This window comes from Phenylobacterium sp. GW823-FHT02A09 (assembly GCF_058797775.1).
Window position 1 is genome coordinate 273,596 of record NZ_JBXAJZ010000002.1, and the last position, 428,024, is coordinate 701,619.

The following is a 428,024-nucleotide window of genomic DNA, read 5'->3' on the forward strand; positions in this document are numbered from 1 at the left end:
GTCGCGAACTGGCCGAAGGCGCCGGCCACCTCGCCGACGAAGCTCATCTGCACGTCGGCGGCGGTCAGGTCCTTGCCCATCAGGTAGTCGCGGCCCTCGAGCGCGCGGTCGACATAGCTGAGGTGGTTGGCGATCTCGCCCTGGATGCGCGGCTGCAGCGGCGCGCCGGCCTCGCCCAGGCGGGCGACGTACATGTTGAGCATCAGCGGCAGCATCGCCGATCCCTCGGCGTAGTGCAGCCATTGCTGGTGGGCCTCGTGGTCGGGCGTGCCGACCGGCGGCGCCAGCCGCCCCGCCGCGTGGTGACGCAGCACATAGTCGATGATGGCGCCGGACTCGGCGATCGTGGCGCCGTCCTCGGTCACCACCGGCGACTTGCCCAGCGGATGGACGGCGGTCAGTTCGGGCGGCGCCAGCCGGGTGGTCGCGTCGCGCTGATAGGCCTTGATCTCGTAGGGGAGCTCCAGCTCCTCCAGCAGCCAAAGGATGCGCTGCGAGCGAGAGTCGTTGAGGTGATGGACGACGATCATGGCGCTTCCTCCGGTTTTCACTTGGCGTAGCGTCACCGATGACGCGCGGCAAGCTTGCCCTATAGTCAGGCCGCCATGATGCTTGCGAACCTTACCGGCCTGCTGGCCGACGCCGCCGACGCCGCTGAAACCTATGTCGCTGAGGTCCGCCAGGCGGTGGCGGCCCGAGTAGCACCCTCCGGGCGGCTGGACCGCGACGCCCTGGATCGCGAACAGCATGTCGCCCACGGCCTGGCCTGGGCCGCCGCCTATGCCGAGACCCTGCGCCAAACGGCCGTCTGGGCCGCCGAGCTCGCGGCCGAGAACCGCCTTGGCGAGGCCGAGGCCCTGCCCGCGCAACTGCTGGCCTACGAGTATCTGAGCCAGTTGGCCGGCGGCCTGCCGATGAACCAGGGCGAGACCTTCCGACCCGCCGACCTCGGCCTCGACGCCGCGCGGCTGGGGCCGTCGATCGCCGCCCTGGCGCCGGGCGCCTCGCAGGCGGTGAAAAACCGCATCGTCGAGCTGCTGGAGGCCGCCCACGGTCGCCCGTCGCTGGAGGCCAGCGGCCTGGACGAGACGCTCGAGCACGTCCGTGACCAGTTCCACGCCTTCGCCGAGGAGAAGATCGTCCCCTACGCCCATGGTTGGCACCTGCGCGACGAGCTGATCCCGCTGCCGCTGATCGACGAGTTGGCGGCGCTGGGCGTGTTCGGCCTGACCGCGCCGGAAGAATACGGCGGCTCGGGCCTGGGCAAGGTCGCGATGTGCGTGGTGTCCGAGGCCCTGTCGCGCGGCTGGATCGGCACCGGCTCGCTGGGCACCCGCTCGGAAATCGCCGCCGAGCTGATCCTGGCGCACGGCACCGACGCCCAGAAGCGGGAGCTGCTGCCGGCGATCACCAGCGGCGAGATCATTCCCACCGCAGTGTTCACCGAGCCGGAGGCCGGGTCGGACCTCGGCTCGCTGCGCACCCGCGCGGCGCGTGACGGCGAGACCTGGAGGGTCACCGGCGCCAAGACCTGGATCACCCACGCCGCCCGCGCCGACCTCATGACTTTGCTGGTGCGCACGGATCCGGCCTCGAAAGATCACCGCGGCCTGTCGATGTTCCTGGCCGCCAAGCCGCGCGGCACGGCAAGCGACCCGTTCCCCGCGCCCGGCATGAGCGGCGGCGAGATCGGGGTGATCGGCTATCGCGGCATGAAGGAATACGAGATCGCCTTCGACGGCTTTTCCGTGCCGCACGACCGGCTGCTCGGCGGGCAGGAGGGCCAGGGCTTCGTGCAGTTGATGGCGACGTTCGAGAGCGCCCGCATCCAGACCGCGGCCCGCGCCATCGGGGTGGCGCAATCGGCGCTCGACCTGGCCGTCGACTATGCCATCGCGCGCAAGCAGTTCGGACGACCGATCTCCGACTTCCCGCGAGTGGCCAACAAGCTCGCGATGATGGCGGCCGAACTGGTCGGCGCGCGGCGGCTGACTTGGTTCGCCGCCAGCGCCAAGGACGAAGGCCGCCGCTGCGACCTGGAGGCCGGCATGGCCAAGCTGGTCGCCGCCCGCATCGCCTGGGCCTGCGCCGACAACGCCGTGCAGATCCACGGCGGAACCGGCTTCGCCACCGAACAGCCGGTCAGCCGCGTGCTGGCCGACGCGCGGATCCTGAACATCTTCGAGGGCGCCGGCGAAATTCAGGCCCAGGTCATCGCCCGCCGACTGCTGGACGGCGCGAACTGATAGCGCCGATATTTTGGCGCATCTTGTGCCAATACTGGCCGCTCGCGCGACTACACGATAACTTGAAGACGCGTCGGCCTGTCCCTGACCGCGAGGCCGGCCGCCTCGTAACCGCACGCGTTACTGCCGCTCGCCTTGGATCGTCGTCCCGTTTGACCTGAGCATCATCTCCGGGCGTGGCCGCAAAAAATCAGCGTTTCGAGGTGAGGTTTCCGCTAGGTCAAACGTCTTGGGTGTGCACCACCGCCGCACACCGGCCGTACGCGAAGCGAGAAACCGTCTCGCCGCACGACGTTTCACGAGCACGCTCAGCGAGCCGTGGTTTTTTGGACTGGCGGGCACCCGACACACCAAGTTTGGATTTCGCAGCAAAACGCTGGTCTGCGACGCTGCGCCACACGGCAAAGCCCAGTGCGCCACGCTACATGCTGCCTGCACACATACTTTGCGAAACAAGTTCGCTGAACACGCTCAACCAAACCCATCGCTTGGACCCGCCGGGCTGAGGGGCTAAGAGGAATCAGTGGTCATGACGACCTGCGTCACCGCCGTCCGTTCCCCCGCGGGCGGCGATCTAGCCGTAGAAAACCCGACCCAGCTCATCGCTGAGTTGCGCGACGCAGCCCACTTGGGACTGCGCCTCGCGCTGCAAGGCGCCGAGCGGATCGCCAATGTAGTGAAAGAGTATTGCGTAGAGTTCGAACAGCCGATGGCGCTGGCTACGGCGAGGATCGCCCGATGAAACACGTCTCCAGCAACATCGAAGTCGCCGGCGAGACCCAGGTCCGCGTTCCGACCCGCCGCGCGCTCGCCAAGCAGCAGACCCGCACCAAGGTGCTGGCCGCCGCCCGCCGCCTGTTCTCGGAGGCCGGTTACGAGGGCGCGACCATCCGTGACATCGCCGCCGAGGCCGGCATGTCGACGGGCGCCGTGTTCGCGAACTTCACCGACAAGTCGGACCTGTTCCGCGAGATCATGGTCGCCGACATGGAGGCCCTGGTCGAAGCGATGCGCGAGGGCGCCTCGCGCGGTCGCGGCGTCGACGACACGCTGCTGAAGCTGTTCGTCGCCGGCTACGCCTTCTACAAGACCCGCCTGCCGCTGGCCCGCGCCGCCTTCGGGATCTCCTGGATGCCCGAGCAGGGCCAGGAACTGCGCAACCTGCCGCCGGTGCTGGAACTGCAGGAACTGTTCACCGAACAGCTGACCCTGGGCGTCGAGCGCGGCGAGCTTTCGCAGGAAGCCGAAGTGAAGCTGCGCAGCCAGATGCTGTTCGACTGCTACCTGGCCAACTATCAGGAAGCGATCTTCGGCGGCTGGAGCCTGGAGGCTCTGCAGGCCAAGTCGAAAGACCAGATCCGCGTCCTGCTGGCCGGCGCGCGCCGCGGCTAAGCAGCCGACTAGACTGATCAGGGCGAGATCTGTTCCAGACGGATCAGGTCTCGCCCTTGCTGTTCCTGGGGTTTTTCAGGCTTCAGCTCCGCGGCGAGTTGTCGCATCTTCTCACATCACGCATTCCTGAAGCAGGATTCGCCCTAAGCACTTCGCCTGGGGCGCCTGCACGGCCAATGCAGGCTGGGGGGAACATTTGAGCGTACGTAAGTCCCAGAAAGAGGCGACGCGTCAGCGCGTGCTCGACGCGGCTCGGGACCTGTTCGAGGCCAAGGGCTTCGACGCCACCACCGTCCGCGAAATCGCCAGCCAGGCGGCGGTGTCGGTCGGCAGCGTATTCACCACCTTCTCCTCCAAGAACGACATCCTGAGCCAGGTCATGGCCGATCGGCTGGACGCGCTCTATGCCGAACTCGACCGGCTGGTGCCGCACCTGCGCGGCTCGACGCCCGACCGACTGCAATCGATCTTCGCCATCCACTACGCCTTCGAGACCCGGCGCACGCGGCTGTTCCTGGCTCACATCGCGGCGGCCTACAACTGGACGCTCAGCCCCTCCAGCCGCCCCTATGGCCGCAATCCGCGCCTGCGGCTGGTGATCCGCGACTGCCTGGTCGACGGGATCAAGCGGGGCGACGTCGATCCCGCCGCCGATCTGGAGGTGGTCGTCGATGCGTTGATGGCTTCCTACGCCTGGACTTATCGGCTGGCCGCCTGGGAAGACGCCGACGCCGAGGCCATGGGCAAGGTGATGGACCGCCACATCGGCCTGATCGCCAGCGGATTTCGCCCGCCTGCGGCAGCGAACCGATAGGCCCGCGCCTACGATCTCGGCTAAGATCGCGCCATGAACATCTTCACCTACCTGATCCCGATCAGCCTGGCGGCGGTGACCATCACCCTGTTCGTCGGCCTCTTTGCGCTGTTCCGTGGCGGTGACTTCGGCCGCTCATACTCGAACAAGCTGATGCGGCTCCGCGTGGCGCTGCAGGCGCTCGCCATCGCCATTCTGGTGCTGGCCGTCTGGTGGCGCGCCAAGTTCGGCGGCTGACTTGGTCACGCTCAACAGGATCTACACCCGCACCGGCGACGCCGGGACCACGCGTCTGGCCACCGGCCAGCCGGTCTCGAAGTCCTCGTTGCGGGTCGAGGCCTACGGTGCGGTCGACGAGGCCAACGCCTGTCTGGGCCTGGCGCGCCTGCACACCGAGGGCGAGTTCGACGCCATGCTGGCGCGGGTGCAGAACGAACTCTTCGACCTGGGCGCGGACCTGGCGACGCCGCCGCAGGCGGGCGAGACCCACGCCCTGCGCATGGTCCAGTCGCAGATCGACCGGCTGGAGCGGGAAATCGACGCGATGAACGCGCAGTTGCCGCCGCTGGCCTCGTTCATCCTGCCGGGCGGAACCCCTGCTGCGGCGCATCTGCACCTGGCGCGCACCGTGGCGCGGCGGGCCGAGCGCATCGCGGTGGCCCTGGTCGAATCGGGCGAAAACGTCGGGCCGGAAGCGATGAAGTACCTGAACCGGCTGTCGGACTTCCTGTTCGTGGCCGCACGCTTCGCCAACGACCGCGGCGCAGCCGAGGTGTTCTGGCAGTCCGGCGCCACCCGTCAGGGCTGAGGTTCGGCCTTCGCCTTGGACGCGGCGGCTTCCGGCGCCTTTTCAGCACGGGCTTTGGCGGCGTCGGCCTTGGCCTCGGCGCGGGTCTTGTCGTTCTTGATCACCCGGCCGGTTATGTCCGAAATCAGGATCGGGCTGGCGCAGGTGCGGCTGCGCCAATCCCACCAGTCGCCCGCCTCTTCACACTTCTGGCCGGGCCACACCCAGCCGACGTGATAGACGAGCGTCCCGGCGCTGAGGACGATGAAAAGGCCAAGGAAGATCAGCTTCAGCCGGTCGATGGTACGGTTCATGACGTGCTTCTAGTCTTCGCTTCGGGAGCCTGCTAGCGGCTTCGTTCGCCGAAAATGCGGCGAACTGTGATCCCTCGCCGACTTGCAATGCTCGGCGGAACCGTTATGCCGCATCCGACCGAATTTTTCGCAAAAACAAATTTGAGGCGCTAGCGACCCATGAAGGTGTTGGTCCCGGTCAAACGGGTGATCGATTCAAACGTCAAGGCCAGGGTGAAGTCCGACCAATCGGGCGTCGACCTCGCCAATGTGAAGATGTCCATCAATCCCTTCTGCGAGATCGCAGTCGAGGAGGCCGTCCGCCTGAAGGAAAAGGGCACGGCGAGCGAAGTGGTGGTCGTCTCCATCGGCCCGGCTCAAGCTCAGGAAACCCTCCGTCAGGCTCTGGCCATGGGCGCCGACCGCGCCGTGCTGATCCAGACCGACCAGGATCTGGAGCCGCTGGAAGTCGCCAAGGTGCTCAAGGCGGCGATCGCCGAAGAGAACCCGAACGTGGTGATCATGGGCAAGCAGGCCATCGACGGCGACAATAACGCCACCGGCCAGATGCTCGCGGCCATCCTCGACTGGCCGCAGGCGACCTTCGCCTCGGCGATCGAGCTGTCGGCCGACACCGCCAAGGTGACCCGCGAAGTCGACGGCGGCCTGCAGACCATCGAGGTCGGCCTGCCCGCCATCATCACCGCGGACCTGCGCCTGAACGAGCCGCGCTACGCTTCGCTGCCGAACATCATGAAGGCGAAGAAGAAGCCGCTGGACGTCAAGGAAGCCGCCTCGCTCGGCGTCGACCTGAAGCCGCACCTGAAGGTCCTGAAGGTCACCGAGCCCGCGAAGCGCTCGGCCGGCATCAAGGTTGAAACCGCCGGCGACCTGGTCGCCAACCTGAAGACCGCGGGGGTGCTCTAATGGCTGTTCTCGTCATCGCCGATCACGACAACGCGTCGCTGAAGGACTCCACCAACAAGACCGTCACCGCCGCGCTGGCCCTCTCGGGCGACGTGGACGTGCTGGTCGCCGGCAAGGACGCCAAGGCCGCGGCTGACGCCGCCGCCAAGATCGCCGGCGTGCGCAAGGTGCTGCTGGCCGAAAGCGACGAGCTGGGCCAAGGCCTGGCCGAAGCCGTCGAAGCCACCGTCGTTCCGCTGATGGGCGGCTACGACGCGGTGCTGACCCCGGCCACCTCGCAAGGCAAGAACTTCAGCCCGCGCATCGCCGCGAAGCTGGACGTCGCTCAGATCTCGGAAATCGTCGAAGTGGTCAGCGCCGACACCTTCGTGCGCCCGATCTACGCCGGCAACGCCCTGGAGACCGTGCAGTCCTCGGACGGCAAGAAGGTCATCACCGTGCGCGCCACCGCCTTCAAGGCGGCCGGCGAAGGCGGCTCGGCCTCGGTTGAAAACGTCGCCGCCGGCGCCGTCTCGACCAAGGTGAAGTTCGTCGACCAGCAACTGGTGAAGTCGGCCCGTCCGGAACTGGCCGGCGCCAAGATCGTCGTCTCCGGCGGTCGCGCCATGGGTTCGGCCGAAGAGTTCCAGAAGGTCATCGAGCCGCTCGCCGACAAGCTCGGCGCGGCGGTCGGCGCCTCGCGCGCCGCGGTCGACGCGGGCTACGCTCCGAACGACTATCAGGTCGGCCAGACCGGCAAGGTCGTCGCCCCGGAACTGTACATCGCCGTCGGCATCTCCGGCGCGATCCAGCACCTGGCCGGCATGAAGGACTCCAAGGTCATCGTCGCGATCAACAAGGACGGCGACGCGCCGATCTTCCAGGTCGCCGACTTCGGCCTGGTCGCGGACTACAAGACCGCGGTGCCGGAACTGATGGACGCCCTGTCCGCGGCCGGCAAGTAAACCGGACGAGGTTCCAGGAACCGAACGATCAAGGGGCGGCCCCGCAAGGGACCGCCCCTTTTTCATGCCCGTCCGCCAACATGGCTAGCGTGTGGCGATGGCTTCCGCGGCGACCGGCGCGCCAAGGGTGAGGGTGACTTCGCGCCCGGCCACGTCGACCGGCGCGGCGTCGGTGCGCAGGTTCTTCAGCGCCGCGACGATCTGGTCGTCGAGTTCGGCCGAACCGCTGGAGCGGGCGATGCGCAGGCCGCTCAGGCGGTCAGCCTGGACGCGGCCGCGCACGGCCACGGTGCGCTGGCCGAGTTCGACGTTGCGGGCGGCGAGGCGTTCGCCGGCGTCGGCGGTCGCCGCGGCGACATAGGTCTGGACGTCGGCCGGCGCGGCGAGCGCGCTGGTCAGCGGCGCGGCCAGCAGCAGGCCAGTCGCGCTCAGCAGCAGAAGCTGGGCTTTCATGGGAAGATCCTGGGCTTGTGAGGATTGGGGAGGTGCGGCCGCCCCGTCGATATGCGCCCGCGCCGCCGCCGATACGAACGATCAATGTTGCTCCAGGTTGTTAGCCAGACTAACAACTACGCATGACCCGCCTGCCGCCGTTCTTCGCGCTTCGCGCCCTGGCCGCCGCGGCCCGCCGCCGCAGCTACAGCCGCGCGGCCGAGGACCTGGCCGTCACCCACGGCGCGGTCAGTCAGCAGATCCGCAAGCTGGAAGCCGAGCTCGGCGCGCGGCTGTTCGTGCGCCAGGGCAACGCCATGATCCCGACGCCGGCCGCAGAGCGGCTGGCCGGCGAGGTCGAGCGGGCGCTTGGCGTGCTGCAGGCCGGCGTCGCCGACTTCCGCCGCGCCGCCGACCACGACCCGCTGGTCGTCAGCCTGGACCCGCAGCTGGCCGCCCGCTGGCTGCCGGCGCGGTTGCCGCGGCTGCTGGCCGACCCGGCCGGCGCGAACATCGACTTCATCGCCGAGGAGCGGATGGCGAACTTCGTCACCGACGGCGTCGACGTGGGGGTCCGCTACGGCCTCGCCCGGGAGCCGGGGCTGGAGACCGCCCTGCTGTTTCGCGAGCGACTGTTCCCGGTGGCGAGCCCGGCCCTGGCGGCGTCGCACGAGATCAACACCCCGGCCGACCTGCTGAACGCACCGCTGCTGCGCCACCGTCACCGCCCCTGGAGCGTCTGGTTCGGCGCCTTCGGTCTGGAAGATCCCGGGCGCGGGATCGAACTCGAGGACTCGATCATGCTGCTGGAATCGGCGGCCCAAGGCATGGGCGTGGCCCTGGCGCGCGGCGCGCTGGTCGAGCAGGACCTGGCCAGCGGACGGCTGGTGCAGGTGCTGCCGCAAGCGGTCGGCAACGAATTCGCGTTCTATCTGGTCTGGCGCGGCGACAACCCGAAACTTCACCGGATACACGCATTGCGCGACTGGCTGACGGCCGAGGCGGCCAGGGGCCAGCCCTGAATCCTTGATCCGCCAAAGGGCTACGCTGCGTCGCAGCAAAAGCCTTGGCTTGTGCGCGGTTCCGCATGTTAGAAACCCGTCGCAATCGGGCGCGCAGGGGAGTGCGCCCAGGTCATTCGAGGCTTATTTCGGCATGGTTCAGATTAAGTCGGTCGGCATCATCGGCGCGGGTCAGATGGGAGCGGGCATCGCCCACGTCTGTGCGCTGGCGGGATACGACGTCCTGCTGCACGACGTCAGCGAAGACCGGATCCTCGCGGGCCGCTCGCTGATCGAGAAGAACCTGAGCCGCCAGGTGATCAAGGGCGCGATCGCCCAGGACGCCCTGGACGAGGCCATGGCCCGCATCAAGCCGGCGCCGGAGCTGCAGACCATCGGCACGACCGACCTGGCCATCGAAGCGGCCACCGAGAACGAAGAGGTCAAGAAGACCATCTTCAAGGCCCTGACGCCTCACCTCGGCCCGGACACCATCCTCGCCTCCAACACCTCGTCGATCTCGATCACCCGCCTGGGCGCGGCCTCGGACCGTCCGGAGCGGTTCATCGGCCTGCACTTCATGAACCCGGTTCCGCTGATGAACCTCGTGGAGATCATCCGCGGCATAGCGACGGACGCGGCGACCTACGAGACCGCCGTCAACTTCGCCAAGTCGCTGGGCAAGACCACCGCCAACGCCGAGGATTTCCCGGCCTTCATCGTCAACCGGATCCTGGTGCCGATGATCAACGAGGCGATCTACACCCTCTACGAAGGGGTCGGCACCGTCGACGCCATCGACACGGCGCTGAAGCTGGGCGCCAACCACCCGATGGGCCCGCTGGAACTGGGCGACTTCATCGGCCTCGACACCGTGCTGTCGATCATGAACGTGCTCTACGAAGGCCTGGCCGACTCCAAGTACCGCCCCTGCCCGCTGCTGGTGAAATACGTCGAAGCCGGCTGGCTGGGCCGCAAGGCCGGCCGCGGCTTCTACGACTATCGCGGCGAGAAGCCCGTCCCGACGCGGTAATCCACCGCCGAACGCTTCAGAAACGTGAAGCGTTCGTTAATCCGTTCGACTTGTCGACGCGACGCATCCGATAATCCAAGTGATTCGGATTCTGCGGGCTCATGCGACAGTTCACCTCGGTGGCGCTCTCCGCCACCTACCTCTGTCTAGCGCTGATCGTCGCCCTGCTTCTGTGGCGGAACGGGGGCGGCTGGGCGCCTGGCGTCGCCGCCCTGGTCGGGGGCCTCGGGCTCTGCTTCGCCGTGCACGGCCTGGTGGCCCAGTCCCTGAAGATGCGCGCGCTGCGCAAGGAACTCGACGCCGTGCGCGAGGCCCAGCGCGTGATGCTGGCGCAGATGGAGCAGGTCGACGCCCGGATGACCGAAGTCGCCGAGGCGGTCAGCGACGACGCCGGCCGCTCCGAAGCGCTCGAGGGCGAGGTCCACATGCTGGAGGACCTGGTCCAGCGGATGGGCCAGCGCCTGGAGGAGCGGGTCAGCGCCAGCGCGCTGCACGCGCGCCACGAGCCCAATCCGCGCCGCCACCACCAATCGGCCGCCCTGCTCGACACCGTGCGCGAGGCCCTGGCCGAGAACCGGGTCGACCTCTACCTGCAGCCAGTGGTCGGCCTGCCGCAGCGCCGCACCGTCTTCTACGAAAGCTATTCGCGCCTGCGCGACGCCACAGGCCGGGTGCTGATGCCCGCCGAGTACCTGACCGTCGCCGAGCCCGAAGGCCTGGTCACCTCGATCGACAACCTGCTGCTGTTCCGCTGCGTGCAGATCGTCCGCCGGCTGGCCAAGCAGGACCGCAAGGTCGGCATCTTCTGCAACATCTCGATCGCCAGCCTGGCGGACGAGAGCTTCTTCCCGCAGTTCCTCGACCTGCTGGCCGCCAACCGCGACCTGGCCGGCGCGCTGATCTTCGAACTGGGCCAGGCGGCGTTCGACGCCCGCGGCTCGGTCGAGGCGCGCAACATGGGCAAGCTGGCCGACCTCGGCTTCCGCTTCTCGCTCGACAAGGTCACCGACCTGGACATCGACTTCCAGGACCTGGCCCGTTCGGACGTGAAGTTCCTCAAGATCGCCGCGCCGTTCCTGCTGGACGAACTGGCCGAGACCGACGAGGGCCTGATCCTGCGCTCGCTGCCCGATCTGGCCGCGCAGGACTTCGCCTCGCTGACCCGCCGCTACGGCGTCGAGATCGTCGCCGAGAAGGTCGAGAGCGAGCGGCAGATCGTCGACATCCTCGAGCTCGACATCGCCTACGGCCAAGGCCACCTGTTCGGCGAGCCGCGCGCCATCCGCGACGCGGTGCTGGCCGAGGCCGACGGCCCGGTCGCCGAGCCGGCGTCGTATGACGAGCCGCCGGTTCGCACCCGCGGCGGGGTCGGCGTCCTGGCCCGCCGCCGCGCCGCCGCCACCCGGATCTGACGCGCCGCATTGACCGCCGCGCGCCGGACCGTTACCGCCCCTGGCCATGACCGCGCCCCTTCCGATCACCGGCCTCTCGGCCGTCGCCGACCGCTACGACGTCCTGCTCTCCGATGTCTGGGGCGTGATCCACAATGGCCGCGAGAGCTTCGCCGCCGCCTGCGCGGCGCTCAGCCGCTGGCGCGCCGAACGCGGCCCGGTGATCCTGATTTCCAACGCCCCGCGCCCGTCCAGCGCCGTGCACAGCCAGCTCGACCAGCTGGGCGTGCCGCGCGAGGCCTGGTCGGCGTTCATCTCGTCCGGCGACGCCACCCGCATCCTGCTGGGCGGCCGCGCGCCGGGCCCGGCCTGGGCCATCGGCCCGGAGAAGGACGCCTCGCTGTACGAAGGCCTCGACCTGGCCTTCGCCGGTCCCGAGGACGCGGCCTTCATCTCCTGCACCGGCCCCTATGACGACGACGTCGAGGGCCCGGACGACTACGAAGACCGCTTCAAGGTCGCGCTGGCGCGCAAGCTGCCGATGATCTGCGCCAATCCCGACATCGTCGTGCAGAAGGGCGACCGGCTGATCTATTGCGGCGGGGCCCTGGCCCAGCGCTACGAGGAGATGGGCGGCGAGGTGATCATGGCCGGCAAGCCGCACGCGCCGATCTACGACCTCTGCCTGACCGAAGCGCAGATGCTGCTGGGCCGGCCGCTGGACCGCGCGCGGGTGCTATGCATCGGCGACGCCGTCGCCACCGACGCCAAGGGCGCCAACGACCAGGGCCTGGACGTGCTGTTCGTCGCCAGCGGCATCCACGGCGCCGAGACCATCGGGCCGGACGGCGTCGATGCGGCCGCCGTCGAGACGCTGCTGGCCAAGGATGGCGCACGGGCGACCTACGCCATCTCCGATCTGGCGTGGTGAGCAAAAGCCGCTAACTAGTGGCGGTGAGAGGGAGCGCACGCGTGCAGGGGCTTTACTTCGAGGACTTGAGCGTCGGCCAGAGCGCCGAGACGACCAAGATCGTCGGCTCCGCCGACGTCGAGGCGTTCGCCGCCGTGTCGGGCGACACCAATCCGGTGCACCTCAACGAAGACTATGCGCGGACCACGCCGTTCCAGGGCCGCATCGCCCACGGCATGCTGTCGGGCGCCTACATCTCGGCCGTACTCGGCACCAAGCTGCCCGGCCCCGGCGCGATCTACCTGACCCAGTCGATGCGCTTCCGCCGACCGGTGAAGATCGGCGACGCGGTCGTCACCCGCGTGACCGTCCAGGCGCTGGACGAGCGGCGCGGCCACGTGACCCTGACCACCGTCTGCCAGGTCGACGGCAAGACCGTCGTCGACGGTGAAGCCGTGGTCGCGGCCCCGCGCCGGCCCAAGGACGCCTGAAGCCATGCGCATCGTTCACGGCTGGAAGGGGCTCGACGCCGCCGACAAGGGCGCGTCCGTCGCGCTCGGCAACTTCGACGGCGTGCACCGAGGCCACCAGCGGGTGATCGCTGAGGCCGCCAAAGCCGCCCAGGCCCTGAAGGCGCCGCTCGGCGTCATCAGCTTCGAGCCGCACCCGCGCCAGATCTTCCAGCCCGACGCCCCCGCCTTCCGGATCATGGACACCGACCAGCAGGCGCGCGCGCTGGACGCGCTGGGCGTCGACGTCTTCTACGTGCTGCCCTTCGACCACGAGATGGCCAACCTGACCGACCGCGAGTTCGCGACCCAGGTGCTGCACGAGGGCCTGGGCGTGCGCCACGTGGCGGTCGGCTTCGACATCTCGTTCGGCAAGGGCCGCACCGGCAGCCCAGAGCTGATGGCCGCCTATGGCCGCGAGCTCGGCTTCTCGGTCTCGGTCGCCGAGGCGTTGGGCGACGGCGCGGACAAGTTCTCGTCGACCGGCGTGCGCGCGGCGCTGCGCGAGGGCCGCCCACAGGACGCCGCAGCGATCCTGGGCCGGCCGTTCGCCATCGAGGGCGCGGTCGAGCACGGCCGCAAGCTGGGCCGCACGATCGGCTTCCCGACCGCCAACGTCGCCCTGACCGACTATGTGATCCCCAAGCTCGGGGTCTACGCCACCCGCACCCGCCTGCCCGACGGGCGCGAGATCGCCGGCGTGGCCAATATCGGCGTCAATCCGACCGTGCCCGGCGAGATCGCCCCGCGGCTGGAGGTCTGGCTGTTCGACTTCGACGAGGACCTCTACGACCAGGTCATCGAGACCGACCTGGTCGCCTATCTGCGCCCCGAGGAGAAGTTCGACAGCATGGAAGCCATGATCGAACAGATCCACGCCGACGCCGCCCAGGCCCGCGCGCTGCTGCTGCCCGAGTTCTAGTCCTCGATCGACAGCACCTCGATCTCGCGCAGGCGCGCGTCGGGGGACTCCCAGCGGAAGACGTCGCCGACCGAGAGGCCGATCAGCGCTGCGCCCACCGGGGCCAGCACCGAGATGCGGTTCTCGTCCATGTCCGCCTCGCCCGGCAGGCCGACCTGCACCGTGCGGTCGCGCTTCAAGATCAGGTCGCGATAGGTGACCTTCGAGCCCAGCCGCACGAACTTCGAGCGGCGGTCGGTGTTCGGCACGATCGAGAAGCGCTCGAGCTCTTCCAGCAGGATGCTGGCGCCGGGCATCGGCGAGCGCGAGGCCGCGCCGATGGCGGCGAGCTTCTCGAAATCGGCTTCGGTGACCCGCACCTTGGGGCGGGCCTTCATCTTGGCGGCCATGGGTTGGCTCCTCTTGGTTGGTTCGTCAGGCCGCGCTGGGCGGCGGGTCGTCGTCGGGATCGGGGCGGGCCGCGGGCCCAGGGCGCCGCGGGAAGGCGATGACCTTCGGCTCGGGCGGCTGAGTATCGGGCGCACGGGAAAGAACACCCGCAGTATCTGCGGGCGGCGGCGGAGGTTTTGGCATGTCACGATGCTCCCCGTGGCGCTAAGCCACGGATCGAAGACCAGTGATCAGGATTTTGGATGAAAGCATCCCCGAACTCGCGGCGTGCGGCCGCTATGAGCTCGGGGCTAGTCTCCTTCGACTAGGCGTCCCGCATGGTGCGCTCGGCGCGGCATGTTCATGCAAATACACATCCTGATCCGATCCTGACCGGCCCGACGGGCGATGTCAAATTCCCCACCCCGTCGGCGACCGCGGGCAAAGGGGCTCGCGCGCACCGGCGCCCTCTGCTACAGCCCCGGGACATGACTTCGGTTCGGAAACCCCTGCGAATTATTCGCCCGGCGTGACGCCGCCGGACGATCGCTCCAGCGCGCGCCGGGTTCCACCCGCTTAAGTCCTCAAGCTCCGAGCCAAGCTGGAAAGTCCCATGGCCGACGACGCCGAACTGCCTTCGCGCGACTATCGCGAAACCGTCTTCCTCCCGGAAACCCCGTTCCCGATGCGCGCGGGCCTGCCGCAGAAGGAGCCGGAGATCCTGGCCCGCTGGGCGAAGGCCGACCTCTACAACACCGTCCGCGCCGAGCGGCAGCGCGCCGGCGCGCCGCTGTTCGTGCTGCACGACGGCCCGCCCTACGCCAACGGCGCGATCCACATCGGCCACGCCCTGCAGAAGACCCTGAAGGACTTCGTGGTCCGCTCGCGCTTCCTCCTCGGCTACGACGTCGACTACGTGCCCGGCTGGGACTGCCACGGCCTGCCGATCGAGTGGCAGATCGAGAAGGAGCTCAAGGAAAAGGGCCGCCGCAAGGACGAAGTCTCCAAGGCCGAGTTCCGCGCCCGTTGCCGCGAGTACGCCGCCCACTGGATCGACGTGCAGCGCGACGGCTTCAAGCGCCTGGGCGTCATCGGCGACTGGGAAAACCGCTACGCGACCATGGACTATTCGAGCGAGGCCGCGATCGTGGCCGAGTTCCACAAGTTCGTGGCCAGCAGCCAGCTCTATCGCGGCTCCAAGCCGGTGATGTGGAGCCCGGTCGAACGCACCGCCCTGGCCGACGCCGAAGTCGAGTACCACGACCACGTGTCGCCGACGATCTGGGTGAAGTTCCCGGTGGTCGAGGGCAGCGACGCGGCCCGCGGGGCCAGCGTGGTGATCTGGACCACCACGCCGTGGACCATCCCCGCCAACCGCGCCATCAGCTATTCGGACTCGGTCGACTACGCCGTCTACCAGGTCGAGGCCATGGAAGAGGGGCTGGAGTTCGAGCCCTGGGCCAAGGCCGGCGACCGGCTCATCGTGGCCGACAAGCTGGCCGAGGACGTGTTCAAGGCCGCCAAGATCGCCAGTTGGCGCAGGATCGAAGCGGTCGACTGCCAGGGCATGGTCTGCGAACACCCGCTGGCCGCGCTCGACACCCATTACGCGTTCCAGGTGCCGCTGCTGGACGGCGACCACGTCACCGACGACGCCGGCACCGGCTTCGTGCACACCGCGCCGGGCCACGGCGCCGACGACTATCTGGTGTGGCTGGCGCACGGTCATCGCGACATCCCCGACACCGTCGATCCGGACGGCGCCTACTATCCGCACGTGCCGCTGTTCGCGGGCCTCAAGGTGCTGGAGACCGAGGGCAAGAAGGCCGGCAAGTTCGGCCCGGCCAACGGCGCGGTCATGGAAAAGCTGATCGAGGCCGGCCGCCTGCTGGCGCGCGGGCGGATGGAGCACTCCTATCCGCACTCGTGGCGCTCCAAGGCCCCGGTGATCTTCCGCAACACCCCGCAGTGGTTCATCCGCATGGACGAGCCGGTGGACACTTTGCAGCTCGGCGGCCGCACCCTGCGCGAGACGGCGCTGGAATCGATCGAAGCCACGGCCTTCTATCCGGCCGGCGGCAAGAACCGCATCCGCGCGATGGTCGAGACCCGGCCCGACTGGCTGATCAGCCGTCAGCGCGCCTGGGGCGCGCCGCTGGCCATGTTCGTCGACAAGGAGACGAACCAGCCGCTGCACGATCCTGAGGTCGACGCCCGCATCATCGCGGCGATCGAAGCCGAAGGCGCCGACGCCTGGTTCAACCGCCCGGTCGCTGACTTCCTCGGCGCCCACGATCCGGACCGCTACGAGAAGATCGACGACATCCTCGACGTCTGGTTCGACAGCGGCTCGACCCACGCCTTCACGCTGGAGAACCGCGAGCACACCAAATGGCCGGCGGACCTCTATCTCGAAGGGTCCGACCAGCATCGCGGCTGGTTCCAGTCCTCGCTGCTGGAAAGCTCGGGCACCCGCGGCCGCGCGCCGTACGACGCCATCCTCACCCACGGTTTCACCATGGATGAGAACGGCGAGAAGATGTCGAAGTCCAAGGGCAACGTCGTCGATCCGCAGGCGGTGATCCGCGAGTCGGGGGCCGAGATCATCCGCCTGTGGGCGGCGATGATCGACTATTCGGACGACAGCCGCATCGGCAAGACCGTGCTGCAGACGACGTCGGACGCCTATCGCAAGCTGCGCAACACCGTCCGCTACATGCTGGGCGCGCTGGCCGACTATTCGCCGGACGAGGCGGTCGAGCTCGAGCAAATGCCGCCGCTCGAGCGCTTCATCCTGCACCGGCTGTGGGAATTGGACGCCCAGGTGCGCGCCGGCTACGAGGGCTACGTCTTCCAGGACGTGATCCGGCCGATCATCGAGTTCTGCCAGACCGACCTGTCGTCGCTGTTCTTCGACATCCGTCGCGACAGCCTCTACTGCGACCGCCCGGACGCCCTGCGTCGGCGCGCCGCGCGCACGGTCATGGACGCGGTGTTCGAGCGGATCACCGCCTGGCTTGCCCCGCTGACGCCGTTCACGATGGAAGAGGCCTGGACCACCCGTTATCCGGACGCGATCTCCAACTGCCTGCGGCAGATCCCGGAGACCCCGGCCGAGTGGCGCAACGACGCCGAAGCCGAGCGCTGGGCCAAGGTGCAGCAGGTGACCAGCGTCGTCACCGGCGCGCTGGAGGTCGAGCGCCGCGAGAAGCGCATGGGCGCGGCGCTCGAAGCCGCCCCGGTGGTCCACGTCGCCGACGCGGCCCTGCTGGCCACCCTCGAGGGCCTGGACGCCGCCGAGGTGTTCCGCACCAGTCAGGCGACCCTGGTCGCCGGCGAAGGCCCGTCCGGCGCCTTCCGGCTGGCCGAGGTCCCTGGCGTCGCGGTCGAGCCGCTGAAGGCGCAAGGCGCCAAGTGCGCCCGCTCGTGGCGGATCCTGCCGGAAGTCGGCTCGGATCCGCGCTATCCGGACCTGTCCCTGCGTGACGCCGACGCGGTCGCCGCCTGGGACGCTGCGCGGGCTTGAGCCTGACCGCAGGATAAACCACAGTTCCGGTCGCTCCTGCGGGGCGACCGGAAAATGGGAGCACTCTTGAAGTCCATCTCCAAACTCGGCTGGGCGGCCTATGGCCTGGCCGCCTTCGTGATCCTGGCCGACCAGCTGTCGAAGTACTGGATCCTCTATGTCTACGACCTGCCCGCGCGGTTCTCGACGCCGATCGCCGGACCCTTTTCGCTGACCATGGTCTGGAACCGCGGCGTCAGCTTCGGCCTGTTCCGCGCCGACGCCGACCTCGTGCGCTGGATCCTGACGATCTTCTCGATCGGGGTCGCCATCGCCTTGGCCGTCTGGGTCCGCAAGGCCGATCGGCCGCTGCTGAGCGTGGGCCTCGGTCTGGTGATTGGCGGGGCGATCGGCAACGCCATCGACCGGATCCGCTTCGGGGCGGTGGTCGATTTCCTGGATTTCCAGCGCCTGGGGTTCTTCCCCTGGGTGTTCAACGTCGCCGACAGCGCCATCACCATCGGCGTCGTCTTCTTGTTGCTCGATTCCCTGCGTAAGGAATCGGCTGCTTAATCGCGTTGGCGGGTATGCCCGTATGCGCTATTTACCCACCCTTCACCGCCGGGGGGCGGCTTTCGGAGACTCAAAGTTGATGCGTCTGAACCGTGTGCTCGTCGCGTCCGCCCTCGTCGCGGCGACCGGCCTTGGCCTCGCAGGCTGCAATTCCACCCGTAACGCGCTGGGCATGACCAAGGTCACCCCGGACGAGTTTCGCGTGGTTTCGAAGGCGCCGCTGGTGGTTCCGCCCGAATACGCTCTGCGCCCGCCGGCGCCCGGCGAACCGCGCCCGCAGGAGCTGCAGCCGGAAAGCGCCGCGCGCAACGCCCTGCTCGGCACGCGCGAAGCCCAGGCCCGCTCGGACGGCGAGAAGCTGCTGGTCGCGAAGGCCGGCGCCGACAAGGCCGACCCGCTGATCCGCTACGTCGTCGACGACGAAACCGGGGCCCTGGCCCACAAGGACAAGTCGTTCGCCGACAAGGTCATGTTCTGGAAGCCGGGCGAAGCCGCCGGCGGCAGCGCAGCGGTCGTGGCCGCGGCCGGCGACAACGTCCCGGCCCCGGTCGATCCGGCCGCCGAAGAAGCCAAGGTCAAGAGCCTGACCGGCGACAAGCCCGTCGTGATCTCCCGCGAGAAGCAAACCCGCATCAAGCTGCCGGGCCTGTAGAACCGTCCTCAAATCCTCCCCCTCTGGGGGAGGTGGCTCGGCGCGAGGCGCCGAGACGGAGGGGGACCGCTCTCAAATAGCTTGAGTCAACGTCCCCCTCAGTCAGCCAGAGGCTGACAGCCCCCCAGAGGGGGAGCATCCATATCAATCCGCCTCCACATCGCCCGGCGTCTTCACGTCGTAGCCCTTGGCGCGGAGCTGATCGAGCACGCCGCCCTGGGCCAGCAGGGTGCGCAGCGGGGCGACGGCGATGGCGTGGCCGGGCGCCTTCAGCGCCGTCTCGATGTCCTTGGCGAGATCGTTCTTCACCCGCGCATCGAACGCCTGCGCGCCCGGCGTGACGGCGATGCAGCGCTCGTAGCTGCGCTCGGCCCCCAGCGCGCCGGCCACGTCGCCGTCGGCCCAGGCGCGCGAGGCCGCCAGGGTGCGGCCCGGCCCTGCCTCGATCTCGCCCATCACCTCGTCCAGGCAAGCCTCGCCGGCCGCCGGCGAGGTGCGGATCACCGCGCCCAGCAGCGGGCCGAGGTCATAGGAGCGCTGCACCACCTTCACCCCGCCCTGCTGGGCCAGCAGCTTGATCAGCTTGGTCGGGTCGGCGGTGGTGAGGTTCTCTTTCTCACGGTAGTCGTCGGTCAGCATCAGCGCCGCGGCCAGCGGGTGCTTGGTCTTGTAGTGGTCGGCAGGCTGGCCGAGTTTGGTGCGTACGGCCGCGAAGCGCGCGCGCTCGCCCGGATCGAGGCTGTCCTCGAACGGCTTGCCCGACTTCAGGCGCAGGTAGCTGATCGCCGCGCCTGGGGCCCCGGCCAGCTTCACCTTCAGGCCGGTGAACGGCAGGATCACCGCGTTCGCGCCTTCCAGATGGCGCTCGAACTGCAGACGGTCCCATTGCTGGCGCTTGGGCGCCACGGTCGGGGCGCCGAGCACGTAGACGGTGGACGCGCCGTTGGAGACGCGCCACCAGGCGGGCCCCGGCAGCCGGGCGGTGACCACGAGCTCCTCGACCAGGGTCTCGTTCGGATCGACGACCCCGGCCGCGAGCGGCGGCACCGGAACCAGCGGAACCTGGGCCGAGACAGGAGATGCGAGAATGACGGCGGCCAGCGCCACGCCGAGGGTCGGTTTCAAGGACCACCTTCCAGACTTGCCCCCCGGAATCGCCATATAGTGACGAGCTAACCGAAGCGTGACCATGCCCATCCGCCGCCTTCCGCCCGAAACCGTGAACCGCATCGCCGCCGGCGAGGTGGTCGAGCGCCCTGCGAGCGCCATCAAGGAACTCGTGGAGAACGCGCTCGACGCCGGTTCGCGTTCCATCGAGGTGCAGGCCGACGGCGGTGGGCTGACCCGCATCCTGGTCGCCGACGACGGCTGCGGCCTGTCGGCCGACGAACTGGCCCTGGCCATCGAGCGGCACGCGACGTCCAAGCTCGCCCCCGACGACGCCGGCGACTACGACCTGCTGCACATCCACACCCTGGGCTTCCGGGGCGAGGCCCTGCCCTCGATCGGCTCGGTGGCGCGGCTGTCGATCGCCTCGCGCGCCAAGGGCCTGGCCGACGCCCACGCCATCCTGGTCGAAGGCGGTCAGGTCGGGGCGGTGACGCCTTCCGGCTTCCCGGGGCCGCACGGGGCGCGGGTCGAGGTGCGCGACCTGTTTTACGCCACCCCGGCCCGGCTGAAGTTCATGAAGTCCGAGCGCTCGGAAGCGCTGGCCATCGCCGACGAGCTCAAGCGCCAGGCCATGGCGCACGAGGCGGTGTCGTTCGCCCTCGACCTCGACGGACGGCGCACCCTGCGGCTGCCGGCCGAGAGCAAGGGGCCGGACGGGCGGCTGGCCCGCCTCTCCTCGATCATGGGCCGCGAGTTCTCCGACAACGCCCTGGAGATCAACCACGAGCGCGAGGGCGTGCGGCTCACCGGCTTCGCCGGCTTGCCGACCTTCAACCGCGGCAACAGCGCCCACCAGTATTTGTTCGTGAACGGCCGGCCGGTGCGCGATCGCCTGCTCCAGGGCGCGCTGCGGGGCGCCTATGCCGACTTCCTGGCCCGCGACCGTCACCCGCTGGTGGCGCTGTATCTCGACCTCGATCCGTCGCTGGTCGACGTCAACGTCCACCCGGCCAAGGCCGAGGTGCGGTTCCGCGATCCGGCCCTGGTGCGCGGCCTGATCGTCGGCGGCCTGCGACACGCCCTGGCCGGCGCCGGCCACCGCGCCGCGACCACGGTCGCCAGCGACACGCTCTCGAACCTGCGTCCCGGCTGGTCGCCGCAGCCGAGCTATCCGCCGCCGCAGCCTTCGGCCCAGGGCTTCTCGGCCTGGCAGGCCGGCGGCTGGGCCCCGGCCATCGCCGCGGCCATCCCGGGCCTGACCGACGTCTCGGCCCGCGCCGAGGCGACCGAATGGACGCCGTCGCCCGCAGCCTACACGCCGGGCCTGCAGGAGGCGCCCGCTCCCAGCGTGGTGTTCGATCCGGTCGACTTCCCGCTAGGCGCCGCCCGCGCCCAGGTGCACGAGACCTATATCGTCGCCCAGACCCGCGACGGGGTGGTCATCGTCGACCAGCACGCCGCGCACGAGCGCTTGGTCTACGAACAGATGAAGGTCCAGATGGAGGGCGGCGGGGTGTCCCGACAGGTGCTGCTGCTGCCCGAAGTGGTGGAGCTCGATCCTGCCGAGGCCGAGCGGGTCGTCGCCCGCGCTGCGGAGCTGGAAGACATGGGCCTGGTGGTCGAGTCGTTCGGTCCCGGTGCGGTGCTGGTGCGCGAGACCCCGGCCCTGCTGGGCGAGACCGATGTCTCCGGCCTGATCCGCGACATCGCCGACGACCTGTCGGAGAACGGCCAGGCCCTGGCGCTCAAGGAGCGGCTGGCCGAGGTCTGCGGCACCATGGCCTGCCACGGTTCGGTCCGCGCCGGCCGGCGGCTGACCGCACCGGAGATGAACGCCCTGCTGCGCCAGATGGAGGCCACGCCCCACTCGGGCCAGTGCAACCACGGCCGCCCGACCTATGTGGAACTGAAGCTGGCCGACATCGAGCGGTTGTTCGGGCGGCGGTGAGCCCTCAGATGCTCCCCCTCTGGGGGACCTGGCCGCCGAATGGCGGACTGAGGGGGACCGGAGTTCCCGCCGTTTCTCCCGACGCGCCAGCCTGTGAGTCCAAAGGGGGCTCAAAGTCCCCCTCACCCGACCTCACGGTCGGGAGCTCCCCCAGAGGGGGAGCCTCTGGAGACGTCACCACCAGGTCAGGTCGGTGCGTTTGCCGCCGACGATTACGCCCTTGAGCCGCGCGCGGCCGTCGTTCCCAACCGACACCACGGCGAAGGCCGGCGCCTCGCCCTGGCGGCGTTCGCGTAGCGCCTTCTCGATGGCCAGGGCCTCGTCCTGGTCGGCGTGGAAGCGGTCGACGCCGATGTCGAGGGTGACCACGTCGGACTCGGTGTTTCCGAACGCCGTGCGCGAACAATAGACCCCGCCGCGCACCGCAAGCTCCGCGCCCGCGGCCAGGGCCGCCTCGCGGCTCGCCCCGACGCTGACGAAGCGATAGTGGCCGTCCGCAGGCTTCAGGCCGATCCAGCCGCCGTCCTCGAAGGTGGATCGCTCGCGCGGACAGGGCTGGCCGAGCGCCAGCTGCTGGGTGAGGCGCAAGGCGACGTAGTGGCCGGTCAGCAGGTCGCGCGGATCGACCGCTTCCATCGGCAACAGCACTTCGCGGCCGGCGGCGCGGGCGCCGCTCTCGCGCAGCACCACGCCGACCAGCAGCAGCACAAGGACGGCGGCGGCGGCGGCGATGCGCAGGGGCAGACTGGCGATCATGCCTTGGCCCTCCGCCGGGTCAGACCGCCGGCGACCAGCGCGATCAGCGCGCAGACCGCGAACAGGCCGGCCGCGGTCATCAGGCCGAGGCCCAGATCGAACAGGATGGTGCAGACCGCCGCGATCATCGAGACCACGCCGGCCGCCGTGACCATGCCCTGGCGATCGTGCATGCCCAGCGCGATGACGCCGCCCGAAAGGATCAGCCAGGCGGCGCGATGGGCGATCAGCGCCCCGCCCTTGAACTCGTCGAACCCGGCGACGCCGTAGAACACCAGCGCGCCCCAGACGAACCACAGGAAGAAGATCACCGCCGTGCGCCGCTCGCCCAGCTGCCGCGCGCCTCCCGCCAGGACCGCCAGGACGGCGGCGCTGGCCAGCAGGCTGGTCGCGCCCCAGCGCTCGAACTGCGCGATCGCCGCCACCAGCCCGACGATCAACGCCAGGGCCGAGGCGTGCGCCAGCGGCTTGGAGTTCCACAGCCAGGCCAGGCCCACGCCGACCGGCGCGGCGAAGATCAGCCAGCGGCTCTCGCCGCCGTCGAAGCGGCCGGCGAACTCCCCGAAGCCGAACAGCGCCAAGGCGACCACCCCGGCGGCGCTGGAACGCCCGGCGATCGTCAGCAGGGCCGCGGCCAGGCCGGCGCTGCGCAGGGCGCGCTGCGGGTCGCCGGCGATGTCGAAGATCTGGCCGGTCAGGCCGATGGCGGCGGCGTAGACCAGGGCCGCCACCGCCAGCAGGGTGTTGCTGAGCAGCGGACGCCCGGCGCGCGCGGCCCAGGCCCCGCCCCCGGCCACCGCCAGGAACAGGCCGACGATCAGTCCGAACCGCGGCAGCCGCGGGATCGCGCCCCAGTTGGCGGCCACGAAGGCGATGGCCGCGGCCCCCAGCAGCAGCGCGCCGATCACCGCCAGGGCGGCCGAGGCGTCGATCCGCCGGCCGTCCGACACCCGGTCCAGAATCACGCCGCGATTCGCCGCCGGCACCAGGCCGGCCGCGATCCACTCATCCAGGTCCTTGGTCAGTCGAGCCTTGTAGCTCGCCATCCGCGCCTCCTCGCCGAGGCCAGACCCTCGCCTATGGCGGCGGCGCAGGCAACCGGCGAAGGTCAGGCGGCGACCGACTCGGCCTCTTCGAGGAATAGGCCGTTGATGGCGCTGAGCAGGCGTTCGGCCTTGATCGGCTTTTCGACCACGCCGTCCATGCCCTGGGCCAGGTAGCTGGCCGCGTCCCAGGGATCGGCGTTGGCGGTGATGGCCAGGATCGGCACCTGGGCCGCGGCGCCGGCGAGGCCGCGGATCCGCCGCGTGGCGCCGACGCCGTCGAGGTTCGGCATCTTGATGTCCATCAGCACCAGGTCGAAGCGCCCGGTGGCCGCCGCGCTGACCGCCTGCTCCCCGTCTTCGACGCTTTCGCTCGTACAGCCGAACATGCCGCACAGCGTCTCGGCCACCAGGCGGTTGGTGGCGTTGTCGTCGGCGATCAGCACGTGCAGACCGCCGGGTCCCTGGCTGAGGTCCGGCTCGGCGGCGATCTCCGCCGGGCTCGGGGCCGGCAGATCGAACAGCGGAAACTCGAAGCCGAACGCCGTGCCGCCCGGATCGCTCTCGACCCCGATGGCGCCGCCCATCTGCTCGACCAGCTGGCGGCAGATCGACAGGCCCAGGCCCGCCCCGCCCTCACGCACGCCGGCTTCGGTCTGGCTGAACGGCTGGAAGATCGCGCCCAGGCGATCGGCGGGAATGCCGACGCCGCTGTCGCGGACCTCGCCCTCGACCACCACATGCACATCGTCGCGGCGAGCCCGCAGCGTCACCTGCACCCCGCCCTGCCGGGTGAACTTCAGGGCGTTGCCGATCAGGTTGTTGAACACCTGCTTGATGCGGACGGCGTCGCCCAACGCCCACTGGTCGAGCGCGCCCTCGTAGCGGAAGCAAAGGCTCAAGCCCTTGAGCTCGGCCCGCGCGGTCCAGAGCGCCGAGAGGTCGTCGAGCAGACCGGGCAGGTGGAAACTGTCCTCGGCGAGTTCCAGCTGGCCGGCGTCGGCGCGGCTGAAGTCGAGGGCGTCGGTCAGCAGCCGCAGCAGGGTCTGACCGGAATCCTGAATGGTGGTGACGTAGGGCTTCAGCGCCGGATCGGCCAGCCGGCGCTGGAGGATGTCGGCGATGGCCAGCACCCCGTTCAGCGGCGTACGGATCTCGTGGCTCATCACCGCCAGGAATTGCGACTTGGCGGTGAGCGCGCTCTGCGCCTCGAGCTTGGCGTGGTTGAGGGTGTCGGCCAGCCGGGTCATCTCCTCGGCGTGGGCGCGGTTGGCGGCGTTGGTGGCCTGCAGCAGGGCGAGCGTCGAGCCGACCCCGGCGTAGCGCCCCCCGCTGACCACCACGAAGCCCTTCATCACCTCGCTGGAGCGGTCGGCGAGCACGTCGCCGCAGAACTCGGCCACCGGCGTGTCGCCCTCGGCGATCAGCGGCGCGGCGTTCATCAGCAGCGAGATCGGCCGCAACCCATAGAGCGCGCGGCCATAGTGAGCGGCCATGGCCACGAAGAAGGCGTTGCGCTCGACCAGGCCGACGGGGCGGCCCTCCTCGTCGACGACGGCGATGGCCAGGGTGTCAGGCTCGGCCTGGAAGCGGTCATAGACGTCCTGGCCCAGCGTCTCGGGCGTGATCGGCGCGATCGACTGGATCAGGTCGAGCAGAATGGCGGACATCGAAGGAGCTCTCGCGGGTCGAGCAGCGCTTTAGTCGCCCCTCGACTAATGAGCCGTGAATGTCCGATATTTTTCTTTGTTAAATCAAATACATAATGTCACACAACGGTCATCTAGCCGTCACATGCCGGAGGCGGCCGGAGCTCTCGGCGTGATGATGGCGGCCCGGCGCCTGGACGGCCGCGTTCGGCTCGGCCATGATTGGCGCGTACGGCTCAAGAAAGAGGATTTCATGTCTGAGCTTGCGTTCGAGGTCCGGGCCTAACCGCCGAGCCGGCGTCCTCGTCTGAAAATCGGCAGTCAGGCCCCAACGTCCGCGCCCTCGTTTTCACGAGATCTGGCCCGGGCGCGTTTCCTCATGCCTGAACGCTGGACAATCCATTGAACGTTTCAAAAGCGCAGCAACGCACGCTGCACGCCCTGGCCCAAGGCGGCCAGATCATCCTCGAACGCGACCATCGCGGCGACATCCTCGCGGCCGACTGCGTCACCCGCGACGGCTGGGTGCTCAGCGACTGCAACGTCGCGGTCTTCAAGAGTCTGAAGCAGAAGCGGCTGATCGCCAGTCGCGACAGCCAGCCCTATCGCATCACCAAGGAGGGACTGAAGAGCCTGCGCAGCCAGCTCGACAACCGCACCACCGCCAGAGCCTTCTAGAGCGTGACAGCTTCAAGTGGATGCCGGTTGAAGCGGCCGTCACGCTCTACACATTTGAAGATAGACACTTTTTGGTCCGGTTCAGGTGAAGCCACCTGAACCGGAAAGGGTCTAGGCGCCGGCGTACTTCAGGAAATGGACGCGCGCGGCGCCATAGTCGCGTGCGTCCAGCTTCTCGTAGCCCTCAATCTGGAAATCGGGCTCGTCGCTCCCGCGCTCGAACATCACCACCGCGCCGGGCGCCAGCCAGCCGCCGGCGGCGAGCTTGGCCAGCGCGACCTCGCCCAGGCCCTTGCCATAGGGCGGATCGAGGAAGGCCAGATTGAAGGCCGGGCCGTCGGCGCCGGGCCGCGTCCCCAGATCGGTGGCGTCACGGCGGTGCACCCGCGTGCGCCCGAACAGGCCCATGGCGTCGACGTTCTGGCGGATGGCGCCGCGGGCCAGCTCGTCGGTCTCGACGAACAGGCAGAAGGCCGCGCCGCGCGACAGCGCCTCGAAGCCCAGCGCACCTGAACCGGCGAACAGGTCGATGATCCTCAGGTCACGCACGCCCGGCGACCAGGCGGCGTGCTCCAGGATGTTGAACACCGCCTGGCGCGCGCGGTCGGACGTCGGGCGCGTGCGCTCGCCCTCCGGCGTGGCGATGGCCTTGCCGCGGAATTCTCCGGAGACGATGCGCATCAGCCGTCCCGCTTAGGACCGCGGGGGCCGCCGGGCCGAGGCCCCTTGGGACCGGGACGCGGACCGCCCGGCTTGCCGCCGGGGCCCGACCGCGGGCGATCGGAACGCGGGCCCTCGCCGCGCGGGCCGTCGGAGCGAGGTCCGGACCGCGGACCAGCGAAGCCCGGCTTGCCGCCAGGACGCGGACCGCGAGGGCCGTCAGCGCGCTCGGGACGGCCTTCACCGCGCGGCGCATCGCCATCACGGCGCGGACCGCCGGGACGAGGCCCCGACCGCGGGCCGCCGAAACCCGGCTTGCCGCCCGGACGCGGGCCCGACGGCCGCGGACCGCGCGGACCATCGAAGCGCTCGCTGCGCCCCTCGCCATGCGGCGCGCCGCCGTCTGGCCGCGGGCCACGCGGTCCACGATCGGGACGCGGCCCGCGCTCGGGCCGTCCTTCACCGCGCGGCGCGTCGCCTTCGCGGCGCGGACCGCGGGGCGGGCCGGACCAGTCGCCGCGGGGACGATCGTCCGAACGGCCTTCCGGACGCGGGCCGCGCGGCCTGGCCGGCTTGCCGTCGTTGGCGCGCGGGCCGCGCTCGATCAGGGTCGCGCCCTTGCGCGGCGCGTCGTCGCGGCCGCCAGGCTTGCGCTTGGGGCCGCCGGGCCGGGGCGGACGCGGCGGGGCCAACGGGTCGCCCGGGGCGTAGCTGCGGATGCCGCCCGGCGTGTCGCCGGGAATGCGCGCCGAGCGGCGGCGCGGCGCCAGCGGCACGGCGGGCGCGGCGTCGTCTTCGGGACGCGGCGCGCGGCGGCGTTTGACCGCGCCGGCCTTGATCTCAACCTTCGGACGCGCCCAGCCCTCCTTGTAGCTCGGCTTGGGCTTGGCCTCCGCCGCCGGACGGGCGCCGGCGCCGCGACGGCCGGTGCCGTCGTGCACCGCGTGCGCGCCGGGCGGCGCCTTGGGCGACTTGAACGACGGCCGGTCGCCGTTGGGCAGATTCTCGGGCGAGATGTACTCGACCAGCTGCTCGCGGATCACCCGCGGGCCGACTTCCTCGATCTGGCCGATCGGCAGCGAGCCGAGCGCGAACGTGCCGTAGGACATGCGGATCAGTCGCCCGACCTCCAAGCCCACCGACTTCAGCACCTTGCGGACTTCGCGGTTCTTGCCTTCGGCGATGGTGACGGTGATCCAGACGTTGGCGCCGCTCGGGCCGTCCTTGGCCTTGTCGATCTTGGCTTCCAGGGGGCCGTAGCGGACGCCCTCGACGGTGACGCCGTCCTGCAGCTTGTCGAGGTCGGCCTGGGTCACCCGGCCGCGGGCGCGCACCCGATAGACCCGAACAACGCCGCTGGACGGCTGCTCGAGCGCCCGGGCCAGCTCGCCGTCGTTGGTCAGCAGCAGCAGGCCTTCGGAGTTGATGTCCAGGCGGCCGATGGAGATCAGCCGCGGCAGGCCCGGCGGCAGGGCGTCGAACACCGTCGGGCGGCCCTGCGGGTCCTTGTGGGTGGTCAGCAGGTCGATCGGCTTGTGGTAGCGGAACAGGCGCGTCGGCTCGGCGGCGTCGACCACCTCGCCGTCGACCGTGAGAATATCGTCGGGGCCGACGTTCACCGCCGGGCTGGTCAGCACCTCGCCGTTCAGGGCCACGCGGCCCTCTTCAATGAGTTTTTCGACGTCTCGCCGGGAGGCTACGCCTGCTCGCGCCAGCGCCTTTGCGACGCGCTCACCTTGACCGGAGGGCGTCTGGTCGTTTCGTTGGGGGTCGTGGATCATGATCATCGCACCATGCGCATCGCGCTCGCGGCGGCGCAAGACGCCGCGTCACGCGGAGAAACTCCCGTAGGCGCCGTCGTCGTCGATCCGAGGACCGACGAGATCGTCGCCGTCGGGGCCAACGGCCCGATAGGCGCGCACGATCCGACCGCTCATGCCGAGATCGTCGCCTTAAGGCAAGCGGCCGCGAAGCTCGGGAACTACCGGCTGACCGATCTGACCCTGGTCGTGACGCTGGAACCCTGCGCGATGTGCGCCGGAGCGATCAGCCATGCGCGGATCGGCCGCGTCGTGTTCGGGGCCGAGGATCCCAAGGGCGGCGCGGTCGTGCACGGGCCGAAGTTCTTCGAGCAGCCGACCTGCCACTGGCGCCCGCAGGTCACCGGCGGCGTGCTGGCCGAGGAAAGCGCCGAGCTGCTGCGCGGCTTCTTCCGGGCGCGGCGCAAGAAGAAGGGCTGAGCATGCGGACGGCGATGCTCGTCGCGGCGCTGCTGTTCGCCGGCGCCGCCCAGGCCGCCCCGGCCGACGACGTCCAGGCGCTGGGCTGGCTGGCCGGTTCCTGGATTCAGCAGGGCGAAAACCGCACGGTGCGCGAGGTCTGGCTGGCGCCGCGGGACGGCGTCATGTCCGGCCTGTCCCAGACAAACCGTCCCGGCCGCAAGCCGTTCACCGAGTTCATGACCATCAGCGCCGAGCCCGCCGGCGCGACCTTCACCGCCCGTCTCGACGGTCAGCCGCCGACGCCCTTCGTGCTGAAGCCGGGCCCTGCCGGCCAGGCGACGTTCGAGAACCTCGCCCACGACTTCCCGCAGCGGGTGACCTACCGCCGCTGCGGCGAGGACCTCTGCGCGCGGATCGAGGGCGTTGTGGACGGCAAGCCGCAGAGCCAGGACTGGCGGTACAGACGGGCTGAGTAGCTTTGCGACGTTATCCCCGGAACAGATCGAGGAACGCCGCCAGAGCCGCCGGGTCGCCCTTCTCGATCTTGACCTTGTCGGAGGCCAGCGCCGCCTGCATCGCGCTGGGCGAGGCGAGGGCTCCGACCCAGTCGGCCTTGGTCGCGGAGACCACCAGCGGAACGTCGGCGGCCACGCCGGTCGGGGTCTCGGCGACGCCGCGGCGCACGCGGATCGTCCAATCGCCGTCGCCGGCCAACTTCAGCCCCATCGCCGCCTCGGCGTTCGCCGCCTTCTCGGCGTTCAGCCGCACTGGGAAGGTCGCCATCACCGCGGCGGCCGGCAGCCCGGCGGCCTGCGAGCCGTTCTGACGGGCGCTGATGATCTGGGCCCAGCCGGGCGCCTTCTTCTCGAGCTCGGCGGCGCGCTCAAGGTAATAGTTGCGGCCATTGGGCGAGACGCTGTCGTAGCCGAGCTGGCGGAACGCCTTGGCCTGCAGCGCGTCGGCCTGCGGCTTCAAAGCCGCATCGGCGCGGCCGACATAGCCGGTCAGCTCGGCCGTCCACTTCCAACGCCCCTCGTCGAAGGCCTTCTGCGCCGCAGCCAACGCCGGAGCTGCGCCGCCGGCCAGGTCGACCACCTCCTTGGCCCGCACGTCCGGCGCGTCGAACGACAGGCTGGCCGGGTCGCCGCCGAACCAGCCCATGTAGCCGGCGAAGATCGAGCGCACCGACCATTCGACCGTGCCGTAGTGCTCGAAGAGGTACGGGTCGGCGGCGAGGTGAGCGGGCAGCTTCACTTTCTCGACGATCTCGTCCGGGGTCAGGCCCTGGTTCATCCAGCGGACCGTCTGGTCGTGGGTGAAGCGGATGGCGTCGCGATAGTTGGTCAGCTCGGTGGCGATCGCCTGCGCCCCGACGATCGGCCGGGTGTGCGAGGGGACCAGCACGTCGGGCTGCAGCGCCCGCATCCGGTCGATCGAATTCGCCCACTGCACGGGGTCGCGGTAGCTGGTGCCGCGGATCGTGTAGAGGTTGGGGAAGGCCTTGTAGATGTTGTCGCCGGGGAACAGCACCTTGCGATCGGGCATCCAGACCAGGATCTGGTCCTCGGTCTCGCCGGGCGCATGCTCCAGCACGAACTTCTCGCCGCCGAGGCTGATCTCCAGCTTGTCCGCGAACACCGTGTTGGGCGGAATGAAGCCGCCGGCCCCGCCGCCGCTGAACGCCGAGAGGTAGGGCCCGATCCCGACGCTGACGAAGCCCTCCGGCGTGCCCTTGGGCAGGAAGACGCCGTACATCCGCGCGGCGCGGGCGGCGATGGCCGGGGCGGCGACGCCGTTCCACTTGGCCGCCTCGCGCAGCAGGGTGTCGTGGGCGATGATCTTGGCGCCGTCCGCCACCGGGAAGCCGCGGGCGCCGTTGATGTGGTCGTTGTGGTTGTGAGTGTAGATCACCCCGACGATCGGCTTGCCGCCGGCGTGCGGCGCAAACTGTTCCCAGACCTTCTTGGCCTCGTCCAGGCTGTCGGTGGTGTCGATGATGACGACGCCGGTCTTGCCGACGACCATGATCGAATTGGCGATGCCGTAACCGACCGCCGAGAAGATCCCCGGCGCCGGTTCATAGACCTTGGGCGGGGCGAACTCGGCGGTATGGGCGGCCAACGAGGGCGCGATGCGCGGGGCCGGCTCGTGGGCGTAGGCGGCGCCGGCGGCGGCCAGCGCGGCCGTCAGCGCGGACGTTTGGGCCAGCATGCGGATCATCGAGGTCGCTCCCTATTGGCATTATGCACGCCAATTGGAGCCGGGCACCCGTAGCGGTCAAGGCTTGCCAGCGCAAAACCCCGCCCCGAAGATGGCCCCATAAGTTAGATCATAAGGGAGAAACGACATGGGATTGCTGACCGGCAAGGTCGCCATCATTACGGGCGCGGGCAACGGCCTGGGCGAGGCCTACGCCAAGCTGTTCGCCAAGGAAGGCGCAGCGGTCGTGGTCAACGACCTGGGCGGGCCGCGCGACGGCTCCGGCTCCGACAAGGGCGCGGCGCAGAAGGTCGTCGACGACATCATCGCCGCGGGCGGCCGCGCGGCGGCCAACACCGACGACGTCTCGACCCTCGAAGGCGGCGAGAACATCCTGAAGACCGCCCTGGATAATTTCGGCCAGGTCGACATCCTGGTCTGCAACGCCGGAATCCTGCGCGACAAGACCTTCGCCAACACCACCGAGCAGGACTGGGACCTGGTCGTGAAGGTGCACCTGAAGGGCACCTACTGCTGCACCATGCCGGTGTGGAAGTGGATGAAGGACAACGGCAAGCCCGGCGTCATCATCATGACCTCGTCGACCTCGGGCCTTTACGGCAACTTCGGCCAGTCGAACTACGGCGCGGCGAAGGCCGGCATCTACGGCTTCATGCGCGTGCTCTCGATCGAAGGACGCAAGTACGGCATCCGGGTCATGGGCCTGGCGCCGGGCGCCTTCACCCGTATGACCTCCGACCTGCCGGGCTTCCGCGACAAGGAGCCGGACGCCATGGCGCTGCCGGAGAACATCGCGCCGGGCGTGCTGTTCATGGCCTCGGACCTGGCTGCCGACCACACCGGCAAGGTGCTGGGCGTTTCGTCCCGCGGCGTCCGTGAGATCAAGATGCTGCAGACCGACGGCTTCACGCCCGGGCGCCCCTACACTGCCCAGGAGGTCGCCGAGCACGCGTCCGAGGTGTTCTTCCCAGCCGCTCAGGAAAAGACCGCGGCCAGCGCCTGACCCTACGTGTCATCCGGTCTTCGGCTGCCCGAAACCGGGATGACGCTCTAGGCGAACACGGTCAGCCGTTCGTCCAGTCTCTGGCGAACGGCTGGCCACTCCGGCGCCAGGATCGAGAAGATCACCGTGTCGCGGATGCGGCCGGTCCAGGTCTCGCGGTCCTGGCGAAGGATCCCTTCCTGCACCGCGCCGAGCTTCGTCACCGCCGCGCGCGAGCGGGCGTTGATGGCGTCGACCCGATAGACCACCCGTCGTGCGCCGCTGTCGAAGGCGTGCCCCATCATCAGCCGCTTGGCCGCCGGGTTGACCGCCGCGCCGCGGACGTCGGGCCGATAGTAGGTGCCGCCGACCTCCAGCACCGCATTGGCCGGATCGATCGCGTAGAAGGTCGTCAGGCCGACCAGCCTCTCGCCGGCTACGACCGCGTACGGCTGAGTGTTCCCCGCGGCCTGATCGTTCCGCAGCTTGGCCCAGGTCGGATCGAAGTGCTCGTTGGCCCAGGAGAACGGGTAGAGGTCGGTCCAGATGTCCTGATCGGCGTTGCAGGCCTCGCGAAGCGCGTCGCGATGCCCGTCAGCCATGGGCTCCAGCCGCACGAAGCGGTTCTCCAGCACCTTCGGTTCGACCTGCATCACGCGCCTCTCAGGAACAGTTGAGCGGCCTGGATCAGATAGAGCACGCCGATGCCGGTCACGATCCACTTCGTCCAGCTCTTGAAGTCCACATCGGTGATGCGGTCGAGGATCCGGCCTCCGACCACGGTGCCGGCCATCGACAGCGGAATGGCGATGGCGAACATCCACCACGGCGGCATGCCGGCGGTCTTGGCCGTCAGCAGGGGCGCACCGTAGACGAGGATCTTGGCCAAGTGTGCGAACACCTGGGTCGCCGCCTTGGTGGCGACGATGGCGTGGCGGGTGAGGCTGGTGCGGACGAAGAAGATGTCCAGCAGCGGCCCGGCCACCCCGGCGGTCAGATTGAGCCCGGTGACCATCAGGCCCGAGGCGAAGGCCTGCGGCGGACGGGCGGCGTCGAGGTTGATCCAGCGCTGCGGCAGCCACAGCAGGAAAGGCACCAAGCCCATCAGCAGGTAGAGCACCGGCTTGGACGGGACGAGGGAGATCATCGCCACTATGCCGCCCGCGGCGGCCGAGGCGATGGCGTACCAGCCGACGATGTCCCAGCGCACATGCTGGCGGTGCAGGATGGCGCGCCAGCCGTTGGCGACCAGCTGAAGAACGCCATGGCTCACGAAGGCGGCCGAGACGGGGAGCACCAGCGCCAGCCCCCCCATCAGCACGAGGCCGCCGGCCATGCCGAATACGCCGGACAAGGTCGCGGTGATGAACGCCAGAGCGATCAGGAAGAGAGCCGGTAGCAGCCCCATGGATAGTCCTCCAGGTTGCGAGCGGCTCGGAAGGGGGACACAGGCCCCCGACTCCACCGGCCAGCTGCGCGACACGCGCGCGGGAAAGAGGTCGCCCGCTGCGGCTCCCGGCGATCGCGCCGGTCGGAGGTTCGCTGTGGGCGAACCCCTGCATACACCCAACAGGCGTGGCTGTCAGAGGGCCTTGTAGAAGTAGGTGGTGGCGCAGGGCGTCCCGTCGGGCATCAGGGCGTAGTTCGGGATCACCCCGACCCTGGTCCAGCCGAGCCGGGCGTAGAGCCGTTCGGCGTCGCCGCCGGTGACGGTGTCGAGCACCAGCAAGGTCAGGCCGAGATCGCGGCCCGCCGCTTCGGCGGCGGCCAGCAGCGCCTGCGCCGCGCCGCGTTGTCGCCCGCGCCGGTGCACCAGCATCTTGGCGACGTCGCCGCGGTGCGGCTGGTTGGGCGTGCCGGCGCCGATCACCTGCACCACGCCGAACGCGCCCTCGTCGTCCTCGGCGACCAGCACCGCGCGCCCGTCGCCGGCCTGGGCCGCGGCGGCGCGTTTCCAGAAGTCCGTCGCCTCGTCCAGCGTCAGGTCGGCCATGAACGAGACCGAGGCCCCGCCGTCCACGCAGTCCTTCAGCACGACGCCGAGGGCCGGGGCCGCGCGCAGGGTTTCGTCGGCGCTCAGCCGTCTGATGCGGAAGCTCATGCCGAATCCTAGGCCGAGCCGGACGCGGCGGTCGATGGCGGCCGGACGAAGAAAAAGGCCCCGGTCTCCCGGGGCCTGATCCTGTGCAGCCTGGTCAGCCGGCGCCTAGTTGCGGAACACCGCGGCGCTCGACGGGTCGACCGGCATTTCGCGGTACTGGCGGACCTCGTTGCGGCCCACGACCATGTGGTGCACCTCGTCCGGGCCGTCGGCCAGGCGCAGGGTGCGGGTCGAGGTGTACATCCGGGCCAGCGGGGTCTTTTGGCTGACGCCCAGGGCGCCGTGCATCTGAATGGCCTGGTCGATGATCAGGCAGACGCGTTCCGGCACCATGGCCTTGACCATGTGGATCCAGATCCGGGCTTCGTCGCGCGGCAGGATGTCCATGGCCTTGGCGGCCTTCAGGACCATCAGGCGCATGGCTTCGATCTCGATGCGGGCGCGGCTGACGATCTCGATGTTGCCGCCCAGCTGGATGATCGGCTTGCCGAACGCCTCGCGGGTCAGGCCGCGGGTGACCAGCAGGTCGAGGGCCTTCTCAGCCTGGCCGATGGCGCGCATGCAGTGGTGGATACGGCCCGGACCCAGGCGCAGCTGGCTGATTTCGAAGCCGCGGCCTTCACCGAGCAGCATGTTCGAGGCCGGCACGCGGACGTTGTCGAACACGATGTGCATGTGGCCGTGCGGCGCGTCCGGGTCGCCGAAGACGTTCATCGGGCCGAGGATCTTCACGCCGGGCGCGTCGGTCGGCACCAGGATCTGCGACTGACGCAGGTGGGGCGGGCCGTCGGGGCTGGTCTGGACCATGGTGATCATGATCTTGCAGCGCGGGTCGCCGGCGCCCGAGATGTAGTGCTTCTCGCCGTTGATCACGTACTCGTCGCCGACCAGGGTGGCGCGGGTGTTGATGTTCTTGGCGTCCGACGAGGCGGCGTTGACCTCGGTCATCGCGAAGGCCGAGCGGATCTTGCCAGCCAGCAGGGGCTCGAGCCACTGCTTCTTCTGTTCCGGGGTGCCGACGCGCTCCAGCACTTCCATGTTGCCGGTGTCCGGGGCGGCGCAGTTCATCGTTTCCGACGCCATCGGGTTCTTGCCGAGCTCGACGGCGATGTAGGCGTAGTCGAGGTTCGACAGGCCTTCACCGGTGTGCGCGTCGGGCAGGAAGAAGTTCCAGAGGCCGGCGGCCTTGGCCTTGTCCTTGGCCGCTTCCAGCACTTCCAGCTGGCCGGGCGCGTAGCTCCAGATGTCGGTCTTGCCCTCGCCCAGGCGGTGGAATTCCTCGGACATGGGCTGGACCACGTCCTTGATGAATTGCTTCACCTGATTGTAGAGCGGCAGCGCCTTGTCCGACATGCGCAGGTCGTTCAGTTCGTCCTGCACGTTCAGCGAAAAGCTAGCCTGCTTGGCGGCGGCCTCGGTCATCTGGGTCTCTCCTGCTGCGATTTTGTTGGGCGGTAGTTTTGGCCCATATTTTCGCTAAATCAAACAAGCGTTTTAATTTTACGCCGTCCAGCGTTGGCCGTGTGCGGACACACGGCCGCAAACCCTTGCGCGGCAAGGGCTGGGATCTTCGGGCGGGAATGGCGGCAGGACGGCGCGGCGCGCCGCGAGCTCAGGCGTAGAGCGGCGCAGGCAGGCTCAGCAGCACCAAGGCTGCGGCCAGGCCCAAGATGACCAGCGCGGGCGCAAGCTTCAGGAGCAGGTTCATGATCATGAAATGGGAGCGACCGGTCGGTATCGCCAGCCGCATTCCAGACATTTGTTATGGGGCTCAGCCGTGGTGGCAGACGGCTTCGATGTTGTGGCCGTCGGGGTCGAGCACGAAGGCTCCGTAGTAGGTCGGATGATAGTGCTCGCGCAGGCCGGGCGGACCGTTGTCGCGTCCGCCGGCGGCGAGCGCCGCGGCGTAGAAGGCGTCGACCGTCGCGCGGTCCGGGGCCACGAAGGCGACGTGCAGCGAACCGGTGGTCGATCCGGCGTCGCCGATCCAGAAGTAGGGCTTGCCGTCCGAGCCGTAGCCGAGATGGCTGGAGCCGCCGGTCTGCTCGGGCGTCACCTCCATCACCACGGCGACGCCGAGCGGCGCGAGCGCGGCGTCGTAGAAGGCCTTGGCCCGCTTGAAGTCGCTGACGGTCAGTCCAAGATGGTCGAGCATGGGTTTGTCCCTTCGGATGTCGACCGCCAGCCTTAGCGGCGGGACTGACGCAAACCTGTCAGCAGCCCCGCCGGTTCGCCGATTATTTCGAGGCTAGGCCCGAGGCGGTCTTGCAGACCGCCTCGACCAGGGCCTTGTCCTCGGCGCTCTTGGCCGCGCCCGGGGTCGCGGTGCGCCAAGTGGTCGACAGCTCCAGCGGCTTCTTCGGCGAATAGCCGCCGAGGCTGATCATCGACTTGCCGTTGCAGTCGACGGCGGTGACGAAGCCGACCCCGTCGGCCTTGCCCGGGCCCGACGGGCCCATGCGCGGCTCGGCGCCCGGCTTACCGACGGCCTGCATCACGACCACGCGGCCGCTCTGGACGTCGCGGTACGAGTAGTCGGCGTCATAAGACCATTCGAGGCCGTTGGCGGTCTTGGCGTAGGGGGTCCAGGTCTCGGCCTGGACGGTGGTGGCGGCGGCCAAGGCGCAGAGGCCGGCGAGCGCGAAAATGCGGCGCATGGTGGTGTACTTCTCCTGGTGTTCCCTCGGGCGCCAACCTATCTGCCGGCTGCTGCGGTAACCAAGCGGAATCAAAAACCGCCGTGCGCCGCGCTTGACTCCCTCCTGCCCCTTGCCTACCTCCGCCCTGCGTTAGCACTCAGGGGCTGCGGCTGCTAACGGCCGCGTCCGGGGTGTTGGCCAAAGCAATTTCAACCGTCCCGAACGGAGACATACATATGGCGTTTCGTCCTCTGGGAGACCGCGTCCTCGTGAAGCGCGTCGAGGAAGAAGAAAAGACCAAGGGCGGGATCATCATCCCCGACACCGCCAAGGAAAAGCCGCAGGAAGGCGAAGTCGTCGCCGTCGGCCCCGGCGCCCGTGACGACAACGGCAAGCTTCAGCCGCTCGACGTGAAGGCCGGCGACCGCATCCTGTTCGGCAAGTGGTCGGGCACCGAGGTCAAGATCGACGGCAAGGACCTGCTGATCATGAAGGAAAGCGACGTCCTGGGCGTGGTCGAGTAACCACCCCTCCTTCGTCCTTCCTCCCCATTCACACCTTTTGAAAGACGAGAAAAATGGCCGCCAAAGACGTCTATTTCTCCTCCGACGCTCGTGACCGCATGCTGCGCGGCGTCAACACCCTCGCCAACGCGGTGAAGGTGACCCTCGGCCCCAAGGGCCGCAACGTCGTGATCGAAAAGTCCTTCGGCGCTCCGCGCTCGACCAAGGACGGCGTCTCGGTCGCCAAGGAAATCGAACTGGCTGACCGCTTCGAGAACCTCGGCGCCCAGCTGATCCGCGAAGTCGCCTCGAAGACCAACGACAAGGCCGGCGACGGCACCACCACCGCCACCGTGCTGGCGCAAGCCATCGTCGTCGAAGGCCTGAAGTCGGTCGCCGCCGGCATGAACCCGATGGACCTGAAGCGCGGCGTCGACAAGGCCGTCCTCAAGGTCATCGAAGAGATCAAGTCGACCTCCAAGAAGGTCACCACCAACTCGGAAATCGCTCAGGTCGGCACCATCTCGGCCAACGGCGACACCGAAGTCGGTGAAATGATCGCCAAGGCGATGGCCAAGGTCGGCAACGAGGGTGTCATCACCGTCGAAGAAGCCAAGAGCCTGGAAACCGAACTCGACGTCGTCGAGGGGATGCAGTTCGACCGCGGCTACCTGTCGCCGTACTTCATCACCAACGCCGACAAGATGGAAGTCGAGCTGGAAGAGCCGCTGATCCTGCTCTTCGAAAAGAAGGTCTCCTCGCTGCAGCCGCTGCTGCCGGTGCTGGAAGCCGTCGTGCAGTCGGGCCGTCCGCTGCTGATCATCGCTGAAGACGTCGAAGGCGAAGCCCTGGCCACCCTGGTGGTCAACAAGCTGCGCGGCGGCCTGAAGGTCGCGGCCGTCAAGGCTCCGGGCTTCGGCGATCGCCGCAAGGCCATGCTGGAAGATATCGCCATCCTCACCGGCGGCGAGCTGATCAGCGAAGACCTGGGCATCAAGCTCGAGAACGTCACCCTCGACATGCTCGGCCGCGCCAAGAAGGTCCAGATCACCAAGGACGACACCACCATCGTGGACGGCGTCGGCGCCAAGGACGCGATCGAAGGCCGCATCGGCCAGATCAAGCGTCAGATCGAAGAGACCACCTCGGACTACGACAAGGAAAAGCTGCAAGAGCGTCTGGCCAAGCTGGCCGGCGGCGTTGCGGTCATCCGCGTCGGCGGTGCGACCGAAGTCGAAGTGAAGGAAAAGAAGGACCGCGTCGACGACGCCCTCAACGCGACCCGCGCGGCCGTGGAAGAAGGCATCGTGCCCGGCGGCGGCGTCGCTCTGCTGAAGGCCTCTAAGGTCCTCGACGGCCTGAAAGGCGACAACGCCGATCAGGACGCCGGCGTCGCCATCGTGCGTCGCGCCCTGCAGGCGCCGATCCGTCAGATCTCGGAAAACGCCGGGGTCGAAGGCTCGATCGTCGTCGGCAAGATCCTCGAAAGCACCTCGCCGACCTTCGGCTTCAACGCTCAGACCGAGCAGTACGTCGACCTGGTCGCCGACGGCGTCATCGACCCGGCCAAGGTCGTGCGCACGGCTCTGCAGGACGCCGCCTCGGTGTCGGGCCTGCTGATCACCACGGAAGCGGCGATCGTCGAGGCTCCGAAGAAGAACGCTCCGGCCGGCGGCATGCCGGACATGGGCGGCATGGGCGGCATGGACTTCTAAGTCCACGACACCTGTCGAACTAAGGAAGGGCGGGGCCGCGAGGCTCCGCCCTTTTTCTTTGCCCTACCGCTTGGCGTCGCCGATCACCACGCCGCCCGCCCAGCTGGCCAGGCCGGTGATGATCGCCGCGGCGACGCCCGACCAGAAGCCGTGCACCCAGAAGCCGGGCAGCATCCAGGCCACCAGCCCGATCATCGCCGCGTTCAGCACTAGCAGGAACAGCCCCAGGGTGACGATGGTCAGCGGCAGGGTCAGGACGAACAGGATCGGCCGCACGATCGCGTTCAGCACCCCCAGCAGCACCGCGGCCAGCAGCAGGTCGACGAGACCGTCGTAGCCCACGCCCTTCAGCAGATAGGCGGCGAGCGCGAGGCCCAGCGCGGCGAAGATCACGCGGGCGATAAAGCGGGTCATCGGGAGGCTCCGTAGCTTTGCTGCGGCGACGATGGGGCCGGGCGCGCCGCTTGGCAATCGCACGCCGCCGGCCCGCGTTTCAGCAACGTTACAAGCACGCCCCGCTTTGGCCGCACCCACGGTCCAGCTAGGCCGCCCGGCGCCGGGACGGGCGCGCAAGGGTTCCTCGCATGCTTCGTATCGCCATCGCCGCCGCGGCGTTGCTCGCCGCCACGCCCGCTCTCGCCCAGATGGGCCCGCCGCCGGGCGGACGGCCGCCGCCCGGAGAGCGGCCTTCCGGCGAACGGCCGCCCCGCGGCGGGCCCAGCGAACACGTACAGCTGTTCCTCAGCCCGTCGGGCGAGCCGTTCCGCGGCGAGGACGGCCTGGCCGACTGGTTCGCCGGCGCCGACGCCGACAAGGACGGGACGCTGACCCTGGCCGAGTTCCGCGACGACGCCATGCGCTTCTTCAAGGTGCTGGACGACGACGGCGACGGTCAGGTCGACGGACCGGAGAACAGCGCCTACGAGACCAAGATCGCGCCGGAGATCACCCGCATGGACCTCGGTCCCGGCGGCCCGCCCGGCAAGCGTCCGATCGTGCGCAAGACCGACAAGCGCGAACCGCGCGTCGGCGCGGCCCGCTTCTCGCTCATCAACGAGGCCCAGCCGGTGCGCGGCGCCGACGCGGACCTCAACCAGCGGGTCAGCAGCGAGGAATGGGCCAAGGCCGCGCGCCGGCGCTACGAGATCCTCGACGCCGACAAGGACGGCAAGCTGACCCTCGAGGCGCTGCGTCCGCGCCTGGCGCGCTAGGCGCTCGCCAGGTCCACCTGCGGGATCGACTGACGGAGCCGGCCGCCGACGCGGATTGGCTCGATCCGCCGCGCCAGGCCGGTGGAGTCGTCGGTCTCGACGAACACGCCGCAAACGGTCGCCGGCCCCTCGGCGGGCTTGTAGCGGCCGCCGGAGATGCGGGTGGTGAACCGGCGCAGCGGCTCTTCCTTCTGGTTGCCGATGACGCTGTCGTAGTCGGCGCAGGCGCCCGCGTCGGTCTGATAGGCGGTGCCGCCCGGCAGGATCTGACAGTCGGCGGTCGGGACGTGGGTGTGGGTGCCGACCACCAGGCTGGCGCGGCCGTCGCAGAAGTGGCCCATGGCCATCTTCTCGCTGGTCGCCTCGGCGTGCATGTCGACCACCACCGCGTCGGCGACCATGCCCAGCGGGGCCTTGTCCAGCTCGCGATCCACGGCGGCGAACGGGTCGTCCAGCGAATCCATGTGCACCCGGCCCAGCAGGTTGATCACCACGATCCGCTTGCCTTCCCGCGTCTCGAACAGATTGGCGCCGCGGCCCGGCGCGTCGGCCAGCACCGGATAGTTCAGCGGCCGGATCAGCCGCGGCTCGCGCACGATGTAGGTCAGCGCCTCCTTCTGATCCCAGGAGTGGTTGCCCAGGGTCAGACAGTCGGCGCCGGCGTCGAACAGCTCGCGCGCCGTGTTCTCGGTGATCCCGAAGCCGGCGGCCGCGTTCTCGGCGTTGATGATCACGAACTCGAGGCCCAGCGCGCGGCGCAGGTGCGGAAGGTGATCGGCGAGGCCCTCGCGGCCGGCTCGGCCGACGACGTCCCCGAAGAAAGCAAAGCGCATGCGGAATTAGTCCTTTCGGACCTCCGTATACCCGTTTTCCGTGAGAATGGCGTCCAGCCTTTGGTCGTGTGGCTCCATGGCCAGCGCCTCGACCTCCTGGCCGGCATAGGCCAGGCCGAGCACGAACACCGGGCCGGCCGCCCGCAGCGCGGCGAGCGTGCGGTCGTAGTGCCCGCCGCCCTGCCCCAGCCGGCCGCCAGCCTTGTCGAAGGCCAGCAGCGGGCAGATCACGAGCTGCGGCCGCACCAGCGGGGCGTCGGCCGGCGGCGTCGGCACGCCGAAGGCGTCGATCTCGGCCTCGTCGTCCCTGCGCCAGGCGCGGAAGATCAGCGGCGCGTCGGGGGCCAGCGTCACCGGCAGGGCAAGCCGCCCGCCGGCCTTGACCAGCCGCGCAGCCAGCGGAGCCGGGTCGAGTTCGGATCCCACGGCGTGATAGCTGGCGAACCACTCGAAGGCGGGCAGCACCTCCAGCGGCAGAGCCGCGGCGGCGGCCTGGGCCGCGTCCGGCCGCGCCGCGTCGAGCGCCCGACGGCGCTTGCGCAGCACGCTGCGAAGTTTCGTTTTGTCAGGAGGCAGGTTCACCGCGCGAGTTTAGCGCGAAGGGTGGCGGCGCCGCGAGAGCCGTGAAGGTCGGTTTTATCCCCTCGGACCTGGCTAACCAGGTGGGCTCCGTAGTGCCTGGCCCCACGGGGCCAAACAGGGACAGATCCCTTCGAAGAAATTAAGGTCTCTGGGATAGATTGCCTTCGACGAGAGCCACAGCATGACCCGCCGTTGACCAAGGTAGGGCCGCGGGGGCCTTGGAACAAGCGGGACGGACGGTCTTCTTTCCCTCCCCATCGTGGGGAGGGCGGATCGCCGCGCCGCGGCGAGACGGGTGGGGGACGACCCACGCAACAAAGCCCCACGCTGGCGGCTACGCCGCCTGTCCCTCCCCACGAGGGGGAGGGAAAAGATCATCCCTGCGCCAGCTTCTCGATGCGCTTGGCGGCGTTTTCCAGGGCGCCGACGGCGCGGGTTTCGACCCGGGCCTGGTCGGACTGGAAGCGGGCCAGTTCGGCCTGCACCACCGAGAGGCGGCCGCGCAGATCGGAGAGTTCGTCGGCCAGCAGCAGCGCGCCCATCAGGAACAGCCGCGTCTCGCCGAGTTGGCCCATGTCCTCTGACACCTGGCGCACCTGGCGGTCGAACAGCCGGGCCAGCTCCAGCAGGTGATGTTCCTGGCCGTCCTCGCAGCCGACCGCATAGGGCCGGCCGTTCACCGTGATGTTGACCTGAGCCATGAGCCTTTAGGCCTCCTCGGTCTCTTGCGCGGCCGGCTCGCCGGACAGCGCCGCCTTGATCTCGGCGATGGCGCGACCCAGGGCCGCAGAGGCCTCCACGCCGGCCTCCTCCAGCTCCTTCTCGCGAACCTTGGCCTTTTCAAGCTCGGCCGCGAGCCGCACGCCGTCCTGGTCGAACAGCCCGCCGCCGCCCTGTCCGGCCGAGCCGGCAAGGCGTTGCTCAAGTTGAGAGATCGCCCGGTCCAGCCGTTTCACAGCCTGATCGAGAGGGCTTTCACCCGCCGGCTCCCGCATATTCACGCGCTCCGAAAGTGTGTCCGTTAATCTATAGACTGCGTCGGCCTTGCGCCGAAAGCCGGACTGTGGCGTGACCTTTCCTTGACCCTGCAAGCCTCGCGTGCGAGGGGCGCGCGCAAATTCCCGCACCATTCCCCCGCCAGACTCACCGGAACAGATAATGCCCGCACCGCTGCAATCCATGGCCGACGCCATTCGCGTGCTCTCGATGGACGCCGTCGAGCAGGCGGCCTCGGGGCACCCCGGGATGCCGATGGGCATGGCCGACGTCGCCACGGTGCTGTGGACCAAGTTCCTCAAGTTCGACGCCAGCACCCCGGACTGGGCCGACCGCGACCGCTTCGTGCTGTCGGCCGGCCACGGCTCGATGCTGCTCTACTCGCTGCTCCACCTGACCGGCTTCAAGGCGATGACGCTGGAGCAGATCAAGAACTTCCGCCAGTGGGGCTCCAACACCGCCGGCCACCCCGAGTACGGCCACACCCCGGGCGTCGAGACCACCACCGGCCCGCTGGGCCAGGGCCTGGCCACTTCGGTCGGCATGGCGATGGCCGAGCGTCACCTGGCCGCCCGCTTCGGCGCCGACCTGGTCGACCACCGCACCTGGGTGATCTGCGGCGACGGCTGCCTGATGGAGGGCGTCAGCCACGAGGCGATCAGCCTGGCCGGCCGCCTGAAGCTGAACAAGCTGACCGTGCTGTGGGACGACAACGACGTGACCATCGACGGCGCGGTGTCGCTGGCCGAGACCGGCGACCAGGTCGCCCGCTTCAAGGCCGCCGGCTGGGCGGTGAAGGCGATCGACGGCCATGACGTCGGCCAGATCCGCCGGGCCCTGGCCTGGGCGACCAAGCAGGACCGTCCGTCGCTGATCGCCTGCAAGACCAAGATCGGCAAGGGCGCGGCGACCATGGAAGGTCACCACAAGACCCACGGCGCGGCCCTGGGCGCCACCGAGATCGCCGCCACCCGCGCCAAGATGGGCTGGTCGGCTGAGCCGTTCGCGATCCCCGACGACGTCGTGAAGCCCTGGCGTTCGGCCGGCCGCCGCGGCGCCAAGGACCGCAAGGCCTGGCAAGCGCGCCTGGCCGCCTCGCCGCACGCCGGCGTCTTCGCCCGCGCCATCAAGGGCGAGCTGCCGGCCGACGCCTTCGAGCGCCTGGACGCGCACATCGCCGAAGCCGCCGCCGCCAAGCCGGCCGCCGCCACCCGCCAGCACTCGGGCTCGGCGCTCGACGCGCTGTTCCCGGCGATCCCGGAAATGGTCGGCGGTTCGGCCGACCTGACCGGCTCGAACAACACCTTCGTCAAGAACACCGCGATCTTCGACACCCCCGACTATTCGGGCCGCTACGTGAACTACGGCGTGCGCGAGTTCGGCATGGCCGCGGCGATGAACGGCATGGCCCTGCACGGCGGCGTCATCCCGTACGGCGGGGCGTTCATGGTGTTCTCGGACTACAGCCGCCCGGCGATCCGCCTGGGCGCGCTGATGGGCGTGCGGGTGGTCCACGTGATGACCCACGACTCCATCGGCGTCGGCGAGGACGGCCCGACCCACCAGCCGGTCGAGCACCTGGCCAGCATGCGCGCCATGCCCAACCTCAACGTCTTCCGCCCGGCCGACGCGGTGGAGACCGCCGAGTGCTGGAAGATCGCGCTGCAGTCGCAGAAGACCCCGGCGTTCATGGCCCTGTCGCGCCAGAAGGTCCCGGCGGTGCGTGACAGCGCCCCGGAAAACCTTTCGGCCAAGGGCGCCTACGAGCTGAAGGCCGCCAGCGCCGAAGCCCAGGTGACGATCTTCGCCTCGGGCACCGAGGTCTCGATCGCCGTCGCCGCGCGCGAGCTGCTGGAAGCCGACGGCGTCGCCACCCGCGTCGTCTCGACCCCCTGCTGGGAACTGTTCGACGCCCAACCGGCGGCCTATCGGCAGGCGACCATCGGCAAGGCGCCGGTACGCGTCGCCGTCGAGGCCGCGGCCAGCTTCGGCTGGGAGCGGTTCATCGGTGAAAACGGCGCCTTCGTCGGCATGCACGGCTGGGGCGCCAGCGCCCCCGCCGACCGGCTGTACAAGGAATTCGGCATCACCGCCGAGGCCGTCGTCGCCGCCGCGAAGGCCAAGCTCGGCTAAGCCGGGCTAGGATCGCCTATCGTCAGCCGCGAAAGCCTATCGGCAGGTTTTCGCGGCCGACCTCCACCTACCTGCCAGGATGGCCCGCATGCGTCTCGGAACCCCGCTCTCGCCGTCGGCCGTCAGGGTCATGCTGCTGGGCTCGGGCGAGCTCGGCAAAGAGGTCGCCATCGAACTGCAGCGGCTGGGCTGCGAGGTCATCGCCGTCGACCGCTACGCCGGCGCCCCGGCCATGCAGGTCGCCCACCGCAGCCACGTCATCGCCATGACCGACGCCGTGGCCCTGCGCGCCCTGGTGCTGGCCGAGTGCCCGCACCTGATCGTGCCCGAGATCGAGGCCATCGCCACCGACGAGCTGGTCAAGCTCGAGGCCGAGGGCGTGGCCACCGTCATCCCGACCGCCCGCGCCGCCCAGCTGACCATGAACCGCGAGGGCATCCGCCGGCTGGCGGCCGAGACGCTGGGCCTGGCCACCTCGCCCTACGCCTTCGCCTCATCGGAAGCCGAGTTGGCCGAAGGCGCGGCGAAGGTCGCCGGCTTCCCCTGCTTCGTGAAGCCGGTGATGTCGTCGTCCGGCAAGGGCCAGTCCTATGTCGAGGGCCCCGAAGGCATCGCCGCGGCCTGGCGCTACGCCCTGGAAGGCGGCCGCGTCGAGCAGCCCCGGGTGATCGTCGAGGGCAAGATCGAATTCGACTTCGAGATCACCCTGCTGACCGTGCGCTCCAAAGGCGCCGGCGGCGAGATCGAGACCAGCTTCTGCGCGCCGATCGGCCACCGCCAGGTCAAGGGCGACTATGTCGAGAGCTGGCAGCCGCAGGCGATGAGCCCGGCGGCGCTGGAGCGCGCCAGGGACATCGCCGCCAAGGTCACCGGCGAGCTCGGCGGCCTGGGCATCTTCGGGGTCGAGCTGTTCGTGCGCGGCGACGAGGTCTGGTTCTCGGAGGTCAGCCCGCGGCCGCACGACACCGGCCTGGTCACCCTGGCCACCCAGTACCAGAGCGAGTTCGCCCTGCACGCCCGCGCCATCCTCGGCCTGCCGACCGACGTCGCCCAGCGCGAGCCGGGGGCCAGCGCGGTGATCTATGGCGGCATGGAGGCCCCGGGCATCGCCTTCGAGGGCGTCGCCGAGGCGCTGAGCGTGCCCGGCGCGGACCTGCGCCTGTTCGGCAAGCCCGAGAGCTTCGAGCGCCGCCGCATGGGCGTGGCCCTGGCCAGAGGCGCCGACGTCGACCAGGCCCGCGAACGGGCCCGCGAGGCCGCCGGCCGCGTGAAGCCGGTCAAGGGCTGACGAAGGGCCGAAAGCCGGCCCCCGCCGATCCCTAGCCGCCGGGCGAGGGCTTCAGCGCCGTCTCGGCGATGCGCCACTTGCGCTGCTCGTCGCTGGAGCCGGGGACGTTGTTGACCCGGCGCAGGTTCACGTCGCCCTTCATGTTGACCGGCGCGCCGGTCTTCAGCTGGCCGTAGATCACCACCGGCACGCTGACGAACAGCGAGCCGGCGCCGCCCTCGATGTCGCCGGGGGCGCCGATCTGGGCATTGTAGCTCGCGTACTTGTCGAAGCTGGCGGTGAAGGCCTGCTGGGTCATGCCGCTGGCCTTGCCGCCGTCGCTCCAGAGCTTCCAGGCGTCGGCGTACTTCTTCTCGCCGATCAGGGCGTAGTAGGTCTGCACGACATTGGCCGCGCCCTGGGCGCTGTCGGGCGTGAAGGGACCTTCCGAGATCGGGGTCTTGTCGTCGGGCAGGCCGCCGGGGCTGCCGGGCGGCGGCGGGGCGACCGGCGCGGCCGCCGGCTCGGGCGCCTTGCAGTTGACGCCTGGGGCGCTCGCGATGTCCTCGCCGGCCGCCAGCGGGCTGAGCTGAGCCTGGGTCATGCCCTTGGTCCACCACTGGACGCCGTCGCCGGTGTAGCGCGCGCCGCTGGCCGAAATGGCGATCTTCAAGGTGCGGCTCTTGCCGTCGACCTCGACGAGCGCGGTGTCGGTGTCCGGATAGCTGGCCCGCACGGTGCGACCGTCCTCGCAGGCATAGGTGATCACCGGCGCGGCCGGGGCGGCCGCCTTCGCCGGCGCCTGGGCCTGTTCGGCCGGCTTGCTGCAGGCCGCCAGTCCAAGTCCCGCCATCACCGCCACCGCGGCCAGATGCTGAAGATTCGCCACTCCGAAGTTCCCTCTGTTGTTCGGCTTCGCCATAGCGTGCGACCGGGCTTCGCGTTCCCTGGGAGGCGTTTGACAACGATAACGGCAACACGTTGTAGCTAGACTTGACCGCCGCGGGCTTGACTCCCGCCCCCCCGACCTCAAGAAACCGCCCCAAATCAATTGGCTCAGGAGTTTTCGATGACCGTTCGCGTCGCCATCAATGGGTTCGGCCGTATCGGCAGGCTGGTCCTGCGTTCGATCGTCGAGCATGGCCGCAAGGACATCGAGGTCGTCGCGATCAACGACCTGGGCCCGGTCGAGACCAACGCCCACCTGCTGCGCTACGACAGCGTCCACGGCCGCTTCCCGGGCAACGTCGTCGTCAACGGCGACACCATCGACGTCGGCTTCGGCCCGATCAAGGTCACCGCGATCCGCGATCCGAAGGACCTGCCGCACAAGGATCTGGGCGTCGACATCGCGCTCGAGTGCACCGGCCTGTTCACCACCAAGGAAAAGGCTTCGGCCCACCTGGAAGCCGGCGCCAAGCGCGTGATCGTCTCGGCCCCGTGCGACAACGCCGACAAGACCATCGTCTACGGCGTCAACCACCAGACCCTGACCAAGGACGACCTGGTCATCTCGAACGCCTCGTGCACCACCAACTGCCTGGCGCCGGTCGCCAAGGTCCTGCACGAACTGGCCGGCATCGAGCGCGGCTACATGACCACGATCCACTCCTACACCGGCGACCAGCCGACGCTGGACACCATGCACAAGGACCTCTACCGCGCCCGCGCCGCGGCGATGTCCATGATCCCGACCTCGACCGGCGCCGCCAAGGCCCTGGGCCTGGTGATCCCGGAACTGCAGGGCAAGCTGGACGGTTCGTCGATCCGCGTCCCGACCCCGAACGTCTCGGTCGTGGACCTGACCTGGGTCGCCGGCCGCAAGATCACCAAGGAAGAGATCAACGAGGCGCTGACCGCCGCGGCCAACGGCCCGCTGAAGGGCGTGCTGGCCGTGACCAACGAGCCGCTGGTGTCGATCGACTTCAACCATGAAGCCGCCTCGTCGACGGCCGCCCTGGCCCAGACCCAGGTGATCGACGGCACCCTCGGCCGCGTGCTGTCGTGGTACGACAACGAGTGGGGCTTCTCGACCCGCATGAGCGACACCGCCATCGCGCTGGCGAAGCTGATCTAAGACCCTCGCGACGGGCGCCATCCACAAGGTGGCGCCCGTTTCGCATTTCGAACCTGTCGCACCCCAGGCGCGCCCGCCGGGGTGAGCGGAGATATTTTGATGGCCTTCAAGACTCTCGACGACGCCGACCTGGCCGGCCAACGCGCCCTGGTCCGCGTGGACATCAACGTCCCCATGGCCGAGGGCAAGGTCACCGACGACACCCGCCTGCGGGCCATCCTGCCGACCATCGCCAAGCTGCGCGCCGGCGGCGCCAAGGTCATCCTGCTGGCCCATTTTGACCGGCCCAAGGGCAAGGTCGTTCCCGAAATGAGCCTGAAGCCGCTGGCCCAGCCGCTGGCCGACCTGCTGGACGCCCCGGTGGCGTTCGCGGCCGACTGCGTCGGCGAGGCCGCCAAGGCCGCGGTCGACGGCCTGAAGAACGGCGACGTGCTGCTGCTGGAGAACGTCCGCTTCCACCCGGGCGAGGAAAAGAACGATCCGGAGTTCGCGAGGGCGCTGGCCGCCAACGGCGACCTCTATGTCAACGACGCCTTCTCGGCGGCGCACCGCGCCCACGCCTCGACCGAAGGCGTCGCCCGGCTGCTGCCGGCCTATGCCGGCGAGCAGATGCGCCGCGAGCTGGACGCCCTGGAAGCCGCGCTCGGCGCGCCCAAGCGCCCGGTGCTGGGCATCGTCGGCGGCTCGAAGGTCTCGACCAAGCTCGACCTCCTGAACAACCTGGTGACCAAGCTGGACCGCCTGTCGATCGGCGGCGGCATGGCCAACACTTTCCTGGCCGCGCAAGGGATCGACGTCGGCGCCTCGCTCTGCGAGCACGACCTGGCCGACACCGCCCGCGAGATCATGGCCAACGCGCAGAAGGCCGGTTGCGAGCTGCTGCTGCCGATCGACGTGGTCACCGCCGAGGAAGTGAAGCCGGGCGCCGCGTCCAACGTGCGCGAGCTTGACGCCGTCCAGCCGGGCGACCGCATCCTCGACGCCGGCCCCAAGACCCTGGCCAAGCTGATCGCGGCCATGGACATCTCGAGCACCCTGATCTGGAACGGGCCGCTGGGCGTGTTCGAGGTGCCGCCCTTCGACGTCGCCACCATGGCGGCGGCCAAGCATGCGGCGGATTTGGCCAAGAGCGGCAAGCTGGTGGCCGTGGCCGGCGGCGGTGATACAGTCGCGGCTCTTAACGCGGCGGGCCGCGCCGACGATTTCACGTTCGTCTCGACGGCGGGCGGCGCGTTTCTTGAATGGATGGAAGGCAAGGAGCTGCCCGGAGTGGCGGCCCTGACCAATTAAACTTTAGAACTACGGAGGGCAGGGCATGGCCCGGGTTACTTTGAGACAGCTTCTGGATCACGCGGCCGAGCACGGCTATGGGGTCCCGGCGTTCAATATCAACAATATGGAACAGGCGCTGGCGATCATGGAGGCCGCCGAGGCCACCGACTCGCCGGTGATCATGCAGGCCTCGCGCGGGGCCCGCTCCTACGCCAACGACATCGTGCTGAAGCACCTGATCGACGCGATGGCGGAAATGTATCCGCACATCCCGATCTGCATGCACCAGGACCACGGCAACAACGAAGCCACCTGCGCCACGGCGATCCAGTACGGATTCACCTCGGTGATGATGGACGGCTCGCTGAAGGCCGACGGCAAGACCCCGGCCGACTACGACTACAACGTCACGGTCACCAAGAACGTGGTCGACATGGCCCACTGGGTCGGCGCCTCGGTCGAGGGCGAACTGGGCGTGCTGGGTTCGCTGGAAACCGGCATGGGCGAGAAGGAAGACGGCCACGGCTTCGAGGGCAAGCTCGGCCATGACCAGCTGCTGACCGATCCCGACCAGGCGGTCGACTTCGTGAAGGCCACCCAGGTCGACGCCCTGGCCATCGCCATGGGCACCAGCCACGGCGCCTACAAGTTCACCCGCAAGCCGGACGGCGACGTCCTGGCGATGAACGTGATCGAAGAGATCCACCGCCGCCTGCCCAACACCCACCTGGTGATGCACGGCTCCTCGTCGGTGCCGCAGGACCTGCAGGACATCATCAACGAGTTCGGCGGCGAGATGCCCCAGACCTGGGGCGTGCCGGTCGAAGAGATCCAGCGCGGCATCAAGCACGGCGTGCGCAAGATCAACATCGACACCGACAACCGGATGGCGATGACCGGCGCGATCCGCAAGCTGTTCGCCGAGAAGCCGGGCGAGTTCGACCCGCGCAGCTATCTGAAGCCGGCCAAGGAAGCCATGCGCAAGGTCTGCGTCCAGCGCTTCGAGGAGTTCGGCACCGCCGGCCACGCCAGCTCGATCAAGGCGATCCCGCTGTCGGACATGGCCAAGCGCTACGCCTCGGGCGAACTGGCCCCGAAGATCGGCGTCAGCCGCCAAGCGGCCGAATAGGCCGATCGGCATAGACGACCCGCAGAGCCGCCGCCTCGCCCGAGGCGGCGGCTTTTGCATGTCTGGGAACCTTGCAGCCCCGCCGCCGATTGGAGGGGCATGCGCCGGATGTGGACCCTTTTCGCCCTGATGGCCGCCCTGGCGGCGATCGCCGCGCTGGGCGGCTGGACGCTCTACGCCAGCTCGCGCCTCGGCTATGGCTGGGAGGGCCTTGGCCAAGTGCTGATCTTCGTGGTCGCCGCGCTGGTCGCGGTGGGCGGCCTGACCGCCGGGCTGATGTGGCTGGCGTTCTATTCGGCCCGCCACGGCTATGACGAGCCCTACGACGTCAACAAGCCCCGCGGCGGCCGGCGCTAGATCCTTTGGCGGCTAGTCGTCGACGTTCGCCCCCCGCATCTCGCGCACGAAGATGTAGCCGATCACCACGGTCGCCGCGGCGATGACGACCGGATACCAGAGCCCGAAATAGATGTTGCCGGTCGCCGCCACCATGGCGAAGGCGGTGGTCGGCAGGAAGCCGCCGAACCAGCCGTTGCCGATGTGGTAGGGCAGGCTCATCGAGGTGTAGCGGATACGGGCCGGGAACATCTCGACCAGGGCCGCGGCGATGGGGCCGTAGACCATGGTCACATACAGCATCAGCAGGAACAGCAGGCCCACGACCATCGGTCGGTTGATCTGCGCCGGATCGGCCTTGGACGGATAGCCCGCCTCGTGCAGGGCGGCGTTGAGCTCCTTGACCCAGGCGTCGCGGGCGACCTTGAACTGCGCCGTGTCCATGCCGGCGGCGTCGAGGCCCTCGAGGCCCCGCTCGCCGATCATCACGAAGGTGGTTTCCGACCGCGGCGTGGCCTCGACGCTGTCATAGGACACCCCGGCGTTGGCGAGCGCGGCGCGGGCCACGTCGCAGCCGCTGGTGAACACCTGCTTGCCGACCGGGTCGAACTGAACGTGGCAGGTGGCCGGATTGGCGATCAGCACCACGGGCGCGCGGGCGGTCGCGTGGGCCAGGGCCGGATTGGCGGCCTCGGTCAGCGCCTTGAAGATCGGGAAATAGGTCAGCGCCGCCAGCAGACAGCCGGCCAGGATGATCGGCTTGCGGCCGATCTTGTCCGAGAGCCAGCCGAACACCACGAAGAACGGGGTGCCGAGGATCAGTGCGAAGGCGACCAGGGTGTTGGTCGTCGGCCCGTCGACCTTCAGCGTCTTTTCCAGGAAGAACAGCGCGTAGAACTGGCCGGTGTACCAGACCACCGCTTGGCCGGCGGTGAGCCCGACCAGGGCCAGCAGCACGATCTTCAGATTCGACCACTGGCCGAACGACTCGGCCAGGGGCTTCTTCGAGGTCTTGCCCTCGTCGACCATCTTCTGGAACACGGGGCTCTCGTTGAGCTTGAGCCGGATCCACAGCGAGACGGCCAGCAGGATCGCCGAAACCAGGAACGGGATGCGCCAGGCCCAGGCCTTGAACACCTCCTCGCCGGTCAGCGAGCGCACCGCCAGGATGACGATCAGGCTGAGGAACAGGCCAAGCGTCGCGGTGGTCTGGATCCAGCTGGTGTAGAGGCCGCGCTTGCCGGGCGGGGCGTGCTCGGCGACGTAGGTGGCCGCGCCGCCGTACTCGCCGCCGAGCGCCAGGCCCTGGATCAGCCGCATGACGATCAGCAGCGCCGGGGCGGCGACGCCGATCTGATCATAGCCGGGCAGCAGGCCGACCGCGAAGGTCGACAGCCCCATCAGCAGCATGGTCACCAGGAAGGTGTTCTTGCGGCCCCAGAGGTCGCCCAGGCGGCCGAAGACGATGGCCCCGAACGGACGCACCGCGAATCCGGCGGCGAAGGCCAGCAGGGCGAAGATGTAGCCGGTGGTCTCATTGACCCCCGAGAAGAAGTGCTGGGTGATGAAGCCGGCCAGCGAGCCGTAGAGGTAGAAGTCGTACCACTCGAAGACCGTGCCGGCCGAGGCCGCGCCGATCACCATGCGGTTCTTCTTCTTCGTGACGACGCCGTCGTCCGCGACCGCTTCGGCCATGCTCGCTCCCCCTTATCGTTGCGGGGAGCCTAGCGGGATCAGTCCTCTAGTGTCATCCCGGAAGCTGCGCAGCAGCTGTCCGGGATCCATGAACACTCAATGTGATCAGAAGCGCACCGTCAGCCCCGTTCGGCAAGACGGCGCGAATGGGTCCCGGTCTTGCTGCGCAAACCGGAATGACACCCTGGGCTTAGTGCCCCTCGCCGCCTTCGAGTTCGCCGAGCGCGCTCTGCAGGTAGTTCGGTTCGCCGAGGGTGCGGACCAGGTTCAGCTGCGTCTCGAGGAAGTCGATGTGCTCCTCGGTGTCGCTGAGAATCTCGCGCAGGATCTCGCGGGTCGCGTAGTCGCCGGTGGCCTCGCACTCGCGGATGCCTTCGATCTGGTCGACGCGGCCGGCGACTTCGACGGCGAGGTCGGAGGCCAGGCATTCCGGCACGGTCTCGCCGATCTTCAGCTTGTGCAGGTCCTGCAGGTTGGGCAGGCCTTCGAGGAACAGGATGCGCTTGATGAGCTTGTCGGCGTGCTTCATCTCGCCGATGGATTCATCGTAGGTGATCTTGCCGAGACGGGCGTAGCCCCAGTCCTGGTACATGCGCGCATGCAGGAAATACTGGTTAACCGCGGTCAGCTCATTGGTGAGCACCGCGTTCAGCCGCCGGATGATCGCTTTGTCGCCCTTCATGAGGACCTCCTCGAATCCACTTCGAGGGGCAAACTCTTCCCCGGGACGAATTTAGTCAAAGCCTATGTTTGCAAGTAATTCCGCGTTTCGTTCGCAAGCTTACGAACGGGGTGCGAAGACCTATTCGGCCGCGTAGCGCATCGCCTCGCCGTGCTCGCCGATCATCTTGCGCATGTCGCAGACGCAGCGGGCGCATTGGGCTTGGGAGTCGCAGGCGCGGAAGACCTCGGCCGGACGCGAGGCCCCTGCTTCGATGGCGGCGCGGACTTCGCGCTCGCGGATGCCGTTACAATTGCAGACGTACAAGGCGGTCTAACTCCCGACGACGAGGCTTTGTACCAAATGCGAACGTCGTTGCAACTCATTTGCAACTCTTGGGCCGACTCCGCCAGGGGTGCGACGCGCGGCCGTTTGTCGCTGGACGCGCGCGCGGCTAGAAGGCGGCCATGACCGCCGAATGCCGCCTCTATCTGATCACCCCGCCCAAACTCGACGACCTGGCCGCGTTCGGGCGGACTTTGGCCCAAACCCTGGACGCCGGCGACGTCGCCGCGCTGCAGATCCGGCTGAAGGACGCGGACGACGCGGCCATCGCCGCGGCGGTCGACGTGATCCTGCCGATCGCCCAGGCGCGCGGCGTGGCGGTGATCCTCAACGACCGGCCGGACCTGGCCGCGCGGCTCGGCTGCGACGGGGTGCATGTCGGCCAGTCGGACACGCCCTACGCCGAGGCGCGCAAGATCATGGGCCGCGAGGCGATGATCGGGGTGACCTGCCACGACAGCCGCCACCTGGCGATGGAGGCGGCCGAGGCGGGCGCCGACTACGTGGCGTTCGGGGCCTTTTTCCCGACCACGACCAAGGACGCCCCGACCCGGGCCGAGCCGGAGATCCTGACCATCTGGCAGGAGACCATGGAGGTTCCGTGCGTGGCCATCGGCGGGATCACCGCCGACAACGCCGAAGGGCTGGTCAAGGCGGGCGCGGATTTCCTGGCCGTCTCGGCCGGAGTCTGGGCCCATCCGCAAGGCCCCGCCGCGGCGGTTCAGGCGCTGGAAGCGGCGATCGCGCGAGGCCTCGCGGCGCGCGGCTGACTATTCGGGCGGGCCGTCCTCGTACTCGGGCAGTCCGGGGGGCGTATGGACGAACGGATGGCGCGTGGCCGTGAAGACCATGCGCTGCGGCGCGGGAAGGTCCTGGCCCGCGAAGCAGCCACCGGCCAGGCCGACGATGTCCTCCTCGTCGTCGATCGCCCACCAGAGGCTGGTCCCGCAGCGGACGCAGCGGTGGAAGACGGCCGACGCGTCGGGCGCCCGGAAGGTGTCGCTGGCCCCCGTCCGCGCCACGATCTGATCTGGCCGCACATAGACGGTGACGCCGAAGAAACTGCCGGTCCGGCGCTGGCAACGGGTGCAGGCGCAACTCGAGACCAGCACCGGATCGCCGGCGATCGTGGCCGAAAGATCACCGCAAAAGCAGCGGCCCGTGCGCGTCGTCTGGTGCGTCATGTGACCACGATAGGCCAGACGCCTTGCCTTGCGCGAGCCCGGACACTAGTTTCCGCGGCTTCTTTCGCCCGAGATCATTGACACCGTGAGCACTCAGACCGCCCTCCTGAAGGTGATGAGCGACGCCGCCCGCAAGGCGGCCCGCGGCCTCAACCGCGACTTCGGCGAGCTCGGCGAGCTGCAGGTGTCGCGCAAGGCTCCGGCCGACTTCGTCTCGGCCGCCGACATCAAGGCCGAACAGACCATCTTCGAAGCCCTGGAAAAGGCCCGCCCCGGCTACAGCTTCATGGGCGAGGAGCGCGGCCTGATCGAGGGCACCGACAAGACCCACACCTGGATCGTCGACCCGCTCGACGGCACCACCAACTTCCTGCACGCGATCCCGCACTTCGCGATCAACATCGCGCTGGAGCGCGAGGGCGTGGTGGTCGCGGCGGTGACCTACAACCCGGTCACCAACGAGCTGTTCTGGGCCGAGAAGGGCAAGGGCTGCTTCGTCAACGACAAGCGCCTGCGCGTCGCCGGCCGCAAGCACCTGGACGAGTCGGTGCTGGGCACCGGCATCCCGTTCCTGGGCCACGGCCAGCACGCGCGGTTCCTGAAGGAGCTGCACCAGATCAGCCAGCGCGTCGCCGGCGTGCGCCGCTTCGGCGCCGCCTCGCTGGACCTGGCCTATGTGGCCGCCGGCCGCCTGGACGGGTTCTGGGAACGCGACCTGAAGCCCTGGGACATGGCCGCGGGCGTGCTGTTGATCACCGAGGCCGGCGGCAAGGTGACCAACGCCGACGGCGGCGACGACATCATGGGCTCGGGCTCGATCTGCGCGGCCAATCTCGAACTGCACCCGATGCTGCTCGAAAAGCTCAAGGCGGCCGCCTAGGTTTCGAACTCAGAGGCGAAGTCCCGCGTGGCGTCGGCGATGAAGCCCTCGCCCGCGGGCGCCCCCGCCCGATCCGTCCGGTACTTCAGGAACAGCTGCTCGAAGCCGCCTGGATGGAAGCTGACCAGCAGCTCCACCTCCTCCGTCGAGATATTGGCGTAGCCATGGCGCACGCCGGGCGGCACGCGCACGAAGTCTCCGGCCCGTAAGGTGGTCACCGTGTCGTCCAGCAGGAACTCCAAGGTCCCGCGACGGACGTAGAAGGTTTCCTCGATCGCCCCGTGCCGATGCGGGCCATAGTTCTGAGTCGGCGAGCCATCGCCGGCGGCCACGATCCACTCCATCAGCGAATAGCGCCCGCCGGTGTCGCGCCCCGACACCAGAATGCGGCCACGATCGACCCCGTCTTCGAACGGGACGCCTCCCTGCGTGTCGACGATCCGGTTTTCCATGACCCGAGGCTAGCGCATGTTGACGGAAACGTCGCCTTGGGCGGCTAGATCAACCTCATGACCATAGACCGCCGCACCTTCTGCGCTACCGCCGCCGCCCTCATCACCACGCCCGCCATGGCCGCAGACGCCCGTAAGCCCAACGTCATCGCCCACCGCGGCGCCAGCGGCGAGCGGCCCGAGCACACGCCGATGGCCTATCGGCTGGCGGTCGACGAAGGCGCCGACTTCATCGAGCCGGACCTGGTGCTGACCAAGGACGGCCACCTGGTGGTGCGCCACGAGAACGAGATCGCCGGCACGACCGACGTCGCCGCCCGTCCCGAATTTGCGAGCCGCAAGACCGCCAAGGTCATCGACGGCCAGACGGTCGAGGGCTGGTTCACCGAGGACTTCACCCTCGCCGAGCTGAAGACCCTGCGCGCCCGCGAGCGGCTGCCGCAGCTGCGCCCGGCCAGCGCCGCGTTCGACGGCCGCGAGGCGATCCCGACGTTCCAGGAGGTTGTCGCCCTGGCCAAGGCCGAGAGCAGCCGCACCGGCCGCGTCATCGGCGTCTATCCCGAGATGAAGCACCCGGCCTATTTCGCCTCCGTCGGGCTGCCGATCGAGGCGCGGCTGGCCCAGGCGCTGAAGGACGCCGGCCTGGACGCCGAGGACGCGCCGGTGTTCGTGCAGTGCTTCGAGGTCCAGCCGCTGAAGACCTTCAAGACCCTGTCCAAAGCCCGCCGCGTGCAGCTGGTCGGGGCCGAGACGCCGGGCATGGTCAGCACTGATGGCCTGAAGCAGATCGCGAGCTACGCCCAGGGCGTGGGTCCCGACTGGTCGCTGGTGATCCCGACGGCCAGCGGCGAGCTGGGCCCGCCGACGCCGCTGGTCGCCCAGGCTCGGGCGCTGGGGCTGGAGGTGCATCCCTGGACCGTGCGGGCCGAGAACCGCTTCCTGCCGGCAAGCCTGCGCAAGGGCGAGGATCCGGCCGCGCACGGCGACGCGGGCGCGGTGCTGAAGGCGCTCTATGGCGCGGGGGTGACCGGCGTCTTCAGCGACTTCCCCGGGTTGGCGGTGAAAGCGCGGGGGTGACGCCTTCTGGTTGCTCCCCCAGCGGGGGAGGAATTGTCCGATCAGGCCGCCACGTCGCCGAACTGCAGGGCCGCGAGGCGGGCGTATAGGCCGCCGGTGGCGATCAGTTCGGCGTGGGTGCCCTGCTCCACGACCTTGCCGCCGTCCATGACCACGATGCGGTCGGCCTTGAGCACGGTGGCCAGGCGGTGGGCGATGACCAAGGTGGTGTGGCCGACCATGGCGTCCTCGAGCGCGCGCTGGACCAGGCGCTCGTTTTCGGCGTCGAGGGCGCTGGTGGCCTCGTCGAGCAGCAGGATCGGGGTTTCGCGGATCAGCGCGCGGGCGATGGCCAGGCGCTGGCGCTGGCCGCCTGACAGGCTGCGGGCGCGGTCGCCGAGCGGGGTGTCGAAGCCCTGAGGCAGGGCGTCGAGGAAGCCCTCGGCCTGGGCCGCACGGGCGACGGCGCGGACGTCCTCGGGACTGGCGTCGAGCCGTCCGAAGCGGATGTTGTCGGACGGCGAGCCGGAGAACAACGGCGAGTCCTGCGAGACCAGCGCCATCCGGGCGCGCACCTGCGCCGGATCGGCCTCACGCAGGTCGACGCCGTCGAGGCGGATCGTCCCGCTGAGCGGATCGTAGAAGCGCAGCAGCAGCCGGAAGACGGTGCTCTTGCCCGAGCCCGACGGGCCGACCAGGGCGACGGTCTCGCCCGGCGCGATGTGCAGCGAGAAGCCGTCAAGGGCCAGGGCGTCAGGGCGGGCCGGATAGGCGAAGCGGACGTCTTCGAAGGCGATCTCGCCGCGGGCCGGCTGCGGCAGCGCCTTGGGCTGAGCCGGGGCGGCGATGGTCGGGGTCGCGGCGAACAGCTCGGAGACCCGCTCCATGGCGCCGGCCGCCTTCTGCACGTCGCCCCAGGTCTCGCCCAGCGCCCCGACTGAGCCGGCGGCCATCACGGCCAGGAACGCGAACTGGAAGAGCGCGCCCCAGGTCATCTCGCCGCGCAGGCCGGCATGCACGCCGAGCCAGAAGATGAACACCACGCCGCCGAACACCAGGCCGATGACGAGGGCGGTCATGATCGCCCGCGCGGTCATTCGGCGCAGCGAGGTGCGGAACGAGGCTTCGACCGCCTCGCCGAAGGTGGCCGCGCCCGCGCCCTCGCGACCGAACGCCTGGACGGTCTCGAGCGCGTCGAGCGTCTCGCCGGCGTGGCCGACGGCGGAGGCGAACTGGTCCTGGGTCGAGGTGGTCAGCTTGCGCACCCGCTTGCCGTAGAGAAACAGCGGCGCGAGCACGAACGGGAACAGGGCGACGACCAGGCCGGTCAGCTTGGGGCTGACGATGACCAGCAGCACCAGCGCCCCGATCAGGGTCAGCAGGTTGCGCAGCGCCACGGAGATCGAGGTCGAGAGCAGGCTCTCGACGATCTGGATGTCGGTGGTGAGGCGCGAGAGCACCTCGCCGGTGCGGGTCTTGGCGAAGAACGGCTGGTCGAGGGTCAGAATGTGGGCGTAGGCGCCCTTGCGCAGGTCGGCGGTGATCCGCTCGCCCAGCTTGGTGACGAAGAAGTAGCGCAGGGCGCTGGAGGCGGCGAGCGCCAGGGCCACGCCGCCGATCAGCCAGAACCGCGGAGCGACGCTGGCGTCGGTGGCGCCGGGCGCGGTCAGGTGGTCGACCAGCAGCCGCACGGCGCCCGACAGACCCAAGGTCGAGGCCGCCGCAGTGATCAGGAACAGGCCGGCCCAGGCGGTGTCGCCCTTGTGGCGGGCCAGATACGGGGCCAGGGCGCGCAGGGCCCCGACGTTGCGGCTGCGGGTCCGGCGCTGGGCGGCTTCGCTCAGATCCTGCGCCATGGCGGCGCCGGCGCTGGGCCGTCCTTCGACAGGGGCCTCGGCGGCCAAATCACTCATGGAAACTAGCGCCCTTGCTCTTACCGCGCCTTTTCCTGTATACGCGCGGCTTCCTTCGCGCCCGCCCTTGCGGCGGACCGTGAACTTTCTGCCGCTCCTTTACGTCGGTTGCCCTCGCGATGAAACAAGACACCCACCCGGACTACCATTTCATCACGGTCGTGATGACCGACGGTTCGAGCTATCAGACCCGCTCGACCTACGGCAAAGAGGGCGCGACCCTGAACCTGGACATCGACCCGAAGACGCACCCGGCGTGGACGGGCGGCAACCAGACGCTGCTGGACCGCGCTGGCCGCGTGTCGCGCTTCAACGCCAAGTTCGGCGCCTTCACCCGCAAGTAAGACGTGCGGCGCGCTGCGGCGCGCCCGTCGAACTCGGCGAGCAGATACGAAAACGCCGCGCAGCCCGCGCGGCGTTTTTGCTGTGCGTGGACCACTAGTCCGCTCATCCCGGCGAAGGCCGGGACCAAGCGGACTTGCAGACATGAAAACAGCGCTCCAGCCGGGCCGAAGCGCTGCTTGGGTCCCGGCCTTCGCCGGGATGAGCGGGGTTGGACTCAGGCCCCGAAGGCGGCCTGCAGGCGACCGAACTGGGACAGCACCGGGTTGGCGTCCTCCGGCTCGCTCTCTTCGATGTACATGCGGCGGTCCAGGTGGCGGACGCGCTCGTAGAGCCGCTCGGAGCGGTCGAGCAGCACGAGCAGGCCGGCCGGAAGGTCTTCGGTGGTGGCGCCGCGGCAGATGTCCTCGGCCCCGAGGCGGTAGCGGTCCTCGCGGGCGCTCTCCGGCGGCATGTCGCCTTCGCGCACGGCTCGCTGAACCAAGAGCCAGGAGGCGACCTGCATCAGGCGGGTGGTGAGCCGCATGCTTTCGCCGGCATAGGCCAGGGCGGCGCTGCGCGAGAGCAGCTTGGATTCCTGACGACCCGAGCCGTCGAGGTAACCGGCGGTCTCCTCGACCAGGTCCATGCCTTCCTGGAAGGTGCGGTCGAACAGCTCGGATCGCGCAAAGTCGGCGATCACGTCAGCGCGCCAGGCGCCGCTCGGCGCAAATCCTTCGGTCATGACAGCACTCAGCCTCTAAAATCCTCGCCCGCAGGTGTCTGCGGCTTCGGCGGCGGAGGTCTGCAACCCCCATGCCAGACGTAAACACCCTTATCGATGACCCGCGTTTACGTTCGGTTATCCGTAAGCGGGAGTCAGCTTGGCTTTGAAAATAGCGCGTCGGCCGCGGCCCTGCCCGAGTGCTTACGCTCAATCTGGGCACGACAGCGGTCGATCTCGGCCTGGAGCGTTTCGATGCGCTCGTTGAGCTCGGCGACGCCGTACAGCTCAAGATCCTCGCGAATGGCTTCGGCCAGACGCTGCCCGCGCTGGACCCGGGAATTTACCGGTTCATCCATCGAAGACCTCCCATTGCCAGATCCGTTCCGGCGTCTATCTGGGAGACTACGCTGAAAACCTGCCGGAGGGCGCCCCTGTGACCGAGACCATGACCGCTATCGCTGTGGAGGGCGGGCGAGGACCTGCGGAAAACCTCCGGGCCGAGACCATCGCGCGGCCGCAGCCCGGCCCCGGCCAGATCCTCATCAAGGTCGAGGCCGCGGGCGTGAACCGTCCCGACCTGGCGCAACGCATCGGCGCCTATCCGCCGCCGCCCGGCGCGCCCGAGACCCTGGGCCTGGAGGTCGCCGGCGAGGTGGTGGTCGGGACCGGCCGCTGGAAGGCCGGCGACAAGGTCTGCGCGCTGCTCGGCGGCGGCGGCTACGCCGAATATGCAGTGGTCGATGCGCGCCACGCCCTGCCGATCCCGCAGGGCCTGAGCGCGCTGGAGGCCGCGGCGCTTCCCGAGACCGTGTTCACGGTCTTCGCCAATGTGTTCGAGCATGGGAGCCTGAAGGCCGGCGAGACGCTGATGGTCCACGGCGCGACGTCCGGGATCGGGACAACGGCGATACAGATGGCCAAGGCGGCCGGGGCCAAAGTGATCGCCACCGGCCGCGGCGCGGGCAAGGCGGCCGAGGCGAAGAAGCTCGGCGCCGACGTCAGCGTCGACGTGACCAGCGAGGACTTCGCCGAAGTCGCCAAGGCGCACGGCGGGGTCGACGTGATCCTCGACATGGTCGGCGGCGACTATTTCGCCAAGGGCCTGGATGCTCTGAAGACCGGCGGGCGGATCGTGTTCATCGCCGCCCAGGGCGGCGGCGAGGTGGCGCTGCCGATCTTCCGGCTGATGATGAAGCGCGCGGTGGTCACCGGGTCGACCTTGCGCCCGCGCGACGCCGACGAGAAGGCGCGGCTGACCGCGGCGGTGGAGGCGACCGTCTGGCCGTGGATCGCGGCCGGCAAGCTGAAGCCGCAGATCGACAAGACCTTCCCGCTGGACGAGGCCGGCGCGGCCCACGCCTATCTCGAAGGCGGCGCGCACGTCGGCAAGGTCATGCTGACCACCGGCGGCTGAGTCGGAGTTCTAGGATGCGGCATGGCGGCGGGCGGAGCGCCCGCCGCCATTGCGGAATGTTTGCAGAACATCGATAGGGGCGGCGTCCCGCTCCACGAAATCCCTGTCCGGTAACGGTAAGGCGCCCGCCTGCGGCCACGAAATCCGTTGACGATAGGGAAACCCTCCCTCACGATTTGGCCAATTGATCGCGGGCGTCCGCCACAGCTTCAAGGCTGTGGTTTGGCGTCCTCATAATGGCGGCTGCGCAGCATTGATCGCGCGGCGGGAGGAAAAATTGGTCGACGGCCCATCCAAGCCGAACACGTTCGCGTGCGCCGAAGGTCCGAGCGCCCGCGCATGAGCGACTCTCGACCACCTCTGAGCCTGGCCACCAAGCTGTTCTACGCGGTCGGCGCCGTCGCCAACGCCGTGAAGCTGCGCGGGCTCTCGACCTTCCTGATGCTGTTCTACAATCAGGTCGTGGGGCTGCCGCCGACGACGGTGACCTTCGTCCTGATGATCGCCCTGGTGTTCGACGCCATCGTCGATCCGCTGGTCGGCCAGGTCTCCGACAACTTCAAGTCCCGGCTCGGCCGCCGCCATCCGTTCATGTACGCCGCAGCGATCCCGGTCACGGTGGCGTTCTACATGCTGTGGAACCCGCCGTCGGGCCTGAGCGACGGCCAGATGGTCGGCTATCTGCTGGCCTGCCTGCTGACCGTGCGGCTGTTCGACACCTTCTTCGAGCTGCCGCACTCGACCCTCGCGCCGGAACTGGCCAAGGACTACGACGAGCGCACCAAGCTGCTCTCGCTGCGCATGCTGTTCGCGGTGATCGGCGGCCTGGGCATGACGGTCCTCGCCTATCAGGTTTTCCTCAAGGAGAACCCCGACGGCACCGGCGGCGTGCTGGCCCGCGACGGCTACTTCTCCTACTCGCTCTGCGCCTCTGCGCTGATCTTCGTCTGCATCCTGCTGTCGACGGCGGGCACCCAGAACCAGATCCCCTATCTGCGCCAGGCGCCGAACCGCAAGATCACCTTCAAGGCGATGGCCAAGGAGGTCGCCGCCACGCTGAACAACCGCGCCTTCGTCATCGCCACGATCACCGGGATGTTCGTGGCCATCGCCGTGGGCGCCCGCAACGCGCTGGAGATCTATTTCGGCCTCTATTTCTGGGAGCTGACCCAGACGCAGCTCGCCGGGCTGGTCACGGTCAGCGTCGTCGGTTCGGCGATCGGCGTGGTCGCCTCGCCGCAGATCGCCAAGCGGATGGGCAAGAAGCACGGCGCGATCCTGATGTTCGCCAGCGCGCTGCTGGTCGGGGTCAGCCCGGTCGTCGCCCGCCTGTTCGGGGTCATGCCGGCCAACGGCACCGGTCTGCTCTACGGCCTGCTGGTCGTCGAGACGGTGATCAACACCGCGCTCGCCGGCGCCACCGGCGTGCTGCTGGTCTCGCTGGTCGCCGACGTGATCGAGGACGCCGAGGTCAAGACCGGGCGCCGCTCGGAAGGCCTGCTGATGAGCGCCGACAACCTGTTCAAGAAGCTGGTCTCGGGCGTCGGGGTGTTCATCTCCGGCTCGGTGTTGGCGATCATCGCCTTCCCCGAGAACGCCAAGCGCGGCCAGGTCGACCCCGAGATCATCCACAACATGGGCCTGATCTACCTGCCGGTGATCGGGGTGCTGTTCGGGCTCGGGATCGTGAGCCTCAGCTTCTTCAACATCGACAAGGCCAAGCACGAGGACAACCTCGCCCGCCTGGCCGAGCGGTCCGGCGCGCCCAGCCAGGCCCCCGAACCCGACCCGGCGCCCGAGCCCCCGGCCGCATCGCCGCAGCCCTTCAAAGCCTGACCTTAAGTCCAGGATCCACGACATGACCGACGCCGCCGCCGGCCTGCCGCCACGCCCGCCCATCACGTTCACGACCAAGGCCCTCTATGGCCTTGGCGCGGCCGCCAACATCATCAAGCAGCGCGGCATCACGACCTTCCTGCTGCTGTTCTACAACCAGGTCGTGGGCCTGCCGCCGGCCATGGTGTCGACGGCGATCATGATCGCGCTGATCTTCGACGCCTTCGTCGATCCGATGGTCGGGCAGATCTCGGACAACACCCGCAGCAAGTGGGGCCGCCGCCACCCGTTCATGTACGCCGCGGCCCTGCCGGTCGCGATCGCCTTCTACATGATCTGGAACCCGCCGGTCGGCTGGGAGGACGAGGCGCTGTTCGGCTACATGCTGGTCTGCCTGCTGGTCATCCGGCTGTTCGACACCTTCTTCGAACTACCCTCGTCGGCGCTGCTGGCCGAGCTGACCAGCGACTACGACCAGCGCACCAGCATGATCGCCATCCGCTCGTTCTGCGGCGTGGCCGGCGGCCTGATCATGCAGCTGCTGGTCTACCAGGTGTTCCTCAAGAAGAACGCCGACGGCACCGGCGGCCTGCTGTCGCGCGACGGCTGGCAGACCTATTCGATCGTCGCGGCGATCACGATCTTCACGATCATCCTGATCTCGTCGCGGGCGACCCACCACCAGATCCCCTATCTGCGTCAGCCTCCGAAGCGGAAGATCACCATCCGCGCCATGGTGCGCGAGGTCGGCGCCACCCTGAACAACCGCTCGTTCGTCGCGCTGACGATCTCGGGCATGTTCATGAACGTCTCGCTCGGCCTGAAGACCGCGCTGGAGCTCTATTTCAACCTCTACTTCTGGGGCCTGACCCAGGGCCAGCTGGCGATCCTGACCGTCACCGGTGTGGTCGCCAGCGTGATCGGCGTCGTCGCCGCCCCGAAGGTCGCCGCCAAGCTCGGCAAGAAGCTGGCCGCCATCACCATGTTCTTCGGCGCGGTGATCGCCCTGCTGCTGCCGATCGGCCTGCGGATCATGGGCCTGATGCCCGAGAACGGCACCAACCTGCTGTTCGGCATCCTGATCATCGACTTCATGGCCAACGGCGCCATGGCGATCATGACCGGGGTCATGCTGCAGTCGATGATCGCCGACGTCGTCGAGGACAGCGAGGTCAAGACCGGGCGCCGCTCCGAGGGGCTGCTGTTCTCCGCCGACAACCTGTTCAAGAAGATTGTCTCCGGGGTCGGGGTCTTCACCTCCGGCGTGCTGCTGGCCTATGTCGCCTTCCCGCAGGGCGCCAAGCCGGGCGAGGTCGATCCCGAGCTGCTGCGCAACCTGGCGCTCATCTACCTGCCGACGATCGGCGGCTTCTACGCGATCGCCATCACCTGCCTGTTCCTCTACCGGATCGACAAGACCACCCACGAGGAGAACCTGCGCAAGCTGCAGGAGGGCGCCGTCGAGGTCCGCACCACCGACGCCCAGATCGAGGGCGCCAGCCCTGCCGCCACCGGCCCGGCCGGCGACCTGAGCCCGGTCGCGCCCAAGGCCTGACGCCCGCGCCGCGCCGCCTTCCGCGGTGGCGGCGACCGACCTCTTCATCCCCTCGCGACGCTCGTCGCGGGGGGATTTTCTTTCTGGCGAATAGGCGCTTGCCAGCGCCCCGATCATACCGAATATTCGAAGCCGTGACGTCCGCGGCGGAGATCGCGGCGCGCCTGCCAGGGAGGAGCGCATGGGCCAGGCCCAAGCGGCGGACGGACGCCTGAGCGTCGGGTCCAAGATGTTCTACGGCGTCGGCTCGGTCGCCTTCGGGGTCGCCACGCTCGGCCTCTCCTCGGCGGTGCTGCAGCCCTATCTGAACCGGGTGATCGGCCTGCCCGCGCTGTGGGTCGGCACGGCGATCATGGCCACCCTGATCCTCGACGCCTTCATCGACCCGGCGATCGGCCAGTGGTCGGACAAGCTGCGCACGCGCTGGGGCCGCCGCCACCCGCTGATGTACGCCGCCGCCCCGCTGGTGGCGCTGGCCTGCATCGGGTTCTGGAACTCGCCGGCCGACTGGCCGCCGGAGAGCATCGGGCTCTACCTGATCGGCATGCTGGTCGTGCTGCGGATCTGCGTCAGCCTCTACGAGGTGCCGAGCCAGGCCCTGGCCCCGGAGCTAACGTCCGACTACCACCAGCGCACCAGCCTGTTCAGCTACCGGTTCTTCTTCGGGGTGATCGGCGGGTTCGGGATGAACGTCGTGCTCTACCAGGTCTTCCTGAGCCCGGAGAACGGCGGGATCCTCAATCGGGACGGCTATGCGCAGTACGGGATCCTCGCCGGGCTGGTGATGGCCGCCTCGATCCTGGTCTCCTCGCTCGGGACGCATCGGCACATTCCGCAGCTGGCGGCGCCGCCCGAGCGCCAGGCCAGCCTGGGCCAACTGCTGCGCGAGATCGGCGGCACGCTGTCCAACCGCTCGCTGGTGGTGGTGATGACCTCCGGCCTCTGCTCGGGCGTGGCGGCGGGCATGACCAACGCGCTCAGCCAGTACTTCTATCTGGAGTTCTGGGGGCTCAGCGCCGCCAACATCTCGATGTTGGCCCTGGCCTCGGTGCTGGCCTCGGTGTCCGGCGTGGCGATCGCCGCCCCGGCCTCGAAGGCGTTCGGCAAGAAGGCCGCGATGCTCGGCCTGTTCAGCGTTTCGACGGTCACCGCCTCAGCCCCGATCCTGCTGCGGCTGTTGCACGTGATGCCCCCGAACCATTCGCCGTGGGTGTTCGCCATCCTCTGGATCGACGCCTTCGTCGCCACCACCCTGGCCATCGCCGGCTACATCATCATCTCCTCGATGATCGCCGACATCGTCGAGGACGCCGCGGTCCGAACGGGCGTGCGCTCCGAGGGGCTGCTGTTCGCGGCCAACGGCCTGCTGCCCAAGTTCACGGCCGGCATCGGCGTGTTCTTAAGCGGCCTGCTGCTGACCTTCGTGGCCTTCCCGACCCATGCGCCGGCCGGTTCGGTCGGCCCGGACATCATGCGCCAGCTGGCGCTGATCTACCTGCCGATCACCTTCGGGATGAACATGCTCTCGATCCTGGTGCTGATCTTCTACCGCATCGACCGCGAGACCCATGAGCGCAACGTCGCGGCGCTGGCCGGTGAGAAAACCGTCGGCGACGAAGGCCAGCCGCCGCAGGCCGAGCCGGTGATCGCCAGCGCAGGTTGAGACGCCCCCTTCCCTCGCCCTCCTGGTCGTGTTTACAAAAGCGAACATAGAACAGGGGAAACGCCGTGGCGGAAGCCGTACCAGATGCTCAAAAGCAGGGACGCTTAAGCGTTCCGACTAAATTCTTCTACGGCTTCGGCTCGGTCGCCTTCGGGGTGAAGGACCAGGGCTTCTCCTATCTTCTGCTGATCTTCTACAACCAGGTGGTCGGCCTGCCCTCGGCGACCGTCGGCCTGGCGATCATGATCGCCCTGATCATCGACAGCTTCCTCGACCCGATCATGGGCCAGGTGTCCGACAACTGGCGCTCGCGCTGGGGCCGCCGCCACCCGTTCATGTACGCCGCCGCCCTGCCGGTGGCGCTGTCCTACCTGCTGCTCTGGAACCCGCCGCAGGGCTGGTCGCATGAGGCGCTGTTCGTCTACCTGATCGTCGTCGCGGTGATCATCCGCAGCTTCATCACCATGTACGAGATCCCCTCGTCGGCGCTGGCGGCTGAGCTGACCACCGACTACGACGAACGCACCAAGGTGATGTCCTACCGCTACTTCTTCGCCTGGTGGGGCGGCCTGACCATGACCCTGCTGGCGCTGAAGGTGTTCCTGACCCCGGACGCCGAGCATCCTGTCGGCCAGCTGAACCCGGCCGGCTACGTCACCTACGGCTATGTCGCCGCCGCGGTGATCTTCTTCGCCATCATCATCTCGGCGATGGGCACCCACAACCAGATCCCGCGCCTGCGCATCCCGCCGGCCCGCAAGCTCAGCCTGGGCCAGCTGGCCAAAGAGATGGTCGGCACGCTCAGCCACAAGTCGTTCCTGGTGCTGATGGGCGCTGGTCTGTTCAACGCCATGGCCGGCGGCCTGGTGCTGTCGCTGAACCTCTACTTCAACACCTACTTCTGGCAGCTGCCGTCGGCGCAGATCGCCATCCTGGCCATGGCCAACTTCATCTCGGCGGCCCTGGCCTTCGGCTTCGCCGCGCCGCTGTCCAAGCGCCTCGGCAAGAAGCAGACGGCGCAGATCACCAAGGTGTTGTCATTCGTCATCGCCGTCGCGCCGATCACCCTGCGGCTGACAGGCGTATTCCCCGACAACAGCTCGCCGGCGCTGCTGCCGATCCTGTTCGTGCAGGCGGTGTTCTCGACCGGCTTCTCGATCATCTCGGCGATCCTGATCTCGTCGATGATCGCCGACGTGGTGGAAGACTCCGAGCTGCGCACCGGCCGTCGTTCCGAAGGCCTGTTCTTCGCCGCCGCCGCCTTCGTGCAGAAGGCCGTGTCAGGCGTCGGCATCTTCGCCTCGAGCATGATCCTGCTGGCCATCGGCTTCCCGCAGAACGCCAAGCCGGGCGAAGTCAGCGAAGGCGTCGTGTCGAATCTCGGCATGACCTACCTGTTCGTGCTGGGCGGCCTCTACGGCGCGGCGATCCTCTGCGTCTCGCTCTACAGGATCACCCGCGACAGCCACGCCGCCAGCCTCGCCAAGCTGGCCGCCCAGGCCGAGCAGGTCGAGGGCGGCGAAGGCCCCGAGCGGGTCGGCTGACGCGCAAAGAAAAACGCGCCGGGCGCAGGGCCCGGCGCGTCGAACTTCCAGCCTTGCTGACGGCGGCTACTTGGAGATCCGCAGCGAGTTGATGTCCTGGGCGATGGCGCGGAACGCCACCTTCAGTTCCGCCCCGCCGTTGGGCTTGTAGGCGTACTCCGGCGCCGTCGCGCAGCTGGTCATCAGGTTCTGGACCTGGGTGTCGCTGCTGACGTTGAAGCCGACCGTGTAGACGATGACCCCCTTGGCCTTCATGTTCCGGCAAAGCTCCGTCGCCTGGGCGAAGGGGTCGCCGTTGGTGGCGTTGCAGTTGATCTTGATGTCGCTGTTGCCGCTGCCCGAACCGGCGTTCTTGGCGACCACGCCCTTGCAGTAGGGGGTGTTGAAGGCGCCGTCGGTCATCAGCACGACGACCTTCAGAAGCTCGCGCGAGCCGTAGGCGGCGCCGCGGCTTTCGGCCGGGAACATCGTGCCGAAGGTCGGCGACACCATGTACCAACCCCAGGCCAGACCGATCTGGCCGGCGGTCGAGCCGTTGTCGTCGAGCTTGTCGATCGCCGCCTTCAGCGCCGTCTTGTTGGTCGACAGCGGCACGATCGGCTGGGTGTAGCACCCTGCACTGTCGCCGCTGGCGTAGTAGCGGCGGCCGACCGGATTGGCGCTGGACGCGGCGTCGGTATAGGCCTCGCCCCCGATGCGCTCCGACACGCAGTTCGTCGGGACCCAGTACTTGGTCTTGCTGTCGGCGCCGGTGAACTTGAACGACTGGCAGTCCTCGCTCAGGCACTGGGCCGTGCCGCTGGACGTGTACTTGGTGTAGCTTGAGCTGTTGGTCGACTTCAGCTCGAATGTCTTGGCGGTGCGGTTGGCGACGACGAATTCCTTGCCGTTCAGCTCGGTCATGCCCTTCACGCCGGCGATCGACACCGTCTCGCCATTGACCAGGTTGTGGTCGAGGGAGGTGGTGACCACGGCCGGGTTGGCCTTGGTCACGCCCGAGATCGCGACCGCCTGGCGGATCGAGCCGCGCGACGTCTCGGCGTAGGACCCGACATTGACGCTGTTGGCGTACGGCACCAGGGCGACCTTGGTGTAGTACGGCGCGAGCGGCGGCTGCTGGTCCTTGATCACCAGATCGACCAGGTCCTTGGCCGCGGTGCGCAGGTTGGCCATGTCGGCGCTCATCGAGCCGGTGGTGTCGAGCACCAGGGCGACCTCGACGTTGTTGGAATTGCGCAGCACCTCGGAGCTGGCGGCGATGTCGGCCTGCACCCACAGGCGCGGCCCCACCGTCGGCGGGGTGATCGTCGCGTGGCCCTTGATGGTGATCTTGTCGGCGGCCAGCTGGAACGTGCTGGAGGTGATGGCCTGGCCCGTCGGCAGCTTGAGGTTCGCGCGCAGGGCTGCGTCGCCGGAGGTCTGGATGTCGGCGGCCGACGTCGCGCTCGACCGGGCCACGTAGAGCGTGGCGGTGTCGAGGGCGTCCTGCAGTTGGCCGCGCTGGGTCGTGATCATGTAGAGGTCGATCAGACCCATGGTGGCCGGCGCCAGCAACAGCAGGCCCACAGCGAAGAAGACGGCGGTCGCGCCGCGTTCGTCGCGGACGCCCGCGACGCACCGGGCCTTGAGCCGCCCGGTCATGCCATGAATACGCCTGGCGACTTGCTTGGTGATCTTTTCCACGCCTGGAGCCCCAGCAGTTCAGAGATGAATCCGCTGGAGCTTGCCAGAGCAGCGTAAACGAACGGGCGCCGAAGAAGGTTAAGGCAAAGCTTTATTCGGCGCCCGTTAACCGACTTACCAGCCGCAGCTTTCGCCCTTGTTCTGGACGGTCAGCCAGTCGTTCAGCGGCTTGAAGTAGGCCGTCACCGCGCTGGCGTCGGCGGTCTTCTCGCCGGTGAAGGCGGCCATGGCTTCGGGCCACGGCTTGGACGCGCCCATTTCCAGCATGGCGTTGAATTTCTGGCCCATTTCCTTCTCGCCATAGACCGAGCAGCGATGCAGCGGCCCCTTCCAGCCGATCTGGTTGCAGGCCGCGCGGTGGAACTGGAACTGGTAGATGTGGGCCAGGAAGTAGCGGGTGTAGGGCACGTTGGCCGGCACGTGATACTTGGCGGCCGGATCGAAGGCGTCGGCCGGGCGCGGGCCCGGCGGGGTCAGACCTTGGTACTTCAGGCGCAGCTTCCACCATTCGTCGTTGTAGTGGTCGGGCGTCGCCTCGCCCGAGAACACTTCCCAGCGCCAGCGGTCGACCATCAGGCCGAAGGGCAGGAAGGCGATCTTGTCGAGCGCCATCTTCAGCAGGAACGGGATGTCCTCGTCCGCGCCCGGCGCCTTGTCGAGCAGACCGATCTGCTGGAGGTAGGTCGGGGTCAGGGCCGAGAGGCCGACGAAGTCGCCGATCGCCTCGTGGAAGCCGTCGTTCGCGCCGTTCTTGAACAGGAACGGCTGATCCTTGTAGGCGCGTTGGTAAACGTTGTGCCCGAGCTCGTGGTGAACGGTGTAGAAGTCGTCGGCGTCGACCTTGGTGCACATCTTGATGCGCACGTCGTCGCGGTCGTCGAGGTCCCAGGCCGAGGCGTGGCAGACGACTTCGCGGTCCTTCGGACGGGTGATCATCGAGCGCTGCCAGAAGGTCTCGGGCAGCGGCGAGATGCCGACCGAGGTGTAGAAACTCTCGCCGGTCTTGACCATCTTCACCGGGTCATAGCCCTTTGAAACCAACAGCTTGTCGAGGCTGTAGCTCGACGAGGCGGTCTTCGGCTGGACGACGTCGTAGATGTTGCCCCACTGCTGGGCCCACATGTTGCCGAGCAGGTCGGCGCGGATCGGGCCGGTGCGCGGCTGCACGGCGTCGCCGTACTTGTCGTTGAGCTGGCCGCGCACGTAGCAGTGCAGATTGCGGTAGAACGGCTCGACCTGGCTCCACAGGCGGTCGGTCTCGGCCGCGAACTTGTCCGGGTCCATGTCGTAGTTCGAGCGCCAGAGCGCGCCGGTGTCCTTGAAGCCCAGGTCTCGGGCCCCCTCGTTCGACAGCTCGGCCAGCTTGGCGTAGTCGCCGCGCATCTGCGGCGCGACCGAGTGCCAGCCCTCCCAGACCGCCTTCAGCTCGGCCGGATCGCGGCTCTTGGCGAGGATTTCCTCGGCCTCGTTGAGGTTCAGGGTCTTGCCGCCGTACTGGAACTTGCCCGACGAGAAGGTCGAATCCAGGCGGGTGGCTAGGGTCGCCAGCTCGCCCGCGGCGCCCGGCCGGTTGGGGGCCGGCGAGACCAGGAACAGCTTGAGCAGCTTCAGCTTGCGGGCGGTGACCGGATCGACGGCGACGCCGTCGTACTTGGCCGCCTCACGCGCGTAGCGGGCGGTCAGCTCGTTCTGTTCGGCCGTGGCCTTGGCCTCCAGCCACTGCGTGTCCTCGGTGATGTAGGTCGCCCGCACCCAGGCCGACTTGGCCACGTACTGGTTGAAGGCGGCGAGCTCGGCCTCGGCCTTGTCGACGAAGGCCTTGGCCTCGGCGGGGGTCGGCTTGGCGGGCTTGGGCGCCTGGGCCGAAGCCGGGGCGAAGGCGAACAAAGCGACCGCCGTGGCGGCCAGCAAATGTGATTTCATGCGGCGAGACGTCCCTAACGCGGCAAATGCGGCCTTGAAGGCCGCGCTGATCGGAAAGGAACGTCTGGGAAGGACGCCGTCAAGCGGCGCTTAGGCGCGGGCCTCGGACGCGGCCATGCGGATGGCGGTCTCGACCGACGCCTGGGCGTCGGACTGCGACAGGTCGAGGCCCTGGGCGACGGTCTCGCCGTCCTCGTCGAAGATCCGCCAGGCCCAGCCGCATTCGGCGTGGGCCAGTGAGTAGGCGAACGGAAGATCCGTCATATGCGCCTCCGCGAAACTCATGCTGCAATGCGGCATGTCCGCTTTATGACGACTCCAAGACCCAGCTGAGTCAAGCTTTCGGGCGGTTGCGGCGCAACACGAAAAGTTTCATCGGAACCCTGCACGGGCCTGGGAACCTATAGCCAGGCAAGCTTGGCGAAGGGATTTTGCATGTCAGATCAACCGTCTGTGGACGAACTGAAAGCCGGCGCGGCGCGCCTGATCCGCCAGGCCGCCCTGGTCGACGGCGAATGGATCCCCGCCGAGGGCGCCAACGTCATCGAGGTCGTCAATCCTGCCGATGGGACGGTCGTCGGACGAGTCCCAAAGCTGCCGAAGGACCAGGTCGAGCGGGCGATTCGCGCCGCCGACGCCGCCTTCCGGCCCTGGGCGGCGCTGAAGGGGGCCGAACGGGGCGCGATCCTTTCCCAGTGGGCTCAGAAGGTTAGCGACCACGAGCACGCCTTGGCCGCGATCATCGCCCTGGAGAACGGCAAGCCGTTCAAGGAGGCGCTGGGCGAGGTCCGCTACGCAAACTCTTTCGTCACGTGGTTCGGCAACCTGGCCCAAAGCCTGGACGGAAAGGCGATTCAGAGCCCCAACGGGCAGGATTTGATCCTCGCCTTCCAGGAACCTGTCGGCCCGGTGGCGGCGATCACCCCGTGGAACTTCCCGGCCGCGATGATCACCCGCAAGGCCGCCGCCGCGTTCGCCGCCGGCTGCCCGGTGGTGCTGAAGCCGGCATCGGCGACGCCGTTCACCGCGCTGGCGCTGGCCGCCCTGGCGCTGGAGGCCGGCGTGCCGGCCGGGTGCTTGTCGGTGGTGACCGGGGCGCAGGACGTGGTCGGCGGGGCGCTGACCGCCTCGCCGCTGATCCGCAAGCTCAGCTTCACCGGCTCGACGGGGGTCGGGCGGACCCTGGCCGCCCAATGCGCCCCGACCCTGAAACGGCTGTCGATGGAGTTGGGCGGCGCGGCGCCGCTGCTGGTGTTCGACGACGCCGACCTGGAGGTCGCGGTCGAGGGGACGGTGGCCGGCAAGTTCCGCGCCGGCGGACAGACCTGCGTCTGCCCCAACCGGGTCTATGTGCAGGCCGGCATCCGCGAGCGCTTCGTCGCGGCGCTGGTCGAGAAGGTGCAGGCCCTGAAGGTCGGCGATCCCTTTGCGCCGGAGACGGTGATCGGGCCGCTGATCGACGCCAAGGGCGTGGCCAAGGTCGAAGACCATATCGCCCGCACGGTCGCGGCCGGCGGCCAGGTGCTGACCGGCGGCGCGCGGCTGGAGGGCAACTTCTTTCAGCCGACCGTCACCTTCGGCGGCGACGACGCGCTGTTCTGTCACGAGGAGACCTTCGGTCCGCTGGTCCCGGTGTTCGAATTCGGGGCTGAGGCCGAGGCGATCGAACGGGCCAACGCCTCGGAGTTCGGCCTCGCCGCCTTCCTGTTCACCGACGACCTGAACCGGGCGATGCGGGTCGGGCGTGCCATCGAGTCCGGCATCGTCGGGGTCAACGCCGGGCTGATCTCCAACGCAGCCAATCCGTTCGGCGGGGTCAAGCAGAGCGGCTATGGCCGCGAGGGGTCCGTCTACGGGATCGCCGACTACATGCAGGTCAAGGCGCTGACCCTGGCGCTGCGGTAGGCCTCGAGAACGCCCAGACGGGTACGGAGCAGCGCCGGCCTCCGGAACCGGAGCGGCCGGCGGCCCGCTATCACCCCATGCGCCTGATCGCCTTCGCTACAGACTATGACGGGACGCTCGCCCACCACGGGCGGGTGGACAAACCGACCCTCGCCGCGCTCGAGACGCTGAAGGGCGCCGGGATCAAGCTGCTGATGGTCACCGGACGGGAGCTGCCGGACCTGCAGCGGACGTTCGACCGGCTGGACCTGTTCGACATGGTGGTGGCCGAGAACGGCTCGCTGCTCTACGTCCCCGCCACCCAGGAGGAGCGGCCGGTCGCCCCGCCGCCGCCGCCGGAGCTGGTCGCCGCGCTGGAGGCGCGCGGGGTCGCGCCGCTGTCGGTCGGCCATGGCATCGTCGCCACCTGGGAGCCGAACGAGACGGCGGTGCTGGAGACCATCCGCGACCTCGGCCTGGAGTGGCAGATCATCTTCAACAAGGGCGCGGTGATGGTGCTGCCGCCGGGGGTCAACAAGGCCAGCGGCCTGGCCGCGGCGCTGGGCGCGATGAAGCTCTCGCCGCTCAATGTGGTGGCGATCGGCGACGCGGAGAACGACCACGCCTTCCTGACCGCCAGCGGCTGTTCGGTCGCCGTGGCCAATGCGCTGGACGCCGTCAAGGCGACCGCCGACCTGGTGACCAAGGCCGACCACGGGGCCGGCGTCGCCGAGGCGATCGCCGCCCTGCTGGCCGAGGACTCGCCGCTGAGCGCCAGCGCGGCGGCCCGCAAGCAGATCCTGGTCGGGGCCGGCGCCCCGGAGGCGTCGCTGCGCAGCGACGCGGGCGACGTGCTGATCGCCGGATCGTCGGGGTTCGGCAAGTCGACCCTGGCAACGGCGCTGATCGAGAAGCTCACGGCCCAGGGCTTCCAGCTGATGATCGTCGATCCCGAGGGCGACTATGACGGGCTGACGCCGGGCGTCGTGCTGGGCGACGCCACCCACCAGCCGACAGTGCAGGAGGCGATGGGGATCCTCGACGATCCCGCCGCGCCGCCGCTGGTGGTCAACCTGCTGGGCTTCAAGGTCGAGGACCGGCCGAAGGCGTTCCGCGAACTGATGGCCCAGACCGGCGAACTGGCGCGCAGCCATGCGCGGCCGCACTGGCTGGTCATCGACGAGGCGCACCACATGCTGCCGGTCGAGGCCCCCGGCCCGGACGAGGCGCCGGCCCTGCCCCCGGTCCCCGCGATCCTGGTCACCGTCCATCCCGACCAGGTGGCGCCGGCGGCGCTGGCCGGCGTGAACACCGTGCTGGCGGTCGGGCCACAGGCCGGCGAGGTGATCAAGGCGTTCTGCAAGGCGCTGGACGCGCCGGCGCCGCGCATCCCGAAGGCGCCCGAGGGCGAGGCGGTGCTCTACTGGAGCCGGCTGGGCGGCAAGCCGCAGTGGGTCGAGGCCGACCGGCCGGTGCAGGACCTGAAGCGGCACGTGCGCAAGTACGCCGAAGGCGAACTGGGCGAGGACAAGAGCTTCTACTTCCGGGGGCCCAAGAAGGCGCTGAACCTGCGGGCCCAGAACCTGGCGACCTTCCTGCAGATCGCCGACGGGGTCGACGACGCCACCTGGCTGCACCACCTGCAGCGCGGCGACTACACCCGCTGGTTCCGCAGCGCGATCAAGGACGACGACCTGGCGCGGGAGGCCAAGGCCCTGCAGGCCGAGCGCGACCCGGCCGAGACCCGCGCCCGGATGCGCGAGATGGTCGAGCGCCGCTACACCGCCCCGGCGAAGACGTAGGGGCCCCTCAGTCGTGGCCGGACGCCGCGCCGCGTTCGCCGGACGGCGGAGCGAAGGCGCCGGCGGGCAGCGGCCCGCGCACGACGCTGGTCGCTTCCCACTCCAGGATCGGCGAGGCGCCGGGCGGGTGGCCGACATACTTGGCGAGCATCACCCCGTCGGGGGTCAGGCAGGCGGCGGTGATTGTCGGTTGCGGGTTCTTGAAGTTCGGCGGCGAGGTGTGGCGCCAGATCGTTCCGGTCTCGCCGGCGGCGTGGCAGGCCTCGCCCGGTACGGTGTTTTCGACCCACAGCCAGAAGCGGAGCGGCGGCTTGCGCATCCGCTGCGCCTCGACCTCGGGTCTGGCGCTGGACCATGTGAAGGTCCGGCGTGCGACGCCGTCCGCGACGTGGTCGAACGACCCGCCGGTCGCGTGATGGAGGGTGACCCGGCTGCGCGTCCCCTCGGAACGGTAGATCCGGCTCGCGCCATCGCGCATCTTGGCCTCGACGGTCAGCGGCCCGCGATAGATTTCCGGCTGGCCGCCGCCGTCCGGGGCGTGAGCCCACGCGGCGAGCGGGAGCAGGCTGAGCGACAGCGCCAGGCGGCGGATCAAGACGAACTCTCCGTGGGACGCTCCCCGATAGGGCGAGACGGCGCAAACCATCACCGCAAAAGTTGAATGATCTCCTGTCGGCGTCGAACGGACCGGCGCCCCGCGGCGTTGTTCGCGGGAGCCTGGAGCCGCCGCGATGTCCGACTATCACCTCTACTACTGGTCCGTGCCATTTCGCGGCCAGTTCGTGCGGGCGGTGCTGGCCCAGGCCGGCAAGAGCTGGACCGAGGCGGGCGACGCGGCGATCGCGGAGCTGATGGACGGCCCGGTCGCCGACATGCCGGTCCCGTTCATGGGCCCGCCGCTGCTGATCGACCGCAAGGCCGGGGTCGCGATCGCGCAGACGCCGGCGATCCTGCTCTATCTCGGCGAGACCCTGGATCTGCTGCCGGCCTCGCCGGCGCTGCGCGCCCTGACCCTCAAGGTCGTCGCCGACGCCAACGACGTGATCGACGACCTGACCCTCGACGGCGGCCGGCTGATGTGGACGGAGGAGCGCTGGCGCGGGTTCGTCCCCCGGCTGGCGAAGTGGATGTCGATCTGGGAAGAAACCGGACGCCGCCACGGCCTGACGGCGGACGCCGGGCTGCTGCTGGGCGGCGAGGCGCCGGGCCTCGCCGACATCGTGACCGCGACCCTCTGGCGGACGATGGCCGAGCGCTTCGGCGAGATCGAGACGCTGCTGGACGAGACCGCGCCGATGACCGCCGCCCTGTCGCGCCGGATCGCCGCCCTGCCGCCGCAAGCCGACCTCGCGGCCCGTACGGCGAAGGCTTATGGCGAGGCCTATTGCGGCGGCCAGATCGAGGCCTCGCTGCGCGATGTGCTCGGCGGCTAGGCCAGCTTCGGCCTCCGCCCGCCCCAGGGCGCGGCCCGCTCGAGCTGCGCGGCGAGCCGGAAGAGGGTCGCCTCGTCCCCCATCGCCGCGACGAACTGGACTCCGACCGGAAGTCCTTCGTCGGTCCAGGCCAACGGCACGCTCATCGCCGGCTGGCCGGTGAGGTTGAAAATCCGCGTGTTGGGCATGAAGGCCCGGCGGGCGACGCCGGCCGCGCCCGGAGCGGCGCCGCGCAGCACGCCGAGCGCGACCGGCGGCGAGCCCAGCGTCGAGGTCAGGACGACATCGAACCGGCTGAACAGGCCTGCGACGGCGCGGCCGTAGCCGTGGACGATGCGCAAGGCACGCACATAGTCCGAGGCGCTGTAGCCCTTGGCGTGCTGATAGCGGGCGAAGGTCAGCGGCTCCACGTCGGCCTCGACGATCGGGCGGCCAAGCTGCTGCGCGCGGTCGTCGAGATCGGCGGCGATGTGACCGGCGAGGACAGCGCTGGAGGCGGCCACAGCGGCGTCGAGCCCGGCCGGCATGGAGAACACCTCGACCTCATGGCCGAGCCCCGCCAGCAGTTCGACGGTCGCGGCCACCGCCTGGCGGCACTCCGCGGAGATCGCGCCGGCTTCGAAAGCCTCGGTCGTGAAGCCGACGCGCAGGACGCCGGGATCGCGGCGGCACTCATCCAGGAACGGACGCTCCTGCGGCGGGGCGCAATAGGGATCGCCGAGCTGCGGAGCGCAGACGGCGTCGAGCAGGGCCGCGGAGTCGCGGACGGTACGGGTGACCGCGTGCTGAGCGTCGAAGCCGGCGAGGCCGTCGCTGACCGGCGCGAACGACACCCGGCCGCGCGAGGGCTTGAGCCCGAACAGCCCGCAGCAGGAGGCCGGAATGCGGATCGAGCCGCCGGCGTCGCTGGCGTGGGCGGCGGGCACGATGCCGGCGGCGACCGCCGCGGCCGACCCGCCCGAGGATCCGCCGGCCGTGCGCGCCACGTCCCACGGATTGCGGGTCGGGCCGTGCAGGTCGGGCTCGGTCGTGGCGTCGAGGCCCAGTTCCGGCAGGTTGGTCTTGCCGAAGATCACCAAGCCGGCCCGGCGATAGGCGGCGACGATCGGGGCGTCGGCGGCGGCGACCTCGTGCTGGTAGAGCCGCGATCCGGCCGAGGTCGGCCAGCCGGTCACATGGGCGGCGTAGTCCTTGACCAGGAACGGCGCCCCCGCGAGCGGCCCCTCGCGCGGGCGTTCGGCCTCGGCGCGCGCGGCGGCGAGGTCGGTGTAGATCACGGCGTTGATGGCGGGATTGACCGCTTCGAGCCGGCTGACCGCCGCCTCCAGCACCTCGGCGGCGCTGACCTCGCGGCGGGCGATCAGGTCGGCCAGGCCGACGGCGTCATGCGCCAGATAGTCCGCTTGCTTCACCTTCGACCTCTCCAGCGTCGCGTGGCCGCCTTCTGAACACGCTCACGTCGCGACAGCCAAGCTTGATTGAGACGCTCAACATGCGGCCGGAACTTGCGCCGTCTGCGGGGGGTTGTCGGCGTTCGGGGGCGTGGGACGTCCTTGGGGAGCGGCCGCTCGGCCGCGCCATGAGAGGAGACCGTCGATGGTTGCTCAGACACTGGTTCCCGCCGCCCAGCTCGCCGCCGAGGGACGCACGCCGTTCCCGGGGGAGAGCGCGGCCTATCGCGAGGCGCGCCGGGCGCTGCTGGCGCAGGAGATCGAGTTTCGCCGGCACATGACGCGGCTGGTGGAGCAGCGACGCGCCCTGCCCGACGGGCCGGTGATCGAGGCCGACTACCGCTTCAAGGACGCGTCCGGGGCGGAGGTCGGGCTGGCCGACCTGTTCGGCGACAAGGACACGCTGGTCTCGTACTTCTGGATGTACGGGCCGCAGCGCGAGCGCCCCTGCCCGATGTGCACCAACTGGCTGGGCGCGGTGGCCGGCAACGCCGCCGACATCGGCCAGCGCGTGGCGCTGAAGATCTTCGGCCGCAGCCCGGTGGAGCGGCAGACGGCCTTCGCGAAGGAACGCGGCTGGCGCGGGCTGGAGTTCGTGCAGACGCTCGGCGACGACTATGCGCGCGATCTCGGACTGCTGAACCCGGACGGCAGCGAGAACCCGGCGCTGGTGGTGTTCCGGCGCGATGGCGACCAGGTGCGGCTGTTCTGGGCGAGCGAGATGACCCTGGAGATGGCCGACCCCGGCCAGGACCCGCGCGACGCGCCGGACGTGGCGGCGCTGTGGTCGATCCTCGACCTGACGCCGGAGGGCCGCGGAACCGACTGGTACCCGAAGCTCAGCTATTGAGCAGGGCCAGGGCGGCGGCCGCGAGGTCTTCGGGATCGCCGACCAGGTCGTCGGCGCCGGCGGCCTCGAGCTCCTCGCGCGAGCCGTAGCCCCAGAGCACGCCGAGGGCGCGCACGCCGTTGGCGTGGGCCCCGGAGATGTCGTAGCGACGGTCGCCGACCATCACGCAGGCGGCCGGGTCGAGGCCGTGGCGGGCGAGGATGTGGGCGATGAGCTCGGGCTTGTGGTCGAGCGCGCCGCCGGGCTCGGACCCGTGGATGGCGGCGAAGCGCGGCGCCAGGCCGGTGTGGTCGAGGATGCGCTCGGCGAACGCCCGACGCTTGGAGGTCGCCAGGATCAGCTGGGCGCCGGCTGCGCGCATGGCGTCGAGGACCTCGGGGATCCCCGGATAGGGATGGCTGGCGAGCAGGCCGCGCGCACCGTAGTCGTCGCGATAGGCGACGACGGCCTCGTCGATGCGGTCGTCGCCGAACGGCGCCAGCAGCACGTGCATGATGTCTTCGATCGGCGGGCCGATCAGGGCGGCGATGTCGAGGTCAGGCGCCGGGACGTGACCGAGCGCGGCGAGCGCGGCGCGGCAACTGGCGGCGATGCCCGGCAGCGAATCCACCAGGGCGCCGTCGAGGTCGAGCAGGACTGTCGGTTGGGCGGCCATGGCCCAGCCTAGCGGGATCAGCCGTTCACCGAAATCACCACCTTGCCGACATGGCGGGCGGCCTGGAGGTGCGCGAAGGCGGCGCGGGCCTCGTCGAAGCCGAACACCTGGTCGATGACCGGCTTCAGGCCGGCGCCGGTCCAGGCGCGGACCGTGTCCTCCAGGGCGGCGCGATCGCCGACCGCGATCGAGCGCAGCACCGCGTTGCTGCCCTTGAGCAGGAAGTAGTCGATGCCGGGGTTATCTTCGCTGAGGAAGCCGATCAGGGCGATGTCGCCGAACGGGCGGACGGCGCGCAGCGACTGGCTGAGCGTGGCCGGACCGCCGACCTCGACGATGCAGTCGACGCCGGCCCCGCCGGTGACGACCTTGCGCACGTGGCGGCCCCACTCGGGGGTTTCGACATAGTTGACCACCTCGTCGGCGCCGAGCGCGCGCAGGCGCTCGCCCTTGGCCGGGCTGGAGGTGGTCGCGACGACGCGGGCGCCCATGGCCTTGGCCAACTGCAGGGCGAAGATCGAGACGCCGCCCGAGCCGAGGGTCAGGACGGTGGAGCCGGCGCGCACCGGCGTGGCGCCCGACAGCGCCGTCCAGGCGGTGGTCGCCGCGCAGGGCAGGGTCGCGCCCTCCTCGAAGGAGATCTCGGCCGGCAGCGGCACGACCGCCTCCTGGGAGACGACCTTGTACTCGGCGAGCCAGCCGTCGACGCCGTTGCCGTAGGTCTGCATGGACGCGCCGGCCGGCGGGCGGCCGCCGAACCAGCGCGGATGGAAGGTGCTGATCACCCGGTCGCCGGGCGAGAAGCCGCTCACCCCCTCGCCCACGGCCACGATCTCGCCAGCCGCGTCGCTGCAGGGGACCAGACCCGGCAGACCGTCCCAGACGTAGCGGCCGAGGATCAGGGCGATGTCGCGGTAGTTGAGCGAGACGGCGCGGACCTTGACCAGCACCTCGCCGCGCTGCGGCTCGGGCGTCGGCTCGTCGCGGGCGCGCAGGGCTTCCAGGCTGTTCGGATCATCGAAGCGGTAGGCGAGCATGCGGGACCTCCGGCGGCGCGGAGGCGCCTGGGCGCCGATCTAGGCAAGCTGCTGCGTTTCTGGCAAGAACAGACGATTTCGTGACTTAGGCACCTGGAGGTAACCATGGCCGCCGAGGCCCCCGACCCTCGCCTGGCGGCGCGCAAGGTTCCCAAGATCGCCTGCGTGGACGATGTCGAAGAGGCCATCGCGGTGCTCGAGGGGCGCTGGAAGATGCTGATCGTCGCGCATCTGTACGGCGAGGAGCTGATGCGGTTCTCGGAGCTGCGGCGGGCGATCCCGCAGGCCTCGCAGAAGATGCTGATCCAGCAGCTGCGGGCGCTGGAAGAGGACGGCGTGGTCACCCGCACCGTCCACGCCCAGGTGCCGCCGCGGGTCGACTACGAGCTGTCGGAGACCGGCCGCGCGATCGGGCCGGTCTTCCTGGCCCTGCTCGACTGGGCCCAGCTGCGGCAGGCGGCGCGGGCCGCCCCCGCCGAGAGCGCCGCCTAGGTCCGGCGGGCCGCCGCGCCCGGGGAGATGTAGTTGAGCCGAACGCCGGTCGCCTGGGCGATGGTCTTGAACATCTCCTCCAGCGAGCCGGCGTCGGTGATGTCCTGATAGACGCCGTCGACGAAGTTCACATTGGCGCCGTTGACGACCATGAAGCCTTCGGCGGCCTCGGCCGCGTCGGCCGGCACCGTGAAGGTGTGGATCGAGCCGCCCGGTTCGTAGAGGTAGCTGCCGGCGGTCTGCGGGTCGTCGGGATACTCGCGGTAGTTCCACTGGCCCTTGGTGGTGAAGAAGTGGACGGTCCCGGTGTGGAAGTGGGTCGGCAGCACCGTGCCGGGCGCGAACTTGCCGTACAGCACCCAGACGCCCCGTTCTCGCGGTCGAGGAACAGCGGGGTCAGGGACACCCCGTCCATCGAGGGCGGCGGGGCGTCGTTAATGTTGACCGTCAGCAGCCGTTCCTGGTGCGTGGTGACCTGCGGCGTGGACATCGGAACCTCGCTGGAGACGATGCATACGCCCGGCGTGATCGCCGACCGCGAGGCGGCGCTGGCGGTGTTCCAGCGGCTGCGCGAAATGCAGGCCCGCGGCGCGCGGATCATGTACGGCCACGACCCCGACTTCTGGACGACCGTGCCCCAGGCGCCGGTGCGCCTGGGCTGAAGCCGCAGCGATCTATTCCCAAGGATAGAAGGGCGGCATCTGCGAGGCCCGGCCGGTGAACTGCGGCTCGCGCTTCTCGAGGAAGGCGGCGACGCCTTCCTTGCCGTCGCCGATGCTGGCGTAGAACATCGCCAGGGAGTCGACGCGGTGGGCCTCCAGCGGATGCGGCTGGGCGGCGTTGCGCAGCAGCATCTGGCGGGCCAGGGCGACGGCGACGGGCGAGCGGCCGGCGATGAACTTGCGGGCCAGCCCTTGCGCCTCGGCGACCAGGGTCTCGGGCGAATGGACCGAGCGGGCGAGACCGCCGCGCTGGGCCTCGGCGGCGTCGAAGATGTCGGCCGACAGCACCCATTCCAGCGCCTGCTGCGGACCGACCAGGCGCGGCAGGAACCAGCTGGAGCAGGCTTCCGGCACGATGCCGAGCTTGCCGAACACGAACCCGATGCGGGCCTTTTCCGAGACCATGCGGATGTCCATGGCCAGGGTCATGGTCGCGCCGATGCCGACCGCCGCGCCGTTGATCGCGGCGATCACCGGCTTCTTGCAGTTGAAGATCGCCAGGGTGACGCGCCCGCCGGTGTCGCGCACGCCCGCGACGATGGCCGGGTCCTCCAGGCGATCGCGCATGTCGGCCATGCTCGGGGTCAGGCTCTCGTCGAGACCGAAGACGTTGCCGTCCGCCGACAGGTCCATGCCGGCGCAGAAGGCGCGGCCGGCGCCGGTGACGACGATCGCGCCGACGCCGTCGTCCTCGCTGGCGCGCTCGAAGGCGGCGATCAGCTCGTGGGCCATCTCGACGGTGAAGGAATTGAGCTGGTCGGGGCGGTTGAGCGTCAGGGTGAGGACGCGGTCTTCGACCTCCCAGAGCAGGGTGTTGTAGGTCATGGCGGTCTCTCCCCTTCGTGTTTGCGCCGGTGAGTGAGCACAGCGGCGGGGCGGCGTCCAGCGGACAGCGGGGCGCGCGCCCGACACCCGCTCGCGCCCTCAGCGGTCCGACCTGGTGGACCGAAACGGAATGTGAGCCGCGCTTCCGGCGTTGCGCGCCTCCGGCCGATGGGCGATGCAGGCTGCGAAGACGCGCGCCACGACGCGCCTCGCGAACAAGGGAACGCATCATGAAGACCCGCATCACCGAAATGCTCGGCATCGAGCATCCGATCGTCCAGGGCGGCATGCACTTCGTCGGCTTCGCCGAGATGGCGGCGGCGGTGTCGAACGCCGGGGGGCTGGGGATCATCACCGGCCTGACCCAGGGCACGCCGGAGAACCTGAAGGCCGAGATCGAGCGCTGCCGGGCGATGACCGACAAGCCGTTCGGGGTGAACTTGACGTTCCTGCCGGCGGTGACGCCGCCCGACTATCCGGGCTTCGTGAAGGTGATCATCGAGAGCGGCGTGAAGGTCGTCGAGACGGCCGGCAACAACCCGGCCAAGTGGCTGCCGATGCTGAAGGAAGCCGGCATCGTGGTGATCCACAAATGCACCTCGGTGCGCCACGCGCTGAAGGCCGAGGCGATCGGCTGCGACGCGGTCAGCGTCGACGGCTTCGAGTGCGGCGGCCACCCCGGCGAGGACGACGTGCCGAACTTCATCCTGCTGCCGCGGGCCGGCGAGGAGCTGAAGGTGCCGTTCCTGGCCTCGGGCGGGATGGCGGACGGCCGCTCGCTGGTCGCGGCCCTGGCCATGGGCGCGGACGGCATGAACATGGGCACCCGGTTCATCGCCACCAAGGAAGCCCCGGTCCACCAGAACGTGAAGGACGCCCTGGTCGCGGCCAGCGAACTGGACACCCGCCTGATCATGCGCCCGCTGCGCAACACCGAGCGGGTGCTGGTCAACGCCGGGGTCGAGCGGCTGCTGGAGAAGGAAAAGGAGCTGGGCGACAAGGTCACCTTCGCCGACATCGCCGCCGAGGTGGCCGGCGTCTATCCGCGCATCCTGCGCGACGGCGACATGGATGCCGGCGGCTGGTCGTGCGGCATGGTCGCGGGCCTGATCCACGACGTGCCGAGCGTGCAGGAGCTGATCGAGCGCACCATGGCCGAGGCCGAGCAGATCATCCGCGGCCGGCTGGTCGGGCTGCTGGACGCGTAAGGACGGAGTCGCAAGTCCCCCTCACCCGGCTGCGCCGGGAGCTCCCCCAGCGGGGGAGCATCTTGGGGGGGACGCGAATTCAGACGCCCTGCGCGAGGCTGAGCGCGCCGAGATAGACCGCGGTCAGGCTGACGGTGTCGATGAGGCCGTGCAGCAGCATCGACGGGATCAGCCCGCCCCGCGCGGCCAGCCGCACGCCGCCCAGCACCAGCCCGGCGGCGGCGGTCAGCAGCACCCCGCCGATTCCCTGGTAGCCATGAGCGAAGCCGAAGACGGCGGCCTGGACCAGCAGGGCCAGGACGACGCCGGCGCGCCCCGGTCCGAACCCCGCCTCCAGCCGTGACTGCAGGAAGCCGCGGAAGATCAGCTCCTCGCCGATCGCCGCCGAGGTCCAGGCGATGGCCAGCCAGGAGAGGTACTTCCACAGCTGCCCCTCGATCGAGGCGAAGGCGGCGGCCGAGGCCTGGGCCGGCTGACCGAGCGCCGGCAGCACGAAGGCCATCAGCAGCCCCGCGCAGAGCGCCAGGGCCAGATAGCCGCCGCCGACCAGGAGCAGCGTCCGCCCCCAGGAGCCGGTGCGGCGCAGACCGATATCGGTCCAGGCCAGGCCCCGCCGACGCAGCAGCAGGGTCGCGGCCGCCACCAGCAACAGCATCCGCAGCGGCACCATCAGCTGCGCGACCACCGCGCCGCCGGCGTCCGGCGCCGGCAGGGCGAGCATCGCCGCGGCGACGACCAGGATCGCGGCGACGTCGAGCCACGCCGCGCGGCGGGGCGAGCGTCGAGCGGCGGCGATCGGAACGTCGGCCATCGGGGCCTCCACGAGTCGAATGCCGAACATCCCGTCCAATCGCCCGCCGGGCGTCAAGCAGGACGTTCGACGAGGCTTGGCCGGAGGGGCCAGGCGGCCTATCTGCGAGCGATGATCCGACGCGCCACCCTCGCCGACGCCCCTGCCCTGCTCGCGATCTGGCGAGCGGCGGTGGAGGCGACGCATCACTTCCTGACGGCCGCCGACGTCGACGCCATCGAAGCGCAGGTGCGCGGCTATCTGGCCAGCGACGCGGAGCTTTGGACCGCCGAACGCGATGGGCGGCCGGCGGGGTTCGTGGGCCTAGACGCCGAGGAGATCGTCAGCCTGTTCGTCGATCCGGCCGCGCATCGCGGCGGGATCGGACGGGCGTTGATGGCCCACGCCCAGGCGCGTGGCGCCACCTGGCTGGGGGTGAACGAGCAGAACCCCGGTGCCGTCGCCTTCTACGAGCGACTGGGATTTGCAGTGACTGGCCGCGCCGACCGCGACAGCGAGGGCCGGCCGTTCCCGATCCTGACCATGCGGCGGGGCTAGTACTCCCAGGCCAAGCGCGCGACGGCGATGTTCTGATCCTGAGGAGAGCTGACCAGAATGTCCCCGCCTGGGAGGTTGTCGAACGTGACACCGCCTGCGGTCAAAGTCGTGATGCGGGCGCGGACTTGATCCGCGAGAGGCCCCGAGATGCCGGGAAGGCGAATGGTATTCATGAAATTCCTCAAATAAAGTCTTCAATTATAGTATTCAAAAGCGCCACGACGAACGTCATGGCCACGAATACAATGTAACTCACGAAGGCTCCGGATGCCTAAATTTGAATCGATGTCCGACCGCGCCTGGCGCGTGCGCGAACTCTATGCGCAGGCCGAGACCCAGCGGCACGGCCGGGCCTGGAGCCGCGAGGAGGTGGCGCTGGGCTTCGTCGGCGACGTCGGCGACCTGATGAAGCTGGTGCAGGCGGCCGAAGGCGTACGGGCGATCCCGGACGCGCGGGCCAAGCTGGCGCACGAACTGGCCGACTGCCTGTGGAGCGTGATGACCCTGGCGCGGATGTACGAGATCGATCTGGCGGCGGCGTTCGCGACGACGATGGACGACCTGGAGGCCGGGCTCGCCCCGCGGGCGGCGCGCCCATGAGCCTGGCGATCACCCGCGCGCGAGCTGGCGACGCGGCCCTGCTGCAGAACCTTTTCCAGCTCTACACCCACGACTTCTCGGAGTTCTGGGCGGGGAGCGCGCGCGGCGAGCTGGGGGCGGATGGTCGGTTCACGGACTATCCGCTGGAGCCGTACTTCGCGCGTCCCGGCTGGTCGGCCTGGTTGCTGAAGGCGGGCGAGGCGCCGGCCGGGTTCGCGCTGATCAACGACGAGGCCCACTCGGGCCTGCCCGCGCGGCGCTCGATGGCGGAGTTCTTCGTGGTCCGCAAACACCGCGGCCAGGGGGCCGGGCAGGCGGCGGCGCAGGCGCTGATCGCCGACGAGCCGGGCGGCTGGGAGATCGCGGTGGCGCGGACCAACACCGGGGCGCTGGCCTTCTGGCGCAAGGTGGCGGGCGCCTGCGCGGCCGGTCCGGTCGATGAACTGGACATCGCCAGCCCCGAGTGGAACGGCCCGGTGCTGCGGTTTTCCGCGCGCTAGGCGGCGCCGCGGCGCCCGAACGTCGGGGCCGCCTTCGGCGCAACCGGCGCGGCCTGGGCCAGCAGCGGGGCCAGCGCCGGGTGCGGATTGGCGGCGCGGTCGGCGACGAAACGCAGCAGCGCCGCTTCGTTGTCGTCGAACTGCCCGTCGCGGCCGATGCGGCCGACCAGCCAGGCGGCTTCCTCGTCGGTGATGCGCTCGGCGACGGCGGCGGCCGCGGCGGCTTCCTGGTTGCGGACGTCGCGGACGTCCGGCTCCCCCGCCGCCCGGAAGCCTGCCATCGGATCGGTGAAGAACAGGCGGAAGGCTTCGGCGAGCAGAGACCCGACGCCCTCGGTCGGGGTGCGCAGCCAGGCGTCGTAGCGGGCGGCGGTCTGGCGGTCGGGCGGGCGATAGCCCGAGGCGGCGAGCAGCGCGCCGCCGACCGCCTTGGCGAACAGCTCAGCCCAGGCCGGGTCGTTCGGGCGGCCGCGGGCCGCGTCGTTGAGGTCGAACATCACCTCGGCCTCGGCCCGCGAGGCCATGGCCGGCTCGCCGTCGCCGGCGAAGGCGTAGACCACGCGCGACACCAACGCGACTTCCTCAGCGGTCAGGGTCGGCCCTTGGCCGGCCCGTCGCTCGGTGGTCAGGGCGAAGTCGGCGACCGAATGCAGCGCCAGGGCGGACAGCGCCGGCGGAGCCTGGACGGCGGTCTCGAGGATGCGGACCAGAAGTTCGAGTTCGGTGGCGCTGCGCAGGCGCCCGTCTTGGGCGATGCGGGCGGTGAGCCAGCGAGCCTGGGCCTCGTCGACATAGCCGGCCGGGGCCTGCTGGCGGACCAGGTAGTCGGTCAGCGCCTCGACGAACAGCATGCGCCATTCGGGGCAGGTCCGGGGCGCGGCGTCGTTGACATGGAACAGCAGTTCGGCCTCGTCGGGCGAGATCTGCATGTCCGGATAGATCGCCGCGCGGACCGCGCGCACGTCGTCGGCGGTGACGTCCTTGCCGATCAGTCCCGTCAGCACTTGCATGGCGTGCTCCCCCAGTTCGGAAGCACGCTAGCAGGCGCGCGTTACTCAGCCTCTAATTGCAGCGCTCAGCTTTCCATGTCGTAGCCGGCGTCGCGCCAGGCCTTGAGGCCGCCGTCGAGGGCGACGGCGCGGGTGAAGCCGAGTTCGCGCAGGGTGGCGGCTGCCAGGGTCGAGATCTTGCCGAACTCGCAGCAGGCCAGGATGCGGACCGTCGGGTCGGGCAGCTCGGAATTGACCCGCAGCTCCAGCTGGCCGCGCGGCAGATGGCGCGCGCCGGGGATGTGGCCGGCGTCGAAGGCGTCCTTCTCGCGCAGGTCGAGGATGACGATGTCGCCGCTGTTGCCGCCGATGCGGCCGTGCAGCTCGGCCAGCGACATGAACGGCACTTTCGCCGAGGCCTCGGCCAGCAGCTGGGCGACGGTCTTGCCGCCGCTCATATTGGTGCGCAGGGCCTCGGTCAGGTGGGTCGGGGCCGAGAGGTCGAGGTTCTGCATCATCGCCACGAACTCGGCGCGGTCGGTCTTTTGCAAGCGAGGATTGGCGTCGATCTCGTCGCCGATCGTCGAGTGGGTGCGGCCCTTGTAGTCGTGGGCCGGGAACACCAGCGTCTCGCGCGGCAGCTTGAGCAGCTTGTCGAACAGGCTCTCATGGAGGGCGTGGGGGTCGCCGGTCGGCAGGTCGGTCCGGCCGGTGCCGCCGATCAGCAGGGTGTCGCCGGTGAACACCCGGTCGGCCATCACCAGGCACATGGAATCGCGGGTGTGGCCGGGGGTGTGCAGGGCCTGGATGCGCAGCTCGCCGACGATCAGCATATCGCCGTCGTCGAGCCGCAGGTCGGCGTAGGGCGCCGGGCTGAGGCGGTTCATCACCACCGGCGCCTTCAGGAGCTTCTGCAGCTCGCGGCTGGCCGAGAAGTGGTCGGCGTGGGTGTGGGTGTCGACGATGTAGCGGATGTGCAGGCCAAGCTGGCCGGCGAGGCCGACATAGCGGTCGATCTGGCTGAACTCCGGATCGATGAGCGCCGCGGCGCGGGTCGCCTCGCAGCCCACCAGGTAGGACTGGCAGCCGCCGGTCGGTATCTGCTCGAAGATCATCGCATCGGCCCCTGTTCGTCGCGCGGCGGACAGTCGCGCCAACCGCGGCGGGGCGCAAGCCGAACGCCGTTAGATCTGGGGCTTTCACCCGAGGCCGCCGCAGGGGGCGGCCCGATGGCGCACGGCGCCGCTCGGGCGGAGGCTGCGGCCCTGCGGGGAGACGTGTCCAGCGCCCCCGAACAACATCAGGGAGCGCGCGATGCCGAAGGGCAAACCCAATATCCTGTTTATCATGGGCGACGACATCGGCTGGTACAATGTCAGCGCCTACAACCTTGGAACCATGGGCTATCGCACGCCCAACATCGACCGCATCGCCCAGGAAGGCGCGCTGTTCACCGACTGGTACGCGCAGCAGAGCTGCACGGCCGGGCGCGCCGCATTCCTGACCGGCCAGTCGCCGATCCGCACCGGCCTGACCAAGGTCGGGCTGCCGGGCGCGGCGCTCGGCCTGACGGCCGAAGACCCCTGCATCGCCCAAGTCCTGAAGGCCCAAGGCTACGCCACCGGCCAGTTCGGCAAGAACCACCTGGGCGACCGCGACGAACACCTGCCGACCATGCACGGGTTCGACGAGTTCTTCGGCAACCTCTACCACCTGAACGCCGAGGAGGAGCCGGAGAACGAGGACTATCCGAAGGATCCCGAGTTCCGAAAGAAGTTCGGCCCGCGCGGCGTGCTGAAGTGCAAGGCCGACGGCAAGGGCGGCCAGAGCATCGAGAACACCGGGCCGATGGACACCAAGCGCATGGAGACGGTGGACGAGGAGTTCCTCGGCGCCGCCAAGGACTTCATCCAGCGCAAGAACAAGGAGGGCGGCCCCTGGTTCTGCTACTTCAACTCGACCCGCATGCACATCTTCACCCACCTGAAGGCGGAGTCGAAGGGTAAGACCGGCCTGGGCACCTATCCGGACGGCATGGTCGAGCACGACGGCCATGTCGGCGAGCTGCTGGCCCTGGTCGACGAGCTGGGCGTCGGCGACGACACCATCGTCGTCTACACCACCGACAACGGGGCCGAGTGCTTCACCTGGCCGGACGGCGGCACCACGCCGTTCAAGGGCGAGAAGGCGACCAACTGGGAAGGCGGCTTTCGCGTTCCTTGCGCCATCCGCTGGCCCGGGACGATCAAGCCCGGCAGCGTGATCAACGAGATCTGCGCGCACGAAGACTTCCTGGCCACCTTCGCCGCGGCGGCGGGCGACGCCGATGTCGTCGAGCGTCTCAAGAAGGGCGGCAAGGTCGGCGACAAGTCCTTCAAGGTGCACCTGGACGGCAACAACCTGATCCCCGCCTTCAAGGGCGAGGCCAAGGAATGGCCGCGGCAGGGCTTCGCCTACTGGAGCGACGACGGCGACCTGATGGCGGTGCGCGTCAAGCACTGGAAGATCGCGTTCATGACCCAGAACACGGAGATCAGCCCGCACACGCCGCTGGGCGTCTGGCAGGGTGCGTTCACCAGCCTGCGGGCGCCGATGATGTACAACATCCGCTCCGACCCGTTCGAGCGGGGCCCTGAAAGCATCAACTACGCCGACTTCGTCGCCCGGCGCATGTTCCTCATGGTGCCGGCGCAGGCGATCGTCGCCAAGCTGCTGGAGACCTTCAAGGAGTTCCCGCCGCGGGCCAAGGCGGCGAGCTTCACGGTCAGCGACGCGATGGAGAAGATCGCCACCGCCAGCCCGAACCAGAACTGACCAACGGCGGCCGGCGCGCGCTGCGCGCCGGCCTGCCGCCTAGACCTTCTCGATGTCGCCCGGCTTCCAGCTCTTGTCGAAGAACGGTTCGAGCGGGCCGTAGAAGCGGAAGAGCGTGAACCAGCCCTTGTTCGGGACGGTCTCGATCCAGTTCTTCTGCTGGCCGACCGGAGCCTTGGGCCCGAACCAGATGTCGATCGATCCGTCGGCGTTGATGTCCGGGTCGGTGTAGGTGCTGACCGAGGGGAACGGCTGGCTGTTGCGCAGGATCGAGCGGCTGTCGGCGTCGTAGGCCACCACCGACCAGAAGTTCTTGGCCGGCAGGTTCGCCGGCACGTGCAGCCGGTAGGCGCGGGCGCCGTCCAGGAAGTCGCCGTCGGCGTCGCGCGGGGTCCAAAGGTACTGCGAGCCGAGGCCGATGTGCTTGTCGACCATGGCCGGGGACATGCCGATGGCGATGTAGGCGAAACTGGCCCGGCGATCGGTGTTGACGTAGCCCTGGCTGTCCCAGGCGGCGCTGCCGCCCAGGAAGGCCCACTCCCACACCCGGTCCGGATAGACCAGGCGCGCCTCGTCCTGGCTGTCGAAGCTGTTGGCGCGGGCGATGGCGCCGCCCTGACGCGCGGCCTCGTCGAGCAGGGCGCGGCGGGCGGGATCGGGCTGGAAGGGCTTGCCCTTCTCGATGCCGATGGCGGCCAGCTGGAAGCGCTCATGGCTGGGGATAACGTCCTGGGGTTCGCGCTCGATCATCCAGGCCAGGTCGTCGAAGAACGAACCGTCGTCCGAGAACAGGGTGTCGACCCGGCGGCGCGAGCCGTTGAAGACCGTGAGGGCCGGCGGGGACGCGGCCTGTGACAGCGGATAGACCTTGGCCTTGCGGATCAGTTCGGCCGCCTTGTCCGGCTTGCCGTCGACCTGGAAGCCGCGGACGCCAAACACCACGCTGTAGGTCGAAGCGACCGCGGCGATGTAGCCGTCGGGCGCGGCCCCCTGATGATCGGGCGGCAGGAGCAGCAGCTTGCCGCCCTGGCCCTTGTCGGCGCCGGTCGGGCCGATACCGAAGATCTCGGTCTGCCAGAGGTCGCTGACCCCGCCGAGCAGGCCCGGCGGCGCCTCGATGACCACCGCGCCGTCGCGCTTCAGGTCGATGGCGACAAGGCCGTAGACGGTCTCGGTATTGCCGGTGAGCAGGATGGTCTCGCCGTCCATCAGCTGTTCCCAGAGCACCAGCTGGTTGGGAACGCCGGTCCCGGCCTCAGCGACGCCCTTCCAGACATGGAACCAGGACACCCCGTGCATCTGGACCAGGTACGCCTCGACCGCGCGGTTGAAGACCAGCCGTTCGCGCAGGCGGGAGGCGGCCTCGCGCGTCGGGTAGCCGTTCTTGAACGGGAACTCGCCCTCGCGCGTCCTGAGGGTTTCGCTGCCGAGCCAGTGGTGGGCGGCGGCGGGATTGAGATCGTCGGCCATGGGAGCGCTCCTCGGAGGGGACTGGGAGCAGGAGCCTAGGGGCCGGGTGCAGCCGGAAAATCGGGCCGAACCCCGAGAACGCGGCTGGGGAGCGATACCTACCCGTGATTGACGCCGCGGAGGCTTTCGCGTCCCATCGCTGCGACATTCTGTCCAGCTTGAGAGAGACCGATGGCGAGCGACCAGACGCCCGGACAAGACGCGCCGAAACCGCAAGGGTGGATGCAGAAACTGCGCGCCAGCAAGATGCCGGGGCTGTTGGCGGCGGGCCTGGTGATCGCGGCGTTCGGCGGCGGGGTGCTGTCGGCCAAGGGCGTCGACTGGTTCGGCAAGCCGTCGGAGGAGACTCAGGTCGCGCCGGGCGCGCAGGGCTGGTCGCTGTTCGGAAAACCCCGCGACGCCAAGGCCGCACGCCGCGGCATTCCCAAGCCGGAAGGTTTCGCCGTCTGGCGCCACCGGATCGACACCTCGGGCAACCAGCCGGCCGCCTGCATCGAGCTGACCCGGCCGCTGGACCCGGCCAAGTCGTATGCCGACTTCGTGCTGGTCTCGCCCGACATCGGCGGCGCGCCGGCGGTCACCGTGAAGGGCTCGGAGCTGTGCATCGGCGGGACTGGCTTCGCCGACCGCCGCGTGACGCTGCTGAAAGGGCTGCCGTCGAAGGGCGGCGAGACCCTGGCGGCCAACGCCGACGTCGATTTTACCTTTGGTGAGAGGCCGCCGTTCGTCGGCTTCGCCGGCGAGGGCGTGATCCTGCCGCGCGAGGATTCCGACGGCGTCGGCATCGAGACCGTCAATGTCAGCCGGCTGTCGGTCGAGGTCTGGCGGGTCGTCGACCGCAACCTGGTGCGCAAGTCGATCAGCGCGCCCGACCCCACCGCCGAAGGCGAGTGGCCGAGCGACTACGGCTCGGACAGCCCCGACGACGAGGGCCGGGTGGTCTGGAAGGGCGAGCTGCCGGTGACCACGCAGGGCGCCGGCGAGCGGGTGACGACGGTGTTCCCGCTGGGCGCGGTGCTGAAGGAGATGAAGCCCGGCGCCTATGTGATCAAGGTGCGCGACGCCTCGGGCGGCCGCTCGATCAAGGGCGAGAATTCCGACGACGACTACGACCCGAACCCGCCGGCCCAGGCGCGGCGCTGGGTGGTGTTCACCGACATGGCGCTGTCGGCCTATGACGGGTCCGAAGCGCTGGACGTGGTGGTCCGCTCGCTGAAGACCGCCAAGGTAATGCCGAACGTGCGGGTCACGCTGGTGGCGCGCAACGGCGAGGACCTGGCCGTGGCGCAGAGCGACGCGCAGGGCCGCGTGCGCTTCGACCGCCCGCTGCTGGACGGCGAAGGCGCGGCCGACGCCAAGATGGTCATGGCCTATGGCGCGCAGGGCGACCTGGCGGTGCTGGACCTCGACCGCGCGCCGGTGGACCTGTCCAAGCAGGGGATCGGCGGACGCACCGAGGACAGCGGCGTCTCCGGCCGCACGGCCCAGACCGCCATCGACGGCTATCTCTACGCCGACCGCGGCATCTATCGCCCCGGCGAGACCGTGCACCTGAACGCCCTGCTGCGCGACCGCGAGGCCAAGGCGGTCAAGGACCGCAAGGGCGCGGTCGTCGTCCGCCGCCCCTCGGGCGTGGAATACAAGCGCTATCCGTTCGACAAGGCGCCGCTGGGCGCCGTGCCGGTCGACATCGAGCTGCCGAAGAGCGCGCCGCGCGGCCGCTGGACCGCCAAGCTGGAGATCGACGGGCTGGACAAGCCGGCCGGCGAGCTGTCGTTCCAGGTCGAGGACTTCGCGCCGCAGCGGCTGGCGGTGACCGCCGTCGGCCAGGAGGCCGTGCCGCTGAAGGCCGGCGAGACCCGCAACATCGACGTCACCGCCCGCTTCCTCTACGGCGCGGCGGGCGCGGGCCTGCAGACCCAGGGCGAGGCGCGGCTGCGCGTCGACCCCAACCCGTTCCCGGCCTTCGGGGGCTATCAGTGGGGCGACCAGCGCGAGCCGTTCGCCGAGAAGTTCCTGGAGGTCGGCCAGACCGTCACCGACGGCGCCGGCCGCGCGGTGCTGGCGCTGTCCTCGGAAGAGGCCGGCGACACGCCGCAGCCGCTGACCGCCGCCTTCACCGCCAGCGTCTTCGAGCCGGGCGGGCGCCCGGTGCGCGAGGGCCTGGACCTGAAGGTGCGGACCAAGGCCGTCTATCTGGGCGCCAAGATCGACCAGGGCGATTCCAGCGGTTCGGGCGATCCGACCATGCTGATCGACCTGATCGCGGTGAACGCGGCCGGCCAGCGGATCGCCGCGCCGGGGACGAGCTACACCCTGATCTCGGAGAACTGGGACTATGACTGGTTCCAGCAGGACGGCCGCTGGCAGTGGCGGCGGACCAGCCGCGACGTGGTCGTGGCCAAGGCAAATGTGAACCTCGCCGCCGGCCAGCCGACGCGGATCAGCCGCCGGCTGGGCTGGGGCGACTATCGGCTGGAGATGACCGGACCGGCCGGCGCCAAGAGCGTCATCCGCTTCGCCTCGGGCTGGGGCGCGCCGGCCAAGGACGTCGAGGCGCCCGACTTCGTGCGGGTCAGCGCCGGGGCCAAGCCCTATGCGCAAGGCGACACCGTCGAGATCACCCTGAAGCCGCCCTATGCCGGCGAGGCCCAGATCGCCGTGGCCACCGACCGGCTGATCGACCTGAAGACCGTCACCGTCGGCAAGGACGGGGCGACGGTTCGCTTGAAGACCAGCGCCGCCTGGGGCGGTGGGGCCTATGTGCTGGTCAGCGTGGTGCAGCCGCGCGACCCGGTCGCCTCGCCCAAGCCGCGGCGGGCGCTGGGCCTGGTCTATGTGCCGCTGGACCCGAAGGACCGGAAGCTCACGGTCGAGCTCAACACCCCGGCCAAGATCGACTCCAAGGCGCTGGTCGAGGTCCCGATCACCATCAAGGGCGCCGGGTTCGCCGGCCGCGCCAGGGTCACGCTGGCGGCGGTCGACGAGGGCATCCTGCAGCTGACCAAGTTCCAGAGCCCCGATCCGGTGAAGTGGTACTTCGGCAAGCGGGCGCTGACGCTCGACTATCGCGACGACTACGGACGGCTGCTCGACCCGAACCTGGGCGCCCCGGCCAACGTCAACTTCGGCGCCGACGGCATCGGCGGCGAGGGCCTGTCGGTGACGCCGATCAAGACCGTCGCCCTGTGGTCTGGCGTGGTCGAGACCGGGCTGGACGGCAAGGCGACGATCAAGCTGCCGGCCGCCCAGTTCAACGGCGAGCTGCGGCTGATGGCGGTGGCCTGGACCGACACCGCGGTGGGCTCGGCCAGCAAGCCGCTGACCGTGCGCGAGGCGGTGGTCGCCGACCTCGCCCTGCCCCGCTTCCTGGCGCCGGGCGACAAGGCGTTCGCGACGCTGCAGCTGCACAACATCGAGGGCAAGGTCGGCTCGTACATCGCCGAGCTGACCAGCGGCGGCGGGGTGCTGGCGCCGTTCAAGAAGGCGTTCCAACTGGCGCTCGGCCAACGCGTGGCTGAGAAGATCCCGTTCAGCGCGCCGGGCCGGGCCGGCATCGGCCAGGTGGGCTTCAAGGTCTCAGGCCCCGGCTTCTCGACCGCCAAGGACTATCCGATCCAGACGCGGCTGGGCTGGAGCCCGATCACCCGCACGACCTATGAGCTGCAGCAGCCGGGGGCGGCGTTCACGCCGGCCTCCAGCCTGCTCGCGGGCCTGGCGGCCGGGGACGTGACCCTGCACGTCAGCTACTCGCCGTTCCGCGGCTTCGACCCCGCGCCGATCGCGAACGCGCTGTCGCGCTATCCCTATGGCTGCACCGAGCAGACGGTGTCGGCCGCCTATCCGCTGATCTATGCGGCGGAGATCGCCAGCGACCCGAAGCTCAAGCGCTCGTCGGTGGCCCTGGCCGGGGCGGTCGGGCGGCTGCTGGACCGCCAGACCCTGGACGGCGCCTTCGGGCTCTGGCGGGTCGGCGACGGCGAGGCCGATCCCTGGCTGGGCGCCTATGTCACCGACTTCCTGCTCGAAGCGCAGAAGGCCGGGACGCCGGTGCCGCACGAGGCGATCGACCGGGCGCTCAGCGCCATGCGCCAGGTCTCGCGGCCGGAGGGCTGGGCCTCGGTCTCCTACCGGATGGAGTATCCGGACTGGTGGGCCGGCGGATCGGACGCCTCGAAGAAGGCGACCGAACGGATGCGCAGCCGGGCCTCGGCCTATGCGCTCTACGTGCTGGCCAAGGGCGGTCGCGGCGACCTGGCGCGGCTGCGCTGGTGGCACGACGTGCAGATGAAGAGCGAGGCTTCGCCGCTGGCCAAGGCGCAGGTCGGCGCGGGGCTGGCGATGATGGGCGACAAGGCCCGGGCGCGCTCGTCCTTCCGCCAGGCGATCGCCGCGCTCGGTTATCGCGACGAGGCCGACTGGTACCAGAGCCCGCTGCGCGACATCGCCGCCGTCACGGCCCTGGCCTACGAGGCCGGCGAGACCGACCTGGCGCGCGGGCTGCAGAAGCGGCTGGAGAACGCGGTCAAGGATCCGGACAGCCTCAACACCCAGGAGCAGGCGCGTCTGCTGCAGGCGGCGCACTGGATGCTGAAGGCGGCCGGGGCGATCCGCATCGACGCCGAAGGGGCCCAGCCGCTGACCGCGGTCGGCGGGGCTCCGCGCTGGGCGGTCGGCAAGCTGGCCGAGGCCCGCTTCGTCAACGCCGGCAAGGGCGCGCTATGGCGCACGGTGACGGTGACCGGCACGCCGGTCGCCCCGCCGCCTGCCGAGGACAACGGCATCAGCCTCTCCAAGCGTCTGGTCGGGTTCACCGGCGGGGCCGTCGATCCCGCGGCCCTGACCCAGGGTGAACGGGTGATCGTGGTGGTGTCGGGCCGCTCGGGCCAGAGCCGGTCGATGTCCCTGGTGGTCGACGACCCGCTGCCGGCCGGCTTCGAGATCGAGACCGTGCTGGGACCGGACGATGCGCAGAGCGGACCGTTCAAGTTCCTGGGCGAGCTCTCCAGCGCCGACGTCCAGGAAGCCCGCGACGACCGCTATGTCGCGGCCATGGACCTGGCCGGCAAGGGCGGCTTCACCTTCGCCTATGTGGCGCGGGCGGTGACGCCGGGCGACTTCCTGCTGCCGGGGGCGCAGGCCAAGGACATGTACCGTCCAAGCCTGAACGCGCGCACCGGCGCCAGCCGCACGGTGATCGCGCCGGGGCCATGAGTACGGAGGCCAGTTCCTCCCCCCTTGGGGGAGGTGGATCGGCGCGTCGCGCCGAAACGGAGGGGGACCGCTCTTCGGAGTCAAAGCCCCCCTCAGTCGGCCATGCGGCCGACAGCTCCCCCAGCGGGGGAGCAATGAGGAGCGTGCGCCGTCTCACCCTCGGCCTGACCGCGCTGCTTGGCGTCGAGGTCGCGGTGTTCGTGCTGGACGCTGCGCTGCCGCCGGACATGGGGCGGGCGGAGCGGTCTTCGCCGGTGGCGCTGGATCGGCGCGGCGCCTGGCTGCGGGCGTTGCCGGTCGAGGACGGGCGCTGGCGGATCCGCGCGGACCTGACGCGGACGGACGAAAGCTTCCAGAAGCGGCTGGTGCAGATCGAGGACGCGCGGTTCTGGATGCATCCGGGCGTCGACCCGCTGGCGGTGGCGCGGGCGGCGGGATCGGCGGCGGCGTCGGGACGGGTGAGCTCGGGGGCGTCGACTCTGACCATGCAGACCGCGCGGCTGCTGGAGCCGCGGCCGCGGACCATTCCCGCCAAGCTGATCGAAATGGTGCGGGCCGTGCAGATCGAGGCGCGGCTCAGCAAGCGCGAGATCCTGGCGCTGTACCTGACCCTGGCCCCCTATGGCGGCAATCTGGAGGGGGTGCGGGCCGCCAGCCTGTCCTACTTCGGCCATGAGCCGGAGACCCTGACCGACGGCGAGCAGGCGTTGCTGATCGCGCTGCCGCAGTCGCCGGAGGCGCGCCGGCCCGACCTGCGTCCCGAGAACGCGCGGGCGGCGCGCCGCGCCGTGCTGGACAAGATGATCCGCGCCCGGATCCTCAGCGAGACCGCGGCGGCGGAGGCCAAGGACGAGCCCCTGCCCGGCCGCAGCCCGTTCCCGGCCCTGGCCTGGCACGTCGCCGGCGAACTGGCGCGGGCGGCGCCAGTGAGCGAGGCCTCGGTGCTAACCACGCTGGACGCGGGGCTGCAGGCGCGGCTGGAGCCGCTGGCCGCACGGGTCGCCCAGAGCCAGGGCCCCGAAGCGACGGCGGCGATCCTGGTGGTGGAGATCAAGGGCCGGGCGGTGCGCGGAGCGGTCGGCTCGGGCGGGCTGGCGCGGCCCGGCGGCTGGATCGACATGACCCGGGCGGTGCGCTCGCCCGGCTCGGCGCTAAAGCCCTTCATCTACGGCTTCGCGTTCGACGACGGGCTGGCCGCGCCGGACACCCAAATCGACGATGCGGCCAGGCGGTTCGGCGACTACCAGCCGGAGAACTTCGACCGCATCTTCCGCGGCAAGGTCACGGCGCGCGAGGCGCTGACCTATTCGCTGAACGTCCCGGCGGTGGAGCTGCTCGACAAGGTCGGGCCCGCCGCGTTCGAGGCGCGGATCGACGGCGCCGGGGTCAACCTGGTGCGGCCCAAGGCGCAGACGCGCGAGGCGGGCCTGGCCATGGCGCTGGGCGGGGTCGGGATCACCCTGCGCGACCTGGCGGTGCTTTATGCGGCGCTGGGCGACGGCGGAGTGGCCAAGCCGCTGGCCTGGACGCAGGACGAGGCGGCGCGGCGTGAAAACCAGGGCGGACGGCGGCTGATGCGGGCCGAGGCCGCCGACCAGGTGCTGGCGATCCTGCGCGAGACCCCGCCCCCGGCCGGCGCGACGGCGGCGGCCCTGACCAAGGGCCGACCGGTGATGGCCTTCAAGACCGGCACCTCGTACGGCTTCCGCGACGCGGTGGCGGCCGGGGTGGTCGGGCCTTACGTGGTGGTGGTGTGGACCGGCCGCGCCGACGGCGGGGCGCGCGGCGGGCTGACCGGGCGCGACGCGGCGCTGCCGCTGCTGTTCGACGCCGCCGACCTGATCGACGCCCCGGCCAGCGCGCCGCGGCCGATCGCGCCGCGCGGCGCGCCGTCGGCGCTGACCCGGCTGGAGCAACGCGACCAGGGCCCGCGGCTGATCTTCCCGCCCAACGGGTCGACGGTGCAGGTCGAGGCGTTCGGGCCAGCTTCGCGGGGCTTGGTGCTCGCCGCCGGCGGCGAGGGCCTGAGCTGGTACGTCGCCGGCGAGCCGCTGGCCGCCGATCCCGTCAGTGGACGGACGATCTGGCGCCCGACGGGGCCGGGCTTCTACCGCCTGATGGTCGTCGACGAGGCGGGCCGCAAGGCCAGCGCCCGGGTGCGGGTGAAGTAGGCGAACAGATCCTCCCCTCTTGGGGGAGGTGGATCGGCGCACAGCGCCGAGACGGAGGGGGACTGCTCTCGAGGCAGCTTGAGTCAACGTCCCCCTCAGTCAGCTTCGCTGACAGCTCCCCCAGCGGGGGAGCATCGTCGGCCTACTGGCCCTCGTCGCGGGCCTTGTCGAGGTCGACGGGGCCGCTGATGGTGCAGTTCTGGTCGGTGACCAGGCCGTTGGCGATCGAGTAGACCCAGCCGTGGACGCTGAGGTTCTGGCCGCGGGCCCAGGCGTCCTGCACGAAGACGTCGGAGGCGACGTTGCGGACCTGGCGCATGACGTTGAGCTCGATCAGCCGGTCGATGCGCTCGTGGTCGTGCAGCATCTCGAGCTCGTCGCGGTGCTCGGCGTAGACCTCGCGGATCGGGTGCAGCCAGTGGTCGACCAGGCCGCGGCGCTTGCCGTCGACGGCGGCGGCGACGCCCCCGCAACCGTAGTGGCCCACGACCATGATGTGCTTCACCTTCAGCACGTCGACCGCGAACTGCAGCACCGACAGGTAGTTGGCGTCCTGCGGCGGCGCGAGGTTGGCGACGTTGCGGTGCACGAACAGCTCGCCCGGATCGAGATTGACGATCTCGTTGGCCGGGACGCGGCTGTCGGAGCAGCCGATCCAGAGATATTCGGGGCTCTGCTGGGCGACCAGGCGTTCGAAGAAGCCGGGGTCGACGGAGAGCTTTCCAGCCGCCCAGCGGCGGTTGTTTTCCTTCAGGTCCTCAAGCATGCACGGCGTCCGGTTGGCGATCGGGATGGGCGGCGGCGAAGGCCGGGTGTTGAGCCGCCTTGTCGGCGGCGGCGACGATCGCCGGGAAGGGCGTGAGGTCCACCTGGAAACGGCGGGCCGAATAGACCTGCGGCACCAGGCAGCAATCGGCGATGGTCGGCGTATCGCCAAAGGCTAAACCCTTGCCATGGCGCGCGACCATCGGCTCCAGCGCCGAGAAGCCGTCGACGATCCAGCCCTGGGTCCATTCGAGGATGCCCGCCTGGTCGATGCCCATCTTGTCGAGCTTTCGGCCGACGCGGGTGTTGTTCAGCGGGTGAATATCGCAGGCGATGATCCCGGCCATGGCGCGCACGCTCGCGCGGTCGAGCGGGTCCTTCGGAAGGATGGCCGGATCGGGGTGCGTTTCCTCAAGCCACTCCAGGATCGCCAGGCTCTGGGTGAGGACCCGGCCGCCGATGTCCAAGGCCGGGGTCAGACCTTGCGGATTCACCGCGCGGTAGGCGGGTTCGCGTTGCTGGCCGGCGAGCAGGTTCACTGCGGCGTAGTCATAATCCACGCCCTTCAGCGCCAACCCGATGCGGACGCGATAGGGCGCGGTGGCGCGCCAGGCGCTGTGCAGGACAAAAGTCATCCGATCACCTCGAAGCGAATTTTAGCGACGCCCTCGACCTCGCCCTCGACGACGTCGCCAGGGACGATCGGGCCGACGCCCTCGGGGGTGCCGGTGAAGATCAGGTCGCCGGGCGCCAGGGTCCAGAGCTTGGAGGCCTCGGCGATCACCTCGGCGAGGCTCCAGATCATGTCGGCGACCTGGCCTTCCTGGCGGACCTGGCCGTTGACGGTGAGCGCGATGCGGCCCCGCGGCGGGGCGGCGTCCCACTTGCGGATCGCCGAGATCGGGGCCGAGGCGTCGAAGCCCTTGGCGGCGTCCCAGGGATGGCCCTTGGCCTTGGCGGCGTTCTGCAGATCGCGGCGGGTCAGGTCGACGCCGACCGCGTAGCCGTAGACCAGCGACAGCGCCTGATCGACCGGCACGTCGGCGCCGCCGCCCTTGAGCGCCACGACCAGTTCGATCTCGTGATGCAGGTCGGAGGTCGCCGGTGGATAGCGGACCTGCCCGCCCGGCGGGACGATCGCGTCAGCCGGCTTGGCGAAGAAGAACGGAGGATCGCGGTCGTCGCCGCCCATCTCGCGGCGGTGGGCGGCGTAGTTGCGGCCCACGCAGAGGATGCGCCGGACCGGGAACACCGCCGTCTCGCCCTCCACGGGCACGGAGGCGGGAGCGGGGGGCGGCAGGACATAGGATGTCATGGCGCCGCCTTACGCCTGGGAAAGGGCGATGTGAACCCTGCCGTAGTGGGAACATGGGAGGTTTTTGCGGGAGGGGCGAGCTCTTATGAGGCCAACCGTGTGTCATCCCGGTTTCGGCCAAAGGCCGAAGACCGGGACCCATTCGCGCCGCGGGCGCAGCGCGCCACCTGACAGATCAGGTGTCCATGGGGCCCGGACAGGCGCTGCGCGCCTTCCGGGATGACACGTTGAGGCGCTACTTCACCGCGTCGCGGATGGCGCGGGCCTTGTCGAGGTGCTGCTGCACCGTCGGGGCCGTGGTCGCGGCGAAAGCCTTGATGGCCGGGACGTCGCCGTCCTGGGCGTAGCGCTGCAGGACGTCCAGCGCCGCCTGGTGGGCGTCGACCTGATTGTCCATGTAGGCCTTGTCGAAGTTGTCGGCCTTGCCGAGGTCGGTCAGCTTGTCCTGCAGGTCCTTGGGCAGGACGGTCGGCAGCGCCAGGGCGGTCTGGCCGGATTCGGCGATCGCCTTCTTCAGGCCCTCGGTGGTCTTGGTGTGGGCCGTGACCATGTCGGCGGCGAACTTCTTCACCTCGGGGCTCTTGGCCTTGGTGGCGGCCAGTTTGGCGGCCTCGACCTCGAACATGTCGCTGGCCGCGGCCTTGGCGACGAAGTCGGGGGCGGCCGCCTCGTTCGACGGCGTGATCACGGTCGCGGCCGGATTGGCGTCGGGCGTCGCAGCCTGTTCGGCCGGGGTCGCCGCACCCTTGGTTTCGGTCTTCTGCCCACAAGCGGCCAGCGAAATGGCAGCAATAGCCGCGCCCGCGATCAGCAGGTTACGGGTCATCAAACCCTCCTTACGATTGACTAGAATGATCGGCGCAGGTCCAACGGACAGCGCACGGGTCCAGAACTCACGGACGCGTGATCCGTTCCGGGGAGGGAGCAAACGTGACCGACGCCGCCGCCAACACCGGCCCGCTGCAAGGGCTGAAGGTCGTCGAGATGGGGACCCTGATCGCCGGGCCGTTCTGCGGCCAGATCCTCGGCGATTTCGGCGCCGACGTGGTCAAGATCGAGGATCCCAAGACCGGCGACCCGATGCGCCAGTGGGGCCGCAGCCTGCCCAAGGGGCTGTCGCCGTGGTGGCCGGTGATCGGGCGCAACAAGCGCTCGGTGGGCCTGGACCTACGCACGCCCGAAGGCCGCGAGATCGCGACCAAGCTGATCGACCAGGCCGACGTGCTGATCGAGAACTTCCGGCCCGGCACGCTGGAGAAGTGGGGCATGGGCTACGAGGCGCTCAGCGCCCGCAATCCGCGGCTCATCGTGGCGCGGGTGTCGGGCTTCGGTCAGACCGGCCCCTACGCCAAGCGGGCCGGCTATGGCCTGATCGGCGAGGCGATGGGCGGCCTGCGGCACGTGACCGGCGAGCCGGACCGGCCGCCGGCGCGGGCCGGGATCTCGATCGGCGACAGCCTGACCGCCATGCACGCGGTGATGGGGATCACCATGGCCCTGCATGCCCGCGAGCGCACCGGCCGCGGCCAGATGATCGACGCGGCGCTGTACGAGAGCGTGCTGGCGGTGATGGAGAACCTGGTCACCGAATACGACCTGACCGGCTATGTGCGCGAGCGCTCGGGCTCGATCCTGCCCGGCATCGCGCCGTCGAACGTCTATCCGTGCGCGGAGGGCGAGATGATCCTGATCGGCGGCAACGGCGACACGGTGTTCGCGCGGCTGGCCGAGGCGATGGGCCGGGCCGACCTGGCCGCCGACCCGAAGTTCGTCAGCCACGCGGCGCGCGGGGTGAACCAGAAGGAACTGGACGAGATCATCGCCGCCTGGACCGCGGGCTGGACGCTGGCCGACCTGATCGATCACCTGGAGACCAGCGGCATTCCCTGCGGCCGGGTGTTCCGCGCCCCGGACATGCTGGAGAACGAGCAGTACCAGGCCCGCGAGGCGATCGTGGAGCTGCCGCATCCGGTGTTCGGCAAGGTGAAGATGCAGAACGCCTTCCCGAAGCTGTCGGAGACGCCCGGCGCGGTGCGCTGGCCGGGGCCGGATCTGGGTCAGCACACCGACGAGGTGCTGGCCGAGGTGGGGCTCAGCGCCGACGACGTGGCCGGACTGCGCGCGAAGGGCGTGGTCTAGGGCCCCAAAACTTAAAGCCCCCCTCACCCGGCTGCGCCGGGAGCTCCCCCAGCGGGGGAGCATCTTGACCTCGTCACATCGCATCCATCCTCTTCAGATGCTCCCCCTCTGGGGGAGCTGGCGGCCGCAGGCCGACTGAGGGGGACTTTGATGCAAGCGCCCGAACGAACCCGGCGGTTGGCGCTTGGTCTGCGGAAGGCGATGACGTTGCCGGAGGTCCTGCTCTGGAAAGCGATCAAGAGCCGTCGGCTGGACGGCCTGCATTTCCGCAAGCAGCACCCCGTCGGGCCGTATGTGCTCGACTTCTATTGCGACAGCGCCCGGCTGTGTGTCGAGGTGGATGGATACAGCCACGGAACCGGCGTACGGCCCGAGCGCGACGTAGAGCGGGACGCCTGGTTGGCCGAGCAGGGCGTCACGACGGTGCGGCTTCCGGCCGAGCTGGTGCTCGACGACGTCGATGATGCGGTCGCGACCATTCGCCAGGCGCTAGAGCCATAGGTCCCCTCCCCCCGCGGGGGAGCATCTTGTGGGAGGGCGAATTTGCGGCTCCTATGCTCGCAGAAGTTTCAGGGGGCTCCGCATGTTGATCCAGAACCGCCGCACGCTGCTGGCCGGCGGGGCGGCCGCCACTTTGTTCACGCCCGGCCTCGCCTTCGCGCAGAGCGGGGACGTGACGCCGATCCGGCTGGCGGCCGAGAAAGGCTACGACGCCTCGGTCAAGCGGATCCAGGAGTGGATCGCCCTGCCCTCCATCGCTGCGGAGAACCGCGACATGGACAAGGGCTGCGACTACATGATGGCCCTGGCCAGGGACGCCGGCTTCCAGCACGTCGAGAAGGTGCCGACCGCCGGGTTTCCGGGCGTGTTCGCGACGCTGGACGTCGGCGCCAAGCGGACCATCGGCATCTACTTCATGTACGACGTGAAGCAATACGATCCGGCCGAATGGTCGAGCCCGCCGCTTGAGGCGCGGATCGTCGACAAGCCCGGCTTCGGCAAGGTCATCGTCGGGCGCGGGGCCGTGAACCAGAAGGGCCCTGAGGCGACTTTCCTGGCCGCGCTGCACGCCATCCGCGCGGCCGGCAAGAAGCCGCCGGTCAACATCGTGCTGGTCTGCGAGGGCGAGGAGGAGATCGGCAGCCCGAACTTCCGGCAGATCGTCACCCAGCCGAAGGTGCTGGCCGCGCTGAAGCGCTGCGAGGGCGTGATCATTCCGGCCGGCTGGCAGAGCCCGAGCAACGGCGGGGTCAGCGTCAACCTGGGCGCCAAGGGCGTCGTCGAGCTGGAGCTGATCGCCAGCGGCGCCAAGTGGGGCCGCGGCCCGAAGACCGACATCCATTCCAGCGAGAAGGCGCGGGTCGACAGCCCGGCCTGGCGCCTGGTCCAGGCTTTGACCAGCCTGGTGACGCCGGACGGCAACACCCCGGCGATCGACGGCTATTTCGAGAAGGTCCGCCCGCTGACCGCCCGCGAGAAGGAGCTGATCGGCCTGGCCGCCCAGCAGATGAGCGAGGCCGACGCCAAGAAGGCCATGGGCGTCGACCGGTGGATCGACGACATGCCCTGGGAGCAGTCGCTGGAGCGGCTGGCCAGCCAGCCGACGGTGAACATCGAGGGACTGGTCGCCGGCTATACCGGGCCCGGCGGCAAGACCATCCTGCCCGGCCGCGCGACCGCCAAGATCGACATGCGGCTGGTGCCCAATCAGACCAAGGACGACACGGTCGCCAAGCTGCGCGCGCACCTGGACAAGCGCGGCTTCACCGACATCGAGGTCAATGTCAGCGGCGGCTACGACCCGACCGAGACCGACGAGAACAGCCGCCTGATCAAGGCCGAGATCGCCACCTACAAGAAGGCCGGCGTGCCGATCAGCCTCTATCCGCGGCTGGCCGGATCCTGGCCCGGGGCGGTGTTCACCTCAGCCCCCGTCAGCCTGCCGGCTGGACAGTTCGGGCTGGGCCACGGCAGCGGGGCCCATGCGCCGAACGAGTACTATGTGATCGAGTCTTCGAACCCGAAGGTCGAAGGTCTGGTCGGCGCGACCGTGGGCTACGCCGACTTCCTCTACGAGATCGCTTCGATCGCCTGACCGCCGGGGCGGCTAGGAGGCGAAGAAGCCGAGTTCGCCGCTGACCCGGACCTGGCAGGGGCGGCCGTCGTCCTGCTCTTGCCGCGCGCGGCGATTGGCGGCGGCCTTGGCGATGTCTTTGTCCGGCGAGTGCCCGAAGGTGTCGCCGTCCAACTCCACGGCCCAGACGCCGTCACGAAATGCGACCGTCAAAACGGCCCGTTCCAAACCTTTTTGCATCGGCAAGCCATAGCATACCCGGGGGCGGGCGGCGAATTTTCCATATATTTCTTGCCGTCCGCGAAAATTTCCCTCAATTTGTCCTGGTCAAATGTCGTTTTGGCTCGCTGCCGTGGCGCTAGTTCTACTTGAGAGATCAGCTTCACAATTGCCTTCGGACCTCTCCGAAAATTTGATCTTGCGACCCGTTCTGGGCGCGAGAACTCATGCCCGGAAAGGGACAACATGACTATTGGTGTCGTTAAGTGGTTCAACGCCCAAAAGGGTTTCGGCTTCATCCAGCCTGACGATGGCGGCGCGGACGTGTTCGTGCACATCTCGGCGGTGGAGCGGGCCGGCATGGCCACCCTGCACGAGGGCCAGAAGCTGAGCTTCGAGCTGGAGCGCGACAAGCGCAGCGGCAAGAACTCGGCCGGCCAGCTGCAAGCGGTCTAAGCCGACCTCAGCTACGCAAGATCGACGGCCCGGCGCACCCTGCGCCGGGCCGTTTTTCGTGGTCAGGCCGCCACGCCGAACAGGGCTCCGACCCCTGCGGTGACCGCCATGGCCACCGCGCCCCAGAAGGTGACGCGAACCACTGGGCGCAGCATCGGCGCGCGGCCGGCCCAGGCGCCGAGCGCGCCGAGCGCGCCGAGATAGACCAGCGAGGCGCCGGCGACGGCGGGCACGATCCAGGCCGTCGGCGCGACCTGCGAGGCGACCAGCGGCAGGGCGGCGCCGGCCGAGAAGGTGACCGCCGAGGTGAAGGCCGCCTGGATCGGGCGGGCGGTGGTGATCTCCGACAGGCCGAGTTCCGCCCGAGCGTGGGCGCCCAGCGCGTCGTGGGCGCTGACCTGGCGGGCGACCTGCAGCGCCAGGTCCGGCGCGACGCCGCGGCTTTCGTAGATGCCGGCGAGCTCGCGCAGCTGGGCCTCGGGCTCGGCCGCCAGCTGCCGGCGCTCGGCCTCGAGCGCGGCTTTCTCGGTGTCGCGCTGGGAGCTGACCGAGACGTACTCGCCGGCCGCCATCGACATCGCCCCGGCGACCAGCGCCGCGCCGCCGGCGATGAGGATTTCGTTGCGCCCCTGGGCGGCGGCGGCGACTCCCACGATCAGGCTGGCGGTGGAGACGATGCCGTCATTGGCCCCGAGCACCGCGGCCCGCAGCCAACCGATCCGCGCGATCGGCTCGCCCTGCATCTGCGTCATGCGCCGCCCTCCTCGTCCGCGACGACGCTGCACGGTTCGCGGGCCGGCGTAAACGCGTCAGTCGCGGGCGACCAGCGCGACGAGCGCGTCCTCGAAGCGCGGGTCGTGCAGGTGGGGATAGCCCTCCAGCACCGCGGCGCGGATCACGCCGAGCACCGCGCGCGAACTGACGAAGTGGTCGAGCTCGGCCCGACTGGGTCCTTCGAGCAGGGCCAGGGTTTCCTCGCTCTGGGCCGCCAGCGAGCGGCTGGCGTCGGCGGTCAGCATGGCCTTGAGCGCCGCGCGGCGGGTGGCCGGCCGGTCGGCCCAGATGCCGATCTGAGCGCGGATGGCCACGCGCGAGCGGTCCGTGGTCGCCGCGGCGATGGCGGCGCGGACCTTGGCGTTCTCGGCCAGGGCCATGTCGATGAGGATCGCCTGCTTGTTGGGATAGTACTGGTAGAGGCTGCCGACGCTGACCCCGGCGACCTCGGCGATGCGGTTGGTGGTCAGCCGGGCCTCGCCCTCGCTCTCCAGAATCTGAGCCGTGGCCTGGAAGATGGCCTCGCGGGTGGCCTGGGCGCGGGCCTGTTTCGGCGCGCGGCGTTGCGGTTGCGCGGGACGGGCCATCGGGCCTCCGGAAAGCGAGTCGTCAAACCTGAGCCTAGCTCGGATTGTGGACGCCACGCCAACGAGAGACAGCTTCCATGACCTTTTGGACCGACCAGCTCGACCTGATCACCACCCGGAAAAACAACCCGCCACCCGTGGTGACCACGCTGAAGCTCGGCCTGTGCGAGGAGTGGGGGCCTGGCTGGGTGCGCAAGCGCTGGGAACCGGATCCCTCAGTCCTCAACAGCGACGGCTCGCTGTTCGGCGGCTATTTGGCGGCCCTGGGCGACCAGATCCTGTCGTTTACGGCCATGACCGTGATGCCCGATGGGGCGAGCTATCGGACGGTGAATCTTCAGATGCAGTTCGTAAAGGTCGGCCGGGCGCACCCCCTGCTGATCGAGGGTCGGGTCACCGCAGCCAGCAAGCGACTCGTTACGGCGGAGGCCGACTTCCGCCGCGAGGACGGCGAACTGATCGCCCGCGTCAACGGGCAGCAGATCGTCCTTCCTATCGAGATCGGTTGACGACCACGGGCATGGCGCCGCCCATGGGGCCAAGAACAAGCTTCGGGGAAAGCGCCATGCCCATCGCCGCCGTCAACGGCCTCAACCTCTACTTCGAGCGTGCGGGGGCCGGCGAGCCGCTGCTGTTCATCTCCGGCACCGGCGGCGACCTGCGGGTGAAGCCGAACCAGTTCGACGGGCCGTTCCCGAAGGCGTTCGACATGATCAGCTACGACCAGCGCGGGCTGGGCCAGTCGGACAAGCCGGACGTGCGCTACACCATGGCCGACTATGCCGACGACGCCGCGGCGCTGATGGAGAGCCAGGGCTGGCCGAGCGCCCACGTCATCGGCGTGTCGTTCGGCGGCATGGTCGCCCAGGAGCTGGCCCTGCGCCATCCGGGCAAGATCCGCCGGCTGGTGCTGGCCTGCACCTCGCCGGGCGGCGAGGGCGGGGCCTCGTTCGCGTTTCACGAGATCGAGCACCTGAAGGGCGAGGAACGGGCCAGGCACCTGACCCCGATCTCCGACACCCGCCGCGACGACGCCTGGGCGGCCGCCAATGGCGAGCTCTACGCCCAGATCATCGCCATGACCGCCGCCGATCCGTATGCGGACGAGCCCGGCCGCGCGCAGGGCGCCCATCGCCAGCTGGAGGCGCGGGCCGACCACGACACCTGGGAACGGCTGGGAGAGATCGCCGCCCCGACGCTGGTGGCGGGCGGCCGCTTCGACGGCATCGCCCTGCCCGCGACGCTGGAGCGGCTGGCCGGCAGGATCCCGGGCGCGGAGCTGCGCTTCTACGACGGCGGCCACATGTTCATGATCCAGGACCGCGCCGCCGTACGCGACATGATCACGTTCCTGAACGCCGCGGACTAGGCCGCTTGCGCGGTGGCGATCGCGCGGAATATGACACCGGCAGTGTCACATTTCGCGCGTACAGATCCCCGCCCCGACTTCCTGTTCCTGGCCAGCGCGCCGGCCGACGGCGAGTGCTGGATGACGGTCGACAGCGGCTTCGGCCGACCGCGCTTCGTGGTCCAGGGCACGGCCAGCTACCTCTCCTTCATGCCGGACCTGCGTCGTCGCGGGCGCGACCTGTGGCTGGACAACCAGCCTGGCGCCTTCCAGCTGAGCCTGCCGCGGGTCCCGCTGGTCAACTACATGGCCGATCCGGACCTCTACGCCGCGGCCCTCGCCAAGGCCGAGCTGATCGCCGAGCAGTCCGGCCTGCCGGTGCTGAACCACCCTACCGCGGTGCTGAACTCACGACGCGACCGCAGCGCCCGGCTGTTGGCGGCGCTCCCCGGCGTGCGCACGCCGCGGACCATGCGGCTCAGCGCACCGACGCGAAACGAGCTGATCGCTGCGATCCTGGACGCCGGGCTCGGCTTTCCGCTGTTGCTGCGGCCGGCGGGACGTCATGGCGGCAAGGGACTGATGCGCCTGGACAGCCGCGAGCAGCTGGAAGCGGCCCACCTGCCGCTCGGCGTCGACGAGGCCGTCTACGCCAGCGAGTACGTCGAGTTCGCCGACGCCGACGGCCGATATCGCAAGCTGCGGCTGTTCGTGGTCGGCGAGCAGGTGTTCTGGCGCCACCTGGTCATCGGCGATCGCTGGCTGCTGCACTCGGGCGACCGCACTGCGAACACCGAGGCCGAGGAGCGTGCTTCGCTGGCGACCTTCCGGACGCTTGCCTTGCCGCGCCTCGCCCCGGCGCTTAGGGCGATCCGGCGAGCGGTCGGGCTCGATCACTTCGGGCTGGACGTCTCGCTTCGACCGAACGGGGAGTTGCTGGTGTTCGAGGCCAACGCCTGCATGAACGCGCTCGACAACAGCACCATCGCGCCGCCGAACATGTGGGAGGCGCCGGTCGCGGCCGTACGTGCGGCGCTGGCCGAACTGCACGCCCGGCCCGAGCGCTGGCTGCATCCCAGGACGTGGTCGGCGCCGAAGCTGACGATGACGGGCTAGGACGCCAGCAGCGCCCCGACCGCGGCGGCGACCTGGGTCACGTCGTACGGCTTGCGGATGATCGGGGCGTCGAAGCCCATCGGCGCGCCGCTGTCGCCGTAGCCGGTGGCGAACACGAACGGCACCCCGCGCGCGGCCAGCGCCTCGGCCACCGGGGTGACCGCCAGGCCGTTGAGATTGGCGTCGAGCACGGCCGCATCGATGTGGCCGGCCAACAGGCTCATCGCCTCGGCCAGCTCGTAGGCTGGGCCGACCACCTGGGCGCCGGCGTCGGAGAGGCCGGTCTCCAGCTCCAGCGCCAGCAGCACCGCGTCCTCGACGATGAGCACGCGCTTGCCGCGCAGGTCGACGGGCCCCTGAGCGGCGGGCGTCGCCTCGATCTTCCGCGGGGCCGGCGCTTCGGGAACCGTCTCGGGCCGCGAAACGACGGCGGCGGGACCGGCGCGCAGGCGCACGCTGACACCGCCGCGGCGGTATTCGAGCTCGACTTCACCGTTGAGCTCCCGGCCGGTGACCTGGCCCAGCAGGGTCGAGCCGAAGCCCTTGTGAGTCGGGACCACCACTGGCGGGCCGCCGGTTTCGGTCCAGAACAGCTCGAAGCCGCCGTCGGCGATCTGGGTCCAGCGCAGGTCGACCCGGCCGCCCTCCACCGACAGGGCGCCGTACTTCACGGCGTTGGTCGCCAGCTCGTGCAGCGCCAGCGACAGGGCGTTGGCCGCACGCGGGGTGAGGAACAGTTCGGGCCCCTCCCAGCGGGTCTGGCCCGGCGCGATGCCGCCAAGCTCGGCGGCGGCGAGATGGGCGATGGCCGCGCCGCGCCAGCGGGCGGCGGTCAGCAGCTCGTTGGCCGAAGCCATCGACTTCAGGCGGCCGGAGAAGGTCGACAGGAAGCTGTCGAGCGAGGTGGTGCGCTTGGCGGTCTGGACGGCCAGGGCCTGGACCGCGGCGAGCACGTTCTTCACCCGGTGGTCGAGCTCGGCCATCAGCGCGCGGCGGCGATCCTCCTCGGCCCGGCGGTCGCCGATATCCTGGGCCACGCCGACGGCGCGGATCGGTCGGCCCTCGTCGTCGCAGACCAGCAGGCCGGAGGTGCGCATCCAGACGGTGCGGCCGTCGTCCTCACGGATTCGGCGGTACTCGGCCTCGAAGCGGCCCTCGGCGCGCATCGAGTCTTCCATGAACTGTCGGGTGCGGTCGCGATCGTCCGGATGCACGCCGCGATAGAGGAACTCGCCCTTCTCGGCGGGCCATTCGCCGACCGGCAGGCCGCTGACCTCGGACATCCGCGGGCTGATCCGCACGACGTCCTCGACCATGTCCCATTCGTAGTCGCCCAGGCGTGCGGATTCGAGCGCCAGTTCGAGGCGTTCGTGATCCAGATTGCGTCCAGCGGCGGGCTTCACCATGGCGCGACCATTAAGCGGGGTTCGGGTCCGAGCGACAGGAACCAACGGTTGTATGCCCTGAATTGCGCGCGGAGTCTTTCAGTCAATTTTCGGAACCCCCTATTGCCTTTGACGTTGTGGCAAGGCTTCCATGCCATCCCTGCGTTACCTGCTGAATACTTGGAGAATCTGACATGGCCACCAATGCCGTCGACCACGCCAAAGACGAAGCCAAGGCCGCGGCCCAATCGATGGCCGACTCCGCCTCCAAGCTGTCGGCTGAAGCGCAGCGCAGCTTCGGCGAAGCGGCCAAGAAGTTCGAAAAGGTCGTCGCCGAGGGCCTGGAACAGATCCGTGCGCAAAGCCGCACCTATGCCGACAACGCCGGCGAGCACATCGACGACGCCCAGCGCTATGTCGTCGAACGCGTCAAGGAACGTCCGCTGGTGGCGACCGGCGCGGCGCTCGGCGTCGGCCTGCTGATCGGCCTGCTGCTCGCCAGCGGCCGCAAAAATTGATCCTCAAGCGAGCGCTCTATTATGTCGTCGCCGCCGTCGCGCTCGCCGCGACGGCGGTCGTTTGCGTGGTGTTCCTGGCGATGGCCCTGCATGCAGGCCTCAAGCCCCTGGTCGGCGAAGCCTGGGCCGGGGTGCTGGTGGCCGCGGCCGCGGCGCTGCTGGCCGGACTGATCGGGATGGTGCTGTTGATGATGGCCAGCCCGCCGCGCCGCCATCACAAGCGCGACCAGGACAAAGACCTCTCCTCGCGCATGTTCGAACTCGCCCAGGCCAAGCCCTGGGTGGCGCTGGGCATCGTCGGGGCGGTCGCCGCCGTGGCGCTGAAGAATCCGCGCACCACCGCCACCGTCGTTTCGGCGCTGATGGCGGGCCGCGCCTCCAAATCCTAGAGAACCAAACACCACAGTTCGGGTTAGTGTGGGACGTGGGCGCTGGCCCGCGATCCCTCCCCCGTAGGAAATTGCTATGTTTGAACTGCCGAACCTTCCGTACGCCCACGACGCGCTGGAGCCCGTGATCTCGCAGGCCACCATGCACCTGCATCATGGCAAGCATCACAAGCGCTACTTCGACGTCATGAACCCGATGCTGGAAGAGGCGGGCGCCAAGCCGGCTTCGCTGGAAGAGGTCATTCGCGGCGCGGTCGGCCAGGCCAAGCTGTTCAACAACTCCGCCCAGGCGTGGAACCACACCTTCTTCTGGGAATGCATGAGCCCGCCCGGCCAGAAGGTCTCGGGCGACCTGGCCGCCGCCATCGACCGCGACTTCGGCGGCCTCGACCAGCTCAAGGCCCAGTTCGTGGCCAAGGGCGTCGGCCACTTCGGTTCGGGCTGGGTGTGGCTGGCCGCCAAGGGCGACGCGCTGAGCATCGTCGACACGCACGATGGCGTGAACCTGCTGACCGAAGCCGGCGTGGTGCCGCTGCTGGTCGCCGACCTGTGGGAGCACGCCTACTATCTGGACCACAAGAACGACCGCGAAGGCTTCCTGAAGGCCTGGTTCGACGCGCTGCCGAACTGGACGTTCGCCCAGGCCCAGTACGACGCCGCCAGAAAGGGCGAAACCGGCTGGACCCACCCCGGTCCGGTCTAGATCCCGGAACGTCAGGCACAGCTGAGCGTTTACCTATCCGGACACAATAACCGGAGAAACGACATGCTTGGATGGGCCTTGACCTTCCTGGTAGTCGCCCTCATCGCTGGCGTACTCGGATTTACTTCGATCGCCGGCGCAGCGATGGGCGTCGCCAAAATTCTGTTCTTCGTGTTCCTGGTGCTGTTCGTGGTTTCCCTCGTCATGCACCTGGTACGAGGGCGCGGCGCGCTCTAGCGCGTAGCACTGAACATCGAACGCCCGTCCCCTCACCGGGGGCGGGCGTTTTAGTGTCTGCGATTGACCGCCCAGCTGCGCAGCGGCTCAAAGCGCGAGCCGGTCCAGGCCTGGGCGATGACGCGGATCTCGTCGGCGTCGGCCTCGATGAGGTTGAAGCTGGGGGCGACGCCGCGCTCGCGCACCGACAGGGTGCCGGCTCCGACCGCGTGTACGCAGCCGCCCGCAAACGGATAGGGCCAGACGAACGGGGCGTGGATGTGTCCCGACAGCACCAGATCGACGCCGCCCTCGGCCAGGGCGCGGGCGGCCGCCTCGCCGCCCCAGACCTTGCCGGTCATCGGTCCGCCGATCATCTCGACCAGCGGGTGGTGCACGACCGCCACCTTCAGCGCCTCGCGCGGGGCGGCCGCCAGCCAGGCCAGGGCCTCGCGGCTTTGGGCGCGCGAGATCTGCCCTTTCGACCAGTTGGCGCGAGGTTGCACGCCGCGGGCGGTGTTGAGCCCGTAGACCGCCAGGCCGGCCCCGGCGAAGGTCTGCGCCTCGGCCGCGCCGATGATCCGCGAGAACCGGCCGAAGGGGTCGAAGAAGCGCTCCCACCAGGCCAGATAGGGCGCGTCGTGATTGCCGGGGCAGACCAGCTGGGGGCCCGGCACCGAGGCCAGCCACGCCGCCGCCGTCTCGAACTCGCCTACCGCGCCGAACTGGGTGAGGTCGCCCGAGACGATGGTCAGATCAAAGCCGCCCTGCCGCAGGATCTCAGCCGCGCCCTCCACCGCCGCGACGTTCTCGCCGCCGAAATGGATGTCGGAGAGATGCGCCAGGCGGATCATCGCGCCTCCGAGGCGGGGGCCAGCAGCCGGGCGACCTGGGGCCGCCAGTCGACCGTGGCGTTGGAGCCCAGCCAGACCGGCTCGCCGTCGAGCACGGCCGGGACCCGGCTCGCCGCCCAGACGCGGGCCTGTCGGCAGGGACCGGCGCTGACCGCCGGATCGTTGCGCCAGTCATCGACCAGCGCCTTGAAGCCGATGCGCGCCGCCTCGCCGACGGTCTGTGGGTCGATGACCGCCGCTTCCAGGCTCTGGGCCTCGTTATCGAGCGCCGAGGAGGCCAGCGGACACAGGAACGCCAGGGCCTCGGCCTTGCCGCGCGGGCCGTCGTCGAGGGCGTAGCGCAGGCGTCCGGAGAACGCCCGCCGCCAGGCCCGCCGCATGCGGGCGAAGGCCAACCGCAGCTGGCCCTCGCGCACCGCCTCGCGCGCCGGCGCCCACAGCGCCGGAGCGCCGAGGATGGCGGCGACCAGGAAGCTGCGGCCCTCGATCAGGCCACCGCCGATGTCGCGTTCGACCCCGGCCTCCAGCGCGCCGGTCAGGGCCTCGCGCCAGGGGACCGCGCCGTAGACCGCGTGGGGCAGCATGTTCATCGTCCCGCCCGGCAGCGGCGCGATCATCGGCCCCTGCGGCCCGGCCATGTCGGCGGCCGAGCGGGCGGTGCCGTCGCCGGCCAGGATGACCAGCAAGTCCGGCGCCGCGTCGACCGCCGAGCGCAGCCGCCGCTCGATCTCGCCGCCGTCGGCCACCTGGACGTTGGCGTGGGCGCCGTACGCGGCCAGCAGCGCGCGCATCTCTTCGGCGTCCTGCGCGCTCGCGCCGCCGGAGGAGACATTCACCACCGCTTCGATGCGGGAAATCTTGGGTGCTTGAGCCATTTGTCCTCTGCGAGCGCCCCGTAGGAGCAGGCCCCTAACGGCGGCGGTTGGACGCGGTTCCGTCCGGAACTCTGCCGTAAGGCGCGCGTTGGGGTCGGCGGGATAAGTAAGGAGAGCCATATGCTCAAGGCCAAATCTCTCATGCCGTTCGCGGCCCTGGCCGGCGCCGCTCTGTTGGCGAGCGCTTGCACCACCACCGGCAACGTCGAACGCAACGCCGCGGGCGGCGCGGCGCTGGGCGCGCTGGCGGGCGCGGTGATCGGTAACAATGTCGGCAGCGGCGACGCCGGGACCGGCGCGGCCATCGGCGCGGCCCTGGGCGGCGGCGCGGGCGCGGTCCGCGGTTGTCGCCAGGACGGCGGCTGCGGCGCCCAGACCCAGAACCGCCGCCAGTACTACGACGAGCGTGCGGGCCGCTATTACTACTACGACAACGGCTCGGGCCGTTATTACTGGGAAGACGGCAGCCCGCGTTGATCGCGCGAGCGCAACCTAGACTAGCCTGCGGTGGGCGGTCAGCTATGCTGTCCGCCCATCGTCGTATCGAGGGCTGCAGGAACATGGGGCTGGGAATGAAGACGTGGACGATCGCGGTGCTGAGCGCCGGACTGCTGGCCGGATGCGCCACCACGCCGGCCGGCGGCGCGCGGGCGAAGATCGAGACCCCGGCGGCCTGTGAGGACCTCACCGTCCACATCTATTTCGAGCCGGAGAGCGCCGAGGTCACCGACGAGGGCCGCGCGGTGCTGTCGCAGGCGGCGAACTCGGCCAAGGCCTGCAAGGTCGAGCGGGTGAAGGTGCTGGGCCTGGCCGACGCCGTCGGCGCCCCGGCCGCCAATCTGGAGCTGTCCAAGCAGCGGGTCGCCTCTGTGACCAAGGCGCTGATCGCCACCGGCCTGCCGGCCGGCGAGTTCGACCTGGCCGCCGCCGGCCAGCAGGGCGCCGTCACCCAGGACGGCGAGGCCCGGCCGCTGCGCCGCCGCGCCGACGTCACTCTGGAACTGACCACGCCCTAAGGGCCTGCACGCAGCTTGGAGCGTTTTCGCCGGCGGCCGACCCCCGGCGAAAATACTCCAGCAGAGCGCGCACAAGAAAAGGCGGGCTCTAGGCCCGCCTCTTGAGTGCGCATCATCGAGAAAAGGGGTGCGGAGGCGGCAGACCGGCATGTTCGCCGGTCTCAAGTCGGGGGGGGCGTCGCCGCCTCCGCAATCCATAAACCCATGTGCGGTGGGTTCGTTCCCGCCACGCGCGATTTTTTTCGAGAACTTTTCGCGCGGCTATTTCGGCGCGACGTTGACCGCCGGCATGGCGTTGAACTCCGCCTGGGTGAGCGGCGCCGAGAGCTCCCCGCCCTGCTGGCGCAGCGCGCCATAGGACAGACTGCGCGGGCCGGCGCCGGGCGGGCCCTTGGGCCGCACCAGCACCTGGGCGGGCGATCCGTTGTCACGATAGGTCACGCGCTCGACGACGCCGAGCACGACGCCGTTCTGGCCCCGCACGGTCATGCCTTCCAGCGCGGCGGGCGCCTGGGCCTGAGCGGCCCCGGCCAGGGAAAGCGCCGCGACGGCGCCGGCGATAAGCTTGGTGCTCTTCATGCCCCATAGATAAGGCGCGGCGCGCACATGTCGAACCCCGCGTCGGCAAAATCGCCCTGCGGAACGTCCGCCGCCTGCGGGACGTTAGCCAGAAGCGGGCAGGTTCGCCCGTCTGGTCAGGGGAGAGGGCCATGATCCACGAGCGGAACGGGCGCTTCGGCGTGATTGGAACGCAGGAGGATCACGGTCATTCGCTGCGCCGCCGATGGTGGGCGCTGGCGGTGATCCTGTCGGTGGCGCTGGCAGGCGCCCTGCTTGGCCAGATGTCCGTGGACCGCGGAGATTCCGCACGGCCGGCCCCGCCCGGCCCCCTCGACCGACTGCCGTTCTAAACCCGGAGACGACCTGACATGGCCACAACCCGATACACTTCTCGCCCCGGACTCAACGCTACGCGCGCGCGTCAGGGACGCATGGGCGTGCACATGTTCTGGGTTCTGGCGGTGTCCACCGCCCTCGCCGCTCTGGCGCTGTTCGGCGCCTGGTCGTGGCGGGCCGGCGAGCAGTCGGCGACGCCGCCGAGCAAGGCCGGCGCGGTCCGCACCGCCCAGTCGTTCAACCTGGGCGAACCGGCCCACGGCACGCTGCAGACCACGCCCAGCGCCGAGCAGCCCGCGGTCGCCCGCTAAAGCACCGAGCGTCCGCGGAAGGCGCGGACCACGAAGGTCGCGATCAGCAGCACCAGGAAGATCACGAACAGGATCTTGGCGATGCCCGCGGCCATGCCGGCCAGGCCTGAGAAACCGAGCACGCCGGCGACCACCGCCAGCACTGCGAAAACCAAGGCCCATCCGAGCATGCGCAACTCCCACACAGCAAAACGCCGCGCCGGAACTCGGCGCGGCGTCTGGGGAACGCGAGGGCGAGGAGCCTGTTCCTAGGCCGCCTTGCGGTTGTTGCGCGGGTGGAAGAACAGCGCCTGGCCGATGGCCGCCTTCACGGTTTCCGGCTGGAACGGCTTGGTGATCAGGAACGTCGGCTCGGGCCGCTCGCCGGTCAGCAGCCGCTCGGGGAAGGCGGTGATGAAGATCACCGGCACGTCATGACGCGCCAGGATGTCCTTCACCGCGTCGATGCCCGAAGAGCCGTCGGCGAGTTGGATGTCGGCCAGGACCAGGCCCGGGGTCTTGCGATTGACGGCGTCGATCGCCTCGGTTCGGGTGGCGGCGATGTCGACCACGGTGTGGCCGATCTCGGTGACCAGCGCCTCGATGTCGGCGGCGATGACCGGTTCGTCCTCGATGATCAGCACGTCGGTGGCGAGCTCAGCGTCGATCTCGGCCTGCGCCTCGGCGATGAGCAGTTCCACCTCGCCGAACTCGACGCCCAGGATCTGGGCCGCTTCGGACGGCGTGAAGCCTTCGAGGGCGGTGAGCAGGAACGCCTGGCGCGAGCGCGGGGCGATGCGCATCAGCCGCTGGCTGGCGTCGTCGCCGCTTTCCTCGCCCCGGGCCTCGAGCTGGGCGCCGCTGGTCAGCCAGATGGCGTGGAAGACGTGATAGAGCGCCACACGGGGCGTCAGATTGGCTTCCAGCACCCGATCGCCGGCCGCCAGCGCCTCCAGCGCCACCCGAACATAGTGATCGCCGGTCGTCTGGTCGCCGGTCAGGGCTCTGGCATAGCGCCGTACATACGGAAGATGCGGCGCCAGGCGGGCAAGAAGACTCAAATCAAACTCCTCCCTCTCGAGTTCGATGCAGCCGACCAGGATTGGGCTCGCTGGGCAGGTCCATCATGTGCCCGAACGTAGGCCTTGGGAACCGGTTCCGTCAGAACGAGGTTTTCCTCTTCGTTATAATGTCTACAGTTTGGAACCCTGGGTGGGGTGAGGCGTTGACGGGCGACCAAGACGAACCGAGGGGGCGGGCTCAGCGAAAGCCGGGCGCCGAGGCCATGATAGAACAGCGTGCCACAGAGGACCGTCGCCGAGCGCCTGCCGCTCTAGACGAAGCGCGCCTGCGCCAGCAGGCCATCGGGGTGCGCCTGCGTCAGATGTTCGACGAGGTCGTCAGCGAGCCGGTGCCGGACGAGTTCCTCGCCATTCTTCGTCAAGCGGACAAGAAGTCGGCGGAGAACGGCTGATGGCCGAGCAGAGCAAGGCCCGGCCGATCAACACGCAGGCTGACGACGAAGCCTTCAAGCGCGAACTGGTCAAGTTGATCCCGCACCTGCGGGCCTTCGCCCGCACGCTGGCGGGCGATCCGGCCAGCGCCGACGATCTGGCGCAGGACGCCATGATGAAGGCCTGGGACGCGCGGACCAGCTTCCAGATGGGCACCAACATGAAGGCCTGGACCTTCATGATCCTGCGCAATCAATTCTATTCGGAAAAGCGTCGCTCGTGGCGCCAGAGCCAGCTGGACCAGGAGGCCGCCGAGCGGACCCTGGTGGCGGTGGACGATCCCGAGGCCCCGGTGGCGCTCGACGAGTTGCGTCTGTCGCTGGCCCAGCTGCCGGCCGAACAACGCGAGGCGCTGATCCTCGTCGGCGCCGGCGGCTTCGCCTACGAGGAAGCGGCCGAAATCTGCGGCTGCGCGGTCGGCACGGTGAAGAGCCGGGTCAGCCGAGCGCGCAAGGCTCTGCACAGCATCCTGGAAGACGGGAGCTATGAAAGAGACGGAAGCGCAGCCGGCGATGCAATGAGCGCCATCCTGGCGGACGCGGAGCGGTTAAGCACCGCTCGCTGATAGGGCGGAAGCATGAACGGCACGCCCTGGGGATCCCTTTCCACCATCCGGGTCCGCCTAACGGCGGCGCTGGCGGCTGCGCTGCTGCCGGTTCTGATTCTCGGCATCCTGCAGTCGGCGATCTCGTTCCGGCGTGAAGGCGTGCAGCTGCGCGAAGATCTGGCCGCCGCGTCCGAACGCAGCGCCGCCACCGCGCGGGCGCGGATGGAGGCGGCGGATATCCTGCTGGAGACGCTGGCCCCCGGCTCGGTCGGGTTCAACTGCGCCCAGCGGCTGGCCGAGGTCACCCACCGCATCCCCGGCTACCACAACCTGATCCGCTTCGATCGCCGCGGCCGCGTAGCCTGCGCGGCCGGAGACGTGCCGGCCGATATGACGCGCGCCAGCCGACCCTGGTTCCAGAGCCTGGCCAAGGGCGACAGCCTGGTGATCACCCGCGATCCCGGCGCCAACTACGCGACGGTGCCGGCGCTGCTGGCGGCGGTGCCGGCGCATGATCCGCGCGTCGGCTTCGACGGCGCGCTGGTGGCGGTGATCTCGCTGGAGAGCCTGGCGCCGCGCACCGCCGACCGCTCGCTGCCGCAGAAGTCCGAAGTCGCGCTCGCCGACGGCGACGGCGCCTATATCAACGCCACCGACAAGGAGGCCTTCCCGGTGCTGCCGGCCGACTGGCGGGCCAAGGCGCTGAAGCAGGGCTCGATGGTCTGGTACGCCCGCGACGCGCGCGGCGAGCGCCGCGTCTATTCGGCCGCGCCGCTGGTCGGCGACGAGCTGTTCGTGATCCTGTCGGCGCGCTCTGGCGGGCTGTTCTCGTGGGCGACGCTGAACCCGCTGACCAGCATCGTCTTCCCGATCCTGACCTTCATCCTGGCGCTGGTGGCGGTGTCGGTGGTCACCGAGCGGGTGGTGATCCGCTGGATCGCCTATCTGCAGCGCATCGCCGCGCTCTACGCCCGCGGGCGGCTGAGCGTGCGGCCGGTGCAGGCCGACCAGGCCCCGCCCGAAATCCGCGACCTGGCCGAGACCCTGGAGGACATGGCCGACGCGATCGTCGGCCGCGACGCCTCGCTGCGCGATTCCCTGGCGCAGAAGGACGATCTGATGCGCGAGATCCACCACCGGGTGAAGAACAACCTGCAGGTCATCTCCTCGCTGCTCAACATGCAGCAGCGCGCGCTGACCGACCCGGCGGCGCGGGCGGCGATGTCCGACACCCGCCAGCGGATCACCGCCCTGGCCCTGATCTACCGCGCGCTCTACCAGGGCCCTGACCTGAAGCGGGTCGATCTTCGCACCTTCCTCGAGGAGCTGACCGCCCAGCTGATCGCCGCCGACATCAGCCATGGCGCCGGGGTGAGGACGGAGATCCATGTCGACGACCTGGTCATCGATCCAGACCGTCTGGCGCCCCTGGCGCTGTTCGCGGTCGAGGCGGTGACCAACGCCCAGAAACACGCCTTCGCCGGGCGCGGCGGAACGCTGCGGGTCAACTTCAACGTCCGCGGCGACGAGGCCGAGCTGGAGATCAGCGACGACGGCGAGGCGCCGCCCGACGCCCTGACCACCTCCGGCGTCGGACGCACCCTGATGACCGCCTTCGGCCGTCAGCTGCGCGGCCGCGCCGAGGTCGTTCGCAACGACAAGGGCGGGATCACCGCCCGCCTCATCTTCCCGACCCCGCTGGACGAACAGGCAGGCCGCCGCCCCGTCGCCCGAGGGAACCAGGCTGCGGCTTGACCGTTAGCCTCGTGCGCTATCAAGGGGAGATACTCTCATGCGTAAGTTCGTGATCCTCGCGGTCCTGGCCGCCAGCCTTTCCGTCACCGCCTGCAACACTGTTTCGGGCGCCGGTAAGGACGTGAAGGCGGCTGGACAGGCCGTGACCAACACCGCCGAAGACGCCAAGAAGTAAGGCTGCTTCAGTTTGGCGGCGGACCTCCCGCCGCCATGACGAGGCGATGAGACCGTCACCGGGTCGCCTAAGATCGGGTGGCGGCTTTCGCGCGTCTGGGCCTGATCAGGCGGCGACGCGATAGGCGGGGTTGCGGGCGAAAAGGCCCGGCCGGCCCGCGACCGGCTCGAAGGCGTCGGACAGACCCGCGGCCGATTCCTGCTCGCCGAGGAACAGATAGCCCTCGGGGCTCAAGGCCCGGGCCAGATTGATGAGCAGCCGCCCCTTCATCGGCTCGACCAGGGTCGAGAGCACGTAGCGGCAGAAGATCACGTCGAAGCGGCCCGCCGTCGACAGATCGGCGACCAGATTGACCCGCCGCCAGCGGATCATCTGGCGCAGTCGCGGCGAGACCCGCCACATGTCGTCGGACTGTTCGAAGTGGCGGACGAGCTGACGGATCGGCAGGCCGCGCTGGACTTCGAACTGGGTGTAGAGGCCGCTCTGGGCCTTCTCCAGCTGGCGCTCGCCGATGTCGGTGCCGAACAGCTCGACCTTCAGTCCCGGCAGCCGGCCTCGCTCGTCCTCGACGATCATCGCCAGCGAATAGACTTCCTGCCCGGCGGCGCAGGCCGCTGACCAGATGCGCACCGGCTCGGTCCCGCGCTGGCGCGCGAGGGTCGGCAACACCTCGTCGCGGAACAGGGCGAACGGCTCGCGGTCGCGGAAGAACGCGCTCTCGGACTGGACCATCGCCTCGACGATCGACCAGGCCAGCTTGTCCTCGCGTCGCTCGCGCAGCATGGCCAGCATGTCCATGACGCTGCCGAAGCCGTCGCGGCGGGCCACCGGCGCCAGCCGGCTTTCGATCAGGTAGGATTTCTCCGGATCGACCCGCACGCCCGCGCGCGCCGCGCAGAGCTGGGCCACCAGTTCGCGGTCGCCCGGCGTCATGCCAGCCCGACCTCGGCGAACTTCGCCGTGATGATGTCGCCGTCGAACGGCTTCATGATGTATTCGTCGGCGCCGCTGTCGAGCGCCTCGCGGATGCGTTCGATGCTGTTCTCGACGGTGCAGAACACCACCGTCGGCCGATCGCCGCCCGGCTCCTGACGCAGGATGCGCAGGAACTCGATGCCCGACATCGCCGGCATGTTCCAATCCAGCAGGACGGCGTCGGGCATGGCCGCGCGACACCAGGCGAGCGCCTCCAACCCGTCGGCGGCCTCGGCGATCTCGAAGCCGATGTCCTCCAGGATTCGGCGCGCGACCTTGCGGATCACACGGCTGTCATCGACGACGAGGCAGGTCTTCAACGCGGGCGCTCCTCCCTGTGGCGTTTCTGCCGCTGCGTTGGTTAAGGAGCCGTATGGCGCAGGGCAGATTTCCGCACCGCCGGCAACGGAAGCTGGGGAGCGATTCAGAATTTGTCGATTGAGGCGCCGTCCCCGCGGCCTAGGCTGGCCCCCGACATACCCGATGCAAGAGGACCGCGATGATCGACCTCCACTACTGGCCGACCCCGAACGGCAAGAAGGTCACGATCCTGCTCGAGGAGCTCGGCCTGCCCTACAAGGTCGTGCCGGTGCACATCGGCCGCGGCGACCAGTTCACCGACGGCTTCCTGCAGATCTCGCCGAACAACCGCATGCCGGCGCTGGTCGACCATGAGCCGGCCGACGGCGGGGCGCCGCTGAGCGTGTTCGAGTCCGGCGCGATCATGATCTATCTGGCCGAGAAGACCGGCCGCTTCCTGCCCGCCGACGTGCGCGGCAAGTACGAGGTCATCCAGTGGGTGATCTGGCAGATGGCCAACCAGGGTCCGAAGTTCGGCGAGCGCGGCCATTTCAGCCGCGTGGCCCCCGAGCACGGCGACCAATCCTACGCCCAGCGGCGCTTCAACGACGAGGTTCACCGCCTGTACGGGGTGCTGAACAACCGCCTTTACGACCGCCGCTTCATCGCCGGCGACGAGTACTCGATCGCCGACATGATCTCGTTCCCCTGGACCGTCAGCTGGGAGCTGCAGGGCATCGACATGGGCGAGTTCAAGTACTTCAAGCGCTGGTTCGACGAGGTCAGCGCCCGCCCCGCCGTGCAGCGCGGCCTGGCCGTGGTCGCCGACCCCGGCGAAGACCCGAAGTCGGTCACCCCGGAAGAGCAGGAGCGCCGGCGCGGGCTGCTGTACAACCAGCGCGCCCGGCCGGCGCCCGCCGTCTAGCCGCGTGAGCAGCTCTGCGCCCGGGGATGGCGCAGCGACAGGTAGGCCCGCAGGGCGATGGGGTGGTCGGTCTGGATTGCGTTGACCCCCGCCGCCAGCATCGCGCCCCAGACCGCGTCGGGATCGACCATAGCCTGGTCGTCGAAGCGCGCCTCGGCGGTGTTAAGGCTGTTGACCCAGAAGCGGGCGCAGCGGGCCTGCAGCAGGGCGGCGATCTTCGGCGCGGCGGCCAGGTCCTTGACGTTGATCTCGAAGCCGACCGGATCCAGCGGGGCGTAGGACCCGATGACGGCGGCGGGATCGGCGCCCAGCCGTTCGGGGCGGATGTTCGGATGGTAGGGCGTGCCCGCCGTCCACCACGGCGCGGCCAGCACTTCTTCAACCGGCGCGCCGGACTTCAGCAGCACCTGCCGCTGCAGGCCGCGGGCGCGGACCTTGTCCTGCACCTCGGCGAGGACGTCGGCCTTGGCGTCGATGTTGATCAGGATGCGGCCCTTGGCGAGGTCCAGCGCCTCATCGAGGGTCGGGACTGTGCGCTCGGTGACGGCGGCGCCCGGCCCGCCCTTGCCGGCCCGGACCTTGAGCGCGCGGATCTGCGCCAGGGTCAGGGCCTCGACCGGGCCTTGGCCGTCGGTGGTGCGGTCGACGCTGACGTCGTGCATCAGCACCAGGGCGCCGTCGGCGGTGCGGCGCACGTCGAGCTCGACCATGTCGACGCCGAAGGCGATGCAGGCCGAGATCGAGTCCAGGGTGTTCTCGGACGTGCCTTCCCAGCAGCCGCGGTGGGCGACGATGGTCACCGCGCCGTCCGGAGCGCGCAGCCGGCGCTCCAGTTCGGCGGCGCGATCGGGCGCGGCGGCCTGGGCTGCGCCGGCGCCCGTCAGCAGGGCGCAGGCGGCGAGGCGGAGGATCATGTTTCGCATCAGAAGTTCGGGGTCCAGTTGAGGCTGAGCCAGACGACGCGCGGCGTGCTGTAGCTGTCCTTAAGCCGGTCGCGGCCGGGGCCTGTGACGCTGTCCATGCGGGCGCGGGTCAGGTTGCTGACCTCGGCCACCACGGTGAGGTTGGGCCGTACAGCGTAGCGGGCCTGCAGGTCGATCTGGCTGCGCTCGTCCCAATAGACGTCCTGCCAGGCGATCTCCGGGGTGATGGCGCGCAGGGCCTGGCCGGTCCAGTTCCAGGCGGCGCGCAGCTCGAACGGACCGCGGGTGTAGAACGCCGCCAGGTTGGCGATCTTGTCCGGCTGGCCGACCAGGCCGCCGATGGTGCGCGAACGGCCGCCGGCCAGCGGCACCTCGATCTCGCCGTCGAGGACGCTGAAGTTGGCGGACACGCCGAAGTCGGACAGCCGCGGGTGGACGAACTCCAGCGAGTTGAAGGTCGCCTGCGCCTCCAGGCCGGCGATACGGGCGCCCTTGGCGTTGCCGGGCTGGCGCACCGTGGCGTTGACGTAGGTCACGCCCTCAAAGCTGTAGCCCTGGCTGGTCCCGTCGTAGATCTCGTCCTGGATGTCCTTGTAGAAGGCGCCCAGGGCGACGACGCCGCCGCGGTCGTTGGGCGGATACCACTCCAGGCTCAGGTCGTAGTTGCTGGACAGCCGCGGCTTGATGTCGGGATTGCCCAGGCTGACCGAGACGTTCAGCGCGTTGGGGTTGCCGCGGTCGCTCTCGGATTCGAACGAGATCGACGAACGGGCGGCGTAGGACTCGTAGCTCGGCCGGCCCAGGGTCTGGCTGAACGCCGCGCGGACCCGCAGGTCAGGCGTGATCTCGTAGCCGGCCAGGGCGAAGGGCAGCAGGTACTGATAGCTGGACGAGGTCTCGAACGGCTGCCAGCGGCGGCTGATCAGCAGCCGGCTGGTGGTCTCCTGGTCGGTGTCGTCGTTGCGCACGCCAAGGATCAGGCTGGCGCGGTCGGTCGCGTAGCGGCCCATGGCGTAGAGGCCGAGGGTGGTTTCCTCGTGCTCGAAATTGTCCTGGTTGTTGGTCGAGACGGAGTCGCTCTCGGTCACCGCGCCGGGCGGCGTCATCTTCTCCCAGGCGAGCTTGGGATTGATCGTGATCAGCTGCAGGCCCTGCTGCTGGAACGGCAGCACCACGCGGCTGAGCTGGCCGACGTCGGCCAGGTTGAAGTCGCCGCCGTTCGGCTTGTACTGGTCGCGGTGGAACCAGTAGCTCATCTGGCTGCGGGTCAGCTGGCCGCCGACCGAGTAGCCGAGGCCGGTGGCCATGTGGTCGAAGTTGCTCTGGTAGTTGATGTCGACGCTGTCGACCTGGGCCTCGATGCGGCGGTCGACATTGCGCCAATAGTCGGCGCGATAGAGCCCGAGGTTCCGGTAGGCCTGCGGGTTGTCCATGTTGAAGCTGTAGTGGAAGTCGGAGGCGTCGTAGCTGAAGCTCATCGCCGCCAGCCCGCCGACATTGCCGAAGCGGTCGGCGCCCGCCGAATACTTGACCATCGCATGCGGCTCGCTGGACTTGGCGCGCGAGGAGCCGGCGCGAAGGGTCAGCAGGCTGTCGTCGGTCGGCCGCCACTTCAGTTCGGCCTGGGCGATGTCGGTGGTGCTGTCGGTGGCCCCGTCGCGGAAGCCGACCTCGACCGAAGCGGCGGCGTAGCGGCCGGTGGTCGGGGTCTGGTTCAGCACCGCGGCGTTGCGGCCGTTGATGATCACTTCGTTGCGCTGATAGGCGTCGACGAAGCTGTAGTGGCCGAGCATGGCGGAGACTTCGACGCTGGCGCCGAAGCGGCCCTCGAGCTTGCCGGTCAGGCTCCAGCGCTCGCGGTCGTTCTGATTGTACCAGTACTTATCCTGCTGGGGCACGAGGTAGCCGTTGCCCAGGCTCCCGTCCGCAACCCGCGCGCCCGCGTTGGTGTAGACGTTGTAGAAGGTGGAATCCGACGTCATGTGCGCGTCGGTGGTGCTCTCCTGGCGCTGATAGTTGGCCGAGACCACCAGCCCGAACTGGCCTTCCGGACCGAAGGTGAAGCCGCCGGTGGCGGAGGCGCGCAGGCCGAAATCGTCCTGGGCCGAGGGCTCGTCCTTGTCGCTGGTATAGGCCGCCCCGGCGTCGAGGTTGAGGAACGGCTTGCCGCCGAAGTCGAAGGCGCTGCGGGTGCGCAGGTCGATCGAGCCGCCGACGGCGTTGGGGTCGAGATCGGCGGTGAAGGTCTTGGCGACGACGATGTCGCTGACGAACGAGGTCGGCAGGATGTCGAGGCGCACGCCGCGCCCGGCGGTGCCCGATCCCGAAAGCGGCGTGCCGGTCGAGGCGATCGGCAGGCCGTTCACGGTGACGTTGTTGTAGGCCTGGTTGAGGCCGCGCAGCACCGGACTGATCGCCTCGTCGCGCGGGTGCTCGTTGTCGCTGACCGGCAGCACCGAGACGCCGGGAATGCGGCGCAGGGCGCTCACCACGGTCAGGTCGGGCAGGCGCTGGACGTCGTCGGACGACACCACGTCGACCACCGCGTCGCTGTCGCGCTTGATGGCCGCGGCGGTGAGCTGGGCGCGGCGCTGGCCGGTGACGACCAGGGCGTCGACCTGGGCGGCTGCATGGTCGGAGGCGGCGGCCGGGCGCGGCGGCTGGGCTGCGCGGGCGGCCGGGGTGATCAGGGCCGCGCCGTCGCGCAGTTCGAACGACAGCTGCGTGCCGGCCAGCAGCCGGCGCAGGCCCTCGTCGGCCGCCATCTGACCGCGGACGCCTTGGGTGCGGCGGCCGCGGATCTGGGCCGGGTCGCTCATCACCTCGACGCCGGTGGCGCGCGAGAAGGCGGCCAGGGCGGCTTCCAGGTCGCCGGCCGGAATGGCCAGCGAGACGTCGGCGGCGGCGGCCGGCGCGGCGATCGCCAGCACGGCGACGATGGCCGAGGCCTGGAGAAGGTGATGCTTCATTGGACGGATCCCCCTTGTGTGGCGCGGCGCGCCAGGTTCGGAGGGAAGGACGTCCGGGGCGGCGAAATCCTACGACAAGGTTTCACGAAGCTTTGCTGTCAGCCGCGTGACGGCGCAGCACGATGGCCCCGCGCTCGTGCGCGACTTCGAAGCCGTGCAGCCGCGCGAGGTTGGCGAGCGTGCGTTCGGGGCTGGTGATGCGGAAGCGGCCGGAGACGGTCATGGCCCCCAGCTGCGGGTCGGCGACGCGGATCGGGGTCGGCGACCAGCGGCCCATCTGCTCGACCAGCCGTTCGACCGACATGCCATGGGTCTCGATCCAGCCCTCGCGCCAGTCGCCGGCCGCGCCCTGTTCCAGGGCGCGCACCGGTTCGGGGCCGGCCGCCGTGAGCGCGGTGGCCAGGCCGCCCTCGACCATGCGGTCGCGCGACAGCAGTCCGCGCGGGCCGAAGCGGACCCGGCCCTGCTCGACCGCCAGCTCGGTGCGCCCGGCGGTGAGATTGACGTCGAAGCGGGTGCCGACGACCCGCACGCGGCTGTCGGCGGTCAGCACCTCGAAGGGCCGGTCCTCGGCATGGGCGACGTCGAAGAACGCCTCGCCGCGCAGCAGCTCGACCTGGCGGCGATGGGGCGTCTGGCGGACGCGCACCCAAGTATCGCCGGCCAGATCCAGCACCGAGCCGTCGTCGAGCCGCACCGCCAGCCGCTGACCCGGGCGGGTGCGTTGCTCCAGCACCGGGGCGCCGGCCAGTTCGACAGCCGGCCAGGCCAGCGGCAGTACGACGGCGACCAGGGCCGCGGCGACCGCCGGACCGGCGAAGGCTGACAGCCGGCGCGGTCTGGCGGCGGCGGGGCGGCGATGCTCGGCCACGCGCAGGGCCTCGGTCAGGGCCGGGTCGTCCCAGACGTCGCTAAAGCGGACATAGGCCTCGCCCGCCCCGGGATCGGCACGTCGCCAGGCGGTGAAGCGGGCGGCGTCGAGACCTCGGCCCTCGCGCGCGGCGACGAAGGCGGCGGCCGAGCGCTTGCGCGCACGGCGGCGGAACAATTGGGCGAGGCTCATCGCCGGCCTCCGGTCTTGGGGCCCAGGCCTTTTTCCAGGGCCACGAGCGCGCGGGCGACGTGGGCGTCGACGGCGGCGGGGGTCAGGCCCAGCCGCTGGGCCGTGTCCTTGGAACTCAGGCCGTGCAGGCGGCGATGGATGAAGACGTCCCGCTGCAGCGGCGGCATGGCGGCGAGGATGCGGCCGAAGCGTTCGGCCCGTTCGCGGAACATCAGCGAATCCTCCGGCGTCTCGGTGTCGGCGGGATGCTCGGCGTCGACCGGCTCGAAGGCCCGGCGCGCGCCGGCCCGGAAGTGATCGCGCACGAGGTTGAGGGCGATGCGGCGCATCAGGGCCAGGGTGTCGGCGGCCGGCGAGCCCTGGCGTCCGAGAAAGCGGACGAACGTGTCCTGGACGATGTCCTCGCTCACGGCCGCGTCGCGGACCCTTCGTTGGATGAAACGAAAAAGCGCGTCGCGATGGCTCGCGACGGGTACGCGGTTCTCGGACACGCCCGCACTCCGAACTGGCGGGCGCCCCATAGCCGCGGAGCGTGACGGTTTTTCGAAGGGTTCAGCCGCCCAGGCGCGCGGACCAGTCCTCGACCCGGCGGGTTTCCAGCCGTCGCCGGGCGTACTTGCGCCAGCCCTCGGGCAGGTGCTCGAGGGCGGCCATGGCGGCCAGCTCCTCGCGGTTCAGGGTGTCGACATAGAGCGTCCGCCACAGGCGGTGGATGGTCCAATCCGGCGAGCGGCGGTCCTGCAGCTCGAAGCCGTCGCCCGACTCCACGACGCCGGGCTCCAGCACCCGATAGTACCAGCCGGTGCGGCCGGTTCCCTGGACCCGCTGGGCCATGTCGGGGACGTCGAGACGCAGGTTGAGCTTCCAGCAGGGCTGGCGGCCCTGCGAGACCTCGAGCAGCGCCGAGCCCAGGCGGAAGACATCACCGATCGCGACCTGGCCTTCATCGAGGCCGCGGGTCGAGAGGTTTTCGCCAAAGCCGCCGGGCGCGGCCAGCGCCGGACGCTCGCCGACCTCGGCGCGCCAGGCCGCGTAGTGGTCGAAGGGATAGTGATGGACCGCCTTGTCCGGCCCGCCATGGACGCGGAGGTCGGCCTGGGCGTCGCCCTCGAAGCCGGTCGCGGTCAGGCGCAGCGGCCCGGCGACCGGCGTCTTGGCGATGCCGCTGAGGGTCTGCCCAAGCGGGGCGACCTGGCCGACGAGCAGGTGATCGAGGCGGAGCATGCCGCTGCGATAGACCGCGAGAGGTCTGGCCGGAAGGTCCGCTGGCGAACGTCCGGCCAGACCAGTTGGCTAGATCAGCGCCGCCGGCTGGACGTCCAGTTCCTTGAGCAGCGGTTCGGCGTAGTCGACCCGGCCGGTGACGGTCTGCGGATCGCCCGACGCCAGGCGGTAGACCGCCTCGGCGATGTATTCGATCGGCTGCACGCGGCTCTTGGTGGCCTCGTTGATCAGGCCGTGAACCGCGACGCCGGGGGTGTCGACCAGGCCCGGCGAGACCACATTGACGGCGATGTTGTCGGCGTAGACCTCAGACGCCAGGCCGGTCGAGAACCGCTCCAGCGCCGCCTTGCACATGCCGTAGACGGTGCCGCCGCGGCCGGGGCCGTAGGGCTGTTTGGGATGGATGCCGGCCGGCGAGGAGATGTTGACGATCCAGCCTGCGCCCTTGTCGCGCATGCCGGGAATGACGAGCTGCGAGAGGTGGAACGGCGCGTAGACCTGCACCTCCATCATCAGCTTGAAGCGCTTCTCCGGGAACTCCTCGACCGGGATGAAGTAGGTGATGGCGGCGTTGTTGATCAGGATATCGACCGGGCCGTAGAGGGCGGTGGCTTCCTCGACCAGCCGCTCGCGCTCGGACGCCTGGGCCAGGTCGGCCTTGATGAAGGCCGCTTGCCCGCCGGCCTTGCCGATGCGCTCGACAGTGTCCTGCAAGGTGCCCGGCAGGCGGCTCTCGCCGCTCTCGGCGGTACGGGCCGAGGCCACGACCTTGGCGCCCTCCTGGGCCAGGCGGGCGCAGATCGCCTCGCCGATGCCGCGGCTGGCGCCGGTGACCAGGGCGACGCGGCCCTTCAGCGTCCCGTTCGGATTGACGGTGACCATTCTCGAAATCTCCCTAATGAAATGTCTTTGTTTTTATTTGGAAACGAGGCCTCTCGCGGCCTCGCCTAGGAAACGCCCTCCGCAGTCTGGAGAGCGGGCTTGCCCACCGTGGCGGGCCAGGCGTCGACCGTGACGCGGCGCATATGCCGCCGTTGTCCCGGATAGTCGTTGAGCGCGAAGTGCCAGACCGAGCGGTTGTCCCAGAAGGCCACCGAGCCGGCGGTCCAGGGGAAGCGGCAGGTGAACGCCTCGTAGCGGGAATGCTCGAACAGGAAGTCGAGCAACGGCTTGCTCTCGCGCTTGCTCCAGCCGTCGATCCGCATCGTGAAGGCCGGATTGACGTAGAGCGCCTTGCGGCCGGTCTCGGGGTGGACCTTGACGACCGGATGGATGAACTCGCCGACCGCGCCCTCGGCCTCGACGACCTTCATCGAGGCGCGCTTCTGGGCCGAATGGCCCTGGGCGGAATATTCCCGGCCCGCGGAGTGGACGGCGTTGAGGCTTTCCAGCGTCGCCTTCAGGCCGGGCGTCAGCGCCTCGTAGGCGGCGGCCTGGCTGGCGAACAGGGTGTCGCCGCCCCACTCCGGGATCTCGACGGCATAGAGGATCGAGCCGATGGAGGGGTGCTCCAGGAAGCTCATGTCCGAGTGCCAGCCGCCGCCGAAGTTCACCTTGTCGCCCGGCTCCTTGACGATCTCCATGACCTCGGGATGGCCCGGCATGCCGGCGACGTACGGATGGATGTTCAGCGGCCCGAAGCGACGGCCGAAGGCGAGCTGCGCCTCCGGCGTCAGGGTCTGGCCGCGGAAGAACACCACCTGGTGATGGACGAAGGCCGCGCGGATCTCTTCGATCACCGCGTCGGGCAGGTCGGCGGACAGGTCGACGCCGGAAATCTCGGCGCCCAGGGCGCCGGCCACCTTGCGGATCTTGAGGCCTGACATCGGACCATCTCCCTCTTGGCTGCCGCGATCAAACAACGCCTGGGCCGCGAGCGCGAGTCAGAAGCTCTCACTTCGGCTGCAGCAAATCCCACCGGTTGCCGTAGAGGTCCTCGAACACCGCCACCGTGGCGTAGGGTTCGTGGCGCGGGGCCTCCAGGAATTTCACGCCGGCCGCCGTCATGCGCGCATGGTCGCCGGCGAAGTCGTCGGTGTGCAGGAAGAAGCCGACGCGGCCGCCGGTCTGGTCGCCGACCCGCGCCGCCTGGGGCTCGCCCGCCGCCTTGGCCAGCAGCAGGCCGCCCTGCGAGCCCGGCGGCGTCACGATGACCCAGCGCTTGCCCCCGCCCATGTCGTCATCGCGGGTCAGCTCGAAGCCGAGCTGGTTCACATAGAAGCCGATCGCCTCGTCGTAGTCGCGGACCACGAGGGCGGTGAGGGCGAGGCGTTGGGTCATTTAACCTCCAATTGGCCTCTAGACCCCGGCGCCACCGAAGCTAGAGTGCGGGCCGTTTTTAAAGGGGGGAGTATCCATGCGTAGAGTCTCGGCGCCCACCGCCGCAAAAATTTTCGGCGCCGCCATTGTTCTGAGTATGGGCGCGAGCGGCCAGGCGGCCGCCCAGGCCCAGCCGGCCACCGTCATCCACGCCGGCGCGCTGCTCGACAAGCCGGGCCAGGCGCCGCGCGGCGCCTCCACCCTCATCATCCGCGGCGGCAAGATCGAAGCGGTCCGCGACGGCTTCGTCGAGCCCGAGGCCGGCGCCAAGGTCGTCGACCTGCGCAACCAGTTCGTGCTGCCCGGTCTGATCGACAGCCACGTCCACATTTTCAGCGACGACGACAAGGTCAAGGCGCGCATGGAAGCGGCCAACCGCGACCTGGAAGACGAGATGGTGATCGGCATCGACAACGCCCGCCGCACCCTGGAAGCCGGCTTCACCACCATCCGCGACGTCGGCAGCGACATCCGCAGCGTCACCGCCCTGCGCGACGGCATCAACAACGGCCTGCTGACCGGCCCGACCATCCTGGCCGCCGGCCGCCCGATCGCCGTCACCGGCGGCCATGGCGACGGCTCCAACAACCTCAACCGCGACCTGACCGAAGCCGCCCACCGCGAAGGCGACAACGTCTGCAACGGCGCCGAAGACTGCCGCCGCGCGGTGCGCGCCCAGATCAGCCAGGGCGCGGACGTGATCAAGTTCACCGCCACCGGCGGGGTGCTCTCGAACGTCGCCGGCGGCCTCGGCGCCCAGATGTTCGACGACGAGATGAAGGCGATCGTCGACACCGCCCACATGTTCGGCCGCAAGGTCGCGGCCCACGCGCACGGCACGGACGGCATCATCGGGGCGCTGAACGCCGGGGTCGACTCGATCGAGCATGGCACCTTCGGCAACGCCCAGACCGACGCGCTGTTCAAGAAGACCGGCGCCTACTTCGTGCCGACCATGCTGGCGCCGAAGACCGCGCTCGACCAGGCCCGCGCCGGCGCCCGCTCGAAGGCCTCGCTGGAAAAGGCCGAGATCGCGGCCAAGGCGGCGATGGACAACCACCGCCGGGCCATCGCCAACGGCGTCAAGATCGCCTTCGGCACCGACACCGGCGTCTCGGCGCACGGCGACAACGGCAAGGAATTCGCCCTGATGGTCGGCGTCGGCATGACCCCGACCGAGGCGATCAAGGCCGCCACCGTCAACGCCGCCGACCTGCTGGGCCGCTCGTCCAGCATCGGCACCCTGGAAGTCGGCAAGGACGCGGACATCATCGCCGTGGCCACGAGCCCGCTCTCGGACGTCACCCAGCTGGAACACCCGACCTTCGTCATGCATCGCGGCGCGGTGGCCAAGATCGGCGGCCAGCGCGCGCCGTTCCCGCCGAACTAGTCGAAACGGGCGCCCGCACGCGCGGGAGTTGTCAGCCTCCGAAGTTAGGCTAGGGTCATCCCTAGCTTAGCTTCGGAGGGCACGATGGACTTGATGTTCCAACCGCTCCGCAAGTACGCGGATTTTACCGGCCGTGCGCGCCGGATGGAATTCTGGCTTTTCTGGCTGTTCCTGATCGGGCTCCAGATCGTCTTCTCGGTCCTGATCGGCATGGTCGCCGGACCCACGGCGGCGGTCGCCGACCCGACCGACCCCCTGGCCGTGCTGAACGGGCCGGCCAAGGCGCTCTATGGCGTCTTCTTCCTGGTGATGCTGGCGCTGCTGATCCCCAGCCTGGCCGTGGCCATGCGCCGGCTTCACGACACAAATCGCACAGGCTGGTGGCTGCTGCTGGGCCTGCTCCCGTTCCTGGGCGCTCTGGTGCTGCTCATCTTCTACCTGCTGGACGGCACCCCGGGCCCCAACAAGTACGGCCCCGATCCAAAGGGGCGGGTTTCGGCCGCCGTCGCCTGACCTGCAGCCCGGTGAGGCGCAGGCCGCCTCACCGGAAGCTGCCGCCCTAGTGCATCGTGCCGGCGACGATCTCCAGCTTGTTGCCATCGGGATCGAGCAGCACCGCGCCATAGTAATCGGGCGAGATGTCCGGATGCAGACCCGCGGCCCGCACGCTGGTCGCGCCGCCGGCCAGCGCGGCCGCATAGGCCTGATCCACCGCCAGCCGCGTCGGCGCGGTGAAGGCGATGTGCGTGGCGAGCCCCGCGACCTGATCGCCCTGGACCGGATAGAGCCAGAACAGACGGCTCTCGCCGCCGGGGCCGTAGGCCAACTCGCGCTCGGCCGCCCAGGCGTTGGCGCAGCCGAGCGGCGCGAAGAAGGCGTCATAGAAGGTGCGCGCCGCGGCCAGGTCGCGCACGCCGACAGAGAGATGATCGAACATGGGAAAGCCCTCCAGTTGGGCTCACTGAATTGTGGGCGAGCAGCGCCGCCCACAAGCCCCGTCAGGCCGGAACCATCGCCGCGAAGGTGACCTTTTCCTCGGCCACGTCGGCGAACACCCGCCCGCCCGCGTCGGCCATGAACAGGTGGACGTAGTAGGCCTGGACCCAGTGGCCGTGCAGCCCGTCGCCCATCGCCTCGCCGCGCAGTCCGGCCAGCACCTCGGGACGCAGGCGCGCGCGCGGGCCGACCGCCTCGACCGCAATGGCGATGGTGGCTTCCTGGGCCACCGCGCGGATCTTGGCCACCCCGCCGGTCGGCAGCGCCGCGCCAGCCATCTGGGCCAAATTCATCAGCGCACGGGCGGCCGGCTTGTTCACGGCCGGGGCCTCGACCTGCCACTCCAGGGTCGCGCGCATATGGTTGAAAACGCCCTGGGCCAGCTTTTCCAGCTCGCGCGGGTCGAAGGTCTCGGCCGAGGCCGAGGCGCCGAACGCCACGCGGGTGAAGGCCAACAGGTCGGCCAGCTTGCGCGCCGAACCCGAGATCAGGTTCATGGCGTCGTCCTTCATGTCCTGGGCGCTGGGATCGTCCAGCAGATCCAGGCCCGAGACGATGGCGCTCGCGGGGCTGATGAAGTCGTGACACATCCGCGCGGCCAGATAGGCGGCCACCTCGGCGGTGCGCGGCGGAGCCTTGGCTTCCGGCGCGGTTTCGGGGGTCGATTGGGGGGTGTCTACGCCGTCCATCATTACGCTCGCGAACTTGTCCTGATTTGGCGCTTTGGCAAACGCGCCGCTGCACTCTAGAGAACCGCCCATGGGCGGTCCCGATCCCTTCCTCGAGCCCGGCGTGCTGGTCATGCACCCGACCCGCGAGGACTGGGGCGTGGGCCAGGTGCAATCGGTCGCGGGACGCAAGGTGACGGTGAACTTCGAGCACGCAGGTAAACAGGTGATCGACAGCGCGGTGATCGCCCTGACGTTTGTGAGCGACGACCCGCGAGGCGCCCGATGAGCGACGCACGCGACGTCGGCGAAGTGCTGGCCGAGATCTGCGAGGAAGCCGCGGCCCTGATCCTGCCGCTCTGGAAGTCGGAGCTGACGGTCTATTCCAAGGCCGACGAAAGCCCGGTGACCGAAGCCGACCGGCGTGGCGAGGCGCTGATCCTGGAGCGGCTGGCGGCCGCCTTCCCCGACATTCCGGTGATTTCGGAGGAGGACGCCAGCGAGTTCGGCACCCCCGACGCGATCGGCCCGCGCTTCTTCCTGGTCGATCCGGTCGACGGCACCAAGGCCTTCGTGCGCGGCGATCCCAACTTCACCGTCAATATCGGCCTGATCGAGAACGGCCGCCCGATCGCGGGCGCGGTCAACGCGCCGGCGACCGGCGAGACCTGGTTCACGCAGGGCGGCGCGGCGATGAAGCGCACCGCTGGGGCCGCGCCGACGCCCGTGCGCACCCGTCCCTGGCCGCAAGGCGCGGCGGTGGCGCTGGTCAGCCACACCATGAAGGACGAGACCGCCCAGAAGCTGGCCGAGCAGTACGGCTTCGACCTGCGCGAGCCGATGGATTCGTCGATCAAGTTCTGCCGCATCGCCGAAGGTTCGGCCGACATCTATCCGCGCCACGGACCGACCATGGAATGGGACATCGCCGCGGGCCACGCGGTGCTGACGGCGGCCGGCGGACAGGTGAAGACGCCTGAAGGGCAGGACGTCGCCTACGGAAAGGCCGAGGCCGGATTCCGCAACGGCTGGTTCGTCGCCAAGGGCTAGCCGGCCGAGGGTCCGGCGACCGTCGCCATCACCGGGGCCTGCGGGCCCTGGGCCAGGCCGGGATCGCCTGCGCCGATCGCCACATAGCCGGCGAAACCCACTGCAAACGCCGTCGCTGCGATCCACGCGAACGGCCGCACGATCTGATAGACGCTGACTTCGGTCACTGGATGTTCCTGTCGAGACCCACGTTAGCGGAACAGCCGAACCCGGCCGTCGGTTGCGAGGCGATTTCGACAATCTCGGCTCTAAGGGCGACGAAGCGCCCGAACCCCGCAGCGACCCAGCGGGTGCGTCTTTCAGGACACAAATAATTATTTGCGACTGACTCGCATTGCCAGCGCAGCTCGCCCTAACTAATAGCGCCTCGCAGTTTCATTCGCATGGGCCGAGGGGCATTTTCGGTGATCAATAGACGGACTAACGGCGTTCGCGCCTATGCGCGCAAGGCGCTCACTCCCGCTGCCGTCGCCGGCGTCGCCGGCCTGGCCCTGGTCCCGCAACTCGCCCTTGCGGACGAAGCGGCGGACAACGCCACCGAAGTTTCGGGCGTGCAGGTCGACGGCCACCAGACCCTGCAGCCGACCTCGCCGAAGTACACCGCGCAACTGCTCGACACCCCGCGCAGCGTCACGGTGATCCCGCAGGCGGTGATCACCCAGACCGCCGCGACTTCGCTGTCGGACCTGCTGCGCACCTCGCCGGGCATCACCTTCGGCGCCGGGGAAGGCGGCCAGCCGCTGGCCGACCGTCCGTTCATCCGCGGCCAGGCCTCGGGCAACAACATCTTCGTCGACGGCATCCGCGACTCGGGCGGCCAGGTCCGCGAGGTGTTCAACCTTGAGCAGGTCGAAGTCATCAAGGGTCCGGACAGCGCCTATAACGGCCGCGGCTCGGGCGGCGGCTCGATCAACCTGACGACCAAGCGCCCGAAGCTGGAAGAGAACATCGCCGCCAGCGCCATGGTCGGCACCGACGGCTATCTGCGCGGCGTGGTCGACGCCAACCTGCCGGTCGGACAGACCAGCGCGGTCCGCTTCAACCTGATGGGCGCCCAGGGCGACGTCCCCGGCCGCGACAGCGTCGACTTCGACGCGTGGGGCGCGGCGATCAGCGGCGCCGTGGGTCTGGGCACCGACACCCGCATCACCGCCAGCTACTATCATCTGACCCGCAACGACATGCCCGACTACGGCGTGCCGCTGTACACCAAGCTGGGCGGCGCCACCGCCCCGCGGACGAACGCCAGCGGCGTGCTCGATGTGCCGCGTGACTCGTTCTACGGTCTGAAGGCGCGCGACTTCCAGAAGACGGAAGCCGACATCGTCACCCTGATCGCCGAGCACGACATCAACGACGCGATCACCTTCCGCAACGCCTTCCGCGTCGCCAAGACCCTGAACGACTATCTGGTGACCAACCCCGGCGACGGCGGCAACGCCCAGTTCGTGGCCGGCGAGTGGTGGATGAAGCGCGGCACCAAGTCCCGCTGGAACGAGGCGTTCACCGTCGCCAACGTCACCGACTTCTACGGCAAGTTCCGCACCGGCGGCGTCGAGCACAGCTACGACGTCGGCCTGGAGCTGTCGCGTGAGACCAACAAGAACGCGTCCTATGTGATCTACACCACGGCCGGCTCGGCCTGCCCGACGGGCTTCACCGGCGCCACCACCACGGCCGGCGTCGGCGACTGCACCCGCGTCTACGCGCCGAACCCGAGCGACCCGTGGCAGGGGATCATCGCCCGCCCCGATCCGTCGGTGAACTACACCAACACCATCGGCGTCTACGCCTTCGACACCATGTCGTTCGGCGACAAGTGGCTGGTGAACGTCGGCGTCCGCTTCGACGACTACTCGGTCAAGGGCCGCGACGTGGCCGCGACCAGCGCCGCCGGCGTGATCACCGGCACGACCATCACCCCGCGCAAGGGCGACTGGCAGTTCACCAACTACCAGGTGGGCCTGGTCTACAAGCCGGTGGCGAACGGCAGCCTGTACGCCTCGTACGGCACCTCCTCGACCCCGCCGACGATCTCGGGCGGCGACCAGAACACCGGCACGGGCACCGGCACCGGCAACCTCGCCAACGTGCTGCTGGACCCGGAAGACATCACCTCGGCCGAAGTCGGCGTGAAGTGGGCGTTCTTCCGCGAGCGCCTGTCGACCTCGGCGGCGATCTTCCACATGACCCGCGAGAACGCCCAGATCCAGATCGCCAACGGCGTCTACGCCCAGGTCGGCGAGACCATGGTCCAGGGCGTGGAAATCGGCGTCACCGGCCGCGTCACCCCGGCCTGGATGGTGTTCGGCGGCTACACCTACATGGACAGCGAGCTGGTCCGCGGCGCCTATAACGGCGTCAACCAGGGCGAACAGCTGGCCAATACGCCCGAGCACACCTTCAGCCTGTTCACCACCTATGACCTGAACGAGCACTTCAGCTTCGGCGGCGGCGCCTACTATTCGTCGGACAGCTACGGCGGCAACCAGGGCGGCGCGGGCGGCGGCGGCAACCGCGTCTTCGCCCCGGCCTACTGGAAGTTCGACCTCTACGCGGCCTACCGCGTCCGCGAGAACCTGGACCTGCAGCTGAACATCAAGAACGTCGCCGACGAGGAGTACATCGCCTCGACCAACGGCGTGCACCACGCCGACTACGGTCCGGGCCGCCAGGCGATCCTGACCCTCAACTACCGCTTCTGACCTCCCCATTGTAGAAGCACCTCAGAGAGGCCCCGCCCCTTCCCGGGCGGGGCCTTTTGTCTTTCCAAGATCCCGAACTAAGGTCCCGCGCCATGATGCTGCATATCCCCGAGGTGCTGACCAAGGCGCAGGTGGCCGAACTGCGCGCGGCGATCGACGCCGGCGACTGGGTGGACGGAAACGCCACGTCGGGCACGCAGTCGGCCCTGGCCAAGCGCAACGAGCAGTTGCCGGAGGGATCGGAGGCCGCCCGCTACGCCGGCGAGAAGATCCTCGACGCCCTGTCGCGCAGCCCGCTGTTCGTCACCGCCGCCCTGCCCCAGACGGTGTTTCCGCCGCTGTTCAACCGCTATGGCGGCGGCCAGACCTTCGCCACCCACATCGACAACTCGATCCGCCAGAGCCGCGACGGCAGCGTGCGGATCCGCAGCGACCTGTCGGCGACGCTCTTCCTGACCGAGCCGGAGGACTATGACGGCGGCGAACTACTGGTCGAGGACACCTACGGCGTCCACGAGGTGAAGCTGCCGGCCGGCGACCTGATCCTCTATCCGGCCTCGAGCCTGCACCAGGTGACCCCGGTCACCCGCGGGGCGCGGACCTCGAGCTTCTTCTGGATCCAGAGCATGATCCGCGACGACGCCCGCCGCGCGCTGCTGTTCCAGATGGACATCGCCATCCAGCAGCTGTCGCTGAAGGTCGGCGCCGGCGCGCCGGAGCTTGTGTCGCTGACCGGGACCTATCACAACCTTCTGCGCATGTGGGCCGAGGTCTAGCCGCACGGACGGCGGCGCGGGCTCCCAGGGCTGGAGGGCGCGTCATGACCTACGAAACCATCACCTACGAGACCCGTGGCCCGGTCGGGATCCTGACCCTGAACCGGCCGGAGAAGCTGAACGCCATCTCCGCCGAGCTGCGCCGCGACCTGGAAGCCGGGCTGATCGCCGCCCAGGCCGACGACGGCGTCCGCGCCCTGGTGCTGACCGGGGCCGGCCGCGGCTTCTGTTCCGGCGCCGACCTGACCGGCCCGGCACCCGAGCGCGACGGCCCGCCGCCGCAGAGCGAGCGGCTGGACGAAGAGGCCTGGATGGGCCGCTGGGCGCGGCTGCTGCGCGACTTCGACAAGCCGCTGATCGGTGCGATCAACGGCGTCTGCGCCGGCGCCGGCATGGCCTGGGCCCTGGCCTGCGACGTGCGCATCGGCTCGGAGCACGCGCGCTTCAAGACCACCTTCGCCGAGCGGGCGATCTCGCCGGACTCCGGCCTGTCGTTCCTGCTGCCGCGGATCGTCGGCTATGCGAGCGCCGCCGACCTGATCTTCACCAGCCGCATGGTGCTGGCCGACGAGGCGCTGAAGCTCGGCCTGCTCAACCGTCTCACGGCGCACGATACGCTGCTGGACGACGCGATCGCCTATGGCGAGCAGATGGCCCAGTGGCCGCCGCTGGCCATCCGGATGGCCAAGCGCGTGCTGCAGACCAACATGGAGTCCGACTTCGTCAGCGCGGTGAAGTACGAGTCCGTCGGCCTGGCCCACGCCCGCCGCGCCGTGAACGACGTCAAGGAGTCGGCTGCGTCATTCCGCGAGAAGCGCAAAGGCGTCTACACGGGCACGTAAAATGAGGTCATAAGGCGCGCATACAGTTCCATTGGGAGACCGCGCCATGGCCCTCGACACCGGCGACCAGCAGAAGACCTTCAACTGGGAAGATCCGCTGGACCTCGGCTCGCGCCTCACCGAGGAGGAGCGGATGGTGTGGGAGAGCGCCCGCGCCTACGCCCGCGAGAAGCTGCTGCCGCGCGTGGTCTCGGCCTATGCCAATGAGCGCTTCGACCGCGAGATCATGACCGAGATGGGGGCCCTGGGCTTCCTCGGCGCGACCCTGCCCGAGCAGTACGGCGGCGCCGGCGTCAGCCACGTGGCCTACGGCCTGATCGCCCGCGAGATCGAGTCCATCGACAGCGGCTATCGCTCGGCGATGAGCGTGCAGTCCTCGCTGGTCATGTACCCGATCTACGCCTTCGGCTCGGAAGAGCAGAAGATGAAGTACCTGCCCGGCATGGCCCGCGGCGAAATCGTCGGCTGCTTCGGCCTGACCGAGGCCGACGGCGGCTCCGACCCGGCCTCGATGCGCACCGTCGCCAAGAAGGTCGACGGCGGCTACGTGCTGAACGGCGCCAAGATGTGGATCACCAACGCCCCGATCAGCGACGTCTGCCTGGTGTGGGCCAAGCTGGACGGCGTGATCCGCGGCTTCCTGGTCGATCGCGGCTCGGAGGGCCTCACCACCCCGAAGATCGAGAACAAGCTGTCGCTGCGCGCCTCGATCACCGGCGAGATCGCGCTGGCCGACGTGTTCGTGCCGGAAGACCATATGCTGCCGAACGTCAGCGGCCTGCGCGGTCCGTTCTCGTGCCTCAACAAGGCCCGCTACGGCATCAGCTGGGGCGCGATGGGCGCGGCCGACTTCTGCCTGCACGCCAGCCGCGAATACACCCTGACCCGCAAGGTGTTCGGCAAGCCGCTGGCCGCCCGCCAGCTGGTCCAGAAGAAGCTGGCCGACATGCAGACCGAGATCGCGCTGGGCTTTGAGGGCGCGCTGGCGCTGGGCCGCCTGCTCGACCAGGGCGCCTGGGTGCCGGAAGCCATCAGCCTGATGAAGCGCAACAACTGCGGCAAGGCCCTGGCCATCGCCCGCGAGGCCCGCGACATCCACGGCGGCAACGGCATTTCCGGCGACTATCACGTGATGCGCCACGCCGCGAACCTCGAGACCGTGAACACCTACGAAGGCGCTCACGACGTCCACGCCCTGATCCTGGGCCGCGCCATCACCGGCGAAAACGCCTTCTAGATTCACGCTTCGGTTTCAGCCCACAACCATCGCGGTAAAAAATCGCGGGTCCAAACGTTACGTTTACCGACCCGCGTTACATCATCCTCCCGAACAAGGGGACGGGGGCGATGGCCGCAAGGCGGACACCGCAGGAATCGAAGGCGATCATCGAGTGGCTGTTCGAGAACAGCCGCGAAGTGATGTTCGTCATCGGCGCGGACAAGCGGTTCAAGCTGGTCAATCCGACTTTCGAGCGGGAGACCGGCTGGACCGAGGCCGAGGTCGTCGGCCAGTACGCTCGTGACTTCATTCATCCGGGCGAGGAAGCCAGCATCGAGGCGCACCTGCAGCGCCTGAAGGACGACGGCTTCAGCGACCACGCCTCGCGCATCCGCGCGAGGGACGGCAGCTGGCGCTGGTTCGAGGGCCGCGCCCAGCTTCTGCCCGACGGCGAGATGATCGGCGTGGTCCGCAACGCCACCCGCGAGCGGGAGCTGGACGCGCGGCTGGTGGCCGCCGAACGCACCGGCCAGCTGCTGTCGCAGGCGGCGGGCATCGGCACCTGGTCCTATGAGCCGGACCACGACCGCATCGAGTGGTCGCAGGACATCCTGAACCTGACCGGCTATCGCGACGACGAGATCGACGACATCGACAAGGTCGGGGCCGTGCTGCACCCCGACGAAGCCGTCGCCGTCCGCACCGCGGTCATGGAGGGCATCCTCTACGGCAAGGCCGGATCGTTCGAGCACCGGCTGAAGGACAAGACCGGCGGCTGGTCGCACTGGCGCAACACCTTCCGCACCGAGGCGCGGCCCGGCGGCGAGTACGCCCTGCGCGGCGTCATGCAGGACATCACCGAGCTGGTGCAGGCCCGCGACGGCGCCGTGCGCGGCCAGCAGCAGATGCTGCAGCTGGTCGAGGGCGCGCCCTTCGCGGTGGCGATGTTCGACCGGCGGCTGCGCTATCTGGTGATGAGCGGCGCCTGGCGGCAGATGTTCACCCGCCAGGACAACGAACAGATCGGCCTGACCCTGGCCCAGACCTTCCCGCGCGCGCCCAAGCGGCTGCTGAACGCCATGCAGCGCGCCCTGGACGGCGAGGTCGTCGCCCGCGACGAGGACCGCATCAACGACATCGAGGACGTACGCCGCTGGGTGCGCTGGCAGGCGCGCCCCTGGCGTGACGCCAAGGGCCGGGTGCAGGGCGTGGTCTGCTATGTCGACGACGTCTCCCCGCTCACCCAGGCGCGCCGCGAGGCCGAGGTCAACGCCCGGCGCCTGAAGCTCGCCCTCACCGCCGCCGACGCCGGCGTCTACGAGATCGACCACGTCCAGAAGACCTTCTGGGCGAGCCCCGAGTTCGAGCGGATGCTGGGCAAGGACATCAGGGGCTACGAAGACGCCCAGACCCTGCAGTTCCCACGCTTCCACCCCGACGACCTGGACCATGTGCGCCAGTCGTTCCGCGACATTCGCGACGGCAACCGCGCGCCCGGCGAGGCTTTCGAGGCCCGCGCCATCGGCCCCAGCGGCGAGGAACGCTGGATCCGCGTCTTCCACCACCTGTCGACCGACCGCCAGGGGCGTTGGCTGAAGGGCGTCGGCCTGGTGCAGGACTTCGACCAGCGCAAGCGCCAGGAGCTGGACCTGATCGCCGCGCAGCGCGCGGCCCAGGCGGCCGGCGAGGCGAAGGCCGCGTTCCTGGCCAATATGAGCCACGAGATCCGCACGCCGATGAACGGCGTGATGGGCGTGCTGCACCTGCTGAAGTCCGAGACCCTGTCCGAAGAGGGCCGGCGGATGCTCGAGGAGGCGCTTTCCTGCGGCCAGATGCTGGCCGAACTGCTCAACGACGTCATCGACTTCTCGAAGATCGAGGCCGGGCGGCTGGAGATGGTGCACGAGGCGGTCGAGCCGCGCGCCCTGATCGAGGGCGTGGCGCGGCTGCTGCGGCCTCAGGCCGAGGCCAAGCACCTGCAACTGGTCGTCGACGTCGATCCGGCCGTGGGCTGGGTGGTGTCCGATCCGGTGCGGCTGCGCCAGGCGCTGTTCAACCTGGTCGGCAACGCCGTGAAATTCACGCTGAAGGGCCAGGTCACGATCCGCGCCCACCTGCGGCCTGGACCCGCGACCCAGATGCTGCGGCTGGAGATCGCCGACACCGGCGTCGGCATTCCCGAAGCCGTGCAGCCGCGGATCTTCCAGCGCTTCGACCAGGGCGACGCCTCGACGACCCGAAAGTTCGGCGGCTCGGGCCTGGGCCTGTCGATCACCCAGAAGCTGGCCCAGATGATGGGCGGCGGGGTCGGCTTCGCCTCGACCGAGGGCGTCGGTTCGGTGTTCTGGCTGGAAGTCTCGGCCGCCCCGTCCGAGGCCGCGGTCGCCGCCGAGGAGACCACGGACGACTGGCTGAACGGCCTGCGGGTGCTGGTGGTCGAGGACAACCCAACCAACCGCATGATCGCCACCAAGCTGCTCGAAAAGCTGGGCGCGGACGTCGAGACCGCCGCCGACGGCTATCTGGGCGTGGAGGCGGCCGGCCGCGGCGCATTCGACCTGATCCTGATGGACGTGCAGATGCCGGGCATCGACGGCCTGGAGGCGGCGCGCCGCATCCGGGCGATCGGCGGCGCGGTGGCGGCCACGCCCATCGTCGCCCTGACCGCCAACGTCCTGGCGCACCAGCGCGCGGCCTATCTGGAGGCCGGCATGGACGGGGTGGTCGGCAAGCCGATCTCGCCCGCCGCCCTGCTGGGCGAGATCGCCCGGCTGGCCGAACGCGAGGCCGACGAGGCGCCGGGCGACGCCGCGGCGGTGGCCTGACCGCCGGTCGGCTGACGCCCGGTCGGGACGACGATCGTCCCTTCCCACATCGCCGTTCTCCGAGTTAGACCTTGGTCGGTTTCGGGGGAGACAGTGGATGGCGGACGTCGCCGTGGAAGCGGGCAAGAAGCCTGCATCGTTGCGCACCGTGGTGGCCGCCTCGTCGGCGGGGACCGCCTTCGAGTGGTACGACTTCTTCGTCTTCGGCAGCCTGACCCACGTCATCTCCAAGACCTTCTTCTCGGGCCTGCCGGAGACCGCCGGCTACATCGCCGCCCTGGCCCTGTTCGGGGCCGGCTTCCTGTTCCGCCCGCTGGGCGCATTGGTGTTCGGGCGGATCGGCGACAAGGCCGGGCGCAAGGGCGCATTCCTGGTCACCGTCGTGCTGATGGGCGCGGCGACCTTCGCCATCGGCCTGCTGCCGACCTACGCCCAGGTCGGGCTGCTGGCGCCGGCGCTGCTGGTGCTGATGCGGATCGTCCAGGGCTTCGCGCTCGGCGGCGAGTACGGAGGCGCGGCGATCTATGTCGCCGAGCACGCGCCGGCCGACGGCCGCGGCTGGGCCACCGGCTGGGTGCAGACGTCCGCGGCGCTAGGCCTGTTCGGCGCCCTGATGGTGATCCTGATCACCCGCGTCGTCCTCGGGCGCTATTTCGGCCCCGAGGCCTTCGACCAATGGGGCTGGCGGATCCCGTTCCTGGTTTCGGCCGGCCTGCTGGCGATCTCGATCTGGATGCGGCTGAAGCTCTCCGAGAGCCCGGCCTTCGCCAAGATGAAGGCCGAGGGGACCGCCTCCAAGGCCCCGTTCGCCGAAGCCTTCGGACAGTGGCGCAACCTGAAGATCGTGCTGCTGGCGCTAGTGGCGGTGATGTTCGCCCAAGGAGCGGTCTGGTACACGGCCTTCTTCTACGTCCAGACCTTCATGGAGCGGTTCCTGAAGGTCCCGCCGGAGACCATCAATCTGCTGATGCTGTCGGCGACGGCGGTCAGCGCGGTCGGCTACGTCCTGTTCGGCTGGCTGTCCGACAAGATCGGCCGCAAGCCGGTGATGCTGTTCGGCATGGTCCTGATGCTGGCCGCCTACTTCCCCGGCTTCCACATGCTGACCCAGACCCTGAACCCGGCGCTGTCGGAGGCCCAGGCCCGCACGCCGGTCGTGGTGGTGGCTGACCCCAACGACTGCTCGCTGCAGTTCGACCCGGTCGGCAAGGCCGCGTTCCTGTCGTCCTGCGACATCGCCAAGAGCGTTCTGTCCGGGGCCGGGGTCTCGTACGACAACGAGGTCGGCGCCGCGGGCGCGCCGGCGATGGTGCGGATCGGCGCGACCACCGTGCACTCGGCCAGCGCCGTCGGTCTGGTCGGCAACACCGCCAAGGCCGCCAAGGCCAAGGTCGAGGGGGAGATCAAGGCCGCCCTGGCCTATGCCGGCTATCCGTCGGAGGCCGACCCCGACCGGATGAACCTGCCGGCCGCGTTCCTGGTGCTGCTGGTGTTCGTGGTCGCCGCCACCGCGCTCTACGGCCCGATCGCCGCCTGCCTGGTCGAGCTGTTTCCGACCCGCATCCGCTACACGGCCATGTCGCTGCCCTATCACATCGGCACCGGCTGGGTCGGCGGCTTCACCCCGTTCACCGCTTTCGCGATCGTGGCGGCGACCGGCCACGTCTACTCCGGGCTCTGGTATCCGTTCGTCTTCACCCTGATCTCGGTCGTGACCTGCCTGCTGCTGCTGCCCGAGACCCGCGGCCGGTCGCTGGATCAGTAGCTCAGCGCCGCCAAGGCTTCGGCGAACTGCGGCGTGCGCAGGCCCTCGAGCGCCGCGGCCAGCCGCGCCTTGACGTAGGCGAACCGGCCCGCGTCGGCGTCCAGCACCGGCTCGCCCAGGGTCAGCGCCTCGTGCATTTCGTCGAGCGAACGCCCGGAGAGGTCCTGCGCCTGCGGCTGGTCGCCGACCGCGTTCGCCATCACCAGGCCATAGAACAGGTGGTTCACCTGCCGCATGACCCGTAGCCGAGCCCGGCGCGTCTCGTCCGCCGCCCCGAAGTAGGTGGCCAGCAGCAGCTCTTCCTGGGCCGGCGTACGGCCGAAGAGATTGGCGATGCAGGCCAGGTCGACATAGCGGTCGGCCAGGAACGCCGACTCCCAGTCCACCAGCCACAGGCGCGATCCGTCGTAGAGAATGTTGCGCGGGTTGAGGTCGTTGTGGCTGGCGACCAGGTCGGCCGGATCGGTCCGGTAGCGCGCGCGCAGGTCCCGATAGCGGTCGAGCAGCTCGGCCATGGCGGCCGGCGCCACCAGGTCACGGGCCTGGAACTGGGCGACCAGCGCGTCGATCCCATCGAGATAGTCGACCAGCGGCGGGAACGGCGGGCCGGCGTGCAGCGCGCGGACGGTCTGCGCCGCCTCGACCACCAACTGGTCTGGCGTGCCGCGATACTCAAGCGACAGCGGCCGCTCCTCGATGAAGTCCATGATCGCCACACCGTCGGCGGCGTCGGCGTAGCGAACCCGCGGGGCAAGCAGACCGGAAGCAGCGATGCGCATGCAGGCGTAGGCCCGCTGCGGATCGCGGAAGCCGTCGCGCGCCTGATCCAGCCGCAGCAGATAGGCGATGCCGCCGACCCTGATACGGAACACGCCGGCGCCGGAAAGCCCGCCGCCCAGCGCCACGATGGAATCGGGCTCGGCGACGCCGAAGGCGGCGGTCAGGCCGCGGGCGACGGCGGCGCGCAGTGCGGGGGGAAAGTCGAGCGCCATGGCGCGTCCTCCGTTGGGAGGGCGCCTTTTACCCGGATATAAATCTACGTCAATATTACCCGGGTGATTATCCTCGATCGCCGCGGGCGGCCCGTGCCGCCCAGCGGCTGACCGCGTCGGAGACCAGCACCGCGGCGACCGCGATCACGGCGGCGACCAGGCAGAGGGCCGCGGCCCGCGCCTCGTCGCCCGGCGACTGGGTCGCGCCGTAGATCGCGGCCGGCAGGGTCAGGGTCTCGCCGGGGATCGCGGCGACGAAGGTGATGGTCGCGCCGAACTCGCCCAGCGCCTTGGCGAAACCGAGGATCGCGCCGGCGGCGACGCCCGGCAGCGCCAGAGGCAGGGTGATGCGGAAGAAGCGGACCAGCCGCCCCGCCCCCAGGGTGCGGGCGACCTCGTCCACCTCGCGGTCGACGGCCTCGATGGCCAGCCGGATCGGCCGCACCATCAGCGGAAAGGCCATGACCCCGGCGGCCAGCGCCGCGCCGGTCCAGTCGAAGGCGAAGACGATCCCGATCTTCTCCAGCGCCTGGCCGAAGGCGCCGCGGCGGCCGAACAGCAGCAGCAGCACGTAGCCGGTCGCCACCGGCGGCAGCACCAGCGGCAGGGTGACGGCGGCGTCGAGCACCACCCGCAGGGCGAAGCGGCCGCGGGCCTGGGCCAGCGCCACCAGCACCGCGATCGGCAGGGCGACCAGCGTCGCCGCGCCGGCCACCCTCAGCGACAGCATCACCGCGGCGAAGTCTTCGGGCGTCAGTTGGCTCACGGCGCCGCCGTCGGCAGGATCTCGACCGCCACGCCGGCGCCCTCCAGCGCCGCCAGCGCGGCACGGCCGGGCGGGCCGCTCATCACCCAGGCGATCACTTGGCCGGCGCGGGTCAGCTCGGCGAGCCGCTCGGCGCCCGCGTCGTCCGGCGCCAGCCGCTCAGCGTCGCGGCGGGCCAGCGACAGCACCGCCGGGTCGGCGTCCGGCTCGGCGATCAGGATGTCGGCGGCGGCCAGGGCCCGCACCGCACGCAGGGTCAGCAGGTCGACCGGGCCGCCCGCGACCACGATCCGCACACGGCCCTGGGCGGCGACGCCGTGGGCCAGGGCCTCGCGCAGCAGCCGGGCCGCGCCCTCCATGTCGCCGGCCATGGCGGCCTCGGCGGCGGGACCCGCCAGGGCCTCGCGCAGGAAGGTCCGGCGTTCGTGCATTTGCGGCAGGGCGGCGCGGACCTCGTCCTGCATCTGGCGGAACAGCGCCGCGACCCGGCCGGCGCCCTCCGGCACGCGCTGCTCGATGTCGGCGCGCAGCATGGTGGCCAGCATCGGCGAGGCGCCGCCGGTGCCGATCGCGGCCACGACCTCGCCGCGGTCGATCACCGCCGGGGTGGTGAAATCGCAGAGCTGCGGGCGGTCGACGACGTTGACCGGCACGTGGGCGGCGCGGGCGGCGGCGGCGGCGGCCTGGGCGAAGGCGTCGTCGGCGCTGGCGATGAAGGCGAGCGCGGCGCCGGCATAGGCGGCCGGATCGGCCGCATCCTCGCCCTGCAGATGGACGATGCGGGCCGGCGAGCCCGCCAGCAGGCGCAGCTTGGCCTGCGCCGGTTCGCCCATGCCGGCGATCACCACCGTGCGGCCGCTGAGCGGAAAGAAGGCGGGAAAGGCGTCCATCAGCCGGTCTTGCAGTCGCGATAGGCCGCGCCCGGCACCCCGGTCAGCATCGCCTCGTCGCCTTTGCTGAAGAGCTCGACCCCGCCGGCGGCGTATTTGGCGCCGGACGCCGAACGCACGTGCGGCAGGCGGTAAGTGCGGTCCCCAGCGCGAACGATCGCCATGTCGCCGGCCAGGTCGTAGGCGGCGGTGAACGTGCGGCCGCCGGCGCAGGCATAGGTCTGCGGCGCATCGGTCGCGTCCATCGGCGCCGTGCTGGCGCAGCCGGCCAGGACCAGCGCCGCGCCGATCGCCAACATCACCTTCCGCATCCAGGTCCCCTGACTGTCAGGCGTACAGCCTAGCCGCGGTCGGCGCCGAACGCAGCCACTTTACCAGCGGGGCTGAACGCCGTTAGGATGAGCGAACGCTCACATTGCGGGAGGGATACCCATGGCCATGACTCTGGACGTCAACGGCAAGCCCCTGGCCGTCAAGGCCGCGCCCGACACCCCGCTGCTCTGGGTGCTCCGCGACGAGCTGCAACTGACCGGCACCAAGTTCGGCTGCGGCGTGGCCCAATGCGGCGCCTGCACGGTGATGGTCGACGGCCAGGCGGTCCGCTCGTGCGTGACGCCGATCGAGGCGGTCGCCGCCAGCAAGATCACCACCATCGAGGGCCTGGGCGGGCAGCACCCGCTGCAGCAGGCCTGGGTCAAGCACGACGTGCCGCAATGCGGCTACTGCCAGTCGGGCCAGATCATGTCGGCCGCCGCGCTGCTGGGCGCCAACGCCAAGCCGACCGACGCTGACATCGACGCGGCGATGGACGGCAACATCTGTCGCTGCGGGACTTATCAGCGGGTCCGCGCGGCGATCAAGGACGCCGCGGCCATGCCCGCGCCCGGCCCGGCCGCCGCCCCGGCGCCGGCCAAGGCCTGAGGGGAGACGCACCGATGAACGCTCCCGTGAACAACAAGACGATCGCCGGCGCCACCCGCCGCGACGTGGTGATCGGCGCCAGCCTGGTCGGCGGCGCCCTGGTGGTCGGGGCCTGCTCGCCCGGCGACATCCTGTCGATCGGCGCCAAGGAGGACTTCGGCGCCTTCGGCCCCTTCATTAAGATCGCGCCCGACGGCGTGGTGACGGTGGTCTCCAAGCATATCGAGTTCGGCCAGGGCAACCACGCCGGCCTCGCCGCCATCGTCGCCGAGGAGCTGGACGCCGACTGGTCCAAGGTCCGCGTCGAGCAGGCCCCGGCCATCGCCAAGGTCTACGCCAACACCGGCATGGGCGTGCAGGGCACCGGCGGCTCGTCGGCGATCTCCAACTCCTGGGACCAGCTGCGTAAGGCCGGCGCCTCCGCGCGGGCGATGTTCGTGGAGGCGGCCGCCAACAAGTGGAGCGTGCCGGCCGGCGAGATCGCCGTGAAGGACGGCGTCCTGACCCACGCCTCCGGCAAGAGCGCGGGCTTCGGCGAACTGGTCGCCGACGCCGCCAAGGCGACGCCGCCGGCGACGCCGACGCTGAAGGATCCCAAGACCTTCACCCTGATCGGCACCGACCGCGTGCGCCGCAAGGACGCCCAGGCCAAGTCCGACGGCACGGCGAAGTTCACCCAGGACGTCCAGCTGCCGAACATGCTGATCGCCATGGTCGCGCATGCGCCGAAGTTCGGGGCCAAGGTCGCCTCGTTCGACGCCGCCGAGGCCAAGAAGGTGCCGGGCGTGGTCGAGGTCTATGAGATCCCGACCGGCGTCGCCGTGGTGGCGGACAACACCTGGGCCGCCAAGCAGGGCCGCGAGGCGCTGAAAGTCGCCTGGAATGAGGACGAGGCCGAGAAGCGGTCCTCCGACGCCATCCTGGCCCGCTACAAGGATCTGGCTTCGGGCAAAACCCAGCCGGCAGACAAGGAGGCGTGGCAGGCCTTCGAGAGCAAGGGCGACATCGCCACGGTCAAGGGCGAGGCCTTCGAGGCGGCCTACGACTTCCCGTTCCTGGCCCATGCGACCATGGAGCCGATGAACTGCGTCGCCCAGGTCGGCGGCGGCAAGGCCAAGCTGACCTTCGGCTCGCAGATCCCGACCATCGACCAGCTCAACACCGCCAAGATCATGACCATGCTGCCCGGCGCGGTGGAGATCGAGACGCTGTTCGCCGGCGGGTCGTTCGGGCGGCGCGCCAACTTCCAGTCCGACTACGTCGCCGAGTGCGTCGAGATCGCCAAGAAGGTCGGCAAGGACCGGCCGGTGAAGCTGGTCTGGACCCGAGAGGACGACATGGCCGCCGGCTACTTCCGGCCCATCGCCCACCACACCGTGCGCGTGACGCTCGACCAGGACGGCTACCCGGCCAGCTGGCGCCAACGGGTGGTCACCCAGACGCTGATGAAGGGCTCGCCGATGGGCCAGCCCAAGCTGGACGAAACCGCGGTCGAGGGCACGCTCGGCTCGCCGTACCTGAAGGCGACGCCGATCGTCGACGCCCAGCTGATCCAGCCGGACTCGGGCGTGCCGGTGCTGTGGTGGCGTTCGGTCGGCGCGACCCACACCGCCTATGTGATGGAGCACACCATCGACCAGCTGGCGAAGAAGGCCGGCAAGGACCCGGTCGAGTATCGCCGCGCGCTCTACACCAAGGCCGGGGCGAACCGGCATCTGGCGGTGCTGAACCTGGCGGCGGAAAAGGCCGGCTGGACGACCCCGGCGCCGGCGGGCTGGACCCGCGGCGTGGCCGTGCACGAGAGCTTCGGCTCGGTGGTCGCGCAGGTGGCGGAAGTGAAGCTGGACGGCGGGACGCCGAAGGTCGGCCGCGTGGTCACCGCCATCGACTGCGGCACCGCGATCTCGCCCGACCAGATCGCCGCCCAGATGGAGGGGGGGACCTGCTACGGACTGTCGGCGGCGCTGTTCGGCCAGATCACCCTGAAGGACGGCGTGGTCGAGCAGGGCAACTTCGACAGCTACCGCGTGCTGCGCAATTCCGAAGCCCCGACCGTCGAGACCTATATCGTCCCGTCCGGCAATGCGCCGAGCGGCGTCGGCGAACCGGGCACCCCGGTGATCGGCCCGGCGGTGGCCAACGCCCTGCTGACCCTCACGGGCCAGCCGACGCTGAGCCAGCCGTTCGTCAAAGCCTAGGCGAGATTTCCTCCCCCACTCGACGGGGGAGGAAAACGCTGCGGCTCATTACCAGGTGAAGGACGCCGCCGCGCGGATCGCGTGGCTGTCCGAGGCGTCGGTCCAGCCGTAGCGGTAGCCGAGGCTGACGCGGGTGCGGTCGTTGAGCGCCGCGTCGAGCTGGGTCGACAGCTTCACCGCCGTCTCGCCGGCCGAGGCCGCCGCGACGTCGAAGGTGCTCTGGCCCAGACGCGCGCCGAGCACGGTCGTGTCGTCGCCGAACTCCTGGGTCACGAACAGCGAAGCGAACGGACGCAGCTTGATCGCGCCGGCTTGCGTATCGGTGCTGATCTTGCCGCCGACGCGGCCCTGCACCGCGGTGCGGGTCTCGCTGGCGAAGCGCAGCGCGCCGGTGGTCTCGCCCTCTTCGCTGACCGCGTCGCGTTCGGCGCGGTCGGCCGCGAGGCCCGCGGCCAGCACCAGGTCGGCGCGGCCCATGGCGAAGCGGCGACCCGCCTCGACATCCGCCGACAGCGAAGTCCCGTCGGCCTTGCCCAGATAGGCGCGGCCGCCGTTGGCCAGCGTGACCGAGCGGGTCAGCTTGTAGTCGTCGAGGCCGGCGGCCACGACGCCGTTGACATAGGTCTCGCCCGAGCGCCAGGCGCCGTAGCCGTGCAGCTGATAGCTGTTGGTGCGGGCGCTGCCCATGCCGCGGCCGTCGACCTCGGTTTGGGCGTAGCTGACCGCCGCGCCGACCAGCAGGTCGTCGGACAGCGGCTGGTCGAAGCCGAAGATCAGCGAGGCGCGGTCGGTGCGATAGCCGTTGGCGGTCCTGTCGGCGTCGATCTCCCAGGTGTCGGCGCCGGCCAGGCCCCAGACCTTGCGAGCGCCGAAGGCGGTCTCCAGACGGTCGGTGACCTCCAGGCGGGTGGCGCGGTTGGAACCGAGCACCGCCTCCATGCCGTCGGCGTGGATCTCGCCGGCCGCCTGCTGCAGCGCGTCGAGCAACTGCGGCTGCTTGAGACCGACCAGACCGCCGGCCAGGCCGGCGTCACGTTGGCCAGGCGCCAGCCGCGCGGCGTCGACCGCCGCGCCCACGGCCTGGGCGTTCTGCTTGCCGGCCCGCGCCGCCAGGGCCGCATAGCTGTTCGGCGTCACCGCCAGCACCACCGCCTTGGGCAGGTAGAGCACGTCGAAGCGCGAGTCCGGGGCCAGGCCCGTCGTCGGCTGGGTGATCGCGGTGAACGAGCCGGTGACCCCGCCCTCTGCGCTGACCACCTGGAAGCTGTCGCCGATCTGCGGGGTGTAGGTGTTGTTGGCCGAACCCGTGATCCCGCGGGTGATCGGAGCGATCGCGCCGCCGGCGGTGTAGACGCTGCCCGCGCCGCTCAGCACCAGCTGGTCGTGATGGCCCGCGCCGTTGCCCGCCGTCGGGCCGTCGATGTCGAGCGCCAGGGTCGAGCCCGCCGCCTGGGTGACGCTGCCGGCGACCACCAGCACGCCGGGCGAATTTCCGGGCGACAGGGTGCCGTCGACCTCGACATTGCCGTTGACCAGGCCCGAACCGCTCATCGTGCCGCTCTGGTCGACCCAGACCTGGCCCGAGAAGGTGTTGTTGAAGGCGAGCTGGCCTTCCTGGACGCACGCGCCGATGGCGTTGGAGCCCGCCGCGTTGAGGCTGAGCCGGCCCGCGCCGGCCTTGATGAAGCAGTTCTGGCCGCTGATCACGCCGTTCATGTTCACGTCGTGACCGGCGGTGTCGAAGCGGGCGTTCTCACCCTGGACGGTCAGCCCCTGGGTGATGGTCAGGCCGGAGCCCGCGACCAGGCTCGAGCCGCCGCCGAGGGTGATCTGGCCGCCGGCCGCGCCGAGCGCGCCGGCCGAACCGGCCACCACCGAGCCGCCCTGGATATCGAGCGAGCCATGGTTGTTGACGCCGGTCAGGGTCAACGAGCCCTCGCCGGTCTTGATCAGGCCGCCGCCGCCGTTGATGTTCCCCGACAGCGTGACGTTGTGGCCGGCGGTGTTGAAGCCGCCCTGCTGGCCGGCTTCGATCTGCACCGTCTGGCCGACGCTGGTGTCGCCTTCCGAGCGCAGCGCGCCGCCGCCGCTCAGCGTCACCAGACCCGCGCCCAGCGCGCCGCCGCCATTGAAGGCGACCGTGCCGCCCTGGACGTTCAGGCCGTTCTGGCTGTTGGAACCGGTCAGGGTCAGCACCCCCTCGCCGGTCTTGGTCAGGGCGCCGGCCCCGCTCATCCCGCCGCTGATCGTCAGGTCGTGGCCGGCAGTGTTGATGGTGCCGCCCGCCTCGCGGATCGTGAAGGCGTTGTTGATCGAGGTCGTGGCGCCGAGGTTCAGCGTGCCGCCGTCGAAGACCGGATTGACCTTGCCGCCCAGGATGTCCTCGGGCGTGAACGTGCCGCCGACGCCGATGTCCGGCAGCAGACCGCCGCCGCCCCCGCCGCCGTTGGCGCCGATCGCCGCGGCGATGTCGGTGCCGAAGATGTACTGGTACTTGAAGGTGATCTTGCCGCCGCTCAGCAGGTCGCCGAGGTTGAAGCCGAGACCGATGGTGAAGTCGCCGTCGCCGTCATTGGCGCCGGACAGATAGTACGCCGTATCGTCGTTCCATCCTTCGCTGACGGCCGTGTTGTGACCCGTCGAGTCGTTCGAGAACAGGCCGATCACGTACTTGGAGGCGAGCGCTTCGGCATAGACGAGGTTGGCCGCGTCGACGCCGTTGCCGCCCCGGAAATTGTTGGTCTCGCTGGAGTCGCCTGACGCAGCCTGGGCGTCCGGATCGGTGAAGCGGGCGAAGGTCAGACCCGTGAGGTCGGTCAGCGCCTCGATGGTCGTGACGATGTTGAGTTGCTGGCCGTCGGCGTTGAAGTGGTAGTCGTGCGTGACCGTGAACAGGTTCACGCCGCCCGCCGCCGCGGTCGCCGACCACACGGCCCGCTGATCGTACGTCGCGCCGTCATAGGCCACGCCGTTGTAGCCGGTCAGGACCCCGCCGGAGATGCCGACCGACCCGAGGCTGGAGTTGTTGTTGCTGAACGAGAACGCCGACCCGCCCGCGCCGGAGATCGTGAAACCTTCGAACGCGGTGCCCGGCGTCAGGTAGTCGTAGCTCGGGTTGAACGTGCCGGTCCCCGTGCCGTCATAGAGGATGCCCGGCGAGACCCGGTTGTTGTAGCCCAGGGTGCCGCCGGTCTCGTTGATCCCGATCTTGATGTAGTCGCCGCTCAGGATCAGCGGGCCGCCGGCGGGCGTCGCCGCCGCCATCGGCGCGGTCAGGGCCGTTCCGGCCATGGCGACCAGCGCCAGACGCGACCACCGATTTGCACTCCGGCCAGAACGCAGGCCGCATGAAACTTCCCGCGCGGCGACGGCCGCACGCTCAACACTCGAACTGAACAAGACTGTAGCCCCAGACCCCTTTGGCGGCGGCGCTCGGCCGAACCGCTGATTTCTTCATTCGACTATCCGCGGGGGCGCGCTTCTGCTGGCCCGGTGGATCGCGGTTGAGGCTTTCTGACCGAACTTGTTTAATGAAGCTTGACTGTAAAATAAGCGCCTAGCGGGCGAGGTCGCTGCGCTCGTCGACGTCGAACAGCACCCCGTCGTCAGGCGCCTCGACCAGGGCGAGGCGCTGGCCCAGGCCCTTGAGGATCGCGCGAGCGCCGGCGTCGCCGTGGAGCGTCAGGAGATCCGGCAGCAGGCCGCCGCCGATCAGGGCCGGATGACCGCGCTGACCTTCGAACACCGGGGCCGCGGCCGGCGCGCCGGCGCGAACCGCTTCCGCCAGGCCCGGCAGCACCGCATGGGGCACGCGCGGCATGTCGCCGAGGAAAACAAACACGCCTGCACACTCGGCGGGCAGCTCGGCGGCGGCCCGCCGCAGGGAGGCGCCCATTCCCTCCTCGTGGTCGTCGGCGTGGACCACCAGCAGGCGATCGGCGGCGCCCAAACGCGCGGCATGGTCGCGGGCTAGCGCCTCCACCTCGGCGGCTGCCGTTCCGGTGACCACGATCACCCGGCGGACGGGTGCGGCGAAGGCGGCGGTCAGGGCGCCGTCCAAAAGGGCGCCGCCTGCCCACGGCGCGAGCAGCTTGCCGCCGCCGAACCGACGGCCGGCGCCGGCCGCCAGAACCACAGCCTCGAATTCCGGCGCCACTGTCGCCAAACCGTGTTCCCCTCTATCTTATGGGCAGCATGACGCCCTATGACGCCGCACCACCGCAAGAGGCCCGCGTCCAGCCGTTGATCGACGGCTTCGGACGCATGGTGAGCTATCTGCGCGTCTCGGTCACCGACCGCTGCGACCTGCGCTGCGTCTACTGCATGTCCGAGCACATGACCTTCCTGCCGAAGGCCGAGGTGCTGACCCTGGAGGAACTCGACCGCATCGCCTCGGCCTTCGTGGCGCTGGGCACGCGCAAGCTGCGCATCACCGGCGGCGAGCCGCTGGTCCGCAAGGGCGTGATGGGCCTGTTCGAGAACCTGTCGCGGCACCTTAAGTCCGGGGCGCTGGACGAGCTGACCCTGACCACCAACGGCACGCGGCTGGAGGAATTCGCCGCTGACCTGGCGCGTCTGGGCGTGCGGCGGGTCAACGTCTCGATGGACACCCTCGATCCGGCCAAATTCCGCGTCCTGACCCGGGGCGGCCAGCTGCCCAAGGTCATCGCCGGCATCGACGCGGCCTTGGCCGCCGGCCTGTCGGTCAAGATCAACGCCGTGGCGCTGAAGGACGACAACGCCGGCGAACTGCCCGACCTGATCGCATGGGCCCACGCCCGCGGCTGCGACATGACGCTGATCGAGGCGATGCCGCTGGGCGAGATCGAGGTCGACCGCACCGACCAGTTCCTGTCGCTGAAGGACGTGCGCGCCGGGCTGGAAAGCTTCTGGACCCTGAACGAGATAGCTCACCGCACCGGCGGCCCGGCCCGCTATGTGCGGGTCGAGGAGACCGGCGGGCGGCTGGGGTTCATCACCCCGCTCAGCCATAATTTCTGCGAGAGCTGCAACCGCGTGCGGCTGACCTGCACCGGCACGCTGCACACCTGCCTCGGCCGCGAGGACGCCAGCGACCTGCGCGCCGTCATCCGCGCCGGAGCCGACGACGCGGGCCTAGTGGACGCCATCCGCCTGGCGATCGACGCCAAGCCGCAGGGCCACGACTTCCAGATCGCGCGCGCCGCCGCCCCGGCCGTCGCGCGCCACATGTCGACCACTGGGGGCTGAGTCATGGCCAGGGTCCTGCTCTTCGGTCGCCTGAGCGACGTCGCCGGCTGGCGCTCGCGCGAGCTGGAGGCCGGCTCCATCGCCGCCCTCACCGCCCTGCTGTCGGACGAAGACGCGGACCTCGCCGAAGCGCTGGCCCGGCCCGGCGTGCAGGTCGCCCTCGACCAGGAGATCGTGCGCGGCGACGCGGTGCTGACCACGCGGTCCGAGGTCGCCTATCTGCCGCCGATGAGCGGCGGATGATCAGCCTGACCGACCAGCCTTTCGAGCCGGGCGCGCTGCTGACCGCCTTCAGCCAAGGCCGGGAGGAGACCGGCGCCATCGCCACTTTCACGGGCCTGGCCCGCGCCGAGCGCGGCGCGACCACGACCCTGGAGCTGGAGGCCTATCCCGGCTTCACCGAGGCGGCGATCGGCAAGATCGCGGGCGAGGCCAAGGCCCGATTCGCGCTCGACGACTTCCAGATCGTCCACCGGACCGGCGCCATCGCGCCCGGCGAGCCGATCGTCTTCGTGGCCACCGCCGCCACGCACCGCCGCGCGGCCTTCGAGGCCTGCGATTTCCTGATGGACTACTTGAAGAGCCGCGCTCCCTTCTGGAAGAAGGAGACCGGCCCCGACGGCTCGCGCTGGATCGAACCGCGCGACCAGGACCACGCCGACATCGCCCGATGGGAGACCAACACGCCATGAACGCCTTCACCCCCGGCGGCCGCATCGACGAGAGCCAGGCGATCAAGCCGGTCCGCATCGCGGTGCTGACCGTCTCCGACACCCGCGACGAGGAAAGCGACACCTCCGGCCACGTGCTGGCCGAGCGGATCAAGGCCGCCGGCCACGAGTTGGCCGACAAGGGCATCGTCAAGGACGACGTCGCCCAGATCCGCGAGCAGATCAAAGCCTGGGTCGCCTCGGGCGCCGTCGACGCCATCATCACCACCGGCGGCACCGGCATCACCGGCCGCGACGTGACGCCCGAAGCGGTCGAGCCGCTGTTCGACAAGAAGATCGACGGCTTCTCGGTGATCTTCCATCTGGTCAGCTACCAGTCGGTCGGCCTCTCGACCCTGCAGAGCCGCGCCACCGCCGGCATCGTCGACGGGGTGTTCGTGTTCTGCCTGCCGGGCTCCAACGGCGCGGTGAAGGACGGCTGGGACAAGGTGATCTCCGCCCAGCTCGACAGCCGCCATGGCCCCTGCAACATGGTCGAGCTCATGCCGCGGCTGCTCGAGCAGTAAGTGAGCAAGCTCACCCATATCGACGAGACCGGCCGCGCCCACATGGTCGATGTCTCCGGCAAGGAGGTCACCTCCCGCGAGGCGACCGCCGAGGGCTTCGTCCGCATGGACGCCGCAACCCTGGCCCTGGCGCTGTCGGGCGACGCCAAGAAGGGCGACGTGCGGGCCACCGCCGAGATCGCCGGGATCATGGCCGCCAAGAAGACCGCCGACCTGATCCCGCTGTGCCACCCGCTGGCCCTGAGCAAGGTCGAGGTCCGGGTCGCCCCGGCCGAGGGCGGCCTGGCCGTCACCGCGCGGGTGAAGACCTCGGGCCAGACCGGCGTGGAGATGGAGGCGCTGACCGCCGTCTCGGTCGCCTGTCTGACCATCTACGACATGCTGAAGGCCGCCGACAAAGGCATGACCATCGAGAGCGTGCGACTGCTGACCAAGAGCGGCGGCAAGTCCGGCGACTGGGCCCGCGCATGAAGCTGATGCCCGTCGAGGACGCCCGCGCGGCGATGCTGGCCGGGATCGCGCCGCTGGCCGGCGAGACCATCGCGCTCAAGTCCGCCATCGGCCGGGTGCTGGCGGAAGACGTCGCCGCCGTCCGCCACCAGCCGCCGTTCGACGCCTCGGCCATGGACGGATGGGCGCTGCGCAGCGCCGACGCGCCCGGGACCCTGGCCATCGTCGGCGAGAGCGCCGCCGGCCACGGCTATGAAGGCGAGCTCAAGCCGGGCCAGGCGGTGCGGATCTTCACCGGCGCCGCGATGCCGGCCGGCGCCGACACCATCGTCATCCAGGAGGACGCCGCCCGCGAGGGCGAGACCGTCACGGTCCCCGCCTCGGCGCCGGGCGCCAACCTGCGCCCCGCGGGCGGCGACTTCAAAGCCGGCCAGGCGCTGTTGAGCGCCGGAACCCGCATCGATCCCTGGAGGTTGTCCCTGGCGGCCTCCGCCGGGCGCGCCGAAGTCCTCGTCCACGCCCGGCCGCGGGTGGCGATCGTGTCCACCGGCGAGGAGATCGTCGAGGCGCCGGCCGCGCCGGGCCCCTACCAGATCTACGATTCCGGCGCGCCGGCCCTTGCCGCCATGGTCGAGGGCTGGGGCGGCCTGGCCTTCAAGTGCAAACCAGTCCGCGACGAGCTCGACGCCGTGATCGGCGCGCTGAGAGACGCCGACGCCGAGCTGATCGTCACGGTCGGCGGCGCCTCGGTCGGTGACCACGACCTGGTGCGCGCAGCCGCCAGCGCGCTGGGCCTCTCGCTGAAGGTCGCCAGCGTCAATGTCCGCCCCGGCAAGCCGACCTTCTTCGGCGTGCTCGGCGACGGGCGCCGGATGCTGGGCCTGCCCGGCAACCCGGCCTCGGCCTTCGTCTGCGCCGAACTGTTCCTCAAGCCCATCGTCATGAAGCTCCAGGGCGGGGCCGAAAGCCTGCCGATGGCGAGCGCCAAACTGGCCCTGCCGATGTCGGCCAACGGCTCGCGTGAGCATTGGATGCGCGCCAAGCTCAGCTACGCAGACGGCAGCTTGATGGCCGAACCCTACCGCGACCAGGACAGCTCGCTGGTCAGCGTGTTCGCCGCCGCCGACGCCCTGCTGCGCCGGCCTGCGGGCGCCCCGGCGCTGGCGGCCGGCGACCTCGTCGAGGTGCTGCCGCTGGTGCGGGCTTAAGCCCAAATTGCTCCCCCTCTGGGGAAGCTGTCAGCCGAATGGCTGACTGAGGAGGACATTGACTCACTTGGCATGAGAGCAGTCCCCCTCCGTCGGGCCTCGCGCGCCACCTCCCCCAAGAGGGGAGGACGCCTAAGCCGTCGCCCGCTTCGGGGTGGCCTTGCGCGGCTCCTCCGCCAGGCGCGCATGGCGCAGGGCGGTGATCTCGCCGATCACCGACAGCGCCACCTCCCAGGGGGCCTTGCCGCCGATGTCGAGGCCGATGGGGGCGTGCAGCTGCTGCAGCCGCGCCTCGGAGAAGCCCGCCGCGCGCAGCGGGGCCAGGCGCTCGGGCAAACGCTTGCGGGCGCCCAACAGGCCGACATAGCCCGCGTCGGACGGCAGCGCCGCGGCCAGCGCCTCGCGGTCCATGTCGAGATTGTGGGTGGCGATGGCGATCGCCGTCCAGGCGTCGGTCCCGATCGCCGCCAGCGCCTGGGCGGGCTCGTCGCGGCGATAGGCGATCCCGGCGATCGGCGGCGGGCTCTGCGGCCCCTTCGGGCGGACCAGCGTCGTTTCCATGCCTGACTGGACGCCGAGCTGGGCGATGGCCAGGGCGGTCGGGTCGGCCCCGAACACCACCAGCCGCGGAGTCGGCTCATAGGCCTGGACGATCGCTCCGTCCCAGGGGCCCGGCGCGGGGCCGCAGTCGCGCCGGACGCCGTCGCTGACCCAGACCACCGGCCGGCGGGCCTCGTGGGCGGCGAGCAGTTCGAGCAGCGCCGGGTCGTCGGGGGTCACGCGTTCGACGAAGATCTCGATCCGCGCCCCGCACAGCAGCTGGATGTCGGGCCAGGGACTGCCCGCGCCGTAGACCAGCCGCCGGGGCGCTCCGTCCTCCAAGCAGGCGAAGGCGTGGTCGGCCACGTCGCTCTCGACGCAGCCGCCGGAAAAGTAACCGGACACGATGCCGTGGGCGAACACCATCTGGGTCCCCGGCGGACGCGGCCCGCCGCCCTCGACCGAGGTCAGGGTGGCCAGGGCCAGCGGCAGATTCCCTTGCTGGGCTTGGGCTAGCGCGGGGCGGACATCGTCGGCCATGCCGAACATCGGCCATTCGGGGAGCGGCTCTCGCATGGCTCGACTTTAACTCCCTGGAAAGGTCCTAGACACCGCTTCTTTAGGCATTGCCGTGAAGATGGCGCTTCCTCGCTTCCGTATCCAGCGTCACCGGCTTCATGATCTCACCGCTCTCCAAGCTCGGCCTCGGCTCCGCACAGTTCGGTCTCGACCAGACCACGCTGGTGCGCGGCCGCGCGCCCAAGGCCGAAGCCCGGGACATCCTGGACATCGCCGCGCGCGCGCAATTGCCGGTGCTGGACGTCGACGGCCACTCCGGCGTCGCCGAGGCGGCGCTGGGCGAAGTGCTGCCGCGCCCGACCCCGTTCCGGATTTCGATCTCGACCGTGCGTCCCGACCGCGGCCCCGACTATGTCGAGGCCGAGGCCCGCGCGACCCTGCGCCGCCTGGGCGTGGAGCAGGCCGACGCCATCCTGGTGCCCTGCGCCGCCGACCTGTTCGGCCCGCACGGCATGGCCCTCTGGAACCGCCTGCGGGCGATGAAGGACGCCGGCCTGACCCGCAAGATCGGGGTGTCGGTGTTCGCCTCCGACGACCCGCTCGGCGTCGCCCGCCGCTTCCGTCCCGACATCGTCCAGGCTCCGGCCTCGCTGCTCGACCAGCGGCTGCTGATCGACGGCACCCTGGCGGCGCTGGCCGGCCTGGGCATCGAAGTCCACCTGCGCTCGATCTTCCTGAACGGCCTGCTGTTCCTGCCGCCGGACCGCGCGCCGACGCACCTGAAGGCCGCCGCCAGCCGCATCTCGCGCGCCCGTCGGCTGATCGCCGAGGGCCGCTCGGACCCGCTGCAAGCCGCGCTGGGCTTTGCGCTTTCGCGCGTCGAAGCCGCCACCGTGCTGGTCGGCGTGACCTCGGCCGCCGAGCTGTCGGCGGTGATCGCCGCGGCCTCCAGCCCGCCGCCGGACCTCGACTGGGACGAAATGGCGATCGACGATCCGGTCGCCCTCGACCCCCGCGCCTGGGCCGCCGCCTAGCGCTTGGCCCAGACCCCGAACGGGTCGACGAAGTCCTTTCCTAGCGCCTGCGCCACCGCCGGGTGGGTGACTGCGCCCTTCAGCACGTTCAGCCCCTTGGCCAGGTGCGGATTGTCCCGCAGCGCCTCCAGCCCGCGGTCGGCCAGCGCCAGGCCGAACGGCAGGGTGGCGTGGACCAGCGCCTCTGACGAGGTGCGCGGCGCCGCGCCGGGCATGTTCGCCACGCAGTAGTGCACGACGCCGTCGACCACATAGGTCGGCTCGGCGTGGGTGGTCGGGTGCGAGGTCTCGAAGCAGCCGCCCTGGTCGATCGAGACGTCGACCAGCACCGAGCCGGTCTTCATCTGCTTCAGGTGCTCGCGGCGGACCAGCTTGGGCGCCGAGGCCCCCGGGGTCAGCACCGCGCCGATCACCACGTCGGCCTTCAGCACCTCCTCCTCGACCGCATCCAGGGTCGAGTAGCGGGTCAGGATCCGCCCCTGAAAGAGGTCGTCGATCTGGCGCATCCGCGGGATCGAGCGCTCGAGCACGACCACCTCGGCCCCCAGGCCCGCGGCCATGCGCGCGGCGTTGATGCCGACCACGCCGCCGCCCAGCACGCAGACCCGCGCCGGCGGCACGCCCGGCACGCCGGAGATCAAGAGGCCCATGCCGCCGTTGTGCTTGAGCAGGGTCTCGCCGGCCGAGAACACCGCAATCCGGCCCGCCACCTCCGACATCGGCGCCAGCAGCGGCAGCCCGCCGGCCGCGTCGGTCACGGTCTCGTAGGCGATCGCCGCGCAGCCCGAGGCCAGCAGGCCCTCGGCCTGCTCAGGGTCGGGCGCCAGATGCAGATAGGTGAAGAGGATGTGGTCCTGGTTCAGCCGCGCCCATTCGGTCGGCTGCGGTTCCTTGACCTTCACGATCAGCTTGCTGGCGGCGAAGATCGCCTCGGCGTCGGCGACGATGGCCGCCCCGGCCCGACGATAGGCCTCGTCGGCATAACCGGCCCCGGTCCCGGCTCCGGCCTGCACCGCCACCTCGTGGCCGCGCTCGACATATTCGCGGACGGCGGTCGGCGTCAGGCCCACCCGATGCTCGTTCGGCTTGATCTCGCTGGGAACGCCGACCTTCATGCAGCCGCCTCCGTCAAGGTTTGAGCCCCCTGCGGCATTGGATGGCCTATCGGCCTGCGGTTCAACCCAGGACGCAGGCGGCCATGCCCTCGCGGTTGATGGTCCCGGCCGCCTTGCCGATCTTGCCCGAGCGACGCTTCACGTAGGGGCCGGGCTTGGCCGCCTGCCACTTCAGCGGGCTGGGCAGGATCGCCGCCAGCCGCGCGGCCTGGGCCGGGGTGAGCTTGGCGGCGCTGACCCCGAAGTTCTTCTGGGCGGCGGCCTCGGCGCCATAGACGCCCGGGCCCCACTCGATGGAGTTGAGGTAGACCTCCATGATCCGCTGCTTGCCCCAGATCACCTCGATCAGCACCGTGAAGTAAGCCTCCAGGCCCTTGCGGACATAGGATCGGCCCGGCCACAGGAAGACGTTCTTGGCGGTCTGCTGGCTGATCGTCGAGCCGCCGCGCAGCTTCTTGCCCTTGGCGTTGGCCTCATAGGCCTTTTCGATCGCCTCGAAGTCGAAGCCGTTGTGGTCGCAGAACTTGGCGTCCTCGGCGGCGATCACCGCGCGAACCAGCCGCGGCGAGATTTCGTCCAGCGGCTTCCAGCGGCGGTCGAAGCCCCGGCCCTCGGTCACCCGCTGAACCATCAGCCAGGTCACCGGCGGCGGCACGAACCGGTAGAGCGCCGTGACCATCACCGGGCCGATCAGGCCGAAGATCAGCACCAACAGCAACAGCCCGCGCACCAGCCGGCCGAACAATCCCCGAGACGCCTTCGCCAAGACCCTTGCCCTTACCCCACGGCCGGATAGTAGCGATGCTTTGAGCACGCTTTCCGGTCAAGCCGCCGCAAGGACGCAATCTGTTGAACGTTTCCGACGCCGTCGCCGCCCGCATGTCCGTTCGCGCCTTCAAGCCGGACGTCCCCGCCGCAGCCCTGGTCCGCGAGATCCTGGAGGCGGCGGCCCGCGCGCCGTCAGGCGGCAACCTGCAGCCGTGGCGGGTCTACGCCCTGGCCGGCGAGCCGCTGGCGCAGTTGAAGGCGCAGGTCGCAGCCAACCCGTTCGGCGAGGCGATGGAGTACGACGTCTATCCGCCAGACCTCTGGGAGCCCTTCCGCACCCGGCGGTTCAAGAACGGCGAAGAACTCTATGCCTCGGTCGGCATCCCGCGCGAGGACAAGCCCGCCCGCCTGCGCCAGTTCGCGCGCAACGGCGAGTTCTTCGGCGCGCCGGTCGGCCTCTTCTTCTGCCTCGACCGCAAGGTCGGCCCGCCGCAGTGGTCGGACGTCGGCATGTACATGCAGACCGTGATGCTGCTGGCGACCGAGCGCGGCCTCGACACCTGCGCCCAGGAGTACTGGGCGCGCTATCCGCAGACCGTGGCCAAGGCGGTCGGCCTGCCGGACGACCACATGCTGTTCTCGGGCATGGCGCTGGGCTGGCGCGACGAGGCCGCGCCGATCAACGGCTTCCGCTCGACCCGCGACCCGTTCGAGGCCTGGGGCGAGCTGAAGGGATTTGAGTCTTAGATCCTCCCCTTCTGGCGGAGGTGGATCGGCGCAACGCGCCGAGACGGAGGAGGACTGCTCTCGATGCAGTCAAGTCAAAGTCCCCCTCAGTCGGCCTTTCGGCTGACAACTCCCCCAGAAGGGGAGCAATTTCTCAAAACCTAAACGCTGACCACGCCGGCCGCGCCGTCCTCGTCGCCCCAGGCGACTCGGGTTCCGTCCTTGCTCATCGCCAGCGCCGCGATCGCCGCGCCCTTCTCGGCCTTGAGCGGCACGATCCGCTGACCGGTCAGGTCGCAGGCCCAGACCCGGCCGTCGTCCAGCCCGGCGCAGACCCACCGGCCGCCCGGCATGCCATCGACCCGCACGACCATGGCGCTCTCGTCGAAGCCGACCTCGGCCGCCTGCTTGCCCATAGGGCCGGTCGCGCCGGCGAACGGCCAGGCCACCAGGCCGTTGGCGCCGGACGTGATCAGCAGCTGCCCCTTGGTGATGAAGGTCATGCTTTTGACCTTCACGGGATAGCCGCCCATGCGCAGGTTCTTCTCGTCGGCGACGCGCCAGCCGTGCAGGGCGTTCTCCTGCATGGCCGACATCAGGAACTTGCCGTCGGGGCTGAAGGCCAGGCCCACATGGCTGCCGGCCCACTTCAGGACATAGGGCTTCTGTTCGGCGATCTTGGCGTACCAGAGCCAGGCGCCGCCATAGGTCGCCGCCGCGACGCGCCGCCCCTTGGGATCGAACACCACGGCGGCCACCGACTTCTCGTGCGTGAAAGTGCGGCTAAAGGCCGGATCGGCGCTGTCGCGGACATGCAGGTCCTTGCCCGCCGAGAAGGCGATCAGCTTGGAGTCCGCAGAGGCGTCGACCGAGTCGATCCAGCGGCCCGGGATCTTGGCGATCTCCGTCGCGCCGGAGGTCCGCGACCAGACGACGCGTCCGTCGTCGCCGCCGGTGATCAGGCCCTCGCCGCTGGGGTGCAGGCAGGCGCAGAGAATCGCCCCGTCGTGGGCTTCGATCTGCTCGCCCGACTCGAATCGGACGGTGCCGTCGCCGAGGGCGAACAGGGCCTTGCCGTCCTTTCCGAAAAGGGCCGCGGTGACATAGGCGTCGAACTGGAAAGTCATGCCGGGGTATTACCTGCCTAACATTGGTCTTGGCGAGAGGCGGAATCACTCGGATTCACGCCCGGCAAACAGGCGCCGAGCAGAGCAGGCGGTCTGATGGACGCAAGTTCGCAGGTTCGGGCTTTACAAGCGCATTTTGTTTAGCGAAGGGTGTCGCTGACTGTACGGCGGCCCCAATGTAGGGGCCCTAGGGAAGGAAATTCATATGGGTGCGAAGCTGGGAGGCGGAGGCGGCGGCAAGTTCGACCTCGGCCAAAACAGCGACATCAACGTCACGCCCTTCGTGGACGTGATGCTGGTGCTCCTCATCATCTTCATGGTGTCGATCCCCGCGGCGACGGTGTCGATTAAGCTCGACCTGCCGCCGGCGATCCCGCCGCCCCCGGGCACGAAGGTCGAAGAGCCGACGCTGATCAACGTTCAGCAAGGCGGCAAGCTGTTCATCGGCGACGTGCCGACCAGCCTCGACACGCTGCCGGCGGATCTGACCCGCATCCTGGCCTCGCCGGAACCGACCGAAGAGCGCGTCTACATCCGCGCCGACCGGACCGTTCGCTACGGCGACTTCATGGCGGTGATGAACACCCTGCAGGGCAATGGCTTCTTCCAAGTCGCCCTGATCAACGAAGAGCTCTAAGCAGCGCTTCGGACGAAATAGAAAGGCCCGCCCAGGGAAACCCGGGCGGGCCTTTTCTTTGTCTGCAATTCCTCCCCTTCTGGGGGAGGTGGATCGGCGCGAAGCGCGAAACGGAGGGGGACCGCACTCAACGACGAGCGTCGAAGTCCCCCTCAGTCAGCCATTCGGCTGACAGCGCCCCCAGAGGGGGAGCAACTATCGGTCTTAAGCCGCGCAGGCCTCGAAGCCCTCGCGCAGCTTGGCCTCGTCGAGGTTGCGGCCGATGAACACCAGCCGGCTGTAGCGCTTGTCGCCGTCCTTCCACTGCCCTTGGAAGTCGCCCTCCAAGATCATGTGCACGGCCTGGAACACCAGGCGGCGGTCCTCGCCCTGGACGTCGAGGATGCCCTTCGCGCGCAGGATGTCCGGCCCTTGGTCCTGCAGGACCTGGTTCAGCCAGTTGGTCACCCGTTGCCCGTGGATCGGCTTGTCGAGCGTGAGCGAGATGCCGCGTATGCCCGCTGCCGCCGCATGGTCCTCATGATCATGGTCGTGGTGACCGTGGTCATGATCGTGGTGATGATGATGGTCGTGATCATGGTCGCAGTCCTCGTCGTGAACGTGGCCCGGTTCGCCGTGGGCGGGATTGAGGAATTCCGGCTGCACCTCGGTGATGCGGGCCAGGTCGAAGCTGCCGCGGCCGAGGATCGCCTCGAGCGGCACCTGAGAGCGTTGGGTGCGGTGGATCGGGGCCAGCGGGTTCAGCCGGCGGATCGACGCCTCGACCGCGCGCAGTTCGTCCTCGGTGACGAGGTCGGTCTTGTTCAGCACGATCTGGTCGGCGAAGGCGATCTGCTCGACCGCTTCCCTGGAGTCGGCGAGCCGCAGCGGCAGGTGCTTGGCGTCGACCACGGTGGTGACGCTGTCGAGCTGGGTCTTGGCCTTCACGTCGTCGTCGACGAAGAAGGTCTGGGCGACGGGGCCGGGATCGGCCAGGCCGGTGGTCTCGACGACGATGGCGTCGAACTTGCCCTTGCGCTTCATCAGGCCCGAGAGCACGCGGATAAGGTCGCCGCGCACGGTGCAGCAGACGCAGCCGTTGTTCATCTCGAAGACTTCTTCGTCCGCGCCGACGATGAGGTCGTTGTCGATCCCCACCTCGCCGAACTCGTTGACGATGACGGCGTACTTCTTGCCGTGGTCCTCGGTGAGGATGCGGTTCAAGAGCGTGGTCTTGCCGGCGCCGAGATAGCCGGTGAGGACGGTGACGGGGGTCTTGTCGGTCATGGACGTCATCTAGTCACTGATCGTGGCGAAGGGAACAGTCTGCGGCCATCGACCGCTTGACCATATATAGGTGTTATCGAATAACACCGCGCCCCCGGCCCATCGACCGGAGCGCGACAACACCCGATCCGGCGCCCATATCGGCGCGCGCGCTCCCCGATCGCCGCTATATAAGAGCCCTCGTGACCGCCTCCGCCCCCGAACGCCAAGGACAGATGGACGCCTTCCGGGGCGACCGCGTCTATTTGGGCGCCGACCACGCGCGCAACGAGCGGCGGACCTGGCTGGTGGCGGCGATCTGCGTGCTGACCCTGGCCGTCCAGATCGGCGGCGGGCTGGCCTTCAACTCCATGGCCCTGATCGCCAATGGCGTGCACATGGCCGCCCACGTCGCCGCATTGGCGGTGGCGGCAGGCGCCTATCGGATGGCGCGCCGCTACGCTCAGGATCATCGCTTCTCGTTCGGCACCGGAAAGCTTGGCTACCTGGCCGGGTTCGCCAACGCCGCGGTGCTGGCGATCAGCGCCGTGCTGGTGGCGATCGAGAGCGGACGGCACATGCTCTCGCACGCCCCCGTCGCCTATGACGGGGCGCTGGCCCTGGCCGGCCTGGCGCTGGCGATCAACCTGATCTGCATGTGGCTGCTGCGCCCCGCGCACGCCCATGCGCATGACCGCGACGGCGACCTCAATCTTTCGGCCGCGCACCTGCACCTGGCCGGCGACGCGGCGGTCTCGGCGCTGGCCATCGTCGGCCTTGGTCTCGGACGCGTGTTCGGCTGGGCCTGGGCGGACGGTCTGGCGGGCCTGGCCGGCGCGGCGCTGCTGGCCCATTTCGCCTGGCGACTGATGGTCCGCACCGGTTCGGTGCTGCTGGACGTCAATCCCTCGCCGGAACTGACCGCCGAGATCCGCCAGCGCATGGAGAGCGGCGGCGAGCGCCTGCTCGACCTGCACCTCTGGCGTCTCGGCCCCGGCCACCACGCCGCCATCGTCGTCGTCGAGGCGCGCGAGGTCGTGGCGGCCGAAATATACCGCGCGCGGCTTGCCGGCTTGCCGGGTCTGAGCCACGTCACCGTAGAAACACGCCAGGCGCGTTGACTCTCAACGGCCCCTCTGTATAAGTCCGCGCCTCTCGCCCGCGGGCTATCTCGCGGGCGCTATCCATTTTGCTATAGTCCAAGGCGCCAACGATGTACGCGGTGATCAAAACCGGCGGAAAGCAGTACCGGGTTCAAGCCGGTGACCTGCTGGTCGTCGAAAAGCTCGACGGTGAACCGGGTGCGGAAGTCGCGTTCGGCGACGTCCTCCTGCTCGGCGATGGTGAAGCCATCACGGTCGGCGCTCCGCTGGTCGACGGCGCGAGCGTCTCGGCCACGCTGATCGAGACCCGCCGCGGCGAGAAGATCAAGATCTTCAAGAAGATCCGCCGTCAGGGCTATCGCCGCACCCGCGGTCACCGCCAGTCGGAAACCGTGCTGCGCGTGACCTCGATCGCCGGCGCCGGCAAGACCGCCAAGTGGGACGGCGCCGTCGACCTCAGCTCGAAGGCCCTGCTGGACGCTCGCGCCCGCAACCTGAAGAACGTGGTCGCCGAGCTCGAAGCCGCTGCGGCTCCGGTCGCTCCGGCCAAGGCCGAAAAGAAGGCTGCGCCGAAGAAGGCCGCCGCCAAGAAGTCTGACGACGCCGCCGAATAAGCGCGCACTAGAGAGTTAGGAGAGAGCTATGGCTCACAAGAAATCTGGCGGCTCTTCGCGCAACGGTCGCGACTCGGCTGGCCGCCGCCTCGGCGTAAAGAAGTTCGGTGGTGAAGCTGTCGTCGGCGGCAACATCATCGTTCGCCAGCGCGGCACGAAGTTCTTCCCGGGCGACAACGTTGGCATCGGCAAGGACCACACCCTCTTCGCGACCGCCGCCGGCGCCGTGAAATTCGTGACCAAGCGCGACGACCGCACCTACGTGAACGTGGTTGTGGCTCAAGCGGCCGAATAATCAGGCGAACCTCTTGAAACCGGGTTCGCCGTAAGGCGAACCGGGCAGAGTGCTTCCGAGGGGGAGTCCGGATCGCCGGACTCCCCCTCTTTGCGTTCTGGGGCCCCGACAGAGGGCCGGGAGGTAGACCGATGTGTGCGATCGAACTGGAGCCCGTCATCACGACGCAGCGGCTGCGGCTGCGTAAGGCCCGCAAGACCGACGCAGCCCGCCTGGCGAGTTACGCCAACGATTTCGACGTGGCCCGCATGACCACCGGCATGCCCTATCCCTATGGGGTGGAGCACGCCGAAGGCTTTCTCGACAAGGCCAGCGCGGCCGACCCCGCCCGCGAAGCGGTGTTCGTCATCGACCATCCCGAGCACGGCGCGATCGGCGTGCTGGGCTTCGACGCCCGCGACGGCGGCGAGCGCGAGATCGGCTACTGGATCGGCCGGCCGCACTGGGGCCAGGGCTACGCCACCGAGGCGGCGAGCGGCGCGCTGGTCTGGGCGCACCGGACCTGGGGCCGGCGCTACATGCATGCCGGCCACTTCGCCGACAACCCGGCCTCGGGCCAGGTGCTGTGCAACGCCGGCTTCCTCTACACCGGCGATGTCGAGCTGCGCCCCTCGATCGCGCGGGGCGGTCAGACCACCCCGACCCGGATGATGGTGTGGCTGGCCTGAGGCCACACGCGCGATGAATCGAAGCGCCCCGCGGCCGCAAGGCTCGACGGGGCGCTTCCCATGCTACAAAAGGCCCCGATGAAGTTTCTCGACCAGTGCAAGATCTATATCCGCTCCGGAAACGGCGGCGGCGGCGCTGTGTCGTTCCGGCGCGAGAAGTACATCGAGTACGGCGGCCCTGACGGCGGCGACGGCGGCAGCGGCGGCGACGTCTGGATCGAGGCGGTCGAGGGCCTCAACACCCTGATCGACTACCGCTACACCCAGCACTTCAAGGCCGGCACCGGCATCCACGGCATGGGCCGCAACCGCCACGGCGGGGCCGGCGACGACGTGGTGCTCAAGGTCCCCGTGGGCACCGAGGTGCTCGACGAGGACAAGGAAACCCTGATCGCCGACATGGACGTGCCCGGCAAGCGCCTGCTGCTGCTCAAGGGCGGCAACGGCGGCTGGGGCAACGACCGCTTCAAGGGTCCGATCAACCAGGCCCCGCGCCACGCCAACCCGGGCCAGGAAGGCGAAGAACGCTGGATCTGGCTGCGTCTGAAGCTGATCGCCGACGTCGGCCTGGTCGGTCTGCCCAACGCCGGCAAGTCGACCTTCCTGGCCGCGGCCAGCGCCGCCAAGCCGAAGATCGCCGACTATCCGTTCACGACCCTGGCCCCCAATCTCGGCATGGTCGACCTGTCGCCCAGCGAGCGGTTCGTGCTGGCCGACATTCCCGGGCTGATCGAAGGCGCCTCGGAAGGCGCCGGGCTCGGCACCCGCTTCCTCGGCCACGTCGAGCGCACGGCGGTGCTGATCCATCTGGTCGACGCGACCCAGACCGACGTCGCCGAAGCCTGGCGCACCGTCCGCGGCGAGCTTGAAGCCTATGGCGAGGAGCTCGGCGACAAGACCGAGATCGTCGCCCTCAGCAAGATCGACGCGCTCGACGACAGCGTCATCGAAATGCAGCGCGAAGCCCTGGAAGAAGCCGTCGGCGGCAAGGTCCGCCTGGTGTCCGGCGTCGCCGGCAAGGGCGTCGTCGAATTGCTGCGCGAGGCCTACGCCATGGTCCGCGAGCGCAAGGCGCAGATCGCCCAGGAAGAGGCCGACCAGGCCGGCGGAACGGGCTGGACTCCGTGAGCGGCCTGGGGGAGGCCAAGCGCGTCGTCGTCAAGGTCGGCTCGGCCCTCGTGGCCGGCGAGGCAGGCCCCGACTCGGCGTGGCTTTCGGCCTTCGCCGCCGACGTCGCGCGGCTGCGCGCCCGCGGCCAGCAGGTGCTCGTCGTGTCGTCCGGCGCCGTGGCGCTGGGCCGCCGCCGGCTCGCCATGGGCCGCCGCAAGCTGACCCTGCCCGAGAAGCAGGCCTGCGCCGCCGCCGGCCAGTCCGAACTGATGCGCGCCTGGGAAGAGGCGCTCGAGCCCCACGGCCTCGTCACCGCCCAGGTGCTGCTCACCCGCGACGACACCGAGATCCGCAGCCGCTGGCTCAACGCCCATGCGACGCTCACCACCCTGCTGTCGCTCGGCGTGATTCCGGTGGTCAACGAGAACGACACGGTCGTCACGGAAGAGATCCGCTATGGCGACAACGATCGCCTAGCCGCCCGCGTCGCCCAGATGATCCGCGCCGAGGCCCTGGTCCTGCTGTCGGACATCGACGGCCTCTACACCGCCGACCCGCGCAGCAATCCCGCGGCCGAGCACTTGCCGCGCATCAGCCAGCTGACGCCGGAGGTCGAGGCCATGGCCGGCGGCGCCAACGCCAGCGCCGGGGTCGGCACCGGCGGCATGGCCACCAAGATCATGGCCGCCCGCATCGCCCAGTCGGCCGGCTGCGCCACCATCATCACCCTCGGCCGCCGCCCGGCCCCGCTCGCCGCGATCGAGGCCGGCGACAAGGCCACGGTGATCGAACCGTCGGTCTCCGTCGCGGCCGCGTACAAGGCCTGGATCGCCGGCTCGCTGGCGACCTCGGGCGCGGTGATCGTCGACGACGGAGCGGCCAAGGCGCTGGCCACCGGCAAGAGCCTTCTGGTCGCGGGCATGCTTGCGGTCGAGGGCCGCTTCGGCAAGGGCGACGCCGTGGTCGTGGTCGACGAGGCCGGCCGCGAGATCGGCCGCGGCCTGGCCCGCTACGACTCCGAGGACGCCGGGCGCATCCGCGGCCTGAAGTCCGACGCCATCGAGGGCGTGCTGGGCTTCACCTACGGCCCGATGATCCATGCCGACGACCTGGCGCTGGCGGCGCGGACGCCAGCCTGACCTGACGACGGATTTGCGACGGGCTCCAAAGGAGCCTACTAAACCTCAAACTGAGCATTAGGGCGCGTAATGGACGACGCGGCGGCGAGCACCAAGGCCGAGACAGGAGCCCGGACGGGCAAGCTGGAGACGCTGGTCGCCGGCATGCCGATCCCGTTCGGAGGCGACCGCGTCGCCTACGTCTCCGACAAGCTGGCGGCGGCCTTCCAGACCGGCGACCGGCTGGTGGTGGTCCAGGAAACCGGCGACCTGCTGCACGTTCCGGCCCCCGTCCAGGCGATCGCCGCCGGCGCCGTCAGCCGCGCGCACGCCGCGTTCGGCCAGCTGGCCGCAGTCAGCGACGAGGCGATCACCGCCTTCTTCGCCGCCTTCGCCGATAATCTCGCCGACGACGGGGCCTGGAGCGCGATCGCCAAGGCCAACGCCGACGACGTCGCCCGCGCCCAGGCCCGCGGCCGCTCGACCACCCGCCTGGCGGTCAACGCCACGATGCGCGCCGACATGATCGCCGGGCTGCACGTCTGGCGCGACGCCAAGGTCGGCCGCGGCCGGCTGGTCGAACGCGTCGAGCATCCCGGCTGGAGCGTCGAGCAGGTCGCCGCGCCCCTGGGCGTGGTCGGCTTCATCTTCGAGGGCCGGCCCAACGTCTTCGCCGACGCCACCGGCGTGCTGCGCACCGGCAACACCGTGGTCTTCCGCATCGGCTCCGACGCGCTGGGCACCGCCCGCGCCATCGTCGAGCACGCGCTTGATCCGGCGATCGAGGCCGCTGGCTTGCCGCCGGGCTCCGCCGCGCTGGTCGACAGTCCCGAACACGCCGCCGGCTGGGCGATGTTCTCCGATCCGCGCCTGGCCCTGGCGGTCGCCCGCGGCTCCGGCCCGGCCGTCGCCCAGCTGGGCGCCATCGCGCGCCAGGCCGGCGCGCCGGTCAGCCTGCACGGCACGGGCGGCGCCTGGATGGTGGCCGCCGCCGACGCCGATCCGGCCCGCTTCAAGGCCGCCGTCTATCACTCGCTCGACCGCAAGGTCTGCAACACCCTGAACGTCTGCGCGATCGTCCGCGAAGCCGCCGGCGCCCTGGTCCCGGCCTTCCTGGAGGCCCTGGACCTGGCCGGCGAGCGCCGCCGCAATGTGAAGCTGCACGTGGTCGAGGGCTCGCAAGACGCCCTGCCCGACGCCTGGCGCGAGGCGCGCGTGGTCGTCGGCCGCGCCGAGGGCGAGGTCGAGGAGCCCAAGGTCGAGCTGCTGGCCGAGCGCGACCTGGCCCGCGAGTGGGAGTGGGAGGAGACCCCGGAACTGACCCTGGTGCTGGTGGACAGCGTCGAGGCCGCCGCCGAGCTCTTCAACCGCTACAGCCCGCAGTTCGCCGCCAGCCTGATCTCGCAGGACGCCGCCGCGCACGAACGCTTCTACGGCGCCGTCAACGCGCCGTTCGTCGGCGACGGCTTCACCCGCTGGGTCGACGGCCAGTTCGCCCTCGACCGCCCCGAGCTCGGCCTCTCCAACTGGGAGCACGGCCGCCTGTTCGCCCGCGGCGGGGTGCTGTCCGGCGACGGGGTGTTCACCGTCCGCGCCCGGGTCCGCCAGAGCGATCCCAACCTCGACCGCAATCCGGCCACGGCGAAGACGCTTTGAGATCCGGGGACGTCCATGTGGTTCGCCGGCCCCGCTAGGCGCCGGCCCGTAGCGGGGCGTCCGACGGCCCTGCGGCTCGGCTTCGATCTGAAGCCGGGGATGCGCGTGGGCCTTTATGGCGGCTCGTTCAATCCGGCCCACGAGGGCCACGCCCACGTCGCCGAGACCGCCCGCCGGCGACTGCAGCTCGACCGGGTGATCTGGCTGGTCTCGCCGCAGAACCCGCTGAAGACCGCGCGCGAGACCGCGCCGCTGGCCGAGCGCATGGCCGGCGCCCAAGCGGTCGCGCACGGCCGCAGCATGATCGTCAGCGACGCCGAGACCCGGTTCGGCTCGCAGTACACCATCGACACCATCCGCGCCCTGAAGGCCCGCTTTCCGGGCGTGGACTTCGTCTGGATCATGGGCGCCGACAGTCTGGCGACGTTCCACCGCTGGCGCGGCTGGACCCAGATCATGGCCGAGGTGCCGGTGGCCGTGGTCTCGCGGCCGTGGATTTCGCTGAAAAGCCGCTCCTCGCCGGCGGCGCGACGTTTCGCCCACACCCGGGTGTCGCTGCTCGAGGCCAAGCTGCTGCCGGGCGCCAGCCCGCCGCGCTGGGTTTTCCTTACGGGGCCTCTGAATTTCCAGTCCTCGACGGCCCTGCGCGCCCGCCAGGCCAAATAGCCGCAGGTCACGTTCCGGCCCGGCCGGGAACGTTCGCGGCGCTGTCGGCTTGAAGAGTCGTGACGCTGGGCTGACCAACGCGCCCAATCCGTGCTATGGCTCTCCCAGCGAGGCAACAAAGGAGCGACCCCGCTGAGCCCTGACCCTGCGCCTAGAGCGCACGAAGCCCCGGTTTCCGGCGCTTCTTCCGACCCCGAGGCGAAGATCGCCGCCCTCGGCGAACTGATCCTGCAGCGCCTCGACGATGACAAGGCGCAGGACGTCGTCTTCATCGATCTGAAAGGCAAAAGCGCCGTGGCCGACGCCCTGATCGTGGCGTCCGGGCGTTCGCACCGTCATGTCGGCGCGATGGCCGACCACCTGCTGCGCGCGCTGAAGGAAGAAGGCCTGGGCAAAGCCCGGGTCGAAGGCCTGCCGCACTGCGACTGGGTGCTGATCGACACCGGCGACGTGATCGTCCATCTGTTCCGTCCGGAAGTGCGCCAGTTCTACAACATCGAGAAGATCTGGTCGGTCGACTCCGCGCACCGAACGCCGACGAGCTGACCTCCCGATCCTCCCCTTCTGGGGGAGGTGGATCGGCGCATCGCGCCGAGACGGAGGGGGACTGCTCTCAACGCCGCTTGAGTCAAAGTCCCCCTCAGTCGGCCCTTCGGCCGACAGCTCCCTCAGCAGGGGAGCACTCGATCGGTGACGCCCAATGAAAATCACCCTGCTCGCTGTCGGCCGCCTGGCCCGCTCGCCCGAAGTCGAGCTGGTGAAGCTGTACGTCGATCGCGCCACCGCCGCCGGCCGCGCGCTCGGCCTGGGGCCGGTGGAGGTGATCGAGGTCGAGGCGAAGAAGCAAGGCAAGGGGCCTGAGGCCGAGGTCCTGCGGCCGCACCTCGACGGCGCGCATGTCATCGCCTGCGACGAGCATGGCGCGGCGCGGCCCTCGCGCGCCTTCGCCGGCGAGATCGGCCGCCTGCGGGACGACGGCGTACGCCGCCTGGTGTTCGTGATCGGCGGCGCCGACGGCCTGGACCCGTCGCTGCTCGCCGCGGCCCACGGCAAGCTGGCCTTCGGGCCGCAGACCTGGCCCCACGCCATGGCCCGCGCCATGCTGGCCGAGCAGGTCTACCGCGCCGTCACCATCCTGGCCGGCAGCCCCTATCATCGCGATTGAGGGCGCGACGGGCTCAGTCTATCCCTGATGCGATGATGCGCCGCGGCGTCCTCCTGACCAGCACCTGCGCCGCCGCCGCGACCCTGGCGGCTGGCGCGATCGCCTATGCGGCCACCGAGAGCCAGGCCCGGCTGGAGCGGCTCAACGTCCGCGAGACGGTGCTGAGCGCCGAGCAGGGCCGCAACCTCAACCGCATGGCCCGGCTGCTGACGGCGCTGGCCCAGTTCCGCCGCGATCCGCCGCCGGCCCTGCTGGTCAGCCCCGGCGACGCCACCGATGCGGTGCGCGCCGCCATCCTGGTCAAGGCGATCACCCCCGAGCTGCAGAAGCGCGCCAAGGTCTACGCCGCCGAAGCCGGCGAGATCGCCCGCCAGCGTCGGTTGGCCGCAGTGGCGAGCGAGGCGCTGTTCACCTCCGATTCCGAGCTGGCCGAACGCCGCGAGCGGCTGGAGGCCACCCCGCCGGGCGCGGCGCCGGTCGAGAGCGGCCCGGTCACCCCGCCGATCCGCCTGCTGGCCCCGGTGAAGGGCAAGCTGGTCCAACGATATGGCGCGCCGCTGACCGGCGGCGGCGAGGCGTCCGGCGTCACCCTGGCCGCCGACCAAGGCGCCTCGGTCGCAGCGCCCGACGCCGGGCTCGTTCAGTTTGTAGGCCCCGTTAAGGGGTGGGGGACTATTTTGATCTTGCGGCTGGCCGGGGGCTACCATCTGGTGTTGGCTGGCCTTGACCGAACGACGGTCGGGGTCGGTCAATCAGTCGCGGCGGGCGCGCCTGTCGGGTGGATGACGGATGGACGAAACTCCCCATCTGAACTCTATCTGGAGGTCCGCGAACGCGGCGTTCCGGTCGACCCGGCCAGATGGCTGGACGGGGTGAGCTGAAAATAGAACCAATTCCGCCGGATTCGTCGCGGAACATCGGTTCAGGAATACCGGTGCGGCGCCGTTTCGTCGCCAAGGGAGGCTTCAAGGCCTGACATGCGTAAGTATCTTCTGATCGGGGCTTCGGCCTTCGTGCTCGGCGCCGGCTCCATGGCCTATGTGAGCCAGCAGGCTCTCGCCTCGGCCCAGGCGCCGAAGGTGAAGACCTACAAGATGCTCGAGCTGTTCGGCGACGTGCTCGACACCGTCGAGCGCCAGTACGTCACCGAGGTCGACGACCAGAAGCTGATCGAAGCGGCCATCGACGGCATGCTGACCTCGCTCGATCCGCACTCCGGCTATCTGAACCCCGACTCCTTCGACGACATGCGCGACCAGACGCGCGGCGAGTACGGCGGTCTCGGGCTCGAGGTCACCAGCGAAGAGGGCGTGGTCAAGGTCATCTCGCCGATGGACGGCACGCCCGCCTTCAAGGCCGGCGTGAAGCCCGGCGACTTCATCACTGCGGTCAACGGCGAGAGCGTGCTCGGCCTGTCGGTCAACGAGGCCGTCAAGCAGATGCGCGGCAAGCCGGGCGAGGCGGTCACCCTGACCATCGCCCGTGAGAAGTCCGACCCGTTCGACGTCAAGATCGTCCGCGAGGTGATCAAGCCCAAGTCCGCCACCGCCAAGATGGAAGGCGACTACGGCTACCTGCGCGTTTCCGGCTTCAACGAGAAGACCACGGATGAAGCCGAGGCGGCGCTGGCCGAGATCAAGGCCAAGAACCCGAAGATGAAGGGTCTGATCCTCGACCTGCGCAACAATCCGGGCGGCCTGCTCGACCAGGCGGTCGGGATCTCCGACATGTTCCTGGAAGGCGGCGAGATCGTCTCCCAGCGCGGCCGCGATCCGCGCGACATCGAGCGCTACAACGCCCGCGCCGGCGACGTGACCGGCGGCCTGCCGATGGTCGTGCTCGTGAACTCCGGTTCGGCCTCGGCGGCGGAAATCGTCGCCGGCGCGCTCCAGGACCGCAAGCGCGCCGAGGTGGTCGGCCTGACCACCTTCGGCAAGGGTTCGGTGCAGACCGTGATCCCGCTGCGCGGCGGTATGGACGGCGCGCTGAAGCTGACCACGGCGCGCTACTACACGCCCGCCGGGCGCTCGATCCAGAAAACCGGCATCGAGCCGGATCTGGAAGTCGCCGAGACCCGCGACCAGGCCCAGCGCATCGCCAATCGCGCCTTCCAGTTCTCGGAAGCCTCGTTCCGCAACGCGCTGAACGCCGAGGAAGGCAAGGCCCGCCGCGGCGCTCACATTCCCGCCGAAGCCCCGCCTAGCGGCTTCGACGAGGACAAGGGCGACTTCCAGTTGGCCCGCGCCATGGACGTGCTGAAATACGGTTCGGTGGCCGCGACGCCCAAGCTTCCGAAGCCGGAGCCGAAGATGGCCGCAGTGGTCTCGCCGAAGGGCGCGACGGCCCTCGAAAAGGCCTCCCCGGACAAGAAGTAGACGGCCTAAAACGCCGGCGCTGACGGTTAATTGAAAGTTAACGGAAATCGCGCCGGCGTTCACTGTATAAGTCGTTTGTTAACCATATTCGCGGACGCTCCAATGCCGGAACGTTCCGTGATCATGTGATGTTTTCGAAGAAGCACCTCGCCCCTGCGATCGCCGCCCCTGCGCCGGCTCCCCCGCTCTCCGAAACCGCGCTGCGCGCGTTGGCCAATCCCTATGTCGGGGCCAGCGCGGCGGGCGCCGTCTTCCTCCTGGTGCTGCTGACCCTGGTCGCCCTGATCGGCGACCCCAAGGCCAGTTCGCCGGTCGTGCGGCTGTCGCTCGCCAAGATAGGCGGCGAGGCCGCGCCCGACGGCTGGCGCGAGGCCCTGGCCCGCGGCGGCGGACAGCCGAGCGTGACCGAGGACATCTTCCGCCTCTCCGAGACCCCGATCGGCGCCGACGCGGCGATCGGCGAGGCGACCATCACCATGGAGGGCGGCGGCGCTTTCCATGCCGCCGACCCGCTGCCCCAGGCCCCGCTGGCCGGCTTCCATTCGCAGGGCCCCAGCGGCCCGCTGCCGATCATCGCGGCCAACGGCAAGACCCCGGCCGAGGCCTATGCCCGCCCCTTCGCGCCGAACGGCCGCCCCAAGGTGGCGCTGGTGATCGGGGGCCTGGGCCTCAACGCCTCGGCCACCCGCCAGGCCATCGACACCCTGCCGCCGGAGATCACCCTGTCGTTCGTGCCCTATGCCGAGGGCCTGCAGGGCTGGATCGACCTGGCCCGCGCCGCCGGGCACGAAGTGCTGCTGGAGACTCCGATGGAGCCCAGCGATTATCCCGACAACGATCCGGGCCCCTACACTCTGCTGGCCGATTCGCCGGGCTCGGAGACCGTCAAGAAACTGGAGTGGGTGCTGTCGCGCGCCACCGGCTACTTTGGGGTGACCAACTATCTCGGCTCGCGGTTCATGACCTCGGACTCGGGCATGAACGCCTTCCAGACCGCCCTGCGCGGCCGCGGCCTCGTCTTCATCGACGACGGCCAGGCGGCGCGCCGCACCGGCCCGATGCGCGCCTCTGCGGCCCGCATCATCGACGAGCAGCTGTCGGGCCAGGCCATCGACCAGCAACTGCTGGCGATCGAGGCCGGCGCCCTGCAGCACGGCCAGGCGCTGGGCTCGGGCTTCGCCTATCCGGTCACGCTGTCGCAGGTCGCCAAATGGGCTGAATCGGTCGAATCTAGGGGCTATCAGCTGGCTCCGGCTTCCGCTTTGGCCACACGTCGCTAAATGGAATGAGATGACCGACCTGACCGCCTATCGCCCGAACGTGGGAGTGGTGCTTTTCCACCCCGATGGCCGGGTGTGGCTGGGCCGCCGGTTCCAGACCCCTGAGCCGTACAACTGGCAGTTCCCGCAGGGCGGCGTCGACTCCGGCGAGGACCTCTATCTCGCCGCCTGCCGCGAGCTGGCCGAAGAGACGGGCGTCGTCACCACCACCCTGCTCGGCCGCACCGACGGCTGGCTGGCCTATGACTTCCCGCCCGGCCACAACGGCTCGAAGATCGCCAAGGGCTGGAAGGGCCAGCGCCAGGTCTGGTTCGCCCTGCGCTTCGACGGCCAGGAAAGCGAAATCGACCTCAGCGGCGACGGCCACCCCGAGTTCGACGCCTGGCGCTGGGGCAGCCTCGACGAGGCCCCCGGCCTGGTCGTGCCGTTCAAGAAGGCGATCTACGAGACCGTCGTGCGCGCCTTCCACGTCTTCACCGGCCAGCCCGGCCGCGCGGCCTGACCGACCGATGAGCAGCGCTCCGCCGCCGATCGTCATGGTGCATGGCGCCTTCTGCGGCGGCTGGGCGTTCGAGCGCCTGCGCGAGCCCTTCGAGGCCGCCGGCCACTTCGTCCTCGCCCCGGACCTGCGCGGCCACGCCGCCGTCGATCCGCCCCATGCGGTGCTCGGCGTCTCGGTCACCGATTACGCGCGTGACGTCGCGCGGCTCTGCGCCGGGCTCGACGAGGCCCCGATCCTGGTCGGCCACTCGATGGGCGGGCTGGTCTGCGCCCTGGCCGCCAGCCGCACGCCGGTGCGGGCCATGGTGCTGCTGGCCCCGACCGCGCCCTGGGGCGTGGCGGCCTCGTCGATGGAAGAGGCGATCACCGCCTTCGGCCTGCACGCGCTGGGGCCGTTCTGGGCGCAGTCCGTCGCCCCCGACCGCAGCCTGGCGCGGCGCTACAGCCTCGACCGCATGGAGCGCGCCGAGCGCGAGGCGGTCGTCGCCCGCATGCGCCCCGAAAGCGGCCGCGCGCTCTGGGAGACGCTGAACTGGTGGCTCGACCCGTTCATGACCACCAGCGTCGGCCCCCTGCACGTGCCGGCCCTGGTGATCGGCGGCGAGCGGGATGTCGTCCATCCGCCCGCCACCGTCCGCCAGACCGCCGCCCGGCTGGGCGGCGAGTTCATCGAGGCCCCCGGCATGAGCCACTGGCTGGTCGCCGAGCCCGGCTGGCGCGAGATCGCCGAGATCGCCCAGGGCTGGCTCGAGGCCCTCCCGGCCTAAGCGCCCGCGGGGCCTACTTCGTCCCCAGCACCTTCTTCAGGAACACGATCTCGCTGGCGCGCACCGCTTCGGCGTTGGCCTTCTTGGCGACGCCGTGGCCTTCGTCGAGGGCCAGCACGTACCAGACCTCGGTGCCCTGGCCGCGCAGCGTGGCGACCATCTGTTCGGACTCCGACTGCGGCACCCGCGGATCGTTGGCGCCCTGATAGATCATCATCGGCTTCTTCATCTTGGCGCTCATGTTGAGCGGCGAGATCTTGTCGAACACCGCCGCCATCTTCGGATCGCGCTCGTCGCCGTACTCCGCCCGGCGCAGGTCGCGGCGATAGCCCTCGGTGTTGGCCAGGAAGGTCTTCCAGTTGGAAATGCCGTAGAGGTCGATCGCCCCGGCGATGCGGTCGTTGTAGTGGGCCGCGACCGCCAGCGACATGTAGCCGCCGTACGACTGCCCGACGACCGCCACGCGGCCGGCGTCGAGGTCCGGCTGCTTGGCGATCCAGTCGAGCAGCGCGCCGATGTCCTTGACCGAGTCCTCGCGCTTCTCGGCGTTGTCGAGGCCGATATAGGTCTTGCCGTAGCCGCTGGAGCCGCGGACGTTCGGGATGATCACCGCCGCGCCGACCTCGTTGACCCACGACTGGCGGCGCGGGTTGAAGTTCGGCTGCTCCTGGCCCTCCGGACCGCCGTGGATCTGGATGACCACGGGCAGCTTCTCGCCGGGCTTGGCGGCCGGCTTGTAGATGAAGGCCGGGATCGAGCGCTTGTCGAAGGTCGGGTAGCGGAACAGGGTCGGCTCGACCAGCTTGGCCGGATCCAGGCCGCCGAGCTCGCTCTGCGTCCAGCGGACCAGTTTCTGATCGGCCAGGGCGAAGCTCCAGACGTCGCCGGACGAGGTCGAGGTCGAGAGGCTGAAGCCGAGCTGCTTGCCGTCGGGCGAGAAGCCGAGGCCGGTCAGCACGCCCATCGGCAGGGCCGGGGTCGGCAGGGTCTGGCCGCTGGCGACCTCCTTAACGACGATCTTCGAATAGCCTTCCTCGTTGACGAGGTAGGCGATCAGCGCGCCGTCGGGCGACAGGTCGAAGGTCTCGGCCGGCCACTTGGCGCCCGGCTCGAGGTCGCGGACCGCGCCGCTGGCGAGGTCGATCACGACCGGCCGGGCCATGTCGGACTTGTCGTCGGAGAGCGTGATCACGTGGCCGCCGTCCGCAGCGAAGGCGCCGCCGACATAGGCGATCGCACGGCCGGTCGGGCCGACCGGCTTCACCGCCCCGCTGGCGATGTCGAGGACGAACAGCTCGGTCGAGGCGACCGAGTTGTAGCGGCTCAGCAGCAGGCTCTTGCCGTCCGGCGAGAAGTCGAGCACCGCCATCGCGCCCGTGCCCTCGTGGACGACGCGGCGGCCTTCCGGCTGGGCCGGATCGGCCAGCATGATGTCGTAGTTCGGATCGCCCGGGGTCACCTGGCTCCAGGCCGCCAGCTTGCCGTCGCCCGAGAAGGTGAAGTCCGAATTGCGGGTCTTCGGTGCCGTGAGCTGCACCTCGTCGCCGCTCAGGCCCCGCACATAGGCCTGGTAGTACTCGGCCCCGCCGACGTCGCGCGGATAGACGAAGCGGGCCTGGCCCGGCTGCGCCTTGGCGCTGTTCACCGGCTCGGCGAAGAAGGTCAGCTGGGTGCGCGCGGCGCCCGGCGCGGCCACGCGGTGGATCTGGTTCACGTCCCCGAAGCGGGTGGCGATCAGGATCGAGCCGTCGTCCAGCCAGTCCTCGAACACCGCCGAGCGGGCGTTGTAGTAGGGCGCGATCGCGGCCTTCAGCGCCGCCGGGGTCTCAGGCACGTTGTCGTAGACGATCTGGCCGGACTGGCGCTTGGGCAGGTCGGCGGCCGGCGCGGCGGCGGCGCAGGCGAAGGCGAGGACCGTGCCAAGCAGCAGGGCGCGCGTCGTCATCGGGGGAACTCCAAACAGTCGAGGTTTGGCGCGACCCTGGCCGCGCCCGGCGCCGCCCGTCAACGCCCGATCGACGGGCGCCCTGCGGCGGAAACGACAAAGGGCGCGGGATCTGCTCCCACGCCCTTCGCATCGGCTTGGCTGCGCCCTCGGCGGGCGCGGCGAGATCCTAGAACTTGCGTTCCGAGTAGAGCACTTCGCCCAGGTCGCTGTTCTTGCCGGCCGGGGTTCCGTCCGGCTTCTTCAGCTGCAGGAACACCAGGCCGATCGATTCCTTGTCGGTGTAGTATTCCCACGAGTTGGTGATGCGCTTGAAGTCGGTCGCCGGCACGAAGTCGTTCCGCTGCTGGACCAGCTCGGGCTTGTGCAGGAACGAGAAGATGTTCAGGCCGACGATGATCGGCTTCTCGCCGTCGATCGCGTAGCTGAGCGTCAGCCGGCAGACGTCCTTGTTCGAGCCCTGCGGCCAGATGGTCAGCGTGTAGGGCTTCTCGACCAGGGTGCCGACATAGGTCCCCTCGCGCTTGTTCAGCTTGTAGCCGGCCATGCCGCCGGCCAGGGACTTGAAGTCGCCGCCCTTCACGAGCGGTTTGCAGACCCGGTTGATGACGTCGATGATCTGGCCCTCGGCGCCGGTGGTCGGCAGCACGTAGGACTTTTCTTCGGCGGCCGGCGCCGGCGCGGCGGCGGGCGCAGCGGCGGGGGCCGGCTCGGCGGCGGGGGCGGCCGGCGGGGCCGCTTCGGGCGCCGGTTGGGCGTGAGCCGCCGTGGCGAGCCCAGCGAGAGCAATCAGACTGACGAAGGCGGTGCGCATGGCGAGGTCCCTAACTTAAGCGTGCCGCATAACACTCGAAACAGGCGGTCCCTCGCAACCCCTCTAGCGCAGCAATCGGACTGATCGATGGCGATTGCGTCGCCTTGGGACGGCAAAATCGCGTGACCTGCCCGTCAGATACGAAAAGACCCCGGCGCCGTGGGCGTCGGGGTCTCTGATCGTTGGGCTGCGGCCGGCGGTTAGGCGGCCACTTCCGTCGCCTGTTCGGCGAGGATGGTCAGGCCCTCAGGGGTCACGTCGGCGAAACCGCCTTCGATCTCGAAGACCTTCACGGCGCCGCCGCTATAGACCTTCACCTGCCCGACCTTCAGCGTGGTCATGAACGGCGCGTGGTCGGCCAGCACGCCGAAGTCGCCTTCCGTGCCCGGCGCGTCGACCTGGTCGACATCGCCCGAGAACAGTTCGCGCTCGGGCGAGACCAGCGAGAAGTGAAGCTTCCCAGCCATGATCCTTAGGCTTCCGCGGCCAGCTTTTCGGCCTTGACCACCGCGTCTTCGATGGTGCCGACGTTGTAGAAGGCCGCTTCCGGCAGGTGGTCGTATTCACCGTCCACGACCGCCTTGAACGAGCGGATCGTGTCTTCCAGGCTCACGAAGATGCCCGGCATGTTGGTGAACTGCTCGGCCACGTGGAACGGCTGGCTGAGGAACTTCTGGATCTTCCGGGCGCGGGCCACGGTCAGCTTGTCCTCTTCCGACAGCTCGTCCATGCCCAGGATGGCGATGATGTCCTTCAGGGCCTTGTAGGCCTGCAGGGTTTCCTGGACGCGGCGGGCCACGCCGTAGTGTTCGTCGCCGATCACCAGCGGGTCCATGATCCGCGAGGTCGAGTCCAGCGGGTCCACGGCCGGGAAGATGGCCTGGGCCGCGATGTCACGCGACAGAACGGTGGTGGCGTCCAAGTGGGCGAACGAAGCGGCCGGGGCCGGGTCGGTCAGGTCGTCGGCGGGAACGTAGATGGCCTGGACCGAGGTGATCGAACCCTTGGAGGTCGAGGTGATGCGCTCCTGCAGGTTGCCCATCTCGGTGGCCAGGGTGGGCTGATAGCCCACGGCCGACGGGATACGGCCCAGCAGCGCGGACACTTCCGAGCCGGCTTGGGTGAAGCGGAAGATGTTGTCGATGAAGAGGAGCACGTCCTTGCCCTCTTGGTCGCGGAAGTACTCGGCCTGAGCCAGGCCGGTCAGCGCGACCCGGGCGCGGGCGCCGGGGGGCTCGTTCATCTGGCCGTAGACCAGGGTGCAACGGCTCTCGCCGCCGCCGCCCGGCTGGTTCACGTTCGACTCGATCATCTCGTGATAGAGGTCGTTGCCTTCGCGGGTCCGCTCACCAACGCCGGCCAGCACGGAGTAACCACCGTACGCCTTGGCGATGTTGTTGATCAGTTCCTGCATGGTCACGGTCTTGCCCACGCCGGCGCCGCCGAACAGGCCGATCTTGCCGCCCTTGGTGTAGGGGCAGAGCAGGTCGATGACCTTAATGCCGGTGACGAGCACTTCGGCCGCCGTCGACTGCTCGGCGAAGCTCGGGGCTTCCCGGTGGATCGGCGAATAGTGCTGGGTGACGATCGGGCCGGCTTCGTCGATCGGGTCGCCGATGACGTTCATGATGCGGCCCAGGGTCGCCGGGCCGACCGGCACGGTGATGCTGCGGCCGGTGTCGCTCACGGGCTGGCCGCGGGTCAGACCCTCGGTGGTGTCCATGGCGATCGTGCGGACGGTGTTCTCGCCCAGGTGCTGGGCGACTTCCAGCACCAGGCGGAACGGCGCGCCGGTCCGTTGGTCGGTGTTGGTGGTTTCCAGCGCGTTCATGATCGCCGGCAGGTGGCCGTCGAACTCGACGTCGACGACGGCGCCGATGATCTGCGAGATGCGGCCGGTGGCGACGCCGGCGGCGGCGGCGGCCTTCGGAGCGGCGGCCTTCGCGGCGGCGGGAGCCTTCGGAGCAGCGGCCTTCGGCGCGGCCTTGGCGGCGGCGGCCTTCGGCGCGGCGGCCGCCTTCGGGGCGGCGGGCTTCTTGGCGGGAGCCTTGGGGGTCGTAGCCATGGGTTCGGACTCTTTCGGGTTAGAGCGCTTCGGCGCCGGAGATGATCTCGATCAGCTCCTTGGTGATCTGCGCCTGGCGTGAACGGTTATATTGCAGGGTCATGCTGGCGATCATGTCGCCGGCGTTGCGGGTGGCGTTGTCCATCGCCGTCATCTGGGCGGCGTAGAACCCGGCCTGGTTCTCGAGCATCGCCGACAGCACCTGAACGGTCAGGTTCCGCGGCAGCAGGGTTTCGAGGATTTCCTCTTCGCCCGGCTCGTACTCGTAGGCCGCGCCCTTCAGATCGACGGTCGCGCCGCCGTCCTGCACCTGGGCCGGGATCAGCTGGCTCAGGGTCGGAACCTGCGAGACCACCGACTTGAAGCGGCTGAACGCCAGGGTGACGACGTCGATTTCGCCGGCTTCGAACAGCTCGGTGATCTTGTCGGCCACCGGCTGGGCGGTCGCCATCGACGGAACCCCGGCCTCGAAGGAGGCCACGATCTTGTCGCCGTACTGACGCTTCAGCTGGTCACGGGCCTTCTTGCCGACGACGAGGATTTTGACGTCCTTGCCCTGGCCGATCAGCTCGTTGATCTTCTCGCGCGCCGCGCGAATGATCGAGGTGTTGAAGCCGCCGGCCATGCCGCGGTCCGAGGACGTCACGACCACCAGATGGCGGTCGCTGCGGCCCGTGCCGACCAGCAGCTTGGGGGCGGCGTCGCCCGACACCCCGGCCGCCAGGTTCGCAATGACCGAGGCCATGCGCTGGGCGTACGGGCGGGCGTTTTGCGCAGCGTCCTGCGAGCGGCGAAGTTTCGCCGCCGCAACCATCTGCATCGCCTTCGTGATCTTCTGCGTGGCTTTCACGCTTCCGATCCGATTGCGCATCTCCTTGAGGCTGGCCATCTCCTAGGGCTCCGCTGCTTACGCGAAGCTCTTGGTGAAGGCTTCGAGAGCTTCCTTCAGCTTGGCCTCAGTGTCCGCCTTCAGCTCCTTGCTGGTGCGGATGGTGTCCAGGATGTCCTGGTGCTTGGCGTGCAGGCGGCCCAGCAGTTCGGCTTCGTAGCGGCCGACATCGGCGGTCGCGATGCCGTCCAGGTAGCCGCGGGTGCCGGCGTAGATCACCGCCACCTGCTCTTCGACCTTCAGCGGCGAGTATTGCGGCTGCTTCAGCAGCTCGGTCAGGCGTTCACCGCGGGCCAGCTGGCGCTGGGTGGTGACGTCGAGGTCCGAACCGAACTTCGCGAAGGCGGCCATTTCCCGATACTGGGCCAGTTCGCCCTTAATCGGACCCGAGGCTTGCTTCATCGCCTTGATCTGGGCCGAGGAGCCCACGCGGCTGACGGAGATGCCGACGTTCACGGCCGGGCGGATGCCCTGGAAGAACAGGTCGGTTTCGAGGAAGATCTGGCCGTCGGTGATCGAGATCACGTTGGTCGGGATGTAGGCCGACACGTCGTTGGCCTGGGTTTCGATGACCGGCAGAGCGGTCAGCGAGCCCGAACCGTTGTCTTCGTTCAGCTTCGCGGCGCGCTCCAGCAGGCGGCTATGCAGATAGAAGACGTCGCCCGGATAGGCTTCGCGGCCCGGCGGACGGCGCAGCAGCAGCGACATTTGACGATAGGCGACGGCCTGCTTGGAAAGGTCGTCGTAGATGATGACGGCGTGCATGCCGTTGTCGCGGAACCACTCGCCCATGGCGCAACCGGCGAACGGAGCCAGGAACTGCAGCGGGGCCGGTTCCGAGGCGGTCGCCGAAACGACGATGGTGTAGTCCAGGGCGCCGCGCTCTTCGAGCGTCTTGACGATCTGGGCGACGGTCGAACGCTTCTGGCCGATGGCGACGTAGATGCAGAAGAGCTTGGCGCTCTCGTCGTCGCCGGCGTTGACCGACTTCTGGTTCAGGATGGTGTCGACGGCGACGGCGGTCTTGCCGGTCTGACGGTCGCCGATGATCAGTTCGCGCTGGCCGCGGCCGACCGGGATCAGCGAGTCGATGGCCTTCAGGCCGGTCTGCACCGGCTCGTGCACCGACTTACGCGGGATGATGCCCGGCGCCTTCACGTCCACGCGGCGACGCTCGGCCACGTTCTGGATCGGGCCCTTGCCGTCGATCGGCTCGCCCAGCGGGTTCACGACGCGGCCCAGCAGGCCCTTGCCGACCGGCACGTCCACGATTTCGGCCAGACGGCGGACTTCGTCGCCCTCGGCGATCGCGCGGTCTTCGCCGAAGATAACGACGCCGACGTTGTCCTTTTCCAGGTTCAGGGCCATGCCCTTCACGCCGGCCTTGGGGAACTCGACCATTTCGCCCGACTGGACGTTGTCGAGGCCGAAGACGCGGGCGATGCCGTCACCGACGGACAGAACCGAACCGACGTCCGAGACGTCGGCTTCTTCGCCGAAATTGGCGATCTGCGACTTGAGGATGGCCGAAATTTCGGCGGCGCGGATGTCCATGGGCTTACGCTCTCTTCAGGGCGAACTTGAGGGAGTCGAGCTTCGAACGCAGCGAAGCATCGAACAGACGGGAACCGACCTGCACCTTGATCCCGCCCAGAAGGGCCGGATCAACGCGGGTCTCGATTTCGGGGTCCTTGCCGAGCGCGGTTCGCAACGCGGCGGCGACACCCTTGGATTGGGCTGCAGTAAGCGGCATGGCCGTGGTCACCTGGGCCGAGATCGCGCCGCGCGCGTCCGCCGCCAGGGCCTCGAAGGCCGTGATCACTGAGGGAAGCACCGAGGCGCGGCCGTTGGCGGCCAGCAGCCCCAGGAACTTCCTGGTTGTGGGATTGAGCTTCGCCTTTGCGCCAAGGGAGGCCAACGCCTTGCCCTTGTCGTCGGCGCTGAACGCCGGCGAAGCCAGCAAGGTCCGCAGATCCTTGCTGTCGGCGCTCATCTTTTTCAGCGCCTTGAGGTCGGCCTCGACGGCCGCCAATTTCTTCTCATCGTTCGCGAGATCGAACAGGGCTTGAGCATATCTGCTGCCCACATTCGAAGCCTTGGAATCGTCCGCCACTTATTTTGTCCGCCCGGTGCGCGCAAAAGGCCGCGGCGAAGAAATCTCCACTGCGACCCTAAAGGCTTGAAAGCGCTTGGAAAAGCACATTGGCCATCGAGACTGGAAAAGCCCCTGGCCCGAAGCCGCGCGCCTGATAGCACGCGATTTTCAGCGTCGCAACCAAACCAGCCGCGACACCTTGTATTATCTGGCGTTGAACCTACGAAATACCGCCGCCCCCGTGGCCAGCACTGCGCCGTCCTGGGCGAGCACGCGGCCATAGGCGAACACCAGCGTGCGGGTGGCCCGCTCGACGCCGGCCTCCACGTTCACCGCTGCGCCCGGCGCGGCGGCTACTCCATAATCGATGGTCAGCGAAACGGGCTCTGCGCCCTCGCCGGCGACCTGGGCCAGGGCCGGCTCGAGCAGGCTGGCGGCCGGGGCCGGGCCAGCGGGAAATTCAGTCTCTATGGAAATGGGGTCTTGGGTCATCGCGGCGGGTTCATAAGCGTCGCTGGCGCCGCGGCCAAGCCGGTGCGCCGCCCTATACATAGAAAGACGGGCGCCGGAGGGCCCGGCGCCCGAGTTACAGGCTCGACTAGACTAGCGGCTGGGAGGCGCGCCTAGATTTGCGCGAACCTGGATCCTTCAGCCTTTAGCGGTTGGCCACTTGCTGGGCCGGCAGGGCAGCGGTGTTGCACTGCTCGAGCTTGGCCGCTTCCAGCTGCTTGCGCGCGCCGCCGAACGAGGCGACCGCACCGACGTTCTTGGCCACTTCCTTACAGGTCGCCGCGCCGTAGGTGCGCGAGGACGGAGCCGCCGCCGTGCAGGTGTCGCCTTCGCAGGTGAAGACGGCGCCGCCGGCGATGAACTTGGTCTTTTCCGCGACCGGGGCCTGCAGTTTGGCGGTGATCGGATCGTCAGCCAGGGCCGCGCCAGCGGCGAAGGAGACGGACATCATGGCGGCGCAGGCGGCCGCGAGCGTACGGAGCTTCATCGAAAGCCCTCCAGCGTTCGGGGAGAATGTGCGAGTCCGGTTCAGGGGACACGGCTCGGACCAATCCGGGGATCACAACCGGTATCCCCACCGGCTGTGCGAGTTGAACTAAGCATCGCTAAGATAACGGTGTTAAGATCATCAGCAACCGCTTTTTTCGCAACGCGGTTATGCGAAAATGATGGGATTGCGAACCGATAGCAGCGTTCCCATGTAGGCGGGGTCGCCTTCCGCGAGCGCCGGGGCCGCGTTTGCACGCTCTCCTTTCGCCCCGATTGCGCCACGCGCCGCCGCCCCGATCAAACGATGCTTTCGCCGGATGCTTCGTGAGCTCGGCTCACGACGCCGGGCGCGCCGCCTCCGGTCGCCAGGCGATCATCCCGTGGGTGCGGGCCCGCACCTGCGGCGGCGCCAGGCACATGGCCAGGGCTTCGTAGCCGGCCGCGCCGGGGCGCAGCGCCACACCGATCGGCGGGCTGTGGTTGGCCGGGCAGTAGATCGCCGCCTCTTCAGGCCCGGCCGCGGCCAGGTCGAGGATCGCGTCCGACCTGGTCATCAGCACCAGCGGCCGCGCCGGGCGCCCGCGTCGCCGCAGGCGCGCGATGAGCGCGGCCTGGGTCGCCTCGTCCAGCCCGTCCTCGACCATGTCGACCACCAGCGCTCCGTCGCCCTCCGCCTCCAGTTCGGCCAGCAACGACAGCAGCGCCGGGCTGCGCGTCGCACCATCCTCGACGAGCCAGGCCGCGGCGGCCTCGATGCGCGCGTCCGGAGCGACCTGGATCTCCAAGCGCTCGAGCCCGACGAAGCGCGCGCCCGGCAGTTCCTGCGCGAGCCGCATCGCCAGCCGGGTCTTGCCGCTGCCGAGCGGCCCGACCAGGTAGGTCAGCGGCGCAAGCTCACCCAGCTCGAAGCGCTCGCCGCCCCACGGCCAGGGCAGGTCGAAGGCGACCGCCGGGGCCGCCAGCAGCGCCGCGAGCTCGGCCGCGCTCGGCGCCGCGCCGGCGGCGAGCTGCGCGCGCATCCGCCCCACCCGCTCGATGGTCAGCGCCAGGCTCCTCCCCTGCGCTTCCAACGCCGCCTGATGCGCGGCCAGCGCCGGCTCCAGCACGCTGGCGTCGCCGCCGAGCACCCGCTCGACCTGGGCGAGGCTGAGCCCCAGCGCCCGCAGGGTCGCGATCTCCCCGCCCCGCGCCAGCTGCTCGGGGCCGTAGGCGCGCCAGCCGGCCGCGGTCCGCAGCGGCGCGATCAGGCCGCGCGCCTCATAGACCCGCAACGCCTTGGCCGAGACCCCCAGCCGCCGCGCGGCCTGCGAAGCACTCAGGAACTGAACGGAACCGGTCACGAATCACCTCGCTGCGCTGTCGACCGACGCATTGAGGGGAGCGGCCCCAGGGGCCGGGTCAAGCGGATGCTACAGCCGAGCTTGTTCATCGCTCGTCAATCATGTCGCGCGTTTGGTGCGCATCAGCTATCTAGCCGCCTCGGGGCGGGTATTCGGCGAACTCTTTAGGACGACACATGGCCAAGTCAGGACCGGGCCCTCGCCGGCCGGCCCAGCGTACCCCGTTGCAGGCGCTCCTCTACTGGACCGCCGTGCTTGGCGTGTGGGGGCTGATCTTCGTCGTCGCCTTCTTCGCGGTGTTCGCGGTCGACCTGCCCGACACCTCCAAGCTCAACGACGTCACGCGCGCGCCGTCGGTCTCCTATCTCGACCAGTCGGGCGCGCTCGTCGCCGTGCGCGGCAGCCAGAACACCCCGCCGGTCGATCTCGATTCGTTGCCGGACTATGTGCCGAAGGCGTTCATCGCCATCGAGGACCGCTGGTTCTACTGGCACCCCGGGTTCAACCCGTGGGGCATCGTACGCTCGCAGATCTACAACATGCAGAACAAGGGCGGGCCGCTGCGCGGCGGCTCGACCATCACCCAGCAGCTGGCGCGCAACCTGTTCCTGACGCCCAGCCAGAACTATCGGCGCAAGGCCCAGGAGCTGATCCTGGCCATGTGGCTGGAGGCCAAGTTCTCCAAGAAGGAGATCCTCTCCCTCTATCTGAACCGGGTCTATTTCGGCGGCGGCGCCTATGGCATCGAAGCGGCCTCGCAGCGCTATTTCGGCAAGCCCGCCTCGCAGCTGACCCTTGGCGAAAGCGCCCTGCTGGCCGGCATGATGAAGGGCCCCAGCCGCTACTCGCCGGTCTCGGCCACCGATCGCGCCGAGCGCCGCGCCACCATCGTGCTGGACGAGATGGTCCGCACCGGCGCCATCACCCCAGCCGAGCGCGACGCCGCCTTCAAGACCCCGGTGCGGGTCAACCCGACGCTGGCCAACCAGCGGGCGCAGTACTTCACCGACTGGGTCGACGATCAGGTCCGCAGCCTGGTCGGCGAGCCGACCGAGGACCTGGTGGTCGAGACCACCCTCGACCTGCCGATCCAGACCGCCGCCGAGCAGGCGATCCGCAAGGGGGTCGAGGCGGGCAAGAGCCAGGGCATCGGCCAGGGGGCGCTGGTCGCCATCGACGGCGAGGGCCGCATCCGGGCCTATGTCGGCGGAGCCAACTACACCGACAGCCAGTTCGACCGCGCCACCACCGCCCGCCGCCAGGCGGGCTCTGCGTTCAAGCCGTTCGTCTATCTGGCGGCGATGGAAGCCGGCCGCACCCCGGCCGACATGGTGGTCGACGAGCCGATCAAGATCGGCAATTGGGCGCCGCGCAACTACACCAACGACTTTCGCGGGCCGATGACGCTGCAGACGGCGTTGGCCCAGTCGATCAACACCGTCGCCGCGCGGCTGGCCAACGAGGTCGGAACCGGCAACGTCGCGGCCGCCGCCCGCCGGCTCGGCATCAATTCGCACATCCAGCTCGATCCCTCGATGGCGCTCGGCGCGGTCGAGGTCAGCCCGATGGAGATGGCCCAGGCCTATGCCCCGTTCGCCAACGGCGGGTTCCTGGCCAAGGGCTACGGAATCCAGCGGATACGCACCGCCAGCGGCAAGATCCTCTACGACCACAGCGTCGAGAAGACCGCCCGCACCCAGGTGATCGGCACGCCGGCTTTGCAGTACATGAACCAGATGATGCGCCAGGTGGTGGCCGGCGGCACCGGAACCCGCGCCAAGGTTCCCGGCTACGACCTGGCCGGCAAGACCGGCACCACCAGCGACTACCGCGACGCCTGGTTCGTCGGCTACACCGGCGGCTTCGTCGCCGCCGTCTGGGTCGGCAAGGACGACAACAAGCCGATGAAGCGGGTCAGCGGCGGCGGCGCCCCGGCCGGCATCTGGCGCGACTTCATGGGCCAGGCCCTGCCGCGGCTGAAGGTCCAGGCCATTCCGGGCGGGACCTACGAGCCGCCGGCGCCCAGCGATCCGATCGGCGACCTGGTCGACGGCATCGCCGACGCCATCGGGGTCGGCGGCCAGCCCGCGGCCCAGCCTCAAGCTCCGCAGCAGAAGACCGCGCCGACCGACGACATCCCGTTTTAGGCGCTTCTAGATCGGCGGCTCGTCGACCACCTCGGCGGTCGTGGTCGGGGCCGGCGCCGGTTCGGGCGCCTCTTCCAGCAGCGTCTCGATCGTCTCCGGCGGCGGCGGCGGCGGCGCGGCCGCCGGCGGACCGTAGGGGATCGCCAGCGCCGGGCCGCGCTTCAGCGCCGTGACCATGAACCCGCGCCACAGCTCGGCCGGCGCTCCGCCGCCGGTCACCCGCTTCATCGGCGCGCCGCTGTCGTTGCCCATCCAGACCACGGTCGTGAAGCCGCCGCTGTAGCCGGCGAACCAGGCGTCCTTATAGTCGCTGGTGGTGCCGGTCTTGCCGGCGATGTCGTAGCCCGGGATCTTGGCGCGGGTCCCCGTGCCGGCCGCGACCACGCCGCGCAGCATGCGGTTGAGGTCGCTCAGCGCCGGGTTGCCGATCACGTTCGCCGCCGAGCCCGCCTTGCGCTGATAGAGCACCTGGCCGCCGACCGTGCGGATGCGCTCGATGCCGTAGGCCTGCACGCGATTGCCGCCGTTCGAGAACGCGCCATAGGCCTGGGCCATCTCCAGCGGCGAGACCAGGCTGGTGCCCAGCGCCATGGCCGGGTCGGTGTTCACCGCCGAGACCACGCCCAGCCGCTTGGCGGTGGCCGCCACGGCGCCGCGCCCGACCTCGTCGGCCAGTCGCACCGCCACGGTGTTGGTCGACTGCGCCACCGCCTGTTCCAGGGTCAGGGTCCCGGAGAAATTGTTGCTGTAGTTCTGCGGCGACCAGGTCCCGATGGTGATCGGCTCGTCCACCACCGCCATGTCCGGGGTTCGGCCGGCCTCGAGCGCGGTCAGGTAGACGAACGGCTTCCAGGCCGAGCCGGCCTGCCGCTTGGCCGTGACCGCGCGATTGTAGGGCGCGGCCGCATAGTCGGTCCCGCCGACCATCGCCCGCACTCGGCCCTGGCCGTCCAGCGCCACCAGCGCCGCCTGGCTGACGTCCTGGGCCTTGTAGCGCTCGACGACCGCGCGGGTCTGGCTCGCAGCGGCGGCCTCCAGGCCGGCGTCGAGCGTGGTCTCGACGATGACGTCCTGCTTGGGCGCGCCGACCAACTGGCGGCGCTGGCCGTCCAGCCAGTCGATGAAGTAGTTGGCCGAGGCGCTGTAGCTGCCGCCGGCCAGCTTCAGCGGCTGGGCCATCGCCTGCTTGCGCTGGGCCGGCGTGATCGCGCCGGTCTCGACCATGGCCGCCAGCACCAGGTCGGCGCGGGCCGCGGCGTTGGCCGGCTCCTCGATCGGGTTGTACTTGGTCGGCGACTTCAGCACCCCGGCCAGGGTCGCAGCTTCGCGCAGGCTCAACTTGGCGGCGCTCTTGCCGAAGTAGCGGCGCGAGGCCTGCTCGATCCCATAGGCGCCGGACCCGAAATAGACCCGGCTCAGATAGAGCCCCAGGATCTGCTTCTTGGAATAGGTGCGCTCCAGCTGGACGGCGTAGACCACCTCCTTGGCCTTGCGCTCCATCGTCTGGTCGGCGCTCAGAAAGAGGTTGCGGGCCAGCTGCTGGGTGATGGTCGAGGCGCCCTGCGCCGCGCGCCCCTGTTCAGCGTTCGCCACGATCGCCCGGGCGATGCCGATCGCGTCGAACCCGGTGTGCTCGTAGAAGCGGCGGTCCTCGATGGCGACGAAGGCGGCCGGCACGTGGGCCGGCAGCTTGGCGATGTCGACCGGCGGTCCGTAGCGGCCGCCGCGCACGCCCAGCACCGCGCCGGCGCGGTCCACATAGACGACCTGCGCCTCGCGCTTGATCGGCGGCAGGGGCGGAAGTTCCGGCGCGGTCAGCGACAGCGACGCGGCGAGCGCGAGGGAGATCAAGTCTTAAGGCTCCAACGGCCGCACCCGCGGCTTACGCCTCCTTCTCCCTCCAGTCCGGAGCCGCGCCAAGATAATTCGCGGTAATGGTCGCCAGCTGCGACTCCAAGTTCCTCCCCCTTTGGGGGAGATGGATCGATGCGCAGCATCGAGACGGAGAGAGACTGCTCTCGAGCTGAAGAGATTCAAAGTCCCCCTCAGTCAGCCATTCGGCTGACAGCTCCCCCAGCGGGGGAGCGATTGTGGCGATCACCGCCCGAAGGCGTGCAGCCGCGCCCCTTCGGCCCGAAGCCAGGCGCGGTGCGGCCGCTCGTCTCCGACCAACGCGCTGACATGGGCCCAGAACTTCGGGCCGTGGTTCAGCTCCAGCAGGTGCGCGCACTCGTGGGCGGCGACGTAGTCGGCCACCTCGTAAGGGGCCAGCGCCAGCCGCCAGGAATAGCGGATCGCCGCCGGCTTGCCCGGCAGCCCGGGCCGGCAGGAGCCCCAGCGCGCGCGGGCGTCCATCATGGTGACGCTGGGTAGCTTGGCCCCCAGCCGCGCACAGTGAAAGGCGGTGCGTTCGGTGAACACCGCCAACGCCTGGCGCTTGATGATCCGGATCACGGCGTTGGCGTAGGCCTCGCCCTCGCCGCGGGCGCTGATCCGCAGCGGCGTCTCGCCGTCGGCCGGATGCAGCCGCGCCGGCTTGTCGCTGGCCTCCAGCCGGCAAGGCTCGCCGAACAGGCTGACGGTCATGCCCGGCGCGATCGCCTGGCTCTGCGGCAGCTCGGCCAGCCGTTCGGCGATCCACGAGGCGCGGTCGCGCGCGAAGGCCGCGGCCTCGGGCAGGCGCCGCTGGCTGGGGGCGGTGGCGATGATCTCACGCTTGGTGCGGTCGAGCCGCAGCGAGATGCGACGCGCGCGGGCGTGAACCTTCAGGCGAACCGTGGCGCCGGCGACATCCAGCCGGTCGCCGTCCGCAAGCGAACGGCCGAAGATACTCATGACGCCAGACTTAAGCTGCGTCGCGGGCCTTTTCGAGTGCGCCTTCCATGCGACGGATGAACGCCCGCACGCGCGGATAGATTTCCTCGCGGAAGCGGCGGCCGTTGAACACCCCGTAGTGACCGACGTGCGGCTGCACGTAGTCCTCCTTGAAGTCGTCCGAGAGCCCGGTGCACAGCGCGTGCGCCGCCTGGGTCTGGCCGATGCCGGAGATGTCGTCGTTCTCGCCTTCGACGGTCAGCAGGCCGACGTCGTTGATCGATCCAGGCTGGATCGGGCGGCCGCGATGGACCAGCTCGCCCTTCGGCAGCAGGTACTGCTGGAACACGTAGTCGATGGTCTGCAGGTAGAATTCTTCCGGCAGGTCGAGCACCGACAGGTACTCGTCGTAGAACTCCAGGTGCTTTTCGGCGGCGTCGCCGTCGCCCTTCATCAAGTCCTCCAGGTAGCGCAGGTGCGCGTCCTGGTGCTTTTCAGCGTTCATCGACATGAACGAGTAGAGCTGCACGAAGCCCGGATAGACCCGCCGGCCCATGCCCGGATAGGGCGCCGGCACCGTGTCGATCATCGTCGACTTGAACCAGGCGAACGGCTTTTCCTCGGCCAGCTTGTTGGTCACGGTCGGCGACAGCCGCGCGTCGATCGGCGAGCCCATGATCGTCATTGTCCCGGGGCGGCACTCCTCGCCGTCCTCGGCCATCAGCGCGGCGGCGGCCAGCACCGCCGGCCCCGGCTGGCAGACGGCGACCACGTGCGGCCGCGGCCCCAACTGGCGCAGCATGTCGCGGACGTGGTCGACAAAGTCGTGGAAGTCGAAGCGGCCTTCCATCACCGGTACGTCGCGGGCGTTCGACCAGTCGGTGATGAACACCTCGTGGTCCTGCAGGAAGGCTTCGACCGTGCCGCGCAGCAGGGTGGCGTAGTGGCCCGACAGCGGCGCGACGATCAGCACCGCCGGCTCCAGCTCGCGACGGCCCGCCTTGCGCATGTCGGCCATGTCGCGGGTGAAGTGGACGAGTTTCACCCACGGGGTCGACCAGACCTCGGTCGGGCGCACGCGCACGCTCTCGCCTTCGATCTGGACGGAATCGATGTTCCAGGCCGGGCGGCCGTAACGGCGCGTCAGGTTCGCGAACAAGTCCGAGCCGGCGAACAGCCGCCGGCCGAGCTCGCTGTCCTTGGCCGGGTTCAGCGGCGACGACCAGAAGTCGCGCGTGGCCCGCGCGGCCCAGCGCAGCGGGGTGGAGGCGTAGTAGCCGGCCTCATAGAGCGTGTAGAGCATCGCCGAGTCCTCTTTGCTGCGGCGCAGCATAACACGCCGGTGGTTAAGCGAGTCCAGCGCTGATGCCGCAGCCAGCAGGGATTCCACGCTCAAGCTCGCCTGTCGGGCCGTTATTTGCGAATTTTTCGAGCTCGCCTGTCGGTCTGGCGGCGCCCGGTTCGTCGATCCATGTAGCGGGAGGACTCGCGGGCGCCCTTCGCCCCGGCCCGCCGAGGAGGAATTCCATGCGTTTCATGTTCTTCATCACGTCCGCGCACACCACCCCGCCGACGCCCGAGCTGATCGAGGCGATGGACAAGCTGGCCAACGAAGAGATCAAGGCCGGCCGGATGATCGACACCGGCGGGCTGATGCCGCTGGCCACCGGCGCCCGCGTGCGGCTCGAAAGCGGCAAGGTCTCGCTGATCGACGGCCCGTTCATCGAGGCCAAGGAGATGGTCGGCGGCTACGCGATCTTCGAAATGCAGAACAAGGAAGAGGCCGTCGCCTCGGCCATGAACTTCATGCAGCTGCACGCCGACCACATGCCCGGTTGGGAAGGCGCCTGCGAGATCCGCGCCATGGCCGGCGCGGACTTCGAGGCCGGCTGCCCGGTGTCGGTCGCCACCGCGGCCGACGCTTGACGCGGCGTCCCGGCCGGCGGCGATGAGCCACGCCGACACCCATCGCGCGATCCTCGCCGCCTGGCGGATCGAACAGCCACGCCTGATCACCGGGCTGGCGAGGATGCTGCGCGACGTGCCGCTGGCCGAAGAGCTGACTCAGGAAGCGCTGGTCGCCGCCCTCGAACGCTGGCCGCAGACCGGCGTGCCCGAGCGTCCCGGCGCCTGGCTGATGGCGACCGCCAAGCGGCGCGCCCTCGATCACCTGCGGCGCCGGCCGATGCTGGCCCGCAAGCACGCCATGGTCGCCCATGAGCTGGAGAGCGAGCAGCAGGCCATGCCGGACCTGGACGCCCCCCTCGACGACGACATCGGCGACGAGATGCTGCGCCTGGTCTTCACCGCCTGCCATCCGCGGCTGACGCGAGAGGCCCGCGCCGCCCTGGCCCTGCGCATGGTCTGCGGCCTGACCACCGCCGAGATCGCCCGCGCCTTCCTGCTGCCGGAGGCGACGATCGGTCAGCGGATCCTGCGCGCCAAGCGCACGCTCACGGAGTCCGGCCTGACCTATGAGACCCCGCGCGGCGAGGAGCTGTCGGAACGCCTCGGCTCGGTGCTGGAGGTCGTCTACCTGATCTTCAACGAGGGCTTCACCGCCGCCCGCGGCGACGACTGGATGCGCCCCCAGCTCTGCAACGAGGCCCTGCGCCTGGCCCGCGTGCTGATCGCGGTGGCCCCGCAGGAGGCCGAGGCCCACGGCCTGCTGGCGCTGATGGAGCTCAACGCCTCACGCGCCAACGCCCGAGTCGACGCGCAAGGCGACCCGATCCTGCTGCTCGACCAGGACCGCCGCCGCTGGGACCAGTTGCAGATCCGCCGCGGCCTGCGCGCCCTGGCCCGCGCCCATCAGCTGGATCCGGTCGGCGGCCCTTACGCCCTGCAGGCCGCCATCGCCGCCTGCCACGCCCAGGCCGAAGCGGCGGCGGACACCGACTGGGCGATCATCGCCGCGCTCTACGGGCGGCTGGCGCAGGTCCTGCCCTCGCCGATCGTCGAGCTGAACCGCGCCATCGCCGTCGGCATGGCGAACGGCCCCGCTGCGGGTTTGGCCCTGGTCGAAAAGCTCGCGGCCGAGCCGGCGCTTGCGGCCTACCACCTGCTGCCCAGCGTCCGCGGCGACCTGTTGCTCAAGCTCGGCCGTCGCGACGAGGCCCGCGCCGCCTTCGAAGCCGCCCTGGCCCTGGCCGAGAACCGCCGCGAGCGCGACTTCCTGCGCCGCCGCGCCGACGAAGCCGCGCGCTAGCGCATCGCGTCGGCGATCTGGCGGGTCGTCTCCTCGGGCGAGATGCCATAGGGCAGCACGCGGTCGAACTGGCCCTTGGGGTTCATCAGATAGGCCGGGGTCGAGTGATCGACCAGGTAGTCCGAGCCCTCGCCGTTCTTCTTGTAATAGACCCGGTAGGCCTTGGCCGCGGCGGCCACCTGCTCGGGCGTGCCGGTCAGGCCGATGGCGCCCTTCGGGAACACCTCGTTGGAGAGGTAGGTCTTGATCTGCTCGGGCGTGTCGCGCTCGGGGTCCACCGAGATGAACACCACCTGGAACTTGTCGGCCTTGGGGCCCAGGTCCCGCTGCGCCGCGCCCAGCACCTGCATGGTCGTCGGGCAGACGTCGGGGCAGTAGGTGAAGCCGAAGAATACCGCGGTCCACTTGCCCTTCAGGATCTTCTCGTCGACAGGCTTGCCGTTCTGGTCGACCAGTTGGAACGGGCCGCCGACCAGGGCCGTTCCGGATGCCGAACTCCCTGCGCGCTGGCCGTCGAAGACCCCGGCGCGCCAGGCGAGCGCGCCCATCAGGACCAGGCCGACCAGACAGGCGGCGACAAGGATGAGATTGCGGCGGGACATGGTTGACCTTTGGGGCTCGTCAGGCGCGGCGTTAGGGGCGATGCTCGCGGCATGATGGCGTCCATCCGGAACCCGTCGCCGTCGCAGCCGTCGCCCGGTCTCGATAGGCAAAGCACCGACCCTGCGCAAGGCGTCGCCGACCTCGGTGCGGCCGGCTGGGGGGTCGAGGGCTGGAACCCGGCCGGCACGCACGGCGGGCGGCTGCGCATGCGCACCCTCGTCACGCTGCGCTGGATGATCATCGCCGGCGAGCTGCTGATCTTCGCCTTGGTCGGGCTCGTGCTCGGCTTCGACGCGCCCTACACGCTCTGCTTCACGGTCATCGGGGCCTCGGCCTGGGTGAACCTGCTGACCGGCGTCGCCTCGCCGGGGCAAAGGCTGATCGGCGGCTGGGAGGCGGTGGCCCAGCTCGGCTTCGACATCGGCCAGATCTCGCTGCTGCTGTTCCTGACCGGCGGCACGGCCAATCCCTTCATCCTGATGCTGCTGGCCCCGGTCACCCTGGGGGCGGCGACGCTGGCCCCGCGCTGGGTCAACCTGCTGGCCGGGATGGCGATCGCCGCCTCGGTGCTGCTGGCCTTCGTGCATGCGCCGCTGCCGTCGCTGAACGGCGCGTTCACCGAGCTGCCGACCGCCTTCATGATCGGCTGCGCCATCGCCAACATCGCCGGGATCGTGGTCATCGCCGGCACCGTGCGCCAAGCGGCCGAGGAGTCCTCGCGCATGGCTCTGGCGCTCGACGTCACCCAGGCGGTGCTGGCGCGTGAGCAGCGGCTCTCGGCCCTCGGCGCCCTGGCCGCCGCCGCCGCGCACGAGCTGGGCACGCCGCTGGCGACCATCTCCATCGTCTCCAAGGAACTGGCCCGCGAGGCGCCGACCCCTGGCGTCAAGGAGGACGCCGAGCTGCTGATGGCCCAGGCCGAACGCTGCGGCGAGATCCTCCGGCGCCTGACCGACGCCCCGGCCGCGGCCTCCGACGAGGTCCACGAGCGGATGAGCCTGCTGCAGCTGGTGCACGAAGTGATCGAGCCCCACGCCGAGGTTAAGGGCGTGCGCGTCGAGGCGATCGTCACCGGCGCGCCGGGCGTCGCCGCCCCCGATATCTGGCGCATGCCCGAGGTGCTGCACGCGATGACCTCGTTCGTCGAGAACGCCGTCGACTTCGCCGCCTCCGAGGTGCTGGTCACCGTCCGCTTCGACGCCGACACCATCAGCGTCCAGGTCCGCGACGATGGTCCCGGCTTCGCGCCCGAGGTCCTCGCCAAGCTGGGCGAGCCCTATGTCACCAGCCGTCCGGGGGTGGCCGGCGGCCGCACCGGCCACGTCGGCATGGGCCTTGGTTTCTTCATCGCCAAGACGTTGCTGGAACGAACCGGAGCCACAGTGACTTTTCAGAACGGTAGACCGCGCGGGGCCGTCGTTGCGGCGAGATGGCCTCGCGCCCGTATCGAAGTGAAGCCGTCATCATCTGCGTGAAGACACTTGCGAAGCTGCGACAAGCAGCGACATGATGCCGCAGGGGGCGTGTGATCAGAACGCCCCTATCGGAGGTTGCGCATGACCGATCTCTCCGCCGATATCGCCGCCCTGCCGGACAGGAGCCTGCTTGTCCTGGACGACGACGCGCCCCTGCGCACACGCCTTGGCCGCGCGCTGGAGCAACGCGGATTTGAGATCGTGCTGGTCGGCAGCGTCGCCGAGGCCCTGGCCGCGGTGAAGTCCAGCCCCCCCGCCTACGCCGTGCTCGACATGCGGCTGGAGGACGGCACGGGCCTGAAGGTTGTGGAAGCGGTGCGCGAGGCGCGGCCCGACGCCAAGGTGGTCATGCTGACCGGCTACGGCAACATCGCCACCGCCGTCGCCGCGGTGAAGTCCGGCGCCATCGACTATCTCTCCAAGCCGGCCGACGCCGACGACGTCGCCCGCGCCCTGCTGGCCCGCAAGGACGAGGCTCCGGCCCCGCCCGAAAATCCGATGAGCGCCGACCGCGTCCGTTGGGAGCACATCCAGCGGGTCTACGAGCTCTGCGGCCACAACGTCTCGGAAACCGCCCGGCGGCTGAACATGCACCGGCGGACCCTGCAGCGCATCCTGGCCAAGCGCGCGCCGCGCTAGGCCTCCAGCTGCACCGCAGCGACCCCCATCGCCCGCATCGCCCCCAGCCGCGCGAAACCGATGGTCAGCGCCTTGCGCCGGGCCGGGGCCAGCGGCGTGGCCGGCGCCTCGCGCAGCACCGCCCCGCCGAACCCGTCGCAGACGATCAGCCCCGGTTCGTCCGGCAGGATGTGCTGCGGGAACTCGGGCGCCACGGCGAAGGCGAAGCGGTCGCAATAGGGCAGGTACTCGTGCCACTTGCGATCGACGCGATAGTCCTCGAGCCCCGACTTCACCTCGATGATGGCCAGCTCGCCCTTGCGCGAAACCGCCATCAGGTCGGCGCGCCGGCCGTTCGGCAAGGTCACCTCCGCCAGCGGCGCATAGCCGAGGTCGACCAGCAGCCGCGCCGCGCCGCGCGTGACGTTGGCGGTGATCTCAGGCCGGGTGACGGTGACGATGGTGACGTCCATGTCGAAACCATGTTCCGGTTTCGTTCGGGGCGCAAGAGCCGTCAATTGCGGGCCGGCAGCGGGAACTCCAGGCGGCCCACGTCGTAGCCGAGCTGCTTGAGGCGGGCGAGCGCCTGGCTCTTCACCGCGGCCGGCAGGGTCGGTCGCTGCGACATCAGCCACACCGAGCGGCCGCCCGGCGTGCCGAGGATCAGCCAGCCCTGGTCGCTGCGGTGGTCGAGCACCCAGTACTCCTGGCGCACCAGGCCGTTGAAGAAGGTCATCTGCAGCTTGGCGTTGGTGCTGGGGTCGAGGACCTTGGCCCTGGCCTTCCACTCGGTGACCGGGGCCGAGAGCGAGCCCTTGTGACAGGCCTGCACCACCGCAAAGCCGTCGGCGACCCGCTGCCAGTCGGACGTGCCGCCCTGGCAGCCGGTCTGGATCTTGTTGGGCAGCCGCGCGACCTCGTACCAGCGACCCATCATGTTGGTCAGCTCGATCTTCTTGGTCGGCGCCGACGGCGCGGCCAGGGCCGAGCCCCCGGCGAGGGCGAAGGCGAGGACCAGGGTGGCGAGTGCGCGCATAGCAGACGTGGGTCTCGGTTGAATTGGTAAGGCCCGCGGAATCTCCCGCGGGCCTCCATGCAATATCAACGCAGAATTTGGCGCTTCCGCGGCGCCGCGTCTACTCCGCCGCCAGGGTCACGTTGGCGGCGATGCGGTCCTTGAAGTTGATCTTCTGAAGGTACTTGATGCCCTCCTCGGCGATGTCGTCGCCGACCATGCGGTCGCCCTCGGCCTTCAGCTCCTCCATGTCGACATACATGCCGTAGAAGGCGCGGGTGCGGTCGGTGACGATGCCGGCGTTCAGCAGCGTCTTGATCAGCACCCGGAAGATGTTGGTGCTTTCCTTCATGTCCTCGCGCCGCACCTCGTCGGTGGCGATCAGCTGGATTTCCTCGAGCACCTTGGCCGGGTCGAGCCCGAACTCCTCGTAGAGCGCGGTCTGTTCGCTGGGCGAGACCAGGTTGAACAGCAGGATCTGGAAGCAGTGCGCGGCCCAGTCCTCGACGATGTTGTGCTCGGCTTCCGACAGCTTCGGAATGGTGCGGTCGGCCCAGATCTTCCCGAACTTGTGGTGGAAGGCCTCGTCGGTCATCACCAGCTGCATCAGCTGGCGGCCGAGCGGATCGTTGAGCTTCTGGTAGAAGGTGGCGAAGGCGCCCATGGCCAGGCCCTCGACCAGCATCTGCATGCCGATGATCTTCTTGTAGACCTCGGGGCTGCCGATGATGTCGACCAGCAGGTCCTGCAGCACCTTGCTGCACTGGATCGGCCGGCCCCAGCGGGCCTTGATGTACTTGGCGAAGGCGGTGACGTGCCGGGCTTCTTCGCGGGTCTGGTTGGCCGCGTACTCCTGCGCGCCCTGGTCCAGCAGCACGTGGCAGAGGCTGGCCGACAGGTTCAGCGCGCCCTGCTCGCCGTGCAGGATCGACGAGAACGAATAGAGCAGCGACTTGTTGACGAACTGGGCCCGCAGCTCGGGCGTGTTCAGCTTGGCCTTCACATAGTCGGTGTGCAGCGCGACATTCAGGTCCTCGCTGACCAGCGGCTGGCTCTGCATGTCCCAGGGGGCCGAGAAGTCGATGTACTTCGGGTCCAGCGGATCCCAGAAGTGGTCGTGCGTCGCCGAGATGATCTTGTCGAAGGCGGTCGAGCGGTTGTTGTACCGGTCGAGGTCGAGCATCGACTCGAAGTCGTCCGGCGCCACGGCGTCGTAGATGATGTCCTTGGTGATGTTGCCGTCAGCGGCCATGACGTCTCTCCCTGAGCCCTTTGGCGAGCCCTTGGTCGAAACTCCAACACCGATGTTCCGGAGCGTCAAAGGAAAATGACGCACCCGTCAAATTTGTAATGAACGGCGATAAGCTAGGCCGCGCGGGGTCCCAGCAGGATGATCCCGGCCCCGGCGATGCACACCGCCGCGCCGATCAGGTCCCAGCGGTCGGGCCGCACCCCCTCGACCGCCAGCAGCCAGACCAGCGAGGCAGCGACATAGATCCCGCCATAGGCCGCATAGGCCCGCCCCGCCGCGGCGGCGTCGACCAGGGTCAGCAGCCAGGCGAAGAGCACCAGGCTCGCGATCCCGGGCACGATCCACCAGACGGGCTTGCCCTCGCGCAGCCACATCCAGAACGAAAAGCACCCGGCGATCTCGGCGGCGGCGGCGGCGATGTAGACGAGCGCGGTCATGGCGGGAGATGGCGCCAGTCGAGCTTGCGGCGCAATAGAGTTGCTCCCCCTCTGGGGGAGCTGTCAGCCGCATGGCTGACTGAGGGGGACTTTGACTCGACTGCAGCCTTGAGAGCGGTCCCCCTCCGTCTCGCCGCTGCGCGGCGCCCCCAAGAGGGGAGGATCGGGAAGCCCCAAACGAAAACGGCGCCCCAGCCGAAGCTGAAGCGCCGCTTGGGTCCCGGCCTTCGCCGGGATGAGCGGTTGAGCTTATTCCGCCGCGATCGAGATCGAGGTCGCCAGGCGATCCTTGAAGTTGATCTCCTGGAGGTACTTGATGCCCTCCTCGGCGATGTCGTCGCCGACCATCCGGTCGCCCTCGCCCCTCAGCTCCTCGATGTCGACGTACATCGCGTAGAAGGCCTTGGTGCGGTCGGTGATGATGCCGGCGTTGAGCAGGGTCTTCACCAGCACCCGGAAGATGTTGGTCTGCTCCTTCATGTTCTCGCGGCGGGTCGCGTCGGTGACCATCTCGGCCATCTCGGCGATCACGCGGTCCGGATCGAGGCCGAACTCCTCATAGAGGTCGCGCTGCTGGCTGGGCGACACCAGGTTGAACAGCAGCGTCTGGAAGCAGTGCGCGGCCCAGGTCTCGATGATCTCGTGCTCGGCCTCGGTCAGGTGCGGGATGGTGCGGTCGGCCCAGATCTTCCCGAACTTGTGGTGGAAGGCCTCGTCGGTCATCACCAGCTGCAGGAGCTTCTTCCCCATCGGGTCGCGGATGTTGTTGAAGAAGGTGGCGAAGGCGCCCATGGCCAGGCCTTCCACCAGCATCTGCATGCCGATGATCTTCTTGTAGACCTCCGGCGAACCGATGATGTCGACCAGCAGGGTCTTCAGGGTCGGGCCGCATTCGACCGGACGGCCCCAGCGCGCCTTGATGTACTTGGCGAAGGCGGTGACGTGGCGCGCCTCTTCGCGGGTCTGGTTGGCGGCGTATTCCTGCGCGCCCTGGTCCTTCAGCACGTGGCAGAGGCTGGCCGACAGGTTCAGCGCGCCCTGCTCGCCGTGCAGGATCGACGAGAACGAACGCAGGGTCGACTGGTTGATGAAGCGGGTGCGGGTCTTCGGGTCGCTGAGGTGGTTCGACACGTAGTCGGTCGACAGCGAGATGATCATGTCCTCGGGCAGGAGCGGTTCGTTCTCCATGTCGAAGGGCTCGTCGAAGTCGATGTACTTCTTGTCGAGCGGATCCCAGAAGTGGTCGTGCGTCGCCGAGATGATCTTGTCGAAGGCCGTCGAGCGGGCGTTGTAGCGATCCAGCTCCAGCATCGACTCGAAGTCGTCCGGGGCGACCGCATCGTAGATGACGTCCTTGGTGATGTTGCCGTCGGCGGCCATCGGCTCTTCCTCCTGACAAGGCGCGCAAAGGCGCCCGCTGTTTCCTCGTTGGGAAAAGCCTCCCCCGAGAACGGCGATCCGTCAAGAAAAATGACGGCAGCGTCACCTTTGCGAACGACTGTCAATTGTGCGGGCTCAAGCTCGACCGCGACCGCCGGCGCAGCGCGGATTCTTGCCAGCGTCCTGGTCGGCGGCGCTCAGGTCCGCCCCCCTGGCGCGATGTTCAGGGCGCGCCCTGCTCGGCGCGCTGCTTGTCGGACTTGAAGATTCTGGATCGAGGCGCTGGCCGGCCCGGGGCATGGGGGCCTATGGTTGCTTCAGGGGGCGACCGGCTTCCAGTTGCGAGTACGCTTTCGAATGAACAGGCCCCTCGGACCGGACAACGCTTCCTCCTCAACAAGCGACGAACGTCCCGAACCGACGCCTACGCTCCTGTCGCCGTTCGCCAGCCCCATTTTTCGCGCCATCTGGCTCGCCAGTCTGGTCTCCAACTTCGGCGGCATGATCCAGTCTGTGGGCGCGTCGTGGCTGATGACATCCATCGGTTCGGACAGCATGGTCGCGCTGGTCCAGGCCGCCATCACGCTGCCGATCATGTTCCTCTCGCTGCCGGCCGGCGCGCTCGCCGACACCGTCGATCGCCGCAAGATGCTGCTCGCGGCGCAAGGCTTCATGTTGACGATGTCGATGGGGCTGGCGGCCTGCGCCGCCCTCGGGTGGATCACGCCGTGGAGCCTGCTCTTCTTCACGTTCATGATCGGCTGCGGGGCCTCGATGAACGCGCCGGCCTGGCAGGCCTCGGTCGGCGACATGGTGCCCCGGCGCGACTTGGCCGGGGCGATCGCGCTGAATTCGATGGGCTTCAACCTGGCCCGGAGCGTCGGCCCGGCGATCGGCGGCGTCATCGTGGCGGCGGCCGGCGCGGCCGCGGCGATCTTCGTCAACACCTTCAGCTACATCGGCATCCTGCTGGTCCTGGCCAGATGGAAACCTGAGCCGAAGGTCGAGCACCTGCCCCGGGAGACCCTCTGGTCGGCGATGGGCGCGGGCCTTCGGTACGGGGCGATGTCCGGCCCCCTGAAGCTGGTGATGACCCGCGCCCTGGTGTTCGGCGTCGCTGGCAGCGCGGTCCTGGCGCTCATGCCGCTCGTGGCGCGCGACACCCTCGGCGGCGGTCCGCAGACCTACGGACTGCTGCTCGGGGCCTTCGGCGTCGGCGCGGTCGGCGGCGGCCTGGCCACGACCAGACTGCGCACGCTGGTCGCCAACGAGCACATCGTCATGGGATCATGCGTCGCCTTCGGGCTGGCCGCGATCGCGCTTGGGTTCAGCACCTGGCTGGCGGTCAGCATGGCCGCATTGGCGCTGGCGGGCGCGGCCTGGGTGCTCGGCCTCTCCACCTTGAACGTCACGGTGCAGATGTCGGCGCCGCGCTGGGTCGTGGCCCGGGCCTTGGCGCTCTATCAGCTCGCGGCCTTCGGCGGCATGGCTCTGGGGAGCTGGCTATGGGGCGTGACGGCCGAGCACGAGGGGCTAACCCTGGCCCTGGCCGGCGCCGGCCTCGTGCAGCTCGCCTGCGCCGCGCTCGGCCTGCGCTTCCCGCTGCCCTCGACGCACGGCCTCAATCTCGACCCGGCCGGCGGCTGGACCGAGCCGAGCCTGCCCGCTCAGATCACGCCGCGCAGCGGGCCGGTGGCGATCACCATCGAGTACGACATTCCCGAGCAGCATACGGGCGCGTTCCTGCGGCTGATGGCCGAGCGCCGCATCGCGCGGCGTCGCGACGGCGCCCGCGGCTGGACCCTCCTGCGCGACCTCGGCGAGCCGGAGATCTGGATCGAACGCTACCAAAGCCCGACCTGGCTGGACTATCTGAGGCACAATCAGCGCGTCACCCAGGCCGACCGCAAGATCGCCGAAGGCCTGGTCGCCCTGCATCGCGGCCCCGACCGGCCCAAGGTCAGGCGCTGGCTGGAAAGCCCCGCGCGCGCCGTCCGCGACGAGCCGGGCCCGCTTTCCGAGCCCCTGACCGATCCGCACCAGACGAGCTGACGTTCGGACGCTGGAGCCGGGCCCGCCGCAAAGCCGCGCGACAGTCCAGTCCTTCGCCAGCTTGACAAGACGGCCCGCTCCCGACGACCTTCAGTAGATGTCGCTTGGCCGCACAACCTCGACCCGACGCCGACGCCTCTGGGCGTCACGGCCGGCTGTGCGCTGCTGCTTGGGCTAGCCCTCAAGCCTCAGCCATTCCCTTTCGCCGTTGATCCGCCCGCCTCCCCCAGGCGGGCTTTTTGTTGTTGGGACCATCCATGACCGCTCCTGATCAGCCCGCCGACGTCTCCAGCATTCCGGCCCTCTCGCCGCGAGGCGGCGGATGGCAATTCGTCATCTTCGGCGACGCCTGTTCCGGCGTGCCGGGCGCGCTGCACGAGACCACCTTCTCCCGGGTCTGCAACGTCGTGCGCCGGCTCGAACCGGCGCCCCAGTTCGTGATCTTTCCAGGCGACGAGATCATCGGACTGACACCGGACGAGGCCGAACTTCGGGATCAGTGGCGGCATTGGCTGGAGATCGAAACGGCGTGGCTCGACCGGGCGGCCACGCCGATCTGGCACGCGACCGGCAATCACACGGCCTATGACCGGATGAGCGAGCGTGTCTTCGGCGAGGTGCTCGGCATGCCCCGCAATGGGCCGCCGGGACAGGAGGGGCTCTCCTACTTTGTACGCCGCGGCGACCTGCTGCTGGTCTTCGTACACACGCTCGCCACCGATCTGGGCGGCGAGGGCTATGTCGATGTGGCCTGGCTCGAAAGCGTCTTGGCCGAACACCGCGACGCTGGGCGCAAGATCGTGATCGGCCACCACCCGGTCTATTCGGTGAACGGCTTCTCGGGGGCGTACCAACGCGACGTCGGACCCGAGCACGCCGGCGCGATGTGGGACGTGCTCGTTCGAGAGGGCGTGCTGGCCTATGTCTGCAGTCACATCCTGGCCTTCGACGTCCAGGTCCACCGCGGCGTTCTGCAGCTCTGCACCGCGGGCGCCGGCACGGCTCATCGCATGCCGGAAGGGATCGAGTACCTGCACTGCGTTCAAGCCGCCCTGGACGACGCCGGCTTCCGCTATCAGGTGCTCGACGACAGCGGACGTCGGCGCGAGCAACTGGCTTGGCCCTTGCCTTCGTTCGCCGCACCCTCGCCCCTGCGCACCGGCGCTCAAGACGCGCTGCTCCAGGGGCGACCGTCGGAGCGTTGCGTGCTGGATCTCTCGATCTCCGGGACCACGGCTTCGTCGGCCGCCCGCGCTCAGACGCTGTTCTGCGCCAACGCCCCCGGAAAGCTCCCGACGATCTGGATCGGACTACGCGGACCCGAGCAGCGGCTGACGGCGATCATTGCGCGCACGCCTGGGCGGAGCCCGCACTTCTGGCAAGGCCCCGCCTTCGGCGATGCGGCTGTCCTGGCGCTCGACTTGCGGATCTGCCCAGCCATGGGGGCCGGCGGACTGCTATGGAGAACGGACCCAGCGTCGCCTTGGTCGTCGATGATCGGCGCAAGCCCGACCGGCGTAGAGGAGATCGCCTGGCCGCCCGTCTGGCGCGTCGGCCAGGGCTTGGACGGCGAGGCCTTTCTCGGAACCGACCTGGCCGTGACCTGGGGCTGGCGTGAGTTCGCCGCCTGATCGGGCCGACGGCTCGCTGTCTACTCCGCCGCGTCCTCGATGGCGTCGATGTCGTCGTCGCTGAGCCCGAAGTGGTGGCCGATCTCGTGGACCAGCACGTGGCTCACCAGCTCGGCCAGAGTGACGTCGCCGCGTTCGGCCCACTCGTCGAGGATCGCCCGGCGATAGAGGAAGATCCGGCTTGGGCCCGGCGAGGGATCCAGCACCGAGCGGTGGCCGATGTGCACGCCGCTGTAGAGGCCCGACAGCTCGAACGGGTTCTCGATGCCCAGTTCGTCCAGCACCTCTTCGCTGGCGAAGTCGTCGACCCGGAAGATCACGTCTCCGGTCAGCTTGCGGAATTCCGCCGGCAGGGCGGCGAAGGCGGTCTCGGCCAGGGCGGCGAGGTCGTCGAGGGAGGGCGCGCGGCCCGCATAAGGATCACTCATCAGGCACGACTATATGGGGAGCCTCAGGCAGGCGCGTCTCGAAAAGTCCGATGTCGAGCGGCTGCTGCGGCTTCACCGCCAGCAGCGGCTGGCGGGTCAGGGCGCGCAGCGTGTCGCGGTCCATGTCCTCGCCGCCCTTGCGACGGGCCTGGCGGGCCTGGGCGTCGCCGGCGTGGCGCAGCGGGGCGCCGCCGATCCGCCAATAGGAGATCATCGCCCGCCAGACCGTCGCCGGCGGCGGCGCAGGGGCGGGCCAGCGATGGCCGTCCTCGAAGGTCGGCTCGACCGGGGCCGGCGCGCGGGCCCGCTTGCCGGCCTTCGGCGCGATCTGTTCGACCAGCTGCACCACCCGGTCCTCGGCCGCGACGGCCGCCGCACGGCCCGGACGGTCGTCCTCGACCCGGCCGGCCAGGGCGTCCAGCGCCGCCTCGCGGGTGGCGTAGACGGGCCCCACCGGCTCGGTCAGGAAGGCGACCTGCTCGCCCGCCACCTCGGCGGCGTCGCGTTCGCGCGCGGCCCGTCCCTTGGGCGCGGCGAAAGCCTGGCCCGCATCGGCGGCCACGGGATAGAGGATCGCGGTCATAACCTCCCGATCATCGCCGAAATGCGCGGACCAAACTATGGTCGCTTGAGATGATTCGCCGTCTTCGACGACCTGCGGCGACGGAGCGCCGATGAGCGAGCAAGATCTGATCCTGGGGGCCGCCGCCGGCGCGGTGCTGCTCGCCCTCTGCGCCATGTTCTGGCTGGTGGACCAGCGCCGCCGCAACGACGCGCGGCTCGGCGTGCTGCACGCCCGCATCGCCGAGCTGGAGGCCGGCGCCGAAGCCGCCCAGGCCTCCGTCGAGGCCTTCGATTCCGCCCTGCTGTCGGTCGAGGACGGCCACGCCCGCCTGACCTCCGGCGAAGAGAGCCTGGCGGTCTGCGCCGAGGCGCTCGGCGTCCAGAGCTCCGATCCGCAGGCCGTGGTCTCGGCCCTGATGCGCGCCGATCCCGACCACGCCCGCCGCCTGCGCGCGCTGTTCGAGCGCGGCGAGGCCTGCGCTTTCGAGGTGCAGGGCCCGGCCGGCGTCGTGTCCGTCGAGGGCCGCGCCGCCGGGGCGCTGGCCTGGCTGCGGCTGTCGGCGGTGATCGGCGAGGACGCCGGCCTGCCGACCGCCCCGCGCTTCGCCGCCTTCCTGGCCGCCCGCGCCGCGCCGGCCTGGATCGCCGCCGCCGACGGCGCGCCGGTCTGGGTCAACGCCGCCTGGCTGGCCGCCGCCGGCGCCGCCAGCCTCGACGAGGCCGCCGAGCGCGGCGCGTCGTTCGACAAGGGCGCCGAGAGCCTGGCCAGCGAGGCGGCCAATCTCGGCTCCAAGCGCCAGGCCCTGCGCTGGACCAGTCTCGGCGGCCGCCGCCGCGCCTTCCAGGTGACCGCTCAGCCGCTGGAAGGCGGCGGGGTCGGCGTCTGGACCGACGACGTCACCGAGACCGAGGAGCTGCGCGAGGCGCTCAAGCGCCACGTCGAGGCGCATGACGAAACGCTGAACCACATCGCCGACGCGGTCGCGATCTTCGGCGAGGGCAAGCGGCTGATCTTCCACAACACCGCCTTCGCCGAGCTCTGGGGCCTTGAGCCGGCCTGGCTCGCCGACCGCCCGACCCACGGCGAGGTGCTCGACCGCCTGCGCCAGCGCCGCCGCCTGCCCGAGACCATCGACTACGCCAAGTGGAAGGCCGCCGAGCTCGACCGCTACGAGGACACCGCCACCGGCCCCGACGACCTCTGGAGCCTGCCGGACGGCCGCACGCTGAAGGTCGGCCGCCAGCCGCACCCGATGGGCGGCGTGGTGCTGCTGTTCTCCGACATCACCGGCGAGCTGCGCCTCAAGGCCCAGTACAACGGCCAGATCCAGGTCCAGCAGGCCACCCTCGACAAGCTCAACGACGCCGTCGCGGTGTTCGGCTCGGACGGCCGCCTGCGGCTGCACAACGAGGCCTTCGAGCTGTTCTGGAACGTCACCGGCGACCAGCTGGAAGTCGCCCACGACTTCGAAGGCGTGGTCGAGCTGTGCGTGCGCCGGCTGCACGACATGAACTTCTGGCGCGAACTCAAGGGCCGCGTCGCCGACCCCGATCCCCAGGCCCGCGCCCCGATCTCGGGCGAGGTGAAGACCTCGGACTCGCGCATCGTCGTCTACCAGAGCCGGCCGCTGCCGGACGGCGCGACCCTGATCGCCTTCGCCGACGTCACCGACGCCCGCAAGCTGGAGAGCGCCCTCGCCGACCGCTCGGCCGCCCTGGCCGAGGCCGAGCGCCTGAAGCGCGACTTCGTCGGCAACGTCTCCTACGAGCTGCGCACCCCGCTCACCACCATCATCGGCTATTCCGAGCTGCTCGAGCGCTCGGGCGAGAACCTGTCGGAGCGCGGCCGCGGCCACGCCGCCGCCGTCCGCACCGCCGCCACCCAGCTGGCCCGCTCGATCGACGACGTGCTCGACATGGCCCAGATCGACGCCGACGAGATGGCGCTGGACCTCGAAGACGTCCGCGTCGCCGACCTGCTCGGCGAGGCCGCCGCCCGCTGGCAGAAGGAGGCCGAGGCCGTCCAGGTGGTCATCAAGGTCGAGCACCCCGAAGACATCGGCCTGCTGCGCGGCGACGTCCGCCGCCTGGCCCAGACCCTCGACCACCTGGCCGAGAACGCGGTGCGCCAGACCCCGCCCGGCGGGATCGTCACCATCGCCGCCCGCCGCGGGCTGGGCGAGGTGCAGCTGCAGGTCACCGACACCGGCCGCGGCATCCCGTTCCACGTCCAGGCGCACATCTTCGACCGCTTCATCGGCCGCGAACGCGGCGGCCCGGGCCTGGGCCTGGCGCTGGTCAAGGCGTTGGTCGAGCTGCACGGCGGCTGGGTGGCGCTCGAGAGCGAGCCGGGCGCCGGCGCGACCTTCACCTGCCACCTGCCTGAGGCGGCCCAAGGCGCGGCCGGTCACCCGGAACTAAGCTTCTAGACGCGCATTTCGTCGCATTCGCGCCATATTGCTGCGCTGCTTTCAGTGAAGCTTCGAGCCTTGGCGTACAAGGTTTTGTGATCACCAATTGTCACGCCAAGCGGAGCCTTTGGGGGATCGCCGCGTTTAGGCCTCAAGGGGCGTCTACGGTCCCGTCTGAACGGAGGTGACCTAATGACCGAACAGGCTCAAGCGGACCACGAATTCAAGTCTGAGCTCACGGCTTTGATCCCGCAAATGCGCGCGTTCGCCCGCTCGCTGTGCCGGGATGCGACCGCCGCCGACGATTTGGCGCAAGACGCGCTTCTCAAGGCCTGGAACAACCGGGCGAGCTTCGAACCCGGCACCAACATGAAGGCCTGGACCTTCATGATCCTGCGCAACCAGTTCTATTCGGACAAGCGCCGCTCGTGGCGCTCCAGCCAGCTGGACCCGGAAGTCGCCGAGCGCACCCTGGAGGCCGCCTCCAACCCCATCGCCAGCCTGGAGCTCGACGAAGTGCGCCGCGCGCTGGCCTGCCTGCCCGACGACCAGCGTGAAGCGCTGATCCTGATCGGCGCCGGCGGCCTCTCCTACGAGGAAGTCTCCGAGATCTGCGGCTGCGCCATCGGCACCATCAAGAGCCGCGTCAGCCGCGCCCGCGATCGCCTGGCGGCGATCATCGAGGACGGCTCCTACGGCCAGGACGACATCCGCCCCTCGAGCGCCATGGTGACCATCATCGCCGAGCTCGACGGACTGCGTCAGGTCGCCTGACCCGCGCCGACCGCAAGAAGCAGAGCGCCGCGCCGGGCCCCGCCTGGCGCGGCGTTTCTATGTCCGCAGCCCGCGCCGCGACCATCCCGAATAGGTGAACAGCGCCGGCTGCGGCGCCTGGGCGTAGCAATGGCCCTTCAGCCCGCTGCTGCTGCGCAGCTCGGCCCGCACCATCGCCCCGGCCGGGGCCGCCAGCCGGAAACTCCAGCCGACCGGGGCATTGGCCGACCCCGGGAAATGCTTCTGCACGTCGCCCCGCACGCCGGCCGGAGACGCGACCTGCATCTCCTGGCCGTCGACGAACACCGCCACCGCCTCGATCGCCGCGCCGGGCGTGCGCTCGATCGCCCAGCCCGCATACTCGACCTCGCCGGTCGACAGCGTCGTGACCGTCTCGAAACCGCCCATGGGAACCGAGCCGAGCGCCAGGCCCGAGAGGTCGACGCCCGGCGCGCCGACCACATAGAGGTCCTGGTTCTCGTAGAGCCCCTTGGGGAACCGCCGCCACGACAGGCCGGGCGCCAGCTGCGCGATCGCGCGGCCGACGAAGGCCTCGGTGACATACGACATGCCGTAGATGTCGAGCTCCAGCGAGCCGCTCTCCGAGAACCGCATGAAGTGGATGCCGCTGGCGTCCATGGTCTCGCCGGCCGGCATGATCGCCTCGTCGTGGACGCTGAACGCCAGCACCCCGCGGGCCGAGACCAGGCTGTAGAGCTTGGCCAGCCAGGCGTGGAACAGGCCCTCGGGCAGGTGCGAGAACATCGACCCGGCCAGCACGACGTCGTGCTTTCCGGCGTAGGTCAGCCGCGCCGGATCCTTTTCCGAGTGGATTCCTGCAACCCCGAAGGTCGCAACCTGCCAGTCGATGGCCTGGTGATAGATGTCGGCGACGCTGATCTGGCCGGTCGGCAGCCGCTGTTCCAGGTAGCGCGTCAGCCGCCCCCAGCCGGACGCGAAGTCCAGCACCGGCCCGACCTTGTCGAAGCCGCCGAACACGCCCTCGACCAGCTGGCGATAGGCCTCGCCCAGCCGGATCGTCGACTCGACGAACTTGAACGCCGAGATCGAGGCGTCGAACTCGTAGTTGGGCAGGATGGCGTTGAAGAACATCTCGTCCTGGCCGGGCAGCGGCTTGCAGAGCCGTGCCGGGTCCAGGTCGTGGAGGCGCAGATAGTCGTCGATGAAGCCGCGATAGACGGGATCGACCCGATCGAACGAAAGATCAGGCGCGTTCAACTCTGCGTCCACTTGGGTAGTGCCTCCGGTCCGGCGCGCGCCCGCGCATCCGGACCGGGCTATAGCATGCCGAAGTGCTTAGTGCTGGCTTTCCGGCATCCGCACGACCAGGCCGTCCAGCGCGTCGCTGACCTTGATCTGGCAGGACAGACGGCTGTTCGGCTCGACGTTCTCGGCGAAGTCGAGCATCGAGTCTTCCATGGCCGAGGTGGAGCCGGTCTTGTCCTGCCAGGCTTCGTCCACATAGACGTGGCAGGTGGCGCAGGCGCAGGCGCCGCCGCAGTCGGCGTCGATGCCCGGGATGTTGTTCTTCACGGCGCCTTCCATGACCGTCAGGCCATTCTTCACGTCGACGACGTGTTCGGTGCCGTCATGCTCGATGTAGGTGATCTTGGCCATTTACTCCCCTTCGTCGCCTGTTAAGCGGCGACCTCTTTCATGGAAACCGTTGGATCGGCAAGCTTATCGGTGTTCACCGGCTTGCGGTTGGCGATGAGTTGCTTGCCCATCATGAACTCCGGGGGCGAGTTGATCGCCTCCACGGATTGCACCTGATCTCCCTTCAGGTGGAACACTGCGAACTTGCCGCTGGCCGGATCCCCGCGCAGCAGCACGCGGTCGGCGTCGAACGGCAGGCCGGCGATCTGCAGCTTCAGGTCATATTGGTCCGACCAGTTCCACGGCACTTCCGGCGACGGCGCCGGACGTCCGGTGATGGCGCTGGCGGCCTGCTTGGCCTGCTCCAGGGCGCTGGGCACGCTCTCGGGGCCGAACATGCGGCCGTAGTGCGGCATCGGGCGGTGAGTGACGTCGCCGATCGCGAACACGCTGGGATCGGCCGTGCGGGCCTCCAGGTCGACCACGATGCCGCGGGCGCACTCCAGGCCGGCGTCACGCGCGATGTCGTCGTTGGGGATGGCCCCGACGCCCAGCAGCACCAGGTCGCAGGGCTCGACCCGGCCGTCGGCCAGCCGCACGCCGGTCACCTGGCCGTTCTCCCCGACGAAGCCGGCGACGCTGGCCCCGAGCAGGAACTGGACGCCGCGGTCGACGTGGTAGCCGTGGAAGAAGTTGGACAGCGGCTCGCAGGCGCTGCGCGCCAGGATGCGTGCTTCGCGCTCGATGACCACGGCCTCGGCGCCGAGGGCGCGGGCCGAAGCGGCGACCTCGAGCCCGATATAGCCGCCGCCGACGATGGCCAAGCGCTTGCCCGGGCCGAGCGCGGCCTTGATGGCCTCGGCGTCGGCCGCCGTGCGCAGGGTCAGCACCCCGGCCAGGTCGACGCCCTCGATCGGCAGCCGGATGGCCCGCATGCCGGTGGCGATGATCAGGATGTCGTAGGGAACCGTCGACCCGTCCGACAGGGTCACGACCTTGTCGGAGCGGGCGAGCTTCACGGCCTGCAGGTTCGGCCGGAAGTCGATGTTCTGCTCGGGGTAGAACTCGAGCGGCTTGAGCGCCAGGGAGTCGGCGTCGGCCTCGCCCTTCAGCCAGGCCTTGCTCAGCGGCGGGCGCTGGTAGGGCGGAATCGGTTCGTCGCCGATCATGGTGATAGGGCCCGCGTGCCCATACTGACGAAGCAACGCGGCGGCGGTGCCACCTGCGTGGCCCGCTCCCAGGATCACAATATGCGCGTCCGACTGGCTCATATAAGCCCCATGCAGAAAAGTGACGGCGGCGTCAACTTTCCAAACACAGTTCGGATCGTTCGCCCTTTCCTAAAAGAGCGTCAGACGACCCGATCCACCAGCATCTTCTTGATCTCGCCGATCGCCTTGGCGGGATTCAGGCCCTTCGGACACACCTGGGCGCAGTTCATGATCGTGTGGCAGCGGTAGAGCTTGAAGGGGTCTTCCAGCTCGTCCAGACGCTCGCCGGTGGCCTCGTCGCGGCTGTCGATCAGCCAGCGGTAGGCGTGCAGCAGCGCGGCCGGGCCGAGATACTTGTCGCCGTTCCACCAATAGCTCGGGCACGAGGTCGAGCAGCAGGCGCAGAGGATGCACTCGTAGAGGCCGTCGAGCTTTTCGCGGTCCTCAGGCGTCTGGCGCCATTCCTTCTGCGGCTCCGGCGTCTCGGTGTGCAGCCACGGCTCGATCGAGGCGTACTGCGCGTAGAACATCGTCAGGTCGGGGATCAGGTCCTTGACCACCGGCATGTGCGGCAGCGGGCTGATCTGGCACGACGAGGCGTGCGTCTCGTCGTGGCCATGGGTGCAGGCCAGGGTGTTGCGGCCGCCGATGTTCATCGCGCAGGACCCGCACACGCCTTCGCGGCACGAGCGGCGGAAGGCCAGGGTCGGGTCGATCTCGTTCTTGATGTGGATCAGAACGTCGAGAACCATCGGACCGCAGGCGTCGACGTCGACGTCATAGGTGTCCCAGCGCGGATTCTCGTTCCCTTCCGGGTCGTAGCGATAGATCCGGAACGTCTTGACGTTCTTGGCGCCGGCCGGGGCCGGATGGTGCCGGCCCTTCTGGACGCGGGAGTTTTTGGGCAGGGCGAGCTGAACCATCAGACGCTTTCCTTGACGGCGGACGCGTTGAGCAGAGTGTGGAGGGCGATCATCGACAGGACCTAGTAGACCCGCGCCTTCGGCGGGATGTAGGCGATGTCGTTGGTCATGGTGTAGCTGTGCACCGGCCGGTCATCGATGCGCACCTTGCCGGTGACGTCGTCGAACCAGGTCAGGGTGTGCTTCATCCAGTCTTGGTCGTTGCGGTCCGGATAGTCCTCGTGCGCGTGGGCGCCGCGGCTTTCGGTGCGGTTGTGCGCGCCGACCACGGTGACTGTCGCCTGGCCGATCAGGTTGTCCAGCTCGAGGGTCTCGAGCAGGTCGGTGTTCCAGATCAGGCCGCGGTCGGTGACCTTCAGGTCCGGGCGCTTGGCGTGCACCGCTTCCAGGCGCTTGACGCCCGAGGACAGCGCCTCGGTGGTGCGGAACACCGCGGCGTCCTCTTGCATCGCCTGCTGCATCTCCAGGCGCAGGTGCGCCGTCGAGGTGCCGCCGTTGGCGTTGCGCAGCTTGTCGAAGCGGGCCAGATGGCCGTCGGTCATCGAGGCCTTCAGCTCCGGCTGGGTCGCCCCGGCCTTGATCGTGTCGGCGCAGCGCAGCGCGGCCGAGCGGCCGAACACCACCAGGTCGATCAGCGAGTTGGAGCCCAGGCGGTTGGCGCCGTGCACCGACACGCAGGCCGCTTCGCCCACGGCCATCAGGCCCGGAACCACCTTGTCGGGGTTGTCGCCCTCGCGGGTCACGACTTCCGAGAAGAAGTTCGTGGGGATACCGCCCATGTTGTAGTGCACGGTCGGCAGAACCGGGATCGGCTCCTTGGTCACGTCGACGCCGGCGAAGATCTTGGCGCTTTCCGAAATGCCCGGCAGGCGTTCGGCCAGCATCTTCGGATCCAGGTGATCGAGGTGCAGGAAGATGTGGTCCTTCTTCGGACCCACGCCGCGGCCTTCACGGATTTCGATGGTCATGGCGCGGCTGACCATGTCGCGCGGGGCCAGGTCCTTCACGGACGGCGCATAGCGCTCCATGAAGCGCTCGCCCTCGGAGTTGGTCAGGTAGCCGCCTTCGCCGCGGGCGCCCTCGGTGATCAGGCAGCCGGCGCCGTAGATGCCGGTCGGGTGGAACTGCACGAACTCCATGTCCTGCAGCGGCAGGCCGGCGCGCAGGGCCATCCCGCCGCCGTCGCCGGTGCAGGTGTGGGCGCTGGTGGCCGAGAAGTAGGCGCGGCCGTAGCCGCCGGTGGCCAGGATCACCTGCTGGGCCTGGAAGCGGTGCAGGGTGCCGTCGTCGAGCTTCCACGCGGTCACGCCGCGGCAGACGCCTTCGTCCATGATCAGGTCGAGGGCGAAGTACTCGATGAAGAACTCGGTGTCGTGAGCCAGGCTCTGGCCGTACATCGTGTGCAGCATGGCGTGACCGGTGCGGTCGGCCGCCGCGCAGGTGCGCTGGATCGGGGCCTCGCCGAAGTTCTTGGTCATGCCGCCGAAGGCGCGCTGATAGATCTTGCCCTCGGCCGTGCGCGAGAACGGCACGCCCCAGTGTTCCAGCTCATAGACCGCCGCCGGCGCGTTGCGGCAGAGGTATTCGATGGCGTCCTGGTCGCCCAGCCAGTCCGACCCCTTGACGGTGTCGTACATGTGCCAGCGCCAGTCGTCCTGGCCCATGTTGCCGAGGCTGGCCGAGATGCCGCCCTGCGCCGCAACGGTGTGCGAGCGGGTCGGGAACACCTTGGTGATGCAGGCGGTCTTCAGACCGGCTTGGGCGCAGCCGAGCGCGGCGCGCAGGCCCGAGCCGCCGGCGCCGACGACGACGACGTCGAACTTGTGGTCGATGAAATTGTACTCGGCCATCAGAAGGCTCCGGAGAAGGCGGCCTTGAGGATCGCGAAGACGCCCAGGGCGCCGGCGAGGACGCAGATAGAATAATTGAGCAGCAGCAGGGCCGCCTTGGTGACGAAGCGGCCGATGTAGTCCTCGATGACCACCTGCATGGCGTTCTTCACGTGCACCAGGGTGCAGACCAGCAGCACGGCCAGCAGCACGGCGTTCACCGGCTTGGAGATCCAGTAGGCGGCGGCGTCATAGCCTTGACCGGCGAGCTGGATCGCCACCCAGGCGCCCCAGAGACCGAGCGGCACCAGCATCACGGCGCTGACGTGTTCGACGATGAAGTGGCCCACGCCGTGGTGCGCCGAGCCGAGGCCCAGGGCGCGCGAACGGGGGGTGCGAAGGGTCGGACCCGTGTTCATCACAGCACTCCCAGGATGAGGAGGACGGCCCAGAAGGCCAGGGTGGTCGCGACGGCGAAGGCGATGATCGCGATCGAGCCGGCGTTGGCCTCTGCGATCTTGAAGCCCTTGCCCATGTCCCAGAAGGCCTGACGCACGTTGTAGGCCAGGTTGTAGAACAGCGTGAAGGACAGGCCGAACAGCACCAGCAACCCGAGCGGCGAGCTGAGTGCGCCCGTATAGGCGTCGTAGCTCTGCGGCCCGCCGGCCAGGGCCAGCAGCCAGCCCGCCAGCAGCAGGGCCGACAGGTAGAGCCCGAAGATGCTCACCCGATGGAAGATCGAGGTGGCCATGGTGATGTGCCAGCGCCAGAGCAGCGGCGAGCCGAGGCCCCCGGTCATCAGGTGCGGTGAGAGCGGGCGTGGACGAGGTGCGTCGGACATGACGGGTCGTATTTCCTGAATAGGAAGAGGCGGCTCCGCTTTTAAGCCGCAGCCTTCGAGTGTCAACGAAGGCGCAGTCCCGCTCTCTACAGAGCAGCGACCTCCCCTTCGCCAAAGCCGAAGTTTCCGACCTTTTTCTTTTGATGCAATGCGTCTTTCCCGTATGCATCCTTCGCGGGAGACGAAGGATGCGGTTTGACCTGGTCGATTTGAGACTGTTCTGCGAGGTCGCGGACGCCGGATCCATCACCCGCGGGGCCGAGCGGTGCGCCCTGGCGCTGGCCGCCGCCTCCACCCGCATCCGAAACATGGAGGACGCGCTCGGCGCCCCGTTGCTGGAGCGGTCGCGACAAGGGGTCACGCCGACCCCGGCCGGCCGCACCCTGATCAAGCACGCCCGCACGATCCTCTCCCAGACCGCCCGGCTGCGCGAAGACCTCGGCGCCTATGCCGGCGGCCTGTCCGGCGAAGTGCGGCTGCTCGCCAACACCAACGCCCTGACCGAGTTCATCCCCGAGGCGCTCAGCCGCTTCCTCGCCGAACATCCGCACGTCAGCATCAACCTCGAGGAGCGGCTCTCCGACGAGATCGTCGGGCTGGTGGCCGAAGGGGTCGGCGACATCGGCATCGTCGCCGGCACCGTCGACATGGGCAGCCTGGAGACCTTCCCGTTCCGCTCGGACCGCTTCGTGGTGGTGACCAGCGCCATCCATCCGTTGGCCCAGCGCAAGTCGATGACCTTCGCCGACGTGCTCGGCTGCGACCTGGTCGGGCTCGATCGCGCCTCCTCGCTGCAGCGGTTTCTGTCGGCCAAGGCGGTGCGCGAAGGCCGCCCCCTGCGGCTGCGCGTGCAGCTGCGCAGCTTCGATGCGGTCTGCCGGCTCGTGGAATGCGGCGTCGGGGTCGGCATCGTGCCGGAAACCACCGCCCGCCGCGCGGCGCGCACCATGTCGCTCGGCATCGTCGACCTGACCGACGACTGGGCCCAGCGCGAGCTGACCATCTGCGTGCGCAGCCTGGAGGGCCTGGCCCCCTACGCCCGCGACCTCGTCGAGAGCCTGAAGTCGGGCTAGCCGGCGTCCTCGGCCAGCCAGTCGGCCGAACGCATCTCCTGTAGCCGCGAGGCCGTGCGCTCGAACTCGAACGCCCCGTCGCCCGACGGATAGAGCGTCGTCGGCTCGGACTGCGCCAGCACGATCAGCTTGGCGTGCGCCTCGTAGAGCGCGTCGATCAGGATCACGAACCGCCGCGCTTCCTCGCGCCGGTTCGGCGTCAGCTGCGGCACGTCTTCCAGGAACAGGGTGTGGAAGCGTTCGGCGATGGCGATGTAGTCGTTCGGCCCCAGCGCCACCGAGCACAGGCTGGCGAAGCTGGCCCGCACCATGCCGCCCTGGGCGTGCGGCAGATGCACCTTGCGGCCCAGCACCTCCAGCGTCTCGCCGACCTCCGCCTCGCCGTTCAGCATGTCCTTCCACAAGGCGTCGAAGCTGCGGGCGTTGTCCGGGTCGTTAGGGCTGAACCAGGTGCCTGCCGCCCGCAGGCGGTCCAGCCGGTAGTCGTGCGGCCCGGCGACGCTGACCACCTCGACCTTGCTCTTCAGCAGTTCGATGAACGGCAGGAACAGCTGGCGGTTGATGCCGTCCTTGTAGAGCTGGTCCGGCAGCCGGTTCGAGGTCGCCACCAAAGTCACGCCGCGCGCGAACAGCGCCTCGAACAACCGGCCCAGGATCATCGCGTCGGCGATGTCGGTGACCTGGAACTCGTCGAAGCACAGCAGCCGCGCCTGGCCGGCCACGACGTCGGCGACCGGCGGGATCGGATCATCGCCCTTGTGCTGGCCGAACCTGGCCTTGCGCGCCGCGGGGTCACCCTTGCGCCAGGCGTCGATCAGCCGATGGATCTCGCCCATGAAGACGTGGAAGTGAATGCGCCGCTTCTTCTCGACGGGAGCATTGGCGAAGAACAGGTCCATCAGCATGGACTTGCCGCGCCCCACCGGCCCGATCAGGTAGACGCCCTTCTGGCTCTCGGCCTTCTTGAAGAACGAGGCGAAGCCGCTGGGCTCGGCCCGCGCCAGGTCGCCCTCCAGCCGCACCAGCGCCGCCAGCGCGGCGGCCTGGGCCGCGTCGGGACGGATATCGCCCTGCGCCAGGCGGGCGTCGTAGGAGGCTTGCAACTGCGAGGGCATGGGTTTCGCCTAGACCTTCGACGCGCCCGCCTCAAGCACGGAACAGCTCGCCCCCTGAACGGTTGACCTAGTCGGACTGAAGATGAGGAGCCTGCCATGGCCGGAAAGACCCGCGACGCCACGCCCGACCCCGTCATCGACGGCGAGACCGATCCGCAGCTCGACCTCGAGCTCGGCGGCGCCGACGACCTGGAGGACGAGGCCAGCCGCCAAAGCTTCGGGCGGCGCGCCAGCGGTCATCCAGCCGATCGCGAACACGGCATGAAGACCCGCGCGCGCAGCAAGCAGATCGTCAGCGGCCGGCCCTACGCCAGCTAGCTGGCCAGGCCCAGTTCCCTGCGCACGAAGCGGTAGGTCTCGCGCCGCTCGCAGGCGCACGCCCGCATCTTGCCGTCCTTGGTCCACCAGACCAGGGTCGGATAGGCGAACCTCACGCCGTTGGCGCGCAGCAGCGGCTGCAGGTCGTCGACCAGCTTGCGGCCGGCCTCGACCACCGCGGTCCTCGCCATGTCGCCGTCGGCCGGCGGAATGCCCTCGGCCGTCCAGGCCTGGGCCGGAGTGTCCTCCCACCGCTCCATCAGCGGCCACGAGCGCCCGAGCCACAGCTCGGCGACCGTCGCCCGTTCGGCCGGGGTCGACTTCGATACGCCGTTGACGTCGCGCCGCGCGATCTCGATCACCCGGGTGTCGACGCCGGCGGCCTGCAGCAGCGGGAATTCCTCGGCCTTGAAGCGCACGCAGTCGGGGCAGGTGCGGAACGAGATCATGTACAGCTTCGGCCCGGTCTTGCCCGGCGACACCCAGCCCGAGGTCTCCAGGATCCTGGCGATCTCGTCCTGGTGCTTGGTGATCGTATGCGGCCGCCAGCGCAGGTCGTAGTTCCACCACGCAAAGCCGCCGGCCCCCGCCAGGGCGAGGACCAGGACGAGGATCGCCCAGAGCTGAAACCGCTTCATCGAACCTCCGCCGCCAACGCGCGGCAGAGTAGATCCATCACCGCATGGTGGGAATGACGAAGGCGCTGTCCTCGGTCAGGCCCTCGGGCCAGCGGGCGGTTATGGTCTTGATCTTGGTGTAGAACTTCACGCCCTCGACGCCGTGCTGGTTCACGTCGCCGAACGCGCTGCGCTTCCAGCCGCCGAAGGTGTGGTAGGCAACCGGCACCGGGATCGGCACGTTGATCCCCACCATCCCGACATTGACCCGGGCGGCGAACTCGCGCGCGGCGCGGCCGTTGCGGGTGAAGATCGCCACCCCGTTGCCGTACTGGTGCTGGCTGGGCAGGGCCAACGCCTCCTCGAAGCTCTCCGCGCGGACGATCTGCAGCACCGGGCCGAAGATTTCCTCCTGATAGGTCCGCATCGTCGGCTTCACCTGATCGAACAAGCTCGGACCGATGAAGAAGCCCTTCTCATAGCCCTGCAGCGCGAAGCCGCGGCCGTCGACCACCAGCTCGGCGCCCTCGTCGACCCCGATCTGGATGTAGTCGGCGATCTTGTTGCGGTGCGCGGCGCTGACCACCGGCCCGTACTGCGCGGCGGAGTCGGTCGAGACCCCGACCTTCAGCGTCTCCAGTTCGGCGACGACCCGTTCGCGGATCGCGTCGGCGGTCTTGGCGCCCACCGGCACCACCACCGGCAGCGCCATGCAGCGCTCGCCGGCCGAGCCGTAGGCCGCGCCGACCAGGTCCTTGACGGTCTGGTCGAGGTCGGCGTCCGGCATGACGATGCCGTGGTTCTTGGCCCCGCCCATCGCCTGCACGCGCTTCCCGTGAGCGGTGCCGGTCGAATAGACGTAGGAGGCGATGTCGGACGAGCCGACGAAGCTGACCGCCGCGATCGCCGGATGGGTCAGGATGGCGTCGACCGCGACCTTGTCGCCGTGCACCACGTTCAGCACGCCTGCCAGGTCCATGCCCAGGTTCGCCCCGGCCTCCATGAACAGCTCGGCCAGCCGCACCGGCACGCTCGGGTCCTTCTCCGACGGCTTCAGGATGAAGGTGTTGCCCACCGCGATCGCGATGCCGAACATCCACATCGGGATCATGCCGGGGAAGTTGAACGGGGTGATCCCCGCCGCCACGCCCAGCGGCTGGCGCATCGAATAGACGTCGATGCCGGGCCCCGCGCCCTCGGTGTACTCGCCCTTCAGCACATGCGGGATGCCGCAGGCGAACTCGATCACCTCCAGCCCGCGCTGGATGTCGCCCTTTGAGTCGGCGATCACCTTGCCGTGCTCGGACGACAGCAGGGCCGCCAGCTCGTCCATCCGCGCCTCGACCAGGCGCTTGAACTCGAACATCACCCGCGCGCGGCGCTGCGGATTGGTCGCCGCCCAGGCCGGCTGGGCCTTCAGCGCGGCCTGCACCGCCGCGTCGACCTCGGCCGGCGTCGCCAGGGCGACTTTTGCCTGCACCTCGCCGGTGTTGGGGTCGAAAACGTCGCCGAACCGCCCGGACACGCCAGGCTGAGCCGCACCGGAGATGAAGTGTTGGATGTCACGCATACCGGCGTTGTATGCCCTCCGACGGGGCCTGGGTAGACTTCACCCAACGTGAGCAGGGCCGTGTTTTTCGCCCTCCGCCCGCCGCAGCGCGATCTTGCAGGGATCCTCTCCATGCTTCGTCATGGCCGGGCCGGCAGGTCCCGGCCATCCGATCGAAGGAAAACGCCACATCGCCAGCCCTTCGCTTGCTCCGGTGCGGCGGGCCGTCGCATTCTGCGCGTCCGATGACGAGCCTTTCGCCCACTGCGACCGCCCTGCCCGCGCGCAGCGCCTATCACGACCACATCGTCGACACCCTGATCGCCGAGCGGGCGCCGCGGCTGTCGGGCGGCCCGCTGTGGCCGTTGCTCCGCCCGGCGCTCTACAGGATCCTCGACTACCGCAAGGCCCGGGCCATGGCCGACGCCATCGCGCCGATGCCCGGCCGCGCCGCGCTCGACTACGTCTCGGACCTGCTCAGCGTGAAGGTCCAGGCCCGCGGCCTGGAGCATGTCCCGGCGAAGGGTCGCGCGATCTTCATCTGCAACCATCCGACCGGCATCGCCGACGGCATCGCGGTGTTCGACGCGCTCAAGGGCCTGCGCCCGGACATCTGCTTCTACGCCAACTCCGACGCCCACCGCGTCGCCCCGCACTTCGACGAGGTGCTGATCCCGGTCGAGTGGGTCGAGGAGAAGCGCACCCGCGAGCGCACCCGCCTCACCCTGCAGCTGACCCGCGAGGCGATGGAGGCCGAACGCGCGCTGATGATCTTCCCGGCCGGCCGCCTGGCCCGTCGCGGTCCAGGCGGCGTGCTCAGCGATCCGGAGTGGATGCCCAGCGCCATCTCCCTGGCCCGCAAGTACCAGGCGCCGGTGATCCCCATGCACCTCGACGGCCCGTCCTCGACCCTCTTCCACTTCTTCAACCGCTTCTCCAACGAGCTGCGCGACATCACCCTGTTCCACGAGCTGCTCAACAAGCGCGGCCGCGAGTTCTCGCTGCTGCTCGGCCCGCCGGTGGCGCCCGACGCGCTCGATCCCGACGCGGTCGCCGCGACCGAGGCGCTCAAGGCCTACGTCCGGACCCTGCCGCAGCATCCCGAAAGGCCGTTCGCATGATCACCCCGGCCGACGGCGACTTCCGTCTCGACGACGAGGCCGCCACCGGGCGGCTGGGCGCGGCCATCGCCGCCGAGCTGAAGCCCGGCGAGGCGATCTGTCTGACTGGTCCGCTGGGGGCCGGCAAGTCGACCCTGGCCCGCGCCCTGGTCCGCGCCCTGACCACCCCGAACGAGGACGTTCCCAGCCCGACCTTCACCATCGTGCAGTTCTACGAGGGCGCGCGGCTGAAGGTCGCGCACTTCGATCTCTATCGCCTCACCTCGGCGGACGAGGCCTATGAGATCGGCCTGGACGAAGCGCTCGAGGACGGCGCGGCGGTGATCGAATGGCCCGAGCGCCTGGAGGGCCATCTCCCCCCCGACCGACTTGATGTAGAGATCGTCGTCGATGAGTCGCCGGGTGGCGGGGAGGCGCGGCGCGCCCGGCTGACGCCGGCGGGCGCCTGGGAAGGACGTGGGCTTGAATTCCGATCGTGACGGCCGCAAGGCCGAGTTCCTAAAGGCCGCGGGGCTGGCCGACGCCCGTCGCGAACTGCTGGCCGGCGACGCCTCGACGCGCGCCTATGAACGCCTGCACCGGGCCGACGGCTCGACCGTGATCTTCATGGACCAGCCGCCCGCCGCCGAGAGCGCGGTCTGTCCGCCCGGCGCCACCGAGGCCGAGCGCCTGGCCATGGGCTACAACGCCGCCGCCCGCCTGGCCGCCGGATCGGTCGCCGCCTTCGTCACCACCGCCGCCTGGCTGCGCGATCACGGCCTCTCGGCGCCGCAGATCCTCGCCCACGACATCGAGGCCGGCCTGGCCGTGCTGGAAGACCTGGGCGATGGCCTGTTCGCGACCCTGATCGCCGACGGACAGGCCGAAGCGCCGCTCTACGAGGCCGCCGTCGACGTCCAGATCCAGCTGCAGGAGACCACGCCGCCCGACGTGCTCGTCGCCGACGGCGCATCCTGGCCGCTGCTGACCTACGACGCCCTGGCCCTGAAGGTCGGGACCGACACCTTCCTCGAATGGTGGCCGCAGTTCGCGCGCATCCCGGCGTTCTCGCCGGACGCCCTGGCCGAATGGGAGGCGCTCTGGGCCCCGGTGTTCGCCCGCGGCGCGGCCGACGCCGACGTCTTCACCCACCGCGACTTCCACGCCCAGAACCTGCTCTGGCTGCCGCAGCGCGCGGGCGCGGCCCGCGTCGGCCTGCTCGACTTCCAGGACGCCCTGCGCGCCCATCCCGCCTGGGACCTGACCCATCTGCTGCAGGACGCCCGCCGCGACGTCTCGCCGGAGCTCGAGGCCGCCATGCTGGACCGCTTCCTGACCGCCCGGCCGAGCCTGGACCGCGAAGCCTTCGTCCACGACTACCGCGCGCTCGCCGCCTCGAACGCCGCGCGCATCCTCGGCCGCGTCTTCGCCCGCCAGGCCCTGCTCGGCCGGCGCCAATACGAGGCCTTCATGCCCCGCACCTGGCGCTACCTGGAACGCAACCTGACCGACCCGTCGATGGCCGGCCTCAAGACCTGGTTCGACCGCCACGTGCCCGCGCAGGCCCGCCGATGAGCCAGATCAAGACCGCGATGGTCCTGGCCGCGGGTCTCGGCACCCGCATGCGGCCGCTGACCGACGAGCGCCCCAAGGCCCTGGTCACCGTCGCCGGCAAGGCGCTGATCGACCATGTCCTCGACCGCCTGGTCGCGGCCGGGATCGAGCGGGCGGTGGTCAACGTCCATCACTTCGCCGACCAGATGGAGACCCATCTCGCCGGCCGCCGCGACATCGAGATCCTGATCTCCGACGAGCGCGCCGCCCTGCTCGACTCCGGCGGCGGCATCAAGCACGCCCGCGCTCTGCTGGGCGACGATCCGATCCTGATCGCCAACATCGACTCGCTGTGGATCGAGGGCGAGACGCCGGCCCTGGAGACCCTCAAGGCGACCTGGGACCCGGCTGCCATGGACCTCTGCCTGCTGCTGGTCCGCCGCGGCCACGGCATCGGCTTCGAAGGCCCGCAGGGCTTCTTCATGGACGAGGCCGGCCGCCTGACCCACTCGGCCAAGCCCGAACCGCCCACCCCCTACGCCAATGTCGGCTTCCAGATCCTCAAGCCGCAGATCCTCGACGGCGAGCCGGACGGGGCCTTCTCGATCGTGCCGGTCTGGTGGCGGCTCGCGGAACAGGGCCGCCTCCACGGCGCGGTGATGGACGGCTTCTGGATGCACGTCGGAGACCCCGCCGCCCGGGAGGCGACCGAGGCGAAGCTGCGGTGAATCAACGCCGTCCAGATGCTCCCCTCCTGGGGGAGCTGTCAGCCGCATGGCTGACTGAGGGGGACTTTGACTCAAGGCCGCCCGAGAGCATTCCCCCTCCGTCTCGATGCTGCGCATCGATCCACCTCCCCCAAGAGGGGAGGATCTGGAGGCCATGACCCTCTTCGCCCGCCCCGGCCCGCGCTGGTTCAATATCCCCGCCCACCGGCCGTTCGTGCAGGACCTGGCCGCCGGGCTCTATGACGCCCTGACCCCGCTCGGCCCCGACGCGCTATCGCAGGCCATCATCCTCACCCCGACCCGGCGCGGCGCGCGGGCCCTGGCCGACGCCTTCATCGCCGCGGCCGGCGGCAAGGCGGTGCTGCCGCCGCAGATCCGCCCGCTCGGCGACCTCGACGAGGGCGAGCCGCCGTTCGAGCCCGGCGACCTGGCCGTCGAACTGCCCGCCGCCATCGGCTCGCTGCGCCGCCGCTTCGAGCTGACCCGGCTGGTCAAGGCGCACGAGCGGCAGCTCGGCCGCGAGCTTGACGCCTCCGCCGCCCTGGAACTGGCCGACGCGCTCGGCGGCTTCCTCGACAGCCTGCAGATCGAGGAGGTCAGCGGCGACGGCCTGGCCGAACTGGTCGGCGCCGACCTCGCCGAGCACTGGCGCATCAGCCGCGAGTTCCTGGAGATGGCCCAGGTCGCCTGGCCCGCGCGCCTGGCCGAGCTTGGCCTGGTCGACGTCTCCCAGCGCCGCGTGGCGCTGCTGCGCAAGCTGGCCCAGGCCTGGACCGACCGCCCGCCGCAGGGCGTGCTGATCGCCGCCGGCTCGACCGGCACCGCGCCGGCCACCGCCGACCTGCTGGCCGTGGTCGCCGCCGCGCCGCAGGGCGCCGTGGTCCTGCCCGGCCTCGACGACAGCCTGGCCGAAAGCGCCTGGATCGAGGTCGGCGAACAGCATCCGCAGGGCGCGATGCGCCGCCTGCTGCACCGCGCCGGGGTCGAGCGCCGCGACGTCATGGAGTGGCCCGCCTCCTTCACCCTCGACTCGCGTGGCCGCTGGCGCCGCCGGGTGATCAACGAAGCCCTGCGCCCGGCCGAACGCACCGCCGACTGGCTGTCGGTGATCGAGAGCCTGCGCCGCGAGGGCGACAAGGACGGCGTCGACGCCATCGCCGAGGGCCTGTCGGGCCTGTCCGTGGTGACCGCCCGCGCCGAGGAGGAGGCCGCCACCACCGCCGCCCTGCTGCTGCGCGAGGCGCTGGAGACGCCCGGCCGCACCGCCGCCCTCGTCGCCCCCGACCAGGCCCTGGCCCGCCGCGTCGCCGCCAAGCTGGCCCGCTGGGGCGTCGCCGCCGACTCCTCGGCCGGCCTCTCGCTCTCCGGCTGCCCCGGCGGGGTGTTGGCCGGCCTGGTCGCCAAGGCCGCCATCGACCCGCTCGACCCGATCACGCTGCTCGCCGTGCTCAAGCATCCGCTCGTGCGCCTCGGCCTTGATCCCGAACACCTGGTCGAGGCCCGCACGGCGCTGGAGCGGGAGGGCCTGCGCGGCCCGCGCTGCACAACCTGGCCGGCCCTGGAGGCGCGGCTCGGCAAGTCCGAGATCGCGCTCGCCCTCTCCCGCACGCTGCAGGCGTCGCTCTCTCGCCTGGTGATCGATGGCGAGGCCCAATCGCCGGCCGACGCCGCGCGGCGTCTGACCGAAACCCTCGAAGCCCTGGCCGTCGATCCGCTCGGTGACCACGGCCAGCTCTGGGCCGACCACGGCGGCGAGGCGCTGGGCCGGCTGCTGGCCGGGCTGATCGACGAATCCGAAGGCCTGCCGCACGTCACCGCCCGCGGCTTCGCCGATCTGCTTTCGCGGCTGATGGCCGGCGAGAGCGTCCGCACCGGCGGCTCGACCCATCCGCGCCTGCGCATCCTCGGCGCCATCGAGGCGCGCCTGACACGCGCCGACCGGCTGGTGGTCGCCGGCCTGGAGGAAGGCGTCTGGCCGCAGGGCGCGCCGCTCGACCCATTCCTGTCGCGCCCGATGCGCGAACGCCTGGGCCTGCCGCCGCCCGAGCGCCGCGTCGGCCTCGCCGCCCACGACTTCGCCCAGGCCGCCTGCGCGCCAGAAGTGATCCTGCTGCACTCCGAGCGCCGCGAGGGCGCGCCGGCGGTCAAGTCGCGCTGGCTCTGGCGGCTGGAGACCTTGGCCCGCGGCGCCGGCGTGCTGCTCCCCGGCCGCCCGGACGTCCTCGACTGGGCCCGCGCCCTCGACGCCGCCCAGACCTACGCACCGGCCAAACGCCCGGCCCCCTCGCCGCCGATCGAGGACCGTCCGCGCCGCATGGCGGTCACCCGCATCGAGGCCCTGACCCGCGATCCTTACGGCGTCTGGGCCCGCGACATCCTCAAGTTCTTCCCGCTCGACCGCCCCGACGAGGCGGTGGAGGCCCGCGCCCGCGGCACCGCTATCCACGCCGCCTTCGAGCGTTTCGCCACCGACTATCCGCGCGAGCTGCCGCCCGACGCGGCGGCGATCTTCGAGGCGATGTACGTCGCCGAACTCGAAGCCGCTGGCATGCCGCACGAGGCCCTGGCCCGCGAGGCCGCCCTGGCCCGCGAAGCCGCGCTCTGGGTCGCCGACCTCGAAGCCCGCCGCCGCGCCGACGGCCGCGCCATACATGTCGAGAAGGCGGGCGAGCGCACCATCGACGCCCTGGCCGGTCCGTTCACCGTCACCGCCAAGGCCGACCGTATCGAGCTTGACGCCGAGGGCTACGGCCACATCCTCGACTACAAGACCGGCAAGGCGCCCTCGAAGAAGGTCGTGGAGACCGGCTTCTCGCCGCAGCTCACCCTCACCGCCGCGATCCTGGCCGGCGGCGGCTTTCCCGACATCGGCCGCGCCGAGCCCGGCGAGCTGACCTATCTGGAGGTCACCGGCCGCAAGCCCGCCGGTCGCGAGGAGGTCCGCGCCGCCGCTGGCGAGGAGAGCGCTGACGCCGCGGCCCGCGCCCTGGAGGGCCTGGCCAAGCTGATCGACCAGTTCGACCGCGGTCGCCCCTATGCCTCGCGGGTCGCCCCGCAGTTCGTGAAGCTGCACATGAGCGACTACGACCACCTGGCCCGCGTCTTCGAGTGGTCGACCAGCGGCGAGGAGGACGGCGAGTGAACGCGATCATCGCCGCTGGGGACCCGCAGCGCCTGGCCGCCGACCCCGCCATCTCGGCCTTCGTCACCGCCAACGCCGGGTCGGGCAAGACCAAGACCCTGATCGACCGGGTGGCGCGCCTGCTGCTGGCCGGGGCCAAGCCCGAGACCATCCTCTGCGTGACCTACACCAAGGCCGCCGCCGCCGAGATGCAGCGCCGGCTCTACCACCTGCTGGGCGGCTGGTCGGTCTATGACGACGACAGTCTGCGCTCCGAGCTCGCCAAGCTCGAAGGCCGCGCGCCCCAGGCCTATGACGCCCGCAGCCTCTCCAAGGCCCGCGCCCTGTTCGCCAGCGCCTTGGAGACGCCCGGCGGCCTGAAGATCCAGACCATCCACGCCTTCTGCGAAAAGCTGCTGCGGCGCTTCCCGTTGGAGGCCGGCGTCTCGCCCGGCTTCCGGGTCATGGACGACAGCGCCAGCGCCGCCGTCGCCGACGCCGCCCGCAAGGCCGTCGCCCGCCACGCCCTGCGCGGCGAGGGCGCGGTCGCCCAGGCCTATGCCCGCTTTTCGGTGGCGCTCGATTTCCAGAGCTTCCAGGGCATGTTCGCGACCTTCGAGAGCCAGCGCGGCGCGCTCGGGGCCTATTTCGATCGCCACGGCGGCCTGGAAGGCACGGTCGAGCACGTCTGGCAGGTCTGCGAGTTCGACGAGCCCACCGACCCCGACGCGGTCGAAGCCCAGGCGCTGGCCCAGCTGAACCGTTCGGCCTGGCGCGACTGCGTCGAGGTGCTGGCCCAGGGCGGCAAGGCCGACATCACCAACTCCGCCAAGCTGGCCGCCGCCCTCGCCCCCGGCGCCGGGTTGGACGAATGCCTCGCTGCGCTCTTCACCGAGAAGGGCGAGAGCACGCCGGTCGCCTGGGTCGCCAAGACCGCCGGCCTCAAGGTCCGCGAAGACCTGCGCTTCTTCCTGCTGGCCGAACAGGATCGCCTGGAGATCGCCCGCGAGCGCCGCCGCGCCGCACGGGTCGCCCACGACACCCACGGCGCGCTGATCCTGGCCAGCGCCTACCTCGCCGCCTACGCCATCGAGAAGACCGCCTCCGGCGCGCTGGATTTCACCGATCTTATTGAAAAAACACGCGATCTCGTCGCCTCACGGCCCATGGCCGCCTGGGTGCTCTACAAGCTCGACGGCGGGGTTGATCATGTCCTCGTTGACGAAGCCCAGGACACCGCCCCCGAGCAGTGGGAAATCGTCCGCGCCCTGACCGAGGAGTTCTTCTCCGGCGCCGGCCAGCCCGCCGAACGCCTGCTCGAACGCAACATGTTCGTCGTCGGCGACGAGAAGCAATCGATCTACTCGTTCCAGGGCGCCCGGCCCGAACTGCTGATCCAGGAGTTCGAGTTCCACCGCGATCGCGCCACCGGCGCCGGCTTCCGGTTCGAGCGCGTCGACCTGCTGACCTCCTGGCGCTCGACGCCGCAGGTGCTGCGCTTCGTCGACGCCGCCTTCGCCCCGCCCGAACTGGCCGCCGCGATCCTGCCGCGGGTCGAGGCCGAAGCCATCGTCCACCAGGCCGTGCGCTCCGACGCCGGCTGCGTCGACCTCTGGCCGTTGGAGCGCGAGGAGAAGGGCGACGTCCGCGACGCCTGGGACGCCCCGCTCGACGAGGAAGGCCAAGCCAGCGCCAACAAGCGCCTGGCCGAGAAGATCGCCGCCGAGATCGCCGCCCTGATCGAGCGCGGCGATGCGGTGCTCGACAAGGACAGCCGCCAGCCGCGCCCGGCCACCGCCGGCGACGTGCTGATCCTGGTCCGCCGCCGCAAGGCGCTGTTCGAAGAGATCCTGCGCGCCCTCAAGCACCGCAAGATCCCGGTCGCCGGCGCCGACCGGCTGGCGCTTTCGGAGCACATCGTCTTCGACGACCTGTTGGCTCTGGCCCGCTTCGCCCAGTTCCCGGCCGACGAACTGACCCTGGCCGCCCTGCTGCGCAGCCCGTTCTGCGACCTCTCCGACGACAGCCTCTACGCCCTGGCCCATGGCCGCGGCCGCGAGAACCTCGCCGCCCTGCTGCGCCGCCGCCGGGAGGAGACGCCCGCCTGGGCCGCCGCCGCCGACCTCGTCGAATGGCTCGTCGCCAACCGTGCCGCGCGCCCCTTCGAGTTCTATTCCCGGCTGCTGGCCTTGCGCGACGAGAGCGGCCGCTCGATGCGCCGGCGGCTGATGGAGCGGCTGGGCGCCGAGGCCGAGGACGCGCTCGACGAATTCCTCGCCCAGGTGCTCGCCGCGGAGGGCCGCGGGGTCGAGGACCTCGAAAGCCTGGCCGCCGCGCTCGCCAGCCTCGACATCACGGTGAAGCGCGAGATGGAGGCCGGCCGCGACGAGGTGCGGGTGATGACCGCTCACGGCGCCAAGGGGCTGGAGGCGCCCATCGTCTTCCTGCCGGAGACGACGCTGGGCCGCACCGCGCGGGGCTCGCCGCTGATGCGCACCCCGCAGGGCGGCTTCCTCTGGAGCACGTCGAAGGGGACCGACTGCGCCGCCTCGCTGGAAGCCCGCGAATGGCGCGCCAAGAAGGACGAGGAGGAGGCCGCTCGCCTGCTCTATGTGGCCCTCACCCGGGCCCGCGACCGGCTGGTGCTGTGCGGCCGTGTCTCGTCCACCGCCAAGGAAGAGAACATCAAGGGTTGGTGGGGCGCGGCGGTTGCGGCCTTCGACCACCCCGACGTCGGCGGCGAGAAGCGCGTCATCGTCGGCGGCGGCCGCGAGTTCGTGCGCTTCGGCCCCGATCCGATCCCGCTCGGCCGCGCCCAGGCCCTGGCCGAAGCGACCGCCCCCCTGCCGGCCTGGGCGCAGGTAGCGCCACCGGCCGAGGCCTTCGCCCGCTACGCCTCGCCCTCGCAGCTGAGCGAGGACGTGGCTACGCCCGCCACCTCGCCGCTGATCCGCACCGAGGGCCTGGGCCGGTTCCGGCGCGGCGACCTGATCCACCGGCTGCTGCAGATCCTGCCCGATCTGCCGCCTGCGGAGCGTGAATCAGCCGCCGCCCGCATCCTCTCGCGTGAACGTGATCTGTCCGCCGAGCAGCGCGCCGAGATGACCGCCGCCGCCATGGGCGTGCTCACCGACGCCCGCTTTTCCGAGGTGTTCGGACCGGGCAGCCGGGCCGAGGTCTCGGTCGCCGGAACGGCCCGCGGCCTGCCGCCGGGCCTGGCCATTTCCGGCCGCATCGACCGGCTGGTGGTGCTGCAAGACCGTGTCCTGGTGGCGGATTTCAAGACCAACCGCCCCTCCCCCGCCCGCATCGAGGACGCCGACCGCGCCTACCTGCGGCAGATGGCGATCTACGCCGCGGTGCTAGAGGATATCTTCGAAGGCCGTCGCATCGAGGCCGCCCTGGTCTGGACCGATGGCCCGAAGCTGATGGCGGTTCCAGAAAACCTGTGGCGTCAGACCCTTGCCGACCTCCATCGTGAAGGTTGATACCAGGGCCATGCCCGCCTACATCGGCGGATCGAGAGCCGCAGCCACGCGTTTTTCCGGCTGGGCTATAAGGAGCTTTTCATGAGCACCGTGACGGTCACCGACGAATCCTTCGACAAGGACGTCCTGCAGGCTTCCAAGCCTGTGCTGGTGGACTTTTGGGCCGAGTGGTGCGGCCCCTGTAAGCAAATCGCTCCGGCCCTGGAGCAGATCGCCGCCGAACTCGGCGAGCAGGTCACCGTGGCCAAGCTGAACATCGAAGACAGCCCGACGACGCCGTCGCGCTACGGCGTGCGCGGCATCCCGACGATGATGCTGTTCAAGGGCGGCCAGATGGCGTCGATGAAGGTCGGCGCCATGCCCAAGCAGAAGATCGTCGAGTGGCTTAACGAAGCCGGCATCTAAGCTTCTGCGGCGCAGCCGGGCCTCCCGGCTGCGTCAGCCTTTCGCGGGCGCGGTCGCCATCCAGATGACGTGCCGCGCGCCGCGCTTGCCGCCTGTGGCGCGCACCCCGACTTCCTCCACATCATAGCCCGCCCGGCGCAGGCGCTTGGTGAAGCGCTCGTCGCGGGCCGACGACCAGACCGCCAGGATCCCGCCCGGCCGCAGGGCGCGACGCGCCGCCGCCAGGCCGCCGTCGTTGTAGAGTTTGTCGTTCTCCGCCCGGCTCAAGCCCTCAGGCCCGTTGTCGACGTCCAGCAGGATGGCGTCGTAGCTCTCGCGGCCCGACCGGATCAGGTCGCCGACGTCGCCCAGCGCGATCGTCAGCCGCGGGTCCTTCAGGCATTCGCCCGACAGATTGGCCATCGGCCCGCGCGCCCAATCGATAATCTCGGGGACCAGCTCGCCCACAGTGACCTGCGCCGACGGGCCGAGGTTCTCCAGGGCCGCCCGCAGCGTAAAACCCATGCCGAAGCCGCCGATCAGGAAGTGCGGCCTTGGCCGATCCTTCAGCCGCTCGCAGGCCAGGGTGGCCAACGCCTTCTCCGAACCGCTGAGCCGGCTGCTCATCAGCTCGATCGCGCCCGACATGATCGAGAACTCAGTCCCCCGCTGCATGAGCCGCAGTTCGCCGCCGTCGCCGGGCACGACCGCGGTCCCGAGATGAACCCACGGGATCATGTCGGCCAGGTCTCGGGGCTCATGGCCAGCACCTCGCCGGCGAAGTGCAGCCCTCCGCAGATCAAGACGTGAGGCGCAGGTCCCGGCATGGCCAGGGCGCGGCGCAGTCCGGCCTCGACGTCGGCGACCTCGTCCACCGCGAGCCCGGCCTGGGCGGCGGCGGCGGCCAGCTCGTCGGCCGGCGCGGCGTTGGGCGAATCGAAGGTGGTGGCGAACACGGTCGGCTTGAGGTCCGCAAACGGCTGGAAGAAGCCCAGCGCGTCCTTGCGGGCGAACATCGCGGCGATCAGCACCAGCGGCCGCGGATCGCGGGCGACCAGCCGCCCGGCCGCCTCGGCCAGGGCCCGGCCGGCATGCGGATTGTGCCCGCCGTCCAGCCACAGGTCCGAGCCGCGCTCGGCCGCCAGCCGCGCCATCGGGCCTTCGGTCAGGCGCTGGAAGCGGGCCGGCCAGACGGCGCTGGACACGCCCTTGGCCAGGGCCGCCTCGTCGATCCGCGGGTCGTCCAGGGCCAGCGCCGCGGCCACCGCCAGCCCGGCGTTGGCGAACTGATAGCCGCCGAACAGGCTGGGAGCCGGCAGGTCGTAGAGCTGGTCCGGCATCTGCACCAGCAACCGCCCGCGCTCCTCCCAGGCGTCGAAATCGCGACCCATCAGGGTGATCGGCGCGCCGAGCTTCTCGGCTTCCGCCAGGATCACCGCCTCGCCTTCTTCCATCTGGCGGGCGACCACGACGGGGCGGCCCTGCTTGATGATGCCGGCCTTCTCCCAGGCGATCTTGGAGAGCTCCGGACCCAGCATCTCCAGATGGTCGTAGTCGACCGGCGTGATCACGCTGACGGCGGGGGCGTCGAAGATGTTGGTGGCGTCGAACCGGCCGCCCAGGCCCACCTCGACGATGCAGAGGTCGGCCGGCGTGTCGGCGAAGGCCTGGATCGCCAGCACCGTGGTGATCTCGAAGAAGCTGATCGGCTCGCCGGCGTTGGCCGTCTCGAGCTTGTCGATCAGCTCGCTCATCCGCGCGTCGCTGATCAGTTCGCCGGCCACCCGGATCCGTTCGGCGAACCGCACCAGATGCGGCGAGGTGATGACGTGGACCTTCAGGCCCGCGGCCTCGGCGATCGCCCGCAGGTACGACACCGTCGACCCCTTGCCGTTGGTGCCGGCCACGTGGATCACCGGCGGCAGCTTGCGGTCCGGATGACCCAGCGCCGCCAGCAGTCGCTCGACGCGGCCCGTCGTCAGATCGATCAGCGAGGGATGGTGCGCCCGCAGCCGCAGGATCGCCTCGTCCGAAGCACGGATGGGATCATACATGTCTAATTCCTCCCCTCTTGGGGGAGGGGGACCACGAAGTGGTGGAGGGGGCCGCAGCCGCCGCAACGCTCGGAGTCAAAGTCCCCCTCAGTCAGCTTCGCTGACAGCTCCCCCAGAGGGGGCGCAATGACAAGGCCTAGGCGGCTTTCGAACGTGCGCGTCCCATCATCAGGGTCTTGAGCAGCGAACCCAGCACCGGCCGCATCTCGGCGCGGGTCACCACGCGGTCGATCTGGCCGCGCTCGACCAGGAATTCGGCGCGCTGGAAACCCGGCGGCAGGGTCTCGCGGATGGTCTGCTCGATCACCCGGCGGCCGGCGAAGGCGACCATGGCGTTCGGCTCGGCCAGGTGGATGTCGCCCAGCATCGCGTACGAGGCCGAAACCCCGCCGGTGGTCGGGTCGGTCAGCACCACGATGTAGGGCAGGCCGGCGGCCTTGACCTCGTTCAGCGCCAGGGTGGTGCGGGCCATCTGCATCAGGGCCAGCGTGCCCTCCTGCATGCGCGCGCCGCCGGCGGCGGTGAAGATCACATAGGGCACGCCGCGCTTCACGGCTTCCTGCGCGGCCTTGATGAAGGCCTCGCCGACGCCGACGCTGAGCGAGCCGCCCATGAAGCTGAAGTCCTGCACCGAGACGACGCAGGGCACCCCCTCGATGGTCCCGTAGCCCGAGCTCATCGCGTCCTGCGCGCCGCTCGCCTTCCGGGCCGCCTTCAGGCGATCCATGTAGGGCTTGGTGTCGGGGAACTTCAGCGGGTCGTCGACCACGCCCTTCGGCGCTTCCAGCTTCTCGTACTGGCCGTCGTCGAAGGTGTAGCGCAGGCGCTGCTCGGCGCCGATCCGCATGTGGTGGCCGGACGGAGTGACCCACAGGGCCGCCTCCAGGTCCGAGCGGTAGATCATCTCGCCGGTGTCCGGGCACTTGACCCAGAGGTTCTCCGGGGTCTCGCGCTTGGCGACCAGATTGCGCACGCCGGGCGCGATCCGGGACAGCCAGCCGCGGCGTTCGCGGGGCGCTTGCGGGCCTTTGCCCGGTTTGTCGTTTCGCTGTTCAGCCATCGCCATGGGGTTCTACACCGTGAGGCTTTCGACTCGCGCGGAGCGCACAGCCTTAGCCAAGGAATCCACTTTGGAAAGAACCCTGGCGGTCACAGATTCGTTCATTGCCAAGCCTGTTGCGACCTCTTCGACAAGCGCCGAACCGACCACCGCCGCGTCCGCCACCCGGGCGATCTCGGCGGCCCGCTCGGGCGTCTTGATTCCAAATCCGACCGCCACCGGCAGGCCTGACGCCGCGCGGATGCGCTCGACGTTCGGGGCCACGGCGGCGGCGTCTGCTTCTTTCACGCCGGTCACCCCGGCGACCGACACATAATATACGAAGCCCGACGTCCGACGGATCACCACCGGCAGCCGCTTGTCGTCGCTGGTCGGCGTCGCCAGCCGGATCAACGACAGCTCGTGGGCGTCCAGGGCGTCGGCCAGCGGATCGGCCTCCTCCGGCGGGATGTCGACGCAGATCACCCCGTCGACCCCGGCCGCCGCCGCGTCGCGCGCAAACGCCGCATAGCCGTGGTGCACCAGCGGATTGGCGTAGCCCATCATGATGATCGGCGTCGTCTGGTCGCCCTTCCGGAACTCGGCGACCATCGCGAGGGTCTTCTTCAGGGTCTGGCCGTTGGCCAGCGCCCGCTGGGCGGCGCGCTGGATCGGCGGGCCCTCTGCCATCGGATCGGAGAACGGGAAGCCGACCTCGATCAGGTCCGCGCCCGCCCCGGGCAGGCCCTGCAGGATCTCCAGCCCGGTCGCGTAATCGGGATCACCAGCCATCACATAGGCGACGAACGCCGCCCGGTTCTCCGCCTTCAGCTGGGCGAAGCGGGCCTCGATACGGGATTTGGTCATTGGGACGCCCTGTGCACCGTGGGGGTCGGGTCGAGCTCGACGTTCACCTTGACGACGCCGGTCGCCCAGGCCGCGCCCAGCAGCAGCGCCACGGCGACGACGATCTGCAGAGCGAACTTCAGCCGATCCATCGAGACGGTCAAATCTGGCGGCCCAGGTGGTCGGCGACGGTCTGCACGTCCTTGTCGCCGCGCCCGGAGAGGTTCAGCACCACGATCCCGTCCTTACCGACCTCCTTGCAGATCTCGGGCAGTCGGGCCAGGGCGTGCGAGGATTCGATCGCCGGCAGGATGCCCTCCAGCTCGGCCAGCAGCTTGAAGGCGTCCAGCGCCTCCTGGTCGGTGCAGGTCAGATACTTGGCCCGGCCGACGTCGTGCAGCCACGAGTGCTCCGGCCCGATGCCCGGATAGTCGAGGCCGGCCGAGATCGAATGCGCCTCGGTGATCTGGCCTTCGTCGTCCTGCAGCAGATAGGTCATGTTGCCGTGCAGGACGCCGGGACGGCCGCCGTTGATCGCCGCCGCATGACGGCCGGTGTCCATGCCATCGCCCGCGGCTTCGACGCCGATAAGCTGCACGCCCTCGTCGTTGAGGAACGGGTGGAACAGGCCGATGGCGTTCGATCCGCCGCCGACGCAGGCGACCACCGCGTCGGGCAGACGGCCTTCCAGCTCGAGGATCTGCTGCTTCACCTCGTTGCCGATCACGGCCTGGAAGTCGCGGACCATGGCCGGATACGGGTGCATGCCCGCCGCCGTGCCGATCAGATAATAGGTGTCGTGAACGTTGGTGACCCAGTCGCGCAGGGCCTCGTTCATGGCGTCCTTCAAGGTCGCCGAGCCGGCGGTGACCGCCTCGACCTGGGCGCCCAGAAGGTTCATCCGGAAGACGTTCGGCTTTTGCCGCTCCACGTCGACCGCGCCCATATAGACGACGCAGGGCAGGCCGAAGCGCGCGCAGACAGTCGCCGTGGCCACGCCGTGCTGGCCGGCGCCGGTCTCGGCGATGATCCGGGTCTTGCCCATCCGCATGGCCAGCAGGATCTGGCCCATGCAGTTGTTGATCTTGTGCGAGCCGGTGTGGTTCAGCTCTTCGCGCTTCAGATAGATCTTCGCCCCGCCGTAGTGCGCGGTCAGCCGCTCGGCGTAGTAGAGCGGGCTGGGGCGGCCGACATAGTGGGTCAGGAAGCTGCGCAGCTCGGCCTGGAAGGCCGGATCGTTCTTGGCCGCCGTGTAGGCCGCGTCCAGGTCGTGGACCAGCGGCATCAGCGTCTCGGGGACATAGCGTCCGCCGTAGTCGCCGAAGCGGCCGGACGCGTCCGGATAGGCGGTGTAATCGTTCGGTTTCGCTGGGGCGTTCACAGGAATCTGCAACTTCAAGCGCGGCGGACGGCGTCCAGAAACGCCGAGATCAGAGCCGGGTCCTTTAGTCCGGGACCGCGTTCCACGCCAGAAGAAACGTCCACAAGCGGCGCGCCCGACAGCTTGATCGCCTCGGTCACGTTCCACGGATCGAGCCCGCCGGCCAGCAGCCAGGGCCGCTGGAAGCGCCGCCCGGCCATGATCGTCCAGTCGAAGCGCGCGCCGGTGCCGCCCGGCAGTTCGGAATCCTTCGGCGGCTTGGCATCGAACATCAGGTGCTCGACGACCGGCTCGAAGGCGGAGGCGGCGGCGACGTCCGAGGCGTCCGACACCGACAGCGCCTTGATCACCCCCACGCCGGTGCGCTCGGCGACCTGGTGGACGCGGGCCGGCGTCTCCTTGCCGTGCAGCTGGATCAGATCCGGCTGCAGGATCGCCATCAGCCGGTCGAGCATGGCGTCGTCCGGATCGACCGTCACCGCCACGATCTTCACTCCGCGGGCCCGCGCCGGCCGGGCCAGGATCGCCGCCGGCTCAAGCTCGACATAGCGCGGGCTCTTGGGAAAGAAGTTGAGACCGATGTGGCTGGCCCCGCCGTCGGCGGCCGCGCGCACGGTCTCGGGCGTCGAAAGTCCGCAGATCTTGGCGCGCACGGTCATGGGCCGCAGTTAGACCCGCAGGCGCGCCAAGCCAAGCCGGATCAGGACTTGGTCTTCAGAAGGTCGCGGATTTCGACCAGCAGCGCCTCGCTCGGCGTCGGCGCGGCGGGCGCGTCGGCCTGCTGGCGGCGCAGGCTGTTCACGCCCTTGACCAGCAGGAAGATCACCCAGGCGACGATGATGAACTGGATCAGGGTGTTGATGAACGCGCCGTACTGGATCGCCACCAACTCGCTGGCGGCGGTGGCGGGATCGTCCGGCTTGAGCACCAGTTGCAGCTTCGAGAAATCGAGCCCGCCGGTCAGCAGACCGATCGGCGGCATGACCACCTGAGTGACCAGGCTTTCGACGATCTTGTTGAACGACGCGCCGATGATCACGCCAACCGCAAGGTCGATGACATTGCCGCGCGCGATGAACTCGCGGAATTCAGAGAAGATGCCCATGGATCACCGTTGACCGCCGAAAAGAAGGGCCAGGATCGACTGAGCCCTTCCTTACGGTCAACTGCAAACCTCTGTGAGGCGACTAATCGGCGTTGAGCCGCTCGCGCAGTTCCTTGCCGCTCTTGAAGAAGGGCACATGCTTGGCGCGCACATCGACGGACTCACCGGTGCGCGGGTTGCGACCGGCGCGGGCGTCGCGCGAACGCACGGAAAGCGCCCCGAAGCCGCGCAGCTCGACGCGACCCTCCGATTCCAAAGCTTGGATCATCCGCTCGAGGATCACCCCGACCACGCGTTCGACGTCGCGTTGGGTCAGGTGCGGGTTTTCCTCCGACAAGCGGGCGATAAGTTCCGACTTGATCATGCCTATTTCCGGGTCCCCGAGCCGTGGGGAGACGGCTCATAGGCTTTCAACTAGGAGCAACAACTTCGCCAGACGGCGCGCCTCGCAAGAAATCGCTGGAAGCGAGCGGGACCATGGTCGAGTCCGATTGGATGTTCAAGGCGCAAAGAAGGTTGACGCCCCTTGCACCACGCCCGTCCGCTGGTTTTTCAACCGTCAGGTGACGTCAGGTAAGTGTCACGCGACGTCATTTGGGCGCCCGCACGAAGTATTCCTGAGCCGCCAGGGCCCGCAGGCCGCGATTCGCCGTCTCGATTTCGCCGGCCGGAATCTCGGGCGTCAGCGAACGGACCTGGGTCGAGAACCGCGCCACCTGCCCCTCGATCACCGAAGACTGTTTCACCTCGTAGCCGCCGAGCGACTGATCGCCGTTCGGACCGCGGATCGTAAAGCCGCGTCCGCCGCCCGGCAGCACGACCTCGGTCACCGACTCGCGGAAGGTCGGATAGGCGACCGCATAGGGCGCATCGCGGTTGGGCCCGGGCTCGCGCCGCGGGTAGGCGGCCACGCCGCCGCCGGCGCCGGGCAGCTTGAACTCGCGCACCCCGAGGTCGGGGTTCTCGCGCCAGTCGACCTCGGCCTTGCCGGTCATGACCAGCGAGAAGCTGTTGTCGTCAGGCCGGCTGTCCCACGTCACGCTGTCCAGCTCGATCCAGCTGTAGGTCGAGGAGAACGCCTGCCGGAAGGTGCGCTCCAGGTCGTCCTTAGGCGCCCGCGCGGCGACCTGCCGGAAGCCGGCCGCCGCATCGCCGTGCATGCGCAACTCGACCCGCGCCGGCGCGGCCTCCGACAGCCCCTTGGAGGCGTCGAGACGAATCACCGAGACGATCTGCGGCAGGGTCAGCGGCGTCTCGGCCACGCGCTCCAGCTCCGCTCCGCCCGCGCGCAGCGGCAACGCCCAGCGCCAGCCGGGGGCCGGCAGGGCGTCGATTCCGCCGCGGTCGCCGGCGCGCGTGCCGTCCAGCCAGTAGGTCTTGCCGTCGATCCTGGCGCGCACCAGCACGTGGTTGAACGCCGACAGCGAGGGCAGGCGCTCGTCCAGCCCGTCGCCGCCGCCCAGCGACACCAGCGCCGGCTCGGCCTCGATCCCCAACTCCTTCAGCAGCGCCAGCAGCAGCACGGTCTTGCCCTTGCAGTCGCCGAACCGCCGCTGCCAGGTCTCCTCGGCGGAGGCCGGGACATAGCCTCCCTCGCCCATGCCGAGGAACAGATAGCGGGTCTGGTCCTCGACCAGCTTGAGCGCCGCGAAGGCGCGGTCCTGCGGAGATTTCTGCGCGGCCGCGATGGCGGCGGCCTGGGCCCCGACCTCCGAGTCCGGCCCCAGCGTCGCGGCCTTGGCGAAGTGCGGATGCATGATCTTCGAGACGTCGGCCCAGGCGCCGTAGCTGGAGACCTCCAGATCGCCGAGGCGCTGGAAGCGCAGCGGCGCGCCGAGCGGCGGCTTGGGCGCGGCGGCCAGGGCCTGGTCGCGCTCCAGCGTCGTCCAGCCGTCCTTGCTGGTCTGGGACGGTTCGCCAAAGCCTTCGGTCCCGCGCCAGCGCACCGTGCTCTCCTGCGGCCATGACACCCGCACGCGATAGCGCCCGGCCGCGCCCGGGAACTGCATGCGCTCATAGTCGTAGGAGCGGCCTTCGACGATCGGGTCGCGGCGGGTGGTCGTCCAGGCCATGTCGACCAGGTCGCCGACCTGCAGCCCCTCGATCTGGCGGCTGGCGGTCATGCGCCCGTCCAGCATCGCCCGCTCCAGATTGGTCTCGCGGCGCAGCACCAGCAGATCCTTGCCGCCCTTCAGCAGGTCGATGGTCTTGCCGTCGCGGACGATCCGCAGGCTGTGCCAGGCCACCTGCTCGACGGAGGGATCCCAGGTCACGTTGCGCGACTGGAAGCCGGCCAGGCCCTCGGGGCGCGTCACCCGGTAGATGCGTCGGTTGTAGTAGGCGTCGCCGTCCGGCGAGAACCGCGTCTGGTTGTCGTCCAGCACCACCTGCACCGCCGCCGCGCCGTCCTCGGGCGGGGCCTGCGGGATCTCGGCCACCGCCACCCACGCGGCCGGCGGCCCGAAGCTCGGCCGGTCGGCGGCGAGCGCTACGCTCGAAACGGCGGCGAGCGGCATGGCGACAGACGCCGCCAGGGCGAGACGGAACAGCAAGCGCGGGCCTCCAGGCGATACGAGCCCCACAGGCTCCGGCCCGCGCACGATACCGGCATGCCCAGAAAAGAAAACGGCGGACCGGTTTCCCGATCCGCCCGGCCCAGAAAAGAAAACGGCGGACCGGTTTCCCGATCCGCCGTCAGCTTCAAACCGCTATGCGGCTATGAGGCCTATTCCTTGCCGGCGTTCTTCTCGCGAAGAGCCGCGCCGAGGATGTCGCCCAGCGACGCGCCCGAGTCCGAAGACCCGAACTGCTCGATGGCTTCCTTCTCGTCGGCCATTTCCAGAGCCTTGATCGACAGCGCGACGCGGCGGGCGGCCTTGTCGATCTGCGTCACTTGGGCGTCGACGCGGTCACCCACGGCGAAGCGCTCCGGACGTTGGTCGGCGCGGTCGCGCGACAGGTCCGACTTGCGGATGAAGGCGGTCATCGGGGCTTCGTCGTCGCCGAACTTCACTTCGATACCACCGGTGGTGATCTCGGTGACGGTCACGGTGACGGTCTGGCCGCGACGGTAGGTGTCGCCTTCCATCGGGTCGCCGGCCAGTTGCTTGATGCCCAGCGAGATGCGTTCCTTCTCGACGTCGACGTCGAGAACGCGCGCCTTGACCACGTCGCCCTTGTTGTACTTGGCGATCGCTTCTTCACCCGACACGGTCCAGTCGAGATCCGACAGGTGCACCATGCCGTCGATGTCGTTGTCGAGGCCGATGAACAGACCGAACTCGGTCGCGTTCTTGACTTCGCCTTCGACGGTCGAGCCGATCGGATGGGCGGCCACGAAGGCGTCCCACGGATTGGCCATGGCCTGCTTCAGGCCCAGCGACACGCGGCGCTTGGACGGATCGACGTCCAGCACGACCACGTCGACTTCTTGCGAGGTCGAGACGATCTTGCCCGGATGGACGTTCTTCTTGGTCCAGGACATTTCCGAAACGTGGACCAGACCTTCGACGCCCGGCTCCAGCTCCACGAAGGCGCCGTAGTCGGTGATGTTGGTGATCCGGCCGGTGAACTTGGCGCCCACCGGGTACTTGGCTTCGACGCCGTCCCACGGGTCGGACTGCAGCTGCTTCATGCCGAGGCTGATGCGCTGGGTGTCCGGATTGATCTTCACGATCTGGACCTTCACGGTGTCGCCGACCGCGAGCACTTGGCTCGGGTGGTTGACGCGCTTCCAGCTCATGTCGGTGACGTGCAGCAGGCCGTCGATGCCGCCCAGGTCAACGAACGCACCGTAGTCGGTGATGTTCTTGACCACGCCTTCGCGGACTTCGCCCTCTTGCAGCTGGCTGACCAGCTCCGTGCGCTGTTCGGCGCGGGCTTCTTCCAGGATGGCGCGACGCGAGACGACGATGTTGCCGCGCGGACGGTCCATCTTGAGGATGGCGAAGGGCTGTTCCTTGCCCATGAGCGGGCCGACGTCGCGCACCGGGCGGATGTCGACTTGCGAACCCGGCAGGAACGCCGAGGCGCCGCCCAGGTCGACGGTGAAGCCGCCCTTCACGCGGCCGACGATCGAGCCCATGACCGGCTCGTTCTTTTCGTAGACGCCTTCCAGACGGGTCCAGGCTTCCTCGCGGCGGGCCTTGTCGCGGCTGATCACCGCTTCGCCCATGGCGTTCTCGACGCGCTCCAGGAAGACTTCGACGGTGTCGCCGACCTTCAGGGTCGCCTTGCCGCTTTCATCGACGCCGAATTCCTTCACGGAAACGCGGCCTTCGGTCTTCAGACCGACGTCGATGATCGCGAAGTCCTTTTCGATGCCGACCACGGCGCCCTTGACGACGGTGCCTTCCATGAAGTCACGGCCGCCCATCGAGGCGTCGAGCAGCGCGGCGAAATCGTCACGCGAGGGGTTCAGGCTAAGATCGTCAGCCATTGATGTTCTTTCGTCTTGAATGACGTCGGTTCCCTTCGGAAAGGGCATGGCCCCAGCCGAACGGAGTTCGGACGGAGTCCCGGCGTCAGGTTGAGGGTTGCGACCGATGACGCGGGAGACCCCGCGCCGGTGATTTGCCCGCAGCCGTGCGAGGGAAAGGCGCGGTTGGATTTGCGGGCCGGTGACTTTCTAGGAAAGCTCCCAGCGCGCGCGCGCCGCCTCGACGATACGGCGGGCCGCATCGGTGGCCTGCTCTATAGTCATTTCACTGGTGTCCAGCAAGACGGAGTCGTCGGCCGGCCGCATCGGGCTGTCGGCCCGCCCGCCGTCGCGGGCGTCGCGCTTGAGGATGTCGGCGAGGATGTCCTCGTAGGTCACGCTCTCGCCCTGGGCCAGCAGTTGCCTGAAGCGCCGCTCGGCGCGGACCTCCGGCGCGGCCGTGACATAGAGCTTGGCCGGCGCCTGGGGCGCGATGACCGTACCGATGTCCCGTCCGTCGATGACCGCTCCGCCCGGACGGCGGGCGAAGTCCTGCTGCATGTCGCGCAGCGCCTCGCGCACGGGCGGGTGGACCGCCACGCGGCTGGCCGCCTCCCCGGCGTCGCGGGTGCGGAACGCCGGGTCGGTCAGCATCTCCGCGGTCAGTTCGCGAGCGACCGCGGTGGCCGCCGCGACGTCGTCCAGGTCGCCGCCATGCCGCGCCAGCAGCACTCCGACCGCACGGTAAAGCAGGCCGGAGTCCAGCATCGGCATGTCGTAGGCGCCGGCCAGGCGGCTGGCGATCGTGCCCTTGCCCGAGGCCGCCGGCCCGTCGACCGCGATGACGAACGGCGCCTTCACGAGATCTCCGCGCCCATGCCGCGCATCAGCTCCACGAAGCCCGGGAAACTGGTGGCGATCATGCCCGGCTCGTCGACCGCGACCGGCTCGTCGGAAGCCAGGCCCATGACCAGGTGCGACATGGCGATTCGGTGGTCGCCCTTGGTCGTCACCTCGGCGCCGCCGGCGACCGGATGGTTGCCGCGGGCCGAGCCGACCACGATCAGGCCTTCCGGCTCCTCCTCGACCCCGACGCCGCAGGCCGCCAGGCCCGCCGCCATCAGGGCGATGCGGTCGCTTTCCTTGACCCGCATCTCGCCGATGCCGCGCATGGCGGTGGAGCCGTCGGCGAAGGCGGCGGCCACCGCCAGGATCGGATACTCGTCGATCATCGACGGCGCCCGTTCGGGCGGCACCGCCACGCCCTTCAGCGCCGAGTGACGGGCGGTAATGTCGCCGACCTGCTCGCCGCTCTCCTCGCGCACGTTCGAGACGACGAGGTCGCCGCCCATTTCCTGCAGCGTCGTAAAGAGCCCGGTGCGCAGCTCGTTCAGCAGCACGCCCTCGACCGTCACCTCCGATCCCGGCGTGACCAGCGCGGCCACCAGCGGGAAGGCCGCCGAGGACGGATCGCCCGGCACTCGCACGCGGGTCCCGGTCAGGCTCTGGCCGCCCGGCAGGGTGATCCAGCGGCCGTCGGCCTTGTCCTGCACCTCGACCACGGCCCCGAAGGCGCGCAGCATCCGCTCGGTGTGGTCGCGGGTGGCCTCGGGTTCGATCACCTGAGCGCCGCCCTCGGCGTGCAGCCCGGCCAGCAGCACCGCCGACTTCACCTGCGCCGAGGGCTCGGGCAGGCGGTAGGACAGGTGCTTCAGCGCCCCGCCCTGCAGGGTGAGCGGCAGGCGGCCGTTCGAGCGGCCGACGAAGGTCGCGCCCATCTGGCCAAGCGGCCCCAACACCCGACGCATCGGCCGGCTGCGCAGGGACTCGTCGCCCGTAAAGGTCGCGGCGAACGGAAAGCCCGCCATCGCGCCCATGATCAGGCGCACGCCGGTGCCGGCGTTGCCGCAGTCGATCACGTCCGAGGGCTCGGAAAATCCGCCTGCGCCCTCGACGCGCCAACGGCCTTCGCCGAGCCGCTCGACCTTGGCGCCGAAGCTGCGCATCGCCGCGGCGGTGCGGAGCACGTCGTCCCCCTCGAGAAGCCCTTCGATCTCGGTCGTCCCGTGCGCCAACGCGCCAAGAATGAGTGACCTGTGAGAGATCGATTTGTCGCCTGGGGCGCGCACGCGGCCCCGCAGCGGGCCGCCGCGTTTCGCGGTCAGTCCTGCTGACGTCATGGGATTGCCAAGCCTCCTTAAGGCCTTGCTGTTTTTCGAAAAGGGGTTTGCTTTTGACAGCGCTCCCCGCCCATGGCAAGGGAGCCGGCTTCAATTCCAACCTCTCTAAGAGGCAACGCCCCTTGGCCAATCCAGAACTGGGCGCAAAGCAGATTTGCCCCAACTGTCAGGCAAAATTCTACGACCTGACCCGCCGGCCCGCCGTCTGTCCCAAGTGCGGCACGGAGTTCGATCCGGACGAAGCCGTCCGCAATCGCCGGGTTCGCGCCCGCACCGCCCCCGTCGACCACGATCACGAGGACGCCGAGGATCAAGTCCGCGGCAAGGCCAAGGACGAGGACGAAGAGGACGAGGACGAGGCCGTCACGCCGGAACTCGACGAAGTCGCCAACGAGCCGCCGCTGGTTTCGGACGATGACGACGAGGCTCCCGACGCCACGCCGGAAGACCAACTCTCCGAGTTCAGCGAGGATGACCTCGAGGACGAGGAAAGCGACGACGTGCCGTTCCTGGAAGACGAGGACGAGGACGATTTCGACGACACCGAAATCGAAGGACTCCCCGGCGAAGGGGACGACGACGACCGGTAAAATCCGGGGTGCGACAACCCGCTCAAATTTTTCTTTCAGGGTGGGTTGATCGCACGAAACTCTCAGACTAGGTTCCGCGCCTCTTCGGGGGGCGACCACTGAAGAGACCCGAGACCTCGGGGCTATAGCTCAGTTGGTAGAGCGCTTGAATGGCATTCAAGAGGTCAGGAGTTCGACTCTCCTTAGCTCCACCATGGAGGCCCGCAGGACACCCTGCGGGCCTTCACCTTTTCCGGGTTTCGACGTCGCCGCCGCCTTACCAACTGTTGCGGCCGTCCACCTTCTCCAACGCGATCGCCGACCAGTCGAGGTCGTCCACCAGCCGCAGGTTCAGCGCGTGGATTCGCGCGGTCGGGAACGACCCCGCCTCGAACCCCGGCTTCGGCGTGCCGTCGACATTGTAGACCGAGGCCCAGTCCGGGGAATCGCCCCAGGTCTGCATCCCGCAGCGGCCGCAGAAGTGGTGCAGGTTGCCGGCGTCGGTGGCCGAGTAGGTGCCCTCGCCGTCCTGCGAGAGCATCTGCATCTCTCCGGGCTTGTAATAGGCCCACACCGCGCCGGTGCGGGCGCAGTAGGTGCAGTTGCACTCGGTGGCGCTGGTCGGGACGGGCGCCTGGATCTTGGTGGCGCCGCAGTGGCAGGAAGCGGTCAGGGTCATCGGCTTGGCTCCATGGGCAATGCAACCTAGCTAACGCGCCAAGAGCCGAATTCTGTCAGCAGCGTGTCAGCCTTTGATCGGCGCGACCTGTTCCAGGTATCGGCATTCGTCGAGGCCGGACCCCGACACGTGCGCGGCGGCGATGTCCGGGCCCCGCAGCCTGCGCTCGAACTCGGACAGCGCGGCCTTCTGTTCTGAATTGCCGCCGCGCATCGCCGCCCGGATCAGACGCGCATAGGCCTCGATCTGATCGGATGGAACGGGCGTCCGGCAGTACCGCCAAGGATCCTGTCCGGCAGCGTTGAAGAGAATATTGTTGTCGCCGGTCCGGAAACTGGCGTCCCAGGGGTTGCTGTATCTGGAGCCGTCGAAGCGTTCGCACATCGGGTCGAGGGCCAGGGAGGCTTTGACCTGCCCGCCGTAGGCGTCCCAGTGGATCGAACCGCCGCCGACGTTCTCGCACCAGGTCCAGCCGACGCCGCTGCCCTTCCAATGATAGTCGGCGCGCGCGCCTCTCGGGGGGACCACAGCGGGACGCGGCAACACGCCGGACAGCAGCGGGGTCGCCAGCGGGTAGGCGAAGATGGGCGCAAGCCACACCACGGGAACGGCCAGCACAACAAGGACGCCGTATCCGATCGCCCTCCCCATCGCGCCCATCGTCCACGCCTCCCCGCCTGCTGGCTCGCGCAAGCTAGAAACCGCACGGTGAAGCTTCAAGCCGCCGCTACGCCTGCGCCGTTGAAATCGCGGGCGCCAATCGCCACATGAAATCCAACCGGACCGCCGCGCCGAGCTTTGGGCGGAGGTTCCGGGGAGTCGCTTAAGCCGAGGACTCTGGAATGAACCGGTCGCTTGTTTTCGACAGTCCCTTTCTGCTGGGTTTCGATCATACCCGCAGCCTGATCGAGCGCGCGGCCAAGGCCGCCGCCGAGAGCTATCCGCCGTACAACGTGGAAGACCGCGGCGACGGCGCCCTGCGGATCACCCTGGCCGTGGCCGGGTTCACCCCCGACCAGCTGCAGGTGACGGTCGAGGACGACCGCCAACTGGTGGTCGCCGGCAGGCGCGAGGGCGGCGCGGAGGAGGCCTATCTGCACCGCGGCATCGCGGCGCGGGGCTTCATCCGCACGTTCGTCCTGGCGGACGGCATGAAGGTCGAAGGGGCCATCCTGGCCCATGGACTGCTGCACATCGACCTGATCCGCCCGGAGCCGGAACGCCTCGTCCAGCGGATCCCGATCAAGACGGCCGTCTGAACCGGCGGCCGTTCGACGCGTTGAGTTTTACGGAGGTGGTCATGATGACGCCCAATCTTACGACTGAAGCTTTCGCCGCTCTCGGCGCCCCGGACCTGGTCTATGTCCGTCCGATCAAGGCCGCCGAGATCATGGCGAGCACGCCCGCTGCACAGATCCAGGGGTTTCAGCTCGATCCTGATCAGATTTTGTATGCGGTCCACCGCGCCGACGGCGAACGCCTGGCGGTGCTGACTGACAAGGATTCGGCCGTCGCCGCGGCGCTGGCCCACGAACTGGCGCCGGTTTCGGTGCACTAACGACAGCAAGTTGCTGGTCGGGCCCTGACGGCCCGGCCAGCGGCCTATCAGGCCGCCGCGGACGGCCGCTCCTGAACCAGCAGAGCATGAATGGCGTCAGGCGTCCTCGCCTGGCGCAGGTGCTCGCGCAGGTCGCCCTGGCGCAGCATCCGCGACACCCGGGCCAGGGCCCGCAGATGCTCGGAACTGGCGTTCGGCGGCGCGAACAGCGCGAAGATCAGATCGACGGGCTGCTCGTCCACCGACTCGAAGGCGACCGGCTGGTCCAGGCGCACGAACACGCCGCGCATCTGGGTCAGGCCTTCCAGCCGCGCATGCGGCACCGCCACCCCATGGCCGACACCGGTCGAGCCGGCGTTCTCACGCTCGATGAGCGCGTCCACGACGACGCCGGCGTCCAGCCCGAAGTGCCGGGCGGCGATCTCCGCCACCACGGCCAGGGCCTGACGCTTGCTCGGCGCGCTCGCACGCGCCGCGATCGCCGCGCGGTCCAGGATGTCGCCTATTTGCATAATCTCGTGACGCCCAAACTCGAACAAAGCCCGACCGACGATGTCCGGCTCTGAGGACGGCGGAAGACAGCGCCTAGACGCTGGCTCCGTTTATGCCGTTCCCATCGAGCGACTTCGTGCGTTCGGGATCGATCCAGCCGATATTCCCATCCGGCCGGCGGTACACCACGGACAAGCCTCCGTGAGCGGCGTTCCTAAACACGATTGTTTGAGATTCCGTCAAGTCCAACTCCATGACCGCCATAGAAACGGTCATCTCGCGGACGGGCTTTTCCGTTTCTGCGATCACCATCCCCGAAGGCGGCGCGTGTGCGGCCTGCGACGTTTCGCCGTCGTCCCAGTCGACATCCTCTTCGCCCTCGGGCGCGCGGATGACGAAATAGGACGCGGTTTCCGCCTGCTTGGCGTTCGCCGCAGCGGAATGGCTCTTCAGCCGACGCTTGTAGCGTCGGATGCGCGTCTCGATCTTGGCGAGCGCGGCGTCGAATGCGCCGTGCGCATCGCTCCCCAGACCATGGGACTGCAACGCCTGGCCTGAGGCCAGCTTCACCGCGCAGTCGACTCGGAAGGAATGGCCCTCACGGCTGACCACGATGTCGGCGTCTCCGCCGCGTTCGAAGTACTTGCCGATGGAACCGGTGATTTCGTCGGTGACCCGCTCGCGCAGGGCCTCCCCGACGGCGACATGCTTGCCAGAGACTAAGACTTGCATGACGTAACAACGCGCCCGTGCGGCTTGGGTGTCAAGCGCCCCCGAGCCAGTTCACGAGAAGGCGAACACCGGCGACCACGGCGTCGGCGGCGACGTACAAAAGAAAGGCGCTGAACGCCGCCAGGACGTACCCGGCGACCGCAAAAAAGCCATCGCGCTGAAACAGCGAAAATCCCATCACGCCGATCGTCAGGCCGGGCAGCAGGTTGCCCAGCGGAATGGGCAGGATCAGCACGAAGGCCAGCAGCGAGCAGATCACGCCGATCAGCCGCTGGCCCCAGGGGCTGAACAGCAGGCCGATGCGCGGGCGCGAGATTTTCTCGAACCGTTCGACCCACGGCAGCAGCGGCCCGAACACCTTGTTGAGGTCCGCCCCGCTGATCCGTCGCCCGTCGACCGCGCGCGGCAGCCAGGGCGCGTCCACCCCCAGCGCCACCTGCGGGGCGAGCAGCAGCAGCGGCGCGCCCAGCACCGTCGAGGACCCCGGCGGCAGCGGCAGCAGGTTGGGCAGGGCGAAGATGAACAGCAGCGCGCCAAAGGCGCGGGTGCCGAACCGGTCGATGATCTCGCCGATGCTCACGCTGTCGCGCGCGCTCAGCTCACGGACGATCGCTGAGATGGAGGTGTGGCCCGTGTCGTCGCTCATGCCTCGCCGTTGCGGCCCCTTCGATTTCCCAGCGTGACCACAACGCTCAGGACGTCATTTGGATTTGGCCTGCATTTCTTCATTTACAAGCAGGCGCCTCTTGCCATATCGGAGCGGCATGCGTCGTTCGACCATTAAAAGCGCGATTAAAACCACCATGCCCGCGGGGCTTGGGGGTTCGCGCGTGCTCGCCGCGTAAGACCCCAAGGACCCCGCCGGCAGGCTGGGGTCGCATTCTCGAAAAGCGAAAGACCTCGGCCTACCGGAACTCACCACCGGAGACGATAGAGTCATGCTTTCCACCGAAGTCGCCCGCCCCGCCGGCCAGCGCCTGTTCAACGTCGCCATCGTCGGCGCCACCGGCGCCGTCGGCGTCGAGCTGATGGAGTGCCTCGAGCGCCGCAACTTCCCGGTCCGCTCGCTGAAGCTGCTGGCCTCGCCGCGCTCGGCCGGGCGCACCTACAGCTTCCAGGGCCGCCAGGTGGCCGTCGAGGCGCTGACCGCCGAGTCGTTCACCGGCGTCGACATCGCCCTGTTCTCGGCCGGCGCCAGCATCAGCCGCGAGTTCGCCCCGATCGCCGCGGCCAAGGGCTGCGTGGTGGTCGACAACTCCTCGGCCTTCCGCATGCAGCCGGAAATCCCGCTGGTCGTCCCGGAGGTGAACGGGCGCCTGCTGGGCGAGCAGCCGCGCATCGTCGCCAACCCCAACTGCGTCGCCGCCATCGCGGTGATGGCGCTGGCGCCGCTGAACGCCCGCAACACGGTCCAGCGCGTGATCGGCGCGACCTACCAGTCGGCCTCGGGCGCCGGCGCGGCGGCCATGGCCGAGCTCGAGCAATCGACCGCCGCCTACCTGGCTGGCGAGGCCTTCGAGCCCAAGGTGCTGCCGCACCCCTACGCCTTCAACCTGTTCAGCCATAACGCCGGCGTCGACGCCGAGACCGGCTACAACGGCGAGGAGCTCAAGGCGATGGAGGAGATCCGCAAGATCATGTCCGCGCCCGACCTGCGCCTGTCCTTCACCTGCGTGCGGGTGCCGGTGCTGCGCGCCCACTCGATGTCGCTGACCGTCGAGTTCGAGAACCCGATCACCCCGGAAGAGGCCGTGGAATGGCTGGCCGCCGCCCCCGGCGTGAAGCTGGTCAACGACGCCCTGCGCAACCACTTCCCGATGCCGAACGAAGCCTCGGGCGGCGACGACGTGCTGGTCGGCCGCATCCGCGCCGACCTCTCCGACCCGACCGGCCGCACGCTCAGCCTGTTCGTGGTCGGCGACCAGCTGTTGAAGGGCGCCGCCCTCAACGCCGTCCAGATCGCCGAGGTCGTGGCGGGATAATCAGGCGACCATTCCTCCCCCGCTGGGCGGCGCTCGCAGCGCGACGGAGGGGGCTTGCTGAGCCAGCAGTCCCCCTCCCCCCCAGCGGGGGAGGAATTGGCTCAGAGCCGCCCACAGAAGGGAGTTGGCTTCAGAACGCCGGCTGCACCGCGCCGGCGTACTTCTGGGCGATGAACGCCTTCACCTCGGGGCTGGTCAGCGCCTTGGCCACCTTCTGCACCCGCGGGTCGTCCTTGTTGTCCGGCCGGGCGACCAGCAGGTTCACATACGGGCTGTTCCCGTCCTCCAGGATCAGCGCGTCCTTGGCCGGGTTCAGCCCGGCGTCGAGCACGTAGTTGGTGTTGATCACCGCCAGGTCCAGTTCGCCCAGCACCCGCGGCAGGGTCGCGGCCTCCAGCTCCTTGAACTTCAGGCCCTTGGGGTTGGCGACGATGTCGTTCAGCGTCGATAGCGGATTGGCCGGATCCTTCAGGGTGATCAGCCCGCCCTTCTGCAGCAGCAACAGCGCCCGGCCGCCGTTGCTCGGCTCGTTGGGGATCGCCACGCTGGCGCCCTGCGGCAGCTCGGCCAGCGACTTGATCTTCTTCGAATAGGCGCCGATCGGCTCGATGTGCACGCCGACCACCTTCACCAGGTCGGTTCCGCGCGCCTTGTTGAACTCGTCGAGATAGGGCGCGGTCTGGAAGTAGTTCACGTCCAGCTGCTTCTGGGCGACCTGCAGGTTCGGCTGCACGTAGTCGTTGAACACCTTCACATCCAGCTTCACGCCCTCCTTGGCCAGGATCGGGCGCACGACCTCCAGGATCTCGGCGTGCGGCACCGGCGTGGCGGCGATGACCAGGGTGTCGGCGGCGGCCGTGGCGGCCGGCTTCTGGCCGCAGGCGGCCAGCGCCAGGGCGGCGGCGGCCAGGATCAGGGTGCGCTTGTTCAACATGGACGTCCTTTCGCCGCTCAACGGCGGCTGAGCTTGATGACCAGGCGGTCGCCCGCCCATTGCAGGCCCTGCACCAGGGCCAGCAGCAGCAGCACCGTCACGACCATGACGTCGGTCTGGAACCGCTGGTAACCGAAACGGATGGCGAGGTCGCCCAGCCCGCCCGCGCCGACCACGCCGGCCATGGCGGTGTAGGAGACCAGCGCGATCGCCGTCACAGTCGCCCCGGCCACGATGCCCGGCAGCGCCTCGGGCAGCAGCGCCCCGAACACGATCTGGCGCGGGCTGGCGCCCATGGCCTGGGCCGCCTCGATGACCCCCTTGTCGACCTCGCGCAGCGCCGTCTCGACGAGCCGCGCATAGAAGGGCGCCGCGCCCACCACCAACGGCGGGATCGCCCCGGCGACGCCGAGCGAGGTGCCGACCAGCAGCATGGTCAGCGGGATCATCACGATCAGCAGGATCACGAACGGCACCGAGCGAAGCACGTTGACCGCGAACGACAGCGCGCCGTGCGCCGGCGGGTTATCGAGCAGCTTGCCCTTGCCGGTCAGGAACAGGATCACGCCCAGCGGCAGGCCGAGCAGCACCGAGAAGCCCAGCGAGCCGGCCAGCATGACCAGGGTGTCGAGGCTGGCCTGGCCGATGTCGGCCCAGTTGATGTTGGCGAACATGCTCAAGCCTCCTCGACCCGCACGCCGGCGGCGCTTAGCCGCTCGCGCGCCGCGGCCACGTCGCCGCCGACCAGAGAGACCAGCAGCTGGCCGTAGGGCTCGTCGCGGATGCGGTCGATGCGTCCGGCCAGGATCGAGTAGTCGACCCCGGTGTCGCGGGCGATGCGGCCCAGGATCGGCTCGTAGGTCGCCTGTCCGCGGAAGGTCAGCCGCAGCGCGCCCGGCGTCGCACTGGCCCCCAGCCCGGCCGCGTCGGCCACCAGCGCCCGCGTCACCGCGTGCTGCGGATGCAGGAACACCTCGGCGACCTCGCCGCTCTCCACCACCGATCCGGCGTCGAGCACGGCGACCCGATGGCAAACCCGGCGGATCACCTCCATCTCGTGGGTGATCAGCACGATGGTCAGGCCAAGCTCGCGGTTCAGTTCGCTGAGCAGGTCGAGGATCTGCTCGGTGGTCTGCGGGTCCAGCGCGCTGGTCGCCTCGTCGCACAGCAGGATCTTCGGGCCGTTGGCCAGGGCGCGGGCGATGCCGACCCGCTGCTTCTGGCCGCCGGACAGCTGGGCCGGATACTTCGCTGCGTGGTCGGAGAGGCCGACGCGCGCCAGCAGTTCGGCGACCCGCGGCCCGATCTGCGCGCTCGGCACGCCCGCCACCTTCAGCGGATAGGCGACGTTTTGGGCGACGGTCTTCGACGACAGCAGATTGAAGTGCTGGAAGATCATCCCGACCCGGCGGCGCAGGTTCCGCAGCGCGCCGGCGTCCAGCGCCCCGACGTCCTCGCCGTCGGTGATCACCCTGCCGGCGCTCGGCCGCTCCAGCCCGTTGATCAGCCGGATCAGGGTCGACTTGCCGGCCCCCGACTGGCCGATGACGCCGAACACCTCGCCGGCCTGCACCTGCAAGGTGACGTCATGGAGCGCGGGCGCGGACGCGCGCGCAAAGGTCTTGCCGACGGATTGAAAGCTGATCACCGGGCATCCCTAGCCGGACGCCCGCGAGGCTCAAGACAGAATTTCTCGCAAAGCTCGCAGGCGCGGGCGCGTTCTTGCCGAAATCAGGCCGCTGCGCGCACGCCCTGGGTCGGCCGATAGGCGCCGGCGTCGCTCGTGAACTCCGCATGGCCGTAGCGCTGCAGCAGCCCGCGGATCTTGCGCACCAGCGCCGCATCGGCCGCCTCGCGCAGGCCGGGGATCCGCCCCGCCCAGCGATAGGCCGCCATGCGCAGGCCGATCGCCACCGCCACCAGCGCGAACACCGCCCGGTCCAGACCGCTGATCGGCACGCCCATCCGCTGCGCCGCCGCCCGGTCGCCCTTCAGGAACTGGCGCAGGAAGAACGCCTTGGCGAAGCTCTTCTCGATGACGTTGTGCAGCCGCGCCATCGGCGAGCGGCTGGCCGGCAGATAAGCCGACAGAGTCGCGCGGATCAGCTCGCCGCAGGTCTCGTCGTCGAACCCCTGGCGCAGGGTCGAATTGCGCGCGGTCATGATCCGCACGATGCCCTCGGGCGTGGTGGCCAACAGTTCTTCTGGCAGGCCCAGCAGGAAGCAGCGGTAACGGGCCAGCTCGACCTGCGCCCGTTCGGCCGCGGTGAACTCGCGCCGCCCCTGGCCGACCATCTTGAACGCCATCAGGAAGATCGGGATCAGCCCGGCCGGCATCTGGTCGACCTGCGGGATCGGCACGCCGTAGACGGCGCTGTCCCAGCGGCCGGTGCGCAGGGCGTTGAACCGCACCATCGAGTGCATCAGACGCACCATCGCCGCGGCCTTGAACCCTTCGCCGTGGCGCTCCAGCGCGCCGGGCAGCACCGTGGTCGCGAAGAAGGTCGCCGTCTCGTTGACCCGCCGCGCGGCGGTGTCGTTGCTGAGTGTCCCGGTCAGCGCCATCGGCAAGGCCGAGTACTTGTTGAGGAAGGTGGCGATGAACGCCCCGCGGATCGCGAACGGTGCCAGGTTGGCGGTGGCGTTGCGGTCCAGCCGCGCGCCCTCGGCGACCAGGTCCATGTCCACCCAGTCGGGCGTCGCCTCCATCGCCGCGATGAACGCGGCCAGCTCCGGCGGTGCGTTCTCGACCGCCGCGATCCCTTCGTCGCAGGCCTGCACCAGCATGGCGATCAGCCCGCGGAAGCCGTACTTCGGGATCAGCGCCGCATAGGCGTCGGCCACCACGTCGCCCAGCATCGAATAGGCGCGGACCAGTTCGATCTCCTCGTCGGTCACCTGCACGCCCAGCGGGGCGCGGTCGCGCACCACCGCGTGCGCCGGATCGTCGGTGAACCGCTCCGGCTGCCGGTCGAAATCCACGTTGGCGTACATCAGCGGCAGCTGCGCCTTCTGGGCGGCGATGCGCTGGCGGGCGCGCTCGACGGCGGGGCTCATGGACGTCTCCGGGCGTTCAGGTCTTGGACTGCCAGGAACGATATGTAAGCATTCCTCACATTCCTACTCGCGTTCACGCGGCCGCGCGCCGCCGCCCTTCGGTTTCGCCAAATGACTGAAAGAAAACGCAGAACGCCGCGTCAGGCGCGCGCCGAGTCGACGGTGGAGGTGATCCTCAGCGCCGCCCTTCAACTTCTCGAAGCCGAGGGCGCCCAGCGGCTGACCACCAATCACATCGCCGCCCGCGCCGGGGTCAGCATCGGCACCGTCTACCAGTACTTCCGCGACAAGGACGACATCCTGGCGGCCCTGGCCGAACAGCGGGCCAGCGCCGTGCGCGACGACATCGCCGACCTGGTGATCAGCCCCCCGGGCGCGAACGCCGTGCGCGCCATCGTCCAGGCCCTGACCCGCAGTTTCGACGACGCGCCGCGCGGCCGCGCCGCCCTGCTCGACGCCATGTACCGGCGACGCGGCGACGACGGCGGCCTGGCCCAGCACCACCAGGCGTTTCTGGCCGCCATCGAGGGCAAGGCCCAGTTCGCCATGGAGCTGACGCCCGAGCGCGCCTTCGTGCTGACCCACGCGCCGATCAGCCTGCTGCGCGCGGCTGCGTCTGAGCCCGGCCTGGGCCTCGACCCCGCCGCGCTCGAAGATGAACTGGTGCGCCTGCTGGAGGCCTATCTGACGGCCCTGCCGGCCGCCCCGGGGCCGAGCGGCTAGACCGCTTCCTTCAGCATCCGCCGGCGCTCGACCGACGACGGGATGCGCATCGCCTCTCGGTACTTGGCGACGGTCCGGCGGGCGATGTCGACGCCGGTCTCCTTGAGGATCTCGACGATCCGGTCGTCGGAGTGCACGTCGCGCTCGCCGCGCTCGGTGTCGATCAGCTGCTTGATCTTGTGGCGCACGCTCTCGGCCGAGTGCGCCTCGCCGCCCGACGTCGAGGCGATCGACGAGGTGAAGAAGAACTTCAGCTCGAACAGCCCGCGCGGCGTGGCGATGTATTTGTTGGAGGTCACCCGGCTGACGGTGGATTCGTGCATGCCGATGGCGTCGGCCACGGTCTTCAGATTCAGCGGCCGCAGGTGCTCGACCCCGAAGGCCAGGAAGCCGTCCTGCTGGCGCACGATCTCGCTGGCCACCTTCAGAATGGTCTTGGCCCGCTGATCGAGGCTCTTCACCAGCCAGTTGGCGCTGGCCATGCAGTCGGAGACGAACACCTTCTCCTGCTCGGTCCGCGCCCCGCCGGCGACGCGCGCGTGATAGCGCTGGTCGATCAGCAGCCGCGGCAGGGTGTCGGTGTTCAGTTCCACGTGCCACAGGCCGCCCAGGCCCTCGCGCACGAACACGTCGGGCGCCACCGGCTGGCTCGGCTCGCCGCCGAACGCCGCGCCGGGCCGCGGGGTCAGGCCGCGCAGCTCGGCGACCATGTCGCGCATGTCCTCGTCGTCGACGCCGCAGACCTTGCGCAGCGCGCTCATGTCCCGCCGCGCCAGCAGCTCCAGATTGTCCAGCAGCGCCACCATCGCCGGGTCGCAGCGATCGCGTTCCTTGAGCTGCAGCATCAGGCACTCGCGCACGTCGCGGGCGAAGACCCCGGTCGGCTCGAAGCCCTGAAGCGTCGTCAGCACGCCCTCGACCGCGGCCAGTTCGCAGCCCAGCCGTTCGGCGGTCTCGATCAGGTCGACGCGCAGATAGCCGCCCTCGTCGACCCCGTCGATCAGGATGGCGGCGATGGCGTTCTGCGTCGGGGTCAGCCCGGCCACGGCCAGCTGGTCGTGCAGGTGCTCGCTCAGCGTCTTTTCGCGCGTCAGCCGGCCTTCGAAGTCGTCGGTGTCCTCGAAACTGCCGCCCTTGCCGGCCTTCGACCAGTCGACCGCGCCGCCCGCATGCTGGGCTTCCTGGGCGTCGCCGGTGGCGTGCTCGCCGGGCGAGGCCTGGTCGTGCGAGGTGTCCATGTCCGCCGCGGCGGCGTGGTCGCTGACCTGGTCGGCGGAGTGGTCGTCGGCCTCGCTGCGCGGCTGTTCCTCGCGGTCGGGCTCTGATTCGCGCTCGTCGCGCTGCAGCAGCGGATTGCGCTCCAGCTCGCCCTCGACGAAGGCTTCGAGCTCAAGGTTCGAGAGCTGCAGCAGCTTGATCGCCTGCTGCAGCTGGGGCGTGATGACCAGCCCCTGCCCTTGCCTCAGCTCCAAACGCGCGCCGAGCGCCAAATCCGCCTCCTGGCCTGTTTCTTGCTGGCGAGGTTAGCGCGCTCATCCCAACCGAAGTGTTAACCGCACGGCGACGCTTTGTTTACGCCGCGAGCGTCTCCGCCTGCGCCGCCAGGGGCGTCCAGGCGAACTCCGGATAGACGCCCGCCATCATCCGATCGACGTAGCGCGCCAGGTTGCTGAAGCTCACGGCCCGGTCGCGGATCGGCGCGTCGAAGTACGGCGTCATCAGCCCGGCCAGCACGCCGAACGCGACGGCGTCTACGCCGGTCGGCCGCGCGCCCATCAGGAACGGCTTGTCGCCCAGCAACGCCGACAGCGCCGACAGCGAGCGCACGCCCAGCCCCAAGACCTCGTCTTCGGAATGTCGACCGATGCCGATGCCGCGCAGCGTCTCGCCGATACGTCCCTGGGCGTCGCGGCGCATGTCCTCCTGCATGGCGGGCGGCATCGCCTGGAAGAACTGCGCCGGGCCCTTGGCGTAGTTTTCCGGGATCAGCCAGCGGGCGTTGACCAGCGTCCAGCCCAGGTGATTCTCGACCATCCGCTCGATGGCCCAGGCCTGGGCGCGTTCGGCCGCGCCGAGGCCCTCGTCGAAATCGACGCCGTACTTCCGCTCCAGGTGCAGGCGGATGAAGTGGCTGTCGGCGATCAGCTCGCCGTCGTCGTCCAGCCAGGGCAGCTGGCCCTTGGGCGACATCTGCGGCGGCGCCGCCTGCTTGGCGTAGGCCAGGCCCGCCATTCGCAGGTGGACCTCGGTCTTGGTCACATAGGGGCTGGCCTCGGGCAGTCCGAAGTTCGCGCCGATCCCGTAAAGCGTGATCATGGAGTCTCTCCCTGAAAGAACTCCGTTGGCTTAGAACCCGGCTGCTGCCACCATGCTGTCAGCATCGCAGGTCGATGCTCCAGCCCCATGAAGCGGATCTCCATGCGTCGCGCCGATCGCCTGTTCCAGATCATCCAGATCATGCGCCGGGCGCGCGCGCCGATCACGGCCGACGCCATCGCCGAGGAGCTCGAGACCTCCAAGCGCACGGTCTATCGCGACATCGCCACCCTGATGGGCCAGCGGGTGCCGATCCGCGGCGAGGCCGGCATGGGCTACGTGCTCGACCAGGGCTTCGACCTGCCGCCGCTGATGCTCACCCCCGACGAGATCGAGGCCGCGGTGCTCGGCGCCCAATGGGTGGCCAGCCGCGGCGACCCTTCGCTCGCCCGCGCCGCCCAGGACCTGATCGCCAAGATCGGCGCCTCGGTGCCCGAGCGCCTGCGCCCCTACGTGCTGGAGCCGGCTGGCCGCGCCGTGCCCGGTTGGCGCACCGCCCCACCCGACCAGCTCGACATGGCCCAGGTCCGCACCGCCATCCGCGCCGGCCGCAAGATCACCCTGCACTATCGCGACGAGCAGGACCGCGAGAGCCGCCGCACCGTCTGGCCGGTCACCGTCGGCTATCACGAGACGGTCCGCATGCTGGTCGGCTGGTGCGAGCTGCGCGCCGACTTCCGCAACTTCCGGACCGACCGCGTGGTCGCCGCCGAGTTCCTCGAGGACCGCTACCCCGACCGCCCCTCGCTGCTGCGCGCCCGCTGGCGCAAGGCGCTGGAGGAGGAACGCCGCCGCCATCACGAAGAGTACGAAGCCGCCCGCAACCGTGACACGCAGGCCACACGGAGCTCTTGAGCTGAATTTTCCTCTGGCGCGGTTTCGGCGAACTCTGTAATCCGCGCCTCCCAAATCGGAGACCACCCCATGGCCCTGCGGCCTACCAATCAGATGTGCGTCACGCTCTTCGGCCGCCAGGTCGAGGACAAGCACGCTCGCGTCTGGGAGGAAGCTCGGGTCTAGGGATCGTCATCGATCTTGGGACTGTACGAAGAACCCCTCCCGGCCCGGCCTGGAGGGGTTCTTCGTTTCCGGAGATCCGTTCCAGCCGTGACGCCGGGAGGGGCGGCAAGGAAAGGAGAACCCGATGAGCGGGTTCGAATACATCGAGACCACCGGCAAGCCGATCAAGGCGTGGACGCGCGGCGTCCCGCTCGAGGACTCGGCCCGCCGGCAACTGCAGAACGTCGCCAGCCTGCCGTTCATTCACAAGCACATCGCGGTCATGCCCGACGTGCACTGGGGGATGGGCGCGACCGTCGGCTCGGTCATTCCGACGGTGGGCGCGATCATCCCGGCGGCGGTCGGCGTCGACATCGGCTGCGGCATGATGGCGGTCCGCACCTCGATCCGCGCTGAGCACCTGCCGGACTCGCTGGCGGGCCTGCGCAGCGCCATCGAGGCCGCCGTCCCGCACGGGCGGACCGACAACGGCGGGCGCAACGACAAAGGCGCGTGGGCGGCCGAACCGCCGGCGATCGCCCAGGCCAAGTGGGCGGCGCTGAAGGACGGCTACGACGACGTGATCGCCCGCAATCCGAAGGCGGCGCATCCGCGAGGCCTCGGCCACCTGGGCACGCTCGGGACCGGCAACCACTTCGTCGAGCTCTGCCTCGACGAGGAAGGCGTTCTGTGGGTGATGCTGCACTCCGGCTCGCGCGGCGTCGGGAACCGGTTCGGGTCCTTCTTCGTCGAGCGGGCCAAGCAGGACATGCGGCGCTGGTTCGTGAACCTGCCGGACGTCGACCTGGCCTACTTCCCGGAAGGGACCGACGGCTTCGTCGACTATGTGCGGGCGGTCAGCTGGGCGCAGAAGTACGCGCTGGCGAACCGCGAAGTGATGATGGACCAGGTCCTGGGCGTGCTGCGCGCGGTGTTCCCGGACCTCGCGACGACGCAGATGGCGGTGAACTGCCACCACAACTACGTCAGCCGCGAGCGTCACTTCGGCAAGGACGTCTTCGTGACCCGCAAGGGCGCGGTGCGGGCCGGCCTCGGCGAGCTCGGGATCATCCCGGGCTCGATGGGCGCCCGTTCCTTCATCGTGCGCGGCAAGGGCAATGAAGAGTCGTTCTGCACCTGCTCGCACGGCGCCGGCCGGGCGATGAGCCGGACCGAAGCCAAGCGCCGCTTCACGGTGGAGGACCACGTCGCCGCCACCGCCGGCGTCGAGTGCCGCAAGGACGCCGACGTGATCGACGAGACGCCGATGGCCTACAAGGACATCGACGCGGTCATGGCGGCCCAGGCCGATCTCGTCGAGATCGTCCACACCCTGCGCCAGGTCGTCTGCGTGAAGGGGTGAGCGGCGACGAAGGCCCGCAGCGCCAGCGAAGGGGCGGGGCGGCGGCGGAGCAATCCGCCGCCGCCATCCCCTACTTGTAGCGCTCGAACCAGGCGAGGATCGCCTGCACCCGCGCCGCCGACTGCGACGGACGCACCGCCAGCCCGCCGTGCGAGGCCTCGGGCACCCGCACGAACGCCGTCGGCACCCCGCGCAGGCGCAGCGCCTGATAGTACTGCTCGGACTCGCCGACCGGCGTGCGCAGGTCGCGGTCGCCGACCAGCACCAGGGTAGGGGTCTTCACATTGCCGACCAGCGACAGCGGCGAGCGCGCCCAATAGCCCTGGGGATCCTCCCACGGCATCTTGCCGAACCAGTAGTCGGCCATGAAGTTGGCCCCGTCGACGGTCAGCACCTGGCTGGTCCAGTTGATCACCGGCTTCTGGGTGGCCGCGGCCTTGAAGCGGTCGGTCTTGCCGACGATCCAGGCGGTCAGCAGCCCGCCGCCCGACCCGCCGGTGACATAGAGCCGGCCCGGATCGACGAAGCCCTTGGCGATCCCGGCGTCCACCACGCTGATCAAGTCGTCGTAGTCGTGGGCGGGATAGGTCTTGTCGATCTCGTTGGCGAAGGCGGCCCCGTACGAGGTCGAGCCGCGCGGATTCGAATAGACCACCACGTAACCCGCCGCCGCATAGAGCTGGTTGTCGGTCGAGAAGTAGGGACCGTAGGCCGAGAACGGCCCGCCGTGGATCTCCAGCACCAGCGGGTATTTCTTTGACGGATCGAAATTCGGCGGGGTGACGATCCAGGCGTCGATCGGCTTGCCGTCGAACGCCGAGGTCACCGCCAGCTTCTCGACCTTGCCCAGGGTCTTGCCCGCGAACAGGTCGGCGTTCAGCGACGTCAGCCGCCGCACCTGGCCCTTGCCGGCCACCGCGATGTCGGCCGGCCGCTCGGGCGAGCCTTGCGTGAAGGCCACCGCCCCGTCGCGGGCCAGCGAGAAATCGCCGCCGGTGTAGGGCCGGTCGAGCGCCGGTCCGGCCAGCCCCTCGGCCAGCGGCTGGATCTTGCCGTCCAGCCCGACCCTGGCCAGCTTCTTCACGCCGTGGTCGTCGTACGAGACCACCAGGCTGCGCCCGTCACGCGACCACTGCGCCGCGTCGATGCTGCGGTCGAGCCCTGCGGTCAGCGACCGCGAGCCCTGGCCGTCGGCGCCCATCACATAGAGCTGGACGTTTTCGTAGCTGCGCCGCGCGGCGTCGTCGTAGCCGAGATAGGCGATCTGCCGCCCGTCGGGGGAAACCTCCGGCGCGCGGTCCGGCCCGACCCGGCGAGTCAGCTGGGTCAAGGTTCCGTCGAGCGCCGAGACCGCGAAGATCTCGCTCTCGGCCGAATCGCGCTCCCAGTCCTTGTTGCGGTTGGTCGAGAACAGCACCTTGCGGCTGTCGCCGCTCCAGGCCAGCGGGCCGAAGGCGTCGAACTTGCCGAAGGTGAGCTGGCGCGGGGCGCCGCCGTCGGCCGAGACCACGAAGACCTGCGAGAAGCCCGGCTTCAGCTCGCCGTCGCCGTCGGCGCGCCAGGTCATCCGGTCCTCGACCTTCAGCGGCGGAGCCCAGGTCGCACCCTCCGGCTTGGCCAGCGGCGCGCCCAGCTTGGCTGGCTCGTCGGCGGTCAGCATCAGGATCGCCAGCGACTTGCCGTCCGGCGACCAGGCCAGCTCGCTCGGCGCCTGCTCCAGCGTGGCGACCTGGGCCGAACGGCCGCTCGCCATCCAGCGGACGTGGACCTGCGGGCCGCCGGGCCCGGAGACCACATAGGCCAGGCGCTGGCCGTCCGGCGACCAGCGCGGGCGGCTGTTGGACCGCTCGTCGGCGATCAGCGGGCTCTGGGCCCCGGTCTTCGGATCGATCAGCCAGATCGACCGCCGCGCCCGGTCGGTCATGATGTCGTTGGCGACCCGCACGTAGGCGATCGCGCCGCCGTCCGGCCGGAACTGCGGATCCGATGCGTACTCGAGCCCGAACAGGTCGCGCGGCGCGAACACTCGCGACGGCGCCTCGGCGATCTGCGCGAAGGCGGGCGTCACGGATAGAGCGGCGCAGGCCGCGAAAATCAGGCTGGCGGTACGCATGAACACGAAGATCCCCGACCGCCCCATCGCGGCGGCGCCATAGAAGGAACTTGCGTGTCGATTGTCCAGGCGCGGATGAATTTGCCTCGGACGCGCGGCGATCAGTCCTGGCCGAAGCGCTCGCCGAGATAGACCCGGCGCACTTCCGGATCGTCGACGATCTGGTCGGGGGTGCCTTCGAACAGCACCTCGCCGGCATGGATGATCGAGGCGCGGTCGATGATGTCCAGCGTCTCGCGGACATTGTGGTCGGTGATCAGGATGCCGATGCCGCGGCCCTTGAGATAGGTGATCACCTCGCGGATGTCGGCGATGGCCAGCGGGTCGATGCCGGCGAACGGCTCGTCCAGCAGCATGAACGACGGTTCGCTGGCCAGGGCGCGGGCGATCTCGACTCGGCGGCGCTCGCCGCCGGACAGCGACACCGCCGGCGAGGTGCGCAGATGCTCGATGCGCAGCTCCTGCAGCAGCTCGGTCACCGTCTGCTTGGCGCGCGCCTGGCTGCGCTCGCGCAGTTCGACCACGGCCATGACGTTCTCTTCCACGGTCATGGCGCGGAAGATCGAGGTTTCCTGCGGCAGGTAGCCGACGCCCATGCGGGCGCGCTGGTACATCGGCTGGCGGGTGATGTTCTCGCCGTCCAGATAGATCGAGCCGTAGTCGGCCGGGATCAGGCCGGTGATCATGTAGAAGCAGGTGGTCTTACCCGCGCCGTTGGGGCCGAGCAGGCCCGCGACCTCGCCGCGCGCCAGGCGCAGCGACACGCCCTTGACCACCGCACGCTTGCGGAAGGACTTGCCGATGTTGTCGACGACAAGACCTTCGCCGGCCAGGCCCGGCAACGACTGTTCGGCCTCGGCCAAGTGAACTCCTAGCGGCGGGCGGCGGGCTGGCCCGCCTGCTGGTTCGGGAAGATGACCGCGCGCGGGCGCGCCTTGCCGGGGCCCTTGGCGCCCGACTGCATCTGCGCGTCGCCGGTCGCCACATTGACCACCAGCCGGTCGCCGCGGATCACGTTCTGGCCGGACACGGCGACCACGTCGCCGGTGATGACGATGCGCTCGGCGGTCACGTCGTAGTTGGCGTTGTCCCCCCGCACCTTCTGCTGCGGGGTCACGTAGTAGACGTTGCCGATCGCCTCCATGCGGTCCAGCGCGCCGCACGCGCCGCTGGCGCCGCCCGGCCGTGCGGCTTGCTGCTTGGAGAAGGTCTTGATCACGTCGGCGCGCAGCCGCGTGCGGTCCTGCAGCGCCTCGGCCGATCCGCTCCAGATCGACAGGCACTGGTTGTTCACGACCTCCAGCGCGTCGGCGGTGATGTCCACCGGCGCGTCCGAGCTCTGGCTCAGCTGCGCAGCCGCCGGGCCCGCGCCCAGCGCCATCGTCAGTACGGCCAGGGCCGCCAGCTTCGTCATTTCAAGCCCGCTCATGCTCATGAAGCCCATCTGGGAAGCCCGGTCCGAAAGTCGAGTGCGAAAAGATCGAGTCCGCAAGCTCTACTTCGAATCGATACGTCCGCGCACCCCGCCCTTGAAGACCAGGCGCTCGCCCTTGTCGTACACGCCATAGGACTTCGCCGTGATTTCGCCAAGCGACGAGGCGCCGGAGATCAGCCCCTCGCCCTCCAGTTCGCCTGTTGCGGTGTTGAAGATCGAACTGGCGGTGTCGAAGGTCACGTCGCCGCCGCTCATCTTCACGCCGCCGTCCAGGTTCAGCACCCGCCGGTCCTCGCTGTAGACGCCGGACTTGGCGGTCACCCGCGTCGGGTTGACCCCTTCGGCGTCCAGGATCAGCGCCGGCTTGTCCAGCAGCACCCGCTGGTAGTCGTTCTCGTCGCGCACCGCCGTCGCCGCGGTCAGCACGAAGGCCCGGCCCTTGTCGTCCTTGCCGACGAAGCGCGGATTGACCAGTTCGATCGGGGCGTCGGCCTCGCGCGGGGCCGCGTCGCGGCCGAGGAAGGTGGTGTGCGCGATGAAGCCGAGCAGGCTGACCAGGATCGCCGCGATCAGCGCCGGCAGGATGATCCGCAGCCGCCGGATCAGCCGCGAACGCCGCCGCCAGCGCTCGAAGTCGCTGCGGACGGGCGATTGGACTGTGGCGGCGGCCAGCGTCATCGGCGCCTCAGGCGTGCGCGAAGATGTCGACCTCTTCCCAGCCCCTCACGTCCAGCAGGGCGCGGTGCGGGAGGAAGTCGAAACAGGCGCGGGCCAGGCCGTCACGGCCCTCCCGCTCCAGCATGGCGTCGAGCTTGGCGCGCAGGGCGTGCAGATGCAGCACGTCGGAGGCCGCATAGGCGATCTGTTCGTCCGACAGCTTGGCCGCGCCCCAGTCCGAGCTCTGCTGGGCCTTGGACATGTCAACGCCCAGCAGTTCCTTGCTGACGTCCTTCAGGCCATGGCGGTCGGTATAGGTGCGGGCCAGCTTCGAGGCGATCTTGGTGCAGTAGACCGGCGCGGTGACCACCCCCAGGTGCAGGTGGAACATGGCGATGTCGAACCGCCCGAAGTGGAAGATCTTCAGGATCTTCGGATCGGTCAGCACCCGCTTCAGGTTCGGCGCGTCGTAGGTCTCGCGGTTCAGCTGGACCAGGTGGGCGTCGCCCTTGCCATCCGACAGCTGCACCACGCACAGCGGGTCGCGGCCCAGTTGCAGGCCCATGGTCTCCGAATCGATCGCCACCGCCTCGGCGTCCGCAAAGAGGCCGTCGGGCAGGTCGCCGTTATGCAGGTGGTTGGCCAAGAACCGTCTCCGAAACTTCACGTCGCGCCACCCTATATAGCGCGCGATCTGCGTCGCACAGGCGCAGACCGGCAATCGACATACACCTGTCGCGGCCGCGCAACGCTGGCGCAACCTGCAGGAACCATCATGTCTGGGAGCTGAACGAGCGCCACTCTGCAAAAGAGTGGTGCCCAGGAGAGGACTCGAACCTCCACGACCTTTCGGCCACTGGCACCTGAAGCCAGCGCGTCTACCAATTCCGCCACCTGGGCCCGGTCCCTTCGGATCGGGGAGGGCGCTCTTTAGGGCGCCGCTCAGCCGCGGTCAACACGCTCTGTCGCAATATTCGAAGTCTCGTTGCAGCGCCGGGCCGGTTCGTCTATCCGGGCGGCTCGGAACCTTCTTTGTTTTCATATGCGGACGCACGGCATGCAGGATCTGGTCACGGTCTTCGGCGGATCAGGCTTCATCGGAACCCAGATTGTTCGGGCTCTCGCCAAGCAGGGCCTGCGCATTCGCGTGGCCGTTCGCCAGCCGCACCTGGCCCACACCATGCGCCTGATGGGCGACGTCGGTCAGGTCGAGGTCGTGCAGGCCAACATCCGCGACGAGGCCTCGGTGCGCCGCGCGCTCACCGGCGCGCAGGCCGCGATCAACGCCGTCGGCATCTTCCATGACACCGGCCGCCAGAAGCTGGCCGCCGTCCACGTCGACGGCGCGCGCAACGTCGCCCGCGCCGCCCGCGACCTCGGCGTCGAGCGCCTGGTGCTGATCTCCGGCATCGGCGCCCACACCGCCGGCGCGGCCGACTATGTCGCCTCCAAGGCCGAGGGCGAGACCGTCACCCGCGCGGAGTTCCCCGACGCCGTCATCCTGCGGCCTTCGGTGGTCTTCGGTCAGGGCGACAAGCTGCTCAACACCTTCGGTCAGATGGCGGTCTACAGCCCGGTGCTGCCGCTGATCGGCGCCGAGACCCGCCTGCAGCCGATCTATGTCGGCGACCTGGCCCGCGCTGCGGCCACTGCGGTCACCGACCCGGCCTGCGCCGGGCGCACCTACGAACTGGGCGGCCCGGGCGTCTTCACCGTGCGCCAGATCGTCGAACTGGTCGTCGCCGAGACCGGCCGCCGTCGCTTCCTGGCGCCGATGCCGTTCGGCGTCGCCAGCCTGCTGGCCAAGCTCAGCGCCCCGATCGGCCTGATCACGCCGCTGTCGCCGCCGATCACCGCCGGCCAGGTCGAGGTGCTGAAGGCCGACAACGTCGCCGACCCGGCCCTGCCCGGCCTGGCCGATCTCGGCGTCACCGCGCCGATGACGCTGGAGGCGATCGCCCCGACCTATCTCTACCGCTTCCGCAAGGGCGGCCAGTTCGCCGACCAGGTCATCACCGCGGCCTGATGCGCCGCGGATTCTGCGGGGGCTCAGCCCCCGTGGAAGTACAGAACGCCCAGGCCGACCACGCCGGCGAAGATCCGCCACCAGCCGTAGGGCGCCAGCCCGAAGCGGTTGATGAAGTCGAGCATCGTCTTCACGACGACCAGGCCCGAGACGAAGGCGACCACGAAGCCGATGGCGATGAGCCCGAGGTTGTCGCCGGTCAGCACGTCTTTGTTCGACCAGAAATCCAGCACGAACGCCCCGACCATGGTCGGGATGGCCATGAAGAACGAGAACTCGGCCGCCGCGCGCCGGTCGATGCCGATCAGCACCCCGCCGACGATCGTCGCGCCCGAGCGCGACACCCCCGGCACCATCGCCAGGCACTGACAGAGGCCGACCCCCAGCGCCCGCTTCCAGGTCAGGTTCATGGCGTCGTCTTCCTTGGGCGCCGGGGCCCAGCGGTCGACGAGCAGCAGGATCACCCCGCCGACGATCAGCATCACGCAGATCAGGCCGATGCTCTCGAACAGCACGGTCTTGATGAAGTCGTGTGCGAAGAACGCCACGACCATCGACGGCAGCACCGAGATCAGCACGCTGGCGGCGAACCACCGCGCCTTCGGATCGCTGGGCAGGCGGATGAACACCCCCCACAGACGTTGGAAGTAGATCACCACCACCGCCAGGATCGCGCCCAGCTGGATCATGACGCTGAAGGTGTCCCAGAAGCCGCTGGGCAGGCCCAGCAGCTTCTTGGTCAGCAGCAGGTGGCCCGTGGACGAGACCGGAATGAACTCCGTCAGGCCTTCGACAAGGCCGAGGATGACGGCTGCGATCCAGTCCGACACGGGCGACTCCATGGATTGAGATTGAGCGATCAAGGGCGATGAACAGGGTAAATTTCCAGTTCATCCATTTTAGGGACTATTTATCGGGAACCGACCGGCGATCGAGGTGATGCACGGTGTTGCGATGACTCAATTGGTCTCATAATTTTACCATCAGCTTTTGCCGTCGCGCATTCGCCGCTACACGACCTTGCCTGACATCCGGGTGTGGAGGTTTTGCGGCCATGGCCGAGCGCATGCTGAAGTTCACGACGGTCGAACGCACGACGCCCGCCAAGCGCGCTGCGCAAACCCGTTCGGGCGACTTCCACGAAATCTACGCCGACTTCATCGACGCCAAGGCGGCCGAGCAGGCCTCGCGCTGCTCGCAGTGCGGCATCCCGTTCTGTCAAACCCACTGCCCGCTGCACAACAACATCCCCGACTGGCTGCGGATGACCGCCGAGGGCCGTCTCGAGGAAGCCTACGCGCTCTCCCAGGCGACCAACTCGATGCCCGAGATCTGCGGCCGCATCTGCCCGCAGGACCGCCTGTGCGAGGGCTCCTGCACCATCGAGCAGTCGGGCCACGGCACCGTCACCATCGGCGCGGTCGAGCGCTACCTGACCGACAAGGCCTGGGAAGAAGGCTGGGTCCAGCCGCTGCGCGCCGGCCCGGCCCGCGGCCAGTCGGTCGGGATCATCGGCGCCGGCCCCGCCGGCCTCGCCGCCGCCGAGCGCCTGCGCGAAGCCGGCTACGAGGTCACCGTCTACGACCGCCACGACCGCGCCGGCGGCCTGCTGATCTACGGCATCCCCGGCTTCAAGCTTGAAAAGGAGGTCGTCGAGCGCCGCACCCAGCGCCTCGCCGAGGGCGGGGTCGAGTTCAAGCTCTCCTTCGAGGTCGGACGCGACGCCAGCCTCGACGAGCTGCGCGCCCGCCACGACTCGATCCTGATCGCCGCCGGCGTCTATGCGGCGCGCGAGCTGATCGCCCCGGGCTCCGGCTCGGCCGGGGTCGCTCCGGCGCTCGACTACCTGATCGCCTCCAACCGCGTCGGCCTTGGCGACAGCGTCCCGGCCTATGACAGCGGCGAGCTCAACGCCGCGGGCCGCGACGTCGTCGTGGTCGGCGGCGGCGACACCGCCATGGACTGCGTGCGCACCGCCGTGCGCCAGGGCGCCAAGTCCGTCACCTGCCTCTATCGCCGCGACCGCGCCAACATGCCCGGCTCGGCCCGCGAAGTCGCCCACGCCGAGGAAGAAGGCGTGGTGTTCGAATGGCTGGCCGCGCCCCGCGCCGTGCTCGGCGACGCCGGCCACGCCGACGGCCTGCGCGCCATCCGCATGCGGCTCGGCCCGCCCGACGCCTCCGGCCGCCAGGCCCCCGAAGAGGTCGAGGGCGGCGACTTCGACCTGCCCGCCGGCCTGGTGATCAAGGCCCTCGGCTTCGATCCCGAGGATCTGCCGAACCTCTTTTCCGCCCCCGACCTCGCCGTCTCGCGCTGGGGCACGGTCAAGGCCGACTTCAAGACCATGCAGACCAGCCTGCCCGGCGTCTTCGCCGCCGGCGACATCGTCCGCGGCGCCTCGCTGGTGGTCTGGGCCATCCGCGACGGCCGCGACGCCGCCGACGCCATCCACCAACACCTCTCGCAGCGCGCGCTGCTGGCCGCGGAGTGAACCCGATGAGCGACCATGTCTCTCCCGCTCATCCCGGCGAAAGCCGGGACCCAAGCGGACTCGAAATCTCGCAAGCCCCGCCGCACCAGACCTCGGCATGGGCCCCGGCCTTCGCCGGGGTGAGCGGTGAATTGGACCGGTACGCCGCCAACCGCGCCGCCCTGACCGCCGCCCATGCCTACTCCCCCGCCGACGAGCGCGACGCCTGCGGCGTCGGCCTGGTCTGCGCGCTGGACGGCAAGCCGCGCCGCGAGGTGGTCGAGCTGGCCATCACCGCGCTGAAGAGCGTCTGGCACCGCGGCGCGGTCGACGCCGACGGCAAGACCGGCGACGGCGCCGGCGTGCTGCTGTCGGTGCCGCAGGACTTCTTCGCCGACCAGGTGACCCGCATCGGCCACGTCCTGCGCCCCGGCCCGATCGCCGTCGGCCAGGTGTTCCTGCCGCGCAACGACCTCGGCGCCCAGGAAGCGGCCCGCACCATCGTCGAGGCCGAGGCCCTGCGCTTCGGCTTCTACATCTACGGCTGGCGCCAGGTGCCGGTCGACACCTCGGTGATCGGCGAGAAGGCCAACGCCACCCGCCCCGAGATCGAGCAGATCATGCTCTCCCCGCCCGCCGGCCTGACCGGCGAGGCGCTGGAGCGCGCCCTGTTCCTGTGCCGCAAGCGCATCGAAAAGCGCGTCGCCGCCGCCGGCATCCAGCACTTCTACCTGTGCTCGTTCTCGGCCCGCCAGCTGATCTACAAGGGCATGTTCCTCGCCCAGCACATCGACGAGTTCTATCCCGACCTGCGCGACGAACGCTTCGCCGCCGCGGTGGCGATCTTCCACCAGCGCTATTCGACCAACACCTTCCCCGAATGGCGCCTGGCCCAGCCCTTCCGGATGCTCGCCCACAACGGCGAGATCAACACCAAGAAGGGCAACGTCAACTGGATGAAGTCGCACGAGATCCGGATGGCGGCCGACGCCTTCGGCGAGATGGGCGACGACGTGAAGCCGGTCATCCAGGACCCGCACGGCTCGGACTCCATGGCGCTCGACAACACCTTCGAGGTGCTGGTCCGCGCCGGCCGCGACGCACCGATGGCCAAGGCCCTGCTGATGCCCGAGGCCTGGAACGCCCGCTCGGACGAGCAGATCAAGCCGGCGCACAAGGCGCTCTACGCCTACTGCAACTCCGTGATGGAGCCGTGGGACGGCCCGGCCGCGATCTGCGCCAGCGACGGCCGCTGGGTGGTCGCCGGCAAGGACCGCAACGGCCTGCGCCCGCTGCGCGTGACCTATACCGACGACGGCCTGCTGATCATGGGCTCCGAGGCCGGCATGTGCCGGGTCGAGGAGTCGCGCATCGTCCGCAAGACCCACATCTCCGCCGGCCGGATGATCGCCGTCGACCTGGCCGAGGGCCGGCTCTACGGCGAGGACGAGATCATCGACCAGCTCGCCGTCCGCCACCCCTACGACCAGTGGCTCGGCAACATGGTCGACCTCGAGACCACCATCGCCCCTGGTCCGGAGCCGCGCGCCTATTCGCGCGAGGAACTGGTCCGCCGCCAGGTCGCCGCCGGCCTCAGCCTCGAGGACATCGAGCTGATCCTCGCCCCCATGGTCGAGGACGGCAAGGAAGCGGTCGGCTCGATGGGCGACGACACGCCGCTGGCCGTGCTCAGCGACCACTACCGGCCGCTGTCGCACTTCTTCCGCCAGAACTTCAGCCAGGTGACCAACCCGCCGATCGACTCGCTGCGCGAGACCTCGGTGATGAGCCTGAAGACCCGGTTCAAGAACCTTGGCAACATCCTGGCCCAGGACGAGGCCCAGACCGACGTCTTCGTGCTGGAGAGCCCGGTGCTAACCACCGGCATGTATCAGCGCATCGCCCAGTTCATCGGCGAGAAGAGCGTCGCGGTCATCGACTGCACCATGCCGCTGCCTACCCCCGAGAGCCGTGACGGCGACGCCCTGCGCGCCAACCTCGACCGCATCCGCGCAGAGGCCGAGGACGCGGCCCTGCGCGGCTGCGCCACCATCGTGCTGACCGACGAGGCCACCGGCCCCGACCGCATCGCCCTGCCGATGATCCTGGCCACCGGCGGGGTGCACTCCTCGCTCGTCGCCAAGGGCCTGCGCTCCTACGTCTCGCTCATCGTCCGCTCGGCCGAGTGCCTCGACACCCACTACTTCGCGGTGCTGGTCGGGGTCGGGGCCACGGCGGTCAACGCCTATCTGGCCCAGGAGAGCTTCCAGGACCGGCTCGACCGCGGTCTGACCGGCGATCTCTCGCTGCGCGACCTCTGCCTCAACTACAAGCACGCCATCGAGGGCGGCCTGCTCAAGATCATCGCCAAGATGGGCATCGCGGTGATCTCGTCCTATCGCGGCGGCTACAACTTCGAGGCGCTCGGCCTGTCGCGCGCCCTGGTCGCCGAGTTCTTCCCCGGCATGCCCTCGCGCATCTCCGGCATCGGTCTGGCCGGCATCGAGGCCAAGGCCCTCGAACTGCACCGCAAGGCCTGGTGCGCCGCCGCCATCACCCTGCCGGTCGGCGGCTTCTACAAGGCCCGCCGCGTCGGCGAGGCCCACGCCTTCGAGGCGCGGATGATCCACGCCCTGCAGCGGGCCTGCGACACCGGCAGCTACGCCGCCTACAAGACCTTCTCGGAAGGCATGCGGCGGATGCCGACCATCCAGCTGCGCGACCTGCTCGACCTGCGCTCGCCCGAGCGCGCGGTCAGCGTCGACGAGGTCGAGAGCGTCAACGAGATCCGCAAGCGCTTCCTGACCCCCGGCATGAGCATGGGGGCGCTCTCGCCTGAGGCGCACGGCGTGCTCAACATCGCCATGAACCGGATCGGCGCGAAGAGCGTCTCCGGCGAGGGCGGCGAGGACCCGGCCCGCTACACGCCGCTGCCCAACGGCGACAACCCGAACTCGGCGGTCAAGCAGATCGCCTCGGGCCGCTTCGGCGTCACCGCGCAGTACCTGAACGAGTGCCGCGAGATCGAGATCAAGGTCAGCCAGGGCGCCAAGCCCGGCGAGGGCGGCCAGCTGCCCGGCTTCAAGGTCACCGAGCTGATCGCCAAGCTGCGTCACTCGACGCCCGGCGTGATGCTGATCTCACCGCCGCCGCACCACGACATCTACTCGATCGAGGACCTCGCCCAGCTCATCTACGACCTCAAGCAGATCAACCCGGAAGCCCGGGTCTGCGTGAAGCTGGTGGCGATGACCGGCATCGGCGCCATCGCCGCCGGGGTCGCCAAGGCCAAGGCCGACGTGATCCTGATCTCCGGCAACGTCGGCGGCACCGGCGCCTCGCCGCAGACCTCGATCAAGTACGCCGGCGGGCCATGGGAGATGGGCCTGTCGGAAGCCAACCAGGTCCTGACCCTGAACAACCTGCGCCACTCCGTGCGCCTGCGGGCCGACGGCGGCATGCGCACCGGCCGCGACGTGGTCATCGCCGCCATGCTCGGCGCCGAGGAGTTCGGCATCGGCACCGCCAGCCTGATCGCCATGGGCTGCATCATGGTCCGCCAGTGCCATTCCAACACCTGCCCGGTGGGGGTCTGCACCCAGGACCAGGCCCTGCGCGACAAGTTCTCCGGCAGCCCGGAGAAGGTCATCAACCTCTTCACCTTCATCGCCGAGGAGGTGCGCGAGATCCTGGCCGGCCTCGGCTTCCGCAGCCTCAACGAGATCGTCGGCCGAACCGACCTGCTGCAGCAGGTCAGCCGCGGCGGCGAACACCTCGACGACCTCGACCTCAATCCGCTGCTGGTCCGCGCCGACCCCGGCCCGCATGCGCCCTACTGCACGGTCGAGGGCCGCAACGAGGTGCCCGACACGCTCGACGCCCAGATCGTCCGCGACGCCGCCCCGCTGCTCGAGCGCGGCGAGAAGATGCAGCTGACCTACACCGTGCGGAACACCGCCCGGGCGATCGGCTCGCGCACCTCCTCGCACATCGTGCGCAAGTTCGGCATGGAAGGGCTGCCGCCCGGGCATCTGACCGTCCAGCTCAAGGGCTCGGCCGGCCAGAGCCTCGGCGCCTTCGCCGTCCAGGGCCTGCGCATCGAGCTGACCGGCGAGGCCAACGACTATGTCGGCAAGGGCCTGTCCGGCGCGACCCTGGTCGTGCGGCCCGCGCCGCAACTGGCGGCCGCGGAGACCAACGCCATCATCGGCAACACGGTGCTCTACGGCGCCACCAGCGGCAAGCTGTTCGCCGCCGGCCTGGCGGGCGAGCGCTTCGGGGTGCGCAACTCCGGGGCGGTCACCGTGGTCGAGGGCTGCGGCACGAACGGCCTGGAATACATGACCGGCGGCGTCGCCGTGGTGCTGGGACCGGTCGGCTTCAACTTCGCGGCCGGCATGACCGGCGGCATGGCCTACGTCCTCGACCTCGACGACCGCTTCCTGACCATGCTCAACCGCGACAGCGTCGTGGTCGAACGGATCGGGACCCGCCACTGGGAAGCCGAGCTCAAGGCCCTGGTCGAAGAACACGCCCGCGAGACGGGCTCGGTCCTGGCGCAAACCATCCTGCGCGACTGGGACCGCCATCTGCCCAAGTTCTGGCAGGTCGTGCCCAAGGAAATGGTCCACCGCCTCGACAAGCCCCTGGCCGAGGAAGAGGCGGTGCACCACCGGGCCTAGCCCCGCCCTCTCACCTTTCCCTCTCCCCGTCGGGGAGAGGGCTAGGGTGAGGGGGGCTCCAGCCCCGGCGGGACGTACCCCGCCGCCAGCGCCTCCACGTCGCGCGCCACGTTCTCCATCGGAGTCTGCGGCACCCGCACGCTGCCGACCCGCGGGTTGTCGAGATCGACGATCAGGCTGATCGCCATCGCCACCAGCACGAACAGGCCGCAGGTCGCCACCAGATGCCGCCTGCGCCCGTGCGCCAGGCCGTGGCCCATGATCGCCGCCGTCACCACCGCGAAGACGACCAGCACATGCAGCGCCCGCGCCGGCACGCGCTCCTCCAACGCCGCGCGCCGCGAGCTCTCCAGATTGAACATGTCGTTGGTCGGCATCATCACGCCCATGGCGTAGGGCGCGCCTTCCGGCGTGCGAACCGCCGCGTTGACCTGCCGCCAGATCTGCGCCTGCAGGGCCTCGGCCCGCGCCTCGGCCTCGCCCACCCGCTCCATGTCGGCCCCGAAGTCGTAGAACTCCAGCCGCACCTTCACGTACTGCGCCATGCTGCGCATCAACTCACCGCGGTGCGGCTCGGGCATCAGCTGGTAGCGCAGCACCGCCGTCGAGATGGCGTTGGCCTCGGCGGTCACCAGCTGGCGACGCTCGACATAGCGGTCGTTGGCCATGCTGAACACGAAGGCGATGAGCAGTCCCAGCAGCCCCAACGCCGCGCTCAGCACATAGCCCGAGCCCGAACCCGACTCGCCTGAGTCCTTCTCACCCCTGCCGCGGGCGCGGTTCAGCGCCCGGCTGTGCAGCCGATAGCCCAACTCCACCGCCAGTATGAGCACCGCCGTCAGCAGCACCCAGCCCAACAGGGTCGCGCCCATCTCCGCCGCTCCTCAGCCTGGAGCGAGGGTCTCAGCCGCAAGCAGCGCTCGCCATCGGTCGTCGCCCTGAAACCGGGGCCGCACCTACCCCACCCCGTGTCGCCTCAGCAGCGCCTCTTCGTCGTCCGACACCCAGCCGAACACCTTGGGCTCGTCGTCCAGGGCCTGGACCAGGTAGTGCACCTCGAAATCGATCACCGCATCGTCGCGCCCGTCCCGCGCATAGGTCGCCGTCCAGGCCACGTGGGCCACGCAGTGCAGCGCATCGATCGGCGAGACGCGCACCGCCCGGACCGTCATCGCCTTGGTCCCGATCGCCCGATAACGCTCGTAGCCCTTGGCCATGGCCGCCACGAACGCGTCGTCGTTCTTGCCGCTCATCACGCCCGCAGGCGTGGCGGCGATGAACTCCGCGGCGTAGAGGCTGGCGGCCTCCGCGCCGTCGAGATCTCCGCCCAAGGCGCGCGTGAAGAAGCGCTGGTACCGTTCGAACAATCGCCTGACGGCGGCTTCCATCACGCTCTCCGGCATCACACCGCCTCCACTCCGACATAGCGGGCCCGTGGGCGGATAACGCCGCCGCCCTGGCCTTGTTCGATCGCGTGGGCGATCCAGCCGGCGCAGCGGGCGACCGCGAACAGGGCGAACGGCGCGTCGGCCGGCAGCCGCAACACCCGCGCCATCGCCACCAGCGCGAAGTCGACATTGGGGGCGAGGCCGGTCATGGCGCTGATCGTCGCCTGCAGCCGAAGCATCTCGGGGTCCGGTTCGAACCGCGCCAGCAGCGCCGCGGCGCGCGGATCGCCGTCGGGATAGAGGTTGTGGCCGAAGCCGGGGATGTGGCGGTCCTCGGCCAGCCGCGCGTTCACCGCGCCGCGCGGTCCGATCTCGGCGGCCTCGCGCGCCAGGCTCTGCACCGCCACCGCCGCGCCGCCATGCCGGGGCCCCGACAGCGCCGACATCCCGGCCAACGCGCAGGCCGCCAGCGAGGCGCCGGTCGAGGCCGCCACCCGTGCGGCGAAGGTCGAGGCGTTGAGCTCGTGGTCGGCCAGCAGCACCAGCGCCCGGCGGATCAGGTCGGCGCCCGGCCCGCCCGGCCCCTGGCCCCAGGCCAGCGCCAGCCGTCCGGCGATCGCCCCGCCGCCCAGCTGGCCCGCCACGGCGTCGGTCAGCACGTCCAGCAGGGTCGCGGCCTCGACCGCCAGGGCCAGCGGATTGCGCCCGCGGGCCGGCGGATCCTGGCCGGCCCGCGCCGCCAGCGCCATGAACGCGCGCGCCCTCATGTCCGCGCCTTCGGGCGGCGGCGGCCGGTCGGTGCGCTTCAACGCCGCGCCGTGGCCGCCGCGCAGCAGCCGCGCCACCGACTCCAGCGTCTCGGTCTGCGCCAGCTCGGCCGCATCGCGCCCGCGATAGAACAGCCGCCCGCCCGAGATCGTGGTGATCGCCGAGGTCAGCACCGGCTCGCCCCACGAGATCGCGCCCGCCGCCACCTCGGCGACCTTGCGGCTGCGGCTCTTGCGGTCGGTCAGGGCGGCGATGTCGGCGACCCGATAGAGGCTGCGGCGCGGATCGTGCGGATCGGGCCGCACCTGCACCCGCCCGCGGCTGACATAGGCGTAGAGCGTCTGCGGCCGCACGCCGAGCCGTGCGCGCGCCTCGTCGGCGGCGATCCATTCGGGCGGTCGGGCGGAAGCGGCGGCGGTCATATGTTGATTATATTGATCAAGATTGACGCTTCCAGCTTGCGGGCAAATATCGCGGCAAGCAAGAGGAGTTCTTTCCATGTCCGATGGTCTTGAAGACGTCGTCGCCGCCAACACCGTGATGTCGGAAGTCGACGGCCAGCGCGGCGTGCTGATCATCCGCGGCCACTCCCTCGACGAACTGGCCGGCGCCACGCGGTTCGAGGATCTGGTCCGCACCCTGTTCGACGGCTTCTTCGACGAGCTGCCGGCCGACCTCGCCCCGGCCCTGGGCGCGGCCCGCGCCGAGGTGTTCTCCGACGTCGCCGCCCTCGACCCCGGCCTGCTCGACCTCACCCCGGTCGAGGCGATGCGCGCCCTGACCGCCCGCCTGCCCGACGGCGACGACCTGGCCGTCGCCCTGCGCCTGATCGCAGCGCCGGCCGTGTTCACCGCCGCCGTGGTCCGCGCGCATCAGGGCCAGGCCCCGGTCGCGCCCCACCCGGCGCTCAGCCACGCCGCCGACGCCCTGCGGATGATCTCCGGCCAGGTGCCGTCCAAGGCCCAGTCCGACGCCCTCGACACCTATCTGGTCACGGTCAGCGACCACGGCCTCAACGCCTCGACCTTCGCCGCCCGGGTCATCGCCTCGACCCGCGCGGGCCTGACCTCGGCCGTGCTTGGCGGGATCAGCGCGCTGAAGGGGCCGCTGCACGGCGGCGCGCCCGGCCCGGTGATCGAGATGCTCGACGAGATCGGCAAGCCCTCGAACGCCCGCGCCTGGATCGAACAGGCCCTGGCCCGCGGCGACCGGCTGATGGGCTTCGGCCACCGCGTCTACCGGGTCCGCGACCCGCGCGCCGATGCGCTGAAGGCGGCCGTGCGCCGGCTCGACGACGGGTCCAACGCCCGTCCCGGCCGCATCGCCTTCGCCGAGGCGGTCGAGGCCGCGGCCCTGGCGATCCTCAAGGAGCACAAGCCGAACCGGCCGCTCGACACCAATGTCGAGTTCTACACGGCCCTGCTGCTCGAAGCGCTCGACTTCCCGCCCAGCGCCTTCACTTGCGTGTTCGCCATGGGCCGGGTCGCCGGCTGGATCGCCCACGCTCGCGAACAGGTGGCCGGCGGCCGCCTGATCCGCCCGCAGTCGGTCTATGTCGGCCCGGCCCCGCTGAAGGCGGCCTAGCCAGGCCGCCCTACTTCAGCGCCGTCCAGCTGCTCGCGCCCTGGTCCAGCAGATTGGCGCTGGTGCGGTAGAGCGAGCGCGAGACGAACGCGGTGGTCGTCTGCGCCAGGCTGCGGCAAAGCTCGGCCTTCAAGGCGCGCGCCTCGCCGACCCGCGCATCGCCCGCCGGGCCGCCGGCGATCAGATCGACAACGTGCAGCGCCAGTTGCGCCTCGCCGGCCGCGGCCAGCTCGCGGGCGCGGGCCAGCACCTGGTCCGGCGAAATCGCCGACCACACCGCCTGCGCCGCAGCCGCCTCGCTGGCCGGGTGCAGACTGGTCGGGTTGCGGTCCCACCAGCCGTTCTCCTCGCGGTACAGGTCGCGGACGATGTATTCCGGCGCGCCATAGGTCGGGCGCATCCACGGCTGGTCGAAGATCGCCGCCGGATAGGTCATGTCGGCCAGGATCTCGCGCTCGTTCATGCCGGCGTTCAGGCGGCGCACCACCTCCTCGCGCAGCCAGCGCAGGGCGTCCGCGGTCTGGATCAGCCAGTCGCGCACCGCCGCGCGGCCTTCGATCAGCGGCCCGAACTCGGTCAGCAGCCGCTCGGCCTCCAGTCCCGCCAGTCGCTCCAGCGTATGGGCCCAGCGCATGGTGTAGCGCTGGGTGCGCAGCGGCGTGCCGATGTTCGGAATGGTCGTGCCCGGCGTCGCCGCTCCGGCCGCCAGCAGCCCGTCGTCGGGCAGCCACAGGGCGATGGCGTCGTCGACCTCGGACGGGGCGTGGATCAGCTCGACCCGCCGCCCGTTGGCGGTCACGGTCATGGTGTGGTCGAAGGTCTCGGTCGGGTCGTGCAGGCCGAACCCTGCCCCGACCTCGTCCAGGGTGCGCTTGGTCGGGAACTGCATCGCCGCCATCCGCGCCTGCAGCTCGAAGGTCTCGCGATAGCGGGCGTAGCGGGCCGGCAGCAGCCGATGGGCGATGCGCCGCACCGCCGGCTCGCCGCGCGCCTGGTTGTGCGCGTCCCAGACGTCGATGGAGGCGTTGTAGCCGTTGTGCCCGTGCGAATAGACGATGGCGTGCACGGGGGCCTCCGTGCGCTCTCGCAGGTCCTCGATCATCCCGGGCGCATGGGCGTGGCCGCTGGCGTCCAGGACGATGATCCCGTCACCCGTCGTCACCGCCAGCGAGTTGCCCTGGCCGGGCAGCACGAACAGCCCCTCGCCGATCGTCTCGCCGGCCAGCTCCCCGGCCAGCACGCCCTTCGCCTTCGCCATCGCGACGTCCTCCCTGACGTTTCCGGAGGCCGATCCTAGGGGCGCGGGCCGACCTCCCGCCACGCCGTGAACTGTTGCGGCCCCATCGACGCGGTCTATGGGGCGAGCGCCGACTCCAGCTTCGCCCCCGCCGCCTTGGCGGCCTGCGCCATCGCCTTCATCTCCGGCGCCCGCCAGCGCTCGCGGGCCACCAGCATCCAGCACTCGTAGAGCCCGTCCCAGGCCAGCGGCGCGACGCCCAGCACCCCGCGCGCGACATCGCCCTGAAACACGAAGGCCGGGGCGACGGTGACGAACTCGCCGGTCAGGACCCTGTCGCGGATCAGGTCGTAGGAGTCGGTGCGGAACCCCGCCACGTGCTCGGCCTGCGCGCCGCTCACCGGGCCGATCCAGTCGATAAAGCCGGCGCTGGGCGGACAGGCGGCCAACCGATGTTCCAGCAGCGCCTGCGGCGTCAGCGGCCCCTGGCCCAGCAGCGGATGGCCCGGCCGCGCCAGCGCCACGTGCGGGGTCTGCAGCACCCGCACCCGGATCAGGTCCTCGAACGGCGCCGCCGCCTCCTGGTGCACGAACACCGCGTCATAGGCGCCCTCGGCCAGGTCGCGGACCAGCCGCTGGGCGTTGTCCTGCGCCGTGCGGATCGACAGCTCCGGATAGGCCTTGGCCATCGCCTCGACGATCGGTGCAAGCAGCCCGTGCCGCGGCGCCGGGCCGACCCCGATCCGCAGGCGGCCGCGCTCGCCATGCACCAGCTTGTCGAAGTCGCGGGTCAGGGCCTCGATCTCCGCCAGCACCGCCTCGCCGCGGGCGACCAGGAACCGGCCATAGGGCGTCGGCTGGGCCGCGCCGCCGTCGCGGGCGAACAGCTCCACCCCCAGCTTGGCCTCGAGCCGGGCGACGTTCTTGCTCAGCGTCGACTGCGCCATCCCCAGCCGCCGCGCCGCACCGCTGAACCCGCCATGCCGGCTGATCGCCACGATCTGTTCGAGGTGCTTGAGGTCCATGCCACAAGGCTAGGCTAGTCGCCCCACCACGGATAGCCGCGCGGCATGTCGGCCGAGACCTTGCCCGGGAAGTTCGGCGCCCGCTTCTCCAGGAACGCGGCCACGCCCTCCTTGACGTCGCCGCCGGCCCCCAGCGTCATCGCCATCCGCCCGTCGATCTTCAGCACGTCGGCCGGCGAGGGCGCCTGCGACAACCGCCACAGCATCTGCCGGGTCAGGGCCACCGACACCGGCGCGGTGTTGTCGGCGATCGAGCGGGCGACCTCGCGCGCCCGCGGCAGCAGCGCCTCGGCGGCGACCACCTCGCTGACCAGCCCCCCGGCCAGCGCCTCGCTGGCCGGGAACAGCGCCCCGTCCAGGCACCAACGCAGCGCCTGCGGCAGCCCGACCAGCCGCGGCAGGAACCAGGCGCTGCCCGCCTCGGGCACCAACCCGCGCCGCGCGAACACGAAGCCGAACCGCGCGCCCTCGGCGGCGATGCGGATGTCCATCGGCAGGGTCAGGGTCAGCCCGACCCCGACCGCCGCGCCGTTGAACGCGGCGATCGAGGGCTTGCGGCACTCGTAGATCGCCTCGACGAAGCCGCCGCCGCTGCCTTGCCGCGGCCCCTTGCTGACGTCGCCGAACGAGGCCGATCCGGCCGCCGAGGTGGTGTCGAACGCCTCGGCTCCGGCCGAGATGTCGGCCCCGGCGCAGAACGCCCGCCCGGCGCCGGTGACCAGCACCACCCGCACCGCGTCGTCGGCGTCGGCGGTACGGAACGCGTCGGCGAGTTCCTCGCCCATGATCGCGGTGTAGGCGTTGAGCTTGTCGGGTCGGTTAAGGACGACTTCGAGAACACCGTCCTGCAGGCTGCTGGTGATGTGCTGATAGGCCATGGTTTCCTCCCAGAGGCGCAGAGGAGGCTAGGCGGTTGACGCCACGGCGGGGAACGGCAATCGAGGCTTAACCAATCGGCCTAATCCTCTAGCCCTTAGTTCAGTGATTTCGAGGATTTGCGCCATGCCCCAGGAGCCCTTCGCCGCCCCTGCTCCTGGCGCTGAGCCGTTCGGCGAGTTGGCCGACGTCGGCGCGTTCTTCGACGTCTCCCTCGACCTGCTGGTGATCCGCGACCTGCAGGGGCGCGTGGTCAAGGCCAGCGCCTCCTGGCGCAACCTGCTCGGCCACGATCCGGACGCGATGGTCGGCTGGCGGCTGCTCGATCTCGTCCACCCCGACGACATGCCCGGCACGCTCGTCAGCGTGCAGGAGGTCGAGAACCGCAGGCCCGACGACCCGGTGATCGGCTTCACCAACCGCTACCGGCACAAGGATGGCCGCTACCTGACCCTGGAGTGGCGCGCCCAGCGCCGCGGCGACCATATCTATGGCGTCGCCCGCGACGTCACCGCCCGCGTCGCCGCCGAACGCGCCCTGATCGAGGCCAAGGCCGCCGCCGAGGCCGCCAGCCGCGCCAAGTCCGACTTCCTGGCCAATATGAGCCACGAGATCCGCACCCCGCTGAACGGCGTCATCGGCATCGTCGACGCCCTGTCGCGCACGCCGCTGGCCATCGACCAGTCCGAGATGGTCACGTTGATCCGCAACTCCGGGACCATGCTGGAGCGGCTGGTGTCCGACATCCTTGACGTCTCGAAGATCGAGGCCGGCGAACTGGAGCTGGACGTCCAGCCCTTCGACCTCGACGAGGCGCTCGGCCCCTGCATCGAGGTCATGCGCTATCGGGCCCAAGACAAGGGCCTGGCCTTCCAGGTCGAAGGCGACGCCCAGGCCCGCGGCCGCTTCGTCGGCGACGGCGCCCGGCTGGGCCAGATCGTCGCCAACCTGCTCTCCAACGCCGTCAAGTTCACCCACGCCGGCGCGATCACGCTGCGCATGGGCATGACCGACGCGACCGACGCCGCCCGCCTGGTGCTGACCGTCGAAGACACCGGCGTCGGCTTTGGCCCCGACCACGCCGCGCGCCTGTTCGCCCGCTTCAGCCAGGCCGACGCCACCATCAGCCGGCGCTTCGGCGGCACGGGCCTGGGCCTGTCGATCTGCCGGTCGCTCGCCGAGATGATGGGCGGCGAGATCTCGGCCTCGTCTCAGCCCGGGGTCGGCAGCCGCTTCGTCGTCTCGCTGCCCCTGGCGCGCGCCGAGCCCCTGGCCGCCTATGACGCCCGCGAGGACGCCGCGCCCGCCGCGCCGACGCCCCGCGCCGGGCCGCTGCGGGTGCTGCTGGCCGAGGACCACCCGACCAACCAGCGCGTCGTCGAACTCATCCTCGCCAGCCAGGACGTCGAACTGGTCATCGTCGACGACGGGGCCCAGGCGCTGGAGGCCTTCGCCGCCGCGGACTTCGACGTGGTGCTGATGGACATGCAGATGCCGCACATGGACGGTCTGGCCGCCACCCGCGCCATCCGCGCCCTGGAGGCCAAGCGCGGCGCCGCGCCCTCGCCGATCGTGATGCTCAGCGCCAACGCCATGGCCGAGCACCAGCAAGAGGCCCGCGCCGCCGGCGCCGATCTGCACGTCGCCAAGCCGATCACCGCCGCCAGCCTGCTGGCCGGCATCGAGACCGCGCTGGCCGGCGCCGCGGCCGCCTAGACAGAAGCCGGAACCCGCCGCGAGTCGTTCGCGCTATGGGGGTGGCGACGGGAGGGCTAGAACCAGACCATGGCCACCGCCGCTCGCCCCCGCCTCTCCGCCGCTGACGCCGGCGTCCTGACCCGCCGGATCACGCTCGCCTCGACCGGCGTGGCGCTGCTGCTGGTGACCCTCAAGGGGGTCGTCTGGGCGATGAGCGGGTCGGTCGCGCTGCTGGCCTCGGCCGCCGACTCCGCGCTCGACCTGCTGGCTTCGCTGGTGACGTTCTTCGCCGTGCGCTACGCCGCCAGTCCCCCGGACGCCGAGCACCGCTTCGGCCACGGCAAGGCCGAGGCCTTCGCCAGCCTGATGCAGGGCGGCCTGGTCTTCGCCTCCGCCGCCCTGATCGGCCGCGAGGCGATCATGGGCCTGATCGATCCGCAGCCCGTCCGCCAGGAAGGCTTGGCCGTGACCGTGATGGTCATCTCGACCGTGCTGACTTTCGCCCTGATCAGCGCCCAGGGCTATGTCCTGCGCCGTACCGCCTCGGTGGCGGTGGCCGGCGACCGCGCGCACTACGCCACCGACCTCGCCTCCAACATCGCCGCCCTGGTCGGCATCGCCGCGGCCGCCTGGCTGGGCTGGCGCGGCATGGACGCCGTGGCCGCCCTGGCGGTCACCGGCCTGCTGCTCTGGGGCGCGATCAGCCTGTTTCGTGAGGCCGCCAACCAGCTGATGGACCGCGAACTCCCCCAGGACGAGCGCGACCGCATCAAGACTCTGGTCACCGCCGACCCGGCGTTGACCGACGTGCACCAGCTGCGGACCCGCGCCTCGGGTCCGTACGTTCACATGCAGATGCACGTCGATCTCGATCCCGCCCTGTCGCTCGAACAGGCCCACGCCGCCGTGGTCGCGGCCGAAAAACGCATCCTCGCCGAGTTCCCCAGCGCCGACATCATCATCCACCCGGACCCCCGCGGCGCGGCCGAGCCGCATGGCGGCGCGTTCGCCGAGAGCGCCCTCGGTAAACGTGGCCTTAACGAGGCTTAGCGATACTCGGTCGCCTGATGAGTCTCGACCTCACCCTCCTGCACTTCCCGTTGGATCCCGCCTCCCGCCAGGTGCGCCTGGCGCTGGGCGAAAAGCGGCTGCCCTTCGCCGAGGAGGCGGTGCGCTACTGGGAGCGGCCCGCCGCCCTGGTGAAGCTGAACCCGTCCGGGCTGACCCCGGTGCTGGTCGTTGCGGGCGGACGCGAGCCGCTGGTGCTGTGCGAGAGCCGGGCGATTCTCGACTATCTGGAAGAGACCCATCCCGAGCCGCCGCTGCTCGGCCGCGATCCGGCCGAACGCGCCGAGGCCCGCCGCCTGCTGCAGTGGTTCGACCGCAAGTTCGACTACGAGGTCGGCGGCTTCCTGCTGCACGAAAAGATGGAAAAGCGCCTGCTCGGCCTCGGCGCCCCCGATCTCGGCGCGATGCGGGCCGGACGCGAGGCGCTTCGCGCCCACCTGGTCTATGTCGAGACCCTGCTGAGCGGCCGCGACTGGCTGGCCGGACGCCGCCTCTCGATGGCCGATTTCGCCGCCGCCGCCCACCTGTCGGTGATCGACTATTTCGGCGACGTGCCGTGGCGCGACTTCCCGGCGGTCAAGACGTGGTACATGAAGCTGAAATCGAGGCCGTGCTTCCGGCCGCTGCTGGCCGACCGCTGGCCCGGCCTCGCGCCGGCGCAGCATTATGACGACCTCGACTTCTGATCCCAGAACCGCAGACCTGATCCGCCAGCGCGCCGTCGAGCTCGGCTTCGACGTCTGCCGCATCGCCGACGCCCGCGCCGAATGGGCCGCGTCGGCGCGCCTGCGCGAATTCGTCGAGCATGGCCGCCACGGCGAGATGGGCTGGATCGAGGACACGCAGGGCCGCCGCCAGCATCCCACCGCCATGTGGGAGGCCGCCCGCTCGGCGATCATGCTCGGCGTCAACTACGGCCCCGATCACGATCCGCTGGAGACGCTGGCCCGCAAGGACCGCGGCGCGATCTCGGTCTACGCCCAGGGCGACGACTATCACGAGCTGATCAAGGGCCGCCTCAAGCAGCTCGCCGGCTGGCTGGTCTCCCGCTTCGGCGGCGAGTTGAAGGTCTTCGTCGACACCGCGCCCCTGATGGAAAAGCCGCTGGCCGAGCGCGCCGGCCTCGGCTGGCAGGGCAAGCACACCAATCTGGTCAGCCGCGAGTTCGGCTCCTGGCTGTTCCTCGGCTCGATCCTCACCGAGCTCGACCTGCCCGCCGACGGCCCCAGCGGCGGGTCCTGCGGCCAGTGCCGCGCCTGCCTCGACGTCTGCCCGACGAACGCCTTCCCCGCGCCCTACCAGCTCGATGCGCGTCGCTGCATCTCCTACCTGACCATCGAGCTGAAGGGGCCGATCCCGACCGAGTTCCGCCCCCTGCTCGGCAACCGCATCTACGGCTGCGACGACTGCCTGGCGGTCTGCCCCTGGAACAAGTTCGCCGCCCAGTCCCGCGAGCAGCGGCTGCATGCGCGCGAGGCCCTGCGCGAGCCGGCCCTCGCCGATCTCGCCGCCCTCGACGACGCCGCCTTCCGCGCCCTGTTCTCGAAAAGCCCAGTCAAGCGCATCGGCCGCGACCGCTTCCTGCGCAACGTGCTCTACGCCATCGGCAATTCCGCCGACGTCAGCCTGGCCCCTCGCGCCCGGGCTCTGCTCGCCGACCCAGCCCCCGTCGTCCGCGCCGCCGCGGTCTGGGCTCTCTCGCGCCTGCTGGAGCCCGCCGCCTTCGCGAGCCTGCGCGCCGCCGTGCCCGAGACCGACCCAGAGGTGCTCGCCGAGTGGGCGGCGGCCTAGCCGAAAAATTGCTCCCCCTCTGGGGGAGCTGTCAGCGGAGCTGACTGAGGGGGACTTTGACTCATGGCCGCTTGAGAGCAGTCCCCCTCCGTCTCGGCGCGACGCGCCGATCCACCTCCCCCAAGAGGGGAGGATCTTGATCGGCGCCTTCCTGCGATCTCGCCGGCTAAACCTGCCACTCCGGCGTCCCATCGGCAGCCTGCGCCGCCTTCGCCCGCTGGAACCCCTCTCGCTCCTGCAGCCGAGCCCAATAGGCCGCGACCGTCGGGCTGAACCGCTCGGAGAGCCCGATCGTACTCGCCAGCAGCAAAGCATAGCCGACCGAGATGTCGGCGGCGGTGAACCGTCCAGCGACCAGATAGTCCCGCGTTTCCAACGCCCTATCGACCGCCCGCAGCCGCGCCATGAACCACTTCGCGTAGTCCTCGGCGACCTGCGGATTGCGCCGTTCCTTTGGCTCCAGCCGCGTGTAGCGAAGCACCAGGGTCTGCGGGAAGGTCAGCGTCGCCTCGCCCAGGTATAGCCAGTTCAGCCAGGCGCCGTAGTCGCCATCGTCATTCGGCACGTTCAGCGGCCCGCCGTGCCGAACGGCCAGGTACTGCAAAATGGCCGAGGACTCGGTCATCTTCGTCTCGCCGTCGACGAAGAATGGGATGGTCCCCAGCGGGTTGATCTCCAGGTATTCGGGAGACCGCACCCGCGGCGGAAACGGCAGCAATTTCAAATCGTAAGGAACGCCCAGCTCCTCCAGCGCCCAGAGGGCGCGGAACGAGCGGGCGTCGGCGCAATGATAGAGCGTCGGCATCAGTCGGCGTAGGTCGCGGCGCGCTTCTGCATGTTCGACATCACCGCCTCGACCTGGTTGGGCGAGCCGATCAGCGCCGCCTGCTCGACGCTCTCGGCCTTGAGGATCGCGTGCTGGTCGGCGTCGGCGACCATGTCCAGCAGCCGCTTGGCGGCGCGGATCGCGGTCGGGCTCTTGCCGGCGATCTCGGCGGCCAGCGCCAGGGCCTCGGCCCGCGGATCGGCGCAGACGCGGGTGGCGATCCCGATGCGCGCGGCCTCCTCGCCGTCGAAGATCCGGCCCGTATAGGTCAGCTCGCGGGCGACGTCGTCGCGCACCAGGCCGCGCAGCAGCACCATGCCGGCCATGTCCGGCACCAGGCCCCACTTGATCTCCATCACCGACATCCGGGTGTCGGCGGTCACGAAGCGCAGGTCCGCGCCGAGCGCCAGCTGGAAGCCGCCGCCGAACGCCACGCCATGCACGGCGGCGATCACCGGAACCACCTGCTCGCTCCAGACCATCACCGCGTGCTGGGCGCGGTTCGAGCCGCCGGCCGTGCGGTTGTCGGTGAGCAGCGACTCCCCGGTCGAGGACTGGCCGCCCTTGCGCTCGCCCGAGGCCATCTTGCCGAAATTGCCCATGTCGAGCCCGGCGCAGAACGCCCGGCCCTCGCCTGACAGCACGATGGCGCGCACGCCCTTTTCGGTCTTCAGCCGCTCGCCGGTCTCGATCAGGGCCGAGAACATGGCGTCGTCCAGGGCGTTCATCTTGTCGGTCCGGACCAGGCGGACATCGGCCACGCCCTCGCTGATCTCGACTGTAATGCGCTCTTCCATGGGATTCTCCTTAGGCCTTGCCGACGACGTAGCCGGCGCGTGGGAAATGAACCTGGGTCCGGCCCAGGTCAGGGGTCTGGCGGGAAAGGACGATCTGGCGCGGCGTCAGCGCCACCAGGGTCCCGGCGATGGGGTCGCGGCCATAGTCATCGGCCGCCACGGTGACGTCGGCGCCAGGCGTCAGGCCCAGCGGGTCGTGCGGGTCGTGGGCGGGGACCGGGCCGGGCTCGGCCTCGCGGGCCGCGGCCAGGGCGTCGGCGCCGCTGATCTCGCGGCGGATCCCATGCCCGATCGCCGCCACCCGCTTGCGCCAGGCCTGGGTGCGCGTCAGGCCGGCGAGCAGCTCGTCGGCCATGGCCGGCAGGTTCCGCGCAAGGAACCAGATGTTCATGTAGGCGGCGATGTCGGCGAGGCCCGGCGCATCGCCGGCCAGCCAGTCGCCGTCCGCCAGCCCCTCCTCGATCCAGGCCGCCTGCGCCCGCCACTGCGGGACCATCAGCGGCGCGGCCGCCTGCATCGCCGCGACGTTGAACGGGCGTCCGCTCAGCTGCTCGCGGTCGGCGATGAATTCCGGCGTCGTCGCCTCGCCCAGCGCCCCGAAGATGATCGGCACGGTGATCCCGAAGAACGGACGGTCAGCCCAGAAGTTGACCGCCCAGTCGGCCCCGGACGCCGCCCGTGGGCCGGGCGCGCGGGCTTCCAGCTCGGCCAGGATCACCTGGGTGTCGCAATAGACGTCAGCGCCGATCTGCAGCACGGGGATGCGCCGGTAACCGCCGGTGAGCGGGATCAAGTCCGGCTTCGGCATGATCACCGGCGCCTGCACCGAGTCCCAGGCCAGGCCCTTGAGGCCCAGCATCAGCCGCACCTTCTCCGAGAACGGCGAGGTGTCGTAGTGATGGAGGATCAACCCGCTCATCGGCGTTCCCAAGCCCGGCCTCTTGCCGGGCCGCGGGGCTTACGCTGTCACGGATTTGGCCCGCCGCCCACCGTGACCCCGCGTCACGGGCGATCGTTCGTCACCGCCGGCGCCACGTCGGGCGCGAAGCTCTCCAGGATCGGCGCCTCGGCGTAGAGCGCGTCGCGCCGTTCCAGCTCCTCGCGGATCGCCGCGTGCTTGTCGGCGTCGAGCTTCCAGCCCAGCACGCAGGCCCCGCCCAGCATCACGAACACGATCGGCCCGACGATGAAGGCCAGCTCCAGCCCGCGGATCGCGCTCTCCGTGTTCACCGCGCCGTCCGCGGCGTTGAAGCCGATCTGCGCCAGCAGCGGGAAGGTCAGCACGATGGCGAAGGCCGAGGCGATCTTGTTGGCCAGGGCGTTCAGCGCATAGATCAGGCTCAGCCGCTCCTGGCCCTGCTCCAGCCGCACCTCGTCGGCGACGTCGGCCAGCATCGCCCGGATCATCAGGTCGAAGCCGGCGGCCATGAAGCCCTGCCAGAACATCATCGGAATGCCGAAGGTCATGCTGCCCTTGGGCAGGAACATCACCGTGCACAGGCCCAGCGAATAGGCCGTGGTCGTCACCATCAGGGTGCGGTGCTTGGAGAACCGCATGGCCAACCGCGCGGTCAGCGGCGCGCCCAGGATGCCGGCCACCACATAGACCAGCAGCAGGGCCGAGGCCTGCTCGGTCGAGAACCCGCGCGAGTCGGTGAAGAAGAACATGTAGAGCGCGCTCATCCAGCCGGGGCCGAGCGTCAGCGCCATCTGCGCCAGGAACAGCCGCAGCAGGTCCGGCTTGGTGATCAGCGACAGGTAGTCCTTGAACGCGAAGTGTTCGGGCGCGGTCCTGGCGATGTGCTCGGGCGTGCGCAGGCAGACCAGCGCCACCACCACCGGGATCATCGCGAAGATGAACCAGCCCATGGCCTTGACGCCCTCGGCCTCGGACAACCCGACGTGCGCCGCGCCGATCGGGATGACCAGCACCGCCATCGCCCCGATCACCCCGGCCGCCGCCAGGATGCCGAAGATGCGCGAGCGCTGGTGGTACTCGGTGGCCAGGGTCGCGGCCCAGGCCGAGTGGCCGAGGCCCAGGATCGAGTTGCCGAGATAGAAGACCAGCAGCCAGAAGATCAGATGGGGCAGGCCGATCCCGCTCGGGGCCTCGAACAGCGCATAGACCGCCGCCATCAGGATCGGCCCGCCGATCAGCACCCAGACCCGATAGCGGCCCCACCGCGTGCGGGTGCGGTCCATGACCAGGCCGAGCACCGGGTCGACGCCCAGGTCCAGCATCCGCACCACGAAAAAGGCGACCCCGATCAGGGTGAGGTCGACCCCCAGGTGGCTGGCGAAGAACGGCGGGATGTAGACCGACACCGCCACCGCCAGCGCGCCGAGCGGAAAGGCGAGGGTGGAGAACGAGAGCGCCATCGGCGTCGACAGCGGCCGAGGTCCGGGCGCGTGCTTGGTCACTTGGAGGCTCTCCCTTCGCGCCGGTCGCCGCCGGCGTCGGTAGCCCTCCATTGTTCGGCCCGCCCGGGACGCCGGGCAAGTGGGGAGCGCCGCGCCAGACAAAAGCGCGTCGGACGCCGTTCGACACGCGCTAATTTTCAAACACTCGTTTGCGCCTCGCCGATTTTCCGGCAAGGTCCGCCGCTCCTGGGGACGGAAAGCGGAGACAGACGCCATGAACAGCGGCGCGGAATTCGACATCATCGTCTATGGCGCGACCGGCTTCACCGGACGCCTCGTGGCCGAGCATCTGGCCAAGCAGTACGGCGTCGGCGGCGACGTGAAGTGGGCGATGGCCGGGCGCAGCCTGGAAAAGCTGCAGCAGGTTCGCGACGAGATCGGCGCGCCCAAGGACACTCCGCTGGTGGTCGCCGACGCCTCCGACCCGGCGTCGGTCAAGGCGATGGTCGGCCGCGCCAAGGCGATCCTGACCACCGTCGGCCCCTACCAGCTCTACGGCTCGGACCTCGTCGCCGCCTGCGTGGCGGCCGGGACCGACTATCTCGACCTCTGCGGCGAGCCGAACTGGATGGCCGCGATGATCAAGGAACACCACGAAGCCGCCCAGAAGAGCGGCGCGCGCATCCTGTTCTCCTGCGGCTTCGACTCCATCCCCTTCGAACTCGGCGTCTACTTCGCGCAACAGACCGCGAAGCAGAAGCTGGGCGGCGTGGTCCCGCGCGTGAAGGGCCGGATGCGGCAGCTCAAGGGCGGTCTCTCGGGCGGCACCGCCGCCAGCGGCCGCGCCACCATGGCCGCGATCCAGAAGGACCCCAGCCTGTTCGCGCTGATGGTCGATCCGTTCGCCCTGACCCCCGGTTTCAAGGGCCCCGAGCAGCCGGCCGGCCAAGCCGTCGAGCGCGACGAGGACCTGAACGCCGACGTCGGCCCGTTCATGATGGCCGCCATCAACACCAAGAACGTGCACCGCTCGAACTTCCTGCAGGGCCACGCCTACGGCGCCGACTTCGTCTATGACGAGATGGCCGTGGTCGACCCCAAGGCCCCGGCCTCCTTCGCGCTGGACGAGGGCTCCGGCCCGCAGCCTGGCGAAGGCCCCAGCAAGGAAGAGCGCGAGACCGGCTTCTATGACGCCGCCTTCATCGGCGTCGCCGCCGACGGCCGCAAGGTCGTGGTCTCGGTGAAGGGCGACAAGGACCCGGGCTACGGCTCGACCTCGAAAATGATCGCCGAGACCGCCATCTGTCTGGTCAAGGAAGCCGCCGACGTTCCCGGCGGCCTCTGGGTCCCGGGCGCGGCCCTGGGCGACAAGCTGATCGCACGCCTGCAGAAGAACGCCGGCCTGACCTTCGAGGTGGAAGCATGACCGATCTGTTCGCCCCCCTGACCTTCAAGCACGGCCGCGGCATGAAGAACCGCTTCATGCTGGCGCCGCTAACCAACACCCAGAGCCATCCCGACGGCACGCTGTCCGACGACGAGTTCGCTTGGCTGACCTACCGCGCCGAGGGCGGCTTTGGCCTGACCATGACCTGCGCGGCCCATGTCCAGGCCATCGGCCAGGGCTTCCCGGGCCAGCTCGGCGTGTTCGGCGACCAGCACCTGCCGGGGCTCACCCGCCTGGCTGCCGCGATCAAGGCCCAGGGCAGCGTCGCCGCTCTTCAGCTGCACCACGCCGGCAACCGCTCGCCCAAGGAGCTGATCGGCGAGGCGCCGGTCTGTCCGTCGGACGATCCGGAAACCGGCGCCCGGGCCATGACCCTGGCCGAGGTCGAGCAGCTGCGCGAGGACTTCATCGCCGCCGCCGTCCGCTCTGAAAAGGCCGGCTTCGACGGGGTCGAGATCCACGGCGCCCACGGCTACGTGCTCTGCCAGTTCCTGTCGCCGGCCCTCAACCGCCGCGAAGACCGTTACGGCGGCTCCCCCGAGAACCGCGCCCGGCTGATCCTCGAGATCATCGACGGCATCCGCGCGCGCTGCGGCAAGGACTTCACCCTCGGCATCCGCCTGTCGCCCGAGCGTTTCGGCCTGGAGCTGGCCGAGATCGTCGCCCTGGCCCGCCAGATCCTGGCGGACGGCAAGATCGACTATCTCGACATGTCGCTGTGGGACGTGGCCAAGGAGCCGGTCGAGGAGGCGTTCCAGGGCCGCACCCTGATGTCCTACTTCACCGAACTCGACCGCGGCCAGGTGCGCCTGGGCGTCGCCGGCAAGATCATGACCGGCGCGACCGCCCGCCAGTGCCTGGAGAACGGCGCCGACTACGTCCTGATCGGCCGCGCCGCCATCCTGCACCACGACTTCCCGCTTAGGGTCGCCGCCGACCCGGACTTCACCTCGATCGCCCTGCCGGTCACCCGCCAGCACCTGCGCGACGAGCGCCTCGGCCCGGCCTTCGTCGAGTACATGAACGGCTGGAAGGGCTTCGTGGCGCAGGAAGAGACGGTTTAGCGCCCGCTAGTTGCTCCCCCTCTGGGGGAGCTGTCAGCGAAGCTGACTGAGGGGGACTTTGACTTCTGGAGCAGTCCCCCTCCGTCGTCCCCTCACGGGACTCCACCTCCCCAAGAGGGGAGGAATGATATCTACCGATACCGGATCAGCGCTTCCTGCGCGGCCGAGGCCACCAGCTTGCCGTCCTGGTTGAAGATCGAGCCGCGATTGAAGCCGCGCCCGCCCGAGGCCGAGGGGCTGTCCTGCACATAGAGGTGCCACTGGGTGAAGTCGCTCGGGTGGTGGAACCACAGCGCGTGGTCGAGGCTGGCGACCTGCAGCCGCCCCTCGCTCCACGGAATGCCGTGCGGACGCAGCGAGGTGTCCAGCAGCGTCATGTCCGTCGCATAGGCCAGGGCGCACTGGTGGATCATCGGGTCGGCGCCCAGCGGATCGCGGGCCCGGAACCAGATCGCCTGTTCGGGATCCATCACCGGCGCGGTGCCGTAGGGCGGCGGGTCGATCGGACGAACCTCGACCGGCCAGGTCCGGCGCTGCTCGGTTTCGCCGCCGGCCTTGCGCAGCGCGTCCTCGTCGAGCAGGCCGTCGGGGCCCGGCAGCGACGGCATCTCGATCTGGTGCTCGAGGCCGCTCTCCGGGACCTGGAACGAGGCCGACAGGTTGAAGATCTGCTGGCCGTGCTGCAGGGCCGTGACCCGCCGCATCGTGAAGGTGCCGCCGTCGCGCACCCGCTCAACCTTCAGCAGGATCGGGATCTTCGGATCGCCGCCGCGAATGAAATAGGCATGCATCGAGTGGCAGACTCGGCCGTCGACGGTGCGATAGGCCGCGGCCAGCGCCTGGGCCACCACCTGGCCGCCATAGATGCGACGCGTCTCGCCGTCGGCGTTGTGGCCGCGGAACATGTCCAGGTCGATGGCCTCGATGTCGAGGATGCGGACCAGCTCACTCATATCCGTCACTCAGTTCAGAACGCCGCGGGCGGCATGTCCTTCAGGGTCGGCGCCACGCGGTCCTTGTCGGACAGGATCACCTCGCCCTGCCACGGCCACGCGATGCCCACGTCGGCGTCGTTCCACAGCAGCGCGCCTTCGCACTGCGGCGCGTAGTCGCCGTCGACCTTGTAGGCCAGCTCGCAGCCGTCGGTCAGGGTCTGATAGCCGTGCGCGAAGCCGCGCGGCACCAGCAGCTGCTCGCCGCCCTCGGCGGTCAGTTTCGCGCCCACCCACTGGCCGAAGGTCGGCGAGCCGGGGCGGATGTCGACGGCCACGTCGAAGATCTCGCCGCGCAGCACCCGCACCAGCTTGGCCTGGGGATGCGGCGCGTTCTGGAAGTGCAGGCCGCGGACCGTGCCGGCCTTGGCGTTGAAGGCCTGGTTGTCCTGCACGAAGTCGTGGTCGGCGCCCGCCGCCGCCAGCGACCGGCGGCTCCAGGTCTCGGCGAACCAGCCGCGCGCATCGCCATGGCGCTTGGGCGTGATAAGCAGGACCTCAGGAATGGATAGCGGCGTGATCGACGTCATGACTGCCTGCAAGTTTGGAACCGCCCCCGCATGAACGACCCCGCGCAGGAACACAAGTCGCCAGCGCCGCAAAGCCCCGCCGAATCCCCCGTCCAGATCACCGTCTGCGTCATCGCCTACAACTCCGGCCCGACCCTGCGCGCCTGCCTCCAGCACCTGGCCGACCAGACCTATCGCGACTTCGAGACCCTGGTGATCGACAACGCCTCGCCCGACCCAGGCGACGGCGCGATCGCGCGCGAGTTCCCGTCCGTGCGGCTGATCGAGAACAGCGAGAACCTCGGCTTCGCCGGCGCCGGCAACCAGGCCGCGCGGCTGGGCCGCGGCCGCTGGTTCGTGCTGCTCAACCCGGACGCCTACGCCGAGCCCGACTGGCTGCAGCAACTGGTCGACGCCGCCGAGCGTCATCCGCACGTGCGCTCCTTCACCTCGCGCCAGGTGATGGCCGAGGACCCGACCCATCTCGACGGCCTGGGCGACGTGATGAGCGGCTACGGCATTCCCTATCGCGGCGGCTACCTGGCCCCCGACCCGGGCGACACCCCGGAGGGCGAGGTGTTCTCGCCGTGCGGCGCGGCGATGATGATCGACCGCCAGCTGTTCCTCGACCTCGGCGGCTTCGACGAATTCTTCTTCTGCTATTCCGAGGACGTCGATCTCGGCTACCGGCTGCAGCTGGCCGGCGAGCCGACCGTGCTGGTCCCGGCCGCCACCATCCATCATGTCGGCTCGGCCTCCAGCGGCGGGCGCAAGTCCGAGTTCGCGGTGTTCCACGGCACCCGCAACCGCTTCTACGTGGTCTACAAGGACACGCCCTGGCCGCTGCTGCCGGTCGTGGTGCCGCTGCACCTGGCTGCGGTCGCCTACATCTCCAGCCGGCGCGAGAACCATCCGCACGCGCACATCGTCTGGCGGGCGTTCAAGGAGTCGATCAAGGGCCTGCCGACCGTCCTGAAGAGCCGCCGTCAGGTCCAGAAGCGGCGCCGCGCCTCGACCGCCCAGATCGCCCGGGCCATGACCTGGAACCCGCACGACCTGTTCGAGCGGCGCGCGGTCATTCGCCCGCTGCGGCCCAGTCGATCAACCGCGCCATGAACGCCCCGCCGCGCTCCATCTGAACGCGGTCGACATACTCATCGGCCTGGTGGGCCTGGTCGATCGAGCCGGGGCCGCAGATGACGGTCGAGAACCCGGCCTCCTGGAACTGTCCGGCTTCGGCCGCATAGGGCACCACCCGGGCCGGGCCGTTGTCGCCGGCCAGCCGCCGGGCGAACAGTTCGGCGACGCCGTCCTCTTCCGGCGACAGCGGCGGCGTGCCCGAGCGTTGGACGATCGTCGCCCCGGCCTGCGGGAACAGCGCCTTCAGCCGCGCGTCCAGCGCCGCCACCTCGGCCCGGAACGGCGCCAGCAGCGCCAGCGGGTCCTGGCCGGGCGGACAGCGCAGGTCGAACTGGAACGAACACTCGCGCGCCAGGATGTTCCCCGCCGTGCCGCCGTTCAGCAGGCCGACGGTCAGGGTCGCGTGCTTGGGCGTGAACGGCGAGGCCGGGTCGGCCTCCGCCTCCAGCCGCGCGGCCAGCGCTTTCAGCGAGGCCAGCAGCGCGATCGCCTCCATGATCGCCGAGACGCCCAGCTGGGTCTGGCTGGAATGCGCCTCCTTGCCGGTCACCGTCACGGTGAAGGTCGAGATGCCCTTATGGCCGCGCACCGCCTCCATCATCGTCGGCTCGCCGACCACGACCAGCGCCGGACGCGGCAGCTCGCGGGCGATCACCGCGATCATGTCCGGCGCGCCCAGGCAGCCGATCTCCTCGTCGTAGGAGAACGCCAGGTGCACCGGCTTCTTCGGGTCCGCCGCGGCCACGCCGGGAACGGCCGCCAGCGCCAGGGCCAGGAAGCCCTTCATGTCGCAGGTGCCGCGTCCGTAGATCCGCCCGTCGTCCTTGGGCGTCAGCACGAACGGGTCGCTGGTCCAGGCCTGGCCGTCCACCGGCACCACGTCGGTATGGCCCGACAGCACCACCCCGCCCTCGACGGCCGGGCCGACGCTGGCGATCAGGTTCGACTTGCTGCCGTCGTGGTTCGGAACCCGCCGGTGCGCGACGCCGTGGCTGTCCAGATAGGCCTCGACCCACTCGATGAGGGCGAGGTTCGACAGGCGCGAGGTGGTGTCGAAGGCCACGAGCGTCTCGAGGATGTCCAGCGCGCGGGCGGTCAGGGCTTCTGAGGTCGGCATGCCTACAGCGTAAGCGCCCCGCCCAGCCGCTCCAAGCTGCGATGCCTCCAGCCTTGACGTATTGATCATGATCGCGGCCTAGACAGGCGCCATGATCCTGACCCTCTCCTGCCCCGACCAGCCGGGCATCGTCGCGCGCGTTTCGGCCTTCCTGTTCGAGCGCGGCGCCAACATCCTCGACGCCCAGCAGTACGACGACCAGGAGACCGGCAAGTTCTTCATGCGCGTGGTCTTCGACGCCAAGGGCGCCGACGTCGAGGCGATGCGCGGCGAGTTCGAGGTCCTGGCCAACGACTTCTCCATGCGCTGGTCGCTGCGCGACCCGAAGATCAAGCGCAAGGTGATGATCCTCGCCAGCCAGCAGGACCACTGCCTGGCCGACCTGCTCTACCGCTGGCGCCGCGGCGAGCTGCCGATGGAGATCGCCGCCGTGGTCTCCAACCACCCGATCGAGACCTACGCCAACCTCGACCTCTCGGACGTGCCGTTCCACCACCTGCCGGTGAAGCGCTCGACCAAGCTGGAACAGGAAGCGGCGATCTGGAAGCTGATCCAGGAGACCGAGACCGAGCTCGTCGTCCTCGCCCGCTACATGCAGGTGCTGTCCGACGGCCTGGCCGCCAAGCTCGAAGAGCGCTGCATCAACATCCACCATTCGTTCCTGCCGGGCTTCAAGGGCGCGCGCCCCTATCACCAGGCCCACGAGCGCGGCGTGAAGGTGATCGGGGCCACCGCCCACTACGTCACCGCAGATCTCGACGAAGGCCCGATCATCGAGCAGGACGTCGAGCGCATCAGCCACCGCGACACCCCCGCCGCCCTGATCCGCAAGGGCCGCGACATCGAGCGCCGCGTCCTCGCCCGCGCCGTCCGCTGGCGGCTGGAAGACCGGGTGCTGCTCAACGGCGCCAAGACCGTAGTGTTCACGGACTAAGCCCCGCTCATCCCGGCGAAAGCCGGGACCCAAGCTAAGCTGCCGCTCGCACAACGTCCGCATGGGCCCCGGCTTTCGCCGGGGTGAGCGGATTGGGTAAGGTCGCCCCCATGCCCCTCAGCGTCTTCGGCATCGTCATCTTCGCGGCCCTGCTGCACGCCAGCTGGAACGCCATCGTCAAGCTGGCGCCGGACAAGCTGCTGACCACCATCCTGGTCGCCGCCTCGGCTGCAGTGATCTCCGCCCTGGCCCTGCCGTTCCTGGCCCAGCCGGCGCGCGAGAGCTGGCCGTTCCTCGCCGCCTCGACCGTGCTGCAGGTCGGCTATTACCTGCTGGTCGCCCGCGCCTATCGCGGCGCCGACATGAGCCAGGCCTATCCGCTGATGCGCGGGACCGCGCCGCTGATCGTCGCCCTGGTCAGCCGCTTCTGGCTGGGCGAGCACCTGTCCCTGGCCGCGACCGGCGGGATCGCCCTGATCTGCGGCGGCGTGCTCAGTCTGGCGCTGGGCGCCCGCGGGACCAGCGGCAAGGGGGTCCGCGCCGCCCTGCTCAACGCCGTGGTCATCGCCAGCTACACCCTGGTCGACGGCGCGGGCGTGCGCGCCTCGGGCGCCCCGGCCGCCTACACCCTCTGGCTCAACCTGCTCTCGGGCGCGCCGCTACTGGTCTGGGTCCTGGCCGCGCGCTGGCGGACCTTCATTCCCTACGCCCGCGCCCACCTGCCGCTCGGCCTGGCGGGCGGGCTCGGCACGCTGACCTCCTACGGCCTGGCGCTCTGGGCCATGACCCATGCGCCGGTCGCAGTGATCGCCGCCCTGCGCGAAACCTCGATCCTGTTCGCCACCGCCATCGCGGTCTTCATCCTGCGTGAGCGCCCGACCGCCGGCCGCATCCTCGCCGCCGTGCTGATCGCCGCCGGCGCCGTGGTCCTGCGCCTGGCCTGAGCCCGCTTTGACTGTCGCGGCGTCAAGCGCCGACCCTGCTCCGAAACCCGGAGGAGGACCCCATGACCGCGATCCTGCTGATCGACGATCCGGCGCCGCACGTGCGCCGCATCACCCTCAACCGCCCCGCCAAGCGCAATGCCCTTTCGAACGCCCTTCGCGCAGAGATCTTCGCCGCGCTGGAGGCCGGCGACACCGACCCCGACGTGCGGGTGATGATCATCCGCGGGGCCGGGACCTGCTTTTCGTCAGGCTACGACCTGGCCGGAGTCGGCGAGCTCCCCTGGCATACGGCCGGGAACCAGGGCCAGTGGGCGCGCCACGTCGTCGACGGCTGCTTCCGGGTCTGGGACCTGGCCAAGCCGGTGATCGCCCAGGTCCACGGCTGGTGCCTGGCCGGCGGCTCCGAGCTCGCCGTCGCCTGCGACCTGGTCTACGTCGCCGACGACGCCCAGATCGGCTACCCGGCGGTGCGCACCATGAGCCCGCCCGACAACCACTATCACGTCTGGCTGATGGGCATGCGCGCGGCCATGGAGCAGATGCTGACCGGCGATTCCATCGACGGGAACGAGGCCGTCCGTCTCGGCTTCGCCAACCGCGCCTATCCGCTCGCCGACCTCGAAGCGGCCGTGCTGGCCATGGCCGAGCGCATCACCAAGGTCGATCCGGAACTGGCCCAGCTCAACAAGCGGCTGGTCCATCGCCAGATGGAGGTGATGGGCATGCGCCAGGGCATCCGCGCCGGCACGGACCTGCACGCGCTGGGCTGGAGCACCAAGGCCTCGCGCGAGTACATGGCCAAGCTGCGCGAGGGCGTCACCGCCGCGCTCAGCGACCGCGACGGCAAGTTCGACGACTACCGCACGAACCCGAAGACGTAGTATTTACATTGTAAGCGAAAAGCTCCACAGTCGCAGCGCAACCGATCGGAGCGCGCCGTGACCGACCTCCTTCTCGCCATCGCCCACCATCTGCTGGTCTTCAGCCTCGCCGCCATCCTGGCGATCGAACTCGCCACCGTCCGTCCCGGCCTGACGGGCGCCGGACTGCGGCGGCTGGGGATCGTCGACCTGCACTACGGCCTGATCGCGACCCTGATCCTCATCGTCGGCTTCGCGCGGGTCTATATGGGCGTGAAGGGCCCGGAGGCCTATCTCGGCAACTGGGCGTTCTGGGCCAAGATCGGGGCCTTCGTCGTCGTCGGCCTGCTCTCGGCGCCGCCGACAATCCGCATCCTGCAATGGCGCAAGCGCGCCCGCGCCGAGCCCGACTTCGCCCTCGGCGCGGCCGAGATCAAGGCCGTCCGACCCTACCTCGTCGCCGAACTCGCCGTCTTCGCGCTGATCCCGATCTTCGCGGCGATGATGGCCCGCGGCGTGGGGTTCTAGGCGCCCTCAGCCGTGCTTGACGACCAGCCCCTGGCCGGTCGGCATTTCCAGCACGTACTGCCCCCGCTGCCTGAACCAGGCCAGCTCGGCCGAGAACTGCCTGTGGTAGGCGAGCCACCCGTAGTCGTCGAGCACGACGATCCCGCCGGGCACAACGCGGTCCCAGAGCAGTTCGAGCGCGCCGATCTCGGCGTCGACATTGTTCATGTCGATGTGCATCAGCGCGATCTTCTCGGGCGAGGCGATCGCCAGGCTCTCGGGCACGCGCCCCTGGGTGATGATCACGTTCGGCTCGGGAAACCGCGCCCGCACCTCGTCGTACAGCGTCTTCGAGTGCGCCGGCATCGAGTGATGCGGCATGGTCTCGTCGTGGTCGAACAGGTCGTAGAGGAAGTAGCGCCGGTTCGAGATGTCGACGAGGTCGGCGACGATCCGCGCGGTGTTGCCGCGGTAGCAGGCGCATTCCACGAAATCGCCGTCCAGCGGCGCGGCCTGCCGCGCCGCCCAGACGAGGGTGTTGTAGCGCCAGACCCCGGCGCGCTCGGCCCCTGGCCGGGTGTGATCGTTGACCGCCTTCGAGAACGCCGGCTCTCGGATGAAGCCCAGGGTCTTGTCCCAGGTCATCATGTTGTCGGCGGCGAAGATGCCGGTCTTGACCCTGATCTGATCGATCAGGGCCTGCCGCGCCTCGAGCGCGCGGTCCGCATCCACCGCCCCATAGAAGGTGTCGTTCACATAGGAGGGGCCGGGAAGCTTCATCGGATCACACGTTCTGAGTTGAGTTCACCATGGCTCCACTAGCACGCGAGCGACGATTCCGCCGCCCTTACCCCACCCGGCTCGACATCCCGCCGTCCACGAACAGCACGGTTCCGGTGATGAACCGCGCCTCGTCGCTGGCCAGGAACAGCGCCGCATAGGCGGTGTCCCAGGCCGTGCCCATCTGGCCGCCCAGCGGCACGCGGGCGTTGCGCGCGTCGCGCACGGCCTGCTGCTCCTGGCCGCTGGCCTGGGCGATGCCGGCCACCGCCATCGGCGTGTCCAGCAGGCCCATGGCGATGGCGTTGCAACGCACGCCCTTGCCGGCGTTGGCCTGGGCCACGCTGGTGGTCAGCCGGTTCAGCGCCGCCTTGGAGACCTCGTAGGCGGTCTGGGCGCCGCCGGCGATCGAGGCCAGCGAGGAGATGTTGACGATCGAGCCCTTGCCCTGCTCCCGCAGGGTCGGCAGCGCCGCCTTGCTGACCTGCCAGGCGCCCTTGAGGTTCACCGCCAGGATGCGGTCGAACGCCTCCTCGGTCAGCTTGTGGGCCGGCCCGTCGCCGCCCCCGCCGATGCCGACATTGTTGACCACGATGTCGATGGTCCCGAACCGCTCGCGCGCGGCGGCGATCATCGCCTCGCAGTCGGCCGCCTTGGTGATGTTGGCCGCCAGCGCGCCGGCCTGGCCGCCCTCGGCCTCGATCAGCGCCACCGTCTCCTGCGCCCGCTCGATCAGCCGGTCGACGCACAGCACCTGTGCGCCCTCGCGGGCGAACAGCAGCGCGATGGCCCGGCCGTTGCCGACCGTCTCGCCCGGGGTCTGGCCCGCGCCGACGACGATGGCGCTCTTGCCCGCCAGCCGCACGCTCAGAAGCCCTTCAGGTCGGGATCGAGGGTCTGGCCGGCGTCCAGCTGCACCCCGAACGAGTTCAGGATCATCGAGACCTGGGTGTACTGGCCGGCGGTGAACACGACGTCCATGCACTGCTTGTCGCTGAAGTGCGCCTTCAGCGCGCTCCAGGTCGCGTCGGTGATGAACTGATCGTGGTGCAGTTCGTCGCTGGCCGCCAGCAGCGCCTGGTCGGCCGCGCTCCAGCCGCCGGCGTCGGCGCCGCCCTTGATGCGCGCCACCTCGTCGTCGGTCAGGCCCGCCCGCTGGCCGATCGGCACGTGCTGCGTCCACTCGTAGCCGGACTTGCAGAGATAGCCGATGCGCAGGATCACGATCTCCCGCTCGCGCGCCGGCAGGTCGTTCTTCTTCGACAGCACGTAGTTGCCCCAGGCCAGGAAGCCCTTCGCGGCCTTCGGCGCGCCGACCATGGTGCGGAAGATGTTCAGCACCCGATCGCCCATCGGCGCCAGGATTTCCTTCTGCTCGTCGTTGAGGTCGGCGTCCTGGACCGGCGCGATCCGGGGCTTGGTGAGGCGCATGCGGCGTTTCCCTGTTCTGGATTGCCGCCCAGCAAACAGGGGATGGGGATCGGGCGCAAGTCTTCGAGCCTCCGGTATGGCGGTCAGGCTTCGAGGTCGCTCTTCAGCCGGCCCAGCAGGCTGACCGCCCGCTCGGCGTAGGGACCGATCCAGCGGTCGTGGATCTGCTTGATCGGCATCGAGTTCAGGTGGTTCCAGCGCTCGCGCCCCTCGCGACGGGCGATCACCAGGTCGGCGCCCTCAAGCACCTTCAGATGCTGCATCACCGTGCAGCGGTCGAGTTCCGGAAAGCGCTGGCAGAGGTCGCCAGTGGTCAGCGGCCGGTCCCTGATTTCGTCCAGCATCCGCCGCCGGGCGGGCGAGGCCAAGGCCTTGAAAATCAGATCGTTTTCGTCGTCGCTTGACATGTTATAAATTTATAACACAAATGGCCGCAGGACAAGGAGCAAAGATCATGGATCTGACCTTTCGAGTGAGCGCCCGGATCGCCAAGCCGGTGGCCGAGGTGTTCGAGGCCGTCGCCAATCCGGACCAGCTGTCGCAGTACTTCACCACCGGCGGCGCCAAGGGCCGGCTGGAGACCGGCGCCACAGTCTACTGGGACTTCGCCGACTTCCCGGGCGCCTTCCCGGTCTGGGTCATCGAGGTGATCCCCAACCAGAAGATCGTCTTCGAATGGGAGGCCAACGACGGCCCGCCGGAGAACGCCGACAACCTCGTCACCCACGTCGGCTACAAGACCCAGGTGACCATGACCTTCGAAGGCCTGGACGACGGCCGCACCCTGGTCGCCATCGAGGAGCACGGCTGGAAGCAGACCGAGGTCGGGCTCAAGGCGTCCTACGGCAACTGCCAGGGCTGGACGCAGATGCAGTGCGCGATGAAGGCCTGGCTCGAGCACGGGATCAACCTGCGCGAGGGCATGTTCAAGTAGCCGCAATACCGCTGGCGTCGGCGCGCGCTCGGGAGGAGATTGCCCGTCCAAATCACATAAGGGCGGAACATGGCGATCTCTCTCTACGACGTCAGCGTGGCTTCATTTCTCCAGACGGTGGGCGGCGTCGCCGGCTTCCTCGAGCGGGGCCTCGCCCACTGCCAGGACAACGGGATCGACCCGCAGGAGATCGTGACCTCGAAGATGTGCGAGGACATGTTCGACTTCCGCTTCCAGGTGATCTCGGTCGCCCACCACTCGCTCGGCGCCATCGAGGGCGTGAAGGCCGGCGTGTTCTCGCCGGGCGGCGACCAGACCGCCCAGGACCTGCCGGCCCTGATCGCGCTGATCAAGGACACGCACGCCAAGCTCGCGGCGATCAAGCCGGAAGAGATCAACGCCTACGAGGGCAAGGACGTCTACTTCGAGTTCCGCGGCACCAAGATCCCGTTCGTCGCCGAGAATTTCCTGATGTCGTTCTCGATGCCGAACCTGCACTTCCACGCCACCACCGCCTACGACCTGCTGCGCTCGCGCGGCGTGCCGATCGGCAAGCGCGACTACATGGGCGCGCTTCGGATGAAGCTCTAGGGCGCGCACGCATAGGGCGAGTTACAATCTCGCCCTATGCTTTATTCGGCCATATGGATTAGCCGACTGGACTAGGCTCCGGACAATCTATTGACCTTTTTGCGAACAGTTATCACCGTTTAGTCTTTATTAAGCAGTCACCCCCAATTCGAATTACGCCGGTCGCTGAGCGCGCGACCCGAATGGGGAATTCGCATGTTTGGACGCAAGACCGATGGCGCCGCCGCGACGCATACGCGTGAGCTGGAGGCCCTGGTCGCGGCGATGCACCGCTCGCAGGCGGTCATCGAGTTCGCCCTCGACGGCGTCATCCTCGACGCCAATGACAACTTCCTGGCCGCCATGGGCTACGCCGCATCCGAGGTCGTGGGCCGCCGCCACGCCATGTTCATGCCGCCGGGCGAGGCCGAACTGCCCGAATACCGCGCCTTCTGGGCGCAGCTGAACCGCGGCGAGTACGTCGCCAGCAAATTCCGCCGGCTCGGCAAGGGCGGCCGCGAGGTCTGGATCCAGGCCTCCTACAACCCGGTCTTCGACGCGAACGGCAAGCCCTGCAAGGTCATCAAGTTCGCCACCGACGTCACCTTGGCCGAGCACGAGCGCGACCGCGCCGAGAACGCCCGCCGCGAGGTGGCGCAGGAACAGGAGGTCGTCGTCGAGGCGCTGGCCCAGGGGCTCGGACGGCTGTCGGACGGGGACCTGACCACCGGCGTCTCGGCGCAGTTCGCCGGCGCCTACCAGCAGCTGAAGCTGGACTTCAACAGCGCCATCGCCGCCCTGCGCCAGGCCATGGCCACGATCCGCCGCTCGACCGACAGCCTGCGCGGCGGGGCCGACGAGATCGCCGGAGCCTCTGACGCGCTCTCGCGCCGCATCGAGACCCAGGCCGCCAGCCTGGAAGAGGCGGCCGCCGCCCTCGACGAGGTGACCTCCACCGTCAGTCGCAGCGCCGACAGCGCCCGCCGAGTGTCCGGCGCGGCCAGCCAGGCCCGGCTCGAGGCGACCAAGTCCGGCGAAGTGGTGCGTGAGGCCGTCGAGGCCATGGAGGAGATCGAGCAGAGCTCGGGCCAGATCACCCAGATCATCGGCGTGATCGACGAGATCGCCTTCCAGACCAACCTGCTGGCCCTGAACGCCGGCGTCGAGGCCGCCCGCGCCGGCGAGGCCGGCCGCGGCTTCGCGGTCGTCGCCTCCGAGGTGCGGGCCCTGGCCCAGCGCTCGGCCGACGCCGCCAAGGAGATCAAGACCCTGATCTCGTCCTCGACCGAACAGGTCGCGCGCGGCGTGCGGCTGGTCGGGGCCACCGGCTCGACGCTCGGCGCGATCGTGGACAAGGTCGCCGAGATCGACGGCCTGATCGCCGAGATCGCCTCCAGCGCCCAGGGCCAGGCCAGCCTCGCCCAGGTCAACGCCGCCATCAATCAGATGGACCAGGCGACCCAGCAGAACGCCGCCATGGTCGAGGAGACCACCGCCGCGGCCGCCAGCCTGCAGGGGGAATCGGCCGAACTCGCCCAGCTCGTCGCCCGCTTCAATGTCGGCGAAGTCGCCGCCTCGCAGGCTCGCGCCGCGCAATTCGCGCGCGGCGCCTGAGCTGAAGCGCCGTCAGCCCTGGCCGATGCGGCCCGGCGCCGGCAGCACGTCGATCAGTTCGATGCGGAAGATCAGCACGCTGTTGGGCGGAATCTCGCCGCCGCCCGCGCCTTCCTCGCCATAGCCCTGGGCCGGCGGAACGAACAGCGTCCACTCGTCGCCCGGCCGCATCAGCTGCAGGGCTTCCTTCCAGGCCGGGATCAGCGCCGGCAGCGGCATCGCCGCCGGAGCTCCGCGCTCGTAGGACGAGTCGAAGATCTTCCCGGAGACCAGCTTGCCCTCGTAGTGGACCTTCACCTCGTCGTTCGGCCCGGGCTTCATGCCGGTCGTCGGACCCGAGCGGACGATCTTGTACTGCACGCCCGAGGGCAGGGTCTGGACGCCCTCGGCCTTGCCGTTGGTCTCCATGAACGCCTTCGCCTCGGCCGCGGACTTGGCCAGTTCGGCGGGGTCGGCCCCGGCGCGGCCGCAGGCGGCCAGCAGCAGGGCGGCGAGAACGGGAAGAAGGCGCTTCATATCGATGTTCCTAGACGGCGCGCGGCGGATAGCCGTGCTCGCGCAGGGCGTCCATGATTTCCTGGGTGTGCTGGGCGTCACGGGTCTCGATCATGATGTCGAACTCCGCGCCCTTGGCCGGCACGTCCAGGGCCAGGCGGTTGTGGGCGACCTCGATGATGTTGGCCCCCATTTGGCCGATCACCGCCGAGACGGTGGCCAACAGGCCGGGGCGATCGTCGCCGATGATCCGCAGGGAGACCAGCCGCTGGTCACGGACCAGCTCGCGGGTCAGCACCGAGGCCAGCAGCCGGGTGTCGATGTTGCCGCCGGTGACGATCAGCCCGACCTTCTTTCCCTTGAACTTGCCGGGATAGGCCAGCAGCGCCGCCAGCGAGGCCGCGCCCGCGCCCTCGACCACGGTCTTCTCGACATTGCAGTAGAGCGCCACCGCGCGCTCGAAGTGCGGCTCCTCGATTAGCAGCACCTCGTCGATCAGCGGCCGGGCGATGGCGTAGGACAGGTCGCCGACCTGCTTGACCGCGATGCCCTCGGCGATGGTCGCCCCGCCGCTCGTGCCGTTGACGCCGCGCATCTTGGCGGTGAACGACGGGTACATGGCCGGCTCGACGCCGATCACCTGCACATTGGGGTTCAGCGACTTGGCCACCGTGGCGCAGCCGGCGATCAGCCCGCCGCCGCCGATCGGGATCGGCAGCACGTCCAGGTCCGGCACGTCCTCGAACATCTCGAGCGCCACGGTCCCCTGGCCGGCCATCACCTGCAGGTCGTTGAACGGGTGCACGAAGGCCAGGTCCTGCTCGGCGCACAGCTTCATCGCGACGGCCGAGGCCTCGTCGTAGTTGTCGCCGTCCAGCACCACGTTGGCGCCGTGGCCGCGGGTCTGCTGCACCTTCACGAACGGCGTCGAGCGCGGCATCACGATGGTCACCGGAATGCCCAGTCGCGCGGCGTGATAGGCCAGGCCCTGGCTGTGGTTGCCGGCCGAGGCGGCGATCACGCCGCGCCCGCGCTCGTTGTCCGACAGCTGCAGCAGGGTGTTGAGCGCCCCGCGCTCCTTGTAGGCCGCCGTGAACTGCAGGTTCTCGAACTTCACCCACACCTCGGCGCCGGTAATCTCCGACAGCGTCCGCGAATGGCGGCAGGGCGTGCGCTCGATGTGCCCCTTCAGCCGGTCGGCGGCGGCGCGGATGTCGTCGATGGAAAGCGTCATGTCAGAGCCGATGTGGGAGATGGGCCACGTCTAGCCGCGCAGGCCCGCAACGGCAATGGAGCCGGGGCGAATGAGCGGTTCCGTGGGTCGATATGCCCGCGCCCGCCCATCCGCGACCGGCCCGCGGGTCTATTTCACCGCGATGGTCAGCTTGAAGGTTCCGGCCTCATCGCGGCGGGCGGTGGCCCGCGGCTGGAACGGCTTGATCAGGTAGACCCCGGCCTTGGCCGCGGTGATGCTGGCCTTGGGCCCGTCGACCTCGCCGCGGTGCACGGCGGCGCCGCTGGTGTCGGCCGAGTCGACCACATTGACGTAGAGGTTGGTGTTCGAGGGCTCGAAGGTGACGCTCAAGGTCTGCGCGGCGGCGACCGGCACAGCGTAGACCGGCGCCTTGTAGCCCTTGACCTCGCCGCTGACGCTGGCTGCGCCGGCCGGGTCCAGGGTCACGACTTCCAGCGTCTCGTCGGGGCTCAGCAGCGCCTTCAGCGCCGCCTGGTCGACCGCCGGCGCGGCGGCGACCGGCGCGGGCGGGGGAGCGGGCGCAGCCGCGGGAGCTTCGGCCGGGGCCTCGGCGGGCTTGGCCGCCTGCTGGCCGCAGCCGGCCAGGGCGAGCGCAGCCGCAGCCGCAGCCGCCAGGGTCAGGCTCAGTCGATTGGAGGTCATCGCATACTCCTTGTGATCGGCGGAGCATTGGTCACGGAACTGGCGGTGTAAAGCGGGGCTCAGCGGAGCCCGCGCCAGACGTCCATCCGGCGCATCGCCTTGCCCGGCAGTTCCGAAGCCCGGCCCAGCGGCAGCGCTTCGGCCGCGCGCCGCACGCCATAGGCCGCCCGCCGCGCGAACGCCGCCGGCGAAGGCACCCCGACGAAGCCGTCGACCACCCACAGGCCGTCATTGGCCAGCTCGCGCTTGAACCGGTAGTCGCCGGCCCCGAGGTCGAGCCGGCTGTAGGGCGTGTCGTCCATCCAGCGCAGGATGTCCTGGAACAGCAGGATGCCCGGTGAATAGCGCTCGAACTCCGGATCGTGGGCGATCAGCCAGCCATGGACCGTGCGCCGGCCGTGCAGGTGCAGGTGCACCGCCGCCAGCCGGTCGCCGAAGTGCAGGGTGAACAGCACCGCCCCGAAATCCGGGTCGCGGCTCTCGAACAGGTCGCGCAGCAGCGCCAGGGTCCATTCAGTCTGGAAGATGTCGGTCTGGCCGGTGGCGCGGTACTGCGCGCTCTTCCAGGCCAGCAGCCGGTCGAAGTCGGTGCGCGAGCGGGAAAACGCCTGGAACGTCGCCTCGCCAACCTCGCGCTCGACCTTGCGGCGCTTCTTGTCGCTGTCCTTCAGGATCGACTTGCCGGCCGCCTTGCGCTCGGCCTCGTAGGCCCCGTAGCCGTCCTTGACGTCGACCACGTGCGACAGCACCCGGCCGCGCGCGTGGGCGGCGAAGCTCGCCTGGTCTTCCAGCATGTGGGTGAAGTCGAGCCGCTGCACGCCCAGCGCCTGAACCAGGACCTTGGGATCGACCTGCACGCCGGGTTCGGCGACCAGGCCCTGATAGTCGCACATCGGCGCGCCGACCGGGATGGCGGTGACCGAGCCGACCCGCGCGGGGAAGTACCCGACCTCGCGGCCGTCCCGCTTCAGCACCGCGACCTCGATCGCCCGCCGTCCGCCGCGCTGGGCGTGATCGACGGCGCGGGTCCACTGCGGCGACAGGAAGGGTGAATCCAGCGCGCCGCTCTGCAAGGCGGCCCAGCGGTCGAGGCTGGCCGGCGACAGATCCTGCGGGCGAACGATGTCGATTTCCACGGGCGCGATCCTGGAGGCGCGAGAAGCGCCGAAGTCGCGCGAACCATACCGGGCAAGTCTTTCCCGGAGGTTGCCGCAACCTGTGCTAGAGCAGGTCGCCGCGCCCCTTGGCCTTCAGCGCCTCGACCCCGGCCCGCACCGCGGCGGGCGCGTCGCGGCGGGTGACCAGCACCACGCCGTTCTCGACCACCACCACCAGGTCCTCGACCCCGGCCAGCACCACCACCGGCCCGTCGCTGCGGGCCAGGCAGTCGCGGGTCTCCACCGCCACCACCTCGCCCTCGAGCGCGTCGCCCGCCGGAGTTTTCCGCGACAGCTCCCAGAGCGCGCCCCAGTTGCCGACGTCGGCCCAGCCGATGTCGGCCTCGACCACGCTGGCGCGGTCGGTCTTCTCCATCACCGCCACGTCGATGGCGATGCTCGGCGCCGACAGGAACGCGTCGGACAGCGCCACCACGTCGCCGGTTCGCGCCGCGCCGGTGACCGCCGCCTGCGCCGCCGCCGTCACCTCCGGCGCCAGCCGCCGCGCCTCGGCCAGGAACGCGCCGGCCTTGAACAGGAACATCCCGCCGTTCCAGGTGAAGTTCGGATCGGCCACGAACTGCTGGGCGGTCGCCAGGTCCGGCTTCTCGACAAAGCGCGCCACCTTGCGGACCGCGCCCTCGCCCTTGGCCTGGATGTAGCCATAGAGCGTCGAGGGGCCGGTCGGCTTGAGGCCCAGCAGCACGATCTCGCCGGCCTCCGCGGCCGCGCGCCCAGCCTCGATCGCGCCGTGCAGCGCGGCGACGTCGGCCACGAGGTTGTCGGCGTGCATCAGCACCATCAGCGCTTCGGGATCGATGTCGGCCCCGAACGCCGCCGCCGCGACCGAGGCCGGGGCGGTGTTGCGCGGCGCCGGCTCGGTGATCAGCGCCGCCGGCGTGATCCCGACCTCCGCCAGCTGCGCGCGCGCCAGGTCGGCGTGCGCCGCCGCGCAGACCACCACCGGGGCCGCGAAGCCCTCGCCGGTCAGCCGCAGGGCGGTGTCCTGGATCAGGCTGTGCTCGCCGCCCAGCCGGTGAAACTGCTTGGGCCGCGCGGTCCGCGACAGCGGCCACAGCCGCGTGCCCGCGCCGCCCGACATCAGGACGGGAATGATCTGGGTGGTCATGTCGCAAAGCCTGAAGCGATAAAGCAAAGATGCTCCCCCGCTGGGAGAGCTGTCAGCCGGCCGGCTGACTGAGGGGGACGTTGACTCGACTTGAGAGCGATCCCCCTCCGTCGCGCTTCGCGCGCCACCTCCCCCAGGTGGGGAGGATCTAGGTTCGGAATCATGCCGGGTCGTACTCGCTGACCAGGTGGCCGGGCGCCACTTCCTTCAGCTGCGGGACATAGACCGGTCCGTCCGCCGTCAGCCGCGACGGCAGGAAGCGCAGCGCGCTCTTCGGGTCCATCGGCGAGGGCGGCTCGCCGGTCAATTTGATCCGCTGGCGGCTGCGCTCGCGTACGGGGTCGGGGATCGGTGCGGCCGACAGCAGGGCCTTGGTGTAGGGGTGCTGCGGGTCGGCGTAGAGCTGCTCGCGGCTCGCCTCCTCCATCACCCGGCCGAGGTACAGCACCATCACCCGATGGCTGATCTCGCGCACCACCGCCAGGTCGTGGCTGATGAAGATCATCGCCATGCCCATCTGCTTCTGCAGCTCGATCAGCAGGTCGATGATCTGTGCACGGATCGAAACGTCGAGAGCCGACACCGCCTCGTCGCAGATCACCAGCTTCGGCTCCAGGATCATCGCCCGGGCGATGCCGACCCGCTGGTTCTGGCCGCCCGACAGCTCGTGCGGATAGCGGTTGATCAGCGCCGTCGACAGCCCCGCCCGCTCCATCATCTTGCGCACCTGCGCCTCGCGCGCCGCGCCCTTCAGCTCGGGGCGGAACACCGCCAGCGGCTCGGCGATGGAATCGCCGATGGTCATGCGCGGGTCGAGACTGGCCAGCGGGTCCTGGAACACGATCTGCATGTCGCGGCGCGCGGCGCGCATCGACTCGCGCTCGGCGTGGGTGATGTCGCGGCCCAGCACGCTGACCGCGCCGCCGGTGGCCGGGATCAGGTTCAGCACCGCCCGCGACAGGGTGGACTTGCCGCAGCCGCTCTCGCCGACCACGCCCAGGGTCTCGCCCTGGCGCACCTTGAACGAGACGCCGTCGACGGCGCGCAGCGCGGCCTTGGCGCCGAACAGGCCCTGGTGCACCGGGAAGTGGACCTCGATGTCCTGGGCCTCGACCACCACCGGGGCGTCGGCCGCGACCGGATCGAGCGTCGGGCGTCCGCCGCGGTCGTCGCGGTCCAGCCGCGGGATCGCCGCCAGCAGCGCCTGGGTGTAGGGGTCCTTCGGCGCGGCGAACAAGGCCTTGGCCTCGCCCTCCTCGACATAGGCCCCGTCTTTCATCACGCAGACCCGGTCGGCCAGCCGCGCGATGACGCCCATGTCGTGGGTGATCAGCACCATCGCCGTGCCGGTCTCGCGTCCCAGCTCGGCCATCAGGTCGAGGATCTCGGCCTGCACGGTGACGTCCAGCGCCGTGGTCGGCTCGTCGGCGATCAGCAGCTCGGGCGCACAGGCCATCGCCGCGGCGATCATCACCCGCTGGCGCATGCCGCCCGACAGCTCGTGCGGATACTGCTCCATCCGCCGCGCCGCCTCGGGGATGCGCACGTACTTCAGCCACTCCAGCGCCTTGGCCTTGGCGGCCTTGTCGCTCATCCCCAGGTGCAGCCGCAGCGGCTCGGCGATCTGCTCGCCGATCCGCACGTGCGGCGTCAGCGCCGTCAGCGGGTCCTGGAAGATCATCGTCATTTTCGAGCCGCGGACCTTGTTCAGCGCCCGCGGTTTCAGGCGCAGCAGCTCCTGGCCCTTGAACTTGATCGAGCCGCTCGCCTTGCCGTTGGCGGCCAGCAGGCCCATGGCCGCCATGAAGGTCTGGCTCTTGCCCGACCCGCTCTCGCCGACCACGCCCAGCACCTCGCCGCGCGCGACGCTGAGGGAGACGCCGCGCACCGCGCTGACGATCCCGTCATGGGTTTTGAAGTCGATCTTCAGATCGTCGATGGAAAGGACAGGCTCGGCCAACTCGACCTCGGCAGGAAAACAGGCGCCGACCATAGACTGGTGCGACGCCATGGCGAAACCACGCGCAGGGCCCCAAGTCTTTGGCTATACGATGGCGAACCGTGAGCGCCCCGATGAGTATCCCCCGCCCCGCCCTGTTCCTCGACCGTGACGGCGTCCTCAACGAGGACCCCGGCTATGTGCACCGCTGGGAGGACTTCCACTGGATCCCCGGCGCCCGCGAGGCCGTCGCCGCCTTCAACCAGGCCGGCTGGTGGGTGTTCGTGGTCACCAACCAGTCGGGGGTCGGCCGCGGCTACTACGCCGAGGACGACGTCATCGCCCTGCACGCCAAGATGAGCGAGAGCCTGGAGCAGATCGGCGCCCATATCGACGCCTACTACTATTGCCCGCAGCATCCCGACGCCCAGGTCGACGTCTACCGCCACCCCGACCCGCCGGACCGCAAGCCCAACCCCGGCATGCTGCTGCGCGCGATTTCCGAATGGCCGGTCGACCTGTCGCGCTCGCTGATGGTCGGCGACAAGGACTCCGACCTGGAAGCCGCCGCGCGCGCCGGCGTCCGCGCCCTGCACTTCACCGGCGGAAATCTGGCCGAGTTCCTGAAGGCCGAGGCGGTCGCGGCGTGAGCCAACCCGAGGATCTCGCGCGCTGCTACGACTTTCCACGGTTCCCCGAGTTGTTCGAATGGATCGCTGACGGCGCCCAGATCCAGTACGATCCGGCCTTCCGTGAGTTCACCGTGCCCCATGGCCAGGGCGATAGCGCCTACACCCTCGCTTGGTGCCCGATCAGCGGCCGCAGACTGCCGCGTTCTCTCCGAAGCGAGTGGTTCGACGCGCTGGAGGCCGCGGGCCTGATTTCGCCCGACACCACCCTTCCCGCCGATTTCGAGCCGCCGGCCGCCTACCGCAGCGACGCCTGGTGGCGCAACACGTCTCTCGCCGACGACATCGCGGAATCTTAGAGCCGCCGCCGCGAGACCCGGCCGAGCCAGAGCATCACCCCGACATTGGCGGCCATCCCGGCCAGCACCACCAGCATGCCGGGCCACGGCCCGCCGACCGGCAGCCACTGGAGCGCGAAGCTCCAGGGCATGGCCAGCACGATCGCTGCCACCCCGGCCAGCGGGTCCGGCTCGACGCCGAACCAGCCGCGCGAGCTGATCGGGATCAGCGCCAACGCTCCAAGGCACAGCGCCGCATAGACGCCCGCCAGCACCCGGCTCCATCTCATGGCGCCAGCTTAGGCCCCGGCGCGGCGGGGACGCTAGCCGAGGATTCCCCCGAGCGCGCCCAGCAGCCGCTGGGTCTGCGCGCCCGTACCGACCGTTATGCGCAGATAGTCGGTCGTGCGCGCCGCCCCGAAGTGGCGCACGATCACCGCCCGTTCTCGCAGCGCGGCGGCCAGTTCGGCGCCGCCACGCGCGCCATGCCGGGCGAACACGAAGTTGGCGCTCGACGGCAGCACCGTGAACCCCAGCGCCTCCAGCCCCGCGGTCAGCCGCCCGCGCTCGGCGATCACCGCCGCGCACGACGCCTGGAAGAACGCCTCATCCTCGACCGAGGCGATGGCCCCGGCCTGGGCCGGCCGTCCCAGCGGATAGGAGTTGAAGCTGTCCTTGACCCGCACAAGACCCTCGATCAGCGCCGCGTCGCCGATCGCATAGCCGACCCGCAGGCCGGCCAGCGCCCGCGACTTCGACATGGTCTGCACGACCAGGAGGTTCGGGTGCTCTGCGATCAGCGGGATCGCGCTCTCGGCGCCGAAGTCGACATAGGCCTCGTCGATCACCACCGGGACGTCGGGATGCTCGGTCAGCAGCTGCTTGATCTGCCCGCGGCTCAGCGCCACCCCCGTCGGCGCGTTCGGGTTGGGCAGGATGATCGCCCCGGCCGGGCGCCGATAATGCTCGATCCGCACCGCCATCTGTTCGTCCAGCGGCACGGTCTCGAAGCCGATGCCGAACAGCCCGCAATAGACCGGATAGAAGCTGTAGGTGATGTCGGGAAACAGCAGCGGCGCCTCGCGCTTCAGCAGCGCGGCGAAGGCATGGGCCAGCACCTCGTCCGAGCCGTTGCCGACGAACACCTGGTCGGGCGTCACGCGGTGATAGCGCGCCAGGGTCTCGCGCAGGGCCCGGGCCTCGGGGTCCGGATAGAGCCTCAAGGTATCGGCCGCCTCACCCGCGATCGCCGCCATGGCCTTCGGCGAGGGCCCAGTCGGGCTCTCGTTGGTGTTCAGCTTGACCAGATCCGCGATCTTCGGCTGCTCGCCCGGCACATAGGGCTTCAGCTGGTGGGTCAGGTCGCTCCAGAAGCGGCTCATGCTCGGGTCTCGCGTTTAAGCTGGCGCTTCTAAGCAACCGCGCCGCCGCGAAGTCCATAGCGATGCTAGGCTTCCCGGCCTGTCGCGAAGGAAACCCCATGCCCAAAGCTCCCGCCGCCCCGCTCCAGCGCTCCGCCGTCCAGGCCGCCGGGGCCTGCGCCTGCGGCGCGGTGCGGCTGGAGATCGACGTGCCGGCGGTATGGGCTTGGCACGATCACTCGCGCGCCGGCCGCCGCGCGCATGGCGGGGCCTACGCCACCTATGTCGGCTCCTGGCGCTCGCGGCTGCGGATCCTGGCCGGCGAGGACTGCCTGACCCGCTACGAAGATCCCGACGCCGGAACCGCGCGCAGCTTCTGCGCCCGCTGCGGCACGCCGATGCTCTTCGAACGGCCCCGCTCGCCGAAGATGGTCAACATTCCGCGCGGCGTGTTCGAAACCCGCACCGGCCGTGAACCGCGCTACCACGTCTCGCTGACCGAACAGGCCGACTGGATCTACGACGGCGCGCCGCTCTCTCCGCTCAAGGGCTATCCGGGCGTGATGCGCGAGCGCCCGCGGCGCCGGAAGCCCGAGCCACCGATGCTGCTGGACGAGCCGTGAGACGTTGGCCCCCGGGCAAGGCGCATGCAAACTCCGCCGCATAAGGGAGCGCGCGCCATGCAGAACGTGATCGTCTACCTCGTCGGGCCGCCCGGCGTCGGCAAGTACACGGTCGGCAAGCTCGTCGCCGAGCGCCTCTCTGCCAAGCTTCTCGACAACCATTACTGGAGCAATCCGATCCTCGAAGTGGTCGAGCCGGACGGCCGGCCCTTGCCCGCGGGCGTCTGGGACCGGACCAACGACGTCCTGGCCGCGGTGCTGGAGACCATCGCGCGCTTCGGACCGGCCGGGCGCAACTACGTCTTCACCCATGCGGTCTCCGATCCTGGCGGCCATCCGCTCGACTGGATCATCGCCGGCCAGATCCTCTGGGTCGCCGAGCGGCGGGGCGCGCGCCTGCTCGTGGTCCGCCTGGCCTGCGGCGAAGACCAGCTGAGAGAACGGGTCGCCAGCGACGAGCGGCGCCTGAGGTTCAAGACCACGGACGCCGGAAACGCGGGCGCGATGGCCGCCCTCGCCCCCTTTCCGATCAACCACGACTGGGTTCTGGACCTGGACACCAGCGGCCTCAGCGCCGACGAGGCCGCCGATCGGATCGAGCGCGAACTCAGGTCCCGCCCGCAGCCGTAAGGCTCGCGCCGGCCGAGCGCCCGCCCTATCTTGCAGACACCAAGGGAAGGAGACGCCTGCCCATGTGCCGTAACATCAAGACGCTGTTCAACTTCGACCCGCCCGCCACCGACGAGGAGATCCGCGACGCCGCGCTCCAGTTCGTGCGCAAGCTGTCCGGCTTCAACGCGCCGTCAAAAGCCAACCGCCAGGCCTTCGACGCCGCCGTCGACGAGGTCGCCGACGTCGCCCGCCGGCTGTTCGAGACCCTCGAAACCACCGCCAGGCCCAAGGACCGCGAGGAAGAGGCCGCCAAGGCCAAGGCCCGCTCCGCCCAGCGCTTCGGCGCCCCGGCATGAGCGCCAGCGGCGGCTGCCAGTGCGGAGCGGTGCGTTTCCGCATCGAGGGCGAGCTCGGCGAAGCCTCCATCTGCCACTGCCGCATGTGCCAGAAGGCGACCGGCGGGCTCTTCGGCCCCTATGTCGGCGTCCCCGCCGGGGCGCTGGTCTGGACGCGCGGCGAGCCCAGGCGCTTCCAGAGTTCGAACAAGGTGATGCGCGGGTTCTGCGGCGACTGCGGCACGCCGCTCACCTACGAGTACGGCGACAGCGAGGTCGGCCTGGCCATCGGCGCCCTCGACCGGCCAGCGCAGGCGCCGCCCGGCGTGCAGCTGGCGTCTCAGGCTGAACTGCCCTTCGTCTCGCACCTGGCGGACCTGCCGGTCCATGCCATGGATGAACCGCGCGCCGCGGCGCATCTCGCCGGCATCGTCTCCTACCAGCACCCCGACCACGACACCGCCGAGTGGCCGCCTCCCCGCAACCCATAGGGGTGTTCGTTAAGCGCTACGCTGCATGCTGGCGCCCATGAGCTTTGGAAAACGCAGCGTTGCCACGGTCGCACCGCCCCGCCGAGCCAGTCCGCGCGCCTCATCGCCGCGGCCGGCTGGAAGGCCGGGCTGGTGGTCGACCTACCTGTTGGGGCTGCTCGCCGCGGCGGCGGCCCACATGCTCATGGCCCTCTTCCTGGCCGCCTATATCAGCCAGCGCTCGGACTATGGCTTCGCCTATACCTTCATCAGCACGGCGCTCGGCATCGTCGGGATCATGATCGTCTACGTTCCGCTGTTCGCGGTGGCCGGTGCGGTCCTGCGATGGCTGCGGGTCACGTCGATCACGATCTATCTGCCGGCGGTCCTCGCCCCGCCCTTGCTGTCGCTCCACTGGCTGTTGGTCGCGACGACGGACGGCGACCACGCCAAGGGCGCATTGAGCACGGCCCTCGCAGTCCCGAGCGCGCTCGCCGCGGCGCTGACGATGGCCTGGCGTAACCGCGCCCGAGCGTGACCATTTCGTCGCAAGAGAACGATTCCACCCCCCTTTCGTCCAATTCTCGCTAAAAACGACCCGACAGCTCTTGCGTAGTCGCAAACATGTCCTTATGTGCACCGCAACAATTGCTGCGCCGCACACAAAGGAGATGGGCATGGCCAACGCTATCGAACGCGTCATCGACTGGATGCTGGGCCCCTTCGCCCGCGAACTCGCGCGCATGCCGGCATCGTCGTTCCGCTATCTGCTGAACGGCTTCTAGACGTCCCGCGGCGCCCCTCCCTCCCCCAGCCGCACGTCTAGACACGAGAACCCCGCCCCGTCCTCCCCGGGGCGGGGTTTTTCGTTTTGGGGCATGGCGCAAGAGAAAGGGGGCCGGCTGATCCAGCAAACCCCCTCATGTCAGCCGTCCGGCTGACGGCTCCCCCAGCGGGGGAGCAACGTCGAACGCCTTACTTGGCGGTCGCCGCGCGCTGGGCTTCGCAGAGCTCGCCGATACCCTTGCGGGCCAGGCTGAACAGCGCCTCGAACTCGTCCTGGCTGAAGCCGCGCTTCTCGCCGGTCGCCTGGATCTCGACGATGTCGCCCTTGCCGGTCAGCACGAAGTTGGCGTCGGCCTCGGCGTTGCTGTCCTCTTCGTACTCCAGGTCCAGCACCGGCGTGTTCTTGTAGACCCCGCAGGAGATCGCCGCGACCTGGTCGACGATCGGGTCCTTGGAGATCACGCCCTCGTCCAGCAGGTACTGGGTCGCCATCCGCAGCGCCACCCAGGCGCCGGTGATCGCCGCGGTGCGGGTGCCGCCGTCGGCCTGGATCACGTCGCAGTCGATGGAGATCTGCCGCTCGCCCAGCGCGACCGGATCGATCACCGCGCGCATCGAGCGGCCGATCAGCCGCTGGATCTCCTGCGTGCGCCCCGACTGCTTGCCTTCCGAGGCCTCGCGGCGGCCGCGGGTGTGGGTGGCGCGCGGCAGCATGCCGTACTCCGCCGTGACCCAGCCCACGCCGCGGCCGCGCATGAAGCCCGGCACCCGCTCTTCGACGCTGGCGGTCACCAGCACCTTGGTGTGGCCGAAGCTGACCAGGCACGAGCCCTCGGCATAGCGGTTGACCCCGGTCTCCAGGGTCACGGTGCGGAGCATGTCGGGGGTGCGGTCGGAGGGGCGCATGGGTGGTCCTGGAAACTATGGGGTCTGGCGTCTTGCGTTTGGCGGCTTATCCTAGATGAGAGAGGTTCCGTCCATGGCCCTGACCGAGCACCGCCGCCCATCGTGACCAGCCCGCTGCTTTCCCCTGGGCCGTCGCTGGGCGAACTCGACGACCGCGCCCGCGAGATTTTCCGCCGCGTGGTCGAGAGCTACCTGGAGACCGGCGAGCCGGTCGGCTCGCGCACGCTCTCCAAGGGCGGCGTCCACCTGTCGCCGGCCTCGATCCGCAACACCATGCAGGACCTGACCCAGCTCGGCCTGCTGGGCGCGCCGCACGTCAGCGCCGGGCGGGTGCCGACCCATGCGGGCCTGCGGCTGTTCGTCGACGGCCTGCTCGAGGTCGGCGACGTCGCCGAGGAGGACCGCCGCAACATCGAGGCCCGGCTCTCGGCCAAGGGCCGCAACTTCGAAGAGGCGCTGAACGAGGCCTCCGCCATCCTCTCCGGCCTGGCCGGCGGGGCCGGCATCGTCGTCACCCCGGTGCGCGACGCCGGCGTCAAGCACGTCGAGTTCGTCGCCCTGTCGGCCGACCAGGCGCTGGCGGTGATGGTGTTCGAGGACGGCGTCGTCGAGAACCGGCTGATGCGGCTGGCGGCCGGCGTCACCCCCTCCTCGCTGCAGGAGGCGTCCAACTTCATGAACGCCCGGCTGCGCGGCCGCACCCTCGGCGAGGCCGGGCTCGAGATCCGCAACGAGCTGGACGCCGCCCGCCGCCAGCTCAACGAGACCGCCGCCCGTCTGGTCGAGGACGGCATGGCCGCCTGGAGCGGCGGCGACGGCGCCGACCGCGCCCTGATCGTCCGCGGCCGCGCCAACCTGCTGGGCGACCGCGAGACCCTCGACGATCTCGAACGCGTGCGCATGCTGTTCGACGACCTCGAACAAAAGGAGCAGTTGATCGGTTTGCTCGACGACGTGCGGGACGCCCAGGGCGTGCGGATCTATATCGGCGCCGAAACGCGACTCTTTTCCCTTTCGGGTTCCGCCGTCATCGCCGCGCCCTATATGACGGGCCGGCAAAAGGTGTTGGGCGCGATCGGCGTCATCGGTCCCGCCCGCCTAAACTATGCCCGGGTCATCCCGCTGGTGGACTATACCGCCCGCGTGCTGTCCCAGGTGACGAACGCTTAGAGGATTACAAGATGTCCGACGATCAAACGCCGGCCGAAGAATTCAACGAAGTCGCCGACGCGGCCATCGAAGAGATCATCGCCCTGAAGGCCGAGGTCCAGGCCCTCAAGGACCAGATGCTGCGCGTCGCCGCCGACGCCGAGAACGCCAAGCGCCGCGCTGAGCGCGAGGCCAACGACGCCCGCGCCTTCGCGATCCAGAAGTTCGGCCGCGACCTGCTGACCGTCGCCGACACCCTCGACCGCGCCCTGGCCGCGCCGGTCGACGACCCGGCGGTGAAGAACTTCGTGGTCGGCATGGAAATGACCCAGAAGTCGCTGATCTCGGCCTTCGAGAACAACGGCCTTAAGAAGATCGACCCGCCCAAGGGCGAGAAGTTCGACCCGCACCAGCATCAGGCGATGATGGAGCAGCCGGCCCCCGACGTCGCCGCCGGCGGCGTCATCCAGGTGCTGCAGCCGGGCTACGAACTGCTCGGCCGTCTGATCCGTCCGGCCATGGTCGTGGTCGCCGCCAAGGGCTCGGGCGCCGACCTGCCGCCCGCCGCCGCCGACGCGGCGCCGGCCGCCAATCCCTACGCCGCCAATGACGGCGAGGCCGGCGGCTCGGTCGACACCAAGGCCTGAGCGAACGGGGAGGGGGCGACCTGAAGCGTCTCAGCGGCCAGGTCCGACTTCTCGCGGCCAGCCTGTCGGCCGTGGCCGGGTTCGTGGACGCCATCGGCTTCCTGCTGACCGGCGGCTTCTTCGTCTCCTTCATGAGCGGCAACTCCACGCGCCTGGCGGTGGGCCTGGCCGAGGGCGCGAGCTACGCCGGCCTGGCGCTGGCGCTGATCGCCGCCTTCGTGACCGGGGTCTCGACCGGGGCCCTGATCGGGCGCAAGGCCGGCGCCCGGCGCGGGCCGGCGGTGCTGGCCTTCGTCGCCCTCGCCCTGGCCCTCGCCGCGGTGCTGGCCGCGGTCGCCCCGCTGGCCGCCGCGATCCTGGTGCTGGCCTTCGCCATGGGCGCCGAGAACACGGTCTTCGCCCAGGACGGCGAGGTCCGCGTCGGCCTCACCTACATGACCGGCGCCCTGGTCAAGTTGGGCAAGGCGATCACCGCCGCGCTGATGGGCGGCGATCGCTTCGGCTGGGCGCCGCACCTGCTGCTCTGGCTCGGCCTGGTCGCCGGCGCCGCCCTCGGCGCCCTGGCCTTCAACCTGCTGGGCCCCGCCGCCCTCTGGCTCGCCGCCGCCGCCATGGCGGCCTTGGCGGCGCTGGCCGCGCGACTGGACCTGGCGCCCGCGGCGGCCTGAGCGGGCTCGGCTACAACGCCGCCGCCTGCTCCGCGAAGACCAGGTGCGGTAGATCCAACGGTTGGCATTCGAAACCCAGCATCGAGATCGCCGCGGTGATCTGGCCCCGGTGATGGGTGGCGTGATTGAAGACATGGAGCAGCGCCGCCGGCCTTGGAAGCGTGCGCGCCTGCCCGGTCGTCATCGTGAAGCGCAGATCGTCGGCCAGGGCCGCGTCGCTCAGGCTGTCGACATAGCCCGGCCAACGCGCGCTCGCCGCGATCAGTCGGGACGCCAGGGCGGCCCGATCGCGCTCGATCTCGGCGTCCAGCGCGACGCTCCCGGTCGCAGCCCCCATGAACCTCGGAAGCCAGATCTCGCTGTCCGTCAGCAGCAGGTGATTCAACGTTCCGTGTACGGAGCGGAAAAACAGACCGCAGGGGCGGCGATAGGCGTCTTCCGGCATGGCCGCGATGGACGCCAGCAACCGCTTCGTCGCCCATCCGTGATAGCGCGCCATCAGCGCAAGCTGGTCCTTGGCTGAGACGGTCATGATGCCCCCGCTGACGCCGCCGCGATAACCGCGTTCTGCATCAATCCCGAGGACCGGGCGGGAAACAAGCGTAACTGTAGCGGCTGCGCATCAGTACGTCGGGAACGTGCGCCGGACGCGCCCTGCACGTATTGCGCGATGCGGCCGATCAACCTAAGCGCGCCTCGCCCCGAATGTTCTCGGGGATTGGGGGGAAACCAAAATGAAACTTGCTTATCTCGGCGCGGCCGCCGCCGTCGCCGCGCTCGCCTTCGCCAGCTCGGCCTCGGCTGAAACCTACGGCGCGCTCACCGCGGGCGGCCAGGCGATGAAGTTCGACGCGCCGGCCGACGACGCCAACATCGTCACCGTCGGCGGCCGCATCGGCTGGAAGGCCAACCAGTGGCTCGGCGTCGAAGGCGACCTGTTCTTCGGTGTCAAGGACGACCGCATCCACAGCCAGCCCGACGTCGACGTGAAGGTCGACAGCGCGGCGTTCATCTATGGCGTGGTCTTCGTTCCCGCCGGCGAGAAGTTCGATCTGATCGGCCGGGCCGGCTACGGCCACCTCGCCGCCAAGGTCGAAGGCGCGGGCGTCTCGGAAGACACCAACGACGGCGCCTTCGCGGTCGGTCTGGGCGCGCAGTACAAGTTCGACGCCGCTAACGGCGTGCGCCTCGACTACACGCACTACGCGATCAAGGACGTCCCGACCAACGGCGTCACCGTCGCCTACGTCCGCACGTTCTAATGCGGAGGGAGGGGCGCCCCGGGCGTCCCTCTCGATCGCCGGCGGCTTGCGGCGGGCCGCTTTCTTGCCGGTCCGCGACAAGCGGGCTCCGTCTAGCAGACCGCGGACGCGTCCACCCGAGCTGCCCTCTGGATCGCCGCCGCCGCGATGGCTGCATTGGCGGCCCTCGCCGCGCACCTCGCTCCCGCGCCGGCGGCGCGAAACGAACCGGCGAGGCGGCAAGTTCGCGGGTGGAGCCTTCAAGGGCTTTACGGATAGCTCAACGCGTTACATATCAGCGTTACCGTCGAGCAACCTCCAGATTGGAGATTCGGTGTGGCGAGCACCTTTGAGGCGCAGTCTGGAAGAGACCAAGCGCGTCAAAATTCGTCCGGTCGGTCGTCCGGGACGGCCAAGTAGATAGACCTGCCTTTGGGCGGAGGCTGACCCAGGTTCAAGGGCAGAAGTCAGAAAGGCCGGGTCGCTCCCGGCTGGTTCAACAATTTTTCGGCCACAACCGGCTGATCGCGGTCGGCCTCGACACGGGATAGCGCCAAATGCTGGCTCCCAAATTCGAGGTAAGCTTGGTCATCGATGTCGCTCGCGTCATCGAACTGATCCTGCTCATTCTCCTTCTGCTATCCAACGGATAGCGCGGGCGGCCCACCTCTTCGCCGAGGTGGGCCAATCCTGGACATCTCGGCAGAACCGCCGGGTCTCAGAGCATCACCAGCTTCCCGCCGCCCATGGCGATCAACGACCGCTCGCCCGACGGGCCCGGGAACGCCGCCTGCCAGGCTTCATAGCCGCTGGATCCCGCCCAGACCTCTAGTCGCACGCCCCCGGCAAACGTGATCGTCAGGTCGGCCGTGACCTCGGCGATTTTGACGGCCTCGACTTCGACCTCCGCCAACAGCCGGTTGGCCGACTCCGCTGCGTCTACCGGCTGCGGCAGCCCGAACGACTCACCGTCGTCGGCGTCAGTGACCAGCACGCCTTCCGGCCCGACCAGCCGCCACGGCGAACTGACGGCGAGGCGGCATCCGGCGCCGAACTCAAAGCTCCAGTCATGCTCGCGTCGGCGTACGGAACACCAACGGCCTAGCAGCGCGGTCTGAAATTCCTCCACCGGATCAGGTGCCCCGCCTCGCCAGTCCGTACGCGACCACGTCGCAGACCTCGTCGGCGATCTGGCGCGGGGTGAGCGGGTAGTCGGCCGGCAGCCACTTGGGCAGCCATAGGAAGATCCCGGCCGACACCTCGCCGACGAACACCGAGTCGCACGGCAGCACCGAGCCGTCGGCGATGCCCTGGCGCAGGCTGCGGTTCGAGGTCATCCGCAGCCGCTGGCCGGCGCGCTCGAACGCCGCGCGGTCGTCCTCCGCCAGCGCCAGCCGCCCCGGCTGCAGCATCAGCGGCGAGGCCGGCCCGGCCTGCGCCTGGACGTTCAGGTGCAGGGCGATCAGCGCCTTGTCGAAGCCGTCGCGGCCCTGCTCGACGGCGGTGTCCATGATCAGGTCGTAGACCTCGAAGGCGCGCCGGTAGCAGCGGGTGACCAGGTCGGCCTTGTCGTCGAAATAATGATAGACTGCGCCCTTGGTCGCCCCGACTTCGGCCCCGATGTCGTCCAGCGAGGCGCCGTCGATGCCGCGCTGGTTGAACAGCCGCGAGGCCGCCGCGATCAGCTGGGCGATCTTGATCTCGTTGGTCTGCTGGCGGTCGAAGGCGTTGAACGAGCGGGCGGTCAGCGCCTCCATGTCCAGCGCGCACAACGGCGTCTCGCGCGGCCCCGCGGCGAAGCCGTTCAGCATCAGGTCGACGATCGCCCCGGCGATCCGCCGCCGCGCCGCGCGCCCGTCGCGATAGCCGAGCCAGCCGGCCGACAGCCGGCCCCAGGAGATCATCCCGACCAGCGCCTGCGCGGCGATCTCGCTGTTGCAGGCCCGCAGGAGCCCCGCCGCCGCCCCGTCTTCCAGCCAGCCGCGCAGCCGCGCCACGTTGCGCGCCTGCAGCTCGCCGATCACCCGTCGCTGGGCGTCGGGCAGGAAGTCGACGTCGCTCAGCACCGCCTGCGGCGGCCGCTCATAGGCCAGCTGCGCCTCGACCAGGGCCGCCAGCCGCTCGCGCGGGTCCTCGCTCGCCTCGGCGGCGGCGGCCAGGTCGTCGGCGTTCGCCTCGCAGGCCCGCTGATAGGCCCCGAACACCAGATCGGTGCGGTCGGCGACGTAGTAGTAGAGGGCGTTGCGCGACAGGCCGACACGCTCGGCCACGTCGTTGATCACCACGCCGCCCGCGCCCATGGCGTTGATCTCGCGGGCCGCCTCGGCGAACAGCAGGTCGCGCTTGGCCGCGCGCTTGCGCGCCGGTTTGCCGTTCCCCTGATCGCCAGCGCCCGCCATCGGCCGTTCGTCGCGCCTTCGCCGCCTTTCGTCAATCCGTACACCACACATACGCAAGTGTCGAAGTTTCTTGACGGCTCGATTTGGGCGTGTCGTTATCCGCGCAAACTCAAGTGTCGAAAAAAGGCGCGCCAACGAGCGACGCCGATTTGCGGGGAGGGAACGATGCGAAATTCCATGCACATGCGCGCTCGGCTGCTGGCCGGGGCGGCGGCCCTGGCGATCAGCGCCGGCGCGGCGGCGGCCGCCGAGCCGGTCGAGATCGAGGCGGTGACCGTCACCGCTCAGAAGCGGACCCAGGACACCCTGGACGTCGGCCTCAACGTCGCCGTGGTCGGGGCCCAGGAGCTCGCCGACCGCCGCGTTTCCCAGGTCAGCGACCTCGTCGCCTTCACCCCCAACGTCGACATCAAGGAGAACATGCCCGGCGTGCTGCCGGTGGTGACCATCCGCGGCGTCGGCCTCAACGACTTCTCGGCGACCAACAATCCCAGCGCCGGGGTCTATGTCGACGAGGTCTATCTGAGCTCGCTGGCGCTGATGAACTTCGACCTCTTCGACCTGGAGCGGATGGAAGCGCTCAAAGGTCCGCAGGGCACGCTCTACGGCCGCAACTCCACCGCCGGCGCCATCAACATCGTCACCGCCAAGCCGAGCTTCGGCGGCGTCGAAGGGCGCCTCGCCGCTGGCTACGGGAACTATCAGACCGCCGAGATCGAGGGCATGGTCAACCTGCCGGTCTCCGACAGCTTCGCCCTGCGGTTCGCCGGCAAGGCGGTCAAGCAGGACGAGGGCTTCTTCGACAACCGCCTGCTCGGCCGCGACATCGGCCGCCGAGAAGTCGGCCTGGCCCGCGCCCAGGCGCTGTGGGCGGCCACCGAGGACGTCGAACTCCTGGTCAAGCTCGAGGTCCAGAAGGGCCGCTCCGAGGTCGGCGGCCCGGAGTTCTTCGGCGCCCTGACCCCGCCCGGCGCCCCCGCCGGCCTGGTCTGCCCCGGCTCGCCGGCCTGCATGGACTTCCAGGGCTACACCGACACCGACGGAAACCCGTTCGCCGGGGCCTGGTCGGTCGATCCGACCTATGACGTCGACCAGCGCGCCGCCACCGTGCGGCTGACCGCCGACCTCGGCTGGGCCGACCTGACCTCGGTCACCGGCTATATCGACTTCAAGCGCCAGTGGGGCGCCGACACCGACGGCGGCCCCTACCGCCAGACCGACTTCGTCGAGCGCGACAAGATCAGCCAGATCTCGCAGGAGCTGCGGCTCTCGGGCGCCACCGAGGCGACCGACTGGATCGTCGGGGTGTTCGCCTCCCGCGACCGGGTGAAGATGACCTATGACGGCTCGCTGCAGGACCTGTTCAACACCAAGCTCCTGACCTTCACCGACCAGACCGCCAAGTCGGCCGCCGCCTTCGGCAATCTCGAATGGCGCTTCGCCACGGACCTCAGCCTGGTCGCCGGCCTGCGCTACACCTGGGAAGAGAAGGCCAATGTCGGCGGCGACCTCGACCTGGTCCCGAACTGCCCGGCCAGCTTCCTCTCCATGGTTCCCTGCGGCGCCGGCCCGGTCACCCTGGCCTTCATCGACGAGACCATCGACGACACCAACTGGTCCTGGAAGCTCGGCCTGAACTGGAAGCCCAATCCACTGACCCTGGTCTACGGCTCGATCAGCCAGGGCGTGAAGAGCGGCGGCTTCTTCTCGGGCGTGGCCACCACCACCGCCCAGCTCCAGCCCTACGAGCCCGAAACCCTGATCGACTACGAGGTCGGGGTGAAGCAGCGGCTGCCCGAGCTTGGCCTTTCTTGGTCGGCCAGCGCCTTCTTCTACGACTATTCCGACGTGCAGACCTTCATCCGCGACACCTCGGGCGGGCTGCCGATCCAGCGGCTGGGCAATGTCGACGAGGCCTCGATCTACGGCCTCGACCTCGACGCCATGTGGTCGCCGGCCGCCCTGCCCGGCCTCGACCTGGTCGCGGGCCTCGGCCTGCTCAGCACCGAGCTCGGCGCCTTCGCCTCCTCGAACGGCCCCGTGCCCAAGGGCAACAAGCTCCCCGACGCGCCGGAGGTCAGCTTCACGGTCTCGGCCGCCTACAGCTTCGACCTCGGCCAGGACGCTGTCGGCCGCCTGCAGGTCGACGGCCGCTACGCCGACGACATGTTCAAGGACGCGCTCAACGATCCGCTGATCGCCACCGACGCCTACTGGGTGTGGAACGCCCGGGCCAGCGTCGCCCTGCCGAACGACTGGGAAATCGCCGTCTGGGGCAAGAACCTCGCCGACGAGGAATACGTCACCCAGGGGGTGAACAACCTGCCGCTCGGCTTCGGCTTCCGCGTCTACGGCGCCCCGCGCACGTTCGGTCTCACCGTCTCCAAGGCCTTCCAATGAGCATCCAGATCCACGGCTCCGCCGACCCCGCCTTCGCCGCCCTGGCGGCCGAGTTCGAACGCAACTTCACCGACCGCGGCGACGTCGGCGCCGCCCTCTCGCTGGTGATCGACGGACGCCCCGTTGTCGACCTCTGGGCCGGCGGCCTCGACGCGGCGCGCACGCGGCCCTGGGCCGCCGACTCGGTGGTCAACATCTGGTCGACGACCAAGGCGGTCGGCGCGCTCTGCTTCGCCATGCTGGTCGACCGCGGCCTCTGCGCCTACGACGACAAGGTCGCCCGCTGGTGGCCGCAGTTCGCCGCCCACGGCAAGGACAGCGTCACCATCGCCATGCTGCTGTCGCACCAGGCCGGCCTGTGCAGCTTCCGCGACCCGGCCGTGGTCGAGGACTTCTACGAGCTGGAGACCGCCGCCGCCCGGCTCGCCGCGACCGAGCCGCTGTGGCCGCCCGGCTCGCGCTCCGGCTATCACGCCATCTCGATCGGCGTGCTGGCCGGCGCCCTGTTCCGCCGCATCGAGGGCCGCAGCCTGACGGACTTCGTCGCCGCCGAGCTGTCGGGCCCGCTCGGCCTCGACCTCACCCTCGGCCTGCCCGAGTCCGAAGAGCCGCGGCGCGCCGAGATGATCGCCCCGCCGGAGCTGGCGACCTCGAACATGACCACCGACCTCAACCCCTCGCAGGTCGCGGCCTACCTGAACCCGGTCATCGAGCCGCTGTTGCCCAACACCGCGGGCTGGCGCGCCTGCGAACTGGTCTCGGCCAACGGCTTCTCCAACGCCCGATCGCTGGCCCGGCTGTTCGGGGAGGTCGCCGCCGGCCGGCTGCTGTCGCCGCAGACCCTGGCCCAGGCGACGCAGCTGCGGATCAGCGGTGTCGACGAGGTGCTCGGCGTGCCGGCCCGCTGGGGCGCCGGCTTCCTGCTCAACACCGACGGTCTCTACGGCCCGTCGGAGGCCGCCTTCGGGCACTCGGGCTGGGGCGGCTCGTTCGCCATGGTCGATCCCGTCCGCAAGGCCGCGCTGGCCTACACGATGAACCGCATGGGGACCGACCTGGTCGGCGACCCGCGCGACGTCGCCCTGATCGCGGCCGCCTACGAGGGCCTGACCGCCGCGGCCTGACGGCAGGTTGCTCGAGACTATCGGCAGGTTTCTGGTCCGCCTGCCGATAGCCTCAACGGCGCCTTTTCCGGGCCGCGCCGAGGCTCCGGCGCCGGCGCTGCTGACGGCGCGGCGGCGGACGCGGGCGCCGCCCGGCGGGCCACAACCCTGGGGCGGCGCTAAGTCTCTAGAAAAATTGACGGTTTCCCGCATCGGGCGTAGGCTTCGCCGAAAGATCAGGGAGCATAACGTGCTGGTCGGGTCACAGACTCGCCGCCTCGCGCTCGGCAAGCTCGCCGCCGCCGGCGGCTTGCTGTTTTCCGCGCCCCGCGCCTTCGGGCAGGTTCCTGAAATCCCAGCCGCAGAACCTGACGATACGCCGACCACGATCGCCATCACCCGGCAGCTCTTCGAGCACATCACCGCCCCGGTGACGATCAACGGCCTGGGCCCCTATCGCTTCATGGTCGACACCGGCGCCAACGTCTCCTGCGTGTCGGCCGAGCTGGCCGAGAAGCTCGCCTTGCCCGCCGGCCGCGAGCTGCAGGTCCACACCATCGTCGGTCGCCGCGGCCGCCCCAGCGTCGTGCTCGACCGGCTCGAAATCGGCACGCGCGTGCGCAAGAAAGTCCAGTCGCCGGTGCTGCCGATGTCGTCCTTCGACATCGACGGCGTGCTCGGGATCGACTGGCTGAAGGGCCAGCGGCTGGTCATGGGATTCGCCGGCAACACCTTGGAAATCACCAAGTCGCGGCACGAGGACACCGTCCGCGGAAAGGTCGTGGTGCCGGCCCGCCGCAAGTCGGGCCAGCTGACCATCGTCGACGCCGACATCAGCGGCCGCTCGATCAGCGCGATGATCGATTCCGGCTCGCAGTTCTCGCTCGGCAACGCCGCGCTGCGGCGGCTGATCATGCGGCTGGACCCCGGGGCCGCCCAGCGCGCCAGCCACGTCGGGCTGATCTCCATCGCCGGCGAGCGGTTCAGCGGCGAGCAGCTCTACCTGCCCTTCATCCGCCTCGGCGGACTCAACCTGGGCAACGTGCCGGTGGTGTTCTCGGACATGCCGATCTTCAAGCTCTGGGACCTGCACGAGACCCCGACGATCATGATCGGCATCGACCTCCTGACACAGTTCGAGACCGTCTCCGTCGACTTCGGCCGCTCGGCCGTGCGCTTCGATATCGCCAACGCCTGAACGGTTTCCCCCGTTCAGAATGGTTGCCCCCCTTTAACCCGGCCGCATTTCGGCTAATGTCGCAGGTCCCTCCAGCACAGGGGGCGGCGGCGCGGCCTGCGTCGGCGCTTGGAGAGATTCGGACCGGAAAATGAAGCTTACGATTGAACGGGCGGCGCTCATGAAGGCGCTGGGGCATGTGCAGAGCGCGGTCGAGCGCCGGAACACCATCCCGATCCTTTCGAACGTCCTCCTCTCGGCGGAACGCGATCGCCTGACCTTCTCGGCGACCGACCTCGACATGGAGATCATCGACGAGGCCTTGGCCCAGGTCGATCAGCCGGGCCAGATCACCGCCCCGGCCCACACCCTCTACGAGATCGTCCGCAAGCTGCCTGAGGGCGCCGACGTCTCGCTGTCGTTCACCGGCGAGGATCCGCGCCTGACCGTGGCCGCGGGGCGCTCGCGGTTCAACCTGCCGGTGCTGCCGGCCGGCGACTTCCCGGTGATGTCCTCGGACGGCCTCTCCAGCCGTATCGGCGTCGATGTCGGCGACCTGATCCGGCTGATCGACAAGACCCGGTTCGCGATCTCGACCGAAGAGACCCGCTATTACCTGAACGGCCTCTACCTCCACACAGTGGTCGACAACGGCGTCCAGAAGCTGCGCGCCGTGGCCACCGACGGGCACCGTCTGGCCCTGGCCGAGATGCCGGCCCCCGAGGGTTCGGCCGGAACCCCCGGCGTCATCGTCCCGCGCAAGACCATCGGCGAGGCCCGCCGCCTGCTTGAGGACGCCGGCGAGAACGTAGACCTGCAGGTCAGCCCGCAGAAGATCCGGCTGGACTTCAACGGCGCGGCCCTGACCTCCAAGGTCATCGACGGCTCGTTCCCCGACTACAGCCGCGTGATCCCGCAAGGCAACGACCGCATCATGCTGGTCGACAACAAGCTGTTCGCCAAGGCGGTCGACCGCGTCGCGACCATCTCGGCCGAGAAGAGCCGCTCGGTGCGTATGGCCATCGAGCCGGGCAAGATCATCCTGACGGTCCGCAACATGGAAGCCGGTCAGGCCGTCGAGGAGCTGGAAGTCGATTACGGCGGCGAGGCCTTCGAGCTGTCGTTCAACGCCCGCTACCTGCTCGACGTCACCGACCAGATCGCCGGCGAGATCGCCGAGTTCCGCTTCGGCGGTCCTAACGATCCGGCCCTGGTGATCGATCCGATCGACGCCGACGTCCAGTACGTGCTGATGCCGCTGCGGGTCTGACCCGCAGCCTTAGCGGCCGGCGCCCGGCGCCGGCTGCCTCTCGCAGTCGCGCGAACTGCAAAACTGCGCGCGAGCCTGCTTCTGCGCAGCGACCGCTGCACCGGCGAACACCGGAGCGAGCTTTTCGTAGGTGTCTGCTCGGTTCCACTTCCGGCCTGCCGGGCTCTCCCGGAAGGCCAGGAGCTGGCGCAGCTCGGCTTCGGTGTATCGATCGGTGTAGGTGGCGGCCTCGAGCTCAAAGGGGTGCCGCCGCCAGGTCTCTCGGCCGCGGCGCAAGGCGACGATGGCGTCGCCCTTGACCCCCGGTCCCAGGCCCGCGTCGTCGACGGCCAGGAGATCTGTCGCATCGGCGTCGAAGGTCGGCCACATCTGGGCGTCCAGCGCGACCAGGCGCCGGGCCACGGCCATGGCGGGGGTCTCAGGCGCCGGCACGGGATCCGTCGCCGCCCGCGCCTGAATCTCGAACGTGATCGGCACTGCGACGCTGCTTCGGTGCGCGCCATAGGCCATGACGGCAGGCGCCACCCGGTACCGAGGCGCTAGTGAAAGCGCCGCCGCCCCAAAGCCGAGGCCTGCGGGCTGCTCGATGGCCACGGCGCACTCCTCCAGCAGCCCAAGAGCGCCGACCTTGCACATCAGCGTGCTCCAACCCGGGATCCTGAGCCACTTGGGAACGGGCGGAAACGCAGCCCAAATCTGCTCGTCGCTGGCCGCTTCCGCCATGTCCGGATCGATGATGTCCGGCTGCCAGGTCTCCTCGGCCCGGCGCAGGGTCTTGGAGTCCGGGTACGGGCTACACGGATGATCGAGGCAGAAGTCGTCTCGAGCCTGCTGAGACGCCAGACTACGGAGGTTCTGCGCCTCCTGCTTACGTTTCTCGTCGGCCTCGACGGTGACCAGCTCCATGACTTTTCTACCGGCGGGCGATTGGAAGAACGCGATGATCGCTTCGATCTCGTCAGCTTGGAGTTCGGCCGCGTAGTACGCTGGCAGGTTGGCCAGCATATAGCCTTCGAAGGCCGGAGCAGCATCGGCCAGAGCCTTCTTGGCCGCAGCTTGGGTCGCGTCATCGACATCAATGCCGGTGACATCCAGTTGGTCCTGCCACATGCGGATAGCCGTGGGGTTTCCCTTCCAGAGCAGCGCGGTGAGGGTCCGCGCCCGATCTACCGCGGCGGCCGACAGCGGGCCCGGCGGAGCCGAGACTTCTTCGATCCTCGGAGCATTGAAGTTTATGGGAATGCGGACAGATCCGCCAACCACCGGACGGCCGTCGATCAGCTTCGGCGTCATCCGGAATTTCGGCGCAAGCGCGACGGCGGCCGATCCGAAACCAAGCCCTTTGGGGCTCTCCTCCTCAGCCGCGCAATCCTCGAGCGCGCCGTAGGTATCGACCGCGCAGACCAGCGCTACTCGCCCCGAAATGTTGAACTCAAGGGCGATCGGCGGAAAGAGCGCGGATACATCGTCGCCGTTGGGCCGTTCCAGCCAATCCGGCTCGGTCACCACTGATGGTCGAGGTTTGGCGTACGCCGCAGCCCCGACAGCTGACGCCGCGAGCGCCACAGCGCCGATGCGGATCAAGTGCTTTAAGCTCATCGCAACCCCCGGCTGTACTCTAGCCGAATCCGGGGGCGCCTCAAGCCTTCGCCCCGGCGCGCGAAACCCGCTATGACGCGGCGGTGACCACCGCCTTCACCCGCCTGACCCTGACCGACTTCCGCTCCTACGAGCGGGCCGAGCTCGCCCTCGACGGGCGGCCGGTGTTCCTGGTCGGGCCGAACGGGGCCGGCAAGACCAACTTCCTGGAGGCGGTCAGCCTGTTCACCCCCGGCCGCGGCCTGCGCAATGCGACCGGCGCGGAGCTTGGCCGCCGCCAGCCCGGCGAGGCCCAGGGCCGCGCGTGGGCGGTGGCCGCCGTCATCGAGCAGGACGGCGAGCCCGCGCGCATCGGCACCGGCGTCGAGAGCTCCGGCGCCGCGCGCCGCACCGTGCGGCTGGAGGGCGAGCCCGTCCCGCCCGGCCGCCTCTCCGACCACCAGCGCCAGGTCTGGCTGACGCCGGCTCAGGACCGCCTGTTCCTGGAGGGCGCCGGCGATCGCCGCCGCTTCTTCGACCGGCTGGTGTTCGCCGCCGAGCCGGGCCACGCCGCCCACGCCAGCGCCTACGAGAAGTCGCAGCGCGAACGGATGCGGCTGTTGACCGACGGTCCCGCCGACGCCGCCTGGATGACCGCGCTCGAGGCCCGGATGGCCGAGGCCGGCGCTCTGATGGCGCAGGCCCGCGCCCGCACGCTCGCGGCGCTGCAGACGGAGATCGACAGCCGTGGCGACCGCCCCTTCCCGCAGGCCCGGCTGTCGCTCACCGGCGACTGGGAGCGGATGGCCGGCGAAGGCGTCGAACTGGAGGAAATCGAAGCGCGGCTGATCCGCGCCCTGGCCGCGGCGCGAGACCGCGACGCCGCCGCCGGGCGGGCCCTGACCGGCCCGCACCGCGGCGATCTGGCCGTGATCCACGCCGAAAAAGACCGTCCCGCGGCAGAATGCTCGACCGGTGAGCAGAAAGCCCTGATTCTGAACCTGGTTTTGGGCCAGGCGGCGCGTCTTTCGCGTGCAGAATCGGCCCCAAACCCTATATTGTTGCTGGATGAAGTCGCAGCGCATCTGGACCGTCGCCGACGGGCCGCGCTCTTCGACGAAATCGAGGCGCTCAAGCTGCAGGCGTTCCTGACGGGAACCGATGAGCATCTCTTCGAGGATTTGAAGGGCCGGGCCCAGGGCGTCCATGTGGACGGCTCGAACCTGGCGATTCTGGATACGGTATGACCGACGAAACCCAAGGCGAATCCAACGGCCCAGAGACCAACGGCCAGGCCGAGTACGGCGCGGAGTCCATCAAGGTCCTGAAGGGCCTGGACGCGGTGCGCAAGCGCCCCGGCATGTACATCGGCGACACCGACGACGGCTCGGGCCTGCACCACATGGTCTACGAGGTGGTCGACAACGCCATCGACGAGACCCTGGCCGGCTACGCCAGCCGCGTCGAGGTGATCCTGAACGCCGACGGCTCCTGCACGGTCACCGACGACGGTCGCGGCATCCCGACCGACATCCACGAAGGCGAAGGCGTCTCGGCGGCCGAGGTCATCATGACCCAGCTGCACGCCGGCGGTAAGTTCGACCAGAACTCCTACAAGGTCTCCGGCGGCCTGCACGGCGTCGGCGTCTCGGTGGTCAACGCCCTGTCCGATTGGCTGCGCCTGAAGATCTATCGCGGCGGCAAGGCCTACGAGATGGAGTTCCGGCGCGGCGACGCGGTCTCGCCGCTGGTGGTCACCGGCGACGCGCCCCCGCGCGAGAACGGCGAGCCGCTGTCGGGCACCGAGGTCACCTTCCTGCCCTCGACCGAAACCTTCGCGTTCATCGATTTCGACCGCAAGACGCTCGAACACCGCCTGCGCGAACTGGCGTTCCTGAACTCGGGCGTGACCATCTGGCTGAAGGACTTCCGCGAGGCCGAGCCGTTCGAGGAAGTGATGTCCTACGAGGGCGGCATCGAAGCCTTCGTGCGCCACCTCGACAAGGCCAAGACCCCGCTGGTGAAGACCCCGATCGTGGTGCGTGGCAAGAAGGACAACGTCGAGCTCGACCTGGCCCTGTGGTGGAACGACGGATACCACGAGAACGTCCTCTGCTTCACGAACAACATCCCGCAGAAGGACGGCGGCACCCACCTGGCGGCGTTCCGCTCGGCGATGACCCGCATCATCACCAGCTACGCCGAGAGCTCGGGCGCGACCAAGCGCGAGAAGGTCTCGCTGTCGGGCGAGGACGCCCGCGAAGGCCTGACCTGCGTGCTGTCGGTCAAGGTCCCGGACCCAAAGTTCTCGTCGCAGACCAAGGACAAGCTGGTCTCGTCGGAAGTGCGCCCTGCGGTGGAAAGCCTGGTGTCGGAAGGCGTCAGCACCTGGTTCGAGGAGCATCCCAACGAGGGCAAGCTGATCGTCCAGAAGATCGCCGAAGCCGCCGCCGCCCGCGAGGCGGCCCGCAAGGCCCGCGAACTGACCCGTCGCAAGTCGGCGCTCGACATCACCTCGCTGCCCGGCAAGCTCGCCGACTGCTCGGAGAAGGACCCGGCCAAATCGGAAGTCTTCCTGGTCGAGGGCGACTCCGCCGGCGGCTCGGCCAAGCAGGCCCGCAACCGCGAGAACCAGGCGATCCTGCCGCTGCGCGGCAAGATCCTGAACGTCGAGCGCGCCCGCTTCGACAAGATGCTGTCGTCCGACCAGATCGGCACGCTGATCACGGCCCTGGGCGCCGGCATCGGCCGCGACGACTTCAACATCGACAAGCTGCGCTACCACAAGATCGTCATCATGACGGACGCCGACGTCGACGGCGCCCACATCCGGACCCTGCTGCTGACCTTCTTCTACCGGCAGATGCCGGAGGTGATCGAGCGCGGCTATCTCTATATCGCCCAGCCGCCGCTCTATAAGGCGACCAAGAGCCGGCAGTCGCGCTACCTGAAGGACGACGCCGAGCTTGAGAACTACCTGATCGACGAAGGCGTCGAGGGCGCGGCGCTCGATCTTTCGACGGGCGAGCGCCTGGTCGGGGCCGACCTGCTGGCCCTGGTGCAGAGCGCCCGCGGGGCGAAGGCCAACATCGAGCGCCTGTCGGCCCGCGCGCCCGCCTTCGCCATCGAACAGGCGGCGATCGCCGGCCTGCTGGCCGAGAACGGCGGCGACCTGGCCAAGGCCGCCAAGCGGATGGACCTCTACGCCGAGGAAGGCGACGGGACCTGGATCGGCGAGAAGGCCGCCACCGGCGGCTTCGCCTTCTCGCGCACCAAGCGCGGGGTGTCCGAGCGCATCGTGCTGGACGACCTGCTGCTGCACGCCGCCGACGCGCGCCGCCTTTCGGAGCGCGCCGCCGCCATGGTCGAGACGTTCGACGGCGTCGCCACCTTCACCCGCAAGGACAAGACCGCGACCGTCCGCGGTCCGCTGGACCTGTTCAACGCGGTGATGGAGGCCGGCCGCCGGGGCCTGTCGATCCAGCGCTACAAGGGCCTGGGCGAAATGAACCCCGACCAGCTGTGGGAGACGACGCTCGACGCCGACGCCCGCACCCTGCTGCAGGTCAAGGTGACCCACGCCGACGACGCCGACGACATGTTCACCCGCCTGATGGGCGATCTGGTCGAGCCGCGCCGCGAGTTCATCCAGGAAAACGCCCTGGACGCCGAAGTCGACGTCTAACGACTTCGCCGGGTGCGACGTCGGGCGGCGGGGCTACTCCGCCGCCACCGGCTTGGGCCGGGGGAACACGAAGGCCAGCGTCATCAGCGCCGCCAGCGACATGCCGAGCGCCGCCGCCGGGATCGCCGGCACGCCGTAGGTCGCCAGCGCCAAGCCGCCCATGGTCGAGCCCAGCGCCTGCCCGACCGAGATCACCGAGCCGTTCAGGGCCAGCGCCACCGGCGCGCCCTCGGTCATCGAGATCAGCCGCGCCTGGATCACCGGGGTGATCGAGAACAGCGCCGTGGCGGCCACGAAGATGCCCAGGGCGACCAGCGCGGCGCTGGGCCAGCCGGCCGGCGCGACCTGGTGGGTGGCGGCGAAGTGGATGCTCATCGCCGTCGCCTGGATCGCAAAGCCGATGAGGATCCAGCTGCGGCCGAGATCGCGATTGGCGGCGCGCGCGCCCAGCCAGAGGCCGACAATGGAGCCGAACCCGATCATCGACTGGAAGGCCGCGACCCCGGCGCCGGTGACGCCCGCCCCCACCCGCACGATCGGGGCGATGTAGAGGTTCAGGGTCATGTTGGCCGCGAAGGCCAGGAAGGTGGTCAGGTAGAGCGGCCAGATCGCCGGCAGGTCGAGGCTGCCGCCGGCCCGCTTGGGCGGCGCCGGCACCTTGGGCAGGAACAGCAGCACGCCGGCCAGGGCGATGGCCGACAGGGTCGCCGCGGTCAGGAAGGTCGCCCGCCAGCCGAACATGTCGCCGACCACGCTGCCGATCGGGATGCCGACCACGAAGGCCAGCGTCATGCCGCCCGAGACCATGGCCAGCGCCGAACCGCGTCGGTCGGGCGGGGCCAGCGAGGCGGCCGCGACGCTGGCGGCCGGACCCGACATCGCCCCCGCCAGGCCGGCCAGCGCGCGCAGCACCATCAGCGTCTCGAAGTTCGGCGTCAGGGCGCAGGCGATGTGCAGCAGCAGGCCGAAGGTCAGGCCGACGATCACCATGATCTTGCGGTCGACCCGCGCGAACAGCCAGGCCGCGACCGGCCCGAGCACCGCCGAGGTCAGCACGAACACGGTCTGCAGCTGCCCGGCCACCGCGGTGGTGACGCCGAGATCGGCGGCCAGGGTCTCCAGCAAGCCGGCGAAGATGAAGGCGCCTGACCCGAACGCGAACGTCACCATGGTCAGAACGAAAATACGCGGGTTCATGCAGCCGAGCTTAGCCGCGCGAGCATACCGCCCGCCAGACATTTGCGAGCGTCGTTCGTCGAACCCGTCGCATTAGCGTCCGGCGGCGAGCTTGTCCTGATGCGCGCCGAGCGCATCGAGCGCAGCCGTGCCGGCCTTTGACGCGCTCGCTCCGTCGGCGCCGATCGACAGTCGCAGGTCGGAGCCGCGCGCGTAGGCCGGCCAGGCCGGGCGTCCGCCGCCGTTGGGATCGCCGCTGCGGGCGAAGGCGGTCCAGTAGTCGCCGACCAGCCGCGCGGCGGCCTCGTCGGCCGGGGTCGCGTCGATGTCGCCCGCCGCCGCCAGGTCGCCGAACACGAAGGCCAGCTCGGTCGCATGGCCGGCGCCCTTCTGCGACTTGCGCTTGGACTCGGGCACGTAGCCGAAGCTGTAGAGCCAGGTCGGCGCGCCGCTCGCGGCCTGCAGGCCGGCCAGATGGCGCGCCGGCTCGACGAAGGTGACGTCGCTGGTCAGCTGAGCGTCGAGCGCCGACTTCGAACCGTAGGCCGCTTGGATCTCGTCGCCGGCGCCCAGCTCCTTCAGGGTCTTGGCGGCCATCGGCCCGCGCAGGAAGCCCGGCAGGAAGCCTAGCTCGTCGCTGTTGGCGCCGACCAGATAGGGGACCTTGGCCTGACGGCCGGCAGCAAAGCCCGCGGCGACGTCGCTGGTCACCAGCACGCCGTCGATCATCGGCCCGGAATAGGTGTCGGCCTCCTGGTTCAGCAGGTCGAGCTTGCCGCGCAGCTTGTCGGCGCTCAGTGCGCGCAGCGCCGCGAGGTCCTCGCCCTTGACCCCGGCCTTTGTCGCGAAGGCCGTACCGACCGCCTCGGCCGCCGGCTTGCCGGCCCGCTCGGCCGACAGCATCGGCAGCACGTCGCGGCCGCCGCCCGACTGGGCGATCGCCTTGTGGAACAGGCCGCGGGCCGGCTGCGCCAGCATCAGCTGGTTGACCGAACCGCCGCCGGCCGACTCGCCGAAGATGGTCACGTTGCCCGGGTCGCCGCCGAACGCGGCGATGTTGCGCTTCACCCATTCGAGCGCCGCCACCTGGTCCATGAACGCGAAGTTGCCGGTCGCCGCGCCGGCCGCCTCGCGCGTCAGGGCCGGATGGGCGAAGAAGCCGAACCGGCCGAGCCGGTAGTTGAAGGTCACCACCACCACGTCGCGGGCCGCCAGCTTGGCGCCGTCGAAGATCGGCTGGCTGCCCGAACCCATGACGAAGCCGCCGCCGTGGATCCAGACCATCACCGGCGCCTGCTTGGCGGCGGCCGGGGCCCAGACGTTCAGGGTCAGGCAGTCCTCGCTGGTCGGCTGCGCGGACTGTGTCTTGTCCCAGGCCACCCGGTTCTGGATGCAGTCCGATCCGTATTGATCAGCTTCGCGCACGCCGCTCCAGGGCGCCGGGGCGGCGGGCGCCTTCCAGCGCAGGTCGCCGACCGGGGGGGCCGCGAACGGGACGCCCTTGAACGCCTTCACGCCGTCGGCCTGGCGTCCGCGCAGGGTTCCGCTGTCGATCTGCGCCTCGACCGGCGCGCCGCCCGACGGGGGCGACTGGCTCATCGCCGGCTGGGCGCAGGCGCCGAGCAGCAGGGCCGCCGCGAGGGTCGCCGCCAGGCGATTGCAAGACGTCATCGATTTCCTCCCACGCCCACCACCCGGCGCTGATCACGGCGATGCTATAGCACCGCGCGATGAAATCGAGATCATTTATGATCATAGATGATCGAAAATGCTTCAGGCGGCCTTGGCTTGCGCCGCGCGCTTCGGACGCTTGCGCTTCTGGGTCTTCGGCCCGGCCCAGAAGGTCCACACGGCCAGCGAACCGAGCAGCGCCAGGGTCAGGCCCGAGACCGTCATCACCAGCCGATAGGCCAGGCCGCCGACCTTGGCCGCATGGATCGGGTACTCGGCGTTGGCGATCCGCACGCCCAGCGGCTGGGTCTGGGCGTCGCGGCTCTGGACCAACCGCCCGTCGGCGGGATCGAACCAGAACATGGTGCGACCGTTGGGCAGCCATTCGGCCTGCTGGCGCACCCGCAGCGAAATCAGCCCGCCGGGCTTGGTCGGCAGGGTGAGGATCCTCAACTCCGCGTCGGGATATTTCGCCCGCGCCGTCGCCAACAGGGCGCCGTAGTCGATGTCGGCCGCCTTCGGGCCGCCCTCGATCTTGGGCGGCTTCTGGGCCGCCGCCATCACCGCGGGGCTGGAGAACGGCGCCAGCAGCACGTCCTCGACCGCCGGCAGGGTCATCATCACCCCGGTCAGCATCGAGACGAACAGCAGCGGCGCGGTGACGACGCCCAGGTCGCGGTGCTGGCGCACCACGCCGTTGCGGCTCAGGTTCGAGGGCCATAGCCGGAACACGAAGAGCCGCCGCGCCGGCCACCACAGGATCACCCCGGTGATCACGAAGCCCAGGCCGACCAGCGCCATGATCCCCGCCGCCAGCTTGCCGACGTCGGCGGCCAGCAGATGATGGTGCAGGTCGAACAGCCAGATTTCCGGCCGCTGCCACTTCGAGGTCCAGGTCGCGACGATCTCGCCGCTCTGGTCGGCATAGGCGCCGCGCGTCCGGTCGACATAGCTCAGCTGGTGCAGCCCAAACCGCTCGCTGGCCAGCACGATGGAGCGCGGCGCGTCCGGCCCCGAGAAGAGTTTCTCCACGGTCGCGGCGAGCGCCGCCGCGTCCTGGTTCTGCGCGTCGGCGGCGTGCGGCAGCGTCGCGCGCAGATAGGCGTCCTTGTGGACCAGCAGCGCGCCCGAGAGGCCGAGCACCGCCAGGAAGAGGCCGATCAGGCCTCCAGCCCACCGGTGCAGCAGCCTCAGGGTCGGCATCAGAACTTGCGCTCCAGACCCAGGGTGAAGACCCGCCCGCGGCCGGCGAAGTTGCGCAGGTTGTCGGTCGGGTTGCTCGTGTCCGAAGCGTAGCTCAGATAGTACTCGTCCATCAGGTTCTGCACGCTGAAGATCACGTCGCCGAAGCCCGCCTCATAGCGGACCGAAGCGTCGACCAGCGTGTAGCCGCCGAAGCTGTTGCGCGGATCGGCGCCGTCGAAGCTGCGCTCCAGATACGACTGGCTCTGCAGCCGCGCCGCCAGCGGCCCCTGCTGGTAGATCAGCGCGAAGTTGAAGCGGTCGGGCGAGATGTTGGCGCCGTCCAGGTCGATGTCGACGCGGCCGTCGCCGTTGCTGTCGGCGCGGCCCTTCAGCTTGGCGTAGCCGGCGTTGACGCTGACGCCGGGCACCGGGGTCCTGGCGGTGAGGTTCAGCTCCAGGCCCTCGATCTCCACGCGCTGGCGCTGCACGTCGTAGACGCCGGTGGCGGGGTTGAGCACCAGCAGCTGACCCACCTTGGACTTGGACCAGAAGTAGGCGGCGCTGGCCTCGAACGCACCCTGCTTCCACTCGGCGCCGATCTCCTGGTTGTCGGAAACCACCGGGCTGATGTCGAGGAAGGTGTCGACGTCCACGCCGTCGCGGTTGACCGCCCGCAGGATGCGGCCGACGTCGGGCACGGTGTAGCCCTCGGCGTAGCTGGCGTAGAGGCGCAGGCCCGCGATCGGGTTCACGACGATCCCGCCGTTGACCAAGGTGGCGTCGAAGCTCGGCTCGCCGCCGCCGACCGCGCGCGAACCGTAGGTCGCCAAGGTGGTGTAGTCGCCGACCTTCAGGGTCACCGACTCATAGCGGGCGCCCCCGGCCAGGTGCACCTTGTCGCCGAACAGGGCGAGGTTGGCCTGCACGAACGGCGCGACGCTGCGGAACTCCGTCGGCGGCACCCAGACGCGGTTGGTGACGATCAGCGACTGCGCGGTCTCGTCGCGCATGGTGTCGAGGCCGAGCGTCGCGTTCAGGCCCGGCACGAACGGCACTTCACGCTCGTAGCTGGCGCGGGCGCCGAGCTTTTCGGATTCGTTGGAGGATTGCTCGAACAGCGTCCCGAGCGGGGCGATGCGCACGTCCTGGAACGTGGCGCTGCGGTCGCCGCCGAAGGTGTCGCGCGAGCGGTTGTAGAACAGTTGGGCGTTCAGGTCGCCGCCCCACAGGTCGTCGTCGGTCAGGGCCAGCGACACGGTCTCGACCTTGTTGGCGGCGGTGCGGCCTTCCGCCGTGCCGCGCATCGATGTGGCGGCGCGGTTCTTCGTGCGGTCGCCGGCGACGATCACATAGTCGCCGTCGCCCTTCAGCTCGAAGCGGTTGGCGATCAGGTCCAGGCGCATGCTGTCGTCGATCTGCCAGCCGAAGCGACCGAAGATCGAGGTGCTGATCGAGTCCTGGATTTCGCCCTGGGTGTTGTCGACGGCGACGCGGTCGCCGCGGCCGTCATAGAAGGCGCCGCGCGCCTCGTAGGCGAGGCCCAGCGTGGCGTCGAAAGCGCCGCTGCGCCAGGCGCCCAGCCCTGCCGTCTTCCAGCCGAGGCCGTCGCCGTGCGCCTGCGCATCGGTGCTGGCCTGCACCAGCACGCGGCCCGACAGCCCGTCTTCCTTCGGCGGTCCCACCGTCACCTGGTTGACCACCCCGCCGGTGGCGCCGATGCCCTGCAGGGCGTTCGATCCATAGATCAGCTCGACGTGGTCGATGAAGAAGGCGTCGATTGTGAAGCCGTCGCGCGACCCGTCGCGGATCGGGGTCGACTGCGGAATGCCATTGATCGCGAACAGCGGCGAGCGGCCGCGCAGGGTCTCGCCGCTGCCCGACAGTTTCTGACGCGTCGGCGAGAACGACGGCGACAGCGACGACACCGCATCGACGATCGAGCCGCTGATCGCGACCTGCTGCGCCAGCGTCGTGGAGTCGACCACGTCGACGGTCATCGGCAGAGCGCTGGCCGGCAAGGTCGTGCGGGCTGCGGTGATCACCAGTTCGGACACGTCAGTGGTCCCGCCCCGGGCGTCCTGCGCCTGGGCCGCGCCCGCAACGCTCAAGGCCAACAGGCTCGCGCTCGCCGCCAACACGCTTCCACGCGCGATCCGCGCCCCGCCGATAATCGTCATGCAGTCCCCGACACGCTCAACAACCTAAGGCGCGCTCTATAGCGGCGACTGCGACTTACTCTCAACAGACTTATGCGCGCATCCCTCGGACGGCGGGGGCGCCGGTCAGCCGGAGAACCAGCCGCCGAGCACGCAGCTGACCTGGCCGTCGCGGACCGTGACCGTGGCGCGCTGGCCGACTCCGGGCTTGTAGAGGCGCGTGCGCCCGTCGCTCGTCACCGCCAGCGCCGCGGGGGCGGTGAACTGACAGACGCGGTAGACCTCGCCGCCGACCATCCCGCGCTTTGCCGGCGCCACGCAGCTGACATGGCCGTAGCGCCGTTCGAAGCGGATCCCGCCGTAGTCGAAACCCTTCGGTCCCTTGGCCCCGAAAAACGTCGGCGAGGGATCGGCCGCCGGGCAAGCCGGACCGGCGATGTTCCAGGCCCGGCGCATGGCCGCCTGCTCGGACCAGGTCTCGTAGATCGAGAGCGCCGGGACGGCGAGGATGACCAGCATCAGGCCGGCCAGGTTGACGACCTGCCCCGGCCACGACTCCAGCACGCCCTGTCGGTCCGACCACGCCATGGCGGCAGTTGACCTCGCAGATCACCGTTCGGCAACCCTGAAGTGCGGGCACTCCGTAGCGCAACCGTCAGCGGAAGGGTCCGGCGCGAGCTTGCCGCAGGGCGCGCGGCGAGGCGCCCCACCAGTGCGCGACCGCGCGGGAAAAGGCGCTGGTCTGCGAGTAGCCGAGCAGCCGGCCGATCTGGGCGATGCTGGCCTGGGATTCGGCCAGCAGGATCAGCGCCTCCTCCATCCGGTAGCCTTCGAGCAGTGACTTGAAGCTGGCCCCGGCTTCGGCCAGCCGCCGCTGCAGCGTTCGCGGCGAGCAGCCGACCTCGGCGGCGACGCTGGCGACATCGGCCGCGCCCGGCCCCAGCTTGCCGATCGCCGCGCGCACGTTCTGGCACAGGCCGTCCATCCGCCGCCGGCCGGCCAGCAGGGATTCGGCGTAGGCCAGGTTGAGGTCGCGCAATGCCGGGTCGGCGCCGGGGATCGGCGCGGCCAGGGCCTCGGCGTCGAAGTCGATAGTCGCCTGCGCCGCGCCCATCCGCACCGGACAGCCGAGCAGGGCCGCGAAGGGGGCCGGATCGGCCTCGGCCCGCCCGACCAGCTGCACCAGCACCGGATGCGGCCGTCGCCCGCCCGCCGCGGCCACCACCGAGTCGATCTGCAAAGGGTCGATGCCCACCGCCGCCTTGCTGGGCTCGTAGGTCAGCCGCAATCCGCCGTCCCGCGCGGTCGGGACGAACCGGCCGCTGTCGCTGAGCAGCGCCTGGTAGCGCACCATGTGGCGCAGCGACTCCTCGAACGTCTGGCTGTGGGCGCGCACCACGCTGACCACGTTGGCGGCCTGAACCGGCAGCCGCGCTCCGACCTTCAGCCCCAGCAGCGGATCGTCGCTGAGCGCCCGCGCCCGCCGCCAGATGCGCCGCGCCAGGCTGACCTCGATCTGGGCGGCGTCGGGCACGCGTCCCTCGACGACGCCGCGCAGTCCATGGGTCAGGGCGGCCCGCTCCAGTCCCTCGCGGACCAGGCCGTCGAGCACCGCATTGATCCAGACCGAAGCGATGGTCAGCGCCGACATGTCGTCCTTACCCGCCAGTCCGGGCGGCCTTGCCTGGCGCGTAACATCAACTTTTCGGCGGGGGCTGTCACCTCGCCCGGATCGGTTTGCGATTGCCTTCCGCCAGGGGAACCCAAATTGGATAAAGCGGTATGTTTCGGGAGGTATCGATGGCGGATTCAGCGGAAATCGCGGACGCGGCGACCACGGGACTGGGCTTCGACCCGGTGAAGCTGCGCGAGAAGTACCGCGCCGAGCGCGACAAGCGCCTGCGGGTCGACGGCAACGAGCAGTACGTCGAGGTCACGGGCGACTTCGCCCGCTATCTCGACGACCCCTATGTCGAACCGGGCTTCACCCGCGCGCCGCTGACCGACGAGGTCGAGGTGGTGGTGATCGGCGGCGGCTTCGGCGGCCTGCTGGCCGCCGCCCGGCTGCGCGAAGCCGGCGTCAAGGATCTGCGCGTCATCGAGAAGGGCGGCGACTTCGGCGGCACCTGGTACTGGAACCGCTATCCGGGCGCGGCCTGCGACGTCGAAAGCTACGTCTACCTGCCGCTGCTGGAGGAGACCGGCTACATGCCGGTCGAGAAGTACACCCGCGCGCCGGAGATCCTGGCCCACAGCCGGTCGATCGCCCAGAAGTACGAGCTCTATGCCAACGCCTGCCTGCAGACCGAAGTCACCGGCATGACCTGGGACGAGGCGGCCGGCCGCTGGACCATCACCACCAATCGCGGCGACGCCATGCAGGCCCGGTTCGTGGTCATGGCCAACGGTCCGCTGCACCGGCCCAAGCTGCCCGGCATCCCGGGCGTCGACAGCTTCAAGGGCCACACCTTCCACACCAGCCGCTGGGACTACGACTACACCGGCGGCGACTCCAACGGCGGCCTCTCGGGTCTCGCCGGCAAGCGCGTCGGCATCATCGGCACCGGGGCGACCGCCGTGCAGTGCGTGCCGCACCTGGGCGCCGGCGCCGGCGAACTCTTCGTCTTCCAGCGCACGCCCTCGTCGATCGACGTGCGCAACAACCGCCCGACCGATCCCGACTGGGCCGCGAGCCTGACGCCGGGCTGGCAGCAGGCGCGGATGGACAACTTCAACATCCTGGTCAGCGGCGGTTTTGCGGAAGAGGACCTGGTCAACGACGGCTGGACCGACATCATCCGCAACCTCGGCATGATCGCGCGCAACAAGAATGCCGCGGCCGGGGTGCAGGACCCGGGCGAGCTGGTGCAACTGGCCGACTTCCAGAAGATGGAGCAGATCCGCGGCCGGGTGGACTCGGTGATCAGCGATCCCGCCACCGCCGAGGCGCTGAAGCCCTACTACAACCAGTTCTGCAAGCGCCCCTGCTTCCACGACGAATACCTGGCGACCTTCAACCGGCCGAACGTCACCCTGGTCGACACGCAAGGCCACGGCGTCCAGCAGATCACCGAGAAGGGCGTGGTGGTGGACGGCGTCGAGTACGAACTCGACTGCCTGATCTTCGCCACCGGCTTCGAGGTCGGCACGTCCTACGCCCGGCGCGCCGGCTACGAGGTGGTCGGCGCCGGCGGCGTCACCCTGACCGGCAAGTGGGACGGCGGGGTCTCGACCCTGCACGGGATGCACAGCCGCGACTTCCCCAACTGCTTCATCATGAGCAACAGCCAGTCGGGCTTCACCGTGAACTACCCGCACATGCTCAACGAGCAGGCCAAGCACATCGGCTACATCCTGGCGACCTGCGCCGAGCGCGGCATCGCGCGGGTGGAGGCCACGCAGGCGGCTGAGGACGCCTGGGTGCAGACGATCGTCGACTCGGCCCTGCAGCGCGCCAAGTTCGCCGAGGAGTGCACCCCCGGCTACTACAACAACGAGGGCCAACCCTCGGCGCTGGCCGCCCGCAACGGCTCCTACGGCAAGGGCCCGATCGCCTTCGTGAAGCTGCTCGAAGATTGGCGCGCGGCCGGGGCCCTCGACGGTCTGGAGACCCGCGCCCTCTAGCGAAGATCACGAACGCGCGCGGGCTGGAACTCGCTTCGGCGGCGGACGGTTGGCTGATCGTCCGCCATCGAAGGAGGCCGCCATGAGCGTCAACGGTCTGGACGTCTTCGACAGGACGCTGCACACGACCAACGCCTGGCTCAAGGAGCTGTCCGAGGAGCTGGACGTCGATCGGCACGGCGCCTGGAAAGTGCTCAGCGTGGTCCTGCACAAGCTGCGCGACCGCCTGCCCGTGGACCTGTCGGCCCACCTAGGCTCGCAGCTGCCGCTGCTGATCCGCGGCGTCTATTACGACCAGTACCAGCCGGCCAAGCAGCCGAACCGCTGCAGCAGCCAGGACGAGTTCATCGCCGACGTCGGCGACTGGCTGACCGACGCGCACAGCGTCGATCCGCGCCGCGCGATCGAGGCGGTCTGCCGGGTGCTCTCGCGCCATCTGGCCCCCGGCCAGGTCGAGAAGGTGCGCGCCAACCTGCCCAAGGCGCTGCGCCCGCTGTGGAGCGCGCCGGCCGACACCCCGCCGCGGCGCCGTCCGGAGAAGGCCGCCCAGGCGGCCGCGGCCATGGCGACCGGCATCTAGGCGCCGCAGCCCGATAGCGAGGCGCCGGCGCCACAGGCGCGGCGTGTCGTATCGATGACGCTTGGGTTGCGCTTTCGCGACTCTCCTAAGCCCCCTAAAACGCAGCACAATCGCTGCTTGGGGGACCCAGCCATGACCATGCGTACGCGTTTCTTGAACCGGGCCGCGCACGCTGCGCTGGTCGTCGCCGCGGGCCTGGCGGTCCTGGCTCCGGCCCAGGCCCTGGCCCAGGACACCGAGCTCGGCGAGGTCGTCGTCACCGCCCAGAAGCGCTCGGAGAACCTCAACGACGTGCCGGTCTCGGTGACCGCAATCTCCGCCGAGAAGCTGGACGTCATCCAGTCGTCCGGCGGCGACATCCGGGTGTTCTCGGCCCGCATCCCGAACGTGACGCTTGAATCGAGCTACGCGCGGATCTTCCCACGGCCTTATATCCGCGGACTCGGCAACACCGACTTCGACTTCAACGCCTCGCAGCCCGTCTCCTTCGTCTACGACGAGGTGGTGATGGAGAACCCGGTGCTGAAGAGCTTCCCGCTGTTCGACATCGAGCAGGTCGAGGCCCTGCGCGGGCCGCAGGGCACGCTGTTCGGCCGCAACACCCCGGCCGGCGTTCTGAAGTTCGACAGCGCCAAGCCGACCCAGAGCTTCGGCGGCTTCGCCCAGGCCTCCTACGCCACCTTCGGTACGGTCAATCTGCAAGGCGCGGTGTCGGGCCCGATCATCGACGGCGTGCTCGCCGGCCGCCTGTCGGGCATCTGGATGCACCGCGACGACTGGATCGACAACGGCTTCACCGGCAAGGACGACGTCACCGGCGGCTACGACCAGAGCGCCTTCCGCGGCCAGCTGCTCTACACGCCGACCGAGGCGTTCAGCGCCCTCTTGAACCTGCACTACACCAAGCTCGACGGCTCGCCGCAGATCTTCCGCGCCAACATCATCCAGCGGGGGACCAACGACCTGGTCTCCGGCTTTGATCGCGAAAAGATCTACCAGGACGCCCAGCCGCGCACCGGCCAGACCATGGAAGGCTCGGGCGCCAACATGAAGCTGACCTACGACTTCGCCGACGACGGCCCGACCCTGACCTCGATCACCGCCTACGAGCACGTGACCGCCTACTCGCGCGGCGACGTCGACGGCGGCTTCGGCGCGGTGTTCGCGCCGCCCTCGGGACCCGGCCTGATCCCGTTCACGGCCGAGAGCGCCGACGGGGTGCCCTACCACGCCCAGTGGAGCCAGGAAGTCCGTCTGGCCGGCGACTACGCCGGGGTGAACTATACGGTCGGCGCCTTCTACTTCTTCGAAGACCTGAAGATCGACAGCATCAACTTCGACACCCTGGCCAACGGGGCCCGCAACGGCTTCGCCTACCAGCACCAGAAGACCAAGGCCTGGGCGCTGTTCGCCAACGCCGACTACAAAGTCACCGACCAGCTGACCATCGGCGGCGGCATCCGCTACTCCAACGACAAGAAGGAGTTCATCGCCCAGCAGACGCTGTCGCCGATCGGCCTGCCGCCGACTCCGATCCTGGCCGCCGATCCGGAAAGCGACGACGTCAGCTTCAACCTCAACGCCACCTATGCGGTGAACGACGACGTCAACGTCTACGCCCGTATCGCCAAGGGCTACCGCGCCCCGTCGATCCAGGGCCGCCTGCTGTTCGGCTCGACCATCTCGGTCGCCGACACCGAGACGCTGATGTCCTACGAGGCCGGCTTCAAGGCCGACCTGTTCGACCGCCGCGCCCGGGTCGACGCGTCGGTCTACTACTACAAGGTCGACGACATGCAGCTGACCGCGGTCGGCGGCGGCGCCAACTTCAACCGCCTGGTCAACGCCGAGCACGCCGAGGGCTACGGCTTCGAGTTCAACGGCGAGGCCAACCCGATCGAGCACCTGCTGCTGACCGCGGGCCTGTCCTACAGCCACACCGAGATCCAGGATCCGAACCTGGCCATCCAGCCGTGCGGCGCGCCCTGCACGGTGCTCGACCCGGCCGGCGCGCCGGGCACGGTGCTGGTCGACGGCAACAGCCTGCCCAACGCCCCGCGCTGGATCGCCAACATCACCGCCCGCTACGCCATCCCGTTCCGCGACGGCGAATTCTACGCCTACACCGACTGGGCCTACCGCTCGAAGATCAACTTCTTCCTCTACCGCTCGGTCGAGTTCACCGACGACGAGCTGCTCGAGGGCGGCCTGCGGCTGGGCTACGTCACCGCCGACGGCAAATGGGACGCGGCGGTGTTCGGCCGTAACATCACCGACGACGAAAGCCTGGAAGGCGGCATCGACTTCAACAACCTGACCGGCTTCGTGAACGACCCGCGCACCATCGGCGTGGAGCTGAAGACCCGGTTCTAGGGCAGGCGACGGCGAGGGGGCGACCCCTCGCCGCATCCAGATTGACGGAGCCTTAACTACGCTCAGGGGCAGATGGCCCTTGGAATTGGGAGCGTTGCCTTGAGCCTCAAACTGGTTGAACGGCCCGAGGGCTATTACGAGATCGAACCGCGTCCGACGCCGGACGAGCTCGCGGCCTATTATCGCGACAAGTACTTCGGCGCGACCGACGGACGCACGCCCTACGCTCACGGCTACACGGCCGAGGAGCTCGAACACAAGCTGCTGCAGCCGGCCGAGACCGAGCTGGTCTGGGGCAGGGCGCCCGGCCGCCTGCTCGAAGTCGGCGTCGGCGAAGGCTTCACCCTCGACTACTTCCTCAAGCGCGGCTGGTCCGCCAAGGGCCTGGACTTCACCGACGACGGGGTGCGCGAGTTCCATCCGCACCTGGCCGAGCACCTGATGCTGGGCGACGCCTTCGCCCTGCTCGACGAGGAGATCGCCAAGGGCCAAGTCTACGACCTGGTGGTCTGCAACAACGTCCTCGAACACGTCATCGACCCGATGGGGCTGCTGCAGCGGCTGCGCGCCATCGTCGCGCCGGGCGGTCTGCTGCGCGTCGCCGTGCCGAACGACGGCTCCTGGCTGCAGGCGCAGATCGTCGGCCGCGGCCTGGCTGACCCGCAGTTCTGGCTCGCTGCCCCCGACCACCTCAACTACTTCAACACCGACACCCTGCCGCGCGCCCTGGCCGCCAACGGCTGGGAGGTGGTCGAGCATCTGGGCGAGTTCCCGATCGACATCTTCCTGCTCAATCCGGACACCGGCTACATGCGCGACCGCAGCAAGGGCCGGAACTGCCACTTCACCCGCGTGGCCTTCGAGATGGGCCTGTGGCGCGACCGGTCGCTGGAAGCGGTGATCGAGTTCCGTCGCGGCTGCGCGCGGGCCGGCGTCGGCCGCAACCAAACCGCCTACGCCCGGCCGGTCTAGCGGGGCCGGCGAGCGGCGATGAACGTCCTCATCCTCAGCGCCGCCGCCAAGGTCCTGCTGGTCCAGGCGTTCCGGGCCGCCGCCCAGCCGCTAGGCGGCCGGGTGCTGGCCGCCGACATCGCCGCGGACAACGCCGCCCTCTTCGCCGCCGACCAGGCGCTGATCCTGCCGCGCAGCGACGCGCCGGAGTTCGCCGATGCGCTGCTTGACGCCTGCGCCCGGCATGCCGTCGGCCTCGTCGTGCCGACCCGCGACGGCGAGCTGGCGGTGCTGGCGCAGCTGCGTCCGCGCCTCGCTGCGGCGGGCGTGACGACGCTGGTCCCCGCGGCCGAGGCGCTCGCCGTCTGCCGCGACAAGCGCCGCTTTGCGCAGGCCTGCGCCGACCTCGGGCTCGCCACGCCCCGGACCTATGCGCCGGGCGAGACGCCCGACGCCTTCCCGGTCTTCGTCCGCCCGGTGGACGGGGCCGGCGGCGCCGGCGCCCGGCGGATCGACGATCCGGCCGACCTGCCGACCGGCGAGGATCTGCTGATCCAGGCCTTCGACAACGGCCCGGAGTTCACCATCGACGTGCTGATGAGCCTGGACGGCGCGCCGCTGCAGGCGGTCGCCCGCCGGCGGCTGCAGGTCCAGGCCGGCGAGGCGACCAAATCACGCACGCAGGACCTTCCAGCCCTCACCGACCAGGCGCTGAAGCTCTGCGCCGCCCTCGGCCTCGTCGGCCACAACGTCGTCCAGGCGTTCCACGACGAGGCCGGGACCCGCTTCATCGAGATCAACCCGCGCTTCGGCGGCGCCTCCAACCTCTCGATCCAGGCGGGCCTGGCCTCGCCCGAGCGCATCCTGCAGATGGCGCGCGGCGAAGTCGAAGCGGCCGCCCGGCCGCGGACCCTCGCCTACGGCCTGACCATGCTGCGCTATTCTCAGGACCGGATCGTCACCGACGCCGAACTGGCCGCCTTGTGATCAGCGCCCTGCTCATCGATCTCGACGACACGCTCTACGACGAGCGGACCTACGTGCTGTCCGGCTTCCGCGCCGTGGCCGAAGAGCTGGCCCAGCGCCACCCGCGGCTCGACGCCGCCGCCCTCGCCGCCGGTATGGAGGCCGAGCTCGACGCCCACGGCCGCGGCCGCATCTTCGACGTCGTGCTGGCCCAGGCCGGGCTGCCCGCCAGTCCGGCGCTGATCGGCGAACTGGTCGGGGTCTACCGCGACCACCGCCCGACGATCAGCCTCTGGCCCGGCGTCGCGGGCGCCCTGGCCGCGCTCGCCAAGTCCTATCGGTTGGCCATCGTCACCGACGGCCTGGCGCTGATGCAGTCGCGCAAGGTCGAGGCGCTGGGCGTCGCCGACCTGGTCGACGAGGTGCTGCTGTGCTGGGAGCACGAGGCGCCCAAGCCCGATCCGGCCTGCTATCTTGAGGCCCTGCGCCGGCTCGACGCCTTCCCGGCCCAGGCCGTGGTGATCGGCGACAATCCCGACCACGACATGGCCGCCGCTGCCGCGGTCGGCTGCCGCTCGGTCCGGGTGCGGACCGGCAAGTTTGCGGCGCTTGGCGACGGCGGCTTCCCGCCGGACGCCGAGGCGCCGAGTTTCGTGGAGATCGCGCCGGTGCTGGCGCGACTCGAACCTGGAGACGGCGTGTGAGCCAACCCCTCGTCAGCATCGCCGGCCGCAAGATCGGCCCCGGCCATCCGCCCTACATCGTCGCCGAGATGTCCGGGAACCATAACGGCGAGATCGCGCGCGCACTGGCCCTGATCGACGCGGCCAAGGCGGCCGGCGCCGACGCGGTCAAGCTTCAGACCTACACCGCCGACACCATCACCATCGACCACGATGGACCCGGGTTCACGGTGCATGGCGGCCTCTGGGACGGGCGGCGGCTCTACGACCTCTACCAGGAAGCCTACACGCCCTGGGACTGGCACGCGCGGCTGTTCGCCCACGCCCGCGAGATCGGCATCACGGTCTTCTCCTCGCCGTTCGATCCGACCGCCGTCGAGCTGCTCGAGAGCCTCGGCGCCCCGGCCTACAAGATCGCCTCCTTCGAGCTGATCGACATTCCGCTGATCGAGCTCTGCGCGCGCACCGGCAAGCCGCTGATCATGTCGACCGGCCTGGCCTCGCCGGCCGAGATCGCCGAGGCCGTCGCCGCCGCCCGCGGCGCCGGGGCCAGCGAGATCATCGTGCTCCACTGCAACAGCGGCTATCCGACCCCGCCGTCGGACATGAACCTGCTGACCCTGCCGCATCTGGCCGCCCAGCACGGCGTGGCTGTCGGCCTCTCCGACCACACCATGGGCGTCACCGCCTCGGTGGCGGCGGTGGCGCTGGGCGCATGCTTCATCGAAAAGCACTTCACCCTCAGCCGCGCCGAGGGCGGGGTCGACTCCGACTTCTCGCTGGAGCCGGCCGAGCTGGAACGGCTGGTGGTCGAATGCCGCGACGCCTGGCTGGCGCTCGGCGCGGTCCGCTACGACGAAGCCCCGTCCGAGGCCTCCAGCCGCGACCACCGCCGCTCGCTCTACGTGGTCGCCGACGTCGCCGCCGGCGAAGCGCTCACCGCGGCCAACGTCCGCTCGATCCGCCCAGGCTTCGGCCTGCCGCCCAAGCACTTGCCCGAAGTTCTCGGCCGCAGGGCGTCCCGCGCCCTGCCCCGCGGCGCTCCGCTCGACTGGTCGATGGTGGAGTAGTTCGGGACACCCCAATTGCTCCCCCTCTGGGGGGAGCTGTCAGCCGTCCGGCTGACTGAGGGGGACTTTGACTGCTCCCGCAGCCCCCTCCGTCGCGCTCCGCGCGCCACCTCCCCCAAAAGGGGGGGATCTAGGCTCAGCCCTTCCGGAACAGCCACCAGGTCGCGTCGTCCAGACCCGTCGCCCGCTTCCAGAAGAAGCCGTAGTCGACCAGCTGCAAGTCCGGGAAGCGGTCCATGTAGAGGCCGCCGAAGTCGTTCTTGAACAGCAGGCCCTCGTGGCCGCGATAGCTCAGCGTCTCGGGCCGCGGCGAGAAGTACTCGGCGCACAGCACGTACTTCGACGACACCCGATGGATCTCGTCCATGGTCGCCGGCAGCCGCGACGGATCCACGTGGATCAGCACGCCGGTCGTGAACGCCATCTCCACCGCGCCGTCGGCCAGCGGGATCTTGTCGCCAAAGCCCTCGTACAGCCGCTCGGCCGGCAGGATGCCGTCGGCCAGCACCCGCGCCCGCGCCGTGGCGTTGGGTTCGATCGCCGAGAGCTCCGCGCCCAGCAGCCGAGGCATGACCCGCAAATTAAGGCCGAGGTTGCAGCCGACCTCCAGGATGGTCTTCGGCGGATCCCCGGCGAAGGCCTGGGCGAAGCGGCCCCACATGAAGGTCCGCGCCCGCAGCGCCTCGTCCGAGGCCACGTTGCGCTGCGTGTACTCGGCGCCAAAGTCTCCCGCCCAGGCGGATTTCGGGTCGGCCGGCGTGCCGGTCATGGGGGGCTCCTAGGTGTCAGGTTCGAAGTGGGAGAAGGGCAGGGCCCGGATGTCGTCGGACGAAAAGTCCGGCTTGGCCGGATAGAGCGCGGCATAGACCTTCTCGACGAAGGCGTAGTCCTCGGGCGTGTCGACGGTCCAGCGCAGGCCGCTCTCGTCGCGGGCCTGGACCAGTTCGCCCTGGGTGAAGGGCGCGCCCGGGCGATAGAGAAACGGCGTCACATGTTCGCGGTCGTAGGGATCGCTCGCCTCGCGCCCGGCGGTCAGCAGGTCCTCGGCGTCGAACGACTCGACGTCGAGGCCACGCGGATAGGTGCGGTTGCGGCCGTTGGAACAGTAGTCGACGCCCAGCTTGGCTTGTAGCCGCACGCAGTCGTCGATCACCCCCGGATCGGCCAGCGGGCAGTCGGCGGTCAGCCGCACGACTTGGCCGCCGATCCCCAGCGCCTCGATCGCGCCGACATAGCGGCCCAGCACGTCGGCCAGCGGGCCGCGATAGACCTCGACGCCGATTTCCGGGAGGAAGCTCGCCAGCACGTCGTCGCTGGCGTCGTCGCTGGTCGCGACAATCAGACGCGACAGGGTCTCGCAGCGGCGCAGGCGCTCGATCTGGCGCTCGACCATCGGCCGTCCCGCCAGCGGTTTCATCACCTTGCCCGGCAGCCGCGAGGAACTCATCCGCGCCTGCAGGATCGCGACCGCCATGCCCGTTCCCCTCGACTGGCGCGACGTTAGGGCCAGAGCCTTTCGCCGGTCTTAACCGTGCTAGCCAACGGGCGGCGGACAGGGTTATGAGCCGTCTTCCCTCTCGCTCAGGTAGTCAGTGCATGTTGCCTCCCGACGACGCCAAGGCGGTCGCCGCCGCCGAAACTCTCGCCGCCTCCGGGGCCGGCGTGGACCAGGTGCTGGCCCAGCTGCGCGCCACGCTTTCGCTCGACGCCTTCGGGATGCTGATCATCGACCTGCCGCGCGAGGACCTGCCGCACCTGTCGCGGCTCCTGCCGCGCATGGCCAGCGACGAGACCCAGCGCAACTTCACCGGCAACGCCGGCCTGACCCTGCTGCGCGAGACGGTCAGCTTCGTCCGCGCCCTGGCCTACAACTACGCGGCGGTCCGCAACCGCTCGCTCTCGCAGGCCCGCGTCCTCGACTACGGCTGCGGCTACGGCCGCATCACCCGGATGATGTACTACTACACCGATCCGGCCAGCATCTGGGCGATGGACCCCTGGGACTTCGCCGTCGGCCTGTGCCGCGAATCCGGGCTGATCGGCAACCTGGCGCAGTCGGACTACCTGCCCAAGTCGCTGCCGGCGCCGGAACGTGCGATCGACGTCGCCTTCGCCTTCTCGGTGTTCACCCACACCTCGCGCTCGGCCACCGACGCGGCCCTGGGCGCCCTGCGCCGGCACATCGCCGACGACGGCCTGCTGGCCATCACCATCCGCGCGCCCGAGTACTGGGACGTCAATCCGGACTACGCCCAGGACGCCGAGAGCTACAAGGCGCTGCACGCCCGCGACGGCTTCGCCTTCGTGCCGCACCAGCGCGACACCGTCGAAGGCGAGGCGACCTACGGCGACACCTCGATGACGCTGGACTTCATCACCGCCAACTATCCGGACTGGAAGATCGCCGGCTCGGATTGGGCGCTGGCCGATCCCTACCAGCGCTACGTCTTCCTGCAGCCGGCCTAGACGTCCATGCCGCGGAGCACGGCGAGCACCGCCTCGCCGTAGCGCTGCAGCTTGCCCTCGCCGACGCCGGAGATCGCGCCCAGGGCGGGCAGGTCCGACGGCTTGCGCCCGGCGATCTCGGCCAAGGTGCGGTCGTGGAAGATCACATAGGGCGGCAGGTGCTGGCGCGCCGCCTCGTCGCGGCGCCAGGCGCGCAGCGCTTCGAACACCGGCTGGTCGTGGGCGCTTACCGCCAGCGCTGCGCCGCTCTGGCCCTTGCGCCGACCGCTGGTCCGCGCCTTCGGTTCAGGTTCCTGCGGTTTGCGCAGCGAAACCTGCCGCTCGCCGCGATAGATCGCCTTGACCCCGTCGGCGTCGCCCAGCCCGATCAGCGGCCGCCCATCGTTGGGATCCTCGCGCAGCAGGCCGTCGAACAGCAGCTGGTCGATCAGGTCGCGCCAGGCGATGGCGCTCAGCTCCTGGCCGATCCCGAAGGTGGTCAGCCCGGCCTCGAACCCCGACGGATCCTTGGTCTTGCCCAACAGGTGATCGACCAGCCGCCCGCGCCCGAACCGGCCGCCCATGCGGTGCACCGCTGACAGCGCCATCTGCGCCGGCCGGGTGGCGTCCACGGTCTCGACCTCGCCCAGGCACAGGTCGCACTGGCCGCAGGCCTTGACGCCCTCTTCGCCGAAGTAGCGTCGCACCGCGGCGGCGCGGCAGGTCGTGCCGTCGAGCATGGCGTAGAGCTGGCGGACCTTGCGGCCCTGCACCTGCTTGACGCTCTCGTCGACGTCGCGGCCGTCCAGCCGCCGGAACGCCCAGGCCATGTCGGCTGAACCATAGAGGGTGATGCCCTCGGCCGGATCGCCGTCGCGCCCGGCGCGGCCGATCTCCTGCCAATAGGCTTCGATCGAGGCCGGCGGATCGGCGTGGATGACATAGCGGACGTCGGGTTTGTCGACGCCCATGCCGAAGGCGATGGTCGCCACCATCACCGCCTCGTCGGCCTCGAGGAACTTCTCGAGCCGGTCGGCGCGGACGTTCTTGTCGAGGCCCGCATGATAGGCCAGGGCCGGAACCCCCGCCCCGCGCAAGGCCTCGGCGAGCTTGTCGACCCCGTCGCGCGATCCGGCATAGACCACGCCCGAGCGGCCCGGCCGCGCCGCGACCAGCTCCAGCACCCGCTTGTGACCGGCCCCGCGCTTGCGCTCGGCCGACAGCGCCAGCTCGGGCCGTGCGAAGCTGGCTACGAACTCGGCCGAGTCCTCCAGCCGCAGCTCGGCGCGGATGTCCTCGCGCGTTCGATTGTCGGCGGTGGCGGTGACCGCCAGCCGCGGCACGTTCGGGAAGATGTCGGCCAGCCGGCCCAGCATCCGGTACTCGGGCCGGAAGTCGTGGCCCCACTGGCTGACGCAGTGCGCCTCGTCGATGGCCAGCAGCGCCAGCGGCACGCGCGACAGGCGTTCCAGCATCGAGGGCTGCATCAGGCCTTCGGGAGAGATGTAGAGCAGGTCCAGCTCGCCGCGGTCGATCTTCTCCCAGGTCTCGGCCCGCTCCCAGGCCTCGCCGGTGGAATCGAGCTTGGCGGCGGCGACGCCTGACTGCTGGAGGCCGGCGACCTGGTCGGTCATCAGCGCGATCAGCGGCGAGACCACGAGGCCGAGTCCCGGCCGCATCATGGCAGGGATCTGGTAGCAGACGCTCTTGCCGCCGCCGGTCGGCAGCACGGCCATGGCGCTGCGCCCGGCCAGCACCTCGGCGATCACCTCGGCCTGGCGGCCGCGGAAGTCGGCATGCCCGAAGGTGCGGCGCAGGATCTCCCGCGCCCCGTCCAGGGTCGGCGTGTCGTCGAGGTTCATACGCGGCGCGAGGGAGGCGGCCATCCGGGGCTTATGACCTGCGTCGGCGCTCAGGCCAAAGCGCTATTCCGCCGCGATCGCCGCAGGCGCCGCCCGCGCCCCGCGCAGCAGCCGGCCCGGCAGGGCGCCGGTCGGCTGGCCGTCGCGATAGGTCACCTGTCCGGCGACGATGGTCGCCACATAGCCGTCGGCGCGCTGCACCAGCCGCCGCCCGCCGGCCGGCAGATCGTAGGCGACGCTCGGCGCGCCCAGGGTCAGGCCGTCATAGTCGATGACATTGAGGTCGGCGCGGTAGCCCGGCGCCACCAAACCGCGATCGTGCAGGCCGAGCGCCGCGGCGGTGTCGTGGCTCTGCATCCGCACCATCGCCTCCAGCGCAAGCTTCGGCCCGCGCGTGCGGTCGCGAGTCCAGAGCGTCAGGTTCGAAGTCGGGAACGAGCCGTCGCAGATCATGCCCACATGCGCCCCGCCGTCAGACAGCCCCGGCACCGTGTCCGGATGGCTCAGCATCTCGAACGACGGGTCGAGCGAGCCGCCCGCATAGTTCAGGAACGGCAGGTAGAGCATGCCGCGCCCGCCGTGGGTCAGCATGTGGTCCAGCGCCAACTCCTCGGGCCGCACGCCCTTGGCGGCCGCCAGGGCCAGCACCGTGCGGTCGGGCGTCTGCTCGTAGTCCGGCGTCTCGCCCATCAGGAACATGACCTTCCAGTTCTGGGTCATGTTGGCGGCGAAGGCGGCCGAGGCCTCGTTTCCCTCGCTGAGCAGCTGGGCGCGGAACGCCGGATCGGCCAGCCTGGACGCCCGCTCGGCCAGCGGCAGCCCGGCGATCGCCTTGTAGCTCGGATAGTGGGTGAAAGGATTGAGCGTCAGCTCCAGGCCGAACAGCACGCCCACCGGCCGGCCGCAGACCTGGGCCCGCATAGGCAGGCCCGCCCCGCTGGCCTCTTCCAGCCTGTCGAGCAGCAGCCGCCACTGGGCCGGCTGGATCGGGCTCTGCACCAGCGAGAACGACAGCGGCCGCCCCGAAGCCTCGACGATCCGCCGCAGCATGGCGAACTCGGCCTCCGGATCGCCGAAGTCGGAGACGAACTGCAACGCCCCCTTGCCGGCCGCCGCCAGCCCCATGGCGATCCCGGTCAGTTCGTCTTCCGAAGCCGTCAGGGTCGGGGTCGGTTGGCCGTCGCTGGTCCGGTGGTTGAGCGTGCGCGAGGTCGAAAAGCCCAGCGCCCCGGCCTCGACCGCGCCCTTGGCGATGGCGGCCATCGCGGCGATTTCGTCGGCCGTCGCGTCCTCGCGGTTGGCGCCGCGCTCGCCCATCACGAACACCCGCAGCGCCGCGTGCGGCAGCTGGGCGCCGATATCGACGTCGAAGCTGCGGCCCTCCAGGCTGTCGAGATAGTCGGGGAAGCTCTCCCAGTTCCAGGGCAGGCCTTCGGTCAGGACCGGGAAGGGAATGTCCTCCACCCCCTCCATCAGCCGCACCAGCCGGTCGTGATCGGCGGGCCGGCACGGGGCGAATCCGACGCCGCAATTGCCCATCACCACCGTGGTCACGCCATGCCAGGAGGAGGGCTGCATCCGCTGGTCCCAGGTCGCCTGGCCGTCATAGTGGGTGTGAATGTCGACGAAGCCCGGCGTCACCAGCTTGCCGCGGGCGTCGATCTCCTCGACCCCGGCGCCGCTCACCTGGCCGACCGCGACGATCAGGCCGTTCTTGACCGCGACGTCGGCCGCAAAGGCCGGGCCGCCCGATCCGTCCGCCAGCGTGCCGCCCCGGATCACGAGGTCATAGGCCCGTTGCATGGCGTTCTCCCTTGTGCCGCCGTGTCTCCGACGCTCGGCCGGATTACCCGCCCGCGCAGGGGTTCAGGTCAAGGGCGCCGTAGCGGCAGCCGGAGGCTGGTTCGGTACAATTGTTGATTGCGCGCCGGTATGGAACGGAACCGTGAGCAGGCGCATTTTTCCGGCAGAGCTTGTTCGCCCCGGGTTCGGGGCCCGTCCAGGAAACCCGATATGCGTCCTTCCCAAGTCACCGCGGCCGTCGTCGCCGTCGCTCTCGCCATGCCCGCCGCCGCCGGCGCCCAGCCGACCCTGCGCCAGGGCAGCCCGCTGTCCTCGATCTTCGGCTGCGACGCGGGCGGCAACAAGCAGGCCGGCGGCGCCGTCATCGGCGGCCTGGTCGGCGGCGTGGTCGGCAGCAACCTCGCCAAGAACGAACGCACGCTGGGCACCGTGCTCGGCGCCGCCGCCGGCGCGGCGGCCGGCTCTTACATCGGCTGTCGCATGCAGCGCAGCGACCAGCAGAAGGCCCAGTACGCGGCCCAGAACGCCCTCGACCGCGGCGGCTCGCAGTCCTGGTCGAACCCGGAGACCGGCGCCTCGGGCGACGTCCGCGTCGTCTCGACGTCGAACGGCGGCGGCGGCGGCCAGCCGGTCTCGCTGAGCGGCCTGCGTTTTGCGAACGGCGTCGAGCCTGCCTCGGCCTACGAGTCGGCGACCGGCTCCTACACCGCGCCCAAGACCGTCAACATCCGCGCTCGCCCGAGCACCTCGGCGCCGGTCGTCGGCAAACTGAACGGCGGCCAGAGCTTCGACGCGCTGGCGCGGGTCAGCGGCACGCCGTGGCTGCTGGCCGGCCGCAACGGCCAGGCGATCGGCTACGTCTCCGACACCGTCGTCCGCCCGGCCGGCGGCGCCCAGTACGCCGGCGGCAATTCGGTCTGCCGCACCTTCGACCAGACCATCCGCACCTCGAACGGCGCGCCGGAAACCTCGCGTCACACCGCCTGCAAGGGTTCGGACGGCCAGTGGGTCGTGCAGGGCTGAGGCGCTCTTCGATCCTCCCCCCTTGGGGGAGGTGGATCGATGCGCAGCATCGAGACGGAGGGGGACTGCTCCAATTCGCCGGAGTTCAGTCCCCCAGCAGGGAGCATCTCCGCGCCTCCGCGGCGCCAAATCCTTGACCTAAAGCATCCACAGGGGCATAAGCGCCCCCTTCTGGCGCATAGCATTCGCGCCCTCCACCGCCACGACCCCCACGACGAATGTGGGACGAGGGCGGCGAGGCCCCCCGTCGACGTGATCGTCCACGGGGGTCGATTGCGTTTGGGCCTCCCGAGACATTTGCGATCCGAAGGATCGAAAATGTCTCAAACCTTTTCGTTCCCATTTTCCCTCTCGGGAAAATTGGGGTGGAGTTCGACTTGTTCGACGCACTGACAGATCGGCTTTCCGGGGTCTTCGACCGCCTCTCCGGGCGGGGCGTGCTCTCGGAAAAGGACATCGACGAAGCCCTGCGCGAGGTGCGTGTCGCCTTGCTCGAGGCCGACGTCGCCCTGCCCGTCGTCCGCGAGTTCATCTCCAAGGCCAAGGAACGGGCCGCCGGCGAAGAGGTGATCCGCTCGATCCGCCCCGCCGATCAGGTGGTGAAGATCACCTATGACGGCCTGGTCGAGATGCTGGGCGGCGAGACCGCCGAGGGCCTGAACCTCGCGCTCAACCCGCCGACGGTCATCATGATGGCCGGCCTGCAGGGTTCGGGTAAGACCACCACCGCCGGCAAGCTGGCGCTGAAACTCGCCAAGGACCGCAAGAAGGTCCTGCTGGCCTCGCTCGACACCCGCCGTCCGGCCGCCATGGAGCAGCTGGCTCTGCTGGCCAAGCAGGCCGGGGTCGAGAGCCTGCCGATCGTCGCCGGCCAGGCGGCGCCCGACATCGCCCGCCGGGCCATGTCCGCGGCCAAGCTGCAGGGCTTCGACGTCGTCATCCTCGACACCGCCGGCCGCACCACCATCGACGAAGCGATGATGGCCGAGGCGGCCGAGATCGCGAAGATCGCCTCGCCCACCGAAACCCTGCTGGTCGCCGACAGCCTGACCGGCCAGGACGCGGTGCGCACCGCCACCGCCTTCCACGAGCGCCTGCCGCTGACCGGCCTGGTGCTGACGCGCGCCGACGGCGACGGCCGCGGCGGCGCGGCGCTGTCGATGCGTGCGGTCACCGGCCTGCCGATCAAGTTCCTCGGCGTGTCGGAAAAGATCGAAGGCCTCGACGTCTTCGACGCCCGCCGCGTGGCCGGCCGCATCCTGGGTCAGGGCGACGTCGTCGCGCTGGTCGAGAAGGCCGCCCAGGACCTCGACGTGGCCAAGACCGAGGCCATGGCCAAGAAGCTGGCCAAGGGACAGTTCGACCTCGACATGATGGCCGAGCAGTTCAATCAGATGAAGCGGATGGGCGGCATGGAAGGCCTGATGGGCCTGCTGCCGGGCGTCCAGAAGGTCAAGAAGCAGCTCTCGGAAGCCAACGTCTCCGACAAGATGATCGACCGCCAGATGGCGATCATCTCCTCGATGACCAAGGCCGAGCGCAAGAAGCCCGACATCCTGCAGGCCTCGCGCAAGCGCCGCATCGCGGCCGGCGCCGGGGTCGACGTGGCCGAGATCAACCGGCTCCTGAAGCAGCATCGCCAGATGGCCGACGCCTTCAAGATGATGAGCCGCGACGGCGGCAAGGGCTTCGCCCGCATGGCCGGCATGATGGGCGGCGGCGGCATGGACCGCCTCAAGTCCCTGGGCGGCGGCAAGATGCCCGCGCCCGATCCCAAACAACTGGAAGAACTCGGCAAGCTGGCGAGCCAAGGGGGCGGTCTGCCCGGCCTCGGCGGTCCCGGCGGCCCGAAGCTTCCTGGCCTCGGCAATCTGCCGCCGGGCTTCAACCCCTTCAAGAAATCCTAGAGCTTACAAAGGACTAACCCATGCTCAAGATCCGTCTCGCCCGTGGCGGCGCCAAGAAGCGCCCCTACTACAACATCGTCATCGCCGACTCGCACTCGCCGCGCGACGGCCGCTTCATCGAGAAGGTCGGCGCCTACAACCCGATGCTCAAGAAGGACGACCCCGCGCGCGTCACCCTGAAGGTCGAGTCGATCCAGGCGTGGCTCAAGAAGGGCGCCCAGCCGACCGACCGCGTCGCCCGTTTCCTGGCCAACGAAGGCCTGGTGAAGTGGGAAGCCGGCAACAACCCGAACAAGGCCGAGCCGGGCCGCAAGGCCAAGGAACGTGCTGAAGAGCGCGCCCAACGCGAAGCCGACCGCGCCGCCGCCGCCGCCGAAGCCGCCGCCCAGCCGGCTCCGGAACCGGAAGCCGCTCCGGCCGAGGAAGCCCCGGCCGCCGAAGCTCCGGCCGCTGAAGAAGCCCCGGCTGCTGAAGAAGCTCCGGCCGCCGAAGGCGACGCCGAAAAGACCGAAGGCTAATCCTAGCACCGCTCATCCCGGCGAAAGCCGGGACCCAAGCGGCCTTTCAGCATGGGCCCCGGCCTTCGCCGGGGTGAGCGGAGTCGGGTTTCACGGTCGTGGGCGACGAAACGCACAATCTGATTTTCGTCGCCCAGGTCGGCGCCGCCCATGGCGTGCGAGGCGAGGTGAAGGTCACCACCTTCACCGCCGACCCCATGGCGCTGGCGAGCTACAAGACCTTGATGCGTCAGGACGGCTCGACCGCCCTGACCATCGCTTCGGCCCGCCCGACCAAGGGCGGGATCGTCGCCCGCCTCAAGGGCGTGGAGGACCGCAACGCCGCCGAGGCCCTGCGCGGCCTCAAGCTCTACATCTCCCGCGACAGCCTGCCCGAGCCGGAGGAGGACGAGTTCTATCTCGCCGATCTCATCGGCCTGACCGTCGAGACCGCGGCCGGCGAACCGCTCGGCAAGGTCAAGACTATCCAGGACTTCGGCGCCGGCGACCTGCTCGAAATCCAACCCAAGACCGGCGCCAGCTGGTGGCTGCCCTTCACCCGCGAGGCCGTGCCGGAAGTGCGCATCGCGCAGGGCAAGCTCATCGCCGAACCGCCCAGCGTCATCGAAGCCGACCCCAACGAGGGCCGCGAGGAACACGAGGGCTGAGCTAGGCCCGCTGGGCCAGAACCGCCTCACGCTGGCGCGCCAGGTCGGCGCGCGCCTTCGCCATCAGCGTCTTGATCGCCGGATCGTCGCGCAGCGCCAGCAGGTTCGGCTGCTGATCCAGCCAAAGGCTCTCGTCCCACAGGAAGACGCCGCGCCAGCCGTTCTGGTAGGCGCTCTCCAGCGCGGCGACCGACTCGTTGCGCATGCCCTTCTCGGCGAACACCTTGGCGCGTGCGACGAGCCAGTCGTTCGGCGGCCGCTGGCCGGGCGTCGGCGCGGTCACTTTCAGCACCTCGTCGAGCAGCCGCTTGGCCTGGGCGCGGTCGCCGGTCCGGTTCAGCGCGTGCGCTGCGACCGTCGGCATGGCCAGGTCCAGCCCGGTCACCGCCGGCTCCGGTGAAAAGATGTCGGGCCGTAGGGTCTTCAGCGCCGCGACGCCCTCGGCGTACTTGCCGGTCATCACTGAGGTCTGGAACACCACCATCGGCCAGAACGGCTCGTCGTCCTTGGCCATCAGCGAGCGGCCCATGGCCAGCGCCCCGCGCCAGTCGCCGTCGTAGCAAAGGATGGTGACCTCGCCGAGTTCCTTGGCCGGCGACTCGCTGATCGCCCGCAGCGCCGCATCGGCGTCCTCCCGCAGGCCAAGGTTCATGTAGACCCACGAGGTCTGCAGCGAGATGAACGGGTCCTGGCCGGTGGCGATGGCCTTCAGCCACGGCTCGGCCTCGTCGAACCGGCCCTTCTCGGTCAGCACCATCGCCAGCTGGTACTTGGCCTGCTCGTAGTCGGGATAAAGTTCGGTCGCCGAGTGGAACTGGCGCTGGGACTCGTCGAGCTGGCCGACGTTCATCAGCGCCTTGCCATAGGTCATGATCGTCGAACGGTTCAGCGGATCGAGCGCCAGCGCCTTGCGGCCGAACGCCACCGCCTGCTCGGACTGGCCCAGATCGTTCAGGCGCGAGGCCTTGGCGCTCAGCGCCTCGGGCTTGTTGGGCGCCAGCTTCAGGGTGCGGGCGATCGCCTCGTCGAAGGCGCGCTCATACTGCGGCCCGCCGATGCGGATGCTCTGCACCCGGGCGATCATCGCCTTGGCCATCCAGACGTCGGGCGAGTCCGGATCGAGCTGCACCGCCTTGTCGATCGCGCCCTGGGCGACGCGGCCGGCCTCGCCGATGTCCATCGACAGCCCCTGCTGGGCCAGCACCATGGTCGCCTGGGCGTAGCCGGCGAAAGCTGCGGCGTTCCGCGGCTCCAGGTCCATCAGCTGCTCGAAGCCCGCCCGCGCCGCCTTCAGCGAGTCCGGATCCTGGCGGCGAAGCTGGGCCATCGAGGTGAGCTGCAGCGTATAGGCGGCCGGATCGCGCGGCGTCTCGTCGGTCGGCCGCGCGCCCCGCAGAGCCAGCTTGACCTTCATCGCCTCGGCGACCGCTTCGCCGATCTCCGTCTGCAGGTCCAGGGCGTCGACCATCTGGCGGTCATAGATTTCCGACCACAGGTGAAAGCCGTCCTTGCAGGCCACCAGCTGGCAGGTGACCCGCAGGCGGTCGCCCTCGCGGCGCACGCTGCCTTCGACCACGTGCGCCACGCCCAGCTTCTTGCCGACCTCGCGCAGGTCCTCGTTCTTGCCCTTGAAGTAGAAGCTCGAGGTTCGGCCGGCGACCTTCAGCTCGGGCGACTGGGCCAGGCTGTTGATCACCTCCTCGGTCAGGCCGTCGGCGAAATACTCGGCGTCCTGGGCCTGGCTGAAGGTCTCGAACGGCAGCACCGCCACCGACTTGTCCGGCGGTCCGCCGCCCAGCATCTCGATCGGGCCGCGCAGCACGCCGCTGACCTGCGCGGCGGTGACGCCCAGCACCAGGCCAAAGCCCCCCAGCAGCAGCACGTCCAGCCGCGTGAGGCCGGTTTTCGCCGGCGCCTCCTCGCCTTCCGGCGTCTTCGTTCGGTGGACCGTGCCGTCCGGCGCGCGCTCGAACGCCCAGGCGATGACCATTGCGATCGGCAAGCCGAGCGCCAGGACGATCAGCGCCGCCTGGCTCGTCCACTTGGGAAATTCGAGCGTCTCGAAGATCGTCTTGGCGACCTGGAAAATCGCCCAGGCAGTCACCGTGTAGACGGCCGCCACCCGGATGACGTTTCGACGCTTCAACTCACTGAGGAACTGTCCGAACACTCGCACGCCCCCTCTGAGGAAGCGTCGAGCCTAACAGTCAAAAAAGAAAGGCGGCAAGCCGGGGCTCGCCGCCACCTGGAACTACTTCTTCAGTCGCATCAGGCCTTCTTGGGCCACCGAGGCGACCAGGGTGCCGTCCTGGCCGTAGATCGCGCCGCGCACGAAGCCGCGGCCGCCCGAGGCGCTAGGGCTGTCCTGGGTGTAGAGGTGCCAGTCGTTGAAGTTCGACGCCTTGTGGAACCACATGGCGTGGTCGAGGCTGGCCGACTGCAGGCCCGGCGTCTGCCAGGCCACACCGTGCGGGCGCATCGCCGTCGACAGCAGGTTCATGTCCGAGGCGTAGGCCAGGATCACCTGGTGCATGCGCGCATCCTCGCCGATCGGGGCCACGGCGCGCATCCAGGTGTCGCTCTTGGGCTCGCTCGGCTTGGGCTTGCGTCCGAAGCCGTAGTTGTCGCGGCCGACCATCTCGATCGGACGCGGCCGGTTCATCATCCGGCGCATCTCTTCGCTCATGCCGTCCTGGACGGCCTTCTTCGCGGCCTCGGCCTCAGCGGCCATGTCGTCGGGGCTGCGCACGGCCGGCATCGGGGCCTGGTGCTCGAAGCCGTCCTCGGCGACCTGGAACGAGGCGGCCAGGTTGAAGATCTGCTTGCCGTTCTGCACGGCGATCACCCGGCGGGTGGTGAAAGTGCCGCCGTCGCGCGAGCGGTCGACCTCGAACAGGATCGGGATCCGCGGGTCGCCCGGACGGATGAAGTAGCAATGCAGCGAGTGGCAGATCCGGTCCTCGACCGTCTCATAGGCCGCCAGCAGCGACTGGGCGATCACCTGGCCGCCGAAGATCCGGCCCGGACCGTCCTCGGGCGAAACGCCGCGGAAGGTGTTCACCTCGATACGCTCGAGGGCCAGGGACTCGGTGAGGATTTCGGGCGTTTCCATGGGGTCTCTAAAAATGCTGCACGTGCGAAAGGAGCCGGATTACGCCCTAGGCGCACGCCCCGCAAGCGGCCAGGGAGCGACGTTCTCTTAAGGCGACCGTGGAAAACCTGCGTCGTTTGGTCCAAAAGCCGCGCCATGTCCTTCGACGCCACCGTCCTGACCATGTTCCCCGAGGCCTATCCCGGCCCGCTCGGCGTCTCGCTGATCGGCACGGCGTGGCGCGAGCACGGGCTTTGGACATTGGAAACAGTGGACATTCGCGGCTTTTCCAAGGATAAGCGCGGCTTCCTCGACGACACCCCTGCGGGTGGCGGTCCTGGACAGGTTATGCGGGCGGACGTCATCGCAGCCGCGCTGGACAGCGTGGAGCAGCGGGGACGGCCGCTTTTGTACATGAGCGCACGGGGTCGGCCCCTGACCCAGGCGCGCGTGAGTGAATGGGCCAAGGGTCCGGGACTGATCGTCCTGGCCGGACGGTTCGAAGGGGTGGACCAGCGGGTGCTCGACGCCCGGGGGTTCGAAGAGATCAGCGTCGGAGACGCGGTTCTCGCCGGTGGCGAGGCGGCGTCCCTGGTGGCGATCGAAGCGTGCGTAAGGCTCGTGCCCGGCGTCCTCGGCCAGGCGGAGAGCTTGAGTGAAGAGAGTTTCGAGGACGGGCTCCTGGAGCACCCGCAGTACACGCGACCGCGGGAATTCGAGGGACTTGAGATACCGCCCGTACTGCTCAGCGGTCACCACGCCGATATCGGCAAGTGGCGGCGGAGCCAGCGCGAAGCGGCCACGCGGGAACGACGTCCGGACCTCTGGGCGGCGCATCTCGCCAATCAACAGGCAAAGGGCGAGTAAAGCCCGGTAAGACAAGGACGACCGATATGAACATCATCCAGCAGCTCGAAAAAGAAGAGCTCGACCGCCTCGCCGCCACCCGTGCGATCCCGGACTTCCAGGCCGGCGACACCCTTCGCGTCAACGTGAAGATCAAGGAAGGCGACCGTGAGCGCGTGCAGGCCTACGAAGGCGTCTGCATCGGCCGTCAAGGCGGCGGCGTGAACGAGAGCTTCACCGTCCGCAAGATTTCGTTCGGCGAAGGCGTGGAACGCGTGTTCCCGCTCTACTCCCCGAACATCGATTCCATCGAAGTGAAGCGTCGCGGCGTCGTCCGTCGCGCCAAGCTGTACTACCTGCGCGACCGTCGCGGTAAGTCGGCCCGGATCGCCGAGCGTCAAACCGCTCGCAACACCGAGACCACCGAAGCCTAAGCTTCCAAGTCTTCGAGACTTTCCGAACGGGGGCCGTGGCGACACGGCCCCCGTTTTCGTTTCCGCCGCCAATCCCTCCCTGCTGGGGGAGCAATTTGGCGACCGAGCCCTCTTGCTTCCCGCGCCGCACCCACTAACTCTAATCATAAGAGTTACTGAGGAGCCCCGCCGATGCGCGCCAAGTCCTTCGCCGGCATGACCTGTTCCGTCGCCGGCGCGCTGGAGGCGATCGGCGACCGCTGGGCCGTGCTGCTGCTGCGCGACCTGTCGCTGGGCCTGTCAAAGTACGACGAGCTGCAGGCCTCGACCGGCATGCCGACCACCACGCTCTCGACCCGCCTCAAGCACCTGGAAAGCAGCGGCCTCGTCGAGCGCCGCCCCTATCAGGACAATCCGCCCCGCCACGAATACCGCCTGAGCGACAAGGGCCGCGACCTCTGGAAGGTGCTGACCGCCCTGCGCGAGTGGGGCGACCGCTGGGACGCCAACGGTTTGGGCGCCTCGACCATCGAGCTGGTCGACGGCCAGACCGGCCGCCCGCTGGTCCTGGCCCTGGTCGACCCCGACACCGGCCAGGCCGTGCCCCAGTCGCGCGCCCGCCTGCGTCCCGGGCCGATCGCCGCGCCAGACCTGCGCAGACTTCTTGGAGAGCCCCAATGACCCTGACCCGCACCCGCTTCTTCTTCGATTTCCGCAGCCCCTACAGCTACTTGGCCAGCACCCAGCTGGACGACCTGCCCGGCGAGTTCGACTGGCGGCCGTTCGACGTGCTGGAGACCATGAAGCGGGTCGGCAACGTCCCCACCACCGTCATCTGCAAGCCCAAGCAGGCCTATGCCCGCCAGGACCTCGGGCGTTGGGCCGCGCTCTACGGCGCCCAGCTCAGCCCCAATCCCGGCATGGGCGGGATCGACGGGCCGCGGCTGCTGCACGCGGCGCTCGCCGCCCGCGCCGTCGGCCAGGGCGAGGAGGCCGCGCGCCGGCTGTTCCGCGCCATGTGGGCGGGCGATGCGCCGCTGGCGACCTCGGACGACATCGCCGCCCTGCTCGCCGACCTCGGCGTCACCGCCGCCCTGATCGACGCCCCCGAACGCGCCGCCGAGCTCGAGGCCAACACCGCCGCGGCGGTCGAGGCCGGCGTCTTCGGCGCCCCATCATTCGTCACCGAGGGCGGCCTGCTGTTCTTCGGCAATGACCGCCTCGACTTCCTGCGCCGCGCGCTCGCGGCTTAGGCCCTCTCTCCCCAGAAGGAACACCACATGAAGCCGCTCGCCATCGTCACCGGGGTCGGCCCCGGGACCGGAGCCTCGATCGTCCGCCGGTTCGCCGCCGACGGGTACCGCGTGGCCATGCTGGCCCGGAATTTCGACCGCCTCGCGGCCCTGGCCCAGGAGATCCCCGACGCGGTCGCCGTGCCGGTCGACGTCTCAGACGCCGGGGCGCTGATCGCCGCGGTCGAGGACCTGATCATCCGCTTCGGAACCCCCAAGGTGGTGGTGCACAACGCCGTCGGCGGGGCCTTCGGCAACTTCCTCGACGTCGACCCCTCGGTGCTGGAGCAGAACTTCGCGACCAACGTCATGGCCCTGCACCACCTGGCCCGCCTGACCGTCCCGAAGATGATCGAGGCCGGCGGCGGATCGCTGATCGTCACCGGCAACACCTCGGCCCTGCGCGGCAAGGCCAACTTCGCCGGCTTCGCGCCGACCAAGGCGGCCCAGCGCATCCTGGCCGAAGCCATCGCCCGCGAGGCCGGCCCCAAGGGCGTGCACGTCGCCTATCTGGTCATCGACGCGGTCATCGACGTGCCGTGGACCCGCGAGCGCTACAAGGAAGCCCCGGACGACTTCTTCATCGCGCCCGACGACATCGCCGGCGAGGTCTTCCACCTGGCCCACCAGCCGAAGAGCGCCTGGTCGTTCCTCGCCGAGGTTCGGCCGTTCCGCGAGACCTGGTAGCGCCCAGCTTGTCGGGGCTGGGGGCGCTCGGCTAAGCAGGGCGGCCATGCCGCTCGCGCTGATCATCTCCAGCCACGTCGCCGCCAGCCATGTCGGCGGAACGGCCCAGGCCAGCGCCCTCTCGATCCTGCGCATCGACGCCATGGTCGCGCCGACCGTGCTCTACGGCCGTCATCCCGGCTGGGGTCCGCCCGGCGGCGCCAAGGTCGATCCGGCGGTGCTCGAGGGCGTGCTGGCCGGCATCGAGGCCAACAAGCTGTTCGGCCAGGCCGACCTGGTGCTGACCGGCTATTTCGCCTTCCCCGAACAGGTGCTGGCCGCCGCCCAGGCGATCGACGCGGTGCGCGGCGCCAAGCGCAGCGGCTATGGCGGCGAGGCCCCGCGCGCGCCGGTGGTCATCGTCGATCCGACCATCGGCGACGCCGGCAAGGGGCTCTACGTCCCGGCTCCGGTCGCTGAGGCGATCGCCGAGCACCTGGTCCCGCGCGCCGACATCCTGGCCCCCAACGCCTGGGAGCTGGCCCACCTGACCGGCCTGCCGACCCGCTCCCCGCAGGACGTCCTGGTCGCCGCCCGACGCCTGGGCAAGCCGGCCCTGGTCTCCTCGGTCGGCCGGGCCAAGGAGATCGGGGTGATCTATGTCGAGCCCGGCGAAGCCTGGCTGGCCGCCCATCCGCGGCTGCCCTCGGCGCCCAAGGGCACCGGAGACCTGCTCAGCGCCCTGTTCGGCGCGGCGCTCCTCGACGGCCTGACCGGCTCCTATGCGCTCGGCCGCGCGGTCGGCGGCGTGGCCGAGACGGTCGCCGCCGCCCATGCCGCCGGCGCGGCCGAACTTCCCATCGTCGCCATGGCCCAGCGGCTCAAGGCGACCTCCCCCAGCGTGCGTTTGGAGCGATTGGCATGACCCCCGAGATCCACGGCCTCTGCCCCGAGCGCTTCGCCGGCGTCCGCGCCGCCTTTGAAGACAACTTCGCTGCCGGCCAGGAACTGGGCGCGCGCTTCGCCCTCGTGCAGCGCGGCGAACTGGTCGTCGACCTCTGGGCCGGCTTCGCCGACCGCCAGCGCACCAAGCCCTTCGACGAGCGCACCCTGACGCCGGTGTTCTCGACCACCAAGGCGGTGGCGGCGCTGCTGATCGCGCGCCTGGTCGACGCCGGAAAGCTCGACTACGCCCAGCCTGTCGCCGACGTCTGGCCGGAATTCGCCCAGGCCGGCAAGGAAGCCATCACCGTCGAACAGGTGATGAGCCACCAGGAGGGGCTCTCGGGCTTCCCCGACGAGATGGAGCCCTCGCTCTGGTTCGATTGGGACGCGGTCTGCGCCAAGCTGGCCGCCATGGCCCCGTTGTGGCCGCCGGGGACCGCCAGCGGCTACCACCCGATCACCTTCGGCTACCTGTCCGGCGAGATCTTCCGCCGGGTCGACGGACGGACCATGGGGACCGCCCTGCGCGAGGACCTGGCCCAGCCCTTCGGCCTCGACCTCTGGATCGGCCTGCCCGACGCTGAGCACGGCCGTGTCGCCGACCTGCAGCGGCCAAACGGCCTGCCGAACTTCGGCGAGATCAACGCCGCGACCAAGGCCGCCTTCCTGACCCCGTGGTCCTCGCCCGCCGGCCGCGGCCAAGCCGAGTGGCGGCGGATCGAGATCCCCTCCGCCAACGGCCACGCCACCGCCCCGGCCCTGGCCCGGCTGATCGGCGCCTTGGCCAATGACGGCTGGCTGGACGGCGAGACCATCCTGTCGCCGGCCCTGATCGCCGAGGCCTCGCGCGAGCGCATCCACGGCCAGGACCTGGTGCTGCCGTTCGTGATGAGCTGGGGCGCCGGCTTCATGCGCAACAGCGCGGTCAAGGTCTGGGGCCCGGGCGAGCAGACGTTCGGCCATTCCGGCTGGGGCGGCTCCTGCGCCTTCGCCGACCCGGAGACGGGCCTCGCCGGGGCCTATGTGATGAACAAGCAGTCGACCGACCTGATCGGCGACGCCCGCGCCAAGCGGCTGATCGAGGCGGCCTACGCCGCGCTCTGACCCACCAGATCGTCATGGCCGGGCTTGTCCCGGCCACCCATGGCCCCCGTCTCGCCGAGATAGCTCTGAGCGCGTCGCGATTATGGATCCCCGGCCCGCCGCCGCTACGCGGCGCCGGCCGAGATTGACGAACAATGGAGTGCCTACGCCGCGCTCTGGGCCGCCAGCATCCGGCTGCGCCGCCAGGCCCCGAACGCGAACACCGCCGCCCCGCCCCAGATGAAGGCGAACGAGACGCCGCGCAGCGGGGTGAACGGCTCGCCCTGCATCACCCCCATCACGAAGGTCATGCTGGGGGCGATGAACTGCAGGAAGCCCATGGCCGAGAACGGGATCCGCCGCGCCGCCCACGAGAACATCATCAGCGGCAGCGCCGTCATCGGCCCGCAGGCCAGCAACCAGGCCGCCGCGGCCGGGCTGGCTGTGAAGTGGCCCTGGCCCTCGCTCTGCAGCCAGGCGATCAGCACCGCGCCGGGCAAACCAAGGATCAGGCACTCGATCAAGAGGCCAGTCTGCGCCTCGGCCGCCACCCGCTTGCGGATGATCCCGTAGGCGCAGAAGCTCGTCGCCAGGGTCAGCGAGATGATCGGCAGGTGGCCCAGGGCGAAGGTCTGGATCACCACCCCGACCCCGGCCAGGGTGATCGCGCCCTTGCCGATGGAATCCATCCGCTCACGGAAGATCAGCGCGCCGGCCGCCATCGCCATCAGCGGATTGATGAAGTAGCCGAGGCTGGTCTCCAGCACCCGGCCGTTGTTCACCGACCAGATGAACACCAGCCAGTTGACCGCGATCACCCCGGCCGACAGCGCCAGCCAGGCCATGGTGCGGCCGTTGCGCAGCACCGCCGCCAGCTGCTTGGTCTGGCCGGCCAGCGCCACGAACAGAAAGGCGGTCGGCACCGCCCAGAGCGTGCGGTGGGCGAGCAGCTCCCAGGCCCCGATGCCCATCCGGCCCATGATCTGGAAGGCCAGCGGCACCAGCCCCCAGATCAGATAGCAGCCGGCCCCGACCGCGAGCGCGGAGCCGTTGATGCGGGCGGAGTCGTCCTGAGCCATGGCTGAGCCGGTCGGAGTGAGCTTGGAACCGGACGGAGACCGGTCGGGCCGCCTTACCTAGGCCGCCCACGCCGCCGGGCAAGCGGAAACCGCCGCCGATGCGCGGAGATCGGACGCCGCGGCGCCGCCCCCGGACGCACTCGATGGGTTCGTCATGGCCGGGTCGGCAGGTCCCGGCCATCCATAGACGCCAAGCATACCGAAAAACGCCAGTGCATATGGATCCCGGCACGCATCCGCGGCCGGGGATGACGATCAGAGTGATTGCCGCGCACGCGACGGGAGAGGCTAGGTGAGGGGTGGGCGCCGCGAAGCGGCGGCGCTCAGAGCCCCAGCACGTCGGCCAGCGCCGCCACAACCCGGTCGACGTCTTCGTCGGCCATGCCTGGATAGAGCGGCAGCGACAGGCAGCGCTCGTACCAGGAGCTGGCCCCCGGCAGCTCCAGCTCGCCGTAGCGCTCACGGTAGTAGGGCTGGGTGTGGACCGGAATGTAGTGGACCTGGGTGCCGACGCCGCGCTCGCGCAGCGCCTCGACCACCTCGCGGCGCGTGCGGCCTGCCGCCTCGAAGTCGATCAGCGCCACCATCAGGTGCAGCACCGGATCGCTCCAGTCGGGCCGCGTCGCCTGCACCACCAGTGCCAGCGGCTTCAGCGCCGCCTCGTAGCGCGCCGCCAGGATGCGCCGCCGGGCGGCGAAGGCGTCCAGCTTGCCCAGCTGCGAGATCCCCAGCGCGCAGAGGATGTCGGGCAGGCGGTAGTTGAAGCCGACCTCCGGCATCTCGTACCACCAGGGATCGCCGCCGACCGGCCGGATCATGCCGTGGCTGCGCAGCCGGCGCGCGCGCTCGGCCAGCCGCGGGTCGTTGGTGGTGACCATGCCGCCTTCGCCGGTGGCGATGGTCTTCACCGGGTGGAACGAAAAGGTCGCCATCGCCGAGTGGGCGCAGTCGCCGACCTGCTGGGCGGTGTTGCCGAATTTCAGGGTCGAGCCCAGGGCATGCGGCGCATCCTCGACCAGCACCGCACCGGCGGTCTTGGCCAGTGCCTCCAGCGCCGGCAGCTCGGCGGTGTCGCCGCGCAGATGCACCGGCAGCACCGCGCGCAGCCGCCGTCCCTCCAGCCGCGTCATCGCCTCGGCGAGGGTTTCGGGAGTCATCAGCCCGGTCTGCGGATCGACGTCGGCGAACACCACCTCGGCGCCGACGAACCGCGCGCAGTTGGCGGTGGCCAGGAAGGTGATCGACGGCGCGATCACCGCCTCGCCCTCCTGCACCTCCAGCGCCAGCATCGCCAGGTGCAGCGCCGCCGTGCCGTTCGAACAGGCCACCGCATGCTGGGCGCCGACCTTCTGCGCGAAGGCGTCTTCGAACGCCTCGACCGTCGGGCCGGTGGTCAGGAAGTCGCCGCGCAGCGCCTGCGCCACCGCGGCGATGTCGTCCTCGTCGATGGTCTGGCGGCCGTAGGGCAGCATGGCGTCAGTCCGTCGCCCGGCGACGGCGATGCTCGGGCGCGCCGTCGGCCAGCAACGCCAGCAGTCCCTCGCCCGACAACCACTCGTCGTTGGTGTCGCTGGCGTAGGAGAAGTTCTCGGCCACCATCGGATGGCTCTTGGCGTAGGACTCGCGGCCGAACTCCACGAAGGCCGGCTCGATGGCGTAGCGGTCGCCGAGGTCGACCGTGGTGCGCGCGTCGTCGGCCGAGATCATCATCTCGTGCAGCTTCTCGCCCGGGCGGATGCCGATCACCCGGACCCCGACGCCCGGCGACATGGCTTCGGCCAGGTCGGTCATCTTCATCGAGGGGATCTTGGGCACGAAGATCTCACCGCCGCGCATGATCTCCAGCGACGACAGCACGAAGTCGACGCCCTGGTTCAGGGTGATCCAGAACCGCGTCATCCGCGCGTCGGTGATCGGCAGCTCCTTGTCGCCTCGGGCCAGCAGCCTTTGGAACAGCGGCGCCACCGACCCGCGCGAACCGACCACGTTGCCATAGCGCACCACCGAGAACCGGGTCCCGATGTCGCCCGACAGGTTGTTGGCCGCCACGAAGGTCTTGTCCGAGGCCAGCTTGGTCGCGCCGTAGAGGTTCACCGGGTTGCAGGCCTTGTCGGTGGACAGCGCCACCACCTGCTTGATGCGGTTGGACAGGCACGCCCACACCACGTTCTCGGCGCCCATGATGTTGGTGTGGATGCACTCGGACGGATTGTACTCGGCGGCCGGCACCTGCTTCAGGGCCGCGGCGTGGATCACGATGTCCACCCCCCGCATGGCCAGGGTCAGCCGCTCGCGGTCGCGCACGTCGCCCAGGAAGAAGCGCATGCAGGTCAGGGTCTCGGGATCGAACTTCTCGGCTAGGTCGATCTGCATCTCGTGCTGTTTCAGCTCGTCGCGCGAGAACACGATCAGCTTGCGCGGCTTGGCCCGCATCAGCACGGTCTCGATGAACCGGCGCCCGAAGGATCCGGTCCCGCCGGTGACGAAGATCACCTTGCCGTCGAGGTCGAGGTTGGTGGCTGCGAACCGGCCCAAAAGCGGCGCTCCAATACAAGAACTGCGAATCGTCGCCGCACTGTCCGGCCTAGCTCGTAAAGAGAGCGCTAACCATGATGTGGCGTGGTGGCGCCATGGACCGCCGCCGCCTCCTCGCCCTCGCCGTGCTCGCCGCCGCGCCGTGGCTGACGGCCGCTGCGCCCAAGAAGGACGACAAGAAGAAGACCGTCGCCGGCACCTATGTCGAGATCAACACCCTGACCGCCAGCATCATGCGCCCCAGCGGCCGGCGCGGCGTGATGACCGTCCAGACCATCCTCGACGTCCCTGACGCCAAGCTGCGCGCCAAGGCCGAAAGCCTCGTGCCGCGCATCCGCGCCGCCTTCGTCCAGACCCTGCAGATCTACGCCTCGGGCATGACCCCGGCCACGCCGCCCAACCCCGACGTCCTCGGCCCCGCCCTGCAACGCGACGCCGACCGCATCCTCGGCCAGAAGGGCGCCAAGGTGCTGCTCGGGACGATGCTGATCAACTAGCGGCGCGGCGCCCGCGCTGCGCATGGTCGCGCCGCTTCCTGGTCTGGTCCCTTGGCCTCCTGTTGGCGCAACTCGGACGCCGTGCTTCGACGAGCCAAGCGCGCCAGCCAGGGCCTTCAGCGGCGCCTGAACTGCGGACGCGCCGGGCCGCCGCCCGCCCGGGGCGCGGTGTCGCGGTGCCGGAAGGTGATCCGACCGCGATTCATGTCGTAGGGGGTCATCTCCACGGTGACTCTGTCGCCGACCATGGAGCGGATCCGGTTCTTTCTCATCTTGCCGGCGGTGTAGGCCAGGATCTCGTGGTCGTTCTCCAGGCGAACGCGGAACCGCCCTTCCGGCAACAACTCGGTGATCTGACCGTCGAACTCGACGGGTTCTTCTTTGGCCATGGCTCTTCCTCTGCTGAATTACTTGCGCGCTTTTCGCGCTGCGTAGCGAGCGTCGCGCTTGACCTTGGCTTCCGCATTGCTCAGCGGCTTACGCTCTTTCCGCGCAGCGCGTCTCGCGCCCAGCCCCGCGGCCGCCGACGCTTCGGCAGCCTCGTGGACGTTCTGAAGGGCGAGGGCCGCAGCCTCTCGCCTGGCGCTCTTCGCCGCCTCGCGCTCGGCGCGCACGATGACAAGGGTGGCCGCCGTGCGAGCGGAGCGGTCGACAAAATCAGCGGCGGGCGCTGCGACCCTCGGCCGGAACTTGGCGAGCATGGATCTTCGCGCGGCTTGGGCAGCCTTCTGTCGATCGGCGTAGGTGGTGATGTCTGCCCTGTTCATTTGGCGCTTCCAGCAACGCGGGCGAGGCGCGAAGCGAGGCGCCCATCCTCGGCGCAGGCCAGATCCGTCCAGGTGTCGGCGGCGGCTTGCTGCTGCTCACGAACCCTGTCCAAAGTGGCGTCACGGGCGGCGGCCGAGGCCTCGCTCGCTCGAGCTCTGTATTCCTTTGCCCTCTGTCGCAGCTTCTCAGCTGCGGGGTCCACGGGAACGTCGATGTCCATAACAGCAGCTCCGGCTATTTGAGGTCATGGACGGTACGCCTCTCCAGGAGGCGGCCGACCCTCAGGCCCAGCTGGTCCTGCGATATTCGATGAAGGCTGGGATGGGCGTGTCGGATGTCTTGCAGGCTCGCCCGCGGATCGCGCGCAAGGATGTCGCTGAGCACCGCCTCGCGGACGGTTCGGTATCTGAAATTCACGTCCGGCCCGATCAGCGGTCGTCCAGGGTCATCGGCCGCGATGCCGATGGCGCGCAGCCGTCGTGGACGCCTCCACCCTGTCGGGCGAGCAGCCGGCCCACGCCCTTTCGGCAATTGAGCCAAACTAAAATTTGCATTCGCAAAGATCACCCCTCTCAAAGGCAAGACTTCTTGCGCGCGAATAAGGCGCGAGCGTCAAATTTTCGAGGAGGATCTGTAGCTAGAACGGGGTCGGAATTCTTGATTCCGGGGCAGCGTCAAGCGAGCCTGAGCGAAGTTTGATTGCGATGTATGCACTTATTATGGGAAGCGCACAAGTAATTATATCGATTCAGAAATTTCGCGCCTGACTTCGAGGCCGACCACTCGGCCGCCTTTAGCCTGCGTCCCGGCTAGCGTCACGGCGTGTACTCGCAGGCAATGGCCGGTGTCCGCCTAGCGCCTCCGCGCGAAATCCCAAACTGGCGCTAACGGGACGTCGACTGACTTAGCCGCAGCTCCGCAGCCCCCTCACATCGCCGAGATGCCGCCGTCGAGCTTGAGCTCCGCGCCGGTCATGAACTTGCTCTCGTCGCTGGCCAGATAGAGCACGGCGTTGGCGACGTCGTCCGGTTCGCCGATGTGGCCGAGCGGGATCTGACGGGCCAGCTTGCCCTCGGCGACCTCCTTGCCGAGCTGCTGGCGGATCGGGTCGAGGATCGGGGTGTCGATGAAGGTCGGGTGGACCGAGTTGGAGCGGATCTCCAGCCCCTGCTTGGCGCAGTGCAGGGCGATGCCCTTGCTGAGCAGCCAGACCCCGGCCTTGGAGGCGTTGTAGACCGGCGAGTTGTGGGCGGCGATCAGGCCGGCGATCGACGAGATATTGACGATCGAGCCCGGCTGGCTCTGACGCATGTACTTCAGCGCGTGCTTGGTCCCCAGGAACACCGAGTCGACATTGACGCTCATCACCAGCTTCCAGTCCTCGAAGGAAAGCTGCTCGATGTTCCCGCCGCGGCTGATCCCGGCGTTGTTGACCAGCACCGAGATGCCGCCCATCGCCGCATCGGCTTCCTCCAGCGCGTAGATCCACTGGTCTTCCCGGGTGACGTCCAGCGGGAAGGCGTAGGCCGCGCCCTCGCCGTGCTCGGCGACGATCTCCGCGGCCACGGCCTGGGCCCCAGCGTGGTTGATGTCGGCGATCGAGACCACGGCGCCCTCGTCCGCCAGCTTGCGGGCTATGGCCGCGCCCAGGCCCTGGGCGCCTCCGGTGATGAACGCCTTCTTGCCCGCGACCCGTCCCGCCATGGTCTCCTCCCTCTTGGCGTCTAGTCCTTCGCGCCCGCCGCCTTCGCCGCCTGGTCCATGAAGCCCGCCATCGTCAGGTCGAGCTCGGTGACGCCGTCGGCGTCATGGGTGGTCAGCAGCACCTCGACCCGGTTGTAGACATTGAACCATTCCGGATGGTGGTCCAGCTGCTCGGCGCGGATCGCCACCCGCGTCATGAACGCGAACGCGATGTTGAAGTCGGCGAATCGGTAGGTGCGGGCGATCGCCTCGCGATCGCCCGGCGCCCGCGCCCAGCCCGGCAGCTTGGCCAGCGCCGCGTCGGCGCCGATCTTGGTTGGGCGCGTCACGCCAACTCCTCTTCCTCGAAACTCAGACCCGTGGCGGCGGCGAGCTCGGCCAGGGTCTGACCCACGTCCACCACCTTGATCGCCCGCATGCCCAGGGCCGCGGCCGGCTTGCAGTTGATGCCCAGGTCGTCGAGGTAGACGCAAGCCTCCGGCTTCACGCCCAGCGCCTCGCACATCATCAGGTAGATCTTCGGGTCGGGTTTGCGCACGCCGGCCTTCGAGCTTTCGATGATGTGGTCGAACAGCGGCATGACCTGGCCCATCGCCCCGGCCGCGCGCTGCGGCGCGTCGGCGCCCGGGCTGTGGTGGGTGACCATGTTGTTGGTGATGCAGCCGACCTTGAAGTGCGCCTTGCAGGCCTTCAGCGCCGCGACCATCTGCGGGCGCAGATGCCCCGACAGCAGCGGCAGCACGTCGGCGCCCGGCACCGGGTGGCCCAGCGCGGTGGATTCGGCCAGGAACAGCTCGTCGAAGCCCTTGGCGTCGATCTCGTTGCGCTCGAACAGCGCCCAGGCGTTGGTGTCGGGGTTCGTCGAGTTGACCTTGCGGATCAGGTCCTTGGGCAGGCCCTTCTCGGTCTCGTACCGCGCAAACGCCTCGAACGGCGAGGACGTGAACACGCCGCCGAAATCCCAGATCACCGCTTCGATCGTCATCGATTTAAACCCGTGTTTGAATTTTCTCGGAAGCTAGCGGGCCCGGCGGGCTTTTGAAAGGCTCGCCGTCGCCGCGGGGCGCAGCTATCAGAAGACCATGCGCGCCTTCTTCTCGTTCATTCCGCGGCCCCTGCGTCTGGCGGTGTTCGCCGCCGCGGTCGCGGTGATCCTCTACCTGACCCTGGCGCCGTCCAACGACGTGCCCGGCTCCGGGCTGATCTGGGACAAGGCCGCCCACGCCATCGCCTTCGGCCTGCTGGTGGTCATCGGCCTCCTGATGTCGACCCATCGGCGCAAGACGGTGATCGCCTGCGTCTGGGGTCTCGCCGCCGGCATCGAGATCGCCCAGGCGCTGATGCCGTTCGGCCGCCAGGGCGACTGGATCGACCTATTCGCCGACACCGTCGGCATCGTGATCGGCGTCGGCCTCTGGGCGCTGGCCCGCCGGTTCAAGCCGCAATGACCATCCGCCACGCCCCTTACGAGGAGGCCGCGGACTTCACCATCGGGCTGAAGCCCATCGCGCAGGCCGACTGGCTGGAAGGCGGCGAGGCCGACCCCGCCGCCCGCAAGGACCCGCTCGTCGCCGCGCACCGCGACGTCGTCTGGGGCGAGACCGCGGGCTCGCGCCCCGGCCAGGCCGAGGCCGCCGACCTGGTCGCCGCCGCGCTCGGAGCCCCGCTGGGCGGCGAGGACCTGCCGCCGCTGCTGGCCGCCGCCCGCCGCGTCCCCGACGATCTGGTGCTGATGGAGAAGTCGGGCGGCGAATGGCGGGTCGGCGCGCTGTCGCTCTGCGCCCCGACCTTCTTCACCGCCCACGAGGTGCTCGGCCGCGCGCTCGGCGACATCCACGGGCCGGTGCACGGCTTCGCGGACCGCCTCCTGACCCGCGTCGTGCGCATCTTCGACGGACTGCGGCCCGGCCTTGTGCTCGAGCGCCGTAACTGGAGCGTCGTGAACTCGGATGCGACCTTCACCCCGGACTCGGCTCCGATCCGGGCCCGCATCGCCGGGATCGACCCGGCCAGCGCCGGGGCCGAACTGTTCGTGCGGGTAGAGCGCCAGACCCTGCGGCGGCTGCCGGCCACCGGCGGGGCCCTGTTCACCATAAGGGTGTGGCTGGCCCCGCTGGAGGAGCTTGCAGGCGACCCGCCGCGGCTCGCCGCCTTCGCCCGCGCCTGGCGCGAGGCGACGTCGGATTTCCGTGCATACAAGCGGTTGGAGCTCTACGACGACCTTGTCAGGGGATTTCTTCGCGCCCACGGTGAAAGCCACAGCGTTAACGGAAACTGATCCTCATGGTTGTGGCCGTCTTAGCTGAACGACGCCGGGAAACCGTCATGCGCCTGCGTACCGTCCTGTCGATCGCCGTCTTCGTGGCCCTTGCGGCCTGCGACGCCGGCGGCCCGCCGAAGATCGGCGCACGTCAAGCGGCCACGCCGCCGGGCTCGGTGACCGTGCCGGTGACCACGCCCGCGGCGGCCCCGCCGACCGCCTGCCCGGACCCGGCCCAGATCATCGCCGCGGCCTGCCCGCCGCCCAAGGTCGCCAAGGCCCCGGCCAAGCCGGTCAAGGTCGTCCACCACAAGCCCAAGCCGAAGGCCAAGCCGGTCAAGGTCGTCGACATGCGTCCGGCCAAGCCCGCTCCGGCCCCGGCCCCGCCCCCGGTCGAGCGCGAATACGCCCGCGTCGTGCAGCCGCCGCCCGTGGTCGCGCCGCCGCCTCAGCCGCAGCGCCCCGGCCGCATCGTGCAGGAAGAAATCACCGAGTCGTATCGCGGCTATCCGCCGGCCCAGGCCTACGCGCCGCCGCCGCAGCAGAGCTACGCCCCCCCGCCGCCGGCCTATGCGCCGCCTCCGCCGCCGATGGCCTATTACGCGCCGCCGCCGCCTCCGCCGCGCTATGCCCCGCCGCCCCCGCCGCCCCAGATGGCCTACTATCCGCCGGCGCCCCGTGGGCCGTGCTGCACCTATCCGGCCGCCGGACGCGACGCCAACGGCTTCCTGACCTGGCCCGGCAAGCGCTAGGCCGCCGGGCGGCTCAGGCCTCGTCCTCCGGGGTCAGCCGGTAGCCGATCCCCGGTTCGGTCAGCAGGATCTTCGGGGTCGAGGCCTCTTCCTCGATCTTCTGGCGCAGCTGAGCGACCAGCACCCGCACGAACTGGGCGTCGACCTGCGCGGTCGGCCCCCACACCGCGGCGATCAGCTGGCGATGGGTGACCACCCGCCCGCCGTAGCGCGCCAGGGTCTTCAAGAGATCGTACTCGCGCGGCGTCAGCCGCATCTCCTCGCCCATCACCGCCACGCGGCGGGTCGCGAAGTTCACTTCCAGGTCGCCGCTGCGGAACACCGCATGGGCCGAGAACCGCCGCTCGCGGCCACGCAGCGAGGCGCGGATCCGCGCCAGCAGCTCGCCGACCCCGAAGGGCTTGTTGATGAAGTCGTCGGCCCCCTGGTCCAGCGCGGCGATCTTCTCGTGCTCCAGGTCGCGGGCCGACAGCACCAGGATCGGCGCCTCGGACCATTCGCGGATACGGGCGATGACCTCCTTGCCGTCCATGTCCGGCAGACCAAGGTCGAGGATCACCACGTCGCAGGGCTCGCTGGCCAGATAGGCCAGCGCTTCGCCGCCGGTCTCGGCCGTCGCCACCTCGTAGCCGGCCGCGCTCAGCGCCGGGCGCAGCGCCCGCAGGATCTGTTGTTCGTCGTCGACCAGCAGCAGATGCGCGAGACTCATGGCCGCCCTCCCGGAAAGCTCAGCGCCACCACCAGGCCCGCGCGATCGTCAGGCCGCGCCTGCGCCCGCACCGACCCGCCCATCGCCTCGACCAGGCCGCGGGTGATCGACAGGCCAAGGCCCGTGCCCTGCTGGCCCGCGGCCGTGGCCGGCGAGCGATAGAACTTGTCGAAGATCATGCCGAGGTCGGCGTCCGGCACCCCGGGACCTTCGTCCCAGACCTCGACCACCACCTGGCCGGCGTCGGTGCGCCGCGCGCAGACCTCGATCCGCGCCCCGTTCGGCGAGAACCGCACCGCGTTCTCCACCACATTGGCCAGCGCCTGCTCGGCCAGGATCGGGTCGCCCAGCGCCGCCAGCTCGTCGCCGCCGGCATGGGCGACCAGCTCGCGCTCGCCGGCGCGCTTGCCCAGCCGCTGCACGACCCGGCCGACCACCTCGCCCATGCCGAAGGTCACCGGCTCGATGCTCAACGCCCCGGACTCCAGCTTGGTCATGTTCAGCAGGTTGCCGACGAACAGGTTCAGGCGCTCGGCCTCCTCCTGGATGGTCAGGGTCAGGTCGTCGCGCACCGCCGCGTCAAAGCGGTCGCCGAACTCCCTCAGGCTGCTGGCCGAGGCCAGGATCGCCGCCAGCGGCGTGCGCAGGTCGTGCGAGATCGACGACAGCAGCGCATGGCGCAGTTGCTCGGTGCGCTCACGCGCCTGCATCTCGGCCCGCGCGCCGGACAGCCGCGAGCGGGCGATGGCGGCGGCGGCCATGTCGACGAGCACGTCGACCATCCGCTCGTCGTCGTCGGCGTGCAGCCGCGCGGTCGAGCGCCAGGCCGCCAGCCCCAATGATTGGCCGTCGGCGCGCAGCGGCCGCAGCCGCCAGCGATCGACCTCGCTCGGCGCGATCTGGACAGCCGGATCAGCGGCGGCGCGGACCAGCGGCGCCTGCGGCTCGACCCCGCCGGGCGCGCTCCACCAGCGGCCGTCCTCGAACACCACCGCCTCGCGGCCGGTTTCGGCGATCCGGTGGGCCAGCGCCTGGCGCACGGCGTCCTCGTGGCCCGAGGCCGAGAACTCCTCGCTGGCTCGGAACAGCGCCCCGGACGTCCGCGCCCGTGTCTCGGCCCGCCGCTGGGCCTCGCGCAGGCGGCCGGCCAAGCCGCCGGTCAGCACCGCCACGGCCAGGAACACGAACAGGACCAGGAAATCCTCGGCCGAGGTCAGGGTGAACACGAAGCGCGGTTCGACCAGATAGATGTCGTAGACCAGAAAGGCGATCGCGGCGGCGAAGTAGGCCGGGCCGGGACCCAGGGTGACGGCGGCGACCAGCACGCCGGCCAGGAACACCATCGACAGGCGGTCGGTGTGGAAGACGCGGTAGATCACCTCGGCCACGGCTGTGGAGACGGCGACCATGCCGAAGGCGGCCAGATAGCGCAGCGCGCCCCGCGCTCGTGGGCCGATTGTCCAATCCCGCGCCATGCGGATCCTTGCAAAGCCGGGCGTCGACGGCGTCCGCCTGTCCGTGGGAACCCCAGGCTCGATAGTTGGGAGACGAGCAGGGCCGTCGACAAGCCGGACCATGGCCGCAGCCACGCAGCGGTTCAATTATGCCGGGCTTATGCCTGCGCCCGCTCCGGGACTTATAAGCTTCTTATGCTTGTGGGCATAACCCGTCCACGCGACCACCCGGGCCATGATGATGCAGACCGGTCAAGCCGCGCCCTGGTTCACGGCTCCGACGCCCAGCGTCCCCAATTTCAACTTCTCCAGCCTCGGCGGGCGCTACGTCCTGCTGGCCTTCATGCCGAGCGAGCCGATCGCCCGCCAGCTGGCGCTGGCCGCGATGCAGGCCCACCAGTCGCTGTACGACCAGACCAACCTCGTCGCCTTCGGGGTGCTGCGCGACCCGGTCGCCATGTCCCAGGCCCAGGACCGCCCCGGGTTGATGTGGTTTCTCGACCAGAGCGGCGCGGTCAGCCGCGCCTACGGCGCGGTCTCGCAGGACGGCGTCGAGACCCCGTACTGGTGCGTGCTCGACCCGAGCTTGCGGGTGATGATCGCCGGCGGCATGGACCAGACCGAGCAGGTGTTCGCCGCCATCCGCGCCCTGCCCGCGCCGGGCGACCACGCCGGCGTCCCGCTGCACGCCCCGGTGCTGGTGGTTCCGCGGATCTTCGAGCCGGAGATGTGCGCGCGGCTCATCGAGTTCTACGAGCGCCAGGGCGGCGAGCGCTCGGGCACCATGCGCCAGGTCGGCGGCAAGACCGTCGCGGTGATCGACGACTTCAAGAGCCGCCGCGACGCCACCATCGCCGACGAGTCCTTCCGTGAAGAGCTGCGCAACCTGATCCAGACCCGGCTGCTGCGCCCGATCAACCGCGCCTTCCAGTTCAATCCCACCCGCATCGAGCGCTACATCGTCGCCTGCTACGACGCCGACGACGAGAACGGCGGCTACTTCAAGCCGCACCGCGACAACACCACCTCGGGCACCGCCCACCGCAAGTTCGCCTGCTCGATCAACCTCAACGCCGAGGAGTTCGAGGGCGGCGACCTGCGCTTCCCCGAGTTCGGTCCCAAGACCTACCGTCCGCCGACCGGCGGGGCGGTGGTGTTCTCCTGCTCGCTGCTGCACGAGGCGACCCGCGTCACCCGCGGCCGCCGCTACGCCTTCCTGCCGTTCTTCTTCGACGAGGCCGGCGAGGCCCTGCGCCAGAAGAACCTGCACACCCTGCAGCTCGCCGACGCCCCCAAGCCCGCGCCCGAACCCGCCGCAGCCCCCTAGGCGACCGCGTCGAACAGCGCCACCGCGTCCGGTCCGGCAGGAAAGCGCAGTCTCGCGCCCGCCTCGTGCACGGCCGCCCAGACCGCCTCAGCGACATCGGCCTCGCTCGTCGTGAGCGCCGGCTTGGCGAACGCCTCGAAGATCGGGCCGGCGAATTCGGCATAGACCGCCGGGATCAGGTCCTCGACCTTCACCGAGGTGTTCTGTGAAAACCGCGTGGTCGGCGCATAGCCGGGCTCGACCAACCGCGCGCGGACCCCGAAATGCGCAAGCTCGTGCGCAAGGGAGCCGGTGAATCCCTCGATCGCCTGCTTGCTCGCCGTATAGGCGGCGGCCAGCGGCATCGGCGCCAGGGTGACGCTGGACGTCACATTGACGATCGTTCCGGACCGCCGCGCCCGCATCTGCGGGATCACCGCCTGGGTCATGGCCATGACGCCGAAGGTGTTGGTCTCAAAGACCTGGCGGATGTGGGCCATCGGCGTCGCCTCGAAGGCGCCGACCACCCCGATCCCGGCGTTGTTGACCAGCACGTCGATCGGTCCGGCGGCGTCGATTGCTGCGGCGATGCTGGCCGCGTCGGTCACATCGAGGGCCAGGATGCGCAAACGTTCGGACGCTGCCAGCAGGTCGGCGCGCGGAGTGCGCATCGTCGCCACCACGTTCCAGCCCGCGCCCAGAAAGCGCCTCGCGGTTTCGAGCCCATAGCCCGACGAGCAGCCGGTGATCAGGACGGTGTTCATGGTCTTGCCTCGCCTCAAATGAATTGACGCGCTCAGGCTAAGCGCCCAAAACCGGACGAACTATAATCCAAGATCCACATTTCATTTGCGAAAGTCCAGACATGTCCGATCCACTCTCCGAGGTGATCGGGCTGCTCGCCCCCCGCACGGTGCTGACCAAGGCGATCAGCGGCGCCGGCGCCTGGGGCGTGCGCTACAGCGACTTCGGCCATCCCAGCTTCGCAGTGGTCATGCAGGGCGCGTGTCGCCTCGCGGTGGACGGTCACGCCGAACTGACGCTGCAGGCCGGCGACTTCGTGCTGCTGCCGACGACGCCCCGGTTCACGATGTCCGGGTTCGAGCCTGTCACGCCCCAGCCGGTCGATCCTCACGCCGCCGCCGCGGGAGCGGGCGACGTCCGTCACGGCCGCCAGGACGGCCCCCCGGACGTCCGCCTGCTCGGCGGCTATTTCGTCTTCGACGGCGCCGACGCCGGACTGATCGCCTCGCTGCTGCCCGGGCAGGTGCATGTCCGCGGCGTTCCGCGGCTGTCGGCCCTGGTCGGGCTGCTGATCGAGGAGGCGGCGCAGGAGCGGCCCGGCCGCGAACTGGTCCTGACCCGGCTGGTCGAGATCCTGCTGGTCGAGGCGCTGCGCCTGGTCCCCGCCGCCGACGCGCCCGCCGGCCTGCTGCGCGGCCTGTCCGACGCCCGGCTGGCCCAGGCCCTACGCCAGATGCACGCCGATCCGGCCCGGCCCTGGACGATGGCGCAGCTCGCCGGCGAGGCCGCGCTGTCGCGGTCGGCCTTCTTCGACCGCTTCACGCGCCAGATCGGGGCGCCGCCAATGGAGTATCTGCTGACCTGGCGCATGGCGCTGGCCAGGGACCTGCTGCGCCGCCAGGGCCTCGACATCGCGCAGGTCGCCGAACGCATCGGCTATGGCTCGGCCAGCACCTTCAGCACCGCCTTCAGCCGCCACGTCGGGCAGCCGCCCGGTCGCTACGCCCGCCAGGCGGTCTAACCATAACTAGATAGGGCGACGCCGCCTCGAAAGCGGATCGCTAAGCTCGCGTTTCAATCTTGGGAAAATGGCGCACCCGACACGATTCGAACGTGTGACCTTTGCCTTCGGAGGGCAACGCTCTATCCAGCTGAGCTACGGGTGCGTCTGAGCGAGTTGCGCTGTCTAGCCGAAAGCTCAGCGAAACGGAAGCGCTCAGGCGCCTGCGGTGGTCAGCGAGACGAACACGTCCTCCAGGTCCGGGTCCTCGGTGGCGATGTCCTTGATGTGCAGGCCGGTGGCGCGCACGGCGGCCAGCACCTGCTCGACGCTCGACTGGCCGGTCCGGTAGGTGACCTGGAACGCCCCGCCCGCCCGCGGCTTGGTCTCGAAGCCAGGCAGCTCGGGAGCGACCATCAGCGGCTCCTCCGGCGTCACCACCACGTTGCGGGTGTCGAGCCGGCGCAGCAGGCTCGAGGTCGGCTCGCAGGCCACCACCTCGCCGCGGTTGACGATGGCGATCTGGTCGCAGAGCTCCTGGGCCTCTTCCAGGTAGTGCGTGGTCAGGACGATGGTCACGCCCTTGCGGTTCAGCTCGACCACATAGTTCCAGAGCTGGCGGCGCAACTCGACGTCGACCCCGGCGGTCGGCTCGTCGAGGATCAGCACCGGCGGATTGTGCACCATGGCCTTGGCGACCATCAGGCGGCGCTTCATGCCGCCCGACAGCTGGCGCACATAGGCCCCGGCCTTGTCGCCCAGGCCCAGCGCGTTCAGCAGCTCCATGGTCCGGCGCTCGGCCGGCGGCACGCCGTACATGCCGGCCTGCACCTCCAGCGACTCGCGCGGGGTGAAGAACGGGTCGGCGGCGATCTCCTGCGGCACCACCCCGATCGCGGCGCGCGCGTCGCGCGGGCGCTGGTCGATGTCACGGTTCCAGATGCGGACCGTCCCCGACGTCTTCTTGGTCAGGCCAGCCAAGGTGTTGATGAACGTCGACTTGCCGGCGCCGTTCGGGCCCAGCAGCCCGAAGATCGATCCGCGCGGGATCTTCAGGTCCAGCCCGCGCAGGGCGTGCATCTCCGGCGCGGTCTTGGTGGCCGGGTAGATCTTCACGACGCCTTCGGCCTCGATGGCGAACTCAGGTAGGTCCATGCGTCTCTTTGTGTCCGGGGCGTGCATTGACGGGTCGAGCCGTGGTCGAATACCTAGGCGCGTGCGGCGCATCCGCCAAGCTTCCGCCGCCGGAGAGTTCAAGAATGGCCCGTAAAGCCCCCGTCCCCGACCAAGGCCGCTCCTCGCAACTGGAGCCCATGCCCGCCAAGGGCGCCCGTACGCCGGACCTGCCGCCGTCGGAAGTGGTGGTCGTGCGCTCGGGCCGGGTCGCCTGCGACGGCGTCGGCGGCGCGCTGGGCCATCCGCGGGTGTGGCTGGAGATGGGCGAGGCCTCCTTCGTCGAGTGCCCCTACTGCGACCGCCGCTTCGTGCTGCCGGACGGTTCGGAAGGCCCCGAGGACGAGCGTCTGGCCCCCGGCGTCTACGAAGGCCCGCACGGCCACTGACACACCGCTGTCAGCAGCGCGCCGACCGAGGCCGAAATCCGCCGGAATGTCACACCGGCGGCGCCTATATCGTCTCTGCCTGAGCGACAGGAGGAGGCGATCATGAACCAAGCCGAGACTTTCAAGCAGCTCCACACGGGTCCGCAGATCCTGGTGCTGCCCAACGCCTGGGACGCCGCCAGCGCGGCGCTGATGGAGGACGCCGGCGCCAAGGCCGTGGCCACCTCGTCGGCCGCCGTCGCCTGGGCCCACGGCTACGCCGACGGCGACCTGCTGCCGGTCCCCACCCTGCTCGCCGCCATCGGCGAGATCGCCCGCGTAGTGAAGGTCCCGCTGACCGCCGACATCGAAGGCGGCTATTCCGACGACCTCGCGACCCTCGCCGAAACGATCAAGGGCGTCGTCGGCGCCGGCGCCGTCGGGATCAATCTCGAGGACGGCGGCCGCGACCCCGACCTGCACGCCCGCAAGATCGAGGCGGTCCGCAAGGCGGCCGGCGCCGGCCTGTTCGTCAACGCCCGGACCGACGTCTACCTGCGCGGTCTGGCCCAGGGCGAGGCGGCGCTGGCCGAGACCCTGCGCCGCGCCGAGCTCTATCGCGCCGCCGGGGCCGACGGGATCTTCGTGCCCGGCCCGGTCGACGAGACCCTGCTCGGAACCCTGGCGCGCGATATCGCCCTGCCGCTGAATGTCATGGGCCGCGGCGGCGCGCCGAGCGCAGAGCGGCTGCAGGCGCTCGGCGTGCGCCGGCTGTCCTCGGCCACCGCCCCGTTCCGCGCCGCCTACGCCGCGCTCGGCCGGGCGATGGGCGAGTTCCTGGCCAGCGGCGATGCGAACGCCCTGGCCCAGGCCGGGCAGGGCTTGGCCGACCTCAACAAGCGCTTCAGCTAGGCGTTGACCGCGGACGGCGGCGGCGTGCGCTCGACCGCCGCCGAGATCGCCGCGACCAGGGCCTGGATGTTGATCGGCTTGGTCAGATAGCCCTGGAAGCCGGAGATCTTGCCGCGGGTCACCGTCTCGGCAAGCACGTTGGCCGAGATCGCGATCACCGGGATGTCGCAGGTGGCCGGGTCGGCCTCCAGCCGCGCCTTGACCTGGAAGCCGTCCATGCCGGGCAGGTTGATGTCCAGCAGGATGACGTCCGGGCGCAGGGCCGCGGCCAGCTCCAGCCCCTCCATCGGCAGTTCGGCGACATGCAGGTCGAGGCTGCCCAGCGCCTCGGCGATGTGGCGCATCAGCCGGATGTTCGAAGCATTGTCCTCGATATAGAGCACCACCGCGTCCGGGGCCTTGCCGGCCAGCGCCTGGCGGCGGTCCTCGTCGCGGGTGGCGACCTGGGCCGGCTCGGCCGCCGGCAGGTCGACGATGAAGGTCGAGCCGACGCCCTCCAGGCTCTGGACGTCGAGCTTGCCGTTCATCGCCTCGACCAATCGCCGGGTCAGGGCCAAACCAAGGCCCGCGCCCTCCACGCCCGAACCCTCGCGGCCCAGCCGCTCGAACGGCTCGAACAGGTCGGCCATGCGTCCGGTGGGGATCCCCAGCCCGGTGTCGCGCACGCTGATCAGCACCCGCTCGCCCAGCGCCCGGATGGTCACCTCCACCGCGCCGCGCGGGCGGTTGTACTTGATGGCGTTGGACATCAGGTTGGCCAGCACCTGCTTGAGCCGCAGTTGGTCGGCGCGCACCGCCAGCACGGCGTCCGGCTCGGCGATGGTCACGCTGATCCCGGTGCGGTCGGCCATCGGCCGGAAGGTCCCGGCCAGGGCCTGGGCCACTTCGTGCGGGTCGATCGCCTCGATCGAGACCGAGACCTTGCCGCTCTCGATCTTGGCGAAATCGAGCACCTCCTCGATCAGCGCCAGCAGATGGCGTCCGGCGGTATGGATCTGCTCGACCGCCTCGGTCTGGCGCTCGGTCAGCGGCTCGACGCTGCGCATGCGCAGGATGTCGGCGAAGCCGATCACCGCGTTCAGCGGCGTGCGCAGCTCGTGGCTCATATTGGCCAGGAAGTCGGACTTGGCGCGGTTGGCGTCCTCGGCCCGGCGGCGCTGCTCGTCCAGCGCGGCCAGGGCGGTGGTCAGGTCGGTGGTGCGTGACTGCACCGCCGATTCCAGCTGGCCGTTGATCTCGCGCAGCCGCTCGGCCTCGGCCAGCGAGCGCGCCTCCAGCCGCCGGTCGATATAGGCGCACATCAGCCCGACGGTGAGGATCAGCGCCGTGCAGGCCGCGATCGTCGCCGACAGCAGCGAGCCGGAGACCAGCTGCCCGTCGGCCGCCACGCCTGGTCCAGCGACGATCACCGTGCCGGCCATCGCCGTGAAGTGCATGCCGCAGATCGCCGCCGCCATCACGATCGCCGCCGCCGCCCGCTGGCGGGCGGTGCGCAGGTTGACCACCAGCCACAGCGCGACGCTCGCCGCCGCCACTGCGATCAGCACCGACAGCCCGAAGAAGCCCGGCTGGTAATAGACCTCGCCCGGCAGCCGCATCGCCTCCATGCCCATGTAGTGCATGACCGCCACGCCCAGCCCGACCAGCGTCCCGCCGGTCAGGATCCGGCGCCAGCCGCCCCCGTCGGCGATCGCCTTCAGCCCGCCGGCCACGGCGATCACCGCGATCGCGCCCGACAGGATGGTCAGCCCCGGATCGTACTCGACCTTGAACGGCGTGCGGTAGGCCAGCATGGCGATGAAGTGCATCGACCAGACCCCGCCGCCCAGCACCCCAGCCGCGCCGAGATGCCAGAACCGCCGGGCCGGCCCCTGGGCCGAGTTGAGCCGCTCGGCCATGTCGAGGGCGGTGAACGAGGCCACCACCGCCACCAGATAGGAGATCAACACCAGGGCGCCGTCGTGACCCGTCGCGACGCCGTCGACATTATTGCTGAAGCAGAGTCCGAGAATCTCCACGAACCGCCCACTCCCCGAGAATGATCGTCACAACTTCTCATGAGTGTATTGATTCGACGTTACACGCCGATCACTAACGACGTGAGATAAACGCGCGAGTACTTGCACTGTACTTTACGCATTTTACGTATAATGCCGCCACAGGCGAACCTGCGCCGCGTCGCCACGCGGCGGATGACCTTCGCCCGCGTGCACCCTATGTTCCCGCCATGACCGACGCGCCCCTCGCCGCCCCGACCCTCGCCGACATCCCCCGCGAACCGACCCAGGACGGGCCGGCCGTGCGGCTCTATCTGGTCGACGGTTCGGGCTATATCTTCCGCGCCTACCACGCGCTGCCGCCGCTGACCCGCAAGAGCGACGGCCTGCCGATCGGGGCGATCAGCGGTTTCTGCAACATGCTCTGGAAGCTGCTCGTCGACATGAAGGCCCAGCCGGAGGCGCCGACCCACCTGGCGGTGATCTTCGACCACTCCGAGAAGACCTTCCGCAACAAGCTCTACGACCAATACAAGGCCCACCGCCCGCCGCCGCCCGAGGATCTGGTCCCGCAGTTCCCGCTGATGCGCCGCGCCACCCGCGCCTTCGGCATCCCCAGCCTCGAGCTGCCCGGCTACGAGGCCGACGACCTCATCGCCGCCTACGCGTGCAAGGTGCGCGACGCCGGCGGCGAGGTGACGATCATCTCGTCCGACAAGGACCTGATGCAGCTGGTCGGCGACCGGGTGTCGATGCTCGACACCATGAAGAACGTGAAGATCGGCCGCGAGCAGGTGATCGAGAAGTTCGGGGTGCCGCCGGAAAAGGTCGTCGACGTCCAGGCCCTGTGCGGCGACAGCGTCGACAACGTGCCGGGCGCGCCGGGCATCGGGGTCAAGACCGCCGCCCTGCTGATCAACGAATACGGCGACCTCGACACGCTGCTGGCCCGCGCCGGCGAGATCAAGCAGCCCAAGCGCCGCGACACCCTGATCGAATTCGCCGACCAGATCCGCCTCTCGCGCGAGCTCGTGCGGCTGGACTGCGACACCCCGCTGCCCGAGCCGGTCGACGCGCTGGTCGTCGACGATCCCAACGCCGAGGAGTTGGCCGCCTTCCTCGAGGAGATGGAGTTCCGCACCCTCGCCCGCCGCGTGGCCGGCGGCGGCGCGACCGCCTCGGCGACTCCGGCCCCCGCGCCCATCGCCCGTCCGGCCGCCGCGCCGGTCGCCGCGGCGATCAACCCCAGCGACTATGTCTGCGTCCGCGACCTGACGACCCTCGACGCCTGGATCGCCCGCGCCAAGGCCGTCGGCGTCGTCGCCTTCGACACCGAGACCGACGCCCTGTCCTCGGCCAACGCCAACCTCTGCGGCGTCTCCCTGGCCGTCGCGCCCGGCGAGGCCTGCTACATCCCGGTCGGCCATGAGAACGAAAGCACCGGCGGCCTCGAGTTCGAGACCCCGGAGTCGATCGAGCAGTTGCAGCTCGACGAGGTCATCGCCCGCCTGAAGCCGCTGCTGGAAGACCCGGCGGTGCTCAAGGTCGCCCAGAACGCCAAGTACGACATCGCCGTCCTCGACCGGCACGGGATCAAGGTCGCCCCGATCGAAGACACCATGCTGATCAGCTACGCCCTCGAGGGCGGGCTGCACAAAAGCCATGGCATGGACGAGCTCTCCAAGCGCTGGCTGGAGCACGAGCCGATCAAGTTCTCGTCGGTCACCGGGACCGGCAAGTCGCAGAAGAGCTTCAAGCACGTGCCGCTGGAGCCGGCGACCTGCTACGCGGCCGAGGACGCCGACGTCACCCTGCGGCTCTACCAGCACCTGCGCCCGCGGCTGGCGCACGAGCGCCTGCTGACCGTCTACGAGACCCTGGAGCGCGGCATGCCGCCGGTGCTGGCGGCGATGGAGAACGAGGGGATCAAGGTCGACACCGACACCCTGCGCAAGCTCTCCAACGACTTCTCGGTGCGGATGGGCGAGTTCGAGGCCGAGGCGCACCGCCTGGCCGGCCGCCCGTTCAACCTCGGCAGCCCCAAGCAGATCGGCGAGGTGCTGTACGGCGAGATGGGCCTGGCCTCGAAGCGGGTGACGGCCACCGGCGCGCAGGGCACCGACGCCTCGATTCTGGAAGAGCTCGCCGCCCAGGGCCACGAACTGCCGCGCGTGCTGCTTGACTGGCGCCAGCTGTCCAAGCTCAAGGGCACCTACACCGACAACCTGGTCAGCGCGATCGCCGACCGCTCGGGCCGCATCCACACCTCCTACGCCCTGGCCTCGACCACCACCGGGCGGCTGTCGTCGAACGACCCGAACCTGCAGAACATCCCGATCCGCACGGAAGAGGGCCGCAAGATCCGCAAGGCCTTCATCGCCGAACCGGGCCACGTGCTGATCAGCGCCGACTACAGCCAGATCGAGCTGCGCATCCTCGCCCACGTCGGCGACATCCCGCAGCTGAAGAAGGCCTTCATGGAGGGCCACGACATTCACGCGGCCACCGCCTCGGAGATGTTCGGGGTGCCGATCGAGGGCATGCCGTCCGAGACCCGCCGCCGCGCCAAGGCGATCAACTTCGGCATCGTCTACGGCATCTCGGCCTTCGGCCTGGCCAACCAGCTGTCGATCCCGCAGGACGAGGCCGGGGCCTATATCAAGACCTACTTCGAGCGCTTCCCCGGCATCCGCGCCTACATGGACCGCACCAAGCAGGCGGCGCGGACCCAGGGCTTCGTGACCACCATCTTCGGCCGCAAGGTCCACATCCCGGCGGTGAACTCCAAGTCGCAGGCCGAGCGCGCCTTCGGCGACCGCGCGGCGATCAACGCCCCGATCCAGGGCGCGGCCGCCGACGTCATGCGCCGGGCGATGATCCGCATGCCGGCGGCCCTGAAAGCCGCCGACCTGCAGGCGAAGATGCTGCTGCAGGTGCACGACGAACTGGTCTTCGAAGCCCCGGCGGCCGAGGCGGAAGCGACCATCGCCGTGGTCCGCAAGATCATGGAGCGCGCCGCCGAGCCGGCCGTGGCCCTATCGGTGCCGCTGGTCGTCGAGGCCCGCGCCGCCGCCAACTGGGACGACGCGCACTAGGCCAGGATCAGGCCGGCGGTCCTTCCGCATGCTGCGGCAGGCCGTCGTCCAGCTTCAGCCACGGCTGCTTGCTCGACACCCAGATGTGGTCGGTCGGCGCAAAGCCGCTCGGATCGTCCATGCTGCCGCTGGTCAGGCCCATGATCCCCAGCGCCTCGCGCTTGGAGAAGATCGTCGTGCCGCAGCGGGTGCAGAAGCCGCGCTTCAGCCCCTCGGACGAATGCGCCGTCCCGACCGGACCGCTCAGGGTCACGGCCTCGACCGCGTAGAGCGCGCGGGCGTTGAACGCCGCCCCGATCGCCCGTTGGCACAGCCGGCAATGGCAGACGCGTACGTTGATCGGCTCGCCCTTCGCCGCATAGCGCACCTCGCCGCAAAGACATCCGCCGGTCAGCATGGGTCAGGCCTCCTGCCGCCTCTCTAGCCCGGCGCCGGCGCCGGGAGCGACCGCGGACCGGCGGCGTCGCGCGTTTGGTCGGCGAGGTGTGCTCGTGCGGCACTACCGCCAATGGCGAAGCTTGGCTTATCTGCCCCGCCAGATTGCAGAGGGGGGAAATGCAGATGGGCGCGCTTCAGCTCGACACCGCGGTGGTCCGCGACGGGGAGGTCCTGCGGGCCGACCTGCACAGCGACTGGAACATCTGGGGCCCGAACGGCGGCTACGTCTCGTCGGTGGCCCTGCGCGCGGCCGGCGCCGTGGCCCCCGAAGGCCACCGCCCCGCGACCATCTCGGTCCAGTACCTGTCGGTCGCCAAGTTCGCGCCGGTCGAGGCCCAGGTCACGCCGGTGAAGACCGGCCGCAACGCCTGGCTGCTCAACGTCGCGCTGGTCCAGGAGGGCAAGACCTTCCTGCAGGCCCAGGTGTGGACCACCAGCAAGGACTCCGGCCCGCTCACCGCGCAGGCGGTGATGCCCGACGTTCCCGGCCCCGACGGCCTGAAGACCATCGCCGAGCACGTCGGCAAGGAGCAGGTGAACGGCTTCTGGAACAACATCGACGCCAAGCCGCTGAACTTCATCCCCTGGGACCAGCCGCGCCCGCCGGGCCCGGCCCTGCTGCGCGAATGGTACAGCTTCGTCGGCTACGAACCCGGCGACGCCTTCCTAGACGCCTGCCGGCCGCTGATCCTGATCGACACCCTGCTCTGGCCGACCCACCACCGCGGCCTCGCCGACCGTCCCGACTATGTGGCCCCCAGCCTCGACGTCACCGTCTGGTTCCACCAGGGGGCCGGCGCCGCCGACTGGCTGCTGGTCGACGCCCATGCCGACACCGCGCTCGCCGGCCTGATCCACGGCCAGGCCCGGGTCTGGAGCGCCGACGGCCGGCTGATCGCCAGCGGCGGCTCGAACATGATGCACGTCGCCCGCGGCTAGGCGCGATGATCGACCTGGTCATCTTCGACTCCGACGGCGTGCTGGTCGACAGCGAGGAGATCGCCCTGGCGGTGATGGCGAAGGCCGCCACCGCCGCCGGCGCGCGCATGGACACGGCCGAGGCCCTGGCCGTCTTCCGGGGGCTGAAGATCGCCGACTGCGTGGCCGAGATCGAACGCCGCGCCGGCGCGGCTGTCTCGCCGGACTTCATCGCCGAGGTCCGCGCCGCCACCGCCGCGGCCTTCGAGACCGACCTACGCGCGGTCGAAGGCGTGCACGCTGCGCTCGCCGTCATCGCCGCACCGATCTGCGTCGCCTCCAACGGCCCGCTCGCCAAGCTCGACCAGACGCTGCGACTGACCGGCCTGATGGATCGCTTCGAGGGCCGGGTCTTCAGCGCCTACGAAGTCGGCGCCTGGAAGCCCGACCCCGGCCTCTTCCTCCACGCCGCCCAGGCGCTGGGCGCCGATCCCGCCCGCTGCGTGGTGGTCGAGGACTCCCTGGCCGGCGTCCAGGCGGCCAAGGCCGCCGGCATGCGCGCCCTCGGCTACGCCCCGGCCGACACCGCCCGCGATCTGGCCGACGCCGGCGCCGAGGTCTTCACCGCCATGGCGCAGCTGCCAGGCCTGCTGGCCCGCTAAGCGCAAGATCCTCTATCGGGCGGCCGCCGCCAGCACCCGCGCCACGCTGTCCTCCAGGCTCGGCGTCCCGACGATCTCCACCACCGGGCAGGCCAGCCCCGCCAGCCAGGCCCGGTGCCGCTCCAGGCTGCGCCCCGGAAAGCCCGGCGTCTCATAGGCCTGCGCCCAGGCCAGGAACTCCAGATGCGCCGCGTGCATCGCCCCGCCCGGGGCGATCGCCGCGCCGTAGCGCGCCTGCTCGCGGGCCATCAGCCGCGCCATCCGCACGTCCTGCGGCACGTGCAGGAAGACCACCAGGTCGAAGCGCGGAACGAACACGTCGCCCCAGCCGATCAGCGACCCGGAGATCACCCAGGACGGCGCGCCCGCCAACGCCGCCTCCATCAGCGCCACCCGCTCGGCCTCCGGCCGCTTGGCGGTGAACGGCGGGTCGGTCGCCTCCCAGAAGTAGCTGTCGGTGTCGAGGTGCCGGCAGTCCAGGCGCTCGGCCAACGCCGCGCCCAAGGTGGTCGTGCCCGAGGACGAGGCCCCGACGATATGGATATGCCCGGACATCGTGGACTAGGCCTTGCGCCCCTCGGCGATGAACGCCTGGAAGCCGGCCACCAGGTGGTCGAACATCAGCCGCATGCGCCGGTGGCCGCGCAGGTTCTCGTGCATCGCGATCCACACCTCGAGCTCGAAGCCGAAGGCGTTGGAGAGCAGCGGGGTCAGCCCGTAGCGGCGGGCGATCTGGTGCTGGCAGGCCCCGACCCCGACCCCGGCGCGGATCGCGGCGATCTGGGCCAGGTCGTTGTCCGAGCGGAAGGCGAACAGCTCGCGGCTGACCTCCCAGGGCAGCTCCAGGTCGGCCAGGGCCTGCAGCGCCGGGGTCTCGCGATCGAACCCGACCACCGTGTGGGCGGTCAGTTCTTCCAGGGTCTGCGGCGCGCCGAAGCATTCGATGTAGTCGGGCGAGGCGTAGAACCCGACCCCGATGGCCCCGACCTTGCGGGCGACCAGCGCCCCCTGCGTCGGACGCACCATGCGCACGGCGATGTCGGCGTCACGCCGCGACAGATCCTCGGCGCGGTTGGACAGCACCAGCTCGATGTCGATCTCCGGATGCTCGCGGCGGAACGACCCGAGGATCGCGGGCAGCACCTCGGCGCCCATGATCTGGCTGGCGGTGATGCGGATCGCACCCTTCAGCTCGTCGGCCGCGCCGGAGGCGTCGCGCAGCGCCGCCGCCGCCGCCGCGTGCATCTCGGCCAGGTGGCTTTCCAGCTGCCGGGCGAGGTCGGTGGGGGTCAGGCCGCGCGGCGAGCGCAGGAACAGCGGCGCGCCCAGCTTCTGCTCCAGCGCCTCGATGTGACGCCCCAGGGTCGGCTGGGTCAGCCCACGCGCCTTGGCCGCCGCTGACAGGCTGCCGGCTTGAAGCACGGCATGCAGGCTTTGAAACAGGTCCCAATCGGCGTTCGCCATGCACTAATGAATAGCCGATCTGCAAAATTCGGCAAACACGGGTCGGCGTGCGGCTTTCCATTCCGGCAAGGCGGCGCCGGCCGCTGAGGCCGGCGCGCTCGAAACACCTACGGAAAGTCCGTCTTTTCTCCGGCTCAGGTGTTTCCACCCGAACCGGAAAGGGTCTAGATGCCGGCCATGGTTGGAAAGACGCTTTACGATAAGATCTGGGACGCCCACGTCGTCGAGGAACAAGACGGCGAGACGATCCTCTATATCGACCTGCACCTCATCCACGAGGTCACGACCCCGCAGGCCTTCGCGGGCCTTCGCGCCAACCACCGGCCGGTACGCCGTCCGGACCGCACGCTTGCGGTCGCCGACCACAACATCCCGACCGAGGGCCAGGCCAAGGGCGTCGCCGCCGTGGCCGACGACGAAGCGCGCCTGCAGCTCCAGACGCTCGAGCGCAACGTCAAGGACAACGGCATCGAGTTCTTCCCGATGGGCGACATCCGCAACGGGATCGTCCACGTGGTCGGTCCCGAGCAGGGCCGCACCCAGCCGGGCATGACCATCGTCTGCGGCGACAGCCACACCTCGACCCACGGCGCGTTCGGCGCCCTGGCGCACGGCATCGGCACCTCGGAGGTCGAGCACGTGCTGGCCACCCAGACGCTGCGCCAGAAGAAGGCGAAAAACCTGCGCGTCACCGTCGACGGGACCCTGGCGCCCGGCGTCGGGGCCAAGGACATCGCCCTGGCGATCATCGGCGAGATCGGCACCGCCGGCGGCACCGGCTACGTCATCGAATACGCCGGCGAGGCCATCCGCGCCCTGTCGATGGAAGGCCGCATGACCCTGTGCAACCTGACCATCGAGGGCGGCGCCCGCGCCGGCCTGGTCGCGCCGGACCAGACGACCTACGACTACATGCTGGGCCGCCCGGCCGCCCCCAAGGGCGGCGCCTGGGAAATGGCGCTCAGCTATTGGAAGACCCTCTTCACCGACGAAGACGCGGTGTTCGACCGCGAGGTGGTGATCGACGGAAGCGCGATCGCCCCGCTGGTCACCTGGGGCACCTCGCCTGAGGACGTCATCGCCGTCACCGACGTGGCGCCCGATCCCGACAGCTTCGCCACCCCGGACAAGCGCGCCTCGGCTGCCCGCGCCCTGGAATACATGGGCCTGACCGCCGGCCAGCCGATCCAGGACGCCAAAATCGACGTGGTGTTCATCGGCTCGTGCACCAACAGCCGCATCGAGGACCTGCGCGAGGCGGCCAAGGTCGTCCAGCACGCCTTCGTGCACGGCAAGATGGTCGCCGAGCACGTGCGGGCCATGGTCGTGCCGGGCTCGGGCCTGGTGAAGGAACAGGCGGAGGAAGAAGGCCTGGACGCCATCTTCAAGGCCGCGGGCTTCGACTGGCGCGAGCCGGGCTGCTCGATGTGCCTGGGCATGAACCCTGATCGCCTCACCCCCGGCCAACGCTGCGCCTCGACCTCGAACCGCAACTTCGAGGGCCGCCAGGGCCGCGGCGGACGGACCCACCTGATGAGCCCGGCCATGGCCGCGGCCGCCGCCATCGCCGGCCACATCGCCGACGTCAGAGATTTCATGTGATGAGCGCCCGCACCAGCTTTCTGATCTGGTGGGGGCTTCCCATCCTCTGCGCCGGTCTCGGGGCCATGGCCGCCGCCTTCATGGGCGAGGGCGGGATCTTCGGTCGCGGGCCCGGCCAAGTCGGGCCCTTGATGCTGATCGGCGGTTACATCGTCGTGGTCGGCCTGCTGGCGGTGATCTTCCGCATGCGCCAGAACCTCGCCGCCTTCGAAGACCGCGACCGTTTCGACAAGCCGGTCGAGGCGGCGATGGTCGCCCTGTGCGCGCCGATCCTGGTCGCCGGGATCTGGCTGATGGGCTCGGGCCTGCGCGCCGATCTCGGCCCCAGCCGCACTGTCGCCGGCCAGCTTGAGCACATCGACAAGGTGGGCGCCTTCGGGCGCAGCTTCGGGATCAATCTCGTGACCACCGCCAGCCCGCTGATCCTGCCCTGCCGCATCGATCGCAACTGCGGCAGCCCGGTCCCGCTGCTGCGGCTGCAGCCGGGCGCCAAGCTCGAGGTCGAACTGCTGAACGGCAAGGTGCTCGGACTCAAGGCCGGCGGCCGCCAGCTCGTCGATCCGGCCGTGCAGCGCAGCTGGCGGGTCGGCTTCGCCGCCGCGGGCCTGGCCCTGCTGCTCGTCTATGGCGTGGCCTTCGTCATCGCCTCGCTGCGGCTGCTGCTCGACGCCGACGAGCCCGAGCTCGAAGCCCCAACCTACTGGACGACGACCCCGTGATCTCAGGACTCGACCACATCGCCCTGGCGGTGCGCGACCTGCCGGCCGCCATCGACGGCTATACCCGCCTGCTCGGCGTCGCGCCCAACTGGGTCGGCGGCGACGGCGGCGCGCGCCACGCCTGGTTCCAGTTGCCGAACATGGCGCTCGACGTCATCGCGCCGCACGGCGAGGGCGCGTTCGGCGACACCATCCGCGCCCACCTCGACTCCCACGGCGAGGGCATCTGGGCGATCGCCTTCACCACCCCCGACATCGAAGCGGCCCAGGCCCTGCTGGCCCGCCGCGGGATCGGCGGCTCGGCGCCGCATTCGACGCGTTCGACCCACGACGACGGCCGCAAGCGCTACTGGACGACCAGCGCCCTCGACGCGGCCGCGGTCGGCGGGATCAACATCCTGCTCACCGCCCCGCCCCGCGACGGCGTCGCCTGGCCGCTGTCCGAGCCGACCGGCGACGCGCCGATCGCCCAGCTCGATCACGTGGTGATCTACACCCCCAACCCCGACCGGGCGCTGGCGGTCTACGGCGCCAAGCTCGGCCTCGACCTGCGCCTCGACCGCTCCAACCCCGATTGGAAGGTCCGGCAGCTGTTCTTCCGCTGCGCCGATAGCGTCGTGGAGTTCGCCTCGCGCCTCGATCGGCAGGAATCCGACGGCGCCGACAGCTTCGGAGGCCTTGCCTGGCAAGTCGCCGACATCGACGCCGCCCAGGCCCGCATCGCTTCGGCAGGTTTCGACGTTTCCGAAGTGAAAACCGGCCGAAAGCCCGGCACCCGCGTCTGCACCATACGATCAGGGGTTGCGTCCGCCCCGACGCTCTTGATCTCGCAGTCCGCCCGGCCCTCGACCTGACCTGAACCTCTGCTAAGACCACGCCATGCAAGCTTTCACCCGTCTCGACGCCAAGATCGCCCCGCTGCCGCTGGCGAACATCGACACCGACCAGATCATCCCCAAGCAGTTCCTGAAGACCGTGGAACGCGAGGGCCTGGGCCGCGGCCTGTTCTACGACTTCCGCTTCGACGAAAACGGCAAGGAAAAGAGCGACTTCGTTCTGAACCGGCCCGAGTACAAGGGCGCAGGCGTGCTGGTCGCCGGCGACAATTTCGGCTGCGGCTCCTCGCGCGAGCACGCGCCCTGGGCGCTGATGGACTTCGGGATCGACTGCGTGATCTCGACCAGCTTCGCGGACATTTTCTATAACAACTGCTTCCAGAACGGCCTGCTGCCGGTGATCCTGAAACCCGAGGAAGTTCAGGACCTTATGGAAGAGGCCAAGGGCGGCAACCACATGGTGACCGTCGACCTCGAAGCCCAGACCGTGGTCTCGCCGTCCGGCAAGACCTTCAGCTTCCAGATCGATCCGTCCCGCAAAGACAAGATGCTCAACGGCCTCGACGCCATCGGCGAGACCCTGCAAGCCGCGCCGTCCATCGACGTCTTCGAGGGCAAGCGCGCCATCAGCCAGCCTTGGCTGGAACGGGCGTGAGCCTGATCATCGCCGGCACGGTGCGGGTGCCGCCGGAGGTCCTAAGCGACTTCCGGCCGCACATGCGCGCCATGCTGGACGCCAGCCGCGCCGAGGACGGCTGCCTCGAATATTCCTACGCCGAGGACGTGCTCGATCCCGGCCTGATCCGAGTGTTCGAGGCCTGGCGCGACCAGGCCGCGCTCGACGCCCACTTCAAAACGCCGCACATGGCGACCTGGCGCAGCCATTGGCCCGCCTTCGGGGTTTCCGATCGCCGGCTCTTCGCCTACGAGATCGCCTCCGAACGCCAGCTCTAGGCGCGTGACTTTTACGGGGGTTCCCACATGACCGACCTGCTCCTCCTGCCCGGCGACGGCATCGGCCCGGAAGTGACCGCGCAGGTCCGTCGCGTGGCCGAGGCCCTGACCCCGGATCTCGCCATCGAGGAGCGGCTGTTCGGCGGCGCCAGCTACGACGCCCACGGCCTGCCCCTGACCGAAGAGACCCTCGCCGCCGCCAAGGCGTCGAAGGCCGTGCTGATGGGCGCGGTCGGCGGTCCGAAGTGGGCCGGCGCCCCGCGCGACAAGCGCCCGGAAGCTGGGCTGCTGAACCTGCGCGCCGGCATGGAAGTGTTCGCCAACCTGCGCCCGGCCCTGTGCTTCAACGCCCTGGCCGACGCCTCCAGCCTCAAGCGCGAGATCGTCGAAGGCCTCGACTTCATGATCGTCCGCGAGCTGACCGGCGGCATCTATTTCGGCTCGCCGCGCTTCATCGAAGAGCTGCCCGAGGGCGGCAAGCGCGCCGTCGACACCCAGGTCTACACCACCGCCGAGATCGAACGCGTCGCCCGCGTCGCCTTCGAACTGGCCCGCGGCCGCCGCAACAAGGTCCACTCGGCCGAGAAGTCCAACGTCATGGACTCGGGCCTGCTGTGGCGCGAGGTGGTCTCCGACCTGCACAAGCGCGAGTACGCCGACGTCGAGCTCGAGCACATCCTGGCCGACAACGCCGCCATGCAGATCGTCAAGAACCCCAAGCAGTTCGACGTCATGGTCACCGACAACCTGTTCGGCGACATCCTCTCGGACGCCGCCGCCCAGCTGACCGGCTCGCTCGGCATGCTGCCCTCGGCCGCGCTCGGCGCCGCCGGCAAGCCGGGCCTTTACGAGCCGATCCACGGTTCGGCCCCGGACATCGCTGGCCAGAACCTGGCCAACCCGCTGGCCGCGATCCTGTCGCTGGAGATGGCGCTGCGCTGGTCGCTGGACCGCGCCGAGGCCGCCGACAAGCTCTACGCCGCCGTGGTCAAGGCGCTCGAAGGCGGGGCCCGCACCCGCGACCTCGGCGGTTCGCTGTCGACCGTGCAGATGGGCGACGCGGTGCTCGCCGCGCTCTAGAGCCGGCGGTACTCCATCGTCGAGCCGTCCGGGAGACGGCCGCGCAGGGCGGCCCAGTCGCCGCCCTGATCGTACCAGTCGTCGATCTGACTCTCGCCGCGCAGGCTCCAGCGGGTCGCGGAAATGAGCTTGCCGCTGGCCAGCTTGACCTGCTCGGCGCCGACCCTCCGCGCGGTCAGCCGCAGCAGCTTGCCTTCCTGCGGGTTGAACAGCGGCCCGCTCAGGACCGTCGCCTTCCAGTGGGTCAGCGGCGCGGCGTCGGCCGGCGCCCGCAGCCGCCCGCCGGCGCTGTCGATCACCACTGCATCAGGATCGCGCCGCGCCTCCACTCGCTGCCGCTTGCCGTTGCCGTCGGTCGTGGTCTCCAGGCTCGCAAATCGCCCGCCACGCCAGCGCTCCAGCGCCCGGTGCGTGTAGCGATAGACCGGGACCGGCCCCAGCTTGACCACCAGCGACACCTCGGTGCGGACCGCGACATCTTCGGCCGCGCCGAAAAAAGTCATCTCGTGGTCGCCGACCCGGACCCCGTTCCGGAACACGGCGAAGGCGAGCTTGTCCGCCGCCACGGCCCGCGGCGCGCCGAACAGCGCAACGCCCGTCGTCATAACGGTTCTGCGCGAAATCGCCTGCATGACGACGCTCCCGGTCCCGGCGCGGCCGCGCCTATGCGGGAGATACGTGCAGCCGCGCCACACGGACGCGCCGCGGCGAACAAACGCACCATCTCGCGATTGCATTTTCCAGCGATATGGGAGATGGGGACGCCCGCATGAGTTATCTTAAGAACAGCACTTTCCAAGACCGCGCGTCAGCGTCCCTCGAAGCCAAAAAGGCTCTCCTGGCCAAGATGAAGGTGAAACCCACCGTCACGGCCGACCCGGGCACCGATCGCGCCACCATCAAAGCCAACGAGCTGGCCGAACTCCGCGCCAAGCGCGAGGTCGAGCGCGCCGAACGTCGTCGCGTCCAGGCCGAGCAGGACGAGCTCAAGCGCGAGATCGACGCGTTCAACGCCGAGACCGCCGAGCTGGAGTTGCGCGCCGCCCAGAAGGCCGCGCGCGACGCCCGCTACGCTGCGCGCAAGCAACGCCGCAAGTAGACTGATCCGTCAGTCCGGGTGGTCGGCCGCCGAGGCCGGCGCCACGTGCGGCGGGAACGCGTCCGCCATAGGCTCGTACTTGGCTCTGGCCTTTTCCAGCCGCGCCCGCATGTCGGCCGCGGCCTCGGGGAAGTTGCGCGCGACGCTGTAGCTCTCGCCCGGATCGATATCCATGTCGAAGAGCAGCGGATAGCCGTCCAGCGGGATGTCGTAGGTCCGGTAGTAGGACCGCGCCACGTACTTCCAGCGCGGCGTGCGTACGGCCGCGACCTTGGCGTTGTCGAACAGCACGATCTCTTCGTGCGGCGAGGCCGCGCCCTCCTTCAGCACCGCCGACAGGTCGGCGCCATCCAGTTCGCGACCCCCGACCGGCGGCCGACCGGCCATGGCGTTCAGAGTCGGCAGCAGGTCGAGATTGCTGGCCAGGGCGTTGCTGACGGCTCCGGCCGGCAGCGTCCCCGGCTGGCGGGCGATGAACGGCACCCGGAAGCCGCCGTCCCAGGCCGAACCGCCCTTGCGGTCGCGGAACGGGCCTGACGAACCTTCGAACCACGGCCCGTTGTCCGACGTGAAGACCACCATGGTGTCCTCGTCGAGACCCAGCGCCTTCAGCTTCTCCAGCAGCCGCCCGACGTTGAGGTCGATCTCCTCGACCACCTCGCCATAGGCGCCGCCGGGCGAGCCGGTCAGGTCGTCGGGGTTCGGCTTCAGCGGGATGTGCGGCGCGGTCAGCGTCAGCAGCACGAAGAACGGCTGCTCGCGGTTCTGCTCGGCGAAGGCGATGGTCTGCTCGAAGAACCACTGGGTCAGCTTGGTGAAGTCGGCCTTGCTCTCGGTCATCGGCGAGGTGGCGCTGTCGTAGAGCGCCAGCGGCTTCATGTCGTGGCTGTAGGGCAGGCCGTAGAAGCGGTCGAACCCATAGACCATCGGCGGCCAGTGCGGCGCCACGTGGCCCAGGTGCCACTTGCCGATCAGGGCGCTGGCGTAGTCCTCACCCAACGCCTTTGGGATGGTCAGGGCGTCCGGCGGCAGGCCGGTGGTGTCAGCCGGCTGGATGACCTCGTGCGCCAACCCGTTGCGGATCGCGTATTGGCCGGTCAGCAGGCCGGCGCGCGAGGGCGTGCAGACATTGGCCGAGGCGTAGAAGTCGGTCAGCCGCACGCCTTCGGACGCCATGCGGTCCAGGTGCGGAGTGCGGATGACCTTGCCGCCGTCGCAGCCGAGGTCGCCGTAGCCGAGGTCGTCGGCCATGATCACGATGAAATTGGGTTTGCGCATGGCGCGCACTCTAGGGCGGCCGTAAGCGTTGTCACCCCGCCGCAGCGCGCCCTAGAGCTTCAGCACCCAGGTCTCGCTGATCAGGCCCTTGGCGAAGGCGCCGTCAGGGCGGCTTTCGACCAATTCGAACCCGGCGCCGGCATAGACCGCGCGGGCGGCGGTCAGGATGCTCTGGGTCCACAGGGTGATCTCGCCATAGCCGGCCTTGCGCGCGAAGGCGACGCACTCGGCGACCAGCCGCTTGCCCAGGCCCAGGCCCCGCGCCGTCGGCTCGATCAGCAGCAGCCGCACCTTGGCCTGCCCCGGCTGCTCGCCCTTGACCAGGAAGATCGAGCCGAGGATCTCGCCGTCCCGCTCGGCGATCCAGCAGCGCTCGCGGGCAGGGTCGAGGTTGTTCACGAAATCGGCGGCGATCTGGGCGACCAGCGCCTCGAACCGCTCGTCCCAGCCGTACTCGCGCGCATAGAGCGTTCCGTGGCGATGGATGACCCAGCCGATGTCGCCGGGCCGATGGCCGCGCAGCACGATCTTCCCGGCGGACGGCTCCTCGAGCAGGTGCTCGATCTCGGCCATGGCCTTGGTGAGCTTGGTCTTCTGGACGGTGGTCAGCGCGCCCAGCATCCCCTCGACCGCGCCCTGGGCCGAGCCGAGCCAGCGATTGTAGGCGTGGATGCCCTCGGAGGTCAGCCATACCGAGACGCTGCGGCGGTCGCTTTCCGAGGTCTGGCGGGTCAGCAGCGCCTCGCGTTCGAAGCGCTTGAGCACGCGGCTGAGATAGCCGTTGTCCATTCCCGTGCACGCCGCCAGCAGCTTCGGCGTGATCCCGTCCGGCGCCTGGGCGACCTCGTAGAGCACGCGCATTTCGGCGAGCGTGTAGGGCGATCCGAGGTGGGCTTCGTCCAGCGCGCCGATGCGGCGGGTGTAGAAGCGGTTGAAACGCCGCACGGCGGCGACGGGGTCCCGAGACAGCATGGAATCTCCTCTGCAGGCAGGAAATTCCATGTAGTTGACTGAGTCAACTATCGTGTTTTGCCCCCCGCGCGGCGGCTCATCAGGCCCAGAAGTTCGGTCGCCACGGCCAGCCAGGCGGGGGTCAGCCCTTCGGACAGTCCCTGGGCCCACAACGCCTTGCGCTGCAACGCCTCGCCATAGGCCGCGCGGCCTTCGGAGGTGAGCTGCAAAAGGTGCGCGCGACGGTGCTCGGGGTTCTCTCGCCACTCGGCCAGGCCGCGTTCGGCGAGGTCGTCGGCGACCCGCTGCACCGCCTGGCGGCTGAGACCTAGGGTGCGGGCGATCTGCGGCACCGTGCGGGCGGTTCCCGGCGCCGCCAGCACGGTGGCGACCCGCACCCGCGCTCCCGTCATGCCGGTGTCGGAGAACATGCGCTCCTCGACCTCGGCGAAGCGGTCGGCCGCGGTCCCCACGGCCTCGACCAGGCGCAGGACGGCGTCGGCGGAAGCTTCCATGACAGTATCCTGTCACTTTGACAATATGCTGTCAAATGTCTTGGATTGCCGGATCCGGGGGCCAAGCTAGAGTTCGGGCATGCAAGCCCTGCTCCTCCGCGCGCCCTACGAGCGCATCGCCGACCGCCTGGCCGCCCTGGCTCCCGATCTCGACGTCGTGGTGCTGGAGCCTGACGGCGGCCTGACCCTGCGAGGCGCGCCGTTCGACGCCGGCGATCTCAAGCCTGACATCTGGTGGCTGAGCCTCGACGCGTTCGGCAAGCGCGGCGGCGACTACTTCCCGCGGCTGGCGGCCTCGCCGGACGCGCGCTGGGTGCAGACCGCCTTCGCCGGGCTCGACAACCCGATGTTCAAGCCGCTGGCCCGCGAGGGGCTGACCGTCACCAATTCCAGCGCCCAGGCTCCGGCCATCGCCGAGTACGTGACCATCCACGCGCTCAGCCTGCTGCACCCGATCTCCGAGCAGGCGGCGCACCAGGCCGCGCACGCCTGGACGCCGGTCAACTTCCGCGAGGTCGGCCAGACCCGCTGGCTGATCGTCGGCTTCGGCAATATCGGCCGCGAGATCGCCCAGCGCGCCAAGGCGTTCGGCGCTCAGGTCGAGGCGGTGCGGCGCTCGCCCGATCCGGAGGGGCTGGCCGACGCGGTCAGCACCCTCGCCGACCTGCCGCGTACCCTGCCCCAGGCCGACGTGGTGGTGCTGGCCTGCGCCCTGAACGAAGAGACCCGCGACCTGGCCGACGCCGCGTTCTTCGCGGCGATGAAGCCGGGCGCGATCCTCATCAACATCGGCCGCGGCGGGCTGGTCGACGAGGAGGCCCTGCGCGCCGGCCTCGACCGCGACCAGCCGGCCCACGCCGTGCTCGACGTCTTCCAGACCGAGCCGCTGCCGGCCGACGCCTGGTTCTGGGACCATCCGAAGGTGCGGGTCACGCCGCACGCCTCCAACCGCGGCGAGTTGACCGGGGCGCGCGGCGACGCCCTGTTCCTCGAGAACCTGGGCCGCTACCTGCGCGGCGAGCCGATGCTCAACGTCACCCGCGCGGCGGACATCGCGGCGGTCTAGGCCTCGACCGTCATCTGGGTCTGCAGCACCAGCGCCAGCAGCTTGCCCTCGGCGCTGGTGATGCGCGTCTGCCAGACGCTGGAGCGGCGGCCGACGTGCAGCGGAACGGCCTCGCCGGTGACGGTCGTCCCGACCTTGGCCGCGCCCAGGAAGTTGGTCTTCGACTCCAGGGTCGTGGTCCGCGCGCCGGCCGGCAGGTTGAGGAAGCCGCCGATCGCGCCCAAGGCGTCGGCGAAGGCCATGAACGCGCCGCCGTGGAGGATGCCGCCGGCGGTGCAGAGGTCCTCGCGGACGACCAGCCGGCCGACCACGCGGTCCTTGCCGCGCTCGATGATCTCCACGCCCATCAGGTTGGAAAAGGGCATGCCGGTGTCCTGCGCCATGTGGCGTCCTCCTCTATCCGCGCGTTGTGACCCGCCGGCCGCGGCGGGTCGATGACCTGCGAGGTAACGGCTAGCCGCGCGGCCCACGGGCCAGTTGCGCGACCATGCGCTCGGTCATCCGCGCCCGCTCCTCGCGCAGCACCCGGTCGAGCGCGTCCTGGGCCGGTGACGCGGGACCGGCCTCGCCGATGCCGAGCAGCCGGCGGCGCACCTGGTCCAGATAGTCGGGCGCGGCGGGGTCCGGCAGCGGCGACGCACGCGGCTCCAGACCGTAGGCCGGCAGCACCTCGCCCCCCATCACCTCGGCGCGCAGCTCGGCCAGGCTCATCGGTTCTGGATCGTCCGTGACCAGCCAGCTGGCCAGCCCGCCCTCGGCCAGCACCTCGCGCAGGCTGTCGACGAAGAAGGCGCTCTCGGCGCCCTGCGGCCGGGCGGCAAAAGCCGCCGAGTCGTTGTTGCCGCCGCCGATCCCGGCCAGATCCATCATCGCGGCCAGGTCGTCCTCGCCCTCCAGCGCCGCCAGAGAGCCCGCGGCCGCCTCGAAGCGCTTTGTAAACAGAAGGTTGCCCTCGCCGCGGCGATCGCGCGGGCCGGCCGGGCCGACGTCCGTGACCGAAGAAATGCTGCTGATGGACATGACGCCTCCCGCTGTGACGCATCGCACGTCGCAAGCGGCGGGCCAGTCGGGCGATCGCCGTTCATTGCGCGCGGGAACCGCAAGGCGTAAGGGGACGCTCCGCTTTTGAACCTCTGAAGGAGACCGCCATGGGCTATCGGGTGGCCGTGGTCGGCGCCACGGGCAATGTGGGCCGCGAGATGCTGAACATCCTGGAGGAAGTGAACTTCCCCGTGGACAAGATTCACGCGATCGCCAGCCGCCGTTCGATCGGCGTCGAGGTCTCGTTCGGGGAACAGATCCTCAAGTGCGAGGACGTCGAGCAGTTCGACTTCTCGACCGTCGATGTCGTGCTGATGAGCGTGTCCGGCTCGTTCTCCAAGGAATGGTCGCCGAAGATCGGCGCCGCCGGCCCGATCGTGATCGACAACTCCTCGGCTTGGCGCATGGACCCCGACGTGCCGCTGATCGTGCCGGAAGTGAATCCGGACGACGTCGCCTACGCCGGCAAGAAGAACATCATCGCCAACCCGAACTGCTCGACCGCCCAGCTGGTCGTGGCGCTGAAGCCGCTGCATGACCGCGCCCGCATCAAGCGAGTGGTGGTCTCGACCTACCAGTCGGTGTCCGGCGCCGGCAAGGAAGGCATGGACGAACTCTGGGATCAGACCAAGGGCATCTTCGTCCTCGGTGCGCCCGAGCCGAAGAAGTTCCCCAAGCAGATCGCATTCAACGTCATTCCGTTCATCGGCGCCTTCAACGACGACGGCTACACCGACGAAGAAGCCAAGATGTGGCACGAGACCCACAAGATGATCGACCCGTCGATCGCCCTGACGGTCACCTGCGTCCGCGTGCCGGTGATGGTCGGCCACTCCGAGAGCGTGAACATCGAGTTCCACGATCCGCTCGACGAGGACGAGGCCCGCGACCTGCTGCGCGAAAGCCCCGGCCTGATCGTCATCGATCAGCGCAACGACAAGGGCTACATCACGCCCAAGGAGGCCCAGGGCGAATTCCCGGTCTTCGTCAGCCGCATCCGCAAGGACCCGACGGTCGAGAACGGCCTGAACATGTGGGTCGTGGCCGACAACCTGCGTAAGGGCGCGGCGCTGAACGCGGTGCAGATCGCCGAGCTGCTGCACGAGCGCGGCCTGCTGAAGAGCAAGACCGCGGCCTAAGGCGCTTTCAAAGAGTCTTGAGCAATACGATCCGGTCGGATCGGATTTTGCTCTAGGCGGCCGCTCCGAGCTGGCTGATCAGGCTTCGCACCTGGTCCATGCGCTCGGGGTTGGCCGCCAGTTCGGCCCGCGTCTCGTCCTGGCGGACCAGGCGCATCGCCTCCTGGCGGGCGCGGTCCGCCGCCGGGCCGGCCGGCGCGGTCTCGCCCGCGGCCAGCTTGAGCAGCAGCAACAGCTTCTGCGCGGCCGAGGCCGGGGTCTTGGCCAGGGTCGGGACCAGCCGGGCGTCGGCCTCGACCAGACCGCCGACGTCGCCGATCTTGGCCTGGATCGGCGCATAGTCCTCCTCGGCCAAGCCGCCGCGGGCCACGGCCCGCTGCAGCGCCGCCAGCTTTTGCAGCTTCACCGCGGCGGTGTCCGGGCCGTAGCGAAATTCCTTCTCGAACCGCAGCGCCGAGACGCCGGCCGACAGATAGCGCCCAGCCTGGCGCTTGTTGGCGCCGCCGATGACGTTCTCGACCAGCCAGACCAGCGCCTCGATCTCCTCCCGGGCGCTGCGCTCGCCGCCGCCCAGATAGGCTTCGACGAAGTCGCTGGTGACCAGCATCCGCGAGCGCTGGACGAAGGCGGCCTGCACGTCGTCGACATTGAGCAGCGCCCCGGCGGCGGCGGCGGCGGTCAGGGTCATGGCCAGGCCGCGCATTACCTCGATCTCGCCCGACGCGTCGGACGGGCGCAGCCGCCGCGGGCCGTGCAGCTCGCGCACCACCCGCTTGGCGATGGCGACGCGAACGCTGGCGAAGTCGTCGGCCGCCAGCCACTTGGAGAGCCGCGTCGCGGCCTCCGACAGCGGCGGCATGATCCGGGCGACGGACGGCTCGGCGCGGATCAGGGCGTCGACCGTGTCGCAGGCCGCCAGCCGGGTCATCGCCGCCAGCTGGCCGCCCAGGTCGAGTTCAAGTCCGATGATGTTGTCGAGGCCCGACTTCGAGCCGAGGATCTCGGCCAGCGGCTGCTCGACGGTCTGCAGGGCCAGGCCGCGCGGCGGGCCCGTGACCGGGGCGGCGTCGGCCAGGTCGAGCAGGCGCGAGACCTTTTCGGACCACGAGCGGGCCGGCGCGATCGAGGCCGCGACCCCCGCGCCCAGCAGGTAGGCGCGCTCCGGATCGTGGCTGACGCGTTCGGCGGCGCGCGCGAAGCCTTCCTTGTCGAGGTTGGGCATGCCGCCGCGGCGGCTGTCCTTGAGCAGGCGGTCGATGGCCCGCTCGACCAGGCTGGAGAACGTGCGGATCAGTTCGTGGACGCTCAGGCCGCGGCTCTGCGCCTCCGGGATCGCGACCTTCTGGATGGCGTGCTGCAGGTCGGTGCCCGAGGCTTCCAGCTCCTCGACCAGGTCGGGGCGGTGCAGCAGTTCGAACGGCGTCGCGCCCTTGCGCTCCAGCCAGCCCTCGAGCAGCCGGCCGATCCGCTCGCGGGCGTGGACGGTGTAGAGGTCCTGCGGGCTGACGCAGAGCGGATCCTGGTTCTCGACGACCTTCTTCTTCTTCGGCGCCTCGGCGACGCCCAGGTTGAGGATGGTGATCGACTGGAACTCGCGGGTCTCGGGGTGGAGCGTTTCCTTGGTGACCCGGACGGCGGCGACGCGCCCTTCGGCCATCAACTCCTCGGCCGCCGAGGTCGCCGCGGTGCGGTTCTCGGTGGCCATGTCGAGCTTCCACGCCGCGCCAGGGGCCCGCCGAATGAAGACTTCGTAATGGACTTGGTGGCCGGTCACGGGAGGTCCCTTTCCCGGCCAGCATGCGCCAACAAGCTTAATACCGTTTTATCACAAGGGATTGCGGCGCCTGACCGTGGGTCGGCGAGCGATGGAACCAGTCGCCTGTCCGCCGGCTTCCCGCAGAGGGACGCTGCGCCCTCCGTGCGGCGCCCCATTGAGGACACGCTGGCGGGCGATTAGCTTGCCAAGCTTCGCTGAAGGATACGACGAGACCTATGGCCAAGATCACCCTGGTGGACGACGACGAGAACATCGTCACGTCGGTCAGCCTCGCCCTCGAAAGCCACGGCCACGAGGTGAAGGCCTATTTCGACGGCGCCTCGGGTCTGGCGGCCCTGGAGAACGAGCCCCCGGACCTGGCCATTCTCGACGTCAAGATGCCCCGCATGGACGGCATGGAAGTGCTGCGCCGGCTGCGCCGGACCTCGGACCTGCCGGTCATCATCCTGACCTCCAAGGACGAGGAGATCGACGAGATCCTCGGCTTCAACCTCGGCGCCGACGACTACATGCACAAGCCCTTCAGCCAGCGCCTGCTGATCGAACGGGTGAAGGCGGTGCTGCGCCGGGCCGGCGTCGAGGGCGAGGAACCGCCCCCCGCCGCCAACGGCGCGACAAACGGGGAGTCCCAGTCGCGCGCTCTGAAGCGCGGCAAGCTGACCCTCGATCCGGCCCGTCACGACTGCCTGTGGGACGGCAAGCCGGTGAAGCTCACCGTCACCGAGTTCCTGCTGCTGCAGTCGCTGGCCCAGCGGCCCGGCTTCGTGAAGAGCCGCGACAACCTGATGGACGCGGCCTACGACGATCAGGTCTATGTCGACGACCGCACCATCGACAGTCACATCAAGCGGATGCGAAAGAAGTTCCGCGAAGTCGACCCGGAGTTCGACGCGATCGAAACCCTTTATGGCGTCGGATACAGATACCGCGAAGCCTGACCCGAAGTCGGCGGCCCGCAAGCGCCGGCCGCCGCGCTCCGGGCCTTCGTTCTTCAGCTGGCTGCCAGGCTCGCGCCTGGGGCGTTTCATCATCCTGCTCAACGTCCTGGGCCTGGCGATCATCATCGCCGGCTCGCTGCTGCTCAACGAGTTGCGGCGCGGCCTGGTCGGGGCGCGCATCGACAGCCTGACCACCCAGGGCGAGCTGATCGTCAACGTGATCAACCGCGCCGCCACGGTCGGCGAGCCGACCCCTGAACTCGACGCCCAGGCGGCCAGCGAAATCCTGCAGATGCTGTCCAACCCGCGCTCGCAGCGGGCGCGGCTGTTCGACGCCCAGGGCAACCTGATCGCCGACAGCTACTGGGTCGCCGACCGGGTCGAATGGAAGGTGCTGCCGCCGGCCCGCCCGCGCGAGGACCAGCGCGGCCTGGCCCTCGACCTCAAGATCGGCCGCCCGCCGCCGCCGCCCGCGCCCGCCGCCCAGCGCGCGCTGATGATGGAGGTCGGCCAGGCCCTGCGCGGCGTCCACTGGGCCGGCATGCGCACCGCCGAGGACGGCGAACGCGTGGTCTCGGTTTCGATCCCGATCCAGCACGTCCAGGCCGTGCTTGGCGTCCTGACGCTTGAAGCCAGCGACGTCGACGAGATCATCCGCGCCGAGCGCCAGGCCCTGGCGCCGTTCATCCTCATCGCGATCTTCGTGACCCTGGTCTCGTCGATTCTGCTGAACAACCTGATCGCCCAGCCGGTGCGGATGTTGTCGCGCGCCGCCGACCGCGTGCGCCTGTCGCGGGCCCGCTCGATCTCGCTGCCGCAACTGGCCCGCCGCGACGACGAGCTAGGCGACCTGACCCGCTCGCTTGAGGACATGACCGACGCGCTGTCCGAGCGGATGGACGCCATCGAGCGGTTCGCCGCCGACGTCGCCCACGAGATCAAGAACCCGCTGACCTCGCTGCGCTCGGCGGTCGAGACCCTGGACCTGGTCAAGGACCCGGCCGCCCGCGACCGGCTGATGGCGATCCTCAAGAACGACATCCAGCGCCTCGACCGGCTGGTCACCGACATCTCCAACGCCTCGCGCCTGGACGCCGAGCTGTCGCGCGAAGACCTGCGCGCCCTCGACCTCGGCCGGCTGATCGCCGAGGTCACCCAGCTCTATCAGGACACCGCCAAACCGGGCGACGTGTCGGTCGCCTACACGCCGCCGGACACCCTGGAGCCGATCATGGTCTCCGGCCGCGAGGGACCGGTGGGCCAGCTGCTGCGCAACCTGATCGACAACGCCCGTTCGTTCAGCGCCAAGGGCGGCGAAGTGCGCGTGCAGCTGGAACGCGGCCGCGGCCAGGCGGTGCTGACCGTCGACGACGACGGGCCTGGCATTCCGCCCGAAAACCTCGAGACCATCTTCCAGCGGTTCTACACCTCGCGCCCCAAGGGCGCGGCCTTCGGCGGCAATTCCGGCCTCGGCCTGTCGATCGCCCGCCAGATCGCCGCCGCCCAGGGCGGCTCGATCCGCGCCGAGAACCGCACCGACCCAGACGGCGTGGTCGAGGGCGCCCGCTTCGTCGTCACCCTGCCCGAGGCGCGGCGATGATCGTCCACGCCGGCCTGGTCGCGGCCTATGTCGATGGACGCTGGCTGGGCGTGCTGATCGAGGGACCATCGGGCGCTGGCAAGAGCGATCTGGCGCTGCGCGCCCTCGACCACGGCTTCCGGCTGGTCGCCGACGACCGGGTGGTGCTCTGGGCCTGCGAGGGCGCGCTCTATGGCCGCGCCCCCGACACCCTCTCTGGGTTGATCGAGGTCCGGGGCCTGGGCGTGCTCGCCGAACCCGTGCTTCCCTTTTGCCGCATTGCCTTGGCCGTCGCCTGCGAGCAGCATGAGCGGATGCCCGAACCGGCTTTCAAGGATTACGTCGGGTTGAGTATCCCGATGCTTTCACTTCAGGCGTTAGAGTCTTCGGCGCCCGCGAAGCTTCGCCGCGCACTGCACCATCTTGGAGCTTGGGCGGATAAAGCGTATCTAGACGCCCTCGCGGCCGGCGTATCGCCGCGGCCGGGTGGGGATTCCCGTTGAGAGAGTTGGCATGATCGGGCTCGTGATCGTCACGCACGGGCGGCTGGCCGAGGAGTTCATCTTCGCCATGGAGCATGTGGTCGGACCGCAGGCTGCGGTCGCGTCCATCTGCATCGGGCCGGAAGACGACATGGAAAAGCGCCGCAAGGACATCCTGGCGGCGTGCGAAGCCGTCGATTCCGGATCCGGAGTCATCCTGCTGACCGACATGTTCGGCGGCACGCCGTCGAACCTGGCCATTTCGGTCATGGAGCAGACCAAGGCCGAGGTCATCGCCGGCCTCAACCTGCCCATGCTGATCAAGCTGGCCTCGGTCCGCACGCGCCAATCGCTCGAGGATTGCGTGGCCTGCGCCCAGGAGGCCGGCCGCAAGTACATCTCCGTCGCCTCCTACGTGCTGGCCGGCGAAAAGTGAGCGCCTCGCGGACGGTCGAGATCATCAACAAGCGGGGCCTGCACGCGCGCGCCTCGGCCAAGTTCGTGAAGCTGGCCGCCACCTTCGACGCCGAGGTCAAGGTGGCCAAGGACGGCGCCAGCGTCGACGCCCGCTCGATCATGGGCCTGATGATGCTGGCCGCTGGGCCCGGTTGCTGCATCGACATCGAGGCCGAGGGCAAGGAAGCCGCCCCCGCCGTCGAGGCCCTGGCCGCGCTCGTCGCCGCCCGTTTCGACGAGGACGAATAGGAACGGCCCGCCTCTCGGCGGGCCGTCCAGTCCTACAGCTTACAAAAGTTGATCACTTGCGGATGATGACCAGCTCGGTCCGCCGGTTCTTGGCGCGTCCGTCCTCAGTTGCGTTGTCGGCGATCGGGTCGGCTTCGCCCATCCCGGCCGTCTCGACCCGCTCGCCGGCGATGCCTTGCGCCGCCAGCTCCTTCTTCACCGTCGCGGCGCGGGCGTCGGACAGCGTCTTGTTGGCGGCCGGATCGCCCTGGTTGTCGGTGTAGCCGACCACCCGCCCGCGAACGTTCGGATAGGCCTTCAGGATCAGCACCAGGGTGTCGATCGTCGGCTTGCTCTCCGGCGTCAGGGCGTTCGAAGCGGTGTCGTAGTTCAGGTTGTCGAACACGAAGGTCTTGGGCGCCGCCTCGTTGGATTCGAGGAACTTGGTCACCCCGTAACCGATCGAGGTCGGCAGCACGGTGATGGTCGCACCGCCCGGCAGGGTCAGGGTCTCGGGCGCCGCCGCGACCGGCGCCGGCGCGGGCGCGGGGACCACCTCGGTCTTGACCGGCGGCGGCGGGGTCTCGACCCGCTTGGAGCCGCAGTTGCGCAGGCCGAAGATCAGCGCCAGCACCACCGCCGCGGCGATCAGCCAGGGCAGGATCTTGCCGAACCCGCCGCCGGCCGCGGCCGGCGCCGCGCGCGCCGCCTGTGTCGCACCGCCGAGGCCGAACAGCGAGCCGAGGCCCGGCGGCAGCGCCCCGAGGATGCTGGCCCGCTGGTCCGACAGCAGCGACTGCACGCCCGAGGCGGTCGGCGCGCCGCCCAGCGACTTGCCGATCGCGCCCAGCACCAGCGGCGCGGCCAGAGACAGCAGCTGCGTCGCCGCCCCGCCCTTGACCCCGGCGAAGCTGGCGAGGCCGCTGGTCACCGCCCCGGCGTTGCCGCCCAGCAGACTGTCGGAGAGCGTCTTGCCCTGGCTGAGCAGACCGGCCCGCGCGCCGTCGTCGCCGAGCAGCGCCGGCAGCCGGTCGAGCGGATTGCCGCCCCCGGTCGCTTGACTGATCAGGCTGAGCAGGCCGTTGGCGCCGCTGCTCGTCGAACTTTGCTGCAGGGCCGCAGCCAGCAACGCCGGAGCCGCGGCCGACACGCCCTTGCTCACCGAGCCCGGGGACTCTCCGAGCACGCTGGACAGGTTGCCGATCATGTCCGGCGACAGGGCGCCGATCACAGTCTGAACGAGGTTGGTCACGACAGATCTCCCGCAGGGGTTGGATCGTCGTCGGCTCAGCGCAAGTCACGCACTCGAACTGTACTCGATCCCCCCGGACAGGCCCCTGCGCTAGCGGACGCGATCCGTCAGATTGGTAGAACGTCGGTCTGTCTACACTCGATCCGATCGCCCGCGATAGTTGCGTAAATACCCTATATACGCCCCGGACTCCGGCCGCTCAGATCTCAGGTCTTGAGCTTGTATCCGGTCCGGAAGATGGCCCAGATCGCCGCCAGGCAGACCAACACGAAGCCAAAGGTCGCCGCCAGGCTGACGCCCACATCGACGTCCGAGATTCCGTAGAAGCTCCAGCGGAAGCCGGAGATCAGATAAACGACCGGGTTGAACAGGGTGATCTTCTGCCAGAGCTCGGGCAGCATGCTGATCGAGTAGAAACTGCCGCCCAGGAAGGCCAGCGGCGTCACGATCATCATCGGCACGATCTGCAGCTTCTCCCAGCCGTCGGCCCAGACGCCGATGACGAAGCCGAGCAGGCTGAAGGCGATCGAGGTCAGCACCAGGAAGCCGATCATCCAGAACGGGTGCAGGATGCTGAAGTCGACGAACAGCCGCGCGGTGGCCAGGATGATCAGGCCAAGGATCACCGACTTGGTCGCCGCGGCCCCGACATAGCCGACCACGATCTCGAAGGCCGAGATCGGCGCCGAGAGCACCTCGTAGATCGTGCCTGAGAACTTCGGCATGTAGATCCCGAACGAGGCGTTCATGATGCTCTCGGTCAGGATCGACAGCATGATCAGGCCCGGCACGATGAACGCGCCGTAGCTGACGCCCTCGATCTCGACCATGCGCGAGCCGATCGCCGACCCGAAGACGATGAAATAGAGCGAGGTCGAGATCACCGGCGAGGCGATCGACTGCATCAGCGTGCGCCAGGTGCGCGACAGCTCGAAGATGTAGATGGCCTTGATGGCGTGCAGGTTCATGGCCGGCCCCTCACCAGGCTGACGAAGATCTCCTCCAGCGAGCTTTCCTCGGTCCGAAGGTCCTTGAAGTCGACGCCGGCGGCGCTGAGCCGCCGCAGCAGGCCGGCGATGCCGGTGTCCTCGCTCTGGGCGTCGAAGGTGTAGACGAGCTCGTGGCCGTCCTTGGCCAGCTCCAGCTGGTAGTCGGCCAGGTCGGCCGGCAGGACGCTGAGCGACTCCTGCAGGTGCAGGGTCAGCTGCTTCTTGCCCAGCTTGCGCATGAGCACGTCCTTGTCCTCGACCAGGATGATCTCGCCGCGGCTGATCACCCCGATCCGGTCGGCCATCTCCTCGGCCTCCTCGATGTAGTGGGTGGTCAGGATGATGGTCACGCCGTTCTCGCGCAGGCCGCGGACCATTTCCCACATGTCGCGGCGCAGCTCGACGTCGACGCCGGCCGTGGGCTCGTCGAGGAACAGGATGCGCGGCTCGTGGCTCAGCGCCTTGGCGATCATCACCCGGCGCTTCATGCCGCCGGACAGCGCCATGATCTTGGAGTCCTTCTTGTCCCACAGGCTGAGGTCGCGAAGGATCTTCTCGAGATAGGCCGGATCAGGCCGCTTGCCGAACAGCCCGCGACTGAACTTCACGGTGTCCCAGACGCTCTCGAAGGAGTCGGTCGACAGCTCCTGCGGCACCAGCCCGATCTTGGTGCGCGCGGCGCGGTACTCGGCGATGATGTCGTGGCCGTCGGCGGTCACCTTGCCGCCGCTCGGATTGACGATGCCGCAGATGATGCTGATCAGCGTCGTCTTGCCGGCCCCGTTCGGGCCCAGCAGCGCGAAGATCTCGCCCTGCCGGATCTCGAGGTCGACGGTCTTCAGGGCCTGGAAGCCCCCTGCGTAGGTCTTCGACAGACCCGTTACGGAAATGATCGGCTGCACGCGGGCTCCTGTCAGGGCGGCGCCCCCCAGATAGGCGGGCGCCAACGCTCCAGCTAGTCCGAAGGACGCACGGACCTGTCAGCAGCCGACAGCCGTCCCCGATTAATTCGCCGCCATGGTCATCGGCCGCAGGCCGAGGTCGGCCATGAGCGCGGCGTCGGTGTCCTTGTCGGGATTGGCGGTGGTCAGCAGCTTGCCGCCGATGAACATCGAGTTGGCGCCGGAGAGGAAGCACAGCGCCTGCAGTTCGCGGCTCATGTGCTCGCGGCCGGCCGAGAGCCGGACCACGGTCTTGGGGCAGACGATGCGGGCGACCGCGATCATCCGCACGAACTCCAGCGGATCGACCGCCTCGGAGGCGCCCAGCGGGGTGCCGGGGATCGGCATCAGGTCGTTGATCGGCAGCGAGTTCGGATGCTCGGGCAGGGTGGCCAGGGCGTGCAGCAGGCCGGCGCGGTCGGTGCGGGTCTCGCCCATGCCGACGATGCCGCCGCAGCAGGTGTTCATGCCCACCGAGCGCACGGCCTCCAGGGTGTCGAGCCGGTCCTGATAGGTGCGGGTGGTGACCACCTGGTCGTAGTAGTCCGGCCCGGTGTCGAGGTTGTGGTTGTAGTAGTCGAGGCCGGCGTCCTTCAGCGACTGGGCCTGGTCGCGGGTCAGCATGCCGAGCGTGGCGCAGGTCTCCAGCCCCAGCGCCTTCACGCCCGAGATCATCGCCGCCACCTTCGGCACGTCGCGGTCCTTCAGGTCGCGCCAGGCCGCGCCCATGCAGAAGCGCTGCGCGCCGCCGGCCTTGGCGTCCATCGCCGCGGCGATGACGCTGGTCGCGTCCATCAGCTTGCCGGCCTTCACGCCGGTCTCGAAGTGCTGGCTCTGGCTGCAGTAGCCGCAGTTCTCGGCGCAGCCGCCGGTCTTGACGCTGAGCAGCTGCGAGAGCTGCACCTCGCTGGGATCGAACCAGGCCCGGTGCACCGCCGCGGCCTGGAACACCAGCTCCATGAACGGCAGCTCGAACAGACCCTCGACCTCCGCCAGCGTCCAGTCGTGACGCGGCTCTGCGGGATCGACAGAACGGAAACCTTGAGCGATTGGAGCGTTCATGGGGAGCCTCCTCAAGCGAACGGGCGCCGATGTCGGCCGCCTGCGAACAGGACGGCGAACCGCGCGGGGTCGGGAGCGTGTAGCGCATGAGCGCGGGTGAAGACGAGATCGAGTTGAAATTCCTCTGCGAGCCGGCCGACCTGGCCGTCGTGCTCGCGGCCGCGCCGCACGGCGAAACCCATGAAAAGGCTCTGGTTTCGACCTACTACGACACACCGCAGGGCGATCTGCGCAAGGCGCGGATTTCGCTCCGCATCCGCGAGGGCGGCGGCAAGCGGGTGCAGACGCTCAAGCGCGGCGACGGATTCGCCCGCCAGGAGCACGAGCAGGCGATCACCACCGACGGTCTCGATCTCGGCTTCCCGGCGCTGAAGGACGCGTTGGCGCCGGCCAAGCGCAAGACCCTGTCGCCGATCTTCACCGTGCGGGTCGTCCGCCGTCAGCGCACCTTCGACTTCGGCGGCTCGTCGATCGAACTGGCCGTCGACGAGGGCGAGGTGCAGGCCGGCGAGCGCGCCCGCCGCATCAGCGAGGTCGAGCTGGAGCTCAAGGGCGGAGACTGCCGTCCGATGTTCGAGCTGGCCCGGCAGCTTTCGAAGACCGCGCCGCTCTACCTGTCGTTCGACGGCAAGGCGACCCAGGGCCAGGGGCTGATCGACGGCTCCGACCGCGCGCCGCGCCGCTACGACAAGGCCCCGCTGGCCCGCGGCCTGACCGCCGCCGGCGCCTTCCAGGCCATCGCCCGCAACACCCTGGTGCAGATCGCCGCCAACGGCGTAGTGCTGCGCGAGGCCGACAGCGTCGAGGCCGTGCACCAGCTGCGCGTCGCCGTGCGCCGCCTGCGCAGCGCCGTCTCCACCTTCTCCGACGTCGCCGACGACGATCATGCCGAGGCGATCAAGGCCGAGCTGAAATGGCTGGCCGGCGCCTGCGACGAGGCCCGCGACCTCGACGTCTTCGCTGAAAGCGCCGCGGCCCTGGTCGACCCCACGCTGGACCTCTCGGCCCTCGCCCCCGTGGTCGAGGCGGCCCGCGCCCGCGCCCACGCCAAGGCCTGCGCGGCGGTCGCCTCGGGACGCTTCCGCGACCTGGTGCTCGACGCCACCGCCTGGGTCGAGACCGGCGCCTGGCTGTCGATGGGCGGCAAGGCCCACGCCAAGCGCCGCGAGATGGGCGCCGAACGCTTCGCCGCCAAGGCGCTGGAGCGCCGGCGCAAGCGGCTGCTCAAGCTCGCCGCCGACCTCAAGGGCGTCGACGACGAGGCCCGCCACGAAGCCCGCATCGCCGCCAAGAAACTGCGCTATGCGGCCGAGGCCTTCGCCCCGCTGTTCGACGCCGACGCCAAACCGTTCATCAAGTCGATCAAGCAGCTGCAGGAAGAGCTCGGCGCGCTCAACGACGCGGCCGTCGCCGCCGAGCTGGTCGCGCGCCTGCGCCTGAAGGGCGCTGCCCTGGCGGCGGCGCGCACCCTGCTCGCCGCCCGCGAGGCGGCCAAGCCCAAGAGCGTCAAGGGCGCGGTCAAGGCCATGGACCGGCTCGCCGCCAGTCCTGCCTTCTGGATCATATAAAGGTTTCTTTATGTGATTTCTTGCCGATCTGGCGGCCGACGGCTATAGAGCCGACAATCACCCTCTCCGACAGGACCGCCCGATGACCGACTATGTCGTGAAAGACATCACCCTGGCCGATTTCGGTCGCAAGGAAATCGCCATCGCCGAAACCGAGATGCCGGGCCTGATGGCCGTGCGCGCCGAGTTCGGCAAGGACCAGCCGCTGAAGGGCGCCCGCATCGCCGGCTCCCTGCACATGACCATCCAGACCGCGGTGCTGATCCAGACCCTGGAAGCCCTCGGCGCCGAAGTCCGCTGGGCCTCGTGCAACATCTTCTCGACCCAGGACCACGCCGCCGCGGCCATCGCCGCCAACGGCACCCCGGTCTTCGCGATCAAGGGCGAGAACCTGGTCGAGTACTGGGAGTACGCCCACCGCATCTTCGAATGGGCTGACGGCGGCTACCCGAACCTGATCCTCGACGACGGCGGCGACGCCACCCTGCTCTGCGTGCTCGGCCCGAAGGCCGAGAAGGACCCCTCGGTCCTGAACAACCCGCAGAACGAGGAAGAAGAAGCGCTCTACGCCGTGATGAAGCGCTACCTGAAGGAAAAGCCGGGCTTCTACTCGGCCATCCGCGACGCCATCGGCGGCGTATCGGAAGAAACCACCACGGGCGTGCACCGCCTGTATCAGATGGCCGAACGCGGCGAGCTGCCGTTCCCCGCCATCAACGTCAACGACAGCGTCACCAAGTCGAAGTTCGACAACCTGTACGGCTGCCGTGAAAGCCTGGTCGACGCCATCCGTCGCGGCACCGACGTCATGCTCTCGGGCAAGGTCGCCGTCGTGCTCGGCTACGGCGACGTCGGCAAGGGCTCGGCCGCTTCGCTGCGCAACGGCGGCGCCCGCGTCATCGTCACCGAAATCGACCCGATCTGCGCCCTGCAGGCGGCGATGGAAGGCTACGAAGTCCAGACCATGGAAGACGTCGCCGACAAGGCCGACATCTTCGTCACCGCCACCGGCAACAAGGACGTCCTGACGGTCGACCACATGCGCCGGATGCGCAACAACGCCATCGTCTGCAACATCGGCCACTTCGATTCCGAAATTCAGATCGCCGGCCTGCGCAACTTCAAGTGGGACGAGATCAAGCCGCAGGTCCACCACGTGGAATTCCCGGACGGCAAGAAGATCATCGTGCTGTCGGAAGGCCGCCTGGTGAACCTCGGCAACGCCACCGGCCACCCGAGCTTCGTGATGTCGGCCTCGTTCACCAACCAGACCCTGGCCCAGATCGAACTGTGGACCAACAAGTCCAAGTACGAGACCAAGGTCTACACCCTGCCCAAGCACCTCGACGAGAAGGTCGCCTTCCTGCACCTGGAAAAGCTGGGCGCGAAGCTGACCACCCTCTCCAAGGACCAGGCCGACTACATCGGCGTGCCCTCGGCCGGCCCGTTCAAGCCGGACCACTACCGCTACTGATCACCGCGCCCGGACTTCGGCCTTTCGGGCCGAAGTCCGGGACGCTGCGACCTACTCCGCCGCGATCGCCGCCGCCGGCAGCGGCGAGATCGCCCGGCTCGGCCGCCCGTCGACCGAGACCGGAACGTCGCCGTTCAAGGTGACGCGGCGCATGACCCGATGCTGGTCGCCATAGTCGTCGACCGCGTAGTGCTGGGTCGCCCGGTTGTCCCAGATCGCCACGTCGCCCGCGCGCCAACGCCAGCGGACCGTGTTCTCCAGCCGGATCACATGCTCCTGCAGGGTGTCGTAGATCCGCCGCGAGTCGGCGCTCGACAGCCCCACCAGCGACTTCACGAACTGCCCCAGCACCAGGGTCCGCTCACCGGTCACCGGATGCACGCGCACGACCGGATGCTCGGTCTCGTAGACGGTCGAGGCGAAGACATTGCGATGGCGCTCGATCTGGTCGCGGGTCGCGGCGGGCTTGGAGGCGGCGTAGTCGTAGGCGTTGGTGTGCAGCGCCCAGAGATTGTCGGCCAGCGCCTTCAGGTGATCGGGCAGCCGCGCATAGGCCTCGGCGGTGTTGGCCCAGACGGTGTCGCCGCCCGAGGCGGTGGAGACCACCGCCCGCAGGATCGAGGCCTTCGGATAGGCCGGCACGAAGGTCACGTCGGTGTGCCAGGCGTTGGCGCGGCCGCCATGCTGCGAATTGAGCTCGAGCAGGTAGCTGCTGCCGTTGGCCACCGGCACGGTCGGGTGGGCGACCGGATCGCCGAGCCGAGCGGCGAACGCCTCCTGCGAGGCGTCGTCCAGGTGCCCCTGGTCGCGGAAGAACAGCACCTTGTACTTGTGCAGGGCGTCGTCGATCGCCGCGACCGTGGCGTCGTCAAGAGCCGCGGACAGCGTGACGCCGGCGACTTCGGCGCCGATGCGGCCGGCGACGGGGCGGATGTCGAGGTCGTGAGTGCTCATCTGAAGGGTCTCCTCGAGGCTTGAGCGAAAGTCATTCGGCGGGGACGGCCGCGGCGTCGCGGCTGTCCAGTTGACGGCGGATGTCGGCGTGACCGGCGGCGTCGAGGCTGAACCCGGAGATCAGCCAGGCCGAGGCCAGGTGCGCGAGGGCCGGGCCCAGCGCGAACACCAGCTTCAGGCCCAGCAGCGCCTCGGGCGCGTTGACGGCGCCGGGCTTGAAGCCCAGCAGCCCGACCAGCGGCAGGGCCACGCCGACCGCGACGGCGGTGGCGGCCTTGCCGGTCAGGCTGAAGATCGAGAACAGCAGGCCGGTGCGGTCCTCGCCGCTCTCCAGCCGCTGCTTGTCGGCGATGTCGGCGACCATCGAGCGCAGCATCAGGTTGCCCGAGCCCTGGGCCAGGCCCTGGGCGATGGTCAGGCCGACCAGCAACGGCAGCGCGCTCGGCGTCACCGCCAGCAGGCCGAGATTGATCGCCACCTGCACCAGCTCGCCGACGATCGCCGCCCGGGACTTGCCGAGCCGGTAGCCGATCCGCAGCCAGATCGGCCCGGCGAACACCCCGAACACGAACTGCAGCAGGAAGAGGCCCGCGGCCAGGTCGGGGCGGCCCATATAGGCGGCGACGAAGAACACGAAGAGCGACGAGCGGATCAGCTGGCCGAGGGTGACCGCGAAGTCCGAGGTCAGCACCTTGCGCAGCAGCGGATCGCGCGCGGCCGTCGCCAGGTCGCGGCGCAGCGTCGAGCGCGCCGGCGACGGCGGCGGGGCCGGCGGCTCCTTCACCAGCGCCAGGGCGGCGATCAGCGTCGGGACGAAGGTCGCCAGGATGAACCCGCCCATCGCCGCCACCTTCAGCCCCGGATCGGCGGCCAGGCCGGCGCGGGCGCCGATCTGATCGAGCGCCGCCGGCAGCACGAGCACCAGCAGCAGCCCGCCGGCGGTCGCCACCTGGAAGTAGGTCTGCACCCGGCTGCGCTCGTGGTACTGCGCCGCCAGTTGCCCGGCCCAGGCCGAGACCGGGATCTGGATCATCGTCCAGCCGACGTAGAACACCACCAGCCAGACGCTGAGCCAGGCTGCGCCGGGTCTCTCCACCCCGAACAGCCCCGGCGCGAAGATCGCCGCGGTCGCCAGCGCGAACAGCGGCGCGCCGGCTGCGATCCACGGCTTGCGCCGCCCGAACCGGCTGCGGGTGCGGTCCGACAGCACCCCGACCAGCGGGTCGGTCACCGCGTCCCACACCCGGCTGAGCATGAAGATCAGCCCGACCGCTCCGAGCCCCAGGCCCAGCTCCTGGGCGTAGTAGGGCGGCAGATAGACCGCCAGCGGCAGTCCCGCCCCGGCCAGCGGGATCGCCAGGGCGGCGAACACCGCCAGCCGCCAGGCGGGCAGACGTCCGGGAGCGGGCTGGCTCATCCTCGCGCCCTCCTAGTAGCGGCCGGTCACGGTGAGGCCGAAGGTGCGCGGCTCACCGAGGATGGCGATGTACGGGGTGTTGGCCGAGGCGTTGCCGAAGGCGGCCGCGTACTCCTGGTCGAACAGGTTCTTCGCCCAGATGTTGCCCGACCAGCGGCCGGACGCGTCCTTCAGCCCGATCCCGGCATGGGTCAGGCCGTAGGCGTCCTGGCGGCCGTACTGCGACAGCGAGTGCTGGAAGGTCGAGCTGCGCCAGGTCTGGTTGGCGTAGGCGAACAGCACCAGGTCGCCGGTCAGCGGCGCCTCGTAGTTGAGGCTGACCTGGCCGGTGAACTTCGGCGCGAACGGCACGCGGGTGTCGGACAGATCGACGAAGGCCGGGCCGCCGGCGTAGCCGTACTCCACCGGGACCGGGGCGTTGGCGTAGGACTCATAGCGCGCATCGCTGAACGCGGCGCTGGCCGCGACCCGCCACGCCTGGGTCAACTGCGCCTGGCCCTCGACCTCGACCCCGCGCAGCCGCACCTTGCCGACATTCGACAGGTACGAGCGCGCCGTCGTTCCGACCTGGCTGGTCAGGGTCGCCTGATAGTCGGTGATGTCGTTCCAGTAGAGGTTGCCGTTGAGGATCGCCCGGCCGCCGAGCCAGGTCGTCTTGAGGCCGAGCTCGTAGTCGATCGACTTCTCGGGCGAGATGATGATCGGATCGCCCGGCCGCGCGCCCAGATTGGCCGCCCCGGACTTCTCGCCGTAGCTGACGCTGGCATAGGCCAGAATGTCGTCGGTGAGCTTGTAGGAGGGGTTGATCAGCCAGGAGAACGAGCCGGAGTCCTTCTGGCCCTCGACCAGGAACGGCGCGCCCGCGACCGCTGCGCGGTACGGCGCCAGCGCGGCCAGCGCCCCGGTCAGCGGGGTTCCGCCGAAGGCCAGGCCCTGGTTGGAAGCCTCGCGCTCCTCGTAGGTGTAGCGCAGCCCGGCGGTCAGGCTGGCGCGGTCGCTGAACCGATAGGTCCCCTGGCCGAACACCGCCGCGCTCTTGGTCTCCGCCTTGCCGATCTGCTGGGTCTCCAGACCGTTCAGCACCAGGCCGGGGACCGTCGGGCCGAGCAGGAAGGCGCTGGCGTCGTTGTAGAATTGGGTCCGGTAGTTGCTGGTGACGTCCTGCTTCAGCAGGTAGACGCCGGCCTGGTAGTCGAATTGGCCGTCGGTCGGCGAACTGATCCGCAGCTCCTGGGAGTACTGGTCGACATCGACGTCGTAGCCGGCCCGGAAGATCGAGAACGGGGTCAGGTCGCTGTCGTTCGTGGGCCGGAAGTACAGCCGCCGCCAAGCGGTGACCGAGGTCAGTGTGTGGCCGCCCAGCCGCCAGTCGAACTGGTTGGAGACCCCGTCGGTGCGCGAGACGATCTTCTCCTGGGTGTCCAGGTCGGCGTTGTCGTAGACGTCGTAGCTCGGGACATAGCCGAAGGCGGTGCGCAGCTTGCGCTCCCAGCCGTTGCGCGGCGTGCCGTTGACGAAGGTCGTCGGGTCCCCGGCCGGCGGGTAGAAGTTGTTGTATTCCTTGGTCTCGTAATGCTCGGCGATCAGCCGGTTGGAGAAGCTCTCGCCCTCGAACAGCAGCTGGCCGCGCAGCGCCCAGCGGTCGTTGCCGAGATAGTCCTGGCCGTCGAACTTGTTGGTGATGTAGCCGCCGCCGACGTCGCGATAGAAGGTCAGCCGTCCGGCCAGCTTGTCGCCGTAGAGCGGGCCGGAAACGTTGGCTCGCAGCTGATAGCGCTCGTTGTTGGCGATCGTGCCGCTGACCTGGGCCTCCGGCGTGAACGACGGCTTGCGGGTGGTGACCACCAGCGCGCCCAGGGTGGTGTTCTTGCCCAGCAGCGTGCCCTGCGGACCGCGCGCCAGCTCGACGCTCTCCAGGTCCACGAAGTCCAGCCACGAGAAGCCGGGGTGGGTGAAGAACACGTTGTCGACGATCAGGCCGACGCCGGCCTCCGACCCATCGCTGTTGGCGTTGCCGCCGACCCCGCGGATGGTCAGGGTCGAGACCCGGGTGTTCTGCTGCAGGGCGTTGAAGTTGGAGATCTTGGCGGCGTAGTCGGCGACCCGGTCCAGCCGTTCGGTCGCCAGAGTCTGGCCGCTCACGGCCGAGACGGTGATCGGCACATCCTGCAGTTTTTCTGCGCGGCGGCGGACCGTGACGACCACCTCCTCGACGGACGCGTCGGCGTCGTCGGCGAAGGCCGGCGGCGGCGCGCCGATCAGGATCGCGACGCTCGCGGCCGACAGGATCAGTTTCGATTTCAAGCTCAGTTCAGGCACAGCTATCCCCGCGGAGGCGCGCAGCGCCCCTGCCTCCAGATGATGAAACAGGTGTCGAAGACGCCGTTCGGCGTCATGTTGGGCGCTTGCGCGCCGGTGGTCGGGATGCGTCGCGGGGGGACCTGGGTCGGGGACACACCCCACC

Annotated in this window: 429 protein-coding genes, 3 tRNA genes and 2 pseudogenes (1 of these 434 cut by a window edge); 217 read left to right on the forward strand and 217 right to left on the reverse strand. The window is 69.6% G+C overall.

From position 1 onward, the window contains the following. Positions 1 to 530, reverse strand: the 5' portion of a protein-coding gene (locus AC1Q87_RS08475) for a glutathione S-transferase family protein (protein WP_492608532.1). Its footprint begins 103 nt before the window's first position; only the first 530 of its 633 coding nucleotides appear in the window; its start codon is at positions 528 to 530; its stop codon lies beyond the left edge, outside the window. 75 nt (positions 531 to 605) lie between these two features. Here AC1Q87_RS08475 and AC1Q87_RS08480 point away from each other — a divergent pair, with 75 nt between their 5' ends. From AC1Q87_RS08480 to AC1Q87_RS08505, 6 genes are all read left to right on the forward strand, one after another. Then, the gene (locus tag AC1Q87_RS08480) at positions 606 to 2,246 is read left to right on the forward strand and encodes an acyl-CoA dehydrogenase family protein (RefSeq protein WP_492608533.1); all 1,641 of its coding nucleotides are present in this window, start codon (positions 606 to 608) and stop codon (positions 2,244 to 2,246) included. A gap of 529 nt (positions 2,247 to 2,775) precedes the next feature. Beyond that, complete coding sequence (locus AC1Q87_RS08485) at positions 2,776 to 2,988, forward strand: hypothetical protein (protein ID WP_492608534.1); 213 nt, start codon at positions 2,776 to 2,778, stop codon at positions 2,986 to 2,988. Continuing rightward, complete coding sequence (locus AC1Q87_RS08490; RefSeq protein ID WP_183771511.1) at positions 2,985 to 3,638, forward strand: TetR/AcrR family transcriptional regulator; 654 nt, start codon at positions 2,985 to 2,987, stop codon at positions 3,636 to 3,638. Before AC1Q87_RS08485 ends, AC1Q87_RS08490 begins: the two co-directional genes overlap by 4 nt. Before the next feature lie 196 nt (positions 3,639 to 3,834). Continuing rightward, positions 3,835 to 4,452, forward strand: coding sequence for a TetR/AcrR family transcriptional regulator (locus tag AC1Q87_RS08495; RefSeq protein WP_492608535.1), 618 nt, complete (start codon positions 3,835 to 3,837; stop codon positions 4,450 to 4,452). Between the two features lie 33 nt (positions 4,453 to 4,485). Further along, positions 4,486 to 4,689 carry a twin transmembrane helix small protein gene (locus AC1Q87_RS08500; RefSeq protein ID WP_436063062.1) on the forward strand — a complete coding sequence of 68 codons (204 nt, stop codon included), beginning with the start codon at positions 4,486 to 4,488 and terminating at the stop codon, positions 4,687 to 4,689. A 1-nt stretch (position 4,690) separates the two neighbouring features. Further along, complete coding sequence (locus tag AC1Q87_RS08505) at positions 4,691 to 5,260, forward strand: cob(I)yrinic acid a,c-diamide adenosyltransferase (protein ID WP_492608536.1); 570 nt, start codon at positions 4,691 to 4,693, stop codon at positions 5,258 to 5,260. On the opposite strand, the gene AC1Q87_RS08510 is transcribed toward AC1Q87_RS08505, so the two are convergent. Continuing rightward, positions 5,251 to 5,553: a hypothetical protein gene (locus AC1Q87_RS08510; protein ID WP_492608537.1), complete on the reverse strand. Its 303-nt coding sequence runs from the start codon at positions 5,551 to 5,553 to the stop codon at positions 5,251 to 5,253. The genes AC1Q87_RS08505 and AC1Q87_RS08510 overlap by 10 nt on opposite strands. A gap of 159 nt (positions 5,554 to 5,712) precedes the next feature. Between AC1Q87_RS08510 and AC1Q87_RS08515 the strand changes: the two genes are divergently transcribed. After that, positions 5,713 to 6,459, forward strand: a complete 747-nt coding sequence (locus AC1Q87_RS08515) for an electron transfer flavoprotein subunit beta/FixA family protein (RefSeq protein ID WP_492608538.1) — start codon at positions 5,713 to 5,715, stop codon at positions 6,457 to 6,459. Then, complete coding sequence (locus tag AC1Q87_RS08520) at positions 6,459 to 7,403, forward strand: electron transfer flavoprotein subunit alpha/FixB family protein (protein ID WP_492608539.1); 945 nt, start codon at positions 6,459 to 6,461, stop codon at positions 7,401 to 7,403. Before AC1Q87_RS08515 ends, AC1Q87_RS08520 begins: the two co-directional genes overlap by 1 nt. Before the next feature lie 84 nt (positions 7,404 to 7,487). Here the strand turns inward: AC1Q87_RS08520 and AC1Q87_RS08525 are convergent, their stop codons facing one another. Next, entirely contained in the window at positions 7,488 to 7,856 is a 369-nt protein-coding gene (locus AC1Q87_RS08525) for a hypothetical protein (RefSeq protein WP_492608540.1), read from the reverse strand. Between the two features lie 122 nt (positions 7,857 to 7,978). Between AC1Q87_RS08525 and AC1Q87_RS08530 the strand changes: the two genes are divergently transcribed. From AC1Q87_RS08530 to AC1Q87_RS08555, 6 genes are all read left to right on the forward strand, one after another. Further along, positions 7,979 to 8,857, forward strand: a complete 879-nt coding sequence (locus tag AC1Q87_RS08530; RefSeq protein WP_492608541.1) for a LysR substrate-binding domain-containing protein — start codon at positions 7,979 to 7,981, stop codon at positions 8,855 to 8,857. A gap of 133 nt (positions 8,858 to 8,990) precedes the next feature. Further along, complete coding sequence (locus tag AC1Q87_RS08535) at positions 8,991 to 9,869, forward strand: 3-hydroxybutyryl-CoA dehydrogenase (RefSeq protein ID WP_492608542.1); 879 nt, start codon at positions 8,991 to 8,993, stop codon at positions 9,867 to 9,869. Between the two features lie 101 nt (positions 9,870 to 9,970). Next, a complete protein-coding gene (gene tipF / locus AC1Q87_RS08540; RefSeq protein ID WP_492608543.1) occupies positions 9,971 to 11,281 on the forward strand; it encodes a flagella assembly cyclic-di-GMP phosphodiesterase TipF in 1,311 nt (436 codons plus the stop codon). A gap of 46 nt (positions 11,282 to 11,327) precedes the next feature. Continuing rightward, complete coding sequence (locus tag AC1Q87_RS08545; protein ID WP_492608544.1) at positions 11,328 to 12,191, forward strand: TIGR01459 family HAD-type hydrolase; 864 nt, start codon at positions 11,328 to 11,330, stop codon at positions 12,189 to 12,191. A gap of 41 nt (positions 12,192 to 12,232) precedes the next feature. Further along, positions 12,233 to 12,661 carry a MaoC family dehydratase gene (locus AC1Q87_RS08550; protein ID WP_492608545.1) on the forward strand — a complete coding sequence of 143 codons (429 nt, stop codon included), beginning with the start codon at positions 12,233 to 12,235 and terminating at the stop codon, positions 12,659 to 12,661. 4 nt (positions 12,662 to 12,665) lie between these two features. Further along, complete coding sequence (locus AC1Q87_RS08555; RefSeq protein WP_492608546.1) at positions 12,666 to 13,601, forward strand: bifunctional riboflavin kinase/FAD synthetase; 936 nt, start codon at positions 12,666 to 12,668, stop codon at positions 13,599 to 13,601. On the opposite strand, the gene AC1Q87_RS08560 is transcribed toward AC1Q87_RS08555, so the two are convergent. Next, positions 13,598 to 13,990, reverse strand: a complete 393-nt coding sequence (locus AC1Q87_RS08560; protein ID WP_492608547.1) for a GreA/GreB family elongation factor — start codon at positions 13,988 to 13,990, stop codon at positions 13,598 to 13,600. The two genes, AC1Q87_RS08555 and AC1Q87_RS08560, sit on opposite strands and share 4 nt — an antisense overlap. A 593-nt stretch (positions 13,991 to 14,583) precedes the next feature. Between AC1Q87_RS08560 and ileS the strand changes: the two genes are divergently transcribed. From ileS to AC1Q87_RS08575, 3 genes are all read left to right on the forward strand, one after another. Then, positions 14,584 to 17,496 (forward strand): isoleucine--tRNA ligase, encoded by a 2,913-nt coding sequence (ileS, locus tag AC1Q87_RS08565; protein WP_492608548.1) that lies wholly within the window; start codon positions 14,584 to 14,586, stop codon positions 17,494 to 17,496. A 66-nt stretch (positions 17,497 to 17,562) separates the two neighbouring features. Then, on the forward strand, positions 17,563 to 18,048 hold the full coding sequence (lspA, locus tag AC1Q87_RS08570) for a signal peptidase II (protein WP_436063075.1): 486 nt from the start codon (positions 17,563 to 17,565) through the stop codon (positions 18,046 to 18,048). A 79-nt stretch (positions 18,049 to 18,127) separates the two neighbouring features. After that, the gene (locus AC1Q87_RS08575) at positions 18,128 to 18,700 is read left to right on the forward strand and encodes a DUF3035 domain-containing protein (protein WP_492608549.1); all 573 of its coding nucleotides are present in this window, start codon (positions 18,128 to 18,130) and stop codon (positions 18,698 to 18,700) included. Positions 18,701 to 18,844: 144 nt separating this feature from the next. On the opposite strand, the gene AC1Q87_RS08580 is transcribed toward AC1Q87_RS08575, so the two are convergent. Next, a complete protein-coding gene (locus tag AC1Q87_RS08580; protein WP_492608550.1) occupies positions 18,845 to 19,825 on the reverse strand; it encodes a TraB/GumN family protein in 981 nt (326 codons plus the stop codon). A 64-nt stretch (positions 19,826 to 19,889) separates the two neighbouring features. Here AC1Q87_RS08580 and mutL point away from each other — a divergent pair, with 64 nt between their 5' ends. Next, positions 19,890 to 21,758, forward strand: a complete 1,869-nt coding sequence (gene mutL / locus AC1Q87_RS08585) for a DNA mismatch repair endonuclease MutL (protein ID WP_492609266.1) — start codon at positions 19,890 to 19,892, stop codon at positions 21,756 to 21,758. Positions 21,759 to 21,932: 174 nt separating this feature from the next. Here mutL and AC1Q87_RS08590 read toward each other — a convergent pair whose 3' ends face one another. The 3 genes from AC1Q87_RS08590 to AC1Q87_RS08600 form a co-directional block, all read right to left on the reverse strand. After that, positions 21,933 to 22,514, reverse strand: a complete 582-nt coding sequence (locus tag AC1Q87_RS08590; protein ID WP_492608551.1) for a GDYXXLXY domain-containing protein — start codon at positions 22,512 to 22,514, stop codon at positions 21,933 to 21,935. Further along, positions 22,511 to 23,560 (reverse strand): DUF2157 domain-containing protein, encoded by a 1,050-nt coding sequence (locus AC1Q87_RS08595; protein ID WP_492608552.1) that lies wholly within the window; start codon positions 23,558 to 23,560, stop codon positions 22,511 to 22,513. Before AC1Q87_RS08595 ends, AC1Q87_RS08590 begins: the two co-directional genes overlap by 4 nt. A gap of 62 nt (positions 23,561 to 23,622) precedes the next feature. Next, positions 23,623 to 25,227: an ATP-binding protein gene (locus tag AC1Q87_RS08600; RefSeq protein WP_492608553.1), complete on the reverse strand. Its 1,605-nt coding sequence runs from the start codon at positions 25,225 to 25,227 to the stop codon at positions 23,623 to 23,625. Between the two features lie 124 nt (positions 25,228 to 25,351). On the opposite strand from AC1Q87_RS08600, the gene AC1Q87_RS08605 reads away from it, so the two are divergent. Next, positions 25,352 to 25,492, forward strand: coding sequence for a hypothetical protein (locus AC1Q87_RS08605; protein ID WP_492608554.1), 141 nt, complete (start codon positions 25,352 to 25,354; stop codon positions 25,490 to 25,492). A 116-nt stretch (positions 25,493 to 25,608) separates the two neighbouring features. Then, positions 25,609 to 25,884 (forward strand): YjhX family toxin, encoded by a 276-nt coding sequence (locus AC1Q87_RS08610; RefSeq protein WP_436063082.1) that lies wholly within the window; start codon positions 25,609 to 25,611, stop codon positions 25,882 to 25,884. Between the two features lie 111 nt (positions 25,885 to 25,995). On the opposite strand, the gene rsmD is transcribed toward AC1Q87_RS08610, so the two are convergent. Together rsmD and AC1Q87_RS08620 are read right to left on the reverse strand one after the other, a co-directional pair. Continuing rightward, positions 25,996 to 26,565 (reverse strand): 16S rRNA (guanine(966)-N(2))-methyltransferase RsmD, encoded by a 570-nt coding sequence (gene rsmD / locus AC1Q87_RS08615; RefSeq protein ID WP_492608555.1) that lies wholly within the window; start codon positions 26,563 to 26,565, stop codon positions 25,996 to 25,998. Next, a complete protein-coding gene (locus AC1Q87_RS08620; RefSeq protein ID WP_492608556.1) occupies positions 26,565 to 28,331 on the reverse strand; it encodes a pseudouridine synthase in 1,767 nt (588 codons plus the stop codon). The genes rsmD and AC1Q87_RS08620 overlap by 1 nt, the downstream gene beginning before the upstream one ends. A 6-nt stretch (positions 28,332 to 28,337) precedes the next feature. On the opposite strand from AC1Q87_RS08620, the gene tadA reads away from it, so the two are divergent. Further along, on the forward strand, positions 28,338 to 28,784 hold the full coding sequence (gene tadA / locus AC1Q87_RS08625) for a tRNA adenosine(34) deaminase TadA (RefSeq protein ID WP_269627950.1): 447 nt from the start codon (positions 28,338 to 28,340) through the stop codon (positions 28,782 to 28,784). A 2-nt stretch (positions 28,785 to 28,786) separates the two neighbouring features. Beyond that, positions 28,787 to 29,242, forward strand: coding sequence for a DUF6265 family protein (locus AC1Q87_RS08630; protein WP_492608557.1), 456 nt, complete (start codon positions 28,787 to 28,789; stop codon positions 29,240 to 29,242). Between the two features lie 10 nt (positions 29,243 to 29,252). Here AC1Q87_RS08630 and AC1Q87_RS08635 read toward each other — a convergent pair whose 3' ends face one another. Beyond that, positions 29,253 to 30,986 carry an alkyl sulfatase dimerization domain-containing protein gene (locus tag AC1Q87_RS08635; protein WP_492608558.1) on the reverse strand — a complete coding sequence of 578 codons (1,734 nt, stop codon included), beginning with the start codon at positions 30,984 to 30,986 and terminating at the stop codon, positions 29,253 to 29,255. A gap of 127 nt (positions 30,987 to 31,113) precedes the next feature. On the opposite strand from AC1Q87_RS08635, the gene AC1Q87_RS08640 reads away from it, so the two are divergent. Next, positions 31,114 to 31,989, forward strand: coding sequence for an SDR family NAD(P)-dependent oxidoreductase (locus AC1Q87_RS08640; protein ID WP_492608559.1), 876 nt, complete (start codon positions 31,114 to 31,116; stop codon positions 31,987 to 31,989). A gap of 47 nt (positions 31,990 to 32,036) precedes the next feature. On the opposite strand, the gene AC1Q87_RS08645 is transcribed toward AC1Q87_RS08640, so the two are convergent. The 6 genes from AC1Q87_RS08645 to AC1Q87_RS08670 form a co-directional block, all read right to left on the reverse strand. Beyond that, on the reverse strand, positions 32,037 to 32,621 hold the full coding sequence (locus tag AC1Q87_RS08645; protein ID WP_492608560.1) for a GNAT family N-acetyltransferase: 585 nt from the start codon (positions 32,619 to 32,621) through the stop codon (positions 32,037 to 32,039). Then, a complete protein-coding gene (locus tag AC1Q87_RS08650) occupies positions 32,621 to 33,376 on the reverse strand; it encodes a TSUP family transporter (protein ID WP_492608561.1) in 756 nt (251 codons plus the stop codon). The genes AC1Q87_RS08645 and AC1Q87_RS08650 overlap by 1 nt, the downstream gene beginning before the upstream one ends. A 174-nt stretch (positions 33,377 to 33,550) precedes the next feature. Then, entirely contained in the window at positions 33,551 to 34,069 is a 519-nt protein-coding gene (locus AC1Q87_RS08655) for a GNAT family N-acetyltransferase (protein ID WP_492608562.1), read from the reverse strand. Positions 34,070 to 34,174: 105 nt separating this feature from the next. After that, entirely contained in the window at positions 34,175 to 35,491 is a 1,317-nt protein-coding gene (locus AC1Q87_RS08660; RefSeq protein WP_492608563.1) for an acyl-CoA dehydrogenase family protein, read from the reverse strand. Between the two features lie 349 nt (positions 35,492 to 35,840). After that, entirely contained in the window at positions 35,841 to 36,224 is a 384-nt protein-coding gene (locus AC1Q87_RS08665; RefSeq protein ID WP_492608564.1) for a VOC family protein, read from the reverse strand. Between the two features lie 82 nt (positions 36,225 to 36,306). After that, complete coding sequence (locus AC1Q87_RS08670; RefSeq protein WP_492608565.1) at positions 36,307 to 36,726, reverse strand: hypothetical protein; 420 nt, start codon at positions 36,724 to 36,726, stop codon at positions 36,307 to 36,309. Between the two features lie 218 nt (positions 36,727 to 36,944). Here AC1Q87_RS08670 and groES point away from each other — a divergent pair, with 218 nt between their 5' ends. Both groES and groL read left to right on the forward strand, forming a co-directional pair. Then, positions 36,945 to 37,232, forward strand: a complete 288-nt coding sequence (gene groES, locus AC1Q87_RS08675) for a co-chaperone GroES (protein ID WP_056017581.1) — start codon at positions 36,945 to 36,947, stop codon at positions 37,230 to 37,232. Between the two features lie 53 nt (positions 37,233 to 37,285). Continuing rightward, entirely contained in the window at positions 37,286 to 38,926 is a 1,641-nt protein-coding gene (gene groL / locus AC1Q87_RS08680; RefSeq protein ID WP_492608566.1) for a chaperonin GroEL, read from the forward strand. 63 nt (positions 38,927 to 38,989) lie between these two features. Here the strand turns inward: groL and AC1Q87_RS08685 are convergent, their stop codons facing one another. Then, entirely contained in the window at positions 38,990 to 39,340 is a 351-nt protein-coding gene (locus tag AC1Q87_RS08685; protein ID WP_436063095.1) for a phage holin family protein, read from the reverse strand. 170 nt (positions 39,341 to 39,510) lie between these two features. Here AC1Q87_RS08685 and AC1Q87_RS08690 point away from each other — a divergent pair, with 170 nt between their 5' ends. Then, a complete protein-coding gene (locus AC1Q87_RS08690) occupies positions 39,511 to 40,137 on the forward strand; it encodes a hypothetical protein (protein WP_492608567.1) in 627 nt (208 codons plus the stop codon). Here AC1Q87_RS08690 and AC1Q87_RS08695 read toward each other — a convergent pair. The 4 genes from AC1Q87_RS08695 to AC1Q87_RS08710 form a co-directional block, all read right to left on the reverse strand. After that, a complete protein-coding gene (locus AC1Q87_RS08695) occupies positions 40,134 to 40,970 on the reverse strand; it encodes a TIGR00282 family metallophosphoesterase (RefSeq protein ID WP_492608568.1) in 837 nt (278 codons plus the stop codon). The two genes, AC1Q87_RS08690 and AC1Q87_RS08695, sit on opposite strands and share 4 nt — an antisense overlap. A gap of 6 nt (positions 40,971 to 40,976) precedes the next feature. Then, positions 40,977 to 41,552: a 5-formyltetrahydrofolate cyclo-ligase gene (locus AC1Q87_RS08700; RefSeq protein WP_492608569.1), complete on the reverse strand. Its 576-nt coding sequence runs from the start codon at positions 41,550 to 41,552 to the stop codon at positions 40,977 to 40,979. Positions 41,553 to 41,926: 374 nt separating this feature from the next. After that, positions 41,927 to 42,253: a cell division protein ZapA gene (locus tag AC1Q87_RS08705; RefSeq protein ID WP_183771446.1), complete on the reverse strand. Its 327-nt coding sequence runs from the start codon at positions 42,251 to 42,253 to the stop codon at positions 41,927 to 41,929. A 6-nt stretch (positions 42,254 to 42,259) separates the two neighbouring features. Continuing rightward, complete coding sequence (locus tag AC1Q87_RS08710; protein ID WP_492608570.1) at positions 42,260 to 42,745, reverse strand: DUF4164 family protein; 486 nt, start codon at positions 42,743 to 42,745, stop codon at positions 42,260 to 42,262. Here AC1Q87_RS08710 and tkt point away from each other — a divergent pair. Together tkt and purT are read left to right on the forward strand one after the other, a co-directional pair. Beyond that, positions 42,711 to 44,681: a transketolase gene (gene tkt, locus AC1Q87_RS08715; protein WP_492608571.1), complete on the forward strand. Its 1,971-nt coding sequence runs from the start codon at positions 42,711 to 42,713 to the stop codon at positions 44,679 to 44,681. The genes AC1Q87_RS08710 and tkt overlap by 35 nt on opposite strands. A gap of 88 nt (positions 44,682 to 44,769) precedes the next feature. Beyond that, complete coding sequence (purT, locus tag AC1Q87_RS08720; protein WP_492608572.1) at positions 44,770 to 45,969, forward strand: formate-dependent phosphoribosylglycinamide formyltransferase; 1,200 nt, start codon at positions 44,770 to 44,772, stop codon at positions 45,967 to 45,969. A 31-nt stretch (positions 45,970 to 46,000) separates the two neighbouring features. On the opposite strand, the gene AC1Q87_RS08725 is transcribed toward purT, so the two are convergent. Beyond that, on the reverse strand, positions 46,001 to 46,837 hold the full coding sequence (locus AC1Q87_RS08725) for an MliC family protein (RefSeq protein ID WP_492608573.1): 837 nt from the start codon (positions 46,835 to 46,837) through the stop codon (positions 46,001 to 46,003). Between the two features lie 180 nt (positions 46,838 to 47,017). On the opposite strand from AC1Q87_RS08725, the gene gap reads away from it, so the two are divergent. The 4 genes from gap (at position 47,018) to AC1Q87_RS08745 (ending at position 50,783) form a co-directional block, all read left to right on the forward strand. After that, on the forward strand, positions 47,018 to 48,025 hold the full coding sequence (gene gap, locus AC1Q87_RS08730) for a type I glyceraldehyde-3-phosphate dehydrogenase (RefSeq protein WP_492608574.1): 1,008 nt from the start codon (positions 47,018 to 47,020) through the stop codon (positions 48,023 to 48,025). Between the two features lie 99 nt (positions 48,026 to 48,124). Continuing rightward, positions 48,125 to 49,315, forward strand: a complete 1,191-nt coding sequence (locus tag AC1Q87_RS08735) for a phosphoglycerate kinase (protein ID WP_492608575.1) — start codon at positions 48,125 to 48,127, stop codon at positions 49,313 to 49,315. 25 nt (positions 49,316 to 49,340) lie between these two features. Then, a complete protein-coding gene (fba, locus tag AC1Q87_RS08740) occupies positions 49,341 to 50,426 on the forward strand; it encodes a class II fructose-bisphosphate aldolase (protein WP_492608576.1) in 1,086 nt (361 codons plus the stop codon). A 108-nt stretch (positions 50,427 to 50,534) separates the two neighbouring features. Next, positions 50,535 to 50,783, forward strand: a complete 249-nt coding sequence (locus AC1Q87_RS08745; RefSeq protein ID WP_492608577.1) for a hypothetical protein — start codon at positions 50,535 to 50,537, stop codon at positions 50,781 to 50,783. 12 nt (positions 50,784 to 50,795) lie between these two features. Here AC1Q87_RS08745 and AC1Q87_RS08750 read toward each other — a convergent pair whose 3' ends face one another. The 3 genes from AC1Q87_RS08750 to AC1Q87_RS08760 form a co-directional block, all read right to left on the reverse strand. Beyond that, positions 50,796 to 52,457 carry an MFS transporter gene (locus AC1Q87_RS08750; protein ID WP_492608578.1) on the reverse strand — a complete coding sequence of 554 codons (1,662 nt, stop codon included), beginning with the start codon at positions 52,455 to 52,457 and terminating at the stop codon, positions 50,796 to 50,798. Between the two features lie 190 nt (positions 52,458 to 52,647). Continuing rightward, positions 52,648 to 53,139: a bacterioferritin gene (gene bfr, locus AC1Q87_RS08755; RefSeq protein ID WP_183771426.1), complete on the reverse strand. Its 492-nt coding sequence runs from the start codon at positions 53,137 to 53,139 to the stop codon at positions 52,648 to 52,650. A gap of 120 nt (positions 53,140 to 53,259) precedes the next feature. Then, positions 53,260 to 53,445, reverse strand: coding sequence for a (2Fe-2S)-binding protein (locus AC1Q87_RS08760; protein WP_492608579.1), 186 nt, complete (start codon positions 53,443 to 53,445; stop codon positions 53,260 to 53,262). 140 nt (positions 53,446 to 53,585) lie between these two features. On the opposite strand from AC1Q87_RS08760, the gene thiE reads away from it, so the two are divergent. Then, positions 53,586 to 54,233, forward strand: coding sequence for a thiamine phosphate synthase (gene thiE, locus AC1Q87_RS08765; protein WP_492608580.1), 648 nt, complete (start codon positions 53,586 to 53,588; stop codon positions 54,231 to 54,233). Here the strand turns inward: thiE and AC1Q87_RS08770 are convergent, their stop codons facing one another. Beyond that, positions 54,234 to 54,647 (reverse strand): GFA family protein, encoded by a 414-nt coding sequence (locus tag AC1Q87_RS08770; protein WP_492608581.1) that lies wholly within the window; start codon positions 54,645 to 54,647, stop codon positions 54,234 to 54,236. An 85-nt stretch (positions 54,648 to 54,732) separates the two neighbouring features. On the opposite strand from AC1Q87_RS08770, the gene AC1Q87_RS08775 reads away from it, so the two are divergent. Further along, a complete protein-coding gene (locus AC1Q87_RS08775) occupies positions 54,733 to 55,527 on the forward strand; it encodes an inositol monophosphatase family protein (protein ID WP_492608582.1) in 795 nt (264 codons plus the stop codon). On the opposite strand, the gene AC1Q87_RS08780 is transcribed toward AC1Q87_RS08775, so the two are convergent. Further along, a complete protein-coding gene (locus tag AC1Q87_RS08780) occupies positions 55,524 to 55,979 on the reverse strand; it encodes a cupin domain-containing protein (protein WP_492608583.1) in 456 nt (151 codons plus the stop codon). The two genes, AC1Q87_RS08775 and AC1Q87_RS08780, sit on opposite strands and share 4 nt — an antisense overlap. A gap of 57 nt (positions 55,980 to 56,036) precedes the next feature. On the opposite strand from AC1Q87_RS08780, the gene AC1Q87_RS08785 reads away from it, so the two are divergent. Next, a complete protein-coding gene (locus tag AC1Q87_RS08785) occupies positions 56,037 to 57,056 on the forward strand; it encodes a glycerophosphodiester phosphodiesterase (protein WP_492608584.1) in 1,020 nt (339 codons plus the stop codon). Positions 57,057 to 57,097: 41 nt separating this feature from the next. On the opposite strand, the gene AC1Q87_RS08790 is transcribed toward AC1Q87_RS08785, so the two are convergent. Next, on the reverse strand, positions 57,098 to 58,948 hold the full coding sequence (locus tag AC1Q87_RS08790; protein WP_492608585.1) for an ABC transporter transmembrane domain-containing protein: 1,851 nt from the start codon (positions 58,946 to 58,948) through the stop codon (positions 57,098 to 57,100). Between the two features lie 119 nt (positions 58,949 to 59,067). Here AC1Q87_RS08790 and rpmE point away from each other — a divergent pair, with 119 nt between their 5' ends. Beyond that, positions 59,068 to 59,292: a 50S ribosomal protein L31 gene (gene rpmE, locus AC1Q87_RS08795; RefSeq protein WP_293404218.1), complete on the forward strand. Its 225-nt coding sequence runs from the start codon at positions 59,068 to 59,070 to the stop codon at positions 59,290 to 59,292. 215 nt (positions 59,293 to 59,507) lie between these two features. Here the strand turns inward: rpmE and rcdA are convergent, their stop codons facing one another. Together rcdA and AC1Q87_RS08805 are read right to left on the reverse strand one after the other, a co-directional pair. Further along, complete coding sequence (gene rcdA, locus AC1Q87_RS08800) at positions 59,508 to 60,014, reverse strand: protease adaptor protein RcdA (protein WP_183771414.1); 507 nt, start codon at positions 60,012 to 60,014, stop codon at positions 59,508 to 59,510. A 134-nt stretch (positions 60,015 to 60,148) separates the two neighbouring features. Then, positions 60,149 to 60,352: a DUF1192 domain-containing protein gene (locus AC1Q87_RS08805; RefSeq protein ID WP_492608586.1), complete on the reverse strand. Its 204-nt coding sequence runs from the start codon at positions 60,350 to 60,352 to the stop codon at positions 60,149 to 60,151. Between the two features lie 77 nt (positions 60,353 to 60,429). Between AC1Q87_RS08805 and AC1Q87_RS08810 the strand changes: the two genes are divergently transcribed. The 5 genes from AC1Q87_RS08810 to AC1Q87_RS08830 all read left to right on the forward strand — a co-directional run bounded on the left by AC1Q87_RS08810 (position 60,430) and on the right by AC1Q87_RS08830 (position 68,008). Beyond that, positions 60,430 to 61,410, forward strand: coding sequence for an NAD(P)H-quinone oxidoreductase (locus AC1Q87_RS08810; protein WP_492608587.1), 981 nt, complete (start codon positions 60,430 to 60,432; stop codon positions 61,408 to 61,410). 339 nt (positions 61,411 to 61,749) lie between these two features. Then, entirely contained in the window at positions 61,750 to 63,246 is a 1,497-nt protein-coding gene (locus AC1Q87_RS08815; RefSeq protein WP_492608588.1) for an MFS transporter, read from the forward strand. Positions 63,247 to 63,268: 22 nt separating this feature from the next. Next, complete coding sequence (locus AC1Q87_RS08820; RefSeq protein WP_492608589.1) at positions 63,269 to 64,801, forward strand: MFS transporter; 1,533 nt, start codon at positions 63,269 to 63,271, stop codon at positions 64,799 to 64,801. Positions 64,802 to 64,982: 181 nt separating this feature from the next. Next, a complete protein-coding gene (locus AC1Q87_RS08825; protein ID WP_492608590.1) occupies positions 64,983 to 66,464 on the forward strand; it encodes an MFS transporter in 1,482 nt (493 codons plus the stop codon). A 65-nt stretch (positions 66,465 to 66,529) separates the two neighbouring features. Then, positions 66,530 to 68,008 carry an MFS transporter gene (locus tag AC1Q87_RS08830; RefSeq protein ID WP_492608591.1) on the forward strand — a complete coding sequence of 493 codons (1,479 nt, stop codon included), beginning with the start codon at positions 66,530 to 66,532 and terminating at the stop codon, positions 68,006 to 68,008. A 66-nt stretch (positions 68,009 to 68,074) separates the two neighbouring features. On the opposite strand, the gene AC1Q87_RS08835 is transcribed toward AC1Q87_RS08830, so the two are convergent. The 3 genes from AC1Q87_RS08835 to AC1Q87_RS08845 form a co-directional block, all read right to left on the reverse strand. Beyond that, positions 68,075 to 69,691 (reverse strand): TadE/TadG family type IV pilus assembly protein, encoded by a 1,617-nt coding sequence (locus AC1Q87_RS08835; RefSeq protein WP_492608592.1) that lies wholly within the window; start codon positions 69,689 to 69,691, stop codon positions 68,075 to 68,077. Positions 69,692 to 69,805: 114 nt separating this feature from the next. Then, a complete protein-coding gene (locus AC1Q87_RS08840; RefSeq protein ID WP_492608593.1) occupies positions 69,806 to 71,614 on the reverse strand; it encodes a M2 family metallopeptidase in 1,809 nt (602 codons plus the stop codon). A 90-nt stretch (positions 71,615 to 71,704) separates the two neighbouring features. Beyond that, positions 71,705 to 71,878, reverse strand: a complete 174-nt coding sequence (locus tag AC1Q87_RS08845) for a hypothetical protein (protein WP_436063124.1) — start codon at positions 71,876 to 71,878, stop codon at positions 71,705 to 71,707. A gap of 189 nt (positions 71,879 to 72,067) precedes the next feature. Between AC1Q87_RS08845 and AC1Q87_RS08850 the strand changes: the two genes are divergently transcribed. Together AC1Q87_RS08850 and AC1Q87_RS08855 are read left to right on the forward strand one after the other, a co-directional pair. After that, positions 72,068 to 73,519 (forward strand): NAD-dependent succinate-semialdehyde dehydrogenase, encoded by a 1,452-nt coding sequence (locus AC1Q87_RS08850; protein WP_492608594.1) that lies wholly within the window; start codon positions 72,068 to 72,070, stop codon positions 73,517 to 73,519. Positions 73,520 to 73,596: 77 nt separating this feature from the next. Further along, positions 73,597 to 75,300 carry an HAD family hydrolase gene (locus AC1Q87_RS08855; protein WP_492608595.1) on the forward strand — a complete coding sequence of 568 codons (1,704 nt, stop codon included), beginning with the start codon at positions 73,597 to 73,599 and terminating at the stop codon, positions 75,298 to 75,300. 7 nt (positions 75,301 to 75,307) lie between these two features. On the opposite strand, the gene AC1Q87_RS08860 is transcribed toward AC1Q87_RS08855, so the two are convergent. Beyond that, a complete protein-coding gene (locus AC1Q87_RS08860; RefSeq protein WP_492608596.1) occupies positions 75,308 to 75,895 on the reverse strand; it encodes a hypothetical protein in 588 nt (195 codons plus the stop codon). A gap of 136 nt (positions 75,896 to 76,031) precedes the next feature. Here AC1Q87_RS08860 and gst point away from each other — a divergent pair, with 136 nt between their 5' ends. Further along, entirely contained in the window at positions 76,032 to 76,733 is a 702-nt protein-coding gene (gst, locus tag AC1Q87_RS08865; RefSeq protein WP_492608597.1) for a glutathione transferase, Atu5508 family, read from the forward strand. Here the strand turns inward: gst and AC1Q87_RS08870 are convergent. Further along, on the reverse strand, positions 76,730 to 78,145 hold the full coding sequence (locus AC1Q87_RS08870) for an amidase (RefSeq protein ID WP_492608598.1): 1,416 nt from the start codon (positions 78,143 to 78,145) through the stop codon (positions 76,730 to 76,732). The two genes, gst and AC1Q87_RS08870, sit on opposite strands and share 4 nt — an antisense overlap. 184 nt (positions 78,146 to 78,329) lie before the next feature. Between AC1Q87_RS08870 and AC1Q87_RS08875 the strand changes: the two genes are divergently transcribed. Then, complete coding sequence (locus AC1Q87_RS08875) at positions 78,330 to 79,034, forward strand: DUF899 family protein (RefSeq protein ID WP_492608599.1); 705 nt, start codon at positions 78,330 to 78,332, stop codon at positions 79,032 to 79,034. On the opposite strand, the gene AC1Q87_RS08880 is transcribed toward AC1Q87_RS08875, so the two are convergent. Beyond that, positions 79,024 to 79,689, reverse strand: coding sequence for an HAD hydrolase-like protein (locus AC1Q87_RS08880; RefSeq protein WP_492608600.1), 666 nt, complete (start codon positions 79,687 to 79,689; stop codon positions 79,024 to 79,026). The two genes, AC1Q87_RS08875 and AC1Q87_RS08880, sit on opposite strands and share 11 nt — an antisense overlap. 17 nt (positions 79,690 to 79,706) lie before the next feature. Then, entirely contained in the window at positions 79,707 to 80,726 is a 1,020-nt protein-coding gene (locus AC1Q87_RS08885) for a zinc-dependent alcohol dehydrogenase family protein (RefSeq protein WP_492608601.1), read from the reverse strand. Between the two features lie 105 nt (positions 80,727 to 80,831). Between AC1Q87_RS08885 and AC1Q87_RS08890 the strand changes: the two genes are divergently transcribed. Further along, a complete protein-coding gene (locus AC1Q87_RS08890; protein WP_492608602.1) occupies positions 80,832 to 81,218 on the forward strand; it encodes a winged helix-turn-helix transcriptional regulator in 387 nt (128 codons plus the stop codon). Here the strand turns inward: AC1Q87_RS08890 and AC1Q87_RS08895 are convergent. Further along, positions 81,215 to 81,583, reverse strand: a pseudogene (locus AC1Q87_RS08895) (2,4'-dihydroxyacetophenone dioxygenase family protein); the annotation flags it as partial. The gene AC1Q87_RS08890 and the pseudogene AC1Q87_RS08895 sit on opposite strands and share 4 nt — an antisense overlap. A 72-nt stretch (positions 81,584 to 81,655) precedes the next feature. On the opposite strand from AC1Q87_RS08895, the gene AC1Q87_RS08900 reads away from it, so the two are divergent. After that, positions 81,656 to 81,880, forward strand: coding sequence for a hypothetical protein (locus tag AC1Q87_RS08900; RefSeq protein WP_492608603.1), 225 nt, complete (start codon positions 81,656 to 81,658; stop codon positions 81,878 to 81,880). Positions 81,881 to 81,892: 12 nt separating this feature from the next. On the opposite strand, the gene AC1Q87_RS08905 is transcribed toward AC1Q87_RS08900, so the two are convergent. Further along, complete coding sequence (locus AC1Q87_RS08905) at positions 81,893 to 82,765, reverse strand: crotonase/enoyl-CoA hydratase family protein (protein ID WP_492608604.1); 873 nt, start codon at positions 82,763 to 82,765, stop codon at positions 81,893 to 81,895. Between the two features lie 230 nt (positions 82,766 to 82,995). Here AC1Q87_RS08905 and AC1Q87_RS08910 point away from each other — a divergent pair, with 230 nt between their 5' ends. Beyond that, positions 82,996 to 83,973: an NAD(P)H-dependent flavin oxidoreductase gene (locus tag AC1Q87_RS08910; RefSeq protein WP_492608605.1), complete on the forward strand. Its 978-nt coding sequence runs from the start codon at positions 82,996 to 82,998 to the stop codon at positions 83,971 to 83,973. 79 nt (positions 83,974 to 84,052) lie between these two features. Here the strand turns inward: AC1Q87_RS08910 and AC1Q87_RS08915 are convergent, their stop codons facing one another. Continuing rightward, positions 84,053 to 84,784 carry a CPBP family intramembrane glutamic endopeptidase gene (locus tag AC1Q87_RS08915; protein WP_492608606.1) on the reverse strand — a complete coding sequence of 244 codons (732 nt, stop codon included), beginning with the start codon at positions 84,782 to 84,784 and terminating at the stop codon, positions 84,053 to 84,055. A gap of 111 nt (positions 84,785 to 84,895) precedes the next feature. Between AC1Q87_RS08915 and AC1Q87_RS08920 the strand changes: the two genes are divergently transcribed. The 3 genes from AC1Q87_RS08920 to AC1Q87_RS08930 all read left to right on the forward strand — a co-directional run bounded on the left by AC1Q87_RS08920 (position 84,896) and on the right by AC1Q87_RS08930 (position 86,421). Then, on the forward strand, positions 84,896 to 85,321 hold the full coding sequence (locus AC1Q87_RS08920) for a GNAT family N-acetyltransferase (RefSeq protein ID WP_492608607.1): 426 nt from the start codon (positions 84,896 to 84,898) through the stop codon (positions 85,319 to 85,321). A 285-nt stretch (positions 85,322 to 85,606) separates the two neighbouring features. Continuing rightward, positions 85,607 to 85,921, forward strand: coding sequence for a MazG nucleotide pyrophosphohydrolase domain-containing protein (locus AC1Q87_RS08925; RefSeq protein ID WP_492608608.1), 315 nt, complete (start codon positions 85,607 to 85,609; stop codon positions 85,919 to 85,921). Continuing rightward, positions 85,918 to 86,421 carry a GNAT family N-acetyltransferase gene (locus tag AC1Q87_RS08930; protein ID WP_492608609.1) on the forward strand — a complete coding sequence of 168 codons (504 nt, stop codon included), beginning with the start codon at positions 85,918 to 85,920 and terminating at the stop codon, positions 86,419 to 86,421. The genes AC1Q87_RS08925 and AC1Q87_RS08930 overlap by 4 nt, the downstream gene beginning before the upstream one ends. Here AC1Q87_RS08930 and AC1Q87_RS08935 read toward each other — a convergent pair. Continuing rightward, positions 86,418 to 87,431 (reverse strand): hypothetical protein, encoded by a 1,014-nt coding sequence (locus AC1Q87_RS08935; RefSeq protein ID WP_492608610.1) that lies wholly within the window; start codon positions 87,429 to 87,431, stop codon positions 86,418 to 86,420. The genes AC1Q87_RS08930 and AC1Q87_RS08935 overlap by 4 nt on opposite strands. 65 nt (positions 87,432 to 87,496) lie before the next feature. Further along, positions 87,497 to 88,525 (reverse strand): MBL fold metallo-hydrolase, encoded by a 1,029-nt coding sequence (locus tag AC1Q87_RS08940; RefSeq protein ID WP_492608611.1) that lies wholly within the window; start codon positions 88,523 to 88,525, stop codon positions 87,497 to 87,499. 199 nt (positions 88,526 to 88,724) lie between these two features. On the opposite strand from AC1Q87_RS08940, the gene AC1Q87_RS08945 reads away from it, so the two are divergent. Next, the gene (locus tag AC1Q87_RS08945) at positions 88,725 to 90,224 is read left to right on the forward strand and encodes an arylsulfatase (RefSeq protein WP_492608612.1); all 1,500 of its coding nucleotides are present in this window, start codon (positions 88,725 to 88,727) and stop codon (positions 90,222 to 90,224) included. A gap of 39 nt (positions 90,225 to 90,263) precedes the next feature. On the opposite strand, the gene AC1Q87_RS08950 is transcribed toward AC1Q87_RS08945, so the two are convergent. Beyond that, positions 90,264 to 91,694 carry a DUF1254 domain-containing protein gene (locus AC1Q87_RS08950; protein ID WP_492608613.1) on the reverse strand — a complete coding sequence of 477 codons (1,431 nt, stop codon included), beginning with the start codon at positions 91,692 to 91,694 and terminating at the stop codon, positions 90,264 to 90,266. Positions 91,695 to 91,865: 171 nt separating this feature from the next. On the opposite strand from AC1Q87_RS08950, the gene AC1Q87_RS08955 reads away from it, so the two are divergent. Both AC1Q87_RS08955 and pbpC read left to right on the forward strand, forming a co-directional pair. Further along, positions 91,866 to 96,908, forward strand: a complete 5,043-nt coding sequence (locus AC1Q87_RS08955; RefSeq protein WP_492608614.1) for an alpha-2-macroglobulin family protein — start codon at positions 91,866 to 91,868, stop codon at positions 96,906 to 96,908. Between the two features lie 134 nt (positions 96,909 to 97,042). Beyond that, the gene (gene pbpC / locus AC1Q87_RS08960) at positions 97,043 to 99,079 is read left to right on the forward strand and encodes a penicillin-binding protein 1C (RefSeq protein WP_492608615.1); all 2,037 of its coding nucleotides are present in this window, start codon (positions 97,043 to 97,045) and stop codon (positions 99,077 to 99,079) included. A 142-nt stretch (positions 99,080 to 99,221) separates the two neighbouring features. On the opposite strand, the gene AC1Q87_RS08965 is transcribed toward pbpC, so the two are convergent. The 4 genes from AC1Q87_RS08965 to AC1Q87_RS08980 all read right to left on the reverse strand — a co-directional run bounded on the left by AC1Q87_RS08965 (position 99,222) and on the right by AC1Q87_RS08980 (position 101,985). After that, positions 99,222 to 99,845: a carbonic anhydrase gene (locus AC1Q87_RS08965; RefSeq protein ID WP_492608616.1), complete on the reverse strand. Its 624-nt coding sequence runs from the start codon at positions 99,843 to 99,845 to the stop codon at positions 99,222 to 99,224. Continuing rightward, positions 99,838 to 100,479: a maleylacetoacetate isomerase gene (gene maiA / locus AC1Q87_RS08970; protein ID WP_492608617.1), complete on the reverse strand. Its 642-nt coding sequence runs from the start codon at positions 100,477 to 100,479 to the stop codon at positions 99,838 to 99,840. The genes AC1Q87_RS08965 and maiA overlap by 8 nt, the downstream gene beginning before the upstream one ends. Then, positions 100,476 to 101,159: a fumarylacetoacetate hydrolase family protein gene (locus tag AC1Q87_RS08975; protein WP_492608618.1), complete on the reverse strand. Its 684-nt coding sequence runs from the start codon at positions 101,157 to 101,159 to the stop codon at positions 100,476 to 100,478. Before AC1Q87_RS08975 ends, maiA begins: the two co-directional genes overlap by 4 nt. Positions 101,160 to 101,394: 235 nt before the next feature. Continuing rightward, entirely contained in the window at positions 101,395 to 101,985 is a 591-nt protein-coding gene (locus AC1Q87_RS08980) for a DUF4142 domain-containing protein (RefSeq protein WP_492608619.1), read from the reverse strand. Between the two features lie 104 nt (positions 101,986 to 102,089). Here AC1Q87_RS08980 and AC1Q87_RS08985 point away from each other — a divergent pair, with 104 nt between their 5' ends. From AC1Q87_RS08985 to AC1Q87_RS08995, 3 genes are all read left to right on the forward strand, one after another. Further along, positions 102,090 to 103,298, forward strand: coding sequence for a CaiB/BaiF CoA transferase family protein (locus AC1Q87_RS08985; RefSeq protein WP_492608620.1), 1,209 nt, complete (start codon positions 102,090 to 102,092; stop codon positions 103,296 to 103,298). 150 nt (positions 103,299 to 103,448) lie between these two features. Then, positions 103,449 to 103,799, forward strand: a complete 351-nt coding sequence (locus tag AC1Q87_RS08990) for an endonuclease domain-containing protein (protein ID WP_492608621.1) — start codon at positions 103,449 to 103,451, stop codon at positions 103,797 to 103,799. Positions 103,800 to 103,881: 82 nt separating this feature from the next. Beyond that, positions 103,882 to 105,393, forward strand: a complete 1,512-nt coding sequence (locus AC1Q87_RS08995; protein WP_492608622.1) for a M20/M25/M40 family metallo-hydrolase — start codon at positions 103,882 to 103,884, stop codon at positions 105,391 to 105,393. Between the two features lie 12 nt (positions 105,394 to 105,405). Here the strand turns inward: AC1Q87_RS08995 and AC1Q87_RS09000 are convergent, their stop codons facing one another. After that, entirely contained in the window at positions 105,406 to 105,585 is a 180-nt protein-coding gene (locus AC1Q87_RS09000) for a hypothetical protein (RefSeq protein ID WP_492608623.1), read from the reverse strand. Between the two features lie 252 nt (positions 105,586 to 105,837). Between AC1Q87_RS09000 and AC1Q87_RS09005 the strand changes: the two genes are divergently transcribed. Continuing rightward, positions 105,838 to 106,047, forward strand: coding sequence for a cold-shock protein (locus AC1Q87_RS09005; RefSeq protein ID WP_269627887.1), 210 nt, complete (start codon positions 105,838 to 105,840; stop codon positions 106,045 to 106,047). A 62-nt stretch (positions 106,048 to 106,109) separates the two neighbouring features. On the opposite strand, the gene AC1Q87_RS09010 is transcribed toward AC1Q87_RS09005, so the two are convergent. Both AC1Q87_RS09010 and AC1Q87_RS09015 read right to left on the reverse strand, forming a co-directional pair. After that, entirely contained in the window at positions 106,110 to 106,799 is a 690-nt protein-coding gene (locus tag AC1Q87_RS09010) for a VIT1/CCC1 transporter family protein (RefSeq protein ID WP_492608624.1), read from the reverse strand. Positions 106,800 to 106,856: 57 nt separating this feature from the next. Then, complete coding sequence (locus AC1Q87_RS09015) at positions 106,857 to 107,408, reverse strand: TetR/AcrR family transcriptional regulator (protein WP_492608625.1); 552 nt, start codon at positions 107,406 to 107,408, stop codon at positions 106,857 to 106,859. A gap of 77 nt (positions 107,409 to 107,485) precedes the next feature. Here AC1Q87_RS09015 and AC1Q87_RS09020 point away from each other — a divergent pair, with 77 nt between their 5' ends. Genes AC1Q87_RS09020 through AC1Q87_RS09030 form a run of 3 tightly spaced genes read left to right on the forward strand, consistent with a single transcriptional unit; the run spans position 107,486 to position 109,872 of the window. Then, complete coding sequence (locus tag AC1Q87_RS09020) at positions 107,486 to 107,917, forward strand: PaaI family thioesterase (protein ID WP_492608626.1); 432 nt, start codon at positions 107,486 to 107,488, stop codon at positions 107,915 to 107,917. Between the two features lie 56 nt (positions 107,918 to 107,973). Continuing rightward, the gene (locus AC1Q87_RS09025) at positions 107,974 to 108,777 is read left to right on the forward strand and encodes an alpha/beta fold hydrolase (protein ID WP_492608627.1); all 804 of its coding nucleotides are present in this window, start codon (positions 107,974 to 107,976) and stop codon (positions 108,775 to 108,777) included. Positions 108,778 to 108,819: 42 nt separating this feature from the next. Continuing rightward, positions 108,820 to 109,872, forward strand: coding sequence for an ATP-grasp domain-containing protein (locus AC1Q87_RS09030; protein ID WP_492608628.1), 1,053 nt, complete (start codon positions 108,820 to 108,822; stop codon positions 109,870 to 109,872). On the opposite strand, the gene AC1Q87_RS09035 is transcribed toward AC1Q87_RS09030, so the two are convergent. Next, positions 109,869 to 111,278, reverse strand: a complete 1,410-nt coding sequence (locus AC1Q87_RS09035; protein WP_492608629.1) for an HWE histidine kinase domain-containing protein — start codon at positions 111,276 to 111,278, stop codon at positions 109,869 to 109,871. The genes AC1Q87_RS09030 and AC1Q87_RS09035 overlap by 4 nt on opposite strands. A 173-nt stretch (positions 111,279 to 111,451) precedes the next feature. Here AC1Q87_RS09035 and AC1Q87_RS09040 point away from each other — a divergent pair, with 173 nt between their 5' ends. The 4 genes from AC1Q87_RS09040 (at position 111,452) to AC1Q87_RS09055 (ending at position 113,104) form a co-directional block, all read left to right on the forward strand. Next, a complete protein-coding gene (locus tag AC1Q87_RS09040; RefSeq protein ID WP_436063163.1) occupies positions 111,452 to 111,775 on the forward strand; it encodes a glycine zipper domain-containing protein in 324 nt (107 codons plus the stop codon). Further along, complete coding sequence (locus AC1Q87_RS09045) at positions 111,772 to 112,164, forward strand: hypothetical protein (RefSeq protein WP_436063164.1); 393 nt, start codon at positions 111,772 to 111,774, stop codon at positions 112,162 to 112,164. The genes AC1Q87_RS09040 and AC1Q87_RS09045 overlap by 4 nt, the downstream gene beginning before the upstream one ends. 76 nt (positions 112,165 to 112,240) lie before the next feature. Beyond that, positions 112,241 to 112,867, forward strand: a complete 627-nt coding sequence (locus AC1Q87_RS09050) for a superoxide dismutase (protein WP_492608630.1) — start codon at positions 112,241 to 112,243, stop codon at positions 112,865 to 112,867. 63 nt (positions 112,868 to 112,930) lie between these two features. Next, positions 112,931 to 113,104, forward strand: a complete 174-nt coding sequence (locus AC1Q87_RS09055) for a DUF1328 domain-containing protein (protein WP_183771352.1) — start codon at positions 112,931 to 112,933, stop codon at positions 113,102 to 113,104. Positions 113,105 to 113,154: 50 nt separating this feature from the next. Here the strand turns inward: AC1Q87_RS09055 and AC1Q87_RS09060 are convergent, their stop codons facing one another. Next, the gene (locus tag AC1Q87_RS09060; RefSeq protein WP_492608631.1) at positions 113,155 to 113,937 is read right to left on the reverse strand and encodes a metallophosphoesterase family protein; all 783 of its coding nucleotides are present in this window, start codon (positions 113,935 to 113,937) and stop codon (positions 113,155 to 113,157) included. Then, positions 113,934 to 114,812 carry a diacylglycerol/lipid kinase family protein gene (locus AC1Q87_RS09065; protein WP_492608632.1) on the reverse strand — a complete coding sequence of 293 codons (879 nt, stop codon included), beginning with the start codon at positions 114,810 to 114,812 and terminating at the stop codon, positions 113,934 to 113,936. Before AC1Q87_RS09065 ends, AC1Q87_RS09060 begins: the two co-directional genes overlap by 4 nt. A gap of 141 nt (positions 114,813 to 114,953) precedes the next feature. Between AC1Q87_RS09065 and AC1Q87_RS09070 the strand changes: the two genes are divergently transcribed. Then, positions 114,954 to 115,289 carry a YMGG-like glycine zipper-containing protein gene (locus AC1Q87_RS09070; protein ID WP_492609267.1) on the forward strand — a complete coding sequence of 112 codons (336 nt, stop codon included), beginning with the start codon at positions 114,954 to 114,956 and terminating at the stop codon, positions 115,287 to 115,289. A gap of 95 nt (positions 115,290 to 115,384) precedes the next feature. Continuing rightward, positions 115,385 to 115,828, forward strand: coding sequence for an OmpA family protein (locus AC1Q87_RS09075; protein WP_492608633.1), 444 nt, complete (start codon positions 115,385 to 115,387; stop codon positions 115,826 to 115,828). Positions 115,829 to 116,089: 261 nt separating this feature from the next. Here AC1Q87_RS09075 and AC1Q87_RS09080 read toward each other — a convergent pair whose 3' ends face one another. Beyond that, complete coding sequence (locus AC1Q87_RS09080; protein ID WP_492608634.1) at positions 116,090 to 116,407, reverse strand: hypothetical protein; 318 nt, start codon at positions 116,405 to 116,407, stop codon at positions 116,090 to 116,092. Positions 116,408 to 116,538: 131 nt separating this feature from the next. Here AC1Q87_RS09080 and AC1Q87_RS09085 point away from each other — a divergent pair, with 131 nt between their 5' ends. After that, a complete protein-coding gene (locus tag AC1Q87_RS09085; RefSeq protein ID WP_492608635.1) occupies positions 116,539 to 116,739 on the forward strand; it encodes a hypothetical protein in 201 nt (66 codons plus the stop codon). A 93-nt stretch (positions 116,740 to 116,832) separates the two neighbouring features. Beyond that, entirely contained in the window at positions 116,833 to 117,036 is a 204-nt protein-coding gene (locus tag AC1Q87_RS09090) for a hypothetical protein (RefSeq protein WP_492608636.1), read from the forward strand. Here the strand turns inward: AC1Q87_RS09090 and AC1Q87_RS09095 are convergent. Both AC1Q87_RS09095 and phyR read right to left on the reverse strand, forming a co-directional pair. Beyond that, positions 117,033 to 117,206: a DUF1328 domain-containing protein gene (locus tag AC1Q87_RS09095; RefSeq protein WP_183771343.1), complete on the reverse strand. Its 174-nt coding sequence runs from the start codon at positions 117,204 to 117,206 to the stop codon at positions 117,033 to 117,035. The two genes, AC1Q87_RS09090 and AC1Q87_RS09095, sit on opposite strands and share 4 nt — an antisense overlap. Positions 117,207 to 117,284: 78 nt before the next feature. Continuing rightward, a complete protein-coding gene (gene phyR / locus AC1Q87_RS09100; RefSeq protein ID WP_492608637.1) occupies positions 117,285 to 118,076 on the reverse strand; it encodes an anti-anti sigma factor/receiver protein PhyR in 792 nt (263 codons plus the stop codon). A 224-nt stretch (positions 118,077 to 118,300) separates the two neighbouring features. On the opposite strand from phyR, the gene nepR reads away from it, so the two are divergent. From nepR to AC1Q87_RS09120, 4 genes are read left to right on the forward strand one after another with little or no spacing between them, the layout of a single operon-like run. Further along, positions 118,301 to 118,489, forward strand: coding sequence for an anti-sigma T factor NepR (gene nepR / locus AC1Q87_RS09105; protein ID WP_056018017.1), 189 nt, complete (start codon positions 118,301 to 118,303; stop codon positions 118,487 to 118,489). Next, positions 118,486 to 119,094 (forward strand): sigma-70 family RNA polymerase sigma factor, encoded by a 609-nt coding sequence (locus tag AC1Q87_RS09110; RefSeq protein ID WP_492609268.1) that lies wholly within the window; start codon positions 118,486 to 118,488, stop codon positions 119,092 to 119,094. The genes nepR and AC1Q87_RS09110 overlap by 4 nt, the downstream gene beginning before the upstream one ends. Positions 119,095 to 119,106: 12 nt before the next feature. Then, complete coding sequence (gene phyK, locus AC1Q87_RS09115; protein WP_492608638.1) at positions 119,107 to 120,831, forward strand: sensor histidine kinase PhyK; 1,725 nt, start codon at positions 119,107 to 119,109, stop codon at positions 120,829 to 120,831. A 37-nt stretch (positions 120,832 to 120,868) separates the two neighbouring features. Further along, on the forward strand, positions 120,869 to 121,006 hold the full coding sequence (locus AC1Q87_RS09120) for an entericidin A/B family lipoprotein (protein WP_267233848.1): 138 nt from the start codon (positions 120,869 to 120,871) through the stop codon (positions 121,004 to 121,006). Between the two features lie 105 nt (positions 121,007 to 121,111). Here AC1Q87_RS09120 and AC1Q87_RS09125 read toward each other — a convergent pair whose 3' ends face one another. Continuing rightward, the gene (locus tag AC1Q87_RS09125) at positions 121,112 to 121,939 is read right to left on the reverse strand and encodes a CheR family methyltransferase (protein ID WP_492608639.1); all 828 of its coding nucleotides are present in this window, start codon (positions 121,937 to 121,939) and stop codon (positions 121,112 to 121,114) included. Beyond that, complete coding sequence (locus AC1Q87_RS09130) at positions 121,936 to 122,301, reverse strand: response regulator (RefSeq protein WP_492608640.1); 366 nt, start codon at positions 122,299 to 122,301, stop codon at positions 121,936 to 121,938. The genes AC1Q87_RS09125 and AC1Q87_RS09130 overlap by 4 nt, the downstream gene beginning before the upstream one ends. Before the next feature lie 179 nt (positions 122,302 to 122,480). On the opposite strand from AC1Q87_RS09130, the gene AC1Q87_RS09135 reads away from it, so the two are divergent. After that, the gene (locus AC1Q87_RS09135) at positions 122,481 to 123,206 is read left to right on the forward strand and encodes a glutathione S-transferase N-terminal domain-containing protein (protein ID WP_492608641.1); all 726 of its coding nucleotides are present in this window, start codon (positions 122,481 to 122,483) and stop codon (positions 123,204 to 123,206) included. On the opposite strand, the gene AC1Q87_RS09140 is transcribed toward AC1Q87_RS09135, so the two are convergent. The 8 genes from AC1Q87_RS09140 to AC1Q87_RS09175 all read right to left on the reverse strand — a co-directional run bounded on the left by AC1Q87_RS09140 (position 123,203) and on the right by AC1Q87_RS09175 (position 131,665). Beyond that, on the reverse strand, positions 123,203 to 124,120 hold the full coding sequence (locus AC1Q87_RS09140) for a glycerophosphodiester phosphodiesterase family protein (protein ID WP_492608642.1): 918 nt from the start codon (positions 124,118 to 124,120) through the stop codon (positions 123,203 to 123,205). The genes AC1Q87_RS09135 and AC1Q87_RS09140 overlap by 4 nt on opposite strands. Positions 124,121 to 124,128: 8 nt before the next feature. Continuing rightward, complete coding sequence (locus AC1Q87_RS09145; protein WP_492608643.1) at positions 124,129 to 127,098, reverse strand: TonB-dependent receptor; 2,970 nt, start codon at positions 127,096 to 127,098, stop codon at positions 124,129 to 124,131. A gap of 82 nt (positions 127,099 to 127,180) precedes the next feature. Further along, positions 127,181 to 128,161 (reverse strand): FecR family protein, encoded by a 981-nt coding sequence (locus AC1Q87_RS09150; RefSeq protein WP_492608644.1) that lies wholly within the window; start codon positions 128,159 to 128,161, stop codon positions 127,181 to 127,183. Further along, positions 128,158 to 128,682, reverse strand: coding sequence for an RNA polymerase sigma factor (locus AC1Q87_RS09155; protein ID WP_492608645.1), 525 nt, complete (start codon positions 128,680 to 128,682; stop codon positions 128,158 to 128,160). The genes AC1Q87_RS09150 and AC1Q87_RS09155 overlap by 4 nt, the downstream gene beginning before the upstream one ends. Before the next feature lie 31 nt (positions 128,683 to 128,713). Next, positions 128,714 to 129,385: an MOSC domain-containing protein gene (locus AC1Q87_RS09160; protein ID WP_492608646.1), complete on the reverse strand. Its 672-nt coding sequence runs from the start codon at positions 129,383 to 129,385 to the stop codon at positions 128,714 to 128,716. Between the two features lie 69 nt (positions 129,386 to 129,454). After that, positions 129,455 to 130,267, reverse strand: a complete 813-nt coding sequence (locus AC1Q87_RS09165) for an SDR family NAD(P)-dependent oxidoreductase (RefSeq protein WP_293404327.1) — start codon at positions 130,265 to 130,267, stop codon at positions 129,455 to 129,457. A 65-nt stretch (positions 130,268 to 130,332) separates the two neighbouring features. Continuing rightward, positions 130,333 to 131,211 (reverse strand): TauD/TfdA dioxygenase family protein, encoded by an 879-nt coding sequence (locus AC1Q87_RS09170; protein WP_492608647.1) that lies wholly within the window; start codon positions 131,209 to 131,211, stop codon positions 130,333 to 130,335. Positions 131,212 to 131,278: 67 nt separating this feature from the next. Then, positions 131,279 to 131,665 (reverse strand): VOC family protein, encoded by a 387-nt coding sequence (locus AC1Q87_RS09175; RefSeq protein ID WP_492608648.1) that lies wholly within the window; start codon positions 131,663 to 131,665, stop codon positions 131,279 to 131,281. Between the two features lie 76 nt (positions 131,666 to 131,741). Between AC1Q87_RS09175 and AC1Q87_RS09180 the strand changes: the two genes are divergently transcribed. Then, complete coding sequence (locus tag AC1Q87_RS09180) at positions 131,742 to 133,094, forward strand: metal-dependent hydrolase family protein (RefSeq protein ID WP_492608649.1); 1,353 nt, start codon at positions 131,742 to 131,744, stop codon at positions 133,092 to 133,094. A gap of 84 nt (positions 133,095 to 133,178) precedes the next feature. Then, a complete protein-coding gene (locus tag AC1Q87_RS09185; protein ID WP_492608650.1) occupies positions 133,179 to 133,607 on the forward strand; it encodes a DUF805 domain-containing protein in 429 nt (142 codons plus the stop codon). Between the two features lie 46 nt (positions 133,608 to 133,653). Here AC1Q87_RS09185 and AC1Q87_RS09190 read toward each other — a convergent pair whose 3' ends face one another. Together AC1Q87_RS09190 and chpT are read right to left on the reverse strand one after the other, a co-directional pair. Continuing rightward, positions 133,654 to 134,031, reverse strand: coding sequence for a VOC family protein (locus tag AC1Q87_RS09190; RefSeq protein ID WP_492608651.1), 378 nt, complete (start codon positions 134,029 to 134,031; stop codon positions 133,654 to 133,656). A 61-nt stretch (positions 134,032 to 134,092) separates the two neighbouring features. After that, positions 134,093 to 134,782, reverse strand: a complete 690-nt coding sequence (chpT, locus tag AC1Q87_RS09195) for a histidine phosphotransferase ChpT (RefSeq protein ID WP_492608652.1) — start codon at positions 134,780 to 134,782, stop codon at positions 134,093 to 134,095. Positions 134,783 to 134,849: 67 nt separating this feature from the next. Between chpT and AC1Q87_RS09200 the strand changes: the two genes are divergently transcribed. Beyond that, complete coding sequence (locus tag AC1Q87_RS09200; RefSeq protein WP_492608653.1) at positions 134,850 to 135,047, forward strand: DUF3553 domain-containing protein; 198 nt, start codon at positions 134,850 to 134,852, stop codon at positions 135,045 to 135,047. Beyond that, positions 135,044 to 135,808: a 3'(2'),5'-bisphosphate nucleotidase CysQ gene (gene cysQ, locus AC1Q87_RS09205; protein ID WP_492608654.1), complete on the forward strand. Its 765-nt coding sequence runs from the start codon at positions 135,044 to 135,046 to the stop codon at positions 135,806 to 135,808. The genes AC1Q87_RS09200 and cysQ overlap by 4 nt, the downstream gene beginning before the upstream one ends. Here cysQ and AC1Q87_RS09210 read toward each other — a convergent pair. Continuing rightward, entirely contained in the window at positions 135,805 to 135,975 is a 171-nt protein-coding gene (locus AC1Q87_RS09210; protein ID WP_492608655.1) for a hypothetical protein, read from the reverse strand. The genes cysQ and AC1Q87_RS09210 overlap by 4 nt on opposite strands. A gap of 216 nt (positions 135,976 to 136,191) precedes the next feature. On the opposite strand from AC1Q87_RS09210, the gene AC1Q87_RS09215 reads away from it, so the two are divergent. The 6 genes from AC1Q87_RS09215 (at position 136,192) to AC1Q87_RS09240 (ending at position 145,940) form a co-directional block, all read left to right on the forward strand. Continuing rightward, positions 136,192 to 138,513 (forward strand): TonB-dependent receptor, encoded by a 2,322-nt coding sequence (locus AC1Q87_RS09215; protein ID WP_492608656.1) that lies wholly within the window; start codon positions 136,192 to 136,194, stop codon positions 138,511 to 138,513. Positions 138,514 to 138,605: 92 nt separating this feature from the next. After that, positions 138,606 to 139,289: a Fe2+-dependent dioxygenase gene (locus AC1Q87_RS09220; protein WP_492608657.1), complete on the forward strand. Its 684-nt coding sequence runs from the start codon at positions 138,606 to 138,608 to the stop codon at positions 139,287 to 139,289. Between the two features lie 44 nt (positions 139,290 to 139,333). Further along, positions 139,334 to 140,131, forward strand: a complete 798-nt coding sequence (locus tag AC1Q87_RS09225; RefSeq protein ID WP_492608658.1) for an enoyl-CoA hydratase/isomerase family protein — start codon at positions 139,334 to 139,336, stop codon at positions 140,129 to 140,131. A gap of 46 nt (positions 140,132 to 140,177) precedes the next feature. Continuing rightward, positions 140,178 to 141,368, forward strand: a complete 1,191-nt coding sequence (locus AC1Q87_RS09230; RefSeq protein WP_492608659.1) for an acyl-CoA dehydrogenase — start codon at positions 140,178 to 140,180, stop codon at positions 141,366 to 141,368. 110 nt (positions 141,369 to 141,478) lie between these two features. Further along, a complete protein-coding gene (locus AC1Q87_RS09235) occupies positions 141,479 to 144,175 on the forward strand; it encodes a PAS domain-containing hybrid sensor histidine kinase/response regulator (protein ID WP_492608660.1) in 2,697 nt (898 codons plus the stop codon). 97 nt (positions 144,176 to 144,272) lie between these two features. Then, on the forward strand, positions 144,273 to 145,940 hold the full coding sequence (locus AC1Q87_RS09240; RefSeq protein WP_492608661.1) for an MFS transporter: 1,668 nt from the start codon (positions 144,273 to 144,275) through the stop codon (positions 145,938 to 145,940). Here the strand turns inward: AC1Q87_RS09240 and AC1Q87_RS09245 are convergent. From AC1Q87_RS09245 to AC1Q87_RS09260, 4 genes are all read right to left on the reverse strand, one after another. Continuing rightward, a complete protein-coding gene (locus AC1Q87_RS09245) occupies positions 145,934 to 146,932 on the reverse strand; it encodes a phosphotransferase (protein WP_492608662.1) in 999 nt (332 codons plus the stop codon). The two genes, AC1Q87_RS09240 and AC1Q87_RS09245, sit on opposite strands and share 7 nt — an antisense overlap. 67 nt (positions 146,933 to 146,999) lie before the next feature. Further along, complete coding sequence (modB, locus tag AC1Q87_RS09250; protein WP_492608663.1) at positions 147,000 to 147,698, reverse strand: molybdate ABC transporter permease subunit; 699 nt, start codon at positions 147,696 to 147,698, stop codon at positions 147,000 to 147,002. Continuing rightward, positions 147,695 to 148,588: a precorrin-2 dehydrogenase/sirohydrochlorin ferrochelatase family protein gene (locus AC1Q87_RS09255; RefSeq protein ID WP_492608664.1), complete on the reverse strand. Its 894-nt coding sequence runs from the start codon at positions 148,586 to 148,588 to the stop codon at positions 147,695 to 147,697. Before AC1Q87_RS09255 ends, modB begins: the two co-directional genes overlap by 4 nt. Continuing rightward, positions 148,588 to 148,899, reverse strand: coding sequence for an MliC family protein (locus AC1Q87_RS09260; RefSeq protein WP_492608665.1), 312 nt, complete (start codon positions 148,897 to 148,899; stop codon positions 148,588 to 148,590). The genes AC1Q87_RS09255 and AC1Q87_RS09260 overlap by 1 nt, the downstream gene beginning before the upstream one ends. 121 nt (positions 148,900 to 149,020) lie before the next feature. Here AC1Q87_RS09260 and AC1Q87_RS09265 point away from each other — a divergent pair, with 121 nt between their 5' ends. Both AC1Q87_RS09265 and AC1Q87_RS09270 read left to right on the forward strand, forming a co-directional pair. After that, positions 149,021 to 149,509, forward strand: coding sequence for a (2Fe-2S)-binding protein (locus AC1Q87_RS09265; RefSeq protein ID WP_492608666.1), 489 nt, complete (start codon positions 149,021 to 149,023; stop codon positions 149,507 to 149,509). Between the two features lie 14 nt (positions 149,510 to 149,523). Further along, positions 149,524 to 151,707, forward strand: coding sequence for a xanthine dehydrogenase family protein molybdopterin-binding subunit (locus tag AC1Q87_RS09270; RefSeq protein ID WP_492608667.1), 2,184 nt, complete (start codon positions 149,524 to 149,526; stop codon positions 151,705 to 151,707). A 48-nt stretch (positions 151,708 to 151,755) separates the two neighbouring features. On the opposite strand, the gene AC1Q87_RS09275 is transcribed toward AC1Q87_RS09270, so the two are convergent. Both AC1Q87_RS09275 and AC1Q87_RS09280 read right to left on the reverse strand, forming a co-directional pair. Further along, complete coding sequence (locus AC1Q87_RS09275) at positions 151,756 to 154,998, reverse strand: autotransporter outer membrane beta-barrel domain-containing protein (protein WP_492608668.1); 3,243 nt, start codon at positions 154,996 to 154,998, stop codon at positions 151,756 to 151,758. Positions 154,999 to 155,263: 265 nt separating this feature from the next. Beyond that, a complete protein-coding gene (locus AC1Q87_RS09280) occupies positions 155,264 to 155,863 on the reverse strand; it encodes a nucleotidyltransferase family protein (protein WP_492609269.1) in 600 nt (199 codons plus the stop codon). 38 nt (positions 155,864 to 155,901) lie between these two features. On the opposite strand from AC1Q87_RS09280, the gene moaA reads away from it, so the two are divergent. The 6 genes from moaA to AC1Q87_RS09310 are packed head-to-tail and all read left to right on the forward strand — an operon-like array spanning position 155,902 to position 159,831. Further along, complete coding sequence (moaA, locus tag AC1Q87_RS09285) at positions 155,902 to 156,936, forward strand: GTP 3',8-cyclase MoaA (protein ID WP_492608669.1); 1,035 nt, start codon at positions 155,902 to 155,904, stop codon at positions 156,934 to 156,936. Positions 156,937 to 156,939: 3 nt separating this feature from the next. Further along, positions 156,940 to 157,179, forward strand: coding sequence for a MoaD/ThiS family protein (locus AC1Q87_RS09290; protein ID WP_492608670.1), 240 nt, complete (start codon positions 156,940 to 156,942; stop codon positions 157,177 to 157,179). Continuing rightward, positions 157,176 to 157,628 carry a molybdenum cofactor biosynthesis protein MoaE gene (locus tag AC1Q87_RS09295; protein ID WP_492608671.1) on the forward strand — a complete coding sequence of 151 codons (453 nt, stop codon included), beginning with the start codon at positions 157,176 to 157,178 and terminating at the stop codon, positions 157,626 to 157,628. The genes AC1Q87_RS09290 and AC1Q87_RS09295 overlap by 4 nt, the downstream gene beginning before the upstream one ends. After that, complete coding sequence (gene moaB / locus AC1Q87_RS09300) at positions 157,625 to 158,173, forward strand: molybdenum cofactor biosynthesis protein B (protein WP_492608672.1); 549 nt, start codon at positions 157,625 to 157,627, stop codon at positions 158,171 to 158,173. The genes AC1Q87_RS09295 and moaB overlap by 4 nt, the downstream gene beginning before the upstream one ends. Further along, entirely contained in the window at positions 158,174 to 158,644 is a 471-nt protein-coding gene (gene moaC, locus AC1Q87_RS09305) for a cyclic pyranopterin monophosphate synthase MoaC (protein WP_492608673.1), read from the forward strand. Further along, complete coding sequence (locus tag AC1Q87_RS09310) at positions 158,641 to 159,831, forward strand: molybdopterin molybdotransferase MoeA (RefSeq protein WP_492608674.1); 1,191 nt, start codon at positions 158,641 to 158,643, stop codon at positions 159,829 to 159,831. Before moaC ends, AC1Q87_RS09310 begins: the two co-directional genes overlap by 4 nt. Before the next feature lie 132 nt (positions 159,832 to 159,963). On the opposite strand, the gene AC1Q87_RS09315 is transcribed toward AC1Q87_RS09310, so the two are convergent. Next, positions 159,964 to 160,947 carry an XdhC family protein gene (locus AC1Q87_RS09315; RefSeq protein WP_492608675.1) on the reverse strand — a complete coding sequence of 328 codons (984 nt, stop codon included), beginning with the start codon at positions 160,945 to 160,947 and terminating at the stop codon, positions 159,964 to 159,966. Positions 160,948 to 161,048: 101 nt separating this feature from the next. Between AC1Q87_RS09315 and AC1Q87_RS09320 the strand changes: the two genes are divergently transcribed. Beyond that, positions 161,049 to 161,924 carry a bifunctional regulator KidO gene (locus AC1Q87_RS09320; RefSeq protein ID WP_492608676.1) on the forward strand — a complete coding sequence of 292 codons (876 nt, stop codon included), beginning with the start codon at positions 161,049 to 161,051 and terminating at the stop codon, positions 161,922 to 161,924. Here AC1Q87_RS09320 and ald read toward each other — a convergent pair. Together ald and mtgA are read right to left on the reverse strand one after the other, a co-directional pair. Beyond that, complete coding sequence (gene ald, locus AC1Q87_RS09325) at positions 161,921 to 163,039, reverse strand: alanine dehydrogenase (RefSeq protein WP_492608677.1); 1,119 nt, start codon at positions 163,037 to 163,039, stop codon at positions 161,921 to 161,923. The two genes, AC1Q87_RS09320 and ald, sit on opposite strands and share 4 nt — an antisense overlap. Before the next feature lie 61 nt (positions 163,040 to 163,100). Beyond that, the gene (gene mtgA, locus AC1Q87_RS09330) at positions 163,101 to 163,805 is read right to left on the reverse strand and encodes a monofunctional biosynthetic peptidoglycan transglycosylase (protein WP_492608678.1); all 705 of its coding nucleotides are present in this window, start codon (positions 163,803 to 163,805) and stop codon (positions 163,101 to 163,103) included. A gap of 83 nt (positions 163,806 to 163,888) precedes the next feature. Here mtgA and AC1Q87_RS09335 point away from each other — a divergent pair, with 83 nt between their 5' ends. Next, on the forward strand, positions 163,889 to 164,554 hold the full coding sequence (locus AC1Q87_RS09335) for a nitroreductase (protein ID WP_492608679.1): 666 nt from the start codon (positions 163,889 to 163,891) through the stop codon (positions 164,552 to 164,554). Between the two features lie 140 nt (positions 164,555 to 164,694). Here AC1Q87_RS09335 and AC1Q87_RS09340 read toward each other — a convergent pair whose 3' ends face one another. Next, positions 164,695 to 165,660: a WD40 repeat domain-containing protein gene (locus tag AC1Q87_RS09340; protein ID WP_492608680.1), complete on the reverse strand. Its 966-nt coding sequence runs from the start codon at positions 165,658 to 165,660 to the stop codon at positions 164,695 to 164,697. A gap of 205 nt (positions 165,661 to 165,865) precedes the next feature. Here AC1Q87_RS09340 and AC1Q87_RS09345 point away from each other — a divergent pair, with 205 nt between their 5' ends. Continuing rightward, positions 165,866 to 166,297, forward strand: coding sequence for a biopolymer transporter ExbD (locus AC1Q87_RS09345; RefSeq protein WP_436063219.1), 432 nt, complete (start codon positions 165,866 to 165,868; stop codon positions 166,295 to 166,297). Between the two features lie 204 nt (positions 166,298 to 166,501). On the opposite strand, the gene AC1Q87_RS09350 is transcribed toward AC1Q87_RS09345, so the two are convergent. Beyond that, positions 166,502 to 167,572, reverse strand: coding sequence for a CobW family GTP-binding protein (locus AC1Q87_RS09350; protein WP_492608681.1), 1,071 nt, complete (start codon positions 167,570 to 167,572; stop codon positions 166,502 to 166,504). A gap of 173 nt (positions 167,573 to 167,745) precedes the next feature. Here AC1Q87_RS09350 and dmeF point away from each other — a divergent pair, with 173 nt between their 5' ends. The 15 genes from dmeF to AC1Q87_RS09425 all read left to right on the forward strand — a co-directional run bounded on the left by dmeF (position 167,746) and on the right by AC1Q87_RS09425 (position 180,860). Then, positions 167,746 to 168,663 carry a CDF family Co(II)/Ni(II) efflux transporter DmeF gene (gene dmeF / locus AC1Q87_RS09355; RefSeq protein ID WP_492608682.1) on the forward strand — a complete coding sequence of 306 codons (918 nt, stop codon included), beginning with the start codon at positions 167,746 to 167,748 and terminating at the stop codon, positions 168,661 to 168,663. Positions 168,664 to 168,755: 92 nt separating this feature from the next. Beyond that, positions 168,756 to 169,259 carry a 50S ribosomal protein L21 gene (gene rplU, locus AC1Q87_RS09360; protein ID WP_492608683.1) on the forward strand — a complete coding sequence of 168 codons (504 nt, stop codon included), beginning with the start codon at positions 168,756 to 168,758 and terminating at the stop codon, positions 169,257 to 169,259. Positions 169,260 to 169,287: 28 nt separating this feature from the next. Then, positions 169,288 to 169,554 (forward strand): 50S ribosomal protein L27, encoded by a 267-nt coding sequence (gene rpmA, locus AC1Q87_RS09365; protein ID WP_183771267.1) that lies wholly within the window; start codon positions 169,288 to 169,290, stop codon positions 169,552 to 169,554. Between the two features lie 131 nt (positions 169,555 to 169,685). Next, positions 169,686 to 170,222 carry a GNAT family N-acetyltransferase gene (locus AC1Q87_RS09370; protein WP_492608684.1) on the forward strand — a complete coding sequence of 179 codons (537 nt, stop codon included), beginning with the start codon at positions 169,686 to 169,688 and terminating at the stop codon, positions 170,220 to 170,222. Positions 170,223 to 170,300: 78 nt separating this feature from the next. Then, positions 170,301 to 171,350, forward strand: coding sequence for a GTPase ObgE (gene obgE, locus AC1Q87_RS09375; RefSeq protein WP_492608685.1), 1,050 nt, complete (start codon positions 170,301 to 170,303; stop codon positions 171,348 to 171,350). Continuing rightward, on the forward strand, positions 171,347 to 172,471 hold the full coding sequence (proB, locus tag AC1Q87_RS09380) for a glutamate 5-kinase (RefSeq protein WP_492608686.1): 1,125 nt from the start codon (positions 171,347 to 171,349) through the stop codon (positions 172,469 to 172,471). The genes obgE and proB overlap by 4 nt, the downstream gene beginning before the upstream one ends. 69 nt (positions 172,472 to 172,540) lie before the next feature. Continuing rightward, positions 172,541 to 174,106, forward strand: coding sequence for an aldehyde dehydrogenase family protein (locus AC1Q87_RS09385; RefSeq protein WP_492608687.1), 1,566 nt, complete (start codon positions 172,541 to 172,543; stop codon positions 174,104 to 174,106). A gap of 15 nt (positions 174,107 to 174,121) precedes the next feature. Next, on the forward strand, positions 174,122 to 174,772 hold the full coding sequence (locus AC1Q87_RS09390) for a nicotinate-nucleotide adenylyltransferase (RefSeq protein WP_492608688.1): 651 nt from the start codon (positions 174,122 to 174,124) through the stop codon (positions 174,770 to 174,772). A gap of 90 nt (positions 174,773 to 174,862) precedes the next feature. Further along, entirely contained in the window at positions 174,863 to 175,318 is a 456-nt protein-coding gene (rsfS, locus tag AC1Q87_RS09395; protein ID WP_492608689.1) for a ribosome silencing factor, read from the forward strand. Between the two features lie 154 nt (positions 175,319 to 175,472). Next, positions 175,473 to 175,937, forward strand: a complete 465-nt coding sequence (gene rlmH, locus AC1Q87_RS09400) for a 23S rRNA (pseudouridine(1915)-N(3))-methyltransferase RlmH (protein ID WP_492608690.1) — start codon at positions 175,473 to 175,475, stop codon at positions 175,935 to 175,937. Positions 175,938 to 175,969: 32 nt separating this feature from the next. Continuing rightward, entirely contained in the window at positions 175,970 to 176,818 is an 849-nt protein-coding gene (locus AC1Q87_RS09405; protein WP_492608691.1) for a murein hydrolase activator EnvC family protein, read from the forward strand. A 96-nt stretch (positions 176,819 to 176,914) separates the two neighbouring features. After that, complete coding sequence (locus AC1Q87_RS09410) at positions 176,915 to 178,312, forward strand: S41 family peptidase (RefSeq protein ID WP_492608692.1); 1,398 nt, start codon at positions 176,915 to 176,917, stop codon at positions 178,310 to 178,312. A 128-nt stretch (positions 178,313 to 178,440) separates the two neighbouring features. After that, entirely contained in the window at positions 178,441 to 179,592 is a 1,152-nt protein-coding gene (locus AC1Q87_RS09415; protein ID WP_492608693.1) for a divergent polysaccharide deacetylase family protein, read from the forward strand. A 10-nt stretch (positions 179,593 to 179,602) separates the two neighbouring features. Further along, positions 179,603 to 180,094, forward strand: coding sequence for an RNA pyrophosphohydrolase (locus AC1Q87_RS09420; RefSeq protein WP_492608694.1), 492 nt, complete (start codon positions 179,603 to 179,605; stop codon positions 180,092 to 180,094). 7 nt (positions 180,095 to 180,101) lie between these two features. Further along, positions 180,102 to 180,860 carry an alpha/beta fold hydrolase gene (locus AC1Q87_RS09425; protein ID WP_492608695.1) on the forward strand — a complete coding sequence of 253 codons (759 nt, stop codon included), beginning with the start codon at positions 180,102 to 180,104 and terminating at the stop codon, positions 180,858 to 180,860. 13 nt (positions 180,861 to 180,873) lie between these two features. Here AC1Q87_RS09425 and AC1Q87_RS09430 read toward each other — a convergent pair whose 3' ends face one another. The 10 genes from AC1Q87_RS09430 to AC1Q87_RS09475 form a co-directional block, all read right to left on the reverse strand. Next, positions 180,874 to 182,805 (reverse strand): S9 family peptidase, encoded by a 1,932-nt coding sequence (locus AC1Q87_RS09430; protein WP_492608696.1) that lies wholly within the window; start codon positions 182,803 to 182,805, stop codon positions 180,874 to 180,876. Between the two features lie 169 nt (positions 182,806 to 182,974). Then, positions 182,975 to 183,619: a hypothetical protein gene (locus tag AC1Q87_RS09435; protein ID WP_492608697.1), complete on the reverse strand. Its 645-nt coding sequence runs from the start codon at positions 183,617 to 183,619 to the stop codon at positions 182,975 to 182,977. Between the two features lie 200 nt (positions 183,620 to 183,819). Beyond that, on the reverse strand, positions 183,820 to 184,086 hold the full coding sequence (locus AC1Q87_RS09440; RefSeq protein WP_492608698.1) for an ATP synthase F1 subunit epsilon: 267 nt from the start codon (positions 184,084 to 184,086) through the stop codon (positions 183,820 to 183,822). 5 nt (positions 184,087 to 184,091) lie between these two features. Next, entirely contained in the window at positions 184,092 to 185,684 is a 1,593-nt protein-coding gene (gene atpD / locus AC1Q87_RS09445; protein ID WP_492608699.1) for a F0F1 ATP synthase subunit beta, read from the reverse strand. 19 nt (positions 185,685 to 185,703) lie between these two features. Next, positions 185,704 to 186,573: a F0F1 ATP synthase subunit gamma gene (locus tag AC1Q87_RS09450; RefSeq protein ID WP_492608700.1), complete on the reverse strand. Its 870-nt coding sequence runs from the start codon at positions 186,571 to 186,573 to the stop codon at positions 185,704 to 185,706. Between the two features lie 18 nt (positions 186,574 to 186,591). Beyond that, positions 186,592 to 188,127, reverse strand: coding sequence for a F0F1 ATP synthase subunit alpha (gene atpA, locus AC1Q87_RS09455; protein WP_492608701.1), 1,536 nt, complete (start codon positions 188,125 to 188,127; stop codon positions 186,592 to 186,594). Between the two features lie 4 nt (positions 188,128 to 188,131). Further along, the gene (locus AC1Q87_RS09460) at positions 188,132 to 188,686 is read right to left on the reverse strand and encodes a F0F1 ATP synthase subunit delta (protein ID WP_492608702.1); all 555 of its coding nucleotides are present in this window, start codon (positions 188,684 to 188,686) and stop codon (positions 188,132 to 188,134) included. 186 nt (positions 188,687 to 188,872) lie between these two features. Further along, positions 188,873 to 189,160 (reverse strand): hypothetical protein, encoded by a 288-nt coding sequence (locus tag AC1Q87_RS09465; RefSeq protein WP_492608703.1) that lies wholly within the window; start codon positions 189,158 to 189,160, stop codon positions 188,873 to 188,875. A 163-nt stretch (positions 189,161 to 189,323) separates the two neighbouring features. Further along, on the reverse strand, positions 189,324 to 189,665 hold the full coding sequence (locus tag AC1Q87_RS09470; RefSeq protein ID WP_492608704.1) for a DUF8200 family protein: 342 nt from the start codon (positions 189,663 to 189,665) through the stop codon (positions 189,324 to 189,326). Between the two features lie 337 nt (positions 189,666 to 190,002). After that, positions 190,003 to 191,007 carry a MerR family transcriptional regulator gene (locus AC1Q87_RS09475; protein ID WP_492608705.1) on the reverse strand — a complete coding sequence of 335 codons (1,005 nt, stop codon included), beginning with the start codon at positions 191,005 to 191,007 and terminating at the stop codon, positions 190,003 to 190,005. Between the two features lie 176 nt (positions 191,008 to 191,183). On the opposite strand from AC1Q87_RS09475, the gene AC1Q87_RS09480 reads away from it, so the two are divergent. Beyond that, positions 191,184 to 193,154 carry a transglycosylase domain-containing protein gene (locus AC1Q87_RS09480; RefSeq protein WP_492608706.1) on the forward strand — a complete coding sequence of 657 codons (1,971 nt, stop codon included), beginning with the start codon at positions 191,184 to 191,186 and terminating at the stop codon, positions 193,152 to 193,154. Positions 193,155 to 193,160: 6 nt separating this feature from the next. Here AC1Q87_RS09480 and AC1Q87_RS09485 read toward each other — a convergent pair whose 3' ends face one another. The 3 genes from AC1Q87_RS09485 to AC1Q87_RS09495 form a co-directional block, all read right to left on the reverse strand. Beyond that, positions 193,161 to 195,005 (reverse strand): transglycosylase domain-containing protein, encoded by a 1,845-nt coding sequence (locus AC1Q87_RS09485; RefSeq protein ID WP_492608707.1) that lies wholly within the window; start codon positions 195,003 to 195,005, stop codon positions 193,161 to 193,163. Positions 195,006 to 195,251: 246 nt separating this feature from the next. Continuing rightward, positions 195,252 to 195,989: a M48 family metallopeptidase gene (locus tag AC1Q87_RS09490; RefSeq protein WP_492608708.1), complete on the reverse strand. Its 738-nt coding sequence runs from the start codon at positions 195,987 to 195,989 to the stop codon at positions 195,252 to 195,254. 10 nt (positions 195,990 to 195,999) lie between these two features. Next, the gene (locus tag AC1Q87_RS09495; RefSeq protein WP_492609270.1) at positions 196,000 to 197,271 is read right to left on the reverse strand and encodes a polyhydroxyalkanoate depolymerase; all 1,272 of its coding nucleotides are present in this window, start codon (positions 197,269 to 197,271) and stop codon (positions 196,000 to 196,002) included. Between the two features lie 224 nt (positions 197,272 to 197,495). Here AC1Q87_RS09495 and AC1Q87_RS09500 point away from each other — a divergent pair, with 224 nt between their 5' ends. Beyond that, positions 197,496 to 197,894, forward strand: a complete 399-nt coding sequence (locus AC1Q87_RS09500) for a YciI family protein (RefSeq protein WP_492608709.1) — start codon at positions 197,496 to 197,498, stop codon at positions 197,892 to 197,894. A gap of 22 nt (positions 197,895 to 197,916) precedes the next feature. Then, entirely contained in the window at positions 197,917 to 199,176 is a 1,260-nt protein-coding gene (locus AC1Q87_RS09505) for an RNA polymerase sigma factor (protein WP_492608710.1), read from the forward strand. Here AC1Q87_RS09505 and AC1Q87_RS09510 read toward each other — a convergent pair. Then, positions 199,173 to 199,778: an SCO family protein gene (locus tag AC1Q87_RS09510; RefSeq protein ID WP_492608711.1), complete on the reverse strand. Its 606-nt coding sequence runs from the start codon at positions 199,776 to 199,778 to the stop codon at positions 199,173 to 199,175. The two genes, AC1Q87_RS09505 and AC1Q87_RS09510, sit on opposite strands and share 4 nt — an antisense overlap. A gap of 54 nt (positions 199,779 to 199,832) precedes the next feature. Between AC1Q87_RS09510 and AC1Q87_RS09515 the strand changes: the two genes are divergently transcribed. Both AC1Q87_RS09515 and AC1Q87_RS09520 read left to right on the forward strand, forming a co-directional pair. Continuing rightward, the gene (locus AC1Q87_RS09515; protein WP_492608712.1) at positions 199,833 to 201,254 is read left to right on the forward strand and encodes an ActS/PrrB/RegB family redox-sensitive histidine kinase; all 1,422 of its coding nucleotides are present in this window, start codon (positions 199,833 to 199,835) and stop codon (positions 201,252 to 201,254) included. Positions 201,255 to 201,335: 81 nt separating this feature from the next. Beyond that, positions 201,336 to 201,893 (forward strand): ActR/PrrA/RegA family redox response regulator transcription factor, encoded by a 558-nt coding sequence (locus AC1Q87_RS09520; RefSeq protein ID WP_492608713.1) that lies wholly within the window; start codon positions 201,336 to 201,338, stop codon positions 201,891 to 201,893. Here the strand turns inward: AC1Q87_RS09520 and mmcB are convergent. The 5 genes from mmcB to AC1Q87_RS09545 form a co-directional block, all read right to left on the reverse strand. Then, the gene (gene mmcB, locus AC1Q87_RS09525) at positions 201,890 to 202,345 is read right to left on the reverse strand and encodes a DNA repair putative endonuclease MmcB (protein ID WP_492608714.1); all 456 of its coding nucleotides are present in this window, start codon (positions 202,343 to 202,345) and stop codon (positions 201,890 to 201,892) included. The two genes, AC1Q87_RS09520 and mmcB, sit on opposite strands and share 4 nt — an antisense overlap. A gap of 41 nt (positions 202,346 to 202,386) precedes the next feature. Continuing rightward, positions 202,387 to 202,908, reverse strand: coding sequence for a lipocalin family protein (locus tag AC1Q87_RS09530; protein ID WP_492608715.1), 522 nt, complete (start codon positions 202,906 to 202,908; stop codon positions 202,387 to 202,389). 100 nt (positions 202,909 to 203,008) lie between these two features. After that, the gene (locus AC1Q87_RS09535) at positions 203,009 to 204,139 is read right to left on the reverse strand and encodes a ferritin-like domain-containing protein (RefSeq protein ID WP_492608716.1); all 1,131 of its coding nucleotides are present in this window, start codon (positions 204,137 to 204,139) and stop codon (positions 203,009 to 203,011) included. Between the two features lie 113 nt (positions 204,140 to 204,252). Beyond that, positions 204,253 to 204,576 (reverse strand): YnfA family protein, encoded by a 324-nt coding sequence (locus AC1Q87_RS09540; RefSeq protein WP_492608717.1) that lies wholly within the window; start codon positions 204,574 to 204,576, stop codon positions 204,253 to 204,255. A gap of 249 nt (positions 204,577 to 204,825) precedes the next feature. After that, positions 204,826 to 205,956: a ferritin-like domain-containing protein gene (locus tag AC1Q87_RS09545; RefSeq protein WP_293401915.1), complete on the reverse strand. Its 1,131-nt coding sequence runs from the start codon at positions 205,954 to 205,956 to the stop codon at positions 204,826 to 204,828. A gap of 357 nt (positions 205,957 to 206,313) precedes the next feature. Here AC1Q87_RS09545 and AC1Q87_RS09550 point away from each other — a divergent pair, with 357 nt between their 5' ends. After that, the gene (locus AC1Q87_RS09550) at positions 206,314 to 208,008 is read left to right on the forward strand and encodes an MFS transporter (RefSeq protein WP_492608718.1); all 1,695 of its coding nucleotides are present in this window, start codon (positions 206,314 to 206,316) and stop codon (positions 208,006 to 208,008) included. Positions 208,009 to 208,265: 257 nt separating this feature from the next. After that, positions 208,266 to 209,639 (forward strand): metallophosphoesterase family protein, encoded by a 1,374-nt coding sequence (locus AC1Q87_RS09555; protein ID WP_492608719.1) that lies wholly within the window; start codon positions 208,266 to 208,268, stop codon positions 209,637 to 209,639. Positions 209,640 to 209,659: 20 nt separating this feature from the next. Here AC1Q87_RS09555 and AC1Q87_RS09560 read toward each other — a convergent pair whose 3' ends face one another. Together AC1Q87_RS09560 and AC1Q87_RS09565 are read right to left on the reverse strand one after the other, a co-directional pair. Then, complete coding sequence (locus AC1Q87_RS09560; protein WP_492608720.1) at positions 209,660 to 210,067, reverse strand: metallopeptidase family protein; 408 nt, start codon at positions 210,065 to 210,067, stop codon at positions 209,660 to 209,662. Further along, positions 210,060 to 210,650, reverse strand: a complete 591-nt coding sequence (locus tag AC1Q87_RS09565) for a hypothetical protein (RefSeq protein WP_492608721.1) — start codon at positions 210,648 to 210,650, stop codon at positions 210,060 to 210,062. The genes AC1Q87_RS09560 and AC1Q87_RS09565 overlap by 8 nt, the downstream gene beginning before the upstream one ends. Positions 210,651 to 210,741: 91 nt before the next feature. On the opposite strand from AC1Q87_RS09565, the gene divL reads away from it, so the two are divergent. Together divL and AC1Q87_RS09575 are read left to right on the forward strand one after the other, a co-directional pair. After that, on the forward strand, positions 210,742 to 213,060 hold the full coding sequence (divL, locus tag AC1Q87_RS09570; protein WP_492608722.1) for a cell cycle protein kinase DivL: 2,319 nt from the start codon (positions 210,742 to 210,744) through the stop codon (positions 213,058 to 213,060). Positions 213,061 to 213,234: 174 nt separating this feature from the next. Continuing rightward, the gene (locus tag AC1Q87_RS09575) at positions 213,235 to 213,816 is read left to right on the forward strand and encodes a sigma-70 family RNA polymerase sigma factor (protein WP_492608723.1); all 582 of its coding nucleotides are present in this window, start codon (positions 213,235 to 213,237) and stop codon (positions 213,814 to 213,816) included. Positions 213,817 to 213,873: 57 nt separating this feature from the next. Here the strand turns inward: AC1Q87_RS09575 and AC1Q87_RS09580 are convergent, their stop codons facing one another. The 7 genes from AC1Q87_RS09580 to sdhC form a co-directional block, all read right to left on the reverse strand. Then, complete coding sequence (locus AC1Q87_RS09580; protein ID WP_492608724.1) at positions 213,874 to 215,067, reverse strand: class I SAM-dependent methyltransferase; 1,194 nt, start codon at positions 215,065 to 215,067, stop codon at positions 213,874 to 213,876. 66 nt (positions 215,068 to 215,133) lie between these two features. Further along, positions 215,134 to 215,454, reverse strand: a complete 321-nt coding sequence (locus AC1Q87_RS09585) for a 2Fe-2S iron-sulfur cluster-binding protein (protein WP_267230849.1) — start codon at positions 215,452 to 215,454, stop codon at positions 215,134 to 215,136. 20 nt (positions 215,455 to 215,474) lie between these two features. After that, complete coding sequence (locus AC1Q87_RS09590; RefSeq protein ID WP_492608725.1) at positions 215,475 to 216,704, reverse strand: NAD(P)/FAD-dependent oxidoreductase; 1,230 nt, start codon at positions 216,702 to 216,704, stop codon at positions 215,475 to 215,477. Between the two features lie 80 nt (positions 216,705 to 216,784). Next, positions 216,785 to 217,567 carry a succinate dehydrogenase iron-sulfur subunit gene (locus AC1Q87_RS09595; protein WP_492608726.1) on the reverse strand — a complete coding sequence of 261 codons (783 nt, stop codon included), beginning with the start codon at positions 217,565 to 217,567 and terminating at the stop codon, positions 216,785 to 216,787. Positions 217,568 to 217,629: 62 nt separating this feature from the next. Then, a complete protein-coding gene (sdhA, locus tag AC1Q87_RS09600; protein ID WP_492608727.1) occupies positions 217,630 to 219,417 on the reverse strand; it encodes a succinate dehydrogenase flavoprotein subunit in 1,788 nt (595 codons plus the stop codon). Then, positions 219,417 to 219,815, reverse strand: a complete 399-nt coding sequence (gene sdhD / locus AC1Q87_RS09605) for a succinate dehydrogenase, hydrophobic membrane anchor protein (RefSeq protein WP_436063269.1) — start codon at positions 219,813 to 219,815, stop codon at positions 219,417 to 219,419. The genes sdhA and sdhD overlap by 1 nt, the downstream gene beginning before the upstream one ends. Next, positions 219,815 to 220,237, reverse strand: a complete 423-nt coding sequence (sdhC, locus tag AC1Q87_RS09610) for a succinate dehydrogenase, cytochrome b556 subunit (protein ID WP_492608728.1) — start codon at positions 220,235 to 220,237, stop codon at positions 219,815 to 219,817. Before sdhC ends, sdhD begins: the two co-directional genes overlap by 1 nt. A gap of 188 nt (positions 220,238 to 220,425) precedes the next feature. Between sdhC and AC1Q87_RS09615 the strand changes: the two genes are divergently transcribed. Beyond that, complete coding sequence (locus AC1Q87_RS09615) at positions 220,426 to 221,310, forward strand: LysR family transcriptional regulator (RefSeq protein WP_492608729.1); 885 nt, start codon at positions 220,426 to 220,428, stop codon at positions 221,308 to 221,310. Here AC1Q87_RS09615 and zapE read toward each other — a convergent pair. Further along, positions 221,307 to 222,425, reverse strand: coding sequence for a cell division protein ZapE (gene zapE / locus AC1Q87_RS09620; RefSeq protein ID WP_492608730.1), 1,119 nt, complete (start codon positions 222,423 to 222,425; stop codon positions 221,307 to 221,309). The two genes, AC1Q87_RS09615 and zapE, sit on opposite strands and share 4 nt — an antisense overlap. Before the next feature lie 96 nt (positions 222,426 to 222,521). Between zapE and AC1Q87_RS09625 the strand changes: the two genes are divergently transcribed. Continuing rightward, a complete protein-coding gene (locus tag AC1Q87_RS09625) occupies positions 222,522 to 222,743 on the forward strand; it encodes a hypothetical protein (RefSeq protein ID WP_492608731.1) in 222 nt (73 codons plus the stop codon). Here AC1Q87_RS09625 and AC1Q87_RS09630 read toward each other — a convergent pair. Continuing rightward, positions 222,740 to 223,381: a hypothetical protein gene (locus AC1Q87_RS09630; RefSeq protein WP_492608732.1), complete on the reverse strand. Its 642-nt coding sequence runs from the start codon at positions 223,379 to 223,381 to the stop codon at positions 222,740 to 222,742. The genes AC1Q87_RS09625 and AC1Q87_RS09630 overlap by 4 nt on opposite strands. A gap of 37 nt (positions 223,382 to 223,418) precedes the next feature. Beyond that, positions 223,419 to 224,930, reverse strand: coding sequence for a CoA-acylating methylmalonate-semialdehyde dehydrogenase (locus tag AC1Q87_RS09635; protein WP_492608733.1), 1,512 nt, complete (start codon positions 224,928 to 224,930; stop codon positions 223,419 to 223,421). Positions 224,931 to 225,154: 224 nt separating this feature from the next. On the opposite strand from AC1Q87_RS09635, the gene AC1Q87_RS09640 reads away from it, so the two are divergent. The 7 genes from AC1Q87_RS09640 to trxA all read left to right on the forward strand — a co-directional run bounded on the left by AC1Q87_RS09640 (position 225,155) and on the right by trxA (position 235,305). After that, complete coding sequence (locus AC1Q87_RS09640) at positions 225,155 to 226,030, forward strand: GNAT family N-acetyltransferase (protein ID WP_492608734.1); 876 nt, start codon at positions 225,155 to 225,157, stop codon at positions 226,028 to 226,030. Continuing rightward, positions 226,027 to 226,509, forward strand: a complete 483-nt coding sequence (gene tsaE, locus AC1Q87_RS09645; protein WP_492608735.1) for a tRNA (adenosine(37)-N6)-threonylcarbamoyltransferase complex ATPase subunit type 1 TsaE — start codon at positions 226,027 to 226,029, stop codon at positions 226,507 to 226,509. The genes AC1Q87_RS09640 and tsaE overlap by 4 nt, the downstream gene beginning before the upstream one ends. Further along, positions 226,487 to 227,584 carry an N-acetylmuramate/N-acetylglucosamine kinase AmgK gene (gene amgK, locus AC1Q87_RS09650; protein ID WP_492608736.1) on the forward strand — a complete coding sequence of 366 codons (1,098 nt, stop codon included), beginning with the start codon at positions 226,487 to 226,489 and terminating at the stop codon, positions 227,582 to 227,584. Before tsaE ends, amgK begins: the two co-directional genes overlap by 23 nt. Further along, positions 227,581 to 228,291, forward strand: coding sequence for a nucleotidyltransferase family protein (locus tag AC1Q87_RS09655; protein ID WP_492608737.1), 711 nt, complete (start codon positions 227,581 to 227,583; stop codon positions 228,289 to 228,291). Before amgK ends, AC1Q87_RS09655 begins: the two co-directional genes overlap by 4 nt. A gap of 154 nt (positions 228,292 to 228,445) precedes the next feature. Beyond that, complete coding sequence (addB, locus tag AC1Q87_RS09660) at positions 228,446 to 231,433, forward strand: double-strand break repair protein AddB (protein ID WP_492608738.1); 2,988 nt, start codon at positions 228,446 to 228,448, stop codon at positions 231,431 to 231,433. Continuing rightward, positions 231,430 to 234,900, forward strand: a complete 3,471-nt coding sequence (addA, locus tag AC1Q87_RS09665) for a double-strand break repair helicase AddA (protein ID WP_492608739.1) — start codon at positions 231,430 to 231,432, stop codon at positions 234,898 to 234,900. Before addB ends, addA begins: the two co-directional genes overlap by 4 nt. Positions 234,901 to 234,981: 81 nt before the next feature. Beyond that, the gene (trxA, locus tag AC1Q87_RS09670; RefSeq protein WP_183771157.1) at positions 234,982 to 235,305 is read left to right on the forward strand and encodes a thioredoxin; all 324 of its coding nucleotides are present in this window, start codon (positions 234,982 to 234,984) and stop codon (positions 235,303 to 235,305) included. Between the two features lie 33 nt (positions 235,306 to 235,338). Here the strand turns inward: trxA and AC1Q87_RS09675 are convergent, their stop codons facing one another. The 13 genes from AC1Q87_RS09675 to aroA form a co-directional block, all read right to left on the reverse strand. Beyond that, positions 235,339 to 236,022: a spermidine synthase gene (locus AC1Q87_RS09675; protein ID WP_492608740.1), complete on the reverse strand. Its 684-nt coding sequence runs from the start codon at positions 236,020 to 236,022 to the stop codon at positions 235,339 to 235,341. After that, positions 236,019 to 237,338, reverse strand: a complete 1,320-nt coding sequence (locus tag AC1Q87_RS09680) for a bifunctional folylpolyglutamate synthase/dihydrofolate synthase (RefSeq protein WP_492608741.1) — start codon at positions 237,336 to 237,338, stop codon at positions 236,019 to 236,021. The genes AC1Q87_RS09675 and AC1Q87_RS09680 overlap by 4 nt, the downstream gene beginning before the upstream one ends. Positions 237,339 to 237,474: 136 nt before the next feature. Beyond that, the gene (gene accD / locus AC1Q87_RS09685; RefSeq protein ID WP_492608742.1) at positions 237,475 to 238,404 is read right to left on the reverse strand and encodes an acetyl-CoA carboxylase, carboxyltransferase subunit beta; all 930 of its coding nucleotides are present in this window, start codon (positions 238,402 to 238,404) and stop codon (positions 237,475 to 237,477) included. A 6-nt stretch (positions 238,405 to 238,410) separates the two neighbouring features. Beyond that, positions 238,411 to 239,244, reverse strand: a complete 834-nt coding sequence (gene trpA, locus AC1Q87_RS09690) for a tryptophan synthase subunit alpha (protein ID WP_492608743.1) — start codon at positions 239,242 to 239,244, stop codon at positions 238,411 to 238,413. Beyond that, positions 239,241 to 239,375 (reverse strand): hypothetical protein, encoded by a 135-nt coding sequence (locus tag AC1Q87_RS09695; RefSeq protein WP_492608744.1) that lies wholly within the window; start codon positions 239,373 to 239,375, stop codon positions 239,241 to 239,243. Before AC1Q87_RS09695 ends, trpA begins: the two co-directional genes overlap by 4 nt. Before the next feature lie 8 nt (positions 239,376 to 239,383). Beyond that, positions 239,384 to 240,604 (reverse strand): tryptophan synthase subunit beta, encoded by a 1,221-nt coding sequence (gene trpB / locus AC1Q87_RS09700; protein WP_492608745.1) that lies wholly within the window; start codon positions 240,602 to 240,604, stop codon positions 239,384 to 239,386. A gap of 14 nt (positions 240,605 to 240,618) precedes the next feature. Further along, positions 240,619 to 241,263, reverse strand: coding sequence for a phosphoribosylanthranilate isomerase (locus AC1Q87_RS09705; RefSeq protein ID WP_492608746.1), 645 nt, complete (start codon positions 241,261 to 241,263; stop codon positions 240,619 to 240,621). Between the two features lie 41 nt (positions 241,264 to 241,304). After that, on the reverse strand, positions 241,305 to 241,709 hold the full coding sequence (gene mscL / locus AC1Q87_RS09710) for a large-conductance mechanosensitive channel protein MscL (RefSeq protein ID WP_492608747.1): 405 nt from the start codon (positions 241,707 to 241,709) through the stop codon (positions 241,305 to 241,307). 82 nt (positions 241,710 to 241,791) lie between these two features. Continuing rightward, a complete protein-coding gene (locus tag AC1Q87_RS09715; protein ID WP_492608748.1) occupies positions 241,792 to 242,073 on the reverse strand; it encodes an integration host factor subunit beta in 282 nt (93 codons plus the stop codon). A gap of 226 nt (positions 242,074 to 242,299) precedes the next feature. After that, positions 242,300 to 244,261 carry a DUF3857 domain-containing protein gene (locus AC1Q87_RS09720; protein WP_492608749.1) on the reverse strand — a complete coding sequence of 654 codons (1,962 nt, stop codon included), beginning with the start codon at positions 244,259 to 244,261 and terminating at the stop codon, positions 242,300 to 242,302. Between the two features lie 173 nt (positions 244,262 to 244,434). Next, the gene (rpsA, locus tag AC1Q87_RS09725; protein ID WP_492608750.1) at positions 244,435 to 246,147 is read right to left on the reverse strand and encodes a 30S ribosomal protein S1; all 1,713 of its coding nucleotides are present in this window, start codon (positions 246,145 to 246,147) and stop codon (positions 244,435 to 244,437) included. Between the two features lie 189 nt (positions 246,148 to 246,336). Next, positions 246,337 to 246,987 (reverse strand): (d)CMP kinase, encoded by a 651-nt coding sequence (gene cmk, locus AC1Q87_RS09730; RefSeq protein WP_492608751.1) that lies wholly within the window; start codon positions 246,985 to 246,987, stop codon positions 246,337 to 246,339. Further along, positions 246,984 to 248,306 carry a 3-phosphoshikimate 1-carboxyvinyltransferase gene (gene aroA, locus AC1Q87_RS09735; RefSeq protein ID WP_492608752.1) on the reverse strand — a complete coding sequence of 441 codons (1,323 nt, stop codon included), beginning with the start codon at positions 248,304 to 248,306 and terminating at the stop codon, positions 246,984 to 246,986. Before aroA ends, cmk begins: the two co-directional genes overlap by 4 nt. Positions 248,307 to 248,428: 122 nt before the next feature. Here aroA and AC1Q87_RS09740 point away from each other — a divergent pair, with 122 nt between their 5' ends. After that, positions 248,429 to 248,896: a TIGR02300 family protein gene (locus AC1Q87_RS09740; RefSeq protein WP_492608753.1), complete on the forward strand. Its 468-nt coding sequence runs from the start codon at positions 248,429 to 248,431 to the stop codon at positions 248,894 to 248,896. 118 nt (positions 248,897 to 249,014) lie between these two features. Beyond that, a tRNA-Ala gene (locus AC1Q87_RS09745) sits at positions 249,015 to 249,090 on the forward strand. A gap of 62 nt (positions 249,091 to 249,152) precedes the next feature. On the opposite strand, the gene AC1Q87_RS09750 is transcribed toward AC1Q87_RS09745, so the two are convergent. Both AC1Q87_RS09750 and AC1Q87_RS09755 read right to left on the reverse strand, forming a co-directional pair. Beyond that, positions 249,153 to 249,554, reverse strand: a complete 402-nt coding sequence (locus tag AC1Q87_RS09750; protein ID WP_492608754.1) for a GFA family protein — start codon at positions 249,552 to 249,554, stop codon at positions 249,153 to 249,155. A gap of 66 nt (positions 249,555 to 249,620) precedes the next feature. Further along, complete coding sequence (locus tag AC1Q87_RS09755; protein ID WP_492608755.1) at positions 249,621 to 250,214, reverse strand: hypothetical protein; 594 nt, start codon at positions 250,212 to 250,214, stop codon at positions 249,621 to 249,623. 182 nt (positions 250,215 to 250,396) lie between these two features. Here AC1Q87_RS09755 and AC1Q87_RS09760 point away from each other — a divergent pair, with 182 nt between their 5' ends. Together AC1Q87_RS09760 and AC1Q87_RS09765 are read left to right on the forward strand one after the other, a co-directional pair. Then, on the forward strand, positions 250,397 to 250,813 hold the full coding sequence (locus tag AC1Q87_RS09760; RefSeq protein ID WP_492608756.1) for an Hsp20 family protein: 417 nt from the start codon (positions 250,397 to 250,399) through the stop codon (positions 250,811 to 250,813). Positions 250,814 to 250,857: 44 nt separating this feature from the next. Beyond that, the gene (locus tag AC1Q87_RS09765; RefSeq protein ID WP_183772404.1) at positions 250,858 to 251,112 is read left to right on the forward strand and encodes a DUF1150 family protein; all 255 of its coding nucleotides are present in this window, start codon (positions 250,858 to 250,860) and stop codon (positions 251,110 to 251,112) included. A gap of 47 nt (positions 251,113 to 251,159) precedes the next feature. Here AC1Q87_RS09765 and ptsN read toward each other — a convergent pair whose 3' ends face one another. From ptsN to AC1Q87_RS09780, 3 genes are all read right to left on the reverse strand, one after another. Next, the gene (gene ptsN / locus AC1Q87_RS09770; RefSeq protein ID WP_436063297.1) at positions 251,160 to 251,624 is read right to left on the reverse strand and encodes a PTS IIA-like nitrogen regulatory protein PtsN; all 465 of its coding nucleotides are present in this window, start codon (positions 251,622 to 251,624) and stop codon (positions 251,160 to 251,162) included. A 73-nt stretch (positions 251,625 to 251,697) separates the two neighbouring features. After that, entirely contained in the window at positions 251,698 to 252,336 is a 639-nt protein-coding gene (hpf, locus tag AC1Q87_RS09775; RefSeq protein ID WP_492608757.1) for a ribosome hibernation-promoting factor, HPF/YfiA family, read from the reverse strand. A gap of 31 nt (positions 252,337 to 252,367) precedes the next feature. Then, positions 252,368 to 252,982, reverse strand: a complete 615-nt coding sequence (locus tag AC1Q87_RS09780) for an exopolysaccharide biosynthesis protein (RefSeq protein WP_492608758.1) — start codon at positions 252,980 to 252,982, stop codon at positions 252,368 to 252,370. 292 nt (positions 252,983 to 253,274) lie between these two features. Here AC1Q87_RS09780 and AC1Q87_RS09785 point away from each other — a divergent pair, with 292 nt between their 5' ends. Further along, a complete protein-coding gene (locus AC1Q87_RS09785) occupies positions 253,275 to 254,318 on the forward strand; it encodes an aspartate-semialdehyde dehydrogenase (RefSeq protein WP_492608759.1) in 1,044 nt (347 codons plus the stop codon). Between the two features lie 130 nt (positions 254,319 to 254,448). Here the strand turns inward: AC1Q87_RS09785 and AC1Q87_RS09790 are convergent, their stop codons facing one another. The 4 genes from AC1Q87_RS09790 to AC1Q87_RS09805 form a co-directional block, all read right to left on the reverse strand. Further along, the gene (locus tag AC1Q87_RS09790) at positions 254,449 to 255,252 is read right to left on the reverse strand and encodes a MetQ/NlpA family ABC transporter substrate-binding protein (protein ID WP_492608760.1); all 804 of its coding nucleotides are present in this window, start codon (positions 255,250 to 255,252) and stop codon (positions 254,449 to 254,451) included. A 17-nt stretch (positions 255,253 to 255,269) separates the two neighbouring features. Further along, positions 255,270 to 255,926 (reverse strand): methionine ABC transporter permease, encoded by a 657-nt coding sequence (locus AC1Q87_RS09795; protein WP_492608761.1) that lies wholly within the window; start codon positions 255,924 to 255,926, stop codon positions 255,270 to 255,272. A gap of 2 nt (positions 255,927 to 255,928) precedes the next feature. Beyond that, positions 255,929 to 256,900 (reverse strand): methionine ABC transporter ATP-binding protein, encoded by a 972-nt coding sequence (locus AC1Q87_RS09800; RefSeq protein WP_492608762.1) that lies wholly within the window; start codon positions 256,898 to 256,900, stop codon positions 255,929 to 255,931. Positions 256,901 to 256,983: 83 nt separating this feature from the next. Beyond that, on the reverse strand, positions 256,984 to 258,309 hold the full coding sequence (locus AC1Q87_RS09805) for an oxygenase MpaB family protein (protein WP_492608763.1): 1,326 nt from the start codon (positions 258,307 to 258,309) through the stop codon (positions 256,984 to 256,986). 111 nt (positions 258,310 to 258,420) lie between these two features. On the opposite strand from AC1Q87_RS09805, the gene AC1Q87_RS09810 reads away from it, so the two are divergent. Beyond that, positions 258,421 to 259,032 carry a TetR/AcrR family transcriptional regulator gene (locus tag AC1Q87_RS09810; protein ID WP_492608764.1) on the forward strand — a complete coding sequence of 204 codons (612 nt, stop codon included), beginning with the start codon at positions 258,421 to 258,423 and terminating at the stop codon, positions 259,030 to 259,032. Here the strand turns inward: AC1Q87_RS09810 and rpoN are convergent. Further along, positions 259,029 to 260,522: an RNA polymerase factor sigma-54 gene (rpoN, locus tag AC1Q87_RS09815; protein ID WP_492608765.1), complete on the reverse strand. Its 1,494-nt coding sequence runs from the start codon at positions 260,520 to 260,522 to the stop codon at positions 259,029 to 259,031. The two genes, AC1Q87_RS09810 and rpoN, sit on opposite strands and share 4 nt — an antisense overlap. A gap of 82 nt (positions 260,523 to 260,604) precedes the next feature. Then, positions 260,605 to 261,348: a glutathione S-transferase family protein gene (locus tag AC1Q87_RS09820; protein ID WP_492608766.1), complete on the reverse strand. Its 744-nt coding sequence runs from the start codon at positions 261,346 to 261,348 to the stop codon at positions 260,605 to 260,607. A 102-nt stretch (positions 261,349 to 261,450) separates the two neighbouring features. Between AC1Q87_RS09820 and AC1Q87_RS09825 the strand changes: the two genes are divergently transcribed. Beyond that, on the forward strand, positions 261,451 to 262,203 hold the full coding sequence (locus tag AC1Q87_RS09825) for a helix-turn-helix transcriptional regulator (protein WP_492608767.1): 753 nt from the start codon (positions 261,451 to 261,453) through the stop codon (positions 262,201 to 262,203). Between the two features lie 289 nt (positions 262,204 to 262,492). Beyond that, positions 262,493 to 263,710, forward strand: a complete 1,218-nt coding sequence (locus AC1Q87_RS09830) for an RtcB family protein (protein ID WP_492608768.1) — start codon at positions 262,493 to 262,495, stop codon at positions 263,708 to 263,710. A gap of 70 nt (positions 263,711 to 263,780) precedes the next feature. On the opposite strand, the gene AC1Q87_RS09835 is transcribed toward AC1Q87_RS09830, so the two are convergent. The 6 genes from AC1Q87_RS09835 to AC1Q87_RS09860 all read right to left on the reverse strand — a co-directional run bounded on the left by AC1Q87_RS09835 (position 263,781) and on the right by AC1Q87_RS09860 (position 268,815). Continuing rightward, a complete protein-coding gene (locus tag AC1Q87_RS09835; RefSeq protein ID WP_492608769.1) occupies positions 263,781 to 265,823 on the reverse strand; it encodes a S9 family peptidase in 2,043 nt (680 codons plus the stop codon). 101 nt (positions 265,824 to 265,924) lie between these two features. Beyond that, positions 265,925 to 266,665, reverse strand: a complete 741-nt coding sequence (gene lptB / locus AC1Q87_RS09840) for an LPS export ABC transporter ATP-binding protein (RefSeq protein ID WP_183772402.1) — start codon at positions 266,663 to 266,665, stop codon at positions 265,925 to 265,927. Positions 266,666 to 266,694: 29 nt separating this feature from the next. Then, complete coding sequence (locus AC1Q87_RS09845) at positions 266,695 to 267,237, reverse strand: LptA/OstA family protein (protein WP_492608770.1); 543 nt, start codon at positions 267,235 to 267,237, stop codon at positions 266,695 to 266,697. 81 nt (positions 267,238 to 267,318) lie between these two features. Further along, positions 267,319 to 267,936: an LPS export ABC transporter periplasmic protein LptC gene (lptC, locus tag AC1Q87_RS09850; protein WP_492608771.1), complete on the reverse strand. Its 618-nt coding sequence runs from the start codon at positions 267,934 to 267,936 to the stop codon at positions 267,319 to 267,321. 7 nt (positions 267,937 to 267,943) lie between these two features. Then, positions 267,944 to 268,561 carry a ribonuclease D gene (locus AC1Q87_RS09855; RefSeq protein ID WP_492608772.1) on the reverse strand — a complete coding sequence of 206 codons (618 nt, stop codon included), beginning with the start codon at positions 268,559 to 268,561 and terminating at the stop codon, positions 267,944 to 267,946. Positions 268,562 to 268,728: 167 nt separating this feature from the next. Then, positions 268,729 to 268,815, reverse strand: a tRNA-Leu gene (locus AC1Q87_RS09860). 157 nt (positions 268,816 to 268,972) lie between these two features. Here AC1Q87_RS09860 and AC1Q87_RS09865 point away from each other — a divergent pair. Continuing rightward, positions 268,973 to 269,941, forward strand: a complete 969-nt coding sequence (locus AC1Q87_RS09865) for a complex I NDUFA9 subunit family protein (protein ID WP_492608773.1) — start codon at positions 268,973 to 268,975, stop codon at positions 269,939 to 269,941. Between the two features lie 23 nt (positions 269,942 to 269,964). Here the strand turns inward: AC1Q87_RS09865 and AC1Q87_RS09870 are convergent, their stop codons facing one another. Continuing rightward, complete coding sequence (locus tag AC1Q87_RS09870; RefSeq protein ID WP_492608774.1) at positions 269,965 to 270,783, reverse strand: undecaprenyl-diphosphate phosphatase; 819 nt, start codon at positions 270,781 to 270,783, stop codon at positions 269,965 to 269,967. Positions 270,784 to 270,995: 212 nt separating this feature from the next. Between AC1Q87_RS09870 and AC1Q87_RS09875 the strand changes: the two genes are divergently transcribed. Both AC1Q87_RS09875 and gltB read left to right on the forward strand, forming a co-directional pair. Further along, positions 270,996 to 272,432, forward strand: a complete 1,437-nt coding sequence (locus AC1Q87_RS09875) for an NAD(P)-dependent oxidoreductase (protein ID WP_492608775.1) — start codon at positions 270,996 to 270,998, stop codon at positions 272,430 to 272,432. A 5-nt stretch (positions 272,433 to 272,437) separates the two neighbouring features. Continuing rightward, entirely contained in the window at positions 272,438 to 277,093 is a 4,656-nt protein-coding gene (gene gltB, locus AC1Q87_RS09880) for a glutamate synthase large subunit (RefSeq protein WP_492608776.1), read from the forward strand. A gap of 41 nt (positions 277,094 to 277,134) precedes the next feature. Here gltB and AC1Q87_RS09885 read toward each other — a convergent pair whose 3' ends face one another. From AC1Q87_RS09885 to AC1Q87_RS09895, 3 genes are all read right to left on the reverse strand, one after another. Then, on the reverse strand, positions 277,135 to 277,965 hold the full coding sequence (locus tag AC1Q87_RS09885) for a bestrophin-like domain (protein WP_492608777.1): 831 nt from the start codon (positions 277,963 to 277,965) through the stop codon (positions 277,135 to 277,137). Between the two features lie 84 nt (positions 277,966 to 278,049). Then, positions 278,050 to 278,496 (reverse strand): DUF6841 family protein, encoded by a 447-nt coding sequence (locus tag AC1Q87_RS09890; protein WP_492608778.1) that lies wholly within the window; start codon positions 278,494 to 278,496, stop codon positions 278,050 to 278,052. Further along, a complete protein-coding gene (locus tag AC1Q87_RS09895; RefSeq protein WP_492608779.1) occupies positions 278,496 to 279,671 on the reverse strand; it encodes a citrate synthase in 1,176 nt (391 codons plus the stop codon). Before AC1Q87_RS09895 ends, AC1Q87_RS09890 begins: the two co-directional genes overlap by 1 nt. A 76-nt stretch (positions 279,672 to 279,747) precedes the next feature. Here AC1Q87_RS09895 and AC1Q87_RS09900 point away from each other — a divergent pair, with 76 nt between their 5' ends. Next, positions 279,748 to 280,833, forward strand: a complete 1,086-nt coding sequence (locus AC1Q87_RS09900; RefSeq protein WP_492608780.1) for a citrate synthase/methylcitrate synthase — start codon at positions 279,748 to 279,750, stop codon at positions 280,831 to 280,833. A gap of 10 nt (positions 280,834 to 280,843) precedes the next feature. Here AC1Q87_RS09900 and AC1Q87_RS09905 read toward each other — a convergent pair whose 3' ends face one another. The 3 genes from AC1Q87_RS09905 to AC1Q87_RS09915 form a co-directional block, all read right to left on the reverse strand. Continuing rightward, a complete protein-coding gene (locus tag AC1Q87_RS09905; RefSeq protein ID WP_492608781.1) occupies positions 280,844 to 282,091 on the reverse strand; it encodes an alkyl sulfatase dimerization domain-containing protein in 1,248 nt (415 codons plus the stop codon). A 95-nt stretch (positions 282,092 to 282,186) separates the two neighbouring features. Continuing rightward, the gene (locus tag AC1Q87_RS09910) at positions 282,187 to 283,095 is read right to left on the reverse strand and encodes a LysR family transcriptional regulator (protein ID WP_492608782.1); all 909 of its coding nucleotides are present in this window, start codon (positions 283,093 to 283,095) and stop codon (positions 282,187 to 282,189) included. A gap of 14 nt (positions 283,096 to 283,109) precedes the next feature. Next, positions 283,110 to 283,973 carry an enoyl-CoA hydratase-related protein gene (locus tag AC1Q87_RS09915; protein WP_492608783.1) on the reverse strand — a complete coding sequence of 288 codons (864 nt, stop codon included), beginning with the start codon at positions 283,971 to 283,973 and terminating at the stop codon, positions 283,110 to 283,112. A gap of 124 nt (positions 283,974 to 284,097) precedes the next feature. On the opposite strand from AC1Q87_RS09915, the gene AC1Q87_RS09920 reads away from it, so the two are divergent. The 4 genes from AC1Q87_RS09920 to queG all read left to right on the forward strand — a co-directional run bounded on the left by AC1Q87_RS09920 (position 284,098) and on the right by queG (position 288,528). Then, positions 284,098 to 285,687, forward strand: coding sequence for an ATP-binding protein (locus AC1Q87_RS09920; RefSeq protein WP_492608784.1), 1,590 nt, complete (start codon positions 284,098 to 284,100; stop codon positions 285,685 to 285,687). A gap of 69 nt (positions 285,688 to 285,756) precedes the next feature. Beyond that, positions 285,757 to 286,719 carry a cation diffusion facilitator family transporter gene (locus AC1Q87_RS09925; protein WP_492608785.1) on the forward strand — a complete coding sequence of 321 codons (963 nt, stop codon included), beginning with the start codon at positions 285,757 to 285,759 and terminating at the stop codon, positions 286,717 to 286,719. Between the two features lie 17 nt (positions 286,720 to 286,736). Then, complete coding sequence (gene fzlA, locus AC1Q87_RS09930; protein ID WP_436063326.1) at positions 286,737 to 287,423, forward strand: FtsZ-binding protein FzlA; 687 nt, start codon at positions 286,737 to 286,739, stop codon at positions 287,421 to 287,423. After that, positions 287,404 to 288,528, forward strand: a complete 1,125-nt coding sequence (queG, locus tag AC1Q87_RS09935) for a tRNA epoxyqueuosine(34) reductase QueG (RefSeq protein WP_492608786.1) — start codon at positions 287,404 to 287,406, stop codon at positions 288,526 to 288,528. Before fzlA ends, queG begins: the two co-directional genes overlap by 20 nt. Before the next feature lie 166 nt (positions 288,529 to 288,694). Here the strand turns inward: queG and AC1Q87_RS09940 are convergent, their stop codons facing one another. From AC1Q87_RS09940 to AC1Q87_RS09955, 4 genes are all read right to left on the reverse strand, one after another. Beyond that, complete coding sequence (locus AC1Q87_RS09940) at positions 288,695 to 289,333, reverse strand: glutathione S-transferase family protein (RefSeq protein WP_492608787.1); 639 nt, start codon at positions 289,331 to 289,333, stop codon at positions 288,695 to 288,697. Then, entirely contained in the window at positions 289,333 to 290,151 is an 819-nt protein-coding gene (locus AC1Q87_RS09945; RefSeq protein ID WP_492608788.1) for a crotonase/enoyl-CoA hydratase family protein, read from the reverse strand. Before AC1Q87_RS09945 ends, AC1Q87_RS09940 begins: the two co-directional genes overlap by 1 nt. Before the next feature lie 10 nt (positions 290,152 to 290,161). After that, complete coding sequence (locus AC1Q87_RS09950; protein ID WP_492608789.1) at positions 290,162 to 291,070, reverse strand: glutathione S-transferase family protein; 909 nt, start codon at positions 291,068 to 291,070, stop codon at positions 290,162 to 290,164. 83 nt (positions 291,071 to 291,153) lie between these two features. Beyond that, a complete protein-coding gene (locus AC1Q87_RS09955; protein ID WP_492608790.1) occupies positions 291,154 to 292,815 on the reverse strand; it encodes an MFS transporter in 1,662 nt (553 codons plus the stop codon). On the opposite strand from AC1Q87_RS09955, the gene AC1Q87_RS09960 reads away from it, so the two are divergent. Both AC1Q87_RS09960 and AC1Q87_RS09965 read left to right on the forward strand, forming a co-directional pair. Beyond that, complete coding sequence (locus AC1Q87_RS09960; RefSeq protein ID WP_492608791.1) at positions 292,787 to 293,938, forward strand: saccharopine dehydrogenase family protein; 1,152 nt, start codon at positions 292,787 to 292,789, stop codon at positions 293,936 to 293,938. The genes AC1Q87_RS09955 and AC1Q87_RS09960 overlap by 29 nt on opposite strands. Beyond that, positions 293,935 to 295,023 carry an NADH:flavin oxidoreductase gene (locus AC1Q87_RS09965; RefSeq protein ID WP_492608792.1) on the forward strand — a complete coding sequence of 363 codons (1,089 nt, stop codon included), beginning with the start codon at positions 293,935 to 293,937 and terminating at the stop codon, positions 295,021 to 295,023. The genes AC1Q87_RS09960 and AC1Q87_RS09965 overlap by 4 nt, the downstream gene beginning before the upstream one ends. Positions 295,024 to 295,154: 131 nt before the next feature. On the opposite strand, the gene AC1Q87_RS09970 is transcribed toward AC1Q87_RS09965, so the two are convergent. Further along, entirely contained in the window at positions 295,155 to 295,976 is an 822-nt protein-coding gene (locus AC1Q87_RS09970; RefSeq protein ID WP_492608793.1) for an acyl-CoA thioesterase, read from the reverse strand. A 14-nt stretch (positions 295,977 to 295,990) separates the two neighbouring features. Continuing rightward, positions 295,991 to 296,545: a dTDP-4-dehydrorhamnose 3,5-epimerase gene (rfbC, locus tag AC1Q87_RS09975; protein ID WP_492608794.1), complete on the reverse strand. Its 555-nt coding sequence runs from the start codon at positions 296,543 to 296,545 to the stop codon at positions 295,991 to 295,993. Positions 296,546 to 296,575: 30 nt separating this feature from the next. Between rfbC and AC1Q87_RS09980 the strand changes: the two genes are divergently transcribed. Beyond that, complete coding sequence (locus AC1Q87_RS09980) at positions 296,576 to 297,640, forward strand: glycosyltransferase family 2 protein (protein ID WP_492608795.1); 1,065 nt, start codon at positions 296,576 to 296,578, stop codon at positions 297,638 to 297,640. Here the strand turns inward: AC1Q87_RS09980 and argE are convergent. Beyond that, positions 297,600 to 298,781, reverse strand: a complete 1,182-nt coding sequence (gene argE / locus AC1Q87_RS09985) for an acetylornithine deacetylase (RefSeq protein ID WP_492608796.1) — start codon at positions 298,779 to 298,781, stop codon at positions 297,600 to 297,602. The genes AC1Q87_RS09980 and argE overlap by 41 nt on opposite strands. A gap of 91 nt (positions 298,782 to 298,872) precedes the next feature. Here argE and purU point away from each other — a divergent pair, with 91 nt between their 5' ends. The 4 genes from purU (at position 298,873) to AC1Q87_RS10005 (ending at position 302,050) form a co-directional block, all read left to right on the forward strand. After that, positions 298,873 to 299,715 carry a formyltetrahydrofolate deformylase gene (gene purU, locus AC1Q87_RS09990; protein ID WP_492608797.1) on the forward strand — a complete coding sequence of 281 codons (843 nt, stop codon included), beginning with the start codon at positions 298,873 to 298,875 and terminating at the stop codon, positions 299,713 to 299,715. Positions 299,716 to 299,825: 110 nt separating this feature from the next. Next, positions 299,826 to 300,659: an EamA family transporter gene (locus AC1Q87_RS09995; protein WP_492608798.1), complete on the forward strand. Its 834-nt coding sequence runs from the start codon at positions 299,826 to 299,828 to the stop codon at positions 300,657 to 300,659. Between the two features lie 62 nt (positions 300,660 to 300,721). Continuing rightward, positions 300,722 to 301,543 carry an enoyl-CoA hydratase-related protein gene (locus AC1Q87_RS10000; RefSeq protein WP_492608799.1) on the forward strand — a complete coding sequence of 274 codons (822 nt, stop codon included), beginning with the start codon at positions 300,722 to 300,724 and terminating at the stop codon, positions 301,541 to 301,543. A gap of 57 nt (positions 301,544 to 301,600) precedes the next feature. Further along, positions 301,601 to 302,050, forward strand: a complete 450-nt coding sequence (locus tag AC1Q87_RS10005) for a DUF2214 family protein (protein ID WP_492608800.1) — start codon at positions 301,601 to 301,603, stop codon at positions 302,048 to 302,050. Positions 302,051 to 302,056: 6 nt separating this feature from the next. Here AC1Q87_RS10005 and AC1Q87_RS10010 read toward each other — a convergent pair whose 3' ends face one another. From AC1Q87_RS10010 to AC1Q87_RS10025, 4 genes are all read right to left on the reverse strand, one after another. Continuing rightward, complete coding sequence (locus AC1Q87_RS10010; RefSeq protein WP_492608801.1) at positions 302,057 to 302,809, reverse strand: TylF/MycF/NovP-related O-methyltransferase; 753 nt, start codon at positions 302,807 to 302,809, stop codon at positions 302,057 to 302,059. A gap of 67 nt (positions 302,810 to 302,876) precedes the next feature. Beyond that, complete coding sequence (locus tag AC1Q87_RS10015) at positions 302,877 to 303,674, reverse strand: SDR family NAD(P)-dependent oxidoreductase (protein WP_492608802.1); 798 nt, start codon at positions 303,672 to 303,674, stop codon at positions 302,877 to 302,879. A 2-nt stretch (positions 303,675 to 303,676) separates the two neighbouring features. Beyond that, positions 303,677 to 304,240, reverse strand: a complete 564-nt coding sequence (locus AC1Q87_RS10020) for a carboxymuconolactone decarboxylase family protein (protein WP_492608803.1) — start codon at positions 304,238 to 304,240, stop codon at positions 303,677 to 303,679. Positions 304,241 to 304,323: 83 nt separating this feature from the next. Next, positions 304,324 to 304,647, reverse strand: a complete 324-nt coding sequence (locus AC1Q87_RS10025; protein ID WP_492608804.1) for an ArsR/SmtB family transcription factor — start codon at positions 304,645 to 304,647, stop codon at positions 304,324 to 304,326. Positions 304,648 to 304,694: 47 nt separating this feature from the next. On the opposite strand from AC1Q87_RS10025, the gene AC1Q87_RS10030 reads away from it, so the two are divergent. The 3 genes from AC1Q87_RS10030 (at position 304,695) to AC1Q87_RS10040 (ending at position 307,358) form a co-directional block, all read left to right on the forward strand. Then, positions 304,695 to 305,174, forward strand: coding sequence for an SRPBCC family protein (locus tag AC1Q87_RS10030; RefSeq protein WP_492608805.1), 480 nt, complete (start codon positions 304,695 to 304,697; stop codon positions 305,172 to 305,174). A 69-nt stretch (positions 305,175 to 305,243) separates the two neighbouring features. Continuing rightward, complete coding sequence (locus tag AC1Q87_RS10035) at positions 305,244 to 305,765, forward strand: DUF1993 domain-containing protein (RefSeq protein WP_492608806.1); 522 nt, start codon at positions 305,244 to 305,246, stop codon at positions 305,763 to 305,765. Between the two features lie 195 nt (positions 305,766 to 305,960). Next, positions 305,961 to 307,358 carry a methyl-accepting chemotaxis protein gene (locus AC1Q87_RS10040; RefSeq protein ID WP_492608807.1) on the forward strand — a complete coding sequence of 466 codons (1,398 nt, stop codon included), beginning with the start codon at positions 305,961 to 305,963 and terminating at the stop codon, positions 307,356 to 307,358. Positions 307,359 to 307,370: 12 nt separating this feature from the next. Here AC1Q87_RS10040 and AC1Q87_RS10045 read toward each other — a convergent pair whose 3' ends face one another. From AC1Q87_RS10045 to AC1Q87_RS10070, 6 genes are all read right to left on the reverse strand, one after another. Then, a complete protein-coding gene (locus tag AC1Q87_RS10045; protein ID WP_492608808.1) occupies positions 307,371 to 307,874 on the reverse strand; it encodes an FKBP-type peptidyl-prolyl cis-trans isomerase in 504 nt (167 codons plus the stop codon). Between the two features lie 10 nt (positions 307,875 to 307,884). After that, on the reverse strand, positions 307,885 to 309,087 hold the full coding sequence (locus AC1Q87_RS10050) for a threonine ammonia-lyase (protein ID WP_492608809.1): 1,203 nt from the start codon (positions 309,085 to 309,087) through the stop codon (positions 307,885 to 307,887). 129 nt (positions 309,088 to 309,216) lie between these two features. Beyond that, on the reverse strand, positions 309,217 to 309,750 hold the full coding sequence (locus AC1Q87_RS10055) for a hypothetical protein (RefSeq protein ID WP_492608810.1): 534 nt from the start codon (positions 309,748 to 309,750) through the stop codon (positions 309,217 to 309,219). Between the two features lie 59 nt (positions 309,751 to 309,809). Continuing rightward, complete coding sequence (locus AC1Q87_RS10060; protein WP_492608811.1) at positions 309,810 to 310,886, reverse strand: GNAT family N-acetyltransferase; 1,077 nt, start codon at positions 310,884 to 310,886, stop codon at positions 309,810 to 309,812. 85 nt (positions 310,887 to 310,971) lie between these two features. Then, positions 310,972 to 312,036, reverse strand: a complete 1,065-nt coding sequence (locus tag AC1Q87_RS10065; protein WP_492608812.1) for a mannose-1-phosphate guanylyltransferase — start codon at positions 312,034 to 312,036, stop codon at positions 310,972 to 310,974. Between the two features lie 160 nt (positions 312,037 to 312,196). After that, positions 312,197 to 314,047, reverse strand: a complete 1,851-nt coding sequence (locus tag AC1Q87_RS10070) for an ABC transporter ATP-binding protein (protein ID WP_492608813.1) — start codon at positions 314,045 to 314,047, stop codon at positions 312,197 to 312,199. A 62-nt stretch (positions 314,048 to 314,109) separates the two neighbouring features. Between AC1Q87_RS10070 and AC1Q87_RS10075 the strand changes: the two genes are divergently transcribed. Both AC1Q87_RS10075 and AC1Q87_RS10080 read left to right on the forward strand, forming a co-directional pair. Then, positions 314,110 to 314,625 (forward strand): D-glycero-alpha-D-manno-heptose-1,7-bisphosphate 7-phosphatase, encoded by a 516-nt coding sequence (locus tag AC1Q87_RS10075; protein ID WP_492608814.1) that lies wholly within the window; start codon positions 314,110 to 314,112, stop codon positions 314,623 to 314,625. Next, the gene (locus AC1Q87_RS10080; RefSeq protein ID WP_492608815.1) at positions 314,622 to 314,963 is read left to right on the forward strand and encodes a DUF6980 family protein; all 342 of its coding nucleotides are present in this window, start codon (positions 314,622 to 314,624) and stop codon (positions 314,961 to 314,963) included. Before AC1Q87_RS10075 ends, AC1Q87_RS10080 begins: the two co-directional genes overlap by 4 nt. Here AC1Q87_RS10080 and AC1Q87_RS10085 read toward each other — a convergent pair. Next, a complete protein-coding gene (locus AC1Q87_RS10085; protein WP_492608816.1) occupies positions 314,960 to 315,232 on the reverse strand; it encodes an SCO4225 family membrane protein in 273 nt (90 codons plus the stop codon). The two genes, AC1Q87_RS10080 and AC1Q87_RS10085, sit on opposite strands and share 4 nt — an antisense overlap. Before the next feature lie 33 nt (positions 315,233 to 315,265). Further along, on the reverse strand, positions 315,266 to 316,324 hold the full coding sequence (gene hisC / locus AC1Q87_RS10090) for a histidinol-phosphate transaminase (RefSeq protein ID WP_492608817.1): 1,059 nt from the start codon (positions 316,322 to 316,324) through the stop codon (positions 315,266 to 315,268). A 98-nt stretch (positions 316,325 to 316,422) separates the two neighbouring features. Here hisC and AC1Q87_RS10095 point away from each other — a divergent pair, with 98 nt between their 5' ends. From AC1Q87_RS10095 to AC1Q87_RS10115, 5 genes are all read left to right on the forward strand, one after another. Next, positions 316,423 to 316,926 carry a GFA family protein gene (locus AC1Q87_RS10095; RefSeq protein ID WP_492608818.1) on the forward strand — a complete coding sequence of 168 codons (504 nt, stop codon included), beginning with the start codon at positions 316,423 to 316,425 and terminating at the stop codon, positions 316,924 to 316,926. 57 nt (positions 316,927 to 316,983) lie between these two features. Then, a complete protein-coding gene (locus AC1Q87_RS10100) occupies positions 316,984 to 317,556 on the forward strand; it encodes an AAA family ATPase (protein WP_492608819.1) in 573 nt (190 codons plus the stop codon). Positions 317,557 to 317,618: 62 nt separating this feature from the next. Continuing rightward, positions 317,619 to 317,894: a DUF2277 domain-containing protein gene (locus AC1Q87_RS10105; RefSeq protein ID WP_492608820.1), complete on the forward strand. Its 276-nt coding sequence runs from the start codon at positions 317,619 to 317,621 to the stop codon at positions 317,892 to 317,894. Then, positions 317,891 to 318,364, forward strand: coding sequence for a GFA family protein (locus tag AC1Q87_RS10110; RefSeq protein WP_492608821.1), 474 nt, complete (start codon positions 317,891 to 317,893; stop codon positions 318,362 to 318,364). The genes AC1Q87_RS10105 and AC1Q87_RS10110 overlap by 4 nt, the downstream gene beginning before the upstream one ends. 148 nt (positions 318,365 to 318,512) lie before the next feature. Further along, positions 318,513 to 318,881 carry a hypothetical protein gene (locus AC1Q87_RS10115; RefSeq protein ID WP_492608822.1) on the forward strand — a complete coding sequence of 123 codons (369 nt, stop codon included), beginning with the start codon at positions 318,513 to 318,515 and terminating at the stop codon, positions 318,879 to 318,881. 437 nt (positions 318,882 to 319,318) lie between these two features. Here the strand turns inward: AC1Q87_RS10115 and rph are convergent, their stop codons facing one another. Then, the gene (rph, locus tag AC1Q87_RS10120; RefSeq protein ID WP_492608823.1) at positions 319,319 to 320,035 is read right to left on the reverse strand and encodes a ribonuclease PH; all 717 of its coding nucleotides are present in this window, start codon (positions 320,033 to 320,035) and stop codon (positions 319,319 to 319,321) included. A 99-nt stretch (positions 320,036 to 320,134) separates the two neighbouring features. Between rph and hrcA the strand changes: the two genes are divergently transcribed. From hrcA to AC1Q87_RS10135, 3 genes are read left to right on the forward strand one after another with little or no spacing between them, the layout of a single operon-like run. Then, positions 320,135 to 321,205: a heat-inducible transcriptional repressor HrcA gene (hrcA, locus tag AC1Q87_RS10125; protein WP_492609271.1), complete on the forward strand. Its 1,071-nt coding sequence runs from the start codon at positions 320,135 to 320,137 to the stop codon at positions 321,203 to 321,205. An 11-nt stretch (positions 321,206 to 321,216) separates the two neighbouring features. After that, complete coding sequence (gene grpE, locus AC1Q87_RS10130; RefSeq protein WP_492608824.1) at positions 321,217 to 321,831, forward strand: nucleotide exchange factor GrpE; 615 nt, start codon at positions 321,217 to 321,219, stop codon at positions 321,829 to 321,831. A gap of 20 nt (positions 321,832 to 321,851) precedes the next feature. Continuing rightward, entirely contained in the window at positions 321,852 to 322,499 is a 648-nt protein-coding gene (locus AC1Q87_RS10135) for a YoaK family protein (RefSeq protein ID WP_492609272.1), read from the forward strand. A 10-nt stretch (positions 322,500 to 322,509) separates the two neighbouring features. Here AC1Q87_RS10135 and AC1Q87_RS10140 read toward each other — a convergent pair whose 3' ends face one another. After that, on the reverse strand, positions 322,510 to 323,031 hold the full coding sequence (locus AC1Q87_RS10140) for a DinB family protein (RefSeq protein ID WP_492608825.1): 522 nt from the start codon (positions 323,029 to 323,031) through the stop codon (positions 322,510 to 322,512). 202 nt (positions 323,032 to 323,233) lie between these two features. Between AC1Q87_RS10140 and AC1Q87_RS10145 the strand changes: the two genes are divergently transcribed. Beyond that, positions 323,234 to 323,761, forward strand: coding sequence for a porin family protein (locus AC1Q87_RS10145; RefSeq protein WP_492608826.1), 528 nt, complete (start codon positions 323,234 to 323,236; stop codon positions 323,759 to 323,761). Between the two features lie 697 nt (positions 323,762 to 324,458). On the opposite strand, the gene AC1Q87_RS10150 is transcribed toward AC1Q87_RS10145, so the two are convergent. After that, positions 324,459 to 324,869, reverse strand: coding sequence for a hypothetical protein (locus AC1Q87_RS10150; RefSeq protein WP_492608827.1), 411 nt, complete (start codon positions 324,867 to 324,869; stop codon positions 324,459 to 324,461). 4 nt (positions 324,870 to 324,873) lie between these two features. Further along, entirely contained in the window at positions 324,874 to 326,139 is a 1,266-nt protein-coding gene (locus AC1Q87_RS10155; RefSeq protein ID WP_492608828.1) for a TetR family transcriptional regulator, read from the reverse strand. Between the two features lie 165 nt (positions 326,140 to 326,304). Between AC1Q87_RS10155 and AC1Q87_RS10160 the strand changes: the two genes are divergently transcribed. From AC1Q87_RS10160 to dnaN, 4 genes are all read left to right on the forward strand, one after another. Next, entirely contained in the window at positions 326,305 to 328,539 is a 2,235-nt protein-coding gene (locus AC1Q87_RS10160; RefSeq protein WP_492608829.1) for a TonB-dependent receptor, read from the forward strand. After that, a complete protein-coding gene (locus AC1Q87_RS10165; protein ID WP_492608830.1) occupies positions 328,536 to 329,663 on the forward strand; it encodes a serine hydrolase domain-containing protein in 1,128 nt (375 codons plus the stop codon). Before AC1Q87_RS10160 ends, AC1Q87_RS10165 begins: the two co-directional genes overlap by 4 nt. Positions 329,664 to 329,892: 229 nt before the next feature. Next, entirely contained in the window at positions 329,893 to 330,840 is a 948-nt protein-coding gene (locus AC1Q87_RS10170) for a retroviral-like aspartic protease family protein (RefSeq protein WP_492608831.1), read from the forward strand. Positions 330,841 to 330,970: 130 nt separating this feature from the next. Continuing rightward, positions 330,971 to 332,089, forward strand: coding sequence for a DNA polymerase III subunit beta (dnaN, locus tag AC1Q87_RS10175; protein WP_492608832.1), 1,119 nt, complete (start codon positions 330,971 to 330,973; stop codon positions 332,087 to 332,089). 9 nt (positions 332,090 to 332,098) lie between these two features. Here dnaN and AC1Q87_RS10180 read toward each other — a convergent pair whose 3' ends face one another. Next, on the reverse strand, positions 332,099 to 333,673 hold the full coding sequence (locus tag AC1Q87_RS10180; RefSeq protein WP_492608833.1) for a DUF2059 domain-containing protein: 1,575 nt from the start codon (positions 333,671 to 333,673) through the stop codon (positions 332,099 to 332,101). Between the two features lie 98 nt (positions 333,674 to 333,771). On the opposite strand from AC1Q87_RS10180, the gene recF reads away from it, so the two are divergent. Next, complete coding sequence (gene recF / locus AC1Q87_RS10185; protein ID WP_492608834.1) at positions 333,772 to 334,914, forward strand: DNA replication/repair protein RecF; 1,143 nt, start codon at positions 333,772 to 333,774, stop codon at positions 334,912 to 334,914. Continuing rightward, entirely contained in the window at positions 334,911 to 337,352 is a 2,442-nt protein-coding gene (gyrB, locus tag AC1Q87_RS10190; RefSeq protein ID WP_492608835.1) for a DNA topoisomerase (ATP-hydrolyzing) subunit B, read from the forward strand. Before recF ends, gyrB begins: the two co-directional genes overlap by 4 nt. A 33-nt stretch (positions 337,353 to 337,385) precedes the next feature. Here the strand turns inward: gyrB and AC1Q87_RS10195 are convergent, their stop codons facing one another. The 6 genes from AC1Q87_RS10195 to AC1Q87_RS10220 all read right to left on the reverse strand — a co-directional run bounded on the left by AC1Q87_RS10195 (position 337,386) and on the right by AC1Q87_RS10220 (position 345,191). Then, entirely contained in the window at positions 337,386 to 338,549 is a 1,164-nt protein-coding gene (locus AC1Q87_RS10195; protein ID WP_492608836.1) for an MFS transporter, read from the reverse strand. A gap of 72 nt (positions 338,550 to 338,621) precedes the next feature. Beyond that, positions 338,622 to 340,199, reverse strand: a complete 1,578-nt coding sequence (locus AC1Q87_RS10200; RefSeq protein WP_492608837.1) for a carboxylesterase/lipase family protein — start codon at positions 340,197 to 340,199, stop codon at positions 338,622 to 338,624. 102 nt (positions 340,200 to 340,301) lie between these two features. Beyond that, the gene (locus AC1Q87_RS10205; RefSeq protein WP_492608838.1) at positions 340,302 to 341,402 is read right to left on the reverse strand and encodes a PepSY-associated TM helix domain-containing protein; all 1,101 of its coding nucleotides are present in this window, start codon (positions 341,400 to 341,402) and stop codon (positions 340,302 to 340,304) included. Continuing rightward, positions 341,402 to 343,561, reverse strand: a complete 2,160-nt coding sequence (locus AC1Q87_RS10210) for a TonB-dependent receptor (protein ID WP_492608839.1) — start codon at positions 343,559 to 343,561, stop codon at positions 341,402 to 341,404. Before AC1Q87_RS10210 ends, AC1Q87_RS10205 begins: the two co-directional genes overlap by 1 nt. A 105-nt stretch (positions 343,562 to 343,666) precedes the next feature. After that, complete coding sequence (locus tag AC1Q87_RS10215; protein WP_492608840.1) at positions 343,667 to 344,128, reverse strand: hypothetical protein; 462 nt, start codon at positions 344,126 to 344,128, stop codon at positions 343,667 to 343,669. Between the two features lie 67 nt (positions 344,129 to 344,195). After that, positions 344,196 to 345,191 carry a helix-turn-helix transcriptional regulator gene (locus AC1Q87_RS10220; protein WP_492608841.1) on the reverse strand — a complete coding sequence of 332 codons (996 nt, stop codon included), beginning with the start codon at positions 345,189 to 345,191 and terminating at the stop codon, positions 344,196 to 344,198. Positions 345,192 to 345,340: 149 nt separating this feature from the next. Here AC1Q87_RS10220 and AC1Q87_RS10225 point away from each other — a divergent pair, with 149 nt between their 5' ends. From AC1Q87_RS10225 to pseI, 7 genes are all read left to right on the forward strand, one after another. Continuing rightward, a complete protein-coding gene (locus AC1Q87_RS10225; RefSeq protein ID WP_492608842.1) occupies positions 345,341 to 347,164 on the forward strand; it encodes a flavin-containing monooxygenase in 1,824 nt (607 codons plus the stop codon). Positions 347,165 to 347,246: 82 nt separating this feature from the next. Beyond that, positions 347,247 to 347,744 carry a DUF2267 domain-containing protein gene (locus AC1Q87_RS10230; RefSeq protein WP_492608843.1) on the forward strand — a complete coding sequence of 166 codons (498 nt, stop codon included), beginning with the start codon at positions 347,247 to 347,249 and terminating at the stop codon, positions 347,742 to 347,744. A gap of 138 nt (positions 347,745 to 347,882) precedes the next feature. Next, complete coding sequence (locus tag AC1Q87_RS10235) at positions 347,883 to 350,117, forward strand: TonB-dependent receptor (protein WP_492608844.1); 2,235 nt, start codon at positions 347,883 to 347,885, stop codon at positions 350,115 to 350,117. A 99-nt stretch (positions 350,118 to 350,216) separates the two neighbouring features. Then, positions 350,217 to 351,089, forward strand: a complete 873-nt coding sequence (locus AC1Q87_RS10240; RefSeq protein WP_492608845.1) for a class I SAM-dependent methyltransferase — start codon at positions 350,217 to 350,219, stop codon at positions 351,087 to 351,089. An 18-nt stretch (positions 351,090 to 351,107) separates the two neighbouring features. Next, entirely contained in the window at positions 351,108 to 352,055 is a 948-nt protein-coding gene (locus tag AC1Q87_RS10245; protein ID WP_492608846.1) for an ATP-grasp domain-containing protein, read from the forward strand. Continuing rightward, complete coding sequence (locus AC1Q87_RS10250; RefSeq protein WP_492608847.1) at positions 352,052 to 352,738, forward strand: HAD family hydrolase; 687 nt, start codon at positions 352,052 to 352,054, stop codon at positions 352,736 to 352,738. Before AC1Q87_RS10245 ends, AC1Q87_RS10250 begins: the two co-directional genes overlap by 4 nt. Next, the gene (gene pseI / locus AC1Q87_RS10255; RefSeq protein ID WP_492608848.1) at positions 352,735 to 353,787 is read left to right on the forward strand and encodes a pseudaminic acid synthase; all 1,053 of its coding nucleotides are present in this window, start codon (positions 352,735 to 352,737) and stop codon (positions 353,785 to 353,787) included. Before AC1Q87_RS10250 ends, pseI begins: the two co-directional genes overlap by 4 nt. Positions 353,788 to 353,923: 136 nt before the next feature. On the opposite strand, the gene AC1Q87_RS10260 is transcribed toward pseI, so the two are convergent. Both AC1Q87_RS10260 and AC1Q87_RS10265 read right to left on the reverse strand, forming a co-directional pair. Then, positions 353,924 to 354,556 (reverse strand): pseudaminic acid biosynthesis-associated methylase, encoded by a 633-nt coding sequence (locus AC1Q87_RS10260; RefSeq protein ID WP_492608849.1) that lies wholly within the window; start codon positions 354,554 to 354,556, stop codon positions 353,924 to 353,926. Between the two features lie 9 nt (positions 354,557 to 354,565). Continuing rightward, on the reverse strand, positions 354,566 to 355,261 hold the full coding sequence (locus tag AC1Q87_RS10265; RefSeq protein ID WP_492608850.1) for a cytidylyltransferase domain-containing protein: 696 nt from the start codon (positions 355,259 to 355,261) through the stop codon (positions 354,566 to 354,568). A 122-nt stretch (positions 355,262 to 355,383) separates the two neighbouring features. On the opposite strand from AC1Q87_RS10265, the gene AC1Q87_RS10270 reads away from it, so the two are divergent. Further along, the gene (locus AC1Q87_RS10270) at positions 355,384 to 356,253 is read left to right on the forward strand and encodes a class I SAM-dependent methyltransferase (protein WP_492608851.1); all 870 of its coding nucleotides are present in this window, start codon (positions 355,384 to 355,386) and stop codon (positions 356,251 to 356,253) included. Here the strand turns inward: AC1Q87_RS10270 and recQ are convergent. Together recQ and AC1Q87_RS10280 are read right to left on the reverse strand one after the other, a co-directional pair. Beyond that, on the reverse strand, positions 356,250 to 358,118 hold the full coding sequence (gene recQ, locus AC1Q87_RS10275) for a DNA helicase RecQ (protein WP_492608852.1): 1,869 nt from the start codon (positions 358,116 to 358,118) through the stop codon (positions 356,250 to 356,252). The genes AC1Q87_RS10270 and recQ overlap by 4 nt on opposite strands. A gap of 39 nt (positions 358,119 to 358,157) precedes the next feature. Next, positions 358,158 to 359,897, reverse strand: coding sequence for an N-acyl-D-amino-acid deacylase family protein (locus AC1Q87_RS10280; RefSeq protein ID WP_492608853.1), 1,740 nt, complete (start codon positions 359,895 to 359,897; stop codon positions 358,158 to 358,160). A gap of 210 nt (positions 359,898 to 360,107) precedes the next feature. Here AC1Q87_RS10280 and AC1Q87_RS10285 point away from each other — a divergent pair, with 210 nt between their 5' ends. From AC1Q87_RS10285 to rimM, 4 genes are all read left to right on the forward strand, one after another. After that, positions 360,108 to 360,920, forward strand: coding sequence for a glycine zipper 2TM domain-containing protein (locus tag AC1Q87_RS10285; protein ID WP_492608854.1), 813 nt, complete (start codon positions 360,108 to 360,110; stop codon positions 360,918 to 360,920). Positions 360,921 to 361,297: 377 nt separating this feature from the next. Further along, positions 361,298 to 362,827, forward strand: coding sequence for a signal recognition particle protein (ffh, locus tag AC1Q87_RS10290; RefSeq protein WP_492608855.1), 1,530 nt, complete (start codon positions 361,298 to 361,300; stop codon positions 362,825 to 362,827). 20 nt (positions 362,828 to 362,847) lie between these two features. Next, positions 362,848 to 363,345, forward strand: a complete 498-nt coding sequence (gene rpsP, locus AC1Q87_RS10295) for a 30S ribosomal protein S16 (protein WP_492608856.1) — start codon at positions 362,848 to 362,850, stop codon at positions 363,343 to 363,345. A 98-nt stretch (positions 363,346 to 363,443) separates the two neighbouring features. Beyond that, on the forward strand, positions 363,444 to 363,992 hold the full coding sequence (rimM, locus tag AC1Q87_RS10300) for a ribosome maturation factor RimM (RefSeq protein WP_492608857.1): 549 nt from the start codon (positions 363,444 to 363,446) through the stop codon (positions 363,990 to 363,992). A gap of 1 nt (position 363,993) precedes the next feature. Here rimM and AC1Q87_RS10305 read toward each other — a convergent pair whose 3' ends face one another. Together AC1Q87_RS10305 and AC1Q87_RS10310 are read right to left on the reverse strand one after the other, a co-directional pair. Continuing rightward, positions 363,994 to 366,162 carry a tetratricopeptide repeat protein gene (locus AC1Q87_RS10305; protein WP_492608858.1) on the reverse strand — a complete coding sequence of 723 codons (2,169 nt, stop codon included), beginning with the start codon at positions 366,160 to 366,162 and terminating at the stop codon, positions 363,994 to 363,996. Positions 366,163 to 366,243: 81 nt separating this feature from the next. Next, positions 366,244 to 367,104: an acyl-CoA thioesterase gene (locus AC1Q87_RS10310; protein ID WP_492608859.1), complete on the reverse strand. Its 861-nt coding sequence runs from the start codon at positions 367,102 to 367,104 to the stop codon at positions 366,244 to 366,246. Positions 367,105 to 367,239: 135 nt separating this feature from the next. On the opposite strand from AC1Q87_RS10310, the pseudogene trmD reads away from it, so the two are divergent. The 7 genes and pseudogenes from trmD to AC1Q87_RS10345 all read left to right on the forward strand — a co-directional run. Beyond that, a pseudogene (gene trmD, locus AC1Q87_RS10315) lies at positions 367,240 to 367,973 on the forward strand (tRNA (guanosine(37)-N1)-methyltransferase TrmD); the annotation flags it as partial. 3 nt (positions 367,974 to 367,976) lie between these two features. Then, entirely contained in the window at positions 367,977 to 368,363 is a 387-nt protein-coding gene (gene rplS, locus AC1Q87_RS10320) for a 50S ribosomal protein L19 (protein WP_183770975.1), read from the forward strand. A gap of 171 nt (positions 368,364 to 368,534) precedes the next feature. Next, entirely contained in the window at positions 368,535 to 369,023 is a 489-nt protein-coding gene (locus tag AC1Q87_RS10325) for a winged helix-turn-helix transcriptional regulator (protein ID WP_492608860.1), read from the forward strand. Further along, the gene (locus AC1Q87_RS10330) at positions 369,020 to 369,595 is read left to right on the forward strand and encodes a 2-hydroxychromene-2-carboxylate isomerase (protein ID WP_492608861.1); all 576 of its coding nucleotides are present in this window, start codon (positions 369,020 to 369,022) and stop codon (positions 369,593 to 369,595) included. Before AC1Q87_RS10325 ends, AC1Q87_RS10330 begins: the two co-directional genes overlap by 4 nt. A 27-nt stretch (positions 369,596 to 369,622) precedes the next feature. Further along, a complete protein-coding gene (locus AC1Q87_RS10335; RefSeq protein ID WP_492608862.1) occupies positions 369,623 to 370,321 on the forward strand; it encodes an SDR family NAD(P)-dependent oxidoreductase in 699 nt (232 codons plus the stop codon). 46 nt (positions 370,322 to 370,367) lie between these two features. Further along, the gene (locus tag AC1Q87_RS10340; RefSeq protein ID WP_492608863.1) at positions 370,368 to 371,225 is read left to right on the forward strand and encodes a bifunctional hydroxymethylpyrimidine kinase/phosphomethylpyrimidine kinase; all 858 of its coding nucleotides are present in this window, start codon (positions 370,368 to 370,370) and stop codon (positions 371,223 to 371,225) included. Beyond that, the gene (locus tag AC1Q87_RS10345) at positions 371,222 to 372,349 is read left to right on the forward strand and encodes a serine hydrolase domain-containing protein (RefSeq protein WP_492608864.1); all 1,128 of its coding nucleotides are present in this window, start codon (positions 371,222 to 371,224) and stop codon (positions 372,347 to 372,349) included. Before AC1Q87_RS10340 ends, AC1Q87_RS10345 begins: the two co-directional genes overlap by 4 nt. A gap of 143 nt (positions 372,350 to 372,492) precedes the next feature. Here the strand turns inward: AC1Q87_RS10345 and rarD are convergent, their stop codons facing one another. The 3 genes from rarD to pseB all read right to left on the reverse strand — a co-directional run bounded on the left by rarD (position 372,493) and on the right by pseB (position 375,942). Continuing rightward, a complete protein-coding gene (gene rarD / locus AC1Q87_RS10350; RefSeq protein ID WP_492608865.1) occupies positions 372,493 to 373,407 on the reverse strand; it encodes an EamA family transporter RarD in 915 nt (304 codons plus the stop codon). Between the two features lie 323 nt (positions 373,408 to 373,730). Then, on the reverse strand, positions 373,731 to 374,879 hold the full coding sequence (gene pseC, locus AC1Q87_RS10355) for a UDP-4-amino-4,6-dideoxy-N-acetyl-beta-L-altrosamine transaminase (protein WP_492608866.1): 1,149 nt from the start codon (positions 374,877 to 374,879) through the stop codon (positions 373,731 to 373,733). A 4-nt stretch (positions 374,880 to 374,883) separates the two neighbouring features. Further along, on the reverse strand, positions 374,884 to 375,942 hold the full coding sequence (gene pseB, locus AC1Q87_RS10360) for a UDP-N-acetylglucosamine 4,6-dehydratase (inverting) (protein WP_492608867.1): 1,059 nt from the start codon (positions 375,940 to 375,942) through the stop codon (positions 374,884 to 374,886). A 74-nt stretch (positions 375,943 to 376,016) separates the two neighbouring features. Between pseB and AC1Q87_RS10365 the strand changes: the two genes are divergently transcribed. Continuing rightward, positions 376,017 to 376,439, forward strand: a complete 423-nt coding sequence (locus AC1Q87_RS10365) for a hypothetical protein (protein WP_492608868.1) — start codon at positions 376,017 to 376,019, stop codon at positions 376,437 to 376,439. Between the two features lie 116 nt (positions 376,440 to 376,555). Here AC1Q87_RS10365 and infA read toward each other — a convergent pair whose 3' ends face one another. The 6 genes from infA to AC1Q87_RS10395 all read right to left on the reverse strand — a co-directional run bounded on the left by infA (position 376,556) and on the right by AC1Q87_RS10395 (position 379,896). Further along, positions 376,556 to 376,828, reverse strand: coding sequence for a translation initiation factor IF-1 (infA, locus tag AC1Q87_RS10370; protein WP_492608869.1), 273 nt, complete (start codon positions 376,826 to 376,828; stop codon positions 376,556 to 376,558). An 18-nt stretch (positions 376,829 to 376,846) separates the two neighbouring features. Further along, positions 376,847 to 377,206 carry a DUF6481 family protein gene (locus tag AC1Q87_RS10375; RefSeq protein WP_492608870.1) on the reverse strand — a complete coding sequence of 120 codons (360 nt, stop codon included), beginning with the start codon at positions 377,204 to 377,206 and terminating at the stop codon, positions 376,847 to 376,849. Next, positions 377,203 to 377,427, reverse strand: coding sequence for a hypothetical protein (locus tag AC1Q87_RS10380; protein ID WP_492608871.1), 225 nt, complete (start codon positions 377,425 to 377,427; stop codon positions 377,203 to 377,205). The genes AC1Q87_RS10375 and AC1Q87_RS10380 overlap by 4 nt, the downstream gene beginning before the upstream one ends. Before the next feature lie 707 nt (positions 377,428 to 378,134). After that, a complete protein-coding gene (locus AC1Q87_RS10385; RefSeq protein WP_492608872.1) occupies positions 378,135 to 378,911 on the reverse strand; it encodes an SDR family oxidoreductase in 777 nt (258 codons plus the stop codon). A gap of 20 nt (positions 378,912 to 378,931) precedes the next feature. Further along, positions 378,932 to 379,240 (reverse strand): 4a-hydroxytetrahydrobiopterin dehydratase, encoded by a 309-nt coding sequence (locus AC1Q87_RS10390; protein WP_492608873.1) that lies wholly within the window; start codon positions 379,238 to 379,240, stop codon positions 378,932 to 378,934. After that, entirely contained in the window at positions 379,237 to 379,896 is a 660-nt protein-coding gene (locus tag AC1Q87_RS10395; protein ID WP_492608874.1) for an HAD-IA family hydrolase, read from the reverse strand. The genes AC1Q87_RS10390 and AC1Q87_RS10395 overlap by 4 nt, the downstream gene beginning before the upstream one ends. 97 nt (positions 379,897 to 379,993) lie before the next feature. On the opposite strand from AC1Q87_RS10395, the gene AC1Q87_RS10400 reads away from it, so the two are divergent. From AC1Q87_RS10400 to AC1Q87_RS10410, 3 genes are read left to right on the forward strand one after another with little or no spacing between them, the layout of a single operon-like run. Beyond that, the gene (locus AC1Q87_RS10400) at positions 379,994 to 380,359 is read left to right on the forward strand and encodes a VanZ family protein (RefSeq protein WP_492608875.1); all 366 of its coding nucleotides are present in this window, start codon (positions 379,994 to 379,996) and stop codon (positions 380,357 to 380,359) included. Continuing rightward, a complete protein-coding gene (locus tag AC1Q87_RS10405; protein ID WP_492608876.1) occupies positions 380,356 to 381,189 on the forward strand; it encodes a heme-dependent oxidative N-demethylase subunit alpha family protein in 834 nt (277 codons plus the stop codon). The genes AC1Q87_RS10400 and AC1Q87_RS10405 overlap by 4 nt, the downstream gene beginning before the upstream one ends. Positions 381,190 to 381,236: 47 nt before the next feature. Further along, complete coding sequence (locus AC1Q87_RS10410) at positions 381,237 to 381,923, forward strand: hypothetical protein (RefSeq protein WP_492608877.1); 687 nt, start codon at positions 381,237 to 381,239, stop codon at positions 381,921 to 381,923. 13 nt (positions 381,924 to 381,936) lie between these two features. Here AC1Q87_RS10410 and AC1Q87_RS10415 read toward each other — a convergent pair whose 3' ends face one another. Both AC1Q87_RS10415 and AC1Q87_RS10420 read right to left on the reverse strand, forming a co-directional pair. Further along, positions 381,937 to 382,632 carry a response regulator gene (locus tag AC1Q87_RS10415; RefSeq protein WP_436063424.1) on the reverse strand — a complete coding sequence of 232 codons (696 nt, stop codon included), beginning with the start codon at positions 382,630 to 382,632 and terminating at the stop codon, positions 381,937 to 381,939. Then, positions 382,629 to 384,107 carry an ATP-binding protein gene (locus AC1Q87_RS10420; protein ID WP_492608878.1) on the reverse strand — a complete coding sequence of 493 codons (1,479 nt, stop codon included), beginning with the start codon at positions 384,105 to 384,107 and terminating at the stop codon, positions 382,629 to 382,631. The genes AC1Q87_RS10415 and AC1Q87_RS10420 overlap by 4 nt, the downstream gene beginning before the upstream one ends. A gap of 214 nt (positions 384,108 to 384,321) precedes the next feature. Between AC1Q87_RS10420 and AC1Q87_RS10425 the strand changes: the two genes are divergently transcribed. Beyond that, positions 384,322 to 385,413: a 2OG-Fe(II) oxygenase gene (locus AC1Q87_RS10425; RefSeq protein WP_492608879.1), complete on the forward strand. Its 1,092-nt coding sequence runs from the start codon at positions 384,322 to 384,324 to the stop codon at positions 385,411 to 385,413. On the opposite strand, the gene AC1Q87_RS10430 is transcribed toward AC1Q87_RS10425, so the two are convergent. Continuing rightward, on the reverse strand, positions 385,410 to 386,156 hold the full coding sequence (locus AC1Q87_RS10430) for an SDR family oxidoreductase (RefSeq protein ID WP_492608880.1): 747 nt from the start codon (positions 386,154 to 386,156) through the stop codon (positions 385,410 to 385,412). The two genes, AC1Q87_RS10425 and AC1Q87_RS10430, sit on opposite strands and share 4 nt — an antisense overlap. A 101-nt stretch (positions 386,157 to 386,257) precedes the next feature. Between AC1Q87_RS10430 and AC1Q87_RS10435 the strand changes: the two genes are divergently transcribed. Continuing rightward, positions 386,258 to 387,157, forward strand: coding sequence for an AraC family transcriptional regulator (locus tag AC1Q87_RS10435; protein WP_492608881.1), 900 nt, complete (start codon positions 386,258 to 386,260; stop codon positions 387,155 to 387,157). A gap of 68 nt (positions 387,158 to 387,225) precedes the next feature. Here the strand turns inward: AC1Q87_RS10435 and AC1Q87_RS10440 are convergent. Then, a tRNA-Arg gene (locus AC1Q87_RS10440) sits at positions 387,226 to 387,302 on the reverse strand. A 50-nt stretch (positions 387,303 to 387,352) separates the two neighbouring features. After that, positions 387,353 to 388,291, reverse strand: coding sequence for an ABC transporter ATP-binding protein (locus AC1Q87_RS10445; protein WP_492608882.1), 939 nt, complete (start codon positions 388,289 to 388,291; stop codon positions 387,353 to 387,355). A gap of 158 nt (positions 388,292 to 388,449) precedes the next feature. On the opposite strand from AC1Q87_RS10445, the gene AC1Q87_RS10450 reads away from it, so the two are divergent. Together AC1Q87_RS10450 and AC1Q87_RS10455 are read left to right on the forward strand one after the other, a co-directional pair. After that, positions 388,450 to 388,698, forward strand: a complete 249-nt coding sequence (locus AC1Q87_RS10450) for a zinc-finger domain-containing protein (protein WP_436063602.1) — start codon at positions 388,450 to 388,452, stop codon at positions 388,696 to 388,698. Positions 388,699 to 388,800: 102 nt separating this feature from the next. Further along, complete coding sequence (locus AC1Q87_RS10455; protein ID WP_492608883.1) at positions 388,801 to 389,589, forward strand: isocitrate lyase/PEP mutase family protein; 789 nt, start codon at positions 388,801 to 388,803, stop codon at positions 389,587 to 389,589. Here the strand turns inward: AC1Q87_RS10455 and AC1Q87_RS10460 are convergent. Next, positions 389,586 to 391,607, reverse strand: coding sequence for a hybrid sensor histidine kinase/response regulator (locus AC1Q87_RS10460; protein WP_492608884.1), 2,022 nt, complete (start codon positions 391,605 to 391,607; stop codon positions 389,586 to 389,588). The two genes, AC1Q87_RS10455 and AC1Q87_RS10460, sit on opposite strands and share 4 nt — an antisense overlap. A gap of 209 nt (positions 391,608 to 391,816) precedes the next feature. On the opposite strand from AC1Q87_RS10460, the gene polA reads away from it, so the two are divergent. Beyond that, the gene (gene polA, locus AC1Q87_RS10465; RefSeq protein ID WP_492608885.1) at positions 391,817 to 394,681 is read left to right on the forward strand and encodes a DNA polymerase I; all 2,865 of its coding nucleotides are present in this window, start codon (positions 391,817 to 391,819) and stop codon (positions 394,679 to 394,681) included. A 7-nt stretch (positions 394,682 to 394,688) separates the two neighbouring features. On the opposite strand, the gene AC1Q87_RS10470 is transcribed toward polA, so the two are convergent. Further along, positions 394,689 to 395,078, reverse strand: a complete 390-nt coding sequence (locus AC1Q87_RS10470; protein ID WP_492608886.1) for a GFA family protein — start codon at positions 395,076 to 395,078, stop codon at positions 394,689 to 394,691. Between the two features lie 164 nt (positions 395,079 to 395,242). On the opposite strand from AC1Q87_RS10470, the gene AC1Q87_RS10475 reads away from it, so the two are divergent. After that, positions 395,243 to 396,058, forward strand: a complete 816-nt coding sequence (locus AC1Q87_RS10475) for an acyl-CoA thioesterase (RefSeq protein WP_492608887.1) — start codon at positions 395,243 to 395,245, stop codon at positions 396,056 to 396,058. A 5-nt stretch (positions 396,059 to 396,063) separates the two neighbouring features. Further along, positions 396,064 to 396,699, forward strand: a complete 636-nt coding sequence (locus AC1Q87_RS10480; RefSeq protein ID WP_492608888.1) for an HAD-IA family hydrolase — start codon at positions 396,064 to 396,066, stop codon at positions 396,697 to 396,699. A 12-nt stretch (positions 396,700 to 396,711) separates the two neighbouring features. Here AC1Q87_RS10480 and AC1Q87_RS10485 read toward each other — a convergent pair whose 3' ends face one another. Beyond that, positions 396,712 to 397,254: an AAA family ATPase gene (locus AC1Q87_RS10485; RefSeq protein ID WP_492608889.1), complete on the reverse strand. Its 543-nt coding sequence runs from the start codon at positions 397,252 to 397,254 to the stop codon at positions 396,712 to 396,714. Positions 397,255 to 397,260: 6 nt separating this feature from the next. Further along, the gene (locus tag AC1Q87_RS10490) at positions 397,261 to 398,163 is read right to left on the reverse strand and encodes a LysR family transcriptional regulator (protein WP_492608890.1); all 903 of its coding nucleotides are present in this window, start codon (positions 398,161 to 398,163) and stop codon (positions 397,261 to 397,263) included. A 177-nt stretch (positions 398,164 to 398,340) separates the two neighbouring features. Here AC1Q87_RS10490 and leuC point away from each other — a divergent pair, with 177 nt between their 5' ends. From leuC to leuB, 6 genes are read left to right on the forward strand one after another with little or no spacing between them, the layout of a single operon-like run. Next, positions 398,341 to 399,765, forward strand: coding sequence for a 3-isopropylmalate dehydratase large subunit (leuC, locus tag AC1Q87_RS10495; protein WP_492608891.1), 1,425 nt, complete (start codon positions 398,341 to 398,343; stop codon positions 399,763 to 399,765). After that, positions 399,765 to 400,484, forward strand: coding sequence for a hypothetical protein (locus AC1Q87_RS10500; protein ID WP_492608892.1), 720 nt, complete (start codon positions 399,765 to 399,767; stop codon positions 400,482 to 400,484). The genes leuC and AC1Q87_RS10500 overlap by 1 nt, the downstream gene beginning before the upstream one ends. After that, complete coding sequence (locus AC1Q87_RS10505) at positions 400,481 to 401,338, forward strand: VOC family protein (RefSeq protein ID WP_492608893.1); 858 nt, start codon at positions 400,481 to 400,483, stop codon at positions 401,336 to 401,338. Before AC1Q87_RS10500 ends, AC1Q87_RS10505 begins: the two co-directional genes overlap by 4 nt. A 25-nt stretch (positions 401,339 to 401,363) precedes the next feature. Then, positions 401,364 to 401,975, forward strand: coding sequence for a 3-isopropylmalate dehydratase small subunit (leuD, locus tag AC1Q87_RS10510; RefSeq protein WP_492608894.1), 612 nt, complete (start codon positions 401,364 to 401,366; stop codon positions 401,973 to 401,975). After that, entirely contained in the window at positions 401,972 to 402,274 is a 303-nt protein-coding gene (locus AC1Q87_RS10515; protein WP_492608895.1) for a putative quinol monooxygenase, read from the forward strand. Before leuD ends, AC1Q87_RS10515 begins: the two co-directional genes overlap by 4 nt. Positions 402,275 to 402,301: 27 nt before the next feature. Beyond that, positions 402,302 to 403,354 carry a 3-isopropylmalate dehydrogenase gene (leuB, locus tag AC1Q87_RS10520; RefSeq protein WP_492608896.1) on the forward strand — a complete coding sequence of 351 codons (1,053 nt, stop codon included), beginning with the start codon at positions 402,302 to 402,304 and terminating at the stop codon, positions 403,352 to 403,354. Here the strand turns inward: leuB and AC1Q87_RS10525 are convergent. Beyond that, complete coding sequence (locus AC1Q87_RS10525) at positions 403,351 to 403,959, reverse strand: DUF6134 family protein (protein ID WP_492608897.1); 609 nt, start codon at positions 403,957 to 403,959, stop codon at positions 403,351 to 403,353. The genes leuB and AC1Q87_RS10525 overlap by 4 nt on opposite strands. 164 nt (positions 403,960 to 404,123) lie before the next feature. Here AC1Q87_RS10525 and AC1Q87_RS10530 point away from each other — a divergent pair, with 164 nt between their 5' ends. Next, the gene (locus AC1Q87_RS10530; RefSeq protein WP_492608898.1) at positions 404,124 to 404,453 is read left to right on the forward strand and encodes a DUF6481 family protein; all 330 of its coding nucleotides are present in this window, start codon (positions 404,124 to 404,126) and stop codon (positions 404,451 to 404,453) included. A 9-nt stretch (positions 404,454 to 404,462) separates the two neighbouring features. Here the strand turns inward: AC1Q87_RS10530 and AC1Q87_RS10535 are convergent, their stop codons facing one another. Genes AC1Q87_RS10535 through AC1Q87_RS10545 form a run of 3 tightly spaced genes read right to left on the reverse strand, consistent with a single transcriptional unit; the run spans position 404,463 to position 407,197 of the window. After that, positions 404,463 to 405,731 carry a sulfatase family protein gene (locus AC1Q87_RS10535; protein WP_492608899.1) on the reverse strand — a complete coding sequence of 423 codons (1,269 nt, stop codon included), beginning with the start codon at positions 405,729 to 405,731 and terminating at the stop codon, positions 404,463 to 404,465. 51 nt (positions 405,732 to 405,782) lie between these two features. Next, positions 405,783 to 406,703, reverse strand: a complete 921-nt coding sequence (locus tag AC1Q87_RS10540) for a bifunctional helix-turn-helix transcriptional regulator/GNAT family N-acetyltransferase (RefSeq protein WP_492608900.1) — start codon at positions 406,701 to 406,703, stop codon at positions 405,783 to 405,785. Positions 406,704 to 406,750: 47 nt separating this feature from the next. Then, entirely contained in the window at positions 406,751 to 407,197 is a 447-nt protein-coding gene (locus AC1Q87_RS10545; protein WP_492608901.1) for a MarR family winged helix-turn-helix transcriptional regulator, read from the reverse strand. A gap of 79 nt (positions 407,198 to 407,276) precedes the next feature. On the opposite strand from AC1Q87_RS10545, the gene AC1Q87_RS10550 reads away from it, so the two are divergent. Next, positions 407,277 to 408,263 (forward strand): NAD(P)-dependent oxidoreductase, encoded by a 987-nt coding sequence (locus AC1Q87_RS10550; RefSeq protein ID WP_492608902.1) that lies wholly within the window; start codon positions 407,277 to 407,279, stop codon positions 408,261 to 408,263. On the opposite strand, the gene AC1Q87_RS10555 is transcribed toward AC1Q87_RS10550, so the two are convergent. Both AC1Q87_RS10555 and AC1Q87_RS10560 read right to left on the reverse strand, forming a co-directional pair. Then, positions 408,260 to 408,646, reverse strand: a complete 387-nt coding sequence (locus tag AC1Q87_RS10555) for a PaaI family thioesterase (RefSeq protein ID WP_492608903.1) — start codon at positions 408,644 to 408,646, stop codon at positions 408,260 to 408,262. The genes AC1Q87_RS10550 and AC1Q87_RS10555 overlap by 4 nt on opposite strands. 70 nt (positions 408,647 to 408,716) lie before the next feature. After that, positions 408,717 to 409,283 carry a hypothetical protein gene (locus tag AC1Q87_RS10560; RefSeq protein WP_492608904.1) on the reverse strand — a complete coding sequence of 189 codons (567 nt, stop codon included), beginning with the start codon at positions 409,281 to 409,283 and terminating at the stop codon, positions 408,717 to 408,719. 128 nt (positions 409,284 to 409,411) lie between these two features. On the opposite strand from AC1Q87_RS10560, the gene AC1Q87_RS10565 reads away from it, so the two are divergent. Further along, positions 409,412 to 410,443: an aspartate-semialdehyde dehydrogenase gene (locus AC1Q87_RS10565; RefSeq protein WP_492608905.1), complete on the forward strand. Its 1,032-nt coding sequence runs from the start codon at positions 409,412 to 409,414 to the stop codon at positions 410,441 to 410,443. 52 nt (positions 410,444 to 410,495) lie between these two features. On the opposite strand, the gene AC1Q87_RS10570 is transcribed toward AC1Q87_RS10565, so the two are convergent. Further along, complete coding sequence (locus tag AC1Q87_RS10570) at positions 410,496 to 412,217, reverse strand: hypothetical protein (RefSeq protein WP_492608906.1); 1,722 nt, start codon at positions 412,215 to 412,217, stop codon at positions 410,496 to 410,498. A gap of 218 nt (positions 412,218 to 412,435) precedes the next feature. On the opposite strand from AC1Q87_RS10570, the gene chvI reads away from it, so the two are divergent. Genes chvI through AC1Q87_RS10595 form a run of 5 tightly spaced genes read left to right on the forward strand, consistent with a single transcriptional unit; the run spans position 412,436 to position 415,924 of the window. Continuing rightward, positions 412,436 to 413,158 (forward strand): two-component response regulator ChvI, encoded by a 723-nt coding sequence (gene chvI / locus AC1Q87_RS10575; RefSeq protein WP_492608907.1) that lies wholly within the window; start codon positions 412,436 to 412,438, stop codon positions 413,156 to 413,158. Next, positions 413,127 to 414,758: a two-component sensor histidine kinase ChvG gene (gene chvG, locus AC1Q87_RS10580; RefSeq protein WP_492608908.1), complete on the forward strand. Its 1,632-nt coding sequence runs from the start codon at positions 413,127 to 413,129 to the stop codon at positions 414,756 to 414,758. The genes chvI and chvG overlap by 32 nt, the downstream gene beginning before the upstream one ends. After that, entirely contained in the window at positions 414,755 to 415,240 is a 486-nt protein-coding gene (locus AC1Q87_RS10585; RefSeq protein ID WP_492608909.1) for an HPr kinase/phosphorylase, read from the forward strand. Before chvG ends, AC1Q87_RS10585 begins: the two co-directional genes overlap by 4 nt. Before the next feature lie 10 nt (positions 415,241 to 415,250). Further along, positions 415,251 to 415,655: a PTS sugar transporter subunit IIA gene (locus tag AC1Q87_RS10590; protein WP_492608910.1), complete on the forward strand. Its 405-nt coding sequence runs from the start codon at positions 415,251 to 415,253 to the stop codon at positions 415,653 to 415,655. Further along, positions 415,652 to 415,924, forward strand: a complete 273-nt coding sequence (locus AC1Q87_RS10595; protein ID WP_492608911.1) for an HPr family phosphocarrier protein — start codon at positions 415,652 to 415,654, stop codon at positions 415,922 to 415,924. The genes AC1Q87_RS10590 and AC1Q87_RS10595 overlap by 4 nt, the downstream gene beginning before the upstream one ends. Before the next feature lie 52 nt (positions 415,925 to 415,976). Here AC1Q87_RS10595 and AC1Q87_RS10600 read toward each other — a convergent pair whose 3' ends face one another. The 4 genes from AC1Q87_RS10600 to bioB form a co-directional block, all read right to left on the reverse strand. Then, positions 415,977 to 417,155: a DUF937 domain-containing protein gene (locus tag AC1Q87_RS10600; protein WP_492608912.1), complete on the reverse strand. Its 1,179-nt coding sequence runs from the start codon at positions 417,153 to 417,155 to the stop codon at positions 415,977 to 415,979. Positions 417,156 to 417,361: 206 nt separating this feature from the next. Further along, positions 417,362 to 418,123, reverse strand: coding sequence for an ABC transporter permease (locus AC1Q87_RS10605; RefSeq protein ID WP_492608913.1), 762 nt, complete (start codon positions 418,121 to 418,123; stop codon positions 417,362 to 417,364). Further along, the gene (locus tag AC1Q87_RS10610) at positions 418,120 to 419,061 is read right to left on the reverse strand and encodes an ABC transporter ATP-binding protein (protein ID WP_492609273.1); all 942 of its coding nucleotides are present in this window, start codon (positions 419,059 to 419,061) and stop codon (positions 418,120 to 418,122) included. Before AC1Q87_RS10610 ends, AC1Q87_RS10605 begins: the two co-directional genes overlap by 4 nt. Positions 419,062 to 419,148: 87 nt before the next feature. Continuing rightward, positions 419,149 to 420,147: a biotin synthase BioB gene (gene bioB, locus AC1Q87_RS10615; RefSeq protein ID WP_492608914.1), complete on the reverse strand. Its 999-nt coding sequence runs from the start codon at positions 420,145 to 420,147 to the stop codon at positions 419,149 to 419,151. Positions 420,148 to 420,233: 86 nt separating this feature from the next. Between bioB and AC1Q87_RS10620 the strand changes: the two genes are divergently transcribed. Both AC1Q87_RS10620 and ahcY read left to right on the forward strand, forming a co-directional pair. After that, positions 420,234 to 421,715, forward strand: coding sequence for a CYTH and CHAD domain-containing protein (locus AC1Q87_RS10620; RefSeq protein ID WP_492608915.1), 1,482 nt, complete (start codon positions 420,234 to 420,236; stop codon positions 421,713 to 421,715). Between the two features lie 82 nt (positions 421,716 to 421,797). After that, a complete protein-coding gene (gene ahcY / locus AC1Q87_RS10625; protein WP_492608916.1) occupies positions 421,798 to 423,189 on the forward strand; it encodes an adenosylhomocysteinase in 1,392 nt (463 codons plus the stop codon). A 51-nt stretch (positions 423,190 to 423,240) separates the two neighbouring features. On the opposite strand, the gene AC1Q87_RS10630 is transcribed toward ahcY, so the two are convergent. From AC1Q87_RS10630 to AC1Q87_RS10640, 3 genes are read right to left on the reverse strand one after another with little or no spacing between them, the layout of a single operon-like run. Then, positions 423,241 to 424,143, reverse strand: a complete 903-nt coding sequence (locus AC1Q87_RS10630) for a TauD/TfdA dioxygenase family protein (RefSeq protein WP_492608917.1) — start codon at positions 424,141 to 424,143, stop codon at positions 423,241 to 423,243. Between the two features lie 31 nt (positions 424,144 to 424,174). Next, positions 424,175 to 425,560, reverse strand: a complete 1,386-nt coding sequence (locus AC1Q87_RS10635) for an MFS transporter (protein ID WP_492608918.1) — start codon at positions 425,558 to 425,560, stop codon at positions 424,175 to 424,177. 12 nt (positions 425,561 to 425,572) lie between these two features. Beyond that, positions 425,573 to 427,864: a TonB-dependent receptor gene (locus AC1Q87_RS10640; protein WP_492608919.1), complete on the reverse strand. Its 2,292-nt coding sequence runs from the start codon at positions 427,862 to 427,864 to the stop codon at positions 425,573 to 425,575. Between the last annotated feature and the right edge of the window lie 160 nt (positions 427,865 to 428,024).

Excerpts from the sequence above, each read along its gene's own strand:
- rplS (WP_183770975.1), top strand. The coding sequence starts at position 367,977 with ATGAACATCATCCAGCAGCTCGAAAAAGAAGAGCTCGACCGCCTCGCC.
- sdhD (WP_436063269.1), bottom strand. The coding sequence starts at position 219,815 with ATGAACACGGGTCCGACCCTTCGCACCCCCCGTTCGCGCGCCCTGGGC.
- AC1Q87_RS09215 (WP_492608656.1), top strand. The coding sequence starts at position 136,192 with ATGGGCCGAGGGGCATTTTCGGTGATCAATAGACGGACTAACGGCGTT.
- AC1Q87_RS09435 (WP_492608697.1), bottom strand. The coding sequence starts at position 183,619 with ATGCGCACCGCCTTCGTCAGTCTGATTGCTCTCGCTGGGCTCGCCACG.
- AC1Q87_RS10165 (WP_492608830.1), top strand. The coding sequence starts at position 328,536 with ATGAGCATCCAGATCCACGGCTCCGCCGACCCCGCCTTCGCCGCCCTG.
- AC1Q87_RS08490 (WP_183771511.1), top strand. The coding sequence starts at position 2,985 with ATGAAACACGTCTCCAGCAACATCGAAGTCGCCGGCGAGACCCAGGTC.
- chvG (WP_492608908.1), top strand. The coding sequence starts at position 413,127 with ATGGCGTCGGATACAGATACCGCGAAGCCTGACCCGAAGTCGGCGGCC.
- AC1Q87_RS09490 (WP_492608708.1), bottom strand. The coding sequence starts at position 195,989 with ATGAGTATCTTCGGCCGTTCGCTTGCGGACGGCGACCGGCTGGATGTC.
- AC1Q87_RS09615 (WP_492608729.1), top strand. The coding sequence starts at position 220,426 with ATGCGGTTTGACCTGGTCGATTTGAGACTGTTCTGCGAGGTCGCGGAC.
- fba (WP_492608576.1), top strand. The coding sequence starts at position 49,341 with ATGGCCCGGGTTACTTTGAGACAGCTTCTGGATCACGCGGCCGAGCAC.
- AC1Q87_RS09535 (WP_492608716.1), bottom strand. The coding sequence starts at position 204,139 with ATGGCCGCTGACGGCAACATCACCAAGGACATCATCTACGACGCCGTG.
- AC1Q87_RS09965 (WP_492608792.1), top strand. The coding sequence starts at position 293,935 with ATGACCGATCTGTTCGCCCCCCTGACCTTCAAGCACGGCCGCGGCATG.
- AC1Q87_RS09170 (WP_492608647.1), bottom strand. The coding sequence starts at position 131,211 with ATGTCAGGCCTCAAGATCCGCAAGGTGGCCGGCGCCCTGGGCGCCGAG.
- AC1Q87_RS09565 (WP_492608721.1), bottom strand. The coding sequence starts at position 210,650 with ATGACCGCGATCCTCTATCCCGTGGCCGCCGATGCGGGCCAGGCTTTC.
- accD (WP_492608742.1), bottom strand. The coding sequence starts at position 238,404 with ATGGCGATGGCTGAACAGCGAAACGACAAACCGGGCAAAGGCCCGCAA.
- AC1Q87_RS09890 (WP_492608778.1), bottom strand. The coding sequence starts at position 278,496 with ATGCCGGAGAGCGTGATGGAAGCCGCCGTCAGGCGATTGTTCGAACGG.
- trxA (WP_183771157.1), top strand. The coding sequence starts at position 234,982 with ATGAGCACCGTGACGGTCACCGACGAATCCTTCGACAAGGACGTCCTG.
- AC1Q87_RS10070 (WP_492608813.1), bottom strand. The coding sequence starts at position 314,047 with ATGGCGTCGCACCAGTCTATGGTCGGCGCCTGTTTTCCTGCCGAGGTC.
- AC1Q87_RS10385 (WP_492608872.1), bottom strand. The coding sequence starts at position 378,911 with ATGGCGGGACGGGTCGCGGGCAAGAAGGCGTTCATCACCGGAGGCGCC.
- AC1Q87_RS09900 (WP_492608780.1), top strand. The coding sequence starts at position 279,748 with ATGTCCGATGGTCTTGAAGACGTCGTCGCCGCCAACACCGTGATGTCG.
- AC1Q87_RS08980 (WP_492608619.1), bottom strand. The coding sequence starts at position 101,985 with ATGACCCGTAACCTGCTGATCGCGGGCGCGGCTATTGCTGCCATTTCG.
- AC1Q87_RS08945 (WP_492608612.1), top strand. The coding sequence starts at position 88,725 with ATGCCGAAGGGCAAACCCAATATCCTGTTTATCATGGGCGACGACATC.
- AC1Q87_RS10450 (WP_436063602.1), top strand. The coding sequence starts at position 388,450 with ATGCCCGCCAAGGGCGCCCGTACGCCGGACCTGCCGCCGTCGGAAGTG.
- AC1Q87_RS09630 (WP_492608732.1), bottom strand. The coding sequence starts at position 223,381 with ATGAAGCGGTTTCAGCTCTGGGCGATCCTCGTCCTGGTCCTCGCCCTG.
- AC1Q87_RS08515 (WP_492608538.1), top strand. The coding sequence starts at position 5,713 with ATGAAGGTGTTGGTCCCGGTCAAACGGGTGATCGATTCAAACGTCAAG.
- AC1Q87_RS10500 (WP_492608892.1), top strand. The coding sequence starts at position 399,765 with ATGAGCGCCCGCACCAGCTTTCTGATCTGGTGGGGGCTTCCCATCCTC.
- hisC (WP_492608817.1), bottom strand. The coding sequence starts at position 316,324 with ATGAGCCGCTTCTGGAGCGACCTGACCCACCAGCTGAAGCCCTATGTG.
- bioB (WP_492608914.1), bottom strand. The coding sequence starts at position 420,147 with ATGAACGCTCCAATCGCTCAAGGTTTCCGTTCTGTCGATCCCGCAGAG.
- sdhC (WP_492608728.1), bottom strand. The coding sequence starts at position 220,237 with ATGTCCGACGCACCTCGTCCACGCCCGCTCTCACCGCACCTGATGACC.
- AC1Q87_RS08815 (WP_492608588.1), top strand. The coding sequence starts at position 61,750 with ATGAGCGACTCTCGACCACCTCTGAGCCTGGCCACCAAGCTGTTCTAC.
- AC1Q87_RS10365 (WP_492608868.1), top strand. The coding sequence starts at position 376,017 with ATGATGTGGCGTGGTGGCGCCATGGACCGCCGCCGCCTCCTCGCCCTC.
- AC1Q87_RS08685 (WP_436063095.1), bottom strand. The coding sequence starts at position 39,340 with ATGACCCGCTTTATCGCCCGCGTGATCTTCGCCGCGCTGGGCCTCGCG.
- AC1Q87_RS10000 (WP_492608799.1), top strand. The coding sequence starts at position 300,722 with ATGACCGCGATCCTGCTGATCGACGATCCGGCGCCGCACGTGCGCCGC.
- AC1Q87_RS09025 (WP_492608627.1), top strand. The coding sequence starts at position 107,974 with ATGCCCATCGCCGCCGTCAACGGCCTCAACCTCTACTTCGAGCGTGCG.
- AC1Q87_RS08940 (WP_492608611.1), bottom strand. The coding sequence starts at position 88,525 with ATGATCTTCGAGCAGATACCGACCGGCGGCTGCCAGTCCTACCTGGTG.
- AC1Q87_RS08925 (WP_492608608.1), top strand. The coding sequence starts at position 85,607 with ATGTCCGACCGCGCCTGGCGCGTGCGCGAACTCTATGCGCAGGCCGAG.
- AC1Q87_RS09765 (WP_183772404.1), top strand. The coding sequence starts at position 250,858 with ATGACGCCCAATCTTACGACTGAAGCTTTCGCCGCTCTCGGCGCCCCG.
- AC1Q87_RS10540 (WP_492608900.1), bottom strand. The coding sequence starts at position 406,703 with ATGCTGTCTCGGGACCCCGTCGCCGCCGTGCGGCGTTTCAACCGCTTC.
- AC1Q87_RS10265 (WP_492608850.1), bottom strand. The coding sequence starts at position 355,261 with ATGGCGGTCGCGATCCTGCAGGCGCGGATGAGTTCCTCGCGGCTGCCG.
- AC1Q87_RS08820 (WP_492608589.1), top strand. The coding sequence starts at position 63,269 with ATGACCGACGCCGCCGCCGGCCTGCCGCCACGCCCGCCCATCACGTTC.
- AC1Q87_RS08590 (WP_492608551.1), bottom strand. The coding sequence starts at position 22,514 with ATGATCGCCAGTCTGCCCCTGCGCATCGCCGCCGCCGCCGCCGTCCTT.
- AC1Q87_RS10590 (WP_492608910.1), top strand. The coding sequence starts at position 415,251 with ATGATCGGGCTCGTGATCGTCACGCACGGGCGGCTGGCCGAGGAGTTC.
- AC1Q87_RS09050 (WP_492608630.1), top strand. The coding sequence starts at position 112,241 with ATGTTTGAACTGCCGAACCTTCCGTACGCCCACGACGCGCTGGAGCCC.
- AC1Q87_RS10200 (WP_492608837.1), bottom strand. The coding sequence starts at position 340,199 with ATGACGTCTTGCAATCGCCTGGCGGCGACCCTCGCGGCGGCCCTGCTG.
- AC1Q87_RS10445 (WP_492608882.1), bottom strand. The coding sequence starts at position 388,291 with ATGGACCTACCTGAGTTCGCCATCGAGGCCGAAGGCGTCGTGAAGATC.
- AC1Q87_RS08735 (WP_492608575.1), top strand. The coding sequence starts at position 48,125 with ATGGCCTTCAAGACTCTCGACGACGCCGACCTGGCCGGCCAACGCGCC.
- AC1Q87_RS09885 (WP_492608777.1), bottom strand. The coding sequence starts at position 277,965 with ATGGGCGCGACCCTGTTGGGCTGGGTGCTGCTGACGGCGGTGCTCATA.
- AC1Q87_RS09125 (WP_492608639.1), bottom strand. The coding sequence starts at position 121,939 with ATGACGCCGGGCGACCGCGAACTGGTGGCCCAGCTCTGCGCGGCGCGC.
- AC1Q87_RS08665 (WP_492608564.1), bottom strand. The coding sequence starts at position 36,224 with ATGCTCGACCATCTTGGACTGACCGTCAGCGACTTCAAGCGGGCCAAG.
- AC1Q87_RS08595 (WP_492608552.1), bottom strand. The coding sequence starts at position 23,560 with ATGGCGAGCTACAAGGCTCGACTGACCAAGGACCTGGATGAGTGGATC.
- AC1Q87_RS08535 (WP_492608542.1), top strand. The coding sequence starts at position 8,991 with ATGGTTCAGATTAAGTCGGTCGGCATCATCGGCGCGGGTCAGATGGGA.
- tkt (WP_492608571.1), top strand. The coding sequence starts at position 42,711 with ATGCCCGCACCGCTGCAATCCATGGCCGACGCCATTCGCGTGCTCTCG.
- AC1Q87_RS09260 (WP_492608665.1), bottom strand. The coding sequence starts at position 148,899 with ATGCGGAAGGTGATGTTGGCGATCGGCGCGGCGCTGGTCCTGGCCGGC.
- rpsA (WP_492608750.1), bottom strand. The coding sequence starts at position 246,147 with ATGGCTGACGATCTTAGCCTGAACCCCTCGCGTGACGATTTCGCCGCG.
- AC1Q87_RS09470 (WP_492608704.1), bottom strand. The coding sequence starts at position 189,665 with ATGAAGCTCCGTACGCTCGCGGCCGCCTGCGCCGCCATGATGTCCGTC.
- AC1Q87_RS09090 (WP_492608636.1), top strand. The coding sequence starts at position 116,833 with ATGTTCTGGGTTCTGGCGGTGTCCACCGCCCTCGCCGCTCTGGCGCTG.
- AC1Q87_RS10470 (WP_492608886.1), bottom strand. The coding sequence starts at position 395,078 with ATGCTGACCGGCGGATGTCTTTGCGGCGAGGTGCGCTATGCGGCGAAG.
- purT (WP_492608572.1), top strand. The coding sequence starts at position 44,770 with ATGCGTCTCGGAACCCCGCTCTCGCCGTCGGCCGTCAGGGTCATGCTG.
- AC1Q87_RS08485 (WP_492608534.1), top strand. The coding sequence starts at position 2,776 with ATGACGACCTGCGTCACCGCCGTCCGTTCCCCCGCGGGCGGCGATCTA.
- obgE (WP_492608685.1), top strand. The coding sequence starts at position 170,301 with ATGAAGTTTCTCGACCAGTGCAAGATCTATATCCGCTCCGGAAACGGC.
- AC1Q87_RS09060 (WP_492608631.1), bottom strand. The coding sequence starts at position 113,937 with ATGATCCGCCTGGCGCATCTCTCCGACATCCATTTCGGCGGCGAGAAC.
- fzlA (WP_436063326.1), top strand. The coding sequence starts at position 286,737 with ATGAGTCTCGACCTCACCCTCCTGCACTTCCCGTTGGATCCCGCCTCC.
- AC1Q87_RS10205 (WP_492608838.1), bottom strand. The coding sequence starts at position 341,402 with ATGCCGACCCTGAGGCTGCTGCACCGGTGGGCTGGAGGCCTGATCGGC.
- AC1Q87_RS09240 (WP_492608661.1), top strand. The coding sequence starts at position 144,273 with ATGGCGGACGTCGCCGTGGAAGCGGGCAAGAAGCCTGCATCGTTGCGC.
- AC1Q87_RS09695 (WP_492608744.1), bottom strand. The coding sequence starts at position 239,375 with ATGGATCGGCTGAAGTTCGCTCTGCAGATCGTCGTCGCCGTGGCGCTG.
- trpA (WP_492608743.1), bottom strand. The coding sequence starts at position 239,244 with ATGACCAAATCCCGTATCGAGGCCCGCTTCGCCCAGCTGAAGGCGGAG.
- AC1Q87_RS09225 (WP_492608658.1), top strand. The coding sequence starts at position 139,334 with ATGACCTACGAAACCATCACCTACGAGACCCGTGGCCCGGTCGGGATC.
- AC1Q87_RS10075 (WP_492608814.1), top strand. The coding sequence starts at position 314,110 with ATGAGTATCCCCCGCCCCGCCCTGTTCCTCGACCGTGACGGCGTCCTC.
- AC1Q87_RS09920 (WP_492608784.1), top strand. The coding sequence starts at position 284,098 with ATGCCCCAGGAGCCCTTCGCCGCCCCTGCTCCTGGCGCTGAGCCGTTC.
- AC1Q87_RS09510 (WP_492608711.1), bottom strand. The coding sequence starts at position 199,778 with ATGTCCCGCCGCAATCTCATCCTTGTCGCCGCCTGTCTGGTCGGCCTG.
- AC1Q87_RS09070 (WP_492609267.1), top strand. The coding sequence starts at position 114,954 with ATGCCGTTCGCGGCCCTGGCCGGCGCCGCTCTGTTGGCGAGCGCTTGC.
- zapE (WP_492608730.1), bottom strand. The coding sequence starts at position 222,425 with ATGCCCTCGCAGTTGCAAGCCTCCTACGACGCCCGCCTGGCGCAGGGC.
- AC1Q87_RS08695 (WP_492608568.1), bottom strand. The coding sequence starts at position 40,970 with ATGCGCTTTGCTTTCTTCGGGGACGTCGTCGGCCGAGCCGGCCGCGAG.
- AC1Q87_RS09160 (WP_492608646.1), bottom strand. The coding sequence starts at position 129,385 with ATGCTCCGCCTCGATCACCTGCTCGTCGGCCAGGTCGCCCCGCTTGGG.
- AC1Q87_RS10525 (WP_492608897.1), bottom strand. The coding sequence starts at position 403,959 with ATGACGACGGGCGTTGCGCTGTTCGGCGCGCCGCGGGCCGTGGCGGCG.
- AC1Q87_RS09940 (WP_492608787.1), bottom strand. The coding sequence starts at position 289,333 with ATGCCGACGCTCTATCATTGCGCCGACGCCCGCTCGTTCCGCGCCCTC.
- AC1Q87_RS08935 (WP_492608610.1), bottom strand. The coding sequence starts at position 87,431 with ATGCAAGTGCTGACGGGACTGATCGGCAAGGACGTCACCGCCGACGAC.
- atpD (WP_492608699.1), bottom strand. The coding sequence starts at position 185,684 with ATGGCTACGACCCCCAAGGCTCCCGCCAAGAAGCCCGCCGCCCCGAAG.
- AC1Q87_RS09190 (WP_492608651.1), bottom strand. The coding sequence starts at position 134,031 with ATGTTCGATCATCTCTCTGTCGGCGTGCGCGACCTGGCCGCGGCGCGC.
- AC1Q87_RS10530 (WP_492608898.1), top strand. The coding sequence starts at position 404,124 with ATGAGTTATCTTAAGAACAGCACTTTCCAAGACCGCGCGTCAGCGTCC.
- AC1Q87_RS09635 (WP_492608733.1), bottom strand. The coding sequence starts at position 224,930 with ATGCGTGACATCCAACACTTCATCTCCGGTGCGGCTCAGCCTGGCGTG.
- AC1Q87_RS08690 (WP_492608567.1), top strand. The coding sequence starts at position 39,511 with ATGCTTCGTATCGCCATCGCCGCCGCGGCGTTGCTCGCCGCCACGCCC.
- AC1Q87_RS09200 (WP_492608653.1), top strand. The coding sequence starts at position 134,850 with ATGGGCGGTCCCGATCCCTTCCTCGAGCCCGGCGTGCTGGTCATGCAC.
- AC1Q87_RS08660 (WP_492608563.1), bottom strand. The coding sequence starts at position 35,491 with ATGACCGAGGCCGCCGCCAAGCAGGCTAGCTTTTCGCTGAACGTGCAG.
- AC1Q87_RS09505 (WP_492608710.1), top strand. The coding sequence starts at position 197,917 with ATGAGCCACGCCGACACCCATCGCGCGATCCTCGCCGCCTGGCGGATC.
- AC1Q87_RS10340 (WP_492608863.1), top strand. The coding sequence starts at position 370,368 with ATGCCGCTCGCGCTGATCATCTCCAGCCACGTCGCCGCCAGCCATGTC.
- bfr (WP_183771426.1), bottom strand. The coding sequence starts at position 53,139 with ATGAAGGGCGACAAAGCGATCATCCGGCGGCTGAACGCGGTGCTCACC.
- AC1Q87_RS09035 (WP_492608629.1), bottom strand. The coding sequence starts at position 111,278 with ATGGTGAAGCCCGCCGCTGGACGCAATCTGGATCACGAACGCCTCGAA.
- AC1Q87_RS10095 (WP_492608818.1), top strand. The coding sequence starts at position 316,423 with ATGCCCAAAGCTCCCGCCGCCCCGCTCCAGCGCTCCGCCGTCCAGGCC.
- AC1Q87_RS08645 (WP_492608560.1), bottom strand. The coding sequence starts at position 32,621 with ATGCAGGTCGAACCGAAGGTGCTGGAGAACCGCTTCGTGCGGCTGGAG.
- AC1Q87_RS09150 (WP_492608644.1), bottom strand. The coding sequence starts at position 128,161 with ATGAGCCTCGCCCAATTGTTCCGCCGCCGTGCGCGCAAGCGCTCGGCC.
- AC1Q87_RS08655 (WP_492608562.1), bottom strand. The coding sequence starts at position 34,069 with ATGAGCTTCCGCATCAGACGGCTGAGCGCCGACGAAACCCTGCGCGCG.
- argE (WP_492608796.1), bottom strand. The coding sequence starts at position 298,781 with ATGCCGACCTCAGAAGCCCTGACCGCCCGCGCGCTGGACATCCTCGAG.
- AC1Q87_RS10195 (WP_492608836.1), bottom strand. The coding sequence starts at position 338,549 with ATGAACCCGCGTATTTTCGTTCTGACCATGGTGACGTTCGCGTTCGGG.
- AC1Q87_RS08955 (WP_492608614.1), top strand. The coding sequence starts at position 91,866 with ATGGCGAGCGACCAGACGCCCGGACAAGACGCGCCGAAACCGCAAGGG.
- AC1Q87_RS10400 (WP_492608875.1), top strand. The coding sequence starts at position 379,994 with ATGCGCGCCTTCTTCTCGTTCATTCCGCGGCCCCTGCGTCTGGCGGTG.
- AC1Q87_RS10110 (WP_492608821.1), top strand. The coding sequence starts at position 317,891 with ATGAGCGCCAGCGGCGGCTGCCAGTGCGGAGCGGTGCGTTTCCGCATC.
- AC1Q87_RS10410 (WP_492608877.1), top strand. The coding sequence starts at position 381,237 with ATGCGCCTGCGTACCGTCCTGTCGATCGCCGTCTTCGTGGCCCTTGCG.
- AC1Q87_RS10415 (WP_436063424.1), bottom strand. The coding sequence starts at position 382,632 with ATGAGTCTCGCGCATCTGCTGCTGGTCGACGACGAACAACAGATCCTG.
- pseC (WP_492608866.1), bottom strand. The coding sequence starts at position 374,879 with ATGCTGCCCTACGGCCGCCAGACCATCGACGAGGACGACATCGCCGCG.
- AC1Q87_RS08910 (WP_492608605.1), top strand. The coding sequence starts at position 82,996 with ATGAAGACCCGCATCACCGAAATGCTCGGCATCGAGCATCCGATCGTC.
- AC1Q87_RS09310 (WP_492608674.1), top strand. The coding sequence starts at position 158,641 with ATGAAGCTGATGCCCGTCGAGGACGCCCGCGCGGCGATGCTGGCCGGG.
- AC1Q87_RS08905 (WP_492608604.1), bottom strand. The coding sequence starts at position 82,765 with ATGACCTACAACACCCTGCTCTGGGAGGTCGAAGACCGCGTCCTCACC.
- AC1Q87_RS08500 (WP_436063062.1), top strand. The coding sequence starts at position 4,486 with ATGAACATCTTCACCTACCTGATCCCGATCAGCCTGGCGGCGGTGACC.
- AC1Q87_RS09755 (WP_492608755.1), bottom strand. The coding sequence starts at position 250,214 with ATGGGCGCGATGGGGAGGGCGATCGGATACGGCGTCCTTGTTGTGCTG.
- AC1Q87_RS08780 (WP_492608583.1), bottom strand. The coding sequence starts at position 55,979 with ATGGAAAACCGGATCGTCGACACGCAGGGAGGCGTCCCGTTCGAAGAC.
- AC1Q87_RS09245 (WP_492608662.1), bottom strand. The coding sequence starts at position 146,932 with ATGGCGCTCGACTTTCCCCCCGCACTGCGCGCCGCCGTCGCCCGCGGC.
- AC1Q87_RS10085 (WP_492608816.1), bottom strand. The coding sequence starts at position 315,232 with ATGAGATGGAGCCGGGTGCTGGCGGGCGTCTATGCGGCGCTGTGCCTT.
- AC1Q87_RS09055 (WP_183771352.1), top strand. The coding sequence starts at position 112,931 with ATGCTTGGATGGGCCTTGACCTTCCTGGTAGTCGCCCTCATCGCTGGC.
- AC1Q87_RS09980 (WP_492608795.1), top strand. The coding sequence starts at position 296,576 with ATGAACGACCCCGCGCAGGAACACAAGTCGCCAGCGCCGCAAAGCCCC.
- AC1Q87_RS08825 (WP_492608590.1), top strand. The coding sequence starts at position 64,983 with ATGGGCCAGGCCCAAGCGGCGGACGGACGCCTGAGCGTCGGGTCCAAG.
- AC1Q87_RS10430 (WP_492608880.1), bottom strand. The coding sequence starts at position 386,156 with ATGAACACCGTCCTGATCACCGGCTGCTCGTCGGGCTATGGGCTCGAA.
- AC1Q87_RS09370 (WP_492608684.1), top strand. The coding sequence starts at position 169,686 with ATGTGTGCGATCGAACTGGAGCCCGTCATCACGACGCAGCGGCTGCGG.
- AC1Q87_RS09520 (WP_492608713.1), top strand. The coding sequence starts at position 201,336 with ATGACCGATCTCTCCGCCGATATCGCCGCCCTGCCGGACAGGAGCCTG.
- AC1Q87_RS09830 (WP_492608768.1), top strand. The coding sequence starts at position 262,493 with ATGAGCGGGTTCGAATACATCGAGACCACCGGCAAGCCGATCAAGGCG.
- AC1Q87_RS10635 (WP_492608918.1), bottom strand. The coding sequence starts at position 425,560 with ATGAGCCAGCCCGCTCCCGGACGTCTGCCCGCCTGGCGGCTGGCGGTG.
- AC1Q87_RS10030 (WP_492608805.1), top strand. The coding sequence starts at position 304,695 with ATGGATCTGACCTTTCGAGTGAGCGCCCGGATCGCCAAGCCGGTGGCC.
- AC1Q87_RS10310 (WP_492608859.1), bottom strand. The coding sequence starts at position 367,104 with ATGGAAACGCCCGAAATCCTCACCGAGTCCCTGGCCCTCGAGCGTATC.
- moaA (WP_492608669.1), top strand. The coding sequence starts at position 155,902 with ATGACGCCCTATGACGCCGCACCACCGCAAGAGGCCCGCGTCCAGCCG.
- AC1Q87_RS10585 (WP_492608909.1), top strand. The coding sequence starts at position 414,755 with ATGATCGTCCACGCCGGCCTGGTCGCGGCCTATGTCGATGGACGCTGG.
- AC1Q87_RS09760 (WP_492608756.1), top strand. The coding sequence starts at position 250,397 with ATGAACCGGTCGCTTGTTTTCGACAGTCCCTTTCTGCTGGGTTTCGAT.
- AC1Q87_RS10535 (WP_492608899.1), bottom strand. The coding sequence starts at position 405,731 with ATGCGCAAACCCAATTTCATCGTGATCATGGCCGACGACCTCGGCTAC.
- aroA (WP_492608752.1), bottom strand. The coding sequence starts at position 248,306 with ATGACGTCAGCAGGACTGACCGCGAAACGCGGCGGCCCGCTGCGGGGC.
- AC1Q87_RS10260 (WP_492608849.1), bottom strand. The coding sequence starts at position 354,556 with ATGACCGGCACGCCGGCCGACCCGAAATCCGCCTGGGCGGGAGACTTT.
- AC1Q87_RS10325 (WP_492608860.1), top strand. The coding sequence starts at position 368,535 with ATGCGCGCCAAGTCCTTCGCCGGCATGACCTGTTCCGTCGCCGGCGCG.
- AC1Q87_RS08990 (WP_492608621.1), top strand. The coding sequence starts at position 103,449 with ATGCAAGCGCCCGAACGAACCCGGCGGTTGGCGCTTGGTCTGCGGAAG.
- thiE (WP_492608580.1), top strand. The coding sequence starts at position 53,586 with ATGACCGCCGAATGCCGCCTCTATCTGATCACCCCGCCCAAACTCGAC.
- AC1Q87_RS09425 (WP_492608695.1), top strand. The coding sequence starts at position 180,102 with ATGAGCAGCGCTCCGCCGCCGATCGTCATGGTGCATGGCGCCTTCTGC.
- mmcB (WP_492608714.1), bottom strand. The coding sequence starts at position 202,345 with ATGGACGTCACCATCGTCACCGTCACCCGGCCTGAGATCACCGCCAAC.
- AC1Q87_RS10490 (WP_492608890.1), bottom strand. The coding sequence starts at position 398,163 with ATGGCGAACGCCGATTGGGACCTGTTTCAAAGCCTGCATGCCGTGCTT.
- nepR (WP_056018017.1), top strand. The coding sequence starts at position 118,301 with ATGATAGAACAGCGTGCCACAGAGGACCGTCGCCGAGCGCCTGCCGCT.
- AC1Q87_RS09675 (WP_492608740.1), bottom strand. The coding sequence starts at position 236,022 with ATGATCCCGTGGGTTCATCTCGGGACCGCGGTCGTGCCCGGCGACGGC.
- AC1Q87_RS08855 (WP_492608595.1), top strand. The coding sequence starts at position 73,597 with ATGCGCCTGATCGCCTTCGCTACAGACTATGACGGGACGCTCGCCCAC.
- AC1Q87_RS09540 (WP_492608717.1), bottom strand. The coding sequence starts at position 204,576 with ATGACCGCGCTCGTCTACATCGCCGCCGCCGCCGCCGAGATCGCCGGG.
- lptC (WP_492608771.1), bottom strand. The coding sequence starts at position 267,936 with ATGACGCTGGCCGCCGCCACAGTCCAATCGCCCGTCCGCAGCGACTTC.
- AC1Q87_RS10010 (WP_492608801.1), bottom strand. The coding sequence starts at position 302,809 with ATGAAGCTTCCCGGCCCCTCCTATGTGAACGACACCTTCTATGGGGCG.
- AC1Q87_RS10425 (WP_492608879.1), top strand. The coding sequence starts at position 384,322 with ATGATGATGCAGACCGGTCAAGCCGCGCCCTGGTTCACGGCTCCGACG.
- groL (WP_492608566.1), top strand. The coding sequence starts at position 37,286 with ATGGCCGCCAAAGACGTCTATTTCTCCTCCGACGCTCGTGACCGCATG.
- AC1Q87_RS08710 (WP_492608570.1), bottom strand. The coding sequence starts at position 42,745 with ATGGCGTCGGCCATGGATTGCAGCGGTGCGGGCATTATCTGTTCCGGT.
- AC1Q87_RS08805 (WP_492608586.1), bottom strand. The coding sequence starts at position 60,352 with ATGGATGAACCGGTAAATTCCCGGGTCCAGCGCGGGCAGCGTCTGGCC.
- leuD (WP_492608894.1), top strand. The coding sequence starts at position 401,364 with ATGCAAGCTTTCACCCGTCTCGACGCCAAGATCGCCCCGCTGCCGCTG.
- AC1Q87_RS09270 (WP_492608667.1), top strand. The coding sequence starts at position 149,524 with ATGAACGCTCCCGTGAACAACAAGACGATCGCCGGCGCCACCCGCCGC.
- AC1Q87_RS10345 (WP_492608864.1), top strand. The coding sequence starts at position 371,222 with ATGACCCCCGAGATCCACGGCCTCTGCCCCGAGCGCTTCGCCGGCGTC.
- tadA (WP_269627950.1), top strand. The coding sequence starts at position 28,338 with ATGCGCATCGCGCTCGCGGCGGCGCAAGACGCCGCGTCACGCGGAGAA.
- AC1Q87_RS09905 (WP_492608781.1), bottom strand. The coding sequence starts at position 282,091 with ATGGCGAAGGCGAAGGGCGTGCTGGCCGGGGAGCTGGCCGGCGAGACG.
- AC1Q87_RS09575 (WP_492608723.1), top strand. The coding sequence starts at position 213,235 with ATGACCGAACAGGCTCAAGCGGACCACGAATTCAAGTCTGAGCTCACG.
- AC1Q87_RS09640 (WP_492608734.1), top strand. The coding sequence starts at position 225,155 with ATGACGAGCCTTTCGCCCACTGCGACCGCCCTGCCCGCGCGCAGCGCC.
- gap (WP_492608574.1), top strand. The coding sequence starts at position 47,018 with ATGACCGTTCGCGTCGCCATCAATGGGTTCGGCCGTATCGGCAGGCTG.
- AC1Q87_RS08640 (WP_492608559.1), top strand. The coding sequence starts at position 31,114 with ATGGGATTGCTGACCGGCAAGGTCGCCATCATTACGGGCGCGGGCAAC.
- AC1Q87_RS10065 (WP_492608812.1), bottom strand. The coding sequence starts at position 312,036 with ATGACCACCCAGATCATTCCCGTCCTGATGTCGGGCGGCGCGGGCACG.
- AC1Q87_RS08770 (WP_492608581.1), bottom strand. The coding sequence starts at position 54,647 with ATGACGCACCAGACGACGCGCACGGGCCGCTGCTTTTGCGGTGATCTT.
- AC1Q87_RS09430 (WP_492608696.1), bottom strand. The coding sequence starts at position 182,805 with ATGACGACGCGCGCCCTGCTGCTTGGCACGGTCCTCGCCTTCGCCTGC.
- AC1Q87_RS08975 (WP_492608618.1), bottom strand. The coding sequence starts at position 101,159 with ATGACATCCTATGTCCTGCCGCCCCCCGCTCCCGCCTCCGTGCCCGTG.
- AC1Q87_RS09010 (WP_492608624.1), bottom strand. The coding sequence starts at position 106,799 with ATGACGCAGATGCAGGGCGAGCCGATCGCGCGGATCGGTTGGCTGCGG.
- AC1Q87_RS10435 (WP_492608881.1), top strand. The coding sequence starts at position 386,258 with ATGTCCGATCCACTCTCCGAGGTGATCGGGCTGCTCGCCCCCCGCACG.
- AC1Q87_RS10025 (WP_492608804.1), bottom strand. The coding sequence starts at position 304,647 with ATGTCAAGCGACGACGAAAACGATCTGATTTTCAAGGCCTTGGCCTCG.
- AC1Q87_RS08965 (WP_492608616.1), bottom strand. The coding sequence starts at position 99,845 with ATGCTTGAGGACCTGAAGGAAAACAACCGCCGCTGGGCGGCTGGAAAG.
- AC1Q87_RS09995 (WP_492608798.1), top strand. The coding sequence starts at position 299,826 with ATGCCCCTCAGCGTCTTCGGCATCGTCATCTTCGCGGCCCTGCTGCAC.
- AC1Q87_RS09590 (WP_492608725.1), bottom strand. The coding sequence starts at position 216,704 with ATGAGCCAGTCGGACGCGCATATTGTGATCCTGGGAGCGGGCCACGCA.
- AC1Q87_RS08875 (WP_492608599.1), top strand. The coding sequence starts at position 78,330 with ATGGTTGCTCAGACACTGGTTCCCGCCGCCCAGCTCGCCGCCGAGGGA.
- AC1Q87_RS08650 (WP_492608561.1), bottom strand. The coding sequence starts at position 33,376 with ATGGGGCTGCTACCGGCTCTCTTCCTGATCGCTCTGGCGTTCATCACC.
- gltB (WP_492608776.1), top strand. The coding sequence starts at position 272,438 with ATGAGCGACCATGTCTCTCCCGCTCATCCCGGCGAAAGCCGGGACCCA.
- AC1Q87_RS09925 (WP_492608785.1), top strand. The coding sequence starts at position 285,757 with ATGGCCACCGCCGCTCGCCCCCGCCTCTCCGCCGCTGACGCCGGCGTC.
- AC1Q87_RS09390 (WP_492608688.1), top strand. The coding sequence starts at position 174,122 with ATGTGGTTCGCCGGCCCCGCTAGGCGCCGGCCCGTAGCGGGGCGTCCG.
- AC1Q87_RS09655 (WP_492608737.1), top strand. The coding sequence starts at position 227,581 with ATGAGCCAGATCAAGACCGCGATGGTCCTGGCCGCGGGTCTCGGCACC.
- AC1Q87_RS09705 (WP_492608746.1), bottom strand. The coding sequence starts at position 241,263 with ATGACCGTGCGCGCCAAGATCTGCGGACTTTCGACGCCCGAGACCGTG.
- tipF (WP_492608543.1), top strand. The coding sequence starts at position 9,971 with ATGCGACAGTTCACCTCGGTGGCGCTCTCCGCCACCTACCTCTGTCTA.
- AC1Q87_RS10630 (WP_492608917.1), bottom strand. The coding sequence starts at position 424,143 with ATGAGCACTCACGACCTCGACATCCGCCCCGTCGCCGGCCGCATCGGC.
- AC1Q87_RS08845 (WP_436063124.1), bottom strand. The coding sequence starts at position 71,878 with ATGACGGATCTTCCGTTCGCCTACTCACTGGCCCACGCCGAATGCGGC.
- AC1Q87_RS10220 (WP_492608841.1), bottom strand. The coding sequence starts at position 345,191 with ATGTCGGCGCTGACCATCGCTTCGGTCTGGATCAATGCGGTGCTCGAC.
- AC1Q87_RS09020 (WP_492608626.1), top strand. The coding sequence starts at position 107,486 with ATGACCTTTTGGACCGACCAGCTCGACCTGATCACCACCCGGAAAAAC.
- AC1Q87_RS09500 (WP_492608709.1), top strand. The coding sequence starts at position 197,496 with ATGCGTTTCATGTTCTTCATCACGTCCGCGCACACCACCCCGCCGACG.
- AC1Q87_RS09825 (WP_492608767.1), top strand. The coding sequence starts at position 261,451 with ATGCGTCGCGCCGATCGCCTGTTCCAGATCATCCAGATCATGCGCCGG.
- AC1Q87_RS09845 (WP_492608770.1), bottom strand. The coding sequence starts at position 267,237 with ATGACGAAGCTGGCGGCCCTGGCCGTACTGACGATGGCGCTGGGCGCG.
- AC1Q87_RS09875 (WP_492608775.1), top strand. The coding sequence starts at position 270,996 with ATGGCCGAGCGCATGCTGAAGTTCACGACGGTCGAACGCACGACGCCC.
- AC1Q87_RS09550 (WP_492608718.1), top strand. The coding sequence starts at position 206,314 with ATGAACAGGCCCCTCGGACCGGACAACGCTTCCTCCTCAACAAGCGAC.
- AC1Q87_RS10020 (WP_492608803.1), bottom strand. The coding sequence starts at position 304,240 with ATGCGCCTCACCAAGCCCCGGATCGCGCCGGTCCAGGACGCCGACCTC.
- AC1Q87_RS10155 (WP_492608828.1), bottom strand. The coding sequence starts at position 326,139 with ATGGCGGGCGCTGGCGATCAGGGGAACGGCAAACCGGCGCGCAAGCGC.
- AC1Q87_RS09795 (WP_492608761.1), bottom strand. The coding sequence starts at position 255,926 with ATGTTCGCCAACATCAACTGGGCCGACATCGGCCAGGCCAGCCTCGAC.
- AC1Q87_RS09870 (WP_492608774.1), bottom strand. The coding sequence starts at position 270,783 with ATGGAGTCGCCCGTGTCGGACTGGATCGCAGCCGTCATCCTCGGCCTT.
- AC1Q87_RS09220 (WP_492608657.1), top strand. The coding sequence starts at position 138,606 with ATGATGCTGCATATCCCCGAGGTGCTGACCAAGGCGCAGGTGGCCGAA.
- AC1Q87_RS09165 (WP_293404327.1), bottom strand. The coding sequence starts at position 130,267 with ATGGTCACCGTCAATCCGAACGGGACGCTGAAGGGCCGCGTCGCCCTG.
- AC1Q87_RS09290 (WP_492608670.1), top strand. The coding sequence starts at position 156,940 with ATGGCCAGGGTCCTGCTCTTCGGTCGCCTGAGCGACGTCGCCGGCTGG.
- AC1Q87_RS09135 (WP_492608641.1), top strand. The coding sequence starts at position 122,481 with ATGATCGACCTCCACTACTGGCCGACCCCGAACGGCAAGAAGGTCACG.
- AC1Q87_RS09560 (WP_492608720.1), bottom strand. The coding sequence starts at position 210,067 with ATGAGTGATCCTTATGCGGGCCGCGCGCCCTCCCTCGACGACCTCGCC.
- AC1Q87_RS10285 (WP_492608854.1), top strand. The coding sequence starts at position 360,108 with ATGCGTCCTTCCCAAGTCACCGCGGCCGTCGTCGCCGTCGCTCTCGCC.
- AC1Q87_RS08840 (WP_492608593.1), bottom strand. The coding sequence starts at position 71,614 with ATGAAATCACATTTGCTGGCCGCCACGGCGGTCGCTTTGTTCGCCTTC.
- AC1Q87_RS10475 (WP_492608887.1), top strand. The coding sequence starts at position 395,243 with ATGGGCGCGCTTCAGCTCGACACCGCGGTGGTCCGCGACGGGGAGGTC.
- AC1Q87_RS09405 (WP_492608691.1), top strand. The coding sequence starts at position 175,970 with ATGATGCGCCGCGGCGTCCTCCTGACCAGCACCTGCGCCGCCGCCGCG.
- AC1Q87_RS08915 (WP_492608606.1), bottom strand. The coding sequence starts at position 84,784 with ATGGCCGACGTTCCGATCGCCGCCGCTCGACGCTCGCCCCGCCGCGCG.
- AC1Q87_RS09680 (WP_492608741.1), bottom strand. The coding sequence starts at position 237,338 with ATGTATGATCCCATCCGTGCTTCGGACGAGGCGATCCTGCGGCTGCGG.
- AC1Q87_RS09915 (WP_492608783.1), bottom strand. The coding sequence starts at position 283,973 with ATGGCCTATCAGCACATCACCAGCAGCCTGCAGGACGGTGTTCTCGAA.
- AC1Q87_RS08630 (WP_492608557.1), top strand. The coding sequence starts at position 28,787 with ATGCGGACGGCGATGCTCGTCGCGGCGCTGCTGTTCGCCGGCGCCGCC.
- rpsP (WP_492608856.1), top strand. The coding sequence starts at position 362,848 with ATGCTCAAGATCCGTCTCGCCCGTGGCGGCGCCAAGAAGCGCCCCTAC.
- AC1Q87_RS10235 (WP_492608844.1), top strand. The coding sequence starts at position 347,883 with ATGCGTACGCGTTTCTTGAACCGGGCCGCGCACGCTGCGCTGGTCGTC.
- AC1Q87_RS08530 (WP_492608541.1), top strand. The coding sequence starts at position 7,979 with ATGACCCGCCTGCCGCCGTTCTTCGCGCTTCGCGCCCTGGCCGCCGCG.
- AC1Q87_RS08920 (WP_492608607.1), top strand. The coding sequence starts at position 84,896 with ATGATCCGACGCGCCACCCTCGCCGACGCCCCTGCCCTGCTCGCGATC.
- AC1Q87_RS08670 (WP_492608565.1), bottom strand. The coding sequence starts at position 36,726 with ATGCGCCGCATTTTCGCGCTCGCCGGCCTCTGCGCCTTGGCCGCCGCC.
- AC1Q87_RS10035 (WP_492608806.1), top strand. The coding sequence starts at position 305,244 with ATGGCGATCTCTCTCTACGACGTCAGCGTGGCTTCATTTCTCCAGACG.
- AC1Q87_RS10100 (WP_492608819.1), top strand. The coding sequence starts at position 316,984 with ATGCAGAACGTGATCGTCTACCTCGTCGGGCCGCCCGGCGTCGGCAAG.
- AC1Q87_RS08520 (WP_492608539.1), top strand. The coding sequence starts at position 6,459 with ATGGCTGTTCTCGTCATCGCCGATCACGACAACGCGTCGCTGAAGGAC.
- AC1Q87_RS10040 (WP_492608807.1), top strand. The coding sequence starts at position 305,961 with ATGTTTGGACGCAAGACCGATGGCGCCGCCGCGACGCATACGCGTGAG.
- AC1Q87_RS10225 (WP_492608842.1), top strand. The coding sequence starts at position 345,341 with ATGGCGGATTCAGCGGAAATCGCGGACGCGGCGACCACGGGACTGGGC.
- AC1Q87_RS08950 (WP_492608613.1), bottom strand. The coding sequence starts at position 91,694 with ATGGCCGACGATCTCAATCCCGCCGCCGCCCACCACTGGCTCGGCAGC.
- AC1Q87_RS09780 (WP_492608758.1), bottom strand. The coding sequence starts at position 252,982 with ATGAGCGACGACACGGGCCACACCTCCATCTCAGCGATCGTCCGTGAG.
- AC1Q87_RS09385 (WP_492608687.1), top strand. The coding sequence starts at position 172,541 with ATGGACGACGCGGCGGCGAGCACCAAGGCCGAGACAGGAGCCCGGACG.
- grpE (WP_492608824.1), top strand. The coding sequence starts at position 321,217 with ATGTCCGACGATCAAACGCCGGCCGAAGAATTCAACGAAGTCGCCGAC.
- AC1Q87_RS09950 (WP_492608789.1), bottom strand. The coding sequence starts at position 291,070 with ATGAGCGGGTTGATCCTCCATCACTACGACACCTCGCCGTTCTCGGAG.
- AC1Q87_RS09235 (WP_492608660.1), top strand. The coding sequence starts at position 141,479 with ATGGCCGCAAGGCGGACACCGCAGGAATCGAAGGCGATCATCGAGTGG.
- AC1Q87_RS10550 (WP_492608902.1), top strand. The coding sequence starts at position 407,277 with ATGCAAGCCCTGCTCCTCCGCGCGCCCTACGAGCGCATCGCCGACCGC.
- AC1Q87_RS10545 (WP_492608901.1), bottom strand. The coding sequence starts at position 407,197 with ATGGAAGCTTCCGCCGACGCCGTCCTGCGCCTGGTCGAGGCCGTGGGG.
- AC1Q87_RS09415 (WP_492608693.1), top strand. The coding sequence starts at position 178,441 with ATGTTTTCGAAGAAGCACCTCGCCCCTGCGATCGCCGCCCCTGCGCCG.
- AC1Q87_RS10050 (WP_492608809.1), bottom strand. The coding sequence starts at position 309,087 with ATGACGCTTTCCATCGACGACATCCGCGCCGCCGCCGACCGGCTGAAG.
- AC1Q87_RS10565 (WP_492608905.1), top strand. The coding sequence starts at position 409,412 with ATGGGCTATCGGGTGGCCGTGGTCGGCGCCACGGGCAATGTGGGCCGC.
- AC1Q87_RS09820 (WP_492608766.1), bottom strand. The coding sequence starts at position 261,348 with ATGATCACGCTTTACGGGATCGGCGCGAACTTCGGACTGCCCGAGGCC.
- AC1Q87_RS09265 (WP_492608666.1), top strand. The coding sequence starts at position 149,021 with ATGGCCATGACTCTGGACGTCAACGGCAAGCCCCTGGCCGTCAAGGCC.
- queG (WP_492608786.1), top strand. The coding sequence starts at position 287,404 with ATGACGACCTCGACTTCTGATCCCAGAACCGCAGACCTGATCCGCCAG.
- rph (WP_492608823.1), bottom strand. The coding sequence starts at position 320,035 with ATGCGCCCCTCCGACCGCACCCCCGACATGCTCCGCACCGTGACCCTG.
- AC1Q87_RS09910 (WP_492608782.1), bottom strand. The coding sequence starts at position 283,095 with ATGGACCTCAAGCACCTCGAACAGATCGTGGCGATCAGCCGGCATGGC.
- AC1Q87_RS08790 (WP_492608585.1), bottom strand. The coding sequence starts at position 58,948 with ATGAGTGATTTGGCCGCCGAGGCCCCTGTCGAAGGACGGCCCAGCGCC.
- AC1Q87_RS09155 (WP_492608645.1), bottom strand. The coding sequence starts at position 128,682 with ATGGGGCGCCCGCCAGTTCGGAGTGCGGGCGTGTCCGAGAACCGCGTA.
- AC1Q87_RS09075 (WP_492608633.1), top strand. The coding sequence starts at position 115,385 with ATGAAGACGTGGACGATCGCGGTGCTGAGCGCCGGACTGCTGGCCGGA.
- AC1Q87_RS08785 (WP_492608584.1), top strand. The coding sequence starts at position 56,037 with ATGACCATAGACCGCCGCACCTTCTGCGCTACCGCCGCCGCCCTCATC.
- AC1Q87_RS09295 (WP_492608671.1), top strand. The coding sequence starts at position 157,176 with ATGATCAGCCTGACCGACCAGCCTTTCGAGCCGGGCGCGCTGCTGACC.
- AC1Q87_RS09555 (WP_492608719.1), top strand. The coding sequence starts at position 208,266 with ATGACCGCTCCTGATCAGCCCGCCGACGTCTCCAGCATTCCGGCCCTC.
- AC1Q87_RS10215 (WP_492608840.1), bottom strand. The coding sequence starts at position 344,128 with ATGGCGTGGTCGGACCGACAGGGCGTGCTGGAGTCGTGGCCGGGGCAG.
- AC1Q87_RS09275 (WP_492608668.1), bottom strand. The coding sequence starts at position 154,998 with ATGGCCGGAACGGCCCTGACCGCGCCGATGGCGGCGGCGACGCCCGCC.
- AC1Q87_RS10280 (WP_492608853.1), bottom strand. The coding sequence starts at position 359,897 with ATGCAACGGGCCTATGACCTCGTGATCCGGGGCGGCACGCTGGCGGAC.
- gst (WP_492608597.1), top strand. The coding sequence starts at position 76,032 with ATGTCCGACTATCACCTCTACTACTGGTCCGTGCCATTTCGCGGCCAG.
- AC1Q87_RS09545 (WP_293401915.1), bottom strand. The coding sequence starts at position 205,956 with ATGGCCGCCGACGGCAACATCACCAAGGACGTCATCTACGATGCGGTC.
- AC1Q87_RS10330 (WP_492608861.1), top strand. The coding sequence starts at position 369,020 with ATGACCCTGACCCGCACCCGCTTCTTCTTCGATTTCCGCAGCCCCTAC.
- sdhA (WP_492608727.1), bottom strand. The coding sequence starts at position 219,417 with ATGGCCGAGTACAATTTCATCGACCACAAGTTCGACGTCGTCGTCGTC.
- AC1Q87_RS08705 (WP_183771446.1), bottom strand. The coding sequence starts at position 42,253 with ATGGCTCAGGTCAACATCACGGTGAACGGCCGGCCCTATGCGGTCGGC.
- rarD (WP_492608865.1), bottom strand. The coding sequence starts at position 373,407 with ATGGCTCAGGACGACTCCGCCCGCATCAACGGCTCCGCGCTCGCGGTC.
- AC1Q87_RS08620 (WP_492608556.1), bottom strand. The coding sequence starts at position 28,331 with ATGATCATGATCCACGACCCCCAACGAAACGACCAGACGCCCTCCGGT.
- rcdA (WP_183771414.1), bottom strand. The coding sequence starts at position 60,014 with ATGACCGAAGGATTTGCGCCGAGCGGCGCCTGGCGCGCTGACGTGATC.
- AC1Q87_RS09750 (WP_492608754.1), bottom strand. The coding sequence starts at position 249,554 with ATGACCCTGACCGCTTCCTGCCACTGCGGCGCCACCAAGATCCAGGCG.
- AC1Q87_RS10045 (WP_492608808.1), bottom strand. The coding sequence starts at position 307,874 with ATGAAGCGCCTTCTTCCCGTTCTCGCCGCCCTGCTGCTGGCCGCCTGC.
- AC1Q87_RS09085 (WP_492608635.1), top strand. The coding sequence starts at position 116,539 with ATGATCCACGAGCGGAACGGGCGCTTCGGCGTGATTGGAACGCAGGAG.
- AC1Q87_RS10480 (WP_492608888.1), top strand. The coding sequence starts at position 396,064 with ATGATCGACCTGGTCATCTTCGACTCCGACGGCGTGCTGGTCGACAGC.
- AC1Q87_RS09495 (WP_492609270.1), bottom strand. The coding sequence starts at position 197,271 with ATGCTCTACACGCTCTATGAGGCCGGCTACTACGCCTCCACCCCGCTG.
- AC1Q87_RS09065 (WP_492608632.1), bottom strand. The coding sequence starts at position 114,812 with ATGGCTCAAGCACCCAAGATTTCCCGCATCGAAGCGGTGGTGAATGTC.
- AC1Q87_RS09785 (WP_492608759.1), top strand. The coding sequence starts at position 253,275 with ATGCTTTCCACCGAAGTCGCCCGCCCCGCCGGCCAGCGCCTGTTCAAC.
- AC1Q87_RS09970 (WP_492608793.1), bottom strand. The coding sequence starts at position 295,976 with ATGAGTGAGCTGGTCCGCATCCTCGACATCGAGGCCATCGACCTGGAC.
- AC1Q87_RS08930 (WP_492608609.1), top strand. The coding sequence starts at position 85,918 with ATGAGCCTGGCGATCACCCGCGCGCGAGCTGGCGACGCGGCCCTGCTG.
- AC1Q87_RS10230 (WP_492608843.1), top strand. The coding sequence starts at position 347,247 with ATGAGCGTCAACGGTCTGGACGTCTTCGACAGGACGCTGCACACGACC.
- cysQ (WP_492608654.1), top strand. The coding sequence starts at position 135,044 with ATGAGCGACGCACGCGACGTCGGCGAAGTGCTGGCCGAGATCTGCGAG.
- chvI (WP_492608907.1), top strand. The coding sequence starts at position 412,436 with ATGGCCAAGATCACCCTGGTGGACGACGACGAGAACATCGTCACGTCG.
- AC1Q87_RS09585 (WP_267230849.1), bottom strand. The coding sequence starts at position 215,454 with ATGGCCAAGATCACCTACATCGAGCATGACGGCACCGAACACGTCGTC.
- recQ (WP_492608852.1), bottom strand. The coding sequence starts at position 358,118 with ATGGCCGCCTCCCTCGCGCCGCGTATGAACCTCGACGACACGCCGACC.
- AC1Q87_RS09440 (WP_492608698.1), bottom strand. The coding sequence starts at position 184,086 with ATGGCTGGGAAGCTTCACTTCTCGCTGGTCTCGCCCGAGCGCGAACTG.
- AC1Q87_RS10485 (WP_492608889.1), bottom strand. The coding sequence starts at position 397,254 with ATGTCCGGGCATATCCATATCGTCGGGGCCTCGTCCTCGGGCACGACC.
- phyK (WP_492608638.1), top strand. The coding sequence starts at position 119,107 with ATGAACGGCACGCCCTGGGGATCCCTTTCCACCATCCGGGTCCGCCTA.
- AC1Q87_RS08750 (WP_492608578.1), bottom strand. The coding sequence starts at position 52,457 with ATGGCCGAAGCGGTCGCGGACGACGGCGTCGTCACGAAGAAGAAGAAC.
- AC1Q87_RS09810 (WP_492608764.1), top strand. The coding sequence starts at position 258,421 with ATGACTGAAAGAAAACGCAGAACGCCGCGTCAGGCGCGCGCCGAGTCG.
- AC1Q87_RS09120 (WP_267233848.1), top strand. The coding sequence starts at position 120,869 with ATGCGTAAGTTCGTGATCCTCGCGGTCCTGGCCGCCAGCCTTTCCGTC.
- rplU (WP_492608683.1), top strand. The coding sequence starts at position 168,756 with ATGTACGCGGTGATCAAAACCGGCGGAAAGCAGTACCGGGTTCAAGCC.
- AC1Q87_RS10605 (WP_492608913.1), bottom strand. The coding sequence starts at position 418,123 with ATGAACCTGCACGCCATCAAGGCCATCTACATCTTCGAGCTGTCGCGC.
- AC1Q87_RS10210 (WP_492608839.1), bottom strand. The coding sequence starts at position 343,561 with ATGACGATTATCGGCGGGGCGCGGATCGCGCGTGGAAGCGTGTTGGCG.
- AC1Q87_RS09320 (WP_492608676.1), top strand. The coding sequence starts at position 161,049 with ATGATCTCACCGCTCTCCAAGCTCGGCCTCGGCTCCGCACAGTTCGGT.
- AC1Q87_RS09180 (WP_492608649.1), top strand. The coding sequence starts at position 131,742 with ATGCGTAGAGTCTCGGCGCCCACCGCCGCAAAAATTTTCGGCGCCGCC.
- AC1Q87_RS08555 (WP_492608546.1), top strand. The coding sequence starts at position 12,666 with ATGCGCATCGTTCACGGCTGGAAGGGGCTCGACGCCGCCGACAAGGGC.
- AC1Q87_RS10140 (WP_492608825.1), bottom strand. The coding sequence starts at position 323,031 with ATGACCGTCTCAGCCAAGGACCAGCTTGCGCTGATGGCGCGCTATCAC.
- AC1Q87_RS09805 (WP_492608763.1), bottom strand. The coding sequence starts at position 258,309 with ATGAGCCCCGCCGTCGAGCGCGCCCGCCAGCGCATCGCCGCCCAGAAG.
- AC1Q87_RS09145 (WP_492608643.1), bottom strand. The coding sequence starts at position 127,098 with ATGAAGCATCACCTTCTCCAGGCCTCGGCCATCGTCGCCGTGCTGGCG.
- infA (WP_492608869.1), bottom strand. The coding sequence starts at position 376,828 with ATGGCCAAAGAAGAACCCGTCGAGTTCGACGGTCAGATCACCGAGTTG.
- rpmE (WP_293404218.1), top strand. The coding sequence starts at position 59,068 with ATGAAACAAGACACCCACCCGGACTACCATTTCATCACGGTCGTGATG.
- AC1Q87_RS10620 (WP_492608915.1), top strand. The coding sequence starts at position 420,234 with ATGAGCGCGGGTGAAGACGAGATCGAGTTGAAATTCCTCTGCGAGCCG.
- AC1Q87_RS08600 (WP_492608553.1), bottom strand. The coding sequence starts at position 25,227 with ATGTCCGCCATTCTGCTCGACCTGATCCAGTCGATCGCGCCGATCACG.
- AC1Q87_RS10395 (WP_492608874.1), bottom strand. The coding sequence starts at position 379,896 with ATGACGATCGAAGCGGTGATCTGGGATTTCGGCGGCGTGTTCACGTCC.
- chpT (WP_492608652.1), bottom strand. The coding sequence starts at position 134,782 with ATGATGGACGGCGTAGACACCCCCCAATCGACCCCCGAAACCGCGCCG.
- ileS (WP_492608548.1), top strand. The coding sequence starts at position 14,584 with ATGGCCGACGACGCCGAACTGCCTTCGCGCGACTATCGCGAAACCGTC.
- ald (WP_492608677.1), bottom strand. The coding sequence starts at position 163,039 with ATGAAGGTCGGCGTTCCCAGCGAGATCAAGCCGAACGAGCATCGGGTG.
- AC1Q87_RS09790 (WP_492608760.1), bottom strand. The coding sequence starts at position 255,252 with ATGTTGAACAAGCGCACCCTGATCCTGGCCGCCGCCGCCCTGGCGCTG.
- tsaE (WP_492608735.1), top strand. The coding sequence starts at position 226,027 with ATGATCACCCCGGCCGACGGCGACTTCCGTCTCGACGACGAGGCCGCC.
- AC1Q87_RS08745 (WP_492608577.1), top strand. The coding sequence starts at position 50,535 with ATGTGGACCCTTTTCGCCCTGATGGCCGCCCTGGCGGCGATCGCCGCG.
- AC1Q87_RS09480 (WP_492608706.1), top strand. The coding sequence starts at position 191,184 with ATGGCCAAGTCAGGACCGGGCCCTCGCCGGCCGGCCCAGCGTACCCCG.
- pbpC (WP_492608615.1), top strand. The coding sequence starts at position 97,043 with ATGAGGAGCGTGCGCCGTCTCACCCTCGGCCTGACCGCGCTGCTTGGC.
- AC1Q87_RS09015 (WP_492608625.1), bottom strand. The coding sequence starts at position 107,408 with ATGGCCCGTCCCGCGCAACCGCAACGCCGCGCGCCGAAACAGGCCCGC.
- AC1Q87_RS09625 (WP_492608731.1), top strand. The coding sequence starts at position 222,522 with ATGGCCGGAAAGACCCGCGACGCCACGCCCGACCCCGTCATCGACGGC.
- leuB (WP_492608896.1), top strand. The coding sequence starts at position 402,302 with ATGACCGACCTGCTCCTCCTGCCCGGCGACGGCATCGGCCCGGAAGTG.
- AC1Q87_RS09230 (WP_492608659.1), top strand. The coding sequence starts at position 140,178 with ATGGCCCTCGACACCGGCGACCAGCAGAAGACCTTCAACTGGGAAGAT.
- AC1Q87_RS09005 (WP_269627887.1), top strand. The coding sequence starts at position 105,838 with ATGACTATTGGTGTCGTTAAGTGGTTCAACGCCCAAAAGGGTTTCGGC.
- AC1Q87_RS10375 (WP_492608870.1), bottom strand. The coding sequence starts at position 377,206 with ATGAACAGGGCAGACATCACCACCTACGCCGATCGACAGAAGGCTGCC.
- divL (WP_492608722.1), top strand. The coding sequence starts at position 210,742 with ATGAGCGAGCAAGATCTGATCCTGGGGGCCGCCGCCGGCGCGGTGCTG.
- AC1Q87_RS09835 (WP_492608769.1), bottom strand. The coding sequence starts at position 265,823 with ATGCGTACCGCCAGCCTGATTTTCGCGGCCTGCGCCGCTCTATCCGTG.
- leuC (WP_492608891.1), top strand. The coding sequence starts at position 398,341 with ATGGTTGGAAAGACGCTTTACGATAAGATCTGGGACGCCCACGTCGTC.
- AC1Q87_RS09080 (WP_492608634.1), bottom strand. The coding sequence starts at position 116,407 with ATGAAGAGCACCAAGCTTATCGCCGGCGCCGTCGCGGCGCTTTCCCTG.
- AC1Q87_RS09410 (WP_492608692.1), top strand. The coding sequence starts at position 176,915 with ATGCGTAAGTATCTTCTGATCGGGGCTTCGGCCTTCGTGCTCGGCGCC.
- AC1Q87_RS09715 (WP_492608748.1), bottom strand. The coding sequence starts at position 242,073 with ATGATCAAGTCGGAACTTATCGCCCGCTTGTCGGAGGAAAACCCGCAC.
- AC1Q87_RS09350 (WP_492608681.1), bottom strand. The coding sequence starts at position 167,572 with ATGACGTCCATGACCGACAAGACCCCCGTCACCGTCCTCACCGGCTAT.
- AC1Q87_RS09465 (WP_492608703.1), bottom strand. The coding sequence starts at position 189,160 with ATGACCCAAGACCCCATTTCCATAGAGACTGAATTTCCCGCTGGCCCG.
- AC1Q87_RS10420 (WP_492608878.1), bottom strand. The coding sequence starts at position 384,107 with ATGGCGCGGGATTGGACAATCGGCCCACGAGCGCGGGGCGCGCTGCGC.
- AC1Q87_RS09865 (WP_492608773.1), top strand. The coding sequence starts at position 268,973 with ATGCAGGATCTGGTCACGGTCTTCGGCGGATCAGGCTTCATCGGAACC.
- ahcY (WP_492608916.1), top strand. The coding sequence starts at position 421,798 with ATGACCGACTATGTCGTGAAAGACATCACCCTGGCCGATTTCGGTCGC.
- atpA (WP_492608701.1), bottom strand. The coding sequence starts at position 188,127 with ATGGACATCCGCGCCGCCGAAATTTCGGCCATCCTCAAGTCGCAGATC.
- AC1Q87_RS08510 (WP_492608537.1), bottom strand. The coding sequence starts at position 5,553 with ATGAACCGTACCATCGACCGGCTGAAGCTGATCTTCCTTGGCCTTTTC.
- mscL (WP_492608747.1), bottom strand. The coding sequence starts at position 241,709 with ATGGGCATCTTCTCTGAATTCCGCGAGTTCATCGCGCGCGGCAATGTC.
- AC1Q87_RS08900 (WP_492608603.1), top strand. The coding sequence starts at position 81,656 with ATGTTGACCGTCAGCAGCCGTTCCTGGTGCGTGGTGACCTGCGGCGTG.
- AC1Q87_RS08605 (WP_492608554.1), top strand. The coding sequence starts at position 25,352 with ATGCCGGAGGCGGCCGGAGCTCTCGGCGTGATGATGGCGGCCCGGCGC.
- AC1Q87_RS09185 (WP_492608650.1), top strand. The coding sequence starts at position 133,179 with ATGGACTTGATGTTCCAACCGCTCCGCAAGTACGCGGATTTTACCGGC.
- AC1Q87_RS09420 (WP_492608694.1), top strand. The coding sequence starts at position 179,603 with ATGACCGACCTGACCGCCTATCGCCCGAACGTGGGAGTGGTGCTTTTC.
- rpmA (WP_183771267.1), top strand. The coding sequence starts at position 169,288 with ATGGCTCACAAGAAATCTGGCGGCTCTTCGCGCAACGGTCGCGACTCG.
- dnaN (WP_492608832.1), top strand. The coding sequence starts at position 330,971 with ATGAAGCTTACGATTGAACGGGCGGCGCTCATGAAGGCGCTGGGGCAT.
- AC1Q87_RS08890 (WP_492608602.1), top strand. The coding sequence starts at position 80,832 with ATGGCCGCCGAGGCCCCCGACCCTCGCCTGGCGGCGCGCAAGGTTCCC.
- gyrB (WP_492608835.1), top strand. The coding sequence starts at position 334,911 with ATGACCGACGAAACCCAAGGCGAATCCAACGGCCCAGAGACCAACGGC.
- AC1Q87_RS09530 (WP_492608715.1), bottom strand. The coding sequence starts at position 202,908 with ATGCGCGCACTCGCCACCCTGGTCCTCGCCTTCGCCCTCGCCGGGGGC.
- AC1Q87_RS09140 (WP_492608642.1), bottom strand. The coding sequence starts at position 124,120 with ATGATCCTCCGCCTCGCCGCCTGCGCCCTGCTGACGGGCGCCGGCGCA.
- AC1Q87_RS09095 (WP_183771343.1), bottom strand. The coding sequence starts at position 117,206 with ATGCTCGGATGGGCCTTGGTTTTCGCAGTGCTGGCGGTGGTCGCCGGC.
- ptsN (WP_436063297.1), bottom strand. The coding sequence starts at position 251,624 with ATGCAAATAGGCGACATCCTGGACCGCGCGGCGATCGCGGCGCGTGCG.
- AC1Q87_RS09960 (WP_492608791.1), top strand. The coding sequence starts at position 292,787 with ATGAACAGCGGCGCGGAATTCGACATCATCGTCTATGGCGCGACCGGC.
- AC1Q87_RS08885 (WP_492608601.1), bottom strand. The coding sequence starts at position 80,726 with ATGCTCGCCTACCGCTTCGATGATCCGAACAGCCTGGAAGCCCTGCGC.
- hpf (WP_492608757.1), bottom strand. The coding sequence starts at position 252,336 with ATGCAAGTCTTAGTCTCTGGCAAGCATGTCGCCGTCGGGGAGGCCCTG.
- AC1Q87_RS10270 (WP_492608851.1), top strand. The coding sequence starts at position 355,384 with ATGTTGCCTCCCGACGACGCCAAGGCGGTCGCCGCCGCCGAAACTCTC.
- AC1Q87_RS10145 (WP_492608826.1), top strand. The coding sequence starts at position 323,234 with ATGAAACTTGCTTATCTCGGCGCGGCCGCCGCCGTCGCCGCGCTCGCC.
- rfbC (WP_492608794.1), bottom strand. The coding sequence starts at position 296,545 with ATGACGTCGATCACGCCGCTATCCATTCCTGAGGTCCTGCTTATCACG.
- AC1Q87_RS10160 (WP_492608829.1), top strand. The coding sequence starts at position 326,305 with ATGCGAAATTCCATGCACATGCGCGCTCGGCTGCTGGCCGGGGCGGCG.
- AC1Q87_RS09515 (WP_492608712.1), top strand. The coding sequence starts at position 199,833 with ATGGCGTCCATCCGGAACCCGTCGCCGTCGCAGCCGTCGCCCGGTCTC.
- AC1Q87_RS10105 (WP_492608820.1), top strand. The coding sequence starts at position 317,619 with ATGTGCCGTAACATCAAGACGCTGTTCAACTTCGACCCGCCCGCCACC.
- groES (WP_056017581.1), top strand. The coding sequence starts at position 36,945 with ATGGCGTTTCGTCCTCTGGGAGACCGCGTCCTCGTGAAGCGCGTCGAG.
- AC1Q87_RS10335 (WP_492608862.1), top strand. The coding sequence starts at position 369,623 with ATGAAGCCGCTCGCCATCGTCACCGGGGTCGGCCCCGGGACCGGAGCC.
- AC1Q87_RS10405 (WP_492608876.1), top strand. The coding sequence starts at position 380,356 with ATGACCATCCGCCACGCCCCTTACGAGGAGGCCGCGGACTTCACCATC.
- AC1Q87_RS09315 (WP_492608675.1), bottom strand. The coding sequence starts at position 160,947 with ATGCGAGAGCCGCTCCCCGAATGGCCGATGTTCGGCATGGCCGACGAT.
- AC1Q87_RS10055 (WP_492608810.1), bottom strand. The coding sequence starts at position 309,750 with ATGACCTCCAATCGACTGAGCCTGACCCTGGCGGCTGCGGCTGCGGCT.
- moaB (WP_492608672.1), top strand. The coding sequence starts at position 157,625 with ATGAACGCCTTCACCCCCGGCGGCCGCATCGACGAGAGCCAGGCGATC.
- AC1Q87_RS08560 (WP_492608547.1), bottom strand. The coding sequence starts at position 13,990 with ATGGCCGCCAAGATGAAGGCCCGCCCCAAGGTGCGGGTCACCGAAGCC.
- AC1Q87_RS10455 (WP_492608883.1), top strand. The coding sequence starts at position 388,801 with ATGAACCAAGCCGAGACTTTCAAGCAGCTCCACACGGGTCCGCAGATC.
- polA (WP_492608885.1), top strand. The coding sequence starts at position 391,817 with ATGACCGACGCGCCCCTCGCCGCCCCGACCCTCGCCGACATCCCCCGC.
- AC1Q87_RS10555 (WP_492608903.1), bottom strand. The coding sequence starts at position 408,646 with ATGGCGCAGGACACCGGCATGCCCTTTTCCAACCTGATGGGCGTGGAG.
- AC1Q87_RS09895 (WP_492608779.1), bottom strand. The coding sequence starts at position 279,671 with ATGACCGCCGCCGCTTCCGCCCGACCGCCCGAATGGATCGCCGCCGAC.
- AC1Q87_RS10560 (WP_492608904.1), bottom strand. The coding sequence starts at position 409,283 with ATGTCCATCAGCAGCATTTCTTCGGTCACGGACGTCGGCCCGGCCGGC.
- AC1Q87_RS08995 (WP_492608622.1), top strand. The coding sequence starts at position 103,882 with ATGTTGATCCAGAACCGCCGCACGCTGCTGGCCGGCGGGGCGGCCGCC.
- AC1Q87_RS08575 (WP_492608549.1), top strand. The coding sequence starts at position 18,128 with ATGCGTCTGAACCGTGTGCTCGTCGCGTCCGCCCTCGTCGCGGCGACC.
- rsmD (WP_492608555.1), bottom strand. The coding sequence starts at position 26,565 with ATGCGCATCGTCTCCGGAGAATTCCGCGGCAAGGCCATCGCCACGCCG.
- AC1Q87_RS08635 (WP_492608558.1), bottom strand. The coding sequence starts at position 30,986 with ATGATCCGCATGCTGGCCCAAACGTCCGCGCTGACGGCCGCGCTGGCC.
- AC1Q87_RS09255 (WP_492608664.1), bottom strand. The coding sequence starts at position 148,588 with ATGGACGCCTTTCCCGCCTTCTTTCCGCTCAGCGGCCGCACGGTGGTG.
- AC1Q87_RS09955 (WP_492608790.1), bottom strand. The coding sequence starts at position 292,815 with ATGATGTCGAATTCCGCGCCGCTGTTCATGGCGTCTGTCTCCGCTTTC.
- AC1Q87_RS10245 (WP_492608846.1), top strand. The coding sequence starts at position 351,108 with ATGAACGTCCTCATCCTCAGCGCCGCCGCCAAGGTCCTGCTGGTCCAG.
- AC1Q87_RS08525 (WP_492608540.1), bottom strand. The coding sequence starts at position 7,856 with ATGAAAGCCCAGCTTCTGCTGCTGAGCGCGACTGGCCTGCTGCTGGCC.
- AC1Q87_RS08545 (WP_492608544.1), top strand. The coding sequence starts at position 11,328 with ATGACCGCGCCCCTTCCGATCACCGGCCTCTCGGCCGTCGCCGACCGC.
- AC1Q87_RS09345 (WP_436063219.1), top strand. The coding sequence starts at position 165,866 with ATGGGTGCGAAGCTGGGAGGCGGAGGCGGCGGCAAGTTCGACCTCGGC.
- AC1Q87_RS09945 (WP_492608788.1), bottom strand. The coding sequence starts at position 290,151 with ATGGAAGAGCGCATTACAGTCGAGATCAGCGAGGGCGTGGCCGATGTC.
- mutL (WP_492609266.1), top strand. The coding sequence starts at position 19,890 with ATGCCCATCCGCCGCCTTCCGCCCGAAACCGTGAACCGCATCGCCGCC.
- AC1Q87_RS09340 (WP_492608680.1), bottom strand. The coding sequence starts at position 165,660 with ATGACTTTCCAGTTCGACGCCTATGTCACCGCGGCCCTTTTCGGAAAG.
- AC1Q87_RS09450 (WP_492608700.1), bottom strand. The coding sequence starts at position 186,573 with ATGGCCAGCCTCAAGGAGATGCGCAATCGGATCGGAAGCGTGAAAGCC.
- rlmH (WP_492608690.1), top strand. The coding sequence starts at position 175,473 with ATGAAAATCACCCTGCTCGCTGTCGGCCGCCTGGCCCGCTCGCCCGAA.
- purU (WP_492608797.1), top strand. The coding sequence starts at position 298,873 with ATGATCCTGACCCTCTCCTGCCCCGACCAGCCGGGCATCGTCGCGCGC.
- AC1Q87_RS10380 (WP_492608871.1), bottom strand. The coding sequence starts at position 377,427 with ATGGACATCGACGTTCCCGTGGACCCCGCAGCTGAGAAGCTGCGACAG.
- AC1Q87_RS09595 (WP_492608726.1), bottom strand. The coding sequence starts at position 217,567 with ATGGTTCAGCTCGCCCTGCCCAAAAACTCCCGCGTCCAGAAGGGCCGG.
- AC1Q87_RS09175 (WP_492608648.1), bottom strand. The coding sequence starts at position 131,665 with ATGACCCAACGCCTCGCCCTCACCGCCCTCGTGGTCCGCGACTACGAC.
- maiA (WP_492608617.1), bottom strand. The coding sequence starts at position 100,479 with ATGACTTTTGTCCTGCACAGCGCCTGGCGCGCCACCGCGCCCTATCGC.
- AC1Q87_RS08880 (WP_492608600.1), bottom strand. The coding sequence starts at position 79,689 with ATGGCCGCCCAACCGACAGTCCTGCTCGACCTCGACGGCGCCCTGGTG.
- AC1Q87_RS08480 (WP_492608533.1), top strand. The coding sequence starts at position 606 with ATGATGCTTGCGAACCTTACCGGCCTGCTGGCCGACGCCGCCGACGCC.
- AC1Q87_RS09040 (WP_436063163.1), top strand. The coding sequence starts at position 111,452 with ATGGCCACCAATGCCGTCGACCACGCCAAAGACGAAGCCAAGGCCGCG.
- addB (WP_492608738.1), top strand. The coding sequence starts at position 228,446 with ATGACCCTCTTCGCCCGCCCCGGCCCGCGCTGGTTCAATATCCCCGCC.